The 461,373-nt window shown below is 46.4% G+C and carries 383 protein-coding genes, 9 rRNA genes, 3 pseudogenes and 6 riboswitches (2 of these 401 only partly in view); of the genes and pseudogenes, 285 read left to right on the plus strand and 110 right to left on the minus strand.

What is annotated here, in order from left to right; genetic code table 11:
* The 3 genes from MKY95_RS02965 to MKY95_RS02975 all read left to right on the plus strand — a co-directional run.
* On the plus strand, window positions 1–793 hold the 3' portion of the coding sequence (locus MKY95_RS02965; RefSeq protein WP_235193865.1) for an MFS transporter. Its footprint begins 365 nt before the window's first position; 793 of the gene's 1,158 nt are visible here — the last part of the coding sequence; its start codon lies off the left edge, out of view; it ends in the stop codon at window positions 791–793.
* Between the two features lie 124 nt (window positions 794–917).
* Complete coding sequence (locus tag MKY95_RS02970) at window positions 918–1,604, plus strand: oxidoreductase (protein ID WP_036607357.1); 687 nt, start codon at window positions 918–920, stop codon at window positions 1,602–1,604.
* Between the two features lie 148 nt (window positions 1,605–1,752).
* Complete coding sequence (locus MKY95_RS02975) at window positions 1,753–2,127, plus strand: RidA family protein (protein ID WP_017690870.1); 375 nt, start codon at window positions 1,753–1,755, stop codon at window positions 2,125–2,127.
* A gap of 112 nt (window positions 2,128–2,239) precedes the next feature.
* On the opposite strand, the gene MKY95_RS02980 is transcribed toward MKY95_RS02975, so the two are convergent.
* A complete protein-coding gene (locus MKY95_RS02980) occupies window positions 2,240–2,998 on the minus strand; it encodes a tryptophan-rich sensory protein (protein WP_339196825.1) in 759 nt (252 codons plus the stop codon).
* A 226-nt stretch (window positions 2,999–3,224) separates the two neighbouring features.
* Between MKY95_RS02980 and MKY95_RS02985 the strand changes: the two are divergent.
* Together MKY95_RS02985 and MKY95_RS02990 are read left to right on the plus strand one after the other, a co-directional pair.
* Window positions 3,225–4,191 (plus strand): annotated as a pseudogene (locus MKY95_RS02985) (arsenic resistance protein).
* 72 nt (window positions 4,192–4,263) lie between these two features.
* The gene (locus MKY95_RS02990) at window positions 4,264–4,458 is read left to right on the plus strand and encodes a hypothetical protein (protein ID WP_036672096.1); all 195 of its coding nucleotides are present in this window, start codon (window positions 4,264–4,266) and stop codon (window positions 4,456–4,458) included.
* Between the two features lie 75 nt (window positions 4,459–4,533).
* Here MKY95_RS02990 and MKY95_RS02995 read toward each other — a convergent pair whose 3' ends face one another.
* Entirely contained in the window at window positions 4,534–6,162 is a 1,629-nt protein-coding gene (locus tag MKY95_RS02995) for a response regulator (protein ID WP_339196828.1), read from the minus strand.
* 5 nt (window positions 6,163–6,167) lie between these two features.
* A complete protein-coding gene (locus MKY95_RS03000; RefSeq protein WP_339196830.1) occupies window positions 6,168–7,997 on the minus strand; it encodes a sensor histidine kinase in 1,830 nt (609 codons plus the stop codon).
* A 143-nt stretch (window positions 7,998–8,140) separates the two neighbouring features.
* Here MKY95_RS03000 and MKY95_RS03005 point away from each other — a divergent pair, with 143 nt between their 5' ends.
* The 11 genes from MKY95_RS03005 to MKY95_RS03055 all read left to right on the plus strand — a co-directional run bounded on the left by MKY95_RS03005 (window position 8,141) and on the right by MKY95_RS03055 (window position 23,341).
* Window positions 8,141–9,022: a sugar ABC transporter permease gene (locus MKY95_RS03005; protein ID WP_036607341.1), complete on the plus strand. Its 882-nt coding sequence runs from the start codon at window positions 8,141–8,143 to the stop codon at window positions 9,020–9,022.
* A complete protein-coding gene (locus tag MKY95_RS03010; RefSeq protein ID WP_036607337.1) occupies window positions 9,022–9,858 on the plus strand; it encodes a carbohydrate ABC transporter permease in 837 nt (278 codons plus the stop codon). The genes MKY95_RS03005 and MKY95_RS03010 overlap by 1 nt, the downstream gene beginning before the upstream one ends.
* A 648-nt stretch (window positions 9,859–10,506) precedes the next feature.
* The gene (locus MKY95_RS03015) at window positions 10,507–11,805 is read left to right on the plus strand and encodes an ABC transporter substrate-binding protein (RefSeq protein ID WP_036672088.1); all 1,299 of its coding nucleotides are present in this window, start codon (window positions 10,507–10,509) and stop codon (window positions 11,803–11,805) included.
* A 433-nt stretch (window positions 11,806–12,238) separates the two neighbouring features.
* Complete coding sequence (locus MKY95_RS03020) at window positions 12,239–12,805, plus strand: TetR/AcrR family transcriptional regulator (protein WP_036607516.1); 567 nt, start codon at window positions 12,239–12,241, stop codon at window positions 12,803–12,805.
* Window positions 12,806–12,865: 60 nt separating this feature from the next.
* Window positions 12,866–14,857 (plus strand): alpha/beta fold hydrolase, encoded by a 1,992-nt coding sequence (locus MKY95_RS03025; RefSeq protein WP_083669871.1) that lies wholly within the window; start codon window positions 12,866–12,868, stop codon window positions 14,855–14,857.
* Between the two features lie 93 nt (window positions 14,858–14,950).
* Window positions 14,951–15,898, plus strand: coding sequence for an aminopeptidase (locus MKY95_RS03030; protein WP_076254680.1), 948 nt, complete (start codon window positions 14,951–14,953; stop codon window positions 15,896–15,898).
* A gap of 715 nt (window positions 15,899–16,613) precedes the next feature.
* A complete protein-coding gene (locus tag MKY95_RS03035; protein ID WP_169480758.1) occupies window positions 16,614–17,033 on the plus strand; it encodes a chemotaxis protein CheW in 420 nt (139 codons plus the stop codon).
* Window positions 17,034–17,260: 227 nt separating this feature from the next.
* Window positions 17,261–20,464: a DEAD/DEAH box helicase gene (locus MKY95_RS03040; protein WP_076319479.1), complete on the plus strand. Its 3,204-nt coding sequence runs from the start codon at window positions 17,261–17,263 to the stop codon at window positions 20,462–20,464.
* 46 nt (window positions 20,465–20,510) lie between these two features.
* A complete protein-coding gene (locus MKY95_RS03045) occupies window positions 20,511–21,323 on the plus strand; it encodes a hypothetical protein (protein WP_083669870.1) in 813 nt (270 codons plus the stop codon).
* A 407-nt stretch (window positions 21,324–21,730) separates the two neighbouring features.
* Window positions 21,731–22,705 carry a M15 family metallopeptidase gene (locus MKY95_RS03050; protein WP_076319478.1) on the plus strand — a complete coding sequence of 325 codons (975 nt, stop codon included), beginning with the start codon at window positions 21,731–21,733 and terminating at the stop codon, window positions 22,703–22,705.
* A 234-nt stretch (window positions 22,706–22,939) separates the two neighbouring features.
* Window positions 22,940–23,341: a RidA family protein gene (locus tag MKY95_RS03055; protein ID WP_076319477.1), complete on the plus strand. Its 402-nt coding sequence runs from the start codon at window positions 22,940–22,942 to the stop codon at window positions 23,339–23,341.
* Window positions 23,342–23,968: 627 nt separating this feature from the next.
* On the opposite strand, the gene MKY95_RS03060 is transcribed toward MKY95_RS03055, so the two are convergent.
* The gene (locus MKY95_RS03060) at window positions 23,969–25,033 is read right to left on the minus strand and encodes a copper amine oxidase N-terminal domain-containing protein (RefSeq protein WP_076319476.1); all 1,065 of its coding nucleotides are present in this window, start codon (window positions 25,031–25,033) and stop codon (window positions 23,969–23,971) included.
* 249 nt (window positions 25,034–25,282) lie between these two features.
* On the opposite strand from MKY95_RS03060, the gene MKY95_RS03065 reads away from it, so the two are divergent.
* Window positions 25,283–25,759 carry a GNAT family N-acetyltransferase gene (locus MKY95_RS03065; RefSeq protein ID WP_076319475.1) on the plus strand — a complete coding sequence of 159 codons (477 nt, stop codon included), beginning with the start codon at window positions 25,283–25,285 and terminating at the stop codon, window positions 25,757–25,759.
* 47 nt (window positions 25,760–25,806) lie between these two features.
* A complete protein-coding gene (locus MKY95_RS03070; RefSeq protein ID WP_047840275.1) occupies window positions 25,807–26,877 on the plus strand; it encodes a Gfo/Idh/MocA family oxidoreductase in 1,071 nt (356 codons plus the stop codon).
* 90 nt (window positions 26,878–26,967) lie between these two features.
* Here the strand turns inward: MKY95_RS03070 and MKY95_RS03075 are convergent, their stop codons facing one another.
* Both MKY95_RS03075 and MKY95_RS03080 read right to left on the minus strand, forming a co-directional pair.
* Entirely contained in the window at window positions 26,968–27,336 is a 369-nt protein-coding gene (locus MKY95_RS03075; RefSeq protein ID WP_036668594.1) for a hypothetical protein, read from the minus strand.
* Between the two features lie 184 nt (window positions 27,337–27,520).
* Window positions 27,521–30,106, minus strand: coding sequence for a UvrD-helicase domain-containing protein (locus tag MKY95_RS03080; protein WP_076319474.1), 2,586 nt, complete (start codon window positions 30,104–30,106; stop codon window positions 27,521–27,523).
* A gap of 349 nt (window positions 30,107–30,455) precedes the next feature.
* Between MKY95_RS03080 and MKY95_RS03085 the strand changes: the two genes are divergently transcribed.
* Both MKY95_RS03085 and MKY95_RS03090 read left to right on the plus strand, forming a co-directional pair.
* Window positions 30,456–31,271, plus strand: coding sequence for a zinc ribbon domain-containing protein (locus tag MKY95_RS03085; RefSeq protein ID WP_036613209.1), 816 nt, complete (start codon window positions 30,456–30,458; stop codon window positions 31,269–31,271).
* A 73-nt stretch (window positions 31,272–31,344) separates the two neighbouring features.
* Window positions 31,345–32,151: a TrmB family transcriptional regulator gene (locus MKY95_RS03090; protein WP_036613206.1), complete on the plus strand. Its 807-nt coding sequence runs from the start codon at window positions 31,345–31,347 to the stop codon at window positions 32,149–32,151.
* Window positions 32,152–32,420: 269 nt separating this feature from the next.
* Here MKY95_RS03090 and MKY95_RS03095 read toward each other — a convergent pair whose 3' ends face one another.
* The gene (locus tag MKY95_RS03095) at window positions 32,421–33,116 is read right to left on the minus strand and encodes an NUDIX domain-containing protein (protein WP_036613203.1); all 696 of its coding nucleotides are present in this window, start codon (window positions 33,114–33,116) and stop codon (window positions 32,421–32,423) included.
* Between the two features lie 79 nt (window positions 33,117–33,195).
* Here MKY95_RS03095 and MKY95_RS03100 point away from each other — a divergent pair, with 79 nt between their 5' ends.
* Complete coding sequence (locus MKY95_RS03100) at window positions 33,196–33,498, plus strand: hypothetical protein (protein WP_017690846.1); 303 nt, start codon at window positions 33,196–33,198, stop codon at window positions 33,496–33,498.
* Window positions 33,499–33,737: 239 nt separating this feature from the next.
* On the opposite strand, the gene mscL is transcribed toward MKY95_RS03100, so the two are convergent.
* Together mscL and MKY95_RS03110 are read right to left on the minus strand one after the other, a co-directional pair.
* Window positions 33,738–34,232, minus strand: coding sequence for a large conductance mechanosensitive channel protein MscL (gene mscL, locus MKY95_RS03105; RefSeq protein ID WP_036613199.1), 495 nt, complete (start codon window positions 34,230–34,232; stop codon window positions 33,738–33,740).
* 271 nt (window positions 34,233–34,503) lie between these two features.
* Window positions 34,504–34,603, plus strand: a riboswitch (purine riboswitch).
* 96 nt (window positions 34,604–34,699) lie between these two features.
* Complete coding sequence (locus MKY95_RS03110; RefSeq protein WP_155985102.1) at window positions 34,700–34,846, minus strand: hypothetical protein; 147 nt, start codon at window positions 34,844–34,846, stop codon at window positions 34,700–34,702.
* A 57-nt stretch (window positions 34,847–34,903) separates the two neighbouring features.
* On the opposite strand from MKY95_RS03110, the gene MKY95_RS03115 reads away from it, so the two are divergent.
* The 3 genes from MKY95_RS03115 (at window position 34,904) to MKY95_RS03125 (ending at window position 38,397) form a co-directional block, all read left to right on the plus strand.
* On the plus strand, window positions 34,904–35,491 hold the full coding sequence (locus MKY95_RS03115; RefSeq protein ID WP_036613196.1) for a xanthine phosphoribosyltransferase: 588 nt from the start codon (window positions 34,904–34,906) through the stop codon (window positions 35,489–35,491).
* Between the two features lies 1 nt (window position 35,492).
* On the plus strand, window positions 35,493–36,854 hold the full coding sequence (locus tag MKY95_RS03120; RefSeq protein WP_036613194.1) for a nucleobase:cation symporter-2 family protein: 1,362 nt from the start codon (window positions 35,493–35,495) through the stop codon (window positions 36,852–36,854).
* Between the two features lie 451 nt (window positions 36,855–37,305).
* Window positions 37,306–38,397: a DUF418 domain-containing protein gene (locus MKY95_RS03125; protein WP_076319472.1), complete on the plus strand. Its 1,092-nt coding sequence runs from the start codon at window positions 37,306–37,308 to the stop codon at window positions 38,395–38,397.
* A 96-nt stretch (window positions 38,398–38,493) separates the two neighbouring features.
* Here MKY95_RS03125 and MKY95_RS03130 read toward each other — a convergent pair whose 3' ends face one another.
* A complete protein-coding gene (locus tag MKY95_RS03130) occupies window positions 38,494–38,832 on the minus strand; it encodes a membrane protein (protein WP_047840268.1) in 339 nt (112 codons plus the stop codon).
* 195 nt (window positions 38,833–39,027) lie between these two features.
* Window positions 39,028–39,303, minus strand: coding sequence for a hypothetical protein (locus MKY95_RS03135; RefSeq protein ID WP_036613189.1), 276 nt, complete (start codon window positions 39,301–39,303; stop codon window positions 39,028–39,030).
* Window positions 39,304–39,702: 399 nt separating this feature from the next.
* On the opposite strand from MKY95_RS03135, the gene MKY95_RS03140 reads away from it, so the two are divergent.
* From MKY95_RS03140 to MKY95_RS03180, 9 genes are all read left to right on the plus strand, one after another.
* Window positions 39,703–39,891 (plus strand): hypothetical protein, encoded by a 189-nt coding sequence (locus tag MKY95_RS03140; protein WP_017690840.1) that lies wholly within the window; start codon window positions 39,703–39,705, stop codon window positions 39,889–39,891.
* Window positions 39,892–40,024: 133 nt separating this feature from the next.
* On the plus strand, window positions 40,025–40,786 hold the full coding sequence (map, locus tag MKY95_RS03145; RefSeq protein ID WP_076319471.1) for a type I methionyl aminopeptidase: 762 nt from the start codon (window positions 40,025–40,027) through the stop codon (window positions 40,784–40,786).
* Window positions 40,787–41,351: 565 nt separating this feature from the next.
* Window positions 41,352–42,404, plus strand: a complete 1,053-nt coding sequence (gene coxB / locus MKY95_RS03150) for a cytochrome c oxidase subunit II (protein WP_047840266.1) — start codon at window positions 41,352–41,354, stop codon at window positions 42,402–42,404.
* Window positions 42,405–42,436: 32 nt separating this feature from the next.
* Window positions 42,437–44,326: a cytochrome c oxidase subunit I gene (gene ctaD, locus MKY95_RS03155; RefSeq protein ID WP_036613181.1), complete on the plus strand. Its 1,890-nt coding sequence runs from the start codon at window positions 42,437–42,439 to the stop codon at window positions 44,324–44,326.
* A complete protein-coding gene (locus MKY95_RS03160) occupies window positions 44,323–44,949 on the plus strand; it encodes a cytochrome c oxidase subunit 3 (RefSeq protein ID WP_047840264.1) in 627 nt (208 codons plus the stop codon). The genes ctaD and MKY95_RS03160 overlap by 4 nt, the downstream gene beginning before the upstream one ends.
* 3 nt (window positions 44,950–44,952) lie before the next feature.
* A complete protein-coding gene (locus MKY95_RS03165; RefSeq protein WP_036613178.1) occupies window positions 44,953–45,273 on the plus strand; it encodes a cytochrome C oxidase subunit IV family protein in 321 nt (106 codons plus the stop codon).
* A gap of 108 nt (window positions 45,274–45,381) precedes the next feature.
* Window positions 45,382–46,296, plus strand: coding sequence for a cytochrome c oxidase assembly factor CtaG (ctaG, locus tag MKY95_RS03170; protein ID WP_076319470.1), 915 nt, complete (start codon window positions 45,382–45,384; stop codon window positions 46,294–46,296).
* Window positions 46,297–46,330: 34 nt separating this feature from the next.
* Window positions 46,331–46,795 (plus strand): DUF420 domain-containing protein, encoded by a 465-nt coding sequence (locus tag MKY95_RS03175; RefSeq protein WP_074093349.1) that lies wholly within the window; start codon window positions 46,331–46,333, stop codon window positions 46,793–46,795.
* Window positions 46,796–46,937: 142 nt separating this feature from the next.
* Window positions 46,938–47,309 carry a hypothetical protein gene (locus tag MKY95_RS03180; RefSeq protein ID WP_036613171.1) on the plus strand — a complete coding sequence of 124 codons (372 nt, stop codon included), beginning with the start codon at window positions 46,938–46,940 and terminating at the stop codon, window positions 47,307–47,309.
* Window positions 47,310–47,419: 110 nt separating this feature from the next.
* On the opposite strand, the gene MKY95_RS03185 is transcribed toward MKY95_RS03180, so the two are convergent.
* A complete protein-coding gene (locus tag MKY95_RS03185; protein WP_036613168.1) occupies window positions 47,420–47,749 on the minus strand; it encodes a hypothetical protein in 330 nt (109 codons plus the stop codon).
* A 200-nt stretch (window positions 47,750–47,949) separates the two neighbouring features.
* On the opposite strand from MKY95_RS03185, the gene MKY95_RS03190 reads away from it, so the two are divergent.
* The 12 genes from MKY95_RS03190 to MKY95_RS03245 all read left to right on the plus strand — a co-directional run bounded on the left by MKY95_RS03190 (window position 47,950) and on the right by MKY95_RS03245 (window position 62,178).
* A complete protein-coding gene (locus MKY95_RS03190) occupies window positions 47,950–48,663 on the plus strand; it encodes a hypothetical protein (protein ID WP_047840453.1) in 714 nt (237 codons plus the stop codon).
* A gap of 89 nt (window positions 48,664–48,752) precedes the next feature.
* Window positions 48,753–49,142 (plus strand): GntR family transcriptional regulator, encoded by a 390-nt coding sequence (locus MKY95_RS03195; protein ID WP_036613231.1) that lies wholly within the window; start codon window positions 48,753–48,755, stop codon window positions 49,140–49,142.
* Window positions 49,143–49,157: 15 nt separating this feature from the next.
* The gene (locus MKY95_RS03200) at window positions 49,158–50,054 is read left to right on the plus strand and encodes an ABC transporter ATP-binding protein (RefSeq protein ID WP_036613165.1); all 897 of its coding nucleotides are present in this window, start codon (window positions 49,158–49,160) and stop codon (window positions 50,052–50,054) included.
* A 20-nt stretch (window positions 50,055–50,074) separates the two neighbouring features.
* Window positions 50,075–50,977 carry an ATP-binding cassette domain-containing protein gene (locus MKY95_RS03205; protein WP_036613228.1) on the plus strand — a complete coding sequence of 301 codons (903 nt, stop codon included), beginning with the start codon at window positions 50,075–50,077 and terminating at the stop codon, window positions 50,975–50,977.
* Window positions 50,970–52,265: an ABC transporter permease gene (locus MKY95_RS03210; RefSeq protein WP_076329709.1), complete on the plus strand. Its 1,296-nt coding sequence runs from the start codon at window positions 50,970–50,972 to the stop codon at window positions 52,263–52,265. The genes MKY95_RS03205 and MKY95_RS03210 overlap by 8 nt, the downstream gene beginning before the upstream one ends.
* Window positions 52,266–52,835: 570 nt before the next feature.
* On the plus strand, window positions 52,836–53,180 hold the full coding sequence (locus tag MKY95_RS03215) for a DoxX family protein (RefSeq protein WP_036613160.1): 345 nt from the start codon (window positions 52,836–52,838) through the stop codon (window positions 53,178–53,180).
* 92 nt (window positions 53,181–53,272) lie between these two features.
* The gene (locus tag MKY95_RS03220) at window positions 53,273–53,698 is read left to right on the plus strand and encodes a MarR family transcriptional regulator (protein ID WP_036613157.1); all 426 of its coding nucleotides are present in this window, start codon (window positions 53,273–53,275) and stop codon (window positions 53,696–53,698) included.
* Window positions 53,699–54,805: 1,107 nt separating this feature from the next.
* A complete protein-coding gene (locus MKY95_RS03225; protein ID WP_076319467.1) occupies window positions 54,806–56,026 on the plus strand; it encodes a TraB/GumN family protein in 1,221 nt (406 codons plus the stop codon).
* Window positions 56,027–56,565: 539 nt separating this feature from the next.
* Window positions 56,566–58,118 (plus strand): 16S ribosomal RNA (locus MKY95_RS03230).
* A 312-nt stretch (window positions 58,119–58,430) separates the two neighbouring features.
* A 23S ribosomal RNA gene (locus tag MKY95_RS03235) occupies window positions 58,431–61,356 on the plus strand.
* A 79-nt stretch (window positions 61,357–61,435) separates the two neighbouring features.
* Window positions 61,436–61,552 (plus strand): 5S ribosomal RNA (gene rrf / locus MKY95_RS03240).
* The 16S, 23S and 5S rRNA genes sit together here, the layout of an rRNA operon.
* Window positions 61,553–61,824: 272 nt before the next feature.
* Window positions 61,825–62,178, plus strand: coding sequence for a FlxA-like family protein (locus MKY95_RS03245; protein WP_036614240.1), 354 nt, complete (start codon window positions 61,825–61,827; stop codon window positions 62,176–62,178).
* Window positions 62,179–62,336: 158 nt separating this feature from the next.
* On the opposite strand, the gene MKY95_RS03250 is transcribed toward MKY95_RS03245, so the two are convergent.
* On the minus strand, window positions 62,337–63,689 hold the full coding sequence (locus MKY95_RS03250; RefSeq protein WP_036614239.1) for an MATE family efflux transporter: 1,353 nt from the start codon (window positions 63,687–63,689) through the stop codon (window positions 62,337–62,339).
* Between the two features lie 162 nt (window positions 63,690–63,851).
* Here MKY95_RS03250 and MKY95_RS03255 point away from each other — a divergent pair, with 162 nt between their 5' ends.
* The 12 genes from MKY95_RS03255 to MKY95_RS03310 all read left to right on the plus strand — a co-directional run bounded on the left by MKY95_RS03255 (window position 63,852) and on the right by MKY95_RS03310 (window position 74,470).
* Window positions 63,852–64,586 (plus strand): class I SAM-dependent methyltransferase, encoded by a 735-nt coding sequence (locus MKY95_RS03255; RefSeq protein ID WP_036614235.1) that lies wholly within the window; start codon window positions 63,852–63,854, stop codon window positions 64,584–64,586.
* Window positions 64,587–64,816: 230 nt separating this feature from the next.
* On the plus strand, window positions 64,817–65,062 hold the full coding sequence (locus MKY95_RS03260; protein WP_305955709.1) for an RNA polymerase sigma factor: 246 nt from the start codon (window positions 64,817–64,819) through the stop codon (window positions 65,060–65,062).
* 81 nt (window positions 65,063–65,143) lie between these two features.
* Window positions 65,144–65,395: a sigma-70 family RNA polymerase sigma factor gene (locus tag MKY95_RS03265; protein WP_305955708.1), complete on the plus strand. Its 252-nt coding sequence runs from the start codon at window positions 65,144–65,146 to the stop codon at window positions 65,393–65,395.
* Window positions 65,392–66,675: a hypothetical protein gene (locus MKY95_RS03270; protein ID WP_036614232.1), complete on the plus strand. Its 1,284-nt coding sequence runs from the start codon at window positions 65,392–65,394 to the stop codon at window positions 66,673–66,675. The genes MKY95_RS03265 and MKY95_RS03270 overlap by 4 nt, the downstream gene beginning before the upstream one ends.
* 58 nt (window positions 66,676–66,733) lie before the next feature.
* A complete protein-coding gene (locus MKY95_RS03275; RefSeq protein ID WP_036614230.1) occupies window positions 66,734–67,192 on the plus strand; it encodes a DUF523 domain-containing protein in 459 nt (152 codons plus the stop codon).
* 195 nt (window positions 67,193–67,387) lie between these two features.
* The gene (locus tag MKY95_RS03280) at window positions 67,388–69,133 is read left to right on the plus strand and encodes a methyl-accepting chemotaxis protein (protein WP_036614227.1); all 1,746 of its coding nucleotides are present in this window, start codon (window positions 67,388–67,390) and stop codon (window positions 69,131–69,133) included.
* Window positions 69,134–69,344: 211 nt separating this feature from the next.
* A complete protein-coding gene (locus MKY95_RS03285) occupies window positions 69,345–70,022 on the plus strand; it encodes an NAD(P)H-dependent oxidoreductase (RefSeq protein ID WP_036614223.1) in 678 nt (225 codons plus the stop codon).
* Window positions 70,023–70,209: 187 nt separating this feature from the next.
* Window positions 70,210–70,632 (plus strand): MarR family transcriptional regulator, encoded by a 423-nt coding sequence (locus tag MKY95_RS03290; protein ID WP_036614220.1) that lies wholly within the window; start codon window positions 70,210–70,212, stop codon window positions 70,630–70,632.
* Window positions 70,633–70,798: 166 nt separating this feature from the next.
* Window positions 70,799–71,380: an NAD(P)H-dependent oxidoreductase gene (locus MKY95_RS03295; protein WP_036614218.1), complete on the plus strand. Its 582-nt coding sequence runs from the start codon at window positions 70,799–70,801 to the stop codon at window positions 71,378–71,380.
* A 114-nt stretch (window positions 71,381–71,494) separates the two neighbouring features.
* Window positions 71,495–71,806, plus strand: a complete 312-nt coding sequence (locus tag MKY95_RS03300) for a helix-turn-helix transcriptional regulator (RefSeq protein WP_017690814.1) — start codon at window positions 71,495–71,497, stop codon at window positions 71,804–71,806.
* Window positions 71,807–71,965: 159 nt separating this feature from the next.
* The gene (locus MKY95_RS03305) at window positions 71,966–73,000 is read left to right on the plus strand and encodes an LLM class flavin-dependent oxidoreductase (RefSeq protein WP_017690813.1); all 1,035 of its coding nucleotides are present in this window, start codon (window positions 71,966–71,968) and stop codon (window positions 72,998–73,000) included.
* A gap of 309 nt (window positions 73,001–73,309) precedes the next feature.
* Window positions 73,310–74,470 (plus strand): AI-2E family transporter, encoded by a 1,161-nt coding sequence (locus MKY95_RS03310; protein WP_036614215.1) that lies wholly within the window; start codon window positions 73,310–73,312, stop codon window positions 74,468–74,470.
* Between the two features lie 151 nt (window positions 74,471–74,621).
* Here MKY95_RS03310 and MKY95_RS03315 read toward each other — a convergent pair whose 3' ends face one another.
* Window positions 74,622–74,993 (minus strand): metalloregulator ArsR/SmtB family transcription factor, encoded by a 372-nt coding sequence (locus MKY95_RS03315; RefSeq protein WP_036614212.1) that lies wholly within the window; start codon window positions 74,991–74,993, stop codon window positions 74,622–74,624.
* 227 nt (window positions 74,994–75,220) lie between these two features.
* Between MKY95_RS03315 and MKY95_RS03320 the strand changes: the two genes are divergently transcribed.
* Together MKY95_RS03320 and MKY95_RS03325 are read left to right on the plus strand one after the other, a co-directional pair.
* Entirely contained in the window at window positions 75,221–77,563 is a 2,343-nt protein-coding gene (locus MKY95_RS03320; RefSeq protein ID WP_036614209.1) for a heavy metal translocating P-type ATPase, read from the plus strand.
* 175 nt (window positions 77,564–77,738) lie between these two features.
* The gene (locus tag MKY95_RS03325; RefSeq protein ID WP_036614206.1) at window positions 77,739–78,125 is read left to right on the plus strand and encodes an SdpI family protein; all 387 of its coding nucleotides are present in this window, start codon (window positions 77,739–77,741) and stop codon (window positions 78,123–78,125) included.
* 925 nt (window positions 78,126–79,050) lie between these two features.
* On the opposite strand, the gene MKY95_RS03330 is transcribed toward MKY95_RS03325, so the two are convergent.
* The 4 genes from MKY95_RS03330 to MKY95_RS03345 all read right to left on the minus strand — a co-directional run bounded on the left by MKY95_RS03330 (window position 79,051) and on the right by MKY95_RS03345 (window position 82,778).
* Entirely contained in the window at window positions 79,051–80,055 is a 1,005-nt protein-coding gene (locus MKY95_RS03330) for an LCP family protein (RefSeq protein WP_036614202.1), read from the minus strand.
* A gap of 103 nt (window positions 80,056–80,158) precedes the next feature.
* Window positions 80,159–80,596: a hypothetical protein gene (locus tag MKY95_RS03335; protein ID WP_036614199.1), complete on the minus strand. Its 438-nt coding sequence runs from the start codon at window positions 80,594–80,596 to the stop codon at window positions 80,159–80,161.
* Window positions 80,571–82,325 (minus strand): ABC transporter ATP-binding protein, encoded by a 1,755-nt coding sequence (locus MKY95_RS03340; RefSeq protein ID WP_036614196.1) that lies wholly within the window; start codon window positions 82,323–82,325, stop codon window positions 80,571–80,573. Before MKY95_RS03340 ends, MKY95_RS03335 begins: the two co-directional genes overlap by 26 nt.
* 3 nt (window positions 82,326–82,328) lie before the next feature.
* Complete coding sequence (locus tag MKY95_RS03345; protein ID WP_036614193.1) at window positions 82,329–82,778, minus strand: hypothetical protein; 450 nt, start codon at window positions 82,776–82,778, stop codon at window positions 82,329–82,331.
* Window positions 82,779–83,137: 359 nt separating this feature from the next.
* Here MKY95_RS03345 and MKY95_RS03350 point away from each other — a divergent pair, with 359 nt between their 5' ends.
* The 10 genes from MKY95_RS03350 (at window position 83,138) to MKY95_RS03395 (ending at window position 93,225) form a co-directional block, all read left to right on the plus strand.
* Window positions 83,138–83,767 carry a winged helix-turn-helix domain-containing protein gene (locus MKY95_RS03350; RefSeq protein WP_051447352.1) on the plus strand — a complete coding sequence of 210 codons (630 nt, stop codon included), beginning with the start codon at window positions 83,138–83,140 and terminating at the stop codon, window positions 83,765–83,767.
* A 385-nt stretch (window positions 83,768–84,152) separates the two neighbouring features.
* A complete protein-coding gene (locus MKY95_RS03355; protein WP_162158989.1) occupies window positions 84,153–84,761 on the plus strand; it encodes a winged helix-turn-helix domain-containing protein in 609 nt (202 codons plus the stop codon).
* A gap of 26 nt (window positions 84,762–84,787) precedes the next feature.
* Window positions 84,788–85,231: a hypothetical protein gene (locus MKY95_RS03360; protein ID WP_036614191.1), complete on the plus strand. Its 444-nt coding sequence runs from the start codon at window positions 84,788–84,790 to the stop codon at window positions 85,229–85,231.
* 256 nt (window positions 85,232–85,487) lie between these two features.
* Window positions 85,488–85,997 carry a MauE/DoxX family redox-associated membrane protein gene (locus MKY95_RS03365; RefSeq protein WP_036614188.1) on the plus strand — a complete coding sequence of 170 codons (510 nt, stop codon included), beginning with the start codon at window positions 85,488–85,490 and terminating at the stop codon, window positions 85,995–85,997.
* Window positions 85,994–86,395, plus strand: a complete 402-nt coding sequence (locus MKY95_RS03370) for a hypothetical protein (protein WP_036614185.1) — start codon at window positions 85,994–85,996, stop codon at window positions 86,393–86,395. The genes MKY95_RS03365 and MKY95_RS03370 overlap by 4 nt, the downstream gene beginning before the upstream one ends.
* Window positions 86,396–87,838: 1,443 nt before the next feature.
* On the plus strand, window positions 87,839–88,291 hold the full coding sequence (locus MKY95_RS03375) for a MerR family transcriptional regulator (protein ID WP_101315043.1): 453 nt from the start codon (window positions 87,839–87,841) through the stop codon (window positions 88,289–88,291).
* Window positions 88,292–88,521: 230 nt separating this feature from the next.
* Window positions 88,522–89,742, plus strand: coding sequence for an MFS transporter (locus MKY95_RS03380; RefSeq protein ID WP_036614180.1), 1,221 nt, complete (start codon window positions 88,522–88,524; stop codon window positions 89,740–89,742).
* Window positions 89,743–89,760: 18 nt separating this feature from the next.
* The gene (locus tag MKY95_RS03385) at window positions 89,761–90,183 is read left to right on the plus strand and encodes a universal stress protein (RefSeq protein WP_339196870.1); all 423 of its coding nucleotides are present in this window, start codon (window positions 89,761–89,763) and stop codon (window positions 90,181–90,183) included.
* 246 nt (window positions 90,184–90,429) lie between these two features.
* Entirely contained in the window at window positions 90,430–91,854 is a 1,425-nt protein-coding gene (locus MKY95_RS03390) for an aldehyde dehydrogenase family protein (RefSeq protein WP_339196872.1), read from the plus strand.
* A gap of 558 nt (window positions 91,855–92,412) precedes the next feature.
* Window positions 92,413–93,225, plus strand: coding sequence for a TipAS antibiotic-recognition domain-containing protein (locus MKY95_RS03395; protein ID WP_169482775.1), 813 nt, complete (start codon window positions 92,413–92,415; stop codon window positions 93,223–93,225).
* 151 nt (window positions 93,226–93,376) lie between these two features.
* On the opposite strand, the gene MKY95_RS03400 is transcribed toward MKY95_RS03395, so the two are convergent.
* A complete protein-coding gene (locus MKY95_RS03400) occupies window positions 93,377–93,874 on the minus strand; it encodes a GAF domain-containing protein (protein ID WP_036614172.1) in 498 nt (165 codons plus the stop codon).
* Between the two features lie 185 nt (window positions 93,875–94,059).
* Between MKY95_RS03400 and MKY95_RS03405 the strand changes: the two genes are divergently transcribed.
* From MKY95_RS03405 to MKY95_RS03415, 3 genes are all read left to right on the plus strand, one after another.
* Complete coding sequence (locus MKY95_RS03405) at window positions 94,060–94,356, plus strand: hypothetical protein (protein WP_036614170.1); 297 nt, start codon at window positions 94,060–94,062, stop codon at window positions 94,354–94,356.
* Window positions 94,357–94,555: 199 nt separating this feature from the next.
* Window positions 94,556–95,128 carry a GNAT family protein gene (locus MKY95_RS03410; protein WP_036668244.1) on the plus strand — a complete coding sequence of 191 codons (573 nt, stop codon included), beginning with the start codon at window positions 94,556–94,558 and terminating at the stop codon, window positions 95,126–95,128.
* Between the two features lie 47 nt (window positions 95,129–95,175).
* Window positions 95,176–96,681 carry an MDR family MFS transporter gene (locus tag MKY95_RS03415; RefSeq protein WP_339199895.1) on the plus strand — a complete coding sequence of 502 codons (1,506 nt, stop codon included), beginning with the start codon at window positions 95,176–95,178 and terminating at the stop codon, window positions 96,679–96,681.
* Between the two features lie 459 nt (window positions 96,682–97,140).
* Here MKY95_RS03415 and MKY95_RS03420 read toward each other — a convergent pair whose 3' ends face one another.
* Window positions 97,141–97,602 carry a MarR family transcriptional regulator gene (locus MKY95_RS03420; protein ID WP_017690799.1) on the minus strand — a complete coding sequence of 154 codons (462 nt, stop codon included), beginning with the start codon at window positions 97,600–97,602 and terminating at the stop codon, window positions 97,141–97,143.
* A gap of 347 nt (window positions 97,603–97,949) precedes the next feature.
* On the opposite strand from MKY95_RS03420, the gene MKY95_RS03425 reads away from it, so the two are divergent.
* From MKY95_RS03425 to MKY95_RS03460, 8 genes and pseudogenes are all read left to right on the plus strand, one after another.
* Window positions 97,950–99,281 (plus strand): MFS transporter, encoded by a 1,332-nt coding sequence (locus MKY95_RS03425; protein WP_339196877.1) that lies wholly within the window; start codon window positions 97,950–97,952, stop codon window positions 99,279–99,281.
* Between the two features lie 207 nt (window positions 99,282–99,488).
* Window positions 99,489–100,838: a hypothetical protein gene (locus MKY95_RS03430; RefSeq protein ID WP_339196880.1), complete on the plus strand. Its 1,350-nt coding sequence runs from the start codon at window positions 99,489–99,491 to the stop codon at window positions 100,836–100,838.
* Window positions 100,839–100,887: 49 nt separating this feature from the next.
* The gene (locus MKY95_RS03435; RefSeq protein ID WP_339196883.1) at window positions 100,888–102,312 is read left to right on the plus strand and encodes a hypothetical protein; all 1,425 of its coding nucleotides are present in this window, start codon (window positions 100,888–100,890) and stop codon (window positions 102,310–102,312) included.
* Between the two features lie 151 nt (window positions 102,313–102,463).
* Window positions 102,464–102,727 carry an AbrB family transcriptional regulator gene (locus tag MKY95_RS03440; RefSeq protein ID WP_339189944.1) on the plus strand — a complete coding sequence of 88 codons (264 nt, stop codon included), beginning with the start codon at window positions 102,464–102,466 and terminating at the stop codon, window positions 102,725–102,727.
* A pseudogene (locus MKY95_RS03445) lies at window positions 102,724–103,065 on the plus strand (type II toxin-antitoxin system death-on-curing family toxin). The gene MKY95_RS03440 and the pseudogene MKY95_RS03445 overlap by 4 nt, the downstream one beginning before the upstream one ends.
* 290 nt (window positions 103,066–103,355) lie before the next feature.
* Window positions 103,356–104,087, plus strand: coding sequence for an ABC transporter ATP-binding protein (locus MKY95_RS03450; RefSeq protein WP_339196886.1), 732 nt, complete (start codon window positions 103,356–103,358; stop codon window positions 104,085–104,087).
* A gap of 21 nt (window positions 104,088–104,108) precedes the next feature.
* On the plus strand, window positions 104,109–105,356 hold the full coding sequence (locus MKY95_RS03455) for an ABC transporter permease (protein ID WP_036668238.1): 1,248 nt from the start codon (window positions 104,109–104,111) through the stop codon (window positions 105,354–105,356).
* 275 nt (window positions 105,357–105,631) lie between these two features.
* Complete coding sequence (locus tag MKY95_RS03460) at window positions 105,632–106,015, plus strand: hypothetical protein (protein WP_051447349.1); 384 nt, start codon at window positions 105,632–105,634, stop codon at window positions 106,013–106,015.
* A gap of 142 nt (window positions 106,016–106,157) precedes the next feature.
* Here MKY95_RS03460 and MKY95_RS03465 read toward each other — a convergent pair whose 3' ends face one another.
* Window positions 106,158–107,426 carry an NAD(P)/FAD-dependent oxidoreductase gene (locus MKY95_RS03465; protein WP_036614148.1) on the minus strand — a complete coding sequence of 423 codons (1,269 nt, stop codon included), beginning with the start codon at window positions 107,424–107,426 and terminating at the stop codon, window positions 106,158–106,160.
* Window positions 107,427–107,639: 213 nt separating this feature from the next.
* Here MKY95_RS03465 and MKY95_RS03470 point away from each other — a divergent pair, with 213 nt between their 5' ends.
* The 3 genes from MKY95_RS03470 (at window position 107,640) to nadE (ending at window position 110,922) form a co-directional block, all read left to right on the plus strand.
* Window positions 107,640–109,316, plus strand: a complete 1,677-nt coding sequence (locus MKY95_RS03470; protein WP_339196889.1) for an ATP-binding protein — start codon at window positions 107,640–107,642, stop codon at window positions 109,314–109,316.
* 222 nt (window positions 109,317–109,538) lie between these two features.
* On the plus strand, window positions 109,539–109,973 hold the full coding sequence (locus MKY95_RS03475; RefSeq protein WP_017690788.1) for a BrxA/BrxB family bacilliredoxin: 435 nt from the start codon (window positions 109,539–109,541) through the stop codon (window positions 109,971–109,973).
* A 139-nt stretch (window positions 109,974–110,112) separates the two neighbouring features.
* A complete protein-coding gene (gene nadE / locus MKY95_RS03480) occupies window positions 110,113–110,922 on the plus strand; it encodes an ammonia-dependent NAD(+) synthetase (RefSeq protein ID WP_036614145.1) in 810 nt (269 codons plus the stop codon).
* Between the two features lie 126 nt (window positions 110,923–111,048).
* Here the strand turns inward: nadE and MKY95_RS03485 are convergent, their stop codons facing one another.
* Window positions 111,049–111,864 carry an alpha/beta fold hydrolase gene (locus MKY95_RS03485; protein WP_339196892.1) on the minus strand — a complete coding sequence of 272 codons (816 nt, stop codon included), beginning with the start codon at window positions 111,862–111,864 and terminating at the stop codon, window positions 111,049–111,051.
* A 250-nt stretch (window positions 111,865–112,114) separates the two neighbouring features.
* On the opposite strand from MKY95_RS03485, the gene acpS reads away from it, so the two are divergent.
* Window positions 112,115–112,513 (plus strand): holo-ACP synthase, encoded by a 399-nt coding sequence (gene acpS, locus MKY95_RS03490; RefSeq protein WP_339196894.1) that lies wholly within the window; start codon window positions 112,115–112,117, stop codon window positions 112,511–112,513.
* Window positions 112,514–112,542: 29 nt separating this feature from the next.
* Window positions 112,543–113,910: an A/G-specific adenine glycosylase gene (mutY, locus tag MKY95_RS03495; protein ID WP_339196897.1), complete on the plus strand. Its 1,368-nt coding sequence runs from the start codon at window positions 112,543–112,545 to the stop codon at window positions 113,908–113,910.
* 315 nt (window positions 113,911–114,225) lie between these two features.
* Here mutY and MKY95_RS03500 read toward each other — a convergent pair whose 3' ends face one another.
* Complete coding sequence (locus tag MKY95_RS03500; RefSeq protein ID WP_036614138.1) at window positions 114,226–114,837, minus strand: superoxide dismutase; 612 nt, start codon at window positions 114,835–114,837, stop codon at window positions 114,226–114,228.
* Window positions 114,838–115,257: 420 nt separating this feature from the next.
* Here MKY95_RS03500 and MKY95_RS03505 point away from each other — a divergent pair, with 420 nt between their 5' ends.
* The 8 genes from MKY95_RS03505 (at window position 115,258) to MKY95_RS03540 (ending at window position 122,134) form a co-directional block, all read left to right on the plus strand.
* The gene (locus MKY95_RS03505; RefSeq protein ID WP_017690782.1) at window positions 115,258–115,683 is read left to right on the plus strand and encodes a GNAT family N-acetyltransferase; all 426 of its coding nucleotides are present in this window, start codon (window positions 115,258–115,260) and stop codon (window positions 115,681–115,683) included.
* Window positions 115,684–116,030: 347 nt separating this feature from the next.
* Window positions 116,031–116,615, plus strand: a complete 585-nt coding sequence (gene lepB / locus MKY95_RS03510) for a signal peptidase I (RefSeq protein ID WP_339199897.1) — start codon at window positions 116,031–116,033, stop codon at window positions 116,613–116,615.
* Between the two features lie 172 nt (window positions 116,616–116,787).
* Window positions 116,788–118,668: a tRNA epoxyqueuosine(34) reductase QueG gene (gene queG / locus MKY95_RS03515; protein ID WP_339196899.1), complete on the plus strand. Its 1,881-nt coding sequence runs from the start codon at window positions 116,788–116,790 to the stop codon at window positions 118,666–118,668.
* 15 nt (window positions 118,669–118,683) lie between these two features.
* Window positions 118,684–119,715, plus strand: a complete 1,032-nt coding sequence (locus MKY95_RS03520) for an HD domain-containing phosphohydrolase (protein WP_017690779.1) — start codon at window positions 118,684–118,686, stop codon at window positions 119,713–119,715.
* A gap of 165 nt (window positions 119,716–119,880) precedes the next feature.
* Entirely contained in the window at window positions 119,881–120,144 is a 264-nt protein-coding gene (locus MKY95_RS03525; RefSeq protein ID WP_017690778.1) for a YneF family protein, read from the plus strand.
* A gap of 57 nt (window positions 120,145–120,201) precedes the next feature.
* Complete coding sequence (folE, locus tag MKY95_RS03530) at window positions 120,202–120,795, plus strand: GTP cyclohydrolase I FolE (protein ID WP_036668229.1); 594 nt, start codon at window positions 120,202–120,204, stop codon at window positions 120,793–120,795.
* A 189-nt stretch (window positions 120,796–120,984) separates the two neighbouring features.
* Window positions 120,985–121,839 carry a lipoate--protein ligase gene (locus MKY95_RS03535; protein WP_036668228.1) on the plus strand — a complete coding sequence of 285 codons (855 nt, stop codon included), beginning with the start codon at window positions 120,985–120,987 and terminating at the stop codon, window positions 121,837–121,839.
* A 70-nt stretch (window positions 121,840–121,909) separates the two neighbouring features.
* A complete protein-coding gene (locus MKY95_RS03540; protein ID WP_036614132.1) occupies window positions 121,910–122,134 on the plus strand; it encodes a hypothetical protein in 225 nt (74 codons plus the stop codon).
* A 147-nt stretch (window positions 122,135–122,281) separates the two neighbouring features.
* On the opposite strand, the gene MKY95_RS03545 is transcribed toward MKY95_RS03540, so the two are convergent.
* Together MKY95_RS03545 and MKY95_RS03550 are read right to left on the minus strand one after the other, a co-directional pair.
* A complete protein-coding gene (locus MKY95_RS03545; RefSeq protein WP_036668226.1) occupies window positions 122,282–123,562 on the minus strand; it encodes a Fe-Mn family superoxide dismutase in 1,281 nt (426 codons plus the stop codon).
* Window positions 123,563–123,718: 156 nt separating this feature from the next.
* Window positions 123,719–124,744: an alpha/beta hydrolase gene (locus MKY95_RS03550; RefSeq protein ID WP_339196905.1), complete on the minus strand. Its 1,026-nt coding sequence runs from the start codon at window positions 124,742–124,744 to the stop codon at window positions 123,719–123,721.
* Between the two features lie 359 nt (window positions 124,745–125,103).
* Here MKY95_RS03550 and MKY95_RS03555 point away from each other — a divergent pair, with 359 nt between their 5' ends.
* Complete coding sequence (locus MKY95_RS03555) at window positions 125,104–125,847, plus strand: IclR family transcriptional regulator (protein WP_017690772.1); 744 nt, start codon at window positions 125,104–125,106, stop codon at window positions 125,845–125,847.
* A 149-nt stretch (window positions 125,848–125,996) separates the two neighbouring features.
* Window positions 125,997–126,110: riboswitch (TPP riboswitch) on the plus strand.
* A 417-nt stretch (window positions 126,111–126,527) separates the two neighbouring features.
* Window positions 126,528–128,312, plus strand: a complete 1,785-nt coding sequence (thiC, locus tag MKY95_RS03560) for a phosphomethylpyrimidine synthase ThiC (protein ID WP_339199899.1) — start codon at window positions 126,528–126,530, stop codon at window positions 128,310–128,312.
* A 362-nt stretch (window positions 128,313–128,674) separates the two neighbouring features.
* On the opposite strand, the gene MKY95_RS03565 is transcribed toward thiC, so the two are convergent.
* From MKY95_RS03565 to MKY95_RS03585, 5 genes are all read right to left on the minus strand, one after another.
* Window positions 128,675–129,451 (minus strand): hypothetical protein, encoded by a 777-nt coding sequence (locus MKY95_RS03565; protein WP_101315048.1) that lies wholly within the window; start codon window positions 129,449–129,451, stop codon window positions 128,675–128,677.
* A 228-nt stretch (window positions 129,452–129,679) separates the two neighbouring features.
* Window positions 129,680–130,369 (minus strand): hypothetical protein, encoded by a 690-nt coding sequence (locus MKY95_RS03570; protein WP_076320206.1) that lies wholly within the window; start codon window positions 130,367–130,369, stop codon window positions 129,680–129,682.
* 182 nt (window positions 130,370–130,551) lie between these two features.
* On the minus strand, window positions 130,552–130,719 hold the full coding sequence (locus MKY95_RS03575) for a hypothetical protein (RefSeq protein ID WP_017690769.1): 168 nt from the start codon (window positions 130,717–130,719) through the stop codon (window positions 130,552–130,554).
* A 466-nt stretch (window positions 130,720–131,185) separates the two neighbouring features.
* Entirely contained in the window at window positions 131,186–132,004 is an 819-nt protein-coding gene (locus MKY95_RS03580) for a zinc ribbon domain-containing protein (protein ID WP_076320205.1), read from the minus strand.
* A gap of 73 nt (window positions 132,005–132,077) precedes the next feature.
* Window positions 132,078–133,028, minus strand: a complete 951-nt coding sequence (locus MKY95_RS03585) for a YafY family protein (protein ID WP_036668223.1) — start codon at window positions 133,026–133,028, stop codon at window positions 132,078–132,080.
* 84 nt (window positions 133,029–133,112) lie between these two features.
* Between MKY95_RS03585 and MKY95_RS03590 the strand changes: the two genes are divergently transcribed.
* From MKY95_RS03590 to MKY95_RS03610, 5 genes are all read left to right on the plus strand, one after another.
* Window positions 133,113–133,808, plus strand: coding sequence for a response regulator transcription factor (locus MKY95_RS03590; RefSeq protein ID WP_036614121.1), 696 nt, complete (start codon window positions 133,113–133,115; stop codon window positions 133,806–133,808).
* Window positions 133,801–134,889, plus strand: a complete 1,089-nt coding sequence (locus tag MKY95_RS03595; RefSeq protein ID WP_036614119.1) for a HAMP domain-containing sensor histidine kinase — start codon at window positions 133,801–133,803, stop codon at window positions 134,887–134,889. The genes MKY95_RS03590 and MKY95_RS03595 overlap by 8 nt, the downstream gene beginning before the upstream one ends.
* Window positions 134,890–134,987: 98 nt before the next feature.
* On the plus strand, window positions 134,988–135,851 hold the full coding sequence (locus MKY95_RS03600; RefSeq protein ID WP_076320204.1) for a M15 family metallopeptidase: 864 nt from the start codon (window positions 134,988–134,990) through the stop codon (window positions 135,849–135,851).
* Between the two features lie 28 nt (window positions 135,852–135,879).
* On the plus strand, window positions 135,880–136,440 hold the full coding sequence (locus tag MKY95_RS03605) for a VanZ family protein (protein WP_076320203.1): 561 nt from the start codon (window positions 135,880–135,882) through the stop codon (window positions 136,438–136,440).
* 13 nt (window positions 136,441–136,453) lie between these two features.
* Complete coding sequence (locus tag MKY95_RS03610; protein ID WP_076320202.1) at window positions 136,454–136,663, plus strand: hypothetical protein; 210 nt, start codon at window positions 136,454–136,456, stop codon at window positions 136,661–136,663.
* 140 nt (window positions 136,664–136,803) lie between these two features.
* On the opposite strand, the gene acnA is transcribed toward MKY95_RS03610, so the two are convergent.
* Window positions 136,804–139,518 carry an aconitate hydratase AcnA gene (acnA, locus tag MKY95_RS03615; protein WP_036614112.1) on the minus strand — a complete coding sequence of 905 codons (2,715 nt, stop codon included), beginning with the start codon at window positions 139,516–139,518 and terminating at the stop codon, window positions 136,804–136,806.
* A 362-nt stretch (window positions 139,519–139,880) separates the two neighbouring features.
* Between acnA and MKY95_RS03620 the strand changes: the two genes are divergently transcribed.
* The 14 genes from MKY95_RS03620 to MKY95_RS03685 all read left to right on the plus strand — a co-directional run bounded on the left by MKY95_RS03620 (window position 139,881) and on the right by MKY95_RS03685 (window position 156,159).
* Window positions 139,881–140,900, plus strand: a complete 1,020-nt coding sequence (locus MKY95_RS03620) for an amidase domain-containing protein (RefSeq protein WP_047841417.1) — start codon at window positions 139,881–139,883, stop codon at window positions 140,898–140,900.
* Between the two features lie 137 nt (window positions 140,901–141,037).
* Window positions 141,038–142,138 carry a D-alanine--D-alanine ligase gene (locus tag MKY95_RS03625; protein ID WP_076320201.1) on the plus strand — a complete coding sequence of 367 codons (1,101 nt, stop codon included), beginning with the start codon at window positions 141,038–141,040 and terminating at the stop codon, window positions 142,136–142,138.
* 30 nt (window positions 142,139–142,168) lie between these two features.
* Entirely contained in the window at window positions 142,169–142,492 is a 324-nt protein-coding gene (locus tag MKY95_RS03630) for a hypothetical protein (protein WP_036614107.1), read from the plus strand.
* A gap of 155 nt (window positions 142,493–142,647) precedes the next feature.
* Complete coding sequence (gene uvsE, locus MKY95_RS03635; protein ID WP_074093415.1) at window positions 142,648–143,649, plus strand: UV DNA damage repair endonuclease UvsE; 1,002 nt, start codon at window positions 142,648–142,650, stop codon at window positions 143,647–143,649.
* A 98-nt stretch (window positions 143,650–143,747) separates the two neighbouring features.
* Window positions 143,748–144,620 carry an inositol monophosphatase family protein gene (locus MKY95_RS03640; protein ID WP_036614103.1) on the plus strand — a complete coding sequence of 291 codons (873 nt, stop codon included), beginning with the start codon at window positions 143,748–143,750 and terminating at the stop codon, window positions 144,618–144,620.
* Window positions 144,621–144,644: 24 nt separating this feature from the next.
* The gene (locus MKY95_RS03645) at window positions 144,645–144,935 is read left to right on the plus strand and encodes a hypothetical protein (protein ID WP_076216730.1); all 291 of its coding nucleotides are present in this window, start codon (window positions 144,645–144,647) and stop codon (window positions 144,933–144,935) included.
* 336 nt (window positions 144,936–145,271) lie between these two features.
* Window positions 145,272–146,594 carry a stalk domain-containing protein gene (locus tag MKY95_RS03650; protein ID WP_076320200.1) on the plus strand — a complete coding sequence of 441 codons (1,323 nt, stop codon included), beginning with the start codon at window positions 145,272–145,274 and terminating at the stop codon, window positions 146,592–146,594.
* Between the two features lie 250 nt (window positions 146,595–146,844).
* Window positions 146,845–148,632: a histidine kinase gene (locus MKY95_RS03655; RefSeq protein ID WP_076254942.1), complete on the plus strand. Its 1,788-nt coding sequence runs from the start codon at window positions 146,845–146,847 to the stop codon at window positions 148,630–148,632.
* Window positions 148,607–150,160 carry a response regulator gene (locus tag MKY95_RS03660; RefSeq protein ID WP_076320199.1) on the plus strand — a complete coding sequence of 518 codons (1,554 nt, stop codon included), beginning with the start codon at window positions 148,607–148,609 and terminating at the stop codon, window positions 150,158–150,160. Before MKY95_RS03655 ends, MKY95_RS03660 begins: the two co-directional genes overlap by 26 nt.
* Window positions 150,161–150,380: 220 nt before the next feature.
* A complete protein-coding gene (locus MKY95_RS03665; RefSeq protein WP_076320198.1) occupies window positions 150,381–151,664 on the plus strand; it encodes a sugar ABC transporter substrate-binding protein in 1,284 nt (427 codons plus the stop codon).
* A 139-nt stretch (window positions 151,665–151,803) separates the two neighbouring features.
* Window positions 151,804–152,706, plus strand: coding sequence for a sugar ABC transporter permease (locus MKY95_RS03670; RefSeq protein ID WP_076320197.1), 903 nt, complete (start codon window positions 151,804–151,806; stop codon window positions 152,704–152,706).
* A gap of 2 nt (window positions 152,707–152,708) precedes the next feature.
* Window positions 152,709–153,548, plus strand: a complete 840-nt coding sequence (locus MKY95_RS03675; protein WP_017690747.1) for a carbohydrate ABC transporter permease — start codon at window positions 152,709–152,711, stop codon at window positions 153,546–153,548.
* A gap of 72 nt (window positions 153,549–153,620) precedes the next feature.
* The gene (locus tag MKY95_RS03680) at window positions 153,621–154,862 is read left to right on the plus strand and encodes a rhamnogalacturonan acetylesterase (protein ID WP_256721357.1); all 1,242 of its coding nucleotides are present in this window, start codon (window positions 153,621–153,623) and stop codon (window positions 154,860–154,862) included.
* 880 nt (window positions 154,863–155,742) lie between these two features.
* Window positions 155,743–156,159, plus strand: a complete 417-nt coding sequence (locus tag MKY95_RS03685; RefSeq protein ID WP_076320358.1) for a sensory rhodopsin transducer — start codon at window positions 155,743–155,745, stop codon at window positions 156,157–156,159.
* Window positions 156,160–156,244: 85 nt separating this feature from the next.
* On the opposite strand, the gene MKY95_RS03690 is transcribed toward MKY95_RS03685, so the two are convergent.
* The 4 genes from MKY95_RS03690 to MKY95_RS03705 form a co-directional block, all read right to left on the minus strand.
* The gene (locus MKY95_RS03690; RefSeq protein WP_076320359.1) at window positions 156,245–157,402 is read right to left on the minus strand and encodes a Ger(x)C family spore germination protein; all 1,158 of its coding nucleotides are present in this window, start codon (window positions 157,400–157,402) and stop codon (window positions 156,245–156,247) included.
* Entirely contained in the window at window positions 157,399–158,868 is a 1,470-nt protein-coding gene (locus MKY95_RS03695) for a spore germination protein (RefSeq protein ID WP_339196920.1), read from the minus strand. The genes MKY95_RS03690 and MKY95_RS03695 overlap by 4 nt, the downstream gene beginning before the upstream one ends.
* Complete coding sequence (locus MKY95_RS03700) at window positions 158,849–159,955, minus strand: endospore germination permease (protein ID WP_076320361.1); 1,107 nt, start codon at window positions 159,953–159,955, stop codon at window positions 158,849–158,851. Before MKY95_RS03700 ends, MKY95_RS03695 begins: the two co-directional genes overlap by 20 nt.
* Window positions 159,956–160,175: 220 nt before the next feature.
* A complete protein-coding gene (locus tag MKY95_RS03705; RefSeq protein ID WP_076320362.1) occupies window positions 160,176–161,111 on the minus strand; it encodes a DMT family transporter in 936 nt (311 codons plus the stop codon).
* 159 nt (window positions 161,112–161,270) lie between these two features.
* On the opposite strand from MKY95_RS03705, the gene MKY95_RS03710 reads away from it, so the two are divergent.
* A complete protein-coding gene (locus MKY95_RS03710; protein ID WP_076320363.1) occupies window positions 161,271–162,665 on the plus strand; it encodes a PLP-dependent aminotransferase family protein in 1,395 nt (464 codons plus the stop codon).
* A gap of 211 nt (window positions 162,666–162,876) precedes the next feature.
* Here the strand turns inward: MKY95_RS03710 and MKY95_RS03715 are convergent, their stop codons facing one another.
* Window positions 162,877–164,196: a glutamate-1-semialdehyde 2,1-aminomutase gene (locus MKY95_RS03715; protein WP_036668212.1), complete on the minus strand. Its 1,320-nt coding sequence runs from the start codon at window positions 164,194–164,196 to the stop codon at window positions 162,877–162,879.
* Window positions 164,197–164,327: 131 nt separating this feature from the next.
* Window positions 164,328–165,371, minus strand: coding sequence for an LCP family protein (locus MKY95_RS03720; protein ID WP_047841428.1), 1,044 nt, complete (start codon window positions 165,369–165,371; stop codon window positions 164,328–164,330).
* A 212-nt stretch (window positions 165,372–165,583) separates the two neighbouring features.
* Here MKY95_RS03720 and MKY95_RS03725 point away from each other — a divergent pair, with 212 nt between their 5' ends.
* The 4 genes from MKY95_RS03725 to bcp are packed head-to-tail and all read left to right on the plus strand — an operon-like array spanning window position 165,584 to window position 168,727.
* Window positions 165,584–166,630, plus strand: coding sequence for an ABC transporter ATP-binding protein (locus tag MKY95_RS03725; RefSeq protein ID WP_036614079.1), 1,047 nt, complete (start codon window positions 165,584–165,586; stop codon window positions 166,628–166,630).
* Between the two features lies 1 nt (window position 166,631).
* The gene (locus MKY95_RS03730) at window positions 166,632–167,426 is read left to right on the plus strand and encodes an ABC-2 family transporter protein (RefSeq protein WP_036614077.1); all 795 of its coding nucleotides are present in this window, start codon (window positions 166,632–166,634) and stop codon (window positions 167,424–167,426) included.
* Window positions 167,427–167,431: 5 nt separating this feature from the next.
* On the plus strand, window positions 167,432–168,217 hold the full coding sequence (locus tag MKY95_RS03735) for an ABC-2 family transporter protein (RefSeq protein ID WP_036614076.1): 786 nt from the start codon (window positions 167,432–167,434) through the stop codon (window positions 168,215–168,217).
* Window positions 168,218–168,262: 45 nt separating this feature from the next.
* Window positions 168,263–168,727: a thioredoxin-dependent thiol peroxidase gene (bcp, locus tag MKY95_RS03740; RefSeq protein WP_036668208.1), complete on the plus strand. Its 465-nt coding sequence runs from the start codon at window positions 168,263–168,265 to the stop codon at window positions 168,725–168,727.
* Between the two features lie 91 nt (window positions 168,728–168,818).
* Here bcp and MKY95_RS03745 read toward each other — a convergent pair whose 3' ends face one another.
* From MKY95_RS03745 to MKY95_RS03770, 6 genes are all read right to left on the minus strand, one after another.
* Window positions 168,819–169,946: an endospore germination permease gene (locus MKY95_RS03745; RefSeq protein WP_076320364.1), complete on the minus strand. Its 1,128-nt coding sequence runs from the start codon at window positions 169,944–169,946 to the stop codon at window positions 168,819–168,821.
* A gap of 97 nt (window positions 169,947–170,043) precedes the next feature.
* Window positions 170,044–171,168: an endospore germination permease gene (locus MKY95_RS03750; RefSeq protein WP_076320365.1), complete on the minus strand. Its 1,125-nt coding sequence runs from the start codon at window positions 171,166–171,168 to the stop codon at window positions 170,044–170,046.
* 18 nt (window positions 171,169–171,186) lie between these two features.
* Window positions 171,187–171,423: a hypothetical protein gene (locus tag MKY95_RS03755; protein WP_017690729.1), complete on the minus strand. Its 237-nt coding sequence runs from the start codon at window positions 171,421–171,423 to the stop codon at window positions 171,187–171,189.
* 6 nt (window positions 171,424–171,429) lie between these two features.
* Window positions 171,430–172,632, minus strand: a complete 1,203-nt coding sequence (locus MKY95_RS03760) for a Ger(x)C family spore germination protein (protein WP_051447347.1) — start codon at window positions 172,630–172,632, stop codon at window positions 171,430–171,432.
* Window positions 172,633–172,652: 20 nt separating this feature from the next.
* The gene (locus tag MKY95_RS03765) at window positions 172,653–174,167 is read right to left on the minus strand and encodes a spore germination protein (protein ID WP_051449560.1); all 1,515 of its coding nucleotides are present in this window, start codon (window positions 174,165–174,167) and stop codon (window positions 172,653–172,655) included.
* A gap of 133 nt (window positions 174,168–174,300) precedes the next feature.
* On the minus strand, window positions 174,301–174,948 hold the full coding sequence (locus MKY95_RS03770) for a DedA family protein (protein ID WP_036614070.1): 648 nt from the start codon (window positions 174,946–174,948) through the stop codon (window positions 174,301–174,303).
* Window positions 174,949–175,188: 240 nt separating this feature from the next.
* On the opposite strand from MKY95_RS03770, the gene MKY95_RS03775 reads away from it, so the two are divergent.
* From MKY95_RS03775 to MKY95_RS03790, 4 genes are all read left to right on the plus strand, one after another.
* Window positions 175,189–176,490, plus strand: a complete 1,302-nt coding sequence (locus MKY95_RS03775) for a polysaccharide deacetylase (protein WP_076320366.1) — start codon at window positions 175,189–175,191, stop codon at window positions 176,488–176,490.
* Between the two features lie 102 nt (window positions 176,491–176,592).
* The gene (locus tag MKY95_RS03780; protein ID WP_076320367.1) at window positions 176,593–177,582 is read left to right on the plus strand and encodes a MoxR family ATPase; all 990 of its coding nucleotides are present in this window, start codon (window positions 176,593–176,595) and stop codon (window positions 177,580–177,582) included.
* Window positions 177,579–178,844 (plus strand): DUF58 domain-containing protein, encoded by a 1,266-nt coding sequence (locus MKY95_RS03785; RefSeq protein WP_076320368.1) that lies wholly within the window; start codon window positions 177,579–177,581, stop codon window positions 178,842–178,844. Before MKY95_RS03780 ends, MKY95_RS03785 begins: the two co-directional genes overlap by 4 nt.
* Complete coding sequence (locus MKY95_RS03790) at window positions 178,831–181,194, plus strand: transglutaminase-like domain-containing protein (protein WP_076320369.1); 2,364 nt, start codon at window positions 178,831–178,833, stop codon at window positions 181,192–181,194. The genes MKY95_RS03785 and MKY95_RS03790 overlap by 14 nt, the downstream gene beginning before the upstream one ends.
* A gap of 10 nt (window positions 181,195–181,204) precedes the next feature.
* On the opposite strand, the gene MKY95_RS03795 is transcribed toward MKY95_RS03790, so the two are convergent.
* On the minus strand, window positions 181,205–181,405 hold the full coding sequence (locus tag MKY95_RS03795) for a hypothetical protein (RefSeq protein ID WP_076320370.1): 201 nt from the start codon (window positions 181,403–181,405) through the stop codon (window positions 181,205–181,207).
* Between the two features lie 168 nt (window positions 181,406–181,573).
* On the opposite strand from MKY95_RS03795, the gene guaA reads away from it, so the two are divergent.
* From guaA to rrf (MKY95_RS03825), 6 genes are all read left to right on the plus strand, one after another.
* Entirely contained in the window at window positions 181,574–183,112 is a 1,539-nt protein-coding gene (guaA, locus tag MKY95_RS03800) for a glutamine-hydrolyzing GMP synthase (RefSeq protein WP_036668199.1), read from the plus strand.
* Between the two features lie 244 nt (window positions 183,113–183,356).
* The gene (locus tag MKY95_RS03805) at window positions 183,357–183,608 is read left to right on the plus strand and encodes a hypothetical protein (protein ID WP_076320371.1); all 252 of its coding nucleotides are present in this window, start codon (window positions 183,357–183,359) and stop codon (window positions 183,606–183,608) included.
* A 400-nt stretch (window positions 183,609–184,008) separates the two neighbouring features.
* A riboswitch (purine riboswitch) is annotated at window positions 184,009–184,108 on the plus strand.
* 171 nt (window positions 184,109–184,279) lie between these two features.
* A complete protein-coding gene (locus tag MKY95_RS03810; RefSeq protein WP_076320372.1) occupies window positions 184,280–185,656 on the plus strand; it encodes an NCS2 family permease in 1,377 nt (458 codons plus the stop codon).
* 760 nt (window positions 185,657–186,416) lie between these two features.
* Window positions 186,417–187,969: ribosomal RNA gene (locus tag MKY95_RS03815) — 16S ribosomal RNA — on the plus strand.
* 368 nt (window positions 187,970–188,337) lie between these two features.
* Window positions 188,338–191,263: ribosomal RNA gene (locus MKY95_RS03820) — 23S ribosomal RNA — on the plus strand.
* Between the two features lie 78 nt (window positions 191,264–191,341).
* A 5S ribosomal RNA gene (rrf, locus tag MKY95_RS03825) occupies window positions 191,342–191,458 on the plus strand.
* Between the two features lie 183 nt (window positions 191,459–191,641).
* Here the strand turns inward: rrf (MKY95_RS03825) and MKY95_RS03830 are convergent.
* On the minus strand, window positions 191,642–192,196 hold the full coding sequence (locus MKY95_RS03830) for an NADPH-dependent FMN reductase (RefSeq protein ID WP_339196935.1): 555 nt from the start codon (window positions 192,194–192,196) through the stop codon (window positions 191,642–191,644).
* Between the two features lie 300 nt (window positions 192,197–192,496).
* On the opposite strand from MKY95_RS03830, the gene MKY95_RS03835 reads away from it, so the two are divergent.
* Complete coding sequence (locus MKY95_RS03835; protein WP_339196938.1) at window positions 192,497–193,504, plus strand: ketoacyl-ACP synthase III; 1,008 nt, start codon at window positions 192,497–192,499, stop codon at window positions 193,502–193,504.
* A 174-nt stretch (window positions 193,505–193,678) separates the two neighbouring features.
* On the opposite strand, the gene MKY95_RS03840 is transcribed toward MKY95_RS03835, so the two are convergent.
* Window positions 193,679–195,613 carry an amidase family protein gene (locus MKY95_RS03840; RefSeq protein ID WP_339196941.1) on the minus strand — a complete coding sequence of 645 codons (1,935 nt, stop codon included), beginning with the start codon at window positions 195,611–195,613 and terminating at the stop codon, window positions 193,679–193,681.
* A gap of 370 nt (window positions 195,614–195,983) precedes the next feature.
* Here MKY95_RS03840 and MKY95_RS03845 point away from each other — a divergent pair, with 370 nt between their 5' ends.
* The 24 genes from MKY95_RS03845 to MKY95_RS03960 all read left to right on the plus strand — a co-directional run bounded on the left by MKY95_RS03845 (window position 195,984) and on the right by MKY95_RS03960 (window position 226,239).
* On the plus strand, window positions 195,984–198,113 hold the full coding sequence (locus tag MKY95_RS03845) for a DNA topoisomerase III (protein ID WP_339196942.1): 2,130 nt from the start codon (window positions 195,984–195,986) through the stop codon (window positions 198,111–198,113).
* A 74-nt stretch (window positions 198,114–198,187) separates the two neighbouring features.
* Complete coding sequence (locus MKY95_RS03850) at window positions 198,188–198,325, plus strand: hypothetical protein (protein WP_017690703.1); 138 nt, start codon at window positions 198,188–198,190, stop codon at window positions 198,323–198,325.
* 126 nt (window positions 198,326–198,451) lie between these two features.
* Window positions 198,452–198,715, plus strand: coding sequence for a DUF1294 domain-containing protein (locus MKY95_RS03855; RefSeq protein ID WP_017690702.1), 264 nt, complete (start codon window positions 198,452–198,454; stop codon window positions 198,713–198,715).
* Window positions 198,716–198,937: 222 nt separating this feature from the next.
* Complete coding sequence (locus MKY95_RS03860) at window positions 198,938–199,372, plus strand: universal stress protein (RefSeq protein ID WP_017690701.1); 435 nt, start codon at window positions 198,938–198,940, stop codon at window positions 199,370–199,372.
* A gap of 271 nt (window positions 199,373–199,643) precedes the next feature.
* Window positions 199,644–199,745: riboswitch (purine riboswitch) on the plus strand.
* Between the two features lie 194 nt (window positions 199,746–199,939).
* Window positions 199,940–200,425 (plus strand): 5-(carboxyamino)imidazole ribonucleotide mutase, encoded by a 486-nt coding sequence (gene purE / locus MKY95_RS03865; RefSeq protein ID WP_076320045.1) that lies wholly within the window; start codon window positions 199,940–199,942, stop codon window positions 200,423–200,425.
* Window positions 200,422–201,624: a 5-(carboxyamino)imidazole ribonucleotide synthase gene (gene purK / locus MKY95_RS03870; RefSeq protein WP_076320044.1), complete on the plus strand. Its 1,203-nt coding sequence runs from the start codon at window positions 200,422–200,424 to the stop codon at window positions 201,622–201,624. The genes purE and purK overlap by 4 nt, the downstream gene beginning before the upstream one ends.
* Window positions 201,621–202,919, plus strand: a complete 1,299-nt coding sequence (gene purB / locus MKY95_RS03875) for an adenylosuccinate lyase (protein ID WP_076320043.1) — start codon at window positions 201,621–201,623, stop codon at window positions 202,917–202,919. Before purK ends, purB begins: the two co-directional genes overlap by 4 nt.
* Before the next feature lie 252 nt (window positions 202,920–203,171).
* Window positions 203,172–204,044: a phosphoribosylaminoimidazolesuccinocarboxamide synthase gene (locus MKY95_RS03880; protein WP_339196948.1), complete on the plus strand. Its 873-nt coding sequence runs from the start codon at window positions 203,172–203,174 to the stop codon at window positions 204,042–204,044.
* A 557-nt stretch (window positions 204,045–204,601) separates the two neighbouring features.
* The gene (gene purS, locus MKY95_RS03885; protein ID WP_017690695.1) at window positions 204,602–204,847 is read left to right on the plus strand and encodes a phosphoribosylformylglycinamidine synthase subunit PurS; all 246 of its coding nucleotides are present in this window, start codon (window positions 204,602–204,604) and stop codon (window positions 204,845–204,847) included.
* 4 nt (window positions 204,848–204,851) lie between these two features.
* Complete coding sequence (purQ, locus tag MKY95_RS03890; protein WP_036606071.1) at window positions 204,852–205,541, plus strand: phosphoribosylformylglycinamidine synthase subunit PurQ; 690 nt, start codon at window positions 204,852–204,854, stop codon at window positions 205,539–205,541.
* Window positions 205,519–207,762 (plus strand): phosphoribosylformylglycinamidine synthase subunit PurL, encoded by a 2,244-nt coding sequence (gene purL, locus MKY95_RS03895; protein WP_100526311.1) that lies wholly within the window; start codon window positions 205,519–205,521, stop codon window positions 207,760–207,762. Before purQ ends, purL begins: the two co-directional genes overlap by 23 nt.
* Window positions 207,747–209,225 carry an amidophosphoribosyltransferase gene (gene purF / locus MKY95_RS03900; protein WP_036606069.1) on the plus strand — a complete coding sequence of 493 codons (1,479 nt, stop codon included), beginning with the start codon at window positions 207,747–207,749 and terminating at the stop codon, window positions 209,223–209,225. Before purL ends, purF begins: the two co-directional genes overlap by 16 nt.
* Before the next feature lie 741 nt (window positions 209,226–209,966).
* Window positions 209,967–211,007, plus strand: coding sequence for a phosphoribosylformylglycinamidine cyclo-ligase (purM, locus tag MKY95_RS03905; RefSeq protein ID WP_076320041.1), 1,041 nt, complete (start codon window positions 209,967–209,969; stop codon window positions 211,005–211,007).
* Window positions 211,007–211,624, plus strand: coding sequence for a phosphoribosylglycinamide formyltransferase (gene purN, locus MKY95_RS03910; protein WP_036606067.1), 618 nt, complete (start codon window positions 211,007–211,009; stop codon window positions 211,622–211,624). The genes purM and purN overlap by 1 nt, the downstream gene beginning before the upstream one ends.
* Before the next feature lie 332 nt (window positions 211,625–211,956).
* A complete protein-coding gene (gene purH / locus MKY95_RS03915; protein ID WP_076320040.1) occupies window positions 211,957–213,504 on the plus strand; it encodes a bifunctional phosphoribosylaminoimidazolecarboxamide formyltransferase/IMP cyclohydrolase in 1,548 nt (515 codons plus the stop codon).
* A 129-nt stretch (window positions 213,505–213,633) separates the two neighbouring features.
* On the plus strand, window positions 213,634–214,899 hold the full coding sequence (gene purD, locus MKY95_RS03920; protein WP_339196953.1) for a phosphoribosylamine--glycine ligase: 1,266 nt from the start codon (window positions 213,634–213,636) through the stop codon (window positions 214,897–214,899).
* 719 nt (window positions 214,900–215,618) lie between these two features.
* Window positions 215,619–216,956: a hemolysin family protein gene (locus MKY95_RS03925; RefSeq protein WP_036606064.1), complete on the plus strand. Its 1,338-nt coding sequence runs from the start codon at window positions 215,619–215,621 to the stop codon at window positions 216,954–216,956.
* A 286-nt stretch (window positions 216,957–217,242) separates the two neighbouring features.
* Window positions 217,243–218,325, plus strand: a complete 1,083-nt coding sequence (locus MKY95_RS03930) for a hemolysin family protein (RefSeq protein WP_076320039.1) — start codon at window positions 217,243–217,245, stop codon at window positions 218,323–218,325.
* A 395-nt stretch (window positions 218,326–218,720) separates the two neighbouring features.
* Entirely contained in the window at window positions 218,721–219,674 is a 954-nt protein-coding gene (locus MKY95_RS03935) for a ring-cleaving dioxygenase (RefSeq protein WP_100526417.1), read from the plus strand.
* 14 nt (window positions 219,675–219,688) lie between these two features.
* Window positions 219,689–220,294 (plus strand): alpha/beta hydrolase, encoded by a 606-nt coding sequence (locus MKY95_RS03940; protein WP_036668429.1) that lies wholly within the window; start codon window positions 219,689–219,691, stop codon window positions 220,292–220,294.
* 216 nt (window positions 220,295–220,510) lie between these two features.
* Window positions 220,511–222,802: a glycoside hydrolase family 3 C-terminal domain-containing protein gene (locus MKY95_RS03945; RefSeq protein ID WP_036668390.1), complete on the plus strand. Its 2,292-nt coding sequence runs from the start codon at window positions 220,511–220,513 to the stop codon at window positions 222,800–222,802.
* A gap of 358 nt (window positions 222,803–223,160) precedes the next feature.
* Complete coding sequence (locus tag MKY95_RS03950; protein WP_076320038.1) at window positions 223,161–224,051, plus strand: alpha/beta hydrolase; 891 nt, start codon at window positions 223,161–223,163, stop codon at window positions 224,049–224,051.
* A gap of 293 nt (window positions 224,052–224,344) precedes the next feature.
* Complete coding sequence (gene ilvA / locus MKY95_RS03955; RefSeq protein ID WP_036606060.1) at window positions 224,345–225,637, plus strand: threonine ammonia-lyase IlvA; 1,293 nt, start codon at window positions 224,345–224,347, stop codon at window positions 225,635–225,637.
* On the plus strand, window positions 225,637–226,239 hold the full coding sequence (locus tag MKY95_RS03960) for a GNAT family N-acetyltransferase (RefSeq protein ID WP_235193731.1): 603 nt from the start codon (window positions 225,637–225,639) through the stop codon (window positions 226,237–226,239). The genes ilvA and MKY95_RS03960 overlap by 1 nt, the downstream gene beginning before the upstream one ends.
* 149 nt (window positions 226,240–226,388) lie before the next feature.
* Here MKY95_RS03960 and MKY95_RS03965 read toward each other — a convergent pair whose 3' ends face one another.
* Window positions 226,389–227,357, minus strand: a complete 969-nt coding sequence (locus MKY95_RS03965; RefSeq protein ID WP_051449576.1) for a hypothetical protein — start codon at window positions 227,355–227,357, stop codon at window positions 226,389–226,391.
* Window positions 227,358–227,673: 316 nt separating this feature from the next.
* Here MKY95_RS03965 and MKY95_RS03970 point away from each other — a divergent pair, with 316 nt between their 5' ends.
* Both MKY95_RS03970 and MKY95_RS03975 read left to right on the plus strand, forming a co-directional pair.
* Complete coding sequence (locus tag MKY95_RS03970; RefSeq protein WP_036668389.1) at window positions 227,674–230,748, plus strand: copper amine oxidase N-terminal domain-containing protein; 3,075 nt, start codon at window positions 227,674–227,676, stop codon at window positions 230,746–230,748.
* Window positions 230,749–231,152: 404 nt separating this feature from the next.
* Window positions 231,153–232,061 carry an AraC family transcriptional regulator gene (locus MKY95_RS03975; RefSeq protein ID WP_051449575.1) on the plus strand — a complete coding sequence of 303 codons (909 nt, stop codon included), beginning with the start codon at window positions 231,153–231,155 and terminating at the stop codon, window positions 232,059–232,061.
* Between the two features lie 26 nt (window positions 232,062–232,087).
* On the opposite strand, the gene MKY95_RS03980 is transcribed toward MKY95_RS03975, so the two are convergent.
* A complete protein-coding gene (locus tag MKY95_RS03980) occupies window positions 232,088–232,900 on the minus strand; it encodes a DUF1129 family protein (RefSeq protein ID WP_339196959.1) in 813 nt (270 codons plus the stop codon).
* A 412-nt stretch (window positions 232,901–233,312) separates the two neighbouring features.
* Here MKY95_RS03980 and MKY95_RS03985 point away from each other — a divergent pair, with 412 nt between their 5' ends.
* The 3 genes from MKY95_RS03985 (at window position 233,313) to MKY95_RS03995 (ending at window position 235,520) form a co-directional block, all read left to right on the plus strand.
* Complete coding sequence (locus MKY95_RS03985; RefSeq protein WP_036606058.1) at window positions 233,313–233,546, plus strand: hypothetical protein; 234 nt, start codon at window positions 233,313–233,315, stop codon at window positions 233,544–233,546.
* Window positions 233,547–233,800: 254 nt separating this feature from the next.
* A complete protein-coding gene (locus MKY95_RS03990; protein WP_036606057.1) occupies window positions 233,801–234,631 on the plus strand; it encodes an alpha/beta fold hydrolase in 831 nt (276 codons plus the stop codon).
* A gap of 103 nt (window positions 234,632–234,734) precedes the next feature.
* Window positions 234,735–235,520: a class III extradiol ring-cleavage dioxygenase gene (locus tag MKY95_RS03995; protein WP_100526323.1), complete on the plus strand. Its 786-nt coding sequence runs from the start codon at window positions 234,735–234,737 to the stop codon at window positions 235,518–235,520.
* 172 nt (window positions 235,521–235,692) lie between these two features.
* On the opposite strand, the gene MKY95_RS04000 is transcribed toward MKY95_RS03995, so the two are convergent.
* Entirely contained in the window at window positions 235,693–235,905 is a 213-nt protein-coding gene (locus tag MKY95_RS04000; protein ID WP_017690673.1) for a hypothetical protein, read from the minus strand.
* Window positions 235,906–236,060: 155 nt separating this feature from the next.
* On the minus strand, window positions 236,061–236,603 hold the full coding sequence (locus MKY95_RS04005) for a DoxX family protein (RefSeq protein ID WP_036606056.1): 543 nt from the start codon (window positions 236,601–236,603) through the stop codon (window positions 236,061–236,063).
* Window positions 236,604–236,940: 337 nt separating this feature from the next.
* Here MKY95_RS04005 and MKY95_RS04010 point away from each other — a divergent pair, with 337 nt between their 5' ends.
* The 5 genes from MKY95_RS04010 to MKY95_RS04030 all read left to right on the plus strand — a co-directional run bounded on the left by MKY95_RS04010 (window position 236,941) and on the right by MKY95_RS04030 (window position 241,855).
* A complete protein-coding gene (locus MKY95_RS04010) occupies window positions 236,941–238,014 on the plus strand; it encodes a DUF3048 domain-containing protein (RefSeq protein WP_339196964.1) in 1,074 nt (357 codons plus the stop codon).
* Window positions 238,015–238,331: 317 nt separating this feature from the next.
* Entirely contained in the window at window positions 238,332–238,952 is a 621-nt protein-coding gene (locus MKY95_RS04015; protein WP_017690670.1) for a DUF47 family protein, read from the plus strand.
* 14 nt (window positions 238,953–238,966) lie between these two features.
* Window positions 238,967–239,956 carry an inorganic phosphate transporter gene (locus MKY95_RS04020; RefSeq protein ID WP_036606054.1) on the plus strand — a complete coding sequence of 330 codons (990 nt, stop codon included), beginning with the start codon at window positions 238,967–238,969 and terminating at the stop codon, window positions 239,954–239,956.
* Window positions 239,957–240,305: 349 nt separating this feature from the next.
* On the plus strand, window positions 240,306–241,265 hold the full coding sequence (corA, locus tag MKY95_RS04025) for a magnesium/cobalt transporter CorA (RefSeq protein WP_036668386.1): 960 nt from the start codon (window positions 240,306–240,308) through the stop codon (window positions 241,263–241,265).
* 128 nt (window positions 241,266–241,393) lie between these two features.
* Window positions 241,394–241,855, plus strand: a complete 462-nt coding sequence (locus MKY95_RS04030) for a DIP1984 family protein (protein ID WP_036606052.1) — start codon at window positions 241,394–241,396, stop codon at window positions 241,853–241,855.
* 394 nt (window positions 241,856–242,249) lie between these two features.
* On the opposite strand, the gene MKY95_RS04035 is transcribed toward MKY95_RS04030, so the two are convergent.
* Both MKY95_RS04035 and MKY95_RS04040 read right to left on the minus strand, forming a co-directional pair.
* Complete coding sequence (locus MKY95_RS04035) at window positions 242,250–243,338, minus strand: DNA alkylation repair protein (protein WP_339196968.1); 1,089 nt, start codon at window positions 243,336–243,338, stop codon at window positions 242,250–242,252.
* Between the two features lie 134 nt (window positions 243,339–243,472).
* Window positions 243,473–244,108: a hypothetical protein gene (locus tag MKY95_RS04040; protein WP_339196971.1), complete on the minus strand. Its 636-nt coding sequence runs from the start codon at window positions 244,106–244,108 to the stop codon at window positions 243,473–243,475.
* A 454-nt stretch (window positions 244,109–244,562) separates the two neighbouring features.
* Here MKY95_RS04040 and MKY95_RS04045 point away from each other — a divergent pair, with 454 nt between their 5' ends.
* Both MKY95_RS04045 and MKY95_RS04050 read left to right on the plus strand, forming a co-directional pair.
* Entirely contained in the window at window positions 244,563–244,853 is a 291-nt protein-coding gene (locus tag MKY95_RS04045) for a YerC/YecD family TrpR-related protein (protein ID WP_017690665.1), read from the plus strand.
* 1 nt (window position 244,854) lies between these two features.
* A complete protein-coding gene (locus MKY95_RS04050; protein WP_339196973.1) occupies window positions 244,855–245,640 on the plus strand; it encodes a CbiX/SirB N-terminal domain-containing protein in 786 nt (261 codons plus the stop codon).
* A gap of 146 nt (window positions 245,641–245,786) precedes the next feature.
* Here the strand turns inward: MKY95_RS04050 and MKY95_RS04055 are convergent, their stop codons facing one another.
* Complete coding sequence (locus tag MKY95_RS04055; RefSeq protein ID WP_339196975.1) at window positions 245,787–246,356, minus strand: TetR/AcrR family transcriptional regulator; 570 nt, start codon at window positions 246,354–246,356, stop codon at window positions 245,787–245,789.
* Between the two features lie 168 nt (window positions 246,357–246,524).
* Here MKY95_RS04055 and MKY95_RS04060 point away from each other — a divergent pair, with 168 nt between their 5' ends.
* Both MKY95_RS04060 and MKY95_RS04065 read left to right on the plus strand, forming a co-directional pair.
* The gene (locus tag MKY95_RS04060; protein ID WP_339196978.1) at window positions 246,525–247,451 is read left to right on the plus strand and encodes a 2-dehydropantoate 2-reductase N-terminal domain-containing protein; all 927 of its coding nucleotides are present in this window, start codon (window positions 246,525–246,527) and stop codon (window positions 247,449–247,451) included.
* Window positions 247,452–247,527: 76 nt separating this feature from the next.
* On the plus strand, window positions 247,528–247,944 hold the full coding sequence (locus MKY95_RS04065; RefSeq protein ID WP_339196980.1) for a DUF4395 domain-containing protein: 417 nt from the start codon (window positions 247,528–247,530) through the stop codon (window positions 247,942–247,944).
* A 94-nt stretch (window positions 247,945–248,038) separates the two neighbouring features.
* Here the strand turns inward: MKY95_RS04065 and MKY95_RS04070 are convergent, their stop codons facing one another.
* Window positions 248,039–248,755 carry an NPP1 family protein gene (locus MKY95_RS04070; protein WP_339196983.1) on the minus strand — a complete coding sequence of 239 codons (717 nt, stop codon included), beginning with the start codon at window positions 248,753–248,755 and terminating at the stop codon, window positions 248,039–248,041.
* Window positions 248,756–249,280: 525 nt separating this feature from the next.
* Here MKY95_RS04070 and MKY95_RS04075 point away from each other — a divergent pair.
* Together MKY95_RS04075 and rlmD are read left to right on the plus strand one after the other, a co-directional pair.
* Entirely contained in the window at window positions 249,281–250,162 is an 882-nt protein-coding gene (locus MKY95_RS04075; RefSeq protein WP_017690659.1) for a diacylglycerol kinase, read from the plus strand.
* A gap of 526 nt (window positions 250,163–250,688) precedes the next feature.
* Window positions 250,689–252,497: a 23S rRNA (uracil(1939)-C(5))-methyltransferase RlmD gene (gene rlmD, locus MKY95_RS04080; protein WP_339196986.1), complete on the plus strand. Its 1,809-nt coding sequence runs from the start codon at window positions 250,689–250,691 to the stop codon at window positions 252,495–252,497.
* A gap of 851 nt (window positions 252,498–253,348) precedes the next feature.
* On the opposite strand, the pseudogene MKY95_RS04085 reads toward rlmD, so the two are convergent.
* Window positions 253,349–253,501, minus strand: a pseudogene (locus MKY95_RS04085) (IS256 family transposase); the annotation flags it as partial.
* Window positions 253,502–253,749: 248 nt separating this feature from the next.
* On the opposite strand from MKY95_RS04085, the gene MKY95_RS04090 reads away from it, so the two are divergent.
* The 15 genes from MKY95_RS04090 to MKY95_RS04160 all read left to right on the plus strand — a co-directional run bounded on the left by MKY95_RS04090 (window position 253,750) and on the right by MKY95_RS04160 (window position 268,733).
* Complete coding sequence (locus MKY95_RS04090; protein ID WP_164783195.1) at window positions 253,750–253,965, plus strand: phosphopantetheine-binding protein; 216 nt, start codon at window positions 253,750–253,752, stop codon at window positions 253,963–253,965.
* Window positions 253,962–255,455 (plus strand): class I adenylate-forming enzyme family protein, encoded by a 1,494-nt coding sequence (locus MKY95_RS04095; RefSeq protein ID WP_339196989.1) that lies wholly within the window; start codon window positions 253,962–253,964, stop codon window positions 255,453–255,455. Before MKY95_RS04090 ends, MKY95_RS04095 begins: the two co-directional genes overlap by 4 nt.
* A gap of 49 nt (window positions 255,456–255,504) precedes the next feature.
* The gene (locus MKY95_RS04100) at window positions 255,505–256,560 is read left to right on the plus strand and encodes a hypothetical protein (RefSeq protein ID WP_339196992.1); all 1,056 of its coding nucleotides are present in this window, start codon (window positions 255,505–255,507) and stop codon (window positions 256,558–256,560) included.
* 389 nt (window positions 256,561–256,949) lie between these two features.
* Window positions 256,950–257,879, plus strand: coding sequence for an NAD-dependent epimerase/dehydratase family protein (locus tag MKY95_RS04105; RefSeq protein WP_339199901.1), 930 nt, complete (start codon window positions 256,950–256,952; stop codon window positions 257,877–257,879).
* A 13-nt stretch (window positions 257,880–257,892) separates the two neighbouring features.
* Window positions 257,893–258,144, plus strand: coding sequence for an acyl carrier protein (locus tag MKY95_RS04110; RefSeq protein WP_036668367.1), 252 nt, complete (start codon window positions 257,893–257,895; stop codon window positions 258,142–258,144).
* Complete coding sequence (locus MKY95_RS04115) at window positions 258,141–259,499, plus strand: hypothetical protein (protein WP_339196995.1); 1,359 nt, start codon at window positions 258,141–258,143, stop codon at window positions 259,497–259,499. Before MKY95_RS04110 ends, MKY95_RS04115 begins: the two co-directional genes overlap by 4 nt.
* A gap of 44 nt (window positions 259,500–259,543) precedes the next feature.
* The gene (locus MKY95_RS04120) at window positions 259,544–260,659 is read left to right on the plus strand and encodes a UDP-glucuronosyltransferase (protein WP_339196998.1); all 1,116 of its coding nucleotides are present in this window, start codon (window positions 259,544–259,546) and stop codon (window positions 260,657–260,659) included.
* 27 nt (window positions 260,660–260,686) lie between these two features.
* A complete protein-coding gene (locus tag MKY95_RS04125; protein ID WP_036668363.1) occupies window positions 260,687–261,781 on the plus strand; it encodes a radical SAM protein in 1,095 nt (364 codons plus the stop codon).
* A gap of 42 nt (window positions 261,782–261,823) precedes the next feature.
* Window positions 261,824–263,002, plus strand: coding sequence for a radical SAM protein (locus MKY95_RS04130; protein WP_036606037.1), 1,179 nt, complete (start codon window positions 261,824–261,826; stop codon window positions 263,000–263,002).
* Between the two features lie 32 nt (window positions 263,003–263,034).
* A complete protein-coding gene (locus MKY95_RS04135; RefSeq protein WP_339197002.1) occupies window positions 263,035–264,039 on the plus strand; it encodes an ATP-binding cassette domain-containing protein in 1,005 nt (334 codons plus the stop codon).
* Window positions 264,017–264,826 carry an ABC-2 family transporter protein gene (locus MKY95_RS04140; protein WP_017690646.1) on the plus strand — a complete coding sequence of 270 codons (810 nt, stop codon included), beginning with the start codon at window positions 264,017–264,019 and terminating at the stop codon, window positions 264,824–264,826. Before MKY95_RS04135 ends, MKY95_RS04140 begins: the two co-directional genes overlap by 23 nt.
* A gap of 4 nt (window positions 264,827–264,830) precedes the next feature.
* On the plus strand, window positions 264,831–265,643 hold the full coding sequence (locus MKY95_RS04145; protein ID WP_339197006.1) for an ABC-2 family transporter protein: 813 nt from the start codon (window positions 264,831–264,833) through the stop codon (window positions 265,641–265,643).
* A 40-nt stretch (window positions 265,644–265,683) separates the two neighbouring features.
* Window positions 265,684–266,532 (plus strand): FkbM family methyltransferase, encoded by an 849-nt coding sequence (locus tag MKY95_RS04150; protein WP_339197009.1) that lies wholly within the window; start codon window positions 265,684–265,686, stop codon window positions 266,530–266,532.
* Between the two features lie 5 nt (window positions 266,533–266,537).
* Window positions 266,538–267,491, plus strand: a complete 954-nt coding sequence (locus MKY95_RS04155) for a class I SAM-dependent methyltransferase (protein WP_051446948.1) — start codon at window positions 266,538–266,540, stop codon at window positions 267,489–267,491.
* Between the two features lie 207 nt (window positions 267,492–267,698).
* Window positions 267,699–268,733 (plus strand): hypothetical protein, encoded by a 1,035-nt coding sequence (locus tag MKY95_RS04160; RefSeq protein WP_339197012.1) that lies wholly within the window; start codon window positions 267,699–267,701, stop codon window positions 268,731–268,733.
* A 332-nt stretch (window positions 268,734–269,065) separates the two neighbouring features.
* Here MKY95_RS04160 and MKY95_RS04165 read toward each other — a convergent pair whose 3' ends face one another.
* Window positions 269,066–270,004 (minus strand): 2-dehydropantoate 2-reductase N-terminal domain-containing protein, encoded by a 939-nt coding sequence (locus MKY95_RS04165; protein ID WP_339197014.1) that lies wholly within the window; start codon window positions 270,002–270,004, stop codon window positions 269,066–269,068.
* A gap of 149 nt (window positions 270,005–270,153) precedes the next feature.
* On the opposite strand from MKY95_RS04165, the gene MKY95_RS04170 reads away from it, so the two are divergent.
* A complete protein-coding gene (locus MKY95_RS04170; protein ID WP_017690637.1) occupies window positions 270,154–270,735 on the plus strand; it encodes a TetR/AcrR family transcriptional regulator in 582 nt (193 codons plus the stop codon).
* 109 nt (window positions 270,736–270,844) lie between these two features.
* Here the strand turns inward: MKY95_RS04170 and MKY95_RS04175 are convergent, their stop codons facing one another.
* The 3 genes from MKY95_RS04175 to MKY95_RS04185 form a co-directional block, all read right to left on the minus strand.
* Window positions 270,845–272,611, minus strand: coding sequence for a leucine-rich repeat domain-containing protein (locus tag MKY95_RS04175; protein WP_339197017.1), 1,767 nt, complete (start codon window positions 272,609–272,611; stop codon window positions 270,845–270,847).
* A gap of 284 nt (window positions 272,612–272,895) precedes the next feature.
* Window positions 272,896–273,777, minus strand: a complete 882-nt coding sequence (locus MKY95_RS04180; RefSeq protein ID WP_339197020.1) for a GNAT family N-acetyltransferase — start codon at window positions 273,775–273,777, stop codon at window positions 272,896–272,898.
* Between the two features lie 297 nt (window positions 273,778–274,074).
* Window positions 274,075–274,281 carry a DUF2536 family protein gene (locus MKY95_RS04185; protein ID WP_047840531.1) on the minus strand — a complete coding sequence of 69 codons (207 nt, stop codon included), beginning with the start codon at window positions 274,279–274,281 and terminating at the stop codon, window positions 274,075–274,077.
* Window positions 274,282–274,669: 388 nt separating this feature from the next.
* Between MKY95_RS04185 and MKY95_RS04190 the strand changes: the two genes are divergently transcribed.
* Window positions 274,670–275,644: a tRNA-dihydrouridine synthase gene (locus tag MKY95_RS04190; RefSeq protein ID WP_076253803.1), complete on the plus strand. Its 975-nt coding sequence runs from the start codon at window positions 274,670–274,672 to the stop codon at window positions 275,642–275,644.
* Between the two features lie 94 nt (window positions 275,645–275,738).
* Here MKY95_RS04190 and MKY95_RS04195 read toward each other — a convergent pair whose 3' ends face one another.
* Window positions 275,739–276,794: an ankyrin repeat domain-containing protein gene (locus MKY95_RS04195; RefSeq protein ID WP_339197024.1), complete on the minus strand. Its 1,056-nt coding sequence runs from the start codon at window positions 276,792–276,794 to the stop codon at window positions 275,739–275,741.
* A gap of 252 nt (window positions 276,795–277,046) precedes the next feature.
* Here MKY95_RS04195 and MKY95_RS04200 point away from each other — a divergent pair, with 252 nt between their 5' ends.
* Both MKY95_RS04200 and MKY95_RS04205 read left to right on the plus strand, forming a co-directional pair.
* Window positions 277,047–277,616, plus strand: a complete 570-nt coding sequence (locus tag MKY95_RS04200) for a hypothetical protein (RefSeq protein ID WP_127546831.1) — start codon at window positions 277,047–277,049, stop codon at window positions 277,614–277,616.
* A 170-nt stretch (window positions 277,617–277,786) separates the two neighbouring features.
* On the plus strand, window positions 277,787–278,953 hold the full coding sequence (locus MKY95_RS04205) for a cobalamin-independent methionine synthase II family protein (protein WP_076253801.1): 1,167 nt from the start codon (window positions 277,787–277,789) through the stop codon (window positions 278,951–278,953).
* A 197-nt stretch (window positions 278,954–279,150) separates the two neighbouring features.
* Here MKY95_RS04205 and MKY95_RS04210 read toward each other — a convergent pair whose 3' ends face one another.
* Together MKY95_RS04210 and MKY95_RS04215 are read right to left on the minus strand one after the other, a co-directional pair.
* Window positions 279,151–279,729, minus strand: a complete 579-nt coding sequence (locus MKY95_RS04210) for a GNAT family N-acetyltransferase (protein WP_076329551.1) — start codon at window positions 279,727–279,729, stop codon at window positions 279,151–279,153.
* Between the two features lie 44 nt (window positions 279,730–279,773).
* Complete coding sequence (locus tag MKY95_RS04215) at window positions 279,774–280,517, minus strand: TVP38/TMEM64 family protein (RefSeq protein ID WP_339197030.1); 744 nt, start codon at window positions 280,515–280,517, stop codon at window positions 279,774–279,776.
* A 183-nt stretch (window positions 280,518–280,700) separates the two neighbouring features.
* Between MKY95_RS04215 and MKY95_RS04220 the strand changes: the two genes are divergently transcribed.
* Window positions 280,701–281,393 (plus strand): response regulator transcription factor, encoded by a 693-nt coding sequence (locus MKY95_RS04220; protein ID WP_076253798.1) that lies wholly within the window; start codon window positions 280,701–280,703, stop codon window positions 281,391–281,393.
* Window positions 281,386–282,729: a HAMP domain-containing sensor histidine kinase gene (locus MKY95_RS04225; protein WP_339197033.1), complete on the plus strand. Its 1,344-nt coding sequence runs from the start codon at window positions 281,386–281,388 to the stop codon at window positions 282,727–282,729. The genes MKY95_RS04220 and MKY95_RS04225 overlap by 8 nt, the downstream gene beginning before the upstream one ends.
* 196 nt (window positions 282,730–282,925) lie before the next feature.
* Here MKY95_RS04225 and MKY95_RS04230 read toward each other — a convergent pair whose 3' ends face one another.
* Window positions 282,926–284,461 carry a carboxylesterase family protein gene (locus tag MKY95_RS04230; protein WP_339197036.1) on the minus strand — a complete coding sequence of 512 codons (1,536 nt, stop codon included), beginning with the start codon at window positions 284,459–284,461 and terminating at the stop codon, window positions 282,926–282,928.
* A gap of 112 nt (window positions 284,462–284,573) precedes the next feature.
* Between MKY95_RS04230 and MKY95_RS04235 the strand changes: the two genes are divergently transcribed.
* Complete coding sequence (locus MKY95_RS04235) at window positions 284,574–285,383, plus strand: AraC family transcriptional regulator (protein ID WP_017690624.1); 810 nt, start codon at window positions 284,574–284,576, stop codon at window positions 285,381–285,383.
* A 2-nt stretch (window positions 285,384–285,385) separates the two neighbouring features.
* On the opposite strand, the gene MKY95_RS04240 is transcribed toward MKY95_RS04235, so the two are convergent.
* Entirely contained in the window at window positions 285,386–285,589 is a 204-nt protein-coding gene (locus tag MKY95_RS04240; protein ID WP_074093540.1) for a hypothetical protein, read from the minus strand.
* Window positions 285,590–286,753, minus strand: a complete 1,164-nt coding sequence (locus tag MKY95_RS04245; RefSeq protein ID WP_036606020.1) for a glycoside hydrolase family 27 protein — start codon at window positions 286,751–286,753, stop codon at window positions 285,590–285,592.
* 516 nt (window positions 286,754–287,269) lie between these two features.
* On the opposite strand from MKY95_RS04245, the gene MKY95_RS04250 reads away from it, so the two are divergent.
* Window positions 287,270–287,977, plus strand: a complete 708-nt coding sequence (locus MKY95_RS04250) for a DNA alkylation repair protein (protein ID WP_036606019.1) — start codon at window positions 287,270–287,272, stop codon at window positions 287,975–287,977.
* 577 nt (window positions 287,978–288,554) lie between these two features.
* Here MKY95_RS04250 and MKY95_RS04255 read toward each other — a convergent pair.
* Window positions 288,555–289,130, minus strand: a complete 576-nt coding sequence (locus MKY95_RS04255) for a TetR/AcrR family transcriptional regulator (RefSeq protein WP_036606018.1) — start codon at window positions 289,128–289,130, stop codon at window positions 288,555–288,557.
* 200 nt (window positions 289,131–289,330) lie between these two features.
* Between MKY95_RS04255 and lpdA the strand changes: the two genes are divergently transcribed.
* From lpdA to MKY95_RS04275, 4 genes are all read left to right on the plus strand, one after another.
* Complete coding sequence (lpdA, locus tag MKY95_RS04260) at window positions 289,331–290,716, plus strand: dihydrolipoyl dehydrogenase (protein WP_036606017.1); 1,386 nt, start codon at window positions 289,331–289,333, stop codon at window positions 290,714–290,716.
* Between the two features lie 49 nt (window positions 290,717–290,765).
* Window positions 290,766–291,398: an HlyD family efflux transporter periplasmic adaptor subunit gene (locus MKY95_RS04265; protein ID WP_036606016.1), complete on the plus strand. Its 633-nt coding sequence runs from the start codon at window positions 290,766–290,768 to the stop codon at window positions 291,396–291,398.
* Complete coding sequence (locus MKY95_RS04270) at window positions 291,382–292,554, plus strand: ABC transporter permease (RefSeq protein WP_036606015.1); 1,173 nt, start codon at window positions 291,382–291,384, stop codon at window positions 292,552–292,554. The genes MKY95_RS04265 and MKY95_RS04270 overlap by 17 nt, the downstream gene beginning before the upstream one ends.
* Before the next feature lie 363 nt (window positions 292,555–292,917).
* The gene (locus MKY95_RS04275; protein ID WP_036606014.1) at window positions 292,918–294,099 is read left to right on the plus strand and encodes a DUF4317 domain-containing protein; all 1,182 of its coding nucleotides are present in this window, start codon (window positions 292,918–292,920) and stop codon (window positions 294,097–294,099) included.
* A gap of 171 nt (window positions 294,100–294,270) precedes the next feature.
* Here MKY95_RS04275 and MKY95_RS04280 read toward each other — a convergent pair whose 3' ends face one another.
* From MKY95_RS04280 to MKY95_RS04290, 3 genes are all read right to left on the minus strand, one after another.
* Window positions 294,271–295,392 carry a response regulator gene (locus tag MKY95_RS04280; RefSeq protein ID WP_051446947.1) on the minus strand — a complete coding sequence of 374 codons (1,122 nt, stop codon included), beginning with the start codon at window positions 295,390–295,392 and terminating at the stop codon, window positions 294,271–294,273.
* Complete coding sequence (locus MKY95_RS04285; protein ID WP_036606013.1) at window positions 295,389–298,520, minus strand: ATP-binding protein; 3,132 nt, start codon at window positions 298,518–298,520, stop codon at window positions 295,389–295,391. The genes MKY95_RS04280 and MKY95_RS04285 overlap by 4 nt, the downstream gene beginning before the upstream one ends.
* Window positions 298,521–298,640: 120 nt before the next feature.
* Complete coding sequence (locus MKY95_RS04290) at window positions 298,641–299,588, minus strand: AraC family transcriptional regulator (protein WP_076319997.1); 948 nt, start codon at window positions 299,586–299,588, stop codon at window positions 298,641–298,643.
* 171 nt (window positions 299,589–299,759) lie between these two features.
* Between MKY95_RS04290 and MKY95_RS04295 the strand changes: the two genes are divergently transcribed.
* From MKY95_RS04295 to MKY95_RS04335, 9 genes are all read left to right on the plus strand, one after another.
* A complete protein-coding gene (locus MKY95_RS04295) occupies window positions 299,760–300,779 on the plus strand; it encodes a glycoside hydrolase family 88 protein (protein WP_339197047.1) in 1,020 nt (339 codons plus the stop codon).
* Between the two features lie 13 nt (window positions 300,780–300,792).
* Window positions 300,793–302,973: a 1,3-beta-galactosyl-N-acetylhexosamine phosphorylase gene (gene gnpA, locus MKY95_RS04300; protein ID WP_076319995.1), complete on the plus strand. Its 2,181-nt coding sequence runs from the start codon at window positions 300,793–300,795 to the stop codon at window positions 302,971–302,973.
* Between the two features lie 210 nt (window positions 302,974–303,183).
* Window positions 303,184–304,032, plus strand: coding sequence for a GNAT family N-acetyltransferase (locus MKY95_RS04305; RefSeq protein ID WP_076319994.1), 849 nt, complete (start codon window positions 303,184–303,186; stop codon window positions 304,030–304,032).
* A gap of 199 nt (window positions 304,033–304,231) precedes the next feature.
* Window positions 304,232–306,034 carry a sensor histidine kinase gene (locus MKY95_RS04310; RefSeq protein WP_076319993.1) on the plus strand — a complete coding sequence of 601 codons (1,803 nt, stop codon included), beginning with the start codon at window positions 304,232–304,234 and terminating at the stop codon, window positions 306,032–306,034.
* Between the two features lie 11 nt (window positions 306,035–306,045).
* Window positions 306,046–307,620, plus strand: coding sequence for a response regulator (locus MKY95_RS04315; RefSeq protein WP_076319992.1), 1,575 nt, complete (start codon window positions 306,046–306,048; stop codon window positions 307,618–307,620).
* A 175-nt stretch (window positions 307,621–307,795) separates the two neighbouring features.
* Window positions 307,796–309,469: an extracellular solute-binding protein gene (locus tag MKY95_RS04320; protein ID WP_256721347.1), complete on the plus strand. Its 1,674-nt coding sequence runs from the start codon at window positions 307,796–307,798 to the stop codon at window positions 309,467–309,469.
* A 135-nt stretch (window positions 309,470–309,604) separates the two neighbouring features.
* Window positions 309,605–310,579 carry an ABC transporter permease subunit gene (locus tag MKY95_RS04325; protein ID WP_036606005.1) on the plus strand — a complete coding sequence of 325 codons (975 nt, stop codon included), beginning with the start codon at window positions 309,605–309,607 and terminating at the stop codon, window positions 310,577–310,579.
* An 81-nt stretch (window positions 310,580–310,660) separates the two neighbouring features.
* Entirely contained in the window at window positions 310,661–311,494 is an 834-nt protein-coding gene (locus MKY95_RS04330; protein ID WP_081745822.1) for a carbohydrate ABC transporter permease, read from the plus strand.
* On the plus strand, window positions 311,491–313,068 hold the full coding sequence (locus tag MKY95_RS04335) for a glycoside hydrolase family 43 protein (protein ID WP_339197053.1): 1,578 nt from the start codon (window positions 311,491–311,493) through the stop codon (window positions 313,066–313,068). Before MKY95_RS04330 ends, MKY95_RS04335 begins: the two co-directional genes overlap by 4 nt.
* A 109-nt stretch (window positions 313,069–313,177) precedes the next feature.
* Here MKY95_RS04335 and MKY95_RS04340 read toward each other — a convergent pair whose 3' ends face one another.
* Window positions 313,178–314,122 (minus strand): alpha/beta hydrolase, encoded by a 945-nt coding sequence (locus MKY95_RS04340; protein WP_339197056.1) that lies wholly within the window; start codon window positions 314,120–314,122, stop codon window positions 313,178–313,180.
* Between the two features lie 194 nt (window positions 314,123–314,316).
* Here MKY95_RS04340 and MKY95_RS04345 point away from each other — a divergent pair, with 194 nt between their 5' ends.
* From MKY95_RS04345 to MKY95_RS04355, 3 genes are all read left to right on the plus strand, one after another.
* Window positions 314,317–314,646: a metalloregulator ArsR/SmtB family transcription factor gene (locus MKY95_RS04345; RefSeq protein ID WP_017690603.1), complete on the plus strand. Its 330-nt coding sequence runs from the start codon at window positions 314,317–314,319 to the stop codon at window positions 314,644–314,646.
* Window positions 314,647–314,812: 166 nt separating this feature from the next.
* On the plus strand, window positions 314,813–316,588 hold the full coding sequence (sulP, locus tag MKY95_RS04350) for a sulfate permease (RefSeq protein WP_339197059.1): 1,776 nt from the start codon (window positions 314,813–314,815) through the stop codon (window positions 316,586–316,588).
* A 170-nt stretch (window positions 316,589–316,758) separates the two neighbouring features.
* Window positions 316,759–317,748, plus strand: coding sequence for a phosphotransferase (locus MKY95_RS04355; RefSeq protein ID WP_339197062.1), 990 nt, complete (start codon window positions 316,759–316,761; stop codon window positions 317,746–317,748).
* A 112-nt stretch (window positions 317,749–317,860) separates the two neighbouring features.
* Here the strand turns inward: MKY95_RS04355 and MKY95_RS04360 are convergent, their stop codons facing one another.
* The 3 genes from MKY95_RS04360 to MKY95_RS04370 all read right to left on the minus strand — a co-directional run bounded on the left by MKY95_RS04360 (window position 317,861) and on the right by MKY95_RS04370 (window position 320,097).
* Window positions 317,861–318,853, minus strand: coding sequence for a DUF4003 family protein (locus MKY95_RS04360; protein ID WP_339197065.1), 993 nt, complete (start codon window positions 318,851–318,853; stop codon window positions 317,861–317,863).
* 313 nt (window positions 318,854–319,166) lie between these two features.
* The gene (locus MKY95_RS04365; protein ID WP_036606000.1) at window positions 319,167–319,562 is read right to left on the minus strand and encodes a hypothetical protein; all 396 of its coding nucleotides are present in this window, start codon (window positions 319,560–319,562) and stop codon (window positions 319,167–319,169) included.
* Between the two features lie 169 nt (window positions 319,563–319,731).
* Window positions 319,732–320,097: a DUF6713 family protein gene (locus MKY95_RS04370; RefSeq protein WP_017690584.1), complete on the minus strand. Its 366-nt coding sequence runs from the start codon at window positions 320,095–320,097 to the stop codon at window positions 319,732–319,734.
* Window positions 320,098–320,265: 168 nt separating this feature from the next.
* Between MKY95_RS04370 and MKY95_RS04375 the strand changes: the two genes are divergently transcribed.
* The 5 genes from MKY95_RS04375 (at window position 320,266) to MKY95_RS04395 (ending at window position 327,740) form a co-directional block, all read left to right on the plus strand.
* Window positions 320,266–322,239 carry a serine hydrolase domain-containing protein gene (locus tag MKY95_RS04375; RefSeq protein WP_339197070.1) on the plus strand — a complete coding sequence of 658 codons (1,974 nt, stop codon included), beginning with the start codon at window positions 320,266–320,268 and terminating at the stop codon, window positions 322,237–322,239.
* A 54-nt stretch (window positions 322,240–322,293) separates the two neighbouring features.
* Window positions 322,294–322,968 carry a response regulator transcription factor gene (locus MKY95_RS04380; protein WP_339197073.1) on the plus strand — a complete coding sequence of 225 codons (675 nt, stop codon included), beginning with the start codon at window positions 322,294–322,296 and terminating at the stop codon, window positions 322,966–322,968.
* Entirely contained in the window at window positions 322,965–324,317 is a 1,353-nt protein-coding gene (locus tag MKY95_RS04385; protein WP_339197077.1) for a HAMP domain-containing sensor histidine kinase, read from the plus strand. Before MKY95_RS04380 ends, MKY95_RS04385 begins: the two co-directional genes overlap by 4 nt.
* A gap of 332 nt (window positions 324,318–324,649) precedes the next feature.
* Window positions 324,650–326,029, plus strand: a complete 1,380-nt coding sequence (locus MKY95_RS04390) for an amino acid permease (RefSeq protein WP_036668316.1) — start codon at window positions 324,650–324,652, stop codon at window positions 326,027–326,029.
* A gap of 181 nt (window positions 326,030–326,210) precedes the next feature.
* Window positions 326,211–327,740: an acetylhydrolase gene (locus MKY95_RS04395; protein ID WP_339197081.1), complete on the plus strand. Its 1,530-nt coding sequence runs from the start codon at window positions 326,211–326,213 to the stop codon at window positions 327,738–327,740.
* A gap of 26 nt (window positions 327,741–327,766) precedes the next feature.
* On the opposite strand, the gene MKY95_RS04400 is transcribed toward MKY95_RS04395, so the two are convergent.
* Complete coding sequence (locus MKY95_RS04400; protein ID WP_339197083.1) at window positions 327,767–328,750, minus strand: MerR family transcriptional regulator; 984 nt, start codon at window positions 328,748–328,750, stop codon at window positions 327,767–327,769.
* A 333-nt stretch (window positions 328,751–329,083) separates the two neighbouring features.
* Here MKY95_RS04400 and MKY95_RS04405 point away from each other — a divergent pair, with 333 nt between their 5' ends.
* Both MKY95_RS04405 and MKY95_RS04410 read left to right on the plus strand, forming a co-directional pair.
* A complete protein-coding gene (locus MKY95_RS04405) occupies window positions 329,084–329,986 on the plus strand; it encodes an SDR family oxidoreductase (protein WP_339197086.1) in 903 nt (300 codons plus the stop codon).
* Window positions 329,987–330,243: 257 nt separating this feature from the next.
* Complete coding sequence (locus tag MKY95_RS04410; RefSeq protein ID WP_339197088.1) at window positions 330,244–331,239, plus strand: hypothetical protein; 996 nt, start codon at window positions 330,244–330,246, stop codon at window positions 331,237–331,239.
* Between the two features lie 70 nt (window positions 331,240–331,309).
* Here MKY95_RS04410 and MKY95_RS04415 read toward each other — a convergent pair whose 3' ends face one another.
* Window positions 331,310–333,832 (minus strand): transglutaminase domain-containing protein, encoded by a 2,523-nt coding sequence (locus MKY95_RS04415; protein WP_339197091.1) that lies wholly within the window; start codon window positions 333,830–333,832, stop codon window positions 331,310–331,312.
* A gap of 305 nt (window positions 333,833–334,137) precedes the next feature.
* Here MKY95_RS04415 and MKY95_RS04420 point away from each other — a divergent pair, with 305 nt between their 5' ends.
* Window positions 334,138–334,557: an ester cyclase gene (locus MKY95_RS04420; RefSeq protein WP_339197093.1), complete on the plus strand. Its 420-nt coding sequence runs from the start codon at window positions 334,138–334,140 to the stop codon at window positions 334,555–334,557.
* Between the two features lie 129 nt (window positions 334,558–334,686).
* On the plus strand, window positions 334,687–337,065 hold the full coding sequence (locus MKY95_RS04425; protein ID WP_339197096.1) for an NdvB protein: 2,379 nt from the start codon (window positions 334,687–334,689) through the stop codon (window positions 337,063–337,065).
* Window positions 337,066–337,250: 185 nt separating this feature from the next.
* On the opposite strand, the gene MKY95_RS04430 is transcribed toward MKY95_RS04425, so the two are convergent.
* Window positions 337,251–338,006: a GNAT family N-acetyltransferase gene (locus MKY95_RS04430; RefSeq protein WP_339197099.1), complete on the minus strand. Its 756-nt coding sequence runs from the start codon at window positions 338,004–338,006 to the stop codon at window positions 337,251–337,253.
* 149 nt (window positions 338,007–338,155) lie between these two features.
* Between MKY95_RS04430 and MKY95_RS04435 the strand changes: the two genes are divergently transcribed.
* Complete coding sequence (locus MKY95_RS04435; RefSeq protein ID WP_339197102.1) at window positions 338,156–338,818, plus strand: SprT family zinc-dependent metalloprotease; 663 nt, start codon at window positions 338,156–338,158, stop codon at window positions 338,816–338,818.
* A gap of 115 nt (window positions 338,819–338,933) precedes the next feature.
* Here MKY95_RS04435 and MKY95_RS04440 read toward each other — a convergent pair whose 3' ends face one another.
* Window positions 338,934–340,016, minus strand: a complete 1,083-nt coding sequence (locus MKY95_RS04440; RefSeq protein ID WP_339197104.1) for a saccharopine dehydrogenase — start codon at window positions 340,014–340,016, stop codon at window positions 338,934–338,936.
* A gap of 99 nt (window positions 340,017–340,115) precedes the next feature.
* A complete protein-coding gene (locus MKY95_RS04445; RefSeq protein WP_036605985.1) occupies window positions 340,116–340,436 on the minus strand; it encodes a metalloregulator ArsR/SmtB family transcription factor in 321 nt (106 codons plus the stop codon).
* A gap of 184 nt (window positions 340,437–340,620) precedes the next feature.
* On the opposite strand from MKY95_RS04445, the gene MKY95_RS04450 reads away from it, so the two are divergent.
* Together MKY95_RS04450 and MKY95_RS04455 are read left to right on the plus strand one after the other, a co-directional pair.
* Window positions 340,621–341,007, plus strand: a complete 387-nt coding sequence (locus tag MKY95_RS04450) for a DUF1801 domain-containing protein (protein ID WP_036605984.1) — start codon at window positions 340,621–340,623, stop codon at window positions 341,005–341,007.
* 42 nt (window positions 341,008–341,049) lie between these two features.
* Complete coding sequence (locus tag MKY95_RS04455) at window positions 341,050–341,583, plus strand: isochorismatase family protein (protein WP_036605983.1); 534 nt, start codon at window positions 341,050–341,052, stop codon at window positions 341,581–341,583.
* 361 nt (window positions 341,584–341,944) lie between these two features.
* Here the strand turns inward: MKY95_RS04455 and MKY95_RS04460 are convergent, their stop codons facing one another.
* Window positions 341,945–342,232, minus strand: coding sequence for a DUF6809 family protein (locus MKY95_RS04460; protein ID WP_076253750.1), 288 nt, complete (start codon window positions 342,230–342,232; stop codon window positions 341,945–341,947).
* 142 nt (window positions 342,233–342,374) lie between these two features.
* Here MKY95_RS04460 and MKY95_RS04465 point away from each other — a divergent pair, with 142 nt between their 5' ends.
* The 4 genes from MKY95_RS04465 (at window position 342,375) to MKY95_RS04480 (ending at window position 346,312) form a co-directional block, all read left to right on the plus strand.
* Window positions 342,375–342,584: a helix-turn-helix transcriptional regulator gene (locus tag MKY95_RS04465; RefSeq protein WP_036605982.1), complete on the plus strand. Its 210-nt coding sequence runs from the start codon at window positions 342,375–342,377 to the stop codon at window positions 342,582–342,584.
* Window positions 342,585–342,782: 198 nt separating this feature from the next.
* Window positions 342,783–344,366, plus strand: coding sequence for a glycosyltransferase family 39 protein (locus tag MKY95_RS04470; RefSeq protein ID WP_339197110.1), 1,584 nt, complete (start codon window positions 342,783–342,785; stop codon window positions 344,364–344,366).
* Window positions 344,367–344,370: 4 nt separating this feature from the next.
* Complete coding sequence (locus MKY95_RS04475; RefSeq protein WP_339197113.1) at window positions 344,371–344,919, plus strand: hypothetical protein; 549 nt, start codon at window positions 344,371–344,373, stop codon at window positions 344,917–344,919.
* A 406-nt stretch (window positions 344,920–345,325) separates the two neighbouring features.
* Window positions 345,326–346,312, plus strand: a complete 987-nt coding sequence (locus tag MKY95_RS04480) for a phosphotransferase (protein WP_339197116.1) — start codon at window positions 345,326–345,328, stop codon at window positions 346,310–346,312.
* A 128-nt stretch (window positions 346,313–346,440) separates the two neighbouring features.
* Here the strand turns inward: MKY95_RS04480 and MKY95_RS04485 are convergent, their stop codons facing one another.
* Both MKY95_RS04485 and MKY95_RS04490 read right to left on the minus strand, forming a co-directional pair.
* Window positions 346,441–348,681 (minus strand): S-layer homology domain-containing protein, encoded by a 2,241-nt coding sequence (locus MKY95_RS04485; protein WP_339197118.1) that lies wholly within the window; start codon window positions 348,679–348,681, stop codon window positions 346,441–346,443.
* Window positions 348,682–348,917: 236 nt separating this feature from the next.
* Complete coding sequence (locus tag MKY95_RS04490; RefSeq protein ID WP_339197121.1) at window positions 348,918–349,520, minus strand: hypothetical protein; 603 nt, start codon at window positions 349,518–349,520, stop codon at window positions 348,918–348,920.
* Window positions 349,521–349,859: 339 nt separating this feature from the next.
* Here MKY95_RS04490 and MKY95_RS04495 point away from each other — a divergent pair, with 339 nt between their 5' ends.
* The 3 genes from MKY95_RS04495 to MKY95_RS04505 all read left to right on the plus strand — a co-directional run bounded on the left by MKY95_RS04495 (window position 349,860) and on the right by MKY95_RS04505 (window position 351,431).
* Window positions 349,860–350,336 (plus strand): GyrI-like domain-containing protein, encoded by a 477-nt coding sequence (locus tag MKY95_RS04495; RefSeq protein ID WP_339197124.1) that lies wholly within the window; start codon window positions 349,860–349,862, stop codon window positions 350,334–350,336.
* Window positions 350,337–350,544: 208 nt separating this feature from the next.
* Entirely contained in the window at window positions 350,545–350,994 is a 450-nt protein-coding gene (locus MKY95_RS04500; RefSeq protein ID WP_127546735.1) for a hypothetical protein, read from the plus strand.
* Window positions 350,991–351,431 (plus strand): hypothetical protein, encoded by a 441-nt coding sequence (locus MKY95_RS04505; protein ID WP_339197128.1) that lies wholly within the window; start codon window positions 350,991–350,993, stop codon window positions 351,429–351,431. The genes MKY95_RS04500 and MKY95_RS04505 overlap by 4 nt, the downstream gene beginning before the upstream one ends.
* A 114-nt stretch (window positions 351,432–351,545) precedes the next feature.
* On the opposite strand, the gene MKY95_RS04510 is transcribed toward MKY95_RS04505, so the two are convergent.
* Window positions 351,546–351,950 (minus strand): CBS domain-containing protein, encoded by a 405-nt coding sequence (locus MKY95_RS04510; protein ID WP_036605969.1) that lies wholly within the window; start codon window positions 351,948–351,950, stop codon window positions 351,546–351,548.
* A gap of 177 nt (window positions 351,951–352,127) precedes the next feature.
* On the opposite strand from MKY95_RS04510, the gene MKY95_RS04515 reads away from it, so the two are divergent.
* Window positions 352,128–354,215 carry a penicillin-binding transpeptidase domain-containing protein gene (locus tag MKY95_RS04515; protein ID WP_339197131.1) on the plus strand — a complete coding sequence of 696 codons (2,088 nt, stop codon included), beginning with the start codon at window positions 352,128–352,130 and terminating at the stop codon, window positions 354,213–354,215.
* Window positions 354,216–354,327: 112 nt separating this feature from the next.
* On the opposite strand, the gene MKY95_RS04520 is transcribed toward MKY95_RS04515, so the two are convergent.
* A complete protein-coding gene (locus MKY95_RS04520) occupies window positions 354,328–355,083 on the minus strand; it encodes a class I SAM-dependent methyltransferase (protein ID WP_127546731.1) in 756 nt (251 codons plus the stop codon).
* A 277-nt stretch (window positions 355,084–355,360) separates the two neighbouring features.
* Between MKY95_RS04520 and MKY95_RS04525 the strand changes: the two genes are divergently transcribed.
* The 5 genes from MKY95_RS04525 (at window position 355,361) to MKY95_RS04545 (ending at window position 360,375) form a co-directional block, all read left to right on the plus strand.
* Complete coding sequence (locus MKY95_RS04525) at window positions 355,361–355,777, plus strand: VOC family protein (RefSeq protein ID WP_101314792.1); 417 nt, start codon at window positions 355,361–355,363, stop codon at window positions 355,775–355,777.
* A 286-nt stretch (window positions 355,778–356,063) separates the two neighbouring features.
* Window positions 356,064–357,239 (plus strand): FxLYD domain-containing protein, encoded by a 1,176-nt coding sequence (locus tag MKY95_RS04530; protein ID WP_180361870.1) that lies wholly within the window; start codon window positions 356,064–356,066, stop codon window positions 357,237–357,239.
* Between the two features lie 14 nt (window positions 357,240–357,253).
* Window positions 357,254–358,402, plus strand: coding sequence for a trypsin-like peptidase domain-containing protein (locus MKY95_RS04535; protein WP_339197136.1), 1,149 nt, complete (start codon window positions 357,254–357,256; stop codon window positions 358,400–358,402).
* A 120-nt stretch (window positions 358,403–358,522) separates the two neighbouring features.
* Complete coding sequence (locus MKY95_RS04540; RefSeq protein ID WP_036606079.1) at window positions 358,523–359,122, plus strand: TetR/AcrR family transcriptional regulator; 600 nt, start codon at window positions 358,523–358,525, stop codon at window positions 359,120–359,122.
* 32 nt (window positions 359,123–359,154) lie between these two features.
* On the plus strand, window positions 359,155–360,375 hold the full coding sequence (locus tag MKY95_RS04545) for an MFS transporter (RefSeq protein ID WP_062327247.1): 1,221 nt from the start codon (window positions 359,155–359,157) through the stop codon (window positions 360,373–360,375).
* Between the two features lie 101 nt (window positions 360,376–360,476).
* On the opposite strand, the gene MKY95_RS04550 is transcribed toward MKY95_RS04545, so the two are convergent.
* From MKY95_RS04550 to MKY95_RS04560, 3 genes are all read right to left on the minus strand, one after another.
* Window positions 360,477–361,886, minus strand: coding sequence for a glycoside hydrolase family 1 protein (locus MKY95_RS04550; protein WP_339197139.1), 1,410 nt, complete (start codon window positions 361,884–361,886; stop codon window positions 360,477–360,479).
* A 42-nt stretch (window positions 361,887–361,928) separates the two neighbouring features.
* On the minus strand, window positions 361,929–363,827 hold the full coding sequence (locus MKY95_RS04555) for a beta-glucoside-specific PTS transporter subunit IIABC (RefSeq protein ID WP_339197142.1): 1,899 nt from the start codon (window positions 363,825–363,827) through the stop codon (window positions 361,929–361,931).
* Window positions 363,828–364,011: 184 nt separating this feature from the next.
* Window positions 364,012–364,872, minus strand: a complete 861-nt coding sequence (locus tag MKY95_RS04560; RefSeq protein WP_036668276.1) for a PRD domain-containing protein — start codon at window positions 364,870–364,872, stop codon at window positions 364,012–364,014.
* Between the two features lie 312 nt (window positions 364,873–365,184).
* Here MKY95_RS04560 and MKY95_RS04565 point away from each other — a divergent pair, with 312 nt between their 5' ends.
* From MKY95_RS04565 to MKY95_RS04605, 9 genes are all read left to right on the plus strand, one after another.
* A complete protein-coding gene (locus tag MKY95_RS04565; protein WP_074093608.1) occupies window positions 365,185–365,352 on the plus strand; it encodes a DUF3934 family protein in 168 nt (55 codons plus the stop codon).
* 165 nt (window positions 365,353–365,517) lie between these two features.
* Complete coding sequence (locus MKY95_RS04570; protein WP_036605963.1) at window positions 365,518–365,949, plus strand: MarR family transcriptional regulator; 432 nt, start codon at window positions 365,518–365,520, stop codon at window positions 365,947–365,949.
* A gap of 80 nt (window positions 365,950–366,029) precedes the next feature.
* Window positions 366,030–367,205 carry an ABC transporter permease gene (locus MKY95_RS04575; protein ID WP_076319960.1) on the plus strand — a complete coding sequence of 392 codons (1,176 nt, stop codon included), beginning with the start codon at window positions 366,030–366,032 and terminating at the stop codon, window positions 367,203–367,205.
* 700 nt (window positions 367,206–367,905) lie between these two features.
* Window positions 367,906–369,458, plus strand: a 16S ribosomal RNA gene (locus MKY95_RS04580).
* 312 nt (window positions 369,459–369,770) lie between these two features.
* Window positions 369,771–372,696, plus strand: a 23S ribosomal RNA gene (locus tag MKY95_RS04585).
* Window positions 372,697–372,778: 82 nt separating this feature from the next.
* Window positions 372,779–372,895: ribosomal RNA gene (gene rrf, locus MKY95_RS04590) — 5S ribosomal RNA — on the plus strand.
* A 185-nt stretch (window positions 372,896–373,080) separates the two neighbouring features.
* Window positions 373,081–373,704: a deoxynucleoside kinase gene (locus tag MKY95_RS04595; protein ID WP_036613258.1), complete on the plus strand. Its 624-nt coding sequence runs from the start codon at window positions 373,081–373,083 to the stop codon at window positions 373,702–373,704.
* Window positions 373,701–374,357, plus strand: a complete 657-nt coding sequence (locus MKY95_RS04600) for a deoxynucleoside kinase (protein ID WP_036613256.1) — start codon at window positions 373,701–373,703, stop codon at window positions 374,355–374,357. The genes MKY95_RS04595 and MKY95_RS04600 overlap by 4 nt, the downstream gene beginning before the upstream one ends.
* A gap of 325 nt (window positions 374,358–374,682) precedes the next feature.
* Window positions 374,683–375,165 (plus strand): hypothetical protein, encoded by a 483-nt coding sequence (locus MKY95_RS04605; RefSeq protein WP_051447298.1) that lies wholly within the window; start codon window positions 374,683–374,685, stop codon window positions 375,163–375,165.
* A 555-nt stretch (window positions 375,166–375,720) separates the two neighbouring features.
* Here MKY95_RS04605 and MKY95_RS04610 read toward each other — a convergent pair.
* The 7 genes from MKY95_RS04610 to MKY95_RS04640 all read right to left on the minus strand — a co-directional run bounded on the left by MKY95_RS04610 (window position 375,721) and on the right by MKY95_RS04640 (window position 382,822).
* The gene (locus MKY95_RS04610) at window positions 375,721–376,464 is read right to left on the minus strand and encodes a MerR family transcriptional regulator (protein WP_339197148.1); all 744 of its coding nucleotides are present in this window, start codon (window positions 376,462–376,464) and stop codon (window positions 375,721–375,723) included.
* Between the two features lie 322 nt (window positions 376,465–376,786).
* Entirely contained in the window at window positions 376,787–377,452 is a 666-nt protein-coding gene (gene thiE, locus MKY95_RS04615) for a thiamine phosphate synthase (RefSeq protein WP_076319321.1), read from the minus strand.
* Window positions 377,452–378,264 (minus strand): bifunctional hydroxymethylpyrimidine kinase/phosphomethylpyrimidine kinase, encoded by an 813-nt coding sequence (gene thiD, locus MKY95_RS04620; RefSeq protein ID WP_036606146.1) that lies wholly within the window; start codon window positions 378,262–378,264, stop codon window positions 377,452–377,454. Before thiD ends, thiE begins: the two co-directional genes overlap by 1 nt.
* On the minus strand, window positions 378,261–379,073 hold the full coding sequence (gene thiM / locus MKY95_RS04625; protein ID WP_036606147.1) for a hydroxyethylthiazole kinase: 813 nt from the start codon (window positions 379,071–379,073) through the stop codon (window positions 378,261–378,263). The genes thiD and thiM overlap by 4 nt, the downstream gene beginning before the upstream one ends.
* Before the next feature lie 926 nt (window positions 379,074–379,999).
* On the minus strand, window positions 380,000–381,073 hold the full coding sequence (locus MKY95_RS04630) for an ABC transporter substrate-binding protein (protein WP_036606148.1): 1,074 nt from the start codon (window positions 381,071–381,073) through the stop codon (window positions 380,000–380,002).
* A 167-nt stretch (window positions 381,074–381,240) separates the two neighbouring features.
* Entirely contained in the window at window positions 381,241–382,068 is an 828-nt protein-coding gene (locus MKY95_RS04635; protein WP_235200704.1) for an ABC transporter permease, read from the minus strand.
* Entirely contained in the window at window positions 382,058–382,822 is a 765-nt protein-coding gene (locus tag MKY95_RS04640) for an ABC transporter ATP-binding protein (protein ID WP_036606149.1), read from the minus strand. The genes MKY95_RS04635 and MKY95_RS04640 overlap by 11 nt, the downstream gene beginning before the upstream one ends.
* 158 nt (window positions 382,823–382,980) lie before the next feature.
* A riboswitch (TPP riboswitch) is annotated at window positions 382,981–383,083 on the minus strand.
* A 217-nt stretch (window positions 383,084–383,300) separates the two neighbouring features.
* On the opposite strand from MKY95_RS04640, the gene MKY95_RS04645 reads away from it, so the two are divergent.
* Entirely contained in the window at window positions 383,301–384,176 is an 876-nt protein-coding gene (locus MKY95_RS04645; RefSeq protein WP_036606150.1) for a radical SAM/SPASM domain-containing protein, read from the plus strand.
* A 347-nt stretch (window positions 384,177–384,523) separates the two neighbouring features.
* Window positions 384,524–385,192, plus strand: coding sequence for a pectate lyase (locus MKY95_RS04650; protein WP_036606151.1), 669 nt, complete (start codon window positions 384,524–384,526; stop codon window positions 385,190–385,192).
* A gap of 181 nt (window positions 385,193–385,373) precedes the next feature.
* On the opposite strand, the gene MKY95_RS04655 is transcribed toward MKY95_RS04650, so the two are convergent.
* Window positions 385,374–386,327, minus strand: coding sequence for a copper amine oxidase N-terminal domain-containing protein (locus MKY95_RS04655; RefSeq protein WP_076319322.1), 954 nt, complete (start codon window positions 386,325–386,327; stop codon window positions 385,374–385,376).
* Between the two features lie 166 nt (window positions 386,328–386,493).
* Window positions 386,494–386,604: riboswitch (TPP riboswitch) on the plus strand.
* 229 nt (window positions 386,605–386,833) lie between these two features.
* Between MKY95_RS04655 and MKY95_RS04660 the strand changes: the two genes are divergently transcribed.
* From MKY95_RS04660 to MKY95_RS04705, 10 genes are all read left to right on the plus strand, one after another.
* Window positions 386,834–387,427, plus strand: a complete 594-nt coding sequence (locus MKY95_RS04660) for an ECF transporter S component (RefSeq protein WP_036606152.1) — start codon at window positions 386,834–386,836, stop codon at window positions 387,425–387,427.
* A complete protein-coding gene (locus tag MKY95_RS04665; protein WP_076319323.1) occupies window positions 387,428–388,999 on the plus strand; it encodes an ABC transporter ATP-binding protein in 1,572 nt (523 codons plus the stop codon).
* A complete protein-coding gene (locus MKY95_RS04670) occupies window positions 388,974–389,768 on the plus strand; it encodes an energy-coupling factor transporter transmembrane component T (protein ID WP_036606154.1) in 795 nt (264 codons plus the stop codon). The genes MKY95_RS04665 and MKY95_RS04670 overlap by 26 nt, the downstream gene beginning before the upstream one ends.
* A gap of 101 nt (window positions 389,769–389,869) precedes the next feature.
* A complete protein-coding gene (locus tag MKY95_RS04675) occupies window positions 389,870–392,173 on the plus strand; it encodes a PQQ-binding-like beta-propeller repeat protein (RefSeq protein ID WP_036606155.1) in 2,304 nt (767 codons plus the stop codon).
* Between the two features lie 131 nt (window positions 392,174–392,304).
* On the plus strand, window positions 392,305–393,114 hold the full coding sequence (locus MKY95_RS04680) for an ATP-binding cassette domain-containing protein (protein WP_051446961.1): 810 nt from the start codon (window positions 392,305–392,307) through the stop codon (window positions 393,112–393,114).
* On the plus strand, window positions 393,111–393,782 hold the full coding sequence (locus MKY95_RS04685) for a methionine ABC transporter permease (protein WP_036606156.1): 672 nt from the start codon (window positions 393,111–393,113) through the stop codon (window positions 393,780–393,782). The genes MKY95_RS04680 and MKY95_RS04685 overlap by 4 nt, the downstream gene beginning before the upstream one ends.
* Window positions 393,783–393,828: 46 nt before the next feature.
* Entirely contained in the window at window positions 393,829–394,686 is an 858-nt protein-coding gene (locus MKY95_RS04690) for a MetQ/NlpA family ABC transporter substrate-binding protein (RefSeq protein WP_339197166.1), read from the plus strand.
* A 424-nt stretch (window positions 394,687–395,110) separates the two neighbouring features.
* Window positions 395,111–397,108 carry a methyl-accepting chemotaxis protein gene (locus MKY95_RS04695; protein WP_083669855.1) on the plus strand — a complete coding sequence of 666 codons (1,998 nt, stop codon included), beginning with the start codon at window positions 395,111–395,113 and terminating at the stop codon, window positions 397,106–397,108.
* A gap of 71 nt (window positions 397,109–397,179) precedes the next feature.
* Window positions 397,180–397,485, plus strand: coding sequence for a PAS domain-containing protein (locus MKY95_RS04700; protein ID WP_036606158.1), 306 nt, complete (start codon window positions 397,180–397,182; stop codon window positions 397,483–397,485).
* Window positions 397,486–397,744: 259 nt separating this feature from the next.
* Entirely contained in the window at window positions 397,745–400,906 is a 3,162-nt protein-coding gene (locus tag MKY95_RS04705; RefSeq protein WP_339197172.1) for a response regulator, read from the plus strand.
* 21 nt (window positions 400,907–400,927) lie between these two features.
* Here MKY95_RS04705 and MKY95_RS04710 read toward each other — a convergent pair whose 3' ends face one another.
* Together MKY95_RS04710 and MKY95_RS04715 are read right to left on the minus strand one after the other, a co-directional pair.
* Window positions 400,928–401,602, minus strand: coding sequence for a response regulator transcription factor (locus MKY95_RS04710; RefSeq protein WP_076253483.1), 675 nt, complete (start codon window positions 401,600–401,602; stop codon window positions 400,928–400,930).
* 134 nt (window positions 401,603–401,736) lie between these two features.
* Entirely contained in the window at window positions 401,737–402,600 is an 864-nt protein-coding gene (locus MKY95_RS04715; protein ID WP_339191409.1) for a helix-turn-helix transcriptional regulator, read from the minus strand.
* Between the two features lie 138 nt (window positions 402,601–402,738).
* On the opposite strand from MKY95_RS04715, the gene fabF reads away from it, so the two are divergent.
* Window positions 402,739–403,977 (plus strand): beta-ketoacyl-ACP synthase II, encoded by a 1,239-nt coding sequence (gene fabF / locus MKY95_RS04720; protein WP_339197175.1) that lies wholly within the window; start codon window positions 402,739–402,741, stop codon window positions 403,975–403,977.
* A gap of 123 nt (window positions 403,978–404,100) precedes the next feature.
* Here fabF and MKY95_RS04725 read toward each other — a convergent pair whose 3' ends face one another.
* Window positions 404,101–405,330, minus strand: coding sequence for a nitrate/nitrite transporter (locus MKY95_RS04725; protein WP_339199905.1), 1,230 nt, complete (start codon window positions 405,328–405,330; stop codon window positions 404,101–404,103).
* Window positions 405,331–405,756: 426 nt separating this feature from the next.
* On the opposite strand from MKY95_RS04725, the gene nirB reads away from it, so the two are divergent.
* The 7 genes from nirB to MKY95_RS04760 all read left to right on the plus strand — a co-directional run bounded on the left by nirB (window position 405,757) and on the right by MKY95_RS04760 (window position 422,121).
* Window positions 405,757–407,871, plus strand: a complete 2,115-nt coding sequence (nirB, locus tag MKY95_RS04730) for a nitrite reductase large subunit NirB (protein WP_339197178.1) — start codon at window positions 405,757–405,759, stop codon at window positions 407,869–407,871.
* A gap of 21 nt (window positions 407,872–407,892) precedes the next feature.
* Window positions 407,893–410,025: a molybdopterin oxidoreductase family protein gene (locus MKY95_RS04735; RefSeq protein WP_339197181.1), complete on the plus strand. Its 2,133-nt coding sequence runs from the start codon at window positions 407,893–407,895 to the stop codon at window positions 410,023–410,025.
* A 331-nt stretch (window positions 410,026–410,356) separates the two neighbouring features.
* The gene (locus MKY95_RS04740; RefSeq protein WP_101314605.1) at window positions 410,357–410,776 is read left to right on the plus strand and encodes a hypothetical protein; all 420 of its coding nucleotides are present in this window, start codon (window positions 410,357–410,359) and stop codon (window positions 410,774–410,776) included.
* Between the two features lie 24 nt (window positions 410,777–410,800).
* Window positions 410,801–415,771, plus strand: coding sequence for a DUF4132 domain-containing protein (locus tag MKY95_RS04745; RefSeq protein ID WP_339197184.1), 4,971 nt, complete (start codon window positions 410,801–410,803; stop codon window positions 415,769–415,771).
* Between the two features lie 661 nt (window positions 415,772–416,432).
* Window positions 416,433–419,144, plus strand: a complete 2,712-nt coding sequence (locus tag MKY95_RS04750; protein ID WP_339197186.1) for a glycoside hydrolase family 3 C-terminal domain-containing protein — start codon at window positions 416,433–416,435, stop codon at window positions 419,142–419,144.
* Between the two features lie 142 nt (window positions 419,145–419,286).
* Window positions 419,287–420,858, plus strand: coding sequence for a glycoside hydrolase family 30 beta sandwich domain-containing protein (locus MKY95_RS04755; protein ID WP_339197189.1), 1,572 nt, complete (start codon window positions 419,287–419,289; stop codon window positions 420,856–420,858).
* Window positions 420,859–421,134: 276 nt separating this feature from the next.
* Window positions 421,135–422,121 (plus strand): WXG100 family type VII secretion target, encoded by a 987-nt coding sequence (locus MKY95_RS04760; protein WP_036672649.1) that lies wholly within the window; start codon window positions 421,135–421,137, stop codon window positions 422,119–422,121.
* A gap of 264 nt (window positions 422,122–422,385) precedes the next feature.
* Here the strand turns inward: MKY95_RS04760 and MKY95_RS04765 are convergent, their stop codons facing one another.
* The 4 genes from MKY95_RS04765 to MKY95_RS04780 form a co-directional block, all read right to left on the minus strand.
* Window positions 422,386–423,174: a formate/nitrite transporter family protein gene (locus MKY95_RS04765; RefSeq protein ID WP_036606169.1), complete on the minus strand. Its 789-nt coding sequence runs from the start codon at window positions 423,172–423,174 to the stop codon at window positions 422,386–422,388.
* A 75-nt stretch (window positions 423,175–423,249) separates the two neighbouring features.
* Window positions 423,250–423,471: a hypothetical protein gene (locus MKY95_RS04770; RefSeq protein ID WP_156946147.1), complete on the minus strand. Its 222-nt coding sequence runs from the start codon at window positions 423,469–423,471 to the stop codon at window positions 423,250–423,252.
* 36 nt (window positions 423,472–423,507) lie between these two features.
* Complete coding sequence (locus MKY95_RS04775; protein ID WP_083669856.1) at window positions 423,508–423,726, minus strand: bacteriocin immunity protein; 219 nt, start codon at window positions 423,724–423,726, stop codon at window positions 423,508–423,510.
* Between the two features lie 393 nt (window positions 423,727–424,119).
* Window positions 424,120–425,109 carry a zinc-binding dehydrogenase gene (locus tag MKY95_RS04780; RefSeq protein ID WP_036672644.1) on the minus strand — a complete coding sequence of 330 codons (990 nt, stop codon included), beginning with the start codon at window positions 425,107–425,109 and terminating at the stop codon, window positions 424,120–424,122.
* A 181-nt stretch (window positions 425,110–425,290) separates the two neighbouring features.
* Between MKY95_RS04780 and MKY95_RS04785 the strand changes: the two genes are divergently transcribed.
* The 4 genes from MKY95_RS04785 to MKY95_RS04800 all read left to right on the plus strand — a co-directional run bounded on the left by MKY95_RS04785 (window position 425,291) and on the right by MKY95_RS04800 (window position 428,799).
* Window positions 425,291–426,151 (plus strand): LysR family transcriptional regulator, encoded by an 861-nt coding sequence (locus tag MKY95_RS04785; RefSeq protein WP_036672643.1) that lies wholly within the window; start codon window positions 425,291–425,293, stop codon window positions 426,149–426,151.
* Between the two features lie 53 nt (window positions 426,152–426,204).
* Window positions 426,205–427,305, plus strand: a complete 1,101-nt coding sequence (locus MKY95_RS04790; protein WP_036672642.1) for a beta-eliminating lyase-related protein — start codon at window positions 426,205–426,207, stop codon at window positions 427,303–427,305.
* A gap of 113 nt (window positions 427,306–427,418) precedes the next feature.
* Window positions 427,419–427,889 (plus strand): SMI1/KNR4 family protein, encoded by a 471-nt coding sequence (locus tag MKY95_RS04795; protein WP_036672641.1) that lies wholly within the window; start codon window positions 427,419–427,421, stop codon window positions 427,887–427,889.
* Window positions 427,890–427,905: 16 nt separating this feature from the next.
* Entirely contained in the window at window positions 427,906–428,799 is an 894-nt protein-coding gene (locus MKY95_RS04800) for a LysR family transcriptional regulator (RefSeq protein WP_235193881.1), read from the plus strand.
* Here the strand turns inward: MKY95_RS04800 and MKY95_RS04805 are convergent.
* Both MKY95_RS04805 and MKY95_RS04810 read right to left on the minus strand, forming a co-directional pair.
* Complete coding sequence (locus MKY95_RS04805) at window positions 428,796–429,785, minus strand: aldo/keto reductase family protein (RefSeq protein ID WP_036672638.1); 990 nt, start codon at window positions 429,783–429,785, stop codon at window positions 428,796–428,798. The two genes, MKY95_RS04800 and MKY95_RS04805, sit on opposite strands and share 4 nt — an antisense overlap.
* 105 nt (window positions 429,786–429,890) lie before the next feature.
* Window positions 429,891–430,925 carry a PocR ligand-binding domain-containing protein gene (locus MKY95_RS04810; protein WP_036606178.1) on the minus strand — a complete coding sequence of 345 codons (1,035 nt, stop codon included), beginning with the start codon at window positions 430,923–430,925 and terminating at the stop codon, window positions 429,891–429,893.
* 305 nt (window positions 430,926–431,230) lie between these two features.
* On the opposite strand from MKY95_RS04810, the gene MKY95_RS04815 reads away from it, so the two are divergent.
* The 5 genes from MKY95_RS04815 (at window position 431,231) to MKY95_RS04835 (ending at window position 439,605) form a co-directional block, all read left to right on the plus strand.
* Complete coding sequence (locus MKY95_RS04815; RefSeq protein ID WP_339197206.1) at window positions 431,231–432,373, plus strand: glycerol dehydrogenase; 1,143 nt, start codon at window positions 431,231–431,233, stop codon at window positions 432,371–432,373.
* Window positions 432,373–434,142, plus strand: coding sequence for a dihydroxyacetone kinase subunit DhaK (gene dhaK / locus MKY95_RS04820; RefSeq protein WP_076319325.1), 1,770 nt, complete (start codon window positions 432,373–432,375; stop codon window positions 434,140–434,142). The genes MKY95_RS04815 and dhaK overlap by 1 nt, the downstream gene beginning before the upstream one ends.
* Window positions 434,143–434,403: 261 nt before the next feature.
* Complete coding sequence (locus MKY95_RS04825; RefSeq protein ID WP_076319350.1) at window positions 434,404–436,551, plus strand: hypothetical protein; 2,148 nt, start codon at window positions 434,404–434,406, stop codon at window positions 436,549–436,551.
* Between the two features lie 464 nt (window positions 436,552–437,015).
* Entirely contained in the window at window positions 437,016–438,194 is a 1,179-nt protein-coding gene (locus MKY95_RS04830) for an alanyl-tRNA editing protein (protein ID WP_036672635.1), read from the plus strand.
* A 106-nt stretch (window positions 438,195–438,300) separates the two neighbouring features.
* Window positions 438,301–439,605 (plus strand): DUF1963 domain-containing protein, encoded by a 1,305-nt coding sequence (locus MKY95_RS04835; protein WP_076253466.1) that lies wholly within the window; start codon window positions 438,301–438,303, stop codon window positions 439,603–439,605.
* Window positions 439,606–440,229: 624 nt separating this feature from the next.
* On the opposite strand, the gene MKY95_RS04840 is transcribed toward MKY95_RS04835, so the two are convergent.
* Window positions 440,230–440,577 carry a DUF1801 domain-containing protein gene (locus MKY95_RS04840; RefSeq protein ID WP_076253464.1) on the minus strand — a complete coding sequence of 116 codons (348 nt, stop codon included), beginning with the start codon at window positions 440,575–440,577 and terminating at the stop codon, window positions 440,230–440,232.
* Window positions 440,574–441,149: a GNAT family protein gene (locus tag MKY95_RS04845; RefSeq protein WP_174806482.1), complete on the minus strand. Its 576-nt coding sequence runs from the start codon at window positions 441,147–441,149 to the stop codon at window positions 440,574–440,576. Before MKY95_RS04845 ends, MKY95_RS04840 begins: the two co-directional genes overlap by 4 nt.
* A gap of 255 nt (window positions 441,150–441,404) precedes the next feature.
* Between MKY95_RS04845 and MKY95_RS04850 the strand changes: the two genes are divergently transcribed.
* The 6 genes from MKY95_RS04850 (at window position 441,405) to MKY95_RS04875 (ending at window position 447,768) form a co-directional block, all read left to right on the plus strand.
* A complete protein-coding gene (locus MKY95_RS04850) occupies window positions 441,405–441,860 on the plus strand; it encodes a GNAT family N-acetyltransferase (RefSeq protein WP_036606187.1) in 456 nt (151 codons plus the stop codon).
* A gap of 165 nt (window positions 441,861–442,025) precedes the next feature.
* On the plus strand, window positions 442,026–442,307 hold the full coding sequence (locus MKY95_RS04855; protein WP_036606188.1) for a hypothetical protein: 282 nt from the start codon (window positions 442,026–442,028) through the stop codon (window positions 442,305–442,307).
* Window positions 442,308–442,444: 137 nt separating this feature from the next.
* Window positions 442,445–443,797 carry an amino acid permease gene (locus tag MKY95_RS04860; protein WP_076253463.1) on the plus strand — a complete coding sequence of 451 codons (1,353 nt, stop codon included), beginning with the start codon at window positions 442,445–442,447 and terminating at the stop codon, window positions 443,795–443,797.
* Window positions 443,798–444,087: 290 nt separating this feature from the next.
* Window positions 444,088–445,413 carry a WXG100 family type VII secretion target gene (locus MKY95_RS04865; protein WP_076253462.1) on the plus strand — a complete coding sequence of 442 codons (1,326 nt, stop codon included), beginning with the start codon at window positions 444,088–444,090 and terminating at the stop codon, window positions 445,411–445,413.
* 21 nt (window positions 445,414–445,434) lie between these two features.
* The gene (locus MKY95_RS04870) at window positions 445,435–445,767 is read left to right on the plus strand and encodes a hypothetical protein (protein WP_051446963.1); all 333 of its coding nucleotides are present in this window, start codon (window positions 445,435–445,437) and stop codon (window positions 445,765–445,767) included.
* Window positions 445,768–446,013: 246 nt separating this feature from the next.
* Window positions 446,014–447,768 (plus strand): HAMP domain-containing methyl-accepting chemotaxis protein, encoded by a 1,755-nt coding sequence (locus MKY95_RS04875; protein ID WP_339197218.1) that lies wholly within the window; start codon window positions 446,014–446,016, stop codon window positions 447,766–447,768.
* A 161-nt stretch (window positions 447,769–447,929) separates the two neighbouring features.
* Here the strand turns inward: MKY95_RS04875 and MKY95_RS04880 are convergent, their stop codons facing one another.
* Window positions 447,930–448,841 carry a LysR family transcriptional regulator gene (locus tag MKY95_RS04880; RefSeq protein ID WP_339197221.1) on the minus strand — a complete coding sequence of 304 codons (912 nt, stop codon included), beginning with the start codon at window positions 448,839–448,841 and terminating at the stop codon, window positions 447,930–447,932.
* A 116-nt stretch (window positions 448,842–448,957) separates the two neighbouring features.
* On the opposite strand from MKY95_RS04880, the gene MKY95_RS04885 reads away from it, so the two are divergent.
* On the plus strand, window positions 448,958–450,001 hold the full coding sequence (locus MKY95_RS04885) for a 2,3-butanediol dehydrogenase (protein ID WP_339197224.1): 1,044 nt from the start codon (window positions 448,958–448,960) through the stop codon (window positions 449,999–450,001).
* 132 nt (window positions 450,002–450,133) lie between these two features.
* On the opposite strand, the gene MKY95_RS04890 is transcribed toward MKY95_RS04885, so the two are convergent.
* Together MKY95_RS04890 and MKY95_RS04895 are read right to left on the minus strand one after the other, a co-directional pair.
* Entirely contained in the window at window positions 450,134–450,646 is a 513-nt protein-coding gene (locus MKY95_RS04890) for a GNAT family N-acetyltransferase (RefSeq protein WP_339197227.1), read from the minus strand.
* Between the two features lie 129 nt (window positions 450,647–450,775).
* Entirely contained in the window at window positions 450,776–451,540 is a 765-nt protein-coding gene (locus tag MKY95_RS04895; protein ID WP_339197229.1) for an AraC family transcriptional regulator, read from the minus strand.
* A gap of 182 nt (window positions 451,541–451,722) precedes the next feature.
* Here MKY95_RS04895 and MKY95_RS04900 point away from each other — a divergent pair, with 182 nt between their 5' ends.
* From MKY95_RS04900 to MKY95_RS04920, 5 genes are all read left to right on the plus strand, one after another.
* The gene (locus MKY95_RS04900; RefSeq protein WP_339197231.1) at window positions 451,723–454,044 is read left to right on the plus strand and encodes a beta-L-arabinofuranosidase domain-containing protein; all 2,322 of its coding nucleotides are present in this window, start codon (window positions 451,723–451,725) and stop codon (window positions 454,042–454,044) included.
* 83 nt (window positions 454,045–454,127) lie between these two features.
* Entirely contained in the window at window positions 454,128–454,694 is a 567-nt protein-coding gene (locus tag MKY95_RS04905) for a Uma2 family endonuclease (RefSeq protein ID WP_339197234.1), read from the plus strand.
* Between the two features lie 757 nt (window positions 454,695–455,451).
* Window positions 455,452–456,183, plus strand: a complete 732-nt coding sequence (locus MKY95_RS04910) for a hypothetical protein (protein ID WP_339199907.1) — start codon at window positions 455,452–455,454, stop codon at window positions 456,181–456,183.
* Window positions 456,184–456,195: 12 nt separating this feature from the next.
* Complete coding sequence (locus tag MKY95_RS04915) at window positions 456,196–457,884, plus strand: VWA domain-containing protein (protein ID WP_339197237.1); 1,689 nt, start codon at window positions 456,196–456,198, stop codon at window positions 457,882–457,884.
* A 19-nt stretch (window positions 457,885–457,903) separates the two neighbouring features.
* On the plus strand, window positions 457,904–459,043 hold the full coding sequence (locus MKY95_RS04920) for a toxic anion resistance protein (RefSeq protein WP_017690481.1): 1,140 nt from the start codon (window positions 457,904–457,906) through the stop codon (window positions 459,041–459,043).
* Between the two features lie 118 nt (window positions 459,044–459,161).
* Here the strand turns inward: MKY95_RS04920 and MKY95_RS04925 are convergent, their stop codons facing one another.
* Together MKY95_RS04925 and MKY95_RS04930 are read right to left on the minus strand one after the other, a co-directional pair.
* Complete coding sequence (locus MKY95_RS04925) at window positions 459,162–459,776, minus strand: hypothetical protein (protein WP_339197240.1); 615 nt, start codon at window positions 459,774–459,776, stop codon at window positions 459,162–459,164.
* Between the two features lie 153 nt (window positions 459,777–459,929).
* Entirely contained in the window at window positions 459,930–460,523 is a 594-nt protein-coding gene (locus MKY95_RS04930) for a TetR/AcrR family transcriptional regulator (RefSeq protein WP_339197243.1), read from the minus strand.
* A 192-nt stretch (window positions 460,524–460,715) separates the two neighbouring features.
* On the opposite strand from MKY95_RS04930, the gene MKY95_RS04935 reads away from it, so the two are divergent.
* Window positions 460,716–461,373 carry the 5' portion of an SDR family oxidoreductase gene (locus MKY95_RS04935; RefSeq protein WP_339197246.1) on the plus strand. 101 nt of this gene lie beyond the right edge of the window, so 658 of the gene's 759 nt are visible here — the first part of the coding sequence; it begins with the start codon at window positions 460,716–460,718; its stop codon lies off the right edge, out of view.

Below are 461,373 nucleotides of genomic sequence, written 5' to 3' on the forward strand. Positions count from 1 at the left end.
GATTCTGAATGCTCTTGGAAGCGTATGCTTATTTGCAGGCGGTATTGTTTTGGACCGTTACCCGGGAGAAATGGGCTTTCTGATCCTGTTTATTCCGGTGTGGATCTGTGCTATTGCCAATACAGTCATCTATTTCTTCTATCCGGACGTTCCCTTCGAACGTTCTACCGAAAAGGTTTTCTGGCGCATGTTCATCAAGCCGTTCCAGGATCGTTCTTTCCTGAAAGCAACGCTGTTCCTGGCTTCATGGTTATTGATCCAGACCTTGATTGTTCCGCTTTATTCCTATGTTATGCTCGATCTATTGAACATCAATTATCAGACGGTATCCCTGATCACGGTAGTCCAGACGCTGGTTATGATGGCCGGTTTCTATGTTTGGGGTAATCTGAATGCCAGATTCAGCAACAAAACCCTCCTATTTTGGACATTGCCAGTCATTGCACTCTCCTGTTTGTCGTGGGGGTTAATGTCGTTCATGCCCGTATTGATCGCACTATTTCTATCTCATATCTTCCTTGGGATCGGGGTAGGTGGATTCAACCAGCTGGCATTTAACTTTACGATTGGAGACACACCCAAAAGTGAAAGACCGATGTTTGTCGCGGTGTATTCGGCTCTGACCGGAGTCACTTCGTTTCTCGGGCCGTTGTTGGGTGGCTGGTTGTATGAAAAGATGGAAACCTGGTCCGATGCGCTGGCCTGGATCTCAGCCTATGGATTTCAGATGGGGGTTGGTGTCGTGATGCTGATTCTGACATTTACCCTTGGACGTCGTGTACTGTTAAAATAGAAACGATATAAATTTCAACTAATGAATATTTACACGGGCACTTCGATGACAGAACAACCTTGTAAATATTTAGATTGATCATATGTATCTGGTATGACTTCAAAAAAGATGGCGAAGTGGAGGGATGTATTTGAATCGTCTCGAACGGAAAGCCATGGTGATTGGAGCCACCGGGCTTGTAGGCGAATTACTGGTTCATAATCTGCTGGAGCACTCGGCATACAGCCTGGTTCGTGTTCTGGTTAGACGTCCGCTTGAGTTGCAACATCCCAAACTGGAACAGCATGTGGTGGACTGGGAACAGTTGGAGAGCCAAGGCCACTTATTCGATGGAATCGATGACCTGTACTGTTGTTTGGGTACCACGATCAAAAAAGCAGGCAGTCAGGAGAGTTTCCATCAGGTGGATTACCATTACCCGGTTCGTGCAGCAACGATTGCGAAGCAGCATGGAGTATTACAGATGCTTGTGATCTCCTCCATGGGAGCGAGCGCAGGTTCCCGAGTCTTTTACAGTCGGACCAAGGGGGAAATGGAGGATGCATTGTCCGATATCGGTTTTCAGTCATTGCATATCTTCCGCCCGTCCTTAATCCTGGGAGATCGAAACGAGAAGAGATTCGGTGAGCAGATGGCTGCCCATGCGATGAAGCTTCTGGATCGCTGGATGAAAGGCAGAGTGGACAAATACCGGGCGGTCCACGCTGCAACCATTGCACAGGCCATGACGAATATTGCGTTGGTGCAAACCAAGGGAAACCACGTGTATCCCAATGATGTCATTCATGTCCTTGGTGTGGACGGGGGCTAAGAAACCTTTGAACGAGCTGTATGCTTCATGTGGCTAGGGATGGGCGTTTCTCGCTTGAGGTAGATCGTGGTATAATAGGCAACAAAAATGAGTTCGAACCCTGACCCCTTGTGGCAGCAGGATAACGAACATGAAGGAGAACTCGTCCATGAAAAAACCAATCTCTACCGATCAGGCGCCAGGCGCCATTGGTCCATACAGTCAAGCCGTTGATGCGGGCGATTTCATCTACACTTCCGGACAGCTTGGTCTGAATCCCCAAACGGGAGAATTCGGTGCAGATGTACAGGAGCAGACACGTCTGTCTTTGAGCAATGTGAAGGCTATCCTTGAAGCAGCAGGTACAAGTATGGATAAAATCGTGAAAACGACGGTGTTCCTGAAAGACATGAACGACTTCGTTCCTGTGAATGAAGTGTACAGCACGTTCTTCGAACAGCCTTATCCTGCACGTAGTGCAGTGGAAGTGGCTCGTTTGCCAAAAGATGCACTGGTGGAGATTGAGGTAATTGCCCTGAAATAGGACAACCTTCACTCGCGCCGATATACATAAAAAGCCGATTCAGGTCGAATGACCAGAATCGGCTTTTTGCATTTTTGCATTATATTTAAGCGCTATATAGAAGGGGGAAATCTTAATCACGATCCTGATTACGGGCGAAGAACAGCCATACCGCGTAGATGGCCAGTACGATCGCAATGATGATTGCCGTATAATATACGGAAGTGACATCCTTTTGTTTAAGTGCAATGGCGATATACGCCCATGTAAACACAAGTGGGTACACACTGTCCCGATAACGGAAGCTAACGAGTACAGCCAGCACCATACCGACAATCAGCATGATGATCGTCCAAGTCGGTTCGCTGATACCAAAACCATCCCAGCCAATTTTATATAACAGCACCGCTGCATTGACAATGGTTGCCACACTAATCCATCCGAGATAGATGCTGAATGGCAGCTTCACAAGCCAGATCTCAGCAGTGGTTGGAACCGTAATGGTACGTGTTTTTACATACAGCATGATCAGGCACAACAGAAGCAGTACAATAATCAGTAAGGCGAGACCGGTCTGCAAGTTTTGAAAAGCAAAAATCCAGGCTACGTTGAAGGCACAGCTTGCCAGAAACCAATACCCGAGACGGGTAATCGAATCCCTTTTCCAGGAAGCGGGCACGAACTGATAGATCACAAACCCTGCCAACAGCAAGTAGATCAGACCCCATATAGAGAAGGCATAGCCAGAAGGTGTGAGCAGCACAGGGTACATATCCGATACTTCTTTATTGGTCTTGCCTCCGATCGGCAGAGCGTTGGAGAGGTAGTTCACGATAATTACAGCAATAAAACCAATGGCGTTTAACCACTTGTACGGATTGTTACGTGACATTGTGTTTCCTCCTTGGTTTAACGAATGAATGAACCACGGGTCAGTCTACAATGAATATACCCAGTTCTTGCACATTCTAATAACAGCCGCAAAAAATTCACAAGTTGATCCTTCAGATCCTTGTGCTCTGCCGCTTATGTTGGAACGGCACTCTGTCCCAATGTACGCGAAACGAAGCAGAAATATGTCCATGCCCATGATGTCCCACTGGAAGAGGAGGAAGAGAATGCTCACAAGAGAAACGATGGAGCAACAGCAAACCTGGTTCTATGTAGTTGCACTGTTCGTAGGAGCAGTGATAGGGCTGAGTAATCCGGTATGGGGGAATGTTTTACACTACACCGTGTCCCCGGTTCTTGCCGTTCTGTTATGCAGCATGTTTGTACAGATTCCCTTTTTACAGTTAAAAGAGTCTTGGTCCAACCTGCGATTTATGGGCTCGTTACTGGTAGCTAATTTTATCGTTGTACCTGTAGTTGTATGGTTGCTCACACTTGTCTTTCCGCAATCACCAGGCGTTCTGATCGGAGTCTATCTAGTGCTGTTAACACCCTGTATTGATTACGTCATTGTGTTCACACAGCTCGGCAGGGGCGATGAGAAACTGATGCTCGCCGCAACACCTCTTTTATTTGTTATACAAATGGATCCTGTTGCCGTTTTATTTATGGCTATTGATGGGTACCGAGGTGGCACAGATCATGCAGGTAGGGCCGTTTGTAGAGGCTTTTCTGTTCCTGATCGTAATTCCACTGCTGCTCGCTGTTGTTACACAAGTTTTCTCCAGAGGTAAAGCGAGCGGGGAGCGGGTCATAAATGCGACGGCATGGCTCCCGGTTCCGATGACGGCACTTGCGCTGATCGTGGTTGTCGCTTCCCAGATTGGCAAAGTCTACAATGATATGGCGATCATCGTAAACGTGATCCCGATCTATGTTGCTTTTCTGATCATTATGCCTTGGATATCTCGGATCATTGCTAATGGGTTTCGATTGAATACAGGCGCAGGGCGTGCGTTGATTTTCAGTTCAGCCACACGGAACTCGCTGGTTGTTCTGCCGCTGGCGCTGGCACTCCCGCCAGAATGGGAAACTATAGCAGCGGCAGTCATCGTTACACAGACGATGGTGGAGCTTGCAGGGGAATTAATCTACATTCGACTTGTACCTGCGGTGATTTTGCGGGATCGGTGAGCGTACTAGGGTGTATCTATGTTATGATATATTACAATTAATAAAACCATTTTTGGTAAATAAAAGGGGGTTATGAGTATCCTTACTTACCGGAAGATCATGTTCTACCTGGATATTGCACTGGTACCATTCATCGTAGTCTTTTTTCCCATAGCAGCTCATACAACGGGAAATAAAGTTTATTATCTCTACTTGGGTATAGCTGTAGCTGCAATCTTTCGGATCGTATCCTATCTTAGAAAAGAAAGAGCCAACAAATCGTCATGATATAGGCTAATTTTCGTGTTCCAAAATAAACAGCAAAAAAGGACTCCGTTGGGGGTCCTTTTTGAGTTGAAGCTCCTACGTTCCAGCCTCCAATAATGTTTTACGATATTCCGCTGGCGTGATGCCCTCCATTTTTTTGAACACTTTGCTGAAATACTTTTCGTCCTGAAATCCAACCATCTCAGAGATTTTGACGACTCGAAGGGAAGGATTTTGCAGTAACAGCTTGGCGTTGTTGATCCGCAGTTTGCCCAGATATTCCGACCAGTTCAGACCAAAATGCTGTTTGAATTTACGGGAAATATACTCCCGGCTCAGATAGAAACGCGCGGCAATCTGCTGTAAGGACAGGTCCTCCTGATAATGGGCGTCCATATAACGTGCAATCTCACTCATGGGATCAGGATTGGCGTGGTGGTGAGCGGTGAGCGCCTTTCCTGCGGCAAGCAGTCGTTGTTCCAACAATGAACGAAGCAGGGGGAAAGATAACAGTCCTTCAGCGTCCAAAGGTAACTCGGCAAAGGGAATAGACTGTTCCTCCGTCACTTCTTCCTCATGGAATGACGAACCTGCCGTATCATCAAGCCAGCGGCTCAGCATCCATTCCAGCTCCTCGATCCATTGTTGAATCTGCTCAGCACTGACAACCGCAAGATCAGTAATCGGGTCAAGCCACTCGGCGACCGCAGCAGATACACTGGAAGCCCGGCAGCTCATGGCTGCCATACGCAGGGGTTCTTCATGGGCGGTTAAACGCCTCATTTTATTCCCAATTGATGATTCCACTGAGGCATGGATTCGCTGTTTAATTTGCACAGCATTACGTCGCCACAACCTTGAACTTGCTTCCAGATAGGCCGCTGAGATTCCGCCAGGGTAAGACTCACAGGTGGAGATGCCAAAATGAAGCCGGCGCTGAATCGTCTGCTCCAATCCATGATTGACCTTGTCCAGAATATCTTCCAATGAAGTGGATGGACCCCAATGCAGCAGAACAATCTCGTCCGGTTGATCCAACTGACGAAACATTACGCCTTCGTCTGGTGTGGATAACATCTCGGCACAGATATTGAGGACAGAGAACACAAGCAGGTCCGGTTGACTGCGGTATTTTGCCAGACAATCTGCATCCAGATGGGACAGGCTGGTGACAGCGACACTACAGACAGGGATTAGACAGGGGAGATTTAACTCATCCTGCAATCGCTGCATGTGTGATGGGCTGCTACCTCTTCCGACGGCAAGTTCGGTGAGTAGACGATCCTGGTAGTGGGGGCGCATTCGATTAACAACAATGGATTGCCTGGTGGATTGTATCCGAATGGCGTATTCCTCTTCCCAAGCTGTAACGGCCTTTAATAGAGATGCATTCAGCTCATCTGCTTCCACAGGTTTCAGGAGGTAGTCCATGCCACCATGCCTGATTGCATGCCTCACGAGTTCAAAATCATCATATCCGCTGATAACCAGCACCTTGCTGTGTGGGGCATGAGCCGATATCCATTCAAGCAATGCCATACCGTCCTTGCCCGGCATCCGCATGTCACTGAGTATGATTTGAGGTTGATGTGCCGTGATGGCGGCGATGGCTTCATCCCCGTCTGCTGCTTCAAGTAATGTATCAATGCCAAACTCTTCCCAATGACCAAGCAACCTTATGGCATCGCGGACATGTTTTTCATCATCTACAAGCAGTGCCTTCATGTTGTTCACTCTCCCGCGTATAGTTTAACCGTGATCTTCACACCATTGGGTTCCCGATTGCTGATCTCAAGCCTGGCTGAGTGACCGGGATGTGAGTTCAATTGAAGTCGGCGTATTACATTTCGTAGACCGATGGATTCAGACTCGTCGGATTCTTGTGTGGATAACCCGGTTGTTGTATGACTTGGATGTAGCCATCCGCGGATCTCCAGTAATTTTTCTTCAGGTATGGAGGGGCCATTATTATTCAGTTCTATTTCAATCCAATGATCGTTGATCCGGCGGCTGGACAGGGATATGTGACCTTTGCCAGGCTGAATATCTGCTCCATGTTTAAAATAGTTCTCAATTAAAGGTTGTAACGTCATTCTTGGCATTTCGACAGATAGGGTATCTTCGGCAAAATCCAAATCCACCTCAAGGCGGTCACCAAACCGCTCCTGCTGTAGTTCCAGATATAATCGGGCATGCTCCGCCTCTTCGCGTAAGGTTACGCAGGTCTGATCCCGCATGCTGTAACGCAGCATTTTGGATAGGCTAGAGAGTAGTGTATACGCCCGTTGTCCTTGCTGTTGAAGGGCGAGTGTACCGATCGATTGCAGTGTGTTATACAGAAAATGCGGATGAATCTGCGCTTGCAACGCTTTGAGTTGATTTGTCTTATTGGCGATCTCGAGTCGATATTCCCGCAAAATAAGATTATTTACCGTATCCATCATATCCCGGAAATGACGAGCGAGCACCCCGAATTCATCGCGACTGGATAGATGGATATCCACATGCAGGCGCCCGGCTTGAATCTGGTTCATATACCGCATGAGTTGCTTGAGCGGACCGGTGATTCGGATGGAGATGAACAAGGTTGCAACAATGACCAATGCAAGTGCCGCAATGGCAATCATCGCGTTATTCCACGTAAGTGTGGTGGCTCTGGCATATAACGTCTCATTCGGGATCTGTTTGACGATGGTCCAATCGGCGTATGTGCTGCCAAGTTGCTGGTATACATACATGGAACGATCCTGTTCAAAATGCCCTGCAACATTCTGGGCTGTACCTGCGCCAGATCGCGCGATATTCAGTTCACTAGCCGTTTCCGCTCGTAGTGCATCCGTATGATTGACCTCGGAACGACCTTGGTAAATGATCTGATTCTGACCATCCACCACATAGATCTGTTCCTTAGCCGGATCATACAGCCTGCTACAGATTGCTGCAATGGTATTCATATTCAGATCAATGGCGAGTACACCCAGACGCTCAGTGGACGGAATATCCTTGATCACCCGATGCAGGGTAATGACCGTTCTGGCAGGGTCATCGGGGGAGGCAGCCTTGAATCCGTACGTGTGACTCATATGGGCCGATTCCACCCAGATATCCGGGCTGTCACCGCTTGTTTTTCCATGAAGCGAGCCGGAATAGGCCTGTTTGCGTTCCTCCCGCTTCGGAAAGGGATTTGTAATTAAGGTGGATTGATTGGCGGCAAAAGAGTGCAAATACAGCTGGAATACATCCGGCACAGCCGCGCGTATTGTCTGCAAAGTGGTATACACTTCGGCCACCGCACGATAATCACCAGGAATTTTTGCCAAGTTACGCAGAAAGTTCGGGTCGTTATACACAGCGAGCGACGCTCGGGCCACGTTATCCACATAGTTATTGAGATTGGTGGACGCTTGGTAGATCAGGCGTTTGTTCTCTTCCACAGCCTGTTCCCGTAGGGCCGTTTTGGTCTGGATAAACGTCATGCTGATCGATGCGAGCAGTGGAAGGGTGGTAGCAATGAGCATAAAGGCAATCAATTTGGTGCGTATACTGTAGTATTTGGACATCGGAATACCCCTTCTGGTTGCAGGTTTAGAGAGGACAATATTTTACCCCCAACTGTTCACAAGGGTCGGTGTTTCCCTCGGCGATAATGGGGTTTAATAGAAAAAGAGACCAATTTCATCCATCTATAGAAGGGGAGAACGATATGAAGCATCGCAAATCTTCACAGCTGTTACAGCAGCTTGTGTTCGTGGGTCCCTCCATCGTGTTTTTTATTCTCATCATCGTGGTCCCTTTCCTGCTTGGCATGGTGTATTCCTTCACGGATTGGAACGGGGTATCCGAGAACATTAATTGGGTAGGGTTCGATAACTTCGTGCATGTTTTTGCGAATGATCCCAAGTTCCAAACGGCGTTTTGGTTTACGGTACGCTTCACCGTGGTTGGTGTGGTACTGACCAATGTGATTGGTTTTTTCCTGGCGTATTTCCTGACCAAACCGCTCAAGACGAGAAACATTCTGCGTACGATCTTTTTTATGCCTAACGTGATCGGTGGGTTGTTGCTCGGCTTTATCTGGCAGTTCATATTTGTGAAAGGGTTTTCAGCAGTAGGCGATGTAACCGGCTGGTCCTTCTTCAACCTTCCTTGGCTGGGAGACGAACCAACCGCCTTCTGGGGAATCGTGATTGTGTTTGTATGGCAGACCGCAGGATATCTGATGGTCATCTACATCTCATCTCTGACAAATGTATCCCCTGATCTGCTGGAAGCTGCCGAGATTGATGGCGCAAGTCGCTGGCAGGTACTGCGGAGCATCATTCTTCCGCTCATTATGCCGGGTGTGACAATCTGTCTATTCCTGGCGATCTCCTGGTCGTTCAAAATGTTCGATCTCAATCTGTCACTGACCAAAGGTGGACCGTTCGGATCGACAGAGTCGGTTGCACTTAATATTTACAATGAAGCCTTTGTAAATAACAGATATGGCATCGGAACCGCCAAAGCGCTCGTGTTCTTCGTAATCGTTGCCATCATCACCATGATTCAGGTACGTCTGACGAAGAGCAAGGAGGTAGAAGCCTAATGGAGACGACAAAAAATTACCGCTTCAGTACCATTGTAACCGAGATTGTCATGGTACTCCTTGGACTTTTATTCCTGGTTCCGTTTTACTTCCTGTTCGTGAATTCGGTCAAAACCTTCGGTGATCTACTCACCAATTCGGCTGCATGGCCGGAAGTATTTCAATGGGGCAACTATGCGAACGCCTGGGAGAAAATTAACTTCCCGTCCGCGCTGATGAACTCGCTTATCGTTACTGTGGTCAGCAATCTGTTGCTTGTGCTGATCAGTTCCATGGCCGCGTACCGAATGGTCCGCAGCGATACCCGGTTCAACCGTATTTTGTTCGGCATGTTCATTGCCGCGATGGTGATTCCGTTCCAGTCTATCATGATTCCACTTGTTACTGTAACCAGTAATCTGGGATTGATCGACAGCCTTGGCGGCCTCATTATCTGTTATCTTGGTTTCGGGGCACCGATGTCTGTCTTCCTGTTCCACGGATTCGTAAAATCCGTCCCACTGGAGATTGAGGAAGCAGCCCGGGTGGATGGAAGCTCGGTCTATGGAGTGTTCTTCCGGATTGTATTTCCACTCATGAAGCCGATGTATGTAACCGTCATTATTCTGAACACGCTTTGGATCTGGAATGATTATCTGCTACCATCCCTGATCCTGCAAAGCTCCAACCTGCGTACAATCCCGATTGCGACCTTTGCACTCTTCGGTCAGTATACGAAGCAATGGGATCTGGCCTTGCCGGCACTTGTGCTCGGTATCATGCCGATCATTATCTTCTTCCTGCTGATGCAGAAGTACATCATTCAGGGGATTACGGCTGGATCAGTTAAAGGGTGAGGGTGCGAGTGCAGGGTCGCTGTGGCGGAGTGCGAGTGCAGGTCGCCGCGGGATCAAGTTGCGCTTTCGGTCGCTGTTGCTCCTCGGTGGCCTGAATGTATTAGGGCAAGGAAGCCACCGAGTATCAAAGGCGAACGCTCCGCTCCTACATCGCATCCTGATCCCTTTGCTCCCACCTCGCATGGAGGTGTGCAAAGGGAGTCATGCCCGCATAGCTTGGGCATGACTCCTAGGGAAGGGAAAGCATCGATAAAGAGAAAAGAGCAATAAAGGGAAAAGACCAAGAAAGAAGCTTGTATAGCCAGGAACCTCTTCTGCAGAGTGAGGGTATGCTCCCTGTTCAAAGCGCTAACGAATCCAACGCATCTTAATAGGTGGATAATCAAGGAATACAAATTGTAACGAACCTCAGTAACGTTATTCTGGTGTAAAACGGCGTCAGAGGCTTAAAATTCGACCAAATCGACGAAATAACGTCGCTGTGATTCGTTATAATGGGAACCTGTGCAAATAGGTGCGAATAGCTTGCGCTCGGTTCGTTAGAATGAAAACACACTTCAAGGGAAGGTTATTCTGTCATCGGAGTGCCAGTGTAAATATTCATTAGTGGAACGGTTATACTGAAACTACTATAGGGAGAGTGTATGTATGAAAAGAATGACAAAGTTGACGTTGCTTATGCTGATTGCTTTTTCGGTAATGCTCGCGGGTTGTGGCAATGGGGACAAGAGTGGCAGTCCGGTCAACACGGATACTCAAGGTGGTGGCGAGGCTGCTGCTGGAGATAAAACCATTAAAATCTTCCAATTCAAAGTCGAAATCGCGGAAGCGCTCAACCGTCTCAAAGCGGAATATGAATCCTCCCATCCAGGCGTCAAACTGGACATTCAGACTGTAGGTGGCGGCAGTGACTACGGTGCTGCATTAAAAGCCAAGTTTGCCGCTGGCGAACAACCGGACATTTTCAACGTAGGTGGTTATCGTGAATTGGATACATGGCTTGAATATCTGGAAGATCTGTCTGGAGAATCATGGGCCAAGGATGCACTCGAAGTAGCCAAAGAGCCAATGACCAAAGACGGCAAACTCTACGGACAGCCGCTCGCGCTGGAGGGTTATGGTTTCATTTATAACAAAGACCTCTTCCAAAAAGCAGGTATTACCGAAATTCCAACGACACTGGAACAATTGGATCAAGCGGCACAGAAACTTCAAGCCGCAGGCATTACCCCATTCTCTAACGGGTATCAGGAGTGGTGGGTGCTGGGCAATCATAACGTAAACGTCGCATTTGCCAATCAGGCAGATCCGGTGAAATTCATTCAAGGGCTCAACGAAAGTACGGAGAAGATTCCTGGCAACCAAGTGTTCGCCGACTGGATCAACTTGCTCGACTTAACGCTGAAATACAGCAACAAAAACCCGCTGACAACCGACTACAATACGCAAGTTACGTTGTTTGCGAGTGGAGAAGCGGCGATGATGCAACAAGGAAACTGGACTCAAGTACAGATCGATGGAATCGATCCAGATCTGAATCTGGGTATCCTCCCAATGCCAATTAACAATGAACCCAATGACAAATTGTTTGTCGGCGTGCCGAACTATTGGGTTGTGAACAAGAATTCCCAAGTGAAACCGGAAGCAAAAGAGTTTTTGGAATGGCTCGTAACTTCGGATATCGGGAAACAATACATGACAAAAGAATTCAAATTCATTCCGGCGTTCAGTTCCATCACGGCATCCGAAGAGGATCTGGGTGACCTCGCCACAGAGATCATGAAGTATAGCCAGGAAAATAAAACACTCAGCTGGAACTTCAACCGTTTCCCTGAAGGGGTTCCACAAGAGTATGGTAGCACGATTCAGGCTTACGTTGCAGGCAAATCGGATAAAGCCGGATTGCTCGACGCATTGCAACAGAACTGGGATAGTCTGAAAAAATAATCCGGATCATGGACGGTATCCACAGGTTACCGAAAACTGTTCAGAAATCTTCGGATAGAAAAGTTAGTCTATCGGATATATGAGTTAATTGAAACGGGCCAACCAGAAATTTTATTCTGGTTGGCCTATTTTTGTTTTACCGAGGAGCCAATGACGCTCTCTGAAAAGTTCAAAGTCGGTTATATCCCTGAAATGTGGATAACCCGAGAGTAATTTAACGATCTAATGACTTATTTAACACAGAGTTAATACTATATGTGGATATCCTGTGTGTATTACACTCTAAATGTGGACAAGTATGGAGTAGTTGGAGTGGGAGGTCCTCTTTTGTTAACAGGAATACTTGTTTTCAACTGATTAGTACTGTATAGTACTAAATATGACAAATTCAAAAATGAATACGGGACCCGCCAAATCCAAAAGTTCCAATCCGGTGAACCGGACCAAGGCAGTTGAAGTGGCGGCACAATTATTTCTGCGTCAGGGGTACAGCTACGTTAGCATGGATGAAGTCGTGCGAGTGAGTGGGGTATCCAAGTCAAATATTTATTATCATTTTAAAAACAAGGAGGAACTGCTCCAGGCCGTGGTTCAATACTGGATTGCCCAGTATGAGTCGGAGCTGTATCTGCTGCTCAGTCAGCGTGAGCGAGGAGTAGAGGAGCGTATATACTCATTCATGGCATTACTGTCGGCAGGCATTGAGGGCCGAAATTACGAAGGGAGCTGTCCTTTTGTTACGTTATATATGCAGACACCGGACAGTGCACCCCAAGTGAAGGAAAGCATATCCAGATTCTTTCGTGAGCTTAGACCTATGGTGGAGAAGTTGTTTCAGCAAGGTTTGGATCGCGGTGAATTTCGCAAAGAAATCGAACCGGGACCAGCTGCGTTGTTGTTTATTGCAGCACTGGAAGGTTCACTAATCCTAGCGGGAACTGCCCGTGATGTAGGGATTATAGAACAATCGGCGCGTACGTTTTGTCAGATGCTTCGTTAATCGAAGCTCTTTTTTTGAATATAACTAGTACTATAAAGTACTAAAAGGGGCCGTAACACAATGATTGTACATACTAACCGTGTATCCAATGAAGAAAACACAGCAGCACATTCAACAAACATGAATCAGGTAATAAGTAAGTCTGATATGGCAAGTACGACCATTTTTATGACAGGAAGCACAGGTTTTATCGGCAAAGAAACGGTCAAACAACTCACGCAGGGAGACGCACAATTGCTCTTGCTGGTTCGTTCGGAACAGCGAGCCAGAACTGTGCTGAAGGCTTATGGAGTGAAGGATTTCAAGCGGATTACCTTTATTACAGGTGATTTATCCATGTCGGGTCTTGGCCTTACCGCAGTAGATCGGGAGCGTGCTCTTGAAGCAAATGTGATCATTCACGCGGGTGGAACGATGGACGTCACTTTGGAACGAAAAGTAGCCGAGCAGATATTCATGAACGGGGCCAGAGAAGTGGCACAGCTAGCACAGGAAATCCACTCTACTCATGGATTGAGACACTTTATCCACGTTGTTGGTTATATGAGTCCTTATGGAGAGCGGAATGAACAGGGGAATTATCTACAGGTTGAGCATGTGGATAACAATGAAAGTGCATATGAAGAGATGAAGTTCCATGCCGATCTGCACATTCGCGAGCATGCTGAACAGCATCACTATCCCTTATCCGTTGTAAATCCGAGTACAGTGGTTGGGCCACGTCCCACAGGTGAAACCGAGCAAACGGGTGGGATTGGGCTGCTCATTCAGGCGATTCAGAAAGGACTTATGCCGGTAGTGCCGGGAGGTTCATCCTATTGGTTACCGCTTGTGGAGAATGACCTTGTTGCACAGACGCTTGTTTTTCTATCCAGTGAAGCCGCTCCAGTCGGAGGAACTTATCCACTGTTGGCGCGGAGGGAAGACAATCCCAATATGAAGGAACTGCTGCAACTCTTGGCGCAGCAATTGGACGTACCCAAGCCGAAAGGGGCTGTGCCACTACCATGGATTCAATGGATCATGAAATCAGGTGGTTCACGCATCAGTGGTGTTCCAACGGAGTCGGTTGCTTTTATTACCAACAGGTCATTCCCGGTTGAAGAGACGGAGGCTCTGTTCACACGTATGGGGCAATCCTGGCCGGACATCCGGGAACAGCTTCCGCTGGTTACAGCCGATCTAGACTATCGTCTTCGGTATACGCCGTTACCTGAGGGTTTTCCGACAGATTATAATCGGTCTCGAAGTGGAAATATGGCTATGCTTGGTTGGGAGGGTGAGGGAGAGCCTTGGATTATTGTACATGGTTTGCTTCAATCTGCGGATGAGATGTTACCTTTAGGAAAACAGCTTAGGGACCGGACCGGGAACCCGGTATGGTTAATCGATCTCGCTGGATTCGGACGGTCTCCGGTGCATCAGGGGGATGAAGCGTTTGAAGGTCAGGTGGATGCACTGCTTACGGCTCTTGGCGAGTTTGAAGGTCCGGTGAAGCTGGTTGGTCATTCGATCGGGGCTGCTATTGCAGCTGCGGCACAGATGCGTAGCGGGCGGACAGACATTCGACTGGGGTTGCTTCAGCCAGTAGCTAACAATTCGAATCCGAATGTGCTGAGATGGATTTCTCGTTTGCCAAGAGGGGTGATGCGCTCCCTGCTGCGTGGCAGATCGGAGAAAAGTTGGAATCAAATGTTCAGTTCACATAGCGGCGTAGGCGACAGCAGTGTTATGGCCGATACCATGGGCAAGAGAATACGCTCCAGTCTCCAGTCCCCTCGCATTGCAGGAGCACATGCAGACTTATTGCGCTGGATCCACTCGGGTCAGAGGAAAGGCGCCAGATCAACGTTGTGGGCGAAAATGGAAAGTCAGCATTATGCCAAGAATGTATTAGTTGTATGGGCCAATCAAGATCAGGAATATCACTATCCCCAGGATATGAACTCACAGGTCAAACGGATAGATGTACCCTATGGACATTACTTTCCGACGTTTCAGTATAAGGAAACAGCTGCAATTCTCGCCGAATGGGCCGATACCTTAAGGTGAGTTCAGGTTTGGACATGCAGGAATCCCGTGCCAATTGTCGAAAGGGTCAAGTCGACTTTTGAGAGCTGAACCAAAGACAGGAGAGATGAATGTATGAGCAAGCAACGTGTGGAAATCAGTAAAAATGTGCTAACCGAATGTCTCGGACTGCGTAGCGGAGAGAATCTGGTAGTTATCGCAGACGATATGAAACGGGATCTGGCTGAATCCATCTATGAGGCAGGCAAAGCACTTGGTGCAGAGTCGGTCCTGTTAATCATGAAGGAACGCAGCAGATCTGGAGAAGAGCCACCTGCGCCGATTGCAGAGGCCATGATTCGAGCAGATGTAGCCGTGTGTGTAACAAAATATTCAGTAACACATACCCAAGCACGCAAAAAAGCCGCTGCTTCAGGGACCCGAGTGGCAACCATGCCTGGCATGACAGAGGATATGTTTATGAACGGAGCCATTACAGCTGAATATTCGCAAGTAAAGGCGTTGACCGAGAAGGTAACGGCTCTATTAACCGCAGGTCGCCATGTGCGAATAGAGAAGCAGGGCCATAGTCTTTCCTTTTCCATTGAAGATCGTAACGGTGTACCAAGCACAGGTATGTATTTGAACCCTGGTGAATCGGGCAACTTGCCGTCAGGAGAAGCTTATATTGCTCCCGTTGAGGGCAAGGGCGAGGGCAGTATTGTTGTAGATGGTTCCGTTGCTGGAATTGGGGCACTCCGTGAACCGATGCTATTGACCGTTAGTGAAGGACGGTTGGTGTCAGCTGAAGGACCTGATGGGGCTCAATTACTGGAAACGCTGGGTGAGGGGGATGGTCGTTTTCTCGGCGAATTCGGGATCGGTACCAATAACAAGGCACGAATCACGGGTGTGGTGCTGGAAGATGAGAAGGTGTACGGCACAATTCATGTGGCCTTTGGCAGCAATAATACATTTGGTGGAACGATTGCCGCAGGTGTTCATATTGATGCAGTTGTACAAAAGCCGGACGTGTACATCGATGACAGGCTGATCATGCGTCAGGGTGAATTGGTCGAATAACTACAGCGAAGGAAATTGGGCATGTCCACAACGTGTCCACAGTAATGGATAACTGAAGCGGAAATTCGGATTTTACGTCAGATTTACAAACAAATACACAACATGTCCACATTAAATTAATGAATATCCACATGAAACGCCAAAGATATCCACAGCATGTGTGCAATATGTGCACAACTTATCCACAAATCAGGTATAACTCGTGTTTTCATGCGATAAAACAGTCGTTTTGGAGTAATTAAACAAGTTATCCACAGGAATAACGCTTTTTTGTTCCAAGTATTTGAAAACATAGAAACAGATCCATAATATATGGGGATAAAAAAGACCAAAAATCGGCATAAAGCTGATCTTTGGTCTTTTTTTGAATATAATTTTTTAATCCGATGTCAGGTTACTTACGCTCAATATTAAAACGACTGATTTCCACCACCCTCCACAGCAGGGCAAATGAGCAGAGCGGAGACAGCAACCGTAATGCAACGTCTGTTGAAGTTGGCAAAATTGATCTGAAGCCTAAACATTTGATCAAAAATAACCGATACACCAAAGTAACATCTAGTGGGACGAAAGTACCTGTGGTGACTTGGTGAATGCGAACCACAAGCAGGTCACTTAGCCAAATAAAGTGCTCTTCATGTGGTTTTGTTTTTATATTTTATAATGATCTGATTATACGGAATGAGAGGATATGGGGATAACTATGGACGAGGGAATGCAATATATTAATTTTTCGGTAGGAGACCAGATCTTTGCACTACGAATTGATGAAGTTCATGAGATCATCAGAATGGTACAGGTAACAACAGTTCCATTTGGAAGCCCGGAGATCCGAGGTTTTGCTTCGCTGTACGGTAAGGTCGTTTCGGTGGTGAGTCTTCGTGTATTGTTAGGCATGCCAGACCAGGAGGATACCACTTCTACACGTATTATTGTGGTGCCTTACAAAGGTGGATTTGTACCGCTTATCGTAGATATGGTCGATTCTGTCGTAAGTTATGATCGTTTCGAGGAACCAGCTGAGGAACACCGCCGTTTCATGCTTGGCGTTTTTGACAAGATCGGGTTCTGTGAAGATCATCGTGCAGGTATTTTGAACCTGGATGTATTGCTGGGCAGCTTGATCAGATCATAGGAGTATAACGATCCGTAATTCTTTCAATATTCAGTATTATCCTTCGGTTTACCCAAATGTTCCTCATCCGCTTTTAGGGTGAAGGGACATTTTTTTGTGCCTCTAGGGCGTTTTGAGACACCCCCTAACCATCAGAATAACCACTTTTTGTGGGCAAAGGTTTTTAAATCCGGTCATTTTCGTATATGATGGAGAGTAACAATGCGAAGGGATGACGGGAGACTTTAATGATGCAATCGCTGTATGGAGTATGGCTTGGTGACGTATTTTTTTGTTTTTCCGGTGAAACATCGGAACCACGTGTGGATGCATGGAGCCACGTGGTAAGAAGGTTGAATTTTGGCGACGGGGGTCGTCTGTTTCAGCCTGCCGCTCTGCGTCTTGCGGAGCTGCGCTGGCCGAATCCGCTGAGGAACACGGCTGAAGCGAAGAACACGAAGCGGCGTCAACTGCTGGGACGCACATTGGAAGGATTGGCAGTCTCGCCTAAGGATGCCTTCAGGTTGCTGCTGCAATGGGATGACCGTTTGTTAAATGCAGCCGGAATTCAGGTTGGAGAAGAGATGCGTTACTGGATCAAAGCAGCGCAGTTCACACAGGAGCTGCTGTTGCGGGGAGCAATTGCTCCATCGGCTGAATTCGCAGCAAAGACCGGAGCACGGCGACGGACCGGGCAAGAGACATTAACAGGTGTATGGCGGCCACGCTTGCAGCAGGAGGAGGACATCGAACGCTTCCGCGATCTTGCTGAAGCGATGCCTCCGATTGGATTGGCTGCTCCTGGAGCTTATGCTTCATTGGAACCGGAAACGCGTGAAGAAGCAGGGGCTGCGGTATTATTTTCATTCATGAGTGGCATGATTCATGCTGTAGTGACAAGTGAACTGGAGGGCATGGACAGTGAACTGTCCCGTTACCGCACCCCATATCGACGCGGATCTTCGCCAGTAGCCGAACTCTGGTGGAACAGTCTGATCTCGATGTTCCGTCCTGTGACGGTGCAAGGGCCGACGGACGATATGACAGCGTTTATTCATACGTTGCAAGAAGTTGGTGGAACGTCAATGCCAATCGTGGGAGCAGAAGAGATGGCACCTGCTGAAGGCCAATTGAAGCTGGTGCTCCGCTTGGAGCCACCGCTGGGCGAACATGAAACGATCTGGGGGATCAGCTTTTGGGCGGACAGTGAGCAGGAACCAAGCTTGAGGTTGCCTGCACGGACGATCTGGGCACATCCAGAGCGAGATCTGGACCGGGGGAAGGTGTTATATACCTCGGCGGCAGAGCAATTATTGATGGCACTCGGGCAAGCAGCAGAAATGGCACCTGAACTGGAGACGGCGCTGCTTACCGCTCGTCCGGAGGAAATTAAGCTGGAGCAGCAGGGTTTCTTTGAGTTTCTCACGCATGCGGTTCCACGTTTGCAGAAGGCCGGGATAACCGTTCTCATGCCTTCAAGGTGGAGTCGAGCCGGGAAACGTCGTGCGGGACTGCGTCTGCAGATGTTGAATCGGGGAACAGAGCGGTTGCCTGGAGCCACATCGGCACTGGGCATGGAACAATTGGTTGCTTTCAAAGCGGAGCCTATGCTGGATGGTAAACCGGTCACGGCGGAGGAACTGGCAGCATTGGCTGAATCCACAGTTCCGTATGTTATGTTCCGTGGTGAATGGATTGAAGTGGATACAAAAGAGATTCGCCAAGTCCTGCGTTATATGAAAAAAGAAGAAGAACAATATATGCCTCTCTCCGAATGGCTGCATCTGGCAGCGGATGAAGGGGAGGATTCCGCATGGAAGGGCCTCTCCGTCTTTGGTGCCGAATCTGATGGGATGCTTGCTTTCCTGCTCGATGGACAGGTGCTTCGCAGCATTGAGCCTCGGCAGGTTCCGGCAGAATTGCATGGTGAACTCAGACCTTATCAGGAACGAGGTTACCAATGGTTATCCGCGATGCGTGAGCTGGGCTTTGGCGTATGTCTCGCGGACGATATGGGACTTGGGAAGACGATTCAGGTAATTACCTGTCTGCTGGACCGCAAACACGAGGAACGCCAGGCAGCCGAAGAGGAAGCCCGTGAGAATGAGCTGTTGAATGGATCAGATCATTCTTTCCCGGCGGATCAGCACACGCATGAGCAGCCTGTTCATCTGCCTGCACTTATTGTGTGTCCTACCTCGCTGCTTGGAAACTGGCAGCGTGAGCTGAAGCGGTTTGCCCCGGATCTGTCGCTATATATTCATCATGGCGGACAACGGCTGCACGGGAACGAATTCCAGGCAGAAGCGCAGACGCATGACATTGTACTGACGACCTATCATCTGGCAGGCAGAGATGGACCGGATCTGGCTTCGTTGCACTGGTCCACCATTGTGCTGGATGAGGCACAATATATTAAGAACTACCGTACCAAGCAAGCGCAAAGTGTGATGCGTCTGTCTACACTTCATCGTATTGCGATGACAGGAACGCCTGTAGAGAACCGATTGAGCGAACTCTGGTCGATTTTTCAGTTCCTCAATCCGGGGTATCTGGGCACCGCTTCATCGTTCCGTCAGCGTTATACGGGACTGGGACCATCTGAAGAAAATGCAGCATCATTGCGTGAGCTTCATCGTTTGGTATCTCCATTCATGCTGCGCAGGCTGAAAAGTGATCCGGATATTCGCAAGGATCTGCCAGAGAAGCTTGAACTGAAATCGTATTGTTCTCTAACCCCGGAGCAGACGGTGTTGTATCAACGTGTGGTGGACGATCTGATGGGTGGTCTGGATGGCAGAAATGGCATCGCCCGTAAGGGAATTGTTCTGTCCTCTCTGACCAAGCTCAAGCAGATCTGTGACCATCCGGTGCTGGCGGACAGCACTCGGAAAGACCATGGCAAGGCTGAGGCATCCGGTAAGATGGAGCGTTTGCTTGAACTGCTGGACGCCATCCGTGATAACGGGGAATCTGCCCTGATCTTCACGCAGTATGTTGCCATGGGAGATCTGTTAGTGTCGAGGTTGAAACAGCGATACGAGGAAGAACCTTATTTCCTGCATGGCGGTGTATCGAAGTCGCAAAGAGACGATATGGTGGAGACTTTCCAAAAAGGAGAGGGACCATCCATGTTTGTTCTATCTCTTCGTGCTGGAGGTGTAGGTCTGAATCTGACACGCGCGAGTCACGTGGTTCACTATGATCGGTGGTGGAATCCCGCGGTCGAGAACCAGGCGACGGACCGTGTATTCCGAATTGGGCAGAATCGCAACGTGCAGGTGCACAAGCTGATCTGTCAGGGAACACTGGAGGAACGGATTGATGAACTGATTGAGAGCAAGAAGGCACTCTCCGAGCAGGTCGTTGGTTCGGGTGAGAATTGGCTTACCGAGATGTCGGATGATGAGCTGCGTGGCCTGATTTCTCTTCAGGGTGAGACGTGGCTGTGACCTTGAACACTCAGAGGAATATAGATGATGAGAAAGGGGGATTATTGTGAGCGAAAAATGGAAGATCGAGCTGCATATGTCCCCCGGTGGATGGACAGCAGAAGTAAATACAGCAGCGGAAGCCGACCAGGAAGTTTCCGTTTCCGCTTCCGCTGTTGAGGGCAAGACCGGATCGGCCGCAGGCATGTTCACGGTCACGGGAACGCCCGCCCGACTGAGCGAAGCCCAGCGCGAGGCTGTGCTGGCTCAGCTGCGCAAGCGCCCGCTGACGCTGTACGCCCTGCTGCGCGGCGGCCCGGCGTCCGAGGAGCTCGCCGGGCTGCTGCCGGCTGCGCAAGCGCCCGAGGGCTCGCCAGGTGCAGCAACGGCCAGTGCGGCCGTGGCATGCACCTGCGGCCGCCCGGGCTGCGCGCATGCCGAGGCCGCTGAGCGCGCCGTAGCTGCGCGCCTCGCGGCCGAGCCGCTGCTGCAGCTGGCGCACGCCGGCCTGCCGCGCGAAGCGCTGCTCGCCGGCGTGCTGGGGGCATGGGCGGAGGAACTCGCCCATGATCCCAGCGGCCCCGGCCGCGCAGCGGAAACGGCTGGCCGCCCGCAAGTGCGGGGCGGCGAAGGCGGCGCTGCCGTCGGCGAGTGGATCGCCGAGGCTGCCGCGGACGGCGCCATGCACCAGCCGGGGCCGGGCTTTGGCGCCGTTGAGGTGCGCCTCGCGCAGCCGGGCAAGCCGCCGGTCTTGCCGGAGCTGACTGCGCTGCTGCCGGGCGTGCCGGCCACCGCAGGGCTGGATTTGATCCGCGAGCGTGTAGCCGCGCGGATGTGGCAGGCTGTCCAGAAGAAGACGGACAGCCCGGCAACCAAATGATGCACTCACTAGAGCGGGGGAGATCTCAGATCACCCCTGCTTGTTTTTATTGCAGCATGTTGCATTATTTGATTTAATTCATTTCCCGATACAAGATGAATTTTGTCTTTATCCAACAATGCTAATGCTCATTAATAAAGTGCATCTCGGTATAATCAATTTTTTGCATATTGGATATATGAAGGTATATTCCCATTTTAATTCTATTGTGTACAGCACGGGGATGTTGCTCTAAAAGTCCAAAAAACGATCATACAGGCTGTACAGCCCGTATATGTTCATTCGGATCTCTTCTAAAGGAGGTCTTTACCGGTGGAGCTTCGCTCCCAATTAAGGTATACTGTCGCAGGGAACATTGCACGCAGAGAACTATATAACGTTTATATTATTGCGATAGGAGTTTTTACATGAAATCAACTACAGGAAGACAGCGCCGCATGGTGGTTATGCTGTCCTCATTGATGATATGCGGAGCATTGCTTGCCGCGTGCCAGAACGGTTCAGGCACAGAGGAGAGTCAGAATCCGAATGGAACAGGTAACACACAACAGGAGACGGACGGCACAACGGTTCATTTTACGGAGGATAAAGGAACGGATGGCGACAATGCTGGCGGTGATGACACATCATCTTCTGGCAACAACGGTGAAGGCACGGATAGCGAGTCTGGGAATGCTTCAGCGGGCGAAGGGCAGGGCTCTTCGGACAATGGGAATGGTGGGACAGCGGAGGATCCATTGCTGGAGAAACGCAGTATCAGCGCACTGCAAACGACGATTGATGCACAATCTGTGGTGACCAATGCCGAGTCTATGACCGTCATTGTGAACAAACAACGGAGTCTGCCTGACGGTTACGAGCCGGACGATCTGGTAGAGCCGAATGTACCGTTCTCCTTCGACGAACCACACGAGAAGCGGCATATGCGCAAGGAAGCTGCGGAGGCGCTGGAGAAGTTGTTTGCAGGTGCAAAAGCGGATGGCATTGAGCTTCGTGCGGTGTCCGGTTATCGTTCATATCAGCGTCAGGTATCCATCTATAACAATAATGTCAAAACCAAAGGTCAAGAATACACAGATCGTGTGAGTTCTGTGCCAGGCCGAAGCGAACATCAGACGGGTCTTGCCATCGATGTATCGAGTCCGAGTGTGGGCAATGTGCTGGAAGAGGTATTTGGCACATCGAAGGAAGGCCAGTGGTTGGCTGAACATGCTGCAGAATACGGATATGTCATCCGTTATCTGCAAGGTGAAGAAGATACCACAGGTTACGTCTATGAGCCTTGGCATATCCGGTACATCGGTACAGATTTGGCACCGGATGTGGCGAAGAGTGGGTTAACTCTAGAAGAATACTTCGATGAGGCTAATATCAAGTTGTAATTTGGATGTTTCATCCTTAAAGAAAAAGACAAGATACTATTTCTCATAAATCCCCGAATGAACCGTCCTTGATCTAATCAATGGGCAGTCATTCAGGGGATTTTTTTCTGTTCAAAAATGATGTTGGAGTTAAGATAGAATTAAACTTGATTCCATTGTCCGAGATACTGGGGGACTGATATAATTCAAGTTTAATCTGAAGAGACAAATACAACCAAAGCGAGGGACGAGAGAATGAGCAGACAGCAGGTATTTACGGGCTCCCCATGGGAACCATTGGTGGGATATTGCCGTGCCATCCGTGTAGGGAACCGAATTGAAGTGGCGGGTACAACCGCGATGCAAGATGGTGTAGTTGTTGGGGCAGGTGATCCGCATGCACAGACAAGGTTCGTTTTGCAGACGATCGAGAATGCACTGAAAGAACTGGGGGCTGACATGTCGCATGTGGTGAGAACCCGGATGTTTGTGACCGATATCTCCAGATGGGAGGAAGTTGGCAAGGCGCACGGTGAATTTTTTGGACAGATCCAGCCTGTAGCCACCATGGTTGAAGTTAGCGCACTCATTGATCCCTTGTTGATGGTTGAGATTGAAGTGGAAGCGATTGTTGAAGATGAAGTCACAGCCGATTGATTCTGACGGTTATCCGGATGATTTCTAAGGAACCCAGGACGTCTTATTTGGCGATAAGGTCCTCTAGCTAAAATGTAAGGAACATCAGACACGTTATTTCCCAAATTACTCTGATAAAAATGCTATAAACCGCTATTAATTCAAATTAGCGTGCCTGAGATTCCTTAGATTTCTGCGGGTACTTCAAATCCTTGAATTAGATGCCTCAGATTCGTTAGCGTTAACTCCGCTTGCTCTTACATTCGGTAAGCAATGTATTTCGTATGCAGTGCACATCGCATGTGTCTGCTCCGGACAAGTTTCAGATACCCTTCGGTTTGAAGCAGTTTGTAGACACACTCTAAAAAACCAAAACAAAAACAAAAACTAAAAACCAAAACCAAAAAAAACAACCTTATCCATACCTGTCAAAAGACAAGTGGATAAGGTTATTTTGAATTGACTTCGCCGCCTGACCGCACGGCTGAGCTCTTGATGCGCCAAACTCATTACACCGCGCGCCAGGAGCTACATGCGGATGGCTGGTCATTATGACGCTCCACACTCATGACCCCGCGCTAAGCGATGCACACGGTCGTCTGCAACAACATATAACATGTGTTTCAGCCAGACGTTTTTCCAACCGTATTATTTCGCTTCCAGCTCTGCTGCAGGTGTTTCAACAACCACTTTCCAAGCTGTTCCGATTGGAGGCAGGCTGCGTGTCAACATAGGGCTGTAGAACCCAATGACTTTAGCGCCTTTGGTGAGTTCTTCAGCTTTCACCGTTTCACCTTCGTGGTTCACGATCAGCGTGTCTTTAGCAATGTTCAGCACGACATGGTCAGGAGCTGTTTCTGTTAACCGTGTACCTGTAATCTCAATCTGTGAGATGCTGCCTTCAGCTGTTGTTACATTTTCAATCGTACCAGCTGTCCCCAGAACGTCTTTCAATTGTGATTCCGCAGCGTCATCCAGCACAGTGACTGTATAGGTCGGCGTTTGTGGTGGCAGACTGCGGGTGGTGATCAGGGAATGCTCAGCTTCCACGTTCATGCCAATGGCCAGATCAGTCAGTGCAATCTCTTTTCCCTCAACTGAGATGAATTTTGTCTCATCGCTCAGATTGAGCACAATACCATCCGTACCTGCACCGCCAATCTGGATGGACTTATATTTATCTTGGTTCGAGATTCTGGTAATTACACCACGTTCAGTAACCGTCTTCACGTCCTCTTCACTAGAGATAGTCACTTGATTCCCCGTTGTGTTCACTTGTCCATGCAGTGCTTTCTCAGCAAAAGAAACCGGCACATACAATTTGCCGCCTGTGATTTCGGGCGCTGTACCCAGCGTGAGCGACATTTTATTCACGGAATATTGATCCTTGCCTGTGATTACCTGTGTCCAGAGAGCACCGCGAGTCAGCTCAGCAGTTTTAGTTTCTTTATTCCATTCCAGTTCAATACCCAGTGCGTCGGTAAGATCACGCAGCGGGATCATGGCTACTTTGCCATCTTTGTTCCAATAACCATCAGAGATGGTTGCACCATTCACGGATACGTTTACTACACTCACTGCGTTACTATCTGCTGAAACGGATGTTTGATGGACTGGTTTTGTGTTGTCCAATGTTGCTGCATAAGCGGCTCCACCACCCAATGCCATGGATAGGGCCATCAGTGCACTTACTTTTTTCATGTTGTTGTTCATCAATATTCATCCCTTCTAATCTGTGTACTGACGCGGTAAAATCTTCCTTAGGGCCGCGCTTCAAGTTAATAGACGGGACAAATCATCTAAGTGTTGCAGTTGAAATGCAATGAATGTAAGCGGTAGGTTAGTTTAAATTAGAAATATCGCTTGTATTGCAGGTTATCCGCAGTAGGATCAGGTTAATTTCAGGTAAGTGGCCAAACCTTTGTCCTATTTCACATTCAAGTACGAGGAGGAACGGATTAGATGAGTGATATGTTGGTAGCGCTCTATCGTTTGCCGGAGCAAGAGAGTGGACTTAGAATTCTGGAGAAATCCTCCATTGTGATTCGAAGAGCTATTGCCCCAGAGAAACAGCTTGTACTGGATTGGGTGAGGTCACATTTTAGTCAGGCTTGGGTGGATGAATGTGATGTCGCTTTTGCGCGTCAGCCGGTGTCCTGTTATATTGCGGTTGAGCATGGGAAAATGATTGGATTTGCCTGTTACGAGGCGACATGTCGCAACTTCTTCGGACCGACAGGTGTGAGCCAGGATGCAAGGGGCAAAGGTGTAGGCACAGCCCTGTTACTGGCCTCTATGCATGCGATGAAGGCGGACGGTTACGGGTATGCGATTATCGGATCAGCGGGACCTGTGGATTTCTATGCCCGGACGCTGGGTGCCGTGAAGATTGAAAATTCAACGCCGGGTATTTACGAAGGCATGCTGCGGGCAGACTAGACAATAATGATGTTGTGGAAGCTGTGGAAAAGGAAGGGAGGACGATGATGAGCACGAAACAAATGTTGCACATCGGAATGATCGGTACAGGATCAATCTCAGATCTTCATATGAGGTGTTATGCCAAAAACGAGGATGCCGTCATCTATGCCATCTGCGATCTGAACGAAGAACGGGCTAAGGCTGCTGCGCAGAAGTATGATGCCCAATCCGTGTATACCGATTATCGGGAGATGCTGGAGGACCCGCATGTGGATGCCGTCAGTATCTGTACCTGGAATAATACACACGCCGAATTTGCCATTGCTGCACTGGAGGCAGGCAAGCATGTGTTGCTGGAGAAACCGGTCGCAACCAATGTGGAAGATGCGCTCCGGATTGAAGAAGCGGTGAAGAAGAGTGGACGTACCTTTATCGTTGGATTTGTGCGGCGTTATGATAACAATATGCAGATGATGCGCAGATTCATTGATGCCGGGGAGTTTGGTGAACTGTATTATGCCAAAGCCTCCATTCTGCGGCGTCACGGCAATCCAGGCGGTTGGTTTGCTGATAAAAGCCGTTCCGGCGGTGGCCCCCTGATTGATCTCGGCGTACATATTATCGACCAATGTTGGTACCTCATGGGCAGGCCGAAACCTGTTTCGGTCAGTGGTAATACGTATCGGAAGTTGGGCAATCGTGCCCATATCGAACATCTTTCTTTTTACAAAGCAGCCGACTACAGCGCAGCTGTGAATGACGTAGAAGATATGGCGAATGCACTTATTCGGTTTGAAAACGGGGCTTCGCTGGCGGTGGATGTGAGCTTTACCCTGCATGCACGCGGAGATGAATCTTCGGTGAAATTATACGGCGAGCGTGGTGGGTTCGAACTGGAGCCGGAGACACTGATCGTCACGGAGAAAAATAATACCATCCTGAATATTGAACCCCAGACGGACAATACGGGTCTCCATATTCATAGTGCATTCCAGAACCAGATTGACCACTTTGTGGATTGCTGCCTGAACGGTACAGAGCCGATCAGCCCAATTGCGGATGGTGTGGCTTCCACGCGCATGTTGTGCGGAATCTACGAATCCGCTGAGAAAGGGCAGGAGATTCGTCTGGATTGAGTTCATTTTACATGGCAGTTGTCCTTCGGCATATTAAAAAGCATGCGTCTTCCGCGTGATCTGCGGTTACGCATGCTTTTTGGCATCAGGTCATTTATTCAGTGGTGAATTCTCGTATCCAGGGTCATCATAATCCGTATCCTGCAGCCTTGGAAGCACGTTCATGGTTTCAATTGCCTGCCGGGTATCCGGCGTGCCGTGGTCATACAGAAAGGTGTACAGCAAGGTCATGCCATCCGAAAATTGCTCTGTTGCCTCATCGTGGTCTGCTGATTTGTAGGGTACCGGAGCCCGTTGCAATGTATAGGCATCGTCATCCTCCAGCACCTTCATCAGATCTTTCAATCGGCCCAACTGTTCGTCATCCACCAACACCTCAAAGGGTGTAGATTCGTTCTTTGTTTGCTCAATAAGATTATGTGTTACCGATACATACAGATGTTGTTTGCCGTCCTGCATATTCCAACCCCCATTCTGAAATGGAAAAAAGACGCTTCTACTGTTAATAAACAGCAAAAAGCGCCCTGAAACGAGCTACTATGCTCGTGTGTTATTTACTCATCCACATGTTCAGTCACATATGACCAGCCATGACACGAGTGATGGTTCATCGCTAACTCCATAAGGGACCTCTTCCTTTGAGTTATTTCCCAAATCTCCCCGTTACGGGCACCTGGCGGGTGCCGGCCTCCATCAATCCTGAACACAGGGGACAGGCGGGAGGGCCTGAGGATGCCTTCTTGTTTGTTTTTGAAGAAGGTACAGCTGGCTTCTGTCTTAGCCACGCTTTACAGGTGGATGAACTGCACTTCCATACCGCAACGGTCTCCGTACGCTCAGCATTCCCTGAACCTGAAGTGTGCGAATGTGAACTGGAGGAACTTGCAGCTGTCTGACTCACACCCGGAGTGCTGAATGCCTTATGGTTGCGAATTTCACCACTGCCACGCCGTTCACCGAGGCGATCCTCATCACGTTCGTTGTGGACCTCGTAGTCACGACGGTCACTGTGGCTGATGGCACGACGCTGTGCCGCATCCCGACCTTCTGAACGGGCACCTGAGCCGGACGAGCGGGCATACTGTCCGTTGCCTTTACCATATGAAGCCTGACTGCTCGTCCGGCTCTCCTCACGAGGTTTGCGTTTGTCCGGTACTTCCATGCCGAAGGCTTCAAGCAGGAAACGGGACACATCCGCTGGTTTTCCGTGATGGCTCGCCGGTGAGGTGACATACAAGTACTGCTTGGCCCGTGTGATGGCAACATAGGCGAGTCTGCGTTCTTCTTCCAGCGCCATGTCCAGCTCGGCGTCTGTCTGCTGCATAGCAAGTGCAGCTTTCTGATCCTCAGGAATATCCTGACGCAGTGCGGTACTGTGAGGCACAATGCCTTCACTGGCTCCGATCCAGTACACACAAGGGAACTCCAGTCCTTTGGCCCGGTGGATCGTCATCAGTTGTACCGCGTCACTATCCTGCGCACGACGCAAAGATTCCATCTCACGGTGTCTGCGGGACAGCTCATCCGCGAATTGGATGAACTCTTCTACCGTTTCGAATTTTTTGACAGCAGCTTCGAATTCATCCAGAGTTTCCAGCATCGTTTCCTTATAGTGGGTGAAGATGCTGGGATCACCACTTTCCATATACTTGTCGTAGAACTGCCTGCGCATCTCCTGAATGGCGATGATGGGTTTTAGTTTGTGCAGTGATTTGATCAGTTTGATGCGTTCTTTGACCTGTTCCTGCTGAAATGGTTTCAGCTTTTCCCATTTCACCAGATGGATGAGCGGATATTTCTTCGCCTGTTGTTGTTCACAACGCTGTATCCATTCCAGACCCGCATCGCGTGAGACGTAGAGCGGACCCAGTGCACTTGGAAGAGCATCCATGGCTCGTGGGTCAAGGGACAGACGCAGATGATCCATCAGGGGTCTGATGAGAGACTGGTCATAGAACACCGGAGAAGCACCATGCTGTACAAAAGGTACATCTTTCAGCACAAGCTGCTCGAATACAGCCCGGCTGCTGCTGGCTGTCCGGTGAAGAATCGCAATATCGCGATAGGTGTGTTGTCCTTCTTCAACCTGCTGGCACAGCTGGTTTACGACCCACGCTGCTTCTTCCTCCGCATTGGAGGGTGTAGCGAAACGGGGGGCATCGCCGCGGTTTCCAGCGGCACGTAGCCGTTTGTCACGTCTGCGTTTATTGCGGGCGACCAGTTCACTTCCGAGTCCCAGAATGCGTGCATCACTACGATAATTGATATCCAGCGTCACAATGCGTGCACCGGGGTATACTTTATCGAATTCCAAAATTGATTCCTGGCGTGCGCCATTAAAGGTATAGATCGTCTGGTCATCGTCTCCCACAACCATCAGATTGCGGTGAGCGGAAGCCAGTTTTTGCACAATTTCATACTGCAGATGGTTGGTATCCTGGAACTCATCCACCATAATGTACTGGAAACGCTTCTGAAGCGGCCCCAGAACAGCAGGATCACGAAGTAGCGCGGCTGCCCGCAGTAAAATATCATCAAAATCCATTTTGCCGCGATCCTGCTTCCAGGCTTCGTAACCAAGCAGAACACGCTTGGCATCGCGTTCTTCCTGCGATTTTTCAGGCAAGTCGGTTGTTTCCGATCCTTGCATCTTCCATGCGGACAGCATGGCCAGCAGACTTTCAGGCTGGAAGGCTTCACTCATGCCATTTTGGCGAAGAAGCATCTTCAGCACCGTATGCTGGGCTCGTGACTCGCCAAAGATCTCTTCCTGCACACCGTAATGACGCAATAATGTCAGCGCAAAAGAGTGGAAGGTGCGAGCCTGTACGGCTCTCGCGGCTGCCGGACGTATGCCTGGCAATGCGGCGATCCGGTCTTTCATCTCGGTGGCGGCCTTGTTCGTGAACGTCACCAGCAGGATACTGCCTGCATGTACGCCACTGACCTCTATGAGGTAGCCGGCTCTTGCAGCCAGTACAGTTGTTTTGCCACAACCGGCTCCGGCGAGCGTCAGAATCGGTCCTCTGCCGTGACGGACTGCCGAGATTTGTGGTGCGTTTAACTTGATGCCTGCCTCTTCCAGAGAACGAAAATAAAAGGCATCCTGTTGATCATTACCCACGAGTTGCCGACTGGTCTCCAGCGGAGCAGACGGGGACTGGGGCAGGGACGCCGCCGGGGTAACCCCGAGCGGACGGGGGTAGAACGTTGAGTTCGGACTTAACATGTTTCATCCACCTCTGTATGCATTCAGGGATAGGACTATCCCGGCTAAAAGTAAACCATTTGCCCTTTTCACAATCGCATTGTAAATTGGTATGATAGAGTTAGTCGCCTAATCAGGCGGTTAAGTAGGGCCAAAGCTTCATTATACCCGAACATATGGTCTTGACGAAAGCCCCCGATTTCATCCAGTATCGGTATAAAACGGGCACCTGCACGAGATTACGCAACTTTTTGGCATGATATCGTATAAGTTATATGCCTGAGCATTTTGCATGAAGGATGTAATATGCTAATTTACTACTAAATAGAAATGATAATATTGGTTTTGACGGGACAGAGGAGGAATGGTCATGAAACTGCTTCAGCGCATCAAAGACGGAGCGAACAAAGCAACAGAGCGTGCCCAACACGCCGTTGAGATTGGGAAACTGAACAACCAGATTGTGGGCTTGCAACAGGAACAGGAAGTCCATTTTACAGATATGGGTCGCATCTTCTATGAGGGTTATCGGGCACAGGATATGACGCGTGCAGAAAAAGAGATGGTGGATCTGTCGCAGCTCTGCGACGAATTGCAGGACGAGATTGATGGTCTGCGCAACAAGATTGCACAACTCAAGAACGAACGGTTGTGCGAGTGTGGACACGTCGCTTCCCTGGATGCCAACTTCTGCCCTAAATGCGGACGCAAGTTGGGTGAACTCAAGACAGCAGCGCCCAAAGTAGCAGCAGCAGGAGTTGCAGGAGCCACCACAGCCGCAAGACAGGAGGCAGCTGTAGCTCAGACCCCAACTCCAGAGCCGGACTTCTACGATGCGCCACCTGAGTTGGAACTGGAGGAAGACGAGCCGTACCATACGGTCATTCCGTCCATAGCGGATCTGGAAACGGAATCGGAATATAACAGTACGGAATTTACCCAGGAAGAAAAGGAAGCGTTTGATGCCGAGTGGGAACGTCGCAGAGATGAAGAGATGCAACGGGAACGTGAGCGTCAGCAGGAACTGGACGAACGCATCCGCTACTGGAAAGAAAACAACCCGATCGTGAATACGGTGGACGTACAGACCGAAGTGTCACGTGAAATGGTGAATTGTCAGATTTGTGCAGCCGAGCTACCCAAAGGGTCGAAGTGGTGCCCGCGCTGTGGTGCCGAACAGATCTGATCTGATGCAGTAGAAGCACTGCCGCATCAGTGTGAGGCAGTGCGGGTTGCTGACAGCATGGGGGGACGGGAATATGGACCAACTGCTGCATCATTTGCGTCATCTCGGATTTACCGAGATGGAATCTAAAATTATGGTGGAACTCGCTCGTCAGGGATCAGCCTCGGGATATGAGGTTGCGAAGCGGCTGGGCGTGTCCCGTTCCAATGTATATGCGACCCTGCAACGGCTGGAGCAGCGTGGGTTCTTGCGGTGTAGTCCGGGGGAACCAGCGAAGTATAGTGTGCTGAAGCCGGAGGAGATGACACGTATGATCTCCGATCAAATGCGTACCTCGCTGGATTATGTCCAGAGCAGCATGCCCAAGAGTGAACCGGAGAAGCCTGTCTTCTATAACGTCGAAGGTGACAAAAATGTGTTTGAGAATCTGAGCCGTGAATTGGCCGAGGCTCAGCATGAGATTGTCGTAGACGTTTGGCGTGAAGAAGCAGAGTTGCTACGTAATGACTTACAGCAGGCTGAAGCTCGGGGTGTGCGGCTGTTATGGTCGTGTGATGGTGGCGAAGGCATGCTTGATCAGCCTGTCCCTTGGCCGGGTTTGCCTATGTATGGTACAGGTAATGGTCGGAAATTTTCCCTGGTGGTCGATCGCCGCTGGTGCATGTTAGGCATGCGCGGTGAATCATGCGCCACACAGGCACTAGTTACGGAGCATCCGGTAATGACCGGGCTGCTGCTGAATCATTTTGCTCAAGAGCTGGTGTTGTACGAATTGGAACAGGATATGGGGGAGGAACTGGAGTCCCGCTATGGGCACCGGTACGAAGAACTCTCTGCGCGTTATTGGTCTTCTCCTTCAGGAGAGGTTGACCAGAGCTAGACAGATCGGCGACTAATTCACCTCTGATGGAGTGAACATGCCAGCACATAGGTACCTATCTTGACGAAACGAATACGTGTGTACATAAAGCAGGCGCTGCCCGAAGGCAGACGCCTGTTTGTGCTGGTTTGAGATATGACAGTGATGTTCGTCACAGCATCTGTTCCTAGTCAAGTCGATAGTAAAGGTATGAAGTTATGCTATTTTTGAGAAAATGAAGCTATGAACATTCGATTGAACTGGATCGGGTTGAACAGGATTGTACACGATCATTCTTTGGGCACGTGATACAGAGCTTCCAGCACGTCCGTATAATAAGCTGTACCATGGGGTACGAATTCCGTTGCCCGAATCTCGCGAACGATACGTTCCGGTTCATCAGCTGCATGATCACTGCTTGACGGGTCCTTATGACCGATGGAATGTGGCGGTGATATCAACGGCTGAGTCTGAACTCCGGTAGCTTGAATGACTTCGATCTCATTACGAAACAAAGCGAGTAGATCATCCAGCGGCACTTCATACAGGCTATCCACCTCGCTAGGCTGCAGAACGTAGGCTTCGAGCGGCTGGTTCAGACATAATCCATAGACGGCGCTGAATTCCCGATCTATGAATGGGACACCACGCACCTCTCCTTGGAGCTGCTGTGTAGCCGTGAGTAGATAGGTTAGTGCCTCGAATGGAGTATAAACACCCAGTTCTTCCTCCAGCTCACGACTGGCGTCTTGCAGTTGTTCACCTGCGGTAAGATGACCTGCTGCTGTAATGTCGTAACATCCGGGGAAGGTATCCTTAATATCACGCCGCCGCTGAAAAAGGACCCGTCGCTGCTCGCCTTCGTCACGCACGATCCAGCAGTGGAATGAACGGTGCCAATATCCTTTGGCATGGACCTCGCTGCGGAGTGAAGTGCCGATCCAATTTTGCTGATCGTCATAAATGTCGAAACGTTCTGGGGTCATGAAACGTATCTCCTTATATAGCAGATTTTAAAGTTCAAAATTTCACAAAGTATGTTTTAAACGAAAGGGGAACCATCGTATGGAATGCATTGTACACTTTCAGGTGATTTATCCGCAACCTCAGGAACGTAAAAGTCTTAGAGGACTTATATTTGTAGGGCAAGGTCAGGAACCGGCTAACAGTCAGTTAAGCAGCATGTTTAAGGATATGGGATTTAATGTACGTTTGGAAGATGAGGCCCAGTTGTTGTTCAAGCCAGTGGATGCTTCGGCCAACTTTGAATATATTCGTGTGACAGAGCTTGATACTGGGGAAGAAGTTTACAAAGAAGATAAAGATCTGAAGTCGATCCTGGAGCATTTGCTGCCACGCCGTTTCTAATTCATGAGCATGGCCGCAAATGAAATTCATGGGGGAGCATATGTAATACATGTATGATAGGCACAAAAAAGGCCCCACCTTTACGGTGGAACCTTCAAACCTTTAAGCTACGCAACCCATAGTTAATGAAGCCCATATGGCTAGCTTTTCATACATAAACCCTAGCAAGTAAGAGGTTGTCCCCCACATCAGGATTTATCCGTAATTCAACTCGGTGCGTCTTTAAACGTTCATTGTAATTATGCTAGAGCGCCGGTGCCTTCAGCTTCCAGTTCTGAAGTACAGTGTGAGCAGCGGGTAGCTGCGGCTGGAATTTCCGATAGGCAATACTTGCAAGCCTTGGTCGTTTTTTGCGGCTCGGGCTTTTTGTGTTCTTTGCTTTTCAGATAGTTGATGCCCTTCACAAGCATGAAGATACAGAACGCAACGATAAGAAAATCAATCATGACGTTGATGAACTGTCCATAAGCAATCACGGTAGCCCCAGCTTCGTTGGCTTGAGCGAGGGTGGTGATGTCCTGTCCGTTTGCTGTTTTGATATCCCGGTCCAGGTTGATGATTTTCTGACTGAAGTCGATTCCACCCATCAGTTTTCCAACCGGGGGCATGATGATATCATTCACAAGGGATGTGACGATTTTACCAAAAGCAGCCCCAATAATGACACCGACCGCCAGGTCGATGACGTTGCCGCGGACGGCAAATTCCTTGAATTCGTTAAGTACGCCTTTCATGTTTGCATATCTCCTTTGATCATTCAATTCAAAATGTAGGCCGCGTTTCCATCCATTCTCCGTTCAGATCCGCGCTTCCGTTCTCATATTGTACATAAAAAATAGATTCCAATCACCCCCTGTTTGCAAATTAAGACAAGTTTCCGCAACTTCCATGAAAATACTTCTTTATTTCACGCCGTCGATTCGGTATACTTCTAACATTGTCAGTTATGTTTAACCTTTTACATTCAGGTTCGCGATCATACATTGTAACGAATCATGGAGCCAAAAAATTAAATATGCCGTTACTCGTATATGTGCAGGAATAGGCCTGCATGTCTCTACCTGATCACCGGAATGATCGGACTACGGGAAAGATGTTGCAATGTTTTGTAGGGTTGGCATGAGATCATTCTCAGACAGTTTGACTGAAGAGCAGGTTCAAGTGGCTTTTATCTGTTTCTGATTACACTGTTTGAGGTTTCTCACAGCAGGATTGAACTCCTGTCATTCTGTCCAACCAGTACACTTGCAGCATCCATACGGCTTGTCCATATACGTACAAGTCCGTCTTTCCCGTCTCCGGTTATTCCGCAGCGTGTGAAAAGGCGGGCTTTTTGCTTTTTTACCATGCGATTGGAAGAGCATGTGAGCTTCTGTGCGGAGGGCATTCAGGGGGAAGAATTACAATGCAATTGTTAAAAGACAAGGTGAGACAGGAAGGTATTGTCCTGTCCGAGCAAGTACTCAAAGTGGATTCATTCCTGAACCACCAGATGGACCCGGTTTTGATGAAGGAAGTGGGCAAGGAATTCATTCGGCGCTTTGAAGGTGAGAATATCACACGTGTGCTGACTATTGAGTCGTCAGGGATTGCACCAGGCATCATGACTGCGTTGGAGCTGAACGTGCCGCTGATCTTTGCACGGAAGCAGAAGTCGCTCACACTGACGGAAGACATTCTGGTAGAGAAGGTCTACTCCTTCACGAAGCAGGAGACCAATGAAATTACCGTTGCCAAGAAGTTCATGAAGCCTGGTGATCGCGTGCTGATCATTGATGATTTTCTGGCGAATGGCGAAGCAGCATTTGGTCTGGCTCGCATTGTGGAGCAGGTTGGAGCCGAAGTGGTGGGTATCGGTATTGTGATTGAAAAAGCATTCCAGCCGGGAGGTCGCTTGCTGAAAGAAGCAGGATACCGTGTGGAATCGCTGGTTCGCATCGGGGCACTGTCGGATGGACAGGTTACATTTGCGGACGAGGAGGGCACGAACTAATATGGCACGCGAACGTATCTTTCAACGGCATCGGCATCCAATCAAAACGTTCTCCCTCGGACTACAGCATGTGCTTGCGATGTATGCAGGAGCTGTTGTCGTTCCATTGATCGTCAGTAACGCATTGGGTTTTACACAGGAACAACTAACCTATCTCATTGCCATTGACTTGCTCGCATGTGGTGTGGCTACACTGCTTCAGGTATGGGGAAATAAATATTTCGGCGTAGGGCTGCCTGTCATGCTCGGCTGTGCATTTCAGGCTGTGTCTCCGATGATCCTAATCGGGATGAACAGTGGAGTATCTGCCATTTACGGAGCGATTATTGCCTCAGGGCTGTTCGTATTGATCTTCTCCGGAATCTTTGGGAAGCTTATTCGGCTCTTTCCACCCGTGGTTACGGGTTCGGTGGTTACGATCATCGGTTTAACCTTGATTCCCGTTGCTTTCCACGATCTGGGCGGCGGTCAGGGATCAGAAGATTTTGGCAGCGGAGTTAATCTCATGCTCGGCTTCGGCGTGCTGCTCTTTATCATTCTAATGACTCGTTTTACAACCGGTTTTATCCGTTCGATCTCAGTATTGATTGGTCTGCTTGTAGGTACGATTGCGGCAGGGTTTATGGGCGAGGTTAATTTTGCTCCTATCCGCGATGCAAGTTGGTTCCACGTTGTTCAGCCGTTTTACTTCGGCAGACCGACATTTGAGATTGTACCGATCCTGACGATGATTCTGGTGGCGATTGTCAGCGTGGCCGAGTCCACAGGTGTATTTATGGCTCTGGGCAAAATTCTGGACAAGGACCTGTCGTCCAAGGATCTGGCGCGCGGTTATCGCGCAGAGGGTCTAGCCATTGTGTTAGGCGGGATTTTCAACTCGTTCCCGTATACAACGTATTCGCAAAATGTAGGACTTGTACAGATGACACGTGTGAAGACACGTGATGTCATTGTGGTGGCTGGTGGAATCCTGGTGGTCATTGGATTTGTACCAAAAATTGCAGCCCTCGCACAGCTCGTTCCAGGGGCAGTACTTGGCGGAGCCATGGTGGCCTTGTTTGGCATGGTGGTATCATCAGGCATTCGAATTATCGGCAGTCAGGTTGATCTGAACCGACATGAAAATCTGTTTGTCATCGCTTGTTCTGTAGGTATGGGCCTGGGTGTTACCGTTGTGCCTGAGTTGTTCGCAGGTGCACCGGCCTGGGCTCAGATTATGCTCGGTAATGGTATCATTGCAGGCAGCTTCACGGCGATCTTCATGAACCTGCTGTTCAATGGTCTTGGTACCAAGGAAACAGCCGCCAAAATGGCTGAACAACAGGCAGATGCCATCCTTGGAGAGACGGGCAAGTCAGCTTAAATTAGCCGAAGTAGGCTAGGGTTATCATCCAGCAGGATTGTTATGTTAACTGTTATAAATAGACGATTCACAAGATGAATAATGAATCAGGTTAATCATGAAGATATACAGCATGAATGGTTTATGACATACATCATTTATGCTATGAATATTCAATCACATGAAGAAGCCCTTTTTACATTGCGAAACACCGAAGATACATACTCAGCAGAGTCGTGTTTTCGGTGTTTTTTTGTTTTGTTTATCATCAGCATAGCGTCCAATATGCCGCTGTACAGGAACAATACAGGAACAAGACCTTATGCCGGATGTAAGAAGTTATTCACCTAATTCGATGGCAAGCCATGTTGTATGAAGGATAGACTGTTATCATGCATGGGGATATACACCAAAGAGATAAGCGATCCAATCGCTTTTTGATTACATAACAATAATTTCACTGGGAGGAACGATGAATTATCAACCTGTATTAAAACAAGATCGAATGAAGTTTCTGGATTTGTTTCGAGGGTTTTCCTTGATAGGCCTACCATTCGTAAATGTATTGGCATTGTGGGTTATGTTGAAGCCGGATACTCGTGTAGATTTTTGGATCCAACGAGCATTATATTTTTGGGTGGAGGCACGTTTTTACGATATCTTCTGTTTTTTATTTGGCCTTGGATTTTATCTTTTTCTAAGCCGGTCAGCTGCCAAAGGTCAAACCAAGCTGTTTCTCTATATCCGCAGGATGCTTATTTTATTAGCGCTGGGATATATTCATCAACAGTATCAGTCTGGAGAAGCTTTATTTCTTTATGCCATCATAGGGCTGGTTGTCATTCCGTTATATTGGGCACCTCGAACTGTGAATTTGGTGATCGGTGTGGTGGGATTTATTGCAGCCGCCGCGATAGGTGTCAAAATGCTAACAATTCCTTTTTTAATTATACTGGGATTGTCAGCAGGTCAATATCAACTGATGGAGAAGATCCAGAAAGGACTTCCGTATCTGGGCAGAATCTGGTTCATTTCATTCATCGCTTCTATCGTGGGGATCGGTATCATGTGGTGGGTTGCTCCTCCGGATGCGTTGAGTCCGTTTCTATACGAAGTGATTGGTGCAAGCCTGCCTGTTGCTGAGCAAGCCAATATGGATGCTGCTTTTCAATTAGAACATATCGGTGTGGCAATTGGTCCGGTGGTATCCATCTTTTATCTAAGTACATTACTGAGATGGAACCAGAACATGACCTTTGCCAAAATGTTAAGTCCCCTGCATGTATTCGGACGAATGGCCCTGACCAATTATATTGCACAGACCATCATTTTGTTGGTGGTATACCAACTCATATTTGCAGATGCTGCTGTATCGTATACGGTGTCTACCCTTGTGTGCATTGGCATGGTTATTGTACAAGTCATCGCGAGTAATCTGTGGATGCGCTGGTTCCAGTATGGGCCGCTGGAATGGGTATGGAGATGTGGTACTTATCTAAGTTTCATTCCGATCCGTAAAAAGCATTCTAAGCCACGTGTTCATGACACAAGGGTGAGAGGTTGACTCTTTTTCCTCGTTATAATCAAAGACGATCCACATCCGGTTGAACGGAAATGGATCGTCTTTTCTTTTTGGAACACGTCTACCTTCTGCCTAAAGTTACAGATGACGCAGCTGTTTTTCTGCAAAATCGCCAACCCACGGCAGTTTTAGCCATTTCCCCTGTAAGCTGGTAACGACCATAATAAGCCAGACCACTACACCAAGCAGGGATAACAGCGATGCCACCAGTGGTCCGAACAACGGAAGGAAAGCCGATAATACATGCCCGACCATAATGATGCCAAAGACCGTTACAGATTGCAGCGCATGAAATAACACGAACCGGCTCCGCTTCTCCACAGCGAGAAAGACAATCCCACCTACAAAGGTAAACAGATAACAAAGCATACCGGCAATATTTTCATCCAGACCGCTAGACGATTTCATGGGGGACATCCGGTCCAGCCTCCTTTGACCTTTTTAACTAGGCTATGAGAGAGGTGGACAGAACTGAACCGATGAATTTATTTGCCTGTGAACGGAGGGGGATGCAACACATAGGAAAAAGCAAACAGGGGCAGAGCAAGCCATTGTACAGCTTACTGTGCCCCTATTATCGTTTACGATTAAAAGTTGCTTTAAACGAAATCGTTATCCGCCCTCGATCTGTCTGCGAGGGTTTGTAATCTTGCCCATTTTATCGGTGTCGTTTTCTTTGGGAACCAACCGCTCATCGGTTCTTCCTTCGTGATGATTATCATATGCATATTCGGTCAGTTTCCATTCCGACTTGCCAAGAACGGGATCGGCCGGGAAATGTTGCCCCCGGTGCAGATGTTCCTCACGTCCGGCTTCATTGATGTAAACTCCGTCTACTTCCACCTTTTCATGAGAAAGGGGCAGCATATCTTGTTCTTTGCGGTCCATGAGACGACGCCTCCTTTGGATACCAGTAATTTAACTGTATGGGTTGTCCGTGATAATATCCCCCGAATAGTTCGGTGTTATGCTGGATATATTAATTCCGTATAGAATGGTGGCAATCTTAACATATGATTCGGAATTAAACTTTTTGGGCATGAAAACCGTTATATTTATTAGAGGAAATCGTCAAGTCGTAAGATACTTCCGAATATGCTACAATAAGATTATGATTCATTCCGAATCATATCGGGTATTTATAGTGTCAGGTACTTGCTTTCTAGCGAGGTTCCCGACCTAAAGCTTGCTTTAAGCCGCGCACACAACTTCATGGATGGCATTTAAGACTTATTCGGCATTCTCTAAACGGAGCATTCACTTTCAACGTTTTGGGAGGGAATTACAATGGCAACGAAAGGTCACAATGAGGTCAAAGAAAGTTTGAGGGAAATGACTCGGATTTTCCGTCCTAAAGATCCAAAAAAATTCGTGAAGGAGTACGTGAGAAAATACCGGATTACGGGTGGATATGAGGAAGAATTGACTTCTGTGGTTGAGCATGAGCTTGTCAAGATGGATTCTTCCGTGTCCTGAAACAACACACAACTCTGATTATACTGTTCCGATAATGAATAGAACCGTCTCTCGGGCGTTAAGCTCCGGAAGGCGGTTTTTTTTGCGTTCCTGCTGCATATATATGGTAGTACACCTACAGCGGGAAGGATGAATGCATGTGGACCCTATTTTGAAAACCAAAGAAGAGATTGGCTACATGCGGGAAGCAGGAAGAATTTTGTGGAGCTGTCACCAGCATATTGAGCAGTGGATGATCCCCGGTATCACGACAGCAGCGATTAATGAGCGGGTGGAAGAGTTTCTGGCAGCACGAGGAGCCACACCGGAGCAAAAAGGGTACAAAGGATATCCGTACGCGACGTGTGCCTCTGTCAATGAAGTGGTCTGCCACGGATTTCCTGGGGAAGAGGAGCTGGCGAGTGGGGATGTAGTGACCATCGATATGGTGGTGAACAAAGACGGCTGGCTTGCTGACTCGGCCTGGACATATGGAATTGGTGAAACAAGCAGATCCATTCGCAAGCTGATGAGGCGCACGGAGAAGGCACTTGAGCGGGCGATTGCCCAGGCAGTTCCAGGGAATACACTCGGAGATATTGGAAGTGCCATTGAACGAACAGCCAGATTGTATCGGTACGGAATTGTGAAGCCTCTCATTGGTCATGGGATTGGTCAATATATTCATGAACCCCCAAATGTGTTGCCTTATGGCAAACGCAGAACGGGCACGATGCTCACCGAGGGCATGGTTATTACGATTGAACCAATCTTTACAAAAGGCAGTTCCGGGGCCGTTGTGTGGGATGAAGATGGATGGACGGTAAGGACGGTAGATGGCAGCTGGGGGGTCCAGTATGAGCATACGGTTGCGATTACTGGGAATGGCCCCTTGATTCTGACCGATGGCACGTGAGATGAACTCAGTGAAGAAGAGGGCTTGAGTTGAACTTTCTCCGAAATGCTCCATGCTGTTTTGAGCTTAAAGATAGCGGTATGGAGCGGTAGGCATGTCTTCTGAATGGATATGGAAGAGGTTTTCCATATATTCTGATCTTTCTTTTGCATAATAGCACATGTTTTCAATGTGAGAAAAATCACCAATAAATCGAGTTTTATCACCGAAATTTGGCAAAAATTTTCAAATGTAGAGTGTAATACTTTTAACTGAAATCGTTTGCAAATCAAGTTGTAGAGCGGTTTTTTACATAAAGTGAACAATTTGTGAACATGTGTCCAAAGATTGACAAAATCATACCCTCAACTTATATTTAATAAGTGATTGAAGCATATAGAATGAATTGGAAGAATGCGCAGACATGCCCTGAGCAGGAATTCACGGGAGTACTGGAAGCGTTATTTTTCTAAGCGTTCTGTATGATGAAGAGGATTATGCGTATCGTGCTGAAACGTACCTTTTGTTGCCTTTCTACCGAACGACAACGGTAATCTACGAAAACGTAAAAAAGTGGGGTAGATCAATGATGAAACAGTGGCAGGTTGCAAAGCGAATTCTCCCCTTGCTGGCGGTGTTCTCTTTGCTGCTATCCGCATGCGGGCGGGAAGACTTGTCGGTAATGAAACCTCAGGGTCCTGTAGCGCAAGGCCAATATGATCTGATGAAGTTATCCATCGCGATTATGATCGTGGTGCTCATCATTGTATTTGCCATAGCAGCCTATGTTCTGATCCGGTTTCGTAGACGAGCCGGGCAGACTGAGATGCCCGAACAGGTTGAAGGTAATTTCAAGCTGGAAGTAATCTGGACAGCCATTCCGTTATTGCTGGTTATTGTTCTGGCAGTACCGACGGTCCAAACGATTTTTGCCCAAGGCGAAGATCTGTCCAATGACAAAAATGCACTTAAGGTCCAAGTCACCTCGCATCAGTACTGGTGGGAATTCACTTATCCTCAATATGACGTAACCACCGCTCAAGATCTCATCATCCCGACCGGAACAAAAATTGCATTCGAATTAAAAACCGCTGACGTGCTTCACTCCTTCTGGGTGCCGTCACTTGCGGGCAAAATGGACACAAACCCGGATGGAACACTTAACAAGTTCAGTTTCTCTGCACCGAATGAAGGCGTTTACCGTGGTAAATGTGCCGAATTATGTGGCAGATCGCATGCTTTCATGGAGTTTAAGGTAAAAGCAGTGAGTCAGGAATCCTTTGACAGATGGGTGAACCAGATGAAAGCACCCGCAGTCCTTCCTGAAGACACTCAATTGGCTGAAAAGTTCAAAACAAACTGCCTTTCTTGCCACGCTGTTGGTGATCAAGGTGGACCGGTTGCACCTAACCTGACGGGAATCGGCGGCAAGGAATCTGTCGCAGGCATTTTGCTGAATTCTCGCGAGGGACAGGAAGAAGGTAGTCCGGTACTGGATAACATGAAAGAATGGCTCCATGATCCACAATCCGTGAAGCCGGGCAATACCATGCCGAATCCCAAAGATCTTGGGTTGACGGATGAAGAAATCGACGGAATTGCCGAATATCTGGCCAACTACAAATTGGACTATGAATAGAACAGCAAGGACGAAGAAGGGGGTACACAACCTTGGCTCATGCGCATAGCGTCAAGAGGTACAGGGGCTTGATGGATTGGATCACCACCGTCGATCACAAAAAAATTGCCATTCTCTATTTGGTTGCGGGTGGATTTTTCTTTGGAATCGGCGGCATTGAAGCCATTTTGATTCGGATTCAACTGATGAAGCCTATGAATGATTTTGTATCGGCACAGGTCTTCAACGAATTGATTACAATGCATGGAACAACGATGATTTTCCTTGGTGTCATGCCACTTATTTTTGCCATTATGAATGCTGTCGTGCCTTTGCAGATCGGGGCGCGGGACGTTGCTTTTCCGTTTCTTAACGCGTTGGGTTTCTGGACATTCCTGTTTGGTGGATTGTTGCTGAACCTGAGCTGGGTTATGGGCGGAGCACCGGATGCGGGCTGGACCTCATATACCCCGCTTTCGGGCAGTGAGTATAGTGGAACGCATGGTGTGGATTTCTACACCATCGGCCTTCAGATTGCGGGTCTGGGAACGCTCATCGGGGGCATTAACTTTCTCGCAACGATTATTACAATGCGTGCTCCAGGCATGTCCTACATGCGGATGCCGATGTTTACATGGACGACATTTATTACATCTGCCATTATCCTTTTTGCTTTTCCTGCCATCACGGTAGGGCTTGTACTTCTGACGTTTGACCGTATACTGGGAGCGAATTTCTTCGATGTCGCAGGTGGCGGTAACCCCGTACTCTGGCAGCACATCTTCTGGATCTTCGGGCACCCGGAAGTATACATTCTGATTCTGCCGGCATTTGGTATTATCTCGGAGGTTATTCCGACCTTCTCGCGTAAACGGTTGTTCGGATACAGCTCCATGGTATTTGCTACCATCCTGATTGCCTTTCTGGGCTTCATGGTATGGGCGCATCACATGTTTACAACAGGTCTGGGTAATGTAGCCAACGCGCTTTTCTCCATCTCCACGATGTTGATTGCCGTACCTACCGGGATCAAAATCTTTAACTGGCTCTTTACGATGTGGGGTGGACAGATCCGCTTTACAGCGGCAAACCTGTTTGCTGTTGGATTCGTCCCAACCTTCGTTATGGGTGGTGTTACAGGCGTTATGCTGGCATCTGCTCCGGCAGACTTCCAGTTCCATGATACGTACTTTGTTGTAGCCCACTTCCACTACGTTATTGTAGGGGGACTCGTACTTGGATTGTTCTCGGGACTGCATTACTGGTGGCCGAAGATGTTCGGACGTATTCTCAGCGAAACACTGGGCAAATGGACGTTCTGGACATTTATGATCGGTTTCCAATTAACGTTCTTTGTACAGCATTTCCTCGGTCTGATGGGGATGCAGCGCCGGATCGTTACATACTTGCCGAATCAGGACTTTGACCTGCTCAATCTGGTCAGCTCCGTCGGTGCGTTTCTAATGGGTGTTGGGGTTATCATGTTCCTCGTGAACATCGTGATCACAATGAAAAAACCGGCTGGCGCGCCAAACGATCCGTGGGAAGACGGCCGTACACTGGAATGGTCTATTCCATCTCCGCCGCCGGAATATAATTTCAAGCAGACGCCGCTGGTACGCGGAATTGATGCATATTGGAAGGAAAAAATGGCAGGACATACGGAGATGACACCGGCAGAACCTGTAGGTTCGATTCATATGCCTTCAGCAACGCCGTTGCCGTTTGTAATGTCAGTAGGTATCTTTATCGCCGGACTTGGCTTGATGTTCAGCAATGATGAATTTGGTAATGCATTTATGAATGTCATTTTCAACAATTATATTGTAGTTATTATTGGTCTCGTAATCACATTCGGTGCAATGGCACTTCGTTCACTTTATGATGATCATGGCTGGCATATTGAACCGGAGGATCAGGATGAGAAGGGGGCTAGAACATGACAACCTCACATGCCGAACCGGTGAACGACAAATTGCCGCATGAACCGGAGAAAGCAACGCTGGAAGGCCGTAACAAGCTTATCGCCTTCTGGTTGTTCCTTGGCGGCGAAACGGTACTGTTCGGTACACTCTTTGCTACCTTCCTGGCTCTTCGTGGCCAAACCAATGATGGACCTACGGCGAATGAACTGTTCCACCTGCCACTTGTGGCCGCTGCAACGTTCATTCTCCTGGTCAGTAGTTTGACGAGTGTATTTGCGATTCAGGCCATGCATAAGGGCAAGCGAGATGCACTAGCGTTGTGGCTTGGCATCACGGTAGTACTGGGTATGGGATTTCTCGCACTGGAAATTTACGAGTTCTACGAGTATGTGAAACATAAAGAGTTTGGCATGACCACGAGTGCATTCAGTTCAGCATTCTATACACTGGTCGGGTTCCACGGAGCCCACGTTGCTTTTGGTATTGTGTGGATCGGAATCATTATCGGTCAGCTGTTCAAAAAAGGATTGACGGTCGTAACCGCACCTAAAGTATACGTCTCCGCAATGTACTGGCACTTTATTGACGTGGTATGGGTGTTCATCTTTACGGTCGTGTACCTGCTCGGAAAGGTGGGGTAGCACATGTCGGCACAGGATAAGACAGATCAACAGCCTGTGAAACACCGTCACCGGACGGAAGGGCCACAGAAACACGTCGTGGTGTTTATCTTCTCCATTATTCTTACGCTGATTGCGTTTGCGGCTGCTTCTGCCGGAGGGGTCAACACAACCTTTATCATTATTATTTTGCTCGTCATGGCTATTCTTCAAGTATTCGTTCAATTGGGTTATTGGATGCACTTGAAGGACAAAGGGCACTTAATGCCGATTCTGTTCATGGCCTTTGGCTTTTTCGTAGCCTTTACGTGCATCATTATGGCACTCTATTGGGTCTGGTGGTAAAAGAGATGGCGGCGGCGCATTGCCGCCGTCTTTTCCCCTTTTTGGCGAATGAATCTTCACAAAGTAATGAAGGCAACAACCAAATCAGGTCACGGGGAGGTTTCCCGTATGCTCGGGTTGCAATATTTTAGCTTCAATGATTTATGGAGTCCGCTTATACTGGCTTTATTTCTGATCATTGCTGCGGCTTATCTGGTGCTTGTGGGACCGTTAAGTGAGCAAATAAAGGATGCAGAACCTGCGACTGCTGCACAGAAAATCATGTTTATTACAGGGCTGTTTGTCCTGTATCTGGCTCAAGCTGGACCATTTAATCTGCTTGGTCACGTGATGTTTAGCTTCCATATGGTGAGCATGGCGTTCTCCTATCTGGTAGCCCCGCCGCTGATGATGAAAGGTTTGCCGATCTGGGTATGGCGCAAAATCGTACGCTGGTTGCCTACACGCCAGCTATCGTTCCTGGCTCATCCGATCGTTGCGGCAGTGCTCTTTAACGGGCTGTTCTCGCTGTATCACCTACCGATTGTACATGATTACGTCATGCTGAATTTTACCGTTCACCGGTTGTATTATATTGCATTGTTCATCACCTCGATGCTCATGTGGTGGACATTGCTGAATCCGTTACCAGAAGGCAGACAAGCATCGGGGTTATCCAAGATTGGTTTTATTTTTCTGAATATGGTACTGCTCACGCCTGCGTGTGGATTGATTATTTTTGCGGCCGAGCCGTTGTATCAGACGTACAGCAACCCGGCCGTATGGGCTGAAGCAATGCGGTATTGTGTGTCTGGAGATTCTACGGCATTACTTCGCTCATTCGGTGGGCCTGCGTTCTTCAACTTTTTGTCTTCCGCGAAGGAAGATCAGCAGGTCGGTGGCATTGTCATGAAGTTTATTCAGGAAGGAATCTTTGCCTCGATGCTGGCTTATGTCTTTTTCCAATGGTATCGGAAAGAGAAGCAGGAAGATGATGATGATTCGTATCCTGCAGGGGGGCCGCTCAATCCGGCTGCCAAATAATGAAGTAATGTTCTGACAAGAGGGGGAACACACGATGGATATGTATTTTTGGCTACCAACGATCAGTACTTCTTTCATTGTGATTAGTGCAGTACTAGTGGGGATTGGATGGGTACTGATTATTCGGGGTAAACGTGAGGCTCATCAGTCCGCCATGGTAGCAGGTGCGATTGCAGCTCTAATCTTCTTTGTGATCTATATGTCTCGTACAGTGTTCGTGGGCAATACAGCTTGGGGCGGGGACCCGGATCTGGAGATCTTTTATCGGATATTTCTGATCTTTCATATTATCCTGGCTACCGTGGCAGCGATATTTGGCATCTCCACACTGGTGCTGGGGTTCAAAAAGAAGTTCGGAAAACATCGCCGCTGGGGTAAGTTCACGTCCATGATCTGGTTTGGGTCAGCGCTAACAGGTGTTGTTGTGTATGTTCTTTTATATCTCTTATATCCTGGTGGTCATACACGTCCGGTATGGGAAGTTATCCTCGGCGTATAAAAGTAGAGATATAACCTCCGGTTACTCGGGCGTGCGTCACTACTCTCTTCTGAAAATATGAAAATGGACGAATCTAGCAGATCATTCGTCCACGCTTCCTCTCTCATTCATTCATAGAATGAGTTCGAGAGGGGGAAACAAAATGAAAAAAACAGTCAACGTCAGTCAGACGTATCCACGTCTTACCGTGTATTCAGAAGAGAACTACAGAGGGAGAAGCCGCATCTATCGTGGCAACACGGGTCTTCGTAACCTGGACAATATTTTGGATGGGGTGGAGAGCCTGCGCTTTTTCTCAACAAGTTCCAATGCAACACTGGTTGTGTTTACACGTCCTAACTTCCAAGGTGGATTCCGGGTCTTCCGAGGCAACACCAACTTGAGAGATTTGGATGATCTGATCCGTGGCAATGATGTGGAATCCCTGATCTCCACCAATCAACGGTTAACGCTGGCTCAGATTCGCGCAATCCGCAGGGATCGCAGTCTGCCTAGTGGCTATAATCTCGTTTAATCGTAAGGCCTCTTCTTCTAACAGGTGCTAGAGAGCGGCAAAGGGCTGTACCCGAATTGTGTTTACACAATAACGGGTACAGCCCTTCTTTTGTGATTGGGGAATGATGTTTAATCCCCGCCACCCCCACTGTCTCCGCCGCCACTATCTCCACCGCTGTCATTGCTGCTACCACTATCGCTGTTGTGATGAGAATGTGTGTCGGATGAAGAATCCGACTCATGATGTTTGTGATCCGGTGTGTGTTTGGCATGTCGATCGTAGGAGTCATCTCCCATAATGACCGGATATCCCGAAGCAGAGTCGGTATAACCGTTGTTACGGCGGATGCGGTATCTGCCTTTTTTGGCAGAATGACGATGAGGCTCATCCCGAAGGACCAACCAGATTACGACGATAAGGAAAAGGAGGACAAATCCGATCTCTACCAGCCAATCCATAGCTGTAACCTTCCTTTCTATGATTCGTTACTATAATTTATTTTAACGTAAATTCGTACTGTGTCCCATCCCGTCTTCCTGATTCAGGAAAATTAGGGGTTGACGGGATGAGAAATAGGTCTGTATACTGTGTATATTGATATATACAGTAATCACAGTAAGCAACATGAGTGAATGACAGGTGAAAGGCAGGCATGCATATGAACGAATGGAAGCAGGCGTGGTGGTTGACCCGCAGCCAGATGAGTAAGGATAGGCTCCAATGGCTATGGTCTGCATTATTCATGATATACACTGGCGGCATGAGCGGTGTGATGTTTTTAGGACAACAACAGACAGATATTATTAATCCAGTAGTGGATTCCTTCTTTTTAATCATGTTGCCATTTCAAGGGTTTATGTTCTGCAGGCGCTCCTTCCGTTACATACAGGAAGATTCTTATACGCAGATGCTGGCCTACTATCGTAGAATTCCCATTCCTGAACAAGTGGTGATGTGGTCCAGGCTACAGCAGTCTCTGATGGCGTTTACGTACAATGGAATCTTTTTCTACGGATCGTTATACGTGGTTAACCTTCATGCCGAAGGATTCCGATGGGATCAGTATCTGGCCTTTAGCCTTACCTGTACAGGTTATGGCCTTTTGGTAACAGGGTTCTATATTTACGGAGAGTTTCTGAACAGTGGCAAGAAATACTTGCTTCTCAGTATGCTTTTTATACCATTCGCCATTGGCATATCCATACTGATTCGAATATCAGGCAGTTACGGATTGCGGATTGTAATGGATGGAAGTAAATCATGGGGGCTGCTTTCCCCGATCATGTGGATTTCTCTGGTGGCTGGCGTAGCGGGATTATGGCTGTCTAGTCGTTTTACGCTGAAGAAGCTGGTTCATCGGGATTTGAATTAAAATGAGAATTGAGCTTATGTACGAATACAGGATGAAACCGGCACGGTCAGGTAACAGACTGGAGTGTACCGGAGGGCGAGGTGCAAGATGTGAAAATACCCATTCAAATTAATGAAAATAGCGCTGAACCTTTATACCACCAAATTGAAAATCAGTTAAGATCGTTAATTATTACGGGTCAGTTGGGGGAGGGAACACATTTGCCGTCCATTCGTGAGTTCGCCGGAGCACTGAATTGCAGTGTTATTACGGTTAGACGGGTCTATCAGGATCTGGAGAATGAAGGCTTGCTTCGTACGAAGCAGGGGACAGGTACATTTGTGGCCCAGGTAGAAGCCGGTGACAGAGAAAATTATAGATTAAAGGCCGCACAGGAAGCGATGCAGGCAGCGGTGCAGTCCGGGAAATCGGTAGGCTGTACGGAAGAAGAGATGGAGAGCCTATTCCGGGAAGTCCTGAAGGCTATTTACGTGAAGTAAGGGAGTGATTCATACGTGGAACCCATAGCAATCCAGTTGAACGGCATATCCAAAATGCGAAAACGCAGAGTTATCGGCCCAATTGATCTGACCATCCCGGAAGGGTATATAGTGGCTATTCTCGGTCACAACGGTTCAGGCAAAAGCACCCTTCTTAACATGTTACAGCAAGTGGTGCTGCCAGATGCTGGGCAGATTATATGGTTTGGTCAGGAACATGATGGGCCACTTCCCATTGAACTGAGACAACAGATTGGTTTTGTGGCAGATAACGCTGGTTCAGAAGAGAACCGGATAACAGCACAAGAAGCGGCCCATTTCCGGGCGTACTGGTACCCACGTTGGGATATGAAGTTGTTCGACCAACTGATTCAGGATATGGAAGTACCTGTTGATGTGAAGCTGAACAAGATGTCCAAGGGAGAAAGGCGAAAATTTGAGATTGCAGCTGCAATTGCAGCTCGCCCAAGACTATTGCTTTTGGATGAGCCTTCATCAGGATTGGACCCCTTTGCTTGGAAAGTGATGGTTGAGCAGTTCCGTACCTTCATGGCGGGGGGAGACACCACGATTCTGATTGCCACACATATTGCAGACGAAGTCAAAAGGCTTGCGGATTACATCGTATTGATGCACCGTGGTCAGTCACTGGGGATGGCCGAGAAAGATATGGTGCTCGATCAGTGGAAAGAAGTCTGGTATGAAGGAGATTTAAGGCCAGAAAGTATTCCTGGTGTTGTGGAATCTTCTATAGAAGAGGGAGGTCTGGTTCGCGTAATTACAACCCGGGTCAGCGAGGCGCAGGAGAGGCTGGAGCTGTCCAATAACCGGGTATTGAAAATCCGTAACTTGGAATTGGATGAAGTGCTGGCATTCTGGATTGCCGGGTATGCACCCGTACAGTGGAAATAACCGAAGGGAGACGATAAATGATGAACCGATTGGAATTGAAGCAAGTCGTCAAGCAATATGCAGACAAAACAGCCGTTAATGGAGTTACGCTCAATGTAAAAGAGGGGGAGATTTACGGACTGCTCGGAGCTAATGGTGCAGGTAAAACAACAACAATGCGTATGGTGCTTGGACTGATTCACCCTGACGGAGGGAATATCCTGTACAACGGCAAGCCCTATAATACGGAGCTACAACAGATTATGGGTTATCTTCCGGAAGAGCGCGGATTGTATCCGAAGGTGAAAGTCAGCGAACAGATTAATTACCTGGCACGACTTCGTGGCATGAATGGTAAGGACGCAGATCAGAGCCTCAAGTATTGGCTGAATCGGTTTGAGGTACCTGAGTATTACGATAAGAAGATCGAGGAGTTATCCAAAGGTAATCAGCAGAAAATGGGCTTTATCGCGGCTGTAGTGCATAGACCGCAGATTCTCATTCTGGATGAAGCGTTCAGTGGACTGGATCCCGTCAACGTGGAATTACTCAAGTCCACCGTCAAAGAATTGCGTGACGAAGGCACGGCCATTCTGTTCTCAACACACCGTATGGAGCACGTTGAAGAGTTGTGTCGTCAGATCACCATTCTGCATCGTTCCAACACGGTGGTACAAGGAGAGATCAAGGAGATCAAGAGCCGGTATCCGCGTGAACAGGTATTCCTGGGTACGATTGGTAGTGTGGAAGGACTTGAACAGTTGCCTGGTGTGAAGAAAGTCGAGCGAAATGAGCGTGGTTACCTGATACATATTAGTCAGGTGGAAGCGGCTCAAGAGATTCTGAGAACAGCCATGACTCAGACGACAGTGGAACACTTTGAACTGAAGGAACCAACGCTTAACCAAATCTTTATTCGTGAGGTAGGTGAGTCGAATGAATAAAATGGGAACGATTACGGGTTTTACATTTAAAAACAAAGTTAAAACGAAATCATTCATGGTAACGACCATTGTACTTGCACTTTTAATTTCAATCGGACTCAATGTCCCGTATTTCATTACCTTATTTAATGGGGGTTCCATTGGTGGAGCTTCAAGTAGTAATCCTGTAAATATTGGTCTTTTGAGTACAGGGCAACCTGAAGTTTCCGAGAAACTGGAGAGCTTCTCTGCGGCTCAAGGAGATCAGGCCTATCGATTCATTGCCAGTGGTGACAAAGATGAGGCTGCTCTTGCGGCGGATGTGGAAGCAGGGCTTACCGATGGTTATCTGAAGTTTGAAGCAGTTTCCGGGCAAGAGTTCCCGCAGCCCATTCTATATTCAGCAGAAGACGTATCACCTCAGATCATTGCATCCATTGAAGCAGCGTTGCAGAGTGTGAAGCTGGATGTGGTTGTGAAGGATGTACTCACAGCGGAGCAGAAGGAACTGATTACAACACCTGTGAAGCTCACTGAGCAAAGTTTGAGTACAGATGAGAGCGGAGCAGGTACTGAGTCTGAAGGTAAAATGAGCCCGATTAACTATATTGTGGTGTACTTGCTGATCATCCTGCTGTTTACCTCAACGATGATGACAGGTAACATGATTGCCTCTGAGATCACAGCTGAGAAGAGCTCACGTATTATGGAGATTCTGATTACGAGTGTATCACCGCTCAGTCAGATGTTTGGTAAAATCATCGGGATTTTCATGGTGGGGATGCTGCAAATCGGGATCTTCGGAGCGGTGGTTGCCGGAAATATCTTGTTGCCGCATAATCGTGCAGTATTAGGTGATTTCAATATGAGTGTAAGTGATGTGAATATTGCGGTTATTGTGTACGGACTCATATTCTACATTCTGGGTTACTTCCTGTATGCCGTGTTGTTCGCTGCCATTGGTTCAATGGTAAGCCGTACTGAAGAACTCGGTCAGGCTGTTCTGCCGATTACGATGTTGTCGCTTGTTTCCTTCTATATTGCGATCTTCAGTATTTCTACACCGAACATTCTGTTGTTGAAAATCGCAAGCTTCATTCCATTCACGTCGCCGACCGCGATTCTGGTACGAATCGGCGCAGGAGTTGCGCCAACTTGGGAGATTCTAACGTCCTTAGCGATTCTCATTGTATCCATTATCATCTTCGGATGGCTTGCAGCCAAAATTTATCGCACAGGTGTGTTGATGTACGGTAAACGTCCAACCTTTAAGGAATTGTTTAAAGCCATGAAGGCATATAAGATCTAGGTTGAGTGTTTGAAGGTGTGTGTGTTGTCATAATTAGCGAGATATGCATATTTATCCATAAATATGCATATCTCTATTTGAAATTAGCTTGCAGCCATTGGTGGCCAATTTAATGTTGAACGCGCTACATGTTGTTTAATGGTGTTCGATACAAACAGTCAAGAACGAATAATTACTTAGAAGTTATATTTAATTTGGGATGGTTGATTTTTGTATAAACAAGCTAAATTACATTCCGTAGGTGGAATTGACAATAAGTTAAGTAAATTACCTTTGTTTGTTACTAAATTTATTGAAAGTGAGAAGCATAGGCTTTTAATTGGCTGATTACAGAGAAATTTACGACAGTTCAACAAAGAACAGAAATTGAATTCCATGCTAGAAATATTAACGATATGTGAAAAAGAAAGCTCCTTTGGAACGATAATCTAAGAAAAATTAAAAGGACATAAGAGGGCTATAATCTATAAAGCTTTATTTTAGGGTTGACAATATATAAAATTTCAAACAAAATACATGCTATAGCATGTATTAAATTCATATGCATAACTTTATGAAAGAGGGGTAGATATGTTCATTTTTATCACAGTTTTACAGGTTCTATTAGGTGTGTTTTTCCTTTTTACAGGAAGCAAAATTATTTCCGGTAAAATGGCCAATGAGTTTAAACGTTTTGGACTGCCATCGTTCTTTAATGTTTTGACTGGTTCGTTCGAGATTGTGGGGGCAGCTGGTATGATCGTTGGCATCTGGATGCCTGTCGCAGCAATTTTAGCTGGTTTGCTTCTAGCCGGAACAATGCTTGCTGGAGCGTTTACTTTAATAGTCTTAGCTAAAGATCCGATTCAGAAGGCCATTCCAGCACTCATTTTGTTCATACTTAGCTTGATTGTATCCATGTATCATTTTTTCTGAACGAAATTAACGAATTTTTGACGGATTTCATGTGTAACCTTTGAGAGATCGACTATATTTGATTTAAGAAAATGATAAATGAGGGTACTGCAATGGACTTATATAATATTACCGGCTTCTTGATCCATCGTACAGATGTCAAGCTTACAAACTATTTTACGAAACAATTAAAGCCCTACAAGGTGACACCGGAGCAGTGGAGCATTATCTCCTGTCTTGATATAGATAAAGCTATGACTCAAAAAGAGCTGGCGGAGGCCATCGATCGGGATCAAACAACGGTAGTGAGAATGATACATTCTTTAGAACGCAAGGGCATGGTTCGACGTATTGTTCATGATCAAGATAAGCGCTCACATTATTTATATTTGTCCTCTAAAGGTCAAGAAGTTAAAGGAAAGCTGTTGTTAACAGTTAAAAACGCGCATGACTATGTTACACGAGGTTTGGAACACGATGAATTAAATCAGTTAAAAACGATATTAGATAAACTGTACCGAAATGTGCAAGAAGATTAGTTAGACTCTATACCAGAGGATGAATCATGACAACTACATGCCGAAGCACAAAATTTGTGAGATTCTTTCCGAATGAAGCAGCAAGAATAAGGATCCAGCTTCTACTTACTTTAGAAGGAGCTATCAGAAATATATGGTCGAATATCATCGTTCACTGAATATTTAATTCCATCAATTCGATTATCCCAGCAATATTTTTAGTTGTACTCAAGCTGATAGGAGCTGCTTGATGTTTTCCTGAACATATTACTAGAGAAAGAAGGGGAGGAAAGATCACTGGATTATGATTCTAACTGGTTTTGAGATAGCGGCAATTCGCATACGATTAAGTATTTATGTTTCTGTAGAAGAATAGAAGACGGAATGATTTTAATTTAAATGAATAAAGTATTCTAAAATGAGACTGTTATCTAATACTAGATAGTGGTCTTTTTGCTATGTATAATTAAGATAAAATATCGAAAAAATCCGTATACATTATCATTTATGAAGATGCAAAATGAGTTTTGCGCTTTTTCCTACTTATCATGAAAATATGTCCTGATAGATAAACTTTATTGATGACTTTTTCTCACTAATTATGACAAGTGGTGTGCTGTGTCGGTGGTCATATTAAATCGAGTTCAGGAGAGGGTCGATGATCATGCAGCAGTTAAAAGGGTTCTATATACAGTTTTTGAGGGAACCTCTGTGGTTTAAAGCATTGATCGATCCTGACTACACTACTACTTTCAATTGTATTTAGCAGTTCAGCCTTTTCAGAGCAGGGCAACTACCAAAGCATCTCTAAATTAGCTATCGCTATTTTCTTCGTCGCATATGGAGTGAAGCTGTGGGGCAATCCGAAGGTTTCTATAGCATTCTTTTTCCTGGCTCTGATCAGTATCTATTTATCTTGGCATAGCTTGGATTTTGCGAATATCTAGCATTAAACCTATACGACGGTTTCGTTTTTATTGTTTCTTATCTAATGAGAGTAATGAAGGGAGAAAGTGCTGCTCCGTTTTGGAGTGGCACCAATTCCCATCTTTAACCGTAGTATCTAAGTATGTCTATTCTATTAAAAAATGGATTGGCAACTATATTCAATAAAGGAGATTACATAATATGAAGAATTGGAAACGCATGCTCTTATCTCTTACCATCTCAGTAGGGTTGCTCGCATCTGCAGTACCAGCTATGGCTGCTCCACAAGGAACTTCCGTCAAGGTTAATGACGAAGCTGTGAAATATGCTACAGGAGCGCCGATCCTGGAGAAAGGTACAACATTGGTTCCACTGCGGACTACGCTGGAAGCTATGGATGTGATGCTAACAACTGCGACAGATGATACGATCACGGCTGTAGTAGATGGCAAAACGATTACACTCAAAAGCAAGCTTACACGTATCAATGGTGTAACGTATGCTCCAATTCGCATCGTTGGTGATGCAGCAGGTTACGAAGTTCGCTGGGATGCTGCAACGCGCACGGTGCTGTTGGTATCCAAAGGTGGAGCAACCGAAACTGCTCAAACCGGTGGACGTGGATTCATGTGGGAAGTTGAAAGCAATGGCAACACGGTCTATCTGGTAGGGTCCATGCATATTGCGGATGAGAGCTTCTATCCATTGCGTCCGGAGTTTGAAGAAGCCTTTGCGGAAGCTGACTATCTCGGGGTAGAGATTGATATTAGCAAAGCCGCTGATGAAGAGCAGCAAAAGCTGGTTCTAAGTCTGGGTTCGTATCAAGATGGAACAACACTGAAAGATCACATCTCCAGTGAAACGTATACTAAGCTGGGTGATGTATTGAAGAAAAATGGTCTGGAGTCTAACGCCTTGGATGCATTTAAGCCTTGGGTAGTAGAGAGCACACTTGCAAGTTTGAAGTCCACAACGGCAGGATACGAAGCGTCAGCAGGAGTGGATCTGTATTTCATCCAGAAAGCGATCGAGCGCAAACTTCCAGTTATCGAGTTGGAGAGTTATCAATCTCAACTTGGCATGTTTAACGACTTTTCCAAAGAAACACAAGAGGAAACACTGAAAGCGACAATCGAAAACTTCGACGTGTTGGATAACAGTGTGAAAGAAATGGCTGAGATGTGGAAAACGGGTAATGACGAGCAACTGCTTGAACTGACAAACAGCTTCTCCACTAACGAGGAATATAACAAAGCAATGCTGGTTGATCGTAACATTGGTATGGCGGACAAAATCGATGGTTACTTGAAAAACGGCAAAGGTGAGGAATATTTCATTGTTGTTGGTGCGGCACACTACTTGGGCGATCACGGCATCGTGAAACTGCTTGAGGATAAAGGATATAAAGTAGAACGTAAATAAATATAGATTACTATAGAAGGTAACCCTTTTGTCTCGAATATAAGAGTTGAGAGGGTTGCCTTCTTATATATAGAAGAAAGACAGATTTAAATAAAGAAGATTAAGCTGCAGGATAATAAAATTGAACCTGAGAGTTCATGGTAGATTGAAGGTCCTTAATATGGTTAGATCGTGGATTTGATAAGTTTTGAAATTAACTCTTTACAAGTGTGTGTTCTACATGGTATATTCTATTTCCGGCCAAAAAAACACGAGATACACGGTGCGGCAAGCGAATGAAATAAGCTTCGAAAGAAACTTAAAAAAAAGAGCTTGCAAAGTTGGTTCGGACATGATATTATATAAGAGTTGCTGAATAGAACGACATTCGGTAACGAAACAAGTTTGATCTTTGAAAACTGAACAACGAGTGAGTAAACATTCTGCTTGCAGAATGAACGCGAAAGTTTGAGACAAGCCTTGGCTTGAATCGACTGGAGCACAAATGAGATTTTTAATCTCGTCAGATTCAAAATGAGCTTATCGCTCTTTTCAATACTTTATTGGAGAGTTTGATCCTGGCTCAGGACGAACGCTGGCGGCATGCCTAATACATGCAAGTCGAGCGGACTTGAAGAGAAGCTTGCTTCTCGGATGGTTAGCGGCGGACGGGTGAGTAACACGTAGGCAACCTGCCCTCAAGTTTGGGACAACTACCGGAAACGGTAGCTAATACCGAATAATTGTTTTCTTCGCCTGAAGAGAACTGGAAAGACGGAGCAATCTGTCACTTGGGGATGGGCCTGCGGCGCATTAGCTAGTTGGTGAGGTAACGGCTCACCAAGGCGACGATGCGTAGCCGACCTGAGAGGGTGATCGGCCACACTGGGACTGAGACACGGCCCAGACTCCTACGGGAGGCAGCAGTAGGGAATCTTCCGCAATGGGCGAAAGCCTGACGGAGCAATGCCGCGTGAGTGATGAAGGTTTTCGGATCGTAAAGCTCTGTTGCCAGGGAAGAACGCTTGGGAGAGTAACTGCTCTCAAGGTGACGGTACCTGAGAAGAAAGCCCCGGCTAACTACGTGCCAGCAGCCGCGGTAATACGTAGGGGGCAAGCGTTGTCCGGAATTATTGGGCGTAAAGCGCGCGCAGGCGGTCATTTAAGTCTGGTGTTTAATCCCGGGGCTCAACCCCGGATCGCACTGGAAACTGGGTGACTTGAGTGCAGAAGAGGAGAGTGGAATTCCACGTGTAGCGGTGAAATGCGTAGATATGTGGAGGAACACCAGTGGCGAAGGCGACTCTCTGGGCTGTAACTGACGCTGAGGCGCGAAAGCGTGGGGAGCAAACAGGATTAGATACCCTGGTAGTCCACGCCGTAAACGATGAGTGCTAGGTGTTAGGGGTTTCGATACCCTTGGTGCCGAAGTTAACACATTAAGCACTCCGCCTGGGGAGTACGGTCGCAAGACTGAAACTCAAAGGAATTGACGGGGACCCGCACAAGCAGTGGAGTATGTGGTTTAATTCGAAGCAACGCGAAGAACCTTACCAGGTCTTGACATCTGAATGACCGGTGCAGAGATGTACCTTTTCTTCGGAACATTCAAGACAGGTGGTGCATGGTTGTCGTCAGCTCGTGTCGTGAGATGTTGGGTTAAGTCCCGCAACGAGCGCAACCCTTATATTTAGTTGCCAGCATTTCGGATGGGCACTCTAGATAGACTGCCGGTGACAAACCGGAGGAAGGTGGGGATGACGTCAAATCATCATGCCCCTTATGACCTGGGCTACACACGTACTACAATGGCCGGTACAACGGGCTGCGAAATCGCGAGATGGAGCCAATCCCAACAAAGCCGGTCTCAGTTCGGATTGCAGGCTGCAACTCGCCTGCATGAAGTCGGAATTGCTAGTAATCGCGGATCAGCATGCCGCGGTGAATACGTTCCCGGGTCTTGTACACACCGCCCGTCACACCACGAGAGTTTATAACACCCGAAGTCGGTGGGGTAACCGCAAGGAGCCAGCCGCCGAAGGTGGGATAGATGATTGGGGTGAAGTCGTAACAAGGTAGCCGTATCGGAAGGTGCGGCTGGATCACCTCCTTTCTATGGAGAATCGTTTCCTGCAACGGAAACATTCAAATATGCAGCTTAGCTGCAAAACACTCACTCGTTGTTCGGTTTTGAGAGCTCAAACTCTCAAAACAGCTTGCTTTTGCATGGAGCTTGTTCTTTGAAAACTAGATATCGAAACGAAACAAACGCGAATTAGAACATTCCTTTTTAGCTGAACTTGTGTTAAACAAGTTTCAATAAAAACGGTAGTCAAATTGCTTTTGTGATGGTATCGGGTGAGAGCGACTTTTGGCTTTGCGCAAGTAAAACAAGGGAAGCGAGCGACCGAAACCGGAACAAAATGGTTAAGCTACTAAGAGCACACGGAGGATGCCTAGGCGCTAGGAGCCGATGAAGGACGTGGCGAACAACGAAACTGCCTCGGGGAGCTGTAAGCAAGCTTTGATCCGGGGGTGTCCGAATGGGGAAACCCAGCTGGGGTAATTTCCAGTTACTCATAACTGAATACATAGGTTATGCAGAGGCATACCAGGGGAACTGAAACATCTAAGTACCCTGAGGAAGAGAAAACAATAGTGATTCCGTCAGTAGCGGCGAGCGAACGCGGAGAAGCCCAAACCAGAGAGCTTGCTCTTTGGGGTTGTGGGACGTCTCACATGGAGTTACAAAGGAACCGGTTAAGCGAAGAGGTCTGGAAAGGCCCGCCAAAGAAGGTAAAAGCCCTGTAGTTGAAAGTTGGTTCCCTCCGAGACGGATCCCGAGTAGTGCGGGGCACGTGAAACCCCGTATGAATCCGGCAGGACCATCTGCCAAGGCTAAATACTTCCTAGCGACCGATAGTGAAGCAGTACCGTGAGGGAAAGGTGAAAAGCACCCCGGAAGGGGAGTGAAATAGAACCTGAAACCGTGTGCTTACAAAAAGTCAGAGCCCGTTTTAGGGGTGATGGCGTGCCTTTTGTAGAATGAACCGGCGAGTTACGTTCCCGTGCAAGGTTAAGGTGAAGAGCCGGAGCCGCAGCGAAAGCGAGTCTGAATAGGGCGACTTAGTACGTGGACGTAGACCCGAAACCGGGTGATCTACCCCTGTCCAGGGTGAAGGTGCGGTAACACGCACTGGAGGCCCGAACCCACGCATGTTGAAAAATGCGGGGATGAGGTGGGGGTAGCGGAGAAATTCCAATCGAACTCGGAGATAGCTGGTTCTCCCCGAAATAGCTTTAGGGCTAGCCTCGGAAAACAGAGTCGTGGAGGTAGAGCACTGATTGGGTGCGGGGCCCGCAAGGGTTACCAAGCTCAGTCAAACTCCGAATGCCATAGACTTACTTCCGGGAGTCAGACAGTGAGTGCTAAGATCCATTGTCAAAAGGGAAACAGCCCAGACCATCAGCTAAGGTCCCCAAGTGTGTGTTAAGTGGGAAAGGATGTGGAGTTGCACAGACAACCAGGATGTTGGCTTAGAAGCAGCCATCATTGAAAGAGTGCGTAATAGCTCACTGGTCGAGTGACTCTGCGCCGAAAATGTAACGGGGCTAAACACACCACCGAAGCTATGGCTTGATGCTTTGCATCAGGGGTAGGGGAGCGTTGTATAAGGGTTGAAGGTGTACCGTAAGGAGCGCTGGACATTATACAAGTGAGAATGCCGGTATGAGTAACGAAAAGATCAGTGAGAATCTGATCCGCCGAAAGCCTAAGGGTTCCTGAGGAAGGCTCGTCCGCTCAGGGTAAGTCGGGACCTAAGGCGAGGCCGAAAGGCGTAGTCGAAGGACAACAGGTCGAAATTCCTGTACCACCGTAAGCCGTTATGAGCAATGGGGGGACGCAGTAGGGTAGTGACGCGGACTGATGGATGTCCGTCTAAGCAGTAAGGCTGATGTGTAGGCAAATCCGCACATTGTAAGGCTGAGCTGTGATGGGGAGCGAAAATTATAGTAGCGAAGGTCATGATCTCACACTGCCAAGAAAAGCCTCTAGCCAGGTGATGGTGCCCGTACCGCAAACCGACACAGGTAGGCGAGAAGAGTATTCTAAGGCGCGCGGAAGAACTCTCGTTAAGGAACTCGGCAAAATGACCCCGTAACTTCGGGAGAAGGGGTGCCCCGGTAGTGTGAATAGCACGAGGGGGCCGCAGTGAAAAGGCCCAAGCGACTGTTTAGCAAAAACACAGGTCTGTGCGAAGCCGTAAGGCGAAGTATACGGGCTGACGCCTGCCCGGTGCTGGAAGGTTAAGGGGAGTGGTTAGGAGCAATCCGAAGCTGTGAACCGAAGCCCCAGTAAACGGCGGCCGTAACTATAACGGTCCTAAGGTAGCGAAATTCCTTGTCAGGTAAATTCTGACCCGCACGAATGGCGTAACGACTTGGGCGCTGTCTCAACGAGAGATCCGGTGAAATTTTAATACCTGTGAAGATGCAGGTTACCCGCGACAAGACGGAAAGACCCCATGGAGCTTTACTGCAGCTTGATATTGAATTTGGGTACGATCTGTACAGGATAGGTGGGAGCCTTTGAAACGTGAGCGCCAGCTTGCGTGGAGGCAACGTTGGGATACCACCCTGATCGTATCTAGGTTCTAACCTGGTACCGTAATCCGGTGCGGGGACAGTGTCAGGTGGGCAGTTTGACTGGGGCGGTCGCCTCCTAAAGAGTAACGGAGGCGCCCAAAGGTTCCCTCAGAATGGTTGGAAATCATTCGAAGAGTGCAAAGGCATAAGGGAGCTTGACTGCGAGACCTACAAGTCGAGCAGGGACGAAAGTCGGGCTTAGTGATCCGGTGGTACCGCATGGAAGGGCCATCGCTCAACGGATAAAAGCTACCCTGGGGATAACAGGCTTATCTCCCCCAAGAGTCCACATCGACGGGGAGGTTTGGCACCTCGATGTCGGCTCATCGCATCCTGGGGCTGAAGTAGGTCCCAAGGGTTGGGCTGTTCGCCCATTAAAGCGGTACGCGAGCTGGGTTCAGAACGTCGTGAGACAGTTCGGTCCCTATCTGTCGTGGGCGTAGGAAATTTGAGAGGAGCTGTCCTTAGTACGAGAGGACCGGGATGGACGTACCGCTGGTGTACCAGTTGTTCCGCCAGGAGCACCGCTGGGTAGCTATGTACGGACGGGATAAACGCTGAAAGCATCTAAGCGTGAAGCCCCCCTCAAGATGAGATTTCCCAGTATGTAAGACCCCTTGAAGACGACGAGGTAGATAGGCTGGGGGTGGAAGTGCAGCAATGCATGGAGCTGACCAGTACTAATCGGTCGAGGGCTTATCCAATAGCAAGTTGTAATTCGCGTGTTTCGTTTCGAATCTAGTTTTCAGAGAACGATCTCTGAAATGTAAGCTAAGCTATGCGTTTGGTGGCGATGGCGGAGGGGTTCCACACGTACCCATCCCGAACACGACCGTTAAGCCCTCTAGCGCCGATGGTACTTGGACCGCAGGGTCCTGGGAGAGTAGGACGCCGCCAAGCAATCTAAAGACACACTTGATGATATCGAGTGTGTCTTTTTGTTTTACTATTTTACACTGGCAAACAACTAACTTACAGATGAGACGAAATTAAGATTCTTCACTTATATGAAGACTTTCAATATTATTGATCAGACTATTAATGCTGGTAGGTATATTTCCATCTGTTCGACTTCTGATTCTTAGCTCCTTCAGCAACCTTTCAGTTGAATTTAACGTACGTTTCAGTGGGATAGGGTATAGTGAAGCCAAGTAAAGAGGGGGAAAATCATAATGAATATATCTTCTACATCCAGCTCCACTACATCATACATATCGACATCTTCGAGTTCGGACAATTCAAGTAGCTTGGAGAAACAAAAGACGAAGCTTGAGGCTCAACTGGAGAAAGTGCAATCCAGCAAGGATGATGAGCAAACCAAGGAGACTAAGACCAAACAACTTGAACAGCAGATCAAGCAGATTGAGGCACAGATTGCACAGCAAAGCTCTCAAGGAGCCGGTACAACTGCTACGAAGGAGGCACCACCTGCCCAACCACCATCCAATGGAATGGGCGTAGCTACCCCTAAGGAGATTGCGAACGCAACAACAGATAGTAATGGCCGATTTGATATACGCATCTAATGACATCTGATTTAGGATAAAACAAAGCCCTGAGCGATCTATATTGATCGTGCAGGGCTTTTGTTTATTTTTCTGTTAGATTATTATGAGGTCTACCTACATTCCATCTACGTTCCATTTATTTGCTATCTGTTGCTATTATTATCTGTTAACGTTACTCAAGACTGCAACGCGTGTACTCGATCCGTTAGGGATCGTTTTCTATAGTACAAGGCTATGGTTGCGAGAACCAGCATTTCGGACAGCGGTACGGCAAGCCACACACCCGTGACACCAAAGAATGAAGGCAGGACTGCAATCAACGCAATCATGATGATCATTTCACGCGCAGCTGTAATCCAGATGGCCATTTTGGCATTACCCACAGATTGGAAATAGGTGCTCATGACAAAGTTAACACCCATAAACACATAGGCAAATGTAAATATACGTAATCCGTAAACGGCATTATCCGTTACGCCACTACTGAAGTTTCCAAAGATTTGCACGAAATAAGGTGCACCGATCTGAACAACAACCAGTAATAATAGACCGCATGCCAGAGCTGTTTTAGTGGCTAAACGTATCGTTTGTTGTACCCGTATAATCTGATTGGCACCGTGATAATAGCTGATCAGAGGTTGGGCAGCGGATGCCAGACCCAGGAAAGCCAACAATACAACACCATGAATATAGTTCAACACGGTAAAGGATGCTACACCATCCGTGCCTGCAATGCGGTCCATGGAGATATTGTGAGAGACAGAGAAGACCGACATGCCAAGTTCAGCCAGAAAGCTGGGGAAACCAATGAGCAGCAGGGAAGCCAGCAGTTTGTTGTTCCACTTGAACCGGGTGAACGTGAGATTATTTGTTTTTTTGAAAAAGTGAGTGAACAGAACAAGTAGCGCAAGAGACGCCGATACAATTGTACCGAGGGCCACACCGCGTACACCCCATTCGAGTACATACAATGTTATATAATTGATAATGATATTGGCAACAGCAAACGTAATCTGAGCGTACATGGACGTATTGGGATTCCCATCGTTTCGTACAAAGATAGAGAGTGCATTCTCAATGGTGAAAACAAACCCGAACAATAACATGATATTCATATAGTCTGAAGCAAACGGGAAGGTCTCGGCGTTTGCACCGAGGGAGTATACCAGTTTGTCTTTGAATGTAAATGCAACATATCCAATGGCTACCGTAACTAACATAATGAGCATAATGGATTTGGTGAAAATTTGTTTGGCTGAAGTGATATCTTTTCTACCCATAGCGTTGGAGTACAACGTTGCCCCGCCCATACCAATCCACAGTGACATGGCAACAAAGAGCGTGTAGACAGGTGAGGCAATGCCGATCCCGGCCATGGCGGTAGAACCCAGTTTGTGTCCAACCATAATGCCGTCGATAATAAAATTAAAAGCAACTACCAGCATCCCCAATACAGAAGGCACGAGGTAACTTATAAAAGCTTTACCTACAGATTGCCCTTCCAATGGATGCGTCCAATTCGTATTCATAATGACCTCCGTTAGTAAACTGAATGTTCATTCTGTATTTAATAATACTGAACGTTCGTTCTGTATGATAACACGCCATGAATTCTCTTGGCAACTTTTGCGTTTAAATATCGTTTATGTGATAGAGTAGGTGGATATTTATAAGGCGGGAGGAATCTCTTGATGAAACAAAATAAATACGATGAAGCTGAATTTTTCGACAACTATAGTAAGATGGCTCGTTCCGTTCAAGGGCTGGATGCAGCCGGGGAGTGGTATGAACTGCAGACTCTTTTGCCTGATTTGAAGGACAAGCGTGTGCTGGATTTGGGATGTGGTTTTGGGTGGCACTGCCGGTATGCGCGAGAGCAGCAAGCGAGTTCAGTGATCGGTGTAGATCTGTCTGAAAATATGCTTCAGCGTGCTCGTGAAATGACGGACGACCCGCAGATCCAGTACAAGCAGCTGGCGATTGAAGATATTGATTTTGCACCGGGACAATTCGACATTGTGATTAGTTCACTTGCCTTGCATTATATTGAAAGATTAGACACGGTGTACGCTAAGATCAATGATTGTCTCGTAGAAGGTGGCACATTTGTACTATCTTCCGAACATCCGATCTTCACCGCTCGCGCTGCGCAGGATTGGCATTACGGACCCGAAGGTGAAATCCTGCACTGGCCCGTGGATGATTACCATGATGAAGGGAAACGTGTGGCGAACTTTCTGAATCAGGATGTGGTTAAATATCATCGCACTCTGGCAACACATCTCAATGAACTGATTAAGGCAGGGTTTGCTATTCAAAAGGTGGCTGAATCCAAACCATCACCAGAGATGATCGAACAGGTTCCAGGCATGCGAGACGAAAATCGAAGACCGATGTTTCTGATGATTGCTGCTGTGAAAGTATAACGATGAAAATGATATGATAGACCAGAGGGCAGAAAGAAACTGAGGAAGTGGAGCGTTCGCTTAAAAGCTTTCTGATAGAGATTTCTAACTAAGCAAACTTGAAGGAATCAGCGTGTCCAGCGATGTTGAACATGCTGTTTTTTTATTTTGCTACAATAATAAGAAATAATGTCCAAAACAGGGAACCAAATCACATTAGACTCAGTCATATTAAGTGAGGTGAACAACAGTTGGATGATCAATTACTGGCACAGGCTCAGACCATAGACAATTACACACTTAGTAGCATAATGGATGACTACGGAAATGACGTCTGGAATTACGCTTATTTTCTGACCAAAAGTGCCGAACAGGCAGATGAATTGTCACAGGAGGTATTTATTCGGGCGTATTCGGGGATTGCTCATTATCGTGGAGATTGCTCACTGAAAACCTGGCTGTTGACGATTACTAGGAACACGACTTTTACATATTGAAAATCCAGATTTTTTCGTAACAGTCTGTGGGGAGAGACGTTACCCATTGAGACAGAGCATGGGGGTTCGAACCAAAGAGTCATGATTGCAGAGCAGCCTGCACATCCTTCGGCCGAGATGGAAGTGATGCGTAAGGAGCATATCCATGAAATCTGGGATATTGTTCTGGCGTTGCCAAAGAAGTTTCGGGAGATTCTTTTGCTGAATCTGAAATATGAGCTTACGACGAGTGAGATTGCTGCGATGTTGAAAATCAGCTTAGGCACAGTAAAATCCAGACTATCCCGAGGTAAGGATAAGGTACGGAAACAATGGGAGGAGCGAAGCAAATGAGACACAAGGATGAGCAGTGGGAAAAGGAAATCCGGAAGGGACCGTTTGCTTTGTCTCCTTTTACAGAGGATCACAAGCGAAAGGTGCTTCAACAGGTGGAGTGGATGAAGAAGTCGGAAGAGGAAAGCAAGGGAGATAGGTTAGAGGACAGTTCCAGGTTATCCAGGCCGTTTAGACCGCAAGTGAAAAATGCGTCACACAAGCGTCGCCTTAGAAGAGGGCCTCTTGTTGCCGGCACGGGTGCGTTGGTTATTGCTGCTGGATTGTTCCTATGGATCTGGGATGATGGACAGCTGGTGAGACCCGTGATCGAGCAGGTCTATCCGACAGCAACGTTACAGTTATCCGATGGTTTGAACACAAATCTGCTAACCGACAAAATGAAAAGAAATGTTGCAACTACGATGCGAGATGATCTGGGTAAACAGCTGAAGATTAAGAAAGTGGAAGACCTGCCTGTGTCCGGCAGAATATATGTAGAGGCTGGAAATGAAAGCGAGAAGGAGTATGCGCAGATATGGCTCGATGCGACAACAGGAAATCTGCGTGAAGTACAGATGAGACGAGAGATGCAGCCAAGTGAGCTGGAACACCGTTATCTGCGTCAAGTTCCATCCCTCTTGCAAAGTATAGGCAGCACTCCAACGCTTAAACCTGCATCAGTCCAACGTTTTGTGAGTATGAAGCAAGGGGAGTCGGAGCCAATATCGCATACGACATTAGCGTTAGAGAATGAGACTGGCGATGGTTATGGGGAGATTGTATGGCAGCAGGACAAGGCTGTCTCGATCACAGGTGACCTTAGACCTGATCAAGTATCCCAGGCAGCGCTGACGGATGCCAGAAACGCGATTGAGGCTCTGTCTGGTAAAGCCAATCTTGATCTGGTAAGAGCAAGCCGAAGCAAAGATGATGAACTTGGTAAGGATACAGTCTTTTTTTCCTTTAAAGATAACTACTTTGTACAGATGACCGAAGGAAAAGCGGGCATGGGTTATACGGTTGGGGATGCTAATCACTATGAGCAAGACTTTGCAGACTGGGAAGAAATAGAGGCTTATTATCAGGAACTATATAACATACAGGAGTCTCTTCTTAGAGGAGAAGTAGAACCTATAATTAAAAAAATATTTAAAATGGATCTTCAAGCGTATAAACTTCACCGTAATCCTGACCATCCAGGCATGGTCACATTTGAACTGGAGTCGAGCAAGGATGTTTTTCAGGTTGAATATAGGGAAGATGGACGGATCAAGATGATCACCAGAGGCGAGTTATAGGGCTGATCTTATATGTTACAATTTACTTCATAGATGGAATGTGTATAAGGAGATAACGATGAAATATTTGGTGAGTTCATGTCTGGCAGGGGTAGCTTGCCGTTACAACGGAACAGCGAGTCTGGAAGAGAAGATTCAGGAGCTGGTGGAGCAGGAGCAGGCTAAGATGGTATGTCCGGAGCTGCTTGGCGGATTCTCCACTCCACGGGAAGCGGCTGAAATTATCGGTGGCACGGGCAAGGACGTGCTGGCAGGCACTGCAAAAGTGATCGAGAAAAGCGGCAAGGATGTCACAGAGTTGTATATTAAGGGAGCCTATCAGACGCTCGAATGGGCGCGAGAAATGAATGTATCGTGTGTGGTACTGAAGGAGTTTAGTCCGTCCTGTGGTACAAAGATGATCTATGATGGGAATTTTGCCAATCACAAGGTAACTGGAGAAGGTGTCACCTCAGCATTGCTGCGACAAGAAGGATATACCGTCATTTCTGAAAATGAATGGATGGAGCAACTATAGGTCGAACAGATATCGTTTCATATTCACAGAAAAGCCGCTGGATTATATCCTGGCGGCTTTTCTGTTGTCTCCCATTACTTTTCTCATCAAATGAATAAAGTCGATTTTCCTGAAATGCTAACAAACAATATGGATACATACGATATAGATATAAGATATATAAGGCTATCTACTATTTAAAGTGGGGGAATAATCATGTCAATTCAGTCTAAGCCAAAAAATAAGAAAGGAAATAAACTCAAAAATATGAAATTAACAACAACGATGGTCATCATGACTGTAATTAGTCTAATCGGTTTGTTTACTGTTTTTCTGATTGGGATTTTCGGAATGAACGAAGCAAAAACGGGACAAGGTATCCTCTACAATGACCGCTTCCAGCATCAAACCAATGTTCTTGAATTGAAAAGTAATTTCTATAATATGCGCGCCAATTATACAAAGGTTCTTGATAATGCAGAGTATACCGACAAACAGTACGATCAGGTTCAGAAAGGTAAGAAGAGTATCACGGATGGTTTGAATGAATTTTCAGCAAGAACATTGGATACCAAAGAAAAAGAGATATTTGCAGATTTGGTAGCAAAGATGGATACATATTATCAGGATATTGAGCAAATCATGGATACCAAAAAGATGTCGGGCACCTACGATAGTGATGAGAGAGGAAGAATTAACAAAAGCAGTACAGCGATTGTGGAGACGATCACCCTTTTGAGTGCGCATAACGAAGAAGAGTCAGCCAAGCTCTATGCGGATACACAGGAAGTAATTCAGCAACGAGCATTGGTACTCGGTTCGGTTCTTTTGTTTTCACTTGCAGCACTCATTCTTATTTCATTTGTAGTGATTCGCAGTATACGTCAACGAATGAAAGCTATCACCCGTTATTGTGAAGAAATAACACAAGGCAACTTAACGGCATCCTTAGATCCGCATCTAACACAGGGAAATAATGAGATAAGTGTCATCGCACGAGCTATTCGTACAATGACCGATTCCACAACAAATGTCATTCGTGGTGTAGTTCAGGAATCTCATCATATCAACCAGGTTAGCGATCTTACCAACCAGAACATGGCTGGTCTGAATGAACGAATTCGTGAAGTATCAGCTACAGTTGAAGAGCTCTCGGCTGCAATGGAAGAGGCTTCAGCCCATACGGAAAATATGAATCATTCGGCTGCGGAGATGCAACAGGGAGCTGAATATATATCGGAACAGACATCTAAACAAGCAGAGTCCGCCTATGTGACCAGCACGAAGGCTGAAAAGTTGAAGCAGGAAGCCCGCGAATCGAGCCGAGCAGCCATAGACATGTATGATCATACGAGTAAGAAGATGTCAGAAGCGCTGGAACGTGCAACAGCTGTAGATCAGATTGGTATATTATCTCAATCCATTTTGGATGTTACGGCGCAGACTAATCTGCTTGCACTCAATGCATCCATTGAAGCTGCAAGGGCTGGAGAAGCAGGTAGAGGTTTTGCGGTTGTTGCAAGCGAGATTCGAAAGTTGGCTGATGATTCCAGACAGGCTGCCGATCAAATTCAGCAGGTCACGGAAGAAGTTATGCAGTCTGTGACCAATCTGTCCTCGAATGCTAAAGAGTTGCTATCCTTTATGTTCAATCAGGTTGGCAAAGATTATAAATTATTGGAGGATACAGCTGAACAGTATTATGTCGATTCCCTTGATCATGCCAATGCAGTTAAAGATCTCAATGCAACCTCACAACAAGTGACTGCAAATATCAAAATACTAGTGGGCTCCATTCACGAAATTGCATCAGCCAGTGAACAATCAGCCGCATCCAGTCAGGAAATTGCAGGACATATGGTTGCCTCTGCTGCGCAATCTGTGGAAGTAGTTAAACAATCTGATCAAGTCAAGGATAGTGCATTAAATTTGAATAAGCTGGTTCAAGATTTCAAGATTTAAAAGGAAAAAGAGTCATAGATAATCCACTAGGGCCATGTATGCCCAGTGGATTATTGCTGTCTTTCATCCAATACTTACTTTTATAAACCAAGAAACAATAATGTGCGTACTTTTAATTTATACATATAGAGCCTAAAATAATACTTGAGATGAAACCACTTAAACATTATTGTTCAACATAAAAAAAGTTATAAAAAGGACGTGGAGCTCCATGGAAGTTACAGCAAAGTCAAAGACAAAGGAAGACATCTTAAAGGCGTATCATTTCCGGCATGCAACAAAGATATTTGATGATACCCGCAAAATCTCGGATGAGGATTTCCAATTTATATTGGAAACAGGCAGATTATCTCCAAGTTCCATTGGCCTTGAACCGTGGAAGTTTCTGATTGTACAAAATCCAAACCTGCGTAAGCGTCTGTCCGAAGTCTCTTCCGGCGCTCAAAAGCAATTGGCTACAGCAAGCCATTTTGTTGTTATTTTGGCCCGATCAGATGCCAGTTATAATTCTCCCTATGCGGAGTACATGTTGAAGGAAACAAAGGGAATGCCTAATAACGTATTTGAGCTAACAAGTGAGGCTTATGGAAAGTTTCAAAATAACCAGAAAATTCTGGATAATCCACGATCATTATTTGACTGGGCATCTAAACAGACTTATATTGCACTTGGCAACATGATGACGGCGGCAGCTCAGATCGAGATTGATTCTTGTCCAATCGAAGGTTTCAGCCGTGAGGGCGTCCACCGTATTATGGAAGAAGAGGGCTTGCTGGAAAATGGCGCATGGGGCGTCTCCATGATGGCAGCCTTCGGTTATCGGGCAGAGGAGCCCCAGCGTGAGAAGTCCCGACAATCCGTTGAGAAAATCACGCAATGGATTAACTGAATTCAGCATGAATCCAACATGAATTCAAAAAACGATTAGCTAAGATCTAACATTATAGATCAGGATCAAAGTAGAATCGAAACAGCCCGATATTTTCTACATGTTAGCAGGATGGAAAATATCGGGCTGTTTTTCTTTTTTATAAAAAGAACTTGAAATTACATAGATGTCTATGTATAATGAGGTCATGCCTAAATACAACGCAATTGCACTGATTGCAAGAATCAGAGACCATGTCAACAAACGGATTGTACACGAATTGGAACAGCATGAGGTAACAGGGATTGTTCCTTCTCATGGAGATGTATTGATGTTCTTGTACCGGGAAGAGACGCTGTCGATCAAGATGTTGGCTGAACGTGTTCAACGCACGCAACCAACGGTAACGGTACTGGTCAACAAGCTGGAGAAGCTTGGCTATGTTGAACGCAGCAAGAGTGCCGAAGATAGCCGAGTGACGATGATTCGCCTAACCGAACAGGGGAAGCGACTCGAACCGATCTTCCATCAGGTATCAGAGCAGATTAATGACATCATCTATAGTGGTTTGTCCAACGAACAGTCGGAGCAATTGGAGAGCTTGCTATCCATTATTGTCCGAAAGTTATAATGAATGAACTCTTCTGTCTGCAACCCTTCCAGATTTGACTGGGGTGGAGGCAGAGGAGCCCAAATATTTTTTACCCATATACATAGATATCTATGTATATGGGAGCGTATCAATGTAACCCCATTTTCGCAACCTAACTTAAACCAAACCTGGAGGGATTCACACTATGAAACATCTTATCGTATATGCTCACCCGCACACAGACAGCTTGAATAACGCAATCCTCAATACTGCTGTAGAAGCTCTCAAAGCTCAAGGCCATGAAGTAGTCGTTCGTGACTTGTACAAACTTGGATTCCAACCCGTACTGACTGAAGCTGACACAGCTTCCATGCGTGCAGGACAGACACCACAGGATATCGCAACAGAGCAACAGTTTGTTACAGATGCAGAAATTATCACATTCATCTATCCGATCTGGTGGACAGGTCTTCCTGCCATTATGAAAGGATATGTTGACCGTGTATTCGCTAATGGTTTTGCATATGCAGCGGGTGAAGCGGGAATCGAGAAATTGCTGACAGGCAAAAAAGGACTCATCATCAACACACATGGTACACCAAGTGAAATTTATGATCAGATTGGCATGACTGCTGGACTGAAATTAACTTCAGACGTAGGTATCTTCGATTTTGTAGGTATTGAAGCCGTAGATCATCTGCTCTTCGGTAGTATTGGATACCTGGATGCACCCGCATATCAAGCCATGTTGGATCAGGTTAAACAGACGATTACAACCAATTTCTAATATGGATGTTGAATCCAGATGAGGATTCCATATAATACCAGACCGACTCGATCATGAGTCGGTTTGTTTGTTCATGTGTTTGCAAAATGGATGAAAGGGGGTATAATCGTACCCATGGAACCTATACTTATATTTAAAGCATTATCGAACGAGACACGTAGACAAATCCTGTTGTGGCTCAAAAACCCGGAGCAACACTTCCCACCGCTGGAACTATCTCAGCATCCGGATGGTGGCAAGAACGGAATCTGTGTTGGCACGATTCAACTGAAGGCTGGACTGGCTCAGTCGGTTATATCCAGTTATCTGCTGACTATGCTCAAGGCAGGGTTGCTGCTCTCCGAGCGCAGAGGACAATGGACGTATTATCGGCGCAACGAGGAGACGATCCGTCAGTTTGCCGAGTACGTACAGAACGAGTTATAAGCCGGATGCCGGAACGGAAGCTAGGATGCATATGCAGGCAGGGATTCCGTCCGGATGTAAACGGCTAGTTTATGAACACATCACCATATCCAGTTGTGATTTAATTAATCTATATATCTGGATATACAAAAATATAATCATCGAGGAGATTAAACGATAATGACTACAGAAAATACGGCTTCATCCCATAAAGAACATATTAATGACGTTAAGCTTTCCATCCTGGATCTGGCTCCCGTCGTTGTGGGTGCAACACCTGCTGATGCTTTGCGCAACAGTCTCGATCTGGCACAGCATGCAGAGCGTTGGGGATATCACCGTTACTGGGTAGCTGAACATCACAACATGCCGGGTATTGCTTCTTCCGCAACTTCGGTTGTTATTGGATATCTGGCTGGTGGAACCAAAACGATTCGTCTGGGTTCAGGAGGCATCATGTTGCCTAACCATGCACCGCTTGTCATCGCTGAGCAGTTTGGTACTCTGGAATCCTTGTATCCTGGCAGAATTGATCTGGGACTGGGTCGCGCACCAGGTAGTGACCGCCGTACATCGCTTGCACTACGCAAAGATCTGAACAGTGGGGAAGATTTCCCTGAACTTTTGGCAGAACTTAGAGCATACTTTGATGCTTCGGCGACGTCTTATCATGCACCTGTTCGCGCAGTTCCTGGAGAAGGGTTGAATATTCCAATTTACCTCTTGGGGTCCAGTGATTTCAGTGCACGTCTGGCAGGTCAGCTGGGATTGCCGTTTGCTTTTGCCAGCCACTTCTCGCCCGATTACACCCGGATTGCATTAGAGACGTATCGAAACAACTTCCAACCATCTGAAAGCTTGAAGGAGCCACATGTGATTGTTGGTGTCAATGCTGTTGTTGCGGATACAGACGAGGAAGCAGCATGGCTGGGTACAACGATGCAACAGCAGTTCCTGAACATTATTCGCGGCACAACGGGATTAGTACAGCCTCCGGCAGAGATGGAAGGCAAATGGACGGATCGTGAGAAAGCTGGTGTTGAGCAGACGCTGAAGGCAGCTGTTAATGGTTCACCAGAAACCGTACGTGGACAGTTGGAATCTTTCATTCGGCAGACGCAGGCAGATGAGCTGATTATTACGTCGATGATCTATGATCATAAGGCACGTCTGCATTCCTATGAGTTAATCGCACAATTAGCGGGGAAAGCTTAATCTTCATTTTTCAGCGTAAAAGCTGGATTAATAGTAGGGTATAGTTACAAATTTACGGTTCGTCTCCCAGTGAGGCGAGCCGTTTTTGAATAGGGAGAATTTGCAAATGATTCGTGTGGGGCAGAAGACTCATTTTGGGGTAAAATGACTTTACCGGTTTAATTTGAAACGGTTAAACAGCACCATACGTATAAATCCAGAGTGTTATACATATGTTGGCTTGTACAAGGTATTTTTTTCGTGTGTGGGCATTTATTTAGCTTTATAGTTTAGTTTTGATTAAGGGTCATAAGAGAGGACGACACGCCTATGGAGCAACCTGAGCAACCCCGCGTTTGGCCGGAGCGGTTCAAACGATTTTTTCTTAACAACAAATTTGTCCTATTTCTACTGATTCTGCTGTTGGTGGGACTGAACGTGATGGTTCTGACCAAAGTATCCTTTGTTCTTCATCCGCTCGCAGTACTCATCAAAACCATTGTCCTACCTATTATTCTGTCAGGCATACTCTATTATCTGCTTAATCCGATTGTGGATGTGATGGAAAGGTGGAAAATCAAGCGCGGCTGGTCCATTCTGATCCTGTATCTTGCGATTGGAGGCATTCTGACCGTCGTAGTGCTGGCAGTCATTCCGGTTGTGCGTAACCAGATTGTGGGGCTGATTGAAAATTTCCCAACCTACAGTGAGACGGTAAAACAGCAGTTTGAGGAGCTTACGGGCAGTAAATTGTTCGGTCAGTTCCAGGAAACGGTGAATCTGAATTCGCAGGACTGGTGGGGAACAATCTCCCAAAAGGCTACTGAAATTCTGAACTCGACCTGGACCAAATTGGGCGGATTCCTCGGAGCTTTCACTGAGACCGTGCTGTCTATCGTAACGGTTCCATTCATTCTGTTCTATCTGCTGAAAGACGGCAAGAAGCTGCCAGCGAAAATTCTGTCTTTCCTGCCGATCAAGAGCCGTACGGGCGCAATGCATGTGCTGGAAGACATCAATCACCAGATCAGTTCATTCATTCGTGGACAGATTATCGTCAGCTTCTGCATCGGTATTCTGCTCTACATCGGTTATATGGTCATTGGTCTGGATTATGCATTGATTCTTGCAATTATCGCATCGTTCACAAGTGTTGTTCCGTATCTGGGACCTGCAATTGCGATTACACCAGCATTGATCGTGGCACTCGTCACTTCTCCGGTGATGCTGCTGAAAATGGTTGCCGTATGGACGATCGTACAGTTAATTGAAGGTAAATTCATCTCACCACAGATCATGGGTAAAACGCTGAAAATCCATCCTATCACGATTATCTTTGTCATTCTGACTTCGGGTAATCTGTTTGGAGTCGTGGGCATTCTGCTCGCTGTTCCAGGATACGCGGTGCTCAAAGTATGTGTATCACATATCTTCAACTGGTTTAAGGACAGATCGGGCCTGTACGACCCGAACAAGAACAATCTTTTATAACCGAAGTGGCAAGCTCCAAGAGATAGTTAATCAGAAGATTTAGTCACTTTGTATCCTGTATAAAACGGTACCCTTACCAAGAAGAACCCCCGTCCATCGGCATACAGCCGAGAGGCGGGGGTTCTTCTGCATGAACAAGCTTGGCTGCTGCCTAGCTGTGTTTGATATGCTGGAGCGTTTGCAGGAAAATCTGCTCAATATGAGCATCATCCAGAGAGTAGTACACCGTCTTACCTTCCTTGCGCCGCTTGACGATCCGCATGTTACGGAGTGAACGCAGCTGGTGTGAAATGGCCGACTGTCCCATGTCGAGCAGAACCGTCAGGTCATGAACACATAATTCCTTCTGTAACAGCGCATCAATAATACGTAGACGTGTGGGGTCGCTGAATGCCTTGAACCAATCTGCCATCTCGGAAGAGGTCTCCCGATCTATGAGTGAAGTACGAATCGTCTGCACGTCGGCTTCAGTACCTGAGCAGGCTGCATCACATTCACTTGGTGCTTTAACCGGTTGTTCCATTTCCTATCACCGCCTATGTTAACAACTATAGCTCTATTATATCCAAAACCCGCCTAAAGCGAAATGATTACTATTAGCATAATCTGTATGAAAAATCAACAACGATTGTTGACACTCATGTTTAGGCGTGCATATAATAGGGGTAACCAAACATATGAATGAGTGCTCATATATTGAATACAATTGAAATATAACATCGTTTTTGTACTGCAAAGGGGAGAATTCACATGGGAACCGGACAGGAACAGGTGAAAAGGGAACTGCTACTTGATGGATTGGATTGTGCGAACTGCGCATTAAAGATCGAGAATGGCGTCAAAAAAATTAAGGGCATTAACGAATGCTCTGTCAATTTTGTTACCAAAACATTATCGCTACACACCACTTCCGACATGGATGAACAGGTAGTGGAAGAAGCAAAGCGCAAAGTGCTTCGGCTGGAGCCGCATATTCGCATTTCGGAAAAAGGAAAACACGTGAACGGACATGTGCACACCCATACAGGGAGTGCAGCTGGTGCGCATAACCACAGTCATGACCATGTCGGACATAATCATGGACACTCACATAACAAACACTCGCATACTCAAGATCATGGACATTCGCAGGGCCACGCACATGGTCATGTGCATGAGCACGGAGGTCATGCTGGACATGATCACATCCATACCCATGATGATACCCATGCAGGCCACTCGCATGAACATGGTGCAGGACAGACAAAAGTGTTGCTTGCTCGTCTTGCTGCAGGTTCTGTGCTGCTCGCAGCTGCAATCTGGTCGCCGCTGGAGGGCTGGGCACAGTTTACTCTATATGCGCTTGCTTATCTGATTGCCGGGGGAGATATCGTGCTCCAGGCATCCAAAAACATCATCCGCGGTCAGGTGTTCGATGAATACTTCCTGATGTCCGTCGCTACCTTGGGTGCTTTTGCCATTGGAGAGTATCCGGAAGGGGTAGCGGTTATGCTGTTCTATCAGCTCGGGGAGCTGTTTCAGGGCATGGCGGTTAATCGGTCACGTAAGTCGATTCAGTCACTGATGGACATTCGCCCGGACTATGCGAATATCCTGACGGGTTCGGGTGAAGAGACCCGACGGGTTTCTCCAGAAGACGTACGGATTGGTGATCGAATTGTAGTGAAAGCGGGCGAGCGAGTACCGCTGGACGGTATCGTAAGAATTGGGCGTTCCATGGTGGACACTTCTGCTCTGACAGGGGAATCGGTACCTCGTGAGCTGGAGCCCGGAAGTGATGTACTGAGTGGATTTGTGAACAAAAATGGTATGTTGACGATTGAAGTTACCAAAACGTTTGGTGAATCAACGGTATCCAAGATTTTGGACCTGGTGCAGAACGCGAGCAGTCGGAAAGCGAAAACAGAACATTTTATTAGTAAATTTGCTCGTTATTACACACCGGTTGTTGTTATCCTTGCAGCCGTGATTGCATTTGTTCCGCCGTTGATACTTAGTGGTGCAACATTTGCCGATTGGATCTATCGTGCATTGGTCTTCCTGGTTATATCATGTCCTTGTGCGCTGGTGGTCTCTATTCCACTTGGATTCTTTGGTGGTATCGGAGCAGCTTCACGTAACGGGATTCTTGTCAAAGGCAGTAACTACCTTGAAGCGTTGAACGATGTGAAAGTTGTTGTTTTTGATAAAACGGGTACACTAACCAAAGGTGTATTCAAAGTAACAGCCATTCATCCCGAAGGTGGACGCACGGAAGAAGAACTGATGGAGCTTGCAGCTATTGCCGAAGCCAATTCTAATCATCCGATTGCCGAATCCATTCGCGCAGCTTGGGCCAAAGCCATTCCCACGCAAGGTGTGGAAGGTTATGACGAAGTTGCCGGACATGGGATTAAGGTGAGCGTCGATGGTCGGGAAGTGCTGGCAGGCAACGCCAAATTAATGAAGCAGGCGGGTATATCCTATACCACCCCGGAGACAGCCGGAACGATAGTCCACGTGGCTGAAGCTGGCACGTATGTTGGTCATCTGATCATTGCCGATGAAGTGAAGGATGACGCAGCCGCAGCCATTCAGGCGCTGAAGAAACTCGGCATTCGCAAAACGGTCATGCTGACAGGTGATGCCAAAGCCGTAGGTGAAGCGGTAGGACGTGAGCTGGGTGTGGATGAGGTCTACGCTGAATTGTTGCCACAGGATAAAGTCGAGCGGCTGGAGCAACTGGAAGCTGCCAAATCTCCGAAGGAAAAAATGGTGTTTGTCGGTGACGGCATCAACGATACACCTGTGCTGGCACGCGCCGATGTGGGCGTGGCCATGGGTGGACTTGGTTCAGATGCCGCGATTGAAGCGGCTGATGTGGTCATCATGACAGATGAACCGTCGAAACTAGCGAGTGCAATCCGCATTGCTAAGCGTACACGAATGATTGTATGGCAAAATATCGCGTTTGCTCTGGGGGTTAAAGCGATCTTCCTGTTACTCGGTGTGTTTGGCATAGCTACCATGTGGGAAGCGGTATTCTCTGATGTCGGTGTTACGGTGCTGGCTGTCCTGAACGCCATGCGTGTACTTCGTGTGAAGAATATCTAAGTTTACGAAACGATCCAGGCGGCTCTTCGTATATACGTAGAGCCGTTTTTATATTTTTATGTAGATAAGTCTAACCAGACATTTACACGAGAACGGAGAGGACAGAGATGACCTGAAGAAGCGAAGCTACCATCGCAGGTTATTCTGTCATCGGAGTGTCAGTGTGAGCAGGTCTATGGAAGACAACAGTGAAGGGGAGAACGTTTTGACAGGAGCAGTATTAGGGATCATCATTGGAGTGTGTTATTTCATTCTGGGGTTGATGGTGTTCAAAAAACCACCGAAAATGATTAACGGAATATATGGTTATCGGACCCCGCGTGCAATGAGTAATCCCGAGTTATGGGACGAAGCGCAAAGTTATAGCGCCAATCTGATGATGCAATTTGGTGTGATTATCACGATATTCGGCATTATCGGTCTCTGGCTTACAGATGTACGAGCTTTGGTTCTGAGTCTGGTTGCTACAGGATTCTATACGTTTAGATTGTTTACCAGAGTTGAAGGCCGGTTGAAGCAAATGCAGCGTGCTCAACAGCAACAGAATGAGCAGAACGTTTAAGGTAAAGTGAATGAATAGTGTACAGAGGAAGACCTGCGTGTGAAGCGGGTCTTTTTTGTATGTACCAATCACGGCGACTAGTTAAGTGGTGAAAGTCCGCTGTTGGGGGAGTTAAGAACCCATAGGCAAAGAGCAAGGGTATCCATCGCGAGGTGGTATCCGTCGATGAAAGTTTCTAAAACAGTAGGAAGCACAGCTAAACTTCGGAAAGGAGGGATTAACGCAAAAGAAGAGTGCGGAACGCGAAGGATATGGTGGAACGTGCAGTCATGTAAAGATAACCGAAACGGACAGCACCAACGTAAAGATTCATAGGAAAGGCTGCTTGAGAAAATGTTAAAGCAAACACGGCGGAATTCTGTTTGAAGCGTAGAAATACCCAGTCCAAAAATGAAATTTGTACAGCCTAATTTTCAGTCCTTATGCGAATGAACGCTAATCTAACTTGGCTAACCATGAAGAGGAAGAGAGTAGGGCTTATTAATAATATAAAGTTCCCATTAGTAATATTATCTCAATCAAATAATAATCAAACAGGATTGCATAAAGTATTGTTTATACAAAAAAGAATTTATTGTATTATTTAGTATTTTTTTATATATAATTTATGTTATTTTGTATTATGTGGATATATAATACATATTAGAAAGGAGCTGATTTATATGGCGGGATGTCCATCAGGTTGGACTTATACTAGTCAATGTAACGATCAATGGTCTTGTAACCTTAATCAAGTGTGCAGCACCGTACCAGTATTAGAATATACTTGGTACAGACACGAGTATCACAGATGCAGAAATAACAAAACAGGAGCAACTGACTGCTATTGGGCAGATAGTCATTATTCACAATGTTGCTAACGTGAATTAAACTAGTAGGGCTTATGCTCCTACTAGTTTTTTTGCTATTTCAACTAAAAACTCTATTAATCCATATTTTTAGGATGTAGAAGTCCCTCTTCATCAGAACTACCCAGCCAACTTGCAATAAGATCTTGGGCGTATTCTAAATCTTCAGAATCAATGTCATAATACCAAGTCGTTCCTCTCATTTTCCCATTACCTTGAAGCATATAATTTTCAAAGTTAGGAGAGGAATCCTTTAAGTAAACAGTTTCTGCTAAGTTCAGAATAAAATCAGAGTCCATATTAGTTGTGAAATTAGAACCAGCAATATCTATTAATTCTGGAATTTTAGAAATGTTTTTCAATTCCAAAGCTTTATCCATCAAAGCGCTGATAAAAATACGTTGACGTTCGGTACGTTTAAAATCAGAATCTTCACGGTAACGGACATAGGCTAAAGCATCTTGACCATAATAAATTGGCTTATGGGGTTCTATTCTTAATTTTTCATGAATAGGATTTTTGTTTTCAATTAATTCAGTTATCGGTAATTTAACTCCACCTATTGCATCAACAATGTCTTTCATCCCATTGAAATTTACAGCAGCATAGTAATTTACTTTATTTTTCAGAAGATTCTCCACGGTATCTATGGTCATTTTTGCTCCACCATGGGCATATGCAGAGTTTATTTTGGATGTTACATCTCTTCCGATAATATCGGTGTAAGTATCCCTAGGAATGGAGAGTAGTAGTATTTTATCCTCTTTAGGCCGTATTACAGAGTATATTATTGTATCTGACCGACTAGGTTCACCTTCACGTTGGTCGATACCAAGCAACAGTAAGGAAAAAGGTTCGCTCACTTCTACTTTAGGACTTTTGCTTTCATATCCCACGGGTTTGTATGATTTATCTAGCGTTTTTTTAACATCTTTCTTTAACACTGTATTAAACCCAAATACAGATAATTCTTTTCTAAATAAATAGGTTGAACCAGCGAGAAGAATAAGTGCTGTAAGAGTCAGTATAGCCCATTTTTTTTTATTAAATTTTTTATGTTTTTTTTGTTTCCTGGATACCATCAATTATGCCACTCCTTTAATAATGAATACAAATGGAAAGCGGGCTCTAGGAGAAAAATATATTTTCTCAAAGAAAACCCCGCTAAATTATAGATGAGAACAATCAAAAGTCAAAAGCAGTTATCATTTTCATAAATGAATTCACATCGTCAAATTCAGTTGTGCTGATTACTTGATGATTTTGATCAGTGTGATAACAGTAGGGCGTGCTAGGAACTTTATACTTCTCTACGAGCTCTTTTTTTGTAATCGCATATATGGTGAAACTCGAATTATAGTAAGTATCAAGTTCTTTGACTTCTTCAACCGTAGCAACGATATATAGGACTAGATTAATCTTTTCTTTATTGTGCTCTGCTGTACTAGCCTTTTGTATGGCTGTGATGACCTCAATACAATCTTGGCAAGTTAAGGATAAAAAAACAACATTGCTTTTTGGCTGACGGTCATGGTGAGGGAACATTTCTCCTGGTCGAAATGACTCTATTACATTTTCGCTTCCGTGTTGAGCATCCTTAAATAGTTGTTTGAACAAGCCCATTATATTCTTCCTCCATTTTTTGACTCTGATATAAGTTGTAATATGTTCCTCTTGAATTCATGAGTTGATGATGTGTCCCAACTTCTACTATTCTCCCATTATCCATAACAATAATTCGATCAAAAAGTTTGCATAAATTTAAACGGTGAGTGATAAAAATTAAATTTTTTCTTCGTTCTTCTTGAATATACGTATTAATAAATTTGAATTCTGACTCCGGATCCAACGCGGAAGTGGCTTCATCTAGGATCATAAATTCGCAATCTTTATATAATGCTCGTGCTAAAGCAACCTTTTGCCACTGACCACCTGAAAGTTGTCTAGAACCTTCATATTCGTATCCCAATACAGTATTCAAATCAATATCAGGAATGAGGTTTGAATATGTTCTTTTAATGCTGAGAATCTTTTCAATATTAGGTTTATCAGAAAGAGAGATATTTTCTTTTAATGTAAAAGGGTATTTCATAAAATCCTGAGTTACCATAGAAAAATTGCTAAAATATGAGGTTGAATCTAACAATTTTATATCTATTCCACCAATAAAGACAGTTTGAGCTTCAATATCGTGTAATCCAGCAATAATTTTAGATAAAGTCGATTTTCCAGATCCATTACTGCCTACAATAGAGATTTTTTCTCCACTTTTAATATTTAGATGAATTCCATTAAGAGTTTTAAATTTTTGGTTAGGATACTGGAAGTTAAGGTTTTGTATGGATAAATCTTTTGATCTTATACTTACACTATCTTTACTTTCTATACCTATATTAGAATATTTTCCAAAAAAATCAACCAATTTCTTAGTTGATATATGATATTGCTTAATTTGTCTGTAATAACTTGCAACACCATAGAATGAGGATTCGATCATGGTAATTGCTGCTAAAAGTGAAATGTAATCTCCGAATGATATTATTTTATTCATTAATGCAAAGACTAGAACAGACTGATTTAACAGCAGGCCCAAGTTAGATTGAAGGCCAAGGATGAGTTTTTTTACAGACTCATGTCTTTTGTATTTTAATGTTTGTATAATTTCTTCTCTATACGATTGATCCCAATGGTTCAGTATAAAAGGCTTAGCAGAAAATATCAGTATTTCTTTAATAGCTAATGGTGTTAAGAGGAGGCTTTGAAGGATTGAACGTTTTCTAGAAACTTCTGTAGTTTGTTCGACAAATTGATAATCTTTCACTGCCAATTTAGATTCAGTGAGCAATTTAGGTAAGTTGAGCAATAATATTATAAAGGGAAGAAACCAAATTTTCTGAAATATAACAACGAAATAGAAAGTTATGGAGAATAAAAGACTAACAAATTGTAGAAAAGATAAAGTTAAACCTGATATAGAATCGAATCCATACTTTGCGATGTTCAATTCATTTTGATACTTAGGCGTTTCTACATTTGTAATAGTTTGTGGATTAATTTTATTTAAGAATATGGTGTCCAGATTAAAGCTCATTTGAATACGTACTTTATCTTGAAAGTATGTATTAATGACTTTGATTAAATTCATGCCAATATACACTGAAAAAAGAAGACCCATCCATAGAACAACTTGTTGGGAATTAATTGAATTACTTACTAACGTATCTGTTAAATGTTTTGTTACTTCTATCTGACTTGTAGAAAGCAATGCAGTTAACAAGCCTAACACAAGAATTGTCACGTACAATCTCCAAGAATTATGATGAATTTCTTTTTTTAATAAATTAAACTTCATAATCTACCTCATAATTTCCAATTGCAAAGGTTCTATCAGATCCTGAAATGAATTCATATCTTGAACAGAATGTGTAGTGACAATTTTCATATTACAATCAATTGCGAAACCAACAGGTAAAAATCTCATTTTCAAGTATTTATTCATGATATGAGGTGGAACTAAATAGAATTGAGCCCTTTCTTTAAAGTGATTGATTAACATTCCGATGCTAGATGGATCGGAGTCTAAAAGAACTACGATATTTAGATCATGATTCTTCTCAGTATACTTATCAATAACTTCTAGTGTTTGTTCACACAAGTCGCAATGAGTGCTTGCTAAAAATAGTATTAAATGATCTTCAATTAAGTCATGTAAGTTGGTGTGGTCAGAGAGAGGCATGTTTGGTAAAAAATCATCAATTTTGAGAATATCTAAGTCATATTTTTTCAAGAATTCAGGCTTTTCCATTTAATATCGCTCCTAAGTTTTTAATTATCATCATAAGGAGAAACCAAACATTCTTACATAAATAAGCCCTAAATTTTATATAATATTAATTATTTTGTTGAAAATATAGACTTTATTGTTAATTATGTGTTAATTATTATATATTGATAGATTATAAACCAGGATTTAGTATATAGCTTCATAATATATGCTAGTACTGATTCCTAAACTTAATCTCTTTGTATGAATTAAAGATAAATATAAAATTTAATTTTTATCCATAAGATAAACAATGTCATCATTGCTGCCTTTCTCTCTTCAAACAAAGAATTGCAGAATCCGCACAGAGTGTCGTGACTACAATTAAAGGAGGGATTTTATTGTCGACACTTATATGGAAGGATTATTCAGTTATATACACCGCACAAATTAACACACTACTATTAGAGACGGGAGGATTCATTATTGTTTCTGATGTTCATTCGTTTCTAAGTGTTGATCAGAACTACATTAGGTGCATCATCCTTGATTGTCCAAATTTCTCAATTAATGATTTCATTTTTCTAAGAAGAAAAGTGAAACAAGGTATAGATATAATTGTTATTGATCAAGACTGGAATAAGGAATTACATAATTTCTTGAAGAATCAGCGTTACCAATTAAAAAAAAGAGAAGCTGCATTTAATGAATTTAATTCTTCATCGTTTTGTTGTGAAGAAATGATTCAAATAAACAAAATGAATAGATCAGTGATTATTCAAGGAAACATCGAAGTTGAAATGACTAAAAAGGAATTTAATCTATTTTATTTTCTATTTGAAAATAAAGGACAGATTATTAATACAGAGGAAATAATAAAAAGAGTTTGGTCAGGGCTAACTTCCGAAGCAAATGTATACATGACTATTCAAAAGATCAGAAACAAGGTCGAAATCAATCCTAAGTCTCCTGAACTATTAGTCACTAAAAAAGGAGGGGGATACATTTTTAATTATCCAAATCAAATTTAGGATAAATTTATAGATTTATACAATTGTTTTTTTATAAACTTATGAATGTAAATGACAGAATAAATGAGAGGAGGTAATAGAATGGCATGTCCTTCTGGATGGACTCGTATTGGAACATGTACTGACTATTCTTGTAGTACATCTTCTTGTGACAATCCCGCTTATGCTGGATTTGTAATCCAATATAAGCATACTTATGACCGTTGCTCTCAAAGTGGAACAACGAAATGCTACTATGTGACTAGTACTTTTGAAGATTGCGAGTGTAGATAATAAAAATTAAGAAAGAACGCCTGCAATATACCGCAGGTGTTCTTTAATTACTAGGATTTTTGGAATGCATGTAAAGCTAATGACTATGTACCAACCGAGAAATGGAGTTCATATGAAAATTTTATTGTGGACCGATAACCTAAGTTTCCTAGCATATGTACAATCATTATTTAATGGAGCGTCTATTATTACTGTTAGTAGCAAAGATGATTTGCAAAAAATTCATTTAGGTGAAATAGAGAAAATAATTCTTCATTTATCAATGGTTAGGAAAGAACATGAATTGCAATATTTAATAAATTTATACTTAGGGGCTATAGCGGATATTTATCTGTATTATGATTCGACTAATTGTGTTGATAAGACATTTAGAATTCTTGGTAAAATTGGAATAAATGTTCAAAAAAATGTTTTGCTGAATACAAAAAAAAGTATTTATGCTTCAAAATTACATTTAGATTTTGACAGAAAAGCTGTCTTAAAAAATAATAAATGTATTGATTTAAGTTCTAGGGAATATCAAGTTCTTCAATTTCTCATTAATCATTGTAATAGTGTTGTTTATACAACCGAACTCTTGAAATCTGTTTGGAAAGGCTTTGGTTGTGAAGCTAATGTTTATATGACTATACAAAAAATAAGAAAAAAAATAGAGGAAAATCCAAAAAAACCTAAATATTTATTAACCAGAAATGGTGGCGGTTATATTCTGAAATTATAAAAATTGAAATAAAGGAAGGATTAATCATGAATTTACCATTTAAAAAAATGAATTATAGACCCTCAGTACTTCAAGTTGGTGAACTGCTGCCGAATGTACTAATTCATGAGAAAACAACATATCTATATGACTTTATTAAAGATGAGTATCTAATGATACTATTATTAAGTGTGTCTTGTAGATCTTGTGAGAGTGCACTCGAGTCTTTGGTTGAATTCAGTAAAGAACATACAGATGCTAACGTCCTTATTTTAATTGATGCTCCAGAACGAGAGAAAGAACTTTTAGAAACCATTTTTAAAAGTTATCAAATCTGTTCCTTCAGCTCAGAAGCAATGAAAGAACAACTTAATACAGGTACCATACCATGGTTATACAGTATTGATAAAGAAGGCTTTATCATAAAAAGCTACGTTTGTGGTCTGGATTATTACAATTTAGCAATACCACCATACTTTGATTATTCATAAACGTAAGGCCTACTTACTGTAACAACGCTCAGTTAATTGGAGTGTTAGTAGAAACAGCTATCTTCATACAATCGTAATACGTATGCTAACAGTAGAGTTTTCCTCTGATTAGCGAAGATTTTTATGATTAGACGCAAAGGCGACTGAATTTCAAGATAAATTGTTTTTTGAAATTTTTTACGTTACAAAATAGAGAATTTTTATGGTGGAACCTAAAATGTATGTTTGTCTTTCGATCTGATTACAGGAGGTCATAATGGGATTAACATTGATTCTTATAGATTATTTTTTTTCTTTTATCTTTTTCGTTTCCTTTTATTTCAAAGCAAGAAATATTTTTAACTTTTCATATGAAATCAAGAGTTACAACATTGTTCCGTCATCTTTAGCTCAAGTGGCTGCTGTCACTGTAATTATATTGGAGTTCCTGTTAGCAATCCTATATGCATTTCACGTTCTTAATCCATATAAAGAAGTTGCAACAATATGTTTATTCATATTTTTCACAATTATTACTTACAGGAAGAAACGTGAAAGCGGAATAGAATCATGTAATTGTTTTGGGAAAGTGAGCTTTCTAAATAAAAACCCAATTTTGCGAAATATATTTTTTATTGTTCTATCGTTAGTTCAAATCATTATTTCAAATCAACAAAGAGACATCAGACATTCACTATATTTATTATTGGCGTACAGTATTTTTATTGTGATTTTTGATATTTGGGATACTTTGAAAAAAATCAAGAAACTGGGGCCAAGTTTATGAATATTCTAATAATAGGTATTGTTCTAGTTGCATTAATTATTGTTTTGATTTTGATTAATCAAAACTTAAAAGATATGCAGAAGGCGTTATTGTCCAAATGTGTTTCTCAACTTAACCTAAGTAGTACTGATTCTTATAACTTCATTTTTTTAAACTATCGAGCGCAGGAATTCCAAAGTATTGAAGAAAAGTTGGCTATTGGAACATTTCAAAACACAATAGTTATCTTTGATGGTCCTGAATGGTTATTTAAAACCAAACAGAAAAAATTTAAACATATTAATTTATTACATGCCTCTACTGTTATGGTTGAACCGTCAATCTATAAAACTAACGTTGCTTACATTCTAAATGGAAGAAAATTAAAAATAATTGAAAATGCAAATAATTACTTATAAAAGATTTAGATATTATTTATTTCCAAATCTTAAATGTGGAATATAATAGGAATATCCCTAGTATAAGTTTTATATTATTATGATTGGAATACAGGGATATCGTTTCTTTGAATTAATTAAACTATTATTAAGAGGAGGAAATAGAATGGCTGGGTGTCCGAGTGGTTGGTCTTATGTAGGGAAATGTAACCAAAATAGAACATGTGAAGACGGTTGTGATATCTGGGGAATAGGGTATGTTCATAATTATGACCGCTGCAAAAATTCATCCGGAACTACAAATTGTTTTTATGTGAGTTCAGATTATGAAGGCTGTGACTGTAAACATCCTTAAGTCTAGTTTACAAGTTTCGTCGAAATGATCGTTATAAGAGTAGTAGGAGACCTTTTCATCAAGATATAAATCATCTAAATTCTCTTCTCAAGTCAAGTTCTTTTCGAAAGTAAAGGACTTGACTTGCTCTTTGAATCATATAGTAAGTTTCGTCATTTGGAAGTACTACTGATTCCGTCCTTATCTGTTCCATATGTAAATACATACGAATGAGTGTTACAGATTTATAAAGAGTAGTCTATGTTAGAAGATAAATCGTATGGGGCAGTTTTGGGAAGTATGAACAATAGTTAAAAAGCTTTTTGTTATCTAATTATATATTTAAATTATTGAAAGATGAGTAGGAGGTTTAACTATAGAATATTATTATGAAAATTATAGAAATAATTGAAGTTCTCTCGATAAGCGACGAACCTTTTTGTGATTCACCACGAAGCCTTCCTTTCCTAACGCGTTTCGCATACGTCAGTAGCCAGAATAAGGACGAAGCTGGTGAATACCTAAAAAAATATGTGCTTTTATATGTGCATCCCAATCTACTTGTTTTTCTCTTAGGACAACACTCTTCATCCATTTGTAGTGACCTGCGCGATGAATTTAAGCAATTTTACACACCCAACCACAGTGCCCACTTGTTTATTCCTTGAACGGGCTGGCATTGGGCTTCAAAATCCAGCTTCCCTCTCCGTGCAAATTCGTGTTGAGCTTTTTAGAAATATTCTACCTGCGCTTTCAGATAAGCCGTTTCTTCTTCTGCACTAAAAAGGTTCTTCGTCCAACGTCCACGATAGTTCTCAGAACCCTCTCTGTTTTGGTTATTGCGAACCTAACCTCAGAAAATCTGATTCATATTCTTTTCTGTGTATTTACTGACAACTCAAGACGTAAATTTAAATACGGCCATATGCTGAACAACACGTAGGGTGTTGTGAGAGGTCGGCTATTCAACGAATGGGTAACCTCCTATTCAATTGAAGATAGAGAAGCGAAGAGGATGTTAAACTTGCTAAGACTTCATAACTGAAATCTAACGTTGACGTTAACGTTAATAATATATACAATTATGTACATAACATTGTAGACATATAAAAAGAAGTAGAGGTGAAGGAATGAGTTTATATAAAATCGACGACGTAGCCAAGGAATGTGGTTTGACCAAGCGAACCATTCGGTATTATGAAGAGATTGGTGTCATGCCTTCACCTCAGCGGACAGATGGCGGGACGCGGTTGTACACTCGGGAGGATATCGATTATCTGAAAAAGGTGGTTCGCGCCAAAGAGGTACTTGGATTCTCCCTTCAGGAGTTACATACCTATGTGGCAACGGCAGATGCCTTGAACGAACAACGTTTTGACTACCAGCAGACGACCGAAGTAAGAGAACGGATCGAGAAGCTTACCGCGATGGAAACAACGCTGGATGGTCAGCTGCAACTGATTGAGCAGAAACTTCAGAGCATACATGCCGTACAGACTGAACTGGAAGAGCTGCGTGAACGTGTTCGGAGCGGTATTCAGAAGTTACAGGCACATGATCCGCAGGGTGATGAAGACGGCTAACCGAATTAGTATCTATTTTCAAATAAACAAAACTGTATACACATAATCGCTACATGGAGTGAGCACCATAGTACCTGTGGCGATCCTGTACAAACACCGGATGTTTCGGTGTCATTTGTGCCGTTTTGTTACCTCTATTCATGAAAATGAACGCAATATTTTCATTTTTTTCACGGTTATTTTCAAATGAAAAGTTTCACCACATAAATTATTCACAGGAGGAATTACGTATGAAAAGAGAGCCATCATTACCGGACGAATTGCCATCATCACGTGGGGGCCTGTTATCCCAGCCGCGAGCGGTATGGGCGGTTGCTTTTGCATGTATCATATCCTTTATGGGTCTGGGTCTGGTTGACCCGATCCTGCCCGCGATTGCAGATCAGCTGCATGCTTCGAAAAGCCAGGTGTCACTACTATTTACCAGTTATAACGCTGTAACCGGGGTAGCGATGCTGATTACAGGTGTCGTATCCAGCCGGATTGGTGTGAAGTGGACGCTGCTCAGCGGTATATTGCTGATTATTATCTTCTCGTTCCTCGGCGGTACCTCAGACACGGTAGGTGCACTGGTTGGTTACCGTGGCGGTTGGGGACTGGGTAATGCCTTGTTCATCGCAACGGCGTTATCTGCCATTGTGGGACTGTCCACGTCGGGGACAGCCAAAGCGATTATTTTGTACGAAGCAGCACTTGGTCTCGGGATTGCGGTTGGACCGCTGCTTGGTGGTGAACTAGGTTCCATCTCTTGGCGCGGCCCGTTTTATGGGGTGGCTGTTCTGATGGCGATTGCCTTTATAAGCATTACATTTATGTTGCCCAAGATGGCCAAACCGAAAACACGCAGTTCTTTGTCCGATCCATTCAAAGCATTAAGTTATCCTTCACTGAAAACATTGGCGATTACCGCCTTCCTGTATAACTTTGGTTTCTTTACCTTGATGGCTTATTCACCATATGTCATGAATCTGGATGAGCACGGCCTGGGTTATGTATTCTTTGGCTGGGGACTGATGCTGGCGATTACGTCTGTATTCGTGGCACCAAGATTACAACGCCGATTCGGATCGGTTCCGTCCATGAGTGTCATGCTTACATTGTTCGCGATTGATCTGGTTGTTATGGCAGTAGGTACGGTGATGGGTTCACCAACTACCGTTATTGTGGCAGTCATTGTAGCGGGGATTTTCCTTGGAATTAACAACACATTGATTACAACAGCTGTTATGGAAGCTGCACCTGTGGAGCGTTCTGTTGCTTCTGCTGCATACAGCTTCGTTCGTTTCCTGGGTGGTGCACTTGCTCCATGGCTTGCAGGTAAATTGTCCGAGTGGTTCCTGCCGGAAACGCCGTTTTACTTTGGAGCATTAATGGTTCTGGTTGGTGTCGTGGTATTGCTGGTGCGCCGTCATCATCTGCGGGATATCGATTCCGCCATTACATCTCACTAATTCACAGGAGGAATTGCAATGCTGAAACGTATATTGGTTGCTGTAGATGGTTCGGATCATGCGCATAAAGCTTTGGAGCAAGTATTGATTCTGGCTGAAGATATGAAACAACCCCCAAGTCTGTTGATCGTGCATGTTAATCCGGCTATCTCTATCAATGAACCTGCATTGGGTGTTGATCTGGAAGCTCGGATTGCCGAAGAAGGGCAACATATTATAGAACCAGTGACTAATCAGTTGTCCGGGCGTGAGGTTGCGTATGAAACGCTGCTGATTGCAGGTGATCCCGTTAATGAGATCTGCCGTGTGGCGCGTGAACGAGATTGTGGAATGATTGTGATGGGTACCGGCGGGAAAGGTATGCTCGCAGAGATGATCGTGGGCAGTGTCAGTCATGGCGTGTTAAAACATGCAGAATGCCCCGTCCTGACGGTTAAATAGGTTGTGAAATCCTTTATAATGCAATAGCTCAAGATCGCCACAATGGCTCATCAGGTACGTTACAAGCTATGATTGCCGAATACCGTAGTGGGTTGATGGCACGGAAATAGTGTATAAATAGATTATATAAATTAAACTGAACTTTTACATGAGACAGCAATTGGTGGGTTGTTCTGTCATCGAAATGGCAGTGTAATATTCTTTTCTCTATTTCAATAGGTTCTAAAAGGATGGAGGATGCAGCATATGAAAAAACAACATCTGTTTATCGGTGGCAAACCCACCGAATCCGTAGATTATAAAACACTTCAAGCACCATACTCCGGGGAAACGCTCGCAGAAGTCTCGTCGGCTTCAGCCGAGGAAGCGGAGGCTGCTATTGCAGCTGCCGTTCAGGCTGGGAAGGCAATGCGCCAGATGCCTGCACATCAGCGTGCAGATATTCTGTACAAGTTGTCCTCCATGCTCGAAGAACGCAAGGAAGAAGCAGCGCGAATCATAGCGCTTGAAGCGGCGAAGCCGATTACCGCAGCGCTGGCCGAGGTTGACCGGACGGTGGAAACGTATCGTTTTGCCGCTGAGGAAGCCAAGCGACTGACCGGAGAGACGGTTCCGATGGATGCAGCCAAAGGTGGAGAAGGACGTATCGGTTATACGATGCGGCAAGCTCTAGGTGTCATCGGTGCGATTACACCGTTTAATTTTCCAATGAATCTGGTAGCCCACAAGGTAGGTCCAGCGCTGGCAGCGGGCAATACGATTGTTCTCAAACCTGCGGAGCAGACGCCTCTGTCTTCCTATTACATCGCTAATCTGCTTCAGGAAGCCGGATTGCCGGATGGTGCACTGAACGTGGTGAGTGGTGATGGCAAAACCATTGGTGATGTGCTTGTAGAGCACCCCCGTGTTGCTCATATTACGTTTACAGGCAGTCCAGCGGTAGGGACGAGCATTCGTAGCAAAGCAGGACTCAAACGCGTGACACTGGAGCTTGGGTCGAATGCAGCGGTGATTGTGGATAAGGACGCAGATCTGGACAAAGTGGTTCCTCGATGTGTGACCGGTGCTTTCACGTATCAGGGACAGGTATGTATCTCGCTACAGCGAATCTACGTACATCGTGACATCTCGGAAGAATTCATCCGGCGTTTCGCTGAAGCGGCTAAACAAGTGGTGGTCGGAGACCCGCTGAGCCCGGATACTGTGGTCTCTGCGCTGATTACCTCCAAGGATGTACAGCGTACACTCGACTGGATTGAAGAAGCCAAACAGGCAGGGGCTGAGGTGGTAGCAGGCGGTCAAGCTGAAGGAGGCATTCTTCGTCCAACGGTATTGATTAACGTTCCGCGTGATGCCAAGGTATCCTGTCAGGAAGTGTTTGCACCCATCGTTGTGATCAATACGGTAGATTCCGTTGAAGAGGGTATTGAACATGTTAACGATTCGATATACGGGCTTCAGGCAGGCGTATTTACAAACGATATCCATACCGCCCTCCAAGCTGTCGATCAGATTGAAGCAGGCGGAGTTATGATTAATGATATTCCGACGTTCCGGGTCGATCATATGCCTTATGGTGGTGTGAAGCAGAGTGGTATTGGACGTGAAGGTGTAAAATATGCCGTAGAGGAAATGACGGAATTAAAGTTTGTCATGTTTAATAAAGGGTGATTCTCTTCCATTCTTTTACTCAATATACCGTATGCCAATGAAAACATAACCACACACGCCTGTGCCAGAATAATGGCACAGGTTTTTTTTATAGGAGATCATAGAAATTATATAAGTTCAACAAAATATTTACACTGATAAAGGAGAGGACAGAAATAACCAGAAGAAACGAAGTGTTCGCCTTTATCACCGGATTTTCCCTTTAAAAAGGGAATCAAAAAAATCTGGGGATAACAGTGATCGGAAGGTTATTCTGTCATCGAGTGGCCAGTGTTAATATTATTTGGTTGAACTTATATATCAAAAAAATACATGCGGATTCTTCGCCGACTGCGGGTTCACATCTGATGAGACGGGTATAACATAGTTAACATACCGCAACATAACTGACCAAACGCCGCTCATATCACTGAAGCATGATGTACCCATCCAGAGCACGAGCGGAATGAAGCGGTACAGCATTGCCGAAAGTCTTATATTCTCTCATTATTCAAATAAAATGCAGTATGAATTAAGCCTGAACTCTGGAGTTGCAGGACAGGCAGGAGGTGTATTCAAATGGCATATTCCATGGTTGACGTATCGGGAATGTCAGGCGTAAGTCTGAACGAACTGAGCCAGTATGCGGAGACAGGTCTTCTGAATCCGGCTTTTGGGGATATAGATGAGGACATCTATTATGAAAAGCAGGAATTGTTGAGACTCCAGCAAATCCTTTTCTGTAAGGAAGTAGGTATGAAGGAGAATGAGATTGCCCCGATGCTACGGGATAATCCTCAGGATGTCATACGCATCATGAAGCAACATCGCATTGATATTCTGGAGAAGGCACTCCGTCTGCATGGATTGATTCAGACACTGGACAAAACGATCTCTCATTTGCAAGGTGAACAGGAAATTGATGAACATGATCTTTATATCGGTTTTGTAAATAAGGGGCGTCACCAGTTGCTGAATGAATCGGGTTCTGAAGCTGTAGTCACTAATGATATGAACCATGTGCAGACAGACGGTGCTCAGAGGTCCGACATCCAATCTTCCAATTCATCCACATTACCTGAAAATCAGGAGTTGAAGTCAAAAGAAGATTATCTGGATTCCCAGGCGAAAATTGATCAAGTTCATCTGGACTTGCAACAGGCCATTGAGGACGGATTGGAGCCCGGCAGTGCAAAAGTACAACAGATTATTGGCAGGCATCTTGAATGGATCAAAGGTTATTATACACCCACCGCTGAGATCTATCGGGATTTGGCCAATCTGTATGTAGAGCATAAAAATTTCCGTCAGATGTATGATGGTTACCACCCGAGGCTGGCTGAATTCCTGCGGGATGGGATGATGATTAAAGCGGAACATGATTTATCCTAGATGCATAAAGTAACATGGGCGAGCAAGAACATGGGTGTGAATCATAATGGATAACAAAGAGCGCAGACCTCTGAGAGGACTGCGCTCTTTGTTATTACGGGTTCTTCATCATCGTGTGTGATGAGACTCCGATCACCTTATTCATCATTTCCTAAAGGGGTATGGTTGCCTCCAACTGCTCTGTGAGCAGGCTTACGGCTTTCTCCAGGAAGACGCGGTCTTCGTCGTCAAAACGGTTTTTGATCGGGCTGTCGATATCCAGCACCCCGTACAGTTCGCCGTTTTTGATAATAGGTACGACAATCTCACTGTTCGATGCTGCATCACAGGCAATGTGGCCTGGGAAGGCATGAACATCATCAACGACCAGGGTACGTTTTTCCGCAGCAGATGTGCCGCATACACCACGTCCCAATGGAATTCGGATACAGGCAGGCAGTCCTTGGAATGGCCCGAGAACCAGTTCTTTTCCATCATACAGATAGAAGCCGACCCAATTGGTGTCGGTCATAAATACATTGAGCAGCGCAGCAGCGTTGGCCAGATTGGCAATCGCACTAGGTTCATCGCGGATCAGAGCACTTAACTGTCCCAGGACGGCGGTGTGCTGCTCACTTCGTGTTCCTTCATAGGAAACAGCTTGAAACATGGTAAATCACCCTCCCGAGCAAAATGGTACTTATTTTCAAGATAGTGCAGAGGATGCGGTTAGTCAAGCGGAGGATTTCGGAAAGGGAAGGGAATACCTGAAGAATCCTCCTGTTTCTCAGCTTCTTACGTGGGGTAATTACTTAGCAACCACGGAGGGCTATAACCCGGGAAGGAGCTTGGCTTATGCATGCAGAGGTACAGAATCTTTTTGTACGGATTCATCTACTATATTTCGCGCAAAATCAGGATTTGAACGTTAGCGAGGCACTGCCCCTATTGGAAGAACGGGGATATCGCGTTGGAGAGCGGGAGATCAAGCAGGAGCTTGAACACCTGACACAGGAGAACTTCCTGACCGCCCACGGGGACCAATGGAGCCTGACCGGGACTGGCATCGAAGAATTCAAGGAAATCACGGCTGTGTTTGGCCGGGTTAGCGATGAATTACTGGGAAAGGGCAAGAAAACGTCCAAAGCTTAAAATTCATTAGGACAAGCCATGATTCCGTAATTCACTCAAACTTGAATTGTTCCATACGTACAACAAGACCGGGAGCGAAATTGGCCCGGTTTTTTGACGTGTGTGCATGACTGAACAGTTGCCATTCGGCGCAGGTTATGATTAGATGACTAGTGAATATTATGGTCTGCGGAGATAGATCGGATCGGAGTGTCTTTATATGTATAAATGCAAAGGAAGAATTCCCGAAATGGAGACTGCGCGGCTTCGTCTGCGTAAAATGCGTCGCCGGGATGCGGCTCAGATGTTCGCATGCTGGTCAGATCGCGAGGTGACCCGTTACATGAATCTTGCACCCATGATTGGGACAAGCGAAGCGGCGGACATGATTGGACTGCTCAACCAAATGGCAGGAGAAGAGGATGCGATCCGCTGGGGGATCGAACTCAAAGAAACAGGCAAGCTCATCGGCAGCTGTGGCTTTAACACATGGCAGCTTGAAGGCGCCTTCCGGGGTGAGATCGGTTATGAGCTGGGACGTGATTATTGGCGACATGGTTATATGACGGAGGCTTTCTCCGCATTGCTGCCCTTTGGATATGAGACCATGGGTCTTAATCGAATTGAAGCGCTGGTTGATCCGCGTAATCTGGCGTCCGGCGATTTCCTGACGAACCGCGGCTTCACGCGGGAAGGATTGCTGCGACAGGTGCAACATACGTCCACCGGATACAAGGATATGGTAATGTATTCCATGTTGTATGATGAGTTCCTTCGCAAGAAAGGTAAATAAAAGAGAGAAACGAAGAGAGAAGGGTTTGTGTGAATGCAACCGGAGGTTTGAAGCGCAGTTTCATCTTGACGGGGCTGTTGCTCGCGACATTTCTGTCAGCGATTGAAGGCACCGTAATTGGTCCGGCAGGACCGACCATTGTCAGTGAGCTGGGGAGTGTACAGCTGCTGAGCTGGATTTTCACCGCATACCTGTTGACGATGGCTGTGAGTACGCCCATTTTCGGCAAAATCAGTGACCTGTATGGACGAAAGCCTGTATTTCTGATTGGCTGTGCGTTATTTTTACTGGGTTCACTCTTGTGCTGTCTTTCGCAGAACATGGAGCAATTGATTATTTTCCGTGCTATACAGGGGATTGGTGCGGGTGCGGTAGTTCCTGTTACATTTACGATTATTGGGGACATCTACGCCATTGAAGAACGTGGCAAAATCCAGGGCTGGATTAGCTCCGTGTGGGGCATTTCCTCTCTGGCGGGACCGCTGCTTGGCGGTTATTTTGTAGATAATCTCGGCTGGCAGTGGATCTTTGGTTTTAATGTGCCATTTGGTCTGCTTGCGATGTGGTTTGTATTTCGTTATCTGAAGGAAGATATCTCTCCGCGTACAGCCAAAATTGACTATGTTGGTGCGCTGACCTTCACGGTGGGCATTACCGCATTGTTGTTTGTCCTGTCGGCGGGTGGGCAATATTATGCCTGGAGTTCTCCGTTGATTGTTGTGCTGAGTGTGGTCGCCGCTCTGTTTATTATTTTATTTTTCGTGGTGGAAAAAAGAGCTCAGGCCCCTATGGTTCCACTACATTTGTTCCGAATTCGGGACATCCGTGTGGCGAATATCGCCGGACTGCTGACCAGTACTTTGATGATCGGCCTGACCAGTTATTTGCCGCTCTGGGTGCAGGGGGTTCGGGGAGGTAATGCGACGGAATCCGGGCTGCTGCTCGCACCGATGTCGGTGGGTTGGCTCATTGGTAGTGTGATGGCAGGCCGTCTGTTAATGAAAATTGGATCACGTATGACCGCATTGATTGGGTTAACCGGTATTGCGATTGGATCGGGTGGACTCTTTCTGGTTGGCGGGACATCCCCGCAGGCTGTGCTATTTGTATTGACCTTTATTTATGGTCTTGGTTTCGGTTTTGCTTTTACGATCTTCACCATTATTGCGCAGTCTTCTGTAGGATATAAGGAGCGTGGCTCCTCTACGGCATTGCACACGTTCATGCGTACGTTGGGACAGACGATTGGTGCAGCGGCTTTTGGTACCTGGTTGAACTATCGGATCTCCACGTTATCCAGTGAGCAGAATCTGGCGGAAGCCGGAATTTCGGAAAATGATCTGAACGAGCTTCTCGCTCCACATACGGATGCTGCCCTATCGGATGACAAATGGGCGCTGCTGCGTAACGTTCTGGAAGGAAGCCTGCATTCCCTGTTTGTCATTATGTTTGTCATTGCACTGGTCTCGTGGGTAACGACGCTTGCTCTACGCAAACGTTTGATCATACCCGAAGATGCAGATGCTCCACGGCAGCCACAAGGCTCAAAGTAAATGTGGATGTATACGAAAAACCGGATTCGCCGATGTCAGGCAAATCCGGTTATTTTTGTTGATGGCACATGTGCAGTGGATTAGAGTATATTTTCTAACTCAGGCAAGCGATACGTTGGGGGATGTCCGGGTCTAAAGCATTTTGAAGTACAGGCTGGCTGATCCTGGTGAATCGTCCAGACGAATTTCTAAGGAACGGAGGACGTCTTATTTGACCTTCTGCTCCTCTTTCTCAATTGTAAGGAACATGAGACAACTTATTTCCCGAAATCACCTGAAAAACACGTTGTAAGCGGCTGTTTCTTCAAAGATAGCGTGTGTCAGATTCCTTAAAATGCTGCGAGCGCTTCAAACCCCTGAATAAGACGTCACAGGTTCGTTAGCGTTAGCGCTCCCGCTCCATATCTGCTCCAGTACATTCTGTTACGATCCGGCTTTCGGCAGGTTTGAAGATACGCTCTAGCTGCTTGCTGATAAACGGTCTGCAGAATGTGCAAGCCTTCCCAAGAGTTCGGACAGCAATTCCTTGTCTTCCTCACTTAGTCCACTTACCGCCCGATCAATCTTCAACGCATAGCCTGGATAGATGTCATCCATGGTGCGCTGTCCTTCTTCGGTCAGTTCCACAAAGATGATACGTCTGTCCTGCGGACAATGTTTGCGGTGTAACAATCCTTTTTGCTCCAGCTTATCGATCACATAGGTCACATTACCACTTTGCAGCAGAAGTTGTGCGCCAACCTGTTGAATCGGCTGAGCTCCTTTCATATATAACACTTCGAGCACCCCGTATGCGGTGGGGTTGAAGCCATGCACTTTGCTTCCGGATACAGCGTGTTCATTCACGCTCTTGAATGTCTGGGCCAAGGTGCGGTACAGATGAAGTGAACGTTCGGTTCCGATTTCTTGTAATTCCAGCATGCTGATCCCGCCTTTTCAGATTAGTTTTATAAGTTGAAATGATGAAGAGGGGTCCTCTCCGTTATGCTGTTCATGTAAAAGAGTATTTCAACTTATATGAGTTGGTTAGTTATGTTTGACGATTCAGGTTGTCGCCATGGTTTAATTGTAAACTTCTATTTCTACGAAAAACATGCGATATGTCACAAGATTTGCATTTTTAGCATTTAAAATTTGATCATTCATCATGCTGAAAAATCATCCTTCAGATGTCGCTTTTTCTCCGCCTCTGGCAGGAGGTCGAGTTAAGGGTTGCTCTATATAATGAGTTCATACTATGAATTGGAATATAATGGAGGAGAAGAAGGATGACAAGTGATTTAACGTTTGAAGGACAACGACCGCTGAAGAATAACCGATCTTTTGTAACATTGATGGTGGCACAGGCTATTTCCAATCTGGGTGATTGGCTGCATCTGCTCGCAATTCTGACCCTCGTGGGTATCCGCTGGAATGCAACGCCTTGGGAGATTACATTTGTCACACTTTCCGCAGCACTACCCATTCTGTTGACAGGGCCATTCGCAGGCACACTTGCAGATCGCCTGAACCGAAAATGGCTGATGATTGTAGCTGATGGTGCACGGATCATCATCGTGGGTGCGTTAATTTTTGCTGACCAGATCTGGCACGTCTACATACTGCTTGTCCTCAAATCCCTGTTTGATGTAATCTTCTCTCCGGCCAAAAACGGAAAGCTGAAGGAAATTGTACCCCGCGAACAACTTGCGCAAGCTGTATCCATCAGCTCGGTGATCGAACAGATGTCCAAAATTATTGGTCCAGCGCTTGGCGGACTTTTGGTAGCCGCCTTTGGAATTACCTGGTGTTTTGTTCTCGATTCAGCGTCTTTTCTGATCTCCGGCATCATTTTATTGTGGATTCCTGGAACTCGGGTGATCCAAACCGCAATTCATAACGTAACAGAAGTAGAGGAAGAGCCAGCTGGGGATGTTCGCAACCGCTCAAAAGGCTCTTTTTGGAAAGAAACACTGGAGGGTATCCGCATGCTTGCATCTCTCCCTCATGTAGGAACGTCTCTGATTTTGCTTGCTTCAGCCATACTTTTTCTGCAATTTGCCGATTCACAGACTGTGGTGTTATTCAGACAACTTCCCGGAATTTCAACTGATCTGCTGGGATGGTGCGTGGCAGCAAGTGGCGCAGGTACATTAATTGCAGCGATGAGTGTACGGAAGTGGAAGCATGCAGGGCATGTTTTGAAAATGGGTCTGGGCACCATACTCATGGGTCTGGTTATCGGCGGAGCCGGAGTTATTGTTGGGATTTGGCCGCACGCTGGGCTAGGTGCCAATCTGTTGTTAGTATCCCTCTTTGCCCTGGCAGGTGTTGGAATTGGGTTTGCAATTGTCCCCTTTCAGATCCTGTTGCAGGAACAGACACCTGAGGCGATGACAGGCAGGGTGTTTGGAACGGTAGGCAGCGTGATGACAGCCAGTAATATTATGGGCCCGGTGGTAGGCGGATTCATGGTCACTTCATTTGGTGTAGTGCCGGCTTTTGTCTGTTCAGGCATTTTGCTGACCCTGCTTGGTTTGATTTATTTGATGAAACGTAGCGGGGAAAAAGCCGATCTGACTGGCTCCATTGAAGCCAAGACCATGATTGCAGGCGACTGAAAACAGGCCGGATCTGCTCAGGTTAGAACAGTTGAAATGAAGGTTTGAATTTACTTCAAATTTTAAGTTTTTGATTATAAAGCGTTTGAGTAAACGCCTTCACGTTTAATGAGGAACAGGCAGAAATCCCTGTATTCTAATTATTCCTAGGGGAAAACTCATATACCTTGTCCCACCAACGCATTAGCGGAAAGGGGGTGAAGCAACTTGAATGTAAAGTTACCAAAATCGATAGTGCGTCTTGGAAGCATACCACTGGCTATACTCGCCGGGACTTTGATGCTGGGGTTTGGATCGTCACATGTATACGCAGACGAGGCTCAGGTATCTTCTGAAAAACCGTCCAGCGGATTGTCGCTAAATTTGTTTTCACGTGATTCGGATGGCGGGTTGAACCTGACTCCGTCAGTATCGGTATCCACACCACTGCTGGATGTTGAAGTTCCGTCGATCAAAGCGAATGAATCGACAGGTAAGCTGAGTGTATCTGAGCTGAAAGTAGATACACCGCTTGGATCGGCCGGAACATCAGAGATTGGGATTGATGCGAAGAAGGGAACCGTCGAACTGCCGTCTGTACAGGCGGATACACCGGTGTTCAAAGCCGATGTATCAAGCAGTCAGGTGAACCTCAATGAAGGTACAGCTTCCTTGCCTGGCGTTACCGCAGAGGTACCCGATGTGATCAAGGCAGAGACGTCTGCTGTGAAAACAGACCTTCGGCAGGGCAAGGTTGAATTGCCTTCCGTGAAGGTGGATGTACCTGAAGTTACTTCGGTCAATATCTCTTCATCCCATGTGGATCTGAGTAAGGGAAATGTACAGTTGCCCTCTGTAAAAGCAGAAGTTCCAGTTGTAGACGTATCCGCTGAACTCAATCCTGATCAGGAAAAGGTGGAGATTCCAAGTGTGAAGCCGGAACCGCCTGTAGTCACTCCGGAAAAGCCGACGCTCGTCAAAACACCGAATGTTGAAATTTCCAGTTCGAGTGCACTCGCAGATCCTGTTTCACCACAGAACGACGAGGAAGGACAGGACGCAATACAGGTTACGGGTAAAGTGATGGAGGTCACCCCGGAACCAGTAGTACGTCCAGAACAACCTATTGTCCCGCAGGCATTGCCTATGGAAGGAACCGATCTGACGCAGGATTCCGATGTTAATGCAGGTTTGCCCGATAACGAGTTATTCCTCGTAGATCAGACAACTGCTAAACCAGCTGTCACTGAACAAGTGCAGAGTAACAAGGAAGCCGATCTGAAACAAGATAATGCTGATGCAACATCTCCATTGCAACCTCGCACAGAACGACCAACAAGTTGGTCTGTTGCAGCAACTTCTCCCGGAGCAGCTAATGCTTCCGCCGGGACAAGCTCCGGTTCGACCGGTGTAACTGGAGGTGGAGCAACCGCTCCAGCCGCTGCACTTCCGGGAGCAACAACGGGTCTGGTTACGCCAGATTACGATTTTGCCTTCCGAATGGAACGGCTCGATGGGTTCAGTCAATGGTCACAGGCACCACCTGGGAGGCCGCCGCAATATACCTCTTTCTCTTAAGCAACAATGGCGTTAATTCAACCAAAATTGAGAAGGAGTGTATATAATCATGAAAAAAGTGAATCGTTGGGTAAAATTGTCGGTATTGTCGGGTACGTTGGTGGCTGGATTGCTGGGAGCTTCGCAGGCAACTTACGCAGATAGCTATAGCAATAATAGCAGTGGTAATCTGGATCTAAATGCAGGTTTGCGCCTGGAACTGGGATCTCTTCTGTCAGGACACCGTGACACAGGTCACGGGAACAATGGTAGCTACGGAGGTTCATCCAGTGCAACTGGAGCATTGAATCTGGATCTTGGCCTTAACGCCGGCTTATCTTCCGAGAGTATGAACCGTTACAATGATCATTCTTCCGACCACACAGTTGAGCGTAACAGTTCTGGCAAGCTGGACCTTGGCCTGAATGCCAATGTGTCGGGAGAAGGTACAACGATGAACGACTATTCAAGAGGCCGCGATGATCGGAACGTAAACACCAGCTACGCGAGTGAAAGCCGTGGAGCACTGGGTCTTGGTCTGAACGTGAATGCCGAAGGAGAGAGTGCAGCGATGACTCAATCCGAACGCAACAATAGCGTGAATGACCGTGAGCGTAACGTAAACAGTAGCACTGCGAGCGAAAGCCGTGGAGCACTGGATCTTGGTCTGAACGTGAATGCCGAAGGTGAGAGTGCGACATGGACTCAATCTGAACGCAACAATAGCGTGAATGACCGTGATCGTAACGTAAACAGTAGCTATGCGAGTGAAAGTCGTGGAGTGCTGGATCTCGGTCTGAACGTGAATGCCGAAGGTGAGAGTGCAACATGGACTCAATCTGAACGCAATAACAGCGTGAAAGACAGCGAGCGTAACGACAACAGCAGCTATGCGAGTGAAAGCCGTGGCGCACTGGATCTGGGTCTGAACGCAAAAGCAGAAGGAGAGAGTGCAACGACGGCTCAATCTGAACGCACTAACAGCGTGAAAGACGGCGAGCGTAACACGAACAGTAGCTATGCGAGTGAAAGCCGTGGAGCGCTGGATCTCGGTCTGAACGCGAAAGCGGAGGGAGAGAGTGCAACGATGGCTCAATCCGAACGCAATAACAGCGTGAATGACGGTGAACGTACCAACAACAGCAGCTACGCGAGTGAAAGCCGCGGTGTACTGGATCTGGGCCTGAACGCGAAAGCCGAAGGAGAGAGTGCAACGATGGCTCAATCCGAACGCAGCAACAGCGTGAAAGACGGCGAGCGTAACGTAAACAGCAGCTATGCGAGCGAAAGCCGTGGAGCGCTGGATCTGGGTCTGAACGCGAAAGCCGAAGGAGAGAGTGCAACGATGACTCAATCCGAACGCAACAACAGCGTGGAAGACAGCGAGCGTAACACTAACAGCAGCTATGCGAGCGAAAGCCGCGGAGCACTGGATCTGAACGTGGATGCGGATGCAGAGAGTGCAACTACATCTATGGTGGAGACAAATCGGTAATATGAGATTTTCATTGTAATATGAAGAAGCAGGGGATCCGGAACCCCTGCTTCTTTTTTTGCATTTCAAAATTCGAAATAATATACAAATTGATAAAAGTTCCACTATAATTGTTATAACAATTAAATAGTATTACTAGAGGTAGTAATGAATGAATAGGGTGAGTAAGATGGAACGAAAAGTAACGAAATTCGGTAATAGTCTTGGATTAACAATGCCAGATGCCTTCAAACAAATTGGTCTTGAGCAAGGCGATATGGTTCAAATCGAGGTAAATCAGTCTAACGGGGAGATTATTATTAAAAAGGCTACAAAAGTTAATTTGCCTAACGGAATCAGTAGTGATTTTATGGATACATTGGCTGATGTGATGGGTGAATATGATCAAACCTTGAAAGGTCTCAAGGATAGATGAGCATGATTCGGTATTTGAGTATTCAAGAGGTTATTGCGATCAACGTCGCTATGATTTAGCGTTACAGTCCTGGAGAGCAGATTGGAGTTAAAGATTCTGGTCTGCTTGAATCTGCTGCGATCTTTCAATCTTTGGGTCAAAACCATCCTTTTCATAATGCTAATAAAAGAACGGCTTTTACCGCATTGGTAATCTTTCTACGTTATAACAATGTGTATCTTAAGATGGATCAAACTTTTGCTGAGGACTTTACTGTTGATATGGTGAACCACAAGTTCACATTTGAACAACTAGTCTCAATGATTCGTACATACTGTGTTACTGAAAATGAAATATAATAGTAAGCAATAAGTCATTCATTACTATGATTTATTGCTTTATTTTTTTAAGAAAAGAACAACGTTCAAATAATCAAACACGCATCCCGAAATATATATTTACACGATAACGTAGAGGACAGAAAGAACCTGAAGAAGCGAAGCGTTCGCCTTTATCCCCCGATTTTAACATTTGTGATATTGATTCAAAAAATTGGGGGATAACAGTGATCGGAAGGTTGTTCTGTCATCGGAGTGGCAAGTGTAAATAGTCTTTAGTTCAAGCCCGAATCAGAACAGGAGTGTTCGATATGAAGATAGAGCATGAAGGTACAACTATACAGGAGTCCATATTGGACGTACATATTACAGAGGCAGGATACGAGCCAGGACAATCAACCATACGCAATATTCGAATGAATGTGGGGCGAGGAGAGCTGGTAGGTATTATCGGACCAAATGGTGCGGGCAAAAGTACCACAATCAAAACGCTTCTTGGTCTGCTGGAACATGCGAACTATGAAGTTACGATTGGCGGAGATGGTCGTTATGCTTATATTCCGGAGCAACCGGTTTTTTATGAATATATGACACTATGGGAACATCTTGATCTGGCCGCAGCGGCGTATGAAATGGAGGAAGAAGCTTTTGTTGCCCGAGCGGAGGAACTGTTGGTTCGTTTCGGTATGGACCACGTTCGGAATGATCTTCCAGCCAGTTTCTCAAAGGGCATGCGGCAGAAAATGATGTTGATGATCGGATTTCTGTCTTCGCCGGATATTTATATTGTGGACGAGCCGTTCATCGGACTGGACCCTCGTGCAACCAAGGATTTTCTAAAATTACTTGATGATGAACGTCGCCGCGGCGCGGGTGTGCTTATGTCTACGCATGTACTGGATACCGCTGAACGAATCTGCGACCGGTTTATTCTGATTGCTTCGGGCAGATCTGCTGCCGCGGGAACATTGGATGAGATCCGTGAAGTGGCAGGATTGCCGGAAGCCTCTTTGTTTGACTGTTTTGATGTACTGACGTCTTAGATAGAGAGAGGGTGAGAGAGAATGGAAACTTCCCAGTGTTATACCCCACTTCGTTTATACAGACGAAGACGCAAAGAGCATTTCAAGGAACAGATGAAAAATCTCAGACTCGTCGTGGATTGGACAGTGTGGGTATACCTGCTTGTTCCGGGTCTGCTCTATCTGATTGGATGGTACACGAGTCTGTGGACCAAACCGCTGCCTGCATGGGCGACAGGATTACCGCTCCCCGTACTGACTGGGCTGATCGACGTGGTTATGCTTACCGGTGGTGTGTTGATATTTGTGGAGGAAGCGGATGTATTGTTTTTGAAATCAAGACCGTTGTGGATGCGAACACTAATGAGGCAAGGGCTCTACCGGTCCTGTCTGCAACATCTGGGCAAAATGATCCTGATTACAGCGCTGACCGCACCCCTGTGGTCCCGTGTCTATGAGATGTCGAATCTCCAGATTGCACTTATGGCTGTCTGGTTTGGTGCGGTAGCTTCATTCCAAGCCATAACACTACATATGACGAAGGTTCGACATACTGGATGGCGACGCTGGATTCAGATGATCCCTCTCGTCATTGGCATAGGTTACATGACCATTCATGCGACATCATGGATGCATGGACAGACGTGGAAAATCAGTTTTGGAATCGTAATTATCATGCTTCTTCTAATTACAGTTGGACAGATGAGGCTATTGATGAAGGGAACGTTTGAAGGGGATGTGCGGGAGGATCTGCGGAGCAGGCTGCAGCTTACAGCTCTAATGTTAAGCCGGGCGGTGAGCAAGCCGAAAGCCCCACGAACACGGTCCATCATCTTCCGTAAACCGCGTAAACTGTTACGTAATCGTTCCATCGCGAATCGGACAGCGGAGATTGCATTCAAGGCATTTTTCCGAAACTCGGCCACGATGAAATTGTATCTGCAGCTTGGCGGACTATCCATCGCAGCAGTTGCATTACCACCTTTTCCGGTCAATGTCATTGTGTGTGCGTTATTAATCATCATGTTGACGGTGATGTTTTATCGTTCCTGGGATGTTTTTGCCACGTCCGACTATGTTCAGCTTATAACGTATGACACGGAGGCGCTGCATCTTGCAGGTTCAATGATGGTTCGGATGTTGTTTGTCCCGATTGGTATTCTTATGGGATTCACGCTGGGATTGGCCTGGCTCGGCTGGATCGTCGGTATTCTGACAGCTGCAGGTGCGGTGGCCTTCGGACTCTGCGTCTTATCTATTGCCGGATGGGTCCGGCTGACCCGGGCCTAGGCCGTGTCTCAAAAACTCGCTGAAGTTCATCTTTTACCGCCTTTTCGCCCCATGCTGTGTCACTTTCCCTTGACGTGCCCCGGCACGCCTGCGGAAAACTTCCTTGCTTGGAACGAAAATTCGGCAAAATCTGATTCCTTCGGAGTTTTCAGACACGCCCTAAAGGAATTCCTTTCTAATTCGGAGCATATCGTGCGCTAGTTCTGCCCATGCTATAGAAGAAGAATCTCATCTATGGATGATGAGAGATTAGCTGTAGCAAGGAGGAAGAGACGATGATGGATAATAGCGAACTACAGGTGCACTTTTCAGACGATTCAGCGTTGAATGCCGCCAGGGCAACCTTGGAGGAATTGGGATATAAGCCGTATCAGTCCGGCCCGCTGGAACTGTACATCCCCACAGATCGCCAAGATCCTCAGTCTGCCGTAGAGATTGTACAATCTCATGGAGGAAGTGCCGTATTTGCCTCGCAAACGGAAGAACTGGATCAGTTTCAGAATATATCGATTCCGGCTCATCTCGTGAATGAAGACTGGCATGAGGGTTATGCGAGCCAAAACCAGGGAAGCCAGGCTGAGCAAGGCAGACATAACTATAGCGATGACCCGACATACGATGATTCGGCTGATGGATTTTCAGGCAGTGTGAAAGCATAGAAGCATCACAAGCTAAGAGCAGTTCGAGCCAATTTTTCTAAAATGGAACAATGCCCAAAAACCCCGATCGTCCACAATAGTGGATATCGGGGTTTTTGGCATCTGAGCTAATTCATCATGCGCTTAAAGTGTGTAATACCTATTATGATGTAGCGTGTTTATATTCAGCTGCATGCATGCCAGCCGTGTATCCTGTGGAGAATGCAGCGGTGATATTATACCCTCCGGTGTAGCCGTGAATATCCAAAACTTCACCGCAAAAGAATAGTCCAGGCAGCAGCTTGGATTCCATTGTTTTTGGGTATATCTCCTTTAAGTGGATTCCTCCCCCAGTAACAAAGGCTTCTTTGAGCGATCTTGTTCCGTCTGCACGGAAGGTAAAAGCTTTCATTAGCCCACACAAGTTGCTTAACATACCTTTGGGGAAATGGTGGAACGTGAGGTCATCGCTGATCTCTGCCCGTTTCATCATTAAGGGAATCATACGTTCAGGAACCCATGTTTTTAAAATATTTTTGACAGCTTTGCGGGACTCTTGTTCCAATACTTGTTGCAACTGTGCTTCCAATGCACCTAAGGACAGTTCCGGGAACAGATCAATGCTCATAATGACCTGTGGGTTTCCAGACTTCATCTGAACCTTGCGGATAAATTGGCTGCAGCGCAGTGCAACCGGTCCTGACACGCCAAAATGCGTGAAGATCATATCCCCGCGATGAGAGATGACTGTTTTTCCTTTGGCATCTACTACGGATAGAGCGATATCCCTTAAAGACAAACCTTGCAGTTCTTTAGACTGAATCCAACTCTCTCCAGACACAATGGGCACTTCGGTCGGATATAACTCCGTTATCGTGTGACCCGCAGCCTCAGCCCAAGGATAACCATCTCCGGTAGATCCCGTTTGGGGTACGGACTTGCCGCCGGTAGCGATGATGACAGAGCGCCCAAGAATGGTTTTACCGGATATCAATTTAACACCTTGTATCTGCTGACCATTCTGAATAATTTCCTTGACCGGTTCTTTGGTGCGAATCTCAACGCCGAGGGAGACAATCTTGCCAACCAGCGCATCCACAACTGTTTTCGCTTTATCGGTTACAGGGAACATTCTGCCGTTGTCTTCTTCTTTCAGGGCAATTCCGAGATTCTCGAAGAAACGCATGATTCCCTGGTTGTCCAAATTTTGAAACGAACTATATAAAAAGCGTCCATTACCCGGAATATGTCGGATGAGTTCATCCGTTTCCTTGGCATTGGTTACATTGCATCGACCTCCGCCAGAGATGCCGAGTTTACGACCCAGTTGATCTCCTTTATCCAGCAGAAGCACGGAGGCTCCATGCTCGGCAGCAGCAACGCAAGCCATCAGGCCCGCAGATCCACCACCAATTACAATGACATCATACATATGTTATTACCCTCTTTTTTCATTGATTTTGTCTGTTTTACGAAAAATGTGTCTACTCCTGGCTTTTTCTGAAATATAATGGAGTTATGAGCAGTTCTATTGTGCAGTCTTAAGGGATATATTGTAATATACTGTCGCCTATGTTTTAATCAGAAATACATGAGGGAATGTGCAGGCAGAGGAGGAGATGGCATTGTGGTTGCGTTAAAGGACATGCTTTTACAAGTACTGCTGGCAGGGTCGGCGGTATTTCTGATTCCCTTATTCCGTCTGGTACTCTCCAAGCGGGCTATTGCTAGAATGGAACATGCCGGAACTGTTCATACCAGTTTTGCTGTGACAAGTGCCCTGAGCATGTTATTGTGTCTGCTGTTTGCGCTCTATGCAAGCCCGGTGGCCGTACCCATATCATTAAGCATCGTACCTGTGATACTTGTTATTTTGTATTGTAAGTCCGCTATAGGCCTAACGCTGTCCATTCTACATATTCTCTTCTATTTTCTTTTTGCGCATCCCTATGATCTGTACGGATTTCTCCTTCATACGGGCATTCTTCTCTATCCTATTGTATGGTTGTCTGCCAAACGATTCAAGCATAATACACCTTCACGCAAAATGGCGATCCTCATCATCCTGATTACAATGGAACTGATTGTAACGAGTCTGTTATGGATCGCATCCCTCCAGAATGAATCCACATACTCTGCGACCTACATGATACTTACAGCACTTGGATATACCGCTGGAGCCATTGTTGCGGGCAGTCTGAGTCTGCTATGGCTGGAACGGATGAAGCACTATCGCGGGCTGGAGCAACATCTCTCGGAAGTCCACCAGCGATACATAGCCGAAACGGAGAAACTTCATCAGATTCTGAACGCAGTGCCTCTCTCCATTGCCACCGTAGATAAACAAGGCACAGTGATGTTTGTCAATGAGATGATGGAGCAAACGGCAAGGGAGCAGCTACCTTGTACCTCCACGCCTGATCTCATTGGACAGCCTGCCAGTCAATTTGTTGAACAAGGTCAGGCGGACAAGATGGATAAAAGCATTCGCAGAGCCGTCGTTCATGGTGAGATTAGTGGGTTGACCGTTCGTTACGGTGCACACGTATTTCAATCCCGAACCGTACCGATTTATGCCTTTTCAACAGAGTCTGCGAGAGAAGTTACAGGAGCCATGCTGATCATCCAGGATATCACGGAGCTTGAGATGTTGCGAAGTGAACTGGATAATGTGGATCGTCTCAGTCTGGTGGGGCAGATGGCTGCAAGCATTACGCATGAGGTGCGTAATCCAATGGCGGTTGTACGTGGCTTTCTTCAACTCATGCAGGAAAAGAGTCCTGATTCCCTCGATCACTATTACCGGATCGTTTTGGAAGAGCTGGACCGGGCCAATAGTATCATTAATGATTTCTTGTCTTTGGCTCAGAATCGTATTGCCGAGAAAGAAGAATCCCAGCTGCACGATATCATCCATGAACTCAGTCCGTTGTTATGGGCGGATGCGAACCTGCGTGGTCAGAGTATAGAACTCATGTTGGCCCATAATGTGCCAAAGCTGCATCTCAATTCTAAGGAAATCAAACAGGTGGTGTTGAACCTGGCCCGTAACGGGATGGAAGCCATGAATGAGAAGGGTGTGCTTACGCTGGAGACGCGGATAGTGGATGATAAGGTGGAACTGTGTGTACGTGACACAGGACCTGGTTTACCCAGAGTGAAGAAGGAAAAGCTGTTTGAACCTTTCTATACGACAAAAGCCAAGGGAACCGGACTTGGATTGTCCATGTGCCTGAGTATTGTGGAACGACATAATGGAACCATTACTGTGGAATCGGAGGAAGGCCAGGGCACAACCTTCAAAGTGGCATTTGAACGTTAGTCATTCAGCATATATTGCCAGACATTGAGACATAATATTATGGAAGAAGCCTTTCCGCAGGCGGTTTCTGAATCTTGCTTTCATTGCTTATGGATGTATAATAGGAATAGCACATCATTACATCCATAATGTTCGATATGAATGTAACGTTGTTTTGGAGAGTTTATTGGCCTTTAATTTTATCGAGATCATAGAACAACCATTTATAAGGAGTGAAACCGAATGTCGATGTCATTTGATCAATACATGAAAGATATGGTTCAACCGATGCGGGATGATTTAACTCGTCTAGGAATCCAGGAGTTGCGTACTCCTGAAGAAGTGGAAGCAAGTCTTCCGGATGCAAAAGGAACAGCGCTGGTTGTCATTAACTCTGTATGCGGATGTGCCGCAGGTCAATGTCGCCCAGGTGTGTCCCAAGCACTGCAGCACGATATTACACCGGATCATCTGTACACTGTATTTGCTGGTCAGGACAAAGAAGCAACTGCAAAAGCACGTGAATTCTTTGCACCGTATCCTCCATCTTCACCGTCCATCGCTCTGATGAAAGACGGAGAACTCGTTCACTTTATCGAGCGTCATCAAGTGGAAGACCGTTCTGCAGAGGATATTGCGGCTGATCTCAAAAGTGCATTTGACCGTTACTGCCGTTAATTCGCTCCAATAGAACGCCCCGCCCTTCGGATCACCGATGCCGGGGCGTTTCATTTTGGATAGATAAGGTTATTGAACCATTCGGACCTTTCAAGCTGGACATCAAATTTCATTCATTTAGAAACGGGGTGTGTGAACGATGAGTTTGCAACAACAGATCATCGCTGAATTGAAGGTTAAACCAAGCATTAATGAAGAAGAGGAAGTACGCAAGCGTGTTGATTTTCTGAAGACGTATGTGAAAAATGCGGGTGCCAAGGGTTTGCTGATTGCGATCAGCGGCGGTATTGACAGTGCAGTGGCTACGGCGCTTTGCAAAAGAGCGACGGACGAGCTCACGCAAGAGAACAACCAAGAGTACAAAACGCTTGGTGTGTTCCAACCTTATGGTGAACAATCCGATATCGACCACAGCTACGCTGTAGCCAAAGCATACGATCTGAAGCATGTCGTGGAAACCAATATCGAAGATGCAGTGAACGAGATTGCGCTGGAAGTGGAGCAAGGTTTCAAATCCTTGGGCAGCCCACGTCATATGACTCACCAAGGCAAAGGTAATGTAAAGGCGAGAACTCGTATGGTTATGCAATATGCGCTTTCGTTTGAAGAGAACCTGCTCGTTGTAGGTACGGATCATGCGTCAGAAGCCATTACAGGCTTCTATACCAAATGGGGCGATGGCGCTGTGGATATCACACCACTGAGCACTTTGAACAAACGTCAGGTACGCCAGCTGGCGGCATATCTGAACGTGCCACAGGCTGTTTTGGACAAAGCACCATCGGCAGGGCTATGGGAAGGTCAGACGGACGAAGATGAGCTGGGAATTTCGTATGAAGCGAACAGCGACTATCTCGAAGGCAAACAGATTGATCCGGCTGCACAAGAGCGCCTCGAAGCGTTCTATACGCGCACACATCACAAACGCAATGCCATTCCTGGTATCTAATACGGGTGGATGAGCATGATCTTTATATAGGGAATGCAAAAAGAGTCACTGCTCACGCAGTGACTCTTTTTGTTATGTGGAACAAGAAACCGCAAAAATCCAGGTGATTACTATATTAAAGATGAGTTACTTACTCCAGTCTTGGATCTGTTGCAGGGTTTGGGTGATGGCTTGCTCCAGTTGCGGAGTGGTTTCTTTAAATGGATGTACCGTATTAAAGGTGTGATTCCCTTCAGGCACCTGGTGCCATGGGATATCAGGGCGGGTTTGAACCAGTGCGGCAGAACCGTCCCGCAGACGCTGTGGATCTTCTGTTCCCTGAATGAGTGCGACTCGCAAAGTTGAAGAAGCCAAGCGGTCAAGGATAGCGTAACGTTTGCTATGCTTGTCCAGGTCTTCCAGAATAGCCACGTCCAGTGGCATCTGCTGGCCTGTTCGTCCGTTAACGACATGGCTGCGGCCATGTGTACGCATTTCTTCTTTTTGCTCCGCTGTGAAGAGATCCAGATTGGTTACGCCATTCCAGGAGATGACACCTGCCACCTGCTCGGGATGATCCAGTGCATAGACGAGACTTACGCCCGCACCACGGCTATGGCCAACCAGGTATACAGGAAGTCCTGTGAGTTCAGGTTGTGTAGCCACATGTTCCAATACCAGGGCCAGATCGGCAAGCTCCCGGCTGTAGGTATTCACTGCGAACTTTTCAAGTTCAGAGAATTGCTCCAGATATTCGCCGATACCGTTGTGAGAGAAATTAAAGGTCAGCACATGATGAGTCTGGCTTAGCTGTGAAGCTGCATAGGGGAACATGCCCCAGTCTTTGAAGCCTTTGTATCCGTGAGACAGAACGATGACACCTTGAGCGGGTTGTTGTGCAGGGAAAAAGTCTCCGCGAATGATCGCATCTACGTCAGTGGGCAATTCAAAAGTTATGGGCATTATTCAGACCTCCTAAGAATTTCAGACGATTCCTGATTCATATTTTAGCATATATGGTAATGCGGATAGGTACTCGCTTCTGATCGCCCCTCCTGCTACAATAGAATACGTGTTCGGAGAGTTACGGATCATGTGATTGAATGGAGATCTTTTACAATGAAGGTTCAAAAAGAGCAGTTTTCAGTACCGAGAAGATGGGACTTTTTGAATAACCTCTTACAGTATAAAAGATTAAGCGGGTGAAGCGTTGATGATATATGGCATAGGTAATGATGTGCTGGAGATTGGACGTATGCGGAAGCTATTGTCCGGTCGCCATGCGGAAGCTTTCATAAAACGAATTTTAACGCCAGCAGAGCAGGAGATCGCGGTTCGTCGAGGGAAGCGGATGACGGAGTTTGTATCCGGTCGATTTGCAGCGAAAGAAGCGGTGTCTAAGGCATTTGGCTGCGGTATTGGTGGTGTCATGGGCTTCACTGACATTGAGGTGCTACCTGATGGGACAGGACGTCCAGTGGCCTCGCTGTCCAGTCAAGCCTGGGAACGTCTGCGGCTGCCATATGATAAGCAATATGACATTCATTTGAGTATTACACATCAGACGGAATTGGCAGCGGCCTTTGCGATCGTGGAACAGATGGAAAAGTAGTTAGCTTGGCAATAGGAGAGGACGGAAATATGGGTTTACAGGAACAGAAACAACATTTCAGCGTGAATTTGCTGGACTGGTATATGGTCAACCGACGGGATTTGCCGTGGCGTCGCCACAACAATCCGTATTTTACATGGGTATCGGAGATTATGCTTCAGCAGACTCGGGTAGATACGGTAATTCCGTATTTCAATCGTTTTATCGGAAATTTCCCGACCGTGCAAGCGTTAGCGGAGGCACCCGAAGAGGATGTCTTGAAAAATTGGGAGGGACTCGGTTATTACTCCCGTGCACGTAATCTTCAGGCAGCTGCGAGACAAGTCATGGAGCTGCACGGAGGCGAGATGCCGCAGGACAAGCCGGCTGTCTTTGCATTAAAAGGGGTGGGCCCGTATACTGCCGGGGCCATTCTCAGCATTGCCTTCAACCAGCCGCAGCCTGCGGTAGATGGCAATGTCATGCGGGTACTGTCCCGATACTTCCTCATCGATGAGGACATTATGAAGGGCAGCACCCGGGTGTTGATGGAAGAGCTCGCAGGAGAGCTCATTCCGGAAGGGCGGGCGCGTGATTTCAATCAGGCGCTGATGGAGCTTGGCGCGCTGGTGTGTACACCCAAAGCGCCGCACTGCCTGACTTGCCCGGTCATGGAGCAATGTTCCGGCCGCATCGCCGGAAGAGAGCTTACACTGCCGGTCAAGACCAAGGCGAAGCCGCCGCGCCCTGAGCAGCGGCTGGTCGCGATTGTGGAGGGCCGCGGTGCTCATCGCGGCCAAGTGCTTGTGCGCCAGCGCCCAGACACGGGCCTATTGGCCCGCATGTGGGAGCTGCCGCATGTGCTCGCAGCGCCCGCCGCAGCCAGCAAGAAGGCGGCGCCGCTGGCGGATGAGCCGGCCATGGCATTGCTGGCCGGCAGTCTGTGGGCGGAAGGCTTCGCTGCCCGCCCGGAAGGGCTGGCTACCCATGCGGAGCATGTGTTCAGCCACATTGTCTGGAGCCTGCAGGTGTACAAGTGTACCGAGCAGGACCAGAGCAGTGAGCTTCCGCTGATCGCAGCGGAAGCCAGAGCCGCCTACGATGCACAGGCGGCAGCAAGGGAGGGCGCAGCCTCATCATCAGCTGTGTCACCTGAGTCAGACACAATGCATTCATCGGAGCTAGGCACGCCTAATTCGCAGAACATCTCAACATCGCTTAACGATGGAGAGATGTTGATGTCATCATCTGACGTTAGTGACCTAGCACTGAGTACTCCGACACTGACAGGTAAAGGCGATGGCTTGACCTACCGCTGGATCGGTCCGGAAGATATGGATAAGATGGCATTCCCGAATATATTTCTGAAGCTGATCAGCAGTTATTTTGCTGGTGCGTATGATCAAGTGAATGATTAAATGGGGTAGCTAACGAACTCCAGAGGTCTTATCATGTGGATATACCACAATTATGAATTCTAACGAACCTGAGTGATGTTATCATAGACAAATCAACCCAAAAGTGTGTATCAAAGCCCATATTTGGGGAAATAGCTACTCTGAGATTCGTTAGGTTCGCGATACGATGAAATATGGAGCAATAACGTGTCCTGGGTTCGTTAGAAACAAAACACCCATTAACTATAACTATAGTGATAGCAAAAAGAGAGCCTGATCACGGTCATGATGACCGAATCAGGCTCTCTTTTATGTTAACAGTTGAATGTAACAGTCTTATTTTGCAGAAGCGTAACGTTTGTTCACTTCATCCCAGTTGATTACATTCCAGAAAGCGGCGATGTAGTCAGGACGTTTGTTTTGGTAGTTCAGGTAGTAAGCGTGCTCCCATACATCCAGACCCAGAACCGGAGTCAGACCTTCGAAGAGAGGGCTGTCTTGGTTAGGTGTGCTAGTGATGGACAATTTGCCATCTTTACCAACTACGAGCCAAGCCCAGCCGGAACCGAAACGAGTTGTAGCTGCTTTAGCGAAATCTTCTTTGAATTTATCAAAGCCACCCAGTTCGCTATCGATAGCTGCTGCGATATCGCCTGTAGGAGCGCCGCCGCCGTTAGGTCCGATGATTTCCCAGAACAAGCTGTGGTTAGCATGTCCACCACCATTGTTGCGAACCGCTGTGCGGATGCCTTCTGGTACGCTGTCAAGGTTAGCAATCAGATCTTCCAAGCTTTTTTCTTGCAGTTCAGGAGCGCTTTCCAGAGCTGCGTTCAAGTTAGTTACATAAGTATTGTGATGGCGATCGTGGTGGATTTCCATCGTTTTTGCATCGATATGTGGTTCCAGTGCGTCGTTAGCGTAAGGAAGTGCTGGTAATTGAAAAGTCATAATGAAATACCTCCTGAGATTTTAGGTTTTTTTGAAAACAGGTACATATGTAATAATACCCTTGCCACTAATATTAAACCGCATTCGAGCTAATTAAGCAACATTTTTGTTTATTAAGTCCCCCGAGGCGTTGATCTAATGATGGGCCAGAGATAACAAACATATTTTACCCTTTATGCAACTATTTATGTGTTTCCAGCCGTTAAAATGGATGGAAAGTTTAATATTCGTATGTAAACGGTTACAATTAAGCGCTTTCAAAAGAAAATGCGTGTTTTATGGAGAAAAGTATGGTTTAATTGACGAAGAAGCGGTATTTTCTCGTTTTTTGTCATTATATGAACATTGGGTTTTTGGTAAAAAGGGATTCCCTTTTTGTAAAAAACCTCATCTAAGCTAACGAAAAGGGAGATTTAAGACATGCACGTTCGTTCCTTTCAGTTGAGTGATGCAAGCCAGATGACGGAGCTTCTCCAGGTTGCACTATCGGAAGAGTGTTATGAGAACACGATGGGCCCGTTTGCCCGTCAATTGTCATGGGATTCTGACCTGATCATGGTTGCGGAAGAAGAGGGAGACCTCGTAGGCGCTTTGATCGGTACGATTGATCACAACCAGGGTTGTATCTACCGTATTGCGGTACATCCAGACTATCGTCGCCGTGGAGTCGGCAAAACACTTGTCGAGGCTATGGAACAGCGGTTCCAGCAGCGTAAAGTCAGCCAAGTATGGGTGGCGGGTGATGAGCACAACAAAGTAGCCATGCCTCTATATGAAGCAATGGGTTACGGTGCCAATCAGATTATGAGCGCTTTCCAGACTCTTAGTATTTTGTCCAAAGCTTAGTTTGCATGTTTAAAAAGAAATAAAAAAAAGATTTTCATTTCATATTAGGCATATCTCTTTAACGTGTAAGAACGTGAGGGATGTGCCTTTCTATTTATATGAGTGTTCTTCACGTCATATTCCTCTGGTTTCCTCATTTTCTGAACATGCTTCGGAGTGCCTGAATTCTATTTAAATCACCCTGACTATCCCGGTTATATTCAAGATATCCAAGGTATTGGTGCTCATAACCAATTGTTTCACTCCCTCAAATGAAGTAAACTGAATGGGAGTATGGTCACCATGTTACAAGTTTAATTCAACTATTTAATAAATGAGGTGTCCCTTTGAATTCCAATAATCATTCAATGGAACATGTGACTTCCGAGCAACATAATGAACCGTCAAAGCCTGAACAACCGGGGAAATCCTGGGTTGTCGAGCTGTGGGACTGGGTCAAAACGATTGTTGTTGCTTTTGTAATTATGATGCTGCTGAACCTGTTTGTGTTTAATCTGTCAATGGTCAAGGGACAGTCCATGCAGCCGACACTGGTTGAGCGAGATCGCCTTTTCGTCAACAAAATCGTATACCATCTGGGTAATCCTTCCCGATCAGATGTGATCGTACTTCGTGATCCAAGCGAAGGTGTGGAGAAGAAGGATTTTCTGGTGAAACGGATCGTTGGACTTCCGGGAGATACAATTGAAGTTAGGGATCACCATCTATATGTAAACGGCGAGCAACAAGCGGAAACGTACACCGATATTGAGGTGCAGGACCCAGATTTTGGCCCAATTACCTTGGAGCCGGATCATTTCTTCGTGATGGGGGATAATCGTCATGAAGGCAAAAGTAAGGATAGCCGAGTGTTTGGCAGTATTACATCCGACCAGATTGTAGGCAAGGCTGAATTTATTTTCTGGCCGTTTTCTGAACTGAAGAAATTGTAAAATGCTTACAGGACAACAACTTCAGACTGCATTTTGCGTTAAACCATATAGAGTTCGTTCCGTTTGAATTCAAGTATGCAAGGCATATATAGAAATTAACGCCTGTCCTCTTACCGTGAGGCGGGCGTTCACTATTTAAGGAATAAGTGTCGGAAGAAGAGAGGGAAGAGAAATGACGAGCGTACAGACCGGGGCAGCACAGGATGCCTCCGTATGGGAAAAGTTAAAACAGGAGATCAAGGCAGCTGGCCCCGGACTGGGCATTGATGATATCGGTTTTGCTTCGGCTGATCCCTTTGTTTCCCTGAAGTCGCTGCTGGAGCAGTCGCGGGATAAAGGGTATGCTTCAGGTTTTGAAGAGCCGGATATTGAAAAAAGGGTGCACCCCGCCTTAAAAGATGGCGAGCCCGCTTCACTTATTGCAATAGCCGTGGCATACCCATCCAAAATGGTTAATCCGCCGAAATCGGAGCCTGGTGCGTATCGAGGCATTTTTGCCCGTTCGGCTTGGGGTCAGGATTATCATCAGGTCCTGCGTGCAGCGATGGACAAGTTGGTCAATTTTATAAAGGAACGCGTACCTGAAGCCATGATCGAAAGCATGGTAGACACCGGAGCATTGGTGGATCGTGCGGTGTCCCAGCGTGCAGGGATTGGTTTTAGTGCCAAAAACTGTGCCATTATATCACCCAAATTTGGTTCATGGATTTTTCTCGGAGAACTGGTAACGAATATTCCTTTTCAACCAGACACACCTGTGACCGAGGACTGCGGTGAATGTACAAAATGTATTGATGCCTGTCCTACAGGAGCATTGGTGGGACCGGGGCAGTTGAATGCACAGCGTTGTATTTCTTTTGTAACCCAGACAAAAGGGTTCGTGGATGAAGAATTTATGCTGAAAATAGGCAACCGTCTGTACGGTTGTGACACGTGTCAGATTGTCTGTCCGAAGAACCGGGGCAAGAACTGGGATCACCATCCCGAGTTTCACCCCGATCCGGAGATTGTGAAGCCACTCCTACTGCCGCTGCTAGACATCGGTAACCGGGAATTCAAGGAACGTTTCGGTCAGAGTTCCGCCGCCTGGCGGGGCAAAAAGCCGATTCAACGCAACGCCGTTATTGCCCTGGGTAATTTCAAAGACAAAAGTGCTGTACCCAAACTTACAGAAGTATTAAAACGTGATCCGCGCCCCGAGTTGCGGGGAACCGCAGCCTGGGCGTTAAGCAGAATTGGAGGAGAAGACGCCATGAGAGCAATTGGGGAAGCTGCCGCTAACGAACAAGATGGGAACGTACTAAGCATGCTGCAGAAGGCCGAGGAGCGACTGAGTTCGTCCGAGACCTTACCCAAACAGCCACAGGCTGGGCAAGTGAGTGAGAAGCAGCCAGAGGAACAGAATAACGAGAACAATACCTTACTTGCGTTACAACAGGATTTGAAAATGGAAGCTGGGATTGAACCGGGTAGTGAGCAGTCTGCACAGCCTGACAAACCGGAAGCCGCAGCGTGGAAACCTTCAGCCGTTACAGGTCTTCATGGCAAGCCCGTATACTACGATGAGGTACTGACACCGATTGGTACTCTTACGTTATGCGCGACGGATGAAGGGCTGTGTCACATCGATTTTGGCGCCTTTCACGTACGCGAAGCTCATCTGCAACAATGGGCCCGCATCTGGATTGGCGAGTATCGATATGAGAAGAATGAAGAGAAGCTCAGCGAAGCTTCAAAGCAGTTAAAGGAGTATTTTGCAGGGGAGAGAAAAACGTTCGACTTGCAGCTTGATCGGCTTGGAACACCATTCCAGCTACAAGTATGGCAAGTTCTGTCCGATATATCTTATGGAGAGGCCTCATCACACCAACAGGTTGCGGAAATCATCGGCAGACCCAAGGCTGTTCGTGCAGTTCTGGACGCCATTAGCAAGAATCCGATTCCGATTATTATTCCCTGTCACCGTATCAGTGGTAAAGACGGTACCCTGGTGGGTTATGTAGGCGGTCTGCAAACCAAGGAGCAATTGCTCGCATTGGAGCAGCTATCGTAAGAGCGGGGGACGTTCATGAAGTATGTAAACGTGGAGAGCGTGGAAGCGGGGGAGCTTCTGGGCAAGACGGTATATTCCAGTAACGGCACGGTACTGCTGTCTGCCGGAGTCCAGCTCACCGTATACATGGTCAATACGCTGAAGCGTATTGGCGTGACCATGTTATACATCCAGGATGAAGCGTATAAAGATGTGGATGCAGAAGACATTCTGGATGAAACCACGAAACGGGCAATAATTAATGAAATGAGTGTCACACTCGAATCCATTCGATCCGGGAAAGACTGGAGTCCGAGAAAAGTTGCCCTCAGTATAGAGAAGTTGCTGAATGATGTACTGAACGGACGTGAAATGCTTGTGCAGCTCACCGATATTCGTACCAAAGACAATGCACAGTATGTTCATGCGATGAATGTATGTTTGTTGTCTTCGGTCATCGGACTGAATATGGGACTCAATTATAATCAACTGAAGGACCTTGCTGTGGGGGCATTATTGCATGATATTGGCAAAGTGGGGGAACCTCCGGGCAGTGGCTCTGCTGCGAATTCTTCGCTGCACCACACGTGGCGTGGATTCGAAGTGATTAAGAACAAACGGGAGTTCAGTCTGTTGGTCGCTCATACAGCCCTGCAACATCATGAGCATGTAGATGGTACAGGCATGCCGAGAGGGATCAAGGGAAGTGACATTCATCTGTTTGCGAGAATCGTTAGTGTGGCTAATATCTATGATAATCTCATTAATGGTTTATCCAAGGACAGTTTGATGCCACATGAGGCCTGTGAAGAGATGATGGCGTTGTCTGGTACAAAGCTGGATCGGGACATTCTGATTGAGTTCAACAAGAGTGTATCCGTGTATCCCAATGGTACAGCGGTACGACTGTCCACCAAAGAGACTGGAGTCATTGTGCGTCAACATCGGGGATTGCCCGGCAGACCTGTAATCAGGGTGGCGCGCGGAAGTACGCGTTATTCTCTGGATGTGGTTGAAATCGATCTGGCTCAGCATACAACCGTTTTCATTGAAGCTGTCATGACGTAGCTTGTGTGCGGTTCAACTGGAAAATCCGTTTGCTCAAGGCGTGCGGAAATGCTATGATACTTTCAGGAAATCCGCTCTGTGTCAGGTTTGCAACATGTGTGTCGAACATCATGAAGTGACACGGATTATCAGGCTTTTTAGAATGCATACAGAGGTGTCTAAGAGATGGATATTGTTATACCGATTATTACATTGATTGTTGGTCTGGTCGGGGGATTTTTCATCGGGGTGTTCTACTTGCGTAAACAACTTGAGAAAATGCAAAGCAATCCGGACATGCTTCAGAAAATGGCGAAGCAAATGGGCTACAACCTGAATGGCAAGCAAATGCAGCGTGCCCAGCAGATGATGAAGAATCAGCAGCCAGGAGCGAAAATGCCTCAGCCGCAACAGCATCCTGCGCGTAAAAGTTCGGGCCGCCGAAAATAATAGCAGTGAAGTGAATAACTGCTTACCTTATTGTGGTTCGAAAGGAGGCGTTTGGCAGTGGCTGGCGTTAAAGATTATTTGAATTCAAAAGTATCCGACAATCGGGAGAAGATCGAGTATCATGTAGAGCAGATCCTGAAATTGATCGGAGAAGATAGTACACGTGAAGGGCTGCTTGAAACGCCTGCACGTGTGACCCGAATGTATGAAGAAATTTTTGGCGGATATGAAGTAGACCCGCGCGATGTGCTCGGTGTCACGTTTGACGAGAATCATGAAGAACTGGTTATCGTCAAGGATATTGTCTACTACAGTCAGTGTGAGCACCACATGGCGCCGTTCTTCGGCAAGGTGCACATTGGGTATGTACCGAGCGGCAAGATCGTTGGTCTGAGCAAAATGGCTCGTCTGGTCGAAGCAGTAACACGTCGCCTTCAAGTTCAGGAACGTATTACATCACAGATCGCTGACATTTTGACAGAGGCCGTTGAACCTCATGGAGTTATGGTCGTTGTGGAAGGCGAGCACTTGTGTATGTGTTCCCGCGGCGTGAAGAAACCGGGAAGCAAGACGGTAACGTCTGCTGTACGTGGTTCTTTCCGTGAGAATCCGGCACAACGTGCGGAGTTCTTGTCTTTGGTAAAAGATTAAGATCAGGTATGTCCACTCGCTGGACAAGCCGGATGAGTAAGTTCCTTTGGTTTTGGAAGCAGCAGTTTCTAAACCACAGGATGTGATATAAATAAGCCGTGTTCCCTGGGAACCGGCTTATTTATATATGCGTTGTCACTCCTATATACTGAATACATATGAATTCGTTAAGCCGGAGGTAATGGAACGATGAGTGTACCTTCCCATTCAGATCAACCGGTTCAGCCGGAAAAGGGACTACAGGCAGATCAACAGGCTTCATTGCGTCTGCAAATCTGGGAGACACCACTCATGCGACAAGGTAGTAGTGTACTCGAAGCTTTTGCTTGGGAAGAAGTTATGTGCAGGCGGGTTGGGGCAGGGCATCTACCTGTTGCACATATATGGAGACACCCAGATGCCTTTGTAGCGGGTCTGCGTGACCGCAGGTTGCCACAGGCTGTAGAAGCGATGGAACAGATTAGAAGCCAAGGGACAGCGGTCTGTGTTCGGCCTTCCGGTGGAGCGGCAGTACCCTTGAACCCAGGGGTAGTTAATGTGTCGCTGATTCTGCCTAATCCCGGACATGCCATCAATATTCATGATGATTTCCGGGAGATGGCTTCGATTATTGCCGAGTCGCTAACGCCGTGGTCGAATCAGGCGCAGACAGGTGAGGTTCAGGGTGCTTTTTGCCCGGGAGATTATGATGTCAGTGTAGGTGGATTGAAATTCTGTGGTATTGCCCAGCGCAGGCAGGCAAAGGCGTATATCATTACGGCTTTTATCATCGTGGACGGTCAGGGTGATCAATTGGCAGCAGATGTGCGACAATTCTATCAGCATGCAGCAGGCGGGGCGAGTGAAGGATATCCCGATGTTCAGCCTGGCACGATGGCAAGTCTGAAAGAATTGGCAGGTGTACCTTCAGCTGCGGCATATACTGCGGCTTTGGTTCGAACACTGCGCGATCGCTATCCGCAGGCGGAGACCAGCAGGGTGCTTAGCGTTGGCTCTGAAGAAGTACGCCTGACAGCTGAGCAGATGAAGCTGCGTTACGATTAACACTTTTTACTAGGGCTTGGAATTGGTTAATAGAGATGATATGATGTGATTTCGGAAGGAGAGTGTTAGGATGGACACATTGAGATATACGTATTTATATGAGGTTGTATCAACAGGCGAAAAATCCGAGTTCAGCCAAATGGCAACAAGCAAGGAAGAGGCTGCTGCACTGATCGTTGCACGTATAGCCGATCTGGAGTTTACAGATGAGTCTGATATCAAGCTGGGCGATCTGATCTCCATTAGCAAACAGGTTGGCGACAACTATGTGGCGTGCGAGGGCTGTGCTTCTTAAGTGAACATTTAGAAATAGGAAGTCTCTCAAAATACAAGCAAGTCTCTTTTTACCGGAGGCTTGCTTTTTTGTATACACCAAAAGAGATATCGTTCAGTCATTCGGCTGGAGATATCTCTTTTTTCTCTAAACCATCTAACCCCAAGCTTAATAAGGCGGCCACAACAACTTGCGTGCCGTTTCGTAACGCTCGGCCACAGCGGGCCAGTAGACAACGTTCCACCAATCCTCGATATACTTTTTGCGTTCATTCTGATGTTTCAGATAGTAGGCATGTTCCCACACATCCAGTGGCAGGAGTGGTACGATATCGGACTGGGACAGGTTCTGGTGTTTTTCCGCCTGTAAAATCTCCAAACGATGTGCTCTCGGGCTCCAGACAAGCATCGCCCAGCCACTGCCTTCCACCTTGTTCGCGGCTTCTGTGAATTGATTCTTAAACGCTTCATAACTTCCGAAATCTCGTTTGATCTGTTCTGCCAGCATACCGGAAGGTTTGCCACCGCCAGCAGGGTTCATAATTGTCCAGAATATCGTATGCAGGTAGTGGCCTGCCCCGTTGAAGGCAAGTTCACGTTCCCAATGTTTGATGAGTTCAAAGTTATTCTTTTTTCGCGATTCCGCCAGCTTTTTCTCTGCTACATTTAGTCCATCCACATAAGATTGATGGTGTTTGTCATGATGGATACGCATCGTCAGCTCATCAATATGTGGCTCCAGCGCATTGTACGCATAGGGGAGAGGAGGCAGTGTGTGTCCTCCAATGGGAACCGGCTTTTCTTTTACAGGAGGTGCTGTAGAGCTGGGTGTGGCTTGTGTTGTTCCGGTAGAAGGCGTTTGAATGGTTGCGGATTGGATCTGAGCTGAAGCCGCAGGTGCATTTATATTTCCCTCTGGAGAAGTTGGAGCTTCTGAAGCTTGGCGATGGACGCTTCCTGACTCTGACGTATGCAACGCATTTTCCAGAAAAAGTGATGGCTCCGAATCCGTTTCACGCAAGATGCCCGGTTGGCCAAGCGTATCCAAAACGCCCAGAAAATACTCCGATTCGCGGATAAAATGCAGAATGAGTACTTTGGCAAGCGGAACAGCTTGCACAGCAGCACTTTGCTCCAGAAGAACATACAGCTGTTTGATGAACTCCCTCGATTGCTTACGAGCTGCCGCCACAAGTTGATCGATACAACGAACCATGTAGGGAGCAGGTGGATGGGTTGCGGGCAATAGTTGTTTTAAAAGCTGATTGGCTACTCGCTCACTGTTTGCAAAGGTAACCTCCCATTCCTCCAGTAGCTTGACGTATGGGGGCTCCAGATCAGGAACCAGGGCACGAATGACGAGTGTATGTTCTTTCTCCTGTTCTTTCCAGAAACGGATTTCCTCCAATGTCCGCAGAGGCAGCAGGTGACCATATCCATACCAGTTCATCTTTGTTGAACCTCCTTCAGATGAAATACATTGCATGCAGACCGTCTGTTCATGCGTCCCAAGAGTATATTCCGCGAGCTTGTTGTCCTATGAGTGCAAAAAAAAGAGCCCCTGAGGGCTCTGGAATCAACGAAAAGTTCGGTGATTGAAATTTGGTTATTCTCCATTATTCGTGTTTTGCACATCGTCACTGCTTGTTTTCGTTACATGACTCAGGAAAGTTGAGACACGGCGCAGATATTCCTTTGGATGCTCCCGGAAGATCAACTCATGATGCGCATCCTGGACAATCCATACATCGGAGTACGGATTGGTCTGGTTGGCGGCGAGTTGCTCCGCAATTGGATAAGGCGCCTTCTCGTCCTCTGTACCATGGATGAAGAAAATCGGGAACGGATAATCTTCCTTTTTCACTTCCTGGTATGGAATCTGTTGTAATCCGGTACCATTCAGAACAGGGAACAACAGTTTCATGATCTCCAGTGTAGGCTGACGCGGGAGATCGATCTGGTTGTGAATATTGTGGTACAGCGTATCTGGCTCCAGCAGGAACGCACTGTCCAGAATCATCGCATCTACTTCCTGCGTAATCAGTCCGGTTTGAAGCGCCGTACCGGCACCCATGGAGAAACCCCAGACAACCAGTTCCTGCGCACCGCGCTGCTTGGCGAACTGGATCGCACCGAGCAATTGCTGTGACTCAGCTTTGCCACCTGTGGCTACAGCTTTGTTCACCTGTGAGGCGAAGCCATAATCGAACATGACCACGTTAAACCCAAGTTGATGGGCATAGTGTGCCAGGTCATACATGGGTACCCATGTTTCTTCACGATTGGCACCATAGCCGTGACTGAAAATAATCGTTTTGCTTGCAGCATTGTCAGCAGGTATATACCATCCCTGCATCGTCCGGCTGCCATCTGCTGCCGGGAACGTGATGTCTTCGTACTTCATGTTCTTGGCCTGCATTGGATTGGAGAAGACCGGCGCTACAGTAGGATTGGATAATACCCATGCGATATAACCATGCAATGCGATAAAACAAAACAGTAGAAAAAATACAACGGAGAGCAGCAACGCTACGATAATATGTTTGAACCGAATCAGCCTCGGTGATAGGGAAGAGGGCAGATCGGACACTTTTGTTTGCAGCGGGGCTTCGCTCTGGGATGATTGATACATGAATGCCCCTCCTTTGAAGTTCAGTTGAAGATAACAACGACATGAAAAGAGAATTGCGTCGATTTCAGAGCCTGCTTCAGAGCGATATCTTAATGTAATATATCTTTATCGTATGTTCCAATATAGTCAAAGTCAATTGATTGAGGGCATTTGTTACGCAATTGTTATATAGTTCTTAAGATATATGGGTAACATTACCTTAGTGTGTAAATTACAGGGGATTAAGTCTTATAAAAAGGAAAAATTTTCAGGTTGTCCTATTTTGATTTTGGCTCTTTTTGGTTTACAGATGAGACCGTTTCTCATATAATTTATGTAACCAAGTTTCATGTGATGAAACATGAGGAGGGCATTATGCCATGGAAGATCGCAAGTTAACCGTCCGGGCTGTGGAACGGGCGCTGGATATATTATTATGTTTTACCACACGCAGTGATCTGGGACTCACCGAAATTGCCAGCCAGATTGGCCTGCACAAAAGTACAGTGCACCGTTTGATGGCTACGCTGGAGGATCGAGGGTTCGTGATCCGCGATGCAGCAACAGAGAAGTACCGACTTGGCATCCGAATCTGGGAGCTGTCAGCTCATATGTCCCGCAGTGATGATCCCGCTATTCTGCTGCTGCCTGCGATGGAGCGACTGAGAGATCGATTGGGGGAGACCGTGAGTCTGTACCTGCGTGATGGGAGTGAACGGATTCGTATTCAGGCGGTGCAAAGTGATCAGGCGATCCGCCGAGTTGCTCCCGTTGGTGTTAGACTCCCGCTGTCTGTGGGGGCTTCCAGCAAAGTCCTGATGGCGTTTGCCACGGACGAGGATCGTGAAGAACTGATGAACGGGCCGGAATGGCCGGTGTTTATTGATCCCGCGGTGTATTTAGCGCAGATGGGAGATATCCGGGATAACGGATATGCCACAAGTTACGAGGAACGTGAGCCGGGAGCTGCCGCGGTATCTGTACCGATTATGGATCGCAGAGGCAATATTGCAGCTGCCCTCTCGGTCTCAGGACCTGTCAGCCGACTTTCGCAGGAGACATTGCATGAATACGCACCTGTGTTGAAGGATGCTGCTACGCAAATGGGGCTCATGTTATCCTGATGTTGATGTAAGTTTTTTCTCCAATAGAGTTTGATCATTTGGAATATAAAGGTTGTTTTTATGTTCCGGTTGCGCTACTCTGTAATGGACGGCCCAGCGGGGCCAGCTTCATTGAATATGAACGGCGGCTTATGTAAGCTGCAACTAATTAACGTTACTGGGGGAGTCCGAATTGTCCGGACTGAGACGGAATCGCATGAGATTCCGGACCCTTTGCACCTGATCTGGATCATACCAGCGTAGGGAAGTAATCGGCGATATGACCACAACCACCACATGATGTGACCCTTGTAGGGCTCCGTTAAGGAGCTGCATAAAGGTGCATTATTGGTGATGGACATAAAAGTCGGTTCCTTCGGGGACCGGCTTTTTTATATACAGGGAACGGGCGATATAGCGCGGATTTTATGGGCTTCTTTTTCGATAACCTGCGGAAGTGGGCTTGGATGAGGAGGGAAGTCTTATAGATCGATGATCTGTGGCAGCCTCCGTCTGTTGTTAACTGTACATGAAAAGTGTCTCCCCTGGTCTGGTGTAGGATCGCTCTTTCTTCTCTGCATTGCGCATGATTTGGGACAGGTACGTAAGCGAGCTAATGATGAAACCAACCAAACAAGCGACGAACACTGAGGAGGAGACAAGTGAACATGAGTACAGGAAATCAAACGGGACAACAAGCGATGGAACAGGAACATAACGGTCAGCAGGTGGAAAAAGAAACAGGGGCGGCCGGACGGGTCCAGCCCTTTCCGGGCAGCCGCAAAGTCTACATTCAGGGCTCACGGCCGGACATTGCTGTACCGGAGCGTGAGATAGCCCTTCATGACACGAATACTCCCCAAGGGGTGGAGCATAACGAACCGTTGCGTGTCTACGATACGAGCGGCCCGATGACCGATCCCGCATTTCATGCGGATATCCGCGCAGGTTTGCCAGCCCTGCGCACCCGTTGGATCACAGAGCGTGGCGATGTTGAAGCTTATCAAGGCCGTACGGTTAAACCGGAGGATAACGGACTGAAGCCCGGAGGAAAGAGAGCTGGAGCCGAAGAGTACCCTGGATTACGAGGCAAACCGCTGCGAGCACAGACAGGACGCTGTGTGACTCAGATGCATTATGCGAGGCAGGGAGTCATTACGGCAGAGATGGAGTTCGCCGCTATTCGTGAAGGCGTGGAACCGGAATTTGTAAGACAGGAGCTGGCGAGTGGACGGGCCATTCTGCCATCCAACATCAATCACCCGGAGAGTGAGCCGATGTTGATTGGTCGTCATTTTCATGTGAAGATCAATGCCAACATAGGTAACTCTGCCGTATCTTCCTCCATTGAGGAAGAGGTCGAGAAGATGACTTGGGCAGTACGATGGGGATCAGATACCGTAATGGATCTGTCCACAGGCAAAAACATTCATACCACCCGGGAATGGATTATCCGTAATTCACCTGTGCCGATTGGTACGGTGCCGCTGTATCAGGCGCTGGAAAAGGTGAATGGCGAAGCGGAAGCGCTGACTTGGGAGTTGTACCGTGACACACTCATAGAGCAGGCAGAGCAGGGCGTGGACTACTTTACGATTCATGCAGGTGTATTGCTGCGTTATATCCCCATGACCGCCAAGCGAATGACAGGCATTGTGTCTCGGGGCGGTTCCATTATGGCAGCATGGTGTCTGGCGCATCATCAGGAGAATTTTTTGTATACCCATTTTGAAGAAATCTGCGAGATTATGAAAGGGTATGATGTAGCGTTTTCGCTGGGAGATGGACTTCGTCCAGGCAGTATCTACGATGCGAATGACGAAGCTCAGATGGCGGAACTGGCCACGCTTGGGGAACTGACGCAGATCGCATGGAAGCATGATGTGCAGGTGATGATCGAAGGCCCGGGTCATGTGCCGATGCATAAGATCAAGGAGAATGTGGACTTGCAGATGGAGATCTGTAAAGAAGCACCGTTCTACACACTTGGGCCGCTAACGACCGACATTGCGCCAGGATATGATCACATCACATCCGCCATTGGGGCAGCCATGATTGGCTGGTTCGGCACGTCGATGCTCTGTTATGTTACGCCAAAAGAACATTTGGGCCTGCCCAACAAGGATGATGTGCGGGAAGGGGTCATCGCCTACAAGATCGCGGCCCACGCCGCCGATCTGGCGAAGGGACATCCACGTGCCCAGCGCCGCGATGACGCATTGTCCAAAGCGCGGTTCGAGTTCCGTTGGCGTGACCAGTTCAACCTGTCACTGGACCCGGAACGTGCGCTATCCTACCATGATGAGACGCTGCCAGCAGAAGGGGCCAAAGAAGCTCATTTCTGCTCCATGTGCGGACCGAAGTTCTGTAGTATGCGCATCACGCAGGACATTCGTGCCTTTGCGGCGGACAAAGGATTGTCCGAGAATGAGGCTGTAGCTGCCGGGATGCAGGAAAAGGCCGAGGAATATCGAACACGTTCCTAAGGGAGCCAAGTGATGAAGGTTTTTTGAAGCTTTAAATTATAAATATTGATTAATGTTTGGACAAGGCCAAACCCGCTTCACCGTAACTCTTGGATTCAATCCAACTTACGCCAAATCTGAAATAGGATACCTGCGATGACAAACAGCACGCCATCAGAAAGTTTAAGATTACTAGCATGTAGAAGTGCGGAAGAACCCATACCGACTAGGAACAAGATAAGAATATATAAAAATCGCATTAATTTATTCACCTCTCTTTTTGAGTGAAATGTGTAAAAGAGAACGATTTTTATATCGTTCTCTTTTGTTAATTTAAATTTATTCTACCTTATATTACATAAACATATTTAACAAAGACTTTATTAATAATTAAAATTTTTAAGTGTACCTCTGGAATCATTATCAGCAGAGCCTGAGAAGCTAACCTCTAGAGCTCCAAAACTCAATCCTACACTGCCCGTACCTTTAATGTGGTAGTAATTGGATTGTATTTGAGATAGACCACTTTGATTTCCTTGCTTTTTATGTTCTATTGTAAAGACGGCAGAGGCAACCTGTTCTGTTATAATAATGCCCCCTTTGAGATCAGCATTGAATCCAACACCATTCTCACCAGTATATGAGAAATTACGTCCACTTCCTAAAGTTGTAAACGTAGAGTTTCCGCTATACTTGACTTTATCTTCATAATACCCAGAACCTGGAACTGTTCTCCAAATTTCTTTATCAAAAGAAGCGCCATAAGCATCAGATAAGCGCCAAAAAGGCATTGATTTCCACTTTCCTGTTAATGCAACCATAAACCGCTCACGATTATTAACATTATCAGTTCGAACTATGGTTATATAATAGTCAAATTGATCATCCTTGATATTTCCAAGTGGTCCAACCTCTCCGTTGAATTCAGGTGCTGAGGCTTTTTCATGAGCCACTACTTCAATTGATCCATCTTCTTTCGAAAGACTTTTCTTAAACTCAGGGCTCCAGGATTCTATTACTTCATAAGGAATACCCTGCTTTAATAAAGTTATATCCAATTTCACAGTTTTATTCTCTGCAGAAGCGAAAGCACTGGTAGGAATAAGTAATAGGCATAGACAGCAAACCAACAGTAACTTCGATAAACGCAATAATTTCAATGTAAAACCTCACCCTCTGAGTAATTTGTTAAATTATAACAATATAAATTTATCATATAACCCTAGGTTTGTATACCTAAATTATGTATATTTAATTATTATTTTATAAATTAGGATTAATATGTATTTATGTAAATAATAAATTAAACATACTTATATTTATTATACTAACTCTTAACTAGATCACAGGAGCACATCCAATTTGTATCAATTAATTGTTTGATGCAGCTACTGTCGAGCCAAGCCCAAATCCTTCTCCAAATACGTTGCAAGCAATGCCAGCGGGCTATGGATTGGAATACCGCGATCTATTGTAACCTGTGCAGCAGCGGGAGCCATAGACAGTTGGGCCGCCACTACCGCTTTACCCGGGTACTGCTCAGCAATCTGCTGTAAGCCTTTTCGTACCGCTTCGAGATACCCTTGCTGATCTCCACGCATAATCAACTCAAATGTCCCAGGGATGCACACCGCTTCCGTCTGAGAGGTCTTGGCAACGTGTAGTTGCCCATTCTCATCCTCTTGCTGTAATGCCTGATTCAACCGTGCCATCGTTCCTTCAATAGTTGCCGGGTTGGTGAATGATATTATGTAATCTCCTGGTACTCGCCGCATCTCCTGCAATAACGGATCATCTATGCCGATCACAGGCACAGGGACCTGTATGGCTTCCTGCTCCAGTACTGTCGCAAACAGGGTGCAGGTGACCAGAATGGCATCGGCATGACACTCAGCGATCCATTGGAGCGTCTGGGCTACCTTCTCGTGAATAATGACCTCGGAAAAGTCAGCGTCATGTTTAAGACGGTCCAGACCTGGATCGACGTAATGGACCAATTCAACTTCATAAGGAGCAAGCGTCTCTTCAATTAAGGCGATGTTGGAATAATGAGCGTGAAAACAACCAATGGTGGTCATGTGCTAAGTCCCCTTTAACAGTTCGTATATGTCATGGATCTTTTAGATATTTAAACCATTATAGAAACATGCCTGAGAACTGTACAGTCGTTTATGGCTCAACGCCAATAACCGCCCTTCCGCCAAGCTGCGGAAAGACGGTTGATAACCTGACTCAACTAGGGTCGGTCCGGTGTCCATTTTTATCTAAGGGAAGGAGAAGCATTTTTCTTCGCCATTTTTTGTTGCAGAATTTCATGAAAGGATAGACCTTGAGTGTTCTCATTCTCCTTTTTAGGAGCAGTGGTCGCCGTGTTGCGCGGATATTGGTGATGGTACGGGATCATTTGCTGAATAGGCATGCGGATCATCTTGGTTCCTCCTTTGATGCGTTTTTTTGGATTATGTATTTCGACTGGTTACCATGCCAGGTGCGCATATAGGTACATGTGACTTGTTAGACGAAATAAAAGAGTTTAAAGCGTAATTCCAATTGGATTGTAGTGATTTTACCCGGTTTTAAGGAGATGTAAACGTTTTTAGGGAAATTCAGGAGTAAAGGACCTAATATGAAAGGTTTGATATGGGAGGATCGAATCGGTTGTTATGTGAATAGTCCCAATTTTAAGGAAGTCAATGGTACCCGCATATGAGGCATATTATCTGGTTAAATGATGCAAAGCATGCTAACTAACTTGGTACCATGGTCGGGTTGTTTAGGGGATAATGTAGTTCCGGATATAACAAAAAAACTGCCGAGCGAACCCGGCAGCTTGCTTGATATGAAGAAGGATGCGATGAAACTTTGATTCTGTCTGAGGTGGTATCGTGTTGGTTTTATCTACTTTGGCGAACAGCGATGTATATATCCACTTGTACACTTTCGGGATTCAGGCTGCGTTCATCATATAATTCAAAATCCCCGGTGAACGTACGATCGCTTTGTTTATCCCATGCCCACACGGCTCCCCAAGCTTCGCCAACAACCTCTGCCATCGGTCCTTTTCTGGAAGTGAATATGGCGTAAGTTGCAGGAGGGAGTAAAATGTCGTCCAATCCCTCAGGCAACGATTCGTTCGGACTGACCTCATGCCCTACCAGTATGGTGTATTCTCCGGTTATCCCATCGGTGTAATCCGTGTAACAACCATAGCGAACAACTTCAGGTGCAGGGAGGTGCTCTGAGGCAAAATAATTGTTCCAGAGTCCCTGAATACAACCTTTGCCACTGATCTCAATGGCGTTGGTTGTGCGGGCGGATACGCCGGCAAGACGTTTGCCAGGGAGCGTGACATAACGAACGGGCTGGGCAGAGAACGAATGCTCTGTTGTTACCTGACCAGGATTAGCGGAAGCAGTAGAGTTTTCAGCCAGAGATTCTGTGTGTTGATCCGTTGTATTCGTGCGCCAACGCTTCAAAAAAGGAAGCTGGTTACGCAGCATCGAACGAGCGGATTCCTCATCCATGCCTTCGTCCTTCAGAATGGCAGTGCACATCTCCGTCATGCCTTCTAGTGACATACCGGGCTGCTCAAACTTGCTCTCTTTGTAACAATAAATACAGTACTCACGGGTTGTGCTTCCATCTGCTTCCGTTCCGAATTGGGCAGGGGTTGTGAGCGGCATTCCGCAGCTTTGACATACAGTAACGTTCATGATTAGTTCCTCCTCATATATGTACAGATTGAATATATCTGAAGTATACGGGTAGGAACTGGACAGCTGTCTGTCAGGTTTGAGTCGGAGGTATATAATTTTGTACAATTTGCTCCGCGATACGGCAGATTTCATCCCGAATATGCTGAGGTTCCAATACTTCAACGTCCGCGCCGAAGCCCAGAATGAACCCATATAACCAGCCATCCTCGGGAAAAGCAACCTCGCTGATATAATACCCAGTCCCATCAGGCATGACGTTCTCGATCCCAAACCATTCTTCCGCAATATGACGGACGCGAGCATGGAATTTCAAGGTTAACCTAGCTTGATTGTCCGGACGGCTCCATTCCTGTTGCCAGGGTCTGTCCTGTGGGTTAATGACTTTACGCTCGAAGTGCTCATTAGCAAGTGTAACATCTTGCATGCGCACAAGCTTGAACATGCGAAATTGATTCCGCTCGTGACAAAAAGCATACAGATACCAGGAATGCTTCTTGAGTACGATGGTATGAGGGTCGGCAGTTCGGTGAGTATGGATACCTTCCGCACTGCAGTAGGTAAAGGTTACGGGGCGTAATTGATCCATACCCTGTTCGATAAGTTCAAGCTTTATTTTCAGCGCTTCGGGATGCGTCCAGGTTGAGTAATCCACGATGAATCGATTGGTATTGGCCTGAAAATCGTCATTTTTGGATTCAGGTACGATACTGCTGAGTTTTTCGACCAGAAGCTCACGCGCCGCATTAGCATGGGAAGTGGATACACTGCGCAGTGCAGTGACGATGGAGGCGAGGTCCTTGTCTGTTAATACGTTTCGATCCAGCCGGTAGCCTTCAGCCAGACCAATCCCGCCGCTTGCCCCCTGATACGTCACTACAGGGATACCTGCTTGACCCAATGTATCGATGTCCCGATAGATGGTCCGGATCGATACTTCGAACATATCTGCCAAGTCTTTGGCTTGTACCCGTCCACGATTGATTAGCAACACCACGATGGCTAATAAACGCTCCAGTTTCATATGTATGGATTCCTTTCATTGGTTTATCTGTTGGATTCAAATATGTTATATTGTTGAGCATCACACATAGGAGTGGAATAAGCAATGAAGCGAATTACGATTCTGATCGCAGACGATGAAGTTGAGATCGCTGATCTGGTTGCTTTACATTTACAAAAAGAAGGATATCACACCATCAAGGCCTTTGATGGGAAGGCGGCGGTTCAAGCTGTTCAGACCCAAGCGATAGATTTGGCGATTCTGGACATTATGATGCCTGGCATGGACGGGTATGAGGTGACCCGTAAAATTCGGGAACAGCATCATTTACCGATCATTTTCCTAAGTGCCAAAACGTCAGATATGGACAAAATTACGGGACTTGTGATGGGCGCGGACGATTATATGACCAAACCGTTTAATCCGATGGAGCTTGTTGCCCGGGTTAACTCCCAGTTACGTCGTTCACTCCAATTCAGCCAGTCTGCGCCTGTGCAGAGGTCCATTCTGGAGAAAGGTGGGCTCATCATCACGCCAGATCAACATCGCGTTACACTCTACGGCAAACCAGTGGAACTAACACCGAAGGAGTTTGACATTTTGTATCTGCTCGCGAGCCACCCCAAGCAGGTGTTCAGTGCAGAAAATATTTTTGAACAGGTCTGGGGAGAAGCCTATTACGAGAGTGGGAATACCGTGATGGTCCACATTCGGACCCTGCGCAAAAAGCTGGGGGAAGATGTGAACAAGAACAAGTTTATCAAAACCATCTGGGGTGTGGGGTACACGTTTAATGACTAAACGAAGAAGTTTTCGTACAACCATGATTATGTTGCTAGGGTTAAGCATGCTTGCCTCTGGTGCAATTACCTATGGGATTTACAAGCTTATGCAAGCCTATTATTCGGGTGTCCGTGCAGAAGATCAGCTTGCTGAATATCGTCATTTTATGAGAAGTATCGGGGATATCTATTTCTTCCTGATCTTATTTATTCCACTGGCCATTCTATTTTTCTTCTGGTTTACCAAGCCCTACGCGACGTATTTCAAGGACATTTCTACAGGGATCAGGCATTTGGCCAACGGTGACTTTCAGCATCGTGTGCAGATCTCCTCGAAGGACGAGTTAGGTACGATTGCGGAGGATGTGAATTTGGCAAGTGAGAAGCTAAGGGAAGCGGTAGAACGAGGGGATTTTGCTGAAAATAGTAAGGACCAGCTTGTTGTCAATCTGGCGCATGACCTGCGAACACCGCTGACGTCTGTGCTTGGATATTTGGATCTGCTCATGAAGGATGATCAGTTGACAGAGGAGCAGGTTAGGCACTTTACGTCGATTGCATTCACCAAATCACAGCGGCTGGAGAAGCTGATTGATGATTTGTTCGAAATTACCCGTATGAATTATGGCATGTTGCCTATAAACAAGACACAGCTGGATCTTAGCGAACTGCTGAAGCAGATGAACGAAGAACTCTATCCTGTATTTGAAAAGAACCAACTAGTCGCCCGACTAAAAATAGACACTGACCTTACGGTCTCCGGTGATGGCGAGCTGCTGGCTCGTGTGTTCGAGAATCTGCTAATTAACGCTGCACGGCATGGCAAGGATGGCATGTACGTAGATATTAATGGATATCGGGATGCAGAACAGGTCATCATTCAGGTGATTAACTATGGTGGACATATTCGTCCGGAAGAATTGCCACATATCTTCGATATGTATTACACCGGAGATCGTGCCAGAACCCCTCAGGAGGGTGGGACAGGCCTTGGACTGTTTATCGCTCGTAATATTGTGGAGCAGCATGACGGTACGATCTCGGCTCAGAGCGACGTGGTACGGACGTTATTCGAGGTTCGTTTGCCCGTCTTCCAATAAGGTTGACGTCAAATTTAAGAAAAACTTTAAAATTGCCCTGCTTTTTCTTTAACTTGTGTTGTCTATCCTTGATGTATGAGGTAAAAGGAGGAACAAGCATGAAAAAGTGGGGCTTTTTGATATGTATCATTTTGATCGGATATATCGTTACGCAATCACCGGGATGGATTCAGCAGAAGGATGAGTTGCCCATCGAGATTCAGAATACGCGTGAAAATCCCGCAGGTTATACCGTATCCGTCACCGGAAACATTCAGGATCAGGTACATAAGGGCAACTTGTTACTAGTTGATAAGCAATACCCCGTTCACCCGGAAGGAGTTAAATCCGATATTGTATATGTGGCACATGAGGATGATCTGCTTCGTGGATATGGGATACTGGATCAGAAAATCATGTTATCACGACAGGTGGCTCAGGAGTTTCAGAGGATGGTTGAAGCAGCAGGCGAAGAGGGAGTCAGATATTTTCTCGTCAGCAGCGGGTACAGGGACTTTGCGAAGCAGGACGAGTTATATCGGGAAAAGGGTTCAGATTATGCACTTCCTGCGGGACACAGTGAGCATAATCTTGGTTTATCACTGGATATCGGCTCGAGCTTGGCTGCCATGAATGAAGCACCAGAGGGTGCATGGCTGGAGAAGAATGCATGGAAATACGGATTTATTTTACGTTACCCAAAGGATAAAGTGCGCATCACGGGTATTCAGTATGAACCATGGCACTTTCGATATGTAGGGCTGCCGCACAGTGCTGTCATGTATAAGAATAATCTGGTGCTGGAAGAGTATCTCGATATGCTTAAAGAGAAAGAGAACATTACTGTGGAAGTAGAGGGTGAGCAGTATCATATCCGCTATTATCGGGCCACCCGAGATACAACTGTTTACATACCTGAGCAAGGCCAAACTGAAATATCGGGTGATAACATGGATGGCGTCATTGTCACCGTAAAGAAATAACAGGGCAACACAAAGGAGGAGGAGCAGCATGAAGCACAACAACCAGAAGAAAAGCAAACATTACATCCTTTGGATTGCCGTTTTCATTATCTATGTATATCTACTGACGAAGCTGATCCTGTTTAAAGGAAGCCTGGTCGATTTTGGCATCGTGAAGGATCGACTGATGGCGTTCTTGCAACAACCGGATCTGGTCCATAACCGAACCGTCAACCTGACACCATTTCAGGAAATCTCACGAGACTGGAACAGTCTGTCGTTACATCGTCCGGGTACAGCAATCCATCTGGTAGGCAATATATTGGCCTTTATTCCACTGGGCATCTTCATCCCTGTGTTGACGGGCAACAAGTTATTCTCTGGAGTAAAGGTACTCTTACTGTCTCTGCTGCTCAGTCTGGGCTATGAAGTGACACAGTTAGTGACCGGCATGGGCATATTTGATGTGGATGATCTGATGCTTAATACACTCGGCGGCTTCATTGGATATATTGTTTTCACTATGGCTATGGGTATGAAAAAGGTGTTGGTGGGAGGAGAATCCCGCGTGACGACGAAAAAGTTAAATTCTAAGGAAAGTCACGTGTAAGGAGGGGAACAACTTGATTATAATGGCTGTACTGTTCATTAGCGCAGGGCTAATATTTCTCGTGTATCCACACAAGGTAACGGATGCTTCGGAAAAACAGATTGCGGAGCGAGTGATCATGTCTAGATGGGTTGGAGGCTCGTTAATTGCTCTGTCGTGTTTGTTTCTGATCATGGGCACGATTCAACTGTTAGATCAAGCCACACATCACATTGGGCATTAGAAGGAAGTTAGGCTGAGGAATGATTTTTAAATATATCCCGAGTATAAAAAACAAAGCAAAAAAAAGCTCCCCGCCACGTGCTGATTGCACGTGGCAGGGAGCTTTTCTGTATAACTTCATCACATTAATGATTCATGTAATTAAGCTTTTTTCATCATTTGACGCAATACAGTTTGCAGGATACCGCCGTTATGGTAGTAATCCACGTCAACCATGCTGTCCAGACGAGCGATAACAGGGAATTCGAACTGTGTACCGTCTTCACGAGTTACGGTTACTTTCAACTCTTGTCCTGGTTTCACATCATTGCTGAGGCCGGTAATGTCATACGTTTCACGTCCGTTCAGACCAAGGCTGGACCAGCCGTGACCTTCCTGGAATTGCAATGGCATTACGCCCATGCCGACCAAGTTACTACGGTGAATACGCTCGAAGCTTTCTGCGATAACGGCTTTGACGCCGAGCAGGAATGTTCCTTTTGCCGCCCAGTCACGAGAGCTTCCTGTACCATACTCTTTACCAGCGATAACGATCAGGTTCTGTCCTTCATCCTGATACTTCATGGAAGCATCGTAGATGGACATTTCCTCGTCCGTTGGCAGGTACTTCGTGATACCGCCTTCTGTACCAGGAGCTACCTGGTTACGAATACGAATGTTGGCAAACGTACCACGCATCATCACTTCATGGTTACCACGGCGTGAACCGTAGGAGTTGAAGTCTTTGCGCTCTACGCCATGTTCTTTCAGGTACAGTCCAGCCGGGCTGGATGGTGCAATATTACCTGCTGGCGAGATGTGATCCGTTGTTACGGAATCCGCAAGCAATGCCATGACACGTGCAGAACGGATATCTGCGATATCGTTCAACTTGTCGCCAAGCTCTTGGAAGAACGGAGGATTCTGAATGTACGTGGAGTTCGGATCCCACTCGTACAATTCACCTTCCGGTACAGAGATTGAATTCCAACGCTCATTGGCTGTAAACACATTCTCGTACTTGTTGCGGAACATCTGAGCGTTCAGGGAACTTGCGATGGTATCCTTGATTTCCTCAGAGGTAGGCCAGAGGTCTTTCAGGAATACAGGCTCATTGTTCGTATCATAACCGATTGGATCGGTTTCAAAGTCAATATTTACTGTACCCGCAAGTGCATATGCCACAACGAGTGGTGGTGATGCCAGGTAGTTGGCTTTAACCTGTGCATGCACACGGCCTTCGAAGTTACGGTTACCGGATAATACAGCCGCTACGGTCATATCGTTCTCAGCAATAGCTTCGCTCACTTCGTCCGGCAGTGGGCCGGAGTTACCGATACATGTTGCACAACCGTAGCCGGCAACGTTGAATCCGAGTTTGTCGAGATACGTGATCAGGCCTGCTTTTTCCAGGTACTCGGTAACAACAAGGGAACCTGGTGTCAGACTGCTTTTCACATATCCTGGTTTGGTCAGGCCGCGCTCAACTGCTTTTTTCGCCAGTAGTCCCGCTCCAACCATAACACTTGGATTCGAAGTGTTCGTACAACTTGTGATCGCCGCGATCACAACAGCGCCTGCCTTCAGTTCACTGTTGGAACCGTCCGGGTGCTTCACAGGTACGGATTGTTCGATTTTCTCATCGCTCAGACCGTAGCCGCCTTTATCTACAGGTGTGCGAATGATGCTGTTGAAGCTTTCTTTCATTTGTGTCAGCTCGATGCGATCCTGTGGACGTTTTGGTCCTGCAAGACTTGGTACAACAGAGCCGAGATCCAGTTCAATCACATCTGTGAATTCAGGATCAACGGTGCTTGAAGTACGGAACATGCCTTGAGCTTTGTAATAAGCTTCAACCAATTCTACCTGCTCGTCAGGACGGCCAGTGTTACGCAGATAGTTCAACGTTTCACTATCAACAGGGAAGAAACCGATCGTTGCGCCATATTCTGGTGCCATGTTGGCTACTGTTGCACGGTCAGCCAGACCGATGTTGGCAAGACCTGGTCCGTAGAACTCTACGAATTTACCAACAACGCCTTTTTTACGAAGCAATTGGGTAACGGTCAGTGCCAGATCCGTTGCTGTTGCGCCTTCACTCAGGCTGCCTGTCAGTTTGAAACCGATAACGTCCGGTGTTACAAAATAAAGCGGTTGGCCCAGCATACCTGCTTCAGCCTCAATACCACCAACACCCCAACCAACAACACCAAGTCCGTTGATCATGGTGGTGTGGGAGTCTGTACCTACGAGGGAATCCGGGAATACAACGGTTTCGCCGTCCACGGTTTTTGTTGCTGCCACGGAAGCCAGATACTCCAGGTTAACCTGGTGAACGATCCCTGTGGATGGTGGAACTGCACGGAAGTTGTTGAATGCCGTTTGCGCCCAACGCAAGAAGCGGTAACGCTCTTCATTACGCTCAAACTCAACTTTGATATTGTAATCAAGTGCATCGTTGGTACCAAAAGCATCAACCATAACGGAGTGGTCGATAACGAGATCGACGGGTACGAGCGGGTTGATCTGTTTTGGATCGCCACCTGCTTTTTTCACAGTATCACGCATTGCAGCGAGGTCAACGACAACCGGTACACCGGTGAAATCCTGCAGAACGATACGTGCAGGGATGAATGGAATTTCCTTGTTATTGTCACGGCCATCTGCCCAGCCGGTCAGTTGTTTTACGTGTTCTTCGGTGATAGCACGTCCGTCGAATTGACGAATTGCTGCTTCAAGCAACACTTTAATGGAGAAAGGAAGCCTGGAAAGATCGCCGTGGCCGTTTTCCTGAAGAGCATCGAGACTGTAGTAGCGGTAAGACTTGCCTCCAACCTCAAGACTGCGAGCGGCGGAGAAATGATTCTTTGCTGACATACATGTACCTCCTTGGGATGTGTCGGTGAGATGAAGAAAACGTTCATTTAGGTGAAGAACAGGCCTTCATCGTTCCGTGTTCTTGTTCGTTAGTTTCATCAGATGAAACGTAATTTCATAATCATAACTTTAGTTTTAAGTATACCGTTTTCACCTCCGTACGTAAAGGTCTTTTTGCCTGATCAAGCAAGCTTTTGGACCGATGAAGGCGTTTTCGTGAAGCGAGCAGGAATAAGATATCTTGTGTACCTGTATTTGCCGAATTTCGGATCTCCCTCCTGAGCCGTGTACATACAACCGAAGACCCTTTCATATGAATAGTAGGAGTTTATATATGCAATGAAATATTCCAGACAGAACTCATGCCAAAGGGGGACACAGGCTTGGAACGGGAATGGAAGAGTGCCTTATATACTTACGTGAACCAGTACAATCGCTGTGAGATCGACTACCGTCCACAGACCAGCGAACGGATCGTTACCGATCCTGACTTCGTGGTGGAACGGGGAGAGCGTATGGCAAGACTGGACGAATGGTATCGTAAGCGGCGCGCCGTGCCTCTTCGCAGCGAGACCAGCGCCAAGCTTGTGCGCACGCTTATGGATGGCCAGGAAGAAGCGGTGGTGGATGTACAATTGTACAGCAGACTGTTCTACGAGAAGAGCGGGATCACCCACCGGGAGGACCGGATTGAGCGGGAGCGGTTAACCTTTCTGCGGCAGAGTGGTGGATGGATCATTGGGCGGGTCGAGCGAGAAGTGCCGGAGCGTCGCCCTGCTGGGGAAGGGCGTCCGTTTCAACAAGCTGATTTTGTACAGGCGATGAATCGGCCGCTGCTGAATCGGGAAGTGTTGGGTCAAGGAAGAAGCTCACGGCAACAGTCATATCGCAGAGATCTGGCAGTTGCCTATGCAGATCGGTGGTGGAATGCGGGGAATCCGGCATTTGAAGAATTTGATGTGGATTGTACCAATTACGTGTCCCAATGTCTCTTTGCAGGGGGCGCACCCATCCACTATACTGGTAGAAGAGAAGCTGGCTGGTGGTATAAAGGGTATGTGAATGGCTCCGAAATGTGGAGTTACAGTTGGGCAGTTTCCAACAGTCTGGAGCGTTATTTGTCAGGCAGCAGCTGGGGGCTGACCGCGACAGAAGTGGAGCGTCCTGAGCAGCTGATGCTCGGCGATGTTATTCTCTACGATTGGGATGGAGATGGACGATTTCAGCACAGCACCGTTGTGACCGCGTTTGATGCAGGCGGTATGCCGCTTGTTAACGCACATACGGTTAGCAGCCGTCACCGCTTTTGGGATTACCGGGATTCTTACGCTTGGACGGAGCGGACGGTATACCGGCTTTTTCATATTGCAGATGAGTTTTGATGACGAAAGATTTTCGGGATGCGGTGACGCAGACATCCAGTTCCGTGTAAAATAAGACCAGATAATGCAAGCAGAATAACAAGGGTGCTGAGCATGCAAGCATGACAGCATCAGGCACAGATAATCGGAGGGTACACATGAGTATGGATAAATTAAAAGTAGGCGTCGTGTACGGCGGAAAATCGGGCGAGCATGAGGTGTCGCTGCAAACGGCGTTTGCTGTAACAAACGCATTTGATTATAAAAAGTATGAACTGGTTCCTTTTTATATCTCCAAGCAGGGTACGTGGAAAAAAGGACCTGTCATGCATGCGCCGTTCGCGCAGATTGAAGACTTGAAGCTGGAGCAATCGGCGGGTGGAACGCAGGATGCACTGAACGCCCTGTTTGGCCGTTTGTATGGCGGAGCAGAAGCGCTGGACGTGATGTTCCCTCTGCTGCATGGTACGTTTGGAGAGGATGGTACCATTCAGGGCATGTTTGAGATGGCGGATATGCCATATGTAGGTGCAGGTGTACTGGCTTCTGCTGGCGGCATGGACAAAGTGGTCATGAAAAAGCTGTTTGCACAGGCTGGCATTGACCAATGTGCCTTTACGTATTTTAACGCGACACAATGGAAGCAGACAGAGCACGAAATGATCGTACAGGTCGAAGATCAGCTGGGGTATCCTTGTTTTATCAAACCGGCAAATCTGGGCTCCAGTGTAGGCATCTCCAAAGCACGTAACCGCGATGAGTTGAAGACAGCTGTCGAGTTTGCACTTCGGTATGACACGAAGGTTGTCATTGAGGAGTTCGTTGAAGCACGCGAGGTTGAAGTCAGCGTCCTCGGCAATGACGAGCCCATGGCTTCCGTTCCAGGTGAGATCGTATCCTCCGGTGAGTATTATGACTATGCAGCTAAGTATATTGATGGTCAATCACAGATGCTGATTCCAGCTCCACTGGACCCAGAGGCCGCAGATCGCATTCGCGAGGCAGCTTTGCAGGCGTTCCGTGCGATTGAAGGTAACGGTATTTCACGTGCCGACTTCTTCATTCGGAAAAATGACGGCGCTTTGCTTATTAATGAAGTCAACACCATGCCTGGTTTCACACCATACAGCATGTATCCACTTCTTTGGCGTGAGACAGGTGTATCGTATGCCGAACTGCTGGATCGCATGATTGAACTGGCACTGGAGCGTTACAACCGCAAGCAGGCACTGAATTACGAGAACGGCGTACAGGCGTAGCCTGCGACCACAAGATCAGGAGGGATATGCATGGGATTTCAGACTGAATTCAATTCCGTATGCAAGTTCAAGAATGAGCAGGAGCTGTTCGAACTGCTTGAATACGGACGCGGCAAAATGGTCAAACAGGGCTTCCGGGTATTTCCTACCGGCCAGAAAGTGATTGCATACACACCGGATAACGTGGCTGTAGCCATCGTCAAGATCGTGGTTTCCATTGCGGAGATCAACTTCCAGGGGCAAGAGGTAACTGAGGTGGAGATGCAACTCATCCGCAAATTGACTGAGGAAGAATCACGCATTCAGACTGCCCTTGCAGATGAGATGTTCTTTGGAGAGCAAGCACAGGAATAGTTGTTGACTGTAAGTGTGGGTCGGAAGGACGGATTTGCCAGAATACGATTATGGTCACTCTTTTAGGGTAAAACTTGGTTATATACAGTGACGGTACATCCTGACGGCTGAATATGCCGTGTGGGTTCTCCGCCCTAATAGAGAGGAAGAGATTCATGCTCGTACGCTTTGGTTACGTGGCAATGTCCGTGCTTATAGAGAACGCCTCGCCTTCCCGGACCATGACCATGTCGAGTTTTAACAAAATCGATGACAGGGAAGCGGCGATCCGCAAGCTCGAACGGATTGCAGCCGAGAACCTGCACAATACATTACGTTTGCTCAGGCACAACAAGGGTAGCCATATTCATGTATATCGCTTCTCTTCCAAATTGATTCCACTGGCAACACACGAAGACCTGAATGACTGGGACCCGTTCCCGGCACTGAAGCAGGACTTTGCGGCCATTGGTGATTTTGTGAAGGAAAATCATATGCGTGTGTCCTTTCATCCGGATCATTTTACCGTACTTAGTACCCCCCGCGAGCAAGTTCTGCACAACTCGATTCGCGACCTTCGTCATCATGTTCGGATGTTGGATGCCATGGGGCTGAATGCCACTGCCAAGAACAATATACATATTGGTGGTGCATACGGGGACAAGCCTTCGGCGGCGCTTCGTTTTGAAGAAAACTTTTTGAAGCTGGATCGGGACATTCAGGAGCGGCTCACACTCGAAAATGATGACAAAACGTTCAATGCGCCTGAGACACTTGCCGTGTGCCAGCGCTTGGGATTGCCCATGGTACTTGATATCCATCACCATTGGGTGAACAACGAAGGAGAACAGGCATGGGATCTGTGGCCTGATATTCTAAAGACCTGGCAGTCACCGCTTGCCCAGGCAGATTCACCGGCTGATCAGCCATTGCCACCCAAAATCCATGTCTCCAGTCCAAAGAGCGAGAAGGATCTGCGAGGTCATGCCGATGGTGTAGAGGTAGAGCCTGTGCTCGACTTCTTGCGTCATATCGCAGCAGATACCCCAAGACTTGACGTGATGATTGAGGCCAAACGCAAGGATGAGGCTCTTGTGCAACTGATGCAGAAGCTGGCATTCTATCACGAAGAGGGTGTGGAGTGGGTGGACGAGTCTACCGTCATCATTCATCCGTAGTGCCAAAAGGGGCCTGGGCAACGAGAAACTTTACGACCTGTGGGGCGTATACTTTTAACAAGTATTTCAACTTTTCGTAGATTGATATAGAAAGTAGAGTGAACGCTTTGAATGAGAAGGAAAAGACACCTTATGTCGTGACAAGCAAAAGCTATACTGCCGTTGCCATTAATGCAGCTTCCAAAGCTGGCGAATGGATCAAAAGCCGTCTTGGGACGGTAGCTGAACTTGGCACCAAATATTCACCCCAAGATCTGGTGACCGAAGTGGATAAAGGAGCGGAGCAGATGATCCGCCGCCTGATTCTTACGCATTTTCCCCACCATGCCATTCTGGGTGAAGAAGGCGTCGAACCGGGACCGGAAGCTTCGGCTAAAGCACTGAAAGAGGCCGAGGAAGAAGAGTTCCTGTGGATTGTTGATCCTGTGGATGGAACGACGAACTTTGTACACGGATTTCCGTTTTATTCGGTGTCCATCGCATTGGCTCACAATGGTGAAGTCATTGTCGGCGTGATCTACGACCCTTCCCGTGATGAAATGTTTGTTGCGGAAAAAGGGAAAGGAGCATATGTTCACGGAAACCGGATGCTTGTATCTGGTGAACAGGAACTGGCTCAGAGCCTGATTGCGGTTGGATTCCCGGCAGACACAACCTTTGCGTTGCCACTGAATATGGCCGCTGTGCAGGCGCTTGCTCCGCAAGTTCGTAACTTGCGTGCAGGTGGATCTGCCGCCCTTCATCTGGCGTATGTTGCCGCAGGACGTCTCAGCGCCTACACCGAAGTTGGATTGAAACCGTGGGATATTGCCGCAGGTGCGCTGCTGGTTGAAGAATCAGGTGGCAAGGTGACCGATACCATCGGAACGCCTTACCAACTGTCTGTAAACCATGTCGTTGCCAGCAATGGCAAAATCCATGATGCACTGACGGATGTGCTGAAGGAAGCGAAAGCAACCGGCTTGGAATGAAATTCATTATAAGGAGCGAGAACAATGGATGAATCCAAAGAACTGGAACGACGGCTCAGTGATATGCTGACGGAAGGGGACATGGAAGAGTCCGGCGACACCGATCAGCGTGAACGCCAGCTGATTCCTCCCAAGTATGAAGTGCGAATCCAGACAGAACGTGATCCAATTGTCGAGGAAACGTTAAAGTACCGGAAGATGGCACGTGAAGTGGATGATCGTTATGATCGATATCTGGAGCGAGCTACCGGGAACAAACCGGAGAGCGACAAGGGTCATTTGATTGCTGAAGACTCAAATAAGCCGCAATCTTAACTAATCACTGAACGTCATAGCTGAGCTTAACCAGTAACAGACTCCCCTTCAGGGAGTCTGTTATTTCATGTGTGCTCTCAGTGGAGAGGACAACGCCTACTTTAAAATGATAGAATAGAGTAACACCAACCTATGTCATTGGAATTCAGCCGAAATAAGCGGGAGGCTTACGGAGTATGTTTCCGAAGGAAACATTTTGGTTGCTCACGTAGTTTTCCTACGCTCCGCTACTCCATTTCTAGCTTCATCCCATCTTCTCGGTACTGAAAACCGACCTTTTTGAACACGTATATTAGTGTAAATTATTATAGATTTGCGAGAAGGAGTGTTACCTGAATGAAGCGTAAACGTATATGGGAAAATACAGCTGCCGGTTTAACGGTAAGCATGTTGGCAGGAATGCTGCTCTTTACATCATCTGCATTGCCTGCACACGCGGCTGACACCAAAACCGGTGTATTGCCAGCGGGTACAAACGAGACTTCGCTGACAGCGAAGAAAGATGCAGTAGCCGTAACTAAGGAGTTCCGCATCCTCACATTGGGAGATTCCATAACGGTAGGTTATGAGCCTAACACAAAAGAATTGCCTTATGGTTATGTAGAACGTCTCCAGGAGCAAGGTTTGCTGCATGGACGTACACAGGTGGACAACTACGGGATTGCCGGATTGAAAACCAGTGGTCTGAAAAACTTTACTACTGCAATTAAGGATGGCAAAACGCTGACTTCTGAAGCCATTCAACCAAGTCTTCCTGATCCAAGAGCGGGACAGATCGGAGCCAATACTGCTGCAATCCGTGAGAGTGTAGCACAGGCCAATCTGGTTGCAATTACCATTGGGGGAAATGATGTATCTGAGCTTCTCGGTACAGCAGACAAACTGAGTGATCAGGATCTGCAAGCGAAGGTAAAAGAATTACTCGCAACATATACAGCCAATGTAAGTGCAACGATTAATGATATCCATGAAATTAATCCGACAGCTACAATTGTCATAGCTGACCAGTATCAACCGATGCCAGAAGTAGCAGGCAAGGCACTCTATGCCAAACTTATGGAGGCGTCCCAAGGCTTCACACAGACCATTGATGGCATTGCAGCACAATTCACTGCTCAGGGTACCGATGTCAAAGTCGCACACGTGGCCAAGGAGTTTGTTGGTGGTGAAGGCACGATGACACATATGATCAAAGATCGTGATTTCCACCCGAACCAATTTGGATATGCGGCCATTGCCGAAGTGTTTGCCAAAACGATCTGGGGCGACTACACGAAGCTGACTACACCTGCGACAGGTGAGCCGATGAACATTATTGTGAGTGGCAAAACATTAAATACTCCGTACAAACCGATTATCCGTAACGGCAAAAACTTTGTGGCGATTCAAGACATCGTGAATGCGGTCGGTGCTACTACGGTGTGGGATAACAAAACTTCAACCGCAACCATTACATATGGAGACCGGAAAGTTGCTGTGAAGATTGGTGCCAATGCTGTGAAGGTAAATGGAGCATCGGTTACTGTGGATACACCTGCATTCCTGAATAAGGTAGGCAAAGAGTCCAAAACATATGTACCACTTGCCATGGTGGCTGAGGGTCTTGGCTTTGATGTGCAGTATGTAGCGAAGCTGAAAACTGTTTTTGTTAATCCGTAAATTGTATTTCATGCTTTAACATGATGTTATTCAACAGCCAGAATACCTTGATTTGTTCAAGGTATTCTGGCTGTTTTGTGTTCTTTTTACGTTGCTGACACAGATGTATACCTTCTCTAATGACCTAAAACGTTGCATAAATATATCTTGTCAGATGACCAATGGATGTGTAAATATGAAAATAACTTACAATAAAACCACTAATGCATAGTATGACAGGCACCCCTCGCAAGCCAAAGGAGCGCTTAGGATGAACAAAATTAAGAACGCTTTCACAACACTGCCGATTCATCACAAAACGATTCTTCTTATCGGACTTTTGATGTTGATCAGCTTTACGTTTTATGCATCCGTACTCCGATATGTGTTCAGCATCTATGACCGTCAGATCTATGAGAAATCCTCGCAGGTCCTCAATATGTCTTCGGTAGGTATTGAGAATCAACTTCGTGAAATTTCCAATCTCTCCTTCAAGGTGATGTCGGACGAGCCGCTTCAGCAATATCTGCTCCAACTGAAAAAGGCCGAAACGGGTTACGAGAAAAATGGATTGCGTAAAAAAATTACTAACAGGTTAGTCGCATATGCCGGTTCCGAAAAATACGTCTATTCCATGCTATTTATCGATAATGATAATAACGTTATGGCCGCAGGCAATCGGGAGGGAATTTCGGAGTCGAAGCAAAAGGAACTGGTTGCACTGGGACAGCAATACTCGGGCTCCAATGCATGGCATACCAGTGGGGATAAACAGTCCCGACTCTTGTCGGTTCGACAGGTGAAATCCTTTATTGGCGGAGCATTTACATTGGAGGACCTCGGCACACTGATCATCCGCGTCCGGCTGGACCGAATTGTACAGGACCAGATGCAAGAACCGGCTGAGGACTCCCAATTACTCATTACGGATGGAAAAGAAGTGATCTATCCAACAGAATCGTCGGTCAGTGAAGCCGAGATTGAGTCTGAACTGAAGCGTACCCAGCCCTATGGAATTGCCATGTTGGAGCAGGGGAGACACTTTGTAGCTCGTGCTCATTCTTCCTATACGGATTGGACCTATCTGTACACAACCCCGTTTGACCAGATGTTTAAAAAGATCCAGTTTGTCAAACAGTTGGTCACGGTGATCTTCATCATGATCTTTCTGGCGGCGCTTATTATTGGAGCGAGATTCTCTCGCAGTATTACCCATCCGATTGCACAGTTGATCAAAAAGATGCGTAATATCGAAAAAGGAGATCTGGATAAGCTGGAGGAGGCTGCCCTCGGCAATGTTCCGATATCTCCACAGAATGAGGTTGGGCTGTTGCATCGCACATTCAAGATGATGCTTCAACGGATACGTGAATTGATTGATGAGAATTATGCGAAGCAACTGGTGATTCGTGAGACGGAGTTGAAAGCGCTTCAGGCGCAGATTAATCCACATTTTCTATACAACACGTTGGAATCGATTAACTGGCTGGCTAAAGTACAGAAGCAACGACAGATCTCGGAAATGGTTGAGGCTCTCGGATTTCTGCTGCGTAGCTCTGTGAATATGTCCGAGAAGTGGATCACGCTGGAAAGAGAGCTGGACATTGTCCGCAGTTACGTGACGATTCAGCGCACGCGTTTTGAGGAAAGACTGGATTTCGACATGGAAATTGCCCCGGAGGTAGGAACGGCACGGATACCGAAGTTAACTTTACAGCCGTTGGTGGAGAATGCGATACATTATGCACTCGAACCAAGCATTGACCCTTGCCGGATTCGGATCCGGGCGAGAGCAGAGGGAGATAAGGTGATTATTGAAGTCGAGGACGACGGTCCGGGGATGACACCGGAATTCCTGGAACAACTACACGAAGGACGTATTCAGACAAGAGGACAGGGCATTGGGTTATCTAACATCCAGGAACGAATCAGACTGACCTTCGGCGATGAAGGTGGAATGGTGATGAGCAGCAAGCCCGGATCAGGAACTGTAGTATCGATCAGCATACCTTGGATCAGAGAGGACGATGACGATGTACAAAGTGATGCTCGTAGATGATGAACGTGTCATTCTGGAGGGGATTTCCCAAGTGGTCGATTGGGCCGCAGCAGGTACGGAATTGGTGGGTACGGCGAGGAACGGGATTGAAGCATTGGACAAAATTGGGCAGTCGAGACCGGATATTATCATTACGGATATTTCCATGCCGGGTCTGGATGGTCTCGGACTCATAGAGAAGGCATCTGAAGCATACCCGGGAGTACGTTTTATTATGTTATCCGGCTATAAGGAGTTCGAATATGCTCGCAGAGCGATGCAATATGGTGTGAAGCATTATTTGCTCAAACCCTGCAACGAGAATCAGATCCATGATGCATTAACTGAACTGTTGCAGGAACATCAGGATGCCCAGGTGAAGGAGCATGTTGCAGGTGAGATGAAACAGCGATTGCAGCGAGTCCTTCCGCATGTGAAGGAGCAATTTCTGCTGGAGTTCATGACCAACCGCACCTATGGTCCGGTTGATCTGGAGTATTATCAGGAGTTGTTTGATCTGGAGCTTGAAGAGAACGCAGTTCGGTTACTGTTGTTCCGAATTGTAGATGAACATGATTACAGTCACTTATTTGCGATCAAAAACATTGCCAGTGACCTGCTCCCACATGTCCTGTTAAGCACAACCATTGAAGGCAAACTCCTCATTCTGCTCGCGGATTCAGCTGATCCGGCTGGACTGAAAGAAAGTATTGAAGAGGTTAGGGCTGCATTCACCAGACTATATAAATTGGAAGTGACCGCTGCGCTAAGTGAAGCAGATCGAATGATTCAGTCGCGGCGGTTGTTTCGTGAGGCGTTGCAGTATCTGAACCATCGCTTTTTTATCGGTGAAGGCAAGCTGATTACGAAGAATGATCTGGTACTGGCCGGAGAATGCGACGGATTGCATGTAGAACAGGATGCCGAGCAACTGTGTCAGTTGATCAAATCGGGCAATACCGAGGAAACAGCGGTAGAAGTGGAGCGTCTGTTTGATCTATTATCACGTCAGCAGCTGGAAATTGAGGTGACTCGCTCCTATGTAGTGCAGCTCTACTCGGCGATGGTTCATGTCTGTCCACCTGAGGAGGCAACGGAATTCACCCAGCGTATGGCAGAATTGCCTCATATCGATACGTTATCTGGTTTGAAGTCTTTTGTTGCAAGCAGTACAGCCCGATTAACTTCCGGTTATTACAAAAACCATATCAGCCGCCAGTCTTCAGCCGTGGAGAAGATGATGGATATCGTGGATCTTCATTTTGGAGAGGCGGATCTCTCGCTCAATGGAGTCGCTCATCAGATGCTCTATATGAATCCAGATTACCTGGGCAAGATTTTCAAAAAAGTCACAGGCGAGAATTTCTCCAATTACGTGAATCGTCTGCGCATTGAACGCGCATGTGACCATATTCGCAGAGGCGGGGATGTGAAAGTATTTGAGCTTGCTGAATTATTCGGATTTGGCGGGAATTCACAATATTTCAGTCAGGTGTTCAAAAAGTGGACCGGGATGACACCTACGGAATTCCGCAGGATCGGCATATAACAATGAGCTACCAATCATGTGATTCATGTCTGGGGAGGACGAACAGCGCCGAGAGGGGACTGTTGTCCTCCTCTGTTTTTTGAACCAACAAGACGGTTTTGTGTATTCAACTATGGTCGTACATTTGCGAAAATGACATTAACAAGTTTGTGAAAGCGTTATCAGAAACGAGAAGATAACTCTTTCATACAACCATATCAACATAAAAGGGGAGATTGGCATGGTGAAAAAGGCAATATTCCTGATGATGGCTGCTTTGCTCGTGTTTACAGCGGCATGTAGCTCAGGTGGAGGAACTGAAGGAGCATCTGGAGATGACTCAGTTACCCTGCGGATCGCTTGGTGGGGCTCGGATGCAAGGCATGAATATACACAGAAGGTCATCGACCTGTACAAATCGAAAAACCCGAATGTCAAAATCGACGTGGAATATGCTTCATTTGATGACTACTGGAAAAAGCTCGCACCACAAGCAGCGGCAAATCAGTTGCCTGACATCGTTCAGATGGATATTTCCTACATCAGCCAATATGCACAGAATGGTCAGCTTGAGGATCTAGCGCCTTATCTTGGCAACCAGATCAAAGTGGACGATGTGTCCGAGAATGTTATCAGCACAGGTGTAATTAACGGTAAACAATACGGTGTACCTGCCGGTGTTAACGTTCTGGGCTTCCAATATGATCCGGCATTGCTTAAAAAAGCAGGCGTGGATGCAATCCCTGACAATATGACTTGGGAATCGTACGAAGCACTGGGTAAACAAACCGCAGAGAAAGGTCTGTATTTGGATGGAGGGATAGCTCCGGATATTTTCTTCCACTACTTCCTGCGTACCAAAGGATTGTCGCTTTACAATGCGGAAGGAACAGGTCTTGGTTATGATGATGATCAATTGTTTGTGGAGTTCTTCGGACTCATGCGCCGCATGATCGAGCAAGGTGCAGCACCTACGCCGGATGTAGCCAACCAAACCAAAGGCATTATTGAGGAATCAGATCTCGTGAAGGAAAAAGGAATTGGCGTGTGGCAATGGTCCAACCAGTTCGTAGCCTTACAACAGGTAGCGAACCGTCAACTCGAAATCGCTCCAATGCCAGGACCAGATATGGAAAAAGGACTATATATGCAGCCAAGTATGTACTGGGGTGTGACGTCCAACTCCAAAGTGAAGGAAGAAGCGGCTAAATTCATTGATTTCTGGGTGAATGACGTGGAAGCCAACAAACTGATCAAAGGTGAGCGCGGTGTGCCAATTTCAGGAGCAATCAAAGAAGCTATCGCACCTGAGCTGAGTGACGCAACAAAACAGGTCTTTGAATTCGTAGCAGCCATGGAGCCTAAGGCTTCACCAATGAGTTCTCCGCCACCGGTTGGTTCACCTGAAGTAATCTCTTCCCTGGCAGATGTGGTTGAAGAGTTGAACTTTGGCAAAATTACACCTGAACAAGCAGCAGAGACATTCCGCAAGAACGCCGAATCTGTACTTGCGAACAATAAATAACAGTTGAATGATGGCTTGCTCGTCCCACTTCAGGGATGGTCGGGAATGGGGCTACTCGCAAATGCGAGGGCCTTTCCCCGTCCAGATGACCGAAGCCAGGATGAGGGGGCAAGCTGATCCATGAAGGAGGTTCGTTCCATTGAGGCAGTATTCGTCGTTAGGTAGAAACTTAACTGGATATGCGTTTATAAGCCCGTTTATTATTGGTTTCCTGGGCTTCACACTCATCCCCATGTTTGTGTCCTTATATATGTCGTTCACGAGTTATAACTTGTTCACTTCTCCGCGGTGGATTGGGCTTGATAACTACACCAAAATGTTTTTTGATGACCCGAAATATTGGAACTCGGTCAAAGTAACGTTTCTGTATGTATTCATTGGGGTACCGTTAAGGTTGATCTTTGCCCTCTTCGTAGCGATGGTCCTAAACACTGGCTCTCGTATGATTGGAACGTACCGGACGCTGTATTACCTGCCATCCATTATCGGTGGTAGTGTGGCCGTATCCATTATGTGGCGTAACCTCTTCAGTAATGAGGGTGTTATCAACAGTGCTCTAACGGCAATCGGGATAGGGCCTATAAGCTGGTTTGGTGACCCTAATGCGTCCCTGGTTATGCTCATCTCACTGTCTGTGTGGCAGTTTGGTTCGTCCATGCTGATCTTCCTGGCTGGTCTCAAAAATATCCCTACTGAGATGTACGAGGCAGCAGGTGTGGATGGCGCGAACCCTATACGGAAATTTTTCAGCATCACCTTGCCACTGCTTAGCCCGATCGTTCTGTTCAATATGATTATGCAGACGATTGGTGCATTTATGACGTTTGTACCTGCCTATATTATCTCCAAAGGCGAAGGCGGTCCAATGGACGGTACGATGCTGTACTCTCTATATCTGTTCCGTCAGGCATTTATGTTTAACAACATGGGTTATGCTTCGGCCATGGCTTGGATCATGCTGATCATGATCGGTATACTCACGGTAGCTGTGTTCCTGACATCCAAGTACTGGGTGTTCTACGAATCTGAAGGAGGGAAGTAACGATGGTTTGGAGAAATGTGAAATGGCCCATTTATCACCTGTTCGTTGCAGCTCTTGCCCTCCTAATGTTGTATCCCGTACTTTGGATGCTCTTCAGTTCATTCAAGGAAAGCCGTACGATATTCGTCACAGCGGATACCCTGTTTCCTGCGGAGTGGATCTGGAGCAACTATGTAGATGGCTGGAAAGGCACAGCGGGAAGACCGTTCATGGATTACATCACGAACTCACTTGTAATCGTAGTGATATCTACCATCGGTGCTGTGATATCGTCATCGCTGATCGCTTTTGGTTTTGCCAGACTGAATTTCAAGGGACGCACGTTCTGGTTTTCCTTGATGATGTTAACACTGATGTTGCCACATGACGTGGTATTGGTTCCTCAGTACATCATTTTCACGAAGCTCGGCTGGCTGAATACTATCTTGCCAATCGTTGTACCTACATTCTTCGGAATGCCGTTTTTCATCTTCCTGATGGTACAGTTCATTCGAACGATTCCGAAGGAGCTGGATGAGGCTGCAACCATCGATGGATGTAACAAATTCAGACTGTATATCCAGATTATTATGCCGCTGATCAAGTCTTCTCTGGCGACTGCAGCCATTTTCTCCTTCTACTGGAGATGGGAGGATCTGCTCGGTCCGGTATTGTACCTGAACTCACCTGATAAATACACCGTGTCGATGGCGCTGAAAATGTTCCTCGATAGCGAATCTGCTTCCAACTGGGGTGCAATGTTCGCCATGTCCATCGTCAGTCTGGTTCCGGTTGTAGCTGTGTTCTTCATCTTCCAGAAACAAATTGTTCAAGGGATGAGCACCAGCGGATTGAAAGGATAAGCCAGATTACTGTATCTTCGTATCTTCGCCCGAATGAACGTTTACGAAAGTTAACCAAGGAGGTTATCGCTTTTGAATAAAGCTCAGGGTAGTCAGGCCGTTGCCATGGAGGCAGCGGCAGAGGGCCAGGCAGTGTCCGTGACCAGCTGGAAGTTTAACTTTGGACCAGACTCGGGAAGAGCAGATGAGACAGGGGATTATCTGAAAGTAACTGCAACAACCGCATATGAGGAACGCGGAGGGTACGGATTCGAGGCAGGATCTCTGGTGTATGAGAAACAACGCATTCGTGATGACGATGTGTCGAATCCCACGAAACAACATCATAACAATTCGGGGCAGACAACCATGTCTGCCCGATTGCGTTCAGGCTTCTGTATTCCGCTCAAAGCATCGTTCATCGTGGATGTTCCAGACGGAACCTACCAAGTATTACTTGTTGCAGGGGATGAATTGGCTGAGACAGTGACACGCGTGAAAGCTGGTGAAGGCAAGCTTGTACTGCCAACCATTCGCACACTTCCCGGACAATACGCAGAGGTTAGATTCTCGGTTGTTGTTCGCGGCGGCAGACTTCGTCTGTCATTCTCCGGTCCTGCACCGAGAATCAATGCATTGGAGATTACTCTTGCGAATCAGACCATGACCGTATTTCTTGCCGGGGATTCAACCGTAACAGATCAGCCGGAAAGTGGATATCCGTATTGCGGTTGGGGCCAGTTATTGCCGGCACAGTTCAAACATGATGTGGCAGTGGATAATCATGCCCAGTCAGGCCGCAGTTCCCGCAGCTTTATTAATGAAGGCAGATTAAGCGCCATTCTGGAGCGAATCAAGCCCGAAGATTTTCTGTTTATTCAATTTGGACATAACGATGAGAAGCCTGACCCTGAACGTGGGACGGACCCATTCACAACATATAAGGAATATTTGAAAAAGTATATCGATGCTGCACGCGAAGCCAAGGCTCGTCCAGTGCTCATAACCCCGGTGCATCGTCGCTATTTTGCGGATGATGACACATTGACCGATACGCACGGCGATTATATCATCGCCGTGCGTGAGCTGGCGGAAGAGGAAGATGTTCCGCTGATCGATCTGGCTGAGCGCAGCCGTCTTCTGTTCGAGCAAGCGGGTGTTGAAGGCACTAAGGAAGACTTTATGTGGGTACTGCCAGGCGAGTATGTGAACTTCCCCTCAGGCGTGGAGGATAACACGCATTTTCAGGAACGAGGCGCCCGCCGCCTTTCCCAGCAGGTAGCAGAAGCCATCCGCGAGTTGCAATTGCAACCGTTGCAGATGTATCTGCGGTAATCAGTATCAGTAGAGGATCTAATTCTATTGTTCTAGGGGATAAGTTCCCGCAGGATTTTAAGTCCTGTGCGTCTGTATTTAAGCGAAGCGAGTTAAACGAAGTAACGAGCGAAACAAAGTTGCCCAGCGAAGAGCGAAGGCAATAATCTTTTAAATCAGTCCGGCGAGCGTAGCAGCGAAGAAGGGCGGAATCGGGTAGAGGGAGCGAAGCGTCCGCCTTTGGAGCGGGATTTCCCCTGCTGAGGGGGAATTGAATAGAAATCCCGAGCCAACAGCGGCCCACAGCCCGATCCGCCCGCCAAAGCGGCTGTCCTGCGAGCTATTCAGGGTTTAAAAGCTGTAGCGAGTTAAACGAAGTAACGAGCCAGCAAAAGTTGCCCAGCGAATAGCGAAGGCAATAATCTTTTAAAAAACAGCGAGCGTAGCAGCGGAGGAGGGCGGAATCGGGTAGAGGGAGCGAAGCGTCCGCCTTTGGAGCGGGATTTCCCCTGCTGAGGGGGAATTGAATAGAAATCCCGAGCCAACAGCGGCCCACAGCCCGATCCGCCCGCCGAAGCGGCTGCCCTGCGAGCTATTCAGGGTTTAAAAGCTGTAGCGAGTTAAACGAAGTAACGAGCTAGCAAAAGTTGCCCAGCGAATAGCGAAGGCAATAAACTTTTAAAAAACAGGCGAGCGTAGCAGCGGAGGAGGGCGGAATCGGGTAGAGGGAGCGAAGCGTCCGCCTTTGGAGTGGGATTTCCCCTGCTGAGGGGGGGATTGAATAGAAATCCCGAGCCAACAGCGGCCCACAGCCCGATCCGCCCGCCAAAGCGGCTGCCCCGCGAGCCCGCAGATTTTTAACTTAATATTGCACTCGCAAAAAAAAGGAGGAGGTATATCAATGACACCTGACCAGACAGAATCAGCCACATCTGCAAGTAAGAATGTTTCAGCAGCTACAGGTCACACCTACTGGGTCATTCCGGATGGTTACATTCCCCCGGAGAGCCGGGGCACATTGGAGAGTCATGAGAGCATCTGTGTACTGAACACCAGTGCCACGGATGCGGAGCTGCACATCACGATTTACTTTGAAGACAGAGAACCACTTGAAGGTATGGTCGCCGAAGTGCCAGCGAGAAGGACGAAGCACATTCGCACTGCATCGCTACGATCCGGGGAGCAGTCTATTCCACCGGGCGTGCCTTATGCGATTACGGTTTCGAGCAATATCCCCGTTATCGTCCAGTACAGTCGTTTGGACACGACCCAGCCTGAATTGGCTTTGATGAGTGTCATGGCGTATCCATTAGGATAGTTCCCCAATTGACCGCATAGCTGGAGATGTTAAGAAGCCCCGTAACCTTGCATTCAATGCAGGTACGGGGCTTCTATTTCTTCATTTATTCACTGTATTTATATGTGCTCGCATTCAGGATATCCACGTGAACCTCCACTTTTCCAAGCTTAAAACGTTGGAGTGGGTCCGCCCGGTTGTAGACTTCCTGTTTCCATAAGGGAAGGTTGTGGCGATATAAGTGTTCCACAAGACCGTATGAATCGATCTTGCGTTCCTTGGTTTTTTCGAACGTATCTCGGATTTGGGATTCGATCTGTTTCTCGGCTTCTTGTTCCATGGCATCTGGAGACCGAGGAGCCCCATGATCTTCGGTGATGGCGCTTTTGACCGTGGTAACCAGATCAAAGGTGATGCCATCACCTTGCTTCTTCGCCTTGATTTTTGTCTTGGGATGATGAAGCAACAAGGTTAAATCAGGAGTTTTTCCACCATTCCCATATACATATAGTGGGTACTGATGTACCCGCTCATAATTTACGTATCGTGTACCATCTGCGTCTGCTCCTGCAACTCTACCCTGACTTGTGCCTTTGGATATCACATAAAATCCATCCATTCTAACAAGGGGAGGCGTTTTATCGCCGTTGAACCAGGTCTCGTTCCTCGTTGACACCGAGGGTAAAAGAACGACGGAAGCGGGTTCCCGTAATCCATCGAGAAGCTGATGGAGCCGGATAGGTTCGTAACCAGAATGCTGTTTGTATAGTCTCATAGGCTCAAATAATTCAATGGTCTGGGCGGATTGGTTCAACAATGCAGAGGGAGAGAGTACATCCGGAATGTTATGCTCTGTAGCGTAGATCCAGGGTGTATATCTCAATTGGCCTGAATGAAGAAGTGTATTAAAGATATCCTCCAGTCGACCTTCCAGCACTTTTTTGGATAAAACAATAGCTTTAACATGAGTCCAGAGCGTTTGCTGCTGTGACGTTTCATACAAGTCGTTAATAGCCATACTCAGTGTTGTACCCTCGCCTCGTCCAGTCCATATATCCCTTGTCTCCCGGGAAGTTGGTGTTTCCTGTTTTGCAATACTGGAGAAGTCAATCAGTTGGGCATACGCAATATACTGGTTGTCTACATAGTCAATTCCTATCGCCGTAATGAAGTTTATACTTTGCACCTCTTTGGAATCCCAGCACCCGGTTAGCAGGATCAAGCAGCTTATAAGAAGGCCGCTTATGGATACCCATCGTTTCACGGACGTTTCCTCCGGCGGGTAGAATCCTGTGTATGAAGTGCTTCTGGGCGCTTGGTTCTTTTCATGGAAGGTGGCATAGATACGGCCTGAGTGAAGTCTCCGGGAATGTAGGGAGATACAGGTGACAGATAGGATACGCCATAACATTCCAAGGATACGAGATGCACCAACAGGGCCAATAGTCCGATCATAAAACCGAATAATCCAAGAATGGAAGAGATGAGTAACATCCCGATCCGGATATGGGCAGTAGCCCCGCTTAGCACAGTGTTCACGAGAATATAACTAGAGATGACCGAGATCGCTACCGTGACAATAATGGTAGGGGACGTAATCCCGGCTCTAATGGCAGCATCCCCAATAATAAGCCCGCCAACAACGCTGACCGTTTGCCCCAACGCACGTGGTAATCTACGCCCTGCTTCGTTGAATAGCTCGAACATAAAAATCATTAGGAACGCTTCCAGTGTCACCGGCATGGGCAGGCCCATTCGAGTGCCAGCAATCGTTGCCAGAAGAGGCAGGGGAATCTGTTCCACATTGAAGCTAGTCAGGCCGATATAGAAGGCTGGGAAGAAACAGGCAATCAGCAGTCCGGATATACGCAAAATTCGTTCGAAAGTAACGATGAAAAAGGGTGTACTTTCGTCCTCCGGAGACTTCAATTGATTGAAAAGTGTAGTTGGTGCAATGACCGCTACAGGAGAACCTTCAATGAGAACGGCAAAACGTCCGTTTAACAGGGAATCAACGACAAAATCAGGACGTTCGGTATTATCTGTGAGTGGAAAGATACTCCGAATCCCTCCCATGACAGCTCGCTCCATGATTGAGGTACCCAGAATGCCGTCGATCTCAATCTGATCCAGATTGTGCCGAGCTTCTTTCAGAATGTCTGGATTGATAATATCTTTTACATATAGAAGTCCAATGGCTGTCTGGGTACGACCGCCTTTGACATATTTCTCATAACACATCGAAGATGTTTTCATTCGTTTGCGTATAAGGGCCACGTTGGTAGTGAGTTCTTCGGTGAATCCATCGCGCGGGCCTTTAACTGATGTTTCAATGGCTGATTCTTCGGGACTGCGTCCCGGGATATCAGCAATATCCACACTGCAGGACTGCACACCATTACCAAAAATGATCAGTAGTTGTCCACTAAATATCAACAGATTAAGTTTCTTGGAATCAGTTAGATCCTCAATCGGATTTAAGGTTAATCCCAATTCCTTGGGATGTGATTCCTCAATGATCAGGGAGTGCTGTTCCAGACGGGGAATAATAAATTGGTTAATTTGTTTACCGTCGACGAGACCGTCGCAATAAAGCAGAATTACGGGCTGATCAGATTGGTCTTTAACAGGAAAGGTCTGAATAACGACATCTGCACATGGATTGAACTGCTCTTTCAAAGAGGCAAGCAGTGTTTCATGGGACGTGGTGTCAATCGCTTGATGCTCCATGATGTTTCCTCCTCTGATGGCGTGAATGGATAAAGGCAACCGTCGTTGCGATAATCGCAAGTCCGCTCAGATATACGAGATTGAACGGAAATATGTATTCGACCAGAAGCTTTTCGAAGGTCATATCATCCAGGGGATACAACATGGTTAGAATAAAGAAGACACCTAACGAGATACAACTGATAAGCCTTCTGGTAGAGCTCTTAATATTCCATATTTCTACTACAATATACATGGCGAGACTAATCCGGGTGAACGAGCCTGCGAGCCACTGGTAGATGGAAAAGAAGTCGGTCTGCGCGATGTATTTGCCCAAGGAAGCGATTCGCCATTCTTCAAAGGCGGGATATCGCATTTTGGCAGCCTCAAAAGGATCGAATTCCACAATCGCCCCGATGAGTGGGCCAACTGTTAGTCCCACAAGAATGAGTGCGAGCATCAGATACTGCCATACACGTATACGTTTGGTGAGGTGAGGCTGGATATACCAGATGAACAGCAGTTCAAACATGCCTGCAAGACTGTAAATCATGCCATTCAGCACCGGATGCCAGCCATGTTCTAACACAGGCAGGAGACGACTGTAATCCTTGTATTGAGTGTTCACAATGGCAACATAGAAGCCCAGCAGTACCACCAGTGGAAGGATCAATCCTGCCGTAAATGCCAGTGAGCGGATGCCTTTATATGCCCCATAGGCACAGAGAGTCATCAGAGCAATACTAGTTACCAATATTGGCGTTTCTGTCAGGTAATTTGTTTTGGCCCAAGTCGTGGTTTCGTGCAGGGTGAAATAGATTGCGCTCAGAAAAAAGAGACTGTTACCAACTCGAAATAACATGCCAATGGGCTTGCCGAGACGGGATGTTAACCATTCATGCAGAGTTTGATGCTTGAGGAAACGAGAGACATATGCGAGCATTAGCGCAAATATCAAAAATGGTCCGGCTGATAGCAGGACGGAAATCCAAGAATCCCTTTTGGCCGCAGCCAAAAGGGCAGGAATAATCAGAACATGGCTGATCAAGCCAACGGACAACATGATCAACATCATAGCTTGTAAAAAAGAAGGCTGTGTTCGTTTCATGCTGAGGGGTCTCCTTTTCCCAATAGACTGTCCTCAGCAGTGTTAACGTGATTGGAGCGCTTCATACCGTCAGTCGAAATAACGAATACCCATAGCTTCTCTTACCTCTAGCCTCGTTTCCCGAGCCGCTCTCCAGTCAAAATGCGGGGGTTGAGGAGGATGGGAGCGTATAACTCGTTGAACCGGCGAACCAACTTCCGCGCTGTCTCAATATGGGGAATCATGCTTTGATTCCACTGATCAACCTATGTTTGCGACCGCTCATATTGGTGCCTAGCACACCGGCGATAATCAACAATGCACCAATATAGTGGTAGTAACCCACTGGTTCTTGCAATACCCATGCACCTCCTACGATGGAGATGAGCGTGGACAGATTGCTGAATACACTCATTTGCGAAGCCTCCAGATGGGTCAGGGCATAGCTCGCGAGCAGGGTGGAGATCATGGTGGAGAGAATTGCTAGATAAGCGAGTGCACCCAGATAGGATGTATCTCCAAGTGGTTTGATATAGTCCATCATGGAACCGCTGGACGCATGTCGGATCAGGGAAGCGGCGTTAAATACAATACAGCCAACCATCAGTGTGACCCAGGTTAATTCCATTGGTTTATACTTCTGGGTTAATGGTCTTGCAAGCACACCATACCCTGCAAAACATACCGTGGATAGTAGCAATAATGCAATGCCCTTCAGGTTACTCATAGATACGCCGCTTCCTTGCATCATGAAAATAAAAACCACTCCAGCGACAGACAGAAGCAGGAACAACTTCTGCATCGTGGATGTGCGTTCCTTCAGGAAAACTGAAGCCAGAACGAGTGTGAATACAGGGGCCATAGCCTGAATAATACCGGCTTCCGATGAGTTGGAAGATACGAGTCCAAAGGCTTGAAAGGCAAAAAATAAGACAGGAGATAACAGCCCAAGTGGAATGATTCGCCACAGATCACGAAGGCTCAGTCGGATTTTGATCCAGCCAAAAATGACAGGAATGCTGACAACGATCAGCGACAACGCGAATCGGTGGGCAAGCACATCAATTGGATGTGCAACAGTGACGGTCATTTTAACAAATAAAAAAGATAGACCGATAATAGCTGCGTACAATACAGCTGCGATATAGGCGTATCCCCGAGTGTGTGTTGTGTTCATGAATGCTCCTCCAATACAGTAGTCATAGCGCTTTATCTTTCATTATCCTGAATTATGTCAGGTTCGAGGCATGTGCTGGCCTTATTCAATATACTGCCAGGTGCATCGTGCTACAATAGATAAAAGGTTAAACTGTATCGGTACAGTTGTTGGAGAGGGATGGGTGCATTGAGAAAATACGAAGTGATTGCCGAAGCGTTAAAGCAATGGATTCAGGAACAGATGCAGCAGCAGGATCGTCGCCAGTGGGCAGATAAGGGCATTCGACTGCCAGCCGTTCGAGTTGTAGCAGAACAATATCAATGCAGTGTAAGCACGGCTATTCGTGCATATGAGTGGCTGGAACAGCGGCATTTGGTGTATGCCATACCTCAATCCGGTTATTATGCCGTACAGAACGGGACAGGTGCTCAGGACATGGACTGGCAGGGAGCGTTGGACTTCGCTTCGGCTGCTCCTGATCCACGGGTCTTCCCTTATGCAGACTTTCGTCATTGTGTGGATCAGGCGATGGAGAAGAAGCAAGCAGAGTTATTCATGTATGGCACGGATCAGGGATTACCTTCGCTTATCATCCTGTTGCAGAAGCAGTTTGCGGATTATCAGGTGTTTGCGAGAACAGAGCAGTTCTTTATCACGTCAGGTGTGCAACAGGCACTGGCTGTACTTGCATTGATGCCTTTTCCCAATGGAAAGAGAAAAGTACTGCTTGAACTACCGACCTATCATAATATGCCCTCGCTACTGAGTGGATTAAATGTGCCGATTGCCGGTGTGAGACGTGCCCTGGACGGGCTGGATTGGGCATCACTTGAACGTCAGTTCGCTGAGGAAGATATCAAGTTTTTCTATGTCATGCCGCGCTTTCACAATCCGATTGGCACATCTTTGACTGTTGCTGAGAAAAAGAAACTAATCCGGCTTGCACAGCGGTACGATGTCTATCTGGTAGAGGACGATTATCTGGCCGATCTGGAGGACAATACGAAACAGGACCCGCTATGGTCCTATGATACCGAAGGCCGGGTCATCTATCTGAAAAGTTACTCCAAAATTTTGTTTCCAGGTCTGCGCATTGGTGTAGCTGTTCTGCCCTCACCACTAATTCAATCTTTTGGGGCTTACAAAAAAATGCTCGATATCGACACTTCTGTTCTGTCTCAAGCTGCTCTGGAGATCTATGTCCACAGCGGAATGTTTGCTCATCACAGGAAAGTGATTCGTAACCGCTATGCTGCCCGGATGCACACGGTGCATGAGCAACTGGACTCATATCCAGACTTTGCTCCATTTATGGAAGCTCCTCGAACAGGAGGGGAGCATACCGTATTGCCCTTGGCGGGTGATATGCCGCTTCGTGTTCTGCTATCCCGGCTTCAAAAGCGCGGAGTCATCGTTGATACGACAGAACGGTATCATCCGGAGGGAACATATCAGGCGCATAAGGATCAGATGCTGCGCTTGAACATCTCCAATGTGCCGAAGCAGCGAATCGAGGAAGGGATGCAGAAGATCCGTGAGGAAATTTTGAAACTTCAGATCAGGCAGAGATAAAGACAAAGCTATAACAGCAAGGCCATTACAATAATACGCATATAGTTGTTACACTCAGCATCTATCTAGTCGTATTGGCCACTCACCACTGTCTGTATATAATAACAAAAGGCGTCCACACAAGTTGATCACTTGTTGGACGCCTTTTCCTTGAGTTGCTATCTATCAACGATGCATCTTGTACGCTACATTGTGAATGGAAATATCTAATTTATTCCTGAGCCATCGCCTTGAAGGAAGCTTCTGCGGCTTCCAATGTAGCCTGAACATCCTCGTCTGTATGAGCCGTGGTCAGGAACCACGCCTCATATTTGGATGGAGCCAGGTTAATGCCACGGTCCAACATGTGACGGAAGAAGGAAGCAAACAGCTCTCCATCCGTGTCTTGGGCATGATCATAATTCGTAACCGGATGGTCACAGAAATGGGTGGAGAATGCACCGCGAATCCTGTTGATCGTCAGAGCAATCCCATGACGGTCAGCAGAAGCTTGCAGACCTGCCGTCAGGTCGATAGCAAGACGTTCCATCTCCTCGTATACACCCGCGCCTTGCAGGACCTCCAGACATGCGATACCAGCCGAGATGGATGCAGGGTTACCAGCCATCGTTCCCGCCTGATAAGCCGGCCCAAGCGGAGCAACCTGCTCCATAACGTGTTTACGGCCGCCATAGGCTCCGATTGGCAGGCCGCCACCAATAATTTTACCAAGAGCCGTCAGATCCGGTTCAATCTCTGCATGATTATCGAGTCCGGCATACGTCTGAGTAGAACCGTAATGGAAACGGAAAGCCGTAATGACCTCGTCATAGATAACCAGTGATCCGTTGGCCCGTGTCATGGCACAGAGACCTTCCAGGAAGCCAGGTTCCGGCATAACCATACCGAAGTTACCAACGATCGGTTCAACCATGACTGCGGCGACATCATCACCCCAGCGTTCCAAAGCATCCTTCAGGGCTTCCAGATCATTGTAGGGCACAGTAATGACTTCTTGTGCAATACTGGCCGGAACTCCCGCACTGTCAGGAATTCCGAGCGTGGACGGGCCTGAACCGGCAGCGACAAGCACCAGATCGGAGTGACCATGGTAACATCCGGCGAATTTTACGATCTTGTTGCGTTTGGTGTAGGCACGAGCGACCCGAATTGTAGTCATAACCGCCTCTGTACCGGAGTTTACAAAACGCACTTTATCCATGGAAGGAATGGCTTCCTTCAGCATTTTGGCGAGCTTGATTTCAAGCTCTGTTGGGGTACCGTACAGCACGCCATTTGCCGCTGCTTCCGTAATGGCCTGTGTAATATGCGGATGAGCATGTCCTGTAACAATCGGACCGTAAGCGGCCAGATAGTCAATATAACGGTTGTCATCAACATCCCAGAAGTGGGCGCCTTGGGCTTTTTTCATAAATACAGGTGCACCACCACCAACGGCTTTAAACGAGCGTGAAGGGCTGTTAACACCTCCTACAATATGTTCGAGTGCTTCTGCATATAAAAGTTCGGAACGGGAACGTGATGTATTCATAAGATAACTTCCTTTCGTAATTCAAAATATGATAAAGAAACAAGCCACAGAAAGATATGATGATTTTCTCATAAAGATATAGCCGGGCACAACGAGAGGGCAGCGTAATGGCTGCCCTCTGCATGTTTAGATTACTGAGCCGGTTGCTCTGACTTCTGATCGTCACCACTGGCTGTTTTATCTTCGGTGCTGGTTGTACTATCATCCGTTGTAGCAGGCGGGTGAATAATATCCTGAATATGCTGCTTCAATTTCTCTTCATTGGTAACCGTCAATACTTGCGCACCGCCTGCTGTACGTTCTTCTTTCAGCAGGTTCATTGGCGGAATCTGCTCACTGCCGTTCATGCTGCTCTGGTATCCGAGTCCACCCAGCTTCCACATGTCGGAGAGTGTTAGATTTGTATCTACGTAAGGATTAACCTGTTCCAGAATGGCAGGCAGTTTGGCAATGGTAGTTGTTGACTGCATTTTCGCTGTTACAGCTTTCAGCAATTCACGCTGACGTTCGGACCGAGCGAAATCCGACATCGCATCATGACGGAAACGAACGTACATGAGCGCTGTCTCGCCATCCAGATGCTGATATCCTTTTTTGAGATCAATATCGTATTCGTTATTGTCAGCTTTACTTGTATAGTGCATGTCTTTCTCCACATCAAAATCAACACCGCCAACGGCATCCACCAATTTGATGAATCCCTGGAAATCCGTATACACATAATACTGTACAGGAATGCCGAGCAGGTCGCCGGCAGCTTGCATCGCTGCATTAGGACCATGGGTGATAGCGGTGTTGATCCGCTCCTTGCCATATCCGTCAATATTGACGTAAGTGTCGCGCAGAATGGAGAACAGATTGATTTTTTTGGTCAGTGGGTCGAGCGATACAACCATCATGCTGTCGGAGCGAGGAACTTCACCTTTTTTCAATCCACGTGCATCGACACCCATAACGAGAATATTTACCGTTTCTGTGCCTTCCCATTTGGGTGGGTCAGGCGTATTTACTTTCTCCACATTTTCGATGCCTGCGAATGGTGAATCGTCGCCGTCCTTTGCCAAACCGTCCAACTGATTGAGAATAGAACCGAAATAATATGCCGCTGCTCCTCCAATAATTAACACGAAGGCGGCAAGAGAAATCCATATGGTTCTCTTCGTCTTTCTGGTCATGCTAGCTCTCCTTTGTATTTGAGATGAAATAAAAAAACGAGTTCGAGTATTCAAGTAAGAACTAGTCGAAGCTTTCCGTACACATCTTTTCCCAACATAAGGGCAGGACGCGGCTCCAGACTATTTTAAAGCTTGCTGAATTTTGACTGATACCATTATAATTTCTTTTTGGGCTACAAGCAATTTCAACAAAATCCAAGTGAGGTATAATCATGCTGGCGATTGATGTCAAAGATTTGCGCAAGTCGTTTAGCGTCCAGAAAAGCCGAGGTGGGCTGAAGGGCGCGTTCCAGGACCTGTTTGCACGTCAATACCAAGAGGTATTGGCTGTAAATGATATTTCGTTTCAGATTCCACAGGGTGAAATATGCGGATATATTGGGGAGAACGGTGCCGGTAAATCAACAACGATCAAGATGTTGACCGGCATTTTGGTGCCTACTTCAGGGCAAATATCGGTTGGTGGATATGTTCCGTATCAGGAACGGGAGAAGTTTGTACAGAATATCGGTGTTGTTTTTGGTCAGCGCAGTCAATTGTGGTGGGATATTGGCGTTATCGAATCCTTCCATTTATTGCGCAAAGTATATCGTGTCGGAGAGGTCGATTTCCGCAAACGGCTGGATGAACTAGTTGAGCGATTGCAGCTCCAGGACCTGTTAAGCCGTCCGGTACGGAAGCTCAGTCTCGGTCAGCGTATGCGCTGCGAGTTAGTGGCAGCCTTGTTGCATAATCCGAGTATTGTTTTCCTGGACGAGCCAACCATTGGTTTGGATATTGTGGTGAAGTCGGAAATTCGGGATTTCTTGAAAGACATGAACAAGGAGCATGGAACGACCATTCTGCTCACAACCCACGATTTGCAGGACATTGAGGCACTGTGTTCCCGGGTCATCATGCTTGATGCAGGCAACATCATTTATGATGGAGGTCTGGATCATCTCAAGTCCCAGTGGGGTAAGGAGCGGGAGATCCGTTTCAAATTTGGTTCAGCTCACAACATCAGTCAGATGCAGGAATGGACTGCTGCGTTGCCTGTACGTTGGACGGTTGAGAATGAATTGTCCGCATCCGTATGGATTCCACTTGAACTGAATGTTTCGGATGTACTCGGACGTGTCGTTGGACAAGCTGATATTACCGATATTCAGATTATTGAGATTAACACGGATGAGATTGTGCGCAGTATTTACCAATCCGGTTCCGCCGAGCGTCCCGAGATTGTGGGAGCAGGGAAAGAAGCGGTGGGTGTATCCTGAGATGAATAGTGCATTTATTGATTTTATGCGCATCCGTTTTCTAACGATGCTGGCATACCGGGTGAATTATTACTCCGGCATTTTGATATATACGCTGAATATCGGCGTGTATTACTTTACCTGGCAAGCTATTTACGGTAGCAGTGGTGAACTCGGCGGCTTCACGGCAGCGCAGATGACCACTTACATCGCTGTATCCTGGATGGCACGTGCCTTTTACTTTAACAACCTGGACCGGGAGATTGCCGCAGATATACGGGATGGCTCCATTGCGATTCAATTCATCAGGCCGATCAATTACGTTATGGTCAAAATGATGCAGGGTCTTGGCGAAGGTATTTTCCGCTTCCTGCTGCTCATGATTCCGGGGATGCTCATTGCCATTCTGCTGTTCCCGGTTGAATTGCCTACGGCGCCATCGGCGTGGATTGGCTTTCTCGTCATGCTGTTCTTCAGTTTCCTCATTAATTCCCAGATTAATGTGATAACGGGACTGGCGGCATTCTTTGTGGAAAACAATGAAGGCATGATGCGTATGAAACGCGTTGTGGTTGATTTGTTCTCCGGTCTAATCATCCCGATCAGCCTGTATCCAGGCTGGATGTCTGCGGTGATGAAAGTATTGCCTTTTCAGGCCATTACGTATCTGCCCGGTTCTGTGTTCACTGGAAGAGTGGAAGGTACCGCCATCTGGAGTGTACTCGGTATTCAGGTGTTCTGGTTTGCCGTACTGCTGCTTCCGATGGTATTGATCTGGCGTAAGGCGCGCAAGCGTCTGTTCGTGCAAGGGGGATAACAGATATGTACTATATGGGTCTGATCTGGGAATATTTGAAAAATTACATGAAAACACGACTCACGTACCGTGCTGATTTCTGGGTGGAGATCCTATCGGATCTGCTGTTCCAGGCAACCAACCTGATCTTTATCTTTGTGGTGTTCCGCCACACGGATAACTTGGGCGGCTGGAGTGAGAGTGAAGTGCTCTTTGTTTATGGATATTTTATGGTGCCCTATGGCATCTTCAGTTGTTTTATCAATCTGTGGGGATTCAGTGAGCGGTACATCGTCAAAGGTGAGATGGATCGGATCCTGACACGTCCAGCACATAACCTGTTCCAGATATTGCTTGAAAATGTGGACCCGCCTGCACTCGTGGGCTCGTTTATCGGCTTGATCATCATGATCTTCAGCGGAGCAGAGATGGGTCTGATGCTGGAGTGGTGGCATATCCCTGCCTTAATTATTTTGGCACTCAGCTCAGTCATGATCTATGCCGGCATCTATACCACCCTGACTTCGTTGTCCTTTTATTCGGACGCGCCAACAGGTATCCTGCCGTTGATGTATAACATTCAAGGATATGGACGCTACCCGGTAACGATCTATAACCGTGCTATTCAGGTGCTGTTAACCTGGATCATTCCGTTTGCCTTTGTGGGGATCTATCCCGCAGCGTTGTTCCTGGAGAGGTCCGAGATGCATCGCATGGCGCTGCTTACACCTGTGATGGGATTGGTGTTTGGCTCGATGGGCTTGCTGTTGTGGAATTTTGGCGTGAAGCGGTATCGCGGAGCAGGTTCATAATAACGCCCTATAGCATTTCATGGGGGAGATTAGGGAGGAACTGACATGACGTTAAATGTAGGCGAATTGGCACCGGATTTTGAGCTTCCGTCCAGTACGGGAGAATCAGTAAAGCTTTCGGATTACCGCGGACAGCGGGTACTGCTTTATTTTTACCCCAAGGATATGACCTCGTCCTGTACGCAACAAGCTTGTGATTTCCGGGATCGACATGCTGAATTTGAAGGGCTGAACACGGTCATTCTCGGAATCAGCACCGATCCGATGAAACAACATGACAAGTTTATCGCCAAATATGGACTGCCTTTCACCTTGTTGTCGGATGAAGAGCACGTTGTAGCCGAGCAATACGGTGTATGGCAGCTGAAGAAAATGTATGGCAAGGAGTACATGGGTATGGTTCGCTCCACTTTTCTGATTGATGAAGAGGGGAAATTGATCAAGGACTGGTCCAAAGTTCGGGTCAAAGGACATATCGAGGCTGCGCTTGAGGCTTTGAAGACATTGTAATTAATGAACTAGACATGTGTGAATAAATACATCTTAACCGTTTCATCATTAAAGGCTGTGCTTCGCGGAATTTACCGTGAACACAGCCTTTTTAGGTGGGCAATCGTTTATGATTGGTTGAATTGTTCTTGCTCTTGCCCGAACGAAGCCGGTGCACAAGCAGTAGGAATAGCGGAATAATAAAGCTTACCGTGATATCCCAATCCACCCAAGCGGGCATGATCGTATTGGTGTAGAAAATGACATTGGGAGAAATCAGTACAGCTAACGCGAATAATAACATCGCTGATGGCAGGATGAGAGGTTTATATGTCTTTAACCGAAATAGCTGAGCTGTTCCAACGACAAAGGAGAACATATACAGCAGACTCTTGAAATAGGTAGCAATTAACCAAGCGGTTGCCATGAACGCCTCAATTCGCTCGAAAAAATTCCCGATATTAATTTTCTGGGACAGGGTATAGGAGATGTAGATGTCATGCTGGGTCAGAAAGGGGCCAAATATCATCAGTGAAATGACCAACAATGTGGTTAGTAACAGCCCTCCACATAAAGTAGCGAGTAACATGTCACGTTTGATGTGAGGCCCGGACATCACATAAGGAAGAACCATGGTGATCACGATGAGTTCACCAAAGGAAGTGAATGCTCCTCTAATGATAGACTGCATCAGATGAAGCCAAGGGGTGTTCAAGTAAGGCTGTAGATTTGAACTATCTACTTTGGGCATCAGCCCCATAAATAATAGAATCATAAATGCAACAACGATTGGGGTCAGCATTTCACTGCTTCCTCCTATTGTATGCAAGCCATGCATAAGCCCCCAGACCAGAGCGCACATAAGGATAATTAGAATGACTCGGATGGGGGTCTGAAGGTAGATCTGTGTGGTCATAAAGTCACCGACTTCACGGATACATATGACAGCGCCTATGGCGAAATAAAATAGATATGCAGCTGCTAAAACAGACCCTGCCCACCGGCCAAGTATTTTTTGGCAGATTTCAATAAGAGAAAGATCAGGATGCGTCTGATGAAGTTTGTATAGCACCCACATGATGAGCATGCCGATCGGTTGACCGATAAGAGAACAGATCCACGCATCCTGTTGACCCGAAGCAGTAACCACGGAGGGGTAGAGTAGAATCATGTCCCCAATCATGACGAGAAAGGTAAGGACTGCAAATTGCCTAATGGTGATTTTCTCCTTAATTAACATAGACACCGTTCTCCTTCTCTATATTCAGCATGGATGACTTTCATGGATGAACTCCATTTTTCCATCTAAACCAGGCTCCTTCCCTCAAAAAAAGCACTCATTCCTGTGAGGAATTGTTTGGAGTAACCGATGATGTTCTGTAAGACTTGAGCAATTGTATCAGCAGGAGACAACCCGGCAGAATGATCCCCAGTGTAGTATCCCAATCTACCCAATATGGAACAATGGTGATCACGATAAAAGTAATGCTTGGTGAGATCAGATTGGCTAATCCGAACACAAGTATGGACGCAGGGAGTACCAGTATCTGATACTGCTTAAGCTTGAACAGTTCCGCACAACCAACAATAAAGGCGTATAAGTATATCATCGCTTTGAAGTACGTAGAGATCAGCCAGGAAGAGGCCATAATGGCTTCAATACGTTCAAAAAAGTTCCCAATACTGATTTTCTGGGACAAAATAAACGAAGCATATATGTTATGTTGCGTAAGAAAGGCACCCAAGACCAGCAACGATATGGTAACGAGTGTTGCCAATACCAAACTACCTAGGCCAGCTGCAATAATTACGTCCCGTGTTCGATGAGCCTGCTTGGCAACATAGGGCAGTATCATCATGATAGGAACGACTTCACCGATTGGATATATAATGCTTACCAGAATGCCTTGCGAGATAGAGACAACACCCGTATCACTTACTGGCTTCAAATTTCTGATATCAATCTGAGGAAGCAGGCAGACTGCAAGAACGACAATAAACACAATAACGACGGGCATCAGTAGTTCACTACTTCGCCCCATCGCCTCTAATCCATGAGACACTCCCCAGGCGATCACGATGACGAACATCAGAATGATGATGCGAAGGGGAGTGTACGGGAAGATTTGAGTGGTCATGAAATCGCCGACTTCTCTCGTATGTGTGGAAGCGCCAATAATGAAAAAGAACAGGTAGAAGCAGGAAAAGAAAGTACCTGGCCAGAACCCTAGAATGCTTCGTGCCATCTGCACCAGATTTTTTTCTGGGTGCATGCTACATAGCTTCAGGAACATGGCCATCAGTGCCATCCCCAGAGGAACGCCTATAAAAGCGCAAATCCAGGAGTCTTGTTTGGCATAGGACGTGATGACCGAGGGGTAGATCAGCATCATATCCCCGACCACCATCATAAAGATGAGCGTGGTCAATTGTCTTGTTCCAAGGCGCCCCTGTTCCAGCATAATGGTCCTCTCCTTTTTCTAGGTTCCCGTCAGATGTGCCAGGAATTGATTAACAGGTTCATAGATCCACATGATGATATAGAGTGGACTGGGGAAATCCCACAGGTTGGCTGCAATCACACTGAACCCTGTGGCTATGACGAGCATTCCGCTGTACACTGCTGTTTCCCTCCATTCCTTGCGACGGATGAGACCTGGAAGATCAACCAAGCCTACAAGGCCTCCTATGACAATGACAGTAATTGTAATTAACATCCGGTCTCACTCCTTCAAATCCTCCTTGAATGAATCATCCAGTGTACCTACACGTTTGATCTGTGCATTGGCTTCATATTTAACATCCAGATTCTCAAAATATTGATCCCAATCCTTTTCAATTTTCTTGAAAAATTTAGGATCGGCATGATAAACTTCCTGACCGAATCCAAAAATGTCAATATGGAACTTTCGCCGCACTGAATTCACGGATTTTTCCATCAGTTCTATCAATCGCTCCTCACTGTCCTTTTCCAACTCTTTGAGTGTTTTCATCGAACCAATTTTGATTCCACACTCTACTGCACCAATGGAAGATACATTTTTAATTTTGATGTGGATCACAGGTTGGTCATCAATGACCTTTGCTTTTCGTTGAGTCTTGGTGCGAAGGGTTTTAAAAGTCACATTTCCTCCTTTTCGGCAAGGCAGGTGACCTATGGTAGATACGACATTGTCGCGGATATAGTTGTACCCTTTGGATTCATCTTCCGTTAACCAGCCAATCAGTTTGTCTTTTTTGAATACACTCAATCCTGTTGAAACTAGACGAGCTTTGGACTTAATCGTCGCAATATTGTCTTTGCTTCCGCTTCTCTCTGAATTGCCAAAAATCTCTACACCAGTGATTACGGGTTGTATTCCGGAAGTAAGCATATATTCCATCAACTGATCACCGGTTACAGTCGTTGTAGGAGACCAGGTCTTGGCAGACACGTCCAGAGAATTAAATAACTTCTCTGCAGGTAAATTCTCTAATGGAGTAAGTGTGTCCAATACCTTGGAAGCTGTAGTATTTCGAGCAACCATGACGTAATAATCGGGCCGGACAGTAGGTTCTCGCATTAATGCTTCCATAACATCGTAGATGCCCTCTTTACGGGCATATTCTTCACTGAACACCAGTACACGGATATGTGCCATGAATATACGGCGTGGGCTTGTCTCGGTCAGCTTTTGAATTGCTTCAAACAGCGTGGGCGCCGACGCTTCGTACAGCGTGACAGGAGTGCCATTGCCTCCCCCTGACTTGGAGGAAACTTCATTTGGCACAACGACCTGAGCGCTCACTTTAATCAAATCGCCATCCTTGTCTACACCAAGACCCAGCATAATGCCAAGTTCATTCAGCTCCTGGCGATCCCAGCATCCGGTAAGGAGAGGGAGTAGGAATGCAATGCATACAATTAATCGGAAGCACTTGTTCATACGTTGTTCTCCTTACCGAATTAACGCTTCGTTTTTTTTGTGGTTTGTCTGGTTTTGTTCGGTGTACCCGTAGAGAGTGGCCGTGTTTTCATACGGGACCAGGGCACACGAAACAGCGTATCCTTCAGATCTTTCTGAATTAGAGGTGCAAAGGGGGACATATATGGTACGCCAAAAGAACGCAAGCTGCACAGGTGTGTAACCGTAATGAGCAGAACAATTAGAATACCGTAGAATCCAAAAGCTGCCGCGAGTATCATCAATACAAATCGCAAAATTCGGACAGAGATAGACAGTCCATTCTCTGGAATGACATAACTGGATATGGCCGTTATGGAAACGATAATAACCATTGCTGCGGAGACAACTCCTGCATCTACGGCGGCTTGGCCAATGACCAGTGTTCCGACAATGGAAACGGCCTGACCGACCGTTTTCGGAATACGTATACCTGCTTCTCGCAAAATTTCATAGGTCAGTTCCATCAGTATGGCTTCAATGAAGGCGGGGAAAGGAACGCCTTCACGCTGGGCTGCCAGACTGATGAGCAGGTTGGTCGGCAGCATTTCCTGGTGAAAGGTGGAAATGGCAATATAGAAGGATGGAGCTAGTAAAGCGATAAAAAAGGACAGATAACGAATCAAGCGAATCAATGTGCTGATATCGGCCCGTTGATAGTAATCCTCCGGCGATTGGAAGAAATGCACGAACAAGGCGGGAACCAGCAGCACAAAAGGCGTACCGTCCACGATGATGGCTACTCTACCCTCAAGCAAAGCAGCACAAACCGTATCTGGACGTTCACTATTGTAAACCGTGGGGAATAAAGTTCTGGTTTCGTCTTGTACAAGTTCCTCGATATATCCACTCTCAAGGATACTGTCGATATCGATCTCATCGAGTCTTCGACGCAGTTCTTTTACAATCTCCTGATCCACGATATGTTCCAGATAGAGCACAGCCACTCGGGTTTTGGTAACCTGACCTATTTCTCTTTCTTCGATCCAAAGATGAGGATTACGGATTCGTTTGCGGATCAATGATGTGTTGGTACGCAGGTTTTCGTTGAAGCCTTCCATAGGCCCCCTAACGACGGTTTGGGAGACAGGTTCTCCAACGGATCGATCTTCCCAGCCTGCTGCACCAATCTTCAATCCTCGTACAGATCCTTCAAGCAGTAAGATAGCTGATCCCGAAAGAAGTGCATTCATTACTTCATCCATATCATCGACCAGCAATACATCACTGGCGATCAAGATATCATTCTGGAGGTAGCTGAGATGTTCATCGTCTGCAGAGAATTCAGGGAGATCACGCTTTTGCAATAATGATTCCATAATGGAGTGATTCAGGATCTGCACATCCACTAATCCATCAATGTACAACATGACTGCAGGCCATTTATGTAAACACTGGAGAGGGCGCATCATCAAGTCGTTGCTGTTCCCCATCACTTCCTTGCAGTATTCCATATTTTCGCTTAGATCCGGAGAGATTTGCCTCTGATCTTGGCGTTCCAGCGACGATTCACTCATGCCTTCACCTCACTATACACCCTATATTTTCAAGTTAGTATGACCTGGATGAATTCGGATTATCACAAAAAAAAGGAGCTGCGATTATTCGCAACTCCTTGCCTGCTTATTATAGATGGACTTTTGTCCGAATTTACTTTTGTCTTTGTCGAACAGGGGCTGGCTTGGATACGGTGGATCTTGCTGCCCATGCTTTGCGGTAACGATAGAACACGGCTACGATGAGCAATAGGCCGATTCCTCCCACGATATATGCTGCATATTGATGAGCCAGATGGAATACGGCGTTCCACTGAGGGCCAAATATTTTGCCAATGCCCAGAAACAATACAACCCAGAACAGTGCGCCTGAATAGGCGTAGAGAGCGAATTTGCGAAAGGGAACAGCGGCTATGCCCGCGAAATACCCGGTGAAATGCCTTACACCCGGAATGAAATAACCGATGAAGATTAAGGCATTACCATACTTGGCAAACCACTTTTGCGTTTTATCGAGCTTGTCCTGCTTCATCAGAAACCATTTTCCGTATCGTGTTATAAAGGGCAGTCCTGCTTTGGCTCCAATAAAATAAGTGATGGTCATGCCAATCGTTGTTCCCAGAAAAGCCAGTATGGTGAGGATTCCGAAGTCCAGATGCCCCTTGTAGGAGAGAAACCCTGCGTAAGCCATCGTTGTTTCACCAGGAAAGGGAAGTGCGATGAATTCAAGCAACAAGCCAAAAAACAAAACGCTGTATCCGTAGGACCCAAACAGATGTTGGATCTTCTCAAGCAATTCCAATAGATTTCACTCTCCTGAATACGGGGTGGGAGCATGAATACTCTCCAAGGTGTTTTAATGTGTTCTGCCTGTTCATTATGCTACCTAATCTGAAGCGAAGAATCAATCAGGCTACATAGCAAATTGTGAAAAAATATTAAACAAAATCACGTCTTTTTTCAATGTAGCCTCCATATAATTCTAACAAATCTGCTGAAGTCTATCAGCAAATTACTAGAGACGGTGGAGGTCGATTCGTAAATGGTACAGAGACCGGAATTCAGAATCAAGAAATTAGGGGGAAACTCTGCAACAACCATACATATGTTTTTAGCTGGACAGTGGTCTGTCATTCTCATGCGTATTGCGATATTGTTATGTGCATTTGCTGTATATGCAGGCACGGCTTATGCATCTTCTGCTTCCGGCTCAGGTGATCCAATCCCGGAAGATAAGAATACTCAAGACAAGGTAGTTTATCTGAGTTTTGACGATGGACCGGGTAACCATACCCGTGAAGTATTGGATATTTTGCGTAAGGAGAAGGTTTTGGCTACATTTTTTGTGCTGGGTGAGCAGGCAGAGCGGTATCCGGAGTTAATCCGTGGGCTTGTGGAGGATGGACATGCTTTGGGCAATCATACGTTTAATCATCAATACGAACAGCTGTACAGTGATTTTAAAGTGTTCTGGAAACAGATTAAGCAGACAGAGGAAGTGCTGGAGCGTATAACCGGTTTCCGTCCGAATCTGGTGCGAGCACCAGGCGGTACCTACGGGCATTTTGACCAGAGTTATTTTGATTTGCTCCAACTGGGTGGATACACCGTCATGGACTGGAACGTCGACAGTGGAGATTCCAAGCGTAGAGGTGTTCCGGCCAAAGAGATCCTCAGCAATTCCACCAAAGTACCTGCGGGAGCACGTTCCGTCATTGTCCTGATGCATGACGGTGGTGCACATGCTGAAACGGTAAAAGCACTTCCGGGTATTATCAAATATTATCGTGATCATGGATATCGTTTTGACACCATAAAGAGTACGGATCAACCAGTTCAATTCCGTGTACATCCAGATGGTAAGTATAAGGCCCGCAAGGCGCCAGGAAAGGCCTGGATCGCAGAGCATGTAGAAGCGAACGCGACGTTATGGCTTGCAAGCAAGAAGTTGAAGGTAGAGGTGGGATTGGTTGCAGCTACCTTGCAACCGGGCGAGTTCCGCATGGAGGGGCAGCGAATCATGGTGCCATTGCGTACTTTCATGAAAAAATTCGGGGGCAGCACTCGCTGGGACTCTGAAACAAGGACGGCCATAGCAGTATGGAAGGAAAGAACGATTCATGCAGACAGTGTGAGTGGAACACTGACTACAACCGGGGCAATTGAAACGGGAGCAGTACAGAGTCAAGGTGGAACCATCTGGGTTCCGTTACGTGAGCTACTGGAGCAGATGGGGTTGAGGGTGAATTCCTTAACCAGTAATGAAGCAGAGTGGACGGTAAAGGCGGGCACTTCCAGATCCATTTCGGCAATGAACAACATATTTATGTATAAAATGATCTGAAGAAAGTCATTCTTGCAGGACTATTCTCTCTACTTCCGGGCAACACTGAATCATAGATTACTATGGTTCAGGAATGCTGATGAACGGAAGGAGATCAGAGAAATGTCTTATATCCGAATGGAACATGAACATGCTGTTGAATTGTTAAACAGGGTCATGAAGCGTGTTGAGAGTGTGATTATTGGCAAAAAAACAGAGATTCGTTATGTCCTTACCGCAATGCTCAGTGGAGGTCATGTACTTCTGGAAGATGTGCCGGGTACCGGGAAAACGATGCTGGTTCGTGCCGTTGCTTCTGCACTGGACTGCTCCATGGGCCGGATTCAATTCACGTCCGATGTCATGCCGGCAGATGTTACGGGCACTTCAATCTATCATCCACATACAGCTGAATTCAAGTTTCGGCCCGGACCCGTCATGTCCAACGTTGTCCTGGCTGATGAAATAAATCGCGCTTCACCACGCACTCAGTCTGCCCTGCTGGAGGCAATGGAGGAACGACGTATTACGGTTGATGGCACAACCTATGCCTTGCCACGCCCGTTCTTTCTGCTGGCGACACAGAACCCGTTACAGTTCGAAGGTACGTACCGTCTGCCTGAAGCGCAGCTGGATCGATTTATCATGAGAATTGGACTGGGGTATCCCGATCCGGAACAGGAATTGGAATTGTTAACCCGCATGCAAGGTAGAGAAGCGATTGATGAACTTCGCCCTGTCCTGCTTGCTGAAGAGGTCGTAGCCATGCAGCGTGAAGTCAAACAGGTACATGTTGATCCGGTCGTTAAACAGTATCTGGTGGCTGTTGCTGTAGCCTCTCGCAGCCTTCCGGCGGTCAGACTGGGCATCAGTCCGCGTGGAACACTGGCCTGGATGGCTGCGGCGCAGTCATTTGCCTATCTTCAAGGGCGCAGTTATGTCATTCCGGATGATGTGAAAGAGGTAGCGGTGCCTGTCCTTTCCCACCGTATTCAATTGAAGGCCCAGAACAGAGCGGAGGTTTGGGGGCAAGTACAGGTCATTGAAGAAGCATTGTCATCGGTCCCGGTACCTGTACAGATGGCATCACAGGGAAGGGGACGGAGGCAATGACTGCGCTGGGACAACGGATTGTGAGTGCTGTCTTGGTGGTGGCTTTTGCTTCCTTGTATCAGTGGCATGGGGGCAAAGCGGCGTTGTTTCTATCCGTTATAGCTTTCTTGATGTTCACAGGAGGTCTGTTTTTCCATTGGTTCGGACCACGGCGTATTCACATCCGTCGGAAAATACACACGAACCGGATTGAGGCAGGCGAGCAGGTACGGGTTCTGGTCGAACTGGAATTCAATTGCCGTATTCCATTGTTATGGATCGTTCTGTGTGAGAACACACCTGCAGGTGTTCATCGCAAATTGATTTTCCCGGGAACACGGCGACAATTTTCCTATCAATATGAATGTTCCGGGTTACGCAGAGGAGTCTACAGATGGGATACGGGCAGATTGTATTGGGGTGATATGTTTGGCTGGAATACCCTCTCGGCAGAGACCGCAGGAGGTACACCCCTGATTGTTGTTCCTCAAGCAACGGCTTGGGGGAAGGGTGATTCGGTAGAATTCACAGCGATGATCGAAGGGACTTTGTCAGAGCGAAGAAATAGCCAGGGTAACCGTAGTCCTGAGTTCCGTGAATATCAGCAGGGTGACCCACTGGGACGAGTTCATTGGAAAAGTACAGCTAAAACGGGAAAACTTCAGACCTTTCTGCCTGATACCACGGATCTGGCCTCGCTCGGCATCCTTGTGTATGAAGGCGCGTCGGGTTATGACGTAAAACAACGGGAGAACATGGATGCACCTGCTTTTGAACGAGTGGTTCGTGCAGCTGCCCGCTGGATTCATACCGCTGAGCGGGATGACATTCCTTATCATCTGTGGATGGAAGGCGGCGATAAGAGCTATGCTGCACAAGATCAATGGCAACATGGGCCGTTTCATGCAGATGATGAGAATCATGGACTGGACAAGTTAGCGGGGGCACGAATATCCAAAGCACAATCAGGCTCTATTTCGCTTCGAACGGAGATGCTGGATGGACTGACGAGTGGGTCGCGAATTGTGGTTCTCACAGGTAAGATGGATCAGGTTCTGGCCGAATGGATCATAACTGCAATCGGGTCGGGTTATCGTGTAGAGGTGCAATTGACTGAAGCGAACCAGGACCAATTAGGATCAACGGATAGATTGATGAATGGATTGGGATATGACAGCTTAAGCTTGGAGCGGATTCGTCACAGCGGGGTGCCGATCCATGCGGTTACAGACGTTGCGTTATCTTCATTGGGAAAGGTGGAGGTAACGGATGTGGGAGCGTAATGGTAACCAGCAACCAAATTCCACTGTGGTCGGCTTAGAGTCAATGGACCGTACGAGAATAGAATCGGCCTATTCTGTATATAAAACTGTGAACCAGAATTCTGTGACGGACATAAAGGATGAGGGATATGTTAGCGTACCTGTCCTGTACAAAATTTTTATTTCGGCCATTTTACTTATACTGTCTCTGGAGTGGATATATCCTGTTACATCAACAGATCAGCAGGGCAGTGAACGGTTCTTGTCCGTAATGGCGGGATTAACGGGAGCATTGTTGCTCGCGGGGTTAATTCGTACAGGATGGATCACCGGAGTACTGATCCGATTATTCATTGCACTCACTGCGCTATGTCTGATGTACGGAGGAAGTGATCCTGTCCGTTGGGCCGTTGCATACCCTGGGATACTTTCAGCGGATATGGACACGTTTATAAATAACTGGCGATTCCACTCGATTAGTACAGAAACGAGAGGTTTGTTCATGATGTGCGGCTGGAGTATGCTCATGGCTTCTGTGCAATCCCTCGTATTGTTACGTCGAAGCGTGATGCTGTTTGGCAGTGCAACGCTGCTCTATTTGCTTTTGCTTGAATCCTTTGCGGGGCTGGATGTGTATGCTTCCGTAATACGGTCTGTCCTATGGACTTTTCTTATTCAGGCTCTGCTTCAGCTACTACGTCTCAATGGAGGAGTCACGACTCCGAGTTATCGCGGCAGCCCCTATGGCCGTTGGAGTGCAGTAACTATCGTTGCTTCTGCAGGTATGGTACTTCTCTCCGCGTTACCTGGCCAGTTTGCTTCCATTCCTCAACCTGAACGCATATCTCTGGAACAGATGGGTGAACGCATAGCTCGCTGGGCAGGTTATACACAGCACAGTAGTATCCCTGCTGCAACGGCAGTCACGGGATATAGCACAGCGGACGCGCCTATGGGAGCACCGTTGGTGCAGGGGAACTCCATCTTTTTTATAGCAAAAAGTCCAAAAGTGACGTATTGGCGAGGGGAGACCCGTTCATATTATAACGGTAGTACTTGGAGTGATCCGGGTCAAAGCTTCGAAACGGCAAGTCCATCCGGAATGCTGCGTGCTGATGGTTGGGAGAATCCAACCTATTGGAGTCGCATTCGCCAAACTGTCACGATGCAGCGAGAGTGGAAAGGACCAAATCCACTCTTTACCGGAGGCACACCGGTCAACGTAACGTTCCAGGATAAGAACAAGGATAATCAGGAAAACATGTTTTCTTTGCTGTCTAATCGCGATTCGGCAACATTGTGGCTCGCGAGCTCCGGAAACGATAAGATAGTTAAACATTATTCGGCAGACGTCATGGTTCCTGTCGCAACACCTGAACAGTTACGTCTTCTTGAGGAAACGAATAAAGGGAAAGATCCGGCAGCCATTCGGAGGGATTATCTGCAATTGCCTGCATCACTCCCTGGTCGAGTGAAGACGCTTGCCAAGGAAATCATTCAAGGCAGTGAGACCCGGTATGACGCTGTGCAGGCCGTCAAGACTTATCTGGCTGCTCATGCCGAGTATACGTTGGATACCCGTATGCCACCGCGTGGAACCGATTTTGTGGATGATTTTCTATTCGTCACCCGGCAGGGGTATTGCAATCATTTCTCTACAGCTATGATTGTGTTGCTGCGTGCAGAGGGTATCCCCGCACGCTGGGTTAAAGGTTTTGGCCCCGGAGTTGCTGACCCGGATGTGCCCAGTCAGTATGTGATTTCACAGGGAGATGCACATTCCTGGGTAGAGGTATATTTTCCGGGTGCAGGCTGGATGCCGTTTGAGGCCACGCCAGGCTTCACCATGGCGCAAGGCGCGGGCGAAGATGTGGCAGCACTTGCCGGGCCGCAGCCTGTTGCGGAGAATCCGCCGTATATGAGCGGCGGATTGGCTAATGTGGGCGCATGGTTGCTCGCCCGCGCACGGGCCATTGCCGCGGAGCCATGGCTCGCGGCAGCCCTTGTGGCAGCGGCCCTGCTGGGCGCCGCTGCTCTGGTCCGCATGCGGCGGCTACGCCCCGCGCTGCGGATAAGGCTGCTGCTGGCGTGGCCGCGCAGCAGCTTTCCGGACCGCGAGCGGCTGCTGCGTGCCGCCGCTCCGGTCTGGGCCGCGCTCGCGCGCCGGTACGGCCCGCGGTCGCCGGGTATGACGCTGCGTGAATATGCAGCGTCACCGGCTTTGGCCGCAGGCGCGGACGGGGCGGACATCGCGCGGTTTGCAGCCGACTGGGAACGGCTGCTGTACGGGCCAGACCGTCCGCTGCGCGCGGACAGCCTGGACTTCCTGCGCCGGGCACTTCGTTTGGCCCGGCGGTTGCAGACGTTGTAACACAAGGATGTTACAACGTTACACCAAAGATGCGAAGCAGCTGCCATACAGTCGCTATCGCTTTCCAATAGAGCTTGGCCACTTGTGGGCAGATGAAGATCTCCATTGCTGGCGCATTGTTAACTAAATGAAGCGTTTGGTTCATCGCTGCATGCCATACATAAGACGCCTTTCGCGCTGCGCTGCGAACGAGGCGTCTTTCCACGATCATACACTTGAACCAGCATCTTGCTGCCAAGCTTTTCTGTTCGAAATTTCATATTTAGAGGCATTTGGTAATCCTGTTTTGATATGTCGAAAAAAGGAGTTTCGCCTTTCCTTGACGGTATGTTTTGTCGTTGCGTATAATTAGTTTCATTGAATTGAGGGAGGCACGGTTATGAATAAACAGAATGAAATTGTAGTTGTCCTTGACTTCGGGGGTCAATACAATCAGTTAATCGCCAGAAGAATCCGGGATCTTGGCGTATACAGCGAGCTTTTACCGTATAATACACCGGCGGAAAAGATCGCAGAAATAGCACCAAAAGGGATCGTATTTTCAGGTGGTCCGTCCAGCGTATACGCTGAGAATGCTCCACACGTGGACCCAGGTGTCTATGACCTGGGCTTGCCGATCTTCGGTATCTGCTACGGGATGCAGCTTATGGCCCAGCAGCTCGAAGGTAAAGTAGAACGTTCCGAGAAGCGAGAGTACGGTAAAGCAGACCTTGAGTTTGCCGCTGGATCTACACTGGCAAAAGGCATTGAAGGCGAACATACCGTATGGATGAGTCACGGTGACCACGTGGTTACACTTCCTCCAGGTTTCAAACTGGATGCAGGCACGGAAAGTGCGCCAATCGCTGCCATGAGTGACGATGAACGTAAATTGTATGCTGTTCAGTTCCATCCGGAAGTACGTCACTCTGTTCGCGGTAACGACATGATTCGTAACTTCCTGTTCGAAGTTTGTGGTTGCGAAGGCAACTGGACGATGGAGACATTCATCGATGACACGATCAAAGACATTCGTGAAAAAGTTGGCGACAGTAAAGTACTGTGTGCGCTTAGCGGCGGTGTAGATTCTTCCGTTGTAGCTGCATTGCTTCACAAAGCCATTGGTGATCAACTGACATGTATGTTTATCGACCACGGTCTGTTGCGTAAAGGTGAAGCAGAAAGTGTAATGGAGACGTTTGTCGGCAAATTCGACATGAAAGTTGTCAAAATTGATGCACAAGAGCGCTTCATGTCCAAACTGGCTGGCGTGGATGATCCAGAACAAAAACGTAAAATCATCGGTAACGAGTTTATTTACGTATTTGACGAAGAGTCCAAGCAGTTCGATGACTTTGCATTCCTGGCACAAGGTACACTGTACACGGACATCGTAGAAAGTGGTACAGCGACTGCACAGACCATCAAATCCCACCACAACGTGGGCGGTCTGCCTGAGGACATGAACTTCAAACTGATCGAGCCACTGAGCACGTTGTTCAAGGATGAAGTACGTAAAGTCGGTACCGAGTGTGGCTTGCCGGACGAAATTGTACACCGTCAGCCGTTCCCTGGTCCGGGTCTTGCGATCCGTGTTCTTGGTGAGGTTACCGAAGAGAAACTTACCATCGTTCGTGATTCAGACTACATCCTGCGTGAAGAGATTGCCAAAGCCGGTCTCGACCGCGAAATCTGGCAGTACTTCACAGCCCTGCCTAACATGAAGAGTGTCGGCGTTATGGGTGATGCACGTACGTATTCCTACACTGTAGGTATCCGTGCTGTAACATCCATCGACGGTATGACTGCGGACTGGGCACGTATCCCTTGGGATGTGCTGGAGAAAATCTCCGTACGGATCGTTAACGAAGTTGATAACGTAAACCGTATCGTCTATGACGTAACTTCCAAACCACCTGCAACGATCGAGTGGGAATAGGATATAGACTCTTAACGATAGATTTTAAAAATGCTCTTTTATCTGCGGTATTTCGCAAATAAAAGGGCGTTTTTTTATTAAGAAGAATATTGTGATCAAATTTTTGTAGAGCTACTTTTTTTACAAGTAATAAACTTTCAAAATTAATCCCATTTTAAAGTTCACTTCATGATCCTTTCAGGTCGGGCCTGTACAATAAGTACATACTAAGAGCTGTATGGCTACTGAAAGGAGAATTGAATGTATGCGTAAAACCGACTATATGAGCAAATGGAAGATGGGCATTGGAAGTGCGTTTCTGATGGTGATGCTGGCAGGATGCGGTTCAGGAATGCAAGATCTGGCTTCCGGTTCGGGGGACTTTCCATTTGTGAACTTAGAGGCAGCGGATGCTTCTTCCGATCAGTCCAGTAACCAGGAGTTATCCTCTGACTCAACAACAAACACAAATCAGGATCGACAAGAGATACAGGATGCTCCGCAGACAGAGATATAATTAACATAGGACTGATCCGGCAAAAAAATGCTCCGGAACATGTCGCAAATTGCTCCATATACCTAATGAGTATACGTCTTCGGAATACGAGATATCGTTATTCCTAGATCATCATTCACCTGATTGCTAAAACGCATCAGAAATATAAGCTAGCCTGATTAGAGCGCTTCTGCTCTTTGATCAGGCTAGCTTTTTATGTTATCCTGCGGAACTTTCAGTCTGAAAGAATGGACATATCCCATTGAGATTACACCGAAAAAAGCGTATTCAATTGGGTTGTAAACCGCTGAACTGGTTCAATCTGTTAAATAATACGAACGATATTCTAAAAGCGTGATATTAATATTCGTTTTCTCATTGACAAAAACATACTGCCCTCCTAAAATAGTGATGGGAAACAAACAAATAGCGCATACTTATTCGTATAATCCTGGGGATTGGCCCGGGAGTCTCTACGAGATCACCCTAATGATCTGGCTACGAAGAGGAGAAGGCTAAGCACATGAATTCTACATGATTGCGGGGACATCACGCACATTAGAATTTTTTTTGTTCTTAGTAAAGGCATCATGCCACTCCTTGTCAGCTGAACCCTGGGTGAAGAATCTTCATCAGGGTCATTTGTCGTTTTTCAATATGGCTTCAACATCTCTAAGGGGGAGTTAGTAATTATGGATCGTTTCTTTAAATTAAAAGAAAACGGAACAAACGTTAGAACGGAGATTGTTGCGGGTCTCACTACGTTTATGACAATGGCTTACATTCTTTTTGTAAATACGTTGTTCTTGGGACAAGCCGGTGCGGGGATGTCGGATAATGCAGTATTCTTTGCAACAGCCGTCGGCGCCGGATTAATGACTATTATTATGGGATTGTTCGTGAATATTCCGATCGCACTTGCACCAGGTATGGGGCTGAATGCGTACTTCATGACTGTCGTTCTAAGTTCGAATGGAGCGATTACTTGGCAAGCAGCTCTCGGAGCGGTATTCCTTTCCGGTATCGTGTTCATTATTTTGACCGTGACGAAGATTCGTCAAATGCTGCTTGTTGCAGTTCCGCAGTCGATCAAAATGGCCATTACGGTTGGTATCGGTCTCTTTATTACCATTATTGGTTTCAAACTTGCTAATCTCGTGGCTGTAACAGTTAATGTTGCGCCAGACGCAGATCTGAGTCAGCCGATTCCAGGTAGCAGTTTTAACTTGTCATTGGGAAACTTTATAACGCACCACGATGCTTTGCTTGCACTGATTGGTTTGCTCCTTATTGCTATATTGATGGTTATGCGCGTCAAAGGCGCTCTGCTGATCGGGATCGTAGCAACAACGCTGATTGGTATTCCGATGGGAGTTACGAATCTGAGTGGTCTTTCAGGCGCAAGCTGGTTGCCTAACTTCAGTGATCTGGCGGTTGGACAGCTGGATTTGAAAGGTGCCATCAGTCTCGGATTGTTCGAGATCATCTTCATCTTTACCTTCGTTGAATTGTTCGACACGTTTGGTACGATGGTAGGTACTGCAACGCGTATGGGGATTATGAAGGATAAGAAAAAAGGCGAGAAAACGATCGGTAAAGCGATGCTCGTCGATGCAGTTGGTGTCAGCGCAGGTGCTGCACTAGGTACAAGTACCATTACGGCATACGTTGAAAGTGCTTCAGGTGTTGAGGCAGGTGGACGTACAGGACTGACTTCGGTAACGACAGGTTTATTGTTCATTTTGGCCCTGTTTATTGCACCGCTTGCGCTGGTTGTTCCATCCGCTGCGACGGCTCCGGCATTGATCATCGTGGGTGTACTTATGATGAGTCAAGTGCGCAGCATTGAGTGGGATGATTTCCTGCAAGCTTTCCCTGCGTTCCTTACCATTGTATTGATGCCTTTCACAGGTGGAATCGCAAACGGGATCTCCGCAGGTATCGTATCTTATGTAATTCTGGCGGTGTTCAGTAACTTGGTTACAGAGCGTAAAGTGAAAATTCACTGGCTTATGTGGATCTTGGCGCTCATCGTAGTCTGCCGATACGTATTTATTGGCGGGGAGTAAGCGTACATTAGGTTTAATGAAGAATACGGAGATAAGTTTGATACCTTATATATGAAAGAAGCGGAAGCCACGGGATTTAAACCCGGAGCTTTCGCTTTTTTTGCATTCTTTTCTTGAGCAAAAATGAATTACAAAAATGTTTTCCTTCTATATAGAAGGAATGAGTATAATGTTCTAAGATCTGTTGGTTGTTTATCCAATGAAATCAGCGGTTAATAAGTTCTATAACGTGATGAGTATGTACTGTATACAACATAATTTCTCTATAATTGGATTAGGAATTATATGAAAAACCTTTTTTAATTACTCCGATCATTAAAGTTAGTGCGCAGATGTATCATTTAGCTGGTTATAAGGAGATACTTGTTAAAAGGTCTACAGGGTACTCATTTTATAAGAATTTAATGTTTATCTAAAAAAGACTTGCGTTTCATAACTGTACATGGTATATTCTATTTCCGGCCAAAAAAACACGATTTACACGGTGCGGCAAGCGATTGAAATAAGCTTCGAAAGAAACTTAAAAAAAGAGCTTGCAAAGTTGGTTCGGACATGATATTATATAAGAGTTGCTGAAGAGAACAATATTTAGTAACGAAACAAGTTTGATCTTTGAAAACTGAACAACGAGTGAGTAAACATTCTGCTTGCAGAATGAACGCGAAAGTTTGAAACAAGCCTTGGCTTGAATCGACTGGAGCACAAATGAGATTTTTAATCTCGTCAGATTCAAAATGAGCTTATCGCTCTTTTCAATACTTTATTGGAGAGTTTGATCCTGGCTCAGGACGAACGCTGGCGGCATGCCTAATACATGCAAGTCGAGCGGAGTTGATAGGAAGCTTGCTTCCTTGATACTTAGCGGCGGACGGGTGAGTAACACGTAGGCAACCTGCCCTCAAGTTTGGGACAACTACCGGAAACGGTAGCTAATACCGAATAATTGTTTTCTTCGCCTGAAGGAAACTGGAAAGACGGAGCAATCTGTCACTTGGGGATGGGCCTGCGGCGCATTAGCTAGTTGGTGAGGTAACGGCTCACCAAGGCGACGATGCGTAGCCGACCTGAGAGGGTGATCGGCCACACTGGGACTGAGACACGGCCCAGACTCCTACGGGAGGCAGCAGTAGGGAATCTTCCGCAATGGGCGAAAGCCTGACGGAGCAATGCCGCGTGAGTGATGAAGGTTTTCGGATCGTAAAGCTCTGTTGCCAGGGAAGAACGCTTGGGAGAGTAACTGCTCTCAAGGTGACGGTACCTGAGAAGAAAGCCCCGGCTAACTACGTGCCAGCAGCCGCGGTAATACGTAGGGGGCAAGCGTTGTCCGGAATTATTGGGCGTAAAGCGCGCGCAGGCGGTCATTTAAGTCTGGTGTTTAATCCCGGGGCTCAACCCCGGATCGCACTGGAAACTGGGTGACTTGAGTGCAGAAGAGGAGAGTGGAATTCCACGTGTAGCGGTGAAATGCGTAGATATGTGGAGGAACACCAGTGGCGAAGGCGACTCTCTGGGCTGTAACTGACGCTGAGGCGCGAAAGCGTGGGGAGCAAACAGGATTAGATACCCTGGTAGTCCACGCCGTAAACGATGAGTGCTAGGTGTTAGGGGTTTCGATACCCTTGGTGCCGAAGTTAACACATTAAGCACTCCGCCTGGGGAGTACGGTCGCAAGACTGAAACTCAAAGGAATTGACGGGGACCCGCACAAGCAGTGGAGTATGTGGTTTAATTCGAAGCAACGCGAAGAACCTTACCAGGTCTTGACATCCCTCTGATCGATGCAGAGATGTATCTTTCCTTCGGGACAGAGGAGACAGGTGGTGCATGGTTGTCGTCAGCTCGTGTCGTGAGATGTTGGGTTAAGTCCCGCAACGAGCGCAACCCTTATATTTAGTTGCCAGCACTTCGGGTGGGCACTCTAGATAGACTGCCGGTGACAAACCGGAGGAAGGTGGGGATGACGTCAAATCATCATGCCCCTTATGACCTGGGCTACACACGTACTACAATGGCCGGTACAACGGGCTGCGAAATCGCGAGATGGAGCCAATCCCAACAAAGCCGGTCTCAGTTCGGATTGCAGGCTGCAACTCGCCTGCATGAAGTCGGAATTGCTAGTAATCGCGGATCAGCATGCCGCGGTGAATACGTTCCCGGGTCTTGTACACACCGCCCGTCACACCACGAGAGTTTATAACACCCGAAGTCGGTGGGGTAACCGCAAGGAGCCAGCCGCCGAAGGTGGGATAGATGATTGGGGTGAAGTCGTAACAAGGTAGCCGTATCGGAAGGTGCGGCTGGATCACCTCCTTTCTATGGAGAATCGTTTCCTGCAACGGAAACATTCAAATAAGCAGGTTCTTAGAACCTGCAACAGCGATTCATTTCGGTCCGTCACTTCGGTGTGGATGAAATGAAGAGCACAAATTACTCACTCGTTGTTCGGTTTTGAGAGCTCAAACTCTCAAAACAGCTTGCTTTTGCATGGAGCTTGTTCTTTGAAAACTAGATATCGAAACGAAACAAACGCGAATTAGAACATTCCTTTAAGCTGAACTTGTGTAAACAAGTCAAGTGTATAAAGGTAGTTAAATTGCTTTTGTGAGGGTATCGGGTGAGAGCGACTTTTGGCTTTGCGCAAGCAAAACAAGGGAAGCGAGCGACCGAAACCGGAACAAAATGGTTAAGCTACTAAGAGCACACGGAGGATGCCTAGGCGCTAGGAGCCGATGAAGGACGTGGCGAACAACGAAACTGCCTCGGGGAGCTGTAAGCAAGCTTTGATCCGGGGGTGTCCGAATGGGGAAACCCAGCTGGGGTAATTTCCAGTTACTCATAACTGAATACATAGGTTATGTAGAGGCATACCAGGGGAACTGAAACATCTAAGTACCCTGAGGAAGAGAAAACAATAGTGATTCCGTCAGTAGCGGCGAGCGAACGCGGAGAAGCCCAAACCAGAGAGCTTGCTCTTTGGGGTTGTGGGACGTCTCACATGGAGTTACAAAGGAACCGGTTAAGCGAAGAGGTCTGGAAAGGCCCGCCAAAGAAGGTAAAAGCCCTGTAGTTGAAAGTTGGTTCCCTCCGAGACGGATCCCGAGTAGTGCGGGGCACGTGAAACCCCGTATGAATCCGGCAGGACCATCTGCCAAGGCTAAATACTTCCTAGCGACCGATAGTGAAGCAGTACCGTGAGGGAAAGGTGAAAAGCACCCCGGAAGGGGAGTGAAATAGAACCTGAAACCGTGTGCTTACAAAAAGTCAGAGCCCGTTTTAGGGGTGATGGCGTGCCTTTTGTAGAATGAACCGGCGAGTTACGTTCCCGTGCAAGGTTAAGGTGAAGAGCCGGAGCCGCAGCGAAAGCGAGTCTGAATAGGGCGACTTAGTACGTGGACGTAGACCCGAAACCGGGTGATCTACCCCTGTCCAGGGTGAAGGTGCGGTAACACGCACTGGAGGCCCGAACCCACGCATGTTGAAAAATGCGGGGATGAGGTGGGGGTAGCGGAGAAATTCCAATCGAACTCGGAGATAGCTGGTTCTCCCCGAAATAGCTTTAGGGCTAGCCTCGGAAAACAGAGTCGTGGAGGTAGAGCACTGATTGGGTGCGGGGCCCGCAAGGGTTACCAAGCTCAGTCAAACTCCGAATGCCATAGACTTACTTCCGGGAGTCAGACAGTGAGTGCTAAGATCCATTGTCAAAAGGGAAACAGCCCAGACCATCAGCTAAGGTCCCCAAGTGTGTGTTAAGTGGGAAAGGATGTGGAGTTGCACAGACAACCAGGATGTTGGCTTAGAAGCAGCCACCATTGAAAGAGTGCGTAATAGCTCACTGGTCGAGTGACTCTGCGCCGAAAATGTAACGGGGCTAAACACACCACCGAAGCTATGGCTTGATGCTTTGCATCAGGGGTAGGGGAGCGTTGTATAAGGGTTGAAGGTGTACCGTAAGGAGCGCTGGACATTATACAAGTGAGAATGCCGGTATGAGTAACGAAAAGATCAGTGAGAATCTGATCCGCCGAAAGCCTAAGGGTTCCTGAGGAAGGCTCGTCCGCTCAGGGTAAGTCGGGACCTAAGGCGAGGCCGAAAGGCGTAGTCGAAGGACAACAGGTCGAAATTCCTGTACCACCGTAAGCCGTTATGAGCAATGGGGGGACGCAGTAGGGTAGTGACGCGGACTGATGGATGTCCGTCTAAGCAGTAAGGCTGATGTGTAGGCAAATCCGCACATTGTAAGGCTGAGCTGTGATGGGGAGCGAAAATTATAGTAGCGAAGGTCATGATCTCACACTGCCAAGAAAAGCCTCTAGCCAGGTGATGGTGCCCGTACCGCAAACCGACACAGGTAGGCGAGAAGAGTATTCTAAGGCGCGCGGAAGAACTCTCGTTAAGGAACTCGGCAAAATGACCCCGTAACTTCGGGAGAAGGGGTGCCCCGGTAGTGTGAATAGCACGAGGGGGCCGCAGTGAAAAGGCCCAAGCGACTGTTTAGCAAAAACACAGGTCTGTGCGAAGCCGTAAGGCGAAGTATACGGGCTGACGCCTGCCCGGTGCTGGAAGGTTAAGGGGAGTGGTTAGGAGCAATCCGAAGCTGTGAACCGAAGCCCCAGTAAACGGCGGCCGTAACTATAACGGTCCTAAGGTAGCGAAATTCCTTGTCAGGTAAATTCTGACCCGCACGAATGGCGTAACGACTTGGGCGCTGTCTCAACGAGAGATCCGGTGAAATTTTAATACCTGTGAAGATGCAGGTTACCCGCGACAAGACGGAAAGACCCCATGGAGCTTTACTGCAGCTTGATATTGAATTTGGGTACGATCTGTACAGGATAGGTGGGAGCCTTTGAAACGTGAGCGCCAGCTTGCGTGGAGGCAACGTTGGGATACCACCCTGATCGTATCTAGGTTCTAACCTGGTACCGTAATCCGGTGCGGGGACAGTGTCAGGTGGGCAGTTTGACTGGGGCGGTCGCCTCCTAAAGAGTAACGGAGGCGCCCAAAGGTTCCCTCAGAATGGTTGGAAATCATTCGAAGAGTGCAAAGGCATAAGGGAGCTTGACTGCGAGACCTACAAGTCGAGCAGGGACGAAAGTCGGGCTTAGTGATCCGGTGGTACCGCATGGAAGGGCCATCGCTCAACGGATAAAAGCTACCCTGGGGATAACAGGCTTATCTCCCCCAAGAGTCCACATCGACGGGGAGGTTTGGCACCTCGATGTCGGCTCATCGCATCCTGGGGCTGAAGTAGGTCCCAAGGGTTGGGCTGTTCGCCCATTAAAGCGGTACGCGAGCTGGGTTCAGAACGTCGTGAGACAGTTCGGTCCCTATCTGTCGTGGGCGTAGGAAATTTGAGAGGAGCTGTCCTTAGTACGAGAGGACCGGGATGGACGTACCGCTGGTGTACCAGTTGTTCCGCCAGGAGCACCGCTGGGTAGCTATGTACGGACGGGATAAACGCTGAAAGCATCTAAGCGTGAAGCCCCCCTCAAGATGAGATTTCCCAGTATGTAAGACCCCTTGAAGACGACGAGGTAGATAGGCTGGGGGTGGAAGTGCAGCAATGCATGGAGCTGACCAGTACTAATCGGTCGAGGGCTTATCCAATAGCAAGTTCTAAATCGCGTGTTTCGTTTCGAATCTAGTTTTCAGAGAACGATCTCTGAATGTAAGCTAAGCTATGCGTTTGGTGGCGATGGCGGAGGGGTTCCACACGTACCCATCCCGAACACGACCGTTAAGCCCTCTAGCGCCGATGGTACTTGGACCGCAGGGTCCTGGGAGAGTAGGACGCCGCCAAGCAACAGGAAGACACACTTGATGATATCGAGTGTGTCTTTTTTATTTTAATCCTAAATACTTATATAAATCTTAACAGCCCTGGTAAATAACCAAGGCTGTTTACTATTTCATTATTTATGAGCATGTTAAATAACTTTAAAAGGATCATTTCTTCTCTATCATCAATTTAAGTACAACATCTGTCTATACTTTCATTTGGTTGCAAGCCTCCCCAAGGATTGTAAGGGAGTTCTGCAATGCATGCTGGGTTTCCGAATCAATGATGACGCCTTGTTTGTTCATTTTCAATGTAATATGAGGAATGGTTAAACAGCCCTCCTGTAGAACTTGTGCATTAATCATGTTTAGTGTGAACAATAAGGAAGCATGGGCTTTGTCACCTCCCATGGGGCTTGGGGAAGCAGCAATGACAATGGTGGGTTTATTGAGCCATTCTCCAGAAGATACAACCCAATCTAGTGCGTTTTTTAAGACCCCAGGAACGCCGTTTCCATACTCTGGCGTGCAGATAAGGACACCGTCCGAATGCTTAAGTTGGGCTCTCAAGTTCTGTACGGACACTGGACCCTCCTCGACATCGAGGTCAGGGTTAAAATGCGGCAGATCATTTAATCCATCATATACTTCAAACTTAAGGTTAGTGTGAGCCAGTTTAATCATGGCGTGCATTAGTAACGTATTGGAGGACTGATTGCGCAGACTTCCGGAAATGGCAAGGATATTTAATTCTTTTTTCATGAATATAGATCAACTCTATTCTTTAGTAATGTAGGGCAATTTGTTTATTTTCCTCCTGTGGGAATGAGCTGTCTATAGAAAACGCATTTAATTAAGGCATTCTTCATGTTAGTCAGGCGATATCCACAATTCTTCATCAAAAATGCATGCCATCGTTTGTATTACTCTGGGTAATACAATGAAGAGATCACTTAAAATAGACAACTAACGAAAAAATCATCATAAATATTTTATAAAATTAGTACCAAGTACTAAGACTAAGTGCTATAATGGTAAAAAACAAGTGAGGTGACTACCGGTATGAATCATCAATCAAAGGCAACCATCACGGCAATGGGGACGTATGTACCGGATCGAATATTAACGAATGCTGATCTGGAGAAATTAGTCGAGACAAGTGACGAATGGATTGTGCAACGTACAGGCATGAGAGAACGGCGAATTGCAGCTGAAGATCAATTTGTATCTGACCTGGCTACGAAGGCTGTAGAAGATATGATACGTCGTTATGATGTAAGTGTAGAAGATGTGGATATGATCCTAGTGGCTACAAGTACACCTGAATATGCTTTCCCAAGTACGGCATCCAGGGTACAGGCTAACCTTAAGATCCCACACACAGGCGTACTGGATTTAAATGCTGCATGTGCAGGCTTTACCTATGGGTTGCAGCTAGCTGACAGTCTAGTAACCAGTGGAATGTACCGTAAAGTACTGGTTATAGGAGCAGAGACATTATCCAAAATTACGGATTACACAGACCGCACGACTTGTGTACTGTTTGGTGATGGAGCGGGGGCCTTCTTGGTGGAGCGATCATCGGGTGCTGAAGGTGACTTTATGGCAGCCATATCAGGTACACATGGAGAAGGCGGTGTACATCTCTATAAGACTGGCTTGTCTTCTGAGATGAATGGTGTGCCTTTACAGGGCGAAGGTTGTTTAGTTCAGAATGGGCGAGAGATTTATAAGTGGGCTGTACGAACGATTCCAGAGCAGCTGGTTAAACTTATAACGAAAGCTGAATTAAGCCCTGACCAGATTGACTGGTTTGTCCCGCATAGTGCCAACATGAGAATGATTGAAGCTGTTTGCGAACGTGGTCCGGTTCCTTTGGAACGTACTTTAACCAGTGTCGAGTATCGCGGGAACACATCTGCTGCTTCCATTCCGCTTGCTTTACAGCTTGCAGTGGATGAAGGGAAATTGAAAGAAGGACAGAGCATAGCTCTCTTTGGCTTTGGCGGTGGTCTGACGTACGCAGGTCTGGTGCTGAAATGGGGCGTGCCGGACAAGGTTCAGGAATGAGTAACATCGGACGGTATGCAACATAAAAATAAATAGAGAACATAAAAGAGACCACCCAAACTTCATGCTGTCATGAAGAAGGTGGTCTCTTTAGTGGGTTAACTCGTTTCAAAAAAGTGATATGATTGCAATTATTTTTTGTGTTAACCGGAATTGCTTAATCCCATACATATTTTACGGCGTAAGCTTAGGCGCTTGGCGGTGATGTGTGCCTTGTTCGTAGCTGTAAGCCAGCTTGATCAAGGTTCCTTCATCAAAAGCACGACCAAGGAATTCCATGCCTACTGGCAAACCATCAGTTGTGAAACCAGCAGGGACAGTAATCGCCGGGAAGCCGGAGAAAGGACTCAATCGGTTGTTACCACCGGAGTTTTGTCCTTCGCCAATAACACCAGCCGCTTGTGTGGACGTAGGATAGATGATGGCATCCAGGTTGTTGTCTGCCATAACTTTCAGCAGGGACTCACGTGTAACTTGGGTGCGTTTCAGGACGATGTCCTTGTATTCGGTAGTCTCCAACGTTTGGCGTGCATCCCGAGTCTTCATGGATTGCTCCTGAGATTTGTCGAACTCTCCGGAAGCGATGATCTCGGACAGACTGTGATATGGAGCGTCTGCACCCAATGAGTCCAGATAGTCATTCAGTTGGAACTTGAATTCATATCCGCTGAGACTTGGGTATTTGTTGATCTCAGTCAAGTTCGGGATGGAAATGGGAACTGCGGTAGCGCCCAGTGTCTTCAGTTCTTCCACAGCGGTGTTGATCACGTCAGCAACGGCTTTTTCTTCAGCTTTGGTACTTGGGATGAGTTCTATGGCCACACCGATGCGTGCACCTTTCAGTCCGTTTACATCCAGGAAGTCTGTATAGTTGGAAGGGATTTTTCCAACCGCGTAAGCTGTAGCGACATCCTTTTTATCATATCCGGCTGTAGCATCCAACATGATTGCAGCGTCACTAACCGTACGAGCCATAGGTCCACCAACATCCTGTGTCAAAGCCAATGGGATAATGCCTTCACGACTGGACAGTCCGATGGTTGGACGGATACCCACAAGGCTGTTGAAGCTGGAAGGGATACGGATCGAACCGCCAGTGTCTGTACCCATACCGGCTGCGGCAAAGTTAGATGCAATGGCTGCGCCTGTTCCACCGCTTGAGCCACCTGGATAATGGTCCAGGGCGTAAGGGTTCAGTGTTTGTCCACCTAATGAGCTGGATGTCGTGATGCCAAATGCGAATTCATGCAGGTTTGTTTTGCCCAAAATAATGGCGCCAGCTGCTTTGAGTTTCTTCACTTGTTCAGCATCATGAGCTGGAATGGAATCTTTCAGACAGATACAGCCTGCGGTTGTCGGCATGTCATTGGTATCGAAATTGTCTTTCACCAAAACCGGAACGCCATGCAGAGGCCCGCGGGCACCTTGGGCTGCACGTTCTTCATCCAATTGCTCCGCAATTTGGAGTGCATCCGGGTTCAGCGTTAATACGGCGTTGATACTTACACCTTGATCATCGTATTTTTCAATGCGGTCCAGATATTTCTGAACCAGCTCTTTTGATGTCAGTTTTCCTTGCGTCATTGCAGTCTGGAGATCCATGATGGTTGCTTCCTCCAGGACAAACGGTTTTATGTAGTTATAAATGCGGTCTTTCAGTATGGAGAGGTCATTCTCGGTAAGTACAGCGTTTGGAAGGAAGAGGGAATCGGTATAACCTTTCATTAGCCCAGCAGTATTCAATGCACCAACAGCACCTGCGAAAGTGGCTTCATCCGGGACATCCTTGAATGATTCGGTAGTCGAATCCAGCTTGAGCCATTGTTGCAAGGCGACCGCAGCATCTTTACGTTGTACGGTTGTGCCGGAGAGCTTGTCCATGGTAAAAGGAACACCTGCAAGTGTAGCCGCTTCTTCCATAGCCTGAACAAATGCTGCCGGAGTAGCAGGCGCTTTTCCTTTGGATACAGCTGCTACTGTTGTTTTACTCGTAGGCGTTGCCGTTGCAGCTGATGCCGAAGGTACCGTTCCTCCCCATGTTGTGGCAACAACAGCACCTGCCAGTAACAAAGCCCCACTTTTTTTCAATACAGATCCATGATAAGTCATGCATCCACGCTCCCTTCCTGTGTCTCATTGATGTGTGTAGCAGCGATTCTGTTTCTATGCTTTTGACACATTGTATAGTTATGTCAGGTAATCTTACAAGGTTTATATTTATCCAAAAAAACGTATACATCAATACTTTACAGTGTTAATACTTATTCATGCTTCTGATTCCGTGTACTCAGGAAAACTATCAAACGAATTAATGTAATTAAAAGTGACATGAATACGACATATTGTTTAAACATGAGGTTACAGAATGCAAGTAGATTGGGAAAGGGAGAAGACAGAGCATACCTTTACCGTGAAATGATATAATGAAAAGATAGGAATAGAAGAGACATAAGGCATTACAGAGAGGAAGAGATATGAAGTGAAGACATTGGTACTCGCAGAAAAACCATCTGTAGCACGCGAAATAGCCAGAGTTATGGGTGCGCGTGATAAACATAAAAGTTATATGGAAGGCCCGAAATATATCGTTACCTGGGCGCTTGGACATCTGGTTGGATTAGCTGAACCCGAGGATTACGACAAAAAGTATGCAACATGGAATCTGGAGGACCTGCCCATTCTGCCAGATCGTACGAAATTGAAAGTACTTAAAGAGACCAACCATCAATATAAAGCCGTGCAGCAGTTGATGAAACGTCAGGATGTAGGCGAACTGGTCATTGCGACCGATGCAGCACGTGAGGGAGAATTGCTGGCTCGTTGGATCATGCAGATGGCGGGGTGGAAAAAAACTTTTAAACGCCTGTGGATTTCATCCCAGACAGATAAGGCGATCAAAGACGGATTTGCTTCGCTGAAGCCAGGCAGTCAGTTCGACCGCCTCTATGAATCTGCACGTTGCCGGGCGGAGGCTGACTGGATGATCGGACTTAACGTGACCCGTGCATTAACCGTTCGTTTCAATGCCCAGTTGTCTGCTGGACGTGTACAAACTCCGACCTTGGGCATGATTATGGACAGGGAAAATGAAATTAACGGTTTCCGCTCGCAGGAGTATGAGACGTTAACGGCAGACATGGGAGGTTTTCAGGCTGTGTGGCGGGCAGCTGGAGGAGATTCACGAATTTTCGACCCTCAAGAAACACAAGAATTGAAGAAACGGGTAGATGGGCGCAAGGGCACGATTGCCCAAGTGAAGAAAAGCGAGAAGGTTGAGCCGCATCCACTGGCATATGATCTGACGGAACTACAACGGGATGCCAACCGGAAGTATGGTTTCTCTGCAAAGCAAACATCAAATGTCCTGCAACGTCTGTATGAACAGCACAAGCTTGTGACGTATCCGCGTACGGACAGTCGATACCTCACTTCGGACATGACAGCTACGTTGAAAGAACGGCTGGATAGTGTAGCCATTGGACCTTATGCGTCTTTGGCACGTCCTTTGCTGCGCAAAAATCTGGATATCACCAAACGTATTGTGGATGACAGCAAAGTTACGGATCACCATGCGATTATCCCAACGGAGCAGACGGTACTTTTGAATCAATTGAATCCAGAGGAACGCAAACTGTACGATCTGATCGTACGTCGTTTTATCAGCCTATTCTATCCGGCAGCGAAGTACGATTCGGTTGCGATCACGGTTCAGGTGGGGAATGACTCCTTCCATGTTAAAGGTACAACGGTGAAAGAAAGTGGATGGCGTGAAGTATACGGCGGCGATTACAGCGATGATGACGATGACCGTACTGATGATGCAGCAGACCATGAGCGTGCACTTTTGCCAGATGTGCAGCAAGGGCAGTCCGTGACGGTTCAGCGTTGCCATATTAAAAGTGGACGGACGATGCCGCCCAAACGGTATACCGAAGCTGCTTTGCTTTCCCAGATGGAAAAGCATGGACTCGGCACTCCAGCTACACGTGCGGATATTATCGAGAAGCTGGTCAGTTCCGATACAATAGATCGTCAAGGCAACAGCATGCATCCAACCGGTAAAGGGAAACAGTTGATTGAACTGGCTGCCCCGCAGCTTCGTTCACCGGATCTGACTGCCCGCTGGGAAGCTGAACTGGAACGCATCGCTCGTGGGCAAGGGAAACCGGGGCCGTTTCTGGATAGTATCCGATCCATGGCGAAAGAGCTGGTGTCTACGGTAAAAGGCAGCAAAGCAGAGTACAAGCCGCATAATGTGTCCAATAGCCATTGCCCGGACTGTAACGCACGGTTGCTGGAGAAGAAGGGCAAGCGCGGCAAGTTTCTTGTATGTCCTACCGAGGACTGCGGGTATCGTCGTTCGGCAGAGAAGAGACTCTCCAACCGTCGTTGTGCGCAGTGCCACAAAAAGATGGAAATCAAGGAAGGCAAGGCTGGGTTATACGTACAATGTCTACCTTGTGGTATTACAGAAACGTTGGATAAGGATAAACAGCATGTGAACAAACGCGATCAGCAAAAGCTGGTGAAACAATATGCTAAGCAGGAGTCCATCGGTTCCAATCTGGGTGAACTGCTGAAGGCGGCTATGGAGAAAAAGGGAGAGTAACACGCTTGAGGGTAGTTGAAGTCGTATAAGATCCTCCGTTTTCAGGCAACGTAAGCCAAGGAGGTGATACCTACATGCCGCATAATAAACCAGAGAAAATTCATAACCAGCAAAACAAAGACAGTATACGGGAAGAGAGTATCGCTGTGCGCCCGGACAAAGCAGCCAAAAGAGCACCAAGCCTGAACGGTATTCCAAAGCAGGAGTCCTAGGTTAGAGCGAGGTTAGCGTTATTACACAAAATTGCGGTTCCCTATCCGGTGCGTTGAACATGTCTCTGATGAGGACTATAATGGAGACAGGGAGATGTCCCGGGACAGGGGGATCGCTAGAATTATATGCAAACCGGACTTATATTGTGGTTTTTATTTATTAATGTAGTTGGTTATCTGGTGATGTCGGATGATAAGAGGCGTGCGCAACAGCGTCGTGACCGTACACCCGAACGGACGTTATTCTTATTAGCATTTATAGGCGGTGCTTTGGGAGTCTGGATCGCGATGTATCGGAAAAGACATAAGACTAAACATCCCAGCTTCACCATTGGCATTCCATTGTTGTTATTCTTGAATGCGGTAATCTATGGTTACTTTATTCAATGAACACATGGAACAAATGCGTAACCATTCGAACAAGACTTACGCTGAAGTGAAAGGTGTATCATTAATTCGTCTGATATGTAAATTCATTCGTATAAATGGTTCATTGTGGCTTTGGAACGTTTAAGGAGTTACATGGTTCTGTTATTTAACTGTTAGTTTATTACATGTCAGACCGAAGCTTGCTTCGCGTGCTCTACATATAAAGGAAGGGACGGGATTCACATGTTATTTTCCAAAATATTAGTGGCTTATGATGGTTCCAAAGCTTCAAATAAAGCACTTGATCGTGCGATTGAGCTAGCTAAAGTGTCCCCAAATGCAGTACTGGATGTCATTCATGCTTTTGATTTCCCGCGTGTATTCATCGGTGAGGGGCTGGCTCCATTGCCACCTTCACTTAATAATGACTATTACAATCTGGCGGTACAGACGACAGATGAAGCGAAAGAACGGATTCAGGCTGCGGGTGTAACGGCCAATGTGGACCTGATTCAAGGAGCAGCTGCGGAAGTATTGCTTGATTTTGCCAAAGAAAATGATTCTGATATCATTATTATTGGTAGCCGCGGACTGGGTGGAATTCGGGAATTTGTTCTGGGTAGTGTCAGTCACAATGTGGTGCAGCATGCGCGGGTTCCAGTACTGATCGTAAAATAATGGATGAAGTGTGTGAACACACTAAAAGCAGGAAGCCGGTTGTCTTCGAGAGATTGAAGAGGAGCCGGCTTTCTTTTATGGGATGAAATGGATGGTTAAACGAATTTAAAGTAGCAATTCCCGAACATTATATTTGTCAATATGTTAAATGTTCGTCTTTAAGTTGACATTAGCTGTAGGGGATTGTTAGAATGTTAGATGTGTCGATCAGGTAAGAATAAGGTCGAGTAGGAACGAAATGTGTAATAAGAGATTACTAAAATGAACGAAGATAGTTTGACAGATATTTGCTCGTATAACGCCGGGAATAGGGCCCGGAAGTATCTACCCGGGAACCGTAAATTTCCGGACTACGAGGAGATACGGCTGAGAGTCGCATGCAACCAGATGCGGACAGCAAGCCCCCTTTTGGCATGCCCAAATGAGGGATACGTATTTCTTGGAGTCCGGTGTCCGGAGAAAATGTGATGTTTTCGCGGGTAGCGGATTTTTTCATTTCACACGTAATAAGAGTCCCTTAATAGTCAGATGTAATCAAAAAAGCGCAGACGGGAGTTGGATGTATTCATGTCACTGCAAGTCGCTGTAATTATGGGCAGCAAGTCGGATTGGGAAACGATGAAACATGCGTGCGAGGTGCTGGACGAACTGGAGATTGGGTATGAGAAAAAGGTGGTCTCCGCCCATCGTACACCGGATCTGATGTTTGAATACGCAGAGCAAGCAATTGATCGAGGATTCAAGGTGATCATTGCAGGCGCAGGCGGGGCAGCACATCTACCCGGTATGGTTGCCGCCAAAACGATGCTTCCAGTCATTGGCGTACCGGTTCAATCCAAAGCATTGAACGGTCTCGATTCCTTGTTGTCCATTGTTCAGATGCCTGGTGGTATTCCTGTCGCAACTGTGGCGATTGGCAAGGCGGGGGCAACGAATGCAGGATTGCTGGCAGCTCAAATGATCGGTGCTTTTGACTCGGATGTCCAACGTCGCTCTGAAGCTCGCCGAGAGCGCATCAAACAAGAAGTACTCGAAAGCAGTGAAGAACTATGAGTAGTACAGGGAACCAATCCGGTATAGCAGGAGAGCTGAAAAATGTCCTGCTGCCGGGGAAGACAACCATCGGCATTCTAGGGGGCGGACAGCTCGGACGTATGATGACGCTCGCAGGAACGGCAATGGGGTATCGATTCGTTACTCTTGATCCCGCTGCGGATGCGCCTTGTGGTCAAGTTGCTCGTCAGATTGAAGCTGGTTATGACGATGCCAAAGCTGCACTTGAACTGGCTCGGCAATGCGATGTCATTACGTATGAATTCGAAAATGTGGATGCAGAAGTCGCTGGGCTGCTCGAGCGTGAGTCTTACGTTCCACAAGGAAGTGCGTTACTGTACACCACACAACATCGGTTGCGTGAAAAACGTGCGATCGAAGCTGCTGGAGTAAGAGTCGCGCCTTATCGTGAGATCACAAGTGTGGATACGATGCTTGCTGCTGTTAGCGAACTTGGAGTGCCGTGTGTACTGAAGACGGTGACTGGAGGCTACGATGGCAAAGGTCAACGGGTCATCCGGGAAGCAAGTCAGGCTGTTGCCGCATATGAAGAACTTGCAGCTACTGGTGCGGAACTGGTGCTGGAACAATTCATCAAGTTTGAATGCGAGATTTCGGTCGTTGTAGCGCGTAGTACAAATGGGGAGATCAAAACGTTCCCGCCAGCGGAGAACATTCATGTGAATAACATTTTGCATGCTTCAATTGTACCGGCTAGAGTTGCTGCAGACATCCAGATTGAAGCACAGAAACTGGCAGCAGCGGTGGCAGAATCGATGAAGGCTGTTGGGCTACTGGCTGTGGAACTGTTTGTAGCGGCGGATGGAAGACTGTACGTTAACGAACTGGCACCAAGACCGCATAATTCTGGTCACTATACGATGGAAGCTTGTGCGACTTCTCAGTTCGAACAACATATCCGTGCGATCTGCGGATTACCACTCGGGGACACCTCGTTATTGAGTCCAGTTGTTATGGTCAATGTGCTTGGAGAACATCTGGAAGGCATTATCGCCAGAACAGGGCAACCTGATGCAGAAGCGATAGAGCTCGGTGTGATTCCCAAGCTTCATATATATGGTAAAACCGAAGCAAAAACAGGACGGAAGATGGGGCATGTGAATCTGCTCTGTCAGGATGTTGAAGAAGGATTGCAATGGATTGAACAAACTAACCTCTGGAGGAATACAAATTCATGATTGAACGTTATAGCAGACCCGAAATGAGAGCCATCTGGACCGAAGAAAACAAATTCCAATCGTGGCTGGAAGTTGAAATTTGTGCATGTGAGGCGTGGGCCGAACTGGGTGTAATCCCTAAGGAAGAAGCAGCATTGCTTCGTCAGAACGCATCTTTTGATATCGATCGCATCTATGAGATTGAAAAGGAAACACGTCATGACGTTATCGCATTTACACGTACGGTATCTGAAAGTCTGGGTGCAGAGCGGAAATGGGTGCACTACGGACTGACTTCCACAGATGTCGTGGATACGGCTCTGGGTTATGTACTGCGTCAAGCGAATGAGATTTTGGAAAAGGATATCGTGAACTTCATTGAAATTCTTCGTGAAAAAGCACTGGCATATCAGCATACACCTATGATGGGACGTACGCACGGCGTGCATGCGGAGCCAACAACATTTGGACTGAAAATGGCGTTGTGGCATGAAGAGATGAAACGGAACCTGGAGCGTTTCCGCCATGCAGCAGACAATGTACAATACGGCAAAATCTCAGGCGCAGTTGGAACATATGCGAACATCGATCCGTTTGTCGAAGAGTTTGTCTGCGAGAAGCTGGGCACGAAACCTGCGCCGATCTCGACTCAAACATTGCAACGTGACCGTCATGCGGAATATATGGCTACACTGGCGTTGATCGCAACGTCCCTGGACAAGTTTGCTACAGAGGTACGTGCACTGCAGAAGAGTGAATTCCGTGAAGTGGAAGAAGCTTTTGCAAAAGGTCAAAAAGGATCTTCCGCGATGCCGCACAAGCGTAACCCGATCGGTAGTGAAAACATCTCCGGTCTGTCCCGCGTCATTCGCGGACATATGGTATCGGCATACGAGAACGTAACACTTTGGCATGAACGCGACATCTCACATTCTTCCGTAGAACGTATCATTCTGCCGGATGCAACGATGCTGCTGAACTACATGCTGAACCGTTTTGGTAACATCGTGAAGAACCTGACAGTATTCCCTGAAAACATGAAACGCAACATGGAGCGCACCTACGGGGTACCATTCTCCGGTCGTATCATGACAAAGCTGATCGACAAAGGTTTCAGCCGCGAGCAAGCATACGATACCGTTCAACCACGTGCGATGCAAGCATGGGAAGAACAACGTCAGTTCCAGGATATCGTGAAATCCACACTGGAAATCACGGAAGTGCTGAACGAAGAAGAAATCGCAGATGCGTTCAATCCATCATGGCACCTGAAGCACGTTGACACCATCTTCAAAAAGCTTGGTTTGAACGACTAATATATTAAGGTTTTGAATTATTCTACTCTCTAAAAGTATAGGTTGATTATGTGTTCACGCTGGAACGGAGAAGGCAGAAAAAACCTGAAGAAGCAAAGCGCTCGCCTTTATCACCGGATTTCCCCCTTGAGAAAGGGGATCAGAAAAATCTGGGGATAACAGCGATCGGAAGGTTGTTCTGCATTCGGAGTGGCCCCGCGTGAAGAGGGGAATTGGACGTATACTTTACATCTCCTGAAAGAAGGTGAGCCCATGGCACTGTCCACTGCGGCAGATCTCGTTAAAGCACCTCTGTTATATAAAGGAAAAGTACGTGAATTATACGATCTGGGTGAACATTTTCTGATCGTGGTTACGGACCGAATCTCGGCATTTGATTACGTGCTGGACCCGGCAGTTCCCGAGAAAGGAAACGTACTGAATAAACTCAGCAGCTTTTGGTTCGAACTGACGGGTGACATGATGGAGAATCACGTCGTTCATACCGATGTGAATCAACTGGGTGATCTCATCACAGACCCTGAATTGCTCAAAGACCGCATCATGGTAACCCGCAAAGCAGAACGCATTGATATTGAATGTGTCGTGCGTGGATACATCACGGGTGGGGGATGGAGACAATACGAGACGAGTGGTGAAGTGAATGGCATTAAACTGCCTGATGGACTTCGCAAAAACGCCAAGCTCGAAGTTCCTATTTTCACACCGGCAGCCAAAAACGATGTGGGTCACGATGAGGACATCCCAATGGATCGCATGAAAGAACTGGTGGGAGACGCACTCGCAGTTGAGCTTCAGGAAAAAAGCCTACGACTGTACGAATTCGCACGTGATTACTGTGATCAGCGTGGCATCATTCTGGCAGATTGCAAATTCGAGTTCGGCATCGTGGATGGCACGGTCATCCTGATTGACGAAATCTTCACCCCAGATGCTTCACGCTTCTGGGCCAAAGAGAATTATGAACTCGACATCGAGATCGACAGTATGGATAAAGAGCCAGTGCGCACCTATCTCGCCGGAACCGATTGGGACAAGAACAGCAAACCTGATCCACTTCCACAAGAGGTAGTAGAGACAACAACCGCAAGATACGTCGATATTTATAACCGTTTAACGAAATAATAACGTTTGAGCGAGAGGCTATGGGAAAGTTTGGCTTTCGATCGCTGTTGCCCCCGGAATGTTTTGATTGGAATCCTTTTTTCAAAAGGAAACATTCCGGTTGCAAAGGCGAGCACTTCGTTTCTCTAGCTCAAATCTTTCCCTCCGCCAGTGTTCAAACTGGTGGGTGAGGCAATTAAGAGCGGTGGCTTCCCACAGGTAGGGGAAGCCTGAAAAATTAAGAGAATTAAATTCACTAATTACTAAAGTAACTTAAAGACCATTCACTGTTTTGAAGGAATGGTCAGGCTAGACCATTAAACACCGTGCAACGTAAAAGGTTTAGGCCTTTAAAAAACGTCGCATGGACTAGCGGAGGGACGGAATTGTTCTTAAAGGAGCGATAGCGTTCGCCTTTGTCCCCGGGTTTTGACCGCAGAGCGGGCCAAAACAATCCAAAAAACCTGGGGACAACAAGCGACCGGAAAGAACAATCCGCCCCGGAGCAAGCTCCACACCCCATTTTTAACAGCATAAAGCATTTATCCCGTTCATTACTGAGGAGGAACATAAGGATCATGATCAAAGCAACCGTATATGTCACTATTAAGCAAAGCGTACTCGACCCGCAAGGCGTAGCTGTTCAAGGAGCCCTGCATTCTATGGGATTCAACGAAGTGGAAAGTGTACGGATCGGTAAAGTCATGGAATTGAACCTGGATACAACAGATCGTGCGGAAGCGGAGAAACGATTGAAAGTCATGTGTGAAAAGTTGCTGGCCAACACCGTTGTTGAAGATTACCGCTACGAATTGGAGGGTTAATCTCATGAAATTTGCAGTTCTTGTGTTCCCTGGCTCCAACTGCGACATCGACTGTTATAAGGCAGTGGAAGATGCCATTGGGCAAGAGGTTGATTATGTATGGCACACGGCTACAGATCTATCGGCTTATGATTGTATTTTAGTTCCGGGTGGTTTCTCTTATGGTGACTACTTGCGTTGCGGAGCGATTTCCCGCTTTGCACCGGTAATGAACGAGGTAGCGAAGGCTGCTGAACAAGGTAAATATATTCTTGGTATTTGCAACGGATTCCAGATCCTGACGGAAGCGGGATTGCTTCCAGGTGCATTGATCCGTAACACTTCCCTGAAATTCCGTTGTCACGATACGGTATTGAAAGTGGCAAACGCAGATACACCATTTACACGTGACTATGCACCGGGCGAAGAGATTATCATCCCGATTGCTCACGGTGAAGGAAACTATTATTGCGACGAGGAGACGCTCGCGAGTCTGCAAGCGAACAACCAGATCGTATTTACGTATGGTACCAACCCGAACGGTTCCCTGGGTGACATTGCAGGAGTATGTAACGAGGCTGGAAACGTGGTCGGCATGATGCCGCATCCAGAGCGTGCAGTGGATTCACTGTTTGGTTCGGAAGACGGCAAACGTATGTTTACATCTATTTTGAAAGCATGGAGGGATCGGCATGACGCAGCAGCTATCCGCTAAGGAACCAACAGCAGAACAGGTCGCAGAACATAAACTTTACGCACAAATGGGCGTATCTGACAGCGAGTATGAGCTGATCTGTGAGTTCATGGGGCGTAAGCCAAACTACACGGAAATTGGTGTGTTCAGTGTAATGTGGTCCGAGCATTGTGCTTATAAAAACTCCAAGCCATTACTGCGCCGTTTCCCAACCACTGGACCACGTGTCCTGATGGGACCTGGTGAAGGTGCCGGTATCGTCGATATCGGTGATAACCAGGCCGTTGTATTCAAAATTGAAAGCCATAACCATCCTTCCGCGGTTGAGCCATATCAAGGTGCGGCAACAGGTGTGGGAGGCATTATTCGTGATATTTTCTCCATGGGTGCAAGGCCGGTAGCCATACTGAACTCCCTTCGTTTCGGTAAGCTGGAGAGTGATCGCGTTAAATATTTGTTCGAACATGTGGTAGCGGGTATTGCTGGATACGGTAACTGTATCGGTATTCCTACCGTTGGTGGCGAAGTGATGTTTGATGAGAGCTATGAAGGCAATCCACTGGTTAACGCCATGTGTGTGGGTCTGATTGATCATGACAAGATTCAGCGCGGCGTAGCTAAAGGTGTAGGTAACCCTGTGTATTATGTTGGTCCGCCAACAGGCCGTGATGGAATTCATGGAGCAACCTTTGCATCGGTTGAATTGACGGAAGAATCCGAGTCCCAACGGACAGCCGTTCAGGTCGGTGACCCGTTTATGGAGAAACTGGTGATGGAATCTTGTCTGGAATTGATCGACACGGGAATCGTGCTGGGAATTCAAGATATGGGTGCCGCTGGTCTGACATGTTCGAGTGCAGAGATGGCAAGTAAAGCGGGTAACGGTCTGGAACTGTATCTGGATCAGGTACCACAGCGTGAAGAAGGCATGACACCTTACGAGATGATGTTGTCTGAGTCCCAAGAACGGATGTTGTTCGTTGTTGAGCCGAAGGACGAGGCGCAGGCGATGGAAATCTTTGAACGTTGGGGCGTAATCTGTGCCAAAGTTGGTAAAGTAACGGATGACGGTCGTCTGAAATTGATCCACCACGGCGAAGTGGTCGGAGATATGCCAGTAACGGCACTGGTTGACGAATGTCCAGTGTATGACAAACCTTCTTCTGTACCTGCATACTACGAGCAAAGTGCTTCCATCGACACGCTTCGTTACGACGAAGTGTCGGATCTCGGCGGAGCGTTGAAACAAGTATTGGCTTCACCAACAGTAGCTAGTAAAAAATGGGTGTATGATCAATACGACTACATGGTGCGTACAAGCACTGCCGTTCGCCCAGGTTCGGATGCAGCCGTAGTTACGATTCGTGGCACACGCAAAGGTCTCGCGATGACAACGGACTGTAATGGACGTTATGTGTACCTTGATCCTGAAGTTGGTGGACGGATTGCCGTAAGTGAAGCAGCGCGTAACATTGTATGTTCCGGTGCTGAGCCGCTGGCGATTACGGACAACCTGAACTTCGGTAACCCGGAGAAACCGGATATTTTCTGGCAAATGGAGAAAGCGGTAGACGGTATGGCGGAAGCTTGTCGTGTGCTGGATACACCGGTCATCGGTGGTAACGTAAGTCTGTATAACGAAAACGCCAAAGGCTCCATCTATCCAACGCCAGTTGTCGGTATGGTAGGTCTCGTTCATGATACGGATCATATCACGACGCAAGCATTCAAATCCGAAGGTGATGTTATCATCCTCCTCGGCGAAACAAAAGCTGAACTGGGTGGTAGCGAGCTGCAATACGCGGTTCATGGTCAGACGGAAGGTCGTCCACCAGAACTGAACTTGCAAACAGAAAAAGCGTTGCTCAGCACGGTGCTGGAAGCTATTCAATCCGGTCTCGTTCGCTCTGCACATGACTTGTCTGAAGGCGGCTTGGCTGTTGCACTCGCAGAGTCTTGCATCAGTGGTAACGTAGGAGCACAGGTGAATGTGGAGACTGCATTGCGTGCAGATCACGCCCTATTCAGTGAGAGCCAATCCCGTATCTTGTTGTCGGCTACGCCAGAGCAAGCGGGTAAACTTGAAGCATTTGTACGTGAGCGTGGTGTACCCGTAGCTGTGATTGGACGTGTAGAAGGAAGTAACCTGACGATTGAATTGAACGGAACATCAGCCGTGAGCGAACCTGTAGGAGGTTTGGCTCAGGTCTGGGAGGATGCGATTCCATGTCTCATGAACTGACGACAGGACCGTTGTGGACAGGCGATTATTATAATGAAGGGTCCGGCAAGGAAGGACTCGACAAATTGAAAGAAGAATGCGGCGTGTTCGGGGTGTTCAGACACCCTGACGCAGCTTCGCTCTCCTATTATGGACTGCATGCGCTGCAACATCGGGGCGAAGAAAGTGCAGGCATGTGTGTGAGTGATGGCAGCCAGTTTAACTATCATCGCGGCATGGGTCTGGTGAAGGAAGTATTCACCAAAGACCTGATGCAGACGTTGACCGGGGATATTTCCATTGGACATGTCCGGTATTCAACAAGTGGAGACAGTAAATTGACAAACGCACAGCCATTGGTATTTAAATACCGTGATGGCGATTTGGCAGTAGCAACCAACGGAAACATTGTGAATGCACCAACGATCCGGCGTGAGCTGGAGCAGAGCGGTTCCATTTTCCAAACAACAAGTGATACTGAGGTCATTGCGCATCTAATTGCACGATCCTCCAAAGGGCTTGTGGAAGCGGCAAAAGAGGCGTTCCAGCGCATTGTGGGTGGTTATGCATTTCTGATCATGACCAATGACAAACTGCTCGTGGCTTCCGATCCGCACGGACTTCGTCCGCTGACGATGGGTAAGCTGGGAGATGCGTATTTGTTTGCATCTGAGACGTGTGCACTGGAAACAATCGGCGCAGAGCTAATCCGTGACATTGAACCGGGTGAACTGCTTGTGCTGGATGCAGATGGTCTGCACGAGGATCGCTTTGATCATCACAAACACCGCAAGGCATTATGCGCGATGGAATATATTTATTTTGCTCGTCCGGATAGTGATATGAATGGTACGAACCAGCATGCGGCCCGTAAACGGATGGGAAGCCGGATGGCGATTGAGTCGTTTGTGGATGCGGACTTGGTTACGGGGGTACCAGATTCCAGCATCTCGGCGGCCATTGGATATGCTGAACAGACAGGTATTCCGTATGAAATGGGTATGATCAAGAATAAATACACTGGACGTACGTTTATCCAGCCAAGCCAGGAATTGCGGGAGCAGGGCGTGAAGATGAAGTTGAGCGCTGTGCGTCGCGTTGTGGAAGGCAAACGTGTGGTCATGATTGACGACTCCATCGTACGGGGAACAACTTCCCGACGGATCGTGAACATGCTACGTGATGCAGGAGCAACGGAAGTACATGTACGGATTACATCACCACCTTTCAAAAACCCGTGTTTCTACGGTATTGATACGCCTGACAGCCGTGAATTAATTGCTTCACAGTTGTCGGTGGAAGAAATTTGCCGTGAAATTAATGCTGACTCCCTAGAGTTCCTCAGTCCGGATGGACTGATTGCATCGATTCAGGGAGATAATCAGGATGATCCGAAGGGCGGACTATGTCTCGCATGTTTTGATCATGATTACCCAACCCGCCTCGATTTTGGCGGCGAGGAAAAATTCGGTTGCAGCTGTTAGCCCTTAAGCCCCGCCTTGCGGAGCAACAGGGGCTAGGCAGCCAGGCGAAGCAGCTGCCCCGGGCCAAGCCCACGCCCTTAAGCCCCGCTTTGCGGAGCAACAGGGGCTCAGGCAACCAGGCGAAGCAGCTGCCCCCGGGCCTAGCCCGAGCCCTTAAGCCCCGCCTTGCGGAGCAACAGGGGCTCAGGCAACCAGGCGAAGCAGCTGCCCCCGGGCCTAGCCCGAGCCCTTAAGCCCCGCCTTGCGGAGCAACAGGGGCCAGGCAGCCAGGCGAAGCAGCTGCCCCCGGGCCTAGCCCGAGCCCTTAAGCCCCGCCTTGCGGAGCAACAGGGGCTAGGCAGCCGAGCGAAGCAGCTGCCCCCGGGCCTAGCCCGAGCCCTCAAGCCCCGCTTTGCGGTGCAACAGGGGCTAGGCAGCCAAGCGAAGCAGCTGCCCCCGGGCCTAGCCCGAGCCCTTAAGCCCCGCCTTGCGGAGCAACAGGGGCCAGGGCAGCTAGGCGAAGCAGCTGCCCAGCGGGCTTGCCCGCAGCGTAGCTGAGCGGGGTTCGCCGACCGATGGCTTGCAGCCAACGGAATCGGCGAACAATCCCGCGAGATCACGCACGAACCAACCATAGCAAGATCACACCAGCCACCTCTGCACCGCTTTTTTGGCGGGTGTCCAGAGGGCCTGCCAAGGTCCTATGGGGTCCTCCCGGGCGGGAGGATTTAGGTGGGGCGAAAAAAAAGGAGATGATTCCACTTGTCTGAAGCATATAAAAAGGCCGGCGTTGATATCGCGGCAGGTAATGAAGCGGTTGAACGGATGAAAAAACACGTGAAGCGTACCTTCCGTCCGGAAGTGATGACTGATCTGGGTGGATTCGGTGCCCTGTTCGGTTTGAACAAAGATAAATACGATGAGCCGGTGCTTGTATCCGGTACAGACGGCGTAGGCACCAAGCTGAAAATTGCATTTGCCATGGACCGTCACGATACCATCGGAATCGACGCGGTAGCGATGTGTGTGAACGACATTGTGGTACAGGGTGCAGAACCACTCTTCTTCCTCGACTATCTGGCATGTGACAAAGTCATTCCTGAGAAAATTGAAGCTATTGTCGCGGGTATCGCTGAAGGGTGTCATCAATCTGGTTGTGCGTTGATCGGTGGCGAGACGGCGGAGATGCCGGGCATGTACAGTGAAGGCGAATACGATATTGCCGGATTCACGGTGGGGATCGTGGACAAAGCGAAGATCATCAATGGTACAACCATCGTCCCTGGCGACACAGTGATTGGACTTGCTTCCAGCGGTGTGCATAGTAACGGATTCTCGCTGGTACGCAGACTTTTGTTGGAAGATGCGGGACTTGATCTGCATGATGAAGTAGCGGAACTGGGTGGTAAGCTGGGAGATTCACTGTTGGAACCTACAAAGATCTATGTTAAACCCCTGTTGTCCTTGCTGGAAAAGGTAAAAGTAAAAGGTATGGCTCACATTACAGGTGGTGGTTTCATCGAGAATATCCCACGTATGTTGCCTAGCAACGTGAATGTGGATATTGACTACGGCTCTTGGCCGATCCTGCCAATCTTCAACCTGTTACAGGAAAAGGGTGCTGTTTCGAACCGTGACATGTTCACCACATTTAACATGGGTGTTGGGCTTATACTGGTCGTTAATGAAGCAGATGCATCGGAAGCGCTGCAACAACTGAAAGCATCTGGTGAAGAAGCGTACATCATTGGACGTGTTACTGAAGGAGATGCGCGAGTAACCTTCACGGGAGCGGATGTTTAATGGCGAACTACCGCATAGCTGTATTTGCCTCGGGTGAAGGGACTAACTTTCAGTCATTGGTCGATGCAGTACGGAATGGTGGGCTGAATGCATCCGTTGATCTGCTCGTGTGTGATAAACCATCTGCACGTGTTGTGCAGCGGGCACAGGACGCAGGCGTGGAATGTCATCTGTTTACTCCGAAAAATTATGCTTCCCGTGAAGCCTATGAGTCAGAGATCGTGGAAGTGCTTGAATCCAAAAAGATCGACCTGGTCGTTCTTGCCGGATATATGAGATTGCTGACTTCCGTTGTGGTGGATCGTTACGCAGGGCGGTTGATTAACATTCATCCGTCCTTGCTACCGGCATTTGCAGGTAAGGATGCGATTGGACAGGCATTGGAATACGGCGTGAAAGTTACGGGCGTGACCGTGCATTTTGTGGACGGAGGCATGGATACCGGACCGATTATTGCCCAGCATCCGGTTCCCATTTTGCCAGAGGATACGCCTGAGTCAATCAGCCGTTCCATTCATGCGGCTGAACAGCAGTTATACCCTGAAGTTGTTTCCTGGTTCGCGCAAGGTCTGGTTCAGTTAGACGGACGTCACGTGACTGTTAACAAACCGGTTTGATATAAGTTGAATTTTTTTACACATTAACGGAGAGGACAGAAAAAACCTGAAAAAGCGAAGCTAAAAGCTTTCTGAAAGAAAGCTGCATCGGAAGCATACGCTTCGCCTTTATCACCGGATTTTCCCTTTAAGAAAAGGGAATCAAAAAATCTGGGGATAACAGCGATTGGAAGGTTGTTCTGTCATCGGAGTGTCCCGTGTAAACATCTTGGTTCAACTTCTATAACAGAAGTCGAATATTGGTACGCATTTTGTGATATTTCTCGGGAAATAAATCGGCTGTGTTTCGTCAGGAAACGCGAAGCCATGGGACATTAAAGGAGGAGCATATTGTGAGTATCAAAAGAGCGCTGGTTAGCGTATCGGATAAAACGGGCATCGTGGACTTTTGCCGCGAGCTGTCGCAAATGGGTGTGGAGATTATTTCGACAGGAGGTACAAGCAGCCTGTTGTCGAAGGAAGGCGTACCTGTCATCGGAATTTCGGATGTGACCGGATTCCCCGAAATCATGGACGGACGTGTCAAAACATTGCATCCGGCAGTTCATAGTGGGTTGTTGGCTGTGCGTGATAACGAAGAGCACACACGCCAGATGGAAGAACTCGGTCTCGGCTATATCGATCTTGTTGTCGTGAACCTGTATCCATTCCAAGAGACTATTGCGAAACCGGACGTAGCATACGAAGATGCCATCGAGAACATCGATATTGGCGGTCCAACGATGCTTCGCTCGGCAGCCAAAAACCATACCTTTGTCAGTGTCGTTGTAGACGCATCTGATTACAGCCAAGTGCTGGAGGAAGTGCGCAACGATGGAGATACCACTCTCGAAACTCGCAAACGGCTTGCGGCAAAAGTGTTCCGTCATACGGCGGCTTACGATGCACTCATCTCCGACTACCTGTCCAACGTAAATGGCGATCCATTGCCAGAGCGTCTAACGGTTACTTACGAAAAACTCCAAGATTTGCGTTACGGCGAAAATCCACACCAGCAGGCGGCATTCTACCGCAAACCGCTGGCTGCTCAAGATACGTTGACAACAGCCGAGCAATTGCACGGCAAAGAGTTGTCTTATAATAACATCAACGATGCGAACGCAGCATTGCAGATTGTCAAAGAATTTGAAGAACCGGCAGTTGTGGCGGTTAAACATATGAACCCATGCGGCGTAGGTATTGGCGCAAGTATCTATGAAGCCTACAGCAAGGCATATGCTGCAGATCCAACGTCTATCTTTGGTGGCATTGTGGCAGCGAACCGCATTATCGACAGCGACACAGCAGGCAAATTGAGCGAGATTTTCCTGGAAATCGTACTTGCTCCTGACTTTACACAAGAGGCTCTCGATATCCTGACGAAGAAGAAAAACATTCGTTTGCTCAAAACGGGTGAACTGAATGCTGCTCGTAAACGGGAGAGCCAATTCGTGGTAACGTCCATCGACGGTGGTATGATCGTGCAACAGTCCGATGTACACTCCATCGAAGCGAGCGAGCTGAACGTGGTAACCGATCGTGCGCCATCGGAAGAAGAACTGAAACAGCTATTGTTTGGCTGGAAAGTAGTTAAACACGTGAAATCCAACGCTATTGTGCTTGCTGCGAATGACATGACAGTGGGTGTGGGCGCTGGACAAATGAATCGTGTGGGTGCAGCCAAAATTGCGATTGAACAAGCGGGCGAGCAAGCAAAAGGTGCTATTCTGGCATCTGATGCGTTCTTCCCAATGGGTGATACGCTGGAACTGGCAGCAAAAGCCGGAATTACAGCGGTAATTCAACCGGGTGGTTCGATCAAAGATGAAGAATCCATCAAAGTAGCGAATGAATACGGAATTGCCATGGTCTTCACAGGCGTTCGTCACTTCAAACACTAGAACGAAAAAGGTTTAATAAGGGGTGTCGCCAGTCATACTTATGACTTATGGTACACCCCCTCTTTTTTAGTTTTTTCAACACGCGATAGCGTAACGAATCCAGTTATGCACGGAGGGGGAACAGAACGAATGGATATTCTGGTAGTAGGCGGCGGTGGCCGAGAGCATGCAATCATCTGGGCACTGGCGAAGAGTCCAAAGGTAGACAAGATTCACTGTGCACCGGGAAATGCAGGCATTGCTCAGCTGGCTGAGTGTCATGCCATTGCGGTGAATGAATTCGATAAACTAACGGCTCTTGCTGTAGAGCTTAAAGTAGGTCTGGTGGTTATTGGTCCGGATGATCCGCTTGCGGATGGGATTGTGGATGCATTTGATTCGACAGGTATTCCGGTATTCGGACCCCGTCGTAATGCAGCAGAGATCGAAGGAAGTAAAACGTTCATGAAGGACCTGCTGCACAAATACAACATTCCAACCGCAGCCTATGAAAAATTCGACAACTACGAACAAGCTCAAGCATACCTGAATGAGCAAGCAATTCCGGTTGTCATCAAGGCAGATGGACTGGCAGCGGGCAAAGGTGTGACCGTAGCTTATTCGCGTGAAGAGGCTGATCAGGCACTTCGCAGTATCATGGTGGACAAAGTATTTGGTGAAGCGGGAGCCAAAGTCATCATCGAGGAATTCCTCGCAGGGCAGGAAATGTCCATTCTGGCTTTTGTTGATGGGGAGACGGTTCGCCCGATGGCGGCGGCACAGGATCACAAACCTGTATTCGACAATGATCAGGGGCCAAACACAGGCGGTATGGGTACATACTCACCATTACCACATATCCCTGCTTCTATTATTGAGGAAGCCGTGGAGACGATCATCAAACCAACGGCCAAAGCGATGGTTTCCGAGGGACGCCCATTCCAGGGGGTATTATTTGCCGGACTGATGATCTCGCCAGATGGTAAGCCCAAAACGATTGAGTTCAACGCACGTTTTGGTGATCCGGAAACACAGGTCGTATTGCCACGCCTAAAGAGTGACTTGTTCGATATCTTCTGGGCAACCGTCCATGGAAAGCTGGCTGATATTGAGATTGAATGGAGTGATGAAGCCGCAGTATGTGTGGTGCTTGCTTCAGGAGGTTATCCGGGTCCTTATGCCAAAGGTGTAGTCATTGAAGGACTGAACCAAGTAGATGACGCCGTGGTATTCCACGCAGGTACAGCGCGTAGTGAAGCGGGAGACTGGGTTACGAATGGTGGACGGATCCTGGGTGTAGTTGGCCTTGGTGCGGATATTGCCGAAGCTAGAAACAAAGCTTATCAACAGGCGGAGCGTATCCATTTTGATGGTAAACATCAGCGAGCGGATATTGCTGCCAAAGCACTCGTATAGAATGAGTATAAGAGCCCGTAAAGATGTATACCGGAAAGGTATTTGCATCTTGCGGGCTCTTTGCTACGTATATAGATGTATCTTGTGCATACGGCCGGACTTGTTTTATACGGGAAAGAATATGGGGAAGATTCAAAACGGGATTAAATCAGGGAGATCCGGCATGTTTAATGCCCTAAAGTAAGGGGTAGTATTTTTATAAATTGGACTATACTAAACATGTGAACAATATCACATTACGAGGTAATATCAATCATATTATATAAAGTACGTAACATACATAGAGACTAATTTGTGAACATTATACTGTAAGCTTGTGGCAAACCATAACGTGCAACTGGATGGTTGAGCGGGAAACATGGTATACTTTTCGGAAACAGGAATGAGTACGAGGGGAGGTGGATATCTATTGGGTAGGCGATATTGTAAATTGTCCAAATGGCGAATCTAGGTGGAGTTAAGCGAGGAACAATTGACAGCATGAGGGGTAACCCGATTTGAATGAAGAAGTTTCTGCAAGTCATTGACTTCATCTTGAATTCCTGTTTTGTAATTTTACAAGGTCAAACGTAAGACTTATACAAAAGATATCATTGAAATCAATTTTATATAAGGCAGACGTCGTGTTGAAAGACTAACAGTTGATGAATGGTTAACACAGTTAACGGATCACGCTGTAACTATCTCTGGAGGTGAATCCCTGAGAACCGGGGAAATCATTGGACATAATTACCATATTGAATATCGCTTTACTTATTATCTTGATTGCATTGACTGCATTTTTCGTAGCATCGGAGTTCGCTGTAGTCAAAATTCGTACATCAAGAGTGGATCAACTGGTCGCGGAGGGCAATAAAAAGGCCGTATTGGCTAAAAAAGTTGTCTCGGACCTGGATTATTATCTGTCAGCCTGTCAGCTCGGTATTACGGTCACTGCACTGGGACTGGGAGCGCTCGGAAAACCGACGGTTGAGAGATTGTTATATCCGGTATTCAATTATTTAGATGTACCTGCTTCAATCTCGTCGATTGCTTCCTATGCGATCGCCTTTATCCTCGTCACGTTCTTGCACGTGGTTGTTGGTGAGATGGCACCGAAAACGTTGGCGATTCAATTTTCAGAAAAACTGACATTAATGCTCGCCCCATCGCTATACTGGTTTGGTAAAATCATGTATCCGTTCATCTGGGCGCTTAATGGAACATCACGTGTTCTTCTGCGAGGATTCGGTGTGAAGCCTGCCAAACATGATCAAGCCTACTCGGAGGATGAGATCAAAATCATCATGAACCAGAGTTATGAAGGTGACGAGAACAACAAGACCAAGCTTTCATATCTGGAAAATGTATTTGTGTTCGATGAACGTGATGCCAAAGACATCATGGTACCTCGTACAGAACTGGTGACATTAGATCAGGATATGACCTATGACGATATTATTCCTATATTGGATGAACATAACTACTCACGTTACCCTGTCATCGAGGATGGGGACAAGGACCGCATTATCGGCGTTGTGAATGTGAAAAAGATTTTGCCTGACATGGTAGCCGCAAGATCGTATCAACTAAGCGAGTTCGTTCGTGAGATCCCATTTGTTTCCGAAGTTACAAGTATCCAGGATGCAATGATTAAAATGCAGCAGGAACGTGTACACATGGCCGTGGTCGTGGATGAATATGGGGGTACCTCGGGTATCATTACGATGGAGGATATTCTGGAGGAACTTGTCGGTGAGATTCGCGATGAATTCGATGCCGATGAGGTGGCCGATATTCAGGAGACCGGAGAGAATCAATATCTCATTAATGGCCGGGTACTTTTGGATGAAGTGGAGCGGCAGTTCGGACTTAGCTTTGAAGGTAATGAAGAGATGGATACCGTTGCTGGATGGATTCAATACCAGAAGGGTGTAGGTGTGGAAAAAGGAGACACGGTAGAACACGGCGATTATGTCTGGACCGTTGTGGATACCGAAAACTATCACATCAAACAAGTTCTTCTGGAACGAGTGAGCGGCGCACAGGTTGAGGAAGCTACTAGCGATCTGGCGTGATCTTGGTTGGTTCGATCATGACTGTAATCTAGGGTTTAACTGCCTATTTGGCTACTGCCCTCAGAATTTAAAACGTTTTGGCAACGTAACAGTGTAGGGGGACGGAATCGATTCTGAAGAAGCGTAGCGTTCGCGTTTGCAAACCAATTTTAAACCTTTGAAAACAACAATCAGGAAAATTTGGAGGCAATGGCGATCGGAAGAACGAGCCGTCACCGGAACGTCACTCGTGCAAACCTTATTTTAAAATTTAATGGAGGTGAATCCCTCAACCCGAGGGAAATCATTGGACGGAATAATAGCCTTGAATTTATTTTTAGTAGCCGTATTTATAGGTCTGACAGCCTTTTTCGTTGGAGCCGAATTTGCAATTCTTAAAGTACGGATGTCCCGAATCGATCAATTGATCTCGGAAGGCAACAAAAAGGCAGTACTGGCCAAAAAAGTGGCGCACAACCTGGATTATTATCTGTCGGCATGTCAATTGGGGATCACCATCACGGCACTGGTATTGGGAGCCTTGGGTGAACCTACTGTTGAGAAAATGCTGCATCCGCTCTTTGAGCGAATGGAAGTACCAGCGGCATTGTCTACCGTGCTTTCCTATGGTATTGCTCTGGCGATCATTACGTTCCTGCACGTGGTTATTGGTGAATTGGCACCGAAAACCCTGGCGATTCAGTTTGCAGAGAGAATGACGCTGTTGCTGGCACCACCACTGTATTGGTTCGGTAAAATCATGAATCCATTCATCTACGCGCTAAATGGAGCTGCTCGTCTGTTGCTTGGCATATTTGGTGTAAAACCTGCCGGGCATGATACCGTTCACTCCGAAGAAGAGCTGAAGCTGATTATGGCACAGAGCTACGAGAGTGGCGAGATCAACCAGACGGAGCTGGACTATCTCAAAAACATTTTTGCTTTTGATGAGCGTCTGCTTCAGGAGATTATGATTCCACGAGATAAAATTGTTACTCTGAATAAGGAAATGCCGATTGATCAGATCATTGAGACGCTAAATCGACATGAATACACGCGATACCCTGTTATTGCAAATGGGGATCAGGCACATTTTGTTGGCTTTATTAATACCAAAGAAATGCTGACGAGTGTGGCTGCGGGCAGAGATTTCAATATGGAGACATTTGTTCACAATACACCGAGTTTCTCCGAGCGTTCTCCAATCAAGGATGTACTGATCCAGATGCAGCAAAGCCGTGTACACATTGCAACCGTGAAAAACGAGGCAGGTGCTACGGTAGGTATGGTTACGATGGAGGATATCCTTGAAGAGATTGTCGGAGATATCAAGGATGAATACGAGCATAAAGATTTGGTGAATCCACCAAAAAGAATTAAACTGGTTTAAGAAGCAGCAATACAAAAGTGATACAGGAATACGAAGCAACCTAATCAATCGTTATACGCTAAGCAGGTTCCCGGAGTGATCGGGGCCTGCTTTTTGCATTAAATCTTAATTTTAAAATAAAAGCTTGCATAATGTGGTCCAATGGATTAATATAAATTTAAAGAATCTTAATTTAAAGATAAATAATAGAAACCAATAAATAAAAGAAGCAAAATAAGTCGAACTAATAACTTACACGTAACGAAGAGGACAGAAAAAACCTAAAAAAGCGAAGCGTTCGCCTTTATCCCCGGATTTTCCCTTAGGAAAAGAAATCAAAAAAATCTGGGGATAAGAGCGATTGGAAGGTTATTCTGTCATCGTAGTGTCTGTGTAAATAAACCAAGGGAGTGGAGATTATGTTCAGAACTTCAGGAATTCATCATATTACAGCTTTTGTTGACGATGCGCAGAAAAACGTTGATTTTTATGCAGCTGTGTTGGCGCTCAGACTGGTGAAAAAAACAATAAACTTTGATGCACCGGACGTGTATCACTTGTATTACGGGAATGAGCAGGGTGCACCGGGCACAATCATTACCTTTTTCCCACAGCAGAATTCAAGAAGAGGTGTCATTGGGTCAGGTCAGACTGGAGTTACCGTATATGCGGTTCCTGTAGGAAGCCTGCCTTTCTGGAAAGAACGTCTTGCTTCCTTCGATATTCCATATGAAAATAAAACCAGATTTGGTGAGCAGTACATTCGTTTCTTCGACAAAGGCGGTCTGTTGCTTGAACTGGTTGAGCGTGAAGGCGGTCAGCCAAGCAACTGGAGTTTCAACGGTGTGACACCGGAGCATGCCATCAAAGGATTTGGCGGAGCCGTATTGTTCAGCCACGTTCCTGAGAAAACCATGGACGTCTTGGTGAGCAAACTGGGTCTGGAGCAAGTCGGTGAAGAGAACGGACTCCTTCGTCTTCAGGCAAGCGGCGATATTGGTCAGATCATTGATATTCAGTCCACAGGTATCCAACGCGGGATTGGTGGAGCCGGAACGGTTCACCATATTGCATGGCGTGCCAAAGATTACGTGGAACATGAACAAATTCAGCAGGATCTTGAACAATCCGGATATCATCCAACGCCAGTCATTGACCGTCAATACTTCAACGCTGTGTATTTCCGGGAGCCGGGTGGTATACTGTTCGAACTGGCTACGGATCCTCCGGGATTTGCACGGGATGAACCAGCAGAGAGCATGGGTGAGAAACTGATGTTGCCTGAATGGTATGAACCACAGCGTGAGCAGATTGAACAATTGTTGCCACGAATTGAAGTACGTGAATGGAAAGGAGAGTCCAAATCATGACCACAACCAATACAATGAAACATATCTATAAAGCAGGTGCTCAGCCGGATGCGCCAACAATCCTGTTGCTTCATGGCACAGGCGGAACCGAGAATGATCTGATCGGTCTGGCGGAGATGATCGCACCAGGAGCTGGCATACTTGGGGTGCGGGGTAATGTATCGGAGAACGGGATGCCCCGTTTCTTCCGCCGCCTGGCCGAAGGCATTTTTGATGAAGAAGATCTGATTGCTCGTACGGCAGAGCTGGGATCTTTTGTAGATGCAGCTGCGGTGGAATACGGTTTTGATCGGTCCAACGTGTATGCACTGGGTTACTCTAACGGTGCCAACATTGCGGCAAGCTTGATCTTCCATCAAGCAGACGTATTCAAAGGTGCAATTCTGCATCACCCGATGGTACCGTTGCGCGGACTCGAACTGCCGGATCTGAAAGGTCTGCCTGTGTTCATTGGTGCGGGCGAGAACGATCCGATTGTACCAAGACGTGAAACCGAGGAACTTGCTTCGCTGCTCAGCGGTGCAGGTGCCGATGTAAACACGCATTGGGAGCGTCAGGGTCATCAGTTGACTCGTACTGAGGCAGAAGCTGCGGCAGCTTGGTTTAAGACTCAGGCGTAAATTGGGTGGATAGACGGTTATGAAACGTATAGAGACAGCCTGATCGTGAAGATCGGGCTGTTTTTTCTTTTTATTTAGTCATCGTTAGGAAGAGGAAATGATTGACTGGTGTTATGTAACCGTTACTAACCGGGTAAACATTTGAATGTGTAGTAGATAACCTTGTATGCTTAGTGATATAGCTATGTATCAACATCATGAACTGGAGGGGTTAATGTGGAACGTAACATCAAGGAACTGGTACAGCGGATGACACTGGAAGAAAAAGCGGGTATGTGCTCGGGCCTGGACTTTTGGCATCTGAAAGGGGTGGAGCGTCTTGGCATTCCATCCATCATGGTGACGGACGGACCTCATGGGCTTCGCAAGCAGGATGGGAGTGCGGATCATCTTGGGCTAACGTCGAGTGTGCCTGCAACCTGTTTCCCGTCTGCGGCAGGATTGGCTAGTTCATGGGACAAGGAGCTGGCGCGTCAGGTCGGGGTGGCTTTGGGAGAGGAATGTCAGGCCGAGGATGTAGCGGTATTACTTGGACCGGGTGTAAATATTAAACGTTCCCCATTGGGTGGACGTAATTTTGAATACTTTTCCGAAGATCCGTTGTTATCTACGCAGATGGCTACCGGTCATATTCAGGGTGTGCAGAGCCAGGGTGTGGGTACGTCTCTCAAACACTTTGCAGTTAATAATCAGGAAGAACGGCGTATGTCGATTGATGCGGTGGTGGATGAACGGACGCTGCGTGAAATTTATCTGGCGAGCTTTGAAGGTGCAGTGAAGGATGGACAGCCGTGGACGGTGATGTGTTCTTACAATAAGGTGAACGGTACGTATGCAGGTGAGAATGAATGGTTGCTTACGGATATCCTGAAAGACGAATGGGGACACGAAGGTCTTGTGGTATCAGACTGGGGTGCGGTCAATGAACGTGCAGACGCTCTTGCAGCAGGACTGGAACTGGAGATGCCAACAAGTGGTGGAATCGGTGAGCGTAAATTGATCGATGCCGTAGAAAGCGGACAACTGCCGCTGGACAAGCTGGATCGGGCGGTGGAGCGTCTGCTTACGCTGATCTTTAATGCCGTTGATCAAAAGCAAGATGGGGCTACATATAACAAGGATGAGCATCACCAACTTGCGCGTAAGGTGGCAGCCGAGAGTATGGTTTTGCTGAAAAATGAAGAAGGTATCCTGCCGCTTGGGCGTGAAGGCGATGTGGCGATAATCGGGGCATTTGCGCGTAAACCTCGCTTCCAGGGCGGGGGAAGTTCCCACATTAATCCGACCAAAGTGGATGATATTGTGGAAGAGATGACACAGGTGGCTGGCGAAAGTGTAACCTTCTCGTATGCCCCAGGTTATCGGATTGAAGCGGATGATGTGGATGAGACATTGATGCATGAGGCTGTTCAGGCAGCACAGTCAGCGGATACCGCTGTTGTGTTTGTTGGATTGCCGGATCGTTATGAATCCGAAGGGTATGATCGTGCCCATTTGCGTCTGCCTGACAATCATATTCGTCTGATTGAAGAGATTGCGAAGGTTCAATCACGTGTCGTCGTTGTGCTGAGCAACGGATCTCCAGTAGAGATGCCTTGGTTACCGCAGGTGCAAGCCGTGCTCGAAGCTTATCTTGGTGGACAGGCTGTTGGTGGAGCGATAGCTGATCTGCTGTATGGTGAGGTGAATCCGTCCGGTAAACTGGCGGAGACGTTCCCTGCCAAGCTCAGCCATAATCCATCCTACTTGAATTTCCCGGGCGAAGGGGATCGTGTCGATTACCGGGAAGGCATCTTTGTTGGTTACCGCTATTATGACAAAAAAGAGCTGGAGCCACTGTTCCCGTTTGGTTATGGACTGAGTTATACGACATTTGAATATGCTGATCTGAAGGTAGATCGCACAGAACTGACCGATCAGGATGAGGTGAATGTGCAAGTAAGGGTCACCAATACCGGTGACAGAGCGGGCAAGGAGATTGTACAGTTGTATGTCAGCGATGTAGAGAGCACAGTTATTCGTCCGGTAAGAGAATTGAAAGGATTTGCGAAGGTGGCCCTTGAACCTGGAGAGTCCAAAGTGGTGAGCTTCACACTAAACAAACGTTCATTCGCCTATTACAACGTAGATATGAAGGACTGGCATGTGGAGACCGGAGAGTTCGAGATTCAGGTAGGCAGTTCCTCACGGGACATTCATGTGCACACACGTGTGAATGTAGAGTCTACAGCGACATTCCTTCCAACCTATACGCGTAATAGTACATTGGGTGATATCCAGCGTGATCCGGCCCATAAACAGCTACTGGACCAGGCTTTGCAACAATTCAAGGAAGCCAGTGGGTTCGGCGGTGATGATGCCGGGGATCATGCAGATATGATGGATGCGATGATGAAATATATGCCGCTACGAGCACTGGTTGCGTTTAGCGGTGGGGCCATGACGGAAGAAGCGATGAATGAACTTCTGGAGCAGCTGAACAACAAGGATCATGGTATTCGGGGATAAGGGGCAGCGGCCTTAAACCGAGATTTGTCCATCCTTGGATTAAACGAATGTGCAATCCGTGCAGGCACTGCGCACGAAGCAACAGGAAGGTGTATATGAGGGCCAGCCGTTTAGTAGCTGGTACATTTACCCGATCCGATCATGGATCGGGTTTTCTTTTTGTATAAGGAAAAAGGAGGGTTACCGAAACGGTGGGATAGGGATGATCCTTGCAACGTGACAGAGGAGACAGGACTGCTGTAACTTGATGAAGCAATATGGTTGTCGTATAGCATGGATTATTCTATAATGAAGTAATTGATAATCATTTTCAATTAGATTCGGTGAAAGATGACTATGCTTGTAATCAGGAGGGAACATGGATCCTAATCCTAGCTCACATACGTTTGGTTCAAGTGCGTTTGTTCAGACCCGTGATGGTCGCAAACTACATTATATGTCCAGGGGAACAGGAGAGCTGACGGTTGTATTTGAGTCCGGTATGGGCGCCTCCAGATCAAACTGGGGACTGGTTGCACCAGCCATTGCTGAGCATGCACGTGCTGTCGTGTATGACAGGGCAGGGGCGGGACGAAGTGATGTCGACTCGGCTCCCCGCAGCCTTGAACGCATTGCAGGGGATCTTGGAGAACTGCTGACAGCTCTGGGCCCGGGCCCATTCATTCTGGTTGGACATAGCTGGGGCGGTCCGATTGTACGGGCTGCGGCAGCTGCACATCTATCTCGATTACATGGCATTATCCTGGTAGATCCATCAGACGAGCATTGCGAAATGTATTTTTCCAAGCTTGCTAAAAAGAGCTTTGCCATCAATGGTTTCATTATTCCAATCATGGCGCGAACTGGCTTATATAAGATGCTTGGCAGCAAAGCTGGAAGTGTTCAGCCTGACGATGTGGCAGCGGATCACCTCAAGGAGGATTTCACTGTACGGGCAGCCAGCACGATGCTTGCGGAAGGCAAAACATTTCTGGATGACATGGCAGCGTTGCTGGAACATCCTCCGGCTCTGGGTAATCTGGAAGTTAGCGTGATCTCGGGTACGAACCCGGGCAAGGGAGAGGGGAAAATCAGACCTGCCCTCATCACGGCGCATCGCCAGACGGTGAGCCAGCTATCCAATGCGAGATGGATTGGGGCCGATCAATCGGGACATATGGTTATGTATACAGACCCTCAGGTCATTATTAATGAAATTGTACGAATGATAAATGATGTGAGCTCAGGCGCAAGAACAGAACAAAAGTGATACAATACAAAGAAAAGCAGTGCGCGACATTGCTAGATAAGTTGAATTTAATGATTTACACGATAACGGAGAGGACAGAAAGAACCTGAAAAAGCGAAGCGTTCGTCTAAAAGCTTTCTGAAAGAAAGCTGCATCGGAAGCATACGCTATCACCGGATTTTTCCCTTGAGAAAAGGGAATCGAAAAAATCTGGGGATAACAGCGATTGGAGGGTTATTCTGTCATCGTAGTGTCAGTGTAAATAAAATTTAGTTCAACATATATAGACCATAAAAGCGGAGTGTGGAGACAACATGAAACCAGTTGAACAAGAACCAACGGGAACCACAAGTCCCGGTCGTGCCAGTGTTGGCATGGAAGATATCGTACGCGCACATCATGTGCTGCGTGAGGTCATTGTTAGAACGCCGTTACAGCGGGATGCTGTATTGTCGGCCAAATATAACTGTAATGTGTATCTGAAAAGGGAAGACCTTCAAGTGGTGCGTTCGTTCAAAATTCGGGGCGCCTATAATATGATTCGCAGTCTGACACCAGCCGAGATGGAGAAGGGTATTGTCTGTGCAAGTGCGGGCAACCATGCTCAGGGTGTTGCTTTTAGCTGTAATGCCCTTGGAATTAACGGCAAAATCTTCATGCCGAGTACAACACCGAACCAGAAGGTGAAGCAGGTGCGTCGCTTTGGTGGAAACAACGTTGAAGTGGTGCTGATCGGGGATACGTATGATGACGCTTATGCTGAAGCGATGCGTGCATGTGACGAACAGGGCATGACGTTTATCCATCCTTTTGATCAACCGAAGATTATTGCAGGTAATGGTACGGTAGCGATGGAAATCATGGAAAGTCTCGATGAGAATGCCGACTATGTGTTCGTGACAATTGGTGGCGGAGGGTTGGCAGCCGGCGTGGGAACCTACATGAAGACCGTGAGTCCAGAGACACGCATCATTGGAGTTGAGCCACTTGGGGCAGCTTCCATGAGTGAGGCGATGTTCCGCAAACAGGTTGTGACGTTGGATGATATTGATAAATTCGTGGATGGTGCAGCGGTGAAACGGGTTGGCGATCTCACCTTTGATATCTGCAACAGTATACTTGATGACATTGTGAAAGTGCCAGAAGGCAAAGCCTGCACAACTATTCTGGAACTCTATAATGAAAATGCGATCGTTGTCGAGCCTGCCGGTTCCTTGGCTGTTGCGGCGCTTGAGCAATATCGTGAGCAAATCGTGGGCAAGACGGTGGTCTGTGTTATTAGTGGCGGGAACAACGATATCGACCGGATGCAGGAGATCAAGGAACGTTCCCTGATCTATGAAGGTCTGAAGTATTATTTCATGGTTAATTTCCCGCAGCGTGCAGGAGCTTTACGTGAATTCCTGGAGGAAGTTCTAGGGAAGAATGATGATATCACCCGGTTTGAATATACGAAAAAGCATGATAAGGAAAATGGCCCTGCCTTGGTGGGCATCGAGCTGATGTACAAGGAAGATTACCACCCGCTCATTGAACGCATGAACCGCAAAGGTATCGCCTATACCGAACTGAACAAAAATCTAAATCTGTTCAACATGTTAATCTGATGAATAATTCCAAAATGCAATTAGATCACCACGAAACATCTCCTCTGATCAGACCTGCACGCATAGAAGATGCTGATCAGGTTATTCTTTTGCTGTATCAGGCGATCGGGGACATTGCTTACTCGCTAGCGGGTGAGGCGGATCATGAGAAGGCGATGCAGATTTTGCAGGAGTTCTATGTACAGGAAAACAACCGGATTAGCTATCGTCATGTGACAGTGATGGAGCAGGATGGGCTGATTGCGGGGATTCTGGTAGCCTATGATGGCGGAGAAGCAGATCGTCTGGACCAGCCGATTCTGGATCGACCTGGACGAAGCCGGGATGAGAAGTATACATTGGTCAAAGAGACCCGTCCGGGGGAGTATTATCTGGATACTCTTTCGGTAAGTGAAGCTTATCAGGGGCAGGGCATCGGCCGGGCACTGATGGCTGCTTTTGAGCAGCAGGGCAGAGATCTGGGTCACTCGCAGGTATCCTTGATTGTAGAACGAGACAACGGCCGTGCGCTAATGCTGTACGAACGGCAGGGATATGTCAAAGACGATGTGATTGTCATCGCAGGACATGAGTATAATCATATGGTCAAACCGATTCAATAGTGCAGGGAGCTGACCGGTTGAGTTAGTTCTGATGATAAAGCATGAAGAAAACCGCCACAGGAGCGAATCCTGTGGCGGTTTTTGTTGTGGTTATCTGTTGGGATTTAGCCTGAATTTGAACCGGGTGTTAACCGTGGGAGCAGATTAATTCAATAATTCGCGTAGTCGCTGACCGGCACATTCTGCTCTAGCCATTTCTCGACAGCAGCGGTTTTCTCGAATTTGGCTTCGGTTACGATGTCCATGAACTTTTCGAGTTTGGTCAGGAAGGCACTGTCTTCGGATGAGTTACGTTGTAAGACAGCTTTGTAACCTTTCTGGGCATTGGCTGTCATTTTGTTCGTTTCATAGTCAAATAAAGGCGTATTATTCAGGCCATAAAAGGTATACAAGGTATAGTTATTCATCAGGTTCTTCACCTGTTGTACCCGATTGGACTTCGGATATTCGTTCAGGAATCGTTCCTGATTCAAAGCGCGATTGAGAATCTCCTGATAGCCAATGACCAGTGCACCATCATCGGCGGCAAGGTTGCTGGTTTCAACTGCCATAATATTAATGTATTGTTTGATGTCTGGTTTCACGTACGAGATATATTTCTGAAAAGCCATATAATTCATGATCGGATAGAGGGAACCTTCCAGCATAACCAGGCGATAACCGCTATCCCGTGCCTGCTGGAGCAGCGCACGCAGACTGGTGTCGTTGGTGCGGCTCATCAGTTGGGTGAAGCTATCATTCCACTTGTAGGCTTTGATCATCTTGTCTTGAACATTAGGCACCAGTAGACGGTCCGTCATGGCTGTTAACGCCTTGTTGCGGGCATTCTCCAGTTGTAAGACCATCAGAGTTGCATGATAAGTGGTGACTTGATTGATATGAGATTCGAGATAAGTATCCGCGGCAGGCAAGCCGTTCTTTTTGTAGAGCATGGACTGAAATGTTTTATATATCGTTGTTGAACCGGCAGTTGTGACTTTGGTATCTGTACTGGAAGAAGCGGCAGCAGCGACTCCGGATAATGGAGCGACAGCCGTTTGGAGCAGCATGAGGATGGCGGTGGCTGTAATGAAGGTGCGCATGCCTTTACGTTTGGCAGATTGGAACGATGATGTCATAGATATGAACCTCCCGTAGTTGAGAAAATGATAGGTGTTGTTCACTAGTCACTATACATTAACCCAATTGGTGCAGGATGTGGTTGCGGAATGGTGACAAATTCTTCTGTTATTTTTAACTTTTGGAGGGTGGAAGATAGAGGAAGTTTTCTGAGAAAATATTTTTTGTACAACTGGAAACTTTTGAGCCGATCGGAACGTCTTAGTTGTGCATAGGAAAATACAGGAATTAATGAAAAGAACAGCGAATCTATTTCGATGTTAACTAAATGTGAGAATGGGGATATGGGATATGAGGAAAGCGGGAGGAAAACAAGTGAAGAAGGTAATGTCAGCGCTGGCTGTATCGGCCATGCTGATGTCCGCACTTCCAACGTCGGTTATGGATGCAGCCGCGAGAATCAGCATATACATCAATGATGCAGAGTTATCATCTGCTCAGGCACCTGTCATGAAAGGTGGACGCGTACTCGTTCCGCTTCGGTCGATTTTTGAAGGATTGGATGCGAAGGTACAATACACGAACAGAACCAAAACGATTGTTGCAACTCGCGATGATCAGGAAGTTAAATTGACACTTGGTTCCAAAACGGCATACATCAACGGGGAAGCGATATCGTTGGATGTACCTGCGAACACGATTAAGGGCAACACGATGGTTCCAATTCGTTTTGTCAGTGAAGCTTTTGGAGAAAAAGTATTCTGGAACTCACGCAATCAGCGTGTAGATATCAAGACAACGGCAACACCTCCAGTGGATGAGACACAATATGCTGCATGGAACATCTACGGGTCGGTATCTGGAAGTAACGGAGATGGTCGTGACCTGACCGTGAGCTTCACACGTCCAACTTCAGAGAAGGCGGTATCTGCTTACCGGATTATGCTGGTGAAAACTCGCGATGTGAATAGCTTTACGGAGTCCTCAGCAACTGCCGTACCTTCTGCAAACTATACATCTGTTACACCGAATGGCAGCAACCCGAAACTGACACTTAATGCACAGACGCGTGACGTGAACGGGGATTTGCTCAATAGTAATGAAACGTATCGTCTGTATGTACTGACTGTTGGTAACAGCAGCAATAATTATAAAAATGCATTGAACTGGTCTTCCCAAGCATTGAAGCTCAATAATGTGAAATCCACAGTACAGGCGGTTACAAGTCTGCGTGCCGCAGATATTAGTGACTATGGCGATGGCCGCGATCTGGAGATTAACTTCACGCAGCCGAGCACGACATCGAACATTACGTATTATCGTGCTTTTGTAGTCAAAGCGAAGGACTCTTCTGCGTTCAATCTGGCTGCAGCGAATAAAGTGTCCAGTGCAAACTCCACGATCATATACAAAGGAAACAGTACCGCAGTGAAAAGCCAGCTGACTTCTTCGACACGGGATACGTCTGGCGAAATGATTAAAAGTGGCACAGCGTATGTGGTCTACATCTTGTCGGTAAGCACTAATACAACAACAGACAGCAAGCTGTCCGCAGCATCATCTTCACTTACGTTGTCCGTGAACACAGCAACGTCTCCAGTAATTACGCAGGTGAAGGATAACTCGGATTATGGAGATGGTCGTGACATTCAGGTGAGCTTCAACCGTTCATCGGATGAGTCCAAGGTGGCGAATTATCGCGTCTTTGTGGTGCGTAACTCGGTTGCCAGCAACTTTAATCTGACAACGGCGAGTAACCTGTCCTCCAGTCTGTACTATACGGTCAATAAAACAGGCAACAACATTACAACGACATTACCTTCATCCATGAAGGACACAAGTGGTTATAATGTAACGAATCTGCAAGATTATCGCATCTTTGTGATGGCGGTGGGCAATCAGCAAAATGGATACACCAATGCGCTGTCAGCTTCCTCCACAGCTCTGAGACTGACAACGACCGGTAACGCGGGAGTCATTAGCAACCTGGCTGTTGCGGATATTGGTGACAACGGTGATGGGCGTGATCTACGGGTGTCTTTCAACAAGGCCGCGGATGAGTCCAGAATCTCTGGATATCGAGTATACGTTGTTCGCTCCGGTAATGCGGGCAACTTCACACTAAGTGCAGCTAATGCGTCGAACTACTATACGCAGGTGAACAAAACGGGTGGTAACTTGTCCGTTACGCTTCCGAATGCATATGATACAAGCGGTTCCCTTATTTCCAATAACGTTTCCTATCGTGTATTCGTTATGTCAGTAAGCAATAGCGGAAACTCAAGTCAAAATGCGTTGTCTTCATATTCTTCTCAGATCACACTGACTGCGAACACGGCTGTTACCGCTCCGACCAGTGTGACTGCAACGGACATCGCGGATAACGGAGATGGACGTGATTTGCGTGTGACATTTAATCGATCATCGAATGAGACGAACGTGTATCATTACCGTGTATTTGTAGTCAAAACTTCCAACTTGAGTGGATTTGATTTGGCGGAAGCTAATCGGAACTCCAACTTTAAGGTGGTAAATAAAGCTGGAGGAAGCGGAAATTACACGGTGACTTTAGACGATACCAAGGCAACAGATAGTACAACTATTCGCAATGATGAGAACTATCGCATATTTGTACTTGCGGTAAGTAATACAGGTAATTCATCCAATGTGCTGTCAACGGCCTATGCAGATGTTAAATTGTCCGTAACTAGTGCAGTAGGAGCAGTTACAATTACTAACGTTGAAGTTAAGAAAGAAGAGCAAGCTGCAGGTAATGCTACCGATGTAAAAGTGACATATACAAAACCAGTCCCTGATCAAGCCATTGGACGTTATGTGTTAATGGTAGTACCTGCATCTACAACTTTCGATCTAAATGCGGCCAAAAAAACTGCGAAATCCAGCAATTCACTCGATGTTTCTACAAGTACAGTTACAGAACTTCCTATTTCTTTATCCGATAGTAATGGTGACGAGATCAAAGCTGGAACATACAAGGTTGTTATTTTATCCGAATCATCTGACGGTAAAAGGGAATCAAATATAACTACGTCGACTCCTTTCATAATTAAAGCAAAAAAACAGGCACCAACGACTGTTGATAGTGTAATAGATCTAAAAACAACTGTAAGTGCTTCTTCCATTAATATAAGTTTCACTAAGCCAAATGAAGTAGGCATCGCTCGTTACGATGTGTATATCATTAAAGAAGAGAGCAGCTCAGGAACTACTGGGAGAGTTTTAACAGATGTTAGTGTAGGTGGTACTTCTTCAGGGACAGCAATAGTGGATATTGGAAATTCCGCCAATGATTCAAATAATATGGCTTTTGGAGCGGGTAAATACAAAGTTTTGGTAGTCTCAGTGGTGAGTGAGCCGACGAAATATACATCTGTCAGTGCAGAAGGCACATTTGAGATTTTGCCAGCTTCTTCTGGCAATGGTCAGTGAACTGACAATACGGGCGCGGGAACTTCAGGTGGTAATGGCACTCAATCATCTGCTGCAGACCCCTCCCGCCAGGTTCATGAATCCAGATAGACAAATGCGGTTGAAACGCATACTGGGTAATTAATTTTTAGGAATTTAAAGCCATTAACTCCCTTTCCAACCGGAAAGGGAGTTTTTAATATTCCCGCGTAGACACCGCTTAACATCCTCGCGGCAATTCACTTGATAAAAAATTTGTCGCCAGAACGGTTCCTTAGACCAATGTTGCATTTGAACCAATTATTGGATAATAAAGGGAAGTTGGCTATATAGATTAAACTAACATTTACATGAAACGGAGTGGCTAGTGTAAAAATCTTTAGTTCACTTTATGTAGAAGCCTATGAGCCGAAAGGAATGATGGAATGCTTGCGTTTCGTTTGACGGGCCTGCCGGATTCCCGGTTGCCGCTGTACCTGTATTGTGTGGGGACGCAGGAAGAGAAAGTTCTGCATAGACCGGATGGATTTCCGGTGTATCAGTTGTTTTTGTCACGCGGTGGTGAAGGGCAGTTCAAGATAACGGGAAAAGGGACATGGACGATGGGAGCAGGGCAGTTATTCATCGTGGAACCCAAGGTTGCGCATGAGTATGTGCCTCATTCCAAATCCACAGGAGAACTGGGTTATATCGGCATTGGCGGTGCATCGGCTGGATCGGTACTACTACAATCCACGGGTTTGCTTCAGAACGAACCGTGCCATATCTCCGGTTTTGAAATCATCTGGTCACGGATGACCAATCTCTGGCATGCGCTGGATCGAGGTGCAACGGAGATGTGGAACACATCAACCCTGATCTACCAGCTTATTTTAGATATAGCACAATCGATAATTCCATCTGATGTTGCTAACGTAGGTATTGGATCATCTAGGGCACAGGGCGGCACTGTAAAACACTCTAATCGGGAGCCCGATCCGAGCAAGGATGCACTCGTGCGAGCGGTAGCATTAATGCATACGCACTATCAGGACAATCTGTTATTGAAGCATGTTGCTGACGCAGTGGGTTATTCGGTGCAGCATCTCAACCGACTATTTCACCAGCATTATGGCGTGACAGGACATCAATATATGCAACGATTACGTTTGCAGGAGGCTTCGGACTGGATGGACAAGCATCCACGAGCAAGTGTACGAGAGGCGGCAGAGACCGTAGGGATGGAAGTGAACTATTTTATCCGGATGTTCAAGCGGGAGTTTGGAGAGACACCGGGCAAAGGAATCAAACATCGGAACCAGCTCCAAATGGAAAAAGACCTCACGAATTCGTGAAGTCCTTTAATCGATTATATAACGTGTTATGCTGTTTTCTTTTGTCCAAATAAAGGCCTTACCGTTGCAAGTCCCACAACTCCGATCACGGCACTCACCCACGGAGCCAGTGCAAATACCGGAAGTTTATCACGTAGTGGATACCCTACAAACAGCACAAGGACCACGATGACGATGTAAATGATGATTCCCTTAAGGTTAACCTTAGGTACGGTGTTCTTGTCCGCTCCTTCATCGTCCGGTCGCTCAGCAAGGCGGCGAAGCATCTCCACCAATGCAATACCGCCAACTGCCGCAACGATCAGAGAGAACAGACTGATGTGTTGGAACGGCTCCGTATCTCCGCCAGTCCAACCCACGAACAATCCCACACATCCTTGAATCAACATGACAAAAGACAAAGCCGCCCAAGCGATCATGGCATACCACTTTGGTGTCCGTTTCACAGGCTCTGGATTCTCAGTTGGCTGTGGTTCTACAGCGTTGGCATTCTTTTTCGATGAAGCTGTTGAACTATTATCACGGGTTGGGCTGGATTTACCCACCTCAACGGCAGTCGTCTTCTCCGGTGCTGTATTTGTAATCCCTAGCTGTGCATGGATGTCTTGTTCCAGATCAGGTCCGTATAACTCGCGAGCGGGTTTGTTATCCCGCTGAGCCTGTACGATTGCTTTTCCTGCGGAGAGTATCCACTCTTCCTGTGTTCTCTCGTCCGCTGGCGCATGACGCGCAATTGTGCTGATCTCGTCATACAGTTTCACATGTTCAGGTGTCATTCGACTCATCTCAGTTATTTGCCGATTCTGTATTTCTTTAAGCTTCTTATAGGAAATCCCCAATGATTGCTCCCCCTGTCTACACACGTTCTGATCTTCCAATGGACTGAAGACCCTGACGGTATTTTAGTATACGGGAAGGGCTCTCGTTTCGCAAAGTCATTCCTTATAAAAAAGCTGCTCATGGTGGACCCATATCCATACACAGGCCAGTATAACACAGGTGCATAACAGCACCAGTTTACCGTGATGTTGAATCCATTCCAGTAGATGTTCCATGAATTCATTCCTTTCGGCCGAAGGATTCCGAGGCATATGCTACCTATGTTTGTTCATTTATTTTCCCCTGTTCATGTGAAAAAATACCCTCACGCCTCCCAGATCTAACGATTGTGTGAAGTATGCATAAAGAGCAGCCGATTCCATCACAATAGTAGCATTTCCAACAGAAATCCAAGATTGGAGTGTGCTTGTTATGGATAAACAAACAGAATTGACCCGGAAGCTGCTACTGAACAGCAACTCCCGTGGAGTCGTGGACGAGGTTGTATCCTTTGAGGAGAATCTGGAGGATACGGAGTATGCAGAAGAACTGACAGATGGCAATTTGAAGGGAAGAAGTTTCTGGGACAATACTGATTCGGGTCATGAGCATGAGTGGAATGGACGGGTGGAGACTCACGAGATGTTCCGTAGAAGCTACGAATAACGATCCTGCAACACTTGGTTTGAATTCCAAATGATATCTGGGCCAGCTGTCATCAGCGTGGCTCATTTTTTTGCGCTTATTATCCGATAAACTGTAGATTGGTAGTCGACGCAGAAAGGGTTCTTACTTACGTTGACTTGAAGGTTACGGGATGATAATATATGAATAACATCTTAATACACACTAAACTTATCGGATTATATATATTTAATAAATGGAAGTTAACAGGCTAAGGGTGGAAAGGGGAAATCGGTATGGAACGTCAGATCAGTATCCGTCATGGACAGGAAGAATTAACAGCCACGATTCATTATCCGGTCGTGAAAGATATCAAGGAGGAGAAGAGTCAGCAACGGGTCCCTCTGGCGGTCATCTGCCACGGCTTCGTTGGTAGCCGGATCGGCGTGGATCGTTTGTTTGTAAAGACTGCACGGGAGCTGGCTGAAGACGGTTATCTGGTCTTGCGTTTCGATTATATCGGTTGCGGAGAGAGCAGTGGGGAGTACGGAGCGGAGGGACTGGAGTCCATGGTGCTGCAGACCCGTTCGGTGCTGGATTACGCGGTGAATTGCAGTGATGTAGATCCTACGCGTGTTACGCTGATTGGTCATAGTCTGGGTGGTGCCGTTGCATTACTAACTGCTGTACGTGACAAACGTGTCAAAAACCTGGTTATGTGGTCCTCCGTGGGTTATCCATTCAATGATATCGTGAAGATTACGGGGCGGGAAGTATACGATGAAGGCGTGAAACTGGGTGCGGCTGATTATCTGGGATACAAATTCACACCGACGTTCTTCGAGTCTCTTGCTGAACAACAGCCATTCCAGGAAGCAGTTAAGTTTAGCGGAGATGTACTCGTCGTGCATGGCACGTCAGATGAGATTATTCCTGTAGACTACGCATTCCTGTATCAAAAGGTATTCTGGATGCGCCAAGAGGGCCGCTGTGACAAGGAGATCATCTTCCAGGGCGATCACACCTTCTCTTCAGGTAAAGAGCGGGAACAGCTAATTACGCGTACCAGAGAGTGGCTGGGCGAACGTCAGAAGATCGAGCAGGATTGGCAGCACTGGATGATATAAGTGGCAGGATTACAACTGTTTGGGGATGTCAGCTTGGAAAAGCGCCTTCTTAAGGGTAAAATAGAGGAGTAAGCATTCTATCCGTGTCTGGAGGTTGGCAGCAATGACATTACCCGCACTTTTCATTGCGCATGGTTCTCCCGCTCTGGCGGTGGAGAGCAATGACTACACTCACTTCTTGAACCAGCTTGGAGACAGGCTGCCGGCTCCGAAAGCCATTGTCGTATTTACGGCGCATTGGGATTGTCCTAAGCCGTCCGTGACGATGGATGATACACATCAGACCTTGCATGATTTTTACGGATTTCCTTCTACGATGTATACGATGGAATACCCTGCATCTGGGCAGCCAGATTTAGCGAATGAGATATGTGCTTTGTTCACCCGCAGCAATCTGGCACATCAGCCGATTCGAGGCCGAGGGCTGGATCATGGCGTATGGGTACCGTTGCTCCATATGTATCCCGAGGCTAACATACCTGTGATTGCTGTATCTGTAGACTCGCTGCGTACGCCGCAGGAACAGTATGATATTGGCCGAATGCTGGAACAGCTACGTCATGATGATGTGTTAATCATTGGCAGCGGTGGAACGGTTCACAATTTGCGATTGCTGGGCAATACGGATGAACCGCAAGAGTGGGCGGTTGAATTTGATAACTGGATTGGGGAGCGCTTGCAGCAGTGGAACACAAGAGAACTGTTTCAATATGAGAAAAAAGCCCCTCATGCACGTACGGCGGTTCCGTCGTATGGTACAGAACACATTGCACCTTTGTTCTACGCCATGGGTACAGCGGATATGTCCCGATCAGCGAAGCGTCTATTCCAGTCTTACCCTTACGGAACGCTCAGTTTGAACTGCTGGCAGTTTGGAGACGGCGTGTAACTTGGAACAGACAACAGCCTGATTATGGTGCTCGAAGCCAGTTTCGTACGGATAACATAACGTGTATTAATGCATACAATTACAATATATAAACAAAAGAAGGTTACTGTACACCCTTGAAGGGCTACAGTAACCTTTTTTCAATACGAGGACTTATTCATGCAATAGATCTTTATTTGCGGATTTCGAACAATTCACAGTCTGTACGCGAATGATAAGCGAGCTCACTGACACTGGATTGTACCACTACGGTGTTGCTGTCAAAACGGATAATGATGCCACCGGAGTCAATCTGGTGATTATCTTTAAAAACTCGAACCTTATACTTCATATTCATGGCTTCCTGGAAGTCCGCATCGGTCTCGAGACGTCGCTGGGTCGGCATATCGTGTACTCCTTTGAAGTTCAACTTTATTTCATCATAATACGATTTTCTGTGGATGGGCAAGTCAGTCAGGCATTCAGGCTGAGTTTGAAAAGTAAAAAGCCCTGCTCTCCAGGGGGATTGGGAGCAGGGCCGAGAATTCTATGAATGATTGCTTAAGCTGTTTTTTGAGTAGGGCTAATCGTTGGTGTGTCTTTAGGAAGATTTCCTTTGTTGTTACGAGTGAACAATCCGCGAAGGTAAGGCAGTACCCAGTGATCCAGACCGATTTTACCTGCATTTGCACCAGCAACGACAAGGAAGATTTCCATTACAACCAGTTGAGCATTCGTGCTTACTGTTCCCGAGAAGAGGAACGCGAAGTTCATGACCATAGCCATCAGTGCTGCTAGTGTAGTGAAGCAACCGAGGATGAGACCCAAACCTACAAGGAATTCACCCAATGGGATAACGAAGTCGAACAGTCCTGCGTTTGGTACTGCGAATTTCTCAAGGAACGTTGCCCACCATGCTTGAACTGCTGGATGATCACCTGTTGCTTTTTCTACCGCACCGGCCAAGAACCCGCCAGCTTGGAATCCGCCAGTCAATTTGCTCCATCCGTGAGTCATCCAATCATAACCGATATACACCCGAAGTACTGTCAAAATCCACATTGCTACTTTGTTTTCTCTAAGCCATTGGTTTGTGCTGAACATATGAACCACTCCTTCATGGAATCTAGTGTGTGTTGTTTTTGTTTTTCTAAGTGATCACCTTTGATGTCTTTATTGTATAGTTCAAAAGTTGTTTTGTTTGTGATTAAAATCACAATCTAGTTCAAATTTTAAGTAAGGTTTGAGAAGTTCACATTTAGGACATATTTTTCTCGCAAATCGCTGTTTCAAATGTGAATTTCAAGCTGTATCAAGGCCTTCTAGGCGCAGACAAATCGGATGGGGTGTGATTAAATGGAAAGAAATACGTGAAATGGTTGCCCACATGAGACATATATCACAACTTAGAACCAGGCCATATCGTTCAGGAGGTCCTATATTGAAGCTTTTTAAATGGAACAAAGCAGCATCGGCTGCATCTCTGTTTATTCTCTCATTAAGTCTTGTTGCCTGCCAAAACCAGGAGGTGGCGCAGATGCCAGTTCAGCCAGAACCGACACCTGCACCTGTACAAGAAGAACACGTGGAGGAAACCAACACGTCTCTCTATACAGCACCTCTGACGGGTCTGCCTGTAGATGAAGCGATTACGGGTCGACCACTCGCCGTAATGATTAATAATGCACCCGCAGCTCGGCCCCAATCGGGTCTAAGTTCAGCCGATATCATTCTTGAAGTTCTCGCTGAGGGAGGCATTACCCGTTTCATAGCCATCTTCCAGAGTGGAGGCGGTGCTGAGACGGTTGGACCCGTTCGCAGTATACGTCCATATCTAATTGAGCTCGGCGAGAGTTATGATGGGGTACTTGTTCACGCCGGAGGCAGCCCGGAGGCGTATTCCATTTTGCAAAGGCAGCAGAAACAGCATATGGATGAAATCTCGAATGGTGGACCTTACTTCTGGCGTTCCTCGGATCGTAAAGCCCCACATAATCTGTATACTTCAGCGGACAAGCTGAGAGAAGGGTCAGACATCAAGGGTTACAGCCATGATTTCAAGTCGCCGGTATACAATTATAACGAAGAAGGCGCGACATCCGCAGGAGAGGCAGTGAAGCAATTCGATATCCATTATTTATTGGATAGTTACCGGGTGACGTATGATTATGATGAAGTTAGCGGACGATATATGAGAATGGTGAATGGCAAGGCAGATCAGGATCTGGATAATGGGACTCAACTTGGTGCAGCAAACATCATTGTGGCAGGTGCAGATCACAAGGTGCTCGATAATGTAGGTCGGTTGTCCGTTAATTTGGAACAGGGCGGGGAAGCCATGCTTTTTCAGAAGGGCAAGATGATTCGTGGGCAGTGGGTGAAGAAGCAGGGGGATATTATACGGTTTGTTCAAGGTGGCAGTGAAGTTGCTCTTGTACCGGGTAAAACCTTTATCAGCATTGTTCCCAATCAACCGGAATTTTCCAGTCATGTGAAGCTGGCTGCGCAGCAATAAAAGGATGTAATGAAAGAGAACAATGAAACATGTATTCATTTTGTTGTCGAAAAGGCATTATATTTGTCCTTAGCGTGAAAAGTAGAATCGTGTCGATTTTGAATTTTGGTGTCGAATTGTAAACGCAGTGTAAAATCTTGACTTGAATTTACCATTATTCCAAATAATTAAGATTCATTTCAGATTAATGTGATAAGAATATAAAAAAGGATCACACCTTTTGTACAAACCATGAAACAAATATGATAAGATATCAAAGGTTGTCATTTCATGTTTCATCGGTTGTCGGCAATTTTTCTCGTAAAGGGGATAGAGCTATGAAGCTTAAGAAGAAGAAGGATATATTTTTTGAGACACTGGAGAATATGGCAGATACGGTTGTTCAAGCGGCAGATTATTTCTCCCAGCATGTTTCCAACCTTCAGGATGTGACTCTTTTTGCTAATGAAATGAAGAAGTACGAGTCGAAATGTGATGATTACGTGCATACGATCATTACAGAACTCAACAAAACATTTATCACGCCGATCGAACGCGATGATATTATGGAGCTGACAACAACACTTGATGACGTATTGGACGGACTCGAAGCAACGGCTTCCCGTTTCTATATGTACCAACTGACAGATCCAGATGATGAGTTCGTCATACAGTTTGCTGAAATTTTGCGCCAATCGGCTTACGAAATTCAGAAGGCGATCCATCTGCTGTCCCAGAAAAAATTGCTCGCGATCCGTGAGTATACCATTCGTTTGAATGATCTGGAAAACCAAGGCGATGAAGTGCTGCGCATGTGTATCAAACATCTCTTCGCTACCGTGTCTGATCCGATTGAACTGATCAAGCGTAAGGAAATTTACGAACGTCTTGAGACAACAACGGATGCTTGTGAAGACGTAGCGAACGTGCTTGAATCCATCATTATGCGTAATTCTTAAGGAGCCAGAGAATAATGGAAACAACGATTTGGGTATTGGGTATAGTCGTCTTCCTTGCACTGGCGTTTGACTTCATCAATGGTTTTCACGACACGGCCAATGCCATTGCGACTTCGGTCTCAACCCGAGCACTGACGCCGCGTCGAGCTATTCTTATGGCAGCGGTGATGAACTTTGTCGGTGCGATGATGTTCACAGGCGTTGCGAAGACGATTGGGGGGAGTGTGACCGACCCCACCACGCTGGATAACGGGATAGAGGTCGTCATAGTCACCTTGATATCAGCGATTATCTGGAACCTGGTTACATGGTGGTTCGGTATTCCGTCTTCTTCCTCACATGCACTTATTGGAGCCCTTGCAGGTGCCGTACTCGTTGGCGCAGGATCTGATAAAGTGAAATGGAGCGGATTCATTGATATCGTTGGAGGGTTGTTATTATCACCTCTGATCGCATTTGCCATCGGTTATGTGGTCATGACGATTCTCAAATATATTTTCGCCAAACGCAGTCCGCATAACGTGAACAAAGGTTTCCGTACGGTACAGATTTTCACGGCAGCACTGCAAGCATTCACGCATGGTACGAATGATGCACAGAAAGCGATGGGTATTATTACCTTTGCTCTGGTTGCAGCAGGTGTGCAGGATAATCTGGATGTTCCGCTGTGGGTTAAAATTTCAGCGGCAACAGCGATGGCTCTGGGTACGTCCATCGGTGGTTGGAAAATCATCAAAACGATGGGTACCAAAATCTTCAAAATTGAACCGATTAACGGTTTTGCCGCGGATATTTCAGCTGCTTCCGTTATTTTCACAGCAACGTTGCTTCACCTTCCAGTTAGTACAACGCACGCGATCACATCAGCTATTCTGGGTGTGGGTTCCGCGAAACGTTTCTCTGCTGTGAAATGGGGACTTGCTGGACGTATCATTATTACGTGGTTCATTACGATTCCGATTACCGCGGGACTGGCAGGATTGCTCTACTGGATTATTTTCTAAAAAGAGAAGTTATCCCGAACGAATTCGGGGTTACCAGACCATCTGTTCATAACTGTGTGAATATCGGGATATGTGGATAAATATACAACCAAAATCAAGAGACGCCTGTGCATGAACGTGTGGACAGGCTGGATATGTGGATAGCCATCCGTGGAATGATAAACCAAAAGAAGATATTCCTGTGGATACAGGGAACTGTGGATAGGGAAATGAGAGAAGCCAACAGGGTTGGCTTTTTTTGTTGTCGAGTTTGAATGCGTCTGTGGATATTTTGGACACGTGGGAGACGTACCTATGGTTAAAGTTGTACAATGACGTAAAGATACAGGACAAGGACGTGGTCTAATTTATGATTCGTACACTCGCCATTACACGAGAACATCAAGTCTCCGTTAACGTACCACTTACACAGCTGGATCTGAACGATTATGCCTGGGTATGGGCCGATTTTAACCAGCCGACGGAAGAGGAAAGCCGTTTGCTGGATACATATTTTCATTTTCACCCTTTAGCTATTGAGGACTGTCTGCATGTGTTGCAGCGGCCAAAGCTTGATTATTATGATAATCTGCAGTTTCTTGTGCTGCATGCACTGAACCCGTCCACACTGGAAGCCGAGGAGGTTGACTTGTTTCTCGGATCAAACTTCCTGGTGTCTTTTCATCATGGCGTATTGGAGGAAGTGGATGAAGCGTGGGAACGCTTGTTGCACCATGCACATGAACGAACCATCTGGGCGCGAGGTCCGGTGGCAGCAGCCTATACGGTGATGGACAAGCTGGTCGATCATTATTTCCCGTCTCTATTTGCCATTGAGGATGAACTGGCTGAACTGGAGAATCGGGGTGGACAAGAATCGGTTGAAGACTTGATGAACCAGGTGTTTGATCTGCGGACTCGATTGCTGAAGCTTAGAAGAACCGTAGTACCGATGCGGGATCTGCTCTATCGGGTGGTGAACTCCCAGCATGTGCAGCGAACAGGTGAACATACGGCTTATTTTACCGATATCTATGACCATTTATTGAAGCTGACGGACATGATTGAAGCCGATCGGGAGATGACTGCTGACCTGCGCGACAGTTATATTTCCCTGAACTCCAACCGGATGAATCAGATCATGAAGACACTTACCGTGATTACGACTGTATTTATGCCGCTCACACTGATCGCGGGTATTTATGGCATGAACTTTGCCTATATGCCTGAGCTTCAATGGAAGTTTGGGTATGGTGCGGTGCTGCTGTTAATGTTTGTGCTTGGCGGAAGCATGGTGGCCTGGTTTGTAAAACGGGGCTGGTTTAAGTGAGAACGAGTGTAATCAGATGTTAGTAACATAAACTTGTAATAACGTGTATCCACAGGTAAAATATAACGATATGTGAATAGATTCTGGATGAATTATCTATACATATCATTGTGGAAGGATGGGATACGATGAGATTGGCAGAAGCTCTTGTACTGCGTGCAGATGAGCAGAAGAAGATAGCTCAGCTCAAGCAACGTCTGGAACGCGTAGTTAAAGTTCAGGAAGGTGAACAGCCAGCAGAGGACCCACAGTTGCTTATGATTGACCTGGAGAATACGATCCGGAGCCTGACGGTATTGGTTAAGAAAATTAATAAGACCAATGCACAGACTGACTTCACAGCTGGAGTTACGCTTGCTGATGCCCTTGCAGAGCGGGATGGAATCATGCAAGAAAGAGCATCGTTTAACGAAGTTTTGCAGAATGCCTCCATTCGCCAGGATCGGTACAGTCGTTCTGAAGTGAAGTATGAGCGAACCGTGAACATAGCAGATATTCAACATAAAGTGGATAGCCTTTCGAAATCCTACCGGGAACTGGATTTTAAAATTCAGGAGAAGAACTGGACCATAGACTTAATCGAGGAATAAAACTGCGTCGGTAACCCTATCCAAATGAAGCGAGCATAACCCACCAACGGGAAGTTGGAAACCTGGTAGACGCTGGGCCATGTCTAACCCATATCATCATTTAGCCCAATATTGTTACAAGAATGCGCAGCATGGATGTATCGTGTATCTTTCTAATTGTTACGACCATATGCAGGTCTTTGGATAGCGGTGAGGGTGGGTAAGGGGAATTGCAGTTTGAACTACATATGAAGAAGGCCACTGGGCCATGATCTCGGGCAGTAATAAATGTCGGGAGATGATGTTTGCCAGGTGGCCTTTCTGATTCTTCTATTAGAAGTTTTGAAAAAATGTATCCACATGTGAATAACTATTCCGCTTCAACAAGCTGTGTATAACTTATGATGACTTCCTTTTACTCCATTTCAAGAACAAAAGAAGTTGTAGCTGCTTCTTTGCCATTCACAAGAATGGTAAGCGTATGCAGACCGGCATAATATTTTCTCGTTGTGATGACTTTGAAGGATTGTTTGGTGGCTACCTTGGTTCTGCCTGTCGGGTACATTTTATCGGAGCATTTGAACCGTTTGGGGGCCTGCTTGCCGTTTGCCTTCATATAACCCATCTCATATTCAATTCGCAGCATCTGGGACTCGCCGCTCTCATTAACGACATCGAACGAAAAATGGAGATCCTCGCCAATGCTAATCGTATCCTGGACAAGCTGAAGCTGCTCAATGTGAATCGAATCCTGCTCGTTATAACCAAAAAGACTCAGTGCTTTGCTATGTCCTTTCTTCAGTAATGACCTGCTGGCATGCCGGACAATCCAGTCTGTGTGTGCATGTTGTCCGTACCAGGTCGTGGCCAGATCCATAACCAGTTCAGGGTGGTCCTTGGAGATGTCATTCAGATGATTGGCGACACTTTTGCGAACATAGAGGGACTCGTCCTGTTTCAATGCATGCAGAATCGGAAGTACAGGTGTTGGATCAGTGATAAAGTTCTGGAGTTTCGCACCCCATGGCAAACGTGGCCGGCTGCCCTCACTGGCAAGTCTGCGGATATGCTCGTTGTTGCTCTCTGCCCACGCCATCATATGTTTCATCGTTTGGATTGGATAAAGTTCAATAAACGGGCGTACCGCGAACTCCGAGCTGGAATAAGGTGTGAAGAGGGTCAGATACTTCATGGATAACTCGTAATCCTCTGGGTCAAGTCCGTTCACTTCGATAAAATCCGGTACAAACAGATATTCAACGCCTCTCATCGTAGGGGCGGCTTGTTCGATAATATGTAATGCTTCCTCATAATTGTCCGGCAGTACCTGGGTCAAAGCCAGTGTGATTCTGCGAATGCGCGCTTTGAATTCCAACTGTTCCCAGCCTTCGGCGAAAACCAATTCATGAAATTGCTGTGTATCCAGCTTAGGGTAGAATTGACGCATCTGTTCGCCGGTCCGATCGATTAATGCGGGAGTGTATTTGTCTTTGATAAGTTCCATGGTCCGCCTCCTTTAGTTACTATCCAGTATACCTCAAATTACAGAAATAAGAACATAAGTTCCTGAAATTTATTTGTATACGGATGAACGGTGTTAAGGCACCCGCCTTCTGTAAGGGGGTGCCTGAATTTTTTTTAACCTTTGCGACTTTTGGGACGGCGCTTTGTGGAATTGGATTTGCGACGGACTGGAGTTGGATTGCGGCGACGTGTAGCATTCGTTGTTTTGTTCCGACGTTTGTTTTTGCGTTTGCGGGACGGCTTATATTCTTCATAGTCTGCATCGGCCGCGCTGCTATCCGTTTTTCCTTTTCCAAAAGGCAGAATGCCCATAACAAGTTTCATCATCGGAGCCATCTGCTGGATCCCACCGACGACCTTTTGCATTTTGCCTATTCCACTCATGATTCCATCAATACCGCCGAAGCGGTCGATCATTCCTTTTAACTCACCGATGTTGGCTAATGAAAAGCCGGAACTGCCAGTAGCAGGCGCCGTTACCGGGGCTGGGGGAACAACCTGAGCTGCACCTCCATAAAAGTTTCCGCCAGCCACACCCTGCCCATAGGGTACGACTGCAGAAGCTTCGACTTCACCAAAGCCCGGGTAGTGTGGTTCTACGCCAGGATACATTGGTTGAATCTGAGTTTCATTTAAAGACCGTGGAACCACACCGGGCGGCATATAGGCAGAAGTATGCGCCTGCCGATGAGCATGAGAAGACGGACGCTGCCTTGGTGCTGGCTGGCGGTGATAATAATGCTGTGGCATGAACGATCACGTTCCTTCTATGTTGGATTTCGGAATTGCGTTCCATGAGTTGCATGACAGATGTACATCATAGACCCTTGTGGAACTCCCTTTTGTTATACTGTATGTCATTCGCGGAGAGACGGCGTAGGCGGGTATCCCGGAAAACGGGATGTTTGCGGATTTGGGCGCATGTAAGATGGCAGGTTCACGAAGAGTAAAATGAAGTTTAGACACAAAATTGTAACATTTAGGAGGATTGAAATCCTACATAAGTAATCGGATATATACAGGTGAAAACTGGGAAAAAGCGCGGTAATTTCGCCCGATGTACACGAGGAGAGGACAATAGTACCTTTTGTAAGCGGTAACATGTATTTTTATTCTGTAGTGCGTGAAATCGGTAACGCTTGAAATACCAACTCAGGGTGAGTACAATGTAGGTACACAGTAACCGCTAGGGGATGATGATGAAATGCAGCTGAAAAAGCTAAATGATAAAAGTATTGAACAACTATTCGAGGCTATTTTGACGCTAAAAGATATTGAAGAGTGTTATGTTTTCTTTGATGACCTCTGCACAGTTAACGAGATCCAATCCATGTCCCAGCGGCTGGAAGTGGCTCGTATGTTGGGTAAAGGCAATACGTATAACCAGATTGAAGCAGAGACAGGTGCGAGTACAGCTACAATTTCACGTGTGAAACGCTGCCTGAATTACGGCAATGATGGTTATAAAATGACGCTGGAACGCCTGGGACGCTAACATGAAGAAGCCGGGTGTACTCATCATCAGTCACGGTTCACAGGAGCAGACCTGGGTGGAATCCGTCGATGACGCGATCTCCCGGTTGAATCTGCCTGTTCCATTACCGGTTGAAGCCGGTTTTCTTGAACTTGTGGAAGGACGCCTGATCCAGGACGGTATCGACCGACTGGAAGCACAAGGCGTAACCGATATTCTGGTCGTACCTCTATTTGTTTCGTCCGGCAGTACACATGTGGATGAAATTGAATATGCCATTGGTGCAAAGGAAACACCTGATCGCGAAACGGATCTGGAACCGTTCGATGTGAAGGCTCGGGTTCACTTCGGTTATCCGGTGGATAACGATCCGGATATTGCCGTGATGGTGTGGGACAAAGTCCGAGTACTGTCGCAGCAACCGGAGGAAGAAACGATTCTGCTGGTTGGCCATGGGAGTATTCATGATGGTTTTCGCGAGCGTTGGGAAGCCGGAATTTCTTCCCTTGCAGAGCGTGTGCAGGAAGTTAGTGGTGTAGCCCATACGGATTATGCATTGCTGAATCCGGAGAGTCTGTATGACAAAGGGAAGTACTGGAGCGAAGAGCGGGGGAACCGAGTCATTGTGGCGCCGCTGTTTTTGAGTGCCGGTTATTTCACGAGGAACGTTATTCCGGATCGGCTGCAGGAACTGAACTATGTGTACAGTGGTGAGACACTGTTGCCACATCCATTGCTTGTGCAGTGGCTGGAGCGCCAGATCCAGATTTTGCTGGAGAGATGTAATGAAGTTAAAGTTTCTTCTTGAAGTGATTGCTTTGGCATAGGTGTGTAATCACTTCGCTCGCAGTAATGTCGCATCAATTGATTTGAACTCCATAGCTTCATAAACAATCAAACCACGTCGAAGGACGTGGTTTTTGTTTATTGTAGATCACTTGAGCGAGGATTAGTTTATCCATTAATGGGTGCGTGTAAATTCAGATGTAGCTGCAGTAAACCTATTAATTGGTCAACGATCTCCTCGGCCGGATAAGGCATGGAATTCATAATCCACCACTCCAGGATACCGACTGCAGCGGAAGCAAGAAACTGTATGGTAATCTCTTTTTTCATACCTTCCTGGATTCCACAGGCATCCATCTGTTCCTGTACTCCCTGGACCAACAATGTCATCAACTTACTACGGAATGCCGGAATACCTTTTTTAGTAAGAAGTGTGGTATAGGTTGTGGCATGTTGTTCCAGATAGCAGAAGGTTCGGAGCAACGCATCCTTGGCCGTAACGGGTGTTGTAGTAGGGCTTTCGATCATACAGGCATCCAACAACCGCTGCAAATAGGTCTCAATGCATTGATCCAACAGGTCGAACTTGTCAGCGTAATGCAAATAGATTGTTCCTCGGTTTACATTAGCCAGATCAGCAATATCGTTTATCGTAATTTGCTCGAAATCCCGTTCTTCCAGTAACCCCACAAAAGCCTCGATTATCGCCTTTCGTGTCTTGAGTACTCGTCTGTCCATGGCCCCTCCTATGATGGTTTTCAACAATAAGGAATCATTCGTTGATTATTCAACAAAAACGGATATTTTAACGATTGAAGCACAGTAGGTGCTTTGTTACTCTTATTTTATCAACAAATGTTGATAAAACAACGATTATTTATAAACTATGAAATTGAGGGATAACCAATGAAGATATTAGTGTATGGTGCGGGGGTTTTGGGCAGTCAACTGGCGCATGTTCTGGTGCGCGGCGGCAATGAAGTCACCATTCTGGCCAGAGGGAAGCGGGCAGAGGAGCTGGAGAAGGATGGACTCGTCATCCGGCATGTTTTTCAATTCAAAACGACAGTTGATCAGGTTCGGGTAGCCAGAACGTTGGAAGTGGATGACCAATATGATCTGATTTTTGTTGTCATGAAATATAATGATTTTCCTTCCGTGTTACCTATTCTGGCAGACAATCAGAGCAGCAATATTGTGATTGTGGGAAACAACGCAGATGCGCGAAGCATGCAAAACTTTTTGGAGGTAAACAGCAGGGTAGCAAAACAGGTCGCGTTTGGATTCCATGTGAGTGCAGGGAAGCGGGAAAAGGACCGCATGTTATCGGTCGGTGGAGGCAGCGGACAAATGGTAATTGGCAGTCTGGACGGTGAAATAGGCTTTAAACCTTTGCTGGATCAAGCTTTCCAACATGTGAAATACAAGTTAAATGTTCTGAGCGATATTGATGCCTGGCTGAAAAGCCATATCATCCCCATTCTGATGCTTAATGCGGTGAGCTTTAATGAGGAGCGTGAGTTGATCAAGTTGGACGGGAACAGAAAGCAAATCCAACATATGATTGGGGCGATGGATGAAGGCTTTAGCGTTCTTGAAGCTATGGGCATAACGATTATACCGGAGATTCAGGGCAGATTGATTCGTAAACATAAACGCATGTTGTATCTATTATTAAAAATCTATAGCATGCTTCCGGTTCATAAGCTGGTCGCGGGTTCTTTTGGTGAAATTGAAGCCTTAACTAACGCATTCACGGATTGGAAAAAGACAACAGGCATCCGGACTCCCCATTGGGATGTGCTGAAAAGAGATTATACTATCCTTAAATGAAGTGAACTCTTGCTCATTAACCCAATACCGACTACAATAAAACCAACTAATAAAATGGGGATAAGGAGATATACAGATGCGGGAAGTGCCCATGCGTTATGTGAAAGCGAATCAGGTCGGTATTGTATTGTTTGTTTTGCTCTCGTTTGTGTTCAATCCTCTGGTAGTTCTGGGCGTGCTGTGGGTCATTCAGGTGGTTGGTCTGGCTTCCAGTGGCAAGCTTAATCTGTTTGTGCAGATTGGGAAAGCTGTGTTGACTGGTAAAGGTACAGAGACGCAGGCGGTGGAGCTGCAGCGATTCAACAATATTCTGGCCGTGCTCTTCCTGTCTCTGGCACTCATCTCGTTCTCGCTTGGCTGGGTAGGCGCAGGTTATGTATTCTCCGTCATGCTTCTCGCGGCTGCAAGCGCGGCACTGCTGGGTTATTGTGTAGGCTGCACCGTCTATTTCTGGTACAAACAGCTGCGTGCAGGCAGAAAGATTGGATTTTGAAGTTGGCTGAAGAAGTGATACAGGTATCCGGGATACTACGATAACTTCATAACGAAATCCCCCTCAAGTGAGCTGCCACTTGAAGGGGATTTTTTTATCTGAACCAGGCCTTATTTAAATTGTTGGTAAAATTGTTATCGTTGAAAGGCACGTTGGCGCTACCGAAGTTTGTCGTGTTGAGTGCATTTCGTGCCGCAGAAGTCAGATCGTCCCATCCGATTAATGGTTGTGTTCCCCCAACAGCGTTGGTGACGCCGAGCTCATGGTTCAGCGGCCAGGTACTATTATAGGAAATCAACGGATGGTTACCTTGTGTATTGTTATTGCTCGGTGTAACTTTGGTAAACTGGCCGTGACCAGAATATGCGATAGAGAGGATTTTGGAATTGGCAGCTGCCGGATTATCGACCCACACGACGATTCCTTCCCAATCATGACGATGGCCGAGTCCAGAGGAAGGGGAGTCTTTGGGGAAATACCACGAATACATGATAGCCCACACCCCATTGTGCCATGCGGAGCGGGAGTAGATCTGCCCTGTATTTGAGCTACAGTTCCCATTCGATGACCCGGACGTATTCAAGCCAGCGCTGGTATTGCCCTGTTGATCCACTGCGGGAAAAGGCACACAACCATGATAGACCTTCAAAAACGGCTGAAAACGCTTGGCTGCTTGTTGCATTACGGTGACTGGTGAGACTTCCTGAAATCCGACAACCTGATCATGATTGATTTCTGCTGCTTCAACAACGGTGACCCAAGGAATACATGCCATAAGAAAGACCAGGAGCATTAACATGATTTTTTTCATTTACACATCTCCTTCAAGGGTATGATGTAGTGCTAAGTGGAGGGTTCACTAAAACTATATTGGAAAAAGGTTTATGTTATTTATCTTTTCATCTTAAGATTTGTAAATTTGTAGCATATTTATGTCATAATCATATGAAGATCATCGAAATCGAAGACTAATTCCTATCCAAGCGGGCAGAATGGTTGATTAATGAGACTATTTTACATAAAAGGTAGTGGGGAAGATTCAGGATCGGTGCGTGAGGTTTATTGGGTAATAGGCAGATTAGTGGGTATGGATATGTTAAAATATACTTATGTATTACAGGCTAGGACATCTTTACATTTGATGATATGATAGGAGTTAAAGGCTTTGGCATGAGACGGAATTCCTGATGCATAGATATAGGTAATACGAATGATTAGAGCAATATTAACGCAAGTTCATTATTGTGTAAAAAATATGCCCTTTTGTGGACTGATGCAACGTAAGAATATGAGGTCGTTTAGACTCATGGATAATGTGGAATAGGTGGCGTATGAGATGAAAAAAGCTCGCTTAATATATAATCCGACCTCAGGCCGGGAAGAAATGAAGAAACGTCTGGCTGATATTTTGCAGCGTTTGGATCAAGGTGGTATTGAAGCTTCATGTCACGCAACAACGGGTGAAGGTGACGCAACCCGGGAAGCTGAACTGGCAATTGAACGCGGATATGACATGATTATTGCTGCTGGTGGCGATGGCACGTTGTATGAAGTTATCAATGGTATGGCCGAGCGGGAGAACCGTCCTCCGCTGGGTGTGTTTCCTTTGGGAACGACGAATGATTTTGCACGTGCACTCGGCATTCCGAGACAGTGGGAAGATTACGTGGATCTGGTCATTAACCAGCAACTTCGTCCGCTCGATCTGGGCAAAGCGAATGATAAATATTTTATCAACATCGCCGGCGGTGGATCACTGACTGAACTGACCTATGAAGTACCGAGTCGTCTGAAAACGATGATTGGGCAACTGGCCTATTACATGAAGGGTATTGAGAAAATGGCGAGCCTGTCTCCTCAGGAGCTGATTATTCGCGCCGACGGTCAGGAAGAAATCCATGATGAATTCATGTTATTCCTCATCGCCAATACCAATTCGGTCGGGGGATTTGAGAAGTTGGCTCCAGGTGCAACCATTGATGATGGTCTGTTCGATGTGATCGGTGTCCGCAAATGTAATCTGGCTGATATGATCCGCCTCGTAACGCTTGCGCTGCGTGGGGAGCATCTGAACGACAAGAAAGTGGTTCATTTCCAGACGAGTCATATGGAAGTTACGTCCCCGGGATATGTACAATTGAATCTCGATGGAGAGTTGGGCGGCACATTGCCAGCTACGTTTACGAATTTGCGTCATCATCTGATGTTGTATCGTTAAACTTGGCACTTGGCGGAGAATGTGGTCGCTTGCGGAAAGCGTTAATGCCGCAGTGGTTGTTGTATAGCATCGCACAAGTGGTGAGGAGAGTTGGATTCAGCTCTGCCGTAAGGCGTGATGGAAGTGCATTTTCCAGTTGCTGTGTACAGTGGGATCGCGTATAATCTCATGTGGTCACCAAACGTTGAGCTGATACAGGGCGGATTGTGGTGATCGAGTGAACGTGAACAGTGAAGGTTAAAAGTGCTGGTTTAGTTCGATGGTACTGCCATGGTGGTACACCGTGATGAATGTAACAGTTTGATCGAGTGTCGGCTGGGGGCTAACGAACTCAGAAAGCCTTAATGTGGCGAAATCGCTGAATCTGCGAATCTAACGAATCTCAGCGTCGTTATTTTGGAGAAAATGACCGAAAAAGGTCGGGAAACACCATCCGAACTTGATATAACGTTTCTGAAGTTCATTAGAAATTCGGAACGTTATTTTTTGATGTGATACTATATAAGAAGAAAGAAGTGAATGTACGTTGTCTAATACGAACCGCAGCGGTCGTGGAAAAAACCGCCGGAATTCGGCTGCCTCTCAGGGGCAAGGGAACGCTTCAGCGTCCCGTCAGCCAAGTCAATCATCTCGTCCATCTACACGTCAGCAGGGAAAAGAGGTGCGGCCACAAGGCGCATCTCTTTCTGCCGTTCGTCCAAAGGGGAGAGCGCGTGAATCTGCACCAATCGAAGGGCTGCCCGTTAGTAAAAATGAAGAGACCGTCATCGACATCATTGGCATGAACCATGACGGTGAGGGTGTAGGTCGTGCGAATGGATACACGCTCTTTGTGCAGGGTGCGCTTCCAGGTGAAACCGTGCGTGTGCGTGTGATGAAAACCAAGAAGCAGTATGGCTACGCCAAACTGCTGGAAATCGTGAAAGCAAGCCCGGATCGTGTGTCCGCGCCATGCCCGATCTATGATCAGTGTGGCGGCTGCCAGATCCAGCATATGAGCTATGCCGGACAGCTTGCGTGGAAACGCCAGTTGGTCGTAGATAATTTGCAACGTATTGGCAAGCTGAACGTGATGGTGGAAGATGCGGAAACGCTGGCATCCAACGTGCAGGATGATAAAGAGGGCGCTGAACAGCGTGTGCAGGATGACGCTTCAGTTGGTGAGGAGAAGCTGGCGGAACGGTTGGAACAAAATGCGAATAAGACAACTGAACTGGCTACTTCTGAAGTACAAATGATCGGCAGCAATCGTATTCGACTTCGCCTTGAAGGTGTCATGAACGAAGAAGATACGGAGCAGGGCATTCGTGTACTGCCTACGATGGGTATGGACGAGCCATGGCGCTATCGGAATAAGGCACAGGTGCCGATTGGAGCAGCAGAGGGTGGTCTGGTAGGTGGTTTTTACGCTAAAGGAAGCCATCGGATCATCGATATGGAGAGCTGCCTCATTCAGCACGAACACAATGACGAAGTGGTTGCAAAGGTTAAGGAGATCGGCAGCCATTTTGGAATCAGTGCATATAACGAAGAGACAGGTCGTGGCTTGCTGCGTCACGTGGTAGTGAAGAAGGCGTTCCGTACAGGCGAGATGATGCTTGTTCTGGTCACCAATGGTCGAGATATTCCGTACAAAGACGAATGGATTGGCAGTATCCGTGAAGCGATTCCGCATGTAGCGAGTATCTGCCAGAACGTGAACAAGAAACAGACCAACGTTATCTTTGGCGATGAGACCCGCGTCCTGTGGGGCCGTGATGTAATCTATGATTATATCGGTGATGTACAGTTTGCGATCTCTGCCCGTTCGTTCTATCAGGTAAATCCGGTGCAGACGGAAGTACTTTATGGGAAAACGGTAGAGTACGCAGGACTGAGCGGCAAAGAGACAGTAATTGATGCCTATTGCGGCATCGGTACGATTTCTCTTTTCCTCGCGCAACATGCGGATCAGGTGTACGGGGTAGAGATCGTGCCTGAAGCGATCGAAGATGCGCGGAGCAATGCTCTATTGAACGAGATGCGCAACGTCAAGTTCGAAGTTGGTGCCTCAGAGGACGTTATTCCGCGCTGGAAAGAACAAGGCATCGAAGCTGACGTCATCGTTGTCGACCCACCACGAAAAGGCTGCGACCCGCGTTTGCTCGATACCATCCTGGAGATGAAGCCGGAACGCGTGGTTTACGTGAGTTGTAATCCGAGTACGCTGGCACGTGATCTTCGTGTGTTGGAAGATGGCGGCTATCGCACGGTTGAGGTAACGCCGGTGGATATGTTCCCGCATACGGTGCATGTGGAATCGGTGGCGATGTTAAAATGGAAGGGGCAGGATTAATTCCTACGCCTCTTGTTGTTCCAACTTCTTTATGGATTGAGGACAGGAAATATATAATGTATGGCTTTGATTGAACCGTCTTTAATAACTTCAATTTTTTTGAATAAGTCTTTGAAGTGCCTGCTTAAAGACTTGTTGACCTTCAATTTGAAGTTCGGTGAAGCGGGATAATTGCTTTATATAGGCACGGAGTTGTTCTTCCGTGTCCTTTTTTTGTACCTATAATAATGAAGTAATTACTGATTTTGTGCACACCCTAAACCTAATACAGATAGAGGTGGAATTTCTTGAACTATAGGGGCATAGATCTCATCAAGTAGAAGCTTCTTATCATCACGCTTGTAGCCAAATGTGGGTAGAGAAGCCTTGTAGGGCGGTTCGTGAAAATATCATCTTCATGTGGCTCGCCGCTGGCCAACAGCCATACTTTCGTACCAGTAACCTCTTTCTTTCCGAACGGATGAAAGAGGTTACTGGAAACCGTGTTTACCCATGTGCTAGAGTTATAACTGATTTCGATTGGACGTCAAAGCGAGGCAAACTTCATGAACTCAGCTTTGGACGCTGATACACGTGATTCTGTATCGTGTTCATGAGCGATTCCAGTTTGAAGTCGAGCCGTTCTCCTTAAATGATTGACGTTCGTTCTTGACAGCCCCACAGCATGCGTTGAACATCTCCTTGGCATCAACGGGCTTTTTCAAAACTGTTGACAATTGGTATATTTGTAATTATATTAAATATATCGGGCGCTTGGTGCTGTAAATCTACTGGTGTAAACGCTACCAAGCAAAACTTTACGCAATATAGTTCAATCCCTTCGAGGAAGAGAATGGAGATTTGATGGGTACTTATTCCCGGTTTTGTACACGCACTGTCCATTTACGAGTGACATTCATCGTAGTTTTGTAGAGCATTTTCAGCAACGCTTCATTGCTTGGGAAAATGCTTTTTTCTTTGGCTTTGCGATGTTGACGATGGTAACCCTCAATTATTTCCGTCGTTGTACTCTTCGCGTCAAGCTTTTTATTTCCTGCATCGTGTCATACTCCGCCTCCAGCATGAATTGCAGAATCTCTGCATACAACTATGCAAACAACTCTTTCAGTGCAAATTCACCTTGTACATCGTTATGAACTTTTTTTTCTTCAAATCACTTTCACTTGCTCATCACGTATACTATCCTCTTTAATCAGCCTTTCTAAAGATTATCTAACGGGGGAATATGATGTCTAAATCAATAGAATCTATCTTGAGAGATGAAATTTTTGCTGAGCTGGACATCGAGTATCCGGAAGGCCACGATACCCGTTTGTTGGACCAAGGGATCGATTCAGTAGGCTTCATCAAGCTTATTGTTTTAATGGAATCGAAGTTTAACATCTCGATCCCTGATGAAGATCTGTTATTTGAGAAGTTCTCCACGGCTGGATTAATCCTTAATTATTTGACTGTGAAAACGCTATGATGACTATCATTCAGCGTCTATTTCTGGAGGCCTCTGATCGCCAAGATCATATTATCCTTGAAGATCTAAAGCAGCAATGGACTTACGCAGAAGTGATGACAGAAGCTTACTTGATTTCTTTATATATCCACAAAAATTTTGAACTTGAGTCCGGAAGTCATCTTGCATTATACACAAATAATGAGCCCTTGTTCATTATTGCGGCGCTGGGCATTCAATTCTGCGGTTATGTGTTAGTACCGGTTCCTTATTCGGCATCCAATACTGAAATTGAAAATATTTTAAATGCCAGTGACGCCAAATTGGTTATCAGCAAATATGCACAGCCTGCGCATTTAAATTGCGACATTCCTTGGGTTACCGCTCAGGATTTATCGCAAGAACCAATGCCTTCGTTTGAATCGATCTCGTTAACCAATCAGTCCGATCCCAATCAATGTGCGATTCTCCTTCCTACATCGGGCACAACCGGAAAATCTAAAATCGTTATGTTGTCCCATTGGAATGTATTAACAAATGCCTTGGCACATGGCGGAAAGGTGGGGTATACGGATCAAGATTCATTTCTTGTAACGATGCCCGTTCATTTCAGTTCTACGATTGTCACGCAATTAATTTCTTGCATGCTATATGGAACCCGAATTAAACTTATCAGCTTGCCCTTGCTGCCGCGCACAGCGTTTAAACTGTTTCAGAATAAGGCGGTCACGGGATTCTCAGCGGTGCCTACGCAATTGATGCACTTTGTTTCCGATTTCCATCAGACAAAGAACTGGAGTGCCTTTGATTCCATTGAATTTATTGTAATTAGCGGTGCGGCGATTCCCGCGAAATTAGTAGACCATCTTCAGACTGTATTTCCTCACGCGGACATTATTCAAACCTATGGATTGACCGAAGCTTCTCCGCGGGTGACCATGATGGAACGGGGAGAGCGCTGCCTATCCTGTGGATCACCCATAAATGACGTTTCTATTCGTCTTGTTGACGAAGAAGAGAATGAGGTTGAAGGAGCGGCTATCGGAGAAATTTGGGTCAAGGGCCCGAATGTGATGCTTGGTTATTACAAAAACCCGGAGTTAACGAACGCTACCATTGTTGAGGGTTGGTTAAAGACAGGAGATTTGGGATATTGGAATGAATCAGGGTGTCTTATACTCACAGGCCGAAAGAAGAATATCATTATATCCGGCGGTATCAATATCTATCCGGAAGAAATCGAGGAATTTTTGTACGGCTTGAAAGAAGTGGAGGAGGTCATGGTTGTTGGTGTACACGATGATCTGTTAGGCGAAGTGCCTATCGCATTTCTGAAAGTTTTTAATGAATGCCTGATCGATATAGAGGCACTGACACGACATTGCAACTTGCATTTGTCAACGTATAAAGTGCCTAGACAATGGAGGATTATCGATAACATTCCAAAAACAAAAACAGGAAAACTGGACAGGGCAAGCACGAAGCGCTTATTGCTAAATGAGATATACTGATTCGAAATCCTTAAGCTATTTAACCAGATAACGAGGGGTGAACGAAAGGTTGAAGAATTCAACTCAAACGTTAGGCAGAAAAATATTGCCGGTCAGTTATCCGATGATTACAACCTATACGCAACATGCTCATCTCTTGTCCATACTTACCCATTACGAGTGCGCACACCCATGGATATTTAGCAATTATATTCAATTATTTATTAACAAAGATTATAAACATCATTGGGGAGATTTTTATTTCCCTCTGACTTATGAGCTGCGGCCTTCGGATGCGTGCAAATGGATTACTACTCAAAAGATACATAGAGATACTGTAACAACTAAATGGGACTCTGTTATTCATTTTATGATAGAAAATATTAATGCTAATAACTATGTCCACACCATGATCAATTATTTCTACGTGCCCCTAAGCGATCGCTACAATAAACTTCAATTGCATCATGACATATTTGTTTACGGCTATGATTTGGATAGAGAGATGTTGTATGTTTCCGATTTTTTTAAGAACGGGGTGTATAGTCAGGCTGAGATATCATTTAATGATTTCAATCTTGCGTTCGACACAAATCATCTAACAACCAATCATGATTACCTTAGAGAAATGGTTTATCTGTATACATTCAATGATCAATATCAGGATAAATTCAGTGCAGATACCCTAGTGAATTCTATAAGAAATTATTTCACTAAGCAAACACCGGAGTATTGGGAGATGTTCAACTATGGGGGCGACAGGGATAATCTTGACTTCGGCATGCAAATATACACAACTCTATTAAATTATGCGAAAGAGACATTGGAACATAAGGTTATGTTTGATATAAGACCCTTTCATTTACTTTATGATCATAAGAAGATAATGACGCTAAGACTCAAGTACTTGTACGATAATCAGCATTTAATTGAATCAAATCAAGAGCATATAGATGAATTCACAGCTATTGAACTTAAAGCAAAAATCCTTGTGAATCTAGCGATTAAATATAATTTGACAAAGGATACGAGTATTTCCGAAAGTTTACAAACGCTGATTACGAATATAGAAAATGAAGAATCCATATTCCTTGAACGATGGCTGAAGAAGGTAGCTATTCAGTAATGTTGAGGGAGCAGATGATGTCAGTTGTGGATATCTCTTCTTGCACCCGAATAGAAGCCTTAGCGCGAAGCCCGTGGTGATCCGGGCATATTTATGGAAGGAGTGATGCCGGGATTATAATCGTTGGGAGACAGCGTGTTGAGTAAGCCAAACCGTTGCTCTTGTCTTAAAGATTCCGTTTGCTGACAGCCTATTGCTTTCTTGTCTTTCAACGATCCGCATTGCTTCAAGCGCTTTTTTCCGGCACAACCACAGCGAATCCACTCACCTCAAGAATCTCTCCTGGTATTTGACCCAACATCTTGTGATTCATGCATAGAACCATATCTGTTCGATTGAATTAATAGTGGTTTCACAAACCTTAAGCAAGGGGGGGGATCATAATATTCATTGTATTAACAGGAGTCGCAGGCTTCATCGGTTCCAACCTTGCCGAGAGGCTGCTGCGGGAAGGCCATACCGTTATCGGCGTCGATAATTTTCTGACCGGGTCTACTGTCAACATAGACAATCTCTTACGGTCGCCCAATTTCAAGTTTATCGAGCATGACGTCATTTATCCGCTCGCAATTGAAGGCCCTGTCGATTGGGTGATGCATTTTGCCAGTCCTGCCAGTCCACCCAAATATTTGTCCTATCCGATCGAAACGATGAGGGTCAACAGCGAAGGGACGATGCATCTGCTGTATCTTGCCAAAGAAAAGCAGGCTGCTTTCTTCTTGGCTTCAACAAGCGAGATCTACGGTAACCCAACTGTTCACCCTCAGCCGGAAAGCTACTATGGCAACGTGAATTCGGTTGGAGCAAGAAGCTGCTACAACGAAGCGAAGCGGTATGCAGAGGCGATTACCTACTGGATGAACAGGAAATACGGTATACCGGTAAGGGTCATTCGGATCTTCAATACATTCGGCCCGAAGATGGATTTACATGACGGACGCGTCATTACCAATTTCATTAATGAAATCATGTCCAAGCAAAACCTTACGATTTATGGCGACGGCAGACAGACGAGAAGCTTTCAGTATATCGACGATTTGCTGGAAGGGATTGTGAGACTGCTGATCACCACGTATGAACAGCCAGTCAATTTGGGGAATCCGGAGGAAGTTACCATACTTGAAGTCGCCCAAATATTGAAGGAGCTAATGAAGTCCAACGCGCAGTTAGAGTTTCTCCCGCTGCCGGAAGACGATCCAAGGAGAAGGAAGCCGGACATTACCATTTCAAGGACGATTATGGACTGGGAACCGGCGATCAGTTTGCATGATGCACTCGCTAGAACGATCCATTATTACCAGGGTCAATATATCCATTAAACGGGAGGTACCTATGCAAGAACAGATCATAGCGATGATATGCGAAATCAAGGAAGACGCCCAACTGGCAAACAGTTTGAACGAGCATTCGAACATCATGGAAGACGGGGGATTGGACTCTTTACAGCTAATTACTTTTGTACTACAGGTGGAAGAGCGTTTCGGTATTGAAATCGATTTTGAACAATTCGACTTCAATCTTATGGAGTCGGTAACGACCTTCTGCAATTATATCTCGGAGCTGCAGAAAACAGCGCCTGTATGAACGATAGACGCAAGTTCGAGCTCATTATCGGGACATTTGACGCGGAACGCTTCTGGCGCGACCCTAATCTAGCCAAACTGCCGTCGTTTCACGATCCTGAAATGGAGAATATCGTGATGGCCATGGATGAGCTGCTCTTCCCATTTTGCGAGGCGCAGGATAGGCTCATTACTCGCTATCGAATGAACGTGTGCCATAAAGAGTATTTGCATGAGATCGGATTTAAATTTCTTTCCAATTCAACCGATCTCGAGAGTCCTGATGTAGGAAGCGTAGGCAGAACCGCCAATATATTCGACCTGCTCACATCAGCCGATCGAATGGGTGATATGGATCTCTACTTGCTGGACGGCGCCCGGTTGTCGCCCTTTGCCATCATTCCGGGGGTAGATCGTACTGCAGCGCGTTACGGGCTGGAACAGGATTTTCCAGCTATCGAAACGGTTCAGACTGTCAATTCGAAGCTGTATTCAACCGAATTGAACCGTCGCCTTGATCTTCGGTGTGACAGCCAGACGGTCTATTCTCCCGAAGAGCTGCTGGAAAGCGGCTTGACTTTGCTGAATCAAGGACCTTTCCTGATCAAAGATGAGTTTGGGGTATCCGGGAAAGGGAATTTGCTGATCGAGTCGGAAGCGATTTTTCAGCGAGTCACATCCTATGTCGCCGATCAGTGCAGCAAGGGAAAAACGGTTCGGTTTATTATTGAGCCGTTCCTCCGCAAGGAATTGGATTTTTCTTGCCAATTCCACATCGATCCGGACGGCACTTACCGACATATCTCAGTGCAGCAGTTGGTCAATCACAATTTCGCTTACCAAGGCTCCTATACAGCAGACGATAGGTTGCTTCATATGCTGCAGGAAGCGAAGTATTTTGATGTAATGAAACGGGCGGCTCGCGAGCTTTATCTGTCGGGTTATCACGGCGACGTATGCGTCGATTCTATGCTGTTGACAGACGGCCGCATCGTTCCGATTGTTGAGGTGAATGCAAGAAGATCGATGAGTCTGATCAAGCATTACGTTGACCGCTACCTGAAGAAGCACGACACGGCCGGGAGCATGACGCATGCGACTTTACAGTTTGCATGCGATGTATCATTCGATCAATTGCTTGAATCGCTGGACCGCGAGGGTGTTCTATATAAGCCTGATCGAGGATGCGGTATTTTACCGTTAAGCGCGAATACGCTCCTTATTAACAAAGTCGTCAGCGAGTGCAAGGGGATCCGGAATAAGCAGGTGAAAGGCAGATTATATTATTCGTTGATCCAGGGGGAATGGGATAACGAACGATTGACCGCTAAGGTTAAGGAGGTGCTGTCGTCGTTATCCTTCAAGATCGCCCGCTGATGCAGTCCGAAGCGCTTAAAGCCATGAATGGAGGAAGAAATTTTATGGGTAAGCGGAAAGTGACGATTCTATGCTCGGGTTTCGGTCTGGGTTTCTATATTCCCGGTCTGTTAGCTGCAAGTGATTTCGAGAAAAGGGATATCGCGACGGAAGTGCTCGTGTTCGAAAGCTATTTGGAGCAAGACAAGATGGAACATATTGTAGACAGCAGAAAGGCTTACCACAATAATTTCGCACTTGCCAATTTATCGGCCCGAATGCCGATGGATATACGCAACAGCATTGATTATGCCCAGGTCGAGCTATTGCTGGAGGCGTGGAAAGCGGAAGACCGGTACGAATTCATATCGTTATCCGGACACTGGATCTATATTCTGGATTTGTATAGGGAGAAGATGCTGCCGAATCGAATTCATGTAGACCTGCTCTACGTCGATTCAGATCTGGCCCCGTCTTGGAAGAGCTTGAAGAAGTTTCACTCTCGCTATGACGAGTATTATTACAATGCTTGTCTCTATGACACTGACAAGATGGAGATTCGATGCGAAATCCCAGTTCTTCATCGTACGCCACTGCCCTTCGACTCAAGGAAGCGGCGGCTTGTTGTTCATGGCGGCGGCTGGGGGATGGGCACTTATCAAAGTACAATTCCAGAGCTTGCCGGCCATAACCTCGGGCTTGATATCATAGCTTACGATTGGAAGGAAGCGAAGCCCGATCCCGATCACCGATATTGGATGAATGATCCGGAATGGTGTGCATGGGTGAAGAGTGCGAACGGCCTGCACGAGTTTCCGCCATACATCGAAATAACGGGAGAAGACACGAAGTCATACGCCGCTGAGGTTGATCATCATTGGTTATTCGATATCGCTTCGGAGGCGATGGCTATCGTGGCCAAGCCGGGAGCGGGCACATTAATCGACTCGCTTGCATCCGAAACCCCTCTTATTCTGCTGGAGCCGTTCGGAAGTCACGAGCTTAGCAATTTGGAATTGTGGGAATCACTGGGGTTCGGAATACGCTACGAGAAGTGGCGGGAGATGGATTTTTCCGTAGAGGTCCTTAGGGAGATGCATCAAGCGATCATGAACAGACCCGGAGAACGGACGAATTATGTGGATCATTATTGTGCGAGAGTCGCGTTAACGAAGGGGTAAGATTCCAATGGCAGAGGGGGTTATGCGATGAGTGTAAACAAATTGAGTGTCGTCCAAGATAAGACAAAGACAAGCTATCCGAGATGGATCGTCATGCAGCTGTTGGAGGAGTGTAATTTACGATGCAAGATGTGCTATGAGTGGGGACTCGAAGGGCCCTACAAAAGCAAAAAAACGTTAGCGCATCTGGATCCGGATCTCATTAAAAAGATCATCGTCGAGTGCAGCCCGGGCAAGCCGTATTACGATTTCTTCGGCGGCGAGCCGCTGATGTACCCTTGGCTGAGCGACATTCTCGCCATGATCAATCACTATGGAAGTAAAGCGGACTTCCCCACGAACGGCACATTGCTTGAGCAGCATGCCGAGATGCTTGTCGAGACTGCTCCAAATAAGATCTGGATGTCGCTCGACGGCCCTGAGGAAATCAACGATAAGCAGAGAGGCAAAGGCGTATTCAAGAAAGTAATCAAGGGGATCGAGAAGCTTTATGAGCTTCGGGAAAGCAAGGGCAAGCAATTTCCGAAAATGGGTGTATCCTTTATCATTACGCCCTTGAACTATATGTACGTTGAGGAATTTTTCTTTAAGCATATCGACTTGTCGATGTTGGACCATATCAGCATGGAAGTGCAGCTCTATGCAACGGAAGAGCAGTATGCCCAATATGTGGAGGTTCTTAGTGACAAATTCGACGTGCATGAAGCTCCTTATGCCAAGGGGATGGTCTGGCGGGACACCAGTTCGTTCAGCCAGATCGATATTCCGGAATTGACGAGACAGCTCAATAATGTTAAAGCGTATTGCTTGAAAAACCGCATCCATGTGATCACCTATCCGAAGACGATAGATGAACAAAATTTGAGTAACTATTTCTCGGGGCAATTCCATCAGATGGCTGATAAACGAAATCGGTGCTCCCTTCCATGGGTTTATGCGGAGATTACGGCAAGGGGCGACGTTTCGCCCTGCCATGCCTTCTATGATTTGACCTTCGGCAACGTGAACGAAGAGAGTTTGCTGGATATCTGGAGTAGTGACAAGTACAAAGATTATCGCGCGTATATGAAAAAAAATATGCTTCCGATTTGTACGGCTTGTTCAAGGTATTATATCTATTGATTCATGTGAATGACCTAATAAGTTTAAGAAGGGTGTGTTGATATGAATCCAAAATCAGAGATTAAACATTCCCCAAAGGATTTGCAAATATTGAAACGTACTATCAAGAATACGGTGGAAACTAAGCGGAACATGGAGAAAATAGCGGGTTACGCGACACCGTTGCCAGAGTCGGTCGGGATTAAACTGACGAACCAATGCAACTTGCGCTGCAAGCATTGCTATCAATGGAACGACACCGGCTACCATCACTTTATGACACCGGAGCAGCAGCGGGAACAGCTCGACTACGGGCTGCTGGAGAAGCTGATCCTTGAGACGGAACCAGCCAAGTCGAGACTCTATATCTGGGGCGGCGAGCCGCTCGTATACAGCCATTTCGACCGTTTGGCCGATTTGCTTGAAGCCCATCCTCGCGAGACGACGATCTGCACGAACGCGATGCTGATCGAGCGAAAGCTGGATGCCTTGCTGAGAATCTCCGACAATCTGGAGCTGCTCATTGCACTTGATGGATTCGAAGAAGAGAATGATGCGCTTCGCGGCAAAGGGGTATTCAACAAGGCGATAGATGCTATTCGGATGCTAGTCGAGCTGCGCAAGGAAAACCGATTCAGGGGCAAAATTACGATCCATACCGTCGTTAACGATGCTATGACCGACAAGCTTTACGATCTGCTGGAATTTCTGGAGGACGTCGGTGTAGATATGGTCATGGTCTGCTTCCCGTGGTACATCTCGGACGAATGCACGCAGGGAATGGACGATTACTTTGACCAGAAGTTCGACTTCCTTCCGGCGAGCGAGCACAAGGGCGAACGAAGCTGGCACGCCTTTAACTACAAGCTCGATCCGGAGCGTATCCCTGCTTTGATGAGCGAGTTGGACCGGGTGAATAATCGGGTCTGGAAAATGCGTTTACGCTACCAGCCGAATCTGGATTATGACCAGATCGAAGATTTCGTGCTCGGCAAAGAGGTGAAGAGTAAAGGCACGATGAACAAGAAGTGCCTGGCTCTCTCGAACCGGATGGATATTACGCCCGATGGAACGATTGTTGCATGCAAATTTTTTAAGGAGTTCGAGATCGGCAAATTAAATGAAGCGTCCGTACAGGAATTATGGCACGGCATGACCTACAGAAGGATAAGGGAAATGATGGATGAACGACTGACACCGGCATGTTCCAAGTGCAGTGTCTTGCATTTGCACGGTGTTTAACTATTCTACATGAGCATAAATGAGGTGAACCAGTGAGCATTATCCAAGTGGAACACTTATCCAAAAGCTTCAATTACTACGAAAAAGAATTGGGTTTCAAAAAATCGCTAAAAAATTTAGTGAAGCGGAAATCACTGATCAAAGAAGCGGTTAGCGAAATATCACTTGTAATCGAGCAAGGCGAGATGGTCGGGTTCTTAGGCCCGAACGGTTCCGGCAAAACAACTACGCTTAAGATGCTGTCCGGCATCTTGTATCCGACAAGCGGGCAAGCGACGGTATTAGGCTATGTCCCTTGGGAGCGAAAAAAAGAATTCAAGATGCAGTTCTCGATCGTGATGGGGCAGAAATCGCAGTTGTGGTGGGATTTACCGGCGAACGAATCGTTGTACCTGAACAAATGCATTTATGAGGTCGAGGATAAGCCCTACAACCTTGTCCTGGATGAGCTTACGGAGATACTTGATGTTAAAGATCTGCTCAATATTCAGGTACGTAGGCTTTCGCTGGGGGAACGGATGAAGATGGAGTTAATTGCGTCGCTCATCCACCGGCCTAAGGTGATTTTTCTGGATGAGCCTACAATCGGACTCGATCTGATTTCGCAGAAGCGCATTCGGGAGTTCCTGAAGTATTATAACCAGCAGACGAAAGCAACGGTCATTCTGACAAGCCACTATATGGCGGATATTGAGGATTTATGCAAACGAACAATCATCATCAATCAAGGGAAGATCGTATACGACGGCGATCTTCGGCGTGTGAACGAGCTGTTTCATGCAAAAAAGATCATCAAGCTGCAATTTACGGACGAAGTGCCGAGGCAAGCGCTAAGCGACTATGGCGCTATCATGCAACATGACGGCATGAATGCCGTCATGGAGATCGATAAGCATGACCTTCAGCGGCTTTCCAAGATGATGCTGGACCGGTTCCCGATCCTCGATTTCACAGTTGAAGATATACCTGTCGAGCGAGGCATCGAAAGCTTGTATCAGAAAGATGGGGTCAGACATGAAAGCCTTACAGAAGTATAAAAGGACGTACATCCTTGCGCTTCAGAATGCGATGGAGTATCGGACCGATTTCTTTATGAGTATCATCAGCGGCGGCTTCATCATTCTCGTCCAATGCTTCCTCTGGACGGCCGTGTTTCGCAGTTCGCCGCAAGAGATTATTAATGGCTATACTTATTCACAGATCATCATTTATTCGGTGTTATCCGGCGTCGTCTCCAAGCTGGTTTCTGCCGGCTTCGAAGGGGAAATCGCGAATGATATCAAGACGGGTGGACTGAGCAAATTTATCGCTCAGCCCATTCATTATTTCAGCTATCGGATATGCAATTTTTTCGGTGGGAAAACGGTCCAGATCGGGGTCGTCCTTGTCTTATTCGTCATACTGATGATCGTTTTTACTCAGATTTGGGGGTTTCAGCTTAGAGGGGTGCAGATCGTTATGTTCCTGGTCAGCATTCTGTTCGGACTGCTCATCAACTTCCTGCTTTTTTATTCGATTAGTGCTCTCGCGTTCATCATTACCGAGGTTTGGGGCGTTTATATCGCGTTCAATCAAGGCGTCTATCTGCTCAGTGGTGCCATCTTTCCGCTTAATATTTTCGGAGATACGTTTGCCAGAATCTCCAGCTATTTACCGTTTCAATATGTCGTATTCTTCCCGGTTAACATCATCAATGGGAGCATGGCGATTCATGAAATCGTGCGCGGACTCCTCTTACAAGCGGTCTGGGTAATTGTGCTTATGATGATTTCGAAGTTGTCGTGGGATTCCGGGATGAGGAAATATGTAGCCGTTGGAGGTTAAATCTGTGAGTATCAGCTTGACGGAGTTTCGGAAGCATGTACGTATGTTCTTTATTTTCGCAAAGAACAGCTTGGTCGGTTACATGGAATACAAAGCGAATTTCTACTCCGGTTTGATCATGGAGACCGTATTTCTGTTTTCCAAGCTGATCTATATCTTGTTCGTTTTCCAGCTCGGGATCGAAATCAATGGCATTTCTCCTGACCAGATGTTGATCTTCACGGGGACCTATACGATTATGATCGCAATCTATACAGGACTGTTTATGGATAACTTTTATAGATTCGCCGGCCATATCCGCAACGGGACGCTGGACTTGTATATGACGAAGCCGCTTTCGCTGCAGTTCATGATTTCATTCCGGCACGTTAACTTCGCGTTTCCGATCCCGAACCTGATCGCCGGGATCACGATGATCGTACTGGCTTGGCGGCGTCTTGACATCGATCCAAGCTTGATCCACGTGGCCGGATATATCGGCGTGATCTTGAGTAGCACGATCGTGACCTATTCGGTGCTTCTACTTCCGCAAATCCTTGCCTTTTGGACGGTGAAGTCCGGTTCGATCTTCGAAATACTCGACAAATGTTGGGATTTGAACAATATGCCGATGTACATATACCCCAAATGGCTGCGGAGAATAGGGCTGTATGTTGTGCCGATCTTGTTCATCACCAACATGCCGTCGGTTTATTTGATCGATCGATTGGACTTGTTCCTTGGGATATGGATTTTTGTAGCTCCCGTTATATCGCTTCTAGTGGTCAGGCTGTTCTGGAAGCTGGCCGTCAAACGCTATGAAAGCGCCAGCAGTTAGAGAAATGCCCTACAAACAAATTGTTGAGAAGGTGAATTGAATGAGCAAGACGGAGCATGAGCGTCATCCATTGCAGACAGAGGCCATTACAAAGAAACGGCTGCACAACGGGATTGAAATCTATCAAAACAACGAAGGAGAGACCGAGTTTCTCTACAACGAGATTTTCCACAAGGAGATGTATTTCAAGCACGGTATTACGCTTCCGGATCATGGCACGGTCCTGGACGTCGGGGCTAATATCGGCATGTTCAGCCTATATGTCAGCAGCAAGAGCGACTGCAGGGTGTATGCCTTTGAGCCACTGCCTCCGACGTTTAAACTCTTGAAGATGAATACGAGCTCGCTGCCTCGCGTAACGACGGTTAACGTCGGGCTTTCCAATGAGATCAAGGAAGCGGAGTTTGCCTATTTTCCTACGATGTCCACGGACTCTGTCCAGATCAAATACAGGGAGAACCACGATCAGGATCTCCGATACGGGTTAATCAACCATTACGAAGATAATTTCGCTGACCGGCGAATGCTAAACCGCTTTGTCGATCATCTTATGTCGCCGAAGCTTCTGAATGAACAAATCTATCGTTGCAAGCTAACTACGATATCCGAAATGATCCGTTTTTATGATCTGAACCAAATTGATCTGCTCAAAATCGACGTGGAAAAAAGTGAGTTCGAGGTGCTGGAAGGAATCGAACCGGAAGATTGGGGCAAAATCAGGCAAATTGTAATGGAGGTACACGGACTGGACGGAGAGCAGATCAGCAGGCTCGAGAACATCTTCCAAACCAACGGCTTCTATGCCGTGATCGATTACTACGCAGATTTGAATATACCAAATTATTATAATGTGTACGCGTTGAATCAAATGCATACGTCGGCTGGGTGATAGTCATGCTACAACATCTACATGCAAGGTTGGTATGCTCCAGCTGCAAGGGCGTGCTGGTCCAGTCGGAGGCATTGCTGCAATGCTGCAGCTGCGATGCGGTATATACGAACGATGACCGTTATGTATCGATGCTCGACCGGCGTGAGCAGTTTGTCCACCCTTCCGAATGGAACCGGAAAGAGGCTGAAATTCGGGATTATAGCGAGATTTCGCACTCTCTTGCGTTGTCCGGTATAGGCCGATTCGCAACCTTCTTAAATTATGGTTACGTCCCGCACGGGAATGAGCAACATGCAGTGATCGAGCCCGACGATGCATGGAATAGAAACTCGGTCAAGCTGCTGCTTGAGACAGTGGGCAGGACGGCGATTCGGGAGCGGCAGGTGATCGACATCGGATGCGGCAGGGGAGGAAACATAGCAGCTCTGTCTAAATATTTCAAGCCGCTGTCTATTGTCGGTCTCGACATCTGCCCGGCGAATATTGCCTATTGCAATGCCAAATCCCGAGGGGGTGAATCTTTGTATCTCGTCGGCGATGCGGAGAATATACCGTTTGCAGACGAGAGCTTCGATGTGGTGTTAAATATAGAATCCGCACATGCCTATCCGAACCGATCACGATTCTATGAAGAGGTGTACCGGATAATGAGAGTTGGCGGCGTATTTCTGTATACGGAGCTGATGCTGGGAGATCAGGTAGCGCAGAACATCAGGCTGTTAGAGGAAGCAGGCCTGTCTGTAATCCGCAATCAGGATGTGACTTCGAATGTTCTTCTATCATGTGATGAGAGTGCGAAGCAGCGTACTGGCACACAAGGGATTGCGAGCAACGCCAAAGCGAGCACGAATATCGGAGATATCAATGAATTCATCGCATTGCCCGGCTCGAAGAAATATGAAGAGATGAAGGCTGGAACGCGGCAATACCGTATGATGAACCTTGTTAAGAGGTAATATAGCCGTAATATCAACAATAATTTTAGGGCGTGTCTGAAAACGCTGAAGGCGGCAGATTTTGCTGGATTTTCGTTCCAAGCAAGGAAGTTTTCCGCAGGTGTGCCGGGGCACGTCAAGGGAAAGTGACGTAGCAGGGGGCGAAAAGGCGGTAAAAGATGCACTTCAGAGGTTTCAAGACACGTCCTAGTATAGGAGAAATATTTTATGGAAGAAATTATTTCCCTGGACACCTTTCAGCCCTTCGACGGCATGACAAAAATGTATCCTCATCATAATTTTCCTTATTTTAATTGCGGCTACAATTTGTTGTTAACGCTTGCCAGATATTTTAAAAAAGATGAGTTGCCGATTTTGAATAATGTTATTAGTATTTATAGATTTGATAAACAAAAAATACAAACAAGAGGATATTTCAAGTTAGAGGTGTTGGATCTTGAGGAGGGAGATCAGATCCTTGAAGAAATGGGGATCTCTATTCGTAAAAAATCCCCTGAACTAGATACGTTACAAGATGAGATCCTAAACTCTATTTCTAGTGGTCATCCGATTTCCATATTTATTGATTTATTTTATCAACGCGGGAGAGACTTTTACTATAACAAAAAACATGGACTGCACCCTGTTTTTGTCTATGGCTTCAATCTTACGAACGAGGAAATATATACGGTTGATGATATTACAGAATACAGACAATATTCTCTGCCATTTTCAGAATTTAAATGGTCATGTATGACTTCGGAACACGTAAAGATGCCAGACTACTTTTGGGAATATGCGCTAGTGCCCCCCGGTAATCATGAGATCTTGAACAATAAGAATTTAGCACACACAACCATCAATACATTCGTAGAAAATATGTGCAGGTATCAAAATGAAATAACGGAAAGTTTGAATAATATACTGTTGTTGGCAGAAAATTACGAGCTCATTATAAAAAATGAAACGATTATCGAAACACTGAGCAGTACTATTTATAGAAAATGTTCTGAGAAATACAGGTTAAATACTCTCTATAAGTACAACATTGATCATATCAATGCAAAACATACGCTTGACCCGTTATTGGACCAAATTATTCATGACTGGAAGACAGTAAGGATCTATTCAAATAAAGCCATCATGTCCCAAAAGCTCACTGGGGAAATCATAGACAAGTGCATTGGTTTATTTACAAAAATATATACGAATGAAGTGCATTTTCATAATCAATTATTTTTAATGTTAAAGGCTTTCAGGTAAAATCACATCTAATATTGCTAGAACTGAGCCACATCAACAGGCATACTGTGCAAGTGTCTTTTCATCGTATGAAAACCGCCGCGAACAGAGCCGCCGCCGTCTGCATCAACACTTTAAACACAAACGGCAGAGATGCCGTTTTTTGTTTTGATTTTGTTACAGCACACTAGTCATGTGGAGAGTGTAGCGATGTTGGTTAGGGTGTAGTGTTTTGAAGCTACATTTACCTGTTTTAATAAATTACTTTGCCCGAAGCTTCTAAAGCTCGGGCTATAGTTGTTATAACCATTAGTAGAGTTGATGTTGGTCTGAACAATATCCAATTTTTCAGTTTATCCGTTTTTAATAGCTGTGTGTTGTTCAATGTTTTCTAATGCCAAGGTAAGGCGTGGCAAAGGTATACCTAACTTTTTTGCTTCTCTCACAACTTCAAGTACTGCAAAACCGGCTTTACTATTGTTGTATTCAATGAAAAGTCGCGGTAAGCTGCCCTTTGCAAAAATAACCTTGTTAAACAGCGTGCCGAGAAGTGCTGATGGAATTTTGGTCAACAGTAGAGTAATCGCGTCCATCTTTGCGCCTCTTGCTTTAAGTACAGGTGCCATTTCCCGCATATTCTTACCAACATTTGCGAATGAGTCACGATGATTCATAAGTGCTGGAAAACTTCCCCGTTTTAACACCTCGGTCTCCATCGCCGCATTCACGGCAAAGTGATTCCATAGCCAGCTTTGCATATCCTTTATCCAATTGATTTTAAAATGGGCGCTTTCAAATAGTTCTTTGACCTTGTTGTTTATCTGTTCCGTGCCTACACGTGGTTTTTCCAGAAATATCGTTTTTAAGAAGCCGCCCCTAAGCTTATTGTCCTCAATGCCGCCTCCTGCTCCTGGGAAACCAAAGACAACATTGTTCATAGACAAGGGCAAGATCGATGATTTTAAATCCTGCCAAATATTATTGAAAATAAGGATCGGGGTGTTACCCGCGGTAGTCGATAGTAATTGTGCTGCTTCGGGAAGTTGTTTCGTGTTGACACTCGCAATAATAAGATCGTAATTTGGGCTTATCTCCTCATGCAGCTTGACTTTCCAGTTTTCCTTGATTAACCGTTTCGCTCTTCGTGCGTCCCACATTTCAAGCGCTATATGACTTCCGAAGGTTTCTTTTCTCCCTTTTCTAACGTAAAACTCAACGGTGTGGCCTGCCTTTTCGAAAGCCCACGCGTATTGGGTTGATATTACACCTCTACCGAAAAATAAAATTCTCATCTTAGCCTCCTAATAATCAATATTCATCCTTGTTGATGATCCAACAACGTGTTGTATAATATTATTGTATTGATTCACTATACGGTCATCAACCATCAGATTTTTAATATCTGTCGGATAATTGATCGAACAGCAAACGGAGGAAAATAATGAAAAAGCAACCTGAAATTACGGACAAAACAAGGCAGACATTCATAAATGTATTCTGCGATTTATATAGCCAAAAACCCATCGAAAAAATATCTATTCAAGAGATTGCTAACCAATCAGGATATAATCGGAGTACATTTTATCAATACTTTACAGATATCTATGAGTTGTTGGACTGCGTTGAGGAGCGTATTTTGAAATCCATTAAGGAGGAAATGGCAGGCAGAGAGTTTTCTACACATACTATTCAAGATGCACTTCAATGCTTAGAAAATGCAGAGGAGATTTCAGTTCTTAAAGCTATATTGGGCGACTATGGTTCTGTTCATTTTGTGGAACGCTTGAAAAGAGAAATTCCCTTTGAGCGATTGATTGTGGATTTTCCAACAGATGATGTCTTGGCACCATATATCATTGAGTTTTACATTTCAACATTAATATCTATGTTTCGTCTTTGGATACGCAACGACAAAGATCTATCGTCGGAGGAATTGATCAAACTGATCGATAGTCTATTTTCAAAGGGGATAACACCGTATCATATCTTTGGCACGGTCAATCCGCAGCGTTCAGGAGTGTAGCGATGATGGTTAGAAAGCTAAACATAAACATAAGGGGTTCGAGAATTTATACATAATTCTCGAACCCCTTCTTGTCTTTGTTTCAATATCATCCATTAATTATAGTAGTCTAATACACATGCACAGCCGCACCAAGCACGGATTTGTTTTGTACGGAATTACCGGATAGATATACCTTTTGCAGATTAGGCAGCTGGCTAAGGGTCTCTATATTGGAAATGGCATTGTTCTCGAGATGAAGCTCTTCTATGGCCTGCCAGTTATTCATGAATTCGAGAGAAGCCAAATTGCTGTCTTGCATAGTGAAGGAACGCAGAGCGGACATTTTGGCAAAGTAAGGCATCATTTGATCAATTTCAGTAACAGAGGTATTGTTCATGCTAAAATATGACTGGTTTAAGGTCAAATGTTCAAGTACGCTGTTCTTCGCGGCCGCCTTTTGTTCAAAGTTCAGCCTGCACTCGGAGCAAACCAAAGATTTCACCTGCTTCAAACGATATAAGGCGTCGCTTTCCTTGAACAGTGACGAGTCGTAAATGTTTAAGGTCTCTAGGCGGGACAAGCCGTCCAGGGCGGCAAGACGGGTTATTTCATCGATCTCCCAGAGCGAGAGTTGCTCCAGTTTCGGGAATTTCCCCAGCGCAGCCAAGTTCAATTCCACACTTCCCCCACGGAGCGTCAGACTGGTTGTAACCGGGGCCTTTAGCCCGGGGAGAAAGGAGCTTGGAATTTCCACTCGCTCTACTTTAGGCAGTGTCAGCGCTTCTGCATTCTCGTAGTAGCCGGACAACGTTAATTCCCGCAAAGAGGGCAGACTGTTTATGGCCTTTACCGAGCCAAGCTCACTTAGAGAAGCCAGGCGTAGTGTGGTAATAGAGTTTTTGCCGGTCAAGCGCTCCAGACTGGAGAAGTTTACATTTTCAATATCTAACGTTTGTAGAGCAGGCATATTTTGCACAAAGTCGATGGACTTTACGTTCGTTAAATAGGACAACTGAAGCTCCTGAAGCTGGGTCAAGGCATACAGCGGCTGCAGGTCTGTGGTTTCACTGTACTGTATAGACAAGGATGATAACCCGGTCATGGACGACAACCATCCGAGTTCATCGACAAAGGTGAGCGACAGGGACTTGATTGGCAATTGGTTTAACAAGTGAAAATCTGTTACGGACTCATCCACATAGGTAATGGATAAAGAGTTCAGATTGGGGAATTCCAGCAACATAGCCAATTCCTGATTGCTGCGAAGCTGAGTGGTAAGCTCCGTAATTTTAGACTTGTCGCCAAAGTAGCCCGAAAATGTACTAAAGGATTCGTTAAAAGCGCCACCATAACTTTTTAATCCGGGCATATGGGCCAAAGTGGTTTGGTCCGTCTGGGATATTTCATAGGTATTCGTCAGGTCCAATGCCGTCAGTCCCTTAAAAGCTTCAAAATCTCGCTGATCAATCCGCTGGCTATTCAGTTTCTTGTCCTGAGTAATATAAGTGATCTTCTCGGCCTGTTCATCGCTGAAGGGATCGGAGAGGCTATATGTAAACTTCCACTGATCATTCTCCGAATGCTCTACGGTTAAATAGCGAATACGAGCCAATTCCTCCTCTGTTGGCAAGGCGGCCCCTTTATCGAAGATATCTCGCAAAAATGAGAGCAGAACCTCGCTTTCAGGCATCTTTCGTACAGGCAGATTGGCTTCTGTTTTTGGATAGGTGGAGCTATTGCTATAATAAAAATATGTACCGATCGCGCCAGTTAGGACTAACATCAGTATCAGCATTACCTTTACGGAGGCAGTCTGCTTCGGTGGTACTTTAGGTGGCGTTCCATGGTAATGATTAATAGTCTGGTCTACGTAATAGACATGATTTTGCTTCAATAAAAGCTCTGTTTCACAATAGGGACACTTTAAAACCTCATCCTTCTTGTATTCGATTTTTCCGTTGCAATTGGGGCAGTTTAGCGGGATAAACGCCACGAATGTCCCCTCCTTCATTATGATGGTCATAAGATCATGCTGAACGGTCATCTGATTTCATTATACCTTGTGAATTTACGTTTGATGAGAGAAAGAAGTTTCACATAACGAAGGAGCAGGGAAATCCTGCTCCTTTTTGATCTTTTTTAAGTATGGTCTGGTGGTAGGTCTTATTAAATAAATCATCAAGCAATAGATGTAATCGGATGTTTAACGTGCAGAGGGTAGAGATGTTCACCATGGGTTCTTACAAATAAACCTTCATTGGTGATCGAACTTTTTAGAACGATATCATCTGTTGCATCTGGAGTGAAATGAAAGGTTACTTTCTCTGTATCTTCATCTGCAATCTTATCCAATATATCTTTCATATTCATTTCGTTTAAGCTAACAACGTCGAAGAGCTCAATATGATTGTCTTCTTTCTGATAAATAACAATGACGTTTTCGTTTTCCAAGTAATAAATATCATCACTAAAGACATTCAGGCAATAAAACATGAGTATTCCTTGAGCATGATGGGTTGCGAAATGCTGAGAAACAGGCAATCTTTCCGATGCCAATTTTTGAATAAGACGTAAATCCTCCGCGTTAGTTACATTTAGTTTTCGGATGTTCGCAGGCTCGGGTGATTTTTTTGCCGTATAATTCATTGAAAAAAGATGTTCTTCCACAGGCTTAAACCCAAACTTGGGGTAAAAATCGAGCACCGATTCATTGGCAAAAAGGTACATGTAATCGTACTTGTTCTCGTATTCCTCTAAAACTTTGTTCATTAAATCTGTAGAGAGTCCTTTTCCCCGATAATCAGGATGTGTCATCACCGTGCCGATTTGAATCGCTTTTTTCTTCTCACCGTGAATGATGAGCTCAAGGATGTTAACAGAAACGTTGGCAATAACCTGGTCTCCATCGACATATGAATAAGGGATGTAACGCTCGCCCCAGTATCCTTGTTGATACCAATCTTCAAAATTGATCTCAAACGTGTTGACAGCAAGCTCGAAAAAACTCTTGCGCAGTACTTCATTGTTTTTATAATTCTTCATAAATATTAATTCTTGCATGGTATTACCCCCTTAATCCTCAAAAATGACTGTTTGTAAAGTGGTACGATCCCGTATTTAACTATATAAAATATGATTGCAGGTGACAATTGCAGGTGACAAAAATCCTCTCTTAACAACGCATTTTAAACAAACCTGGCGATATTGGTTAAGCAGGAGTTTTAACAAGAGAAAGTGGAGTTTCGTATAGAAAGAGACGCGAGCGAATTCGCGTCTTCTTTTTTGCATGTTTTATCGGATATGCTTAAATGCAATTGCGTCAGTGGACTGTTTTTAACTTTTCAAAATCTTGGTCCATTAATCTACGTTAAAATGCACGATTGCACTATATAACATCTTGTTGCGAAAAGGGTCAAACGTTACTTGATGTTGAACTTGCTTCACGCGCAGCATTAATGCTTTGTTCATTCCGATTCGGTCTTCGATCGCTCGTTCCAGTTCACGAAAGTCATAAGCCTGCAAGCATTCGACTTTGTCTTTGATCATATCCAGTGAAATTTCCATATATCATTCAGGCCTCCTTAAAATCTCGATTTGCAGGTTAAAAGCCTGTCGAGCTTCATTTTAGAGGAGCTTTTCCAGTTCGGCAAGAGCAATCGGGCTGAAAATCTAATAAAGACGTGATAAAATCGGGAAAGGGCAATTTTGAGATCATCGAACTTCCATTAATCTGAAGATCTAATGGAAGTAATAACAGATACTGCTGTTTGAACAAAGTTACATTTGCATGGTATAAGTGAAGAAGAGGCTAGGACACCATAATGTGAATCGTAACGAAACTGCGAATGATCATGTAAATGATAGCAAGCAGATGTATGAGTTACGAGTTTTACTATTTTAACTATTAAATGAGGACAAAGACTGTCCTGGAAGGTATAGAGGAGCTTTTGAGATGACAAAGGAAAACTTTTGGCGTGAATTGCCACGACCATTTTTTATACTGGCACCCATGGAAGATGTGACGGATGTGGTGTTTCGGCATGTCGTAGGTGAAGCGGGCAGACCAGATGTGTTTTTTACGGAGTTTGCGAACACAGAGAGTTATTGTCACCCGGAGGGGCACCATAGTGTGCGCGGGCGTCTGACTTTTACAGCGGACGAACAGCCGATTGTGGCTCATATCTGGGGAGATAAACCGGAATTCTTTCGTGAGATGAGTATCGGTATGGCAAAGGAAGGCTTTAAAGGCATCGATATCAATATGGGTTGTCCGGTAGCGAATGTAGCCGAGAATGGAAAAGGAAGTGGATTGATCTGCCGGCCAGCCCTTGCGGCGGAGATTATTCAGGCGGCGAAAGCCGGGGGGCTGCCGGTCAGTGTAAAAACGCGTCTCGGATTTACTGAGGTCGATGAATGGCGCGACTGGTTGACCCATATTTTGCAACAGGACATTGTGAACCTGTCTATTCATCTGCGGACGAGAGAGGAAATGAGCAAAGTAGACGCTCACTGGGAGCTGATTCCGGAGATTAAAAAACTTCGTGACGAGATAGCGCCTAATACACTGCTGACGATTAACGGGGATATTCCTGACCGTGAGACAGGCCTGAGACTCGTGGAGCAATATGGTGTGGATGGTATTATGATTGGGCGCGGTATTTTCCAAAATCCATTTGCTTTTGAGAAGGAGCCGAAGGAACACAGCAGTAAGGAATTGCTTGATCTGCTACGGCTGCATCTGGATCTCCATGATCAATATTCCGAGCTTGAACCGCGTTCGTTCAGCCCGCTGGCCCGTTTTTTCAAAATCTATGTTCGTGGCTTCCGCGGTGCTAGTGAGCTGAGAAACAGCTTGATGAACGCCAAGACCACTTCTAAAGTACGCGAATTGCTCAATGAGTTTGAAAGTAATGAACAGGCGGAGTAGAGTAAGGCGTTAATCATGGATACGGAGTATAATTTAGATAGATTTAATAGAAAAAAGAAGCGGTAACTTTTCCGCTTCTTTTTTGCTTTGCTGTTTAACGCGTATACGCAGGTTTCTCCATAGCCACCGGCTGAGGATTGGCAAGCACCCATAACACAGCCAACTCGGATAATCTGGCGGGCGCATCAAAATCGTATCCATTGTGAAGTCTGCTGACCAAGTCTGCTGCCTCTTGGAGAAGTGCCGGGGCGAGTGGCGTACCAGAGCCCAGGTGACGAATCAGTGCATCCAGCATCTTGCGATACTCCGCATCCCAGTTTCCACCGCCATTATCCAATACTTCATGGGACACACGTCCTGTGATGCGGATGACCTCTCCCTGCACCGTTTGAGCGTGGCCTTGGGCGGGAATGAGATATTCCCACAGCTCTTGGTGCTGTTTGGTCCAGGTGGTTGCCTTTACCTGAATGGGAGTAGTCCCATCGTGTATGATCCGATTCGCTACCGGCTCAACATCAAATAACGGGTACAGTTTGATCAGCGCGTCTGAAACTTCATCGACCTTGTCCTTATTGAACTTCTCACGGACGAATTCAAAATCCTTACCGATCCGCTTCACCGATTCTTTCATATCGGGGGTGACCGATGCTCCGGCACTCAGCAGAATTGCGGCAATCTCTGCCAGACTGACTATATCGCTATTCCTGCAATTGGCTAACCCCTTAGCTAATGGCGTATTTCCCTGTTTATTTTCTACGTTAATCGTAGCGCCTTGGTTTACCAACTCTTGAACCACTTTGGTTCGATACCCATTGACCGCTGCATGTAACGGTGTTTCATTTTGGTAATCCACAGCGTCCAGATCCGCACCTAATTCAAGGAACAGGGGCACATTTCCTGACCAGTGTGAGGCATGGGCATGTAAAGGCGTGCGTTGATATTTGTCGCGTGCATTAATGTCTGCTCCTTGCGCTACCAGCCAGCGGACCAATTCATCCGAAATATGCCGAAAGCTGAGGGCCGTACCTTTGCTATAACCCCCACGTGCATCCCATTCGCATTGCTCGAAAATTTCTTTTACAGTAGCGATATCATTATCTTTAACGAGTTTTTCCATATGAGCAGGTAAGGTTGCTTTCTTCGTAGCCATTACACTCTTCCTCTCCTTTGTGAATAACAACGTATGTTCCGATGGTAGGCTATGACGATTTAATAGTAAGTAGATAATTTTCTGCAATTTTATCACATAGGGAATTTTAAAACCAATAACTGGGTTTCTTCCATCATCCATTTGGTTTGCTATGTTATAATTTAGATGAATGTTGATACTGGAGACGGATTGATAAATATTTGAAATGATCGCCGTAATTCATGCGGTAGGCTTTTGATAATAGGAGGATCTATGTCCTGGAGTAAATTGAAGCAACAACTGGAGAGTTTTCTTAGTCCTGCGTTAGTTGGAAGGGTGGAGTACCGTGCTACCAGCTATAGCTATTCACCTGATAAATCAGGCAATTGTTATATTACTGTAGATAAAAAGAATGTACTCAACATGAGTGATACTACAACCCCAATCCGATGGTATCAGTCAGAGCAGGAGATCAAGAGCGACCCGGAGATCATGATTCCTGTGAGCGATGAAGAGATTGAAGCTATCAGAAAAGATTCCAAAGGACCCATTCCCGAGGATCGTCTTCATGTCATGGCAAGAAGCAGAAAAATCTCCGTGCATGCCAAAGAGCTGTTGTTGGCTCAGACCGCACTCAGTAAATCGAATTTTACCGTTGCAGCTACGACGTATCTATCAACTTCTATAGAGGATAATCTGGAGAGCAAGGATATCTTATTTAATATTCTGGCTTTAATGGACAGACGAGTTGGCAAAAAGCGAATTCTAAACATGTCGGAGCAGGTCAAATTAAAGCATCCAGCGGTACAATATTTTTATGAACTGCGTCGTCGTACGGTGTGAAATTGAATAACGTTCACGGATAGAGGTACACTGTGTCGGTGACGGTTTCACTGAAATCTGTCTAATAAGTGGATATAGCTTTTAACTATAACCAGTTATGGTTTTTTAGTATCCCTTCTAACTGCTCTCAGCGTGATATGATCATTGTATACAACGAGGGGGTTTTTTACATGACTGATAAGTTCCAGATCGTAGGAAGTTTATTGCGGCCGGATGAGCTGCTGAAATATAAAACGCAAATTGAACATAATGATGATATCCAATATCCGTTCTATGAAAACTACGAAGGATATGAGAAGTGTGAGACAGAGGCAATCAAACAAGTTGTCGCTAAGGAAATCGAACATAACTTGTCCGTGGTTACCGATGGCGAATTCTCCAAATCGATGTGGCATCTGGACTTTGTATGGGGATTTGGCGGAGTGAAGCGTTACATCGCGGATCACGGCTATTTTTTCAGAGATGTGGACGGAACTTCGAAATATGAAACACGCAAAGATATTGGACTGCGCATCACTGATAAATTGAGTGGAAAGAACCATCATTTCATTCAACTGTTCCAACAACTGCAAGACACGGCTGGCGAGCAACAAACGAAACTTTGCGTACCGTCTCCTTCCCATATTTTCGGTGAGCTTTCCTGGTCGGATAACATTGGTGGAACGGATGCTGTATATCAAAACATACAGGAGCTCAAAGAGGGTCTTGTGATCGCGTATAAGGAATTCGTGGAGGAATTCGCTGCAGTGGGCGGTAAAATTCTGCAATTCGATGATTGCTTGTGGGAACTGTTTGCAGACGACAACCCGAACTCTCCTTTTACAGGGGAAAATATTAATCAAGATGAAGTAAAGGGTCTCGCTACCGAATTCATTGATATTAATAATACCGTGATTGACTTTGGTCATAGCCTTGGCTTGAAAATGTGGACACATAACTGCCGCGGCAATTATGATTCCCGCAACATGGGTGGTGGATCGTATGCCAAAATTGCGAATCTGTTCCTGAAGCAATTGAAGTATGACCGTTTCTTCCTGGAGTGGGATGATGATCGTGCGGGTTCAATTGAAGCTCTGGAAGTGTTCAAGGACAGACCTGAAACGGAAATTGTACTGGGTCTGTTGTCATCCAAAACGAGTACACTCGATGATGAAGCACGTGTTGTCCGTTTGCTGGACGAAGCATCCAAAATCATCGATAAGGATCGGCTGCTGTTGTCTCACCAATGCGGATTTGCATCCTGCGATGGTGGTAACGAATTAAGCGAAGCTCAGCAATGGGCGAAGATTGATCAAGGGCAGAAGATTGCAAAGCAATATTGGGGCAGCACCGTCTAGAATTCAAGCTAAATGTATTGTGACCTTATAAATACATTGCTCGATCAATAGTGTTCTGTGCGATAATGAAACGGCGACTTTTCCTCTGGAATCTATCCAGTGAGAAGCCGCCGTATTTGTTGTGGAACGTACGTATACGTATAGGTACGTTCTCATTTCTATAACTTTTTTAAACTAATGATGCGGCTTGTCATTCTTTATTTCTGAGATTCACGCTGTGCCAGCCATTCCTTTTTCAACAAAGCATATTGATACGTATTCTCGTATTTCGGTGTGCCGTCCTCATTTTTGACAAATGAAACGAACTCCAAAAAAAGACCCTCCCGGCGCATGCCCAGCTTCTCACACAGTTTCTGAGAACGGAAGTTATCATCCTCGACATAAGCGTACAATCTTCTTATTCCCTGTTCCATAAAGAGATTTTCGATGAAAGCATTGGCGCTCTCACTGGCGTACCCTTTCCCTTCAAATCTGCCATTAAAATTCCAACCTATACTATACGTATCTGAATTCGAATCTTTATCCGTATCGGAATCCCGATCTTCCCTCATACCAAACAGCTCACCGATCAACTCGTTACTGTCCTTCAGGCAAACCGCGATGTGGGAATCGTCACTGCTTCTTTTTGCGACCTCTGCCGCCGCATCTTCCAATGTTGAAATTTGTTGATCCATAAAACAATTCACTCTGGGATTTGCTGTGTATTCCAACAGTCCGGCTGCGTCCGTTAAGGTGAAATTTCTCAGGATTAATCGATTGGTTTTAAGTATTTGCATAAGATGATATACCTCCGGTTTTCATATCGATAGATTGGCTATGTTCATGTTGTATCTCTTTTTATTTTACGAGACTCCCTATTCGTACTATAACTGGGTATAGCCTTGGGTTTGGCTTTGGCTTTGGTACTGTCTGACCGGGAGAACAATCCCACCAATTTCTCCCTATAGATATAACCGAGTACAAACCCGATTACAGCGATAACAGAAATAATAATGGCGATTGTGTATTGTTGCATATGAATTGTGGACCCTACAACGGTAGATGCGATGATCCACGGCAGACGACCGACGATAAGGATCGTGAAGAACCTAAACGAACTAATCGATGTAAGTGCGGCGACAAATACAAGCATATCTTTGGGTAAGCCGGGAATTACAAAAAAGATAAATAAAAAAGCGGAGAACTTCTTCTCATCATGAATTAACGACATCCACTTATTATTTTTCTTTTGCATTAGCTGTGAAATATAGGCGCGACCGATAAAACGAGTGAAATAAAAAGCAATCGCTGAGCCTATAATCAAACCTATTGTAGTATACAAGGACCCAAGTGTAACCCCATAGATATAACCGCCTGCAATCTGTACCACTTCTCCTGGAATGGGTGCAACCACGATCTGAAGAATCTGGAATAAAATAAACATGACCGGACCCCAATGGCCTGTTGAATGAATATACGCTCTGAAGTTGTCCATGGAAGACATGATTTTAATAAGGGCAGGAGAATAATACACCAGTAGACCAATGGACAACATGATGAACAGACCCAACAATATGTTAATCATTACTTTTTTCGAAGTTTGTGGCATTCCTGACGACCCCTTTGTGTAATAACTTCTACATATTTACAGTATAAGACGAAATTATTAAGAGATACCTACATAACTTCTGAAGAATTCTTAAGTCGATTGTATTTGCTGGTAGTCGCTAATAGCGCATATTATACTGAAATTAGACGGAGGGATCAGATGAGCAAGAAAATTCTAATTGCTGATGATAACAGTGAAATTCGTGAAATTGTAAGGATTTTGTTAGAGAGTGAGAATTATGAAGTGATTGAAGCGATAGATGGTCAAGATGCGATTGATAAAGTGAACGAAGAGACGGATCTCATTATTTTGGATATGATGATGCCCAATAAATCGGGGCTGAAGGCGTGTCTGGAGATTCGTGAAAAAACAAGCGCACCGATCCTGTTTCTCACAGCGAAAACGCAGGATTCTGACAAACAATTGGCCTTTTCCTCAGGCAGTGATGACTTTTTGTCCAAACCCTTTTCCTATACAGAACTCGTTTCGAGGGTGAAGGCTCTACTGCGGAGGTATTATGTATATCGGGGCAAGGAGAAGACCGAAGAACAGGACCAAATTATCGTGAAGGATCTTACCGTTCATCAGGATTCAAAAACCGTGTTTGTTGGGGAGAAGGAGATTGCTCTAACTGAAATTGAATACCAGATTTTGCTGTTGTTGGCTAAGAAGCGACGAAAGGTGTTTTCGGCAGAAAATATATATGAGAGTGTTTGGGGGCAACCCTATTTTTATACGTGTAATAACACAGTGATGGTTCATATTCGTAATTTGAGAGGCAAACTGGAGGATGACCCGCAGAACCCTAAATATGTGAAGACCGTTTGGGGGAAGGGGTACAAAATTGAATAGATTATTAATCGGAAAAAAGCTGAAGATTAAACTGGTTCTGGCGGTTGTCATTTCTTTGGTCATTTCCATAAGTGCACTCGTTATTTTACAAGTTGTTGGCGAGACTGTATTGGATAGTTATTTAAGCAAATCCACTTTTGTAGAGAACAGGCAGCAAGATGCGCTTGATCGATTCGAAGCATTTGTGGATAACCAGAACGTGTCAACCCGTGATCATGAGGAATTGTCTGCTTGGATAAGACATGAGCGCTACTTAAATCTGTATATTTTTGCAAAAGACAAATTGATATTTTCCTCCAACACGGAGATTGATCCTGCCATTAATGAAGAGTTGTTAACTCAATTCGTGCCATCAAAAATACCCATCACCACCATCCATTTTGCGGATCAGGATGCCCAGATATACTTGGTTAGCTTTTATGAGTATCAATATTACAACCTCATTCTGATTATTGGTGTTTTCATAGCGGCCATTGTGTTCATTGTTTCCTTTCTACTGATGATTAATAAGAAAACATCTTATATTGGCGTGCTTGAACAAGAGATCAAAATACTCGAAGGTGGAAATTTAGATTATTCGATTACGATATCGGGAAAGGATGAACTGTCATCTCTGGCTCAGAGTATTGATGAGATGAGGAAATCATTTGTGGAGCGGCTGGGCAGCGAGGAGAGGGTCAGGATGGCCAACCGTGAATTGATCACGGCGATTTCCCATGATTTGCGAACGCCACTCACGATTCTATTAGGATATATGGATATCATAGAGCTCAACAAATATAAGACACATGAGGATCTGTTGCAGTATATTCATAATAGCCGGGAGAAGGCCTATCAGATCAAAGTGCTGTCAGACAAACTATTCGAATATTTTACGGTATCCTCGGCCGCTGAAGAAGAGGAAGTAGAATTTGAAGTGTATGAGGGCAGAGCGCTTATCGATCAACTCATAGATGAGCAATTAGTGGTTTTGGACGATATAGACGTGCAGGTTCAGACAGATGCACATCATGAGGAGTTTTTGCTGGAAATCAATCTGGTCGCCATGCGTCGCGTAATGGATAATATATTTTCAAATATTCGAAAATACGCCGATCCAGGGCATCCCGTTCATATCCAGATTTCTTTGAGGCAACAATGGGTTATTCTTGAGGTGGAGAATAAGATTAAACGTGTTGGCAAAAAGAAAGATAGCAACGAAATTGGACTCGTTAGTTGTCAGAAAATGATCCAGCAGCACAACGGGACGTTGACGGTGTCGCAGGAAAAGGATATCTTTTCACTACAGATTATGCTACCTGTCATCATCAACAAACCAACACAGACTCATATATAACGGATCTCTTGAAATGATGCTGAGTGTTCGTGGAATCCATCTTGCTGTCTAATTTTGTTACCTTAGGGTGCTGTAGTGGAGGAGCTTGCTAAATAGGCGTAGGAGAAAGAACATCGCTCTACCATTCACACTATACAAAAAGAGCCATGTGACAGCATGGCTCTTACATATATCGCGAGAGGGCAAACCTCATGTTTTAAACAACAGGTGCATTCTGTTTCTTGAAATATTGTTCAATTAAAAACGCGAGCATCGGTCCGGGCTCAGCCTGCTGTAATTGAGCCTGATCGCCAAATTCCATGAGATACGGCTGTTCCGTAGTACAAGGAGTCCAATGAGGCATCAGCTTTCCGGTGGAGTCCGAGCCGTTCGGATCACCTGTAGCAATAAAGTTGGATAAATAATTACACATCTGGCGAGCCAGATCATAATGCTTGCCTGTGAAAGGCCGCCAGCATTTGGCGAGTGTTTCGAAGAAAAACCACAGATCAACGGAGTGAAAAGTGCCTGGCTGGTCCCAGCCCGGAATCTCGGCGTCGAAGTTATAATAGTAGAGAGGCGTTTCAGACGGATGACCGCTGTTCGCGCGGATGGCGAGCAGAATGGCATGTTGGATCATGCGGACTGATGCTTGTTGCAGAGCATGTTCGATTTGGCCGGAATCAGCCTCACATAGCTGCAAAAAGGCAGGAGCATCCTCGCCAAACAGCTCCACAGCCATCTGCTTCAGTTCTTCCAGATTGGCTGCGGCGGGACGGGTCCAAAATTCAGAAGACGTATGCCCCAGCATTACGGGGATTGCCTCGCGCTCCTGCTGAACAAAACGAGTAAACGGATCGCCTGCGCGGAATTGTTCGTCGATGACGGTTCCCCAGAAGCTTTTGTATTCGAGTGCTTTGTCACGGAGATATTCAGCATCCAGTTGTCTCGCCTCAGCGAGGGAAGATACGCCCAGGAAGTCGAAAAATTCAACCCCTGCTTGCTCTGCATCCCTTAGTGTGGAACGGACAGAAGGCACGCGGACCTTCGGATACAACTCGGTAGCTATACCGCTCATGATGACGGCTCGCTGGAACAAGCCTTTATTTTGCGGAGAGGTCATCTGGCTGAGTACACTTCCTCCGCCCGCCGACTGTCCGCCGATGGTGATCTGGTCTGGATCACCGCCAAAGGCGGCAATGTTACGTTTGACCCACTGTGTACCTGCTTGTTGATCAAGATGACCGAAGTTGGCGGGTGCATGGGGGGATTCGGCACTAATCTCAGGATGGCACAGGAAGCCAAAGGCATTCAGTCGATAATTAATCGTCACAACGACAATACCTCTACGAGCGATTCGCTCGCCATCAAATTCCATTTCGGCCGTATGGCCGACTTGCAGGCCCCCGCCAAAATACCAGACAAAGACAGGCAACTTCTCGTCCGTACGCTTGGCGGGTGTCCAGACATTCAGATACAGACAATTCTCGTCCATGGGCAGGTCGGGATCAACGGCCCATTCGCGGGTATAGATATTGTTATCATCGATGACTGTTGGGGCTTGCATGGAGATGGGGGCAAAATCAAAAGCTTGCAGTACACCTTCCCAGTTCGACTGCGGCTGCGGAGCGCGCCAGCGGTTCTCACCTACAGGAGGTGCGGCAAAAGGAATTCCCTTGAAGCTGGTAATCCGCGGGTCCGCCGCGGGCAGTCCTTGCACTTGTCCATGTTCTACCGTAACCATTCTAAGCATACAACATTCTCCTCTCTGGATTTAGCATGTAAGCGTTACCGAGCATCTGATCAACGATATATAAGATAAACCTAACGCCAGAACAGGGCGTCTTAGAAAGGGGGAATCGAGGTTGAATCCGATTTGGCATGAGAGCAGTAGAGCCAGTAATTTGTATTTTATCAGCGGTGGTCACAAGCCAGCTAACCCTCACCAATGGGGGCCAGGCGTGCGTGACGTTTATGCGCTGCACTATATTATCCGCGGCCAAGGGACGCTGGAGACGGGCGGCCGCGTTTTTCGGCTCGTTACGGGGGAAAGCTTTATCATATTTCCGCAAAAGGAGATTTACTATTATCCAGACCCGCAAGATCCATGGGAGTACGTCTGGGTGGAGTTTAGCGGTGAGGATGCCGGGCGGTTGCTGGGGCTGACACAGCTCTCAGAGGTACAACCCGTGGTGACGGTCTCGCCGGAGACATTGCAGCCTTTTTTCCACCTTGCCTGGAACGCGGGTGCATCATCTTATGAATTACTGCGGGCGGATGCACGTTTGCGTCTGTTGCTCTCCTACTACATGGAGCATTATCCGAAAGAGCCGCAGGTGGACGCCAAGGATTATGTCTGGCTGGCGAGAAAGTACATCGAGCAGAACTACTGGAAGCCAACATTGACCGTCACCGAGATCGTAAAGGCAGTTAATCTGGAGCGCAGTTATTTGTTTCGTCTGTTTAAGGCAGCAACCGGCAAGTCTGTTTTGGAGTATATTACATCCTGCCGAATCGAGCGCGCCTGTGAACTGTTGAAAACGTCGGGGCTGCCGATTCAATCGGTAGCTTACTCTGTCGGCTACAATGATCCGTTATATTTTTCCAAAGTATTTAAAAAAGCAACTTCACACACGCCAACATCGTACATGATGCTGCACGGGACCAAGGCATAACGTTAACGGAACAGGGCGCAGTTCCCGGACTCTCGGAAATAACGGATCAGCTTCTCAATAGGCTCACGTCCACAGTTCAGCTTCACTCCTATACAATCAATGCACAGAAATTGCTGGGCAGAGCGCGAGATCAATTTGAGGTAGATGCCCACATCGTCTGAAGAGAGCGGGACCTGACAGGAGGTGCACAGGCGATGTTGAGCCATCTATTTCACCAGTTTGGCCCGGACGACGAGGCAATCATGTGCTGCGACAACGGGAGCGAAGCGTTCACGGAACACGCCAAGCTCTTGATGTTCCCAGCAGTCATACAGGGAAAGGGCATAACCGGCAGCGTAAGGCAGACCCATATCCCAAAATTGCAAAGACAATTCCCGCTGGCTGTCGCTCAGGTTGAAGAAACCAATAGCTAGATCACCATCTGTGAGTACCTTCACCAGCATAAATACATCGTCTGTGTGAAACCATTGCGGTTCTGGTTTAATGCGGTAAGCTCCACGCGCTTCTACATCCTGATTGATAGCGATCAGGTCAGGATTCAGGAGAATATCCTTTGTAATCTGGTTAGCCTTGCGCACGTCACATCCGATCATTAATGGGGAACCCATCATGGACCAGAGAGAGAAGTGGGTTTTATATTCGATGTCGTTGCATCCGCCGATGCTGCCAATATAATCATTGTTGCTTCCACCATACATACCTACAATCAGCATATCCATGTCGTTATGGCAGAAGGAGCCGGTGTAGCTTTGTTTGCCCAATTGAGACAGGGCAAGTTCCTTCACTGAATCCCAATTGTCACGGATATCGCCGGTAGAACGGTACATATGAGCGCCCGATTCCCGAATCCAATCGTATACGTCGTCGGCTCCCCAGTTGCAGGCGGAGAACAGGATATCGCGTCCGCAGTTTTTGAGCGCAAGGCTCATCCGTTTGTACAGCAGCTCTCCTGAGATATGGCGCGGTTTGAAGCAGTAATCATACTTCAAATAATCAACGCCCCATTCGGCAAAAAGAGCAGCATCCTGGAATTCATGCTCGAAGCTGCCTGGATACCCGGCACATGTATGTGTACCTACGCATGAATACATGCCGAACTTTAGTCCTTTGCTATGGATATAATCGGAAAGCGCTCTCATTCCACTCGGGAATTTATCCGGGTCAGCCACCAGATTGCCACTCGCATCCCGTTCCTTCAGGCTCCAGCAATCATCAATGACAATATACTCGTAACCAGCGGCCAGATAACCTTCCGATACAAACACATCAGCGACATCCCGAATTAATTGTTCGTTAATATCCCACGTAAAGGTATTCCACGAATTCCAGCCCAGGGCAGGGGCAAAGCCTAACACTTGATTGTTGCTCATGCTCTCGCATCCTTCCTCATCTCGGTTTTGTTAACAACACTAAACTGAACATAAACGATGAGTGACGTATCCTGCCATAGCTTAACGTTGCTTGGACATGGACATATGTTGCTCTGCTTGTGCTGGGGGAATCAGCTCTTTCCAATCAGGCTCTCGGCAGGTATCAGAAGTTGCCGGTAAAAGCATAACAAAGGAAAAATGTCAGTCTGCGAAGAAGTTATATCTATCTTTTCAGGGATCTGTGCGAAACAAGGGTATGGATGTTATGATCGGTGATAATGCTCGAACAGGTTGTCAGAGCCATAGGGAAAATTGAATAGTCTTCAGTATTATTAGGAAAAATACTCCAGTGAGGAGTCCCCCATACGAAAGGAAATAATCTCGTCGGAATGATTATGCATATGGCAGAATGGTTCGAATTGGATAATGTGCGATTGTCCATCGGTTTTTCGTTAAACATAAGTGTCTGTTTGATTTGATCAGATAAATAATTTATAGGATTGGGAGTGTCACGAAATGAATCTAGATGAAGTGATGCAGGAGCTTGAAGCGCTGGGCAAAGAACGAACGAAAAAAATCTATATCTCCAACGGTGCGCATGAACCGCTATTTGGCGTGGCAACCGGGGCGATGAAACCAATGGCGAAGCGGATCAAAAAGGATCAACCTTTGGCAGAGCAACTATATGCAACGGGGAATTATGATGCGATGTACTTTGCGGGCGTGATTGCCGATCCTCAAGCGATGACGGAAGCTGATTTTGACCGTTGGATTGACGCTGCTTATTTTTACATGATCTCTGACTTTATCGTTGCTGTGACGTTAGCCGAGACAGACATTGCGCAAGAGGTTTCCGATGCGTGGATTGCTAGTGGGGATGAACTGAGAATGTCAGCGGGATGGAGCTGTTACTGTTGGTTGCTCGGCAGTCGAAAGGATGCTGAGTTTTCGGAGAATAAACTGATGGAGATGCTGGAACAGGTGAAAAAGACGATTCACGAATCTCCGGAACGAACAAAATATTCGATGAACAATTTCCTGTATACCGTTGCAACATCCTATCAACCGTTGCACGATCTGGCGGTGGAGACAGCTCAGGTAGTTGGCCCCGTTGAAGTGAACAAGGACATGCCCAAGAGCAAGTTGCTGAATGCCTCTGAGAATATCCAAAAGGCAGTGGAAAAAGGGCGTACGGGGTTCAAACGTAAATATGTAAGATGCTGAAATTTTCGCCGTATCGTCAGTTTTAACATACGAAACATATGGAGATCGTGGGATTGAAATCCACAATCTCCATGTTATAATGAGGACAGAAACAGCTTATAATGCAAAGAGAGCCGTGCGCTAACACGACTCTCTGATGCAATAGCCGCTTTTAAGGGCGGTGGGCTTAACAAGCAGGGTACCGACTAAATAGACCGCATCCCTTAGCCAGAGGGCGGTCTATTTGTCTTTATTGGACAGCAGCGCTACAATCAGCAAACCGAAGGTAAGCATTAGCATAATTGCTTCAAATACTGTCACAAGGCATCACCTCCCTTCCGGGAGATTAGCCGACCGCCCATATAAGCCTTTCCATTGCTCTGTGAGTATACCATATTTTTCTTGGAGCTAATAGATGAACAATAATTCGTTTTTATAAAAGTTTGGGAATGTTAATGACCTCGTACTTTGAGTACGAGAAGAGCGTTACGGTGGCTAGTATGGAATTTATTTAGTTGCAAACAGATATGAAAAACACGCCATTTATAGGCGTGTTTTTTGTTGAAAGCTAGATAATAAGCGCATAGCAACATCAAGGCTACATATCGTTCCTTTTAACCATTTCTTTGGCTTGCTGCCTGCCCGCCGAGAGAAAGCTGTCGCTAAGCTCAGGATCACTAACAGAGCGTGCAAGTACAAGCGAACCAACCATTGTACTGAACAGTGCACGACCGCTGGACATATCGATCTCAGCCAGATTGGAGATAAAAGTGATCATCCGCTCCAATTCATGGGTGAACACCTGCCGAACCTCTTCGGACGAACGGGATATTTCGCTGGAAAGGGCGGGGAAAATACAGCTCATTTCTGTTTGGTCGCGGTGATACGGACTCAAATAATAATCGATTACTTTATTAATTTTGGAATTCTGCTCTTCCTGATCAGCCACGTTCTTTAGAAGTGTAATGGTATCACTAATGGCATATTCACAGGCTTCGGCAACCAATTGTTCCTTGTTGTCAAAGTGGGAATAGAACCCACCGTGAGTTAATCCAGCTCCCTTCATAATAAACGGGACACTCACTTCCTGGATACCATTGGTGCGAAAAGCTCGAGCCGCACTTTCAACAATTTTACCTCGTACTTTTATCTTATGTCCTTTAGGATAGGGCATGATCATTCACTCCATAGTTTCATCATTATGCTTTTTAAAATATTATATTCATCATAATAAAGCCTGTCAATTTGCTAACTGGATGTCTGTTCATTTTCAAAAGGGCCAAATACGATTGTTGACGGTCTTAAAATATGATGGTTATAATATATTATGGTAATCATATTTTAAATCAACTTCAAATCGGGAGGTATCAGAATATGGGCAAGCTTGAATCTGTGGATACGTTAGTTATTGGATCAGGTCCAGGGGGATATGTGGCGGCTCTTCGTTCTTCGCAGTTGGGGATGAAGACGGCAATTGTTGAACGTAAACAGCTTGGCGGGGTCTGTACACATGTGGGTTGCATACCATCCAAAGCCTTAATTGCGGAATCGCATCGTTATGATTGGTTCAGACAGTTTAATCAAGCTGACGCGGCAGCGACATTTAAGAATGCTCAGGATTTTAAACAGGGGGTTGTGAATAAACAGGCAGGTGGTGTCCACTATTTGTTAAAGACTGCGGGTGTGACCATTCTTGAAGGCGAGGCCAGTCTGTTGGATGAGCACACAGCCATGATCCAGCAAACTGGACAGGAGCAAAGCATTTCTTTTAAAAATCTCATATTGGCAACGGGGTCTCGTCCAATTGAGCTGCCAGCATTTCCAGTTGGAGGTCGCATCTTATCTTCCACTGAAGCATTATCTCTACAGGAGGTTCCGAGTAGTCTGATTGTGATCGGCGGAGGTTATATTGGGGTGGAGCTCGGACAGATGTATGCCAAATTCGGAACCAAGGTAACGATTCTGGAGGGAGGCGCACAAGTATTGCCTGGATTCGAGGCGGAACTTGCAGCCCCTGTAGTCAAACAATTAAAGGCGGACGGCATCCAGATCGTAACCGGAGCGATTGCCGAAAAGGTGGAGCACAAGGCGGATTCCATTACACTTCATTATTCAAAAAATCAGGAGCAGCATCAGGTTACAGCGGAATATGTATTGGTCACAATCGGCAGGAAACCCAATACAGACGGCCAGTTAGGACTGGAACGCATAGGCTTGCCCGTAACAAACAAAGGACTGGTTGAGACGGATGCACAGTGCAGAACGGTTATCCCGCACATTTATGCCATTGGAGATATTACAGCCGGTCCGGCACTTGCTCACAAGGCCTCCTATGAAGCTAAAGTAGCTGCAGAGGCCATTGCGGGTCTCACCTCCAAAGTGGATTACAAGGTGATTCCGCTTGTTGTCTTTTCTAATCCGGAGCTATCCAGTGTTGGGGTAAGTGAGACGGAAGCCAAAGCGCAGGCCATTCCGGTGGTTATCGGAAAATCTTCTTTTGGGATCAACGGAAGAGCATTGGCGTTAAGGGAAACCGAAGGTTTTGTGAAAATAGTGGCTGACCCGACTTCAGGAATTGTCATTGGTGCGCAAATCGTCGGAGTGGAGGCATCCACACTGATATCGGAGCTTGCACTTGCGGTCGAGATGGGCGCAACCGTGGAAGATCTGGCCATGACGATTCACCCTCATCCCACTTTGGGAGAAGTGATCATGGAGGCAGCCGAGAACGCGGTCATCAAAATGAAAAAGCAAAAATAGTCAGCAAATTTAACCATACACGAGGATTGGGAATGGGAGAGATAAAAAGATGAAGTTAAAAGCAGGTTTGTATATCGGAATTGCGATGGTGTTCATTGTTGGAGGTTCACTTCTGGCTGTTAAAGGAAAGGATGCTGTAAGTCAGGCCGAGAGCAGTAAACAAGGCATACTTGAGGCAGAGCAAACGACATTATTTTATCAGAATAGTCCCGGGACGATTGCAGAGGTTGGTGTGTCTGCAGGTGACTCCGTGAAAGAGGGAGAGGTACTTTTCAAAGTGAAATCAGCGGGGGAGGGAGATAAGGAGGTACTTGCACCGTATGACGGGTTGGTTGACCGAGTTGCTGTAATACAGGGAGATCAAGTCCAAGCAGGAGTCCCGCTAGCAGTTGTGCAAAAGAATACGTATTACACCGACCTTTACATACAGGAAAGTGAAATTCAACAGCTTGAAGTGAATCAAAGCATTGATGTTCATTTCCCTTATTTGGATCAGCCAACGCAGGTGAAAGGGAGTATTATTTCCATCTCAACTGCTCCTCAGTTTGCGAACTTGCGTATGTCGCGGGAAAAAGGGCAAGCCGATTTGAGCATGTTTCTGGTCCGAATATCGATGGATTCGAATACCGATTTGCTTCCGGGGATGACAGCAGAGGTGAAACTTGATGAAATCACTGATTGACGAATGGAAGTACGTCGCGGACAGTAAGTATATACGGCTAATTTTTATTGGGCCAATGATTGCAGCCCTATTTTTTGGATTAATGTTCTCGCAGAATCAACTTAATAAATCACCAGTTGTGGTTATTGATGAGGATCATAGCGAATATTCACGGCAATTGATCTCCAAGATAAATGCGTCACAATATATGAGCGTCAAAAGCGTATATGCGAGCCGAATGAGTCCTGAAACATTGCTTGCCAACGAGCAGGCTGTAGCGGTCATTATGCTTCCCAATCAGTTGGGTTTGCGTCAACAACAAGGGAAATCGACGAATATCGGCATCTTGATGGATAACACGATGCCCTCGGGGTTAACAGGTATTCGCACTGCGATTCAGGAAATCATACTGACAGAGAATATGACCCTTTCCATGACACGTCTGATCCAAAAAGGGATGGATGCCGAGACAGCTAAAGGAATCGTGTCACCGTTATCCCTTCAGCAGCGGATGCTGTTTAATCCAACCTCCAGTTATGTCGGTTTTATGGTGCTTGGATTTGTGAATATCGTAGTATTGATGATTACAACAAGTGCAGCGGGCTCAATTGTACCCCGGCTTCGTCAGGAAGGGAAACTGTTTGCAAACGGAAAGTCACCTTTCCAGATATGGGTTCGGAGTGTACCTTACGCTGTGTTGAGTTCCCTTTCGCTGCTTCTAACCTATGGATTATTAAAGCAGGTGGGGGGAATGCGGTTTGAAGCAGAGGCTTATCTTTTTATCATTCCGTTAGTTGTTTATGCTTTTGCCTTGTCACTCATGGGTATGCTGATTGGATACACTGCCAAAGATATGTCGAAAGTAAGCCTACGAACCAGTTTTGTATTGTATCCCTCCTTTTTGGCTACGGGAATTCAATTAACGCCGCTGGCGTTCCCAGAACCGTTCCAAATGTTCGCATGGGCATTACCCATGAACTGGCTTAACCGTCTGATTCGTGGAATGGCGTTTAGGGACGGGGCGCTGACAGCCTACAGTCAGGAGTTGGGGGCATTGCTGATTATTATTGGCGGAGTGTCCTTGTTCATGGGATTACTGTTTCTGCGGGAAACAAGGAAAGTTTCTTCCAGCAGAGCACCCCTGTTGAATATGGATATATTGCCGAGCAGTAATTAATTTTTTAAGAATCGTTAAACAACGAAAAAAGACGCACGGGAGTCATTCCTGTTGCGTCTTTCTGGTTTCTTTTAAATCTCATTCGTGCTCCCATACGGCGAGCTATTTTCCATATTCAAAAATGGATCGTGATAAAGAGGGAAATACCATAGATTGTTTCTCATTAATCGTCATCATTATATGATATAATTTCTCACTGAGAGTACAGAAATGGAGAGCAAGAACGGCTTGATCCAGCTACTCCATAGCTGCGCCCATTTGTGACCTACTGCTCAGATGAAGACTTCCAAGGGAGCACTGGCTTTTAGGATATAGAGCTGCACGCAGATAAAATTATATATTGTGGGAGTTGTCTAACGAATCATGAATAAAAAAGAAGTCGCGCATATACGCAAGCAGTTTAAACTCGATCACGATCTACTGAATATTTACGATATTCTCAACGTGTATATTACGAAGGAAACCAATGAGGTCTATCACTGGGAGCGTCACCCGTTCGAACTGGTGGACAGAGAGAAGCAGGAGCTGTACATGGGCAATTTCAAAAAATTGCTGACAGGTGATTTGGATCAGAAGTTGTTTGAGTTGAAGTTCCAGGAAGCGGCGGAGGATCCAGCACAAGTATTGCTTCACCAGGCGCTGGTAACAGGTGATCCGGATGAATGGCAGGATCTGATGTTGCTGCTCGTGGATCGAATGTTGGTGGATACGAAGTTTGAGCGGGATATGGTAGCTACGTTCGTGCGTGGACAGTATTATCTGCCAACCAAGGCTAGAAACGAAGCCACGGAAGAGAGTGAGAAGAATGAGGTGTTCGCCCATCCGTTCATTCTGTGCAGCGTGAATTCCACGGAGAAACAGCGGAAGACACTCTTGTTTGATTACGTGGAGAGAGAATTCAAATACAACATCATTGTAGATCCGATTATCAAATTAAGCACGCCAGAGCAAGGGTTTCTGTACCCTAGCGTGACGGACAACTACTCCGATGTGAACCGTGTACTGTATTGTACAGGGAAATCTAATTTCCCGGATCCGCATTTTGTTGAAAATGTATTGAATGGAGAAAGATCCGTTACCGCACTGGAAGAACGGGCGATCTTCGAAGATATCGTCAAGGAAGTGGCCGGTGAACAGTTCGATTCAGCCACCATTGCACATGTATACGAGGAGATCAACCGAGTCATCGAGATTAACGAAGAGTCCCATGAGGAAGAACCTCCGAAGCTGGATTATAAAGATCTGGAACGTGTACTGACCGCAAGCGGTATAGAGGATCTGACAACGGAGAAAGTAGAACGTGCCTTCGAAACGATCGTTGATAACAAGAACTATGAGATGAAGGCAACCAGTGTTATGCCGAAGTTTACGTCCAAGTCCATTAAGATTGAGACCAAGGTTGCTACGATTTCGGTTAGCCCGCAAGACCTGAGATATGTGAAGCAGGTAAATTATCAAGGCAGACGTTGCATCATGATTGAAGTGGACGAAGATGTTGTGATTGAAGGCTTTACCCTTAATACAGAAAAACTTATAAATGAGTAATTGATTCTAGACAATGGTGATGTAAAATAATCCTGCAAGGACGAATAAACGTCCATTTATTGCAAAAAGCCCAAGCCAAAAGCAACACTGAACTGCTCCTGTCATAGTAGACCGTAGAAGACTACGATGGGAGCAGTTCATTATCGCCAAGGCATGGGCTTTTTTGCTGTTTCATGACTGTCGCAGCAGTTGTTTGATATCCGCTGCCGGACTGGAGCCAAGCTCCTCTTTGAGCAATTCCTCCAGCACCAGATACTGTCGCTGCGCTTCGGTTCTTCGTCCAAGCGACAGATACAACAGGATGATCTCGCGATGAATATCTTCCCGAATCGAATCAATCTGGAGGATACGTTCAAAATAATACAGCGCCCGTAACGGCTCGCCTGCCTTCGCGTGATAGTGGGCCGCAGTTTCCATCGTCATGATGAAATCCAGTTCCAGCTGTCTGGACCACGCAAAAGCCCACTCATAATGCCTTCCTTTCAGAAGTTCACCCGTATACAACGTATCCATCCGCTCGAAGAGCTCGGGGCGATGTGCCGAGGCCTGACGCATCTGCCGGAACAAAGTCTCGAACTCGTACAGATCACAGTTAATCGCTTCCCGGTCGATACGGATACCGTTTCTGTCCTTGAGAATGATCGGCACGTCACTGTTATCACCGATGGCACGTCGCACGTAGTACAGTGTGGAATTGATGTTGGTCCAGGCTTTCTGCGGACTGAGGTCCTTCCACAACGTATCGGCCAAGGCATCGCGGGTGGTTGATTTGGTATACAGCAAGAATGCAAGTAACTCTTCGGTTTTGGGCGTTCTAAGCTTGATGGGACTGTCTGCTCCGGCACCGCCAAACACGGTGAATTCACCGAACAGACGAACGTTCAGTTTGGGTCCAGGCACCGCTGGTTCAGGTGTTATCACGGACTTGTGAAGCTTTTCCTGCAACCGTTTGATGCTGCGGTTCAGTCGCTCAGCCGTGACCGGCTTGATGACGTAATCGATGATCTCTTTGTCGAAGGCCTGCACCGCATATTCCTCATAACCGGTCACCAGCACGATTGGAAGCGAAGGATGATGTTTACGCAGTTCACCAATGAGTTGCATACCCGAGATGCGAGGCATCGTAATGTCCAGAAATGCCGCATCGAAGCTATTCTCTGCCGCATATTCACAGGCTTCCTCCGGGTCATGAAACGCACGAGATACCTTGACTTCTCCGCTTTCTGTCAAAATGCGATTCAGTCGCTTCAGCGACAAATCCTCATCGTCCACGATGATGACTTTCATCTTCATGTTTCATAACCTCCGTTCCCATCTGTGCTTAGACGTTGATTTGGAAGATCAAATGTAATCCGCGTTCCCTCGCCGTCCAGACTTTCCATCTGAAGGTGTCTGCCATACAGCAGGTTCAACCGGCTGGAAATATTCCATAGTCCAACGCCGTTACTGCCGTCTGTGGATTGCCGAATTTCGTCCATCCGTTGCTTGGTTATGCCGATTCCGTTGTCCTCGATGGTGAACCGTGTTTCCGTATCATTCAGATTGCGGATAGACAACATGACCCGACCACCGCGAATGCTGGACATCAGCCCATGCCGAATTGCGTTTTCGATCAGGGGCTGTAACGTGAGCGGTGGAATGTCCATGTTCCGGTTCACATCCGCATCCACATCGATAATGACCTCCAACCTTGAGCCAAAGCGGGCTTGCTCAATCGCTACGTATGCCTCGATCATCTCCAGTTCGTTCATTAGGCTAGTTTTTGAGTCCAGATGTTTAAAGTGCACACTCCGTCGTAAGTAACTCGATAATTGCAAAATCAATTGTTCTGCCCGATTTGGCGCATCCACGCACAATTCGGCAATGGCGTTCAGGGCGTTATACAGAAAGTGCGGGTTCATCTGTGACCGCAAAAAAGATATTTCCGCATCTCGCGCAGCTTGGACGGATGTTTTCATCCGAGTCAAACCGCCGATCCGTGCCAGCAGTTCCTCCGATTCGAACGGCTTGGATACAAAATCATTGGCGCCTTTCTCCAAGGCCAGCTTCAATTGATTAGCTTTATTACTCGCCGTCAACATGAGTACAGGTAACTCGGAAGGAGAGAAGCGCTCCCTGATCCGTTCCAGCAATTCGTAACCCGACATGTCAGGCATCATGATATCAGCAATGACGAGATGCACGGCAGGTAGTTTGTCCAGCAACTCCAGTACGGAAGGGGAGCGTGAAGTGACCGCATAACTGTAACCTTCCAGCTTCAAGAGATTCACTATTGTCTGCAAATTAGCCGAGTCGTCATCCACAACGATGATCCATTCGTCTTTATTCCCTTGTACAATCGTTGGTTCTTCGAACCGGAGTAGCCGATTACCAGGACCTGTAGGAGCGATGGTAAGTGGCATGACGTTGGAACGTTTCTCTCCTTTATTCTCTGCCAGCGGAAAGGTCAGGATGAACGTAGCACCCATGCCGGGTGCTGATTCCGCATGAATGGTTCCGCCATGCAGCTCGACCAGCTTGCGTGTAATGCTTAGTCCTAGACCGGTGCCTCCAGCAACGACTGGCCCCGTATCCGCTTCCTGCTCGAACGGCAGGAAGATATGTTCCAGCTTGTCCGTACCGATACCACGGCCGGTATCCACAATGCGTATTTCCGCTTTGCCTTGCACGACCGTAGCTTTGATGCTTACCGTGCCACGTTCCGTGAACTTAACGGCATTGCCGATCAGATTATGCAAAATCTGAATCAGTCGATTGCCGTCTGCATAGATCGGCGGGAAATGCGCCGGGATGCGGTTGATAAGCTCCACCTTTTTCGCGCCAAGCAGGAAGGAGTGCATACGCATGACCGATTCGACAAACGAGTACAGATCGGTCGAAGACCGGTGGAGCGGGATGTCGCCATGTTTCATTTTCGAATAATCCAGCAATTCATCGACCAGATAGGTTAATCGTCTGCCACTTCCCGTCACGATCGCCAGATTGTGCGCTTGCTCATCGGTAAGGGGACCTTCTGCGCCTTTAAGCAGGCTTTCACTGATGTTAACAATCGCGTTCAGCGGTGTTTTGAGCTCATGCGAAGTATTGGACAGGAAGTCGTCCTTCACCTTGTCCAGCAATAGCAACTGATCTTTGAGGGTGCGGACCGTACGATAGGCCTCGAAGAACCGAAGCACCGCCAGAAACAGCATCAGGATGCTGAACAGGACAATGGAAGCCTGCCCGATATTCATATTTTCCTTGAGCGAGATCGAGAAGAGATTAATGTCCAGACAGTACAGCATGATGCTTAAGAGGGCTGCGTACCACAGAAAAGTAGACAGCCGTTCGCCTTTCTCACTGGTTAGGAACTGTTTTGCACATTGATAGAGCAACCAGAGCAGCATCAACGTGTACATAACGACGACGTAAGGTGCAGCCAGCCCGTAGATGGAAATAGGCAGGAGCGTGACCATACATAAGTAAGCTCCGAAGATGATCAGGATCAACGCCGTGAGCATACCGGACAGGATGCCTGTTTTGAATCGGTAGAAGTAAAAGGTTAACAGACCCAGACATGCCACAGAGCAGAAATCTTTTAATTTATAGAGCGTGCTAAAGGAGATTTCCGTGCCCGCCATCGATAACACACGTTCGCTGATCATGCCGTTATAGAGTGCATACAGGAGACAGATTAGACCAATCAGCAGCAGGGAGTCGTCCCTGTTTCGGTAGAGTGCAGACCCCAGGTAACTGACGAGGAATATGATCGAAATGGTAGCCAGTACAGCAAGCGTGCCGAATTCGATAGCTGTGTTGAATTGATGTTTTTTCAGCATGGCTGCTTGTTCGCCGAAAAAGAGTGGACCCGGAATGCCAGAGTCCGTGTAATCGTAATTAGCCACCCGGATCAAAATCTCAATGTCACCGCCATGATAGGGGAAAAAGCCAATCTGGGGGGAGTTGCCTGGTCGGTAACCTGCGGATTTTGCCACGGCATGCCCGTCTTCCAGCAGCTTGTTGCCATTAATGTAGATCTCGCTGGCAAAACGGATGTTCATTTTTTTGATCGCCAGTGTTCCCTCAACAGGTGCATTACGCAGTACCAGTCGATACGTGGCGAAGCCGTGGGTTGGCAGTCGTTCACCATCCACTTTAAGTCGATTCCAGGAGCCGGGAACGGTTGCATAGGTGTCGGGTGCTTTCGTTGGACCAGCCTGATTCGATGTTGCAGATTCGTCAGGAAGCAATCGCTCCCAGTAAAATTCCCACTCCCCGTCCAGCTTGATCCGCTCGTCTTGTTCAGGGTCCCAGGCCGAGAGGTCCAGAACACCTTGACGGGCATGAAGCGCAGCAGATTGTGGTTCTCTGATCGTTGACAGCAGCAGTACGGTAATAGCGAGTAAAACAGTCAGGACAACGCCTGAAATTTTTAATAACACGAAATGCTGCTCCTTTAGAGATTGTTCAATCCTTTGGTAGCTTCGGACAAAATCTCTTGTATTCTATCGGCATTGTAGCGAATATCTCTGGGGGGCGCAATCACATTTCGACAAATTCCTTCATACCCACCCCGTGAATTCCAATATTGAGGCTTTTGCAGACTGTGCTTCTGTATGAGCGCCTTTGCGCCAGGCTTTAGGCGATTCGCCCATCAGTTTGGCGAAGCAGCGGTTAAAGCTGGAGATGGATCGGAAGCCGACCTGCTCAGAGATGGACAGAATGGAGGCCTCGGTGCTTTTTAATCGTTTGCATGCCTCTTCGACCCGGGTACTATTCAGAAAATCAAGCGGTGTGGTTCCCATAATTTCATGGAACTTGCGGCGAAAATGCGTTGTACTCAGATGACACAGATCAGCGAGGTAATCGATGGTCACAGGCATCATATAGTTTTTGGTGATAAACTCCAGCACGGGTGAGATGACCAAGTCACCTTGGAGGTCTCTTTCCCGTTCGTGATCCTGAGATGACAAGCGTTCGCTGCTCGCATGAATTCGAAGCAGTTCGATATATAGAGACATCAACAAGCCGTACGCGCTCTCCCGATAGTAGGGGGACTGCTGCTTCATTTCTTCAACGATTGAAGTTGCGAGCATATGAATTTTGGGATGCTGTTCCTTATTCAGAATGCAATTGGTTCCCTGAATCGCCCATAGATTCGGTTCAATGTGAGTTTGTGCTGTTTTGAGCGAATGACGGAAGAGTTCTTCCGGTGAAAAAAAGATATAAGCCCACAGGCTGGCGTTATTAGGTGAACTGTATGTGGTATGCGGAAGATATCGGGGAATGAACGAGATGTCGCCTGCTCGAAAAGGCACAGATTCTCCCTTAATCTCCATGATGCCTCCATCTGAATAACAGATGCCAATCTCCATGTGGTTATGGAAATGAAGATGCTCACTCTTGATATCGGATATTCTCCAGCGGTCTCCACTGAGTAACAGGACAGGGAAATCAATGGGCAGGCTATAGTGACGATATTCAATGACAGGTTTCTTCGGTTTGGGCATTTTCGAGGACTCCTATGTATAAATGATTGAAATTGCGCAGTTTTGTTATGAATATGCTTAGATTGAGACTATTTTACTGCGTACAATGGAATAAGTAAAGCGTTTACAAAAATGGACGGACACCTCTCAGGGCGCACTTGGGGGCGTGTGCACAGGGAGAGGGGAATAACAATGCTTCAAGTGAAATATGACAGGGATCAGATTCTACACGTAATCGAGAACGTTACCAAGAAAACACTGGATATGGATCTGACATGGGATTGGCCCGGTGGAGTGGCTTATTATGGTGTATCCAGAGCCTATCAAACGACAGGCAACCAAGAGATTCTGGACAGGCTGGTGAAATGGGCAGACGAATATATCGAGCTGGGGTTGCCAAGTTGGACGGTAAATACATGTGCTATGGGCCATGTGCTCATCACTTTATATGAAGAAACCGGGGATCAGAAATATTGGGATATTGTCCTCAGCAAAGTCGATTATCTCCAGAATCATGCACTTCGCTTTGGAGACAATGTGCTTCAGCATACGGTATCGGTTTCCAATGATTTTCCGGAACAGGCTTGGGCGGACACCTTGTTTATGGCGGCATTTTTCCTGCTTCGCGTAGGTAGCAAATTAAAAGATGAAGCCATGATCCAGGATGCGCTGAATCAGTATTACTGGCATATCAAATACCTGCAAGATCCGAGCAGCAGTCTGTGGTATCACGGTTATAATAATATCAACAAGGACCACATGTCCGGATTTTACTGGGGAAGAGCGAATGCTTGGGGAGCCTATACGATGTCTCAAGTAAAACCTCAATTGAACGACTGGTACTTGTATCCGCAATGTATGGATGTAGAGTGTGCCCTTCGGGATCAGTTGGCGGCTCTCAAGCTGGTGCAGACCGAGAATGGCTTGTGGCGTACGGTTCTGGATGACGAAGATTCGTATGAAGAGGTATCGGCTTCCGCGGGTATTGCAGCAGCGATGATCAACAACGGCAATCCACTGCATACCAAATACGTGCAAAAGGCATTGGAAGGCATCCTGAACAACATTAGCGAAGATGGGCGCGTGCTTGGTGTGTCTGGCGGTACGGCGGTAATGAAGGATCGGGATGGCTATCGCAATATTCCAAAAGACTGGATTCAGGGCTGGGGCCAGGGCCTGGCACTCGCTTTTCTGTCCGATATGTTGAGATAGGGAGGGAACCCAATTGTCCAAATTAACCAAAGGCTCCTTTACACTACCGGGAGAATCCGGTTATGAAGCACTGACGCTTGAACTTGCCAACCGCTGGGGTGCCGATGTGATCCGTGACAGTGACGGTACAAAGTTGTCCGATGAGATTATCAATGCCGGATATGGCATCTATTCAACCATTTGCATTATTCGGGATCATAATGAGTGGGCATCCCGTAATTTGGATAAGTTGCAGCAATGTTTTCTCATTACGAATCCGAAGGTTGCTGTGCAAGATTATGTATCCATCTATCTGATGGAGGACTTCTTCGCTGAACAATTCAGGGTGAATGATTCGAAAGAAGCGTTTAAGTATTGGCAGGTGTACGACCGAACGACTGGGGAAGAAGTTCCTAGAGGACAGTGGAATTATGAAAGGGAATCTGGCAATGTTGTCATTACCGGCGTTGCTCCTTGGCATAAATACACGGTGAGTTTCATGGTTTATCGGATCTGGGAAGAGATTTCCATGTACAATCACACGACGAATAATTGGGACAAAGAGCATCTGATGCAGATTGACCCGATCTATACAGACACCCAAACCTATTTGCTGGATTGGATGGAAAAGTGGTGCCAAGAACACCCGGAAACAACCGTTGTACGTTTTACGTCCCTATTTTATAACTTCGCCTGGATCTGGGGCAGTGATGAGCGGAATCGCCATCTGTTCTCGGATTGGGGTTCATACGATTTCACGGTGAGTTCGAGAGCGCTGGATCTGTTTGCTCAAAAATATGGGTACTCACTCTCAGCTGAGGACTTTGTGAATGGTGGTAAATATCAGGTCACTCATATGCCTGCGAATCAGCGCAAACTGGACTGGATGGCATTTATCAATGATTTTGTGATTGAATTCGGTAAAAAGTTAATTGATATTGTACACAAGCATGACAAGCTGGCGTATGTCTTCTATGATGACAGCTGGGTGGGCATGGAGCCGTACAATGACCGCTTTGAGGAGTTTGGATTCGACGGCATGATCAAATGTGTGTTCTCCGGTTATGAGGCAAGAATGTGCTCAGGCGTTAAGGCTGATACCCATGAGATTCGCTTGCATCCCTACCTGTTCCCAGTTGGCTTAGGCGGGCTTCCTACCTTCAAAGAGGGAGGCGACCCTACCCTGGATGCCAAGAAATATTGGATTAATATCCGGCGTGCGCTGCTGCGTGAGTCGATTGACCGGATTGGACTGGGTGGATATTTGCATCTGGTTGAGCCTTACCCGGACTTTGTGGATTATATCGAGAAGATTGCCCATGAATTCAGGGAAATGAAAGAGCTGCATCAAGAGGGAAAACCATATCAGATCAAGACAAAGGTAGCCGTGCTGCATAGCTGGGGCAAGTTAAGATCGTGGACCTTGTCCGGTCATTTTCATGAAACGCATATGCATGATCTGATTCATGTGAATGAGGCATTAGCCGGGTTGCCTGTTGACGTGCAGTTTATTGATTTTGATGATATTCGTCAGGGCGCATTGAAGGATATAGATGTCGTCATCAATGCCGGCTCTGCAGGTTCAGCATGGAGCGGTGGAGCGCATTGGAGTGACCACAAGTCTGTGGACTTATTGACCCAATGGGTGTACGAGGGTGGTACCTTTATTGGCATTAACCAGCCTTCGGCAATGGACGGGTACGACAGCTTTTTCAGAATGGCTCATGTGCTTGGGGTAGATGAGGATACAGGTGCAAGGGTTGTTCATGGAAAATGGTCGTATGAAGTTAATGATGAGTATGGTTTGTTGCCTGAGGGGGCCAGCATACTTCCGAAAGATAACATTTATCTTACTGATGGGTCAGCAGCTGTAGTGAATGAAACGGATGGTCAGATCACACTGTCCACACATGCTTTTGGAAAAGGAAAAGGGATCTACCTGCCTTCCTTCGAATTCAGCTGGGAAAATACAAGACTACTTCTGAATTTGATTCGATTTGCGGGCAATGAATTCCATGAAACAAAGTACATCACGGATAACTTGTATACCGAGTGCGCCTATTACCCCGAGAGCAACATATTGGTTGTGATCAATAATAGCAATCAGGTTCAGTCCACGACGATCAATACAGAGCATGGAAAACAGACCGTGGAATTGGACCCGTACGATACGGTGATCACCAAAATTGGTTTAACAAAATCGGTATCCCCATAGAATAATGACTCGATAGACCGTATTCCTTAACCAGGGAGCGGTCTATTTTAGTTATTAGGACGTGTCTGAAAACTCTGAAGAAAGCAGATTTTATCGTACGGATATTACTTTATAGTTTTAACACTATTTAGTAGAATATTTAAATAAGGATAGGGATCATGAGCCCTAATATATTATTGTTTTCATCTTTTTAAAGGAGAGAGTGCCCTAATGTACAGTTATAAATTGTTGGACAAAATAAGCATGGAGACACTTCACGAGGCGTTTGTGGATGCGTTCTCCGACTATCAGGTTAAAATGGATTTGCCTTTTTGGAAGTTTCAGCAAATGCTCCAACGAAGGGGTTATCACCCCGAAATTTCTATGGGAGCCTTTAAGGATGAGAGAATGGTCGGATTTGTTATCAATGGGCTTCGAAGCTGGAATGGAAAGACAACTGCATATGATCTTGGGACAGGCGTTGTAAAAGATTGCAGACGGCAAGGCATTACAAGCAATCTGCTCTTGAATATTCAAAAGCTGTTAAAAGAAAAAAATGTAGAGCAATATTTGCTGGAAGTCATCCAATCCAACGAATCTGCAGTTCAGCTGTACAGTAAACAAAACTTCAAAATTCAAAGGGAATTTTCATGTTTCCAGTTGCAAAAAGATCAATTCATACCGCAAACGACCTGCACGGTGGAATGTGTGGAGAGAATCGATGTAGAGCAGTTTAAGGAATTTTGGGATGTGGAGCCCTCCTGGCAAAATTCAATTGATTCCATCTACGCTGTACCGGAGGCTTTTATCTATGTGGTTGCACGTCAGGATCAAAGCATTGTTGGCTATGGCATTATAGATCAAAAAACAGGTGATGTTCCACAGCTTGCAGTGAACCAAAATTACCGGGGCAAAGGTATTGCAAGCAGCATCCTGACAGAGATGGTCCAACGCACAGAATCTCCTAGAATCAGTGTCCTCAATGTGGAGTCTCATCTGAAACCGATGGAAGATTTCCTCTTGGTCAAATCAGGTTTTTCATATCATGTGGGCCAGTACGAAATGCTCTTGAAATTATAACGTGATCGTCGTTTCGACTTAAGATCAGATCGGGTTCATACGAAAATATGTGGGGTGTTAGTGTCTGTCTTGTTGGGCCAGTTGAACGGGAGGTTGATTAAAGGCTTCCCGGAAATCCTGGATTACAGTATCCAACCCATCCTGTACTCGTTATAATAATGTTGATATATGACATGGTTAGAGGAGACAAAGACATAACATGAGCCGCAAGAAATACTGTAAGCGTATTCAGTTTCTGGATGATTGGAGTCTCAAAACCAAGTTGTACATATTGTTCATTTTTTGTGTGCTGGTCCCGGTCCTGGTCACAAATACCGTGTTTTACCAAAGCATCAAAGGTAACATTGAAGAGAAGGAGCATAGCCGATTCAATGAAATGCAGCAAAGGATCAAGTTCAACCTGCGGAACAGTATAGACAATAGCTTGTATGTGTCCAATTTTCTCTATACCGATGGAACGCTGAACCGGTTCATGGAGTTCAAGTATCGCGATCAGGAAGACTATTACTCTGCCTACTATGATATGCTTAGCAACAACAATCTGGTCAGGTACTACTACAGCTACCAGCAGGTGAATCAAATTACGTTTTATGTTGGCAATGATACCTTCGTCAATGGAGGAAACTTCATTAAGCTGGATGATGAGGTGAAGAAAAGTGATTGGTATCAAGCGCTGATGAACACGAGCGACCATATCATGATCTATTCGTATTTTGACAAACAGCAGGCGGAGATGTCGCAAAGTCAGGGAGGACGCAAAGTAAGCATTATTCGTAAGCTGGATTACTTTGGGGAGCAGCAGGTTGAAAAGGTGTTAAAGGTTGATCTGGACTACGCTTTCATCAACAAATCGCTTAAAAATGAGGGAGCCAATGGGAAGGTGTATGTCGTTTCGGATGGCAGGGTCATTTTCTCGAACGATTCAAAAATGAATCAGATGCGCAAGCCATTTAATTTGATTGCAAACAGTCCAATTGATCCTGTTCAATCCATGCAATCGATTCCCGTCGTATCCGAGGATTGGCAGATTGTCGTCAGCACGGAGAAATTGGACGTTTTGTCGGAGATTGTTAATTCCAAGCTTAATTTGACTTTACTAATCATTCTTAATCTGTTGGTGCCGACACTGCTAATCTGGTTGATATCCAGATCACTGGTCATCAGAGTTGATCGGATAGCGAAGCACCTGGATCAAGTGAAGCATGAGAAATTTGAGGTGATATCGGGACCTGTGGGCAAAGACGAGATCGGCAGCCTGACCCATAGTTATAACATGATGGTCATCAAGATCAAGAACCTGATTGAGATTGTGTTTAAGGGCCAGGTGGAGCGGCAAGCCCTTGAGCTCTCCAAAAAGCAGGCGGAGCTGAAAGCCCTTCAGAGTCAGGTGAATCCCCATTTCATGTTCAACACGCTTGAAACGATCCGTATGAGGAGTTTGATCAAGGATGAGCTTGAAACCTCCGATGTCATTCATAAACTGGCACTGCTGTTACGTCAGACGATCAATTGGGGCGATGATCTGATTACAATTGCAGAGGAAATCAATTTTGTGGAGAGTTATCTGAGTATCCAGCAGTATCGCTTTGGCGAAAAGCTGCAATTTGCAATCCGGATCACAGACGAATCCATTGCTGCCATGATGATACCCAAGTTAACCGTTCTCACCTTTGTGGAGAATGCTTGTATCCATGGCATTGAGGGGACGTCGAATGATGGGGTCGTGGAGGTATTATTCGAGATTCGAAGTAATGAACTGTACATTTCCATTCGAGATACCGGAGTCGGTATGGATCAGGACAAGCTGGCCTCGCTCCGCAAAATGATGCAAGACCCGAGTATGGATCGGATGAGCGAGCTTAGCAGCATTGGTATGATGAATGCATATATTCGGCTGCGGATGTATTTTGATGATTTCGTTCAGGTGCACATATTCAGTGAAAAGGGGAAGGGAACAACGATTGGCATTCAAATTCCTCTTATGCAGGCATCTCAAGAATAAGGAGCGAGGATATGATCAACGTGCTGATTGTGGACGATGAGCCATTTATTCGCCAAGGACTTCTATTGTTAATTGATTGGGAGTCTTACGGATTTCAGATTTGCGGTCAGGCTTCCAATGGTATGCAGGCATTGGAGTGCATACGCGCTATGCAGCCCGATCTGGTGATTTCCGACATTAAGATGCCGGAAATGGACGGAATGCAGCTTGCCAAAACCTTGTACGAGCAATATAACGGTGACATCAAGCTGATTCTTCTAAGTGGATTCTATGAGTTCGGATATGCCAAGCAGGCGATTAAATACCAGGTGGATGACTACATTCTCAAGCCTATTGTGAAGACCGAACTGGTTCAGGTGCTTGAGGAGTTCAGGGTCGCATTTAATGCACGGACGGAAGAGAAGCGATATCAGCAAAAAAAAGATCGAATTATTATGGCTCAGCATATGCAGTCAATCTTGCTTGGGGTGGCTGAGGAGGATGCTGTTACGAGTCTGCAGCCCCACTATCAAGATGTCGGCATAATGCGTTGCATCCTGATTGAGGCGGAAGCCGGTCCAGACCAGGGAACGGATTGGTGCGCTCGGGTCGAGGCATGGGTGGGCAAGCCCTTGCCGGGACAAATTTTGAAGCCCTTCACAGGTGATAAAAATGCGGTTCTGCTTATGGTTACGGACCTGATGGTGAACCGTGAGGCAGTGACTTTGGAGCAATATTTGACCCGATTACATGCCGATCTGAGCCATGGTCAAGAGGCGGCTATTGCTTGTTATGTCGGGAAGGAAGTACATGAGTTGGAGGCGCTGCACGAGTCTTATCAATCCTGCGGCATAATGAAAAGCTTACGTTTCTTCACCACTTGCAGGCCCATTTATTACTTCGAACTTATGGATACGACCTTATTTGTTAATCGGCCGGGACAGTTCGAAAAACAATTGTTTGATGGGCTAGTCAAGTCTATTGAGGAACAGCAGACGGATGAGTTATACAGTCATGCAAAGGCCATTTTTCAATTTTTTCTGGATGAGCGAATCGAGCCTGGTATGGTTCGAATCCACTTGCATTATTTGGCATACACATTGCTGGATCTCGTGAATAACGATACGGTTACTCCAGATTCCGGGCTGATGGAATCGACTTTTCTGAAGGTGAACTACGCGATGTTATCCATGGAGGAAAACATTGAACATTTATGCGAATTCTCGCTCATGTGCGCAGAGAAACTGAAGGAGCAGCAAAAGTCAAATGCGATGGGCGTATTAGCCAAAATTGAGGCCTTCATTCACGAGCATTACAGAGAAAATATCAGCCTGAAATTGCTCGGGGAGCAGTTTTACATGAATAGTGCATATCTGGGTCAGATTTTCAAAAAGCATTTCTCGATCAGCTTCAGTGATTATTTGAATCAATTGCGTATTGAGGAAGCCGCCCGGCTGTTGCGCAGAACAGATCAAAGAGTATACGAAATCGCAACATTGGTGGGATATCGGGATTCCGATTACTTTATTAGCCGGTTCGAGAAACTCATGGGGGAGACTCCTGCACAATATCGTAAAAGTGCCCATGCTGCGTACTCTCTTGATTAACATCCTGCACTCCTTGACGGAGCGGCGGGATATTTTTTTTCGCAGATGCTGGAATTAGTGGGATTCCATCTATAGTTTATCCCGTTGAGAGGGGCATGGAAGCATGATAATTTTAAGTCAGCCTTTGGAAAGCGCTTTCCAAAAAGCTTCTGTCAATATAATCGATGGAGGGGTCATGATGAAAAAGGATGTTAGAAAAAGAATCAAGTATAGTGCTCTGCTCGCTTTAATGCTGGTCATCGCACTCACTGGATGTACACCGGGATCGTCCTCGAAAGGGGAAAAGACAGCAGATGGAAGGGAATTGAAACAATTTTCCGCATTTTTTGCCGTACCGGGAAAAATTGCGCCTGACGATAATCGGGTGTTAAAGGCTATTGAGGAGAAAACAGGTGTCAGAGTCACGATGGACTGGCTTACGGGCCAAACAGCCAAAGAGCGGATTGGTGTACTCATTGCAGGCGGCGAATATCCCGATTTTATCGACGGGAGTGATGGTACTCAGCAACTGGTAGCAGCAGGGGCGTTAGTACCACTTGAGGATTACATCGATAAATATCCAAACATCAAAAATTATCTGGGCGAAGACTGGAAGAAGATGAAAAATACAACGGATGGACATATCTACTTCATTCCTCAATTCGGCAATATCCAAGAGAAGTCAATGAAAGTATCCCATGACGGAGAAGCGTTCTGGATTCAGAAAGCCGTACTGGAGTGGGATAATTATCCGACAATCAAAACGCTTGATCAATACTTCGACTTGATTGAACGATATAAAGCAGCTCACCCGACCGTTGATGGTCAGCCCACAATTGGATTTGAAATTATCTCCTATGACTGGCGTTATTTCGCACTGGAGAACCCTCCGCTCTTCATGGCTGGTTATCCGAACGAAGGCGCAGCCATCGTTGATAAAGAAACGCTGACGGCCAAAAACTATAATACCATTCCGGAAGCGAAGGCATATTTCAAGAAGATCAATGAGGTATATCATCAAGGTTTGGTCGATAACGAAACCTTTACAGCAAACTATGATCAATATATCTCCAAAATTTCAACCGGACGTGTGCTGGGCATGGTGGATCAAGGATGGCAGTTTCTTGACGCCGAGGCATCACTCGTGAAGCAAAAATTGTATGACAAAACCTATGTACCGTTGTCCATTACACTCTCCGAGGATGTTAAAGGGCGTTATCAGAACAATCCAATCCTTAACGTGAATGGTGGTTTGGCCATTACAAAGAGCTGCGAGGATATCGAGGGAGCACTTCAATATATTAATGATTTGTTGGACCCTGAGATGGAGGTATTGAGAACCTGGGGACAGGAAGGCGTGGATTACCAAGTCGATGACAAAGGTGTGTTCTCCAGGAATGAAGAGCAACGTGCGAATTCCAAAGATCCGGACTGGGTGCTGGCAAACACGGGAAGCCCGTTGGTCTATTTCCCGCATCATGAAGGCATGACCGCTGACGGGAAGAATGCCCTTGACCCTAAGGAGCAGCCGGAGGAGTACCTTGCCACATTGAATGACATCGACAAAAAAGTGCTGAAGGCTTATGGATATACGAAGTTTACCGACTTCCTGGAGCCTGCGGAGGAAAATGAACCGTGGTTCCCAATCTATACCTATAATTTTGAACCGAATAAACCGGAGACCATCGCCAGACAGAAAATGGACGATGTAAAACGCAAATGGCTGCCAAAAGTGATTATGACCTCACCAGCCGAATTTGATAAGGCATGGGAAGAATATCAAGCCACGCTCAAGGAAAGTGCAGATATTAAAGCGTATGAAGATGCGCTGACGGAAGAAGTCCGCAGACGTATGGAACTGTGGGGATAAAGGCCTGTCACACAGAAAGGCTATGGGGAACCCCGTAGCCTTTCTTACACGCTAGATTGGGAGATTGGATAGGAATGGAATCGATTCACCCAGACTGGGTGATAAAGATAAACTCGTAAGCAAGGAGAGAAAAACATGGCCAAAAAGGAGTTGCAGCCTTCGTTAAAAACCAGCCATATCCCAGCGGGAACAAGCTGGATCGGGTACAACCTGTCCAGAATGAAAAGTCAGCGACAATTAATGTGGATGTCATTTCCGTTTATTGCGTTTATCGCTATTTTTGCGTATGGACCATTATGGGGCTGGTTGATGGCGTTTCAGAATTATAGACCGGGCATTGGTTTTATGGAGCAGGATTGGGTTGGGGTGGATCATTTTCGAACGTTATTCACGGACCCTACATTTTTACGTGTCATTCGCAATACGCTGGCGATGAGCCTGATCAGTCTGTTTCTGGGATTTGTCGGCTCGATTGGTCTGGCGCTCTTATTGAATGAACTGCGAATGGTATTGTTCAAACGCGTGGTACAGACGGTTTCCTACCTTCCGCATTTCCTGTCATGGATCATCGTAACAGGTATTGTTGCGAATGTATTATCAACGGAAACAGGAATAGTGAATGTGCTGTTGACGAAATTGGGCCTGATTGATGCACCGATCAATTTTTTTGCCGAACCAAAGTACTTCTGGGGGATTGTAGGTCTGTCCAGCATGTGGAAGGAAATCGGCTGGGGCACGATTATTTATCTGGCGGCCATGGCGTCGATTAATCCGAGCTTGTACGAGGCAGCTTCCATCGACGGAGCCGGACGGTTTCGTAAAATGTTCAATGTCACACTTCCAAGCATCAAACCAACAATTATTATCCTGCTCATCATCAACGTTGGTAACGTACTGAACGCAGGTTTTGAGATTCAATACTTGCTGGGGAACGGACTTGTGCAGGATGTATCTGAGACGATCGACATTTTTGTTTTGAAATACGGGATTAATCTCGGCAACTACTCACTTGCCACCGCAGCAGGCATTTTCAAAAGTGTGGTCAGTCTGGTGCTCATATTTATCGCCAACGGGATTGCCAAGTCTCTTGGTGAAGAGCGATTGATATGATAAGGGGGCAGAGCTGTGAAACGATTTAGTAGAAAACGAAGCTTGGGAGACTCTATTTTTTCCATCACCAATGGCATATTTATGTTGCTTGTCATGGTTGTTACGTTATATCCTTTTTTAAACACCATTGCCGTATCTTTCAATAACGGGTTGGATACGATCCGCGGGGGAATTTATCTCTGGCCGAGGGAATGGACGCTGCAAAATTACGTCTCCGTATTCCAGAATCCGAATCTGACGCAAGCCGCATTTGTTTCGGTCGCCAGAACCGTGGTGGGAACGGTTGTACAGCTGTTTTGTACAGCCATGCTGGCCTATGTACTGAGCCGCAAGGAGTATATGTTTAACAAATTGGTCACAACGCTGTTTGTCATGACGATGTATTTCAGCGGCGGCTTAATTCCGGGATACATGCTGATCAAACAAGTGGGGCTGCTGAACAGCTTCTGGGTATACATTATTCCCGGGTTGATCGGGGTGTTCAACATGATCGTCATTCGTACCTACATTCAGGGACTGTCGGAGGGATTGATTGAATCCGCGAAGATGGATGGAGCCGGAGATTTTCGGATTTTCATGCGTATCGTGCTTCCCCTATCCAAACCGGTTCTGGCTACGGTTGCACTGTTTATTGCTGTAGGTCAGTGGAACTCCTGGTTTGACTCCATGTTGTACACGGCGGGAAATCGGAATTTGACCACCTTGCAGTATGAACTGATGAAATTGTTGTCCTCTGCGACCTCACAGGGGGGAACGGTCAACGTGGATTCATTCAAAAATGTAACCAACATGGTGACGCCTGTATCCATTCGGGCAGCAATCACGGTTGTGACGGCAATGCCGATTGTTTTACTGTATCCGTTCTTACAAAAATACTTTGTGACTGGACTAACCATTGGAGGGGTAAAAGAATGAAAAATTCAAATCAAGGCGAAAAATGCACGTATAACAATCCGATTATGCCCGGGTTTTATCCAGATCCGTCCGTATGCCGGGTGGGTGAAGATTTTTATCTGGTGACATCAACATTTGCCTATTTTCCTGGCGTTCCGATCTTTCAGAGCCGTGATCTAGTGAATTGGAAACAGATTGGCAATGTGCTGGACCGCCCTTCGCAATTAAATCTTCAGGGAGCAGGCCATTCACAGGGGATATTCGCTCCAACGCTTCGGTATCATGAAGGCACCTTCTATATGATTACAACCAATGTATCACATGGCGGCAATTTTGTTGTAACCGCTACCGACCCGGCTGGGCCATGGTCTGACCCTTATTTTATTGAAGGCGCAGAAGGCATAGACCCTACAATTTTCTTCGATGACGGCAAAGCGTATTACCTTGGTACACGTCCTTGCTCCGAGGGAGTTCGTTACAATGGGAACTGGGAAGTGTGGCTGCGGGAGTTGGATCTGGGCAGTATGAAGCTGGTGGGAGACAGTTACGTTCTGTGGCGCGGGGCGATGGTGGATGTCATCTGGCCGGAAGGCCCGCATCTGTATAAGATCGATGAATATTACTATTTATTGATTGCAGAGGGAGGCACAGGGCCAAACCATGCGGTGACCATTGCTCGTAGTAAAAATTTGACCGAAGGATACGTCGGGAATCCGAATAATCCAATCATTACACATCGCCATTTGGGTAAACGTTACCCTGTTGTTAATGTAGGACATGCCGACTTGGTGCAAGCTGCGAATGGTCAATGGTTCATGGTCATGCTTGCTTCGCGTCCATATGGAGGGAGCTATAGCAACCTGGGGCGGGAGACGTTCCTTGCTTCTGTCGTTTGGGAGGACGGATGGCCTGTTGTTAATGAGGGCCGCGGCATCTTGGAGGAGCAGGGCACGTTGGATTTGAAGCCTGTTCCGGTAGAGCCGCAACTGCGTTTTGACCATTTTGACAGTGATAAACTGGGCTTGCAATGGATGTTCCTGCGCAATCCTCAGGAGGATCTCTATTCATTAACCGAACGAAAAGGATACTTGCGACTGAAGCTGAAACCGCAAACATTGAAGGAAAAAGAAAATTCCAGCTTTGTTTGTCTGCGTCAAAGGCATATGGATTATGTCGCAGCTACAGCGATGGAATTTGTGCCCGGGAATGCCAATGAAACGGCTGGTCTTGTCGTCATTCAGAACGATCTGTATCACGTACGGATTGAGCGTGCTCTGGCGGATAAACAGCAGGTGCTGCGTGTATTGACCTGTATAGATGGTCAGGATACCCACATAGCGCAAATCGCACTGGAGGGTGATGTACCGCGGGTGTATATCAAACTGGCCGCAACAGGTCAGCAACTAAACTTCTATTACAGCACGGATGGAAGTCAGTATCATCTGGTCGCGGAACAGGTGGATACAAGCAGCCTGAGCACCGAAGTAGCCGGCGGCTTTGTTGGCTGTTGTATCGGAATGTTTAGCAGCAGCAACGGTACTTCTTCCGATCAGGTAGCGGACTTTGACTGGTTTGAATATGGTTCATATAAATAATATTTAGATGATAGAATAACAGAAAGTAAGCTCAATCCGGTGGCGGTAGTCCAGGGATTGAGCTTTTTTTCGTTCTTTTTGCGAAAGGGCTATGGGGAGGCATTACAGTCTATTGTCCAGCTTCATGTGCTGAGCTTTTTATGATGTTAATTATTTTACGCTGCGCATCCCTGGCCTCCGGAATCGGATAGAGGACAAAGACATGGTTCATTTTGGGGTAAACGTACGTTTGATGATCGATTCTTTGATCCGTCAGCAGTTTGTCGAGCTTCATATTATCAGGAAACAAACCCTCGTGAGTCCCGATAAAGATGCTGATTTTGCCCAGACCGGCGAAATCTCCGTAGATTGGACTGATTAACGGATCGTTCAACGGTTTGTCAGCTGCCCAGATCCGCCGGATGACATCATACCCTTCCACAGCGAGCATAGGGTCGCGTGTCTCGTAATCAAATATGACCGGATTGTCCAGCACCATATCCACACAAGGTGATAACAAGATGATATCTTTGGGCTGCGGGAGATCATGCATCTTCAGATAATGGGTCAAGGCTAGGGATATGTTCCCGCCTGCGGAATCCCCCATAATGGTGAGTTGTGCTGGGTCGTCCACGGAGGCAAGCAGATCCCGGTATAGATTGAGCAGTTTCGGATACGTGTGCTGATAATTAAAATGCGGAACCTTTGGATAGATGGGAGCAACAACTTTGGCATTCAGAGCCTGAGCCATGCGTTCCATGAATTTCCAGTGTAAAGACAGCGGCTGGTGTGTATGCGCCCCGCCATGAATGTAGAGAATGACCCTCTGTTCACGGGAATGCTGATCGTTTAAGGTGAACACCTGCATGTCTTCATGGGAGCGCTCTTTAATGGAAGATGACATTTTTGTTTTACCCAAGATATAAGGTTTAATGTTTTCCAAGCCCATATGATCCAGGTGTTTGCGGGTAAGCTCGCGTGTTGAAAAAATTTTCTTGGTATCTAACGTTCCGATATATTTCTCGAATAGAAAGCTCGTCAACGAGCGTTTGTGATTATGGATATACAGGTTCATTGAGGAATCACCCTTCCTGATGGAGTTCAGATATACGGTCTGTGGAGACTATAAGTGAAGTATAAAGGTTGAAGTGTACTTCAAGGTCAATCTTAATTTTTCCATCAAACCGTTTACGGTTAGAGTAAAGCATGGTACCCGTTCTATGTTATGATATTTGCATCTTCAAAAGTTCGATTGAAGGGGCATAGCGTATGAATCAGAGCATACAACAGTTTAAAGCGGATTTTTTCAAAGCGTTGGCACACCCGATGCGGATTCAGATTCTGGAGCTGCTGAGTGAAGGAGCCAAAAACGTGAATGAACTGCAAAGCATTCTGGGATCGGAAGGCTCTGCCGTTTCACAACAACTGGCTGTATTGCGCAGCAAAAACGTTGTCCACGGAATAAAAGAAGGGACAACCGTCACCTATTCGCTGCGTGATCCGCTGATTAAGGATCTGCTGGCAGTCACCAAACAGATTTTTGACAATCATCTGGTTGATGCCATTTCCATGCTGGAAGATATTCGTAAAGAGTCCTGACACAATAAACAAGAGCAACTGGGTGTAATCACCGGAGGTTCTTGTTTTTTTGTGTTAAGTTCCTGCTGAGATTGTGCGTAATCCGATTGACAGGACGTATGCAGGGGAGTAGTCTTTTAAATATATTCAAATATTCAAATATATGAAGAAAAGAAGGTTTTGGTACATGAAATGGATGGGGAGATATGCAGGGTACAACGCTGCCGCTTTTCGCAAGGATCTGTTATCAGGACTGATTGTAGGTATCATTGCGATTCCACTCGGTATGGCCTTTGCCATCGCTTCCGGGGTCAAACCAGAGTATGGATTGTATACCACAGTAATCGCAGGGATTCTCATTTCCTTGCTGGGTGGGTCCAAGTTCCAGATCGGCGGGCCAACGGGGGCATTCATTCCGATCCTCTTTGCCATTGTGATGCAGTATGGATATGAGAATCTGCTGATCGCCGGAATGATGGCCGGTTTGATGCTTGTACTAATGGGCGTATTCAAGCTCGGGGCATTAATTAAGTTTATTCCAAGGCCGGTGACTATCGGTTTTACGGCAGGGATCGCCGTCATTATTTTTAGCGGACAAATAACGAACTTTCTGGGACTTCGAGGCATCGAGAAACACGAGGATTTCTGGTCCAATATGAAAGAAATCGGGATGCATATCTCGACGATTAATATATACAGTGTGCTTACAGCTGGAATCTGTCTGGCTGTTCTTCTGCTTGTGCCCAAGTTTGCACCAAAGGTGCCTGCATCACTGGTGGGGCTGGTTCTTTCGACGGTAGTCGCGGCGTTCTTTTTTGAAGGGCAGGTGGCTACAATTGGTTCGTCCTTTGGCGCGATACCTAACTCTTTGCCTCAGTTTCATGTGCCTGAGATCACTTGGGAGCGTATCGTGAACTTGCTGCAACCTGCTTTTGTCATCGCCATGCTGGGTGGAATTGAATCGCTGCTATCCGCAGTTGTTGCCGATGGCATGACCGGAAGTCGCCATAACAGCAATCGAGAGTTGATTGGGCAGGGGATTGCTAACATGGTGACGCCGTTGTTTGGTGGTATTCCTGCAACAGGAGCGATTGCACGTACAGCAACAAATATCAAATCCGGCGCAGTATCGCCATGGTCTGGCGTGATTCACGGTGTAGTGGTTTTGCTGGTACTTGTTCTCTTTGCGCCATATGCATCCCACATTCCTCTTGCCAGTATGGCTCCCGTTCTCATGCTGGTTGCTTGGAATATGAGTGAACGAAGATCCTTCATACATGTCATGAAAACCAAAACGAGTGATTCACTCGTTCTGCTTATTACCTTTTTGCTGACCGTATTTACAAGTTTAACAACGGCTGTAGAGGTTGGGTTGATTCTGGCGGTCCTTTTATTTGTTAAACGCATGAGTGAGATGTTGAAGGTTGCCAAAGTACTACCCGATCCCGATCATAAACATGAGAAAGTCATGGCCCACATGGTTCGGGAAGGACATGATTGTCCGCAAATAAGCCTATATACAATTGAAGGGTCACTTTTTTTCGGCGCAGCGGATACGTTCGAGAAGTCGGTCATGGATTCGATTCATCGTCGACCAGGCACTCTGCTGTTGCGCATGGGCAAGGTGCCTTTTATGGATACAACAGGTGAATCCAATCTGGCCCGTGTTGTCAAACATATGGAGAGATCCGGGGGCAGGGTTTTACTTTCAGGCATTCAGGCGCAACCGTTGGAGATGCTGAAGAGAACAGGATTGATTGAACGGATTGGTTCGGATCATATGTTTGAGCACACGGGTGAAGCCATCAATTATGCATTATTGCATCTGGATGTTCAGAAATGCAGGGGGTGCAAACATTTTGCCTTTCGTGAATGTGCTGCATTGTCGAGTGCTGGCATCGATCCAGAGTGTAATAACCTGCTGAAACCTGGAAAGCGAGTCAATGTAAATAGCCCTATCTAACCTGCTGATGAGAGAGAGATGGAGCTATAGGAGTCTAAAGAGTATTTGTTTATCAAAATATATATTCTGGAAAATAAACGAAAAATATACTATGTTATAGGTTGATAGGTGAAAGGATTACATCGTTCATCAGATGAGAAACAATCATATTAAACCGAAGGAGCAACCATATGTCCATTCAACCGACTGCTTTACGTTCAGTGCTTAACCCCAGGTACCTGGAGTCTGCATTGAGTAATCAATATGACATTGGAACATGGGAAGAATGTTTGTTTTGGCTTAGAGGATTAAATGATACCTACCGGGTTCGCACGTCCAGTGGCATGTACATTCTCCGTATCTACCGCACTGAAATCACGGAGGCAGATGTTCAGTATGAGCTTTCATTATTGTCTCAACTCAAGAACGTTCTAGGTTCTGCGGAACATACCGACATTGGAGACTACATCGAGAAGAAAGATCATACGGGATATACGGTGTTGGAGGCTGCGGAAGGCAAGCGGGTTGCTGTAATGTTTCGGTATATTGAGGGTACGGAGAACAATCTGGAGGATGAGGAGTCTTGTTACGCCTTTGGCCAATCTGCAGCTGAATTGCATGAGGCTATGGATCAGGTGAACATGGAGCTGCCACGATATGAGCTGGATCTGAAGTTACTTATTGACGAACCCCTTGAGCGAATTATCCACTATATCGGTGAGAACAATGAAGCAGCAGCATTTCTCCATACGTTTGCCACAACGTTAAAAGAACGCATCGTTGCCACTTCCAGACAAGACCTGGACTTTGGTCTGTGCCATGGTGATATGCATGGGAATAACAATGTGTTTCAACAGGAACATCAGTTCATCCATTATGACTTCGAGTGGGCAGCCAAAGGCTGGCGTGCCTATGATTTAGCTCAAGTAAAAGTTCGAAAAAGACAGTCCGATGAGCGAAAAGCAGCATTATGGGATGCGCTCATGGCAGGATATCGTTCAGTCAGAAGTTTCTCTGCCGAAGATGAGCAGGCGGTTGATCTCTTTATTGTTGCTCGTCGATTCTGGGTGATGGGACTAGATGTTGCTTTTATTGAGAGTGATATGGGTGCGCTGGACTATGGTTCGGATTGGCTGGATAGTTTCGTGGAAGAGTTCCGGGATACGGGGATTATTTCCTAGCGAATGATGAACATTATTTTAGGTGTAGGTTTGAATGCTTAAGACCCTTCCGAGTCAACTTAAACTCGGGAGGGTCTTTTTCATCTTATATTGAAGGTAACAGGGTCACTTATTAATTCGATGATGATGAAGAAGCGGCAGCAGCCGATGCTGCGGCAGTTGCGGCCATGGCGGCCTGCTGGGCGATTATAATATTTGTGATACTGGTTGAGATTGCTGTCGTAAGCACACCGTTCCGCAGATTCTCCACATGTTGAATGGCTACCAGAGCAGACGAGAACAGGAGCAACTCCTGTTTGTCGATTGACCAGGCACCGAAGCCTTTTTGAGTCCGTAACCAGTCATTTGTTTCCGCGACTTCATCCACTAATGAGTCTCTGTCCGAAGGCAGTAGAGAAAGTATCCCGAGAGAGGCTAACGTATAGGTTTTGTCCATTCGAAGATTCCTTTTGCGAAAAGCTTCATTTAAGGCAATCACACGAGCACCTGCATCCGGGGGATCATCCCCAAGAACCAGGACCTGTGTTAACGCCTGCACACTGTTTCTGGAAGAGAACTCTGGTTTTAATTCCCCGTAGAGTTGTTCCATGCGTGCCACACCAGTATCTACGTTGAGATCGGAAAGGGCTAACATGGCAGCGAAAATGTAGTCATCCTGTCCAGTGAGGAAACGATGCTCTGCTTTCATGCCGTCATAAAATGATTTGGCCCGCTCCACCGTAGGTTGAAACTGGTCAGGTGATGTCTGAGTAGCGATCTGATAGGCGGCAATAACCAGATAATCGGAGTTGCGAAATTTGATCTCTTTCATCAAGTCATAGACATGCAAGGTGTCTGCCAGTCTCGTCTCTTCATCCGTTGTAAGGGAGAGCATGGCAGCAATGCTAATGACCGAATTACCTCTGAATGCAGAGAAGAGTTTTGTGTTTTGCTTAATCAACTCATGGCTTTGACGAATAGCTTCCCCATCCGCTGTTTTATTCTCCGCTGCATAGAGCAGGGCAGCCAGACGTTGCATCATCGCGTGTTGCCATTTGAACGACTCCTTGATGATCTGGGTATTGGAAACAAATAATTCAACTCGTTCTGCATGATGCTGCTGCATAGGCACACCTCCATATTCACTGTTATTCTATAATACTCTATTTCATGATTAGATTACCTTCACGCTGTAACATGACCTCTTCCAATGCCTTGAAGCTGCTGGATTCGGGGTCTCGTCTACGATGGCATATTTTGATTTGGCGTAATCCACTTTATTATCTCCATTTAAGAAAATATAGAATAGACTATCAATCTATTATTACCCTTTTATTTAAGGGGCGCCACTTCCATAAATAAGAGAGTCTAGTTGTTGAATATAAAAAAGACCGCAATCAGCGGTCGTAGGTTAGATTGATCGGTGATATAGGACTAATCTAATTGAAAGAAATTGTGTAGGCTACGTTAGGGTATGCCGTCGTCGATCCTGGAACACGTTCTACGACAGTGATCAGCGTACCCGGATTGTAGTAGGCTGACCCGCCATTGTAAGTATTGTTGCTTACGATAACTGTACCGAGGTCGAGTGTCGTATTATTGTAGTTCCAGTAGTAGCGCAGTTGAAGGGTATTGGCTGCATTTGTCGTAATTTTCACGCTGGTACCAGTCGTTTTAGCGTTAGGAAGAATATAGGCGTATCCTTGCCCGGCCGAGAGCGCATGGGAATAGGTGCTTCCATAACTTACGATGGCGGGATTAGCGGAAGCGGTCAGGCTAAACAGAAGGGAGATACCTAGAATAAGTGCAAAAAATGTGCTAATGCGTCTTTTCATAGAATGCCCATCCTCTCAAAATAAAGTGTTTTTATAGTTTAACTCAATGTAAACCAAAAACCTTTTCGAAACGGATTGGAGCCCCTCCTTATTCAGTTTATTTTAGCGCTGACATTCCTAACGACTATACTATATACCAATAAATTACAGATGTAAATAGTGAATCAGATTAGATGATTAGGAATATCAAATGAATTAAAGCGATTATTCCCATAGGGTAGATCAATGATCTGGAGAACCCGTTTTTAAATTCATTTCGAGGATGTTTTTCGAAAAAGAAGTGTAATACGGTATGTATGATGAAAAAGATATCCAGCACCCAAAATGTAATGGTCTGATATGAGCTAAAAAGAAGAGAGAGGATGATGGTATACATTGGCAGGTGAATCCAAGTGAAATACCTATAGGCTTTATCATCTTCCATATCTTTTAACACCATAAACAATTTCCACTCGGAACGCCTGATGGCATCCATTTCGTGAAGCAGAAAGAGAGACAGGTTAAACAAAAATAAAACCAGTAAAAAGTCAGGCATGCAAAGTCTCCTTTTCCTATTCAATCTGTTCCTATCTTACTAAAGGTAATTTGATTTGGCAAAATATGAAAAAAAGGTTCACGCTCCGTTCATACGTGCTTGATATGCTCTCGAAAGAAAGCGTAAGGAACAGGTATTAAAAAATATGCGGAGTGGTGGGGGCAAGTCATGTCATCGTTGATAAGAAAGATTTTTGGGAAAATGATTTTACTGGTGTTATTGTTAGGCATGATATTAGGGGCAACTGGATTAGGGACCATGCCACTATCGGCAGCAGTATCCAATCCGGGATTAAATTCGGGCAAATTGGAGCAAGGAGTCGTAGCGAATCTGGATGATTCAGATCAGTTAACGGCATTCATGGATGGGATGATGGATGTGCAAATGCGATCTTTACAGATTCCAGGCGCAGTCATTTCGATTGTGAAGGATGGGAAGATCCTGCTCTCCAAAGGGTACGGACATTCGAACATCGAAGAAAATAAACCCGTTGATCCCCAAACCAGCTTATTTCGAATTGCTTCAACAACAAAGCTGTTCACATGGACCGCCGTGATGCAATTGGTTGAGGCGGGCAAGCTTGATCTTGATACAGACGTCAACACTTATCTGAAAACGGTGAAAATACCGAGAACCTATGAGGAACCGATTACGTTGCGCCATCTCATGACCCATACCGCAGGATTCGAGGAGGGCGGTGTAGGTTACCAGATCACTACCGATCCGGGGAAACTTCCCGTCTCTATTGCTGAAACGATGGCAAAACATATGCCTGCAAGGGTTAAGCCACCAGGCGAGATGCTGTCGTATTCCAATTATGGTGCTTCACTCGCGGGACTTATTGTCGAAGAAGTCAGCGGTGTTGCCTACAATGACTATATACAGAAAAATATATTTGATCCGCTGGGCATGAACTATGCTACGGTAGAGGAGCCTGTTCCAGCGTCTCTGGAACCTTATACCGCCCTTGGATACGCCCGAGCTAACGGCGAGTTTGTAACCAAACGGCCAACGTATGAGGGAGGATTCCGTCCTGCGGGATCAGGGAGCGTGTCGGCAAACGATATGGCTCATTTCATGATTGCCCATCTTCAAGACGGGCGATATGAAGATAAACAAATGCTCAAGCCGGAAACAGCCAAGCTCATGCATTCTCCGGCATTCCAGTTTGATGAACGTTTACCCGCTATGGATCTGGGCTTTTACGAGTTGAATATGAATGGGTTGCGTGTGATCTCTCATGGAGGGGCCGATGAGCTGTTTAATACAGCGCTTTATCTTGTACCGGACAAAAAAGTGGGCATCTTTGTTTCCTATAGTGGAGGGGAAGGCGGAACGGCAGCAGAAGGGTTGGCGCAAGCCTTTTTTGACCGATACTATCCTGTACATGCAACTGAGCAGCCTAATGAAACTTCTATTGAATTAGGGGAGTCTCTGGAAAAATATGCAGGCTCCTATCAATTTACCCGTCGTAATCACACAAAAATCGATAAGTTTTTCAGTTTTCTGACTCAAATCAATATTGAGGTTTCGGATAACCGACTGTTTATTGGAAGTGGTGCAGATCAGCAAGTATATACTCCGATTGGCGTGAATTTATTCCAGGAGATCGGAGGGACACATCAGATGGGGTTCCGCACCGATGCAGAGGGCAAGGTCACGTATCTGTTTCTGGATATATTAAACCCAATGCCGCTAGAACCTGCACCGTTAATGAACCAATCGAAGTTCTGGCTCCTCTTACTCGGCATTTCGGTTGTTATGTTCATCACTGTATTGCATGGATTTGTTTATCGCAGACGCGAAATCAGAGTGATGCCAAAAGCACAGAAATGGGCAGTCCGGTTGTCAGCTATTACGTCTATATGGGGACTATTAACCTTGGGCGCAACACTTCTGGTGTTGAACATGAATCTGATTGATCGGCTTAGCCATATTCCACTTTCTTTACGTCTCTATCTGTTTATGCCGGTTATCCTTGTAGGGTTGACTGCGGCAATATTCCTCATGGGCGTTCTGGCATGGAAAAACCAATATTGGACGTTATTGAAGCGTGTGCACTATACGTTTGTAATGGTAGCAGCAGTGATCTTGAGTTTATTTTTCTATCATTGGAACCTGCTGGGCTGGCATTTTGGTTGAAGCCCTCCTCCCAAGTGGAAGAAAAAAGATAGATATCGGAGGCATACATTTCATATGACCAAAATCCTAGTTGTGGATGACGATGTGCATATTCGTGAGCTGATCACCTTGTTTTTACGTAATGAAGGATTCGAGATTGTGGTAGCTAAGGACGGTGCGGAAGCACTGGAGATCGTGGGGAGATCCCCAATCGATCTGGTTATCCTTGATATTATGATGCCGCGATTGGATGGTTGGGAATTGTGCAGGGAGATCCGGCGTATGGATCTGAATATGCCATTGCTAATGGTCACGGTAAAAGGGGAATCGGCTCAGAAAGTAAAGGGATTTCAGTTGGGAACAGATGATTATTTGACAAAACCCTTTGATCCACTAGAACTTGTGATGCGAGTAAAAGCATTGCTGAAACGTTACTTGATTGTCTCTTCCCAGACGATTCAATTGGGGGGCATTATGCTGAATCGACGCAGCTTTCAAGTGATTCGTGGAGAGGAAACAATCAATTTGCCTCTAAAAGAGTTCGAGTTGCTGTTCATGCTGGCAAACCAGCCTGGGCAGATTTTTACCCGGGAACAATTAATCATTAAGATCTGGGGAAGTGACTATGAAGGAGATGACCGGACGGTTGATGTTCATATCAAGCGACTACGTGAAAAATTCGCTGGTGATGCACACCATTTTCAGATTGAAACGGCTCGCAGTCTGGGCTACCGGTTAGTCATCACATGATCAAAACCTTATATGTTCGTATTATTTGCACGTTTCTGGTCGTCATTGTTTTCAGCTTGCTGACCTCTTTCTTCATCGGGATCTTCCTTTTCAAAAAAGAAGTAAATCATATCGGTCAGAATGACATGATTTCTGTAGGGGAGGAACTGATCCGTCTATATGAGCAAACGCAACCTGAGGACAGGGATGCTTTCATCAAAAGTATGGTGAAAGTGTCCACCTATCCCATTCATCTATATGACGTTTCGGGTAACGTAACCTATTATGACCTAGACCATACAGAGACCGTTGAAATCGCACCAGAAGTGGTTCAAATGGTGTTGCAAGGTCAGGTCTATCGTTCTCCTGGAGAAGTGGAGCAGACGTTCATCGGTCTTCCTTTTCCATACAAAGGGGAACGACAAGCCATGTTTATGCAGTATTCTCCGCAGAATGAAAATATCATTAATCGGATGATTTTGCTGGTGTTATTGCTTGCACTGTTGATCGGAAGTTTTTGTATCCTTATTGCTGCAAGGTATTTGGTAAAGCCGATCCAGGTGTTGACGCGGGCAACCAAACGACTGGCGAAGGGTGATTTTAATGTGGAAATCCAAACAAAGCGCGTGGACGAAATGGGAGCATTGACGCAGAGTTTTAATGAAATGGCGAGTGAGCTTAAACAGCTGGAACAGATGAGACAGGATTTTGTTTCCAATGTATCTCACGAGATTCAAACGCCGCTGACCTCTATTTCCGGTTTTGCCATGGCGTTGAAAAACAGCAGCCTGGTCGCTGAGGCCGATCGTAACTATTACCTCGATATCATTATTACAGAGAGTGGACGACTATCCAGACTAAGTGATAATCTGCTGGAGCTTGCGTCTCTGGATTCCGATCATCATCCGTTCGAGACAACTACCTATAATCTTGATGAACAAATCAGGCAAGTGGTGGTGACTTGCGAGCCTCAATGGTCAGCCAAAGGCATTCGAATTCACTTAGAATTGGCGGACGGTATCAAAATCAGGGCAGATCAGGATCAGCTTAACCAAGTGTGGATGAATTTACTAGGCAACAGCATTAAGTTTACTCCCGTGGGTGGGCATATCGAAATACGCACGAGCCAGTCGGTAGATGGAATCATTTTCACGATAACCGATTCGGGCATTGGAATAGCGCCAGAGCAACTGGATTATGTTTTCGAGCGGTTTTATAAAACAGACCTGTCACGCGATCGTAGCATCAGTGGTAACGGTCTGGGTCTCGCCATTGTCAAAAAAATCGTGATGCTTCATCACGGAACTGTCGAAATGAAAAGTCAGGTGGGCATGGGGACAACGGTGATCGTTCATTTACCTTCCGGATGATTACAAAAATGATTGTAGAGCTGCCAAAGATATTTTTCTGGCAGCTCTTTTTTTATGGGTTTTCAGATCCCTATTCCAGTGGCGATAAAAATCAGGATTATTCTGTTTGCAATAAATCATCAGGGGTTATCCTAATCATGTCAGGTGAGGGCATGAGGAGAGGCACCTTTTTCATGTAAAAGTCCTGTTTAGCTGATCTTCCTCACATTCCTTGTTGTATTTCTGCGACACATCTCGTACAATTTGGTGGAGTAATTCTGCATTGCGTTAATGTGAATGTGAAAATTAAAGATTACATCAGGAAGCTGTACACAAGAAAAGGGGAGAATCGTTTGGAATCAAAGCAACTATCTAGAGGGCTAAAACCCCGCCATGTAGAGCTGATTGCACTCGGAGGTACAATCGGCGTTGGTTTGTTCATGGGATCGGCAAGTACGATCAAATGGGCAGGTCCATCCGTGCTGCTGGCTTATTTATTGGCTGGTATCGTTATCTTTTTTGTCATGCGCATTATGGGTGAAATGTTGATTCAGGAGCCGGTAACCGGTTCGTTTGCTACATTTGCTCACAAATATATTAGTCCGCTTGCCGGATTCCTGACCGCCTGGAGCTACTGGTTCCTATGGGTTACGGTTGGTATGGCGGAAGTTACGGCGATTGGTATCTATGTCGGGTATTGGTTCCCGGATATTCCACAGTGGCTGCCGGCACTTGCTGGGGTGCTCATCATTGCGGCGGCAAATCTGGCGGCTGTGAAGTTCTATGGGGAATTTGAATTCTGGTTTGCGATGATCAAAGTGACGGCAATTGTTGCGATGATCGTGATCGGAACAGGTCTGATCTTCTTCGGCTGGGGGAACGGAGGACAGCCAATCGGGCTGTCAAATCTATTTAGCCATGGCGGATTCTTCCCTGGAGGGATCAAAGGTTTCCTCTTTGCGCTGTGTATCGTAACGGCTGCGTATCAAGGGGTGGAGATGGTCGGCATTACAGCAGGCGAAGCGGAAAATCCGAAATACACCTTGCGTAAAGCGATCAAAAATATCGTGTGGCGTATTCTTATTTTCTACGTCGGAGCTATATTCGTTATCGTAACCTTGTACCCTTGGAACGAAGTAGGCGAGACGGGCAGCCCGTTTGTGCTCACCTTTGCCAAAGTTGGTATTGTTGCTGCAGCGGGGATCATTAACTTTGTGGTGCTCACGGCGGCCATGTCGGGATGTAACAGCGGGATCTACAGTGCAGGACGGATGTTATACACACTGGCTGAGAACGGGCAGGCACCTGCCTTTTTCAAAAAGCTGTCCAAAGGTGGGGTTCCCCGCAACAGTATCGTCATTACAATCTCCTTGTTGCTGATTGGGGTTGTGCTGAACTACCTGATGCCGGACTCCAAGCTGTTCCTGTACATCTACAGTGCAAGTGTTCTTCCGGGTATGGTTCCATGGTTCGCGCTGGCGTTCAGCCAGTTCCGATTCAGAAAGCGTTGGGACAACGAGATGGCGGATCATAACTTCAAGTCCAAATGGTTCCCGATCAGCAATTACATTATTATTGTGTATTTGATCCTCGTCATTATCGGTATGGCGTTTAACCCGGATACGCGCTTGCCTCTGGTTGTTGGAGCTACGTTTATGGCAATCGTGGTGGCAGGATATTTCGCATTTGGCATTGGCAAAAGACAACAGATAGATGGCGGCGAAGATCGCTAGTCTAATATTCAAAAATCAACTTATATCGTAATTTCATACGTGCATTCCTTGAATACAATGGAGAACCTGCGGGTGATTCAGCGTCATTCAGGGAGTGCATTTTTTATTCGGAAAAATCATGCTTGAATCTCCTGTAACTGGAGGTTTTAAGATTGGAGGTAGAAAGGGAGGCTTTAAGCATATGAGGACAATAGAATGGATTTATCTTATTTTCAACCTGCTTATATTGGTGGGGGTAATCGGGATCGGGAGACAGAGTCAACATTTTCGGAAAATGGTATGGGGTGGATTCGTCATATCAGGTGTGCTGTTAATCATCCATGGTGTGGTCGAAGGACTTCGTTGGCCGATGATTCCGGCGTATCTGCTCACGTTGGTTCCACTGGTCGTGTTATTTACAAAGGCAAGACGCCAGCAACAGTCAGGTGTAACCTCGCTGAACAGCAAAGGTTCCGGGTCATCTGCTTCCACATCGACTGTGACGAGGAAATTCGGACGTGTTCGAATCATCGCAACGTCTCTTCTGGTGTTGGTATACGCTATTGTGAGCATTGGCTTGCCGCTGCTGTTCCCGGTGTTTTCGTTTGCCAAGCCAGCAGGTCCTTATGGAATCGGAACAGTATCCTACGACTGGACAGATAACAGCCGTGAGGAGTTGCTGACGAGTTCTGTGGGTGATCAAAGGGAGCTGATGGTACAGATCTGGTACCCAACGAATCCAGATGTACAGGGCGCAACAGCTCCTTATGTTAATAAGCCGGAGATCTACGGGACAGCCTTCAATGAAGTACTGAAACTGCCAAAGCTTTTATTTTCCAGTCTGAGTCAGGTCAAAACACATGCGATACAGGAAGCTCAGTTGTCTGATGCCGAAGCCAAGTATCCGGTTGTTCTTTTCTCTCATGGTCTGCATGGCTATGAAAATCAGAATACGTTCCAGGTTGAGCAGCTGGTCAGTCAAGGTTACATTGTTGTAGGCATTAATCACACGTATAGCAGTCTGGTGTCCGTATTCCCGGATGGACGTGTGGCGCAGTTTGAATCCGAAGGAAAAGAAGGCTTTGAGCAGCTGCAATTCAGTTACATGGACAAGTTGAATGAGACATGGGTGAAGGATGCACAGTTTGTACTGGATGAGGTAGAGAAGTTGGCTGAGGGGGACCCGAGTGGGCGGTTTACCGGACATATGGATCTGGACAACATTGGCATGTTTGGACATTCATTTGGCGGAGCAACGACAGTACAGATGTTAATGGATGATCCACGTGTGAAAGCAGGCATGAATATGGACGGTGTATTGTTTGGTGAGAAACGTATCCCTGTGGAAGGCGTGGGCAAGCCGTTCCTGATGATGAGTGCAGACTCAACCGTTGCAGGTACAAGTGTGATGAGTGACGAAGAGATTGCTGCGATGGGCACGACCCGTCCGGAAGCCGAGAAATATTACGAGGAAGTATACGAGCGCTATGAGCCGGTAACCGCAGGAGGGAACTTCTGGATGGAGCTGACCAACACCAAACATCTGAGTTTCTCCGACCTCTACCTGATCTCTCCACTGCTCGAATGGACACAGGGTGTAGATGCGCGGGGGACGCAACAGTTGGTCAACGATACGACGATTGATTTCTTCAACCACTACTTGAAAGGGCAACTGCTCCATATGGACAAGGAAGTGGGAGAACATGAGTCCTACTCGTTGAAAAAAGGCTGAACATAAAAATGGAAGGAGACTGAAGTTCAGTCTTCTTCCATTTGTTTTAAACGTAACCGCATGCCCTCCTGCAGCAGGTTAATGCCATCTACAATCTGGCTCCATTCGGGATTCATCACCTTGCACAGCTTGTTAAAACGCAGAATGCGATCGGTCACAGAGTCCAGCATATATCGGGCCTGTTTACTAAAAAATACTTCAGGTGTTTCGGCATGCTCGACACTTGCATACATCAACACAAAGTCCCACACCATGCTTTGCACAGCAGGGCTATCGATTGCCCAACGCTTGTCCAGCGCTTCGGTAGTGCGAATGCGAATAGCCTCCATTTTTTTCACCCAGACGTCCGCTTCGACTTGTGGTTGATTCACCATAATGAAGAATGGAACCTCCAGCCGAGCTAGATCAGCCCAATAGGCCGGATCATTGATCAGTTCCTGAATTTCCTTCCAGGCCAGTGTTTGCTGAGCCGTCAGTTTGGTATCTTTCATCATGTATTTATCGAAAAAGTGCAGAAACGACACTCTCCAATCCTGCGGAATGCTGTCCAGCAGATGGGATTCATCCACCTTGGCAGCAACGAATTGTTTCCGACTGCTCGCATGGGCCGTTAGGGATTCAACCAGACTGGAGATGTAGGTAAGAGACTGTTCCGAATGCAGTGAAGTGTCTTCTTCATGCTGCTTCGCTTGCTGCAAAATGGAGAGCATGGAATTCATCGTGCCGATCTGGGTTTCCAACGCTTCAATCTGCAGATCCAGTGCCTGTGCTACCGCCAGTTCACCCGACATGAGCTTTCGAATATCCGGTATGCTGAAATTCAGATAACGAAGCGTTGTAATGAGTTCGAGTTGCCACAGGTCTTGCGTTGTATAGAGCCGATGCCCACCTTCCGTATGACTGGAGGGTTGTAACAGTTCAATCTCATCGTAATAACGGATCGTTTTCACCGTGGAGCCGATCAGTTTGGCTGCTTCACCGATGGAATAGGGTTCTTTATTTGGGTTCAACGAGATCACCTCATGTTCTATTATACAATCTCCAGTTAGGGGAGATTCGATATGTGACGATCGTCAGTGAATTCGGGCGGGCTTAGTTTAAATTCCACCCATCTCGGTTACAAAGGAAAGAGTGCAACATTTATGAAAACAACTTCTGATAATAAATTTAACATTTACATGATAACGAAGAGCACAGAAATAACCTGAAGAAACGGAGTGTTCGCCTTTATCACCGGATTTTCCCCTTAAATAAGGGAGAGAAAAAAATCTGGGGATAACAGCGATCGGAAGGTTATTCTGTGATCGTAGTGATCAATGTAAATCACCGAGGAGGAATTGAACATGGCTAATCAAGACCAGCACACCATGCAAGATCCAACGACACAATATCCGAAGGCTACACCAGAGTGGAAACAGCAGCAGGACGAGCCGGGGCTCCAGCGTGAGATGACACCTGTTCCCGATGCGGGTGAGAAAAGTTATAAAGGCAGCGGACGTTTAACGGGACGCAAAGCAGTTGTGACCGGAGCCGACAGCGGAATCGGCCGGGCGGCAGCGATTGCGTTTGCCCGTGAAGGTGCCGATGTTGTTCTGGCCTATCTGCCGGAAGAGGAAGCAGATGCGCAGGAAGTTGTGAAGCTGATTGAGGAAGCTGGGCGTAAAGCGATCACGATGCCAGGTGACCTGAAGGATGAGAAATACTGTGAAGAACTCATTGAATCTGCGGTAAAAGAGCTTGGCGGGATTGATATCCTCGCTAACGTGGCAGGTAAACAGCAGTTTGTTGAGCAGATTGCGGATCTGACTACCGAGCAATTCGATGCAACGTTCAAAACAAATGTCTATTCCATGTTCTGGCTCTGCAAAGCAGCTGTGAAACACATGAAGCCGGGCAGCTCCATTATCAACACATCATCGATTCAGGCGTATAAACCTTCGCCAATCCTGCTGGATTATGCAACAACGAAGGCATCCATTAACACGTTCAGCAAAGCGCTAGCCCAACAGGTGGGTAGCAAAGGGATACGTGTCAACGTTGTTGCACCAGGACCGGTATGGACACCGCTCCAGGTCGTGGGTGGACAACCAGTCGATAAGCTGGCCGATTTTGGCTCCGATACACCGCTTGGTCGGGCAGGACAACCTGCTGAGATGGCTCCGGCATTTGTGTTCCTGGCAAGCCAGGAATCCAGCTATGTGAGCGGTGAGACACTGAATGCAAATGGCGGTACGGTTAGTCCGTAAATAGTTTCAGGTAATCCGATCAGGGTATCAGAGGATACGGTCTCCATATTGGGGGCGGTATCCTCTTTTTTTGTCATTAAGATGAGAGAAATAAAATATTTTCATATATGAAAGCGTTCTTATATAAAACGGAAAAGGTACATGGTAATATATTCAAGAACATGATCTTCGCTCCCAGCTCTGAGAGTGCGTTGCTTATACAATGAATCTGTTCAGATTAATACACTATGCCTAGGAATCGAAGGAGGAATTCTGTAATGGCCAAGAATGTACTTAAACTAGGTGACCCTGTCATAAGCACGTACACATCATATGGGACATTAACATCCGTTATGCACGAAGATTTATGGCCATGGATTTTCAATAACTTTATACAAATCAGGTATGCACATGGATGGGGAATTTTTTCGTTTGATTCTCATCAGTTTCTGCTAAGTACCTGTCCGGGAATTTCCTTTTACAACCTGCCACAAGAAATTGTGATTAGCAAATGGGGAACATCACTTAAGCAAGTGATTACGGAAGCGATAGATATGGGATATTATCTATATATTTATGCAGATAGATACTATATTGCGTGTACAGACTATTATCAAAAAGAACATCTCATGCATGAATTATTAGTGTATGGGTATGACCTGGATCAAAATTTGATATACATTGCTGATAATCTTGATGATGGTAAATTCATACAAAGCGTATGTAGTCTGGATGAACTTGAGAAAGGCTACTGGACCATGTCTAATGAGTACAGTTTTTGGACAGAAGTGAGATTTCTCAAGCCTATCCAGAATATCAATTATGCAATTCATGTGGAGCAGATTATAACGGCGATGGAAAACTATCTTAACTCAAGCGAGACATATGACTTAGTGAGAGATCAGAAATACGATTTTGGAATGCAAGCCATTCAACGCATCTTTACCGACATTGAGCAGGCAGCCCTAGTTGGAGAAGCATTGGATTCACGAGTCTTTCATCTTTTGTATGAACATAAGCTACTAATGGAGTTACGTTTATCTTATTTAATGGAGAAATTAATCATTGAACGAGATTCAACCTTTATGGAATTAAGCACTATTCTGAAACAGGACTACTTTAAATTGAGAAATATAGTTCTGAAATACAATATAACGCGTGATGCAAGTACACTCAGTAAAATAAGTGAGAGATTACAAGAGAATCTCATGAAAGAGAAAGCATTTATTTCTTCTTTTATTACCAGATTGCAACAGGTTAAATCAATGGCTTGAAGTCATCTAATAATAGACAAAAAATCCCCTTTGCTTGTTAGAAAGCAAAGGGGATTCCTGTGTAACTAAGTTACTTCTGCTCTGGTTTCGGGTCCAGAATGGCATAACTGCCTAGCGTGGCTAATTGTGCTGTATTCAGAAGCGCTTCATCCACTGCAGCGAGGGCTTCACCGGCAGCTGTCATCAGCTCATCAGAATCAACAGGTGAGGCGAAACGGAGAATGACTCTGCTCTCTCCTTTTTTGAGTTCACTCTCAGCCTTGGTTTTGTACTCATTAATGGACGCGACTTCGAGATCATTCTGTACATAATAATCATTGGCATCGCTCTCGCCATTAAACATCGCGAGCTCGGAATCAAGCCAGTAATCTTGATCCGCTATTGTTTTCTGACTGGCAGCAGTCTCATCGTTGGCATTGTACAGGAAGTACGGGATGCCGGAGTTCGTCAGGTTGTTGGTGGCATCGACATGGAACCATTCGTTCCCGATTTTGACCTTGTTCCATGCATGTGGAACGCCGCTGGAAGCGCCCGTTACAACGATACTTTCCAATCCCGAGAGATCGGAGAGCAATTTGTAAACGGAAGCATAGCTGGCACATACCCCAACTCCTCTGACCAGAATACCGTATGTGGTAAACGAGTCATTAAACTGTGGATCGACATTTTTGAAGTTGTTCTGCTCCGCATTCTCCAGCGCTGCATCGTCATACTTCGCGTTATCGTTCAGATAATCGTAGATGGCTTTTCGTTTCTCGTCTTCGTTCATGCCGTCTTTGATAATAGAAGCCACGACTTCGTTCGCTTTGGCAATAATCTCATCTTGCTTCTTCTGGATACCACTAGCCGATTCATTGTAATGAATCGAAAGGGTAAGCGTACCATAGTTGTATTCGAAACCTTCCACACCAAGAATCAATGGATTCTGGTACATCACTTTCAGAACAACATCTGAGAGTGCCGTGAAATTTTGAGCTTCGGGAAAAGCTTTTAACGAAATTTTATCTTGTGTAGCAATCATATTTTTGGCTAAAACTTCTTCCAATGCGGAATCTGCATTGATCATTGCATCGCCTGTAGCAGGCTGAGGCACGGTTTCCTGATTACCTTGTTCTACATTTTGCTGCGTATTCGATTTCTGCTCATCTACCAGGTTGTCTTCTACAGCTTCTGGAGCTGGAGCAGGTGTTTCATTGGAAGCTTCTTCAGAAGCCATATCTGAAGAATTATCAGAAGTATCATCGGAAGCCTCAGTAGATAGAGGATCAGTTGCATCTTCTGAAGTCTCAGTATCGGTTGTGGACTCTGTAGTTGGAGTTTCCGAAGCCGGTGCTTCTTCTGTTTCTGTTGCAGACTCAGGTGCATCATGATTGTTGATGATTGTTGGCACGTCAGGTGCAGGAACGTAAGGTGTGTCATTCTTCGGTTCCACCAGTCCGTTGCTGGAATCGGCTACGGTTTGCTGAGAAAGTTTGTCCAAATCTGCTTGAGTTACATTCTCTACGCGTACGTAACTTTTCAAAGCTGTTCCTTTAATATGAAAAGGAATATTCGTTTCATTGAACTCTGAAATCTCTACGCTTTTGGTATCATAGACAATGGTTTCACGAGCTAGAGAGCCGTCATTGTACTCAACTGTTGCTTTCTGAGGAAGTACATCTATATTCTTTAATTTCTCCCTATACAATTGTTCTTTCAGAGATGTTGGCAACTGGGAAGCAAGCGGAGCTGTAGGGACACCTCTGCTAAAATTGGATTCTTTGCCTCCACCGATTGCAGTGACGTAATATTCTCCTCGTATACCATGGTTCTGAGTGGTAGTTATCATTTCATTATAAGTGCCGAGCCCGCCTTTTCCGTCTCTCAAAAAATCATTGAAAGACGTCTCTGTCGTTACCGCAATATCTAAAGGCAGACTATTACTGAACGCGTCCTCTGCGCCAGTTAGAGGTACATTTGTATCGAAGTTGGTTAGGTCAGAACGTTTATAAATTTTATATTCGGTGGCACCTTCAACCTTGTCCCAGACCAACTTGAACCGTCTATCTTTGTCAATTTCGTATCTTAGGTTAGGTACGGGTAACTCCGATTTCACTGTAAACGGAATAATGATGGGCTGATCGAGTAGTGTTAGATTTTCCGCATCTGGATCATAATTCAGACGAATGTAATAAATGGGGGCACCGCCCCAAGAACTTTGATCCTTGTTCATCATGGAATCTGAACTTAAAACGCCCCATCCAAGAGGCTTAATGGAAACACTATTGTCGTTTGTCTCTGGAATGGCATATACATCGCTTGCTTTGAGTGCTTTAATATCGGTATGTACACTAATAATGTCACTAGCTCGCAGGTTACTTTTACGTAAATCGGCTTTAAACTTGAACATAAATTCTTCATCCTGAGCTACGTTGTACATCGGCATGATCGCTTGTTCCGATTCAGAGCCGTATTTCTGCTTCAAACTTAAAATGGTAGAACCTTCTACTACTTCTGTAGGGTTATTTTCGGACGGACTACTCTCCTGTTCAGTACTCTGGCATCCAGCCAGTAACAGGGTGAGTGCAAACATAATGAAAAATAGACGTTTCATGATACACCGCTTTCTTGTTTTTCTGAGTTGCTCTAATGCTACGTTTCTACACACCGAAAGATTATCAAAATTGGTTAAAACCCATACTCGAACCTCTTAACGGCCAAACCTCCTATTAATTTCCTAATATCCTTTGCTAGTTTATGGTCATATTGACGCATTGTCAAGGTGAGAGGGTAGGTTTTAAGTCCTGTAGATCAATAGAACAGTTGTAATTTCATAGCGGGGGGACCATGTTAAAATACAAGAGTTACTACATATTTATATATATAACAGTTGAATAATTGAGGAGGCTGGATTGGCGTATGACAGCAGAACAGATTGTCAGAACCTTTTTTGAAGAGGTCCGATCAGGGCGGAATCCCGATTATGCAAGCAGAGTGATGGCGGAACAAGTGCTGGCTCATCAAGTGATATCTGAAGAAGAGGTCACGGTCACCCGAACCCCTTCCGATTATGTGGATCATGTGCGAGAGATGATTGAAGCATACGGGGAGTTTTTACTCGAAATTCAGGAGTTACTGGCCCAAGGTGATAAAGTTTATGTGCGCTGGAGACAAGCGGGTACCCATATCGGCGAAGTGAACGGATACAGCCCAACCAACCTCCCGGTGATTGAAATTGCCAGTGCGGTATACCGAGTGGAGAACGAACGAATTGCAGAGTATTGGATACAGATCGACAGGTTGGGCATCGAGAAACAATTGGAACGTAATCGGAGCTGAGTTTCTCAGCTCTTTTTTAGTTTTCAGTTCTTTGTAAGCGTTCCCGTGTTATAATGGACAAAGTTGTATACAAGTTACCTAAAACGTTTTCTGTCTTTTAACTCCATAATCTGAAAGTGAGGTTCAGTGATGATTAAAGCAACGGAAGATAATCAATATGTTGAACTAACAAGCCCGACAAGTTTACCGAAGGCATCCGGATTCCTTTGGAATGAAAAGATGATGATTCATGTGAATTGCCGGGGGTACGCGGTGGCCCAATTCATGCAGCCCGAACCTGCTAAATACTCGTATGCGCCCAACCTGGAAGCCAAGACGTTTATGCAACCGGAGCAGCCATACTATGCCCACCATCCGGGACGGTTTGTGTACATTAAAGATGAAGTAAGTGGCGAAATCTTCTCCGCCCCGTATGAACCGGTTCGCAAGCAGGCGGATAGCTATACGTTCGCTGTCGGTAAACACGATATTCATTGGAAGGTGGTTCAGGACGACATTTGCATCGAGATGTCCCTGCGTTTGCCGAAGGAAGATGTCATGGAGCTGTGGCGTGTGAAGGTAACCAATCTGTCTTCGAGAAAACGCAAGCTGAGTATCTACCCGTATTATACGGTCGGTTATATGTCCTGGATGAACCAGTCCGGTACATATGTGGAAGATTTGCAGGGCATTGTCTGCTCGGCAATCACGCCTTATCAGAAATATCAGGATTATAGCAAAATCAAAAACTATAGTGACAAAACCTATCTGCTAGCAGATCACCAGCCGACCGCGTGGGAAGTGAATCATGAGACTTTTGAAGGCGAAGGTGGACTACATAATCCTTCGGCCCTTCAGTCAGAGACACTCGCAGGTGGAGATGCGCGGTATGAGACACCTGTGGCTGTATTGCAATATAGTGTAGAGCTGGAAGCTGGAGCTGATCAGGCGTATCGATTTATCTTTGGCCCGGCTCATGATGAGACAGAGATTGAGGGCATTCGTCAGCATTATTTTGTGAAGCAGAATGAGGAAGGACAGGATGGTTTCACCGCAGCCGAGCAGGAGTATGCTGGTTATATTGCGGAAGGGCAAGGAAACATCCAGATCAAGACACCGGACAGCTGGTTAGATAATGTCGTGAATCACTGGCTACCTCGCCAGATGTACTATCATGGCAAAACCAATCGTCTGACAACCGATCCGCAGACGCGGAATTATTTGCAGGACAACATGGGTATGAGTTATATTCAGCCGCAGATTGCGCGGGCTGCGTTCTTGACCGCTTTGTCTCAACAGCATATAAGCGGTGCGATGCCAGACGGTATTATTTTGCACCCGGATGCAGAATTGAAATATATTAACCAGGTTCCTCATACCGATCACTGTATCTGGCTTCCGGTCTGTATGAAGACCTATCTAGATGAAACGAATGACTATAGCATTTTGGAGGAACAGGTTGCTTTTACAGACAGTGAACAAAAGGTTTCCGTACTGGAACATATGAATCTTGCGATGCGCTGGTTGATCCATGAGCGTGATGCGCGTGGGTTGAACTATATCAATCAGGGTGACTGGTGTGATCCGATGAACATGGTGGGGTACAAAGGCAAAGGCGTATCCGGCTGGTTAACCATTGCGTCGGCCTATGCGTTCAATGTGTGGGCAGATATTGGTGAACAGGCAGGGCATGGCGAGGTTGCAGCGGAATTCCGTCAGGAAGCCACTCAGACCAATGCGGTAGCCAATGAGTATCTGTGGGATGGGGACTGGTATGCCCGCGGAATTACGGATGATAACGTAGTGTTTGGTGTAAGCAAAGACGTGGAAGGGCGCATCTATATCAATCCTCAGAGCTGGGCACTTATGAGCGGTGCTGCGGATCAGGAGAAACAGGAGAAGTTAATCCGTGCCGTAGAGGAGCAATTGGAGACGCCATATGGTGTCGAGAAGCTCGCGCCGTCTTTCACAGCGATGCGGGAAGATGTAGGCCGTGTTACGCAGAAACATCCGGGAAGTGCAGAGAATGGTGCAGTGTACAATCACGCGGCGGCGTTCTATATTTACGCGTTGTACCTGGTGGGCGAGAAGGAGAAGGCGTATCGTTTGCTGCGTAAAATGATTCCTGGCCCCGATGGCGAGGATATTCTCCAGCGGGGTCAGCTACCCGTATTTATCCCGAATTATTATCGCGGAGCCTATCATCAATTCCCACGTACAGCTGGGCGCTCTAGCCATCTATTCAATACCGGCACGGTGCCTTGGGTGTATCGTTGTCTGATCGACGGATTGTTTGGATTGCAGGGTCATGCACAAGGGCTTCAGGTTCGTCCGCAGTTACCAGAAGATTGGAACGAGGCATCGGTTACGCGGTTGTTCCGCGGAGCTGAGCTGCATGTAAACATGAAAAAGGATGCAACTGTCCAGACGATTGAAGTGCATGTTGACGGTCAACTAATTGAAGGCGACATTATCAAGAATATACAGGCCGGCGTGAAATATGAGGTGCTGGTGAAGCTGCCTTTGTAGAAAGAGTACGGAGTAGCCGATAATCGGTGTGAAGAGTTTTAACAATAATGAAGACAAATTAAAAACTGCCTTTCCTTTAGAGGAGGAGGGCAGTTTTTGCTTTCAAGATGTTGTTTTGAATTAATCAGTTTGTCAGACTGAATATGATGAAAGAATCCACAAGCTAAGCTTGATTAGCAAACACTCTATTCTTTGACTCTGTACCAATAGCTATAGATTTCGGAATAACCCAGCTTCGCGTAGAGCTTTAACGCAGGTACATTATTCGCAACGACTTGCAGATAACTAGACGTAGCGCCATTCCTTTTTGCCCAATGCAGGAGATGCAGGATCATCTGTTCAGCAAGTCCCTGATTCCGGAAGTTAGCGTCTGTAATGATATCATACAATCCAATATAGCCACGTTCGATTACACCGAACCCACACGCGACGACTTGCCCGTCAATTAACAGCGAGATGAAACCTACCTTTGTCCGGATATTGTCCAACATTAATTTGGTCGTTTCCCGTTGCAGATCATTCACCTGATTCAATCGGCAAAAGTGATCCAGCCAAGCTGTGGTCAACTGTTCGTCGATCTGTACAGCTTGGTGCACAGGCTCTTTGATCTCTTCCAGACTCCGAGTCTGGATACGGGTCAGATCGACAACGCCATACCCTTTGTCTTGCAAAAGTTGGTCGAGATGATCCGGCTGAATAAACGGTGTGATCTTAAATATGGTATTTAACTGATTGGAGGCATAGATGCGCTCACATTCCTCAATCTTCTTATGCACATCTAAAGTGGAGTAATGGATAGGTTGAACGGAGTTGGCTCGTTTGGTATATCCTTTGGCAAAACGGAGTACCCAACCGTCATAAAGTAAAGTAGATAAGGGTTGCCAGTGGTTAAGCGATATTTCTTCAATGGTTTTGTGTTCTGTATCTATTGTATGCGTCATATCCAACCTCCGATTTTATAATTAAATAATAATACATAATTATGTATAAAAATACAATGCAAACATATATATCGCCGAACAGTATGCATTATAGCCGGAGATGGTATACAATTTGATTTGGTTGAATAACTTCAGAAGCGGAGAGCGTTATGTTAACTATAGAATTAAATAATCACAGCATTAACTGTCATATCCAATACGGCAAACGCAAGAAAGTGTCCATCACGATGGACTTGCCTTATATGGTAACAATCAAAGCACCCAATGGTACCAGTGAAGACATGATCCGGCAACTTGTAGAGCAGCACGGGGATGTAATTTTGAAGAAATCCGCACTGATGCAGCGGGCGCTTGACGGTCCTCAAGCCAAGGAATACGAAGATGAGGGCAAAGGGAAGTTTCTGCTTTTTGGCAAGGAACATGCACTGCATGAATTAATTCCTGTGGAGGGGCTTACAGAAGAGGAGCTGCGAGCGAATCTGAAGAAGTTTTATTTTGCCGAGTGTAAACGCATGATTGGGGAGCGCATCGGACGCTATCAGCAAGAGTTGAAGGTGAAGCCGAAGTCAGTTGAGATCGTAGATTCTCCCACCAAGTGGGGCAGTTGTAGCTGGGACAAAAAGCTGACGTTCAATTATCGCCTGGCGATGGCGCCACTGGAAGTGATGGATTATGTCATCATTCATGAACTTTGCCATATTCACCACATGAATCATGATCGCTCTTTCTGGCGGCGGATCGGTAGCATCATGCCGGATTACAAAACAAAAGAAGATTACCTGATGCGAAATGGTCGGGCTATGACACTATAATTCCAGACCCAAGTTTGTACTTGATACGATAGATCCCTCCATTATAATTCGTAAAATCCGCGATGGTCCCACTGTTTGCAGTGAGCGACTTCGCGGATTTTTTGTTATGTCTGGATCAGGAGTGGGTTACTTGAACGCCGTATTGTGTGAAAAAATGAGTAACCGCATCCATGTTCATTCGATCATCAAACAGATGCTCAGGATAATAGATGCCTGGAGCCATAGGTTTGTCCATTGGCATCATCAGTATCTTCTCGGCTTGCACCGCAGCGCCGAGTGCAGTCATGTGGGTCTGACCGAGTGGGTCAGAGACCGTCATCGTTCGTTCAACCTGATTACCTTTCGCATCCAGCCCTTTCAATTGAATGACCAGATGATGTGCACTCCCGGTTCCCGGATTATAGAGCAATTTCCGCCGGAATGGCTGAAAACGTTCACCACTGATCATCTTCCATACTCCGGTTTTGACCAATCCGGCGAGTGCATAGGTAGATACCTTACTATCGAATGAGATACGGAAACTGGCGGAATCGATATGGCTGGTATGAGGCAAAGTGACGTGATCGGGTGTGTCCAGTCTGTAACATGGGGTCGTATACCCGTTCGGGAAATGAACTTTGATCGGATCTGTCATGGGGTAGACGAGTCGGTTCGTGTTGGATTCGGTGACCTGAAAAGGAATACTCATCCGGTCCATGAAGGCTGCCGAATCAGGGCCGGCCTTATCCCGCAGCGACCATAGGGCATGAATGTTTAGTTCGACATGTTGCAGAGAGTTAGAAAGTATCATGGCAAAGAGTGACGCCGTTCCTGCCATCCATCCAGAGGACAGCACTACCGGAGAATGAAGCTCTTCCTGCTCTACTGTACGGATCGCTTGATTGAACACCTCAGTCCAGCGTGTTACATCGATAAGTGGAATTTTTCTCCGCACTGCCGATACCAGTAGCCGATCATCCAGATCGTTCACTGCATTAATGATTAACGATATATTCTCTCCTGCGTGAATCAGTGGATCGTCTGCATTGGTATCAACAACAACCGTTTGGACACGATTGGATGGAAAAGGTGCTGCTTTACCTGCAGAACGGCCTCCCAGTAACAATTCCAGATCAGGATGCCTGTCATGCAAAATGCGGGCAAGCTGTGCACCTACAGCACCATAGCCTCCTGCGATGAGAACTCTTTTTCTATTCATTCTATATACCTCCGTTGATATGTTTATGTACTTATATGTTTAAACTATTGAACATATAGAGGTGAAGAAAAGGAATGCAGTACACCAGCGCGGTATGCGCTAGCTCTGACATTCCACTTCCACGAGATGAACGAGCTGTTTGATTAATTCGATCGCATCGTTGAACTCCAGCTTGTAATACATCTCCGTACCTTTCTTCTGAACCGATAACAGCCCGGATTGACGCAATATTTTCAAGTGATGAGAGACCGTAGGGCGTGACATGGGGACATGCTCTGCAATCTGCGATACGTTCATGCTCTCTTGATCAATGAGCAGCGATATGATTCGCTGGCGAACGGGATCTCCCAAACCTTGAAGATAAGGACTTAGATTCTCGAAAATATCAATAACTTTTTGGTTACCCATCGATTCGTTCATGGCTCACTCCGTTATAATGTTTAATTGTTTAAACGTATTATAAAGCTTAGTTCACTTAAAAATCAAATTTAACATTCCAAGTTGCAGGAAAATAGCTGTTCCGTTTGTCCATTTGAAGTACAATATAAGCAAATATGCCCGTACCACGAATCCATTGATGTATCCGTGGTGGAAGGAGTCCAAGATGGCTGAGAGTAACCATTATTCGGTGCTGGTAGATGAATATATCTCGGAGTTTGCACCTGATGTACAGGTGAGATTACAGGCAATAAGACAGATTATTCGTGAAGCGGCTCCGAACGCCGAAGAGAAAATCAGTTACAAGATGCCTACGTATGCACAGCATGGGAATTTGGTTCATTTTGCCGCTTACCAGCATCATATTGGGTTTTACCCTGCTCCCAGGGGAATTCAAGCTTTCCAGGAGGAACTCTCCAAGTACAAAGGGGCTAAGGGATCTGTCCAGTTTCCGCTGGACCAGCCATTGCCGGAGGATCTGATCCGCCGGATTGTGGAGTTTCGGGTGAAAGAAAATGTGGAAAAAGCTCGGGAGAAGAAGCAGAAGAAGTAGTAAATGGTAAAAACCTGTTAGTCTACTGAAGGGGAAGTACAGATGAACAAAGCACTAATCGTGTTGGATGTGCAGTATGGGATCAAGTCATTGAAGGATTTCACAGTTCAGTTGGGCAAGATTGAAGCGGTTATCGCTGATTTTGAACAGCAACATGAGCCAATCATATACATGAAACATGTAGATTACGATCAGGAGGGTTCTTCACTGTTCTATAAAAATGTTGAGAACCTGGAAATTATAATGGGTACCGGTCAGTATCCTGTTATGGAGAAAAGCAAACCAAGTGCCTTCAGCAATCCGGAGCTAAGAACTTGGCTACATGAGCATCAGGTAGAACATGTATTTATTGTTGGATTCAACATGGAATATTGTTGTCTGTTTACGGCAATTACTGCGGAACACGAAGGGTTTAAGGTAACCTTGATTGAGGACGCAACAGGTTCGGTGAACACAGCGGAGACGTATGAGATGCCGGGTCTGGACATTCAGGATTTTGTCGGTTCGATTTTGAATTGGTCGAATTGTATTGAAGTTTTATATGTGGATGAGTATAAAGAAATGTATCGTATCTAGCGTGGTTTACATGTGACGCCTGAGATTTGAGTATGGTATAATAAGAGCAGATTAGACGTAAAATGCAAAGAGAGCCGTGCTGGTAACACGACTCCTCCGAGCAATAGCCGCTTTTAAGGGCGGTGGGCTTCGGTAACATAAGGGCACGATGAAATAGACCGCATTCCTTTGCTACGGGGGCGGTCTATTTGCGTTTATCGGACAGAATGGCAACGATGAGCGTACCAAAGGTAAGCATCAGCAAGATTGCTTCAAAAACTGTCACAGGGCATCCCTCCCTTCATGGCGAGGTAGCCGACCGACCCTTTAAGCCTATTCTATTGCTTTGTTGATTATAGCATATTTTGTAAGAAGCCAGTTGTTAGAAGCTGTTTATATGTAATTCGTTCATTAGCTGAAGAGCATCCCGAAACCCTTGTAAATAAATCTCTCTTTCCAGAAGTGTTTGCATAGAGAGTTGAGTATCTTCATATAGAAAAAGGGTTTGATTCAGTTGCTCCGGTAAAGCTTGGCGAATATTCTGAAAGTATTGATCAGATTCTTTAGATAGTTGGGTATAATCAGGCTGCGTGTGAGACAAATTGTTGTATAATAACTCTAAGCGCGTTCGGATTAACGGTTCTGCTAAAGATTCCAAGGATTCTTTCACTATATACACCTCTTTTTGAGTATTTGTAGATATTAAGTTTCCATTCGAACACTACAGTGTGCATTATGTTTATTTGAATATACAACTTGTAGTGTGCTTTGTCAACATCACAGTGTGCATTTTAGTTTGGAGGAGAATTCGTATGATCAAGGTTCATTTATCTCGTATTATGGGTGAGAAAAGAATTAATATTGCTGATTTATCCCGACTAACCGGATTACATAGAAATGGGATTGCCAAATTATATAATGAAGAAACCGATGGTGTGAAGTTCGATACGCTGAATCGAATATGTGAGGCTTTGGATTGTGACATCCAGGATATCATTGAGTTTATCAAGGACGAGAAGTGATCTTCAACATTTAGCTAAGGCCCTATACTTTTAAAAAATTGGACATATAGACCGTTACCTTATCGAAGGGACGGTCTTTTTCTGTTTGTATACACATACTGAGCTGCACCGATCGCAAGCGTTACTCCTTTTCAGCGATTTTTCAGCCAGAGCCATTATAATACTCACGGAATCCTGTAATCGAAAAGGAGTTTTTGCATGTCTAAGGTGCTGCATAAGTCGTTTTATCTCATTTTGCTCGTGTTTGTTGCGGTGTTTATTGCTTCGTCCTTGTTGGTTCGGGCACAGTACAACTACGCCTTGTATGGGGACAATCCCATTTTGGGCATGCAGCAGTGGAGTATTTTTCTCCCGGTCATTCTTTTGCTTCTTGGTTCAGGTGTTGGGTTATATGCTCTATGTCTGAAGCTGAACAAATACAGTCCGAAGGTTGTCATTCCGATTGTGCTGCTAAGTTCTTTGGCCATTCAGATCATCGTCATTTTCGTATTTCCGAGAGTGCCCACCGATGATTCACAGACCGTTCTCTCACTCGCCATGAACATGCTGTATGACCAAGACTACTCGTCGTTTGAAACGGGTGGTTATCTGCACATGTTCCCGTTTAACTACTCGATCGTGTTGTACCTGAAGACATTGCTGTACCTGTTCCCGGACAACTATCTGGTCATCAAACTATTTAATATTTTGTTTTCAACGTTAACAACGTTCATGATTTATCTTATCTACAAACAAGTGAACGACAGATCCACAGAATGTGATTACGGTGTGTTGATCTTTGCAGCAACCTACCTGCCGTCCCTGTTCCTGAACAACCTGATCTATAACGATGTGATTGCCACAGCTTTTCTGACATCTTGTTTATACTTTGTTATTCGTTTTGTACGTGAAAAGTCTTGGAAAACAATTGTGATTGCCGCCGTTTTTCTCGCGTTGGGCAATTACTTCCGAAGCATTGGCGTGATCGTGCTGATCGCTGCCATCATATATATTTTGCTGAATATGCGGAGCATCGGAGTGAAGAAAGTTGTCATTTCCATCGGTGTGCTGGGTATGTTGTTTAATGTACCAACCTGGACTCAAAATGCGGTTCTTCAATCCTCCGGTGTTGTGAGCGAACCTGTCGGAGAGAATGCTGCACCGGTCTATATGTGGCTGAATATGGCCATTAATCTGGAGCGTTTTGGCTTCTGGGACAATATGGAGAGTTATCAGATCTATCAGAGGCAGGCCAACTACAATAAGGCTGAGAGCGCAGCATTGTTCAAACAAGAGATCAGCAACAAGCTTTCTGAAGCAAGTGCAAGTGACTTGGTGCAGATGTATTACAAAAAGATTATATGGACCTGGACCGAAGGAACGTACCAAATGGACCGATACGGAATCGGCAATGAAAGTTCCATGGGTGCCGGAAGAGGAAGGGGAGGCGGAATCGCAGGCTCCTACAGTTACACCAATGCGATAACAGAACTGTTACAAGGGGATTCGGCTTATCGGACAGGTTTGCTCTCAATCGTATATGTGATGAATTTCTTGATGTACTGTTTTATTTTCATCCGGTTGGTCGGTGGAATTCGTCGTAAACGATATGATGAAGTCTCCTTGATCCTGGTCATTCTCGGATTCATCGGATTTTATATTCTGTGGGAGATTAAGTCCAGATACATCTACCCTGTATATCCGTTGTTGGTTGTGCTGTCCTATATGGGTTTCAAAGATACGTATGACTTCATATTCCATCGTAAAGGTACCTTGGAGAAATATTCCCTGAGAAAAAGGTGATCATATGCGAAAAAATAAATATTTCACATCGGTTACAATACTCCTTTTGCTGGGGTGCTCGGTTATGCTTACGGCCTGTGATGTGATAACCGCCCAGAATATTACCAAGACCAGTTCTGTGCAAGGGATGAACGGTGGCGCTATGCCGAATGGTGGTGGCCTGGGCATGAATGGAGGAACACCGAGAGGTGGAAGGGGCACCCCGGACATGAATGATCGAACAGGCAGTCCTGGCATGACGCAGGGGATGATGAATGCCGACATTACTGGTAGAGTCATCTCCGTGAATGGAAACACAGTTACGCTGGCGTTACTTGAGGTGCAGGATAGCTCATCTCCAAGCATGGAGTGGAAGGATACCGGAATGGAGATGAGATTGAATATAGGTGATGATGTTGTTATCACTGAAGGTATGGGGACGCCGGGCTCGGGCAATTCCAGCTCACGTGCGAATTCGTCCATTCAAGTGTCTGATCTCCAAAAAGAAAACATCGTGATGGTGTGGTATAAGGACAACACCGAGACGGTGGACAAGGTGATGGTTGTCCAGTAAAAAATGATGGGATTATCGTCATTTTGTAATTGCTTACATTTGGCATATCGGCTATTATGGTAACAACTGGTTTTTTGAAGGGAGTGAGCGTCATGAAACGACGGTCTAAGATAGTATGTTCTATCACTACAATGAAGGTAAGCATAAACTGAATAATTCCGGCAGATCATTCAGATACAGTGTGGGACACATCCAGTTTCCCAGTCCGATCTGAGATCTGCTGATATATAGGGATATAACTGCTCATTTTTTCTGGCGTATGCGAGTTTTATTTGCTTGTGCAAATTTCTCATACACTCAGAATTTTTAAAAGCCGCAGGCATAGCCTGCGGCTTTTTGCGCGCAAAAATAGGCATTCGGTGGTTACAAGCAATACACATAAAACGATCAAAAAGGAGAAATGCCCATGTTAAAATTAAAATATTTATTTCAAAATAATGATCTTGCCGACATGATTCTAAAGAATTGGAACTATGATCCTGAGTCGCTGAATATGTTTCAGTATTATCGCATATCCTCCAATGCCGTGTATCCGTTCAGAGATCAGGGGGAAGTGAGATTGCTTCGTTTTGCCCCGGTAGAGGAGAAAAATCAAATCAATCTTGGCGCTGAACTGGAGTTCCTGCGTTATCTTCAAACGAATCATTATGGAGCCATGGAGGCGGTACCTTCCCATTCAGGGAGAGAACTCATAGAGGCTCACACCCCATGGGGAGTGTACTATGCTTCCGTATTCAAGCGAGTACCTGGATCGCAGTTAGGAAGCATTGATTTGAATGACTCCATCTTGTACAGCTATGGTCAGGCATTGGGTGAGCTGCATCATTTATCACGTACATTCATGCCTGAGCAAAAGGAGAAACGCTGGACCTATACGGATGTTTTGGATTGGATGCAGGAGATCCTGAAGGGTTTTCCTGGTGAAACGGCTGCTTTGAATGAGGTGGAGTTTCTTCGAACGTATTTTGCGACTTTACCGATGACCCAGCAAAATTTCGGTCTCATCCACTACGATTTTGAACTGGACAATGTCTTCTATGATGAAGGTAGCCAGTCTTGTTATGCCATTGATTTTGATGACTCGATGTATCACTGGTACGCGATGGATGTGGAGCAGAGTCTGGATAGTCTACGTGAGGAGATCGAGCCTGAACAATGGGAGCAGAAGAAACAATTGTTCCTGAACGGGTACTGGTCCGAGGCAGGAGAACGTTATGATCTGGAGAGTATGTTCCCCACTTGTCGCCGTTTTGCCAACTTGTACGGTTATGTGCGTATGCTTCGATCTGTTGCAGAGCAGTGGTCACATGAGCCGGAGTGGATGAGCGGACTAAGAGCGAGGTTAGAGAGAATAATGACAGAAAAGGCAGAGCAATTCGGTTATCCGATTTAATTTCTAGTGCAGACCGACGCTTCTCCAATTCCATAAAAATATGTCATGTTCACACCAGCATAATATGTTTCGAGAGAAAAAAACCAGCTGGGAATTCAATGTAGAATTCCTAAGCTGGTTTTTACATGTTACTCGGTATAATCACTTATCGCAGTTCGCCCCGCCTCTACACTGATCCAGTAGGAATAATCTTCGCGCACGTCCACATAGAGGTTAAGTTCCTTCGCATCAAGGTTACTTACCGTTATTTTGAAATTGCCATAGGCATCTGTTGTAACCTGCTGCGTCTGGATGTGCTCTACAGCAGGCGAAGGACCATGAATTTTGATCGGCATCGTCTGGTTGGCATACGCCGGGAACGTACCTTGAAGGACCAGTGTGTGATCGGCGGAATATACTGCTTTCATGGTCTGATCCGGAAGTCCGCCGTTCTTTTCATTCTCGGTAGCTTCAGTGGCATCCTTCGGTCTGCTCCATAGTTCGAAGCCTTTTTCCTTCAGGTTCTGGAGAAAAACAACGGCCTCTGCCCGGGTCAAGGATTCTTGTCCCGCATAACCTTGCACCGTTGCTGCGGTTTTGCCTGAAGAGTATCCCATGTTCAGCAGATACCGGATGGCATCGTCATCCTGGGTATAATTTTTACCGCCAAGCCCCGCCACGATTACGGCTACTTCTGTTCGGTTCAAGGCATGATTGCGCAGCTTAGGATTCTGTTTGCTGGCATTCAGTTTCAGATTCAACGCGGAAGCATAGGTATAATAACGATCACTCCAGATGTTTCCTTTAATAGCTTGTCCCTCTGCAGCATCGATGCTCTGAATGACATGGGAATTCGCATACAGCTTGAACAACATGGAGAGGAATTCGGCTTCACTCACCTGATTGTTGGGTTTGAACGTTCCATCCTCGTATCCACTGACCATTTCCTGTTGAACGGCCCATTGAATGGCATCTTTCGCCCAATGTGTACGGACATCAGTTAATTGGGGAATTCCCGTGACAGTAACAGAGACAACCGCTTCTTTCCCTTCAAAACGAATCCGAATTTCGGCTTTACCAGCCTGAAGTCCAATGATTTTTCCATCCTTGATGGCGATGCGATCTGACGTCGTGGTGAAGGAAACGTTAGACTGTGGAACATAGGATGTTCCGTTATCATTCACGGCAGTGATTGAAGGTAGATCAATCTGTTCTCCTGCTCGGACTTTCAGGTTTGGTTGTCCTGGCGTTATACGGGTAAGTGTTGTATCTTGAACACCGTCCACATGGAAGAAACGTGTGGAGTATGAGATTTCCGCTGCTGTACCGTTTTTCTTTTGCAGACCTGTAATTCGAATGTTGAACGTATCGCCGTTCTTTAACAATTGCACATCGTCGGGACGGAAGATAATGGCGTAGCCATATCCATATCCACCTGTCTCTACATTGAAATAGGCTTGATTAAACCATTGTTTATCCGCAGGGTCCACGTTGTAATAACCCGTTGGAAAGCCAGTGTTCTGGTTCTTGGCATTAAAGTTCCATGTACGTTGATCGGAAGTTCGAGTCATCTCGACCTGTACCTCAGACAGTGATGGCTTCGCGAATACATCTGTATTCAGTTGAACAGACCAGGCCTGTGTACTGCCAAAGGCTTCGATTGGAAAAGCTCCCTGATTCGGGAACAGGCTGTAGTTGAACGAAGTTCCCCCAGTTCTGCTTTTATCAAATACCTGCATGGCACTATAGTACTGATCATATGTCTTGCCTGCTTCACTACGAGTGGCGAGTCCAAATCCGATTCGTTGCAGTTGTGGACTCAAAATCCAGCGCCTGTGACCCAATCGATCAATATTGGAGGCATCCGAATCATTCATATAGGCCTGAATGCTTTTTGTCAGGACGTTATTCTTTGCGCTGCTGGTAACGTACAGATTGGAGCTGCTGGCAGACTTTGAACCGGTGTCAAAGAAATCCTTTGGCATATCTCCTGGCTGTTTTGGAGAATGGGACAGGTATCCACCCGTGGAGACCACAACAGCCCCATGCTGGGCTTGACGATTCAATGCCGGATCAAGGACAAGATCGCCCTGTAGCCCCGTGATAAAACGATAAAAGTTGGCTGCATTCAGCCCTTGTTCCAGATAGGCGTCACTTACCACACCAGCAGAGTAGGGAGCACTTGTCGAAGGTGTCTTTGTATACAGGGGAGATGTATCATTGCCATTCATCCACTGATTCCACTTTTGGACAATCTCCTGCTGACTTCGCTCAGGTAACAAACTGTCGACCTGTTCCGCATGTGCCGCTTGAGCACCCCACAACAGAAACAGCAAACCTGCCAAGGGCAGAGTGAACAGTGAATGTATTTTATTTTTCCGGTAAACCATGTTTCCAACCCCTCTCATATCTGAACGTACGAAGAACATATGCATGTTCAGCATTATGGTATATTCATCGACATTACAGCTGGTTTTGCTTAGAGCCAGGCATGAGAGCACAAGGCCGAGCATGTGAAGGAGGATGTTTAAATTAGGGAGTTGGTGGTTTTTTTGTTAAAAAAAGAGCACAGGCCACCCCGCTGATTGGGGACAGCTTATGCTCTTTCTACATATGTATCTACTTTTTAGTCGAGACTCAGGTCGAAATCAGGCTCACACATATAACTTAATGGGTACAGATCATCTCGTGCCGAGATTAATGCACGGAAATGCAGATAAAGATTATTGGGTTGTACCACAATGCCACCAACACGATGGGGCATAAGTTCAGCCACGACGAAGACATCCTCGGCATTGTTACATTTAAAAAGAACATTTTTCGGATGAATGACTTCCTCCAGGTAACTGTACGTCATCACGTGAAATGTTTGTCCGCGCCAGTTTGTCTTGATTACTTTATAGGACTGTGTGCGAACCAGATCCAAATAACGTTCCAGCTGGAACGTATGTTCAAATTGCGTAATATAACCTTTTTTATCTACATCAATGGTAAATTCGACATCATAGCTCACATGCATTTCATCTTTATAAGTTCCGTTCATGACCTTCATGGCCTCAAAGTGTGATCCGAATTCCGTATCTTCCACATAGGGAATGGTAACGAGTTCGGGGTCAACATATTCTGTGATCTTACTGTTACTGGAAGGTGGGGTGTAATACTTCGATGGCTGAAGATCAATCGATCCAATCATGCTTCCTGGGAAACCGGGGCTGCAAGTTATTCGCATATTCATCTCCTTAGTTGTTGGTCAGTAGTTAGACGAACGACTAGGGAGAAAGTTGCACCAGAATAAGGAAATGAAGGACGGGAAGAACCCAGTATGTCTATCTCCCAACATCGAGCAGGAACGAATGGTAGGTAAATATTCTTTTAAGTCATGAATCGCACGTCTACTTCTGTGCCTGCTACTTTCATATGACCAGTAGCACCGGCGCTATTTCCAATCGTTCTGCTCTTTTGATAAAGTATCTGTAGGACATAACGGAGATACATATCAACTATGAGACAACATGAATGGGTCATGGAGAACCGTGCCCCATATCGCTCTCGGAGAGGAGTCCATCTAATGAATGTGAATGAACATGTGATCGAACAACAGTCTCTTACCTTTGTGGGCATCAAACGAACGTTCTCTTGTGTGGATGGTGAGAATTTAATAGAAATTCCTAAGATGTGGCAGGATGCTTTGGCAGACGGCATTGAGGAACGTTTAAACGGGTTCAATAACGGAGCTATTCCCGGTCTGGTGGGCATCTGTGTAGATCAGAGAGAGCTGAAGGATAATCAAATGGAGTATTGGATTGCTACCTCTTACTCAGGTGAAGTGCCTGAAGGTTTGGTGTCCATCGAACTTCCTGCGTCCCATTGGGTCGTATTTGAAGCTGATGAACTAGAGCCGGAAGCGATACAACGGTTGTGGCACTATATTATGACAGAGTGGTTTCCTTCCACTTCATATCAGCATGCAGGGATTCCAGAACTTGAAGTGTACAAAGGTGATGGCACACCTCCCCAAGTCTGGATACCTGTAAAATCACTATAAGAGGTTGTTCAAAAAGTCCGCTTTTGATTACGAAGGATGCCTAGAGGCATCATCAGCATTGAATATGGAATTCAGCCGAAATGTCCGTTGCTCACGTAGTTTCCCTACGCTCCGCTACTCCATTTCTAGCTTCATCCCATCTTCTCGGTACTGAAAACCAATCTTTTTGAACAGGTATTATGAGCAAAATTGAATTAGGAGGTCTGCGATGTTATCCAATAAAGTGATTGATCATTGCCAGGAGCAAGGCTGGTGGCATGAAGATGTTCCAGCAACCTACGAAGAAGCATTGCAAAAGCTGGAGATTGATCTTCAATCGGATTTTGCACAATTTTATCTACATGCAGAGGATGGACCAACTTTTTACAGCAGGCATCAGGAGTTGTATCAGATCTGCTGGTTTATGGAGAACACCGTATATATGGAAGACATGGATGTAGCACAGCTTACACTGGGACTTCCCGAGGCGTATATTCCACTGGACAGTTTTGAAGGTGAAGGTGGATTTTTCTACAACCGTCAGACGGGAGAAGTGGTACTGGTGGAACTGGGTGAATCGATTGAACGGTTTCTTAATGGCGAGAGTGAGCCGCAGTGGGCTGATTTCAATGCTTTTCTGGAGTGGTATTTCGTTCTGGAGGAGGAGACGGTGCAATGAAAGATCTGACACCGGAACATGCCGAACTGGAGCGACAAATTGTAGAAACGGTAGAATCCGGTAATGTGCTGGATGAGACGCAACAACATGAACAAGCACTTATCTATTATGATCAGGCATGGGGCATGTTGCCCGAGCCGAAGATGGAATGGGAGATTGCAAGCTGGATCGCATCCTGTCATGCGAATGCACATATCGATCTGAAGCAGTATGGACTGGCGAAGCCGTGGGCTGAGATATCGTTAAGTACGCGGAGTTCGGATAGAAGTACGAGTCCGTTGATCGATCTCGGCATGATCTGCATGAGACTTGAACAGCATGACGAGGCGTATTCGTATTTGCATCAGGCGTATGAGTTCGGCAGAGAGCGTGCATTTCAGGGAAGTCCGAGGGATGTGTTGAGTTATTACATTGAAGAGCGGGCTAAGCGTAACTAGAATGATTCCGACCAGACCATGAAACAAAAAGGGTACCCCGGTTTGGCCAAAACATGACCACAGGAGTACCCTTTCGAGTTGAATATTCGTTTATTACAGGATGTTTGACTTCATTTAATCCGAAATGTTACGCGTATAGTATTCAATAATATCCTTACGACGGATAATACCGAGGAAGACACGATCGACATCCACCACGGGCACAAAATTTTGGTCTGCTGCAAGTGTCAGCATATCCTCCATTTCAGCCTCAATGAATACACATTCATTATATACCCGATTGTTAATCTCATGGACCTGAACCTGATCCATCGTATCAAAAGTCAATCCGGGTGTATTTCGCATTTTCCATAACAAATCGCCTTCGGACAGGGTAGCAACATATTTTCCATCCTGGTCAATCACGGGAACGGCGGTGTAGTGTTGCGATTCCAATTGCTCAATAGCATCTTTCATGGAAGCGGTAGACTTGATATAGGCCACTTCGGCTTTGGGGAGTAAAAAATAGCTGATTTCCATCATCGGGCTCCTTTTCAGCCTTTTGCATAGCAAAAAAGCTTTAGTATGTAATCTCACTCTCCTTATTTAAACATATTATGTGAGCTTTCGGCTATTTTTAATGATAAATTCGTCAGATTTGTTTCATTGTTTAAATGGCTCTGGAAATCTATAGTGTATATTAGAGGTGATGTAACCATGAAATCAAAACGTAAATTAATGTACGGACTGCTGCCCATCTTGTTTGCAGGTGGAATCGGAATGTATCTATACATGCAGAATAACAAAGAAGCAGAGGCTAAGCCCCAGACTACCCTGAATCAATACATAGAGCATCTGCAAAAAAAAGAATTTGACCAGTTGTACACCTTGATGACACCTGCTTCGTTGCAAGAGTCGGGCATGAACAAGGAACAATTTGTTGAGAAATACAATGCGATCTATTCGGGGATGGAAGTATCCACCGTCAAGGCGGAGGTTAAACCTGTGGAGGTTGACGAAACGGCTTCCGATGGCAGTAAGACCGATGCAGAGAAACAAAACCCGGATACATATGAGGTGGATTACAACCTGCAACTGACAACTTTTTTGGGAGAAGTCAGTGAGACGCATACATTGAAAATGGTCCGGCAGGAGCTTGAGGACGGGGGCAAAAACTGGAAAATTAACTGGCAGCCTTCACTGATCCTGAATGACATGGTTAAGGGCAGTAAGGTACGAGTGAGGACACTGTTCCCGGATCGTGGAGACATTGTGGATCGTGATGGTTTGCCGCTCGCTACCAAGGGCACGATGAATGAATGGGGCATTGTACCTGAGAAACTTGGGGATAACCCGGACCAGATGATTGCCCGAATCGCGAGCCATTATCAGGTTTCGGAAGATGCCATTCACAAGGCGCTTGCGCAGACATGGGTGAAGCCAGAGTATTTTGTCCCGATTGGTTCAACGGAGGAGTTTGACGTACCAGAATCTTTAAGCGGGGTTACGATGCAAAGCAAGGAAATCCGCTATTATCCACTCGGCAATGCGGCTGCGCACCTGATTGGATACGTGCGCAAAGCCACCAAGGAAGATCTGGATAAGGATACGGAAGGGTATTATCGCGCAGAAGATTGGATTGGCAAAGCGGGTTTGGAGCAGTCCATGGAGAAACAGCTGCGTGGTGAACGTGGTGGTCTGATCGAAATCACCGATGAATCCGGTAACTCTCGTTCTGAGCTTATTCGCAAGGAAGCTGTAGATGGACAGGATGTTCAGCTGACGATTAGCTCCAAACAACAAAAGAAATTGTATCAGACTTTATCCAGTGGTGGAGACGCCGGTGCAATGGTTTTGATGGATCCGACGGACGGCAACCTGTTAGCGTTGGTCAGTGCGCCTTCCTATAACCCGAACAAGATGGTTACAGGACTTACTCAGGTAGAGTGGGATGCTTATTCGGCGAATGAGAAGCTTCCTTTTATCAACAGAGTCACTACCCGGTATGCACCAGGATCAACTTTCAAAGCGATTACAGCCGCAGCGGGACTGCTGGAGAAGGTGACTACAGCGGACAAAACCCATGATATCTCTGGCTTGCAATGGCGCAAAGACGATAGCTGGGGCGGTTATTATGTTAAGCGTGTGAAGAGTTTATCCCCGGTTAACATGGTCGATGCTCTGGTGTATTCGGACAATATTTACTTTGCGATGGAAGCGATCGAGATGGGTAGCGCCAAGTTTATTGATGGGATCCAGAAGTTTGGTTTTGGCGATAACTTTGGACTGGATGAACTGTATCTGAAGCCAAGCCAATATGCCAACGAAGCACATCTGGATCTGTCTTCCGAGGTGTTGCTCGCTGATACGTCCTACGGGCAAGGGGAGATGTTGATGTCCCCGATTCATCTGGCATCGTCATTTACACCTTTTATTAATGAAGGGAAACTGGTGAAACCTGTTCTGATCGAGGGAAAAGAAAGCACTGAGCCTGAGGTAATTATTACTCCGGAAGCCGCAAATACGGTTAAGGATGCTTTGGGAGAAGTTGTTTCCCGGCAGGGAGGTACGGCCCACACCTTGAATTCAATACCTGGAGGGCTCGCGGGCAAGACGGGAACAGCGGAACTGAAAGCAAAAAAGGGAGAGAAGGGTCAGGAAAACGGATTTTTCGTAGTGTTTGATACTGATTCTCCGAGCTTTCTGTTATCCGCTGTAATTGAAGAGGTGAACGGCCGAGGTGGAAGCCACTATGTCGTGGATAAATTAAAGCCTTTTTTGGAAAAGTTGGAGATTACGCAGTAAATCCGATTTAATATATAGCCTCGCAAACATCATAAAAAGACCCGGTCACCATGTTATGGTTCTCACATGTGACCGGGTCTTTATTGTTTCATTTTATTCAATATGGAATCATTTATTTCCGAGCAGTAATCATGAAGCGTGCCGAGTTGGTACGAATGCCCTTCTCGTCGTGATGTTCTTTCACAAACTGCTGGAATCGCTCGAAGTCAGTGTCTACCTTTCCGAAATCAGGAATGATGGGTGCATGGGTTAGGAGAAACATGAAATCTTCGGGTGTAGCGTAATGCTCCACCACATTATATTCACGGGCCTGAATGTCACGGAAACCTGCTATTTGAAGTTCATGCTTGTATCGTTCCATCAATGTGCCAGGTTGAATGCCAAAACTTTGGCCACGGCCAAAAGCTACTGAAAGGTTGGATTTATCATGTTCGCTGACCTGCTGGGTTAGAAATATCCCACCCTGAGCAAGAACTCTAAATACTTCTGAAGCAGAGAACCTAGAGTGTCTGGAAGATACCACATTAAAGAAGTAATCTGGAAAAGCCAGTTTTTCTGCGTCCATATGAAGAAAGCGTACATTGGAATGACCGTCCGTAGCCTGAAGATTATGCTGTGCGGTCTCAATCATTCCTTGAGCGAGATCAATTCCCACCAGTAATAAGGCATCTTCCGCAATGGACAGAATAGCTTCTCCACCACCTGTTCCAATATCCAGCAACAGATCGGACGATCGCGTATGGCGAACAACTTCCTCATAGAAGTTCCATCCGATGTTCTCCGAGACAACGTTCATGGAGCTGAAGTTCCAGCCATTCGTCCGGCCTACGCGTTCATAAAAGTCATCGTAATCTATTTTGTTTTTCATTTTCATATTCCTCCAATGTGATTTGTTTGAACAGGACAAAAGAGTTATGCCAAATCGTTCTAATGTAAATGGTCGAATAGGATCAAATGGACAGACGTGTCCCTTGATAGCTGGTACGCGTTTTGACCCAGCCCGACGACTAATTACTTCGAACAATACGGAGCAACATCCGTGTCACCTCACAAGTTGGAATGTCTCCATTATATTCAATTGACAGCGTATTCGCGAGGTGTTATTTTGAGGTGGAATGTATTCTATGAGTTCGAGGTGATCGATGGTGGCTATTCGTGCTAAGCAGATTTTTGTTAATTTACCTGTCCAAGATTTGAAGAAATCCGTTGAGTTTTTTACCAAGGTGGGATTTGAGTTTAATGCCAATTTTACGGACGAGTCTGCTACTTGTATGATCATCGGGGAAAATATTTACGCCATGCTTCTGGTGGAGGAACGTTTCCAATCCTTCATTTCAAAAAAAATCTCCAATGCCGCCGATACAACCGAAGTCATCGTTGCCCTGTCTGTAGATAGCCGTGAGCAGGTAGATGTGATTGTACAAGCTGCCCTCGATGCAGGAGGGAAGCCATCCAACGAACCACAGGATCACGGATTTATGTACGGATGGAGTTTTCAGGATCTGGATGATCACCTGTGGGAAGTTTCCTATATGGATCTCAGCGCTTTTCCTTCGGAGTAATAAAATGAAAATAACTAGAGCCTTCCTAGATTAATAGGAAGGCTTTTTTGCATCCAGTATGACTCGTTTAAACATGATATCTACAGAACATATGGTGTAATATTCCTTTTTGCTATATGATAATTATCGATTCATGTTGGTGTTTTTTAGCAATTGATGCGATAGGCGAACCCCGGGAAAGCGAAGTATACATATGTTCTTAAGTGGAGGGATCAGGGTGTATTGTCATGTATGTGGGACCAAAAACAGTCCGGCGGATAACACGTGCAGAAAGTGTAGAACCAAATTGAAAGAAACAAGCTCTACAGAGGAACAGATCTGGGCAGAAACAGCCATTGACTTGGATAAAGGAACGCAAAAAGCAATTGATTCGTTGTCCCGTCAGCAGCAACCAGCTTCCAAACAGGGAAATACGGGTCAAGGCCTTGCATTTAGCTGGATTATTCCCATACTTCTGGCAGTAGTTGTCGGAGCTTTGCTAACGTATTATTACAAGCAGGAAACAGGTATAAATGCAGAGGTTAAATCACTGCACCAACAGGCGGAACAGGCTGCACTAGAGGGGAAATATAAAGAGGCTCTCCAACTGCTGGACAGCGCTCTAACGAAACGACCGAACTATGATGCACTTATACAGGATCGGCAAATTACGGCGAAGGCGTTCAACTTGATGAATCAGTTGGATGAGGCGTCCACAAGTCTGAAGACAGGAAAGCTGTCCGCAGGAGACAAGACCATTCAGGCTGTAGCCAAAGCGTTGATGGAGCGGGAAGAACCTGTTTTTGCCAAAGTGCGTGCCGCATTCAACAACAGAAAGGTAACACTGGCCGTATTGAAGGTGAAAAAGGAAATCGACAGTTTGACAACAATTGAGGCACTAGCCGAGAAGTTGGACACCATATCAGACTTGAAAGGCAAGGAAGCTGAGACAGTAGAGAAGCAAATTGTCGACAAGCTCGCAAGCATAAGTTATAAAGAGGCGGAACAGCAAGTAAAGCAAAAGAATTTCACAATTGCGTTACAAACGGTCGACCAGGGATTGTCCTATGCGCCGGAAAATGAAAAACTGACTTCGTATCGTGAACGGGTGCTCAGTGAAAAAAAGGCATTTGAAAAAGCGGAAGCGGATCGGATTCAACTGGCGGAGCAACAGGCTGCAGAAGAAGATCTGATGAATCGAACGGCGGCAGTAAGTGTCGTGAACGTTGATGCGACGCTTGATATGTACGGGGATCTTTATATTAGCGGTTCATTGATCAATAATGCAACTCGTCCGATCTCTTCCATTACAGTGTTGATTGATATTTATAATATAGACGGTATATATCTGGGCCAAACTTATGCAGATGTGTATCCAAGCTGGCTGGATGTGGGGGAAGAAGGTTTTTTTGAAACCTATTATTATGGTGTGTACGAGGAAGCGGAAATCTCTGTTGTGAATGCAACGTGGTATCTCGAATAGGAGGACAGGTTGGAATGACCAAACGAACATGGAGTATGATCATATCCAGTGCTATTATCATTGGTGCTGGAGCAGGGGGCGTGTTCTGGATACACCAGCATTCAGCAGATCAGTTGCAGGATGGGCCCAGACTGGCAGTTGTTGTCGCGAAGGAAACGGAAAATGCGGCAGCCACGACTGCCTCCAAGCAACCTGTGAAGAAGACACGCAAACAGATTATAGAAGAAAGCCAGAAGAAAGTTGTAACGATCGAGAGTAGCAGCGGATTGGGCTCCGGTTTTCTCTACAATGATCAGGGAGATGTCGTGACCAATGCCCATGTAGTGGAGGGGGCGAATGAAGTAACTATTCGGACCTTGAACCATGAGGAATATAAGGGGACGGTTATTGGTATTGGTGATGAAACAGACGTAGCTGTAGTCAGAGTTCCTGATTTGAAAAAAGTTAAGCCGTTAATCATCGCCAAATCCAAAGCTGAGACCGGAGACGAGATTCTGGCATTGGGTAGTCCACTTGGGCTAGAGAACACCGTAACAACCGGAATCATCAGTGGGTTGGGGCGTAGCTTTGAAATAGCGCCTTACATCTATAGTAACCTCTATCAGATCTCGGCACCAATAACCCATGGCAACAGTGGTGGACCACTCATTAGTGCGGAGACTGGTGAAGTGATCGGCATTAATTCGGCGGTTGTGGAACAGGAGGGGGGAATAGGATTCAGTATTCCTATGACTAGTGTGCTCAAGCAGGTTCAGGCATGGTCCAAAAATCCTTCTGGCACAACGTCGGTGCGGACGGCTGGAGATACTCACTTGGGTTCAGCCACTAAGACATTGCAAGCAGAAGGAATTGTAACGGACTTTTATGCAAGTCTTAATCTGAGTGATTATGTCACCGCTTATGCACTGCTCGGAAGCGAGTGGCAGAGTGCTACAACATATGCCAAGTTCAGAGAAGGATATCTGAATACAAGTGAGGTGACCATCAGTGAGGTATCCTCAGTCAATAAAGGCGATGACGAGATGGAAGTGAAGGCAATGATTACAGCAAATGAACGCAAAGATGGGGAATATATACTATCGCAATATCGGGTCGAGTATCAGTTGGGTTATGAGAATGGTCAACTGAAGATATTGCATGGTAAAGGTAAAAAAGTGAAATGATTGTTGAGGGAGAGTAGGCATGAGTGCCAATTCTCCTTTTTCATTGCTTATATTGGGTGCATCTGTTAAAATACAGAACGAATGTTCAGTATGGATGGGACGGAGTGAAATGGAATGAATATGAATAAAAAACAACTACAGACTGAGCAGACCAAGAAGAAACTTGCGGATGCTTCCAAAGCCCTTTTTGTACAAAAAGGTTATAAAGCAACGTCCATTGAGGATATTGTAGCTGCGACGGGCAGCAGCAAAGGCAATATATATTACCATTTTAAAAGTAAGGAAGGTCTGTTCCTCTATCTAATCGATGAGTGGGACCGGGAGTGGGAAGAGAGTTGGGCGGCCAAAGAACATCTCTATCGCACCTCCACGGAGAAAATTTATGGTTTGGCGGAACAACTCGTCATGGATGATATGAATCACCCGCTGACGAAGGCAGCTGATGAGTTCTTCACAGGGGAAAAGAAAGAAAATGATATTGAGGAGCGGATCTCCTTAATGTTTGAGCGGCATATTCAATTTAATAAACAAATGATAGAGCAAGGCATTGAGAGCGGTGAGTTCAAAGCAGACAATGTAGATAATCTCGCGCTCATATTGGAAAGTACCATTATTGGCCTTAGTCAGATGTCACGGGGGATGGAGCCTGATCAGGCTCTTGCGTTATACCGCCAGGCCGCTAGTGTATTCTTGCACGGGATTGCAAAAGATAAAGCTTAAGCAACATTTTGACAACTACGGAGGATGGAATCATGGCATTACTAACACGGAACAGGGGCGCACTGCTGCTGTTAATGTTTAATATTTTTCTCGTTTTTACGGGTATTGGTCTGGTTGTACCGATCATGCCTGCGTATATGGATCTACTGCATATCACCGGATTCACGGTTGGATTGCTGGTAGCGGCATTTTCCTTCACCCAGTTTCTGTTCTCCCCGCTTGCGGGTCGTTGGTCGGATACATGGGGACGTAAAAAAATTATCGTTGGCGGCATGCTGATCTTTGCCGTATCCGAGTTTATGTTTGGTGCGGTCAATGCACCAGTCTTGCTCTTCGCAGCCCGGATGTTAGGCGGTATTGGTGCGGCGATGATCTTCCCGGCGGTTATGGCTTACACCGCAGATATTACAACAGAGGAAGAACGCGGCAAAGGTATGGGCTTGATTAATGCAGCGATTACAACCGGATTTATCATCGGTCCGGGAATTGGTGGATACATTGCGGACTTTGGCATTCGAATTCCATTCTACGCCGCTGGGGTTGCCGGTTTGCTGGCATCCATCATTACATTGATTATTTTGCCGGAATCTGCACGAAGTACAGGAGAACAAAGTAAACCTATCCCTGGTTTAACGAAGGCCAAAGCTCCGGGTATGGTATCCCAATTGCTGAATTCATACCGTGAACCGTACTTTTTCAGTTTGATTATTGTATTTGTTATGGCATTTGGTCTAGCGAACTATGAGACGGTATTTTCACTATTTGTGGATCACAAGTTTGGCTTCACGACCAAAGACATTGCATTTATTATTACATTTGGTTCCATCGCAGGTGCGGTTGTGCAAGTATCCCTGATCGGTTGGTTGCTCAATCGATTTGGTGAAAAGATGGTCATTTCAGTCTGTCTGTTATTTGTAGCCGTATTTGTACTGTTGACCTTGTTTGTAAGTACGTACTGGATGATTCTCGTCGTAACGTTTATCGTCTTTCTGGGTATGGATATTTTACGTCCGGCGATCAGTACACAGATGTCCAAACTGGCACAAGAACAACAGGGCTTTGTGGCCGGACTGAACTCGGCGTATACCAGTTTGGGGAATATCGCAGGTCCAATCGTAGCTGGAGCGCTGTTCGATGTGAATATTAACTATCCTTATGTTTCGGCAGCTGCCGTTCTGGCGATCTGTTTCCTGTTATCCCTACGAGTACTCAGAGGGGCCAAAGCGGTAAAACAACCGAAGGCTGAAATGTAATTTTATAATTGGAAAAGAAAGCTTCCATATCAATGCATCAACACCAAAAAAGTCGACTACACATGTTTCATGTGCAGTCGACTTTTTTATTAGTGCGTGTATTAACGAATTTCTCCATTCGTTTCAATCAGTTTTTGATACCAGTGGAAACTCTGTTTGCGGATACGTCTCAATTCCTTGATATCGAATTCCTCACGATCCACATAGATGAATCCATAACGTTTGCTCGACCCTTGATGTGTGCTGACCAGATCGATCGCAGACCAAGGGCAGAAGCCAAATACATCCACGCCGTCCGTAATCGCCAGTTGAATCTGTTCGATATGTTTATTGAAGAATTCAATACGATATGGATCGTTAACGACATCGCCTTCCTCCAGTTTATCAAAGGCACCCAGACCATTTTCCGTAACAATCAATGGCAGGTGATAACGGGAGTAGATCTGGCGCAGGGTAGAGCGGAAGCCCACGGGATCAATTTCCCAGCCAAACTCCGTTTTTTGCAGATTGGGATTCACAGATCCTCTATATGCGCCCGGTTCACCTACGATTTCATGCTGGTCTCCTGTATGGGAGAAGTCATTACCATCGTTCAGGCTTTCACCAACCGTTTGGGAAGTATAATAGTTAAAAGCAATAAAATCAGGGTTTCCTTGAGCCAGGATGTCCATATCTCCGTCTTCAATGACAGGTGTATATCCTTTCTCTTCGAGATAACTCCAGGCAATATGGTTATAACGTCCAAATACCGCCATATCGAGATAGAGCCAGTTACGAATGGCAGCATAGTTATCAGCCGCGAGTGTGTCTTCAGGTTTGGAGCTCGCCGGGTAGATTACACCGATGTTGGGCGCTGGGCCAATTTTGGCTTCAGGCAGCATTTCATGACACAGGACCATAGCTTTAGCTTGAGCAACCAGCATGTGGTGATTTTGCTGATACAGTGTTTTTTGCGGATCAACAAGTGTTGTATCCAGTGTACCCAGAGAGCCGGGATGCAGGATCAGCATATTTTGTTCGTTGATGGTCAGCCAATATTTAACCCGATCTCCGTAGTTCTCATAGAGGGTCTTGGCATATTGTTCAAATGCATCAATCGTTGCACGGTTGGACCAGCCACCTTTTTCTTCAAGCGCATAAGGAAGATCGAAGTGATACATCGTCACTATGGGTTCAATACCGTATCTAATTAACTCATTAATGAGGGAATCGTAAAAGGCGAGGCCCTTCGGATTCACTTCACCTGCGCCTTGCGGATAGATGCGTGTCCATGCGATGGAGAAGCGGTAGGCTTTGAAGCCCATTTCGGCGAGCAACGCCACATCTTCTTTGTACATATGATAGTGATCACTGGTTACCTTGAAGTCGGTTACGCCTTCCACATGATTGCCCATGTCGATGACAGAAGGGCCTTTGCCATCTTCATTCCAGGCTCCCTCAATCTGATAGGCAGAGGTTGAACCTCCCCAGAAAAAATCTTTAGGAAATGGTTTCAGTTGAGTATGTTTCATGGTTAGTTCCTCCTAAATTGAATTCGTATGATATAAGTTGGGTCAGACAACGAGAGTCAGCAGGACATCATTTTTCTGTACCTGCTCTTGAGTTGTTTCGAATACATCCACTTCCTGTTGCGTTAGAGTCACAATGACAGGTGTTACGGTTTCGTATCCGGCTTCCTTGATCTTATCGATGTCAAACTGGATCAACAGATCGCCCTGTCTGACGATATCACCTTCCTGAACGACAGGAGTGAAGTGTTTTCCCTTCAGCGCTACTGTGTTGATGCCAACATGAATCAGGATTTCCGTTCCTGAGTTGGTTGTTAATCCAATAGCATGTCCAGTGGGGAAGAGGGAAGTGACGACACCATCCACGGGAGCAACAACTTCGCCAATCTCAGGAACAATCGCCAAACCTTTGCCCATAGCACCAGTCGAAAAGGCGGGGTCGTTAATTGTACTAAGTGCTACGGCTGTACCTGTGAGCGGGCTATAGATTTGTTCTTTCTTAATCTCCGTTGTTTTGGTCTCAGGCACGACAGGAAGTTCTGCTGGTGTACTTTGAGCCGATGTGTTGGAGACAGATTCATTTGTCCCGGAAACTGTATCTTTGGTTTTGCTTTCGTAACCAAACATCACGGTTAATACCGCTGCTACCGCAAAGGAGCAGGCAATCGCTATCACGTAGACAACCGTTGGTGTATAGACAGGAATGGCAAATATATTGTGGAACACATAAGCAGTCATTTTAACACCAAAGTGACCATTAATGGCACCGCCGATCGCACCTGCGATGACCACGATAGGAATCACACGTTTATAACGCAAGATCAGACCATATACGATTGGTTCAGTTACTCCTGCAAGCAAACCGGTAAGGCTGGTCGAGCCAGCAAGAGTGCGCAGGGTTTTGTTCTTTTTGGCTTTCAGGAAAATACCGAAGGCTACACCGATTTGTGCAAATACAGCTGCAGCAGCCATGGCTTCAATCGGATCGCCGCCAACCCCGATGTTCTGTATCGTGATTGGAGTGAAGCCCCAGTGGAGTCCGAACACAACCATGAAGGTCATGAAACCACCCAGTACAACCCCTGATAATATACCGCTGACACCAATGAGCCAAGTTACGCCGGAAGAGATCCAGTCACCTACCGTGGTGCCAAATGGTCCAAAGGCCATTGCGGACAGAGGAACCATAATCATCAAAGCAATCATCGGTACAAGGAACAATTGCAGGTCTTTCAAAATGATTTTCTTGAGTAACTTATCGAGAACAGCGTAGATACTAATCGATATGAAGATTGGGAATACGCTGGCTGAATAATTCATCATCACAACCGGTATACCCAGGAACGATACATCTGAGCCCTTATCCATCAGCCCGGTGAAGCTCGGTTCCATCAGAGCGGCACCAATTACGCCAGCTACATAAGGATTGGCTTTCAGCTTCATACCCAGTGTGATGCCAAGGAAGATGGGCAAGAAATAAAATACAGCGTTGCCGGCAGCGGATAAAATCAAGTATGTGTCACTTGTATCCGACATCCATCCGAGCATGGTCAGGACAGTCAGCAAAGCTTTTAGCATACCTGATCCTGCCATAGCCGGGATTAATGGCGAGAAACTTCCGGATATAATTTCAAAAACTTTGGATAATAGCGAGGTTTTTTCCCCTGTGGACTCAGCCGATGAGGAGGAATCTCCTCCGAAATCCCGGTTTTTCATAATCTCCGCATATACATGAGCCACGTTACTACCGATGACAACCTGGAACTGGCCGCCGCTTTCAACAACGGTAATAATACCATCGTGTTTTTCAAGCGTTTCGCGTTCGGCCTTTTTGGAATCTTTCAGGTCGAATCTCAGCCGGGTCGCACAGTGGACAAGACCGTTGATATTGGCTTCTCCGCCGACGAGACGAACGATGTCATCCCCCATTTTTTTATGATCCATGTTCATTCTCCTTTGTTGTTAAGATTGCCTGAAAACAAAAAAATACCTAAACGAATGGCTATGATCATCGGAAAGATGACCAGTTGCCAATCATTTAGGTATCGCCTGCTTGAGCAGTAACAATCCTTGTCGTTAAGTTGTGAGACCTACTATATATGACGCCGAAATCGTTTGCAAGCTTTTTTTATTCCGCGTCGAGAAGCTCGTTACGGGAAGTGACACGTTGAATATGGATCGTCAAATACACCTTTTCATCAATGGACATGGCACTTTCAAACTTGTCCTCAAGGTACTGATTGATCCGCTGTGTACACTCAAAAGCGTTGCTATATTTGTCCTTCACCTGTTCATACAGAAAGTTATCTCCAGAAGCAAATTGCTCCTGTTCATTACTCAACATTCGCTGCACAAAATATTGAAGATGGGTAATAAACCGGGAATAATTAAATGAATTTTCATCCAGGGCGATGTGGTAATGGTTGGTCACAATGTTGAAGATATCATCAATAACTTCAGTAATTTCAACGGTTTGTTTCATACCTTGAGCATCTTGACGAGCGTTTACAAAATGCATCGCAATAAAGCTGGCCTCATGTTCATCCATTTGGATGCCGAATTGTTCCTGGATCAGCTCCACAGCGTTCATGCCAATCCCAAACTCCTTCTTGTAAAACTTCTTGATCTGCCACAAAAGGGAATTCTTCAGCCCGACGGATTTACGGTACCGGGTAATGGCAAACTGAATATGATCGATCAATGATATATAGATATTATCACTAAAAATATCGCCCATTTCCTTTTTGGCATGACCCACAATTTCGTCCGCTAACTTCAAATATTCGACCGATGTTTCCCCAATCAGATCAATGAGTTTTTGCGGTATTTTATCCGATTTCAGCACAAAGGTTTTTTCGATTTTATCCTCATCCACAGGCTGTCCGTTTTTCTTTTTGAAGCCAAGACCGTTGCCAATGACAACAAATTCGTGACCAACCTGGTTCTCAGCCCGGATGACATTGTTGTTAAAAATCTGACGGATGATCATATATGTGTTTCACCTCAATTGGTCGTAATAAAAACAAAAAACCCAAACTAAGGCTTAATAGACAGCCTTGGTTTGGGTATCGCCTGCTCACCAGTAACAATCCCGAAGAAGACGCAGCTTCCTCTTTCAATTATGTCCACTATACCGCTTTCATAACAGAATAACAATACAATGATTTATGGAAATGGACGTAAAGACGTGGATTTTTGGTATAATAAGAATTGCTGGAAGTGAATTAGATGGGCTGGGTTGCATAATAAGTTACCGAGGACGGTCATTTTTAAGCATATACAGGATTATTGGAGTGATAACATGAGCAATGCAAAAGGAAAAGGCGGCACCGGCCGTGGTACGGGTAAAAAAGGATGGAACCGTTGGCAAGCCGCTGCTAACCGGGCGAAAAGTGCACCGAAGCCTTATAAAAGTAAAGGCACAAAGAAGAAGGACGATACCGAAACTTCAAGTGGCAAGCCCGAGTAAGTGTGGCTTGACGATGCCAGAGGAGAGAGCTGCCTGACTAACGGGTGGGTCTCTTTTTGCTTGAAAAGATAAAAAATTAAATTGACAGTAATGTAAATATGGTAATAATATAGAGCTTACGCAAATTAGATGGTAGTGCTACTATATAGAGAAAGGAGCAACAGCATGCCTGTTAATATGGATGAAAATCCACTTGGACTGATTCTGTCACGGACGTATCTGGCATACAAAAAAACAACAACCAGAAATCTGAGTGAACAGGATATTACTCCGGAACAATTTGCAGTCTTGAATGAATTGAGCAAGGCTGGAAGTCATATATCACAGAAAAAACTGGCTGAATTAACAGTGCGGGACCAGACAACGGTAGGCAAAATTATAGACAAGTTGATTCGCAAAGGTCTGGTGACAAGAGAAGAAGATCCACAGGATCGCAGAGCGGTTTTGCTTTGTTTGACGGCGGAAGGATTGGAAATGAATAACGTTCTGACACCAAAGGCAAAACAGCAAGAGCAAGAGGCACTCGCCGAATGTTCCCCTGAAGAGCTTGAAGCATTCATGAATGTAATGAATCGCATCTATGAAAAGATGAAATAAATTTTTTTGAGCAATTATGTGCATGTGCATATATATGTAGTGCAATTATTTTAATTTTTACTAATGGGAGCCGTGAACGAATGAAAAGCTTCAAAGATTTTCTTAAAGTGCCACAGACAAAAATAGGGTTGGTTTTTGCATTAATTGTTCCGCTGTTATTTGTTGTGATCTGGATGACGGGTTATCATCAAGCCACGGAGAGAGTGGATCAACTTCAAGTTGCTCTGGTGAACGAAGACGGGATACAGGGAACAGAGGTGCAGAAGCAGATTGAAACGCTCGCGCCTTTCCATGTCAATGTTCTGGGATCTGCCGAGGAAGCTGAGCAACAGATGAATGCAGGTAACTATGCGATGGTTATTGTTATTCCGGAAGGATTCACTGACCAGATTGCAGGAGGCACAGAGGCGAGCTTACCCTTTTATATCAATCAGGGAAATGCCGATGTAGCCAAATCCATTGTGGAACATGCTGCGACCGGAATGACTGCACAAATGGGTCAAGGGATTCTGGAATCCAAGGTTCAAGTGACACTCAATAACGATAGTATAAACAGCGATGAACTGAGTGCAGCTATTGGACAAGCGATGGCGAAGATGAATGAAGGGCCTGTGAAGGCTGAAATTAATAAAACGAACAGCGTGAGTGATTTTGCAACATCGATGTTGCCCATGATTCTGGGTTTTATCACCTATATTGCTTCGATGACTATGAATATTCAGTTTAATATTACGTCGAATATCATGAAGCGTACCCATTCCAAATGGGAAATCTTCTGGGGACGGCAATTGCTGTTATTGTGTATAGCTGTGATTGTTCCCCTAATTGTGGATACAGTAGCTCTTCAGTTCACAGATGTTGCGAGCTCCTTCGGCGCTTTGTATCTGTATCATGTGCTGGTGAGTCTGGCTTGTATCTGTTTTACACAAATGAGTTTTGCCCTGTTTGGCAATGCAGGTCCTCTATTTAATGTAGCGATGGTTCCGCTCCAGTTGATGACAGCAGGAAATATAATTCCAGCCGAGATGCTGGCGCCATTCTACCGTTATATCGGAAACTTTCTGCCCGCTTCCAATGGGGTACAGGGATTTATGCGTTTGATCTATAGTGGAGAAGCAGTTGGGGGATACATGGTTCATCTTCTATTGATCTCGATTATTACGTGGGGAATTACGTTGCTGCGAGTTGGTATGCAAAAAGCAGGTAATGGACAAATGACGATGACGCCTCCAGCATCAGCACAGGCACAACATTAAGAGTTTCCTTCTATATATAATGTAATAACACACAAGAAAGTGGTTCACGTATAGTTATATGCGTGCATCACTTTTTTTGTTTATCTTTTATAATACCTCTACTTATACTCGTGGTAACTTACAGTGCCCCCAGTATCTTGCATGACCTTGATAAAAGGACAACCTAAATTGAGCATATTAATGAAGCTAAAATATAAGAGAGGAGATGTAGGCTAATAAGTTTAAAAGCAATTAGACATGTATTGCGATGTATGAATGGAAAGAATGTCATTTAAGCTATAATAAACTTTAGGCTGGGATAGAGGAGAGCAACATAGTAAAGGTAGTTGATTTGTGGTAAATGAATTTTATTAAATTAAGTATTGTAATTAATATCTATACGTGATATATTATTAATCCGGCCAAGAAAACACGGTTTAACACTGGTGTGGCAAGCGAATTAAATAAGCTTCGAAAGAAACTTAAAAAAAGGGCTTGCAAAGTTGGTTCGGACATGATATTATATAAGAGTTGCTGAAGAGAACGGAATTCGGTAACGAAACAAGTTTGATCTTTGAAAACTGAACAACGAGTGAGTAAACATTCTGCTTGCAGAATGAACGCGAAAGTTTGAAACAAGCCTTGGCTTGAATCAACTGGAGCACAAATGAGATTTTAATCTCGTCAGATTCAAAATGAGCTTATCGCTCTTTTCAATACTTTATTGGAGAGTTTGATCCTGGCTCAGGACGAACGCTGGCGGCATGCCTAATACATGCAAGTCGAGCGGACTTGAAGAGAAGCTTGCTTCTCTGATGGTTAGCGGCGGACGGGTGAGTAACACGTAGGCAACCTGCCCTCAAGTTTGGGACAACTACCGGAAACGGTAGCTAATACCGAATAATTGTTTTCTTCGCCTGAAGGAAACTGGAAAGACGGAGCAATCTGTCACTTGGGGATGGGCCTGCGGCGCATTAGCTAGTTGGTGAGGTAACGGCTCACCAAGGCGACGATGCGTAGCCGACCTGAGAGGGTGATCGGCCACACTGGGACTGAGACACGGCCCAGACTCCTACGGGAGGCAGCAGTAGGGAATCTTCCGCAATGGGCGAAAGCCTGACGGAGCAATGCCGCGTGAGTGATGAAGGTTTTCGGATCGTAAAGCTCTGTTGCCAGGGAAGAACGCTTGGGAGAGTAACTGCTCTCAAGGTGACGGTACCTGAGAAGAAAGCCCCGGCTAACTACGTGCCAGCAGCCGCGGTAATACGTAGGGGGCAAGCGTTGTCCGGAATTATTGGGCGTAAAGCGCGCGCAGGCGGTCATTTAAGTCTGGTGTTTAATCCCGGGGCTCAACCCCGGATCGCACTGGAAACTGGGTGACTTGAGTGCAGAAGAGGAGAGTGGAATTCCACGTGTAGCGGTGAAATGCGTAGATATGTGGAGGAACACCAGTGGCGAAGGCGACTCTCTGGGCTGTAACTGACGCTGAGGCGCGAAAGCGTGGGGAGCAAACAGGATTAGATACCCTGGTAGTCCACGCCGTAAACGATGAGTGCTAGGTGTTAGGGGTTTCGATACCCTTGGTGCCGAAGTTAACACATTAAGCACTCCGCCTGGGGAGTACGGTCGCAAGACTGAAACTCAAAGGAATTGACGGGGACCCGCACAAGCAGTGGAGTATGTGGTTTAATTCGAAGCAACGCGAAGAACCTTACCAGGTCTTGACATCTGAATGACCGGTGCAGAGATGTACCTTTTCTTCGGAACATTCAAGACAGGTGGTGCATGGTTGTCGTCAGCTCGTGTCGTGAGATGTTGGGTTAAGTCCCGCAACGAGCGCAACCCTTATATTTAGTTGCCAGCACTTCGGGTGGGCACTCTAGATAGACTGCCGGTGACAAACCGGAGGAAGGTGGGGATGACGTCAAATCATCATGCCCCTTATGACCTGGGCTACACACGTACTACAATGGCCGGTACAACGGGCTGCGAAATCGCGAGATGGAGCCAATCCCAACAAAGCCGGTCTCAGTTCGGATTGCAGGCTGCAACTCGCCTGCATGAAGTCGGAATTGCTAGTAATCGCGGATCAGCATGCCGCGGTGAATACGTTCCCGGGTCTTGTACACACCGCCCGTCACACCACGAGAGTTTATAACACCCGAAGTCGGTGGGGTAACCGCAAGGAGCCAGCCGCCGAAGGTGGGATAGATGATTGGGGTGAAGTCGTAACAAGGTAGCCGTATCGGAAGGTGCGGCTGGATCACCTCCTTTCTATGGAGAATCGTTTCCTGCAACGGAAACATTCAAAACTGCAGCTTAGCTGCAAAACACTCACTCGTTGTTCGGTTTTGAGAGCTCAAACTCTCAAACAGCTTGCTTTTGCATGGAGCTTGTTCTTTGAAAACTAGATATCGAAACGAAACAAACGCGAATTAGAACATTCCTTTTTAGCTGAACTTGTGTTAAACAAGTTTTAATAAAAACGGTAGTTAAATTGCTTTTGCGATGGTATTGAATGGGAGCGACTTTTGGCTTTGCGTAAGCAAACCAAGGGAAGCGAGCAGTCAAAATCCGGAGCAATATGGTTAAGCTACTAAGAGCACACGGAGGATGCCTAGGCGCTAGGAGCCGATGAAGGACGTGGCGAACAACGAAACTGCCTCGGGGAGCTGTAAGCAAGCTTTGATCCGGGGGTGTCCGAATGGGGAAACCCAGCTGGGGTAATTTCCAGTTACTCACAACTGAATACATAGGTTGTGTAGAGGCATACCAGGGGAACTGAAACATCTAAGTACCCTGAGGAAGAGAAAACAATAGTGATTCCGTCAGTAGCGGCGAGCGAACGCGGAGAAGCCCAAACCAGAGAGCTTGCTCTTTGGGGTTGTGGGACGTCTCACATGGAGTTACAAAGGAACCGGTTAAGCGAAGAGGTCTGGAAAGGCCCGCCAAAGAAGGTAAAAGCCCTGTAGTTGAAAGTTGGTTCCCTCCGAGACGGATCCCGAGTAGTGCGGGGCACGTGAAACCCCGTATGAATCCGGCAGGACCATCTGCCAAGGCTAAATACTTCCTAGCGACCGATAGTGAAGCAGTACCGTGAGGGAAAGGTGAAAAGCACCCCGGAAGGGGAGTGAAATAGAACCTGAAACCGTGTGCTTACAAAAAGTCAGAGCCCGTTTTAGGGGTGATGGCGTGCCTTTTGTAGAATGAACCGGCGAGTTACGTTCCCGTGCAAGGTTAAGGTGAAGAGCCGGAGCCGCAGCGAAAGCGAGTCTGAATAGGGCGACTTAGTACGTGGACGTAGACCCGAAACCGGGTGATCTACCCCTGTCCAGGGTGAAGGTGCGGTAACACGCACTGGAGGCCCGAACCCACGCATGTTGAAAAATGCGGGGATGAGGTGGGGGTAGCGGAGAAATTCCAATCGAACTCGGAGATAGCTGGTTCTCCCCGAAATAGCTTTAGGGCTAGCCTCGGAAAACAGAGTCGTGGAGGTAGAGCACTGATTGGGTGCGGGGCCCGCAAGGGTTACCAAGCTCAGTCAAACTCCGAATGCCATAGACTTACTTCCGGGAGTCAGACAGTGAGTGCTAAGATCCATTGTCAAAAGGGAAACAGCCCAGACCATCAGCTAAGGTCCCCAAGTGTGTGTTAAGTGGGAAAGGATGTGGAGTTGCACAGACAACCAGGATGTTGGCTTAGAAGCAGCCACCATTGAAAGAGTGCGTAATAGCTCACTGGTCGAGTGACTCTGCGCCGAAAATGTAACGGGGCTAAACACACCACCGAAGCTATGGCTTGATGCTTTGCATCAGGGGTAGGGGAGCGTTGTATAAGGGTTGAAGGTGTACCGTAAGGAGCGCTGGACATTATACAAGTGAGAATGCCGGTATGAGTAACGAAAAGATCAGTGAGAATCTGATCCGCCGAAAGCCTAAGGGTTCCTGAGGAAGGCTCGTCCGCTCAGGGTAAGTCGGGACCTAAGGCGAGGCCGAAAGGCGTAGTCGAAGGACAACAGGTCGAAATTCCTGTACCACCGTAAGCCGTTATGAGCAATGGGGGGACGCAGTAGGGTAGTGACGCGGACTGATGGATGTCCGTCTAAGCAGTAAGGCTGATGTGTAGGCAAATCCGCACATTGTAAGGCTGAGCTGTGATGGGGAGCGAAAATTATAGTAGCGAAGGTCATGATCTCACACTGCCAAGAAAAGCCTCTAGCCAGGTGATGGTGCCCGTACCGCAAACCGACACAGGTAGGCGAGAAGAGTATTCTAAGGCGCGCGGAAGAACTCTCGTTAAGGAACTCGGCAAAATGACCCCGTAACTTCGGGAGAAGGGGTGCCCCGGTAGTGTGAATAGCACGAGGGGGCCGCAGTGAAAAGGCCCAAGCGACTGTTTAGCAAAAACACAGGTCTGTGCGAAGCCGTAAGGCGAAGTATACGGGCTGACGCCTGCCCGGTGCTGGAAGGTTAAGGGGAGTGGTTAGGAGCAATCCGAAGCTGTGAACCGAAGCCCCAGTAAACGGCGGCCGTAACTATAACGGTCCTAAGGTAGCGAAATTCCTTGTCAGGTAAATTCTGACCCGCACGAATGGCGTAACGACTTGGGCGCTGTCTCAACGAGAGATCCGGTGAAATTTTAATACCTGTGAAGATGCAGGTTACCCGCGACAAGACGGAAAGACCCCATGGAGCTTTACTGCAGCTTGATATTGAATTTGGGTACGATCTGTACAGGATAGGTGGGAGCCTTTGAAACGTGAGCGCCAGCTTGCGTGGAGGCAACGTTGGGATACCACCCTGATCGTATCTAGGTTCTAACCTGGTACCGTAATCCGGTGCGGGGACAGTGTCAGGTGGGCAGTTTGACTGGGGCGGTCGCCTCCTAAAGAGTAACGGAGGCGCCCAAAGGTTCCCTCAGAATGGTTGGAAATCATTCGAAGAGTGCAAAGGCATAAGGGAGCTTGACTGCGAGACCTACAAGTCGAGCAGGGACGAAAGTCGGGCTTAGTGATCCGGTGGTACCGCATGGAAGGGCCATCGCTCAACGGATAAAAGCTACCCTGGGGATAACAGGCTTATCTCCCCCAAGAGTCCACATCGACGGGGAGGTTTGGCACCTCGATGTCGGCTCATCGCATCCTGGGGCTGAAGTAGGTCCCAAGGGTTGGGCTGTTCGCCCATTAAAGCGGTACGCGAGCTGGGTTCAGAACGTCGTGAGACAGTTCGGTCCCTATCTGTCGTGGGCGTAGGAAATTTGAGAGGAGCTGTCCTTAGTACGAGAGGACCGGGATGGACGTACCGCTGGTGTACCAGTTGTTCCGCCAGGAGCACCGCTGGGTAGCTATGTACGGACGGGATAAACGCTGAAAGCATCTAAGCGTGAAGCCCCCCTCAAGATGAGATTTCCCAGTATGTAAGACCCCTTGAAGACGACGAGGTAGATAGGCTGGGGGTGGAAGTGCAGCAATGCATGGAGCTGACCAGTACTAATCGGTCGAGGGCTTATCCAATTAGCAAGTTGTAATTCGCGTGTTTCGTTTCGAATCTAGTTTTCAGAGAACAACAACTCTGAAATGTAAGCTAAGCTATGCGTTTGGTGGCGATGGCGGAGGGGTTCCACACGTACCCATCCCGAACACGACCGTTAAGCCCTCTAGCGCCGATGGTACTTGGACCGCAGGGTCCTGGGAGAGTAGGACGCCGCCAAGCAATCTAAAGACACACTTGATGATATCGAGTGTGTTTTTTTTATTTTAATGTAATTCAATAGTTGTGATTTGACTTGTTATATACATAAAATACTGGCGTTCCAATCCTTAAAGCTGTGATACAATAGGTGAGGTCTATATAGAAAACGGAAACACGCATAAGTACGAGGAGGAACAGTGAACACGATGAAATCAGCCCCGTTTATTGCCGTGGAAGGTCCAATCGGAGCGGGGAAAACAACGCTGGCAACGATGCTTTCCCATGAATTGAATCTTCCGTTAGTTAAAGAAATCGTAGAAGAGAATCCATTTCTGGCTTCCTTTTATCAGGATATCGACGAGTGGAGTTTCCAATTGGAAATGTTTTTTCTGTGTAATCGGTTTAAACAACTGGAAGACACGGGCGTTCATTATGTAGAGCAGAGTACCCCAGTCATTTCAGACTATCATATCTATAAAAATATGATTTTTGCCGATCGTACCTTAAAGGGAACGAAACGGGATAAATATCGTCAAATCTATCATCTGTTAACAGATGATCTGCCAAAGCCCAACCTGGTGCTCTATATTGAAGCTGAACTCGATACGTTGATGTACCGCATTAACAAGCGTGGACGCTCATTTGAGCAGGATATGGACCCGGCATATATGGAACAACTGATCGCCGATTACAAAACAGGCATGGACTATCTGGCAAATAGCTCAAATCCGCCAGTAATCATTAAGGTCAATGCAGAGCAACTCGACTTTGTGGAACATCCTGAACACTTCAGGCAAATTGTTAATCAGGTAAAGGAGTATATCATATGAATAACTATGGCATTCCAACGAATGCATTAATTACGGTAGCAGGTACGGTTGGGGTGGGCAAATCCACGTTAACGGCTGCACTTGCGCAACGTTTGAACTTCAAGACCTCTCTAGAGCAAGTTGATCATAATCCATATTTGGAGAAGTTCTATCATGACTTTGAGCGTTGGAGCTTCCATCTGCAGATTTATTTCCTGGCAGAGCGATTCAAGGAACAGAAAAAGATTTTTGAACTGGGTGGCGGATTCGTACAGGATCGTTCTATCTATGAAGATACGGGCATTTTTGCACAAATGCATGCAGATCAAGGAACCATGTCTGCTACAGATTTCGAGACATACAGCAGTTTATTTGAAGCGATGGTAATGACACCGTATTTCCCACATCCAGACGTGCTGATCTATCTGGAAGGCAGTCTGCCTTCGATTTTAAACCGTATTACGGAACGCGGACGCGAGATGGAGATTCAGACGGACCGTTCGTACTGGGAACACATGCACGAGCGCTATTCCGTGTGGATTGATCAGTTTACAGCTTGCCCTGTGCTGCGTCTGAACATTGATGAGTATGATGTGCATGATCCGGCATCGGTGGATGCCATTTTTGCACAGATTGCAGCTGTCATTCAGCCTTCCAAGGAAGTGCAAAGGTAAGATAGAGAGAGGTTTTCAATGTAGTTTTCTCGGTTACATTGGTTATATTTATGATACAGATATGGACAACATCCCTTCTACGGCTATTATGCTGTTGGAGGGGTGTTTTTTTATGTGCCAAGGGAATAATTATGAGAGGTTTGTGGACAAAACTAAAATGATATTCGAGCGAATAAGGAAATAGATGCTTAATATATCTTTTCTATTATGTAAATACATGGTACCAAAAGTAGAAAAATGTTGAATAATAAGTCTTTTTGTGGTTTCATAGGAAAGGTGAATTCTGGAAAAGAAGCATATGCATGACTCAGGAGGGAAAGACAACGTGGAAGAGAAACAAGGAGTTAAAATCGGTATGCCGATCATTGGTGGCTTAATTGCAGCCATTCTGGGAGGCATCGTATGGGCAGCTATTGCTGCAATGACCGATTATGAGGTGGGATTAATTGCGATTCTGATTGGAGCGCTCACAGGTTACGCAGTTGTGTTGTTCTCCAATAAACAAATTGCGACGGTACATAAGATTATTGCCGTACTGTTTGCACTTGTCGGCATTTTGTTGGGGAAATATCTGACGGTGGTTTATTTTACTTCCGAACTGTTTGGTGATGTAGGCGTGATGGAACTTGTGTTTGATAGCGAGATGATCAGTGCGTTTGTGGAAACCTTCCAGGACTATTTCAGTCAACCGATTGATTTGTTATTCATCGTGCTTGCGATTGTGTCTGCATGGCAGATTCCTGGCCGGATGGCGAGAACCAGTTTAGCTACAGATGCATCTTCATCGGATCATGCGCCAAGAGCTTAATCGGATAGACAGTCGACGGCTGCAGCAAAATGAAGAACGTTTGACAGAAGAAACTTAATGCTCATCATCCTAAGCACTTATGAAGTTATATTGAAGGACTGGAAGCAGAAGAAAAACATAGTAAAGAGCATCTACTTTAAAAGATATTTATAAAGTACTCAGAGTGAGCAGCAGTTAGGCATGTTCACATTGCGGCTGAGTTACTTTCATACATAGGGACGATACGCCTGAGGGTGTACGTCCCTTTTGTGTATCCACCAGGTAGGGATGGATATGGCTCATAACTTTTGCAACAATTCGGATTGATTTAAATTACTTACCACATAACTCTAGTAAATATTCAGCATGTTCATAAGGTTAATTACAAGAACGATATGGTCACCCCAGGAGGTAGGTTCAAATATCCGAAGGGTCATTTACTGGGAATAAAGCTGATGACGAGAATATTTTTACCTTTACAGGATAGGGGGTTAACTTCTAGACTATCGTTTACAGTACACATCTGAGGACAATGAGAATTGAATAATACTATATGTGGTCGAAGACAGGTCTATATTATTTGTTTTGGTCAGCAAATACAGCCATAGCATCTCTCATAAATACTGCCAAACCATCGCCAAACTGATCAATATTGCGTTTGAAGCGTTCATCGTCCACGTACATCTGACCGAGTCCCCTGAAGGCTTCAGGCGAGTAGCTTCCCATCTGGTTCAGCAAGGTGTACCATTCTTGAATACCGGCCTGTGCCTCCGCAGATGCTGGTTCTGTGTGACGAAGTGAAGCCAGATGTTTGTAGATTTTGTTCATTTGATCGGATAGAGCCTTCTGATCTGTGGTTGATTTACTGTGCAGCTTCTGATTTGCGTGATCGACGGCATGGTCTCCCCAACGTTCCCGCGCTTCTTGTTCATACGGATTCTGGCTAAAATCAAATCCTTCGAATTGTTCTTTGGCTGTCATTTTAATTTCTCCTCTCACGTGTAAAACCGTTCTATCAATGGTAGCAATCATCTGGTCCAAGCGTTGGCGCTTCTCCAGCAGTATAAGTCGATGCATTTTAAGTGCTTCTTCCGGATTGAAGGAGGGGTTGGTTATAATGTTTTTGATCTCCTTCAGAGAGAAGTCGAGTTCCTTGAAAAACAATATTTGCTGCAACCGTTCCAGGTTGGCATCTGAATATAATCGATATCCGGCAGAAGTTACTTCGTCCGGTGTTAACAATCCGATCTCATCATAGTGATGCAGTGTGCGCACACTGATCGAGGCAAGTTCGGCAACTTCTTTTACCTTCATGGCCATGTGTGAAACCTCCTTACAACACCGATTGTACAGTGTGACGTTACGTGAGAGTCAACTGTTGAAAATGAAAAAACAAGATGCGAGCATGGAAGCTGCATCTTGATCATGGATTGGTGAATAGATGTGAATATGTGTGATGAAATTATTGTAAAATTCAGTCACTGTAGGGGAGCGGCTGTGCTTCTATGTCGAAGACATGGGTTGTTACCGCGCCGCGGGGGTGTTTTGAGGCTCCTCTGTTATGGAGAGGAGCGTGAGCAGTTGTAGGTTGCACCATGTATTCGGTGCAGCCCACGGGGCTGGCAGTGCAGGGAGAGCAGGGCTACGCCTGCATCCCGCGCACTGCCGCAGCGAACTGCGCAGCCGCTGCGCACACGTTGGCCGCGCCCGCGATGGCGGAGATGACGGCTACTCCGTCGGCTCCAGCCGCCATCACGGCGGCCGTGGTATCGGGCGTAATGCCGCCGATACCCACAATCGGAACTGCGATGCCTGCGGCGCGCAGTTCCGCCACCACTGCGGGGCCCAGCACAGCGTGGGCATCCGCTTTGGAGGGCGTCGGGTACATGGGCCCGACGCCAAGGTAGTTGGCGCCCGCCTGCAACGCACGGCGCGCCTCATCCACGGAGTGGGCGGATACGCCAAGCATCCGCCCATCTCCAATGCGGGCGCGTACTAGCGCCGCGTCCGCATCATCCTGGCCGACATGCACGCCGTCGGCCTCCACCGCTACAGCCAGCTCCACATCATCGTTCACGATGAACGGGACCCCGTGCTGGCTGCACACCTCGCGAAGCCGCATCGCAAGTGTGATGCGAGCTTCGCCAACCAGGGCGCCAGTTCCCTTTTCACGGAACTGGAACAGCGTGATGCCGCCAGCAATGGCCTGGCGCAATACTTCCATAGGGTCTTGCTTTGTATTGACGCTGCCCATCACTAAATACACCTGCATCGCGCGTTGTACCGCTTCTGCATTCCAAGGGTGCATCACTGCTCACCCCGCTGTCTGCGCTGATACGCAAAATGATTTGTCGGCCCATGTCCGGCCCCAATCCCCAGCTCATCTTCGATGGCTGCCTGAATGAATGCTCGCGCGGTCGTAACGGCAGCCAGAACAGGTGAACCCTTGGCTAACTCTGCGGTGATGGCAGCAGAGTATGTGCACCCCGTTCCATGTGTATGACGTGTTACCACACGAACATTTTCCAGGTAATGAAAAGACTGCCCATCGTAGAGCACATCCACGATCATGCCACTTCCTTCATCATGACCACCTTTGACCAAAGCATACGTTGAGCCCATCTGTACAATCCGTCTTGCGGCTTCTTCCCGCTGGCTCAGATTGGTGATAGACATCCCGGTAAGCAGTTCCGCTTCCGGAATATTGGGTGTTGTGATCAGGGCATGGGGCAACAGATCCGTAACCAACGCCTTTACAGCTTCCTGCTGGAGAAGGGGGGCGCCACCTTTGGCTACCATCACAGGGTCGATGACCAGATTCGACCAACGGTATTGCTGCCATTTCTCAGCGACTAGCCGAATAATCTCAGCACTATATAACATGCCAGTCTTCGTTGCGGTTGGTTGAAAGTCTTCGCCGGTCGAGTCCAATTGCTGGGCAATGCCATCGTAAGGGATGGGAAAAACGCCCTGCACACCTGTTGTATTTTGGGCAGCAATAGCGGTGATAACGGTCATGCCGTATGCGCCAAGCTCCTGGAATGTTTTTAGATCGGCCTGAATTCCTGCGCCGCCCCCGTTATCGGAGCCTGCAATGGTTAGCGCTTGAGCAATACTCATACTGCACCTCCACGGATCTGACAGATCTGTGAGCGTTCTGCCAAGAGGTCGGGTGTTACTTGTGCCAATTGATTCAACAATTCAATCTGGAAGCTGCCCGGCCCCTGATGAGTTGTCCGCTCTGCCGCCAGTTCAGCTGCTACACCATAAAACGCGAGCGCTTCAACAACACTGCCTAGAAGATCGGCTCCTGATTCCGCTATGGCTGTAAAAGCACCAATCACCGAACTGAGTAGACAGCCAGCACCTGTGACCTGAGTGAGCAGGGCATGACCATTACTCGTGAGGAATGTGGATTGTCCATCAGTAATAATATCTTCTTTTCCGGTAATGACCACGATACAGCCAAGTTTATGCGCTGCCCGCTCCGCAATGCCGATTCGGTCGCCCTCACCTGACCCTGCGTCCACACCTTTAATACTCCAACTCTCACCGATGACATTGGCGACCTCCGCCACATTGCCGCGCAGTACCGTGAGACGAAGTTCACGAACGAGCATTTGCACGGTTTCCGTGCGATAAGTGGTTGCGCCAGCTCCAACCGGATCAAGCACCACAGGCACGTGATGCGCATTAGCCGATTGGCCTGCCAGACGGATTGCCTGAACGACTTTGTCATCGAGTGTACCGATGTTGAGTACCACGGCTCCTGACATCTTGGCGACATCAGCGACCTCTTCATGAGCATAGGCCATAAAAGGGGACGCACCGAGTGCAAGCAGACCATTGGCTGTGAAGGGAGCCACGACAAGGTTAGTGATATTGTGTACCAGCGGATTTTGCGTACGAACACGTTCCAGATAAGACATATAATTTCCTCCTTGTTTTGAAGTAACCCGATCGGCGGAAGTCCGATATCTGGAGTCACTCAACAGAATAATAGGATATGAGTTGCCTTGTTGAGTTGGGGCGCAGAGTCTAACAACAGCCAGATGCATTAATGCGGGAAAAGCAGAAACGTAAAATCTAAATCAATTTCATAACTCACTAAAATGGATTTTTGGAACTGGATATAGACAAATTGAATCATTCTGATCGATATCTAGCGAAACAATAAAAAACGAAACGATACAAAATACAGAAAGTGAACAGAGTGAATTTCTCCAAACTCAGGCAAGAGATAGTGTGATGGATGTTAGCATCCAACCGGTGTCTTGAAGAGGTCCAGGCTGGTCGATACCCAACTGATTGGGGCATGATCGGGCACGACTGGTCAGACGATGTTTCTAAAGAACACAGGACGTCTTATTTGGCTGTCAGGTCCTCCTTTTGAAATGTAAGGAACATCAGACACGTTATTCCCAGAATCTCCTGACCAAAACGCTGCAAACAGCTATTTATTCTGATATAACATGTTTCAGGTTCTTTAGATTTCTGCAACCGCTCCAAATCCCTGAATAGGACGCCTCAGATTCGTTAGCGGTCGTAGCATGCTCTGTTTCGATCAAGTTAAGGAGCGTTTCAGCTCCCAGTAGGCTTGAAGATAAGCGCTAATTACATTACCAAATACATATCAACAAGCCACCCAAACGCATATCAAGCTGCCCAATTGCACATCAAGCCACTTAGGATTGTTATAAATTCTGATCCTCCGATGCTTGCTTCAGGCCAATTCCATTCCACAAACCTTTATGCATCCGATCCTCACGTTCTTGCTAACTTTACTTTTAATCACATTGCTTTCATTCCCTTTATGTTCAATCACTTTTCCTTTATTCGCGTTGCTCTCCTTTATTTACTCTCCTTGCAGAGTAATAAAAGCATCCTCGGCTTTCACCGATTCAGGAATCAAATCCTGTTCAACGAGCCATGCACGTACATTTTCCCACGATTCCATTTCCTGCCGACCAAATGGTTGGCCTTCTTCATTCATGAGTGGTAGCAGAATTGCCAGGCTTTTGGTTTCGATCTCCGGGTCAAGCGGTGATGTTTCATTCTCATGAGCGAGCAGAATACTCAAGGCTTCTTCTGGATGCTCAGTCACATATTTCTGTCCTTCCTGGACCGCTTTGACGAACCGGGTAAGTTGGTCTTTTTTTGCTTCAATGCCAGCTTCACTTGCAGTCAGGACCAATTCATAATAATCAGGCACACCATAATCGACGGGGTTAATCGATTTCATGGCATGTCCTTCTTTCTCCAAAATCAATTGTTCATGGTTAATAAAACCACCCATAATCGCATCCGCCTGTCCGGAAGCCAGCGAAGGAATCAGATCGAACCCAACGTCGACCAGATTTATGTTGTCGGGATTGCCGCCATCCTTACTGATCATCGTGCGTACCATCGCTTCGTACAGAGGAATGGAGGAATAACCAACAGTCTTTTCTTCAAGATCTTTGGGTGAACTTACGTTGCCATTCGCTTCGGTCAACAGATGCACAAGCGGGTGCCGAACAACAGCAGCAATGGAACGTACAGGAATGTTCTCGCCACGCGCGAGCAAGATTTGGGGCTGGTAGCTTAGGGCCAGATCAATTTTTCCGGCAGCAACAAGTTTGAGCGAATCATTGGTATCCGCAGGCATCTGAATTTCGACATCCAGACCTTGGTCTGCAAAGTATCCTTTTTCCTGAGCCACATAGATGAAGGAGTGTACTGCATTCGGGTACCAGTCGAGCATGATAGACAGTTTATCTTTGGCCTCTGATGTTGGTTCGGTTGCAGACGGATCTGTTTGCTGTGCATTAGTTGCAGAGTCTGTTGTTGGCGTGTTTTTGCTAGTATTCGTGGTGCTGCATCCGCTAATGATCAGGAAAAGGCTAATTAGCATGATGGGAAGCAAGGAGTATATACCTTTGTTATTCATAAATGAAGTTCCTCATTTCATCGTTTTGATTTGTAGAAAATGGACAGCAGCATGTTAACGATAATGTGACAGTGAACTGATTGAAGATGCTGCTGAAATTGTGCATAAGATATGTTTTGTTTTGAAGATTGTAACTACTGTATTTACATCTAATTTCTGTCTAAGTATTATCCAACCTTTCTTTTGCCTCCATGACGATGACGCCGTATGCTAAATCGTTTCTCCAGCCAGGTAATCAGTACAAACAAAACGATCCCAAGCAGGGATAACAGCAAAATGGCGGCAAACATCGCATCCGTGTTCATGTTGCTGGACATACGACGGCTGAAGTACCCTAGACCTTTGCTACCACCGAGCCATTCGCCAATCGTTGCCCCAACCACGCAGTACACCACAGACATCTTTAGCCCCGAGAAAAAAGAGGGAAGTGCCAGCGGAACCTGGAGTTTGCAAAAAATATCCCACTTGTTGGCGCCCATGGTGAGCAGTAGTTCACGCTGCTCCGGATCGCCTTGGCGGAGTCCATCGTAGGTACTGACCACAATGGGGAAGAATGCGATTAAAAATACCACCGCGACTTTGCTCCACAACGTGTAACCAAACCACAAGATAAATACGGGGGACAAGGCGATCAGCGGGATGGTCTGACTAATTACAATGAAGGGATACAATGCCTTTTCAATCGATCGGTTCATATGCATGCCTGTTGCCAGCGTAATTCCAGTCACTATGGACAAGACAAAACCAACAACAACCTCCATAAAGGTAGCAGGCAGATGGATGGTCAACAGCAGACGGCGATGCTTAACCAGTGAGCTTACGATGGCCGTGGGTGCAGGAATGATGAAGGAGGGCACCCATCCCATACGCACAATCACTTCCCAGATCGCCAGTAATAAGAACATGAGCATAATGAACAGACCATATTGGGAAAACGACCTCGAGAGCCACTTTGAACACCACGTCCAGACGCTAACCTCAGCTCTATCGTGCATGCAATTGTTCCTCCAGTTGTTGCCTCATCTGCACGAGAGCCGGTTCGTAGATCATGTCCGAATGCCTTGGGCGTGGTAAAGGAACCGTCATCTCCTGCAACTGCTGACCTTGCCCTCCTGGAGTTAACAGAATGATACGGTCACTTAACAGCAGGGCTTCTTCGATGTCATGTGTAATGAACATCACGGTTTGGCCAAAGCTCTCCCACAGCTCCAGCAACCAGCGATGCATTTCTCGTTTGGTTAATGCGTCGAGTGCACCGAAGGGTTCATCCAGCAACATGAGCTGCCCGCCTGTAAGCAAGGTACGAAGCAATGCCACCCGCTGCCGCATGCCGCCGGACAATTCATCTGGATAGGCCTGTTCATAACCCGACAGGCCGAACCTTGCCAATCCAGCTAGGATGTTGGCACGTAACTTGTCCTTGTCCTGTCGGCCTGGTGCAAACTCGGAAGGAAGCATGCAGTTCTCCATGACGGTTCGCCAGGATAACAGCAGATCTTTCTGTGGCATATAGGCGACTCGTCCGAGCCGTTGTCCTTGCGGGACATCAGCTATATCGATGGTGCCAACCGTTGGTTCATGCAAGCCTGCGAGCAGCTTGAAGAGCGTGCTTTTACCTGATCCGCTGGAGCCGATGAGCGAGACAAATTCTCCTTGTTGAACCTGAAGCGACACATTGGAGAGCACAGGGGAATCCTTTTTTTCGGGAAAAGCAAAGCTTACGTTGTGAATGGTTACATGGTTATACATCTGATCCTCACCCCCTTGATGTCAGACTGCTGCAATAACAACGGCATCCTATACTCTGCAAAAGGAACAAAAAAGACCCACCCATTTCCGGAGAAATGAGTGGGTCTGTAAGTTAAATCCGCAATTTATCTTCACATACATGAAAAAATTCCGCTTACTAAAAGGCCGCTCCACTTCCCTCCGCTGGTATGATCCAGATCAGGTTCAAAGGGTCCGAATAGTCATATTCGTCTCAGCCGCAAGGCTCCCCTAGTGCAAAAGTTCAAGATATGCAGTTGTGTGTTCAGCATATATCACTTGAACATGAACTGTAAAGAGGCAGCGTGATAGAATTCTTGAGATGAACTTGGAGTCAGACCCGAACAACTGAACAATTTACCTGGGCTCCCTAACCCGATATAATAGTGGTGGCGCATATTGGCCGGATCACAAATGCAGGCGGGATTGTTCTCCCTCCGAAGCAGAATGGGGACCCGAGTTGAAAACGTTCAAAAAAGTATATATTGAGATCACGAGTATCTGCAATCTGGCATGCAGCTTCTGTCCGCAGACACAGCGTGCCAAAGGATTCATTGATCCTGAAGTCTTCAACAATATACTGGATCAAGTTAAACCACACACCAATCATATTTATCTACATGTCAAAGGTGAACCCTTGTTGCATCCCAAAATAGATCTGTTGCTCGATTCCGCACATGAGAAGGGACTCAAGGTGAACATTACAACGAATGGTACACTGCTGCCCAAGACTCAGCATAAATTGCTTGGCAAACCGGCGCTGCGGCAGATGAATTTCTCCCTGCACAGCTTCGATGGGCATGAAGGTTCAACAGATCGTGACGGATACCTGCGTCATATTTTGTCCTTTGTACACGAGGCCGTTAAGCACAATGTCATCATCTCATTCCGACTTTGGAATCTGACGCAGGATAACTTCACAAATGCTCAGATGAATCGAAATCGGGAGACCCTTGAAGTATTGGAACGTGAATTCAATCTCGACTTCCGCATTGAGGAAAAAGTAGTTCCAGGCAGTGGGGTCAAAATTGCCCCGAATGTATACCTGAATCAGGACCATGAGTTCCAGTGGCCAAGTCTGGATGCGCCTGAAGATGACGGTAAAGGCTTTTGCCATGCACTTCGCGGTCAGGCAGCTGTGCTTGTAGATGGAACGGTGGTTCCATGCTGTCTCGATGGCGAGGGTGTGATTAACCTGGGTAATGTGCACGAGAAGTCATTCTCGGAGATTATTGAGGGTGAGCGAGCGAACAATCTGGTATATGGCTTCTCCAAACGCGAAGCTGTAGAAGAGTTGTGTAGAAAGTGCGGTTATCGTCAGAGATTTGGAGCCTGATATTTTATATCAGCAAGCCAGAAGACATTCAAGATCACACATTTGGAGACAAATGTAGTGGTCTTTTTTTGTTATTGGGGATTAAGTGAGGGGTACATACGTTACAAATGAGCATACCAGAGGTTGATATCAGCATATTGTTTGAGAAACCTGATATGCAAAAAATGCCGATATGACAGGGATTGTGCGTTGTCATGATATATCTGATCTAATGATTATTCTAGTTACCTCCCTTATTTGGTAAGATTAGGTTGTAGATCGGACAGAGGTGCACCTCTGACGATCTTCCAGTACAAGCCCAGGCTGTACACTACCAAAAAACGAGAGAATAAGGGAGGAATAAAGTTATGAAAAAAATGTTGACGTTGTTACTGTCCGCTGGTTTGGTTGCTTCTATATTTGGTGCAGTTCCGGCTGCGGCTGCGCCTACGGTTGTAAATTCAACCATTGTGGTTCCAAAGGGCACGACCTATGATGGTCAAGGCAAAACATTTGTAGCTAATCCTTCCACACTGGGCGACGGATCTCAAGCAGAAAATCAGAAGCCAGTCTTCCGTCTGGAGGCAGGGGCCACGCTCAAAAACGTAAACATTGGATCACCAGCTGCTGATGGTGTTCACTGTTATGGCAACTGTAATATATCGAATGTGGTCTGGCAGGACGTGGGCGAGGATGCACTGACATTGAAGTCTGCCGGAACGGTTAACATTACCGGTGGGGCAGCGTATAAGGCTTATGATAAAGTGTTCCAGATGAATGCAGCTGGAACAATTAACATCAAAAATTTCCGTGCAGATGATATTGGCAAACTGGTTCGCCAAAATGGTGGAACTTCCTTCGCAGTTAACATGACGCTGGATAACTCCAACATTTCCAATGTGAAAGATTCGATTATGCGTACAGACAGCAGCACATCACAAGGGAAAATTACGAATACCCGTTATTCCAAAGTACCAACGTTGTTCAAGGGGTTTGCTTCAGGGAAAACGAGCCAGTCTGGGAACACGCAATATTAGACAGAAGATTGAATCGCTGGAGTTGGTAAAAGTTTAAGCTCTGCTTGTAATTTGAAGTTAAAATATAACGCCAAAAAGAGCGTTCCAAGGTCATTGTTACAATGACTTTGTGGGACGCTCTTTGTAATGCAGATGTCATAGTATAGTTCTGCTGAGCAATGTTTTATAGAGGATGCTCAAATTATTGCTCTCCCGGAACTTCAACGATGACTTTGCCTTTCTCGGGGACAACAGAACCGGTATCAATAGAGCCCAATTTGTTCATGATTTCGTAAGAGGTTTCTTCAAGCATGCGAGAGTACTTAAATGATACGAGTGTTTGACCTGCTACGGAAGGACGAGTCCCTGCTTCAGCAACGGCTTTGTTTTTAATAAAGAACAGGTCACCGATGGTTCCGGCATTTTTGCTGATGTTAGCCTGCCATTGTAGCAGTGCACTTCCATTTTTAAGGATATAATAACTGATCAGATCGTTATCCTCAACAACGAAGAAACGATCTTTTTTACCTTGCTCAAAGATGTATTCAATGGATGAATCCACCGGACCCAAAGGATTGCGAATGTCCAGACGTGCTTGTCCCAGTTCAGAGAAGCGTGGCAGATGCAGTGCGGCTTCACGCGCCACAGTCAGATCGGAACTGTTATATTCTTTTACAATCGTAGCGTCGGTAGTGTAAATGTAGGCTTCCTTGGCCTTCTGGTTCCACTGCACCTTGGCACCAAAAGCTTCACCGATGGCACGGAGCGGAAGCATCGCTTTACCATTCACCAGAATCGGCGCTGAGGATAATGTCGCATTCTGACCGTTTTTCTTCATTGTTTTGCTGTTAGGTGTAAGGACATACTTATCGCTGCCTGTGCTAATGCTGATCTCTTTTGTTTTGTTATTGTAACCAAACGTATAGTTGCCGAGGAATTGAAGCTCCGTCAATGCCACGTACGTAATACCCTGCCGTATGACAACATCATATTGAGCTTGAACATTGTTAATATAAGCTGTCGGTTTAGGTTTAGTTGTTGCGGCTTCCGCCACAGTGGATGAGAGTAAGGCAGGTGCCGTGCCTGCGGTGAGTATCGAAGCGGCAAGGACCATTTTCCATGTTTTAAGTTGCCAAACAGAATTGTAATCTTTCATCACTATCAATCTCCCTTCTAAATGTTTAAGACGGACTACATAACCTAAATGTTTCATATTATGGAAAGTGAACCATCAGATTCTTTCCCCTGTTACCCCAAATGAAGTATGATGCTTTTTCTAGGGATTGCCACAAATACCCATCTGATGTACATTAGAAGCAATGAAATAAGTGAACCGGGAGCTCAATGAAGTTGGGCTGAGAGAGTGGCCTTGTGCCGCTGACCGTACATCTGATCTGGGTAATGCCAGCGTAGAGAACATGGATTTGCGATATGTAAGGGTGAATTGTGGGAATGAACGTGGATGAACAACAGACCTCTTTGAACTGTGGTGGTGTATCTGCCAGGGCGGAGGGGTGCTGGTTGATATTCCGTATTTCCGACATCCATCCAATACATCATTGTGAAGATTGTCCACTGTACGTAAGGCCTGCCCGGAACCGGGGAGGCTTTTTCGTTTAATTTGATAACCCCCACAGGGAACAAAGGAAGGACGTAGAGAACATGGCAACAACAGCAGGCAACAAGCGATTGAAACTAACGGATATTCTGGTAACCATCGTGATCGCAGTAGTGTTTGGGGTAATTTACAAGATATGGGGACCTACATATGACTTGATGAAACCATTTGGTGTTCATGCGGAGCAGATGATCTACGGCATGTGGTTTATGGCGGGCACGTTTGCTTTTGTTATCATTCGTAAACCAGGCGTGGCTATTCTTGCCGAAGTTGCGGCATCAACGGTAAGTGCTTTTCTGGGTAGTGAATGGGGCATGTCCACACTTGTATACGGTCTGTTGCAAGGATTGGGAGCCGAGATATTCTTCGCCGCATTTTTGTATCGCAAAACCAATCTGTTTGTCACCTGTCTTGCAGCCATAGGAGCCGCAGCGACTTCGCTTTTGCTGGATTACCAGTACGGGTATATTGATTCACTCTCGGCCTGGAACTACACGTTATTTATCGGATTCCGCTTCATTGGAAGCATCTTGATTGCTGGAGTGTTCGCTTATTATCTCGCCAAAGCATTGGAACTGACTGGTGTAACGCGTTCGCTCAGACCGGTATCCAAACAAGATTATGAGGCGCTGGATTAGATGAACGGGGAAGAGAATTCGCAAGCGGTAAGTGTGACTAATCTAAGATGCAAGTTCCCGGGAGAGAAAGCCTTGGTATTTCAAGGCTTGTCTCTTTCTGTGCGTCAAGGAGAGAAAGTGCTGTTGCTTGGCCCGAGTGGCTCCGGTAAATCAACGTTATTGCAAATTCTGAGCGGTCTGATACCACGTTCGGTTGAGATTCCGATGAAATGTGATGATATTCAGGTTCCCGCCAAAGCAGGAGTGGTCTTTCAAGATCCGGATACCCAGTTCTGTATGTCCTTTACGGATGAAGAGATCGCATTTGTTCTGGAAAACCGAAATATTCCGCGTGAAGAGATGCCTGCTCTGATTGAATATTATCTGAAACAAGTGGGGTTATCCTTTGAACAGAATCGTGTATTGATCCAGTCCATGTCTCAGGGGATGAAGCAGCGTCTTGCGATTGCTTCGATGCTTGCCATGGACCCGGAGGTATTGTTTTTGGATGAACCCACTGCACTGCTGGATGATGAGGGGACTTCCCAGGTGTGGGATACCGTCAAACGAATCGCCAGTGACAAAACGATCATCATCGTTGAACACAAAATAAACGAGATTGTGGATATGGTCGACCGCATCATTGTGTTATCACCTGAAGGAAAGATTGTGGCGGATGGGCCAGCACAGCAGGTATTTACGGATGAACGGGGCAAGCTGAAGGCTTATGGAATCTGGTATCCAGGCATATGGGAGGAGCAAGAGCAGGCAGCTAGGCAAGAAGAGGGAAGTGCTTCTGGAGAGATTCAAGTGTGTGTGGATCACGGCATCTCAAGTTTGGAAGCACAGCGATCGTCTGGCTTATCCGATACACCGGGTATATCCCTCATATCTCACGTCTCATCCTTATCGCCTTTATCACCCGCCTACCAGCCTGCACTGGACTTGCAACAGTTCACCGGATGGCGTGGGAAAACACCTTTCATTCAGGTGGAGCAGGCCAAGGTATGGCATGGAGACTGGATTGGTATTGTCGGAGCTAATGGAGCTGGCAAGAGTTCATTGTTGTTATCTCTGATGAATATCCTGAAAACAACAGGTCATTATGAGGTGGAAGGTCAGCCTTCTGGCAAAACGGAGCAGCTTGCAGATCGAATTGCGTTTGTATTTCAGAACCCGGAGTTTCAATTTGTGACCAACACGGTCGCGGAAGAAGTAGAATTCTCATTGCTGGGGGGCAGGCTGACAACGGAAGAAAGACTTGTCAGGACTGATCATATGTTGAATCAATTTGGGCTAATAGACCTGTCCGAGCGCCATCCCTACCAATTATCGATGGGGCAGAAACGACGCTTGAGCGTTGCCTCTGCACTGGTGAGAGAGCAGCGAATATTGCTGTTGGATGAACCTACTTTTGGACAGGATGCACGCAATACGTTTGCCATGTTAGCACAGCTGGAGCAATTGCGGAGAGAGGGAACAGCTATTGTTATGGTTACCCATGATCGTGAAATTGTAAAAAGATATTGCACCCGAATCTGGACGGTAGATGAGGGGAGGTTATCTGATGCAACTGTCGTTTCCTCACCGTGAAACCTGGCTTCATAACGTCAATGCGGGATTAAAGATGATCATTCTGACGATGATGTTTGTCATCGTTATCCTCATTCACAATCTGAATGTAATGGCCAACGTTGCGTTGGCGATGATACTGTTACTGTGCTGGACAGGTCATCCGTGGTACAGATTGATGCTGTACGCATCACCATTCATTCTGGTGTTTATCTCCACGTCTACAGGCATGATGATGTTTGGTAAGGGCGAGACCACATGGTATAAGTGGGGACTGATCCATATAACCGAAGAGAGTTTCTATCGCGGTCTGCACTTGGGTTTTCGCTCGCTGACTATGGCCGCGGCTGGGTTGCTTTTTGGTCTTACGACAAAACCAGTACGGCTGTTTTATTCCCTGATGCAGCAATGGAAGCTTCCCGCAAAATATGCCTATAGCTTTCTGGCCGCGATGCGCATGATCCCCATTTTGCTGGATGAATTCCAGACGCTCCGTTATGCGATTCGTATTCGTGGAACACAGCAACGCGGCTCTCGCTGGAATGTGTATCGTACACTCAAGCGTTACGCTATTCCGCTGCTGGCACAGAGTATTCGCCGTGCACAGCGAATGGCGGTAGCGATGGAAGCGAAAGGGTTCACAGATGGCGCGAGCCGAACGTATTACATTCAGATTGGCTATTCGAGAGCTGATCTGTGGTTTGTATTTTATTATATGCTCACCTTAACAGCTGCTTATTACATCGGGGTTACCTTTCCTTATCATGCTACGATGGTGGATGTAAGGTAATACGGGCAGATAGATAGAAATATATTGAGGTAAACGGTAACTTTTTCCTTTTTACTGCGTCTCTATTGGAAATAACTTCTAATGAATGGGGATGAACGAGAGTGAAGACGGGTCCTGACTGGCAGAGAACGGGGTACAAATGGATTACCATGACTGGATTATCAGCTGTGCTGTTGACGGGCTGGATGCTGCTGGATTCCAAAATGGTCGCCCTTGAAGGACAAGCTTTGGCTACAACGCCACAAGCATTGGGGGCAAGTTCCCAAGTCTTAACTGCAAAGTTAGCTTACAAACAAGGAGACACCGTTACGCTTATGAATGACATCCCTCTGTTCAAAAACAGAAGGGACGGCAGTGTGGCTGCTGACAAGCTGGGGATTGAATACTATACAACAAAAAACGAAAAGTATACGTTGGCCTCGGTTCGAGGTGAGTGGGTGCAGCTTAAGTCAACCGAGCATGGAGACTTTTGGCTGCCAAGTTGGTATGCCCTGAAGGAGAGCAGAAGCATGACGGAAACAGCTCCCCAAAGCTTCACACTCCAATCAGGCAGCAAGCTGTATCTGGCTCCGGATAGTTCTACAACTTGGTCTTTTGAGAAAGCGCTAACAGATAAGGCTGTTATTGTTGCAAAGTGGAAAGGCTGGTATGGGGTCTCCATTGCCCCACGAGTCTGGAATAAAGAATCCTCCACGTATCGGCCAGGACTCTTCTGGATCAAGGCACAGGCTATAGAACAGCGGATGAATGTGGCGGATGGTTGGTTCCAACAGGATGCATCGCTGCCAACTTCGGTTATACGCCATCTGACAGATATTAAGCTGAACAAGGCAACCACCTCCAAACAAGTGGCTGGGTGGTTAGGCGAGCCGGATTGGAAAGAGAGTTCAAGCAATCTAAATTTCACGGGTTATTCAATGAGTATTGGACAGACCTGGAGATATGAGCGGGAAGATGCGCAATTTCTGGTCACATTCAACAAGAATGGCAGACTGGTCAGAACACGCTGGAATTTAGCACAGGATAATCGAAATGCTGTCGTTTCCGATTGGAACATCAGTCGGGCGGATGAATATGGGTTCACAACAAAAATCTATGGCACAACACTGCCAACGACAATCCCTTGGAAACCGGTATGGACCAACCAGGGGGATATTAACTACACTTTTTTACAAGCAGCCACGGATGATGTACTCCTGATGAAAGGGGATGACGGTGGATTTAGCGGGGATTACTACGAAGGTTCCATATATGCTCTTGACCGACATTCGGGCCAGAAATTATGGGGGATTAATGGGGGCTTTGGAAGACAGCAGGCAGAGGTGGATGCAGAGCGCAAATACGTTACAATCTACACCGATTATGACCCTGATAAGAAAAAATACGTGGATCGTATTCGTCATCTGAACTTGAAGAACGGAAAGGTCATGTGGACGTACACTCCTAAGCAAAATTTTAGACTAAATGGCATCACCGCTGCTAAGAACGTTGTGGTTGTGGATAACCCGGTTGTTGAGAGCTCAAGCAACAGTTGGTTAACGGTTCTGGACAGTGCAAACGGAAAAACATTGTGGACGCGAAAACTGGCTACGGGTTATGAAATATTGAACAAGAGTGCAGATGACCCCTATGTGTTGTATTGGGAAAAGAATAAGCTGGTTGCAGTCGATCCGCAATCGGGCCGAACCGTATGGAGCTTGAAGGGCAAACGATCCACCATAGAACAATTTTGGAATGATCCATATACTGGTGGAATTGAACGTCTTGATCCCTTTGCAACCACGAATGCTGAAAGATGGCTATCACTAGATAATCAGTGGCTTCTGCTTGATCTGAACACGGGGAAAAAGCTTGCCCAATTCCCTGCTCGGGTAGGACAGAGATTTGAGGAGCTGAATGATGGCATGCTGTTGATCCGTGAGAACAAGAATGGCAATCATTACGGAGAATATGAAGATTTTACAACCACCCTGTATGATGCCAAGACAGGCACAACACGCTGGACGCACAAGGGCAAGATTGAACGAGGACTGGTGGAAGAGGATCAGATGTATGTGATTAAGAATGGCTACCTGGCGGCTGTGGATTATAAAACGGGGGAGACGCGTTGGAATGCCAAAGATACGATTGCAACACTAAGGCATCCGACGAATCAGGGAAGTTATCTGGTCATTGATGATCAGTTGCTGTTGCCCATGGACGAGAATCTGCTCGTAATGAACAAAAAGAATGGAGCACTGTTAGGTCGTGTACATGACGTTGTGATGGGAAACCCGGAGCACCGGGACCGGGATGCGAAGAATGGAATGATTAACCGGATCGGTAATGAAGTCTATGTGGGTTCGTCCAACGGACGTTTTCGTGTATATGAAGCCAGCCGCCTGCAGGAGGCAATCTCACCTTAAAAGCTTGTCTCGTAAGGGATGTTGATTTATTATAAATGAACAGGCTTGCTCGCGCTCCGGTTATCGGCTGTGCGGGCTTTCTTCATGTGTTCTTGAAGAACCATGCATGATCATTCACGGGAGGACTCTCCATGATCTCATTATATGGTGTAAGCAAACGTTATATCGAGCGCGGTTCCCGTGCAGATCAGGGATTCGAAGCATTAAGCTCGGTGTCCCTCGAAGTGGGACAAGGAGAAATACATGGCATCATCGGATCAAGTGGTGCAGGCAAATCCACACTTCTGCGGATGCTCAACGGATTGGAAAAGCCGGATGATGGTGAGGTTGTTGTGAATGGGCAGCACCTGACCCAGATGAATGAACAGAGTCTGCGTCAGGCACGAAGATCCATTGGCATGATCTTTCAACACTTCAATCTTGTCAGTAACCGAACGGTGAGTGGCAATGTCTGCATGCCATTGGAGCTTGCGGGTACGCCCCGTGCGCAGCGAGTTGAACGTGGACTTGAGGTGTTGCGGTTTGTTGGACTGGAAGACAAGGCGGGTCAATATCCTGCTCAGCTTAGCGGAGGACAGAAGCAGCGTGTGGCGATTGCACGAGCGCTGGCCAGTCGTCCGGATGTGCTGCTCTGTGATGAACCGACCTCTTCGCTTGATCCACAGACCACGAACGGTATCCTGGATGTGCTGCGTCATATCAATGAAACGCTGGGCGTGACCATTGTTGTAGTGACGCATGAGATGGAAGTGGCTCGCAGACTATGTCACAGGATATCCGTCATGAAGGATGGGCGACTCGTTCGTACGTTGTCTAAAGCGGAAGTGAGCAGTATCCCTGCTCCGCAGCCTGATCTGCTGACCTCCTTGCTTGCGGGGGACGAATACGGGATGACAGGTTCGTCTCTGTTCCGTCAGGCAGAACAGGAGGACAAGTCATGAAGTTACCTGAGTCTGTGCTGAAATATCAGCATGAGATATGGCAGGCGATCGGAGAGACTTTTGTCATGGTGGGCATCTCCATTGCGGCAGCTGTTCTGATTGGGTTACCTCTGGGTACTCTGTTGTACTTATTTCGGAGAGGACAACGGTATCAGAACCAAACGCTGTCCTTTGTACTCGGAAGTATCGTTAACATCGTTCGTTCGTTTCCATTCTTACTACTGGTTGTATTCATGATTCCATTCACTCGGATTGTTGTGGGAACATCCATAGGTACACTGGCGGCAACCGTGCCACTCTCGGTTATTGCGATTGCCTACTACGCCAGACTGGTGGAACAAGCGTTGCTGGATGTACCGAGGGGAGTGGTTGAAGCTGCTGCTTCCATGGGGGCATCAACGATGCAACTTGTGGTGAAATTCTTGTACGTGGAGGCACGATCTGGTCTTGTACTGGGACTCACGACAGCTACGATTAGCTTCATCTCTTACTCGACGGTGATGGGTATTGTAGGTGGCGGCGGGGTTGGCGATTTTGCCATTCGCTACGGTTATCAGCGCTTCGAAACGGAGATTATGGTATTTACGATCATCATTATGATTATCCTGGTACAGATGATCCAATTCACAGGTAGCAGACTGTCCCACTGGCTGGATCGCAGATCCTGAACGGTTGGACCGTGCATTATTACGAATAACCAATACAGATTATACGATGAGGGGTAGACATGAAATGAAAGTGAAAATGATGCTTATGTTGCTTGCAGTAATGCTGGTTGTAGCTGCTTGTGGCAAAAAAGAAGAAACACCTGCGGCTGAAGGAACAAAAGAAGATACACAAGCTGCACAAGAAGTTACGCTGAAGGTAGCCACGTTGATTCCACCGATGACAGATGTGCTCGATATTGTTAAACCGCTATTGAAGGAAGATGGCGTTAACCTGGAAGTTGTTGTGTTATCAGATAACGTACAGCCGAATACGGCACTGGCGAACAAGGAAGTGGATGCAAATTTCTTCCAACACGTGCCTTACATGACCCAGTATAATGAAGCGAACAATGCTAATCTGGTGGCTGTACAGCCTATCTATAATGCCATTTATGGCGGCTACTCCAAAAAGTACAAAACGATTGAGGAATTGCCAGAAGGTGCAACGATTGCAATTGCAAACGATCCTTCCAACATTGGTCGCTCTCTTGTGATGCTGGAGCAGAACGGATTGATTAAGCTGAAAGAGGGCGTAGGTTTTAACGCCACACAGGCAGACATCACCGAGAATACAAAGAACTTCAAGTTTGAGGAAGTGGATTTGTTGATGCTGGCTCGCATGATGGATGATGCTGATCTGGTAGCCATGACTCCGGCATATGCCAGTCCGCTTGGTCTTACACCGAAAAAGGATGCATTGTTAACCGAGAAGGATGATTGCCATTTTGCGATCACCATGGTTGCCCGTGAGGATAACAAGGACTCCGAAGCGATCCAGAAGCTGGCCAAACGCATGGCGGGTCCAGAGGTCAAAGCCTTCTTCGAAGAGAAATATGCAGATATCGCGATCCCGGCATTTAAATAGAGAATACGTTGGTCCAATGTAAATAACCTTTAGATCTGAGCGATAACGCTTGGATCTTTTTTTTGTCGTCCGCGTGCTTATTAACAAGTATTTAGAAAGTTAACAATTTGGTCATATCCCCGGAACACTTTATTTAATAGTTTTTTCGTATAATTTGTTTGAAAATAGTTCTTTTGGATTATAAATTAAGAGATTTGTTCGAGTTTTGTAGTGTAAAGAGTGTTTTTCACAAGAAGTGAGACCTAGTTTTTTGAAAAGATGGTTTACAATCTATGAGAGCTATACAAGAGCTATATAAGTTGTATGAATCATTCAGCGATTGGAAGGTTGTTCTGTCATCGGAGTGGCAAGTGTAAATAATCACTAGTTCAACTTATAAGTAGATCAAGTAAAACTAAAATTAATCTGGAAGAGGTAGAGAAATTTGTCCCGAAAAAATAGCAAATCGACCTGGTTCAACAAGATGCATAAGAACTTTAAGACCAAGCTGGTGGTGTCCTTTATTGCTTTCCTGGCCATTCCTTCGTTCAGTATTGGAGTTTTATCGTATAACAGTGCAAAAGATGAAGTGGAGAAGCAAATTTTACATAGTGCGATGGAAAATGTGAAACTTGCCAGTGCAACGATAGATCTTTCAGTCAATGCCAAGCGGAATCACATTGAATATTATGCGAATACACTTGCAGAGCAATTACGACAAGAAGATGCCGAGGTTCGGGTTGTGAACGAATTGAAGGGGTATGCTGCGCAGAACACAGATATCATCACCATAGGTGTAGGCACAGAGGCAGGAGTGTATCTGATGTCCTCTGATGCGGAGATGCCTGAAGATTACGATCCGCGAACAAGACCATGGTACACAGAAGCGATGGGTACTCCAGAGCAGGTCATTGTTACAGACCCTTATATTTCCGCCGAGACAAACGAAATCACCATCACCATCGCCAAGGCATTGAATGGCCGATCTGGTGTAGTCCAGCTGGATCTGAATCTGTCGAATATCAGTACCTTGGTAAGTGGAATTAACGTGGGAGAACAGGGATATCTGATCCTATTGGATGCCAGCGAAAAGTATATCTACCATCCCACGGTAGAACCCGGAACAGATGCAACAGAGGATTTTTGGAAACCGGTGTATGCGAATGAATCGGGCAATTTCAAATATACCGTTGATCAAACGGATAAAGTGATGTATTACGCCACGAATGCATCCACGGGATGGAAGGTCGCTGGCACCATGTTCTCTTCTGAGGTAGACGATGCGGCAGCACCAATTCTAAAACGAATGATTATTGTTATTGTCTCCTGCCTCGTCGTTGGTATTGTGATTATCTGGCTTGTGATGCGATCCATCATTAGACCCATTCGTCAGTTGAAGGATCAGGCGATCCAGGTGAGTGAAGGGGATCTAACCCAAACCATTACTAGCACAAGCCATGATGAGATTGGTGAACTGAGTGATGCCTTTGGCAAAATGCAGCACAATCTGCGTGTGCTGATTCAAAATGTGGAGAACAGCGCTAGTCAGGTAGTCATCTCATCGGATGAAATGACTCAGAGTGCGGAATCAACCAGTGCAGCCAGTGAGCAGGTAGCGCTAGCCATTCAGGAAATTGCGAGTGGTGCGGAGAAACAGACCGAAGGTATTGAACATAACCATCAGGCCATGAATGAAATTACAATTGGGATAACACGAATCGCCGAACGTTCCATACAAGTTGCTGATTTGGCGAAACATACAACCGTACAAGCAGAAGAAGGCGGCAACACCGTCAAGCAGACGGTGAGTCAGATGCAATCGATTCAAGAGACGGTAGCACAGACAAACCAATTGATTCAAGCGTTATATGAACGATCACACCAAATTTCAGCGATCACGGAGTTAATCGGAAATATAGCCAAACAGACAAACCTGCTCGCGCTGAACGCATCCATTGAAGCTGCTCGTGCAGGTACACATGGCAATGGATTCGCTGTTGTAGCAGCAGAGGTTCGCAAGTTGGCAGAGCAATCCGGGCAGTCCGTCAATGAAATCACCGTGCTGACTACGGCGGTACAGGAAGATATGGCTGCTTCCGTTCGCATGATGGAGAAGGTGACTTCAGAGGTTGGAGAGGGCATGGACATCTCTACAGAAGCGATTCGGAAGTTTGAACGTATTCTGGATAGCATGCGGGAAACGACACCTCAGATTGAAGAGATTGCTGCCACGTCGCAAGAGATCACAGCAGGTGTACAGGAAGTATCTGCTGTATCCAATGAGTTGGCAGGAATTGCGTCAGGCAACGCCGCAACTTCCGAAGAAGTGGCCGCTTCCTCAGAGGAGCAACTGGCAGCGATGGAGCAGATTTCTTCCTCGGCTCGTGGCTTGTCTACCCTGGCTGAAGAGCTGCAGCGCCTGATTAGACAGTTTAAGTATTAAACGGGATCGTAGAAGAGATTATCACACAGGGACAGCATCACATCATGTTTCATTAGAGGGAGTGGACAACCATGCAACTGGAACTCAAAGCCTTCTTACTGCTAACGGATGCGGTCATGATTACAGATGAGGAGGGTGTGATTCTGGATGTGAATTCCGTTTATGTAACCAAAACAGGATTCTCACGGGAGAGCACCATAGGTCAGCCTGCCCGATTGCTAATGGATACCCACTGGAGAGGCAATCAGACCTGGTCCGGCGTTGCCAAACTGATGAAGGTTGATCAGGAAGTGTGGGAAGCCCAAGTTACAATTACATCGGTTCATTTGGATGATTCTCTTTTTTATATCAGCATATTTAATGATGAATTTTCATGAAAAAAAACGTTGTTTGGTGATAAGGGGATGTTAGCTGAAAGCAGTAATTATTTTCAAAAAAATGGTCAATATCGTCAATTGAATAAGGGAGCACGGCATACTATGATTTGTGTACTGAGGAACTGCGACCATGAATCTGACAACATTCATTGAATGCATGAAATCCTGAAGTCGTAATGTGGACGGTGACCATTTGCTACGCGATCTTGTATTAAATTTCACGCTAATTTTGATCTTTGTTTTCCTAATTCATCACTATTTGAACCATACAAATGCTACCCGTTCAACATCCATCACGACTCGGATCATTATTGGTATTACGCTGAGCATGTTGGGCACGGCGCTCTATTATTTCTCTATTGTGCTTGAGGATGGTACATTGTTGAATTTCCGGGCCATTGTGTATCTGCTTGCTGCTTATTTTGGTGGGAGTGGCTCTGCTTTCGTTACTTTTGCATTCATGTGGATGTTTCGGATTAATATGGGGCGTAATCCCTTGTTGGAGAACTGGCAGTATGCGTTGACAGAGTTATTATTTGTTGTAGCCATATGTCTGATCTTTAAGTATATCAGGGGATTTATACAGAAGTGGTTGTCCGGAGCGTTGCTGTTGATTACTGTGTATGAGTTTTCTGCACTAAAGACCAATTCCCCTTCTCTGCTAATGATGGGGCAGATTCTCTTTTTTCAATGTATCTGCCTGCTCTCCGTTATATTATTCCTGTATTATCTGAACCAAAATCATCGATATAGGAGATTGGTCATTCAGAGGGATCAGGAAATGCTAGAGATGCTTCGTATGCAGCCGGGTTTTACTTTTAAAATCCGAAAACAGAACGGAAAATTCGAGTATCTTGTGCTTGAGGGAGAGATGCTCTCCCGACTGGGCTTGGATATGAGTAGTCTGAAGCAAGATTACAAACTGGGCACATTGGATATTTTACCTCAGGAAAAGGTAGAATTTCTGCGAAAGCAGTTTAACCGGGCATGGGAAGGGGAATCTTTTTTTTACGAGATTGAGCATGGAGGTTACTATTCGCTGGTGAACGTTCGCCCTCTGCGAGAAGAGGGTGTGGTGAAATATGTCGTGGGATATGGACTTGATATTACGGAGCACAGAGCGGTTAAACGAAGGATTCAAGAAAGTGAAGAGCGATATCGAACACTTGAGCGAGTGTCGGCAGACTGGTTTGTCGGTTTGGATAACAACAGATGTATTGTGTCAGTGAATCAGAAATTTCTGGATGTTCTCGGTCTCGGCAGGCAGGAAGTGATTGGGCGTCAGCTTGAAGAATTGTTGTTCATTGAGCAGCTGGAGACCTGGTTGTTCGTTTTCCAAAAAGCCTTACATCACAAAATAGCACAGGATACGGAACTGAGTTTTATTGTTGGAGAAGGTCATGAGCAGCATGTTCGGGTTCACCTATCCCCTGTTAAAGTATTAAACTCGAGTGAGAAAATTAAGGCAGTTATTCATGACATTTCGGATCACTATAGACGTGTTAAGGCTGACAAAGCAAGCCAGGCAAAGAGTGAGTTTCTCGCATTCATGAGCCACGAGATTCGTACCCCACTGAGCGGTATTATCAACTTTTCGTTGTTGCTTCAACGGACAGATCTATCTCCACAACAAAAGGATTATTTGAGTAAAATCAATGCGTCCTCCCAAACCTTGCTTGCCCTCGTAAATGATATTCTTGATTTTTCGAAAATTGAGGCAGGCAAGCTGATGTTGGAGAAGGTCTCTTTTTCACCAGAGGATGTGATCAAACGTGTGGCAGATCAGATCGGTGTGGCCATCGGGCACAAAGATATCGAAGTGATTTTTACAACCGATCCCGATCTGCCATTAACGGTGATTGGTGATCCGTTCCGACTTGAACAGGTCTTATTGAATCTGCTCAGTAATGCGATTAAATTTACGGAGCATGGATATGTAACGTTGCAGGCAGAGGTTCTTTCATTGGAGGCGGAGCGAGTTCATGTCCGTTTTGAGGTACAGGACACGGGAATCGGAATGTCACCCGAACAATTGGAACGGCTCTTTGTCCCGTTTACTCAAGCGGAACCCTCGACGTATCGAACATATGGTGGCTCTGGTCTTGGGCTGGTCATCTGTTACCTTCTGGTCACCTCTTTGGGAGGAAGCTTGCGGGTGGATAGCGTGCTGGGAGAGTACAGTCTGTTTTCATTCGACTTGATATTTGAACTTGCAGATTCAGAAGAAGAAGAGAGTTTCTCCCTGCAGACACACCCTCTCCTATATGGTGCGAATGATGTGGTTATCATTGAAGATGATGAACGGATGGGCGCAAATCTGAAGCAGCTGCTCTATTCATTCGGGATGAATCCGACGCTGTATACTTCCTTGAACCATATGATGGAAAGTGATTGGTATGTCCATCATGTAGATGGGGCAAGTTCCATGATCATGATGATGGATATGGATGCAGAGGAGACCGTCAACGGATCGTCATGGGACAGTTTCATGAAGCGAATGAATCAAACCAAATTTCAAATGGTGGGTTATACCCATGCTTTTAGTGAAAATGCCCTGTGGAGTGAGGAGAGATCCTTTCGCCCGGATCTCATGATGATCAAACCGATTACACGTCTGGGATTGTTCGAAGTATTACTTGCACTTCAGGGTGAAGGGCCATTGGAGAAAAAGCGGATGATAGAAGGTGATGAATCCTACTTGCTTAAATCCAAAGGGCACATTCTGATCGCTGAAGATCATGAAATCAATCAACTGGTCATTCGGGCCATGCTGGAACATACCGGATTCAAGGTGACACTGGCAGACAGTGGCACAGAGGTTTTGAAGAAATTGGATGAACAAACATGGGAACTGATTCTGATGGATCTCTATATGCCAGCTATGAACGGAATTGATGCAGCGCGACACATTCGCAAGATGAGGAAATATGATCGTACACCCATTATTGCGCTTACAGCGAATGGTTTAAAAAGGGACCATGAATTATATCTTGAAGCAGGTATGAATGCCATCCTGACTAAGCCCATACATGAACAACAGCTCGCAGACATTTTGGAAATATGGATTGATCTAAAAGGCATAAGGGAGATCAATGGAATTGATGCAGATAAGGCGATCAGACAGATGGACGGCAAGCCACATATTCTGCAATATGCGCTCACGAAATTCAGAATGGAGTATGGCTCGTTTCAGAAAAAACTGGCGATTCAACTTCAGCAACAGCAGATTGCTGATGTCATTCGTAGTGTTCATTCTCTTCGAGGCGTAGCTGCGAATCTGCATGCAGTGGACCTGATGTGTGCAGTTCTCCAATTGGAATCACTCTTGTTCCGTCCGTTGTTCAAAGAAGAGGAACTGCGTTTGGTATTGGAGAAGGTACAACAGGAAATTGATAAAATTACCGAGTCCCTGCCATGGTGATCGGAATGAAGCTATGTTGTATTAAGGTGTGAACTTATATCCGACCCCCCAGATGGTTTGAATGTATTGGGGGTTTTTTGGATTGTCCTCAATTTTTTTGCGAAGTTTGGTAATGTGCACATCGATGGTGCGATCATTAATGTAGGCATCAATACCACGAATGGCTTCGATCAGGGCATACCGACTGTAGACTTTGCCAGGATTGAGAATAAACAGCTTCATGATCTCAAATTCGGAGAACGTCATCTCCACGCGCTGGTTATTCAACAAAACAGTTCTTCGGGCCAGATCGAGAGATATTCCGGATTCCTGTTCAGTGACAACAGAGCTGTTCAATATAGAGTAACGACGCAATACGGCCTCAATACGTGCCTTCAGCTCCTGCATGCTGAAAGGCTTACATACATAGTCATCAGCCCCGTCTGTTAATGATCGAATCCGCTCAGAAACCTCGGTTAACGAAGAGATGACAATGATGGGGATTGCCGTATGTTGGCGCATGAGAGAACTAGGATTCTTATTACCCGAATCAGGGAGCATCAAGTCAAGAAGCAGGATATCAGGCCGCGCTTGAAGCTGTAGAAGACCATCTCTTGCGTTATCGACACGGATAACATCATACCCTTCACCTTGCAAATACAAGGATAATGTATCGCCTAACATGTTGTCGTCCTCTATGATAAGCACTTTCGTCATGATATTCCTTTCTGAACCCCCTTCTTGTAGAAGGACTAAGATCCATGGATTACTTAATATACCTGATATTTAAAACATGCAACATGAGGATGTCAAGACTCTAACATGACTCCAAGAAGGTGAGAGACTCCGATTTAATGTTTGCCAAGATGTGAATCGGTTTCACGCTCGATCAGGCGCATCAGTTTGCGCTCGGTAGCGCTCTCTGGCGCAGGGGTGTAGACACTGCATCGCAGATCGGAACTACCCTGAACCTGCAACGAAGTCAGATCAAACAACATTTTGCCTGCTTTGGAATGCCTGAACTCGATTAATACGTCCGGGGCACTGCTGACGCTGCTTTGTTTCCAAAGGGTATGAAAATCGGGATGTCTGTTCATCATGTCATCCAAAAATAAATTATACCATTCATCATCAACATACTGGCCATAGTAAGCACGAAAAATCGCCAGAAATCCGCTAACAAAATCCTCCCAGTTTACCGCGAGCCTGCGAAACTCCTTTCGATCAAATAACAGACTGATCATATTCCGCTGTTCGGGGGCAATCTGTTCAAAATCCATAAAAACATGCCGGGCTGCATCATTCCAGCCGACAATGTAACAACGCCGATCCGAGATCACGGTAGGACAGTGGTGAAGTTCTTGCAAAATTTTCTGCAAGGAAGGGTGAAGTTGAACCGGTTCTTCTTCTAGTGTAGGCAGCTCCGTATGATGCTCCATGGCGAGCGAAAACAGATACTTTCGTTCATCGGCAGTAAGCCTCAGTGCCGAAGCAATGTTATCCAACACGGAATGGGATACCTGAATATCCCGACCTTGTTCAAGCCAGGTATACCATGTTGTACTCACTCCTGCCAGTTGGGAAACCTCTTCTCTCCTCAGCCCAGGCGTTCTTCTCCGACTTCCAGTGGGTAAACCGACCGATTCGGGGGAAATTTTGGAACGCTGTGTTTTCAGAAAAGTGGACAATGCCTGTAACCTGACATCGTAGTTCAATCCATCACCTTCAATCCTCGTTATCATGGTAGTCATTATACTATTATAATTGACAACTTGTAATAGGATATTCAAAAGTGCACTATTAGTGGCAGAGCGTAAGAGTAAGGTAGACAACAGCGCTGAAGGAGGATGGACATGGAACGAGTCGTGATTACAGGTATGGGAGTTATCTCTCCTCTGGGAAATGATGTAGATACATTCTGGAACGGATTGATTGAGGGTAGATCAGGTGTATCACCTATAGAACATTTTGATACAGCTTCGTACAAAACCAGAATCGCAGGAGTGGTCCGTGATTTTGATGGTGAAGAGCGTTTTGGACGCAGGGAAGCAAGGCGTATGGATCGATTCGTTCAATTTGCTGTTGCTGCTGCGGATCAGGCTGTATCACAATCGGGTCTTGTGATGGATGAAATGGACCGTGGACGGGTAGGTGTATATATTGGTTCAGGCATAGGCGGCATCCAGACATTAATGGAACAAGGCAAGGTCCTGTCAGAACGGGGACCTGCGCGAGTCAGCCCAACACTGGTACCGATGATGATCTCCAATATGGCGGCAGCTATGGTCAGTATGAGGTTTGGTTGCTGGGGACCGACATTATCGCCAGTAACAGCTTGTTCCATTGGAAATACAGCCATTGGAGAAGCTTTCCGGTTAATTCGTCATGGCGGAGCCGATGTCATTATTGCTGGAGGGACAGAAGCGGCTGTAACCGAAGTGTCACTGGCAAGCTTCGGTAATGCGACAGCGTTGTCTACACGAAATGAAGCGTTCCAAGCAGCCAGCCGTCCATTTGATGCAGGGAGAGACGGTTTTGTCATGGCGGAGGGTGCTGGAATTCTGGTTGTGGAATCACTGTCTCATGCTCTAGCAAGAGGGGCGAATATTCTTGCCGAAGTGATTGGATATGGTGCCAGTTCAGATGCGTATCATATGGTAGCTACCCACCCGGAAGGACGGGGTGCATATCTGGCGATGAAAGCATCACTGAAAGAAGCTCAGATTGGACCTGAGGACATTGATGTAATTAACGCTCATGCCACCAGTACGGAAGCAGGTGATCTGTCTGAGACAAGAGCGATTAAGCAACTTTTCGGGACAGGTGCCTATGATATTCCGGTCACAGCGAATAAGTCCATGACGGGACATATGCTTGGTGCAGCAGGTGGAGCAGAGGCGATCTCACTTATTCAAAGTCTGCGGCATGGCATCATTCCTCCAACCATCAATCAGGAGCAGAGGGACCCTGAATGTGATCTGGATTATGTACCAAATGAGGCAAGAAAAGCAGAGTTGCGGATTGGGATGTCTAATTCCTTTGGTTTTGGCGGTCATAATGCGGTTATTGTTCTTCAAAAGTATTCATCTTAAGCAAAAAAGCAGCTTTAAGCAGAAAGAACAGCGTAGCCCCATCGGGCTGCGCTGTTCTTTGCTTACTTCGACTTCGGGATCATCCACATACACCGTACCATTGGTTAACGGCCGAGTGGTTGCTCAGGAAGAAAGGGATGTCGATTCCGCCATGCCTTTGTTACCTCGGCTCAACCAGCTCACACGCCAGCGGGATTGCATGAAGAGAACCAGGAACAGGGAAGCTGCTGCAATCAGGCTAAGAATGACAAAACCTGGTGTATAGGATTGATAGCTGCTATACAGTTGACCGAGAATCAGCGGCAGTGCATACCCGCCCAATCCGCCAGCGGCACCCACAATACCTGTCATCAGGCCAATCTCATTGCCGAAACGTTGGGGAACCAGTTGGAACACAGAGCCATTTCCGGCTCCCAGACACATCATACCGAGGAACAACATGACTACTACAACAGGAAGCGGTGGCATGAAGGATACTCCGATTAACATGACACAAGCCCCTGTGTACAGGAATGTTAGCATGCGGGTTCCACCAATTTTGTCCGCCAGATAACCCCCTACAGGCCGGAAGAAACTGCCTGCGATTACACAGAAGGTGGTAATGTCAGCGGCACGAACAGGAGAGAGCCCATACTGGGTGTTGAAGAAGATGGTGAGATAGTTACATAATCCAACGAAGCCACCAAAGGTCACACAATAGAAGGCACAGAATACCCAAGCATCTTTTTGTTTAAGCAGACTTCCATATTGGGCCAATTTCTTGGGTTCAGGCCGGTTAGGACTATTCTTGGCAAAGATTGAAAAGAGGATGAATACAATAACAATCGGTATAATAGCAAGTCCGAACACAACTTCCCAGCTGCCAAAATGCGTAGCCAAGCGATTGGCAAACAACGTCGCGAGTACGGTTCCGCTGTTACCCGCCCCGGCAATACCCATGGCCAGACCCTGATGCTCCTTGCCATACCATTGGCCTGCCAGAGGTAGCGCAGCAGCAAAGGAGGCGCCTGCGACACCAAGCAAGAGTGCCACCACGTACAGTTGGCTTAAAGAGTCGACCCATAACCAGCCGAGTAACAAAGGAACTAAGGTGACGAGCATCCCGATCTGTGCGGTCAGTTTCGGACCAATATAATCAGACATGAAGCCAAGCACAAGGCGCAGGATGGAACCGCCGAGAATAGGCAATGCGACCAGATTGGCCTTTTCCAGCGGAGTCATCGGATAATCCAACGCTATGACAACTGCGAGTGGACCAAGCATCCCCCATATCATAAAACTGATGTCAAAATACATAAACGCCCCGAAAAGGGTGGGCTTATGCCCGCTTTTCCAAAAACTTTTGCTCTCCATCATCCATCATCGCTCCTCATCCAATTGAGATCTTCGTGATTTGTCTATGTGCTTGTTGAGGCAGAAAAAGGCCGCAATTCGTCCAGATCTGAACGATTTGCGGCCCCGTTGCCGACAGGCGGTACACGTCATTGTGTTCCCGCATCTGAGTTGATCACAGCACTGTGATTTTGATTCAAATTATAATCAAGCGAAAATGTATATGTCAATAAAAATTACATGTGATTTCAAATAATTCATTTTTTAATCGTTATTCGCAATTTTAATGTTAATTTAGTTGACATTAGATTGAGATTCCCTTAATCTGAATCTAATATGAATCCACACAAAGGCGTGTGGATTCCGGAGGCAACGGTGCCCTTTTCCGAATCATGGAGAAGGGATTTTTCTGTTTATTTTCAGGTGAGAGAGATAGGGGGGCAGCCCATGAGCAGAAGCAAACTGGTGATTATCGGGAATGGCATGGCTGGAGTGAAGTGTGTCGAAGAGATTATCGCACTGGAGCCTGATACGTATGAGATTGTAATCTACGGCAATGAACCCCGTCCCAACTACAATCGGATCATGTTATCAAAAGTATTGCAGGGTGAGCATTCGTTACAGGATATCATTATCAATGATTGGACTTGGTATGCCGAGCATCATATACGGCTATGTACAGGTGAAACGGTATACCGGATTGATACCCGTGGAAAATATATAGAGACTGAATCGGGACTAAAAGAAACCTATGATGTCCTGATTCTGGCAACAGGGTCATCACCGTTTATCCCACCGATTCCGGGAATTGATAAAGAGAGGGTCATGTCCTTCCGAACAATTGATGATTGTACGCGCATGTCTGATTATTCCAAAACCTATCGCAAGGCCGCCGTCATTGGTGGTGGATTGCTGGGACTGGAGGCTGCACGCGGGTTACTGCATCTGGGCATGGAAGCTGTGGTGGTCCATAACGCACATTACATTATGAACCGTCAGTTGGATCAGAAGGCTGCCGCGATGCTCCAACAGGAACTTGAAGGGCAAGGTATGTCCTTTCTTTTGGCGAAAAATACGCAGAAAATTACCGGACGATCACAGGCTCAGGGCCTTCAGTTCACAGATGGTTCCAAGCTTGAAGCACAGGTTGTCATTGTGGCTGTAGGGATTCGGCCAAATGTGGATCTGGCCAGACGAAGTGGAATCGCAACCAATCGGGCAATTATGGTAGATGACTATATGCGCACCAGTGTACCGGGTATTTACGCAGTTGGGGAATGTGCTGAACATCGGGGAATTAGTTATGGTCTGGTGGCCCCCTTATACGAACAGGGGAAGGTACTCGCACGTACGCTCTGTGGACAGGAAACGCCTGAATACAAAGGATCTATTCCCTACTCACAGTTGAAGGTATCGGGGGTTGATGTTTTCTCAGCGGGTGAGATCAGTGGGGAAGGCATGCAGACTGCAATTCAACATCTGGATGGCATTCAAGGCACATATAAAAAAGTGCTGATGCAGGCTGGCAAAGTGCGTGGAGCCATTTTATTTGGAGATACAACCGAAGGAACGGCATTGCTTGGACTTGTGCAACGAGGCGCAGATGTGGCGGAATTGGCTCCGCGTGAAGGGGCTCCGGACCCGGCTGAGATGGCTGCGGCGGCATTACCGGCTCAGGAGACCGTATGTGCCTGCAACAATGTGACCAAGGCTGCCATTATGAAAGCTATTCAGGAACAGGGTCTCGAGACAGCAGATCAGGTGAAGGAGCAGACCAAGGCGTCAGGTTCATGCGGTGGCTGTCGCCCGATGGTGGCTGCTCTGTTGAAACATACGCATAACCTGAAAAATAACGGGGGTACTGGCGTGGTAGCCACACCAGACAAACCTGCTCCAATGCCTGTGTGCAGTTGTACGGCGCTTGGGCATGCAGAACTGAAGGAAATACTGGCTGACATCGATCTTCTGGAGACAGGGCTACCAGACATATCTTTGATTTTGCAGAAGCTGGGTTGGGGTTCGGAGCTTGGTTGCTCGGTATGTCGTCCCGTAATTCATTATTACTTACAGGTATCCGGTGGAACGATGGTTGTTCGAGAGATCGAAGCTCACTCAGAGGTTCAGGTGCGCTGGGATGATCAGATCCCGCTTTCATCCTATGCAATAGATGCCAAGGGGTTGGCTGCACAACTTCGTGAGAGTTGGATCGGCGCTGCGATGCCGTCGCCGGTGAATATGGGAGTTGCACCAGGGCCCGGTTCGTTGGTGAGCGCACTGGTGCAGGATATTGGCTTGCTGGCTTCACCAGCTGGATGGGAGATCTACGCAGGCGGTCATGCAGAGCATCCGGTCAAACAAGGTGGCTTGATTGGGGTGGCTGAAACAGAGGTGCAAGCGGCCACACTCGCATCAGCCTGTCTTCAATGGTATCGCCAAACCGCTTGGTATGATGAGCCGTTATGGGCATGGACGGAACGATTGGGATTCATGTCGATTCGGGAAACGCTGCTGGATGACCAGTTACAGAAGGAACTTGCAGCTACACTTCAAGCTGATATATAGATGAAAGGCGGGGATGGAAAGATGGGATTATCCGTGAGTTCAGAACCAACAGCCTCCAAGCTGTATGTAAAGGAAACCCAGTGTCCGTATTGCAGTGTGCAGTGCAAGATGACTGTTGAAGAACTGGCTGCACCTGTTGCAGGCCAGCGTCGTGGTGAGTATACGGTTCAGGGTGTTCCGAATGAAGCCTCTCAGGGCAGGTTGTGTGTGAAGGGCATGAATGCTCATCAACATGCGCTCAGTGGTCAACGATTAATGCATCCGCTCATTCGTCGTAATGGCGAGCTTGAACCCTGTTCCTGGAAGGAGGCCATTCAGACCATCGCAGAGCGGTTTCAGGACTTGAGGGATTTATACGGAGCAGATACGGTCGGAGTCTACGGAGGCGGATCTTTGACCAATGAGACAGCCTACCTGCTCGGAAAATTTGCCCGGGTTGCATTGGGGACAAAGCATATCGACTATAATGGACGGTTCTGCATGTCAGCTGCGGCTTCAGCTGGCAGTAAAGTGTTCGGGATGGATCGTGGATTGACGTTCCGTCTGTCCGATATTTCCAAGGCGGGCTGCATTGTACTTGCAGGTACCAATATTGCAGAATGCCAACCTACCCTGTTGCCCTACTTCAATCAGGCCAAGGAGAATGGGGCGTTCATTATCGTTATTGATCCACGCAAGACGGCAACCGCTGCCATTGCCGACCTTCATTTACAGGTGAAGCCTGGCATGGATGCTCTGCTGGCGGACAGCATGTTGAAGGTGATTATGAGTGCAGGATTGGTGAAGCCTCATTTTATAGACCAACGAACGCATGGTTACGATCAATTGATACAAGGGTTGGCTGATCTGCAACTCGAACAGGCGGCACAAGCGTGCGGGGTTGATCTGGCGCTGATTCGTCAGGCGGCGATGGCATACGGTGAGGCAGAGACAGGCATGATCATGACAGCACGTGGTGTGGAGCAGCAGACGGATGGACATATGGCAGTGAGACACTTTTTGAACCTGGTGCTCGCGACTGGCAAAATTGGCCGAGAAGGCTGCGGATATGGTGCCATCACAGGTCAAGGCAATGGGCAGGGCGGACGGGAGCATGGGCAGAAGGCTGACCAGCTACCGGGTTATCGATCCATTGAAAATGAAGCCGATCGTGCCTATGTGGCATCCGTCTGGGGTGTGGACCCTGCAAGTTTGCCAGGCAAAGGGGTATCCGCCTACGAGATGATGGAGAAGGTCCATGATCAGGAGATTCGGGCGTTGCTTGTAATGGGCTCCAACCCGGTCGTATCCAACCCCAATGTGCGTTTGGTGGAAGAAGGTCTGCGCAAGCTGGACTTTCTGATCGTGGCAGACATGTTTCTGTCCGAGACAGCGCGAATGGCTGATCTGGTTCTGCCGGTTACATCTTATATGGAGAATGAAGGTACATTGACCAATCTGGAGGGGCGTGTTCTGCTCCGTGAACAGGGGCGGCCTGCGCCGGGAGAAACGCTCGATGATTGGGATATATTATGCCGGATTGCCGCAAAATTGGGTAAAGCTTCTTATTTTAAGTATGACACTGCTGAGGATATCTTTAATGAGCTTCGGGTGGCGAGTCGTGGCGGAGTCGCTGATTACTATGGCATTACCTATGAGCGTTTGCGTAACGAGAAAGGGGTATACTGGCCGTGTTCTGCCCTGGAGGATCAGGGAGAAGGACTGCTGTTCGGTGAACGATTCGCTCACCCGGATGGCAAAGCGGCATTCACATTTGAATCCAGCCCGGGCTGGAATGATATATCTTCCGAGTTCCCCTTAATTCTCACCAATGGGCGTGTGCTGCCTCATTATCTTACAGGGGTGCAGACACATCGAAGTCCGGCACTGGCAGCTCGTGAATTGGAGAACTTTGTTGAACTTCACCCGGCTACCGCTGCCCGTTATCGTATTCACGATGGAGAGTGGGTAGAGATTCAATCGACGTACGGAAGCTTCACGGTTCGTTCGCGCATCAAGGATTCCATTCGGGAGGATACCTTGTTCGTGCCGATGCATTGGGGCGGCATTCAGAATGTGAATCGGGCCACCAGACCAGAGCTAGATCCGTTCTGTCGGATGCCTGGGTTCAAGACAGCAGCTGTAACCATTCGACCGTTGCGTCTGGCGAGATGACTTATAAAATTACAGGTTACCGGCGACATAAACTGTTCTGATGTTAGCTTAGCGGCTGCGCAGTCCATATTTATATGAGACTGTGCGGCTTTTTTTGCGTATATGTACGCAAGTAGGCCCTAGTTCCGTGGTTCCACGTAAACATGAGGATTGGCTCATGAATATGGATTGAATTTTAGTTATGATGTTCATTAGGGGTACATATGTACGTATTTTATATTTTATTTAGAGACTGATAGTCATTTCGAGTTTAGGTTATTCCGCATCGTGGTATAGATATCGGGGCTTATGGAAGCTTCTTCAAATAGAGCAGGATAAGGGAGGGAATGCAGTGAACGTATGGATAACGGTAAAAAGTCTGGGAAAGCGCAAGCCGGTACTTGCCAAGCAAGCTGCCGAACTTCCGGAAACAACTCATACGTTAAGACAGCTCATTGAGAACATGGTGGCTGTACAAGTAAAAGCGCTTCAGGACAAGAAACAACAGGCAGAATTGTTCGCCTACCTGATGCCGGATGATATTGACGCGCAAGGAGCGGTGGGGAAAGTCGGGTTTGGCGCAGTATATAATGAGGGTGTTCCTGATCTGGAAGTTGCGATGGAGACAGCTATAACCGCATATGAGGATGGGTTGTACAAAGTGTTTCTCAACGATGAAGAATTGCAGGAACTGGATGAGTCACTTGTTGTAAAAGACGGAGATAACGTGGTGTTTATTCGTTTTACAATGCTAGCCGGACGTCTGTGGTAGAGAGCGATGAAGGAGGAGAACAGGATGAATCAGGAAGAGCAAGTACAGGTGTATATGGATGGATTGCAGGAAAGAGCCAAGTCGTTAACAGGGGTACAGCTTGAGCTGGCAGGCTATGTTGTGGAGATCGCCGGGTCTACGTATTTACGTGGAGACGAAAAGATGTTTTTGAATACTGATAAGTTGCTTGAAAGGTTGGCTGCAGAAACGCAGAAACCATTATTCGAGCCACTACTGGATGTGCTCCAGCATCTGGCGAGCGAGTCATTGGTTGCACGATTCCGTTATATTGCAGAGCGTGCGACTCGTTTCCCATACAGTAACAACTATGAACGCCGCCCTTTCCGCACATCCGATCCGGAGCAGCATGTAGAACAAGTCATCCGTAAACTGATGGGATTGTTCCGTATGGAAATGAAAAATTTCTCGCTGGAAGAATATGTGTCACTTCGTGAGTACAAGCTTGATTATTTGCATGAGATCCGTTGGGTCCTGGCGGATTGTATCGCTTATGAACTGGATCATCAGGGCGGAGATATGAAGCAGGCGCTACATGATATTATCTATGGTGACAATCAGACGGCGCTGTTAACCCATGAAATGATCAAAGGTATATTCATGAGCGATCAGGCGGATGCCTATCAGATGGTGGGTGAGCTGCTCGTTGCAGCAAGGTTGCAGGAAGGGCTTCGCCAAAGCATTGTGGAGCGGATGGATGAAGGGACACTGGAAGCCTATATTTACATATTAAAAATCATTATCGACAACAACCTGATTCGTTTCAGTTCCGTGGTAAGAGCGCTTGCCGTATGGACGGGGATCGGTATAGAAGCAGCCAACCAACGTGTTGCGGCACAGTTGATTGAACAGGCCTATCAGGCGCTTGTGCAACCAGAAGTACGCGAGGCCTGGCAGCAGGAAGCTAACGCTAACAAACTCTTTATCAGTCTGTGGGCGACAGCGGTCATTGAAGAGAATGAATTGAAGAGCAAGATAATCGAAATTATGGAAACAGGTCAGTTATATCAGAAGATTGTTGCCCAATATGTACTGGCTAACAGCCAGAACAGGGAGCTTCGTTTGGACATTGCACGTCGTTATCTGGAGGCGCAGGATACCGAGTTGATGCACTGGATTGTGACCAACTATGATGCGATGTATATGTACAACTGGAGTTTCGAGAATGGAGAGAATCAGCGTAGCGTCTACGTGTGGCCATTGCCTGCTCTTGGAGATAAGGGCTTGCGGCGTCAGGACTTTGATCGGTTCAAACAGATGCTGGATGCCATTCCAAAAGGAGGGTCAGGTGGACCATCGGGTGTACTTGAGTATGTTCACTACCGGATTGATACGGATGATGTAGTCAAGAAAATGTTATATTTGGCCGCTTATGATATGGACCCGGAATGGATCGGGGAGGTCATCGCAATCAAGGACCGTTTAAGCCCGGAACTGCGCGGAGAACTGTTGTCCCAGTTTGTTCAGCATCCCGATAATGAGGTGCAAAGACAGTTTGTGTTTGAGAGTTTGTCTGATAAAAGCATCAGTAATCGGGAGAGTGCACTCGCCAAAGCGAAGCTGCTCACGTTGACGGTTGATGAGATGAAACAGATGGAGGCGTTGATGAAGCTCAAAACAGGCTCACTTCGTCAGAAGGTCATTCATGTATTGTTACTGCAACCCGTGGACCAATTGGCGATCTCGCTGAAGCGACTTTTGCAGGCCAAGAGTGAACTGCAGCGCTTGGGTGCGCTAGAATTATTGACCGAGATTGCGGCAGATCCAGAGCGGATAGATCAGCAGGAGCAATTGCAGCCATTGGCGCAGCTGATTGAGACACCCACTGCCAAGGAACAGAAACTACTGGATAAACTGACTGATCAGGGGAGTCGTTACACAGTTTCTAATGGATTTGGTTTATTTGATTCGAAGCGACGTGAGCCATTGCTGGATGAGAAGCGTGATCTCAAGGGCCATAATCCGAAGGATATCTTTACACTCTCTCTGGATAAGACCAGACCATTTCTGGAGGGACTTAGTGAATTAGTGCATGAACACAGGGATTATGAGTATCAAGTGGAATACTACGCTGGCTATAAAGACACATTGTTAGTCGGAGCGAGTCTTCGCTCCAAAGTTCCATATGGAGAGCGGAATGAAATGAAGCAGATGGAACAGTTCCCACTTCATGACGTATGGGAGAACTATATTCAACATGCCGGGTTCAGCAGTGTGGAACTGATGCAGCTGTACATGGTTTTACAGCTCCGGGAGTTCAATGGCAATTTGAGCGACCATTACAGCTATTTCCGTGAGCAGTATGACTATGACGAATTGCATAAGATTCCGTTATTGGAAGGCTGGCGCAAGTCGTTTGCCGAACAGATCTATCCTCTGGATGACATCGAAAAGCTGCAGCAGATGCTGGATTCGTTAACGTATAAGGATCAGGTAGTGGCACTGATATCGGCGGCATTTCTGGATAGCGATCCGATCGACACGTTTGAGATAGCTGAGAAAACCTGGGCCTCCATCATCGCAAGTATGCCTGCTGATCGACTCGAACAAGAGTCAGGCATGCTTCATATTCTGACTGGACCTTGGAATTATGTAGTTCGGGGCAAAATCCATGACGATAACAGCTTCAAACGTTTCTTCCAGACAGCTTACCAGTTCACCAGTCTTGTAGAGAGTAGTCAACCGCTGTCTTTACTGTCACTTGAAGATTTCCTGCGTGCGTACCAGTTGAACCTGATTGATGATCAAGAGCTATATCGACAGGTGCTGGTCGGTGGGAATCGTCAGTTGTTTATTCGGGACTTAACATCCACTCGTACAGAAATGATCGCGAGTGATCCGAAGCTTGTTCAATTGCGAGATGCGGTGGTCGATCGCATTCTGGAGATTGAGCTGACCCGGGGAGAACTCTCTACAGAAGTAAGCACACTTGCCATGAAACTGGATCGAATTGAAGGCATGGAACACTGGGTACATCTGGTCTCGGCGATGGATCAGGATACATTTGTCCGTGGATATATCTATAGTTATGGGGACAACACAACACGTAAAGAGACGTTTAGCTATCTAATTCAGAATTGTCATCCACGAGATGGAGAAGATGAGAAGCGTCTTGGGGAATTGCTCCAGAAGTATCCGGTGAATGAGAAGAAATTGCTGGAAGCAGCCATGTACGCCCCGCAGTGGATGGAGATTGTAGCGAAACATCTGGGATGGGAAGGTCTACGCAGTGCGGCCTGGTACTTCCATGCTCATATTAATGAACGCTTTACTGCGGAGAAAGAAACCATCGTGGCCCACTATTCTCCAATCTCACCACAGGACTTTAATGAAGGTGCGTTTGATATCGCTTGGTTTGAAGAAGCCTATGCTGCTGTCGGGGAGGAACGGTTCAATCTGTTATACGATTGTGCCAAGTACATTTCCGGGGGATCCAACCACCGCAGATCCCAATTGTTCGCAGATGCTGCACTAGGCAAGCTTCGACTGGACGATATGCGTGAGTCCGTGTCAGACAAGCGAAACAAGGATCACTTGTTAACCTACAGTTTGATTCCATTCGCTGTAAATCGCGAACAGGATCTGCGTGAGCGATACGACTTCATTCAGAAGTTTCTGATGCAGAGCAAACAATTCGGTGCGCAACGCCGTGCCAGTGAAGGTGTGGCATCGCAGATTGCACTGGGTAATCTTGCTCGTAATGCAGGTTATGCCGATGTTACGCGGCTGATGTGGGACATGGAAGCACGTAAGTTGGATGAGATGAAATCCTTTTTTGAACCTCATGCATTGGATGCTGATACGACAGCGCAATTGGTCATCGATGAGGAAGGTCAACCCGAGATGGTTATCGTTAGTAAAGGTAAGACACTCAAATCTGTACCTGCCCGGTTCAAAAAAGATGGATATATCGCTGAACTGAAAGAGCTGAAATCGGATCTGGTGGATCAGTATCGCCGGGCACGACAGGAGCTGGAACGTTCGATGACTGCTGGAACATCCTTTACACGTCAGGAAATTGCCAGTCTGATGCAAAATCCGGTTATACAACCGCTGGTAAGAACACTTGTATTCCAGTCAGGTGACAAGACGGGAAGATTCGATGTATTATCCAATGGTTTGGTTGCACCAGGACCGGAGGGTACGGTCCATGCACTAGCGGAACAGGATCAACTGTTGATTGCTCATCCGCTTCATCTGTATCAGAGCGGAAGCTGGAGTGAATTCCAGCGGGATCTGTTCACCCGTCAGGAGCGTCAGCCGTTCAAGCAGGTATTCCGTGAGCTGTATCTTCCTAACGAGGACGAATTGGCTAATGGTACGGTGTCCCGCCGATATGCGGGGTATCAGATTCAACCGAAAAAAGCAGTAGCTCTGCTTAAAGGACGCCAATGGACTGTCAGTTATGAGGAAGGTCTGCAGAAGGTAAGTTATGAGCATAATCTGATCGCGAATCTCTATGCCATGGCAGATTGGTTCTCACCAGCAGATACCGAAGCACCTACCTTGGAGACGGTGCAGTTCTACGATCGCAAGAGCTACAAACCTGTAGCGCTGCAAGATGTGCCGCTGACGTTCTTCTCGGAAGTTATGCGTGATATCGATCTGGTGGTCAGCGTTGCACATGTGGGAGGCGTAGATCCGGAAGCCAGCCTGACAACCATCGAGATGCGTCACGTCATTGTGAACGAGTCGTTGCGTCTGCTGAAGATCGACAATGTACGTCTGGACGGGAATTACGCACGAATTGATGGTGAATTGGGTGAGTATGCTGTTCATCTGGGGAGTGGTAATGTGTTTAAACAAGCCACAGGTGCACTTCATATTGTTCCGGTGCACAGTCAGCATCGGGGTCGAATCTTCCTGCCATTCCTCGATGAAGATCCGAGAACAGCTGAGATTCTGTCCAAGGTGATGTTGCTCGCCGAAGATAAAAAGATCAAGGACCCGCAGATTCTTGCACAGTTACAGAATTAGAAGTGAACGAACTAGAATTGAACCGCCCAGTGGGGCGGTTTTTTTATTTGTTACTCCGATTTTCAAAGTAACTTCAAATCTCAATATAACGAATGTAGAACAAGAATCATGGACGGAGTGAACAATATGGAGCAATTCCAACATAAAGGCAGCTGAAGAACCTGTTAAAAGGGACCTCAGTTGCTTTTATATTTTTGGATATTTCAATGGACCGGATTGGTTCCGTTTTCAAATAGACTTAGGACCCAGAGTGTGTCGACATATTCCTTAATCTGATAATTAATTGCATTAATTGGTTGATCGGGAGTGGGTCGAACCGACTGTTTTTAAAAGTAAAGAATTTGTTCTAAAGTAGTTACGGAAATGTAAATAATTCGTTTTCTTGTTTTGTTATCTGAATTGTTAACATGGTGATTCCAAAGAACTAGGCTTGTTCTAATCGGTCATTTACCAAATTTAAGGGGATGTAATTCATGATCATGTCGGCTATCGTTAGGAAGCGAAATCTGCTGACTTGCTTGCAGGCTGCAGTTTCAGAAGCCATGTGCAGGACGACCTGAATGCTTGAAAGACTGGGATCAAGCCAGTTCGCATTCCCTTGTATACATGTATTCAATATGTGCACAAGAAAAATGATCAAGAGAGAAGGAGAACTTACAACATGAACAGAAGACTCAATCTGATTTTCCTCAAACGATGGTTTATGTTATTAATCATCGTGGCGGTTGCGGCTATGCCGCTGCACGCCTTCGCCGCGGAGGCGGAATCTGGGGCCAATCGGCCTTGGATGAACAAATCTCTATCAGCGGAAGAACGCACCGAGCTGCTGCTCAAGGAGATGACGCTGGAGGAGAAAGTTGGATTCGTAACCGGTAAAGTAAATAACTATTATGGTTTCTATAATGATGGATTGGAGCGCCTCGGCATTCCGGCATTACAGATGGCAGATGGACCCGCAGGAGTACGTGTGGCTAACCCGGATGTGCAGGACAAAAAGTCCACGGCATTGCCTGCACCCATCGCACTTGCCGCTTCCTGGGACACCAATCTGGCCAAGAAATATGGCGATCTGATTGGTCAGGAAGCACATGATACAACACATAATGTAGTGCTCGGTCCTGGGCTGGATATTGCACGTACACCATGGGGTTCCCGGAACTTCGAATCTCTCGGGGAAGATCCGCTACTGGCTTCCGGCATGGGTGCAGCGTATGTGAACGGGATTCAAAGTAATCCAGTTATCGCTACAGCGAAACACTATATCCTGAACAACCAGGAGACGGAACGTTTCACGACCAATGCAACAGCCAGCGAACGTGCCATTCAGGAAGTCTATGCACGTCCGTTCCAGGCGATGGTCGAAAAAGCGGATCTTGGTTCAGCAATGTGTTCATTTAACCAGGTGAACGGTACATATGCTTGTGAGAACAAGGAGATGCTGACCGATGTCCTTAGGGATCAGTTTGGCTTCGAAGGGTTTGTCATGAGTGACTACGGTGCAAACTTTAGCACAGCCAAGTCCGCCAATGCGGGTCTGGATCTGGAGACACCGGGAGAGCCTTACGGCAAATGGGGAGACAAATTGCTGGAAGCCGTGAACAATGGCGAAGTCAGCGAGCAAACCATTGATGAGAAGGTTAGACGCATTTTGCTTCAAATGTTCGATAAAGGGCTGTTCGATAACCCTGTAACGAATACACAAATCAATGCCAAGAAAGACGGCAAACAGGCACGAGAAATTGCAGAAGAGAGCATGGTTCTTTTGCAAAACAACGATAATGTGCTGCCGCTGTCCAAGAAAAACGTGAAATCCATCGCTGTCATCGGTCCGGATGCAGATAACGCATCTGCTGCTGGTGGAGGTAGCAGTCTGGTTAATCCGACGTATACTGTAAGTCCACTTCAAGGCATTCGTAACCGTGCCGGTAACGGTGTAGATGTAAAATATGCTGCCGGAACCGATCCTATCTCCGCAGGAGATGCATTTAATGGACCATCCGCCGTACCTTCTACTCTTTTATCACCAGCGGATGCTCAGGAAAGTGAAAGAGACTATGGTACAGATCGTGCGGAATACGGTCTGCGTGCTGAATACTGGACGAATAAAGATATGGAGGGTAATCCTTCTTTGGTCCGTACAGATCATCAGGTCAACATGAATCTTGGATTCTACAACTATGAAGGTTTTAACGCACAGTCTTCCAAGCTTCCAGTGACACCAACGAAATTCAATGCTAAAATGTCTGCTCGTTGGACAGGGGCGATCACAGCACCTCAAACGGGTGAATATAAACTGTCCCTGACCAGTCTAGGTTCTGCGAAACTGTATGTGGATGATAAGTTACTCGTAGACAATCAAGGTGAAACATTGAGTACAACGAAGAAAGAAATCACATTCAAAGAAGGTGAGTCCCACAATATTCGAATTGAGTATCGTACGGATTTCCCGGTACAGACTAATCATGATATGGGTGCACAGGTTCGTTTTGGCTGGGAAGCTCCAGACGGCGCTGTGGATATTAAAATGCAAAAAGCAGTTGAACTGGCGAAAAAATCCGATGTTGCCGTCGTGGTAACTCGTACGTATGACAGTGAAGGTTACGTCGACCGTTCCGACCTGGAGCTGCCGAATAACCAGGAGCAGCTGATCCGCAAGGTAGCAGCAGCCAACCCCAAAACGATCGTGGTGCAAATGAGTGGTCGCGCTGTTGAAATGGATTCCTGGCAAAAAGAAGTGCCATCCATCGTTCAGGCTTGGTATGCAGGTCAGGAACAAGGTAATGCAGTGGCACGTGTGCTGTTTGGTGATGTGAATCCATCCGGTAAGTTGCCGGTGACGTTCCCATCAGATGATTCCCAGACCCCGGTATCCACTGCGGAACAATTCCCGGGTGTGAACGGGGTGGGCAACTATTCCGAGGGTATTTTTGTAGGGTATAAAGGATATGACAAAGAAGGCATGACACCGGCGTTTGCTTTTGGACACGGACTGTCGTATACCGATTTTAATTATCGTAATCTACATGTGAAGAACACTAGTAAAGGCGATAAGGAAACCGTAGAAGTATCCCTCAACCTGCGTAATACCGGTAAAGTTGACGGTGCAGAAGTTGTACAGGTCTATGTTGGCAATCTGCCAACCAAAGTCGAGACCCCGGAGAAACAACTTGCTGGCTGGGCGAAGGTTGATCTGAAAGCAGGCAAGCAACAACGGGTCAACATTCAACTGGATCGCAGCGCATTGTCCTACTGGGATGAAACATCCCATGAATGGGTAATGCCTAAGGGTAAAGTCCAAGTGTATGTTGGCAGTGCATCGGATGATATCCGTCTGACAGGCAGTGTGAATATCGGAAGCAAGTCCGGTAAATAAAAGTTCAATAAGGGAGATTGGAAGGTTGTTCTCCCAGTGAAGTTATTTCGTTAAATGCAGTTTGTTCTACTTCATATAGATTAGGAAAATGAGTCGTGGCCTCGTGGCCGCGGCTTTTTCCACAATGGAAGGAGAGTGAAGCATGATAAACATAGGTTGGCGAGAATATCTCAAACGATGGATGATCCTGTTGATCGCTGCTGTTTGTTTTGTCGGTATAGGAATCTGGCTTATCTTCAACCGAAGTGAACAACCCGCTCCGCCACCGGTTGTGGACAAACAGAGAACGGCCGAAGTTTGGTTAACCACGGGAGATCAGCAAAATCTGCTTGCACGACAGAAGCCCATTCCAATTACCGATCACCATGATGCAGACACAAGTTCTTCAGTTTCTTCAACGCAGGAGCCAGACATTTCTTCGTCGGCGTTCACCATACAGATTGACCCGGACAAGACGTATCAGACCATGGATGGTTTTGGCGCAGCGATGACGGGTTCATCGGCACATCTGATCAACGAGCTCCCAGAGGAACAACAAGAGCAACTGCTGAAGGAACTGTTTACAACAGAAGGGCTGAACATGGATATGGTGCGTCATACGATTGGTGCCTCCGATTATTCGGTAGATGAAACAGGTGTGGCTTCGAGTTATACCTATGATGATATCGAGTCTGGCAAGGACTATGACATGGAATCCTTTTCGATCGAAAAGGATCAGGAAGTTGTGAACATGCTGGAGCGTGTAGCTGATTTGAAACCGGATCTTAACGTACTGGGCACACCGTGGACGGCCCCGGGCTGGATGAAGTATGGGGAGAAGACCACTAACGGTTGGTATCTGGATTACAACGATCCTCAGGTGTACGAAGCGTACGCAAGATATTTTGTGAAATATATCAAAGCTTATCAGACAAAGGGCATTCCCATCTACGGGATCACGTTGCAAAATGAACCGGAGTTCACCTCGGACGAATATCCGAGTATGAGTATGGGAGCTGAAGAACAAGCGATGTTCATTCAGAATTATCTCGGCCCGGCTCTACAGGATGCGGGACTGGACACGCGAATCATCGCGTATGATCATAACTGGGATCAGGCGGTTGAATATACCGGTAAGGTGTTTGGTGATGAGCAGGCTGCTGCCTATATCGATGGATCTGCTTTTCACTGTTATGCAGGTGATCCATCTGCCATGTCGGAAGTGCATGAGCGCTTCCCGGACAAAAATATCTATTTTACCGAATGTAGTGGTGGGGAGTGGAGTCCTGATTTTGGCGAGAATCTGAGCTGGCAGATGTCCAATCTCATTATTGGTGCACCTCGCAACTGGGCGAAGAATGTGCTGTTCTGGAACATCGTACTCGATGCGCAAGGTGGACCCACGAACGGTGGCTGTGAGAACTGTCGTGGGGTTGTGACGATTGACCCCGACAGTGACGAAATCACCAGAAATGTGGAGTATTATGCGTTAGGCCACATCAGCCGTTATGTACGTCCGGGAGCTGTGAGAGTTGATTCCACGCAAGAACAGGGCAAGATCGAGAACGTAACCTTCCGCAATCCGGATGGAACGATGGTGCTGGTTGCAGCTAACACGGGTGAGGCAGAAGTTTCCTTTGATGTAGTCATGAGCGGAGATTCGTTTCGATATTTACTGCCTTCCCAATCGGCAGCAACCTTCCGTTGGAAGCCAAAAACGGGGGTAGAACGTTGACTCAAGCTTGGAAATTATGGGTACAGATTGAATGATGGACATGGTAAAATAAACGTAGAGTTATTTCAAATTTGATGTATTAAACAAGTCCGATCCCAGGATCGGGCTTTTACATAACCTTTTACTTTTAATAGAAAAGGAGCATAAGTTGGACATGTTAGTCGTTGAATATCGGGAACAGGATCATGACAAGTTGGTCGAGATCTGAGAGAGTTCTGTTCGGGCAACACATTGGTTAACCACGGGATATAATGACCACGAAGAGGAGTGTGCAGGATGACACAGATCAAGGTGACACCGGAACAACTGGAGACGGTCAGTGGGCAGTTCGCTCAGGCACATCAGCAATTATTGGGATTCATGTCCACATTGGACGGTAAGATGAGTTTCATGCGCAGCAACTGGGATGGCATGGAGCGTGAGCGTTTTTATAACGATTATTCAACGGCTCAAGGCACGATGAAATCTGTTCTGGAACTGGTTCTGTCCATTCAGTCGGAGCTTAAGAAGATTGCCGAGCGTTTCCGCACGACAGATGAAGAGGCGGTGAGCCAGGCAATCATGACGGCGCTGACCGCAGCGCGGGCGCTATCAACCATGGGCAAAAATAAAGGCGATGATCTGGACAAAACGCCAGGTCCACCAAAGAACATGGATGAATGGGATGAGAAGGATGCCGAGAAATACCAGAACTATGAGGAAATGCTGAAGAAAGCCAAAGAGATGGGTGATGAAGAACTTGCGCAGCAGATTCAGGCCAGCATGAACATCATTCGGCTTCAGTACGAAGATGTAATCTATCAGACTGACCCCAATACGGGCAAGACGATGAAAATAACTGAGGATTCCATCGTAGGTACGTATCAGGTGAAAAGCGACAAGGGCGAAACAACCACCATCAGTCTGGATAAACAGGGCAATGTGGTGGACTATAGCAAGGATACGGAAAAGTATAGGTATTCGGAGCAAACGCACACGACCAGTCAAGGCGAGCATCTCTTTGGCAAAGCAGCACAAACGGCTACAGCCTACGGGATTGGTCTGCTGCTCACAAGCAAGACGGGCTCTGCCTTTACAGAACATGCCACTGGACTTGGTTCTTCCTTCGTCGCGGACAAATTCCTGTTCTCCGTGCCGGAAGAAGGCGAGACACGTACGATGATTTACCGTACCAATAAGGAGACGGGCAAAATTGAGAATATGATCGTGGTCACGCGCGGCGACAACGATATTGAATATACTCCGTGGCGGGAGTACTTCTAAGCCACGGATGGGGTTGGCAAGCGGGCAACACAGGGCTACCTGATTGCTGCCTGCTTGCCAACCCACCGCATGGAGCCATGTGATTGTGTATCACATGGCTATGCGTGTGGAGGGCAGGCGGCTTATCCGTGAGCCTGCCTATAGAGAAACACCCCGGCAACCTTTTCCCTGAGATGGGAAGGATGCCGGGGTGTTTTGGATTCTTCTTACCGATTAGCCACGGTCGAAGGACCGGGCCGGAAGGAGGGCTTTTTTTGCCAGAGATTAATGTGTCTCTTCATCCAGAAACGGTTTGTTCACCGCATAATACATGAAGCCCATCAGCAACACACCGCCCACGAGATTACCCAAAGTCACGGGAACCAGGTTGTGGATCACACCTTCAATTGAGATCGTCCCCGGATGGTTCAGCACGAGTGCAATCGCGAACGTACACATATTGGCGATGCTGTGCTCATATCCCGAGATGAAGAAGCAGAAAACAAAGAGCATCATGGCAAACATTTTGGCTCCATTCTCCTTCATAAACATTGGAACAAAGAACGCCATACACACAAGCCAGTTACACAGAATTCCCCGGAAAAAGAGCTGCATGGTTGGAACTTCCATTTTGTGTTCTACCACGCTTAACAGAAAACCATTCACCTGAGACGAGTCGAACAATCCGGTCAGGTAGATTAACAAGGCAAACACAGCTGCGCCCATCAGGTTACCGCTATAACTCGCAATCCACAGCTTGATCACTTCGAACCAGCGCAGTTTCTTGCGCAACGCCGCATACGTGTAATAAAACGTATTGCCCGTGAACAGGTCACCCCCGCCATAGGCGATCAGAATGATGGCCGCGCCAAACGTAATTGCCGCCATCGGATAGGTAAACGGGGACTGCTCCATATAAAAGAAGTTACCTGTCTTAAACGCCACGATGACGCCGAATCCGATAAACATACTGGCCAGCATGGAGCGTGCAAGGTACCTGATTAAACTTTGTTTGTAAATCTTGTGTTTCTTCAGAGCTAGTTGTTCCACGTTGCGTAAAGCTTCCGTTTCCATAATTCTCCTCCAATTGCATGGTGTCTTGCTTACCATTATAACGAAATTATGGAAATTGGGGAGGGTAAACTTGGTTTATTGATTATTACTTCGTTGTTTCGATTGCAGTACCCGCATTGCAGAAGAGCCAAAATCAGGGTCGGATTGAAGCGATTCTAACGCAGATGCTGCACCATTAACTTGTTGATGTGCAACAAGAATAGCAAAGGCAGCTCCTCTGACTAATATGTTTTCTTCACCACTGATTTCGTTAAAATCAGGGTGTTCATTATTGTTATTATGATTCATATCAGACATGTCAGACATATCCTATTGTCCACCTCCTGAAGAATATTAAGATTGGGGTGGAAGCAGGATGGGACGGGCAGCCAAGGCTTCTTCCACAATCTGTTCAGGCGTCAGGTCTCGATCATCCCAGAAAATCAGATTACTGATCTCCGCATGTGGAGCCTGCTGCTGTAGCTCCGTCAACATGTCATCCAACTCGGCTTCCGTTCCTTCAGAGTCCATCAGTTTGCGGACCAATTCTACCAAATGTAATCTATTGTCCATATCGATACCTCCTGAATGATTCATAGTGTGAACAAACTAGTCTTTCATGGGCTGATTCAATGGATCATATATAATGAGCACCGGTAAAAATTGGGGCTCAAGCATCAGACTAATGCGTTGTTCGTCTTGATCAGTATATGAAATGATATAGTTCCCGAAATGAGACTCGTAGTTGAAGTCTTGGAATTGAAAGGAATGTTCGGGATACTTTATCTTCACATATAACGTAGTAACTCCTCGGGCTAAGGTTTCTTTTAACATAGGAATTTGGGCCACAATGATAATAGCAATAAGAACAACTAGTATACGTTTAGCGAGACGGGTCAGATGGATTCACCCCATTATCGTTAATCAATTTTCAACAATTCATGAAGGCCCATCTCAAAATAGATGTCACTCCATAAGGATAGCCAGATTACCAAATTGCTCGCCTTTTTCCATACGTTCGAACGCTTTCGCTGCGTCCTGTAACGGATATACGCCATCAATTACAGGGTGTATGTAATGTTGCTCCACCCATTGCAGCATCTGGATAAACTCCTCACGGCTGCCCATAGAGGTGCCGATCAGACTGATCTGCGGGAAGAAGATAGAGCGAATGGGTAGGGTCAGATCATCCCCCGAACTTGCACCATACATCACGATACGTCCACCTGGTCTGATTATATCAAAATATTTTGGGAACGTGGCTTGTCCGATGCTATCCAAGATGATGTCCACAGGTTCCAGATCGTTCTGCGTACTCCAATCGGCATGACTATCCAATGCATGGGTAGCACCCAAGCGCAGTGCCTCATTTTTTTTGGCTTCACTTCTGGAGGTGACGGTCACCGTGGCACCAGCCGCTACTGCCATGAGCAGGGCATAGGTTGCAACACCACCGCCAATACCGGGAATGAGCACATGTTCACCTTTCTTCAATACACCGCGAGTGAATAAGGCGCGATAGGCCGTCAGCGCTGAAAGGGGCAATACGCCTGCTTCCTCCCAGGACAGGTGGGCTGGCTTAGGCAGGGCATTTTCAGCAGGTAACGTTATATATTGAGCCAGTGTTCCATCCGTAGGGCCACCGACAATATCGGGTACGGTCGGCACTTCAGATGCATGTTCCCAACCGAGTGTAGGATGGATAATGACTTCATCTCCTATCGCGAACCCTCTTACGCTTTCGCCAATCGCTACGACAATACCTGCTCCATCGGAACCGGGAACGAGCGGGGTGTCCTGGGTTCCTCGTCCTGCCATGATGAATAGATCCCGATGGTTGATTCCAGCGGATTTTAATTGAATCTGCACTTCCCCGGCTTCTGGTGCCCGAGAGATTGACTCTGTATATTGAAGACCTGCAAGGCCGCTCTGGGCCGAATGGACAATAGCTTTCATGTTCAATATTCCTCCTGTCTGTGTAGCTAGATTTCACTACTGAGCCTCATTGTACAGACGGAGCAGATTCACGTAAAATTAACAAAAATGATTGTCAGTATCATTAAAAATAATAGATAAGCACTTTGCATGAATCGGATGATGCAGAATGCCGATATAACGACGAGCAGGTGATCAGGGTATGGATGCAGGTGATTTGAAAATATTTCAGGCGGTTGCCCGCGAAGGTAGTATCAGTAAAGCTGCGCTCTCACTTAATTATGTGCAGTCCAATGTAACAGCACGGATTAAACAGTTGGAGACTCAACTGCAAGTACCGCTATTTCATCGTTCCAATCGGGGGATGTCGCTTACACCAGCAGGCGAGAACCTGCTTGGGTATGCGGATAGAATATTGGAATTATTATATGAAGCAGAGCAGGCCACACAAGTGGGTAACCCACCAGCTGGCATGCTTCGTCTGGGTGCCATAGAGACAGCAGCTTCTACTTTTCTGACGCCGCTCTTGGCTGAATATACTTCATGCTACCCGGAGGTACAGCATTCGCTTGTCACGGGTGGGACCCATGAACTGAACCAGAAGGTGATTCAACATGAATTGCATGGCGCGTTAATATATGGCCCAATCGATCATCCTGAGCTGAACTATATGAAGATGTATGACGAGGAATTGGTGTTGATCGCTGAACCTGGAGTACATGAGATGTACACGTTATTGTCCAGGCCGATGTTGTTTTTTGAGATCGGATGCACTCATCGCGATCAGGCGGAAGCCTTTTTGAAAGATCAGGGTATCCACACACTTAACATCATGGAATATGGAACACTGGACACCATTCTGAATGGTGTATCTGCCGGGCTTGGTGTATCATTGCTGCCACGTTCCTCGGTTACCAAAGCAGAATCAAGAGGTGAGATTACAGTGTTATCTTTGCCCGATCCTTATTGCCGGTTGGAAGTAGGATTTGTGTATCCCCGTGGTGAACATATATCTAGTGCGCTCAGCGCTTTGGTTGAGATTATTACAGAACCAGACCTATAAGAGGTTGTTCAAAAGTCCGTTTATGAACATGCACTATAAAGGAGTGAGTGATCTTGAAAGAAACTGCGTTAACGTTGGGTGATGCATTTAATCAGGCAGACTTTATTGTAGGTGGTCATGGCAGTCGCCAAGTGAAGGTACTTCAGAACGTACTGGACCAGATCGATGGGGAGTTGTTCAGTGACCACTACGGGAACGGCCCACTCATTGAAGAATTTCAGCAACAGATGGCTGACGTTCTTGGCAAGGAATCGGCGGTATTTTTTCCAAGTGGAACGATGGCGCAGCAGATAGCATTACGAATCTGGTGTGACCGCAAAGGTGTAAAACGAGTAGCTTACCACCCCCTGTGTCATCTTGAAATCCATGAGGAAGACGGACTGAAAGAGTTGCATCAGATTGAAACAATTTTACTTGCGGACAAGGATCGTTTGATTTGTTTGGAAGATGTACAAGCGCTTGATCAGGACATTGCCTGTCTGCTGTTGGAACTTCCGCAACGTGAGATTGGTGGGCAATTACCGGCGTATGAAGAACTGGAAGCGATCTCGGCCTATTGCCGTGAACGCGGGATTAAGCTACATCTGGACGGGGCACGCCTGTTTGAGATCACTCCCTATTATCAGAAAACACCTGCGGAGATTTGCAGTTTGTTTGATACGGTGTATGTTTCCTTTTATAAAGGCATTGGAGGTATTGCGGGGGCTATATTGGCGGGTGATCCGGATGTGATGCAAGAATCGAAAGTATGGAAACGTCGGCACGGCGGAGATCTGATCGGTCTGTATCCGTATATTCTGAGTTCTCAATATTATTTCAATGAACGGATTGGCAAAATGGAGTTGTATTACGAGCAGGCTCAAGAACTCGCTTCCCTACTGAATGCGTGTCACGGGATACATACCTTACCCGAGGTACCGGTATCAAATATGTTCCATGTGCACTTTGCGCTCGCTGCGGCCGAAGTTGAACCAATTCTTGTGCAAATGGCTCAGCAGTATGGCATAGGAATGACTTCATATCTGAACAAAACAAGTGGAAACAGCTGTGCCTTTGAACTGTCTACGGGTGATCGTTATGAGAAAGTTCCTCAGGACAAGCTGCGTGCAGCACTGGAATGGCTGGATCAAGAGTTGCGTAAACAGGTGAGATAAGAATTTGATTTTAATGCTCGACTCTTGTTTGGGTAAGGTGTTGCGCTTCAAGGAGAACTATTGAATTCACAACGGCTGATCAGTGGGGAAAGGTATCTTAAGGGGGAGTTCAAGTGAAGTCGATAGAATTGGAACCGATTCGTGATCTTTTGGTGAAGGCTTACGATACAACAATGGGAGAAGGGTGTACTCCTGAAACGCAACAGAGCATTGAGGATTTTGAACAAAAGCATAATGTAAAACTGCCCGCAGCATATCGCGCACTTTTGCTTGAATTCGGTGCATGTAATTTCGGCGACCCTGCCTTGTATTCGGTGAAAGAACTGAGCTGGGCTTATCCGGATTTTTTGGAAGTATACCGTGAATATGAGAAAGAATACGAGCTGCCAGCTGACCTCCAGCCTTTCCCGATTGGTGGATTTGGTGAAGGAAGTATGGCTATACTGGATCAAAATTCAGGCAAGGTACTGATGTTGATCCACGATGCAGGGGAAACTCCTCTGCGGGAAATTGCTGTGGACTTTAATGAATTGATGACGATGCTGGCTGAGTCGGCAATCTGGGTTCAGGAACAGATGAATTAACAAGGTAGACGGAAGGATGCGCAATTGGCTTATGGATATTCGGAAGTTAAGATACTTTATCACCGTGGCAGAAGAACTTCATTTTCACCGTGCAGCGGAAAAATTAAATATGACGCAACCACCGCTGAGCCAGCAGATTCAGAATTTAGAGGATGAGCTTGGCGTGAAGTTGTTGGAGCGCACCAGAAAAATGGTTCGTCTCACCCCGGCAGGTGCGGTATTTCTGGAACAGGCCAGGCTAATCATGGCCCAGCTCGAACGATCCATTCAGCTTACGCAAAAAGCAGATCAGGGCATCATCGGGCATATAACCATAGCCTTTGTGGATTCGGCTTCGGGGAGCATTATGGTGGATGTTCTTAGGAAATTTCGCGCTGCGTATCCTCAGATTGAATTGACGCTGCGTGAGATGACTTCATCCCAACAATTGCAGGCACTGGAAGACGGACAGATCCATATTGGATTTTTGCGATATCAGGAAGATACTCGTCATGTCTCGTTCCGCCCCTGCCAGATGGAAACGTTGATTGCTGTATTGCCAGATCATCACCCGAAGGCTTCTCAGACTCAAGTTTCAATTCGAGAACTGGCGGATGAAGATTTTATTTTATTCCCAAGGCATCTGGGTTCCCCGTTCCATCGTCTCGTTTTGGATTATTGCAGGGAGCATGGCGTAGATCCTCGAATTACGCAGGAAGCGATCCAGATGTATACGATTGTGAATCTCGTTGCGGCGGGCATGGGCATTTCCATTGTTCCGTCATCGGTGGATGTGTTCCAGCGTAAGGGTGTAGTCTTTCTTCCATTAGAAGAAAATCCGCCCTCCGTACCGTTGTACACGGCATGGCGGACGGATATGAATCAGGAAGTGGTATCACGTTTTATGAACTTTGTTGATGAATGTGTTTAACCCGTCTTGGCTGGATCACGCTCAATCCATGGATTCAATATTTCATCAATACGAGTCATGATCGCAGGGTCCAGTTTCACACCAGAAGCTTTTACATTTTCAAGTACCTGCTCTGGCCGGGATGCACCGATAATGACGGAACTGACATACGTATGCTGAAGAACCCACGCCACAGCGAGTTGGGGGAGAGTTAGACCAATCTCTTTAGCGAGTGGAACAAGCTGTTGCACAGCGGTAAGAACATCTTCACGTAACCACTGTCCAGCCAGTTTATTGAAAAAGGGTGCTCCTGCCTCAGCAGCTGCGCGAGATCCGGTGGGCAATGCTGCGTTAGGCGCATATTTGCCTGATAGTATACCCTGAGCAAGAGGAGACCATGTAATCTGTCCAAGTCCTGCTTGGTCGCTTGCAGGCACCACTTCTTGCTCAATCACACGCCATAACATCGAATATTGCGGCTGACTTGCAATGAAGGGTATATGAAGTTCCTTCGCCAAAGCGGCTCCTCGTGCAATCTGATCCGCGTTCCATTCACTTACGCCAATGTAATGAACTTTGCCCTGACGCACCAGATCGGAGAATGCCAGAAAAGTCTCTTCCAGCGGAGTATTGTAGTCATAACGGTGAGCGTAATAGACATCGATATAATCCGTCTGTAGCCGCCGTAATGAACCATTGCAGGCTTCCATGATGTGTTTACGTGAAAGTCCGCGGTCATTATGACCTGTGCCGGTTGGGTGACAGACTTTGGTGCATAGTTCAATACTTTCTCTTCGTATATCCTTAAGAGCCTGTCCCAGTACGGATTCTGCCTTGGTATTGGAGTACACATCTGCGGTATCAAATGTGGTAATACCTGCATCCAATGCGGTTCGCACACAAGCTTCTGCTATTCCATCCTCGACTTGCGCTCCATGCGTAATCCAGTTGCCCAGTGAAATCTCACTGACGGTTAATCCACTGTTTCCTAATTTGCGATATTCCATTCATGTCGCCTCCCTAAGTCATCTGGACTCCATTGTAACAATGGCAGATTAATAGGTGAAATATCTTTTAACCTCATCTTTGATACGAAAAAAGTATCAGTGAATCTACATTTTCTCCTGGAGGTATTTGCGATAGAGAGCAGGCGTAATTTCCTCGAACTTTTTGAATATTTTGATAAAATATCCCGATTCATTAAATCCCAGCTCATCACTGATCTGTGAGACAGGCATGTCGGTGACCTCCAGCAATTGTTTGGCCCACTTAATCTTGAGTTTAGCCAGGTAGGTAGTAAAGTTCTCACCCGTTTCCTTGGCAAATAGTCTGCTGAAATAACTCGGACTCAGGTGGCATAGATCGGCCATTTGTTTGAGTGAAACTTGTTCACTCTTGTGACTGTGAATGTATTCAAAAGCAGGCTGGAGCACCGGACTGGAGCTTTCCGTGTCACTTGGGCTATTTTTGAGATAAGCATCCGCTATCGCATTGGTCATCTCTTTTTTGATCGACTCGATATTACGAATGGAGTAACCCGGCAGAATGGTGGAGAGGTTTAGAGTCTCCTGATTGCCTGAAGCTTTCTCGAACATTTCAACTAACAGATTTTTGTTTAGCGCTTCTTCCACAATGTAGTTGCAGAGCAGGGATAACATGTTAGAGATTTTCACAATCTCTTCATAGGTCATCACAGGTAGCTGGGCGTAATCATCCTTTAATTCCTCCAGCTTGGCTGCATGCATGGGTACGTTTTTGGACGTGACAATTTGCTCCAAGTCGCTACCCTTTTCCGGATCGGCGAGTTTCACTTGTCCTGCCATGACGGCGCCGATATATTTGCCATCAATCGTGATCGGAATCGCGATATCAATAATATTGAAATGGCATAAATACACATAAGGTTCATTCAATCGAACGGCTTCCAGACCACCGCGTGAATCACATTTTTGACAGTAGGGGAGAAGCTCCGGGTCTTTACGGACATTCTGGCAGAAAGCCTGACAGCTGCTGTGACTGGTTACGGGAATGCCTTTATAATCAACGGTGAGGATTGCCAGTTTGGTTACTGTTGCGAGAGAATCTTGTAGGCGCTTCCATTTATTAAGGTCGAGAATTTTATTGATATGCAGATATTCTTTAATCATTGGTGCAACCTCCATAGGCTAACCTGATTCATAATTTAGGCCGTTAAAAGTTAGCAAGTTGTACATATTAAGAAGTAATGATGACGGGTAATGTATAATGGGAGGTCAAAATTCAACCATCCCATGACATTAAGATACCATGATTGTGCCAAAAAGCAAAAAATTACGATTGTAAATTATAATAATTTGTTATCAAAGTCCACTGTAAACCTGCTGCTCATGCGTTATATTAAGGTCAATTGTAAGAAATTAAAATTTGATGTAATCACTACACTATTTTATATCCTTAGGAGGCATATAATATTATGAGAAAAGCATTTATCAGCCCAACTAAATATGTACAAGGCGAAGACGAGTTGTTGAACCTGGGGTACTTTGTTAAATCCTTCGGAGAATCTGCTTTGCTGATTGCACATCCCGATGATGTACAGCGTGTCAAAGCAAAGCTGGATGCAACAGCAGAGAAATTTAATATTACGTTTGTTGAAAGCGGTTTTAAAGGTGAATGTTCCCGTGAGGAAGTTGCTCGTCTGCAAGCGATCGCAAAGGAAAAAGGATGTGACTCTACGATCGGTCTTGGTGGCGGTAAAGCCATTGATGCGGCCAAATGTGTAGCAGAAGGCGAAGCACTGATCATCTGCCCAACGATTGCGGCAACAGACGCACCAACAAGTCACTCCGCTGTATTGTACACACCGGATGGTTCTTTTGATGACTATGCTTACTTCAAACAAAGCCCAAGTGTGGTTCTCGTTGATACAACCGTAATTGCCAATGCACCAACACGTTTCCTCGTATCCGGTATGGGAGATGCGCTCTCTACATACTTCGAAGCAAGAGCAACAGCAAAATCCTATTCCCGTGTAAACGCAAGTCTGCCAATGGGTTCCCGCGAAGGGTACACCCCATCTGCATTAGGTACCAATGCGGCACTTGCACTGGCAAAACTGTGTTATGAAATGCTGCTGACTGACGGTGCAAAAGCAAAAGTAGCCAGTGACAGCAACGTTGTGACACAAGCCTTGGAAAACATCGTTGAGACCAACATTCTGTTGTCAGGTCTTGGATTCGAAAGTGGCGGACTGGCCGCAGCACATGCAATTCACAACGGTTTGACTGTTCTGGAAGGCACACATCATTTCTTCCACGGTGAAAAAGTATCCTTCGGTACAATCGCACAGCTCGTCCTTGAAAATGCACCAACTGAAGAGCTGCATGAAGTCATGGACTTCTGTCTCGAAGTGGGACTGCCGATCAGCTTGGCGGATATCGGTGTAGATACGATTAGCCAGGAGGAACTGTTGAAAGTTGCAGAGATCGCTTGTATTCCGGAAGAATCCATTCACGCCATGCCGTTCCCAATTACTGTTCCTGAAGTGGCTGCTGCCATTGCAGCGGCTGACCGAATGGGTCGTGAGTACAAAGCGGCTCGCCGGGAGGTAAAATAATGAAGAAAATTATTAACCAGGCCGAACATGTTGTTATGGAAATGTGCAACGGGATTGCGCTTGCACACCCGGAGCTTGAATTTCTGAAAAAATATAAAGTCATCAAACGCAGAGAGATTCAGGCTGATAAAGTCAGTCTGATCAGTGGCGGCGGCAGTGGACATGAACCGGCTCACGCTGGTTATGTCGGTAAAGGGATGCTGGATGCAGCGGTATGTGGAGATGTATTCGCATCTCCTTCCCAAATCCAGGTGTATCAAGCGATCAAGGCAACAGCCAGCAACAAGGGTACACTCCTGATCATCAAGAACTACAGCGGCGACATGATGAACTTCAAAAATGCAGCACATCTGGCTGAAGAAGATGGCATCAACGTACAGTATGTGCGTGTTGAGGATGACATCGCTGTACAAGACAGTTTGTATACCGTTGGACGTCGCGGTGTTGCCGGAACTGTACTGGTTCACAAGATTGCCGGAGCAGCAGCCGAAGAAGGCCGCAGTCTTGCAGATGTGAAATCCGTTGCTGAGAAAGCAGCTCAGAACGTGCGCAGTATTGGTTTTGGATTCACATCCTGTACGGTGCCCGCCAAAGGCACGCCTACATTCGAAATTGCTGAAGATGAGATGGAATTCGGCGTAGGGATTCATGGTGAGCCAGGGATTCGCCGGGAGAAAATCGTATCGGCTGATGAATTGACAGGACGTATGGTCGAAGCATTGCTCGCAGACATGAAGCTGGATAAGGATGCATCCGCTGAGATTGCGGTGCTCGTGAATGGTTTTGGTGCAACACCACTGCAAGAACTGTATCTGCTCAACAATTCCGTTCAGCGTGAGCTTGCTGGACATGCAGGTCTGAAGGTCGCTACTACGTTTGTAGGCAACTACATGACAAGTATCGATATGGCGGGTGCGTCGGTTACGATCCTGAAACTGGATGATGAACTAAAAACGCTGTTGTTCAAGGAAAGTGATACACCTGCATTTAAAGTATCCGGCCCTCCAGCAGCACAAGTGGCGTATTCCGAAGCGCTGGAAGCTGTTGTGGGTGAAGATGCTCCCGTATCTTACGAAGTGGAGACGGATGCATCAGCTGCGGTCATCAAAGGCAATCAATTTTCACTGAACAATGTCGTCTATCTGATCGATAAAATGGGCGAGATCATCATCAAGAATGAAGTACCATTCTGTGAATTGGATTCCCATGCAGGTGATGGCGATTTTGGTATGAGTGTGGCAAAAGGCTTCCGCCAGTTGAAACGCGAATGGAATCACATCATTAACGAAGATAAAAAAGACATCGGATCATTCCTCGATGCATGTTCCTTGGTCATCATGGAATATTGTGGTGGCGCATCCGGCCCAATCTGGGGTTCAGCATTCCGTGCAGCTGGCAAAGCTGTAGGGGATAAACAGCAATTAAACGTTGCTGAATTTGCTGAGATGATTCATGCAGCCGTACAAGGGATTCAGTCTACAGGAGAACGTTCCTTCGGACGTGGCGCCGTTGTAGGTGATAAAACCTTGATCGATGCACTCGTTCCGTGTGCCGATTCATGGACACAAAGCGCGGAGTCTGGCGATGACTTCAAAACAGCATTTGCCAAAGGTGCAGCAGCAGCCGTTGAAGGTGCGAAGAAAACGGAAGACATCGTGGCACGTATGGGACGTGCAGGTGCCGTCGGTGATCGTAGTCTGGGCTACCCGGATGCTGGTGCGTATGCGCTGGGTGTTATTTTCACAGAATTATCTGAGTCGATGAAATAAGATTGGTCACGGGTTTGCCCAGCGTCATTCATCAGACAGGTATAGAGATTGAGTCAGCAAATGTTAAGCTACTATGCAGCAAGTGACACAGGTAATGGCGCCGGACGTCCGGCGCCGTTATGTGTGCCTTTTTTAGGCCATACTAAGTCAATTTTTACATGTTATCATTTACATCTAATTTGAATAGCTCTTTGGACGTATCTACAATGCACTATTATTCATTCATTTATCTAGTATTTTATATTTATTAAGGGGACCTTTATGAGAACAGTCACATCATTCTTAAAAAAACCGCAGGGGTTGTTGGTTTTATCACTCATTTTGGTCATTTTCGGCAGCTTGTTTGCTGGAATGTTCAACTCTTCCTTTTATTCCGTTAAGGTCAAAGAGATCAAATTCCAAGCCGATCATGGCACGCTATCGGGTCTGCTCTACATGCCTAAAGGGGCAGGTGCGGATGATAAACGTCCGGTCATTATTACAACACATGGATATCTGAATACGAAAGAAATGCAGGATGCACCTGCTATTGAGATGTCCCGACGCGGCTATATTGTGCTTGCACTGGACATGTATGACCACGGGGATTCCCGCTGGAGTGCAGATATTCCGGTAAAGGATCTGTTCGGAACGTTCTGGATATACTCGCAGTTTGATGCAGCCAAATATATTTATGAGCAGGACTTCACCAAGAAAGATGAGAAAGGCAATGCCTACGTGGCAGTCAGCGGTCACTCCATGGGTGGGTTCTCAACGCTGTTGTCAATGTACATGGACGAGATGAGTTCCCTTCAAACAGGATACCGTATGATCTACACAGGCATCTCAGCAGGTGCGGATTACTCTTACGCTGCGGCGGTTGCGCCACAGGATCAGCTTCAGGCTGCATTTGGCAGTCGGACGGTGGGCATGGTCGCGGGGAAATATGACGAGTTTTTCTTCAACAAATCGGATGAAGAGAAAACAGCCGCAGAGAAAGAAGTACAAGGTACGGTGACTCGCAAGGATTTTGCAGCAACGGCTTCGGGTAAAGCCTTCCTTGGCCTTGCACCTGATGCGCCAAGAGGCACGACCGATACATTTACCAAAGTACCATCCGGCGATCTGACCGTAGACGGAAAAGTGGTACGTCCTTCCCAAACGGGTGAGCATATTTTGTTTACGCCTAATCAGACTCACCCATGGAACCATTTCTCGCGTACAACAACCGAGCATCTGATCGACTTTTATGCCCATGCCTTCAATGGTGTAACGTCGCCGAACCAGACAAATGTGAATCTGGATTCTGGCAATCAGATCTGGTGGGCTAAGGAAGCCTTTAATTTTGTCGCTCTGATTGGGTTCTTCCTGATGATCGTTCCGCTGATTACGTTGTTGATCAGACTGCCGTTCTTGCGCAAAACGGTAACGGGAGAGATTGCAACGGTGTCCGCAGCAGTCAGTGGGAAACAAAAGTCAATCTATTGGCTTGCTATCGCATTCAGCACCCTGATTCCAGCGGTCTTATTCCCAACCTTGATGGATAAAGAAGCAAATGGATTGAATGTGCTTCGCATCATCGCTCTGATTGTACTTGCCGTGAGTGTGCTTGGAGCCATTATCGGGTTCGTGATGGCTGGAAGCAAGAAGAACGACTATACATCAAGCCGCCGGATGAAAAATATTGCGGTAGGCAGCGTAATTCTGGCTATCGTATCTCTCGTGATGTGGATCATCTTCAACTATGCAGATAAGATTGTGGTTACAAGTTCTTACTTCAATGAACCGACTACGAACCAGATTGTTTACTGGGCGCTGGTGTCGGCGTTAATTATGATTCTGGTGACCTTTGCATTCCACTATTTTTCCAAAAAGGATGCAGGAACCCGCTTCAGCGATTATGGGATCAGCCTGAACCCTGTTACGATCATTGCCAGCTTGGTAACCGCAGTACTCGCAGTAGTCATTGGGTACGCATTGTTATTCGTAGTACAGGCGATCTTCGGAACAGATTTCCGGATCTGGACGTTTGCGGTCCGTACGTTCGAGAGTGAACACTTCATTACCGCATTGCGGTATACACCGTTCTTCCTGATATATTACTTTGTCAGCGCGGTTGCCCTGAATGCCAATACACGTGGTAAACGTGGGGGTATGTTCCTGGCCATGGTACTGAATGTTGGCGGGTTGGTGCTGTGGTTGCTAGTGCAATACGGCAAAGACTTTATGACAGGTGTGGCGTTGTATCCAGGTCAGGCATTGAATGGCATTCTGCTCTTTGCACTGGTGCCTTGTCTCATCATCGCTGCTGTGTATGCACGTAAATTGTTTGAAAAAACGAATAACGTATGGCTCGCCGCATTTGTGAACACATTATTGTTCACCATGGTTACGGTGGCGAATACGGCATTGTTTTGGAATTTAGTTTAATGTAAAAAAAGACATGGAATGCACCTAGGATTACACTTGACCACTCCGATTGCAGACCATACTTGATTTGACACTCAGGAACTACACAGACAGAAAACCTTTCGATCTCTCTTATCCCCGAATTTTAATGATTTTTCCCCTGAAGGTAGAAATCCGGTGATAAGGGAGCACGCTTCGCTTCTTCAGGTCCTTTCTGTCTGCTTCGCTCTTGTGTCTATAATAAGTAATATGTCTGCAATCTCCGTTCCGGTGTAATCATGGGTCAAACCATATCCAACGTTACATTAAACGTGGATATAAGTAAGGGGACCGCTCTGTAGCTTGGCTTACAGAGCGGTCTTTTTGATATGGAGGAGCGATCTTGTGTGCCTTAAATTGGATTCACAGTTCCAGATAGTGTAATCTGGAGGTTAGGTGCAGATCGGTAAAAAACCATTTGAACGAGAAGGGATCGGGATGATTCAATGACGCAAAAAATCTATTATGACTCTGCTTATAGAAGAGAGTGGCATACAACAATTACAGGCAGAGTGGACAAGGAAGATGGCGTATATGTCACGCTGGCGGAGACTGCTTTTTACCCGCATGGGGGCGGACAGCCTTGTGATCTGGGACAAATTGGTGGCATCGCTGTTCTGGATGTGAACATTGAAGATGGCGAAGTATGGCATAAGCTGGAACGCACCCCTGAAGAGACTGAGGTACATTGTGAGATTGACTGGGAGCGCAGATTCGATCATATGCAGCAGCATACGGGTCAGCATTTGTTATCGGCAATCACGCTAAAGCTTACTGAAGCGATGACACTCAGTTTCCATCTTGGTACGGAGTATGACACGATTGATGTGGCTACGGCTGAACTGGGAGCGAATCAATTAACCGCCATTGAACAAGAAGTGAATCGTCAGATCTATCGTAACGCTCGCATCAACACGTCTTGGGTTACAGCAGAAGAAGCTGCACAGTTACCATTGGTGAAGCAACCTACGGTAACGGAAGACATTCGCATCGTCGAGATCGAGGGTGTGGAGTATAACGCCTGCGGTGGAACGCATGTGTCGGCGACAGGTGAGATTGGGATCATCAAACTGTTGAAAACTGAAAAAGTGAAGGGCGGTACCCGCATTTATTTCAAATGTGGAACAAGGGCTCTAAATGAATTCACAGCTACACAAAACGTGCTCAATAGCATTATGGTTAAATTAAAGACCAGCAAGGACGAGTTATTGGAGCGCATTGAGAAAATGGAGCTGGAGCAAAAGCAGCTGCAAACTGAGCTGAATGCAGTGAAAACAACGAACGATGCCTATTATGCGGAGGAACTTCTGGCCGCTCGGCAAGGGCTGGTGATTGCTCAGGTCTTTGAAGATAAATCGCTCAAGGATATGCAGAGCCTGGCTACGAAGCTGACGGCAGACCATGAGGGGCTTGTACTCTTTGCCAGTATCTCAGAGGCCAAAGTAGTTCTGGCACAGAACGGACAGCCGCCCGAATGGGCTTGTGGACCTTTCTTTAAAGGCAATCTTGGAGCATACCAAGGCAAAGGTGGCGGCAGTGAAAAGATAGCTCAGGCAGGCTTTGCCAGCAGTGAAGATGCGCTTGCCTTTTACGAATTTACCAAGGACCAGTTGGGACATCACTGATTGCATCTTACGATATAAGACCGACAGCATTTAAATATGAAGTAAGGGACAAGCACGTCACATTGTGGCGTGTTTTCCATTGCCAATAGTTGAAGGAGGTTGGAATATGACAGAACGAATTCCGTGTATACGGGAAGGGTGTGCAAATACCATTTTACCAGCAACAGCGTTGAAAACGGGTGGTTATTGCATGCCTTGCAAGCAGGAGATGGAACGCGAGGAGCGTCAGAGATACATTGAAGCGAATCGACGTGACGTGAACTTGTATGCAGGTATCACAGACCCAGTCGAAATTTTGAAAATCATGCACAAACCTCAGGTTCGCGATCCACTAATTCGTTATACGCCCTATGAACAATCCGAGGAACAGGTATATCTATCTTTGTCTGTAGAGCAACAAGATCAGATGAAGGATTACGCGATGCAACGGATTTGTACAGGTGATGAAGATACGGGCAAAGACATTCTGGTATATCTGGTCTGCTACCATGATATATCGTTGACTGCCGAAATTCCTGAGCTGCTGGAACAGGAGATCTATTATCCTGCCATTTTGTATAAAAGTGCCTCGGGTGAGGTTCGTGATCATCTCTTGCAGCAGGTGAACACCGATGATGAGAATCGGAACCACATATTGCTCATGCTGGCCCATATCGGTGATGATGTTGTTGTGCAGCAGTTCCGGCAGTGGAGACAATCTCCTCCATCTTGGGCGAACGAGTTATACGTGGCACCTGAGCATTACACCACTGAAGCTGGTTGGGAGCTTACAAAAGACGGGCAGCGCAGGGAATTATTCATCACCCCAAGTTATTCACTCTATAAAGTAAAAGAGAATGAAGGACCTAACGTGGAGTTAACCGGAAATTCACTCTCGATGCTGAACCCTAGCACCAATTGCTGTCCATGGTGTGGCAATGCGTTAACCACCTTAATTAGTCTGGATGTTAAGCATCCAGCATTGAATGACGTTTCTTGGCATGCTCAGCAACTTCAGATACGGACTTGCGTGATATGCAGCAGTTACGGTGTGGTTTACATGGAGATGGACGCGGCAGGGGAACCGTTATGGAGTTCACATAATGTCATGCCTGCGGGAATGGACGAGATTGACCTGGACGACTATGGTAAACTTGCACCGGATGTTGGCCAGCAGTTTTGGATTGCGAATGCATCGCGTCATGCATTCCATGCCAGTGAGTGGGCGATGGAGCCATCGTTATCTCAGGTCGGCGGCCATCCGGGATGGGTTCAAGATGCGGAGTACCCAACATGTCCACGCTGTTCCACGAGAATGAAGGCTGTCGCACAACTGGACTGGGGCGAGGTTGAGAAATATGGTGAGGGTATGTATTACATGTTCATATGTGAGCCGTGTCAGATGACCGCCGTATCGTATCAGCAATCTTGATGGTGGAAGCTAGTAGAAGCTATTATAAGCAGTCATTTTATTATAATAATATTACACCGCTGTTAAGGTTGGAATGACAGTAGTAGACAGACTATAACCAAGGGGCATCCCGAAGTTCTTGGAACTTCATGGGATGCCCCTTTGCCCTGCGTAGGATGGATGTGAGATATCTTTGCTACAGCCAGTCGTTTATGCTATTTATTTAGCCGCCAGAGTGAGAATGGGTTGTTTTTTCTACGTGCAGAGGCCGCTTGTCGTACTCACACAGTCTAACGAACCTAGCACGTCTTATTGGGTGAATTTGCAGCAGTATAAAATTCTAACGAATCGTAGCCACGTTATTGCTTCTATTGTCATGGTTTTTCGAAGAAAATCGAAGGGGGTTTCTGTAATAAGACTGCTGAGATTCGTTAGAATTTCATATGTTTTTAAAACTGCGATATAAGGTGTGTCCGATTCGTTAGCGCTTGGCCCAAACCCAAACCCAAACCCAAACCCAAACCCAAACCCAAACCCAAACCCAAACCCAAACCCAAACCCAAAACTAAACTCACCCCATATACACCAACCGCACATTACCACCTAAGTTACTACTTCGGCGTATGTGCTCTTCACTACATCTCTTTACAATTCCGCAGATGCTTGCTTTAACAAACCAGCCAACCATTCATAGTCCGGCGTATCTTTTTCCTTGAGTTTGATCGTTTTGCGCTCTTCTGGGCCTTCAAATATCCCATCAGGTAGATCGAGTCCGGTTGCATTGAAGATGGTGAAAGACATGGCTTGTTTGGAAGGCGAGATGACCGCAGCGTACTTTCCGTTTTTCAAAAAATGAGGTTTCTTGTATTGTACGCGTTCTTGTACGTCAGGGATGGTATCATGCACTAACTGGCGCAATTGTTCAGCGATTTCTACTTGCCAGGGGATCTGAATCTGTTCAATAAACGCAGTAACTTCTGCATTCTTGGTCATACTTGTTCACCCTCCGTATGGATCTGATTGTGTGTTTCCCATTCTGGTCTTAGGATTCCCATCATCAAGCGGTCATAACGCTTACCATCACGATATACAGCTGAGCGTGCACGACCTTCCAACTGAAAACCAACCTTTTCATAGGAACGGATTGCTTTGGCATTGTAGGCGATGACATCCAGACCAACTCGGTCCAGATTCATCTCATGGAACGCATATCGTAAAATAAGATTCAACGCTTCCGTACCATATCCCTTGTTGCGATGTTTGGCAAGTCCGATGCCAATGGCAAGCTGTCCGCAGCGGTTGTTCCATTCAATGCCATGAATGACGACAAAACCAATCAGCGTATCTTCTTCATGCGTGCGAAGTCTGAAATAAACTTCCTTGTTCTTCGTTTCGCCCTCATCCTCCAACTGTTTCTCCGAATAGGGAATGGCCAGGTCAGTATCCACATTCCGAAGGTACTCCGGGTCTTCGTTCCATTGCAGCATGGTCTGCACGTCTTCAGAGCGTGGTGGCGTCATCTTTAATCGTTTGCTATAAAACAGGTTATCCGTAGTGAGTGTCATAGGGTTCTCCTTTAAATTAAGTTAAGCTTGCTTCACCTTAGTTCCACGTTTAACTCTATGTATATTTCGCAATAGACCTCGCCCCTTTGGCATCTGATAGCCTCATCATACTGGAAATTATAGGTGAATCACAATAGCGTATTTCAGTGGATATAAGTAACCTCTTGTCATAAAACCTAACACGGTAGTAAGATGAAATGATTGATATACATTCAGTGATAAAACCAATAAAAATGTCGGCGGGAGTGGTACGTTATGGAGATCAAAGTGGATGATTTGAGTGGAGTCCAAGTTAAGGCTTTAATTGCGGAGCACTTGCAAGGGATGGCAGCAGATTCGCCTCCAGAAAGTATTCATGCGTTAAATCTGGATGGACTCAAGGAGCCCGAAATTACTTTTTGGTGTGCTTGGGAAGGGGACGACTTGCTCGGCTGCGGGGCTATCAAAGAACTTGATCCAGAGCATGCAGAGTTGAAGTCAATGCGTACCGCTTCGGCTCATCTGAGAAAAGGCGTAGCGAGAAAAATTTTGGCACATATTATGGAGGTTGCCACAGACCGTGGTTATAAGCGAATCAGTCTGGAGACGGGTTCAATGGATTCATTTATCCCGGCAAGGAAGATGTACGAAGATTTCGGATTTGAATATTGCGAACCATTCGCAGATTATGTATTGGACCCGAACAGCACGTTTATGACGAAAAAAATCTAAATGAATTCACATGACAAACCAGTATTCTGTTTTTTTACAGGACGCTGGTTTTTTAATTTTGCAACATATCGTACATTTTAAGAGATGGAAAAAGAGTAGAATAAACTCAATAATACGCATTAAAACAACGTGGCCTTGTGACGAAGAATGTGGAGGGAGTCGTACATGATTTACTGGTGGTTCGATCATATGAATCCGCTGTTTGCTGTCTTGGTGTTATGTCCCATCATTGCTGTGATGCTTGGAGTATGCAGTTATTTTGCCAATTGGTTTAGACTCTGGGTAGCGCTGGTTATATCTTTTATGCTGCCTTTGTTGTATATCGCGAGTGATCTTTCAACATGGGGTAGTAACATAGGCGCTTGGTTCATCTATGGGGCAGGGTACATTTTGCTAACCTGGATTGTACACAGATTGCTTCGTGCCATTGTGGGGTATAAAACATAGGTTATGTCCATATATGTTTGGGATGAATTGGCCATGAGGAACTTCTGGGCTGATTGATGGACAATAGGGTATACTGGACATTATGTCTATGAAACAAGACAGCATTACAGACGTTTTTTACATCAGGAGGACTTGAATTGGCTCAGACAGAAGGAACACTACAGAAGAAGCTTAAACCAAGACACATCAGTTTTATGGCTATGGGTGGTGTCATTGGAACGGGAATTTTTAAAGGCAGTGCAGAGACGATTGGACTCGCAGGTCCGGGCGTTATTGTCACGTACATTTTTGCCGGATTATTGCTGCTGGTTGTTATGGCCGCGATGGCGGAGATGGCTACGGTGTACAAGAACAAAAATATGAAAGACTTCGTGCAGGAGGCATTTGGTAGCAGAGTATCCTTTGTTATGGGATGGATGTACTGCTTTCTATGGTTATCGGTGTGTGTCATTGAGGTGATTGCCGCCGGGAGCTTTTTGCAGTATTGGTTCAGTGAAGTACCGCTGTGGATGCTGAGTCTGGCTTGTGCGGCGTTCATTATACTGGTTAATCTGTTAAGTGTAGGTGTGTTTGGGGAATTTGAGTTTTGGCTGGCCGGGATCAAAATTGCCATGATCATTATTTTTATCTTCCTGGGTGCAGGATTGATCTTTGGCATTATCCCGAGTGATAACACGCCATATCTGCAAAATTATACGCAAGCAGGCGGATTCTTCCCGAACGGATGGTCATCGATCTTCTCGGCACTGCTTGTGGTCATGTTCTCCTATGGGGGATCGGAGCTGATTGGTCTGACCCTGACCGAGACGGAAAATGCAGAAAAGGTTATGCCCAAAATCGTGGGTAATTTCATGCTCAGAATTATTCTGTTCTTCACCTTGCCGATTCTCATCATCTGTGGTCTTATCCCATGGAATGAGATCGGGCCGGAGAGCAGTCCATTTGTTCAGGTGCTTGCATCCACGGGACTGCCGGGAGCAGCACACATAATGAACTTTATTTTGGTGACTGCCGTTCTGTCTGCTGCGAATTCAGGGATCTATGGTGCATCCCGGATGATGCACTCCATGGCAGTGGGTGGGGAAGCTCCGAAGGCATTGTCACAGACGAATCGCAATGGTAGCCCTGTTAACACACTTCTGGTGTGCTCAGTAGTTTTGCTCGGAGGTTCCTTGCTTGGCCTGTTCGCGCAGGATCAACTGTTCCGCGTATTGCTCGCAGTTCCGGGGTTTGTCGTAATTCTTGTGTGGATCTGTATTGCTTCATCACAGTTGAAATTGCGGAAGAGATATCCGGTTCAACCGACCTTCAAAGTTTGGGGATTCCCTTACATAACCGGAGTCGTTGTACTATGTCTTAGTGTGATTGCGGTGATGTTTGTGTTTGATGAAGGTAATCGGTTCAGCATTAGCATCTGTCTTGCCGTGCTCGCGTTGCTGATTATCTGGTCCCTAATTCGATTCAGAAGGACGAATAAACAAACAGTTTAGTATGAATGGGTAGTATACAAATGTAGAACAACACGACATCTCGGCGCTTGTGCCGGGGTGTTTTTTTGTAGGCACTAAGGGAACGATCTTATTTAGGAATGGGAAGATCTGTTTTTGTTATAACTGGGACAAATTAGGGGTAATACGAACTAGATAAATAAACCGGCAGTCTCTACGAAATGATCTGTGTTCACTTTATAATAAAAGCCCATCTGTACATATGAATCTTATAGCATTCTAAACAACAAATGTTCGTATAACAACGAAATATATTTAGAACGAGGTCTCCCATGACAACGATAAAAGTAACTCCTGAACAGTTGATATCTGTCTCGAAACAATTTACAACAGCTCAGAATCAGGTTTTTCAGATGAATAACATCTTGAAACAACATTTATTTGAAATCGAAAGACAGTGGGATGGTAGTACGAAGGAAAGGTTTTATGTTGATTTTATAGTTGCGCAGCGGGTGATGGATGACTTTGTCTCACTATCTTTATCCATTGCCAGAGAGCTTGAAGGGCATGCGGAGAAATTCAGACTTGCTGATCAGCAAGCTGTACAATCCTATGATGCAAGTTGCGTACCACCACCGCCAGATGAATGCAGGGCACCAGCAACCGACACCCGTAATGCTTTTCAGAAGTCTGCTGATAGTTTAGTCGAATTGGGACAAGCCTTTATGCAATCTGCGGATGATCGATATCAAAAGCGTTATGATAGTGTAGGTGGTTTTCTGGATTATTGGACATTTGGTATTCCAAGTGGTCTTGTTCAGGGGTATGTAGACAGGGCGGATAAAGCATTCAACTCCCCGAATGATGCTGCCAACTGGCTCACATTTGGTATCCATGGGACGATACGGGAAGCCACCTTTCCGACCAATGCCTGGTCCAGTGAACACTGGGCAAATATGATTGGGTTGGGAGGTCTAATGGTTGGAGGGGGTTATGCCTCCACGATGATCAAGCCGCATAATCTTCTGACTTCGTCGGGAGGCGGAGCGAAGATTAATTCATTCAATCGTCCGCCTGGTACAGGGCAGTTATCAGGTGGCTTTAATGGACATCAAGATCAACGCCTTCGAATTCTGGATAACGTTGCTGAGAGTAAAAAGGCGAGAGAATCCTCTAAGTTTTCCGAGTATCTGGAGAAGGAAAAAGAGGCGGGGACACGCATAGATAATAGTAAAGATATGTTCAGAAAAGGTATAGATGATCCATTAAAAGAAGTTCTTGGCCCTGGAAGGGGGTCTCATCCCGAGAAGTGGAAAGAAATTATTAATCACTTGGAATCAAACGGTGTGGAAGTAATTCATAGAGGCGAGGATATGGCGTATTCTCCAAAAAGAGGTGGACCTGGGCAGTTAATTATAAATGAGGATGCTTCAATAGGGGCACTTTTACACGAATACACACATTATCTAGACGATATGAACAAAGGTTTTCCGGGAATGAGTTATCATTTTCAGACTATGAATCGTGTTAAAATGGAATTAAATGCATACATGAGAGAAATAAAAATAGCTGATGAATTAGGTCGAAATGATATTGCGAATGCTCTGTTTGAAAATTATGTAAGAGAAAGGCAGACCCTTACGAGTCATTTGAAATAAAATTTAATGGGGGGTAGAAATATGAATCTAATAAAGAAAATTGAAGAAGGACAATGTTCGATTGATGAGTTGCAACTTTTATTAAATGAAGCAAATCCAATAGTTTTGTATCATGTAATGACTTATATAGGCAAAGAAAAATTGGCGTCAACTGCTATAAATGAAAAGCTGGAGGAACTTACATCCAGAAGAGGAGCATCAGATAAGTTAATAGGTTATTATAAAGTTGGAGATTTAGCCATAGCTACACTCATCAAATTGGACAAAAAAACAGATGAAATAGCTATTTTTAAATCAATGGATGATTTTGATAAAAAAATGATATTTAACTTGATTGAAGAGTTAGAATGGTAACTCAAGTTACAGAATAAAAATAATTATCAATCTTTGAACATACTCTAATGCTTGCATTGGAGTTTTTTTTGTTCCAATGAACAAAGCTACCACGGCCATGATAGCGTTTTTATGTTAACCCAATATTTTCTTGCCTAATTCGACATATTCGTTTACTATTTTCCCATACATAGTGCTTCAAGCATGCGTTTTTTGGGTAGCGCCTAGTCAAAAAGGCTTGGGTTCACGGGAGAGGAAGAGGAGCGGATGATTGGTTTTTTTAGAAAACGTTTGGTTGTGCGCATTGTTGCAGTAGTTACACTGGTCATTACGATTATAGCCGTCGGTAGCATGCTGTTACAGGTGGCCAATATGAAACTAGCTGCGCAGGAGGCCATTTCGAGTTACAACATTCAGATTGCTCAGAGTTATGTGAATCAGCTGGATACAGCATCTTATGCCGAGTTTGCCAAGGACCCCAAGGAGAATGACGAATTCTTGAAGATTCGTGATGAACTGGATGACTTTCGCGTAAGCATTGGTGCAATGTATGTGTATTTCGTCAAAATAGATGACAAAGGTACGCCACTTATTATGGTGGATGGCATGAAGGATGCAGATAAAGCCTCGCCGATTAATGAAGTAACGGATGTCCCTCAGGAGGCGGTGCAGAAGCTGTTACAGGGGCAAACAGCCAGTTCTTCGATCATCAACAATGAGGAGTATGGCGACTATATTTCCTCATACGCTCCCATGCTGGATAGTAACGGCGCTGTAACAGGTGTAATTGGTATCGATACGGCGGTATCGGTGATCGGAAGTATTGAATCGGATATTATGAAATCGAGTATTCCCTTCTATGCCTTGTTGCTTTTAATTACACTTATAGGTATTGCTGTTGTCACGTGGTTTATCGTAAGAGGACTGCGGCCACTTCAACCGCTGAAGGCGAGTGTGGAAAAAATGGCACAGGGCGAGCTTGCAGAAGCGAATCGAATTTTGACGTCGTATCGTTTGCGGAGCGAAGATGAGATTGGAACAACATATCAAGCGATGATACATATGTCCGGGAACTTGAATAAGATTGTGAGTAACATGGTTGAAGGCGTAGCGGTAACCACAGATATTTTATCAGAATCAACGAAGGAATTTAATCGCAGTACCGAAGAGATGCTTGAGATGGGCAAGACGGTTGATCAATCTGTCGAACAGATTAGGCAGGGTGCACGTACGCAGAAGCAGGGTGCAAGCGATAGCGCGCACGCGATGGAAGAGATTGCAAAAGGCATAACGGATATTTCCGAATCCTCGATGGTTGTATCGGATGCGGCAACAAGTGCGCTTTCCACGGCGGAGTCCGGTAAACAGAGCATGACAATGATGAAAACACAGATGGAGAGCATCTCAAATGTCTCAAGTGAAGTTGTAGCGATGGTTCAGGTGCTGAACAACTACTCCCAGGAAATTGGTGGTGCCCTGCACACGGTTCGTGATTTTGCGAGTCAGACGAAGCTGCTTGCGCTTAATGCATCCATAGAGGCAGCACATGCAGGGGAACACGGCAAAGGTTTTGCGGTTGTGGCGGATGAAGTTCGGAAGCTTGCCGAGGCCTCAAGCACATCCATGGAACGGATCTCCGACTTGTTGCTTCGTATTCAACAAGAATCACAACAGATTGGCTCACAGATGGGGGTTACTGCAACCGAGATTGGACAAGGGGTTATAATTACCGCAGAAGCGGAGCAAGCTTTCGCCCATGTGGTTGATGCGTTCCAACTGGTGACCCGTCGCATTCAGGAAGTCTCCGCTGCGGCAGAGGAAATCTCGGCAGGTTCGGAAGAGGCCGCAGCCTCCGTCAATACGATCTCGCAGATATCAGCCGGGGTGTCGGATCATTCGGATGAAATCTATCGATTGATGCGTGAACAGTCGGCCATGTTCAACAGGGTGGCGCAGACTTCTACAATGCTGGAACAGCAGACCACCGAGATGAGTGAAGCCGTACGAAAAGTGAAAGTGTAATTTGAGTTAGATGTAGTAATAGTTACGCAAGAGGTAGTTAGACAAGAGTATAAAATATAGGTTGTTATGTGACTGTGAAAAGTAAAAAAAAGTGTTCCGCTCTTGGAGAAAGTTGGTGTTCATCCCAAACTTCCTTCAAAGGGTGGAGCACTTTTTTAGATTTAAATTTTTAATTGATCCAGCTCTATCGCCTGTCTGAAGCGTTGGGCGAATCGTTCTGCAGCTACGGCGGACTCCTTGGACTCCGTCTGCACGAAGCCAATTTGCATTTTGGGTTGATCGATTCCAGCGATCTCAACCATCTTCACCAGACCTTCTTTCCATAATTGATTTTGGTGAAAGGAAAAGTCGTGACCAATCGTGGCGGCAATATCGTTTCTTAATACCATGTTGATCGCTTCAGAGTTATTTGTTTTGAACAGAATGGACAGAGATCCATGATCATAGGTGAATTCCTTGATGAAGTCTTCGATGAAACCATCTCGATACAGTGCCAGCTTGTGTTCTTTTAATTGATCCGGTGTAACGCGGCTGTGCTTGGCAAGTTCAGACAGGTGATGCGTACCGACGACCAGCTTGCCCGAGTACATGGGACTGAAGTGAAGTCCATCGAATTCCCGCAATTGTTTGGCATAGATCGCGATAAACCCCAGATGAGTTTTGTTATTGCGAATATCCTCGATAATTTCCATGGACCCTTTCTCTTCAATGGAGATATTAAGTTGCGGGTGCTCACGCTTCATATCCGCAGCAGATTGGACAAGATAGGGCATGACACTTGGAAAAGTAGCCACATGAAGCTCTCCGCTAAGAGAGGAGGCTTCTGCGTTCAGGGATTTTAATTCATCAATCCGCTGTAAAATGTCCAGTGCCTTGGCAATGAATTGTTTGCCTTCGGGAGTGGGATGAGTACCCTGCCGCGAGCGTTCGAACAAGATGATACCCAATTCTTTTTCCAGACGATGAACCGATTGGCTGATCGCCGATTGAGTGACATGCAGATGCTCCGAGGCGGCGGAGAATGATTTCGTTTTCGCAATTTCAACGACATATTCGAGCTGTTCCAGATTCATGATTTCATCTCCGTTTAGCATTAATATAACTAATGTTAACATTAGTATCTATAAATATGAATAATACATGAACAGCGATATAATATATAGACAATCATACAAAGGGGATGAGCTTCATGAAAGCAGCAGTATGGTACGGCCATAAAGACGTTCGTGTAGAAGAACGGGAGGTTCCGGTTGCTCAAGCGGGTCAGGTCAAAATCAAAGTGGAATATGCGGGGATCTGCGGCAGTGACTTGCATGCCTATCATCATGGTGTAGGAATTCAAGAAGGCGAGAATCATCCGCTCTCAGGACAGAAAGCGCCGCTCACATTGGGTCATGAATTTGCAGGAACCGTGAGTGAATTGGGAAGTAATGTAAGCGGTATCAGTGTAGGGGATCGAGTTGTGGTAGAGCCGTTGTACCATTGCGGAAAATGTGAGTACTGTATCCAGGGGCGTTACAACCAGTGTACTCAATTTGGCTTCGTTGGACTGAATGGTGATGGTGGTTTTGCGGAGTATGTTGTTGTTGAAGCATACATGGTTCATCCCATACCGGATAACGTATCTTTCGAAGAAGGTGCGCTCGTAGAGCCTACAGCCGTAGCCTTTCACGCGGTTCGTCACAGCAAGTTGAAAGTGGGGAATAAAGTAGCCGTATACGGAGCTGGCCCAATTGGATTATTGACCATTCTGTCTGCCAAAGCTGCAGGAGCTTCTGAAATCTATGCAGTTGATGTATTTGAGGAACGTCTGGACCTGGCAGCCAAGCTGGGAGCAATTCCGGTGAACAGTGCCAAAGTTAATGCAACAGAGGTAATCTTGCAACAATCAGGCGGCATTGATGTAGCTTATGAAGCAGCGGGTGTGCAACCAACGATGGATAGCGCCATTGCGGTTGTTAAAAAAGGCGGAGAAGTTGTTGTCATCGCTGCGATACCAAATCCGCTTCAAGTGAACTTCTTCGATCTTCTGGTCAAAGAAGCGAATCTAACGGCAACGCTGGCATATCGCCACATTTTCCCTGAAGTGATTTCATTAATTGCTGAAGGGTCGCTCGATGTGAAACAGGTCATCACCAAGAAAATCAAACTGGGCGATATCGTGCAGGAAGGGCTTGAACTGTTGATGAGCGACAAGAGCCATGCGAAGATTTTGGTGGAGATTGGCGGCTAAAAAATCAATAGCGATGTATCATTTCAAATGTTGATTGATCATTTATAAATGTAAAATAGACCGTCATAAGATGATCGGTCTGTTTTACGTTTCATTCTTCGCTCCCTGATCCCGTGTTGCTGTTACCCTCCACTAGGAATCATAACGGTAGCAGATCGCCTTGCCCCCGCTACTCTCGGAGCTGAATTCCTTATCCTCTGTAAATCCGAAACGCTCATATAAACGGATGGCATTGACCATCTGACCGCCCGTATATAAGTACACCGTATTTTTGCCCATTTCTTTGGCAGAATCTACGCATTGCTGGAGCAATACTCTGGCAATCCCGTGACCTCTCCATTTTGGATCAACACCCAGCAGTCGAATAAACGGATAATCGATTGGCAATTCAAAGTCTGGATAAGCCTTGCGTGCTGTTTCGAATAATTGGACTGTACCAACGATCTGATCATCAATCTTCGCGATCCATAATTGTGTCAGGTACGGATTAACCACAGACTCTCTAATATCTTTGAGGTAGGCCTCCCATCGTTCATTTTGCTCAAAAGTCTCCCGATACTCGGCATAACTTGCAACAAGGATATCTACAATCTCTGGATGGTCTGCTTCTGTGGCAGGATGAATCGTAACGGCAGCCGTTGTCATCTTATAATTCCCCTTCTCTTATGGGTTAAGTATGGAATATAGTTTTCTTGCATTTTACCATAACGGATTCAATCCGATTCATTCAAATTTTCTATAGGTAACTCAGTCATTTCTATAGATCAAAGCATATCAGCGATTGAGCTGTGTGGAATACAGATGATTGCGATATTCGGTTGGCGTATTGCCTTCGTATTGCTTGAACATGCGCAGGAACAGCTTGTAGTCGGAGAAGCCACACTGTCCGGCAATTTCTTTTACACTGGCATTGGTATTGAGCAGCAACTGTTTTGCCCGGCGAATTCGTTCTGTGAGGATATAGGTTTTGAGTCCAGTACCTTTCTCACGTTTCACCATTTTGGAGATATAGTCTTTGTTAAAATTAAAATTTTCTGCAATCTGACTCACCGTGATGTTTGTATGCAGATGAATATCAACCCACTTGCAGATATGGTCCACAATTGCATTGTGTGGGCGATAATCCGCCTCTATATTCCGCTCCAGTTCTCTGAACAACAATAACAAAGCAGCGTTGGCTTCCTCGGGTGAGAAGGATGACACATGCAGCAATTGCTTGAATAACTGATTGGCCATGGAAGGCACCTGAATGGTGGCATGTGTCCTAAACTGGTTGAATTCTGCCGACATGGCATCATAGTGCACCCAGTAGAAGCTCACGGGAGCATCGCTGATCTGGTAACCATAGTGGGTGCGACCAGCGCGCAGAAATAACAGATCGTTGGCACGAACTACATATTGTTCCTCTTCTTCCGCGATGTACATCTCACCTTCCAGCATCAAAATGATCTCATGCACAGGCATGCTGCGTCTCATGTGGCTCCAGTTGCCGTCGGATATGAATTTGCCGCACAGGTAATGTTCCAGTGGCTTTTGCATAGGACGGATTTATCCACCTTTTCTTGGATTATGAGTCTGATGTAATTATATATTATTTGATAATATGGGGATATTCAAGCTCTAAAGTGGATTGATGAGTATTAGTCTTGTAGCTAATAAAACGGATTTTACCCCTCAAGAATCAATGGATATCTATTACATCCCGAGAAGGAGTGAGTGTCATGATTGATACGAAAAAAGGATTTCTGGGACCGGAACATGTAGATCTGTTAAATGGTGTGTTCCAAACATCACAAGAGGTGGGGGAGCGCTACCTGTTATCGCTGGATATTGATCGATTCCTGGCTCCATGCTTCGAAGCTCATGGTTTACCTGCCCGAAAAGAGCGTTACGCGGGTTGGGAGGCACGTACCATCAGCGGACATTCCCTCGGACATTATCTGTCTGCCCTGGCTGTGACGTATCAGGCAACCGGGAATATCACGTTAAAAGAAAGACTGGATTATGCGGTTACCGAACTGGCGAGAATCCAGCAGACCACGGGGAGCGGGTATATCGGTGGTTTGTCCGAAGAACCTTTCCACATGGCTTTTCGAGCAGAGAATATCGGTGGGTTCAACATCGGTGAATACTGGGTTCCCTGGTACAGTGTGCACAAAATCTACCGTGGCCTGATTGATGCGTACAAACTCACTGGCAACGGACAGGCACTTGATGTAGTTACTCGATTTGCAGACTGGGCGGTTGAAGGTTTGCTCCCGATGACAGAAGAACAGATGCAGACGATGCTTCAAAGTGAACACGGGGGCATGAATGAAGTATTTGCACACTTGTATGGGATTACCGGCAAAGCCTTGTATCTTGAGATCGCTAACAAGTTTACCCATCAATTGATCCTGAGACCCTTGGAGCACAAGCAAGACGATCTTCAAGGCAAACACGCCAATACTCAGATTCCCAAAGTGATCGGTGCAGCCGAAATCTACAATCAGGACCATACACATGAGAGTTATCGAACGGCGGCAGAATTTTTCTGGGACACCACCATTCATCATCGTTCTTATGTATTTGGTGCGACGAGCATTTCGGAGCATTACGAAGCAAAGGGCATGGAGAGTCTTGGCATCAAAACAGGAGAGAGCTGTTGTACTCACAACATGTTACATCTAACGAAGCAACTCTTCGCCTGGAATCACGATAGCGCCTACATGGACTATTATGAAAACGCCATCTATAATCACATCCTTGGCGCGCAGGACCCCGATACAGGGAACAAAACGTATTTTGCATCAACGCTGCAAGGCCACTACAAAATCTATGGTACTCACGATACCGCTTGGTGGTGCTGCACAGGATCAGGCATGGAGAACCCGGGCAAATATGCCGAGGCGATCTATTTTGAGGATGAACAGGACCTGTACGTCAACCTGTATATCGCTTCCCAGCTGGATTGGACGTCTCAGGGATTATCCCTGAAGCTTGAAACCGACTTTCCTTATTCGGAAAAGGTGACCCTGACGATCACCGGAGGCAACGCCTCGGCTCATCTAAGATTACGTGTGCCCTCATGGCTGCAAGAGCCAATGACGGCAACAGTTAACGGGGATACGGAACATCCGTATACCCGGAGCGAACCCGGCTATCTTTCCATCGACCGCACATGGACAGCGGGCGATGTCATCACAATCACACTGCCGATGTCGCTTCGCCAGTATACCTCCCGGGATGATGCCCACAAAGTGGCGTTCCTGTACGGCCCGATTGTACTCGCCGGTGCACTGGGAAGCGAGGGTCTTCCAGAGGACACGATTGTGGACGAAACAGCGCTGAATCCCAAGACTGCACCCGTACCTGTGATCTGGACGGAGCAGGAGGATGTACAAGAGTGGATCAGGGTTGTGGATGCAGACACGTTAACATTTGAACTTAGCAAGGATGTCACCTCCACTGGCGAAGCTGTGAAGCTGATTCCGTTCTATGATGTGCATCACGAATTTTATACCGTGTATTGGCCGTTTAACGATGAAGGGGATGCGCTGGAGAAAGAATTGAATGATATTACGATCGACAGGGTTCAGGCTGACGGTCAGCAGGATGAGATTGGACATCAACTGGATAGCAACTGCCGTGGTGAGCATCACAACGGTTCAACCACAGATGGCCGTAAGAAGTTGCATATGTGGCGAGAGGCTTTTGGCGTCAGTGGGGCTTACTTCAGTTACCAACTGGCGGTGGATCGCGCCGTAACCAATTACCTATGCGTGGCTTATTGGGGCGGAGATCATTCCACGTTTGAACGGGAAGGTACGTTATATGACAGACAATTCACCATTACCATGGATGGAACACTCATTGGTGAGCAGCGAATTCATATGAACAAAATCGGAGAAGTGTTCTATGTGACTTACGATATTCCTGAGGCGGTTACATCAGGCAAAGATAACGTTAGAGTGGTGTTCCAGGCGAAGGGCGACAATGGTTGTGCCGGGAAAGTTGTAGAGGTACGCACCACGCGAAGCAAACCGGAATCCATCTTTTCGTGATAACAGGCATGGTGTGAAAAGGCGCAAACACAATGTTATAATGAAAATATATTATTGATTAGGTAAAAGAGGAGGTTGGAAGTGTGGCAAAACCCGATAATAAAGGTACTTATAACTATCAAGATTGGTTAACTTGGGAGGGGGCATGGGAATTAATTAACGGCAAAGCTTTTAATATGTCTCCAGCACCCACTTCATTGCACCAGTTTATTGTGGGTGAGCTGCACTTCTCCTTGCGGACTTTTTTTCAGAATCGGAAATGTTTTGTGTTTGTTGCCCCTTTTGATGTGTATTTTAGCGAAAATGATCAATATGACCTACCAGATCAAGTTGTACAGCCTGATTTATCGGTAGTGTGCTCCAAAGACCAGATATCTAAAAATGGCTGTCACGGTGCACCTTCTTTAATTATCGAGGTGTTATCGCCTTCGACTGCGTTAAAGGATTTTAACGAAAAATTTAACTTGTATCAGAAATATGGCGTGAACGAATACTGGATTGTTGACCCCGGCAATCAAACCGTCCATGTGTACACGCTGGAGGATGGCAGTTACCAGACACGTCATCTATATACAGAGCAGCAAATGATTCAATCGGTTATATATCCCGAACTGGTAATCCCGATGGATTCGCTGTTCAAGTTCAGGTAGTGCGAAGTGTCAACCTGTCTGCTACAGAGGAAGCAATAAGGCAGTTGTTTTCTGAATTCTAACGAACCACACACACCTTATATAGGGAATTTAGGTGAATTGGAAAGTGTAACGAATCTCAGCGACGCTATTGCATTCGAAATAGGCGATAAACAACGTTTTTACACCTAATACACGAACATAACGTGTCTCAGATTCGTTACATTTTCGGAAGAGCTGGAATGTAGCTAATAACGTCACCTCAGTTCGTTAGCTGGAATACAGCATTGTGAAAATTCTTGGAAAGTACTGCGCAGCATAGAAGATACACCCCATTGTGTCACTGGGCATCAGGTCACCGGATCACTGTGGCATCAAAAACTTCACACCAAAAATGAACAACCAATGCATAAGGGACAAAACCGGATGATCTCCGATTTGTCCTTTTTGCATTGCTCCTTTTTCAGAAAAGTCTTATATAAAAAATGACACGCATAGCTATTTTCCACGTATTACCTGATAACATTTCTTCTCCACAATCTGCTGTCTAGTAAAACTCACTTTTTATGGATTGACCACAAAATTTCCTGCCAAGTTCCACGTTGTCCCTGAAAATATGAAATGGGATAAGCCCAAACCACGTATATTATGAGTATCCAAATATCCAATCATATCCACCTGAGAGCGTTAACATCATGTACAATAAGAATAAGTTGAACAGGAAAATTACGACATGAAGCACCAATATATAACATGAAAGGAGGTCGGATGATTGAACATGATCAAGTACATAAAATTGTTGGGATTAATCCTCAGTATTGTGGCTGTGAATGTTCTGGCATTCTCACCCGGCTTTATCGGACTGAATTTCGGGGAGGGTGCATTCACAACTGCGCTATCCGTTACCCTTCTGTTCGGCAGTGCAATGGCACTCTTGTATGGAAGTTACACCTCGCTGTTCAGACAACCGGTAGTCCTGCCCGTGAAGCATATTGAAACGCATGAAGATTATGTGGAGGCACTATCTTTTTATAGACGCATTAAAGTTCTCGAAGAAGATATTACGCTGGGGCTGTCCCAACTTAGTCGAATGAAAAAGAAAAAAGAAACCCTCCTGAACGTGCTTCATCAGCGGTTTGATCCAGGAGAACTGAGCTACAAGAAATTTGCTTCGGTCACACTGGAAGTGGAGAAGCTGTTGTACCTGAACATTCGAAGTGTGCTGAATCGGTTGAATGTATTCGATGAAGCTGACTATGCCAACATGATGAAATCCAAGTCCTCAACACTTCCCCAGAAGCTTTTTCAGGAAAAAACCAAGGTATACAACGATTATCTATCTTATGTGAAAAATGCACTACACACCAATGAGGAAATTTTGCTCAAGCTGGATCAGTTGTTACTCGAGATTTCACGCCTCGATAGCTTTGAAGCCGGAGATATTGAACAGATGCCTTGTATGCAGGAGATTGACCAGTTAATCAAGCACACCAAATTATACAGACAGTGAGGGGTTGCTCGTATGGCCAAGAAGGGAAAGTTTTTTTTCATATCGATTGTAATGCTGGTACTCGTATTTGGTTTGGTCTATGCAGGGATTACACTAACATCGAACTTTGGCAAGTCAACCACACAGGTGAGCACAGAGAATGCAGGTAAGGAACTGGGAAAACTGTACGCGGACATTGCGCCGGCGACGGCGGAACCGGTTAAAGGACAGATTGATCTAGATCCCGTTGACGTGGCGGAATCACTGCCGGATATCTCGAAATTTCCGATCGCTGTAGAGAATACAACAAATGATTACGTCGAAATCTTCTCTTCCACAGAGAAGTCGGGCAGTGGGGTAGACGGCTGGTTAACCGAGGTGGGCGAGGAGTTCAACAAAGCAAACATTACCGTTGGTGGGAAACAAGTATCGGTCAAAATCCGCAACATTGCCTCCGGTACGGCCACCGATTATATCAAGTCTGGTAAGTATATGCCGGATGCATTCACACCTTCCAATGAACTGTGGGGCGAGATGGTCGAGGCCAGTGGGGTGAAGACAGAGATGGTATCCGAGCGACTGGTCGGGAATGTTCCGGGTATTGTCATCTCCAAAGCCAAATATGATGCACTGGTTGATACGTACGGCTCCGTTAATGTAAAAACTGTAACCGAAGCCATTGCCAACAATGAACTCGCGATGGGATATACCGATCCATTTGCCAGCTCCACAGGACTCAACTTTCTGGTGACCGCACTGAACACGTATGATAGCGCCAACCCGCTTGGCGAGAAGGCTATTGAGGGATTTGAGAAATTCCAGACGAATGTGCCGTTTACAGCGTCAACAACGATTCAGATGCGGGAAGCTGCCAAGTCAGGCAGACTGGATGCCTTTGTACTCGAATACCAGACGTATGTGAATACCGCTGATCTGAAGAGTGGATACGTTTTTACACCATTTGGCGTGAGACATGACAGTCCGCTGTATGCACTCGGTCAACTGCCGCAGAACAAACAGGAGATCATCCAAAAGTTTGCGGAATTTGTAACCCAGGCGAAGTACCAACAATCGGCGGAGGAGTTCGGTTTCAACGGTTTACAGGATTACAAATCCGAACTGGCTACCGTGGATGGCGGCACGTTGTTGTCTGCTCAGAAAGTCTGGAAAGAGAAGAAGAATGGCAGTAAACCTATTGCCGCCGTGTTCGTGACAGACGTGTCCGGAAGCATGGACGGCGAACCACTTAACCGACTGAAGGAGTCCCTGCGCAAAGGTCAGAAGTACTTGGGCACAGAGAACAGTATTGGATTGGTTTCTTACTCCAGTGGGGTAACCGTGAATCTGCCGATTGCCAAGTATGATACGAACCAGCAGTCCATGTTTGTCGGTACAGTTGATAGTCTGCAAGCTGGTGGCGGTACAGCAACCTTTGACGGGATCGTGGTGGCGATGAAGATGCTGGAAGATTACATGGCTGCTGATCCAAACGTGAAGCCGTTGATTTTTGTCCTGAGTGATGGCGAGACCAACGAAGGTCATACCCTGAAGGATATCCGGGACTTGGTCGAGACATACAAAGTACCAATCTATACAATTGGGTACAACGCAGACATCAAGGCTTTGGAGAGCATCTCCAGCATTAACGAGGCTGCAAGCATCAATGCCGATACCGACGATGTCGTGTACAAGATTGGTAACCTGTTTAACGTACAGATGTAATCTAAAGGGGGAACTATAGATGTCATTTTCAATGGAAATACCGAGCCAGAAGGAAATTCAGAAGGTGATCGAAGAAGAAGTGAAACCCGTGCCCGCCGAGGTCGCGGAGCTTCAACAAGTGGCAAATGCCAACGTAGAGATGATCATGACACTGGATCTTGAATCCCTGGAGAAACGCAAAGAGATTTTACAATCCATTGACGGCTTTGGCATGAACACGATGAGATCCTCTTCTGAGAAAAACGCCTTGCTTCAAGTCTCCGTTGGACATCTGTCCAAGACGGGAGACGAGGGCGGTCAGGTTGCCAAAGGTTTGACCGAGCTGCATATGCAACTGAAGGATCTCGACCCGAGCGTGGTCGACTTTGCCAAGACCGGTTTCCTCGGTAAATTGTTCAATCCGCTTCGCGCCTATTTCCTGAAATACCAGAAGGCTGACGCAGTCATCGCTGACATCGTAACCTCTTTGGATAAAGGCAGATCCACGCTACGTAACGATAATACGACGCTGGAGATCGAACAGCAGAACCTGCGAGAACTCACCAAACGACTGCAAAAGGAGATTCAGCTTGGCGTGCTTATGGATGAGTCTATCGATGCACAGATTGAAGCCGCCAAGGTCCGCAATGAGGACCCTGAAAAAGTCCGGTTTATTACCGAAGAAGTGCTGTTCCCGCTCCGTCAGCGGGTCATGGATCTGCAACAAATGCTGGTCGTGAATCAGCAGGGCATCATGGCGATTGAAGTGGTAATTCGCAACAACAAGGAGCTAATCCGAGGCGTAGACCGTGCGAAGAATGTAACCATCTCAGCACTGAAAATTGCCGTTACTGTAGCAAGTGCTTTGTATAATCAGAAGATTGTATTGCAGAAAATTGAGTTGCTGAACCAAACGACCAATGATCTGATCGCAGGTACTTCCAAAATGCTGAAGGATCAGGGAATTGCCATCCAGAAGCAGGCGTATGAAGCCAGCATCTCCGTGGATACGATGAAACAGGCGTTCACCGATGTGCTGTCAGCACTCGATTCAATCAGTCTTTATAAGCAGGAAGCTCTGCCAAGAATGCGTGAGACGATTAACCAGTTCCGTGAACTTGCGGATACCGGAGAGCAGCAGATTCAACGGTTGGAGAAAGGGCAGAAGCTAGGGCTGTGATCAGAAGAGAGAGAGAAATACGTATTAGATTATTATCATAATTCATAGTTAGAAAAAGCGACCGTTCCTCATTAAATATGAGGAACGGTCGCTTTTTGGGCTTCTATGAAGATTGGTACTAATGTAGATACCCGATATTCCGTGCATAAGGGTATATCTGTTGCTCGTATTGGTCGAGGAGAACGCCAGCCGCACGTACTTTGGCACGACCTTGTTGCAGTATCTTAGAATTCACTTTGTTTTTAGAAACGGCTTGTTTGTACAACAAGTATCCTTCCAGCTGAAGGTAGCTTCCCTTAACATAATAGGCATGTATTTTCTTAAGTTCAGGATTGGAAGGTTTGATTTGTTTTAACATGGAGACCGTTTTTGTATAATTAGGGATCACCGTATTCGTAAGTTTGAGGTACATGGACTTGCGATTGGTTGAATTCACCTCACCTCCCACACTACCCAACGTGTCGATTGCTTTACTCTCATAAGGTACCAGACGAGATATTTGTTCAAGATATTTTTCGAAATCCTTTTGATCTTTAGTGAGCTCCTGTTCTGCATCATCTAATTCTAATTCGTCCATAAGTTCTTCGTGCAAATAATCATCTTCACTATAAATCTGATCTGAATATGTAGAGGTTGCTACTTTGGCTGCATCAGCAGAAGTGGCTGGAGAGAGAAGCACTCCGCCAAGCAAAACAAAACTGGTAATCAATGATATAATCCACGACTTCTTCAAATGTATTGTCATCCTCCTTTTGTTTGTATTCCATTGGATAACCTAACATATCATTACCAGAAATTACAGGAATACATTTACATAATTTTAGTGGCAAAGCTTTCTTGAAATTTTGAATCATCCTACTAAAGGGAAGTAAGACGATTCAAAATTTCAGTTTTTTAACACGACATTTTCCGGCTTGTAATGGATGATTTTGAACAACTCCTCGGCCATGTAGGTGGGGCTGTGCTTGAAATCCTGTCTGATCCACTCCATGATCATGCCAAATATCGCATGAGATTGGTAGCTTGCCAATATTTCATGGTTGATGTGCGCAGGGAAGATATGGTTCAGATCCTGTAAAGCGAGATCCCGAAGGACATCACAGATCATGCGCTGAAAGTTGGAGGAAGCCTCAGATTTCACAACCAGTGTGTAGAATTGTGCGTGTTGGTGCACATGCTCAAATATAGTGATCGCCGAAGAGGGCATTAGATTGACTTCGAACTCTTCCTCATCCTGATAAGGTTTGCGGAAAGAAGTTACCAGATCCTGAATCACATCATCGATGATTTCGTTGAACAGGTCTTCTTTGTACTGATAATGCCTGTAGAAAGTTCCCCGATTCAGGTCAGCTCGCTGCACAATATCCGTAATCGATATTTCTTTAAAGGGATGTTTTTGCATCAAATGAATGAGTGAATCTTTCAGTGCAGCTTTTGATTTTTTAATTCTTCGGTCCATTGAATTCATAGTTTCAGACATCTATTTTCCTCCTCGCGAGTTCACTTTATTAGTTAAAGTACATTCAGGCTTAGTAGTGTTGTTTAACGTACAACTGGACAAGCTTTTACTGATTGAAGTGAAACGCTATGACTTATTATACTAAGGATAAGAGTTAATGAACATTTGTTTGTTAACTTATTGTAAACGAATACACAAAGGAGGATACATGGAATGAGACTTCAAGATAAAGTTGCAGTTGTTACAGGTGCTGGTTCAGGTATGGGGAAAGCAATTGCCACGTTGTATGCTCAAGAAGGCGCGAAAGTCGTCGTATCGGATATTAACGAAGAATCCGCACAAGCGGTAGTTAATGATATTAAGGCACAGGGCGGAGAAGCGATTGTCGTTCTTGCCAATGTAGCCAAAGAAGAAGATGTGCAAAATCTGATCGATACGACGGTGAGCACATACGGTACAGTAGATATTCTAATTAACAATGCGGGAATTATGGATGGCATGGAACCTGCAGCAGATATAACGGATGAGAAGTGGGAGAGATTGTTTGCTGTGAACACAACCAGTGTGATGCGGACAACGCGTAAAGTATTACCAATCTTCCTGGAAAAACAAAAAGGTGTCATCGTGAACATTGCTTCGGCGGGTGGCCTACACGGCGGACGTGCAGGAGCAGCCTATACGGCGTCCAAACATGCGGTCGTGGGCTTCACCAAAAATACAGGATATATGTATGCTGAGCAAGGCATTCGCTGTAATGCGATTGCTCCAGGCGCTGTGGCAACCAATATCAGCACATCCATGGCAGGTATTAGTCATTTCGGTGCAGGGCGGCAACAGCTTGGGATGGCAATCAACCCACGCATCGGGACGA

It is taken from the genome of Paenibacillus sp. FSL P4-0176 (genome assembly GCF_037975265.1).
Lineage (GTDB): Bacteria > Bacillota > Bacilli > Paenibacillales > Paenibacillaceae > Paenibacillus > Paenibacillus amylolyticus.

Excerpts from the sequence above, each read along its gene's own strand:
- MKY95_RS04710 (WP_076253483.1), bottom strand. The coding sequence starts at position 401,602 with ATGACGAAAGTGCTTATCATAGAGGACGACAACATGTTAGGCGATACA.
- MKY95_RS03730 (WP_036614077.1), top strand. The coding sequence starts at position 166,632 with ATGAATAGTGCATTTATTGATTTTATGCGCATCCGTTTTCTAACGATG.
- purL (WP_100526311.1), top strand. The coding sequence starts at position 205,519 with ATGACGCAGCAGCTATCCGCTAAGGAACCAACAGCAGAACAGGTCGCA.
- MKY95_RS03775 (WP_076320366.1), top strand. The coding sequence starts at position 175,189 with ATGGTACAGAGACCGGAATTCAGAATCAAGAAATTAGGGGGAAACTCT.
- MKY95_RS03860 (WP_017690701.1), top strand. The coding sequence starts at position 198,938 with ATGTTATTTTCCAAAATATTAGTGGCTTATGATGGTTCCAAAGCTTCA.
- MKY95_RS03290 (WP_036614220.1), top strand. The coding sequence starts at position 70,210 with ATGCCTAAATACAACGCAATTGCACTGATTGCAAGAATCAGAGACCAT.
- mscL (WP_036613199.1), bottom strand. The coding sequence starts at position 34,232 with ATGAAAGGCGTACTTAACGAATTCAAGGAATTTGCCGTCCGCGGCAAC.
- nadE (WP_036614145.1), top strand. The coding sequence starts at position 110,113 with ATGAGTTTGCAACAACAGATCATCGCTGAATTGAAGGTTAAACCAAGC.
- purS (WP_017690695.1), top strand. The coding sequence starts at position 204,602 with ATGATCAAAGCAACCGTATATGTCACTATTAAGCAAAGCGTACTCGAC.
- MKY95_RS04365 (WP_036606000.1), bottom strand. The coding sequence starts at position 319,562 with ATGAAAAGACGCATTAGCACATTTTTTGCACTTATTCTAGGTATCTCC.
- MKY95_RS04510 (WP_036605969.1), bottom strand. The coding sequence starts at position 351,950 with ATGGAAATCAGCTATTTTTTACTCCCCAAAGCCGAAGTGGCCTATATC.
- MKY95_RS03025 (WP_083669871.1), top strand. The coding sequence starts at position 12,866 with ATGATTGTACATACTAACCGTGTATCCAATGAAGAAAACACAGCAGCA.
- MKY95_RS03455 (WP_036668238.1), top strand. The coding sequence starts at position 104,109 with ATGGAAACTTCCCAGTGTTATACCCCACTTCGTTTATACAGACGAAGA.
- MKY95_RS04195 (WP_339197024.1), bottom strand. The coding sequence starts at position 276,794 with ATGGCTACGAAGAAAGCAACCTTACCTGCTCATATGGAAAAACTCGTT.
- dhaK (WP_076319325.1), top strand. The coding sequence starts at position 432,373 with ATGAAGAAAATTATTAACCAGGCCGAACATGTTGTTATGGAAATGTGC.
- MKY95_RS03620 (WP_047841417.1), top strand. The coding sequence starts at position 139,881 with ATGCCAAAGGGGGACACAGGCTTGGAACGGGAATGGAAGAGTGCCTTA.
- MKY95_RS04650 (WP_036606151.1), top strand. The coding sequence starts at position 384,524 with ATGAAAAAAATGTTGACGTTGTTACTGTCCGCTGGTTTGGTTGCTTCT.
- MKY95_RS04895 (WP_339197229.1), bottom strand. The coding sequence starts at position 451,540 with ATGCAAAAGCCACTGGAACATTACCTGTGCGGCAAATTCATATCCGAC.
- MKY95_RS03545 (WP_036668226.1), bottom strand. The coding sequence starts at position 123,562 with ATGAACTGGTATGGATATGGTCACCTGCTGCCTCTGCGGACATTGGAG.
- MKY95_RS03175 (WP_074093349.1), top strand. The coding sequence starts at position 46,331 with ATGGATATGTATTTTTGGCTACCAACGATCAGTACTTCTTTCATTGTG.
- MKY95_RS03270 (WP_036614232.1), top strand. The coding sequence starts at position 65,392 with ATGAGACACAAGGATGAGCAGTGGGAAAAGGAAATCCGGAAGGGACCG.
- MKY95_RS04180 (WP_339197020.1), bottom strand. The coding sequence starts at position 273,777 with ATGCAAGAATTAATATTTATGAAGAATTATAAAAACAATGAAGTACTG.
- MKY95_RS03580 (WP_076320205.1), bottom strand. The coding sequence starts at position 132,004 with ATGAACGTTACTGTATGTCAAAGCTGCGGAATGCCGCTCACAACCCCT.
- MKY95_RS03180 (WP_036613171.1), top strand. The coding sequence starts at position 46,938 with ATGAAAAAAACAGTCAACGTCAGTCAGACGTATCCACGTCTTACCGTG.
- MKY95_RS04470 (WP_339197110.1), top strand. The coding sequence starts at position 342,783 with ATGTCTAAGGTGCTGCATAAGTCGTTTTATCTCATTTTGCTCGTGTTT.
- MKY95_RS04140 (WP_017690646.1), top strand. The coding sequence starts at position 264,017 with ATGAAAGCCTTACAGAAGTATAAAAGGACGTACATCCTTGCGCTTCAG.
- MKY95_RS04345 (WP_017690603.1), top strand. The coding sequence starts at position 314,317 with ATGAATCAGAGCATACAACAGTTTAAAGCGGATTTTTTCAAAGCGTTG.
- MKY95_RS04305 (WP_076319994.1), top strand. The coding sequence starts at position 303,184 with ATGTACAGTTATAAATTGTTGGACAAAATAAGCATGGAGACACTTCAC.
- MKY95_RS04245 (WP_036606020.1), bottom strand. The coding sequence starts at position 286,753 with ATGAGCAACAATCAAGTGTTAGGCTTTGCCCCTGCCCTGGGCTGGAAT.
- MKY95_RS04280 (WP_051446947.1), bottom strand. The coding sequence starts at position 295,392 with ATGAAGATGAAAGTCATCATCGTGGACGATGAGGATTTGTCGCTGAAG.
- MKY95_RS03225 (WP_076319467.1), top strand. The coding sequence starts at position 54,806 with ATGAAGAATTGGAAACGCATGCTCTTATCTCTTACCATCTCAGTAGGG.
- MKY95_RS04495 (WP_339197124.1), top strand. The coding sequence starts at position 349,860 with ATGAATGTGAATGAACATGTGATCGAACAACAGTCTCTTACCTTTGTG.
- MKY95_RS03960 (WP_235193731.1), top strand. The coding sequence starts at position 225,637 with ATGAATAATTCCAAAATGCAATTAGATCACCACGAAACATCTCCTCTG.
- MKY95_RS03940 (WP_036668429.1), top strand. The coding sequence starts at position 219,689 with ATGAAACATATCTATAAAGCAGGTGCTCAGCCGGATGCGCCAACAATC.
- MKY95_RS03160 (WP_047840264.1), top strand. The coding sequence starts at position 44,323 with ATGACAACCTCACATGCCGAACCGGTGAACGACAAATTGCCGCATGAA.
- MKY95_RS04295 (WP_339197047.1), top strand. The coding sequence starts at position 299,760 with ATGCTTCAAGTGAAATATGACAGGGATCAGATTCTACACGTAATCGAG.
- MKY95_RS04770 (WP_156946147.1), bottom strand. The coding sequence starts at position 423,471 with ATGTCTGATATGAATCATAATAACAATAATGAACACCCTGATTTTAAC.
- MKY95_RS03440 (WP_339189944.1), top strand. The coding sequence starts at position 102,464 with ATGAATAGGGTGAGTAAGATGGAACGAAAAGTAACGAAATTCGGTAAT.
- MKY95_RS04610 (WP_339197148.1), bottom strand. The coding sequence starts at position 376,464 with ATGGCCATGAAGGTAAAAGAAGTTGCCGAACTTGCCTCGATCAGTGTG.
- MKY95_RS04800 (WP_235193881.1), top strand. The coding sequence starts at position 427,906 with ATGCGCAATTGGCTTATGGATATTCGGAAGTTAAGATACTTTATCACC.
- MKY95_RS04000 (WP_017690673.1), bottom strand. The coding sequence starts at position 235,905 with ATGCCGACCCAGCGACGTCTCGAGACCGATGCGGACTTCCAGGAAGCC.
- MKY95_RS03840 (WP_339196941.1), bottom strand. The coding sequence starts at position 195,613 with ATGACTTATCATGGATCTGTATTGAAAAAAAGTGGGGCTTTGTTACTG.
- MKY95_RS04030 (WP_036606052.1), top strand. The coding sequence starts at position 241,394 with ATGAGATTGGCAGAAGCTCTTGTACTGCGTGCAGATGAGCAGAAGAAG.
- MKY95_RS03035 (WP_169480758.1), top strand. The coding sequence starts at position 16,614 with ATGCAATATATTAATTTTTCGGTAGGAGACCAGATCTTTGCACTACGA.
- MKY95_RS04050 (WP_339196973.1), top strand. The coding sequence starts at position 244,855 with ATGAAGAAGCCGGGTGTACTCATCATCAGTCACGGTTCACAGGAGCAG.
- MKY95_RS03265 (WP_305955708.1), top strand. The coding sequence starts at position 65,144 with ATGATTGCAGAGCAGCCTGCACATCCTTCGGCCGAGATGGAAGTGATG.
- MKY95_RS03790 (WP_076320369.1), top strand. The coding sequence starts at position 178,831 with ATGTGGGAGCGTAATGGTAACCAGCAACCAAATTCCACTGTGGTCGGC.
- MKY95_RS04890 (WP_339197227.1), bottom strand. The coding sequence starts at position 450,646 with ATGACAACGGCTGCCGTTACGATTCATCCTGCCACAGAAGCAGACCAT.
- acnA (WP_036614112.1), bottom strand. The coding sequence starts at position 139,518 with ATGTCAGCAAAGAATCATTTCTCCGCCGCTCGCAGTCTTGAGGTTGGA.
- MKY95_RS03140 (WP_017690840.1), top strand. The coding sequence starts at position 39,703 with ATGGCAACGAAAGGTCACAATGAGGTCAAAGAAAGTTTGAGGGAAATG.
- MKY95_RS03080 (WP_076319474.1), bottom strand. The coding sequence starts at position 30,106 with ATGTTAAGTCCGAACTCAACGTTCTACCCCCGTCCGCTCGGGGTTACC.
- MKY95_RS03380 (WP_036614180.1), top strand. The coding sequence starts at position 88,522 with ATGAAAAGAGAGCCATCATTACCGGACGAATTGCCATCATCACGTGGG.
- MKY95_RS04780 (WP_036672644.1), bottom strand. The coding sequence starts at position 425,109 with ATGAAAGCTATTGTCCATTCGGCCCAGAGCGGCCTTGCAGGTCTTCAA.
- MKY95_RS04880 (WP_339197221.1), bottom strand. The coding sequence starts at position 448,841 with ATGAATCTGGAACAGCTCGAATATGTCGTTGAAATTGCGAAAACGAAA.
- MKY95_RS04420 (WP_339197093.1), top strand. The coding sequence starts at position 334,138 with ATGACAGCAGAACAGATTGTCAGAACCTTTTTTGAAGAGGTCCGATCA.
- nirB (WP_339197178.1), top strand. The coding sequence starts at position 405,757 with ATGAGCAGAAGCAAACTGGTGATTATCGGGAATGGCATGGCTGGAGTG.
- MKY95_RS03210 (WP_076329709.1), top strand. The coding sequence starts at position 50,970 with ATGAATAAAATGGGAACGATTACGGGTTTTACATTTAAAAACAAAGTT.
- MKY95_RS03245 (WP_036614240.1), top strand. The coding sequence starts at position 61,825 with ATGAATATATCTTCTACATCCAGCTCCACTACATCATACATATCGACA.
- MKY95_RS03325 (WP_036614206.1), top strand. The coding sequence starts at position 77,739 with ATGGAAGACAACAGTGAAGGGGAGAACGTTTTGACAGGAGCAGTATTA.
- MKY95_RS04520 (WP_127546731.1), bottom strand. The coding sequence starts at position 355,083 with ATGAAAAACAAAATAGATTACGATGACTTTTATGAACGCGTAGGCCGG.
- MKY95_RS04165 (WP_339197014.1), bottom strand. The coding sequence starts at position 270,004 with ATGAGAATTTTATTTTTCGGTAGAGGTGTAATATCAACCCAATACGCG.
- MKY95_RS03065 (WP_076319475.1), top strand. The coding sequence starts at position 25,283 with ATGAGTGATATGTTGGTAGCGCTCTATCGTTTGCCGGAGCAAGAGAGT.
- MKY95_RS03410 (WP_036668244.1), top strand. The coding sequence starts at position 94,556 with ATGTATAAATGCAAAGGAAGAATTCCCGAAATGGAGACTGCGCGGCTT.
- MKY95_RS03010 (WP_036607337.1), top strand. The coding sequence starts at position 9,022 with ATGGAGACGACAAAAAATTACCGCTTCAGTACCATTGTAACCGAGATT.
- MKY95_RS03710 (WP_076320363.1), top strand. The coding sequence starts at position 161,271 with ATGGGTGCATTGAGAAAATACGAAGTGATTGCCGAAGCGTTAAAGCAA.
- MKY95_RS04130 (WP_036606037.1), top strand. The coding sequence starts at position 261,824 with ATGAATCCAAAATCAGAGATTAAACATTCCCCAAAGGATTTGCAAATA.
- MKY95_RS04575 (WP_076319960.1), top strand. The coding sequence starts at position 366,030 with ATGAAAAGCTTCAAAGATTTTCTTAAAGTGCCACAGACAAAAATAGGG.
- MKY95_RS04775 (WP_083669856.1), bottom strand. The coding sequence starts at position 423,726 with ATGGACAATAGATTACATTTGGTAGAATTGGTCCGCAAACTGATGGAC.
- MKY95_RS03795 (WP_076320370.1), bottom strand. The coding sequence starts at position 181,405 with ATGATCGTGGAAAGACGCCTCGTTCGCAGCGCAGCGCGAAAGGCGTCT.
- MKY95_RS04835 (WP_076253466.1), top strand. The coding sequence starts at position 438,301 with ATGACAGAACGAATTCCGTGTATACGGGAAGGGTGTGCAAATACCATT.
- MKY95_RS03340 (WP_036614196.1), bottom strand. The coding sequence starts at position 82,325 with ATGAAGTTTAATTTATTAAAAAAAGAAATTCATCATAATTCTTGGAGA.
- MKY95_RS04185 (WP_047840531.1), bottom strand. The coding sequence starts at position 274,281 with ATGGAAATTTCACTGGATATGATCAAAGACAAAGTCGAATGCTTGCAG.
- MKY95_RS03280 (WP_036614227.1), top strand. The coding sequence starts at position 67,388 with ATGTCAATTCAGTCTAAGCCAAAAAATAAGAAAGGAAATAAACTCAAA.
- MKY95_RS04885 (WP_339197224.1), top strand. The coding sequence starts at position 448,958 with ATGAAAGCAGCAGTATGGTACGGCCATAAAGACGTTCGTGTAGAAGAA.
- mutY (WP_339196897.1), top strand. The coding sequence starts at position 112,543 with ATGGGTTTACAGGAACAGAAACAACATTTCAGCGTGAATTTGCTGGAC.
- MKY95_RS04360 (WP_339197065.1), bottom strand. The coding sequence starts at position 318,853 with ATGCAGCAGCATCATGCAGAACGAGTTGAATTATTTGTTTCCAATACC.
- MKY95_RS04565 (WP_074093608.1), top strand. The coding sequence starts at position 365,185 with ATGAGCAATGCAAAAGGAAAAGGCGGCACCGGCCGTGGTACGGGTAAA.
- MKY95_RS04445 (WP_036605985.1), bottom strand. The coding sequence starts at position 340,436 with ATGAACGAATCGATGGGTAACCAAAAAGTTATTGATATTTTCGAGAAT.
- MKY95_RS04910 (WP_339199907.1), top strand. The coding sequence starts at position 455,452 with ATGATCAAGTACATAAAATTGTTGGGATTAATCCTCAGTATTGTGGCT.
- MKY95_RS04055 (WP_339196975.1), bottom strand. The coding sequence starts at position 246,356 with ATGGACAGACGAGTACTCAAGACACGAAAGGCGATAATCGAGGCTTTT.
- MKY95_RS03600 (WP_076320204.1), top strand. The coding sequence starts at position 134,988 with ATGAAAAAGTGGGGCTTTTTGATATGTATCATTTTGATCGGATATATC.
- MKY95_RS04930 (WP_339197243.1), bottom strand. The coding sequence starts at position 460,523 with ATGTCTGAAACTATGAATTCAATGGACCGAAGAATTAAAAAATCAAAA.
- MKY95_RS03460 (WP_051447349.1), top strand. The coding sequence starts at position 105,632 with ATGATGGATAATAGCGAACTACAGGTGCACTTTTCAGACGATTCAGCG.
- MKY95_RS04865 (WP_076253462.1), top strand. The coding sequence starts at position 444,088 with ATGACAACGATAAAAGTAACTCCTGAACAGTTGATATCTGTCTCGAAA.
- MKY95_RS03310 (WP_036614215.1), top strand. The coding sequence starts at position 73,310 with ATGGAGCAACCTGAGCAACCCCGCGTTTGGCCGGAGCGGTTCAAACGA.
- purF (WP_036606069.1), top strand. The coding sequence starts at position 207,747 with ATGTCTCATGAACTGACGACAGGACCGTTGTGGACAGGCGATTATTAT.
- MKY95_RS04735 (WP_339197181.1), top strand. The coding sequence starts at position 407,893 with ATGGGATTATCCGTGAGTTCAGAACCAACAGCCTCCAAGCTGTATGTA.
- MKY95_RS03835 (WP_339196938.1), top strand. The coding sequence starts at position 192,497 with ATGAATCATCAATCAAAGGCAACCATCACGGCAATGGGGACGTATGTA.
- MKY95_RS04465 (WP_036605982.1), top strand. The coding sequence starts at position 342,375 with ATGATCAAGGTTCATTTATCTCGTATTATGGGTGAGAAAAGAATTAAT.
- MKY95_RS03300 (WP_017690814.1), top strand. The coding sequence starts at position 71,495 with ATGGAACCTATACTTATATTTAAAGCATTATCGAACGAGACACGTAGA.
- MKY95_RS03725 (WP_036614079.1), top strand. The coding sequence starts at position 165,584 with ATGCTGGCGATTGATGTCAAAGATTTGCGCAAGTCGTTTAGCGTCCAG.
- MKY95_RS03085 (WP_036613209.1), top strand. The coding sequence starts at position 30,456 with ATGAAACTGCTTCAGCGCATCAAAGACGGAGCGAACAAAGCAACAGAG.
- MKY95_RS04380 (WP_339197073.1), top strand. The coding sequence starts at position 322,294 with ATGACCAAAATCCTAGTTGTGGATGACGATGTGCATATTCGTGAGCTG.
- MKY95_RS03100 (WP_017690846.1), top strand. The coding sequence starts at position 33,196 with ATGGAATGCATTGTACACTTTCAGGTGATTTATCCGCAACCTCAGGAA.
- MKY95_RS03785 (WP_076320368.1), top strand. The coding sequence starts at position 177,579 with ATGACTGCGCTGGGACAACGGATTGTGAGTGCTGTCTTGGTGGTGGCT.
- MKY95_RS04205 (WP_076253801.1), top strand. The coding sequence starts at position 277,787 with ATGACTGATAAGTTCCAGATCGTAGGAAGTTTATTGCGGCCGGATGAG.
- MKY95_RS03215 (WP_036613160.1), top strand. The coding sequence starts at position 52,836 with ATGTTCATTTTTATCACAGTTTTACAGGTTCTATTAGGTGTGTTTTTC.
- MKY95_RS04355 (WP_339197062.1), top strand. The coding sequence starts at position 316,759 with ATGTCCATTCAACCGACTGCTTTACGTTCAGTGCTTAACCCCAGGTAC.
- MKY95_RS03590 (WP_036614121.1), top strand. The coding sequence starts at position 133,113 with ATGAAGCGAATTACGATTCTGATCGCAGACGATGAAGTTGAGATCGCT.
- MKY95_RS03475 (WP_017690788.1), top strand. The coding sequence starts at position 109,539 with ATGTCGATGTCATTTGATCAATACATGAAAGATATGGTTCAACCGATG.
- MKY95_RS03125 (WP_076319472.1), top strand. The coding sequence starts at position 37,306 with ATGAATTATCAACCTGTATTAAAACAAGATCGAATGAAGTTTCTGGAT.
- MKY95_RS04915 (WP_339197237.1), top strand. The coding sequence starts at position 456,196 with ATGGCCAAGAAGGGAAAGTTTTTTTTCATATCGATTGTAATGCTGGTA.
- MKY95_RS03555 (WP_017690772.1), top strand. The coding sequence starts at position 125,104 with ATGGAAGATCGCAAGTTAACCGTCCGGGCTGTGGAACGGGCGCTGGAT.
- purB (WP_076320043.1), top strand. The coding sequence starts at position 201,621 with ATGATTGAACGTTATAGCAGACCCGAAATGAGAGCCATCTGGACCGAA.
- MKY95_RS03500 (WP_036614138.1), bottom strand. The coding sequence starts at position 114,837 with ATGACTTTTCAATTACCAGCACTTCCTTACGCTAACGACGCACTGGAA.
- sulP (WP_339197059.1), top strand. The coding sequence starts at position 314,813 with ATGAAATGGATGGGGAGATATGCAGGGTACAACGCTGCCGCTTTTCGC.
- MKY95_RS03070 (WP_047840275.1), top strand. The coding sequence starts at position 25,807 with ATGAGCACGAAACAAATGTTGCACATCGGAATGATCGGTACAGGATCA.
- MKY95_RS03535 (WP_036668228.1), top strand. The coding sequence starts at position 120,985 with ATGAGTGTACCTTCCCATTCAGATCAACCGGTTCAGCCGGAAAAGGGA.
- MKY95_RS04190 (WP_076253803.1), top strand. The coding sequence starts at position 274,670 with ATGACAAAGGAAAACTTTTGGCGTGAATTGCCACGACCATTTTTTATA.
- MKY95_RS03735 (WP_036614076.1), top strand. The coding sequence starts at position 167,432 with ATGTACTATATGGGTCTGATCTGGGAATATTTGAAAAATTACATGAAA.
- MKY95_RS04900 (WP_339197231.1), top strand. The coding sequence starts at position 451,723 with ATGATTGATACGAAAAAAGGATTTCTGGGACCGGAACATGTAGATCTG.
- MKY95_RS03755 (WP_017690729.1), bottom strand. The coding sequence starts at position 171,423 with ATGTTAATTACAATTACTGTCATTGTCATAGGAGGCCTTGTAGGCTTG.
- MKY95_RS04490 (WP_339197121.1), bottom strand. The coding sequence starts at position 349,520 with ATGCGAATAACTTGCAGCCCCGGTTTCCCAGGAAGCATGATTGGATCG.
- MKY95_RS03950 (WP_076320038.1), top strand. The coding sequence starts at position 223,161 with ATGGATCCTAATCCTAGCTCACATACGTTTGGTTCAAGTGCGTTTGTT.
- MKY95_RS03110 (WP_155985102.1), bottom strand. The coding sequence starts at position 34,846 with ATGGTAAAAAAGCAAAAAGCCCGCCTTTTCACACGCTGCGGAATAACC.
- MKY95_RS04155 (WP_051446948.1), top strand. The coding sequence starts at position 266,538 with ATGCTACAACATCTACATGCAAGGTTGGTATGCTCCAGCTGCAAGGGC.
- MKY95_RS03990 (WP_036606057.1), top strand. The coding sequence starts at position 233,801 with ATGGAACGTCAGATCAGTATCCGTCATGGACAGGAAGAATTAACAGCC.
- purD (WP_339196953.1), top strand. The coding sequence starts at position 213,634 with ATGGATATTCTGGTAGTAGGCGGCGGTGGCCGAGAGCATGCAATCATC.
- MKY95_RS04370 (WP_017690584.1), bottom strand. The coding sequence starts at position 320,097 with ATGCCTGACTTTTTACTGGTTTTATTTTTGTTTAACCTGTCTCTCTTT.
- MKY95_RS03550 (WP_339196905.1), bottom strand. The coding sequence starts at position 124,744 with ATGTATCAATCATCCCAGAGCGAAGCCCCGCTGCAAACAAAAGTGTCC.
- MKY95_RS04640 (WP_036606149.1), bottom strand. The coding sequence starts at position 382,822 with ATGTATAACCATGTAACCATTCACAACGTAAGCTTTGCTTTTCCCGAA.
- MKY95_RS03255 (WP_036614235.1), top strand. The coding sequence starts at position 63,852 with ATGAAACAAAATAAATACGATGAAGCTGAATTTTTCGACAACTATAGT.
- MKY95_RS03810 (WP_076320372.1), top strand. The coding sequence starts at position 184,280 with ATGGATCGTTTCTTTAAATTAAAAGAAAACGGAACAAACGTTAGAACG.
- MKY95_RS03285 (WP_036614223.1), top strand. The coding sequence starts at position 69,345 with ATGGAAGTTACAGCAAAGTCAAAGACAAAGGAAGACATCTTAAAGGCG.
- MKY95_RS04200 (WP_127546831.1), top strand. The coding sequence starts at position 277,047 with ATGTCCTGGAGTAAATTGAAGCAACAACTGGAGAGTTTTCTTAGTCCT.
- MKY95_RS04315 (WP_076319992.1), top strand. The coding sequence starts at position 306,046 with ATGATCAACGTGCTGATTGTGGACGATGAGCCATTTATTCGCCAAGGA.
- MKY95_RS03745 (WP_076320364.1), bottom strand. The coding sequence starts at position 169,946 with ATGTTAATTAAGGAGAAAATCACCATTAGGCAATTTGCAGTCCTTACC.
- MKY95_RS03040 (WP_076319479.1), top strand. The coding sequence starts at position 17,261 with ATGATGCAATCGCTGTATGGAGTATGGCTTGGTGACGTATTTTTTTGT.
- MKY95_RS03520 (WP_017690779.1), top strand. The coding sequence starts at position 118,684 with ATGAAGTATGTAAACGTGGAGAGCGTGGAAGCGGGGGAGCTTCTGGGC.
- MKY95_RS04810 (WP_036606178.1), bottom strand. The coding sequence starts at position 430,925 with ATGATTAAAGAATATCTGCATATCAATAAAATTCTCGACCTTAATAAA.
- MKY95_RS03780 (WP_076320367.1), top strand. The coding sequence starts at position 176,593 with ATGTCTTATATCCGAATGGAACATGAACATGCTGTTGAATTGTTAAAC.
- MKY95_RS03335 (WP_036614199.1), bottom strand. The coding sequence starts at position 80,596 with ATGGGCTTGTTCAAACAACTATTTAAGGATGCTCAACACGGAAGCGAA.
- MKY95_RS03390 (WP_339196872.1), top strand. The coding sequence starts at position 90,430 with ATGAAAAAACAACATCTGTTTATCGGTGGCAAACCCACCGAATCCGTA.
- MKY95_RS04270 (WP_036606015.1), top strand. The coding sequence starts at position 291,382 with ATGAAATCACTGATTGACGAATGGAAGTACGTCGCGGACAGTAAGTAT.
- MKY95_RS04505 (WP_339197128.1), top strand. The coding sequence starts at position 350,991 with ATGAAAGATCTGACACCGGAACATGCCGAACTGGAGCGACAAATTGTA.
- lpdA (WP_036606017.1), top strand. The coding sequence starts at position 289,331 with ATGGGCAAGCTTGAATCTGTGGATACGTTAGTTATTGGATCAGGTCCA.
- MKY95_RS04805 (WP_036672638.1), bottom strand. The coding sequence starts at position 429,785 with ATGGAATATCGCAAATTAGGAAACAGTGGATTAACCGTCAGTGAGATT.
- MKY95_RS03765 (WP_051449560.1), bottom strand. The coding sequence starts at position 174,167 with ATGAGTGAATCGTCGCTGGAACGCCAAGATCAGAGGCAAATCTCTCCG.
- MKY95_RS04725 (WP_339199905.1), bottom strand. The coding sequence starts at position 405,330 with ATGGAGAGCAAAAGTTTTTGGAAAAGCGGGCATAAGCCCACCCTTTTC.
- MKY95_RS03385 (WP_339196870.1), top strand. The coding sequence starts at position 89,761 with ATGCTGAAACGTATATTGGTTGCTGTAGATGGTTCGGATCATGCGCAT.
- MKY95_RS03395 (WP_169482775.1), top strand. The coding sequence starts at position 92,413 with ATGGCATATTCCATGGTTGACGTATCGGGAATGTCAGGCGTAAGTCTG.
- MKY95_RS04690 (WP_339197166.1), top strand. The coding sequence starts at position 393,829 with ATGAGGGGTAGACATGAAATGAAAGTGAAAATGATGCTTATGTTGCTT.
- MKY95_RS04070 (WP_339196983.1), bottom strand. The coding sequence starts at position 248,755 with ATGAAAAAAATCATGTTAATGCTCCTGGTCTTTCTTATGGCATGTATT.
- MKY95_RS03055 (WP_076319477.1), top strand. The coding sequence starts at position 22,940 with ATGAGCAGACAGCAGGTATTTACGGGCTCCCCATGGGAACCATTGGTG.
- MKY95_RS03830 (WP_339196935.1), bottom strand. The coding sequence starts at position 192,196 with ATGAAAAAAGAATTAAATATCCTTGCCATTTCCGGAAGTCTGCGCAAT.
- MKY95_RS04670 (WP_036606154.1), top strand. The coding sequence starts at position 388,974 with ATGCAACTGTCGTTTCCTCACCGTGAAACCTGGCTTCATAACGTCAAT.
- MKY95_RS03450 (WP_339196886.1), top strand. The coding sequence starts at position 103,356 with ATGAAGATAGAGCATGAAGGTACAACTATACAGGAGTCCATATTGGAC.
- MKY95_RS03360 (WP_036614191.1), top strand. The coding sequence starts at position 84,788 with ATGAATTTACCATTTAAAAAAATGAATTATAGACCCTCAGTACTTCAA.
- ctaG (WP_076319470.1), top strand. The coding sequence starts at position 45,382 with ATGCTCGGGTTGCAATATTTTAGCTTCAATGATTTATGGAGTCCGCTT.
- MKY95_RS04540 (WP_036606079.1), top strand. The coding sequence starts at position 358,523 with ATGAATAAAAAACAACTACAGACTGAGCAGACCAAGAAGAAACTTGCG.
- MKY95_RS02980 (WP_339196825.1), bottom strand. The coding sequence starts at position 2,998 with ATGTCACGTAACAATCCGTACAAGTGGTTAAACGCCATTGGTTTTATT.
- MKY95_RS03365 (WP_036614188.1), top strand. The coding sequence starts at position 85,488 with ATGGGATTAACATTGATTCTTATAGATTATTTTTTTTCTTTTATCTTT.
- MKY95_RS03275 (WP_036614230.1), top strand. The coding sequence starts at position 66,734 with ATGAAATATTTGGTGAGTTCATGTCTGGCAGGGGTAGCTTGCCGTTAC.
- MKY95_RS03320 (WP_036614209.1), top strand. The coding sequence starts at position 75,221 with ATGGGAACCGGACAGGAACAGGTGAAAAGGGAACTGCTACTTGATGGA.
- MKY95_RS03220 (WP_036613157.1), top strand. The coding sequence starts at position 53,273 with ATGGACTTATATAATATTACCGGCTTCTTGATCCATCGTACAGATGTC.
- MKY95_RS04385 (WP_339197077.1), top strand. The coding sequence starts at position 322,965 with ATGATCAAAACCTTATATGTTCGTATTATTTGCACGTTTCTGGTCGTC.
- thiD (WP_036606146.1), bottom strand. The coding sequence starts at position 378,264 with ATGAGTATTGCTCAAGCGCTAACCATTGCAGGCTCCGATAACGGGGGC.
- MKY95_RS03505 (WP_017690782.1), top strand. The coding sequence starts at position 115,258 with ATGCACGTTCGTTCCTTTCAGTTGAGTGATGCAAGCCAGATGACGGAG.
- MKY95_RS03570 (WP_076320206.1), bottom strand. The coding sequence starts at position 130,369 with ATGACCACCATTGGTTGTTTTCACGCTCATTATTCCAACATCGCCTTA.
- MKY95_RS02990 (WP_036672096.1), top strand. The coding sequence starts at position 4,264 with ATGAGTATCCTTACTTACCGGAAGATCATGTTCTACCTGGATATTGCA.
- MKY95_RS03705 (WP_076320362.1), bottom strand. The coding sequence starts at position 161,111 with ATGAACACAACACACACTCGGGGATACGCCTATATCGCAGCTGTATTG.
- MKY95_RS03115 (WP_036613196.1), top strand. The coding sequence starts at position 34,904 with ATGCAATTGTTAAAAGACAAGGTGAGACAGGAAGGTATTGTCCTGTCC.
- MKY95_RS03135 (WP_036613189.1), bottom strand. The coding sequence starts at position 39,303 with ATGGACCGCAAAGAACAAGATATGCTGCCCCTTTCTCATGAAAAGGTG.
- MKY95_RS04870 (WP_051446963.1), top strand. The coding sequence starts at position 445,435 with ATGAATCTAATAAAGAAAATTGAAGAAGGACAATGTTCGATTGATGAG.
- guaA (WP_036668199.1), top strand. The coding sequence starts at position 181,574 with ATGAATAAACAGAATGAAATTGTAGTTGTCCTTGACTTCGGGGGTCAA.
- MKY95_RS03880 (WP_339196948.1), top strand. The coding sequence starts at position 203,172 with ATGGCACTGTCCACTGCGGCAGATCTCGTTAAAGCACCTCTGTTATAT.
- MKY95_RS04680 (WP_051446961.1), top strand. The coding sequence starts at position 392,305 with ATGATCTCATTATATGGTGTAAGCAAACGTTATATCGAGCGCGGTTCC.
- MKY95_RS03540 (WP_036614132.1), top strand. The coding sequence starts at position 121,910 with ATGGACACATTGAGATATACGTATTTATATGAGGTTGTATCAACAGGC.
- MKY95_RS04395 (WP_339197081.1), top strand. The coding sequence starts at position 326,211 with ATGAGGACAATAGAATGGATTTATCTTATTTTCAACCTGCTTATATTG.
- MKY95_RS04700 (WP_036606158.1), top strand. The coding sequence starts at position 397,180 with ATGCAACTGGAACTCAAAGCCTTCTTACTGCTAACGGATGCGGTCATG.
- MKY95_RS03595 (WP_036614119.1), top strand. The coding sequence starts at position 133,801 with ATGACTAAACGAAGAAGTTTTCGTACAACCATGATTATGTTGCTAGGG.
- MKY95_RS04750 (WP_339197186.1), top strand. The coding sequence starts at position 416,433 with ATGAACAGAAGACTCAATCTGATTTTCCTCAAACGATGGTTTATGTTA.
- MKY95_RS03060 (WP_076319476.1), bottom strand. The coding sequence starts at position 25,033 with ATGAACAACAACATGAAAAAAGTAAGTGCACTGATGGCCCTATCCATG.
- MKY95_RS04475 (WP_339197113.1), top strand. The coding sequence starts at position 344,371 with ATGCGAAAAAATAAATATTTCACATCGGTTACAATACTCCTTTTGCTG.
- MKY95_RS04330 (WP_081745822.1), top strand. The coding sequence starts at position 310,661 with ATGTTGCTTGTCATGGTTGTTACGTTATATCCTTTTTTAAACACCATT.
- MKY95_RS03665 (WP_076320198.1), top strand. The coding sequence starts at position 150,381 with ATGGTGAAAAAGGCAATATTCCTGATGATGGCTGCTTTGCTCGTGTTT.
- MKY95_RS03370 (WP_036614185.1), top strand. The coding sequence starts at position 85,994 with ATGAATATTCTAATAATAGGTATTGTTCTAGTTGCATTAATTATTGTT.
- MKY95_RS04215 (WP_339197030.1), bottom strand. The coding sequence starts at position 280,517 with ATGATTAACATATTGTTGGGTCTGTTCATCATGTTGTCCATTGGTCTA.
- MKY95_RS03165 (WP_036613178.1), top strand. The coding sequence starts at position 44,953 with ATGTCGGCACAGGATAAGACAGATCAACAGCCTGTGAAACACCGTCAC.
- MKY95_RS03850 (WP_017690703.1), top strand. The coding sequence starts at position 198,188 with ATGCCGCATAATAAACCAGAGAAAATTCATAACCAGCAAAACAAAGAC.
- MKY95_RS03985 (WP_036606058.1), top strand. The coding sequence starts at position 233,313 with ATGGATAAACAAACAGAATTGACCCGGAAGCTGCTACTGAACAGCAAC.
- purN (WP_036606067.1), top strand. The coding sequence starts at position 211,007 with ATGGCGAACTACCGCATAGCTGTATTTGCCTCGGGTGAAGGGACTAAC.
- MKY95_RS04075 (WP_017690659.1), top strand. The coding sequence starts at position 249,281 with ATGAAAAAAGCTCGCTTAATATATAATCCGACCTCAGGCCGGGAAGAA.
- map (WP_076319471.1), top strand. The coding sequence starts at position 40,025 with ATGCATGTGGACCCTATTTTGAAAACCAAAGAAGAGATTGGCTACATG.
- MKY95_RS03470 (WP_339196889.1), top strand. The coding sequence starts at position 107,640 with ATGCTTTTACAAGTACTGCTGGCAGGGTCGGCGGTATTTCTGATTCCC.
- MKY95_RS04265 (WP_036606016.1), top strand. The coding sequence starts at position 290,766 with ATGAAGTTAAAAGCAGGTTTGTATATCGGAATTGCGATGGTGTTCATT.
- MKY95_RS04335 (WP_339197053.1), top strand. The coding sequence starts at position 311,491 with ATGAAAAATTCAAATCAAGGCGAAAAATGCACGTATAACAATCCGATT.
- MKY95_RS04405 (WP_339197086.1), top strand. The coding sequence starts at position 329,084 with ATGGCTAATCAAGACCAGCACACCATGCAAGATCCAACGACACAATAT.
- MKY95_RS04170 (WP_017690637.1), top strand. The coding sequence starts at position 270,154 with ATGAAAAAGCAACCTGAAATTACGGACAAAACAAGGCAGACATTCATA.
- corA (WP_036668386.1), top strand. The coding sequence starts at position 240,306 with ATGATTCGTACACTCGCCATTACACGAGAACATCAAGTCTCCGTTAAC.
- MKY95_RS04430 (WP_339197099.1), bottom strand. The coding sequence starts at position 338,006 with ATGACGCATACAATAGATACAGAACACAAAACCATTGAAGAAATATCG.
- MKY95_RS04515 (WP_339197131.1), top strand. The coding sequence starts at position 352,128 with ATGAAATCAAAACGTAAATTAATGTACGGACTGCTGCCCATCTTGTTT.
- MKY95_RS03485 (WP_339196892.1), bottom strand. The coding sequence starts at position 111,864 with ATGCCCATAACTTTTGAATTGCCCACTGACGTAGATGCGATCATTCGC.
- MKY95_RS03295 (WP_036614218.1), top strand. The coding sequence starts at position 70,799 with ATGAAACATCTTATCGTATATGCTCACCCGCACACAGACAGCTTGAAT.
- MKY95_RS04825 (WP_076319350.1), top strand. The coding sequence starts at position 434,404 with ATGAGAACAGTCACATCATTCTTAAAAAAACCGCAGGGGTTGTTGGTT.
- fabF (WP_339197175.1), top strand. The coding sequence starts at position 402,739 with ATGGAACGAGTCGTGATTACAGGTATGGGAGTTATCTCTCCTCTGGGA.
- MKY95_RS04655 (WP_076319322.1), bottom strand. The coding sequence starts at position 386,327 with ATGAAAGATTACAATTCTGTTTGGCAACTTAAAACATGGAAAATGGTC.
- MKY95_RS04415 (WP_339197091.1), bottom strand. The coding sequence starts at position 333,832 with ATGAAACGTCTATTTTTCATTATGTTTGCACTCACCCTGTTACTGGCT.
- MKY95_RS04375 (WP_339197070.1), top strand. The coding sequence starts at position 320,266 with ATGTCATCGTTGATAAGAAAGATTTTTGGGAAAATGATTTTACTGGTG.
- uvsE (WP_074093415.1), top strand. The coding sequence starts at position 142,648 with ATGCTCGTACGCTTTGGTTACGTGGCAATGTCCGTGCTTATAGAGAAC.
- MKY95_RS03405 (WP_036614170.1), top strand. The coding sequence starts at position 94,060 with ATGCATGCAGAGGTACAGAATCTTTTTGTACGGATTCATCTACTATAT.
- MKY95_RS04160 (WP_339197012.1), top strand. The coding sequence starts at position 267,699 with ATGGAAGAAATTATTTCCCTGGACACCTTTCAGCCCTTCGACGGCATG.
- MKY95_RS03030 (WP_076254680.1), top strand. The coding sequence starts at position 14,951 with ATGAGCAAGCAACGTGTGGAAATCAGTAAAAATGTGCTAACCGAATGT.
- MKY95_RS04830 (WP_036672635.1), top strand. The coding sequence starts at position 437,016 with ATGACGCAAAAAATCTATTATGACTCTGCTTATAGAAGAGAGTGGCAT.
- MKY95_RS02995 (WP_339196828.1), bottom strand. The coding sequence starts at position 6,162 with ATGAAGGCACTGCTTGTAGATGATGAAAAACATGTCCGCGATGCCATA.
- purK (WP_076320044.1), top strand. The coding sequence starts at position 200,422 with ATGAGTAGTACAGGGAACCAATCCGGTATAGCAGGAGAGCTGAAAAAT.
- MKY95_RS03585 (WP_036668223.1), bottom strand. The coding sequence starts at position 133,028 with ATGAAACTGGAGCGTTTATTAGCCATCGTGGTGTTGCTAATCAATCGT.
- MKY95_RS04440 (WP_339197104.1), bottom strand. The coding sequence starts at position 340,016 with ATGAATAGAAAAAGAGTTCTCATCGCAGGAGGCTATGGTGCTGTAGGT.
- MKY95_RS03075 (WP_036668594.1), bottom strand. The coding sequence starts at position 27,336 with ATGCAGGACGGCAAACAACATCTGTATGTATCGGTAACACATAATCTT.
- MKY95_RS03465 (WP_036614148.1), bottom strand. The coding sequence starts at position 107,426 with ATGTATGATGTCATTGTAATTGGTGGTGGATCTGCGGGCCTGATGGCT.
- MKY95_RS03650 (WP_076320200.1), top strand. The coding sequence starts at position 145,272 with ATGAAGCGTAAACGTATATGGGAAAATACAGCTGCCGGTTTAACGGTA.
- MKY95_RS04020 (WP_036606054.1), top strand. The coding sequence starts at position 238,967 with ATGGAAACAACGATTTGGGTATTGGGTATAGTCGTCTTCCTTGCACTG.
- MKY95_RS04875 (WP_339197218.1), top strand. The coding sequence starts at position 446,014 with ATGATTGGTTTTTTTAGAAAACGTTTGGTTGTGCGCATTGTTGCAGTA.
- MKY95_RS04120 (WP_339196998.1), top strand. The coding sequence starts at position 259,544 with ATGGGTAAGCGGAAAGTGACGATTCTATGCTCGGGTTTCGGTCTGGGT.
- MKY95_RS03700 (WP_076320361.1), bottom strand. The coding sequence starts at position 159,955 with ATGAAACGAACACAGCCTTCTTTTTTACAAGCTATGATGTTGATCATG.
- MKY95_RS04840 (WP_076253464.1), bottom strand. The coding sequence starts at position 440,577 with ATGACCAAGAATGCAGAAGTTACTGCGTTTATTGAACAGATTCAGATC.
- MKY95_RS04035 (WP_339196968.1), bottom strand. The coding sequence starts at position 243,338 with ATGGAACTTATCAAAGACAAATACACTCCCGCATTAATCGATCGGACC.
- MKY95_RS04340 (WP_339197056.1), bottom strand. The coding sequence starts at position 314,122 with ATGAACCTGTATATCCATAATCACAAACGCTCGTTGACGAGCTTTCTA.
- MKY95_RS03400 (WP_036614172.1), bottom strand. The coding sequence starts at position 93,874 with ATGTTTCAAGCTGTTTCCTATGAAGGAACACGAAGTGAGCAGCACACC.
- MKY95_RS04755 (WP_339197189.1), top strand. The coding sequence starts at position 419,287 with ATGATAAACATAGGTTGGCGAGAATATCTCAAACGATGGATGATCCTG.
- lepB (WP_339199897.1), top strand. The coding sequence starts at position 116,031 with ATGGAACATGTGACTTCCGAGCAACATAATGAACCGTCAAAGCCTGAA.
- MKY95_RS04660 (WP_036606152.1), top strand. The coding sequence starts at position 386,834 with ATGGCAACAACAGCAGGCAACAAGCGATTGAAACTAACGGATATTCTG.
- MKY95_RS04325 (WP_036606005.1), top strand. The coding sequence starts at position 309,605 with ATGGCCAAAAAGGAGTTGCAGCCTTCGTTAAAAACCAGCCATATCCCA.
- thiC (WP_339199899.1), top strand. The coding sequence starts at position 126,528 with ATGGAACAGGAACATAACGGTCAGCAGGTGGAAAAAGAAACAGGGGCG.
- MKY95_RS04455 (WP_036605983.1), top strand. The coding sequence starts at position 341,050 with ATGAACAAAGCACTAATCGTGTTGGATGTGCAGTATGGGATCAAGTCA.
- MKY95_RS04855 (WP_036606188.1), top strand. The coding sequence starts at position 442,026 with ATGATTTACTGGTGGTTCGATCATATGAATCCGCTGTTTGCTGTCTTG.
- MKY95_RS03355 (WP_162158989.1), top strand. The coding sequence starts at position 84,153 with ATGAAAATTTTATTGTGGACCGATAACCTAAGTTTCCTAGCATATGTA.
- MKY95_RS03760 (WP_051447347.1), bottom strand. The coding sequence starts at position 172,632 with ATGAACAAGTGCTTCCGATTAATTGTATGCATTGCATTCCTACTCCCT.
- MKY95_RS03330 (WP_036614202.1), bottom strand. The coding sequence starts at position 80,055 with ATGGTATCCAGGAAACAAAAAAAACATAAAAAATTTAATAAAAAAAAA.
- MKY95_RS02975 (WP_017690870.1), top strand. The coding sequence starts at position 1,753 with ATGAAAAAACCAATCTCTACCGATCAGGCGCCAGGCGCCATTGGTCCA.
- MKY95_RS03575 (WP_017690769.1), bottom strand. The coding sequence starts at position 130,719 with ATGATCCGCATGCCTATTCAGCAAATGATCCCGTACCATCACCAATAT.
- MKY95_RS04685 (WP_036606156.1), top strand. The coding sequence starts at position 393,111 with ATGAAGTTACCTGAGTCTGTGCTGAAATATCAGCATGAGATATGGCAG.
- MKY95_RS03975 (WP_051449575.1), top strand. The coding sequence starts at position 231,153 with ATGCTTGCGTTTCGTTTGACGGGCCTGCCGGATTCCCGGTTGCCGCTG.
- MKY95_RS04635 (WP_235200704.1), bottom strand. The coding sequence starts at position 382,068 with ATGCACGATAGAGCTGAGGTTAGCGTCTGGACGTGGTGTTCAAAGTGG.
- MKY95_RS03205 (WP_036613228.1), top strand. The coding sequence starts at position 50,075 with ATGAACCGATTGGAATTGAAGCAAGTCGTCAAGCAATATGCAGACAAA.
- MKY95_RS04110 (WP_036668367.1), top strand. The coding sequence starts at position 257,893 with ATGCAAGAACAGATCATAGCGATGATATGCGAAATCAAGGAAGACGCC.
- MKY95_RS03005 (WP_036607341.1), top strand. The coding sequence starts at position 8,141 with ATGAAGCATCGCAAATCTTCACAGCTGTTACAGCAGCTTGTGTTCGTG.
- MKY95_RS03435 (WP_339196883.1), top strand. The coding sequence starts at position 100,888 with ATGAAAAAAGTGAATCGTTGGGTAAAATTGTCGGTATTGTCGGGTACG.
- MKY95_RS04665 (WP_076319323.1), top strand. The coding sequence starts at position 387,428 with ATGAACGGGGAAGAGAATTCGCAAGCGGTAAGTGTGACTAATCTAAGA.
- coxB (WP_047840266.1), top strand. The coding sequence starts at position 41,352 with ATGATGAAACAGTGGCAGGTTGCAAAGCGAATTCTCCCCTTGCTGGCG.
- MKY95_RS04435 (WP_339197102.1), top strand. The coding sequence starts at position 338,156 with ATGTTAACTATAGAATTAAATAATCACAGCATTAACTGTCATATCCAA.
- MKY95_RS03855 (WP_017690702.1), top strand. The coding sequence starts at position 198,452 with ATGCAAACCGGACTTATATTGTGGTTTTTATTTATTAATGTAGTTGGT.
- MKY95_RS03645 (WP_076216730.1), top strand. The coding sequence starts at position 144,645 with ATGGATGAATCCAAAGAACTGGAACGACGGCTCAGTGATATGCTGACG.
- MKY95_RS04480 (WP_339197116.1), top strand. The coding sequence starts at position 345,326 with ATGTTAAAATTAAAATATTTATTTCAAAATAATGATCTTGCCGACATG.
- ilvA (WP_036606060.1), top strand. The coding sequence starts at position 224,345 with ATGAAACCAGTTGAACAAGAACCAACGGGAACCACAAGTCCCGGTCGT.
- MKY95_RS04115 (WP_339196995.1), top strand. The coding sequence starts at position 258,141 with ATGAACGATAGACGCAAGTTCGAGCTCATTATCGGGACATTTGACGCG.
- queG (WP_339196899.1), top strand. The coding sequence starts at position 116,788 with ATGACGAGCGTACAGACCGGGGCAGCACAGGATGCCTCCGTATGGGAA.
- MKY95_RS03660 (WP_076320199.1), top strand. The coding sequence starts at position 148,607 with ATGTACAAAGTGATGCTCGTAGATGATGAACGTGTCATTCTGGAGGGG.
- MKY95_RS04310 (WP_076319993.1), top strand. The coding sequence starts at position 304,232 with ATGAGCCGCAAGAAATACTGTAAGCGTATTCAGTTTCTGGATGATTGG.
- MKY95_RS04600 (WP_036613256.1), top strand. The coding sequence starts at position 373,701 with ATGAATAACTATGGCATTCCAACGAATGCATTAATTACGGTAGCAGGT.
- acpS (WP_339196894.1), top strand. The coding sequence starts at position 112,115 with ATGATATATGGCATAGGTAATGATGTGCTGGAGATTGGACGTATGCGG.
- MKY95_RS04255 (WP_036606018.1), bottom strand. The coding sequence starts at position 289,130 with ATGCCCTATCCTAAAGGACATAAGATAAAAGTACGAGGTAAAATTGTT.
- MKY95_RS03685 (WP_076320358.1), top strand. The coding sequence starts at position 155,743 with ATGACACCTGACCAGACAGAATCAGCCACATCTGCAAGTAAGAATGTT.
- MKY95_RS03345 (WP_036614193.1), bottom strand. The coding sequence starts at position 82,778 with ATGGAAAAGCCTGAATTCTTGAAAAAATATGACTTAGATATTCTCAAA.
- MKY95_RS04745 (WP_339197184.1), top strand. The coding sequence starts at position 410,801 with ATGAATCAGGAAGAGCAAGTACAGGTGTATATGGATGGATTGCAGGAA.
- MKY95_RS04785 (WP_036672643.1), top strand. The coding sequence starts at position 425,291 with ATGGATGCAGGTGATTTGAAAATATTTCAGGCGGTTGCCCGCGAAGGT.
- MKY95_RS04545 (WP_062327247.1), top strand. The coding sequence starts at position 359,155 with ATGGCATTACTAACACGGAACAGGGGCGCACTGCTGCTGTTAATGTTT.
- MKY95_RS04045 (WP_017690665.1), top strand. The coding sequence starts at position 244,563 with ATGCAGCTGAAAAAGCTAAATGATAAAAGTATTGAACAACTATTCGAG.
- MKY95_RS04065 (WP_339196980.1), top strand. The coding sequence starts at position 247,528 with ATGCGGGAAGTGCCCATGCGTTATGTGAAAGCGAATCAGGTCGGTATT.
- MKY95_RS04275 (WP_036606014.1), top strand. The coding sequence starts at position 292,918 with ATGAATAAAAAAGAAGTCGCGCATATACGCAAGCAGTTTAAACTCGAT.
- MKY95_RS03375 (WP_101315043.1), top strand. The coding sequence starts at position 87,839 with ATGAGTTTATATAAAATCGACGACGTAGCCAAGGAATGTGGTTTGACC.
- MKY95_RS04005 (WP_036606056.1), bottom strand. The coding sequence starts at position 236,603 with ATGTTCAGCACAAACCAATGGCTTAGAGAAAACAAAGTAGCAATGTGG.
- MKY95_RS04570 (WP_036605963.1), top strand. The coding sequence starts at position 365,518 with ATGCCTGTTAATATGGATGAAAATCCACTTGGACTGATTCTGTCACGG.
- MKY95_RS04630 (WP_036606148.1), bottom strand. The coding sequence starts at position 381,073 with ATGAATAACAAAGGTATATACTCCTTGCTTCCCATCATGCTAATTAGC.
- MKY95_RS04535 (WP_339197136.1), top strand. The coding sequence starts at position 357,254 with ATGACCAAACGAACATGGAGTATGATCATATCCAGTGCTATTATCATT.
- MKY95_RS04450 (WP_036605984.1), top strand. The coding sequence starts at position 340,621 with ATGGCTGAGAGTAACCATTATTCGGTGCTGGTAGATGAATATATCTCG.
- MKY95_RS04125 (WP_036668363.1), top strand. The coding sequence starts at position 260,687 with ATGAGTGTAAACAAATTGAGTGTCGTCCAAGATAAGACAAAGACAAGC.
- MKY95_RS03095 (WP_036613203.1), bottom strand. The coding sequence starts at position 33,116 with ATGACCCCAGAACGTTTCGACATTTATGACGATCAGCAAAATTGGATC.
- MKY95_RS04230 (WP_339197036.1), bottom strand. The coding sequence starts at position 284,461 with ATGCTTAGAATGGTTACGGTAGAACATGGACAAGTGCAAGGACTGCCC.
- MKY95_RS04250 (WP_036606019.1), top strand. The coding sequence starts at position 287,270 with ATGAATCTAGATGAAGTGATGCAGGAGCTTGAAGCGCTGGGCAAAGAA.
- MKY95_RS04765 (WP_036606169.1), bottom strand. The coding sequence starts at position 423,174 with ATGGAAACGGAAGCTTTACGCAACGTGGAACAACTAGCTCTGAAGAAA.
- MKY95_RS04500 (WP_127546735.1), top strand. The coding sequence starts at position 350,545 with ATGTTATCCAATAAAGTGATTGATCATTGCCAGGAGCAAGGCTGGTGG.
- purE (WP_076320045.1), top strand. The coding sequence starts at position 199,940 with ATGTCACTGCAAGTCGCTGTAATTATGGGCAGCAAGTCGGATTGGGAA.
- MKY95_RS04240 (WP_074093540.1), bottom strand. The coding sequence starts at position 285,589 with ATGGCTCAACATCGCCTGTGCACCTCCTGTCAGGTCCCGCTCTCTTCA.
- purQ (WP_036606071.1), top strand. The coding sequence starts at position 204,852 with ATGAAATTTGCAGTTCTTGTGTTCCCTGGCTCCAACTGCGACATCGAC.
- MKY95_RS04485 (WP_339197118.1), bottom strand. The coding sequence starts at position 348,681 with ATGGTTTACCGGAAAAATAAAATACATTCACTGTTCACTCTGCCCTTG.
- MKY95_RS04015 (WP_017690670.1), top strand. The coding sequence starts at position 238,332 with ATGAAGCTTAAGAAGAAGAAGGATATATTTTTTGAGACACTGGAGAAT.
- MKY95_RS03675 (WP_017690747.1), top strand. The coding sequence starts at position 152,709 with ATGGTTTGGAGAAATGTGAAATGGCCCATTTATCACCTGTTCGTTGCA.
- thiM (WP_036606147.1), bottom strand. The coding sequence starts at position 379,073 with ATGTCTTATCTGGAACGTGTTCGTACGCAAAATCCGCTGGTACACAAT.
- MKY95_RS03250 (WP_036614239.1), bottom strand. The coding sequence starts at position 63,689 with ATGAATACGAATTGGACGCATCCATTGGAAGGGCAATCTGTAGGTAAA.
- MKY95_RS04290 (WP_076319997.1), bottom strand. The coding sequence starts at position 299,588 with ATGCCCAAACCGAAGAAACCTGTCATTGAATATCGTCACTATAGCCTG.
- MKY95_RS03130 (WP_047840268.1), bottom strand. The coding sequence starts at position 38,832 with ATGTCCCCCATGAAATCGTCTAGCGGTCTGGATGAAAATATTGCCGGT.
- MKY95_RS04150 (WP_339197009.1), top strand. The coding sequence starts at position 265,684 with ATGAGCAAGACGGAGCATGAGCGTCATCCATTGCAGACAGAGGCCATT.
- MKY95_RS03090 (WP_036613206.1), top strand. The coding sequence starts at position 31,345 with ATGGACCAACTGCTGCATCATTTGCGTCATCTCGGATTTACCGAGATG.
- MKY95_RS03305 (WP_017690813.1), top strand. The coding sequence starts at position 71,966 with ATGACTACAGAAAATACGGCTTCATCCCATAAAGAACATATTAATGAC.
- MKY95_RS04410 (WP_339197088.1), top strand. The coding sequence starts at position 330,244 with ATGGCCAAGAATGTACTTAAACTAGGTGACCCTGTCATAAGCACGTAC.
- MKY95_RS04320 (WP_256721347.1), top strand. The coding sequence starts at position 307,796 with ATGATGAAAAAGGATGTTAGAAAAAGAATCAAGTATAGTGCTCTGCTC.
- MKY95_RS04595 (WP_036613258.1), top strand. The coding sequence starts at position 373,081 with ATGAAATCAGCCCCGTTTATTGCCGTGGAAGGTCCAATCGGAGCGGGG.
- MKY95_RS03525 (WP_017690778.1), top strand. The coding sequence starts at position 119,881 with ATGGATATTGTTATACCGATTATTACATTGATTGTTGGTCTGGTCGGG.
- MKY95_RS04920 (WP_017690481.1), top strand. The coding sequence starts at position 457,904 with ATGTCATTTTCAATGGAAATACCGAGCCAGAAGGAAATTCAGAAGGTG.
- MKY95_RS03695 (WP_339196920.1), bottom strand. The coding sequence starts at position 158,868 with ATGGAGCATCAAGCGATTGACACCACGTCCCATGAAACACTGCTTGCC.
- MKY95_RS03630 (WP_036614107.1), top strand. The coding sequence starts at position 142,169 with ATGGGATTTCAGACTGAATTCAATTCCGTATGCAAGTTCAAGAATGAG.
- MKY95_RS03805 (WP_076320371.1), top strand. The coding sequence starts at position 183,357 with ATGCGTAAAACCGACTATATGAGCAAATGGAAGATGGGCATTGGAAGT.
- MKY95_RS03190 (WP_047840453.1), top strand. The coding sequence starts at position 47,950 with ATGAACGAATGGAAGCAGGCGTGGTGGTTGACCCGCAGCCAGATGAGT.
- MKY95_RS04210 (WP_076329551.1), bottom strand. The coding sequence starts at position 279,729 with ATGCAAATACTTAAAACCAATCGATTAATCCTGAGAAATTTCACCTTA.
- MKY95_RS03605 (WP_076320203.1), top strand. The coding sequence starts at position 135,880 with ATGAAGCACAACAACCAGAAGAAAAGCAAACATTACATCCTTTGGATT.
- MKY95_RS03750 (WP_076320365.1), bottom strand. The coding sequence starts at position 171,168 with ATGCTGGAACAGGGGCGCCTTGGAACAAGACAATTGACCACGCTCATC.
- MKY95_RS04850 (WP_036606187.1), top strand. The coding sequence starts at position 441,405 with ATGGAGATCAAAGTGGATGATTTGAGTGGAGTCCAAGTTAAGGCTTTA.
- MKY95_RS03000 (WP_339196830.1), bottom strand. The coding sequence starts at position 7,997 with ATGTCCAAATACTACAGTATACGCACCAAATTGATTGCCTTTATGCTC.
- MKY95_RS04845 (WP_174806482.1), bottom strand. The coding sequence starts at position 441,149 with ATGACACTCACTACGGATAACCTGTTTTATAGCAAACGATTAAAGATG.
- MKY95_RS02970 (WP_036607357.1), top strand. The coding sequence starts at position 918 with ATGTATTTGAATCGTCTCGAACGGAAAGCCATGGTGATTGGAGCCACC.
- MKY95_RS03995 (WP_100526323.1), top strand. The coding sequence starts at position 234,735 with ATGACATTACCCGCACTTTTCATTGCGCATGGTTCTCCCGCTCTGGCG.
- MKY95_RS03655 (WP_076254942.1), top strand. The coding sequence starts at position 146,845 with ATGAACAAAATTAAGAACGCTTTCACAACACTGCCGATTCATCACAAA.
- MKY95_RS04040 (WP_339196971.1), bottom strand. The coding sequence starts at position 244,108 with ATGCCACAGCATTATTATCACCGCCAGCCAGCACCAAGGCAGCGTCCG.
- MKY95_RS03965 (WP_051449576.1), bottom strand. The coding sequence starts at position 227,357 with ATGACATCATCGTTCCAATCTGCCAAACGTAAAGGCATGCGCACCTTC.
- MKY95_RS03420 (WP_017690799.1), bottom strand. The coding sequence starts at position 97,602 with ATGCTGGAATTACAAGAAATCGGAACCGAACGTTCACTTCATCTGTAC.
- MKY95_RS03625 (WP_076320201.1), top strand. The coding sequence starts at position 141,038 with ATGAGTATGGATAAATTAAAAGTAGGCGTCGTGTACGGCGGAAAATCG.
- bcp (WP_036668208.1), top strand. The coding sequence starts at position 168,263 with ATGACGTTAAATGTAGGCGAATTGGCACCGGATTTTGAGCTTCCGTCC.
- MKY95_RS03185 (WP_036613168.1), bottom strand. The coding sequence starts at position 47,749 with ATGGATTGGCTGGTAGAGATCGGATTTGTCCTCCTTTTCCTTATCGTC.
- MKY95_RS04095 (WP_339196989.1), top strand. The coding sequence starts at position 253,962 with ATGATGACTATCATTCAGCGTCTATTTCTGGAGGCCTCTGATCGCCAA.
- MKY95_RS04425 (WP_339197096.1), top strand. The coding sequence starts at position 334,687 with ATGATTAAAGCAACGGAAGATAATCAATATGTTGAACTAACAAGCCCG.
- MKY95_RS03715 (WP_036668212.1), bottom strand. The coding sequence starts at position 164,196 with ATGAATACATCACGTTCCCGTTCCGAACTTTTATATGCAGAAGCACTC.
- MKY95_RS03120 (WP_036613194.1), top strand. The coding sequence starts at position 35,493 with ATGGCACGCGAACGTATCTTTCAACGGCATCGGCATCCAATCAAAACG.
- MKY95_RS03425 (WP_339196877.1), top strand. The coding sequence starts at position 97,950 with ATGACAAGTGATTTAACGTTTGAAGGACAACGACCGCTGAAGAATAAC.
- MKY95_RS03050 (WP_076319478.1), top strand. The coding sequence starts at position 21,731 with ATGAAATCAACTACAGGAAGACAGCGCCGCATGGTGGTTATGCTGTCC.
- MKY95_RS04060 (WP_339196978.1), top strand. The coding sequence starts at position 246,525 with ATGAAGATATTAGTGTATGGTGCGGGGGTTTTGGGCAGTCAACTGGCG.
- MKY95_RS04220 (WP_076253798.1), top strand. The coding sequence starts at position 280,701 with ATGAGCAAGAAAATTCTAATTGCTGATGATAACAGTGAAATTCGTGAA.
- MKY95_RS04550 (WP_339197139.1), bottom strand. The coding sequence starts at position 361,886 with ATGAAACATACTCAACTGAAACCATTTCCTAAAGATTTTTTCTGGGGA.
- MKY95_RS03720 (WP_047841428.1), bottom strand. The coding sequence starts at position 165,371 with ATGACCAGAAAGACGAAGAGAACCATATGGATTTCTCTTGCCGCCTTC.
- MKY95_RS04560 (WP_036668276.1), bottom strand. The coding sequence starts at position 364,872 with ATGATCATCCGTCAGATTTTTAACAACAATGTCATCCGGGCTGAGAAC.
- MKY95_RS04815 (WP_339197206.1), top strand. The coding sequence starts at position 431,231 with ATGAGAAAAGCATTTATCAGCCCAACTAAATATGTACAAGGCGAAGAC.
- thiE (WP_076319321.1), bottom strand. The coding sequence starts at position 377,452 with ATGCACCCTTGGAATGCAGAAGCGGTACAACGCGCGATGCAGGTGTAT.
- MKY95_RS04555 (WP_339197142.1), bottom strand. The coding sequence starts at position 363,827 with ATGGATCATAAAAAAATGGGGGATGACATCGTTCGTCTCGTCGGCGGA.
- MKY95_RS03315 (WP_036614212.1), bottom strand. The coding sequence starts at position 74,993 with ATGGAACAACCGGTTAAAGCACCAAGTGAATGTGATGCAGCCTGCTCA.
- MKY95_RS04760 (WP_036672649.1), top strand. The coding sequence starts at position 421,135 with ATGACACAGATCAAGGTGACACCGGAACAACTGGAGACGGTCAGTGGG.
- MKY95_RS03015 (WP_036672088.1), top strand. The coding sequence starts at position 10,507 with ATGAAAAGAATGACAAAGTTGACGTTGCTTATGCTGATTGCTTTTTCG.